Genomic DNA, 461,373 nt, shown 5'->3' with positions numbered 1-461,373 from the left:
TTCCCGACGGCCTCGTCGATCCGGCAGGCAATCGGTGTGCCGATCGGAATGTCGTCACCGCCGCCGATCTTGTGCAGTACCGTCGCGGCCACGGTCTGATACAGCATGAATTCGCTGGCGCCACAGTGTTCCGCGAGTGCCTGGAGATCGCCGCGGCGGGCAGCCGACACTGTGCGGACCACGATTTCGGCTCGGTTGCCGAGCACCGCCGGGCGCGGATGATCGGATGCCACCGTGATCGCGTCCGGCAGTCCCGATACTGCGGTACGCCAGTATTCGACCAGCGCCCGGCCGTAAGCGCTCGCCGGCAATCCAGCCGGATCCGAGTCGAAGACGTCCCTCTGCCACAGCGCGTAATCGGGATACTGGATCGGCATGGGCGCCCATTGCGGTGCACTGCCGGTACCGATCCGTGCTCGATATGCCGTGACCAGGTCGGCCTGGAACACAGCGAGCGAGGAATGGTCCACGACGATGTGGTGCGCGACCACCGACAGCACATGCGTATCGGCGTCGAGCACCAGCAGCGTGGCGCGGATCAGCGGCTCGCTATCGAGCACGAAGCGATACCGAGCGGCTTCGGCCAGTTCCTCCGCCAACCGATCCGTGGCGATCTCGACAATCGCAACCGGTATCTCCATCGTGGGATGCACCAGCTGGTACGGGACTCCTGCCTCTTCCGGGAATGTGGTGCGCAGCGCCTCATGCCGAGCGACCACGTCACCGACGGCCGCGGTCAGTGCCGCGGTGTCGAGCGGACCGTCCAGACGCAACACGAAAGGCAGGGTGCCGGCGGCGCTCGCGCCCTCCATCCGATACTGGAACCACATCGGCAATTGTGCGTACGACAGCGGAATACGCTCGGGGCGAGACCGTCTGCTCAGCCCGGGCCGCGCGGCGCGTGCGGCCGGCTCGGCAGCGACAGCCTCCATCGCTTCCCCGAAGCCGTCCACACCCTCGTCCTGCTCCAGTGCGTCGAGATCGATGCCGAGTTCGTCACGGAACCAAGTGACCAGCCGCGCGGCGAGCCCCGCAGGCGTCGGGGCGTCGAAGACGGCACGTACTTCTAGTTCCACACCGAACTCGGCGCGGATCAGGGCAACCAGTCGAGCGGCCAGCAGCGAGTGACCGCCGAGTTCGAAGAACGAGTCGTCGGCGCCCACTTCATCGATGGTGAACAGTCGCGCGAAGATCGCGCACATCCGCTGTTCAGTAGCCGTCGCCGGCTCCCGGCGGCGGCGGTCCACCACCCGTGTCGGAGCTGGCAATGCTCGCTTGTCGAGCTTGCCGTTGGTGGTCAATGGAATCTGGTCGATCACGGCGAAAGCGCTGGGCACCATGTAGTCCGGCAGACCTCCTGCGGCGTGCGCACGCACCTGATCGAGATCTACTGCGGCATCACCCTTGTCACCTCTGGCGGGGACCACGTATGCGGCCAGCATCGGCCCGGCCACTGGGTCGTCGACGAGAACCACAACACAGTGCCCGACCTGTGGGTGTGTCGTGATCGAGGCTTCCACCTCGCCGAGTTCGATCCGGAAACCGCGCACCTTGACCTGCTCGTCAGCTCGGCCGACGAAAACGAGTTCCCCGAGGACGTTGCGACGAGCGAGGTCACCTGTCCGGTACATTCGCCCGCCTGGAATGTGTGGATCCGCAACGAAACGCTCCGCTGTGCGGTCGGACCGTCCCATATAGCCGCGAGCCAGTTGCGCACCACCTAGATAGATCTCGCCCACGACACCGTTCGGGACTATCTGCAGGGCCTCATCGAGCACATAGGCGTGGACGTTTTGGTTCGGGATACCAATGGGCACGATGCCGGTGCCCTGCGGTCCGACTACCGTCAAGTGTGTCGAACACACCACGGCCTCTGTGGGGCCGTAATGGTTCCGCAGCTCCGCGTCGAAAATCTTCGCGAACCTGTCGGCAACCTCACCCAGCAACGCCTCACCACCCACTGGTACCCGACGCAGCGCACGCCATTCGGCCACCTCCGGCAGCAACAGGAATGTGCTGAGCATCGAGGGCACCATGTGCAGCACGGTCACCCCGTGCCGAGTGATCAGATCGGCGACGTATCGAATATCTCCGAAGGCGTCCGGCTTAGGGACGACCAGACAGGCACCCGACGCAAGCGTGACGAATATATCCAACAACGATGCGTCGAAGCTCACTGAGGACGACTGCAGAACTCGCTCCGCCGCGGTCATTCCCCATTCCGCGCCGAAAGTCGAGACATGTTCGGCGATTGCAGCGTGCGAGACCGACACGCCCTTGGGTTTGCCGGTCGACCCGGAGGTATAGATGACGTACGCGAGATGACCGGGCCGTAGCGGCCGGATACGGTCGGCGTCGGTGGGATCGGACTCCGACAGCCGGGCGGCGGCCGTTTCGGCGGTGGCCAACTCCGCGTGGCCGAGAATCAGCTTGGGGCGGGCGTCCTCGACGAGGTACGCGATGCGGTCGGCCGGATAAGCGGAGTCGATCGGCAGGTATGCGGCCCCCGCCTTGAGCACGCCCAAGACTGCGACGATGAACTCGACCGAGGTCCGCAACGTCAACCCGACAATATCGTCGGCACCGACATTTGCACTGATCAGCCAGTGCGCCAGCCGATTCGCACGTCGGTTCAATTCCCCATAGGTCAGCTCTAGGGTGTCCGATAGCAGTGCGCACGCGTGCGGTGCTGCCGCAACTCGCTCTTCCAGCATGGCGACCAGCGTGTTGGGGGACATGTCGACTAATCCACCATGCGACATGTCGAGAATCGCCGCGCGATCGGAATCACCGAGCAGATCGAGTTCCCTGATACGGCGGTCGGGTTGGGCCAGCGCGCTCTCCAACAGCTGCACGAAGTGCGCGAGCAAACGCTCCACCAGCGGCCCGGCCAGCTCGTCGATTCGGTACTCGGCCTCAACACGTGCACCGGAGGCATCGCGCACAACCGCAAGCGCTAATGAGACCTGCGCCATTGAAGCGCCGAGATCCAATTGCTCCGCGACAATGTCGGGGAGTGCGAGGGCTTCCCCGGTCTTCCGCACGCTGAAACCGAGACGCACCAACCTCTCCATGCCGTCGTGGCCCATGATCCGATCCGGATTCACTTCCCGCACAACCCGATCGATCCCGACCCGCTGGTGGGCGAAGGCACCCAGGCAAACGTCCCTGGTCGACTCCACGAACGTGGCGAACGTATCGTCGGACCGCACTGTCTCACGGATCAGCAGTGTGTTGCCGAAATAGCCGACGAGGGACTTCGCCGCGTCGGTACGCCGGTCGATCACCGGAACCGACACCAGGAAATCCGAGGTCGCGGTATAGCGATGAACCACAGCACCGAACGCCGCGAGTAGCACCATGAACGGCGTCGCAGCATGCTCTCGCGCGAAAGTGTCGATGCGGTCGAGCAGATTTTTCGGCAGCAGGCGGGCACACCGATCGGCCTGTTTCGACGGTGAAACGGCCGCAGACCCAGGTAACTCGAGCGGTTCCGGGATCGGACGCAACGCGGTGCGCCAGTAGTCGACCTCGGCGTCACCAGGGTCCGCCGGCCTTTCGACCACCTCGACATCGACGAACTGCATCGCGGGATCAGGGATGGTGTGATCGCCGATGTAGGCCGCGCTCAGTTCAGCGAAGAAGACCTCCCAGGATTCGTCGTCCCAGCAGATATGGTGAATCACGAGTACCAGCACGAACTCGTCGATCCCGGTTCGCATCAGAGTGATTCGCAGCGGCAGTTCCGACGCCAAGTCGAAGGGGCGACCGAACTCCCGGCGGGCCAGCACCTCTACTCGCCGATTGCGGCTCTGCTCCGTTAGATCAGACAAATCGTGAGACTGCCACGGCACCGCGAGGTCGTCGTTGAAGACCTGGTACGGCTCGCCTTCAGCGTCCACCCCATAGGTCGTTCGCAGAATGGTGTGACGGGCGACGACGGCCCCGACAGCCGCGCGCAGCCGCGATTCGTCGAGTGCTCCGGTCAGCCTATAGGCCACGCAGATATTGAGGGCGGTATTTTCTGGGTCGCGCATCTGCACGAACCACATCCGCCGTTGCCCAGCGGACAGCGGCATCCGATCGCCAGCATGGACGCGTGCCGTGGGAGCGGATTTCGTGGTGGTCAAGCCACTTTCGAGCATCCTCTGACTCAGCAGCGCCTTGCGTCGATCGAGCGCAGTCACGCCGACCTTGGAGATATCCATATGCGACATATGATCTGGCCCCTCAGTCCTGGCTGTTGTCGGTCATGGTCAGCACGACCTCGTCACGAGAGGTGTCGCCCAGAACGTTCCTGATCGGGATGTCCCAATTCGACCCGAAGGTCGCCAGCGGAATTAAGTTCTTCGCAAATACGGGATACAGCAAGGGAGCAGCGCCCGCATATGGAATTGCCGCGAGCGGCACACAAGTCGCGGAACGCGACACTCGGGATCGCATGACCAGGCAGAGTTCCTCTGACATATCTCATATCTCCTAATCAGCGCAGAACCTGCACCTACGGCCTCGGCATCGACAGTCCACCGCAGAGCTTCATCGAGCACTGTCCACGAACGACCGAGAAATCCACGCCACGAAACCCGCGACCACAGCGCATGACATTAGCATAGGCTACCCTAATTATCTACCGGTGTGGGCGGGCGACGGCCGCTATCTGTCTCGTCGTCCGATCCACTGGGCTGCGCGGCGCACATAGGCTAGGCAATGACAAGCCAGCCCTCGCTGGTCCAGCTGCCGCGATCACCGGTCCGAAGCAATCGGCCTGCCGGCAAGAATGGGTCCACCACGAATCGGTCGGTGGCGCGACCGCCCACGTCGCCGAAACCGAGTGCGGCGCCGCCCACATACACGTCGCCGATCACCCCAGGCGGAACCGGCTGGCACGATTCGTCCAGTATGAGCACTCTGGCCCCGGGAATCGGGCGGATTCGTCCGGTGCCGTCGAGCAGGCCACGCGCCACCACGCCGGCATACCCGGGCGTCCCGTAGGCGATCGTGGCGACCGATCCGGCCGACACGGACGCGAGTCGACCGGAAAGTGCTGCGGTCGAATCGGTTCCGGTGATGTCCCAGCGGAGAATCGTCGGCAGCTCAGCGGCGGCGATACCTGCCACGGTATGCGTAGTGGCAACCACGTGGCTGACCGCATGTTGCACGATCAGCTCGACCAACGCGTCCGGGTTCGCCAGCTGCGACTCGGTGGCGACGACCAATGTCGCGCCGTCCGCCAGTGCGGCCAGCAGTTCGACGGCGACCTGGGCGTCACTCCAATTGGCGGCGATCAGTCGTACGTCGGCCGAGCCATACGCGGGATCCCTCCGACCACATCGACGTTCGGCGGCGACTGCACGGCGATCCGCGACAGCCACTGCCAATGCCGAATCGGGCAGCAGCACGGTCTCCGGCGCACCGCCGACCTCGATCCCACAGCCCGCGTCCACACCCAGCGTCGCCAGCAGCCGAACCAACCGAGCAATCGACGCACCTTCCGAAACCATGTCGAGAACCGCGGTATCCAGCCCCGCAAACAATTCGCCGTAGGTGCACGTTTCGTCGCCGCAATGGATCATGGTGCGAATATCGGGAATCGCGCGACCGCGACGGATCAGATCGGCGACGCCCGGCACCTCCGGCACTTCCACTCCAGTTGCCCACTCGCCGAGCACGCGGCGCCGGTCGTCGGCGGTCAGCACATCCGGCGCGGCAACCGGCGCGTCCTCGATCAGCGCAGCGAGACCGACAACGGTCGGCGTCTCGCAGAGGGTTCGCATATCGATCTTGACACCGAACTCGGTACGCAGCCGCAGCGCCAGCCGGTTGGCCAGCAGCGAGTGACCGCCGAGTTCGAAGAACGAATCATCCGCGCCGACGCGGAGCAGGCCGAAGATCTCGCGGTACAGCCCGGCAAGGCGAATCTCGGTGTCAGTGCGCGGTTCTCGGTATCCCCGGGCGGCGCTGCGCACCGGTTCCTGGTCACTATGGCCAGTACATCGACCGGACCCGCGTGCCGGCAGGCGATACAAGTCGTTGGCTACGGTCGACATGAATTCCTTCGGCTCTGGCTTCGATGTTGTTGTCAGCGGGCGAACACCTGGAACTTCGCATCCGCGGATCAGTCCGGCGCGTCGGTGAGATATCCGCCGCGTGAGAAGAATTCGGCTCCCGTGTGCTCGCAATCGTCCATCGTGCGCACCAGGTTGATCACCAGACCACGATTGCGACCGCGAATCGCATCACGCCCGCATACCACGACCCCACCTCCCTCCTGCACCACAACGCGACCCGCAGTGCCGCCATAGCAGGCCGCAGACACCGCGGCATCCAGAATCTCGACCCTCCCGCCCCGGTAGTAGCTGAACGCACGCGGATACGGCTCGGACAATGCACGCACGAAGCGCTCCAGGTCGACCGCGGACCAGAACCAGTCGATCCGGCTGTCTCGCTCGGACCGCTTGTGGAAGTAGGTCCGCTCGGCCTTCCGCTGCGGCCGCCACACCGCGGTACCGGACTCGAGCGCGCTCAGCGCCTCTCGCAGGGCGCCTGGAATCAGCTCCATCCCAGCTTCGACGAGCTCGGTTCCAGTGGCGGTCGGTCCGATCGGCAGCGAACGCTGTACGAGGATGTCGCCGGTGTCCAGCTGTTCATCCATCCGATGCACGGTCAGCCCGAACTCTGATTCGCCGCTGATCAGCGCCCACAACACGGGAGAGAAGCCGGTGAACTTCGGTAGCAGCGAGTCGTGCAGATTCAGCGTGCCGTGCGGCGGCAGGTTGTACAACTCCGGTGGCATCCAGGTGTACCAGCTGTTCACCACAATGACGTCCGGCTCAGCCCGCTTGACCAGGTCGATGGTCGCCGCGTCTGCCCGATCGGTCAGATGCACCCGAATGCCGTGCGCACGGGCCAGCTCCTCAACCGAATCCGCCCAGATGGCCTTGTAGGGCTGCACGCTCGCCGGATGAGTGACCGCAAGCGACACCTCGTGCTCCGAATCGATCAGAGCCTGTAGCGTTTTGCGGCCCCAGGTCTGGAAGCCGAACAACACGATACGCATGAACCGAACCTCATCTAGGCGGGAGAAGGATAGCCTATCCTACTTCTCGAGCGTGGCCGCGGACGCCCGCGCACCCGATCCGGTTCGAACCGGCGCCGCGACCAGCACGCGATCCGAAAGTTCCCCGAGGCAGCTGAGGTTCGGGAATCCCGGCCCTTGCGCCAGACCGGCGAGATTCGGCAGATACAGCTTCGTCTCGAGACCCATCACCGCGAGATCGTGTCCGATCGACGCCTCGAGCCGCGCATGGGTGATCGGCCCGCCGATCGCCAACTCGACAAGATCCGCAGCATCCGCGTCGAACATCTCCAGGAACCACAGGGGCTGGCCGCCCGTCGCGTCGACCACAAGATCGAATGTGTGCACCTGATCCGGGCGGCGCTCGTTGCGCAACGTCAGCGCGACACCCTCGCCCTGCCCTGCCACCCGAACGACGCGCCCCTGTAGATGGTGAACTCGACTGTCGCCCACCAGGTTTTCTTGCACCCGAACGGAAAACACGCCGCGGTCGGTGCGCCGGACCACATCTCGGCGTTCCTCGATGCTCAGCGCCCGCCATCTGGCCGGATCACTGTACAGCGAGTTCTCGAAGAAGCTCTCGCCACGGGTGTAGATCGTGGCTGCGGGAGAGATCGCCACAATACTCAGCACGTCGTGCCTGACCAGTTCGTCCACGACCGAGCCCGCGGTCTCGCCGCCACCGATCACCGCCGCCCGGGACGAGACCGGCAACTGACGTCGGCCGGCGCGGTCCCAGAAATCCGCGATGCTCAGGACTGCCGGATGGTCGGCCAGCGCGCGTCGGCTGTTGCCAGGTCCGGTAATCATCAGCCGGTCCGTGTCGATCTCAGTGACAACCCCGTCCGCATCGATCACCGAGACCAGCCAGCCGTCGGCCGCCGCGGAAATCTTGCGCACCGTGCCGAGCACGAGTTCGATATCGGCCTTCCGGGCGACCCACTGCAGGTACTTGGCCCAGAGATAGTGCTGCGGGCTCGGGCGCCCTCGGTCGACCCATTCAGCGTAGGCGCCGCGCTCGACCAGGAACGACGTCCAGCTGAACGCCAGCATCGCCTCGTTGATCGCGCGGTTGCGCCCGCGCGTCCAGGTCGAGTGGTATGGGAACCCGACATCCTTCTCGGGACTCGTGCCGAGCCGATGCTGACCGTCGGTCCAGCCACCGCTGGGCAACCAGTTGCCGCCCACCGCATGCGATTCCACCACGATCACCTGCGGCGCGGGCAACCCCAGTTCGCGTAGCACATGCGCCTTCGCCGCGACGGCCATGGCCTTCGGTCCCGCTCCGACCACCAGAAGTCTGTCCACCGGTTCTCCCATCTGCGATTACAGCCACCACGCGATGACCGAATCGGCACTCAGCTGCTAAGACGGCAGATGGTGCCCCGCGGAGCCGGCAACGTCGACTTGTCGGAGCCGCTCGGGCCGACCAGCGCGGTGATGGTGCTGCGGCGCCGAGACCTTTTGCGCGCCAGCGCCTCCTGCGGCTTGCGCGCCCCACCTTCTGCCCGCGGCGGCCGGTTCCCGGTCTCCGCCGCCGAGGGCGTCACGACCACCACCGCCATATGTCCTCGCTCTCGACCTTCGTGGTTCCCCGTTGGGATCGGACCATCTTCACACAGAATCGGGCGACAAGGTAGGTTAGGCTAAGTTATTCGCGTTGATTGATCATTTCAGCAGACCGACTAGGGTCGATCTCGATGAGAAGGCGACAGCAACCGCCGTTGCCGAAGCGGCACGGCTTGGATCCGGCCCGGCTGCGACTGCCGGAGCAGGGCGACTGGGCGACCATTCGCGACCATCTGGTCGCGCGGCTCCCCCGGGTGCCCGCCGCGCGAATCGATGAACTGCTGCGCGCGGGTGGCATTGTCGACCTGGAGGGGCCGATCGCACCCGACGCACCCTATGTGCCGGGCGGCGCGGTCTGGTTTCATCGCGATCTGCCCGAGGAGACGGTGGTGCCGTTCGAGATCACCATCGTGCACCGCGACAACGATCTGCTTGTGGTGGACAAGCCGCACTTTCTGTCCACCATCCCGCGCGGCAAGCACATTCTGCAGACCGCGTTGGTACGACTGCGCCGGGAGCTCGACCTCCCCGACCTGGTCCCGGCGCATCGGCTGGATCGCGTCACGGCGGGCCTGGTGTTGTTCGTGATCAATCCGGCCCGGCGCGGTGCCTACCAGACCATGTTCCACAAGCGCACGGTCCGCAAGGAGTACGAAGCGATCGCACCGGTCGATCCAGAACTGACCCTGCCGCGCGTCGTGCGCAGCCGGATCATCAAGGAGAAGCAGGTGCTGGCGGCCCAAGAGGTGCCGGGCGAACCGAACGCGGAGACCGAGATCGCACTGCTCGAGCACCGCGACGGGCTCGGCCGCTACCGGCTGCGCCCGCACACCGGCCGCACCCACCAGCTGCGCCTGCACATGAACAGCCTCGACATCCCGATCCTCGGCGACGACTTCTATCCCGTGCTCACCGACAAGCCCGTCGACGACTTCACCCGGCCGTTACAACTGCTCGCCGCGTCACTCGAGTTCACCGACCCGATCAGCCGAGAGCCACGCCGCTTCCACACCACCCGCACGCTCCAAGCCTGGACCGATCCGGAAGGGTGGGCCGGCTGACGGCACACGCGTCAGCCAGCCCTTACGCCCGGCGCGGTGGATCGGTCACGGCCGGCGCGGCCCCTTCCGCGGCCTCCCGAAAACCAGAGCTCCCCGTCACGCAATATCCGGGATGCCGTCGGCTGGAAGGCGTAGACCTCGGCAAATACGACCGCACGGAGAACTGTGACGTGTCAGGTAGTGCAACCATTGCATGCGGTGTCGATGCCATCGATCCGTACACTGGTCGGGATGTCTCAGCAGGATCACGGAGCAACGACCCGTCCCCGCCACAAAATGCACGCATACATCGATGTGGCCGTCGTGGTGATCGTCCTAGCCGGAACCAATCTGATCGCGCACTTCACCACGGCATGGGCGAGCATCGTCACGGTGCCGGTGGCCGCCGTCGTGCTGCTCGCGCTGGTGCGCAAGCGCGGACTGGGCTGGTCGGAGCTGGGACTCTCGCCCCAGCACTGGCGCCGCGGCTCGCACTACGCGCTCGGCGCGGTGGCGCTGGTTCTGGCAGTGGTCGCGATCGGGGCAGCGCTGCCCGTCACCCGTCCCTTTTTCTTGGCGGACCGATATGCGACCATCTCCGGCGCGTTGATCGCCTCGATGATCGTCATCCCGCTGCAGACGGTGGTCCCCGAGGAGCTGGCCTTCCGCGGCGTGCTGCACGGCACACTCGACCGCGCGTACGGTGTGCGTGGCGTCTTCGCGGCCGGCTCGCTGCTGTTCGGGCTGTGGCACATCGCGTCCTCGTTCGGCCTCACCGCGAGCAACCGCGGCCTCACCGGATTCATCGGCGGCGGGGTGGCGGGGCAGATCGCCGGAATCCTGCTCGCGGTGCTCGCGACGGCGGCGGCGGGCGTGGTGTTCACTTGGCTGCGCCGCCGCAGCGGCAGCCTGCTCGCCCCGATCGCATTGCATTGGTCGGTGAACGGCGCGGGTGCACTGGCGGCCGCGATCGTGTGGCATACCACGCTGAGCTGATCGACGGATATCGCGGCGAGCCGCCCGAACACGCATGCACATGAAAACGCTACCCGCACGGAATTCCGGCGATATCCATGAGTCATTTCGATCCGGACAGCACGAAGTCATACGGGACAGTGCCCGATTCCGTGCGAGAAATCCGAACCAATTTTCGACGCGACGTGTCGGCGGCAAAATGGCCGCTCATCCGGATTTTCGCCGAGAAGGGGCATTTCGGCTTCCGGGCGTGTCGCCCCGGTCGACGAACGAATGACATTGACCGCGCGCAACGGTCGGTTTAGTCTCACAGCGATCACACATATGTTCGAGCACTCATGCCTCCACCGATCGGCATGACACCTGCTCCTGGGAAGGCTCGCGATGCCCGACGAACTGTCGAACGGTAGTTCCGAGATCGCCGCACTGGCACAGCAAGTCGAGACCGCGCGCGGCAAACTGCCCCTGCAGCACGACCCGGCGCTGTTGCAAGTGTTGTCCGAACGCGAGATCGCCGCGGAACGCGAACTCGCGGAGTGGATCCGCGCGCAACGGCGCAAACAGCGACGCACAGAGATCGAAGCGGAACTGGCCGCCGAGAAACGCGACCGCAAGTCGGCGGCAGCTCTGCGCCGCTCCGACGACGCCGACGCCCGCTGGCATCGGCGCGCGCTGGCGGCACGGCGGCGGGTATCCAGCGAGGACGCGCGACTGGCGCAGCTCTACCGGCGGGCGGAGTGGTCGTCGCGAGCGCTGATCGCCGTCGTCGTACTCGGCATGGTGTGGGCGGGGGTCAACGTGCAGCACAACCTGGTACCCAGCGGCGACATGTCCGATCCGCTGTACTGGTTGAGTTATGGCATCGAGGCGATGATCTCGATTCCGATCATCACCATCATGGTTGCGGCGACGACCGCCGCACGGTGGGGCCGAGAATTGGCGCGCGGCAAGGTGATCTTCTTCGAGACCGCACTGCTCGGCACCACCATCGCACTCAATGCGGGCCCGCATCTCGCCGCGGGCGATCTCGGCCGCGCCGCCGAGTACGCGATCGCTCCGGTGATGGTCGGCGTCGTGATCTGGCTGCACGCCTGGGTTTCCGCGCGGTACGCGGTGCTGATCGATGGTGCGCCGGTGGTCGAGCGCGACCAGCAGATGATCCGGATCGCCGCGGAACGCGATTCGCACGCCTCGGGGCTTTCCGCCGGCGGCCACTATCGGCTGCTCGACGGAGGAGGCGATCCCGCGGATAGCGGTCGATTTCCCTGGGACAGATCTGATCACACCGTGACCGGAGGGCTTGCGGCAGAGGACGGTTCGGTCGCCATGTCGCAAGTCGATCGACCCGGCGAAGCGGAAGCCGGTGTCCGCCCCACCGGGAACGATCACACCGTCGCGTCCCCCGACATGACTCCTGCCGCCCCGACCGCTCTCGCCCCACCCGACGCTTCCGCCGATGGGTACTCCGGCACGCTGGCAGCGGACGATCCCCTTGCCATATCGCCAGCCGACTATTCGAACCCGTCGACAACCAACAGCCACGCCGTAGATACGCCGACCAACGGCCAGGCCGCCGGCATTCGGATCAACGGCCCGCTGACCAACGGCCACGCCGTCAACCTGCCGACCAACGGGTGCACGGCCACGCCCCTGGCCGACGATCACGCCACGGTCGATGGCTCCCCACGCACGTCGACCGACGGCGCGGCCAGAGGAGTCCACGAGACATCCACCGCTCGAGAGCAAGCCGCCGGATCATCGACCAACGGCCGTATGGTCGCATCCCACAAAGGCCATCCGATCACATCCACCAATGGACATTCCGTCGAAACCTCGGCCGATCGCTATGCTCCTGACCGTCCGGCCAACGCGCACTTCGCTGCTCCTTCGGCCATGAATGTCCACGCGAAAATGCCTACTCCGCATGGGCACACCGCCGCGAATGGCAATCCGCATGACCTTCCCCTCAACCCTGGCATGGCTTCCTCTAGCGCCAACGGCCACACGGTGCCGCCCGCTCAGAACGGAAACACCGCTTTCTCGGTCGCCGGCTATGTCTTCGATCTCCTGTCCGAGGAGCCGACCACACGATCGGCTGATGACCTTCCAGCACAGACTTTCTCGGCGGACACGAACCGTGCCCCGTCCGGACGGGTACGCACGCAATCGTCCGCTGGTCGGGACGACGAGTCCGTCGGCATTGTGCACAACGCCGGAAAGGCCGTCGCGAGCGAAGACCGGCCGAACGCTTCGCCCACCTCGCGGCAGATCTCCATCGATGAGGTGCAGGAGGAACTCGGTATCGGCGAGCGGACTGCTCCTGCGACACCGGGCCGCGAGAACACTGCATCCAATCGTGTTTCAGCACAGCCTATTTCGAGTGTAGAGCGCCATGGCCGTCCCACCGAGCGAGCTCGTGTCGACTCCGACACCATGGCGCACGAGGGTGCCGACACTACGGAATCCATCCACAAATCCGCGGTGGGCCCCGTCGCCCAGCCGAACGCGAATGCCACTGCGCCGAGCCCAGCGGGGCCCGGGAAATCGCTTTCGGTCGAGCAGAGCGACCGATCCGGCGCAGCGGAGGTCGAGCAGCTCGTCTTGGAGGAAGCCGCCGCACCTCCTCGTCCGCGTCTGCGATCCGAACCGACGCCGATCATCGAACCGGAGGACGACGAGGAAACCAAGATTCCCGCGGAGGTCGACGAGGCCGACACCGACGACGAAATCTCGGCCATAGCACGGGCAATCACCGGCCGACGCCTGTCGAATCTGCCGGTCGAGGAAGTCAGGGAGATCCTCACGCTCGCCGACCAAGGGGGTACGACCCCGGGTATCGCAAACGAACTCGGCGTCTCCCGTGCCGCGGTCACCCGTGTGCTGGACTCGGCGATCAAGGTCCACCGCCCCTACGCGATCACCGGCTGACGGCGGAACCGTTCAGCTGCTACCACCAGCCAGGCACCGGAAGGAAGGCGTCAGCTTGTGGCCGGACAACGAAGCAGACGCTGCCGCCAGGAAGCACCCAGCGACAGCGTCTACCTCCTCCGCGATCAGCGGGACTCGCCTCCACCGGGTGCGACCGGCCGGGCCTCGGTTCCACCCGATCCAGCGCGGAGCGAATCGCCGTTCCCCGGCTTCACTTCCTGCGCAGTGCGGTCCCCGTGCCCCGGCCACCAGGCTCGGTGGCCGAGCAGCGCGGTGAGCGCCGGGGTGAAGAACATCGCCATCACGAACGCCGCGACCCCGATGCCGACCGAGATGGCGAAACCCATCTGGGACAGAACATTGTTGCCCGCCAGCATCATCGACGCGAACGTGCCCGCGAGGATGACGCCCGCCGCGGCGACCGTCGGCCCGGTGTGCCGCAGGCCAAGCGCCGCGGCCTCCCGTGGGTCACGCCCCTCGCGGGCCTCCTCACGCAACCGCGCGACCATCAGGATGTTGTAGTCGGTTCCGAGTGCGACCACGAACAGGTACATGATCACCGGCAGCGTGAAGATCAGGCCGGAATCACCCTGAATGCGCTGGAACACCAGGACCGCGGCCCCGAGCGTCGCCGCGAAGCCGAGGAAGACCGATGCCATCAGATACCAAGGCGCTACCAGGCTGCGCAGCAACAGGGCGAGCACGATCATGATGAGAATCGCCGCTACCGGGAACACGACCGCGTAGTCGTGATTCATCGCATCCTGGAAGTCGACGAACACCGCCGTCATCCCGCCCACCGCGGCCGTCGTACCCGCGGGTGCCGCCGCGTGAGCGGCGTCGCGCAGCGGGCCGCGCACCGTGGCCAGCGCGACGTCCGACTCCGGCGCGGAGTCGAGCGTCACCTGGAACTCGGCGGTCGCCTTGTCGTCCGACAGCTTCGGTTCCCCCACTCGGCCGACGCCGGACACCTGGTCCAGCGCGGTGTGGAAGTGCGCGAGCTGGTCAACCGTCAGCACACCGCCGTCCGCTCGCAGCAGCACCTCCGAGGGCTGGGTGGCGCCCGCTGGCATTCCCCTGAGCAATTCCTTGTTGTAGACCACCGACTCCGACACGTCGGAGGTCGAACCGGAAGTCAGGTCGAATGTCGGGTTGAAGCCGAAGGCCAGGACACCCAGCGCGACGAGCAGCCCACCGGAGACGACGGCGAACGCGCCCGGCCGCCGACCCAGCGCCGCGCCGAGCGCCGCGAACCGCGCGCCCGTCGGCTCCTGTTTCCACGCCTTCGACGGCCAGAACACCTTGGTGCCCAACAGCGAGACCACCGCCGGGACCAGCGTCAGTCCGGCCATCAACGCGACCGCGACCGCAATCGCCAGCGCGGGGCCGAGCGCACGGAACATGCCCAACGTCGACAGCGTCAGTGCGGTGAACGCGATGATCACCGCGCCCGCCGCGGAGGTGATCGCCTCCCCGACCCTGGCGACCGCGCCGACCATCGCGGTCTTCGGGTCCTCGCCCGCGCGCAGCCGTTCCCGGTACCGGAACATCAGGAACAGGATGTAGTCGGTGCCCACACCGAACAGCACGACGAGCAGGATCGAATTCACCGAGCTGTCCAGTTGCAGGTCGAAAGCCCTCGCCACCATGGCGATCAGCCCGCCGACGAGGCTGGACACCGCGCCGATGGTCACGATCGGCAGCAGCGCGATCACCGGGCTGCGGAAGATGACCAGCAGGAGTACCAGGATCAGCACGATCGTGGCGACGCCGATGATCGCCATGCCCTTCGCGCTCGACTCCTGCTGGTCGAGCATCTGTGCCGCCTGACCGGTGATGCCCGCCTTCAGGTCGGTGCCCTCGACCTGGCGTTTCAGTGCAGTGCGCAGCGCCTCGACCGCGTCCCCCTGGCGGGTGTCGCCCTGATTGGTCATCTTCGTGAGCTGGACCGCGATGATCTGGATCAGCTTGTTCTCCGAGGGCGGCACAGTCTGTAGTCCGATGACGTCCTCGAGGTTCGCGGCGGTGAGCTGCTCGCCGACCGCGGCGATCGCGGCGGAATCTCCCTCGGTCAGCGGCGCGCCGTCGGCACGCCCGAACACGATAATCGCCGCTGGCGCCGCACTCTGCGGGAAGGCCTTCTGCTGCAACTCCATTGCCTGGATGGACTCGTAATGCGAAGGTAAGAATTCGGATTGGTCGGTCGTCGACGTCAGCTTCGGCGCGGAGGCCACCACGGCGACGATGACGAGCAGCCAGAGGCCGATCACCTTCCACGGGTGGTGGACGACCAGGCGCCCCAGTCGAGCAAACATGTAGCAGAAGTCCTTTCGGTATCCGAGTCGTACTCAGATGTCGAGATTCTCGGTGCGCGGGTGCTCCGCTACGTCGACCAGCGTGTGGTAGATCTTGGCCGGAATCCGTTCGCGCAGTCCATCGATCGTGTCGACTACGTCGAGCGTGTAGTCGCCCCAGCTCTGCTCGTCGAGGACGTTGCGCCAGTTTTTCCAGTCCTTGATCAAGCCCGCCGCCGGGCAGTCCGACCAGTCGGACATTCGCCGGTGCACCACATACTTTCCTTTGCGGCTGACGTATACCCGTACTGCCTCGATGCCGACCTTCGTGAACTGCCGCGACTCCCCGATCTGCCGTCCAACGAACCGCTGCATCCGTCCGCCGCCCGGACCGACCTTCAGGACGAACTCCCGAAGCTCCTCTGTCGAACCGGCATCCACACCGTCCACGACCTTGGTCACCGACACCTTCTCCGAGTCGTTCACGACCCCTCCATTCATCAATAAGTGCGCATTCAGGCATAGAAATACCAGCGCCGGGCCACTCGACCGATCCCGCCGTACCCCTAGCCGATCCGAGATTCTTCCGATCCAGCCCAACGCCTAGCCAGAACTCACTATAAGTAGATGTATACGTATAAAGCAAGGCCGATCTTCGCCAAGCTTTCGTTCTGCTCAGTTCAGCGGCCTTGACGTACGGGCTGTTTCATCCACCGAGCCCAGCGCGGTCGAGCAGATAAGGGATCAGCGGTGGTAATACCTCTGCTCCGTCAGCGTGCCAGTTCATCCAGGGCCGCGAGGAACCAGTCCCGACCAAGCCCCACCCCGGCACTGCTGAGCAGCGTGGCTTCCCACGCCTGGTTCGCGGTGGTGAACACGGCCTGGAAGGGACCGTATCGTTGGTCGATCCAGCCCAGCTGTATGTCGAGATCCCCGTGGCGAATCTGCTCCCGCTGGCCGGGGTGCGGTTCTGGGTCGGCGGGAATGCGGAGGCCTCCCTTGCCGGGCCGTTGGACGATAAGCCGGAGCTCGACGCCCCGATCCCGGCCGCCGTCGTAGATCACTTCGATCTCGGCGCGGTTGTCGTCGAGTTGGATGTGTGCGGCGCTGTCGAGGTCGAGGCCCGCGATTGCGACCGGGATACCCTGATCTCCCCACCCGGACGTAGACCATTTTGCCTGGTGCGCGCCGCGCCGAAATGTCCAGAATCCAATCGGTACGACCAGTTGCGCAGCATCGGCGTGGCGTGCCCAATAGCTGAGCTGTGTATGGGGAGTCGCCGCGATCGCGTTCACTACGCCGGTGTCGGCCGGATGCAGAGCCTGGTAGAGAGCGAGCAGTTCGAGTTCGGTGAAAGTGCCTTCCAACACGGACAGTTCGATGGTGGTTCTGCCCATTCGCGCGGAGGCGGCTTGATTACCCAGGTAATCGATGCCGAACCAGACGACATAGGTGTCGTCGATGGGGACGGCATGTGTATGGGATTTCCAGAGACAGGGCTGATCGAACGCAGGAAATGCCCAATCGTAATAGAACTCCTTGATGCGCAGCTTGCGATCATTCCCGGAGATTTCGAATCGATAGGAAGAGAGGTAGTTGCCGTCTCGCGGCCCTCGGTCTTCGATTGGCTCCACCGGTACTCCGGGAGGAGCCTCACGGCGCAGGGTGCCGGAATGTAGTTCGCATTCGGCGGGAAGGCGATCAGGTATCCATACGATGAAGTTGCACCAAGCCTGCGCCTCCGCAGGAGTAACCGTTGGGGTCAGGTGCTCGAGGTCGGACGCGTCCGTGCACGTGCGGTGCTGCCACATCGGCGCAATTCCTGTCTCATTCGAAGATCGCCGGAGTCGGCGTCATAATTCCATCGGGATCGTATCGGTGTTTGGCTCGCTGGAACGCGCCGTAGTAGTCAGCGTACTGGTGCTTCCAATCGGCAGCGGTGAACTCCGTCGCGCCGAGCGGATACAGGGTGCCGCCAACGTCTCGTGCCCACTCATACCAGCGGCGATTAGTCGCTTTTCGTGTTCGAACATATTCTGTGTCGACGGTCTTGCCGAAGCCATCCGAAGAAACTGCGACCAAGCACAGGTGCCGCCCCAGCGCAGGGTCGGGTAGGCGCAGACCCGGCAAGAGGAAGGCGTCCCGATGCTTGCGGAAAAGCAGCACAGTCGACGACCGGCTCCACTCACGTTCGCCGATCTCATCGAGCACCGCGATGGTGATGTCCTCGAAATCGCTTCCTGGCCCGGGATCGGGCAAAAAGTTGTCCGACCACAGTTTCAGAGAGTCCGACCAACCATGGCGCTCGTGTTCGGCATAGAGGCGGTCGATCGACGCGACGCGCTCCAGATAGGTCACCTCGGTGACGCTGGCCGGTGTGCGGCTGAGGCCACGCATCAAGTATTGGTCGTCTGGCGGATTGCCGCTGGTGTAGTAAACGTGGGCGGTGAGCTCTGCGGTAGGGCCATCCGGCTGCCATTTCCAGCGCAGCAGTTGCTCATCGATTCCGTCGCGGTCAGCCAGGATTCGCTGGTCCGCGAACGCTTCACGCAATTCGGCGTGCTGGTAGCGCAAGGCATAGCCACGTACCAGAGGGGCCACCGGAACCATACTCAATCGGGCACGGACGATCACCCCGACCTGCCCGAGTCCACCGAGGACGGCCTCGAATAGATCGCTGCGCTTATCGGGGGAACAGGTAAGCAACTCGCCGGCACCTGTGACGACCTCGAGTTCCTCAACGGATTCAGCGACCGAGCCGCCGACTCGGATCGTGCTGATGCCACCAACGGACAGCACCCCACCGACGGTGAGCCGCAATACGGCGGGTACACCCGTTCGCACTCTGAGCCCATGTTCGAAGCCGGCAGCGACGACATCCTGCCAGAGCGCTCCACCCTGGACATCTATGCTCGCAGTGCCAGTTCGAGCGTCTTCGCTGACCTCGAGCACTCGGTCCAATGACCGCATGTCGATGGCGAGACCGTTCACCAGGCATTGGCCGAAGCTGGTGTGCGCGGTGCCGCGGGGGGCGACCTGGATATTCTGTGTACGGCAATACTGGATCATCCGAACGACGTCGTCGAAGGCGCCTGGTCGCAGAATCGACGTCGGCCGGATGCGGACCGTGTTGCCCTGGTCGTGAGCGGCGGCGTCGAGGGCGGCGTCATCGAGTACAAGGGTGCCGGTCAACTCAGGTGTCGCGGGCCAACGGGTTGATCGGACCGGCAGCGCGGCCGGCCCACGGCTGGACAGACTCGGGATCCATTGCAGGTGATCGGTCGCGAGCCGTGGTTCGAGCGCGATCAATGCCCGTAATGCCGCGGTGACCACGACTGGAGTCAGCGACGCGCCGCTACAGAAGTGCCTACCGAAGCCGAACCCAAGGTGCTGAACCCCGGTGCGCTCCAGGTCGAGACGGTCGGGGGCGTGGAACACTTCCGGGTCGTGATTGGCCGCCCGCAACATCGCGAAGACGAACTGTCCTGCCCGGATAGTCGTTCCACCGATCTCGACGTCCACCCGTGCACACCGCAGCGCCGCCATCGACGGTGAGTCATAACGCAGCAGCTCTTCGACTGCCGTACCGATGAGTTCGGGACGAGTGCGAAGCAGCTGTAACTGGGTCGGGTTACGCAGCAGCGCCACCAGGCCGTTGCCGATCATGTGGCGAGCGGCTTCGTGGCCCCCGATCATGACCATCGTGACGGACTTGGCTGCTTCGTCCACGTCGAGGATCTCCCCTCGATCCAGGCTCGCTCGCAGCCTGCCGACGAGACTGTCCCCCGTGGCGTCTTGGACTTCGCCGATCAGCGCACGGGCATAATCGCCGCACTCCACAAGACTGGTGTGCGCGGCATCCACGATCTCTTCGGTGACGATCCCGGACCCGAACAGCCGGAAAACGTTGTCACTCCATCGCTTGACCTGGCTCACCAATTCAGGAGGGAAGCCGATGAGCCGGGCGTTCACGAGTCCCGTGAGTGGTTCGGCGAGGTCGGCCACGACATCGAACTCCCCGGGCGCGCATGCTTTAGTCAGCAACTCATGCACGGTCTGGTCCACGAACGGCATCACATTGCGAACCGCTCCCGGCGTGTAGGCCGGGCCGATGGCCGTGCGAAGCCGACTGTGATCGGGCTCGTCGGTGAAGATCATCCACTTGGACAGCAGCCGGTAACAATCCGCCAGCTTCGCCCGCGCCTCGGGCGGGGTTGCTCCACGAATACGCCCATTGCGATCGACCGAGAAGCGGGGGTCGTTGAGTACCGCGCGCACATCCTGATAACGAGTGAGCACCCATGCCTCGAGGGTCGGCTCCCAGTGCACAGGATCGTCAGCACGCATGCGATGGAAAACCGGATCCGGTTCGGCGAAGAAGGCGTCGCTGAACAGGTCGTAGGTCGAACTCACAGATGAGGGCACAGCACAGTCTCCGCGTATGAGGTGTCCATGTACTCGCGTACCGCAAGGATCTGTCCATCGCAGACCTGAAATACCATGCAGTACTGGGTGTCATAGGCAGTGCCGGCAGCGCTGGTACCTTCTGCGTGCACCTCGGCGACCACATGGTCTCCGTCGGCCATCACGTGCAGCGGTCGCAGCTGTAAAGTGCCGGGCTGGAACAACTTGCGGGCGCCAGGCATCAGAGACTCGACAATGGCTCGCTTGCCGACCGTCGTTCCGGAAACCGGCAGCCGACCCCAGAGCGTGAAGGTGGCCTCATCGGCCAACAGCTCCTCCACCGCCGCGCGGTCTCCAGCATTGGAAGCCGCGAGATACCGCAGCACAACTTCGACACCATCGGCGCCGGTACTCACCGACGGCTCATTCGGCCGGGTATACACAGCGGAATCCAATCTCGTTGTGCCTATCGGTCAGCAGATCCTTGCCTCGGTAGTACGTCGTGAGACAGACCGGCGGCGAGGTCCACGTACCACCGCGAAGGACATAGAAGGCATCCTGACGGTTCATGAACTCGACTGGTCGACGGCCTCGGAAGAACGGGTCCATGTCCTTGCGGCTGAAGAAGTTGGTTCGGGTCATTTCCCAGACGTTGCCAGCCATGTGCAGCAAGCCGTACGGACCAGAACCCTCCGGGAAGCTGTCGGCGGGAAACACCGGCCTCGCCGGGAAGTCTGCTTCCGTGATGGTGACCAGCAACTGCTCCAGTTCAGCGAGATCGCTGACGCGAGTATCGAATGCCCGCTCGACGAAATTCGCGCGCTCGGGTTCCCACGCATTTCCCCATGGATATACCCTCCCGTCGCAGCCGCGCGCCGCCTTCTCCCACTGGTCCTCGCTCGGCAGCATGCCGCCGGCCCAGTTGGCGAATGCCCACGCGTCATACCAGTCGATGCCGACTACCGGCAGCTCAGGACCATTGAAACGTGCGTCGTGCCGATGGGCTGGGCGATGGTGTTCTTGTCCCTCCGGCTGATCCGGGTGGTCGAACGCCGTGCTGTCACCGATGTCATCGAGGAATTCCCGGTAGCGCCGGTTGGTCACTACGGTGCGATCGATGAGAAATGCCGGCAGATCCACCGAACGCGGCGGGTTGTCCGAGTCGTCCATGTTGAAGGGGCCGACCGCTTGCGCAGGTGCGCCAGCGATGAACGGCCCGGCGGGGATCTCGACGACATCCTCATGCCTGCGTGTGGGCCGACCAGTATCGGCTTTGGCACGCAGCTCGGCAAAATGTTCGTCCTCGAGCCGACGCAATTCTTCCGGGTCACGGCTACCCAGGATCGAGATCAGTGCACGCTTGGTGAAGGCGGCACCGCACCCGACAGGTTTACGAGCGTAACCGTGTCGCATAAAATTGCTCGGCCAACCCGAAATACGGATCAGATCCCGCAGGGCCTCTTTTGTTCTCAGTTCCCCACATAGCTGAATAGCAGTGAACGACACCCAATCCGTCTGGTCATGAGTGGCTGCAATGATGGCCTCGACGGCCGAATCACGCTCCCCGAAAGATTCGGCGAGATAGCGAATCGCTGCCGCGCGAATGGGCCAATCCGGATGTTTACGCGAAAGAGAAATCAATAATGAGAGCGTTTCATCATCAACGGGGAGTTCGCGCCACTCAGCACTGGTTTTCTCTACCGCGACCCAATACTCGGCATCAGTGCAATCATCAATGCCAGAGAACTGCTTCAACTACATCAGACTCTCTGTTATATCAGCTATCAGAAGGGGAGATCGAGTCGGCACATCACCACTTCGTGGCGATTTCGCCCTCGTCACGAGAATCCAGGAATTGCTCGTCCGACATGGCGACCTCCTTATTTGTATTGTGATCCGATATTTCTTGGATCGCGCAAAGATAACGCACGGTTCGCTACCTTGTCAAGGTTTCAATTCAGGACTCCGAGGCGACGATCCCCGAGGAAGGATGAGCTCCGGCAGCTGCCACTACCAGCTCTCAAAGCCATTCGGGCCCAGTATATTTCGACAGTCCGTTCACGCAGCGCTTGTCATGAGATCAACCAAGATAGAGTTTGTGGAAATGTCAAATTAATACTTCCCAAAAATGAGAACCTGGTCTTCGGGTTCGACTTGTCAGCCATGGAGCGAGATTACTTCGCCTTCGCCAGAACCTCGACCGCTGCCAGCGACAAGACCCCGTCGATCGGTCCCGCCGATCTGGCCGTGAGCAGCAGCGGAATCGCGATCACCGCGATGAGAACCACACTGAGCAGAGGTGACCCCACAGTTGATGCTAGAACCAACCCAGCATCATCGGGCTGTAGCCCAGCGTTCTCTCCGCCAACGTCAGGTCACCGGAGCGATAGGTCGAGGCCACGGCGATTCAGCAGAACATCGACAACGATTCACTGTGGCGGACTCCCCTCGTCCGGCTCGGACGCTTGCCACGTGGTGCACCTCGGTGAGTGCCAGCGGGCTGACGACAATGGCGCTCGCCGAATCCGCGACGCGACGCACTCCGAAGTGCTCGGGCTCCGAACGATTGAACAGTGCCAGGATGCCCGAGGTATCGGCGACGACGATCACGCCGGTCGGTTCATCATGGTGCGGATGACATCCTTGTCGATGGGTCCGCCCAGATCGAATGTCTCGTCGTAGCTGAGCAGCGGTGAGTCCCACTTGCGATGCCGCATGAGGTACGCCCGGACCGCGTCACGAGCGATACCATCGGCTCGACTTCTCATGCACTGGATCTATGCCCATGGTCGGCACGGCGGAAAGACGAAGGCCCGTCTCCCACAAGGGGAAACGGGCCTTCGATATTGTCAGCCATGGAGCAGGCTTATTTGGCCTTCTCCAGTACCTCGACCAACCGCCAGCGCTTGGTGGCCGACAGCGGACGGGTCTCCATCAGCTGAACGCGGTCGCCGATACCGGCGATCTCGTTCTCGTCGTGCGCCTTCACCTTGGAGGTGGTGCGGATGATCTTGCCGTAGAGCGGGTGCCGGTTACGGTCTTCCAGCTCGACGACGATCGTCTTGTTCATCTTGTCCGAGACAACGTAGCCGACGCGAACCTTGCGGCTGCCGCGCTGACCTTCCACTTTGTCGCTCATGCAGCGTCTCCCTTGCCAGCGGGTCCGGTGGCCAGACCGAGCTCGCGCTCACGCATGACCGTGTAGATGCGCGCGATCTCGTGACGGACGACGCGCAGACGACGGTTGTTGTCCAGCTGACCCGTCGCCATCTGGAAGCGCAGGTTGAACAGCTCTTCCTTGGATTCGCGCAGCTTGGCTACCAAATCCTCTTCGGTGAGCTCGCGGAGCTCTGCGGCCGGTGTTCCGGTAGCCATCAGAACTGCTCCTCCCTGGTCACGATCCTGCACTTCATCGGGAGCTTGTGCATCGCGCGACGCAGGGCCTCGCGAGCAGTCTCCTCGTTCGGGTAGCTCATCTCGAACATCACCCGACCGGGCTTGACGTTCGCGATCCACCACTCCGGCGAACCCTTACCCGAACCCATACGGGTCTCGGCGGGCTTCTTGGTCAGCGGACGATCCGGGTAGATGTTGATCCAGATCTTGCCGCCACGCTTGATGTGGCGCGTCATCGCGATACGCGCCGACTCGATCTGCCGGTTGGTGACGTAGGCCGGCTCCAGCGCCTGGATACCGAACTCGCCGAACGCCACCGAGGTGCCGCCCTTGGCCATGCCGGAACGACCCGGGTGATGCTGCTTGCGGTGCTTCACCTTGCGAGGCATCAGCATGCGTCAGCCCTCCTGTGTCTCTGCCGGAGCGTCGACCACAGCGGTGGCGGCACGCCCGGCCTCGGTGCTGGTCGCCGTGGTACCGGCGGAACCGGACCGACGCGGGCGGCTCGGCCGCTCCCGGCGCGGACGCTCGGGCGCGGCGGCAGCGGCGGCCAGCTCACGCTTGCCACCGACGATGTCGCCCTTGTAGATCCAGACCTTCACGCCGATGCGACCGAAGGTGGTCTTGGCCTCGTAGAGGCCGTAGTCGATGTCGGCGCGCAGCGTGTGCAGCGGCACGCGACCCTCGCGGTAGAACTCCGAGCGCGACATTTCGGCGCCACCGAGGCGGCCCGAGCACTGCACACGGATGCCCTTGACGTTCGGCGAACGCATGGCCGACTGAATGGCCTTGCGCATCGCGCGACGGAAGGCGACACGGTTGGACAGCTGCTCCGCGACGGCCTGGGCGACCAGCTGCGCATCCGACTCGGGGTTCTTGACCTCGAGAATGTTCAGCTGGACCTGCTTGCCGGTGAGCTTCTCCAGCTCGGCACGGATGCGGTCGGCCTCCGCGCCGCGGCGGCCGATCACGATGCCCGGACGTGCGGTGTGGATGTCCACCCGCACGCGGTCACGGGTGCGCTCGATCTCGACCTTGGAGATGCCCGCCCGCTCCATGCCGGTGGCGAGGAGCTTGCGGATCGCGACGTCTTCCTTCACGTAGTCCGCGTACTGCTTGTCCGCGTACCAACGCGACTTCCAGTCGGTGGTGATACCGAGGCGGAAGCCATGGGGGTTGATTTTCTGTCCCATTACTTTGCCCCTCCCTTCCGGCGGTTACGAGTGGATCCACCGGCGGTGGGGATGCTCTCGACCTCGATGGTGATGTGGCTGGTGCGCTTGCGGATGCGGAACGCACGGCCCTGGGCACGCGGCTGGAACCGCTTCATGGTCGCGCCCTCGTCGACGTAGGCCGTCGAGATGACCAGTGTGGACGGGTCCAAGCCGAGGTTGTTCTCGGCGTTGGCCGCCGCGCTGGCGACAACCTTGGCGACCGGCTCGCTCGCGGCCTGGGGCGCGAACTTCAGCAGGGCGAGGGCGTCCTCGACACGCTTACCGCGGACCAAGTCCACGACACGGCGTGCCTTCATCGGAGTGACGCGAACGTGCTTGGCGGTCGCGCGCGCAGTCAGGTTCTGAGTCTCAGTCGTCGTCATCGCCGCTTGCTCTTCCGGTCTTCCTTGACGTGGCTCCTGAACGTCCTGGTCGGCGCGAACTCACCGAGCTTGTGTCCGACCATGTTGTCCGAGACGAACACCGGCACGTGCTTGCGGCCGTCGTGCACCGCGAACGTGTGCCCGATGAAATCGGGGATGATGGTCGAACGACGCGACCAGGTCTTGATGACCTGCTTTGTGCCCTTCTCGTTCTGCACGTCCACCTTCGCGAGGAGGTGGTCGTCGACAAACGGGCCTTTCTTGAGGCTGCGTGGCATTTCTTACCTCCTCCTTCAGCGCTTCTTGCCGGTCTTGCGGCGGCGGACGATGAGCTTGTCGCTCGGGCGGTTGGGCTTGCGGGTACGGCCTTCCGGCTGACCCCACGGCGAGACCGGGTGGCGACCACCGGAGGTCTTGCCTTCACCACCACCGTGCGGGTGGTCGACCGGGTTCATGACGACACCACGGACTGTGGGGCGACGACCCTTCCAGCGCATGCGGCCGGCCTTGCCCCAGTTGATGTTCGACTGCTCGGCGTTGCCGACCTCGCCGACGGTGGCGCGGCAGCGCACGTCGACGCGACGGATCTCGCCGGAGGGCATACGCAGCGTGGCGTAGGGGCCTTCCTTACCGAGCAGCTGGATGCTCATGCCCGCGGAACGGGCCAGCTTGGCACCGCCACCCGGACGCAGCTCCACGTTGTGGATGGTGGTACCGGTCGGGATGTTGCGCAGCGGCAGGTTGTTGCCCGGCTTGATGTCGGCCGTGGGGCCGGACTCGATGGGCGTGCCCTGCGTCACCCCCTTGGGGGCGATGATGTAGCGCTTCTCGCCGTCCACATAGTGCAGCAGCGCGATGTTCGCGGTCCGGTTCGGGTCGTACTCGATGTGCGCGATCTTGGCCGGGATGCCGTCCTTGTCCAGACGACGGAAGTCGATGACACGGTAGGCCCGCTTGTGCCCGCCACCACGGTGGCGAGTGGTGATGCGGCCGTGGGCGTTACGACCACCGCTCTTGGACAGCGGACGCAGCAGCGACTTCTCGGGCGTCGACCGGGTGATCTCCGCGAAGTCCGAGACGCTGGCGCCACGACGGCCCGGCGTAGTCGGCTTGTACTTACGAATTGCCATGAGTTCTTCTCTGCTTTCTGGGTTCCCAGGCGCTTACGCGACCGGGCCTCCGAAGATCTCGATGGGCTTGCTGTCGGCCGAGATGGTCACGAGCGCGCGCTTGGTGTCTTTGCGCTTGCCGTAACCGAAGCGGGTCCGCTTGCGCTTGCCCTGACGGTTGGCGGTGTTGACGCTGGTGACCTTCACACCGAAGACCTTCTCGACGGCGATCTTGATCTGCGTCTTGTTCGAGTCCGGGTGCACCAGGAAGGTGTAGGTGCCTTCCTCGATCAGTCCGTAGGACTTCTCCGAGATGACCGGCGCCAGCAGGATGTCGCGGGGGTCGGCGATGGTGGTCACTTGCTCTCCTCCTGTGCCGCCGCGGTGTCCTGCGGAGACTCCGCGGGGCCGTGAACGAAAGTGTTCAGAGCCTCGACGCTGAACACCACTTCGTCGCTGTTCAGCACGTCGTAGGTGTTGAGCTGATCCGGGGCGATCGGCTGCACGTTCTGCAGGTTCGCGACGCTCTTCCACGCGGCGATGTCCTCGCGGCCGACGACGACCAGGAACTTCTTGCGGTCCGACAGCTCGGCCAGGAAGCTCTTGGCGGTCTTGGTCGACGGCGTCTGTCCGGCGACCAGCTCGGCGATCACGTGGATGCGCTCGTTGCGGGCCCGGTCCGACAGGGCGCCACGCAGGGCGGCGGCCTTCATCTTCTTCGGGGTGCGTTGGCTGTAGTCGCGCGGCTGCGGGCCGTGCACGGTGCCACCGCCGGCGAACTGCGGCGCCCGGGTCGAGCCCTGACGGGCGCGACCGGTGCCCTTCTGCCGGTACGGCTTCTTGCCGCCACCGGAGACCTCGCCGCGCGTCTTCGTGCTGTGCGTGCCCTGACGGGCCGCGGCCAACTGCGCGATGACGACCTGGTGCATCAGCGCGATATTGGCGGTCACGTCGAAGATCTCCGCGGGGAGCTCGACGGTGCCGTTGGTCTTGCCGCCGATCTCTTTGACCGGCAGCGTGAGGTCGGCGGACTTCTTCTCAGTGTTCACAGCAGAGCTGGTCATGCGTGCGCACCACCCTTCACGGCGCTCTTGACGATCACGACGCCGCCCTTGCGACCCGGGATCGCTCCCTTGATCAGCAGCAGGCCGTTCTCGGCGTCCACCTTGTGAACCGACAGGTTCTGCGTGGTGACGCGGTCGTTGCCCATCCGGCCCGACATGCGCATGCCCTTGAACACGCGGCCGGGGGTGGCGCAGCCACCGATGGAACCCGGGCGACGGTGCACGGCCTGCGCACCGTGCGAAGCACCCTGACCACGGAAGCCGTGGCGCTTCATGGTGCCAGCGAAACCCTTGCCCTTGCTGGTGCCGGTGACGTCGACGTAGGTACCCTCTTCGAACACGTCGGCGTTGATCTCCTGGCCGACCTCGAAGGTGGAGGCGTCCGCGACGCGGATCTCGGCGACGTGGCGACGCGGCGTGACACCAGCCTTGGTGAACTGACCGGAGACCGGCTTGTTCACCTTGCGCGGGTCGATGGCGCCGAAAGCCACCTGGACGGCGCTGTAGCCGTCACGCTCCACGGTGCGAATCTGGGTAACGACGTTCGGTCCGGCCTTGATGACGGTCACGGGAACGACGCGGTTCTTGTCGTCGAAGACCTGGGTCATGCCGAGCTTGGTGCCCAGGATGCCGGCCGCCGGCCTGTTCTTGTTGTCAGTCATATCTCGAGTCCCCGTCACTGAATGTTGACGTCGACGCTGGCCGGCAGGTCGATGCGCATAAGCGCGTCCACCGTCTTCGGCGTCGGGTCGAGGATGTCGATAAGGCGCTTGTGCGTACGCATCTCGAAGTGCTCGCGCGAGTCCTTGTACTTGTGCGGCGAACGGATGACGCAGTACACGTTCTTCTCGGTCGGCAACGGCACCGGGCCCACGACACGTGCCCCGGTGCGGGTCACCGTCTCCACGATCTTGCGCGCAGATGCGTCGATCGCCTCGTGGTCATAGGCCTTGAGCCTGATGCGGATCTTTTGTCCCGCCACGCTAAGTGTCCTTTTCTCCGCTTTCCTTCGTGGCCCGGAAGCTGGCTACACCAACTTTCTGGACCACCCTCAATTTGCACAGCCCGAACACACGAAGACGCCTCAGAGTCGAGACCTGACCGGGCATGCCCGGTCCTCGCCGCTGTTCATCTGTCATGGTTCTCCGGTCCACGCGGTCGGGCGTGTCGCCCATCCGCTCATTCCTCGGCCTCGGATCTACTTCATCTCAGACCTGGAACACTGTCCCGGACGTACCCACGCCGGAAACCCGGCGAGGTACAAGATTGGGTACTACTCGCCTCGCCCGACCACAACCCGTTCCACACGGAACAGGCACGGCCCGGTGCAAGGCAACCCGAACAGTATGCCCGACGCACTCCCACACTCCAAATCGGTGTTTGTTTTGCCGTTGCACTGTTCGGCTGCGAACCCGTCGACGGGTTCGCGCTGCGTCTTCGGCCGCGCGGGCGCAGCGTGCTCGCGGTCCGTTATGACTCACGTCTGAGCGACCGCCACTGGCGACTTCGCCGCGGGCACGGCGGCCGTGCGTTCGCTCAGTCAGCCGGCCGCCGTACGCAGGGCAGGGTGCCGGACAGTATCGACAGCAGAGGGCTTACCCATAACTTACTTCTGAGTAAGATACAGCTTATGACAAAAGAGACCGTGACCTACCGCGGCTGGAAGAAACTGCCGGACAACCGGCTGGGCCACGCCTTGTTCTCCCTCGGGATGGTTGCGCGGGTGCCGTACTTCGGTACCGTGCTGCCGAGCGTGGTCCGGCTGGAACCCGGGCTGTGCGAGGTGACCTCGCCGAAGTGGTTCGGTATCCACAACCATCTGGGCACCTTCCACGCGATCGCGGCGTGCAACCTGGCGGAAGTGGCGATGGGCATGCTCAGCGAGGCGACCGTCCCCGCGACGCACCGTTGGATTCCGAAGGCGATGACCGTGCAATACCTGGCCAAGGCCGAGACCGGACTGCGCGCCGTCGCGAAACTGCCCGAGATTCCGGACTTCGCGGCGATCACCGAAGGCCGCGACCTGGTGGTGCCGGTGTCGATCTACGACAAACACGGCCTCGAAGTCGTACATGCCGACATCACCACTTGGGTGACGCCCGATTGACGTTTCTTCCCCGCCGAGGTGCTTGTGGCCCAAGGTGATTCACGCCTGACGCTGCAGGTCTGCTAATTCTGGGACCTGCCCGAAAATTGAATTCTCGCCGCATCTGTTCCAGGCTGGACGCATTTCCGCGAGACCTGCATTTCCAGGGCTCGATCAGCGGCGATAGTTGCGCTTGCGCCGGCCGGACGGATTGAATGCCCCCATGGGTGGCAGCGCGGTCCGGGAAGTCGACGTGTGCGTGGTCGGGCTCGGCCCGACCGGCCGGGCGCTGGCGCATCGCGCAATGCGGGCCGGGCTGTCGGTGACCGCGATCGATCCGCGTCCCGACCGGCTGTGGCCGCCCACCTTCTCCTGCTGGGTCGACGAGCTGCCGGACTGGCTGCCGCCCGGCGCCATCGCGACCACGATCCCGGCGCCCACCGTGTGGACGACGACCGAACACCGCATCGACCGGCCCTACTGTGTGCTGTCCAAGCCCGGTCTGCGCGAAGCGCTCCCGCTCGACGACGCCGCCGTCGTGGCAGGCCGCGCCAGCCGGGTGGACGCGCACGAGGTCGAGCTCGCCGACGGCACGGTGCACATCGCGGCGACAGTGTTCGACACCCGTGGACTGCCCGCCCTCGGACGCCGCAGGGCGGCGAGCGCGCACGGTGTCTTCGTCGACGCCGAGACGGCCGCGCCGATGGTCGGTGCGGGCGAGGGCTTGTTGCTGGACTGGCGACCGGAAAACGGCGCGGGCCCGGACGAACCGCCGTCGTTCCTCTACGCGGTGCCGCTCGGCGACGGCACGGTGATCTTCGAGGAGACCAGCCTCGGCCTGCGCGGCGGCATGCCACAACGCGAACTGCGCAGGCGCACGCTCAACCGACTCGCCGCGCACGGTATCCGGCTCACCGGCGCCGAACCGAGCGAGGCGGCGCATTACCCGCTCGACCAGCCGCCGCCGCGCAAAGGCGAGGCGAGGGCGCTTCCGTTCGGGTCGCGCGGCGGCATGATGCATCCGTGCACCGGCTACAGCGTCGCCGGCTCACTCGCACTGGTCGACACCGCGGTCACCGCACTACAGCGGGGTCGCGACCCGATCGCCGCGCTGTGGCCACGGCGCGCGCGACTGGTGTACTGGATGCGGACGCGCGGCCTCTACGGCCTGGGCAGGCTCACCACCGAACAATCCATCGCCATGTTCGACGCGTTCTTCAGCGCCTCCCCTCGCGGCCGGCGCGCCCTGCTGTCCGCCCACGACGACTACACCGCTCTCGGCGCGGTGCTGTTCAACACCGTCGCGCACACCTGGCCGTTCCACTGGCGCTACGACCTGGTCGGCTGGACCAACCGGAACCGCTGGCTGGACTACGGCTTCGATCAGGCTCCGGTCTCGGCGGCGCGGCGGTAGCCGCGGACCGCGGGGTAGGCGAAGACCACGATCATCCCGATCACCCAGGCGAGAGTCTTCAGCAGCGGCTCCGCCACCGGGCCGCCGTAGGACAGTCCGCGCATGGCGTCGATGGCGCAGCTCATCGGCTGGTTCCCGATCACACCTTGCAGCCAGCTCGGGTAGACGGAAGTCGGTACGAATCCGGAGTTGAAGAACATCAGAAACGTACTGGTGATTCCGATGATATTCACCAGCAGCACGCCGTCGGAGACCGTCGCCAGCGCGGTGACCAGCACGGCGAAAGCCACACCGAACAGCACCGGAATACAGAGCAGCGCCAGCGCCGCCCCAAGCCCCTGGTCGAAGCGGAAGCCGATGGGCAACCCGACCGCAAGGACGAACAACGTGGTGACCAGCACCCGAATCGCCTCGGCGAGCAGTCGCCCGGTCAACCCCGCCGCGCGATGGATCGGCATGGTCCAGAACCGGCCGAGCAGCCCGGTCATCTTCTCCACTTTCAATCCGAGCGCGCTCACCACCGCACCCGACATCGCGGCGACCAGCGTGATCATCGGAACGGTTCCATAGACGCTCGGCTGGCCGGTAGCCAGCGTGATCGAGTCGCCGAGCACGATGCGGAACATCAGCAGGGTAACGGCCGGATAGATCAGCGCCTGGATCGTCGTCGCGGGGTCGCGTGCCCACACCATCAGCAGGCGCTTGCACTGGATCAGACTGTGCGCGGCCCAGGTACGCAGGGAAGATTCCGAGCGCGCGGTCACTTCGGGCAGCAATGACGAGCTGATGCGCTCGGCCGCGTCGTCGGCGGGTGCCACGGTCGCCTCCACAGAACTCATGACCGCCTCACACTCGCCCAGATCGCCAACGGGATGAACACCACCGCGAGCCCGGCCACCCACACCAGCGGTACCCACAACACCTGCCAGGTCACTCCCTCGGCCGCCATATCGCGCAGGGCGAAGGAGAACTGGGAGATCGGCTGGTTGCGCACGAACGGCCGAATCCACATCGGGTAGCTGCGTTCGGGGACGAACCCGCAGGAGAGCATGCCGAAGATCAGCGTCGGCAAGGTCAGCGCCTGACTGAGCGACTCAGGGCTCTTGGTCAGGCTGCCGAGTGCATCGGCGCCGATCGCGAGCACCGTGCCGACGGCGAGCGAGAAAACACAGAACAGCACCGCCTGCCCGAAGCCCGCGACGAAGCGGAATCCGATGACGTATCCGAAGACCACCGCGGCGGTGAGCGAGGTGATCGACCGGACCAGCCCGGCCGCGATACGCGCCGTGAGCGGGACGACCATGCCGATCGGCATCGTCTGCAGGCGGGTGCTCAATCCGGTCCGCGCCTCGAACGCGGCAATCTGCGCGTTCGACATCATCGTGAAAGCCATGGTCTGCAGCACGATGATCGGCATGACGTACTGGGCGTAGTCGATCCCCTGGAACTTCATCACGTAGCGCAGCGGCAGGTAGAAGCCGAGCGTGAACATCAGCGGCGTGACCACCGCGACGATCATCTCGCCCTTGGTCACCATGGTGTGGACGATCCGGCCGGTCAGCGCGCGCCATTGTGCGAACGACGAGAGCCGCGGCTCGGGCAGCTCGGCGAACAGTGCCGCGGCGGCGGGTGTGCTCTCCGGGGCGGTCACAGCGGTCACGCGTGACCGCCCGTGTGGCCGGTGATGGACAGGAACACGTCGTCCAGCGAGGGGCGGCGTAGCGCGATGTCGGCCAAGTCGATGCCCGCGCTGTCGAGTCTGCGCAGCGCTTCGGTCAGCGTGATCGCGCCCTCGGGCGCCGGAATGGAGAGCCGGTCGCCGCCGTCGAGATCTGCGAGCACCGCGGGCGGCATCAGGTCGCCGAGCGCGTAGGCGGCGGTTCGCAGCTTGGTCGGATCCAGTGGGACCACCTCGCAATAGCTGCCGCCGGTCTTCTCCTTGAGTTCGTCGGCGGTGCCCTCGGCGATCACGGTGCCCTTGTCTATCACGATGATGTTGTCACTGAGCACGTCCGCTTCCTCGAGGTACTGCGTGGTCAGCAGCACCGTGATGCCCTGGGTCTTGAGTGCGGTCACCAGATCCCACACGCCCTGCCGGCTGCGTGGGTCGAGGCCGGTGGTCGGCTCGTCCAGGAACACGACCTTCGGACGCACCACAAGGCCGCAGGCGATGTCGACGCGGCGACGCATGCCGCCCGAGTAGTGCCGCACCGCACGGGGGCCTGCGTCCACCAGGTCGAACTCCTCGAGCAAAGTGTCGGCGCGCTTGCGGGCCGCGGATTTGGCCAGGCCCATCAGCCTGCCGAACAGCTCCAGGTTCTCCCGACCGGAGAGGTTCTCGTCGAGCGCCGCGTACTGCCCCGTCATCATGATCGAGCGGCGCACGCCCGCCGGGTCCTTCAGCACGTCGTGCCCGGCGACGACGGCCGTACCGGAGTCGGGGCGCAGCAAGGTGGAGAGGACCTTCACCATAGTCGTCTTGCCCGCGCCATTGGGGCCGAGAATGCCGAGAACGGAGCCGCGTTCGGCGACGAAGCTGACGCCCTGCAGTGCATGCACGTCGCCGAATGACTTGCGGACGTCCGCTACTTGGACCGCTGGCTCACTCGCATGCGAATCTGCTTGGTTGGAATTCGGCATCAACTCTCCACTATCGGCCGGTGCGGCGACGAGGTCGCCTGAGCGCATGCTTGCGCTCTGATTGGTGATCCGTCGCGCTCGGCGTGATGTTACCGGCCCGGCCGCCTCGCTATCGCGTCGCGCATGCCACCCGCCCTGGGGTCCATCAACAGTGTCCTTACTCACATTTCCTGCTCCCGAACCCCCTCCCGAGGGGTCGCCGCTGGTGAGGGCGATCCGGGGCAGCCAGGGGGCTGGCGGCCGAGCCTTGTCGGCCCGCGGCGGCAGACCATAGTCTGCTTGACGGGGAACCACAATCACTCGTCTGCGGCTGTGCCCCGCTCAGCGGTTCGCACGCTGTTTTCGACACTGTGAGAGGTGATCATGGCCGAGTCCGCGCAGCCACGACTGGCGGCGCATCCGGGAGGAACTGGCCGATCGAATGTGCTGACGTCCTACGATCCGCGCACCGGCGAGGTGGTGGGCAGCTACGCCGTGATGCATTCCGGCGAGCTCACTCGCGCCGTGCACGCCGCGCGTGCCGCCGAAAAGTGGTGGGGCGAACTGGGATTCAGCACGCGCAAACGCTGGCTCCTGGACTGGAAGCGCGATATCGTCCGGCGCTCAGGCGAGTTGGTGGCAACCCTGTGCGAGGAGACCGGAAAACCGGAGGCGGACGCCGCGATCGAGGTGATGCTCGCGGTGGAGAACCTGGACTGGGCCGCGCGCAACGCGGGCCGCACCTTGGACCGGCGACGGCTCGGCTCCACTTGGCTCACCCGAAACCAGCGAGCTTCGGTCGGCTATCTGCCGCTCGGCGTGGTCGGGGTACTCGGACCGTGGAACAACCCGGTGTTCACGCCCATGGGCTCGATTGCCTACGCGATGGCAGCGGGCAATGCGGTGGTGTTCAAGCCGCATGAGCTGACCACCGGCGTCGGGGTGTGGCTGGCCGACAGCTGGGCCAGGCTGGCGCCGAATCAGCCAGTGCTGCAAGCGGTTACCGGTGACACCGCGACCGGTGTCGCGCTCTGTCGCGCCAACGTCGACAAGATCGCCTATGCGGGCTCGGAAGCGGGCGCACGCGAAGTGATCGGGTTGTGCGCACAGACCACGACGCCGGTCGTCGTGGAGCGCAACGGCAAGGGCAGCATGGTCGTGCATGTGGACGCGAAGCTCGACGACGCCGCCGAGGCCGCGGTATTCGGCGCGATGGCCAACGCCGGGCAGAACGCCACCGGGATCCAGCGCGCCTACGTCGCCCAGTCGGTCTACGACCGATTTCTCGAGCTGGTCGTGGAACAAGCCCGCAAGCTGCGGCCGGGCGCGGATCGGAGGGCCTCCTACGGTCCGATGATCATGGAGTCACAGGTCGACGTGGTGCGCAGACAAATCCGCGATGCGGTGGCCCGCGGCGGACGCACGGTGGTCGGTGGGCTGGAGTCGATCCGCGAGCCCTACATCGAGCCGATCGTGCTGGCCGAGGTGCCCGAAGAGAGCATCGCGATCACCGGCGAGGGCATCGGCCCCGTGCTCATCGTGAACAAGGTGGCGAGCATGGACGACGCCGCCACGCGGATCAACGCGGTCGGCACCGATGTCGCAGTGTCGGTGTTCACCAGGGATGTGCACGAAATCGAGGCGTTCGCCGAGCAGCTGCGGGTCGGGGTGGTGACCATCAACTCCTCCACCGCCTACGCGGGCATTCCCGCGCTGCCCTTCGGCGGCGTCGGCGAGTACGGGCAGGGCCACAGCCACGGCGACCAGGGGCTGCGCGAATTCAGCAGGACCCTCGCCATCGCGCGCAAGCAGTACCGGGCGCCGGTCAACCTGTCCACATTCGATCGGCGCCCGCGGCATCTGCGCCTGGCCAAGATGATCTTCCGGGTCCGGCACGGACGCCCTTCGTAAGTCCACGGCGGTCAGCCGAGCAGAACCGCGTCCATCAGCGCCGTGACCCGCGCCAGTTGCGCTGGGCGGGAATCGAATCGGATCAGCCTACCGACGTCGATCACCTGACCGATGGCGGCGTGCACGCGGAAGCGCGCCTCCACTGGATCGCCGTCGAGCAGATTGGCCCACTCCAGCACATTCTGCCGTTGGATGGCGCGCAGTTTGTGCTGCTCGGTCTGCGGCAGATTGCTGAATTCGGCGTAGTAGACCGGCATGATCTCCGGCATCGCGAAGCTGAGCTTGGCGTAGCGGTCCGCCAGGCGCCGTGCCGCGTCCTCCTTGCTGGTCGCCTCGGCCAGCGCCTCGGTGATCGCAATGGCCAGCCGGTCACCCGTGCGGTAGAAGGCCGCGGCGAGCAGGTCGGCCTTGCTCGCGAAATACCGATACACGCTGGAGGCGTTGATGCCGACTGCCGAGCCGATCTCCTCGATGCTCGCCTCGTGGTAGCCCTGCCTACCGAAGATCCGGATCGCCTCGGTGAGCAGCTGTTCGCGTTTCGAGGTCAGCGGGATGCCACGCACCGGCGGGCCCGGGTCCGGCTCCGCGGGGGCGGCGGGCAGTTCGGTGCGCAGGATGGCCCAGGCCATCTCGCGCTGCAGCGGAAGCAGCCGTGCACTGGATAGCGTGGTGCGGTGCGCCGAGATGCTGGCGATCGTGCTGAGCACGCCCGCGGCCAACATCGCCACATCAGCCTGCGGCGCGGCGGGCCGCAGCCGCGCGATCGGTGCCGCGAGAGTGTTGTTCAGATCGTCGTAGACCTTCTTGATCCGAACCCGGTCGGGACGCTCGAGGTAGCGCCTTTCCCAGCGGTAGAGCCCGGCCTCGCGGCGGATCTCGATGGTGTGCTCGCTGATCGCACGGATCAGTGCGTCCAAGCGCCGCGGCGGGTCCAGGCCAGCGTCGTCGGCGGCGTCGGCGACGTTCAGCAGATGACGCGCGCCTTCCTCGGCAGCCGCTACCAACAGCGCGTATTTATTCGTGAAATGGCGATACAGCGCGGGGCCGGAGATTCCGACTTCGGCGGCGATTTCGTCCACACCGACCGGGTAGTATCCGCGTTCGCTGAACGCTCGCGCGGCTGCCCGGATGATTCGAACCTTGCGATCCTTCGGACGGCGACGCACCGACGGACCGTCGTCCGCGCCCGTCCTACTCCCCGAGTCGGGCCGCGCGGGAGCGAGGTCGACCTCGCTGCGATCCGCGACCATGCACCTCTCCGTTCTCCGGCGGCGCTGGTCGACAGCGCCCGACGATGGAATCTAAGTTAACCACAATTCGCAAAGTTGACCATTGTTCATCGCCGGGCGTCGGCATCGCGTCGGCCGGCGACCTGGTCTACACGAGCGAGGACTCCTACCCTGCTGCTCGCCTTCATCAGCATCGGCCTGACGCCCGACGGCGGCGCCGGTCACCGCGGCTGCCGGTCGCCGAGATCTCGCTACTCGGGGAGCGGCTGCCCGCGCTCACCGCCAAAGCGGCTGGTCTGTTCACGGCGGTCGTGCCCGACGACATCGACGCGATCGTGGAGGCCGCGGCCGCGAAGATCGCCTCGGGTCCACGCCGCGCATAAGAAGCACTCGACCAGGCCATGCTGACGTCCGCTGAACGCGGCGCTTGCCGCCGAGAAGGCAGGCCAGTGCGAGCTGCTTCGGTCTGCCGATTTCGCCCAGGGCGCCACCGCGATGCTCACCAAGCGCGAGCCCGTTTTCGCCGACTGATCGGCCCGCCGCAACGAGCCAGTTGGCGAGCGACTATGTTCATCGGCTATGACTTACCTGGTTACCGGGGCAACTGGGTTCATCGGTAGGTTCTTCATCCCCCAGCTGCTGAAACGCGAGGGTGACATCCATGTGCTGGTACGGCCGGGCGACGCGTCGGCCGACCGGTTCGCCTGCTGCGCGCGGGAGTGGGCGGGCGGCGACCGAGTACGGCCGGTGCGCGGCGACCTCGGCGCGCCAGGGCTGGGCATCGACCCGGTCTGGCTGGCCGAGCACCGCGGCAGGATCGAGCACGTCTTCCATCTAGCCGCCAGCTACGACCTGACCGAACGCGGCGGCGGCACCAGGCACGTGGTCGACGTCGCCGAGGATCTCGACGCCGGTCTGCTGCATCATGCCTCGACAGTGGAGGTAGCCGGGTCCTGCGAGGGTCAGTTCACCGAGGACATGTTCGACTACGGTCAGGCGCTGGCCACGCCGATGCAGCGGGCCAAGTTCGAGGCCGAGCGGATTGTGCGGGGATCCTCCGTGCGCTGGCGAATCTACCGTCCGTCGATCGTGATCGGCCATTCCAAGACCGGCGAGATCGATCGGATCGACGGACCGTACTACTTCTTCCGGCTGCTGCGCATGGGTGCGCAACTACCGAGGCTGCTGCCGGTGCTGGTGCCGAAACTGGGCGAAACCAATATGGTTCCGGTCGATTTCGTCGCCCGCGCCTTGGACCACATCGCCCACCTGCCGTGCTCGGACAAGACCACTTACCATCTGGTCGACCCACGCAGGCAGAGCGCGGTCGAGGCGCTGAACCTGTTCGCCGACGAGGCGGGCGCGCCGCATCTGATCGAGGTGATGCCCAAGCGCACCCTCGACATGATGCTGCGCATCCCCGGCGTGAACTGGCTGCTTCCCCGTGTCGGCGTTCCGCTGAATGTTTTGGAACACAGCGAATTCAGCTGCTGGTTCGACTGCCGCCACACCACAGCCGCGCTCGCAGGCACCGACATCAAGGTTCCACCACTGGCCGGCTACGCCCCACTGATCTGGAAATACTGGATCGAGAACTGGGTCTGAACCGGCCACTTCGACCGACGCAGTCCGACCAAGTCCACCCGCACCCCGCCGCGCCGCGCGAACACTCAAGGCAGCCGCTGGTGCGCCGGGCCGAGCGAACACTCGAGGCAGCCGCTGGTGCGCCGGGCCGAGCGAACGCTCGAGACAGCCGCTGGTGCGCCGGGCCGAGCGAACACTCGAGACAGCCGCTGGTGCGCCGGGCCGAGCGAACGCGAGGCAGCCGCTTAGCTGCCCGTGATGGTGAGATAGATCAGGGCGACATTGAGCATCGTGATGATGGCGGCGACCAGCCAGGCCAACGTGGTGGTCACGCGGTGGTTGGTGTCGCCACCCATCAGTGATCGGTCACTCGTGAAACACACCAGGGGAATCAACGCGAACGGGATACCGAACGAGAGCACAACCTGCGAAACGATCAGCGCGCGAGTGGGATCGATGCCTGCCGCCAGGATCGCCATGGCCGGGATCAACGTGATCAGGCGCCGCATCAGCAGCGGAATGCGCTTGCGCAGCAGCCCCTGCATGATCATTGCACCGGCATAGGCGCCGACCGAGGTGGAGGCCAGACCGGAGGCGAGCAGGCCGATCGCGAGCAGCAGCGCGGCGACCGGACCCAGCGCGTCGCCGACCGCGGCGTGGGCGTCCTCGATGGTCTCGACCGCGCGGCCGCGCAGGGTATTCGCCGCCATCAGAAGCATGGCCAGGTTCACCGTGCCTGCCAGGATCATGGCGAGCCCGACGTCGACCTTGGTGACCCGCAGCAGCCTGCTGCGCAGGGGACCGGCCTCCGGGTGCCCGTGTCGGTCGCGGGCCAGCCCGGAGTGCAGGTACACCGCGTGCGGCATGACCGTCGCGCCGATCATGGCCGCGGCGAGCACCACACTCTCGGTGCCCTGGAAGCGCGGCAGCAGGCCGCCGACCGTGCCGCCGAACGACGGTGGCGAGATCACTACGCCGGCCAGGAAGCCGATCGCGATGATCGCGAGCAGCCCGGTGATCACCCGCTCGAACGGGCGCTGCCCGCGACGGTCCTGGACCAGCAGCAGGGCCATCGATACCACGCCGGTGATCAAACCACCGACCGGCAGCGGCAGCCCGAACAGCAGGTGCAGCGCGATCGCGCCGCCGACCACCTCGGCCAGGTCGGTAGCAATCGCGACCGTCTCGGCCTGACCCCAGTAAGCCAGCCGGATCCGGCGGCTCGACTTCTCCCGCACCGCCTCTGGCAGCGACAAGCCGGTCACCAAGCCCAGTTTGGCGGAAAGGAATTGGACCAGCCCCGCCATCACGTTGGCCATGACGATGACCCAGACGAGGAGGTAACCGAATTGCGCGCCCGCGCTGAGGTTCGACGCGACATTGCCGGGGTCGACGTAGGCGATGGCCGCGACAAACGCGGGGCCGAGCAGGCCGGTCGCCGCGCGCGCCCGCTGTCCGGCGACTCTCGCGGAATCAGCCACGGCGGTACTCATGAAACAATACTTTACGGGTACCCGAACTTTATCGTTAGCAGCACCAATAGAAACCGACCGCCTGAGTTGCACATCACAGGGCAACCAGGCGGTCGGTCGAGATTCAGCCGGGCGACCCCGGCTCAGCTCAGCGGGTCAGATGCCGAGGCCCTTCGCCAGCACCGGCCACGAACGCAGGAACTCGTCGCGCCAGTAACCCCATGAGTGGGTGCCCGAGTCACGAAAGTTCCAGGTTGCTGGGATACCCAGCTGGTCCAGTTTGTTCTGCAGGTTGTGCGTGCAGTAGTTGGTGCCCGCCTCGATCACGCCGCCGATGACGATCTGGTTCGCCAGACCGTAGGCGCCGGGCAGGGCGTACTGGCCGTTGAGCGTGTCGTGCTGGCCCGGAAGGCCGTTGCCGGTGGAGATGTAGAGATCGAGCCCACGCAGCCCCTCGGCGTTCACGTACGGGTCGTTGGCCACCCACTCCGGCCCGCCCTGGGGGCCCCACATGTTTTCGGTGTCGCCGCCGCCCCAGGTCTCGACGGTCAGCTTCACGAACTCCGCGCCGACCGGGTCACTGGTCTGCGCGCATCCGCTATAGGCCGCGACGGCCTTGTACAGCCCCTGCTTGGCGATCGGCAGCGCGAGCACGGTGGTCCCCGAAGTGGACAGTCCCGCGATGGCATTCACGCCGTTTGTGCCCAGCGCGCCGTCGACCAGCGGGGGCAGCTCCTCGGTGAAGAACGTCTTCCACTTGTTACGCCCGAGTACCGGGTCGTCCTTGATCCAGTCGGTGTAATAGCTCCACTTGCCACCGACCGGCTGGATCACGTTGACGTTCTTGTCCGACAAGAACTGCAGCGCATCGGTCTTCGCCTGCCACGAGGCGTCGTCCTCACCGCCGCCCGCGCCGTTGAGCAGGTACAGAGTCGGGCGTGGCACCGAAGCGTCAGCCGGGCGCTGGACGTCGATGATGATCTGCTCATCCATCGCCGCCGAGTACACATACAGCCGGATATTGCGCGAGTTCTTGTATACGGCCTTGGCGATACGCGAACCGTCCGGTGCGGTCGGGTTTCCTAGCAGGCTCTGGGAATCGATGATCGGGTCAGCCGACGCACTGGACGCGCCGAACCCGGTCATGACGCCCGCGAGCACAGCAGTCGCCGCGATCGCTGCCGCGGCACGCAGTCCGCCGCGCCAGGTCTGTCGACGTATCAATTTCGCACCTTCGCTTCGTCTCGAAATTCGCTCTTGCATTCCCCACGCGTCGAGAGTGGATGCCCTGGACACCACGCCCGACCATACGGCCTATGTAGTCGTGACAACAGCGGTCATCGTTACCGCACCGTTGCCCCATCATGCCGGAACGGTCCCGATTCGATCATGGCCGCCCCGCATTCTGTGGCCTATCCAGCGCGTGCGGGGCCCTCCGTGGTTACACAGGCCCCCTCCTCCGGGTCTGACCGCACACGCTGCGTCGTTTCGGGATTCGGATCGAGCAGCTCGGACAATCGAGGACCGATCTCCGCCAATGCTTGCGGCGTTGTCATCTGATCGTGCACGACGCCGACCCGATGGTCCGCGACCCCGCCGTCGACATATGGTTGCCACCTGGACGCCGCAGTATCGTTGCCCACCGCGCTGAAGTAGTCCAACCTGCCGCGGAAGACCTCGGGCCGATGCTCTGCGATGAGTTCGGCCGAGCGCACCGCGCTGCGGTAGATCCGGCGCACCCGTTCGGGGGTGAGTACCGCCATGTCCGGCGGGATCGTGGCATGCAGTGCGGCGAGCGCGTCCTCGCTCAGATCGTGGACGTCGCCGTCGCCGGGCCACAAGGCATCCGCGCCGATGCCGAGTTCGGACAGCGCCTCCCGGACCGCCGCGTGGAAGTCGGTGACGTCGATGTCCGGGCGGCTGTCCAGCATGGTCAGCAGCCCGATCTTCTCGCCGGCGGCCTGCAGTTCGGTCGCCACGGCGTGCGCGAGGACGCCGCCGAGCGACCAGCCCAGCAGACGGTACGGCCCTTCCGGCTGCACGGCGCGGATCTCGGCCACATAGCGAAGCGCCATCTCGGTCAGCGACTCCGGCAGGTAGCCGTCCTCGGTCAGGGCGGGCGACTGCAGGCCGAAAATCGGTGTGGTCGCGGGCACGTAGCGCGCAAGTCCCGCATAACACCAGGACAATCCGTACATCGGGTGCAGGCAGAACAGCGGCTCGGCGGCGGCGGTGTCGTGCGGCACCATCGTCCGAATCGGCAGCAGGACGCCGAGTGCGGCGTTCGAGTCCAAGTCGTAGTCGTGGTCGTGGTCATCCGCCAGCACCGCGAGGATGCGGGCCGACAGCGCTGCCGGGGTGGAATCGGTGAAGAACCACTGCACTCGCACCTGGGCGCCGGTGAGCGTGCGGAGCCTGTTGACCGCGCGCGTCGCGATCAGCGAGTTGCCACCCAGGTCGAAGAAGTCGTCGTCCATGCCGACCCGGTGCCCGTCGTCCAGGTCGAGCACGTCGGCGAACACGTCGCTCACGGTCCGCTCCAGTGGCGTGCTCGGCGCGCGGTACGGATGGTCCGTGACCTGCGGCACGGGAAGCGCGTTGCGGTCGAGCTTGCCGTTGGCGTTCAGCGGCATCGAGTCCAGGACGACCACCGCCGAGGGCACCAGGTAGGACGGCAGCGCACCGCGCGCACGCGACAGCAGCGCGGCCTCGTCGATACGCTTTCCCGGCGCGGCGACCACGTAGGCGACCAATCGGTCCCCCGTGGCCCCGCCCACCAGCGACACCGCCGCGTGTCGCACCTGGTCGTCACCGAGCAACGCGGTCTCGATCTCGCCGAGTTCGACGCGTCGGCCGCGCAGCTCGACCTGAAAATCGCCGCGGCCCAGGTATTCCAGCGCTCCGTCGCGCCACCGCACGATGTCACCGGTGCGATAGCCTCGCTCGCCGCCCGCGCACGCGACGAAACGCTCCGCGGTCCGGGCCGGGGCGCCGAGATAGCCGCGGGCCAGCTGCACACCCGCGAGGTACAGTTCGCCCGCGGCGCCCGGCGGCACCGGGCACAGCTGCCGGTCGAGCACGTGCGCGCGGGTGTTGGCCACCGGGATGCCGATCGGGATCGCGACGGCGGCGGTGTCGCCCACCGGATGGTCGGTGACCACCGTGGCCTCGGCGGGGCCATACCAGTTGACCAGGGCGGCGTCGGGGACGGCGGCGGCGAACCTCGCCGCGGTCTCCCCGGACAACGCCTCGCCCGCGGCGAATACCCGCCGCAGACGCGGGTACGCCGCAGTGGGATCAGCGACGGGGTCGAGGAATGCGTCCAACATCGATGGCACGAAATGCGCAGTGCTCACCGCGTATTCGGTGATGATTCCGGCCAGGTAGGCCGGGTCACGGTGGCCGTCGGGCTCGGCGATCACGATCGCGGCGCCGGTCTGCAACGGCCAGAACAGCTCCCAGGTGGAGATGTCGAACGTGATCGGCGTCTTGTGCAGCACGACGTCGCTGCCGTCGTGCGGGTAGGCCAGCTGGGCCCAGCGGAGCTGGTGGGCCATCTGCCGGTGCGTGATCATCACGCCCTTCGGGCGGCCGGTGGAGCCCGAGGTGTAGACGACGTAGGCGACATTATCCGGGTGGACGTCACTGTCCAGCCGGGAAACCGCGTCCACCGGCAGGTACAGCGTGTCCACCGCGACGACCGGAATCCCAGTCGTGGTATCGAACCGATCGGCCGTGGTAGTCAAGACACATACCGGATCAGCGTTGTCCAGTACGTACTCGTTGCGTTCGGCCGGGTGATCGGGATCGATCGGGACGTAGCCGCCACCCGCCCGCAGCACCGCGTAGAGCGTAACGATCAGGTCGATGCCGCGTCGCATGGCCACCGCGACCAGCGCCTCCGGCCCGACGCCCCACCGCGTCAGCTCCACGGCCAATGCCTGTGCGCGCGAGTCGAGCTCGGCATAGCTGAGGGTGGTCGCACCGAAGTGCACCGCCGGCGCGTCCGGTGTGCGCGCAACCTGCGCGTCGAACAGCGAAAGCAGCGTCACATCGTCGAGCAGTTCGGGCAAGTCGGTGGCGTTGTGTGCGACCAGCGCGGCGCGCTCGGTATCCAGCAGCACGTCGATCTCGCCGACCCGCGCCTGCGGACTGGTCACGAAGCGGCCGATCAGCATCGAAAGTCGCTGCGCGAGAGAATGTGCCGCGGGTGCGTCGAACAGATCGCGCAGGTATCTCAGCGAAACCCGCAGCTGGTTGTCCAGCACCACCATCACGGTGATCGGGTAATGGGTGCCGGTGACGGCACCGACACCGGTGACGTTCATGCCCTCGATGGTGCTGGCCCGGTCCAGTCCTTCCCGGTCCACCGGGAACGACTCGAACACGACCAGCGAGTCGAACAGCCCTTCCACGCCGATGGCCTCCTGGATGTCGCTCAGGCCGAGGTAATGGTGGTCGAGCAGCGCGGCCTGTTCGGCCTGCAGCTGGCGCAGCAGGCCGCCGAGGGTGTCGGTCGCGCCGAGACGCACTCGCACCGGAATCGCGTTGCGGAACAGGCCGACCATCGATTCGACGCCGTCGAGCTGTGGCGGCCGCCCGGACACAGTGGCACCGAAGACCACATCGTCGCGATCGATGCTTCGACCGATCAGAACACCCCAGGCCGCCTGCACCACGGTGTTCACCGTGACTCCGAGGTCCGACGCGAGCCGAGTGAGCGCGGTCGTGTCGGCCTGGGACAGCTCGAAACCGACTTCGCCGGCGCCCGCGAAGATCTCCCGGCCGGGGTCGACCGGCGCCAGCGGCGTCGGCTCGGTGATCCCGGCCAGCGCGGTGCGCCACGCCGTGCGCGCCGCCTCCGCGTCCTGCGCCACCAACCAGGCCAGATACTCACGGTAGGACAGCACCTTGGGCAGGTGCCGCGATGTGCCGCCGAGCGCGTACAGCGTCAGCAGATCCTTCATCAGCAGCGGCATGGACCAGCCGTCGATCAGGATGTGGTGACTGGTCATCACCAGGTGGTGGCTGTCGGCGGCGGAACGGACCAGCGCGAACCGGAGCAGCGGCGCGGTCCGCATGTCGAAATGGTCGGCCAGGTCGGCGGCCTTGATCCGAGCCAACTCGGCCGCCGCGGGGCCCGGTCGCAGCGGCGAGAGATCGATCAGTTGCCACGGCACTTCGAGCGAATCCTGCACGACCTGAACGGGATTGCCCGCCACGTCGTCGGCGAAGGCGACGCGCAGATTGTCGTGCCGGTCAAGCACCGCCTGCGCGGCCGCGTGCATCCGATCGGCGTCCACCGCACCGCCCAGGTCGAGCACGAACTGGGTGGTGTAGACGTCCACCGAGGACTCGGCGAGCAGGGCGTGGAAAAGCATGCCCGATTGCGACGGCGTGACCGGCCAGGCATCCGACAGGTTCGGATAAGCGCGGGCGAACCGGTCGATGTCAGGCTGCTTGAGCCGCACCAGCGGGAAGTCCGACGGTGTGAATCCGCCCGCGTCCGGCCGAAGACCGTGTTCGGCGAGACCGCCGAGCGCGCGGATCCAGTGCTCGGCGAAAGTCTTGGCCTCGTCGCCGCTGAAAGCCGCTGCGGCGTAGTCGAACCGGGCAAGCAAGCCGTCGTCGGTGGCATCGACAGTGAGGAGTAGCAGTAGGTCGTCGGCCGGCGTGTCGGTGTGCACCCTGGCTGGGCGCAGATCCCGATAGCGCAGCGCCAACCTGCCGCGACCGAGCCCGCGCAGGTCGTCCGGGGTGTCGGCGTTGAGGTAGCGCAGCAAACCGTAGCCGACGCCGTGCGTCGGCACCGACCGGCGCAGCTCTTTGATCTGCGCGATCGCCGCACCCGCCGCGGGCCCGCCGAGCAACGCGTCGTCGACGTCGATCCGGGTGAGCCGCAGCGGAAGCGGATATTCGGTGACGAAGCCGCCCACCATGCTTTCCGCGTCGGCGTGCGCCGCCGTCCGGCCGTCGGCGGCCAGGCGGATCACCGAACCGACCGCGCGCGTGACGGTCTCGCCCGCGGAAGTTCGCAGTGCCAGCGCCACCGCGGTGAGCAGGATGTCGTCCACGCCGGCGTGGTAGGCCGCGGCCGCGGCGGCGACTGCCCCAGCGCCTTCCGCCGTAATCGTGAGCGAAACGCGGCTGCGGACACGCAGGTCCCGCCCATCGGCCACCGCGTCCTCCGGCACGGCGCCGAGCGACCGCCGCCACCAGTCCATTTCGGCGACTGTCGCAGGGTCGTGTGCCCGGGCCGACAGCGCACGGATGAGCACGCCGAGACCGGACGCCGGCGCCGCGGGGGCGGCGTGGCGGGCACGGTTCCACCGGGCCGTCAACTGGTCGACAACCGCGCGCCACGAGATGTCGTCGACTACCAGGCTGCTGGCCACGACGATGAGCGTGGAGCGGGCCTCGGGCCCACCAGTGAGCACGAAGTGGATATTGCGACCCTGTTCCGGGTCCAGCGCCGCGGCGGCCGCCAGCACTACGTCATCGATCGGCAGCGAGGTCTCGCCGCGCTCGGGATCAAGCCGGCGGAAAGCGTCACCGGTGCGCTCGGCGACCGCGGGGATGCTCAGCATCGGCGCGCCGTCAGCGGCGTACTCCACCCGCACCCACAGCATCGGGTGCTGGTCGAGAACGGCGGCCACCGCGCCACGCACCACCTCGACAGGGCAGGTCTCGGGGACGTCCAGGGCTATGGCCCGCACCTCCACGCCCGCGTCCAGCAGCCGTGCCGCGTTCGGCGTCAGTGGCAGTTCGCCCGCCTCGTCGCCGGGACTGCCCTCGACTACGGCGGCGCGGGCCAGTGCGGCGACAGTGCGGCATTCGAGGACAGCACGCGGGGTGAAGGTCACACCGCGGGCGCGTGAGCGCGACACCACCCGGATGGAGACGATGCTGTCGCCGCCGAGCGCCAAGAAATCGTCGTCCAGGCCGACCCGGTCGATGCCGAGCACTTCGCCGATCACCTCGGCGATCACCAGTTCGGCCTGGGTTCGCGGCGCGCGGTAGCCGCGGATATCCCTGACCGGTTCGGGCAGCGCCTTGCGGTCCAGCTTGCCGACCGGCGTCAGCGGAATCTCGTCGAGCACCACGATTGCCGTCGGAACCATGTACTCCGGCAGCGCGCGCGCGAGCCGCTCGGTCAGCACGGCGGATTCCAGCGCAGCACCCTTGGCCGGCAGCACGTAGGAGACCAGCATCATCGCGCCGGAGCCGGATCCGCGGCAGATCGTGACGGCGAAGTCGACTCCCGGCTGGGCGGTGAGCGCGGCATCGATCTCGCCGAGTTCGATGCGGAAGCCGCGCACCTTCACCTGGAAGTCGTTGCGGCCCAGGTACTCGACAACCGGTGCGCCCTCGGCCCCGCGCCAGCGCGCCACGTCGCCGGTGCGGTAGAGGCGAGCGCCGGGCGCGCCGTACGGGTCGGCGACGAACCGCGCCGCTGTGAGTCCCGGTCGCGCGTGATACCCGCGCGCCAGCTGGAGGCCGCCCAGATACAGTTCGCCTGCGACGCCTTCGGGCACCGGACGCAGTCTGCCGTCGAGCACCAGCGACCGCATGCCGCGGATCGGACCGCCGATGGTGACCGGATCACCGGGCAGCAACGGGTCGCTGATGTTGGTCATGATCGTGGTCTCGGTGGGCCCGTACCCGTTGTAGAGGTCGCGCCCGGGCGAGCCGGTCCACTTGGCCGCAAGGCCGGCGGGCACCGCTTCGCCACCCACCACGATCGCCCGCATGCCCGCGAGTGCGTCCGGCTCGAGCGAGGCGAGCACCGATGGGGTGAGAAAGGCGTGTGTGACGCCCTCGGCACGGATCAGCTCGGCCAGTTCCTCGCCGCCGAAGGTCAGCGGAGGCGGCACCACGAGACCGCCCGCGGAACCCAGCGCGAGCAGTAGTTCCAGCACCGAAGCATCGAAGGACGGCGACGCGAACGCCAATGCGCGCGTGGATCGGTCCAGCCGGTAGCGCTCCGCCTGCTCGGCGCTGAAGTTCGCCAGTCCTGCATGGGTGACGACGACGCCCTTCGGCAGGCCGGTGGAGCCGGAGGTGTAGATCACGTACGCGGCGTTGTCGCTGTGCAGTGGCCCGCGCAGGTCGCCGGAGGTGAGCGGGCGATCCGAGCGCCCCCCGACCTCGACGGTGAAGTCGGGATCGTCCAAGGCAACCCAGGAAACACCGGACAGGGCGGGCAGATCGATCAGCTCCGCGGTGAGCGTCACGCCCAGCGTCACACCGGAATCGGCGACCATGTGCGCGATACGATCGGCCGGATAGGTCGGGTCGATCGGGACGAACGCCGCACCGGTCTTCGCCACCGCCCACAGCGCGAGCACGGATTCGACCGAACGCCGGATCACGATGGCGACCAGCACGTCCGGACCCGCGCCCCGATCGATCAGCGCGCGCGCCAACTGCGCCGAGGCCGCGTCGAGCTCGATGTAGCTGAAGGTGCGATCGTCCGCGACCACGGCGACGCCGGTCGGATTCGCGGCGACGGCATCGGCCATCAGCTCCGGCAGCGTGCGCGGCGGCACGGCGCCGCCACCCCCGCGCGCGATCAGATCCGCGTGCTCGGAGTCGTCCAGAATCTCCAGGTCGCCGACGGCGGTGGCCGGATTCTGCGCGACGGCAGCGAGAATGCGGCGGAACCTGCGGCCGAACTCGGCGACCGTCTTATCGTCGAACAGGTCACGGGCATAGGTGAATTCGGCGGCAAGACCAGCCTCCCCTCCCCCGTCGGAGCGCTGCTCGCGCACAGTGAGCAGCAGGTCGAACTGGGTGTTGTCGGCGGCCAGGTCGAGCGCGGTGAAACTGAGGCCGGGCAGTTCCGAACTGGTGGCGGCGAGATTCTCGAACGACAGCGCCACCTGGAACAGCGGGTGGCGACCCGCCGAGCGCTCGGGAGCGAGCGCCTCGACCAGCCGCGCGAAGGGAATGTCCGCGTTGGCGAAGGCGCGCAGGCCGGATTCTCGGTTGGCGGCAAGCAGCTCGGTGAAGCCCAGGCCGGGCGCTACTTGGGTGCGCAGCACCACGGTGTTCACGAACATGCCGATCAGATCATCGAGTTCGGGTTCGCCCCGTCCCGTGAGGGGGGTGCCCACGGCAATGTCCTCGGTGCAGGACAAACGAGACAAGAAGACAGCAAACGCGGTGTGCACGACCATGAACAGTGTGGTGTTGTGCTGTCTGGCCAGCCCGGCCAGCGCGGCGTGCACGCCGGCGTCGACGACGAAATCGGTCTTGCCGCCGGCGAATGACTGGGCGGGCGGACGCGGGCGGTCCGCCGGCAGGGTGAGCTCGTCGGGCAGGTCGGCGAGTTCGGTGGTCCAATACGCCAGTTGCGCGCCGGCGAGGGATTCTCGATCGTCGTCGGCGCCGAGCGCGTCGCGCTGCCACAGCGCGTAATCGGCGTACTGGACGCGCAGTGGCGCCCAGGACGGCGCTTCGCCGCCGCTGCGCGCGGCATAGGCCAGCATCAGATCCCTGGCCAGTGGACCCATCGACCAGCCGTCGACGCTGATCTGGTGTGCGACGAAGACGAGGACATACTCGGTGCCTGCGAGCTGGAACAGCCTGGTGCGGAACGGAACCTCGATGGTCACGTCGAATCCGGCGCCGACGACGTGCTGCATCTCGTCGGCGACACGTTCGTCACCGATCTGCGTAAGCGCCAGGTCCACCGGCACCTCATGCGGCACCAGCACCTGCTGCACCGGGCCGTTCGGTGTCTGCGGGTAGCGGGTGCGCAGGATCTCGTGGCGCGCGACGAGGTCGGCGACGGCCTGCTGCAAGGCGCCGACATCCAGGTCACCAGAGAGGCGGAACGCGGCCGGAACGTTGTAGACCGAGGCCGAGGTGTCGAACTGATTGAGGAACCACATGCGCTGCTGCGCAATGGACAGTGGTACCTGGTCGGGGCGCTTCCGAGCAACCAGCGGGAGGCGCTCGCGCTCCCACGCGCCCTGTTCGATCTCGGTCGCGAGTCCGGCGACGGTGGATGCCTCGAACAGAACACGCTCCGGCACAGGCGAATCCAGAGCAACACCGCTCGGCGCCGCCGCGACCTGCGGCGCCGACAATGTCTGCCCACCCAGCGCGAAGAAGTCATCATCCGCACCAACACGATCGACGCCGAGGGCCTCCGCGGATACGCCGGCAACGATTTCCTCGGTCGGCGTCGACGGCGCACGAAACAGCTGAGTACCGAACTCCCGCTCGGACAACGCCTTCCGATCCACCTTGCCGTTCACAGTCAACGGCAACGAATCCACTACCACAAACGCCGACGGCACCATGAACGATGGCAGGCTCGCGGTCAGCTCCGACTTCACCCGCACAACATCCACACCCGCATCACCGGGAACCAGATAGGCCACCAGACGATCGCCGGTTTCCGGATCGGGCTTCGCGATCACCGCCGTCCGCGCGATCTCCGGCAACGCTGACAACGCCGCCTCGACCTCACCCAACTCGACACGGAAACCACGAATCTTTACCTGGAAATCCGTGCGACCCCGGTATTCGAGCTCGCCACTGACATTCCACGTGACAAGGTCACCCGTGCGATACATTCGGGCGCCGGACTGGAACGGATTGGCCACGAAACGTTCGGCGGTCAGATCCACCCGGCCGAAGTAACCGCGAGCAAGTTGCGCACCCGCTAAATACAGCTCACCCGAAACACCCACCGGCACCGGCCGCAGTCGTGCGTCCAGCACGTACACCCGGCTGTTCCACTCCGGCACGCCGATCGACACCGAGTTCTGGTCGTCCTCGGTCACCCGGTGGCACGTGATCGACACCGCCGCCTCAGTCGGACCATACAAATTGAACAGTGCGACATCCGGGTACGTCGCACGGAAGCGCTGGGCAAGCGCAGGGGGCATCGCCTCACCTATGGCGAGTACCCGCCGCAGCGACAACGCCGCGGCGGCGTTGTCGGCGGACACCCAGTACGCCAGTAGCGCATCCAACATCGACGGCACCACATGCAGCGTCGTGACCGACTCCCGCGCCATCAGCTCGCTCAGGTACGCCGGATCGCGATGTCCCTCCGGCGCCGTGATCACCAGCCTGCCGCCACACACGGCAGCCGACCAGAACTCCCACACCGACAAGTCGAACGTCGTCGCGGTCTCGAGCAGCACCGCGTCGTCGCCCATCAGATCGAAGGCGGCGGCCTTCCAGAGCAATTGGTTCACGATCGCGGCGTGCGGCACAGCCACGCCCTTCGGGCGGCCGGTCGAGCCCGATGTGAAGATCACGTACGCCGTGTTCTCCGGACGCAGTGGTGCGATCCGCTCGGCGTCGGCGATCGGCCCGCTCGGCACGGACGCCAGTTCGAGGTCGTCGAGCCGCACCATCGGCACGACATCGGTATCGAACCCGGCGTCGGCGTCGGTCAGCACGCACACCGGCGCGGACGAGGCCAGGATGTAGGCGGTGCGCTCAGCGGGCTGGTCCGGATCCACCGGCACGTACGCGCCACCTGCCTCTGCCACCGCGTACATCGCCACAACCAGATCCGCCGACCGGCGCAACGCCAGCGCAACCCGGGACTCCGGCGCGACACCGATGGAAATCAGATAGCGGGCAAGGCGATTCACCCGGGTGGCCAGCTCGGCGTAACTCAGCTCCCTACGCCCGCCCATAGGGAAGTCCTCGACCAGCGCGACCGCTCCCGGCGCTGTCATCACCGACCGCCGCAGCAACGATCCCAACTTCGCCGCCGTCGCTACCAGGCGTGCGGTGTCGTTCCACACCGCCAACACGTCGGCGCGCTCGGTGTCGGCAAGGATATCGATGTCCCCGACGGGGACAGCGGCATCGGCGACCACGAAGGACAAAATCCGCGTCAACCGGTCGGCGAAGCCCTGCACCGTTGCCGCATCGAAAAGGTCGGTGGCGTACGTGAAGAAACCACCGATACCGGCGGGCTCACCCGACTCGTCATACGCATCACTGACGATCAAATGCAGATCGAACTGCGACACATCCGAATCCGCATCCAGACCCGCCACCGCTAAACCAGGCAATTCGAACGCCACCCGCGCAACGTTCTGGAATGACAACCCCACCTGGAACAACGGATGATGCGCCGTCGAATGCGGCCGATCCAGCACCTCCACCAACCGCTCGAACGGAATATCCGCGTGCGCGAACGCCTGCGCATCGGATTCACGCTGTCCGGCCAGCAACGCCGTGAACGATTCACCCGGCTCGAACCGTGTGCGGAACACCACAGTAATGACGAACATACCGAGCAAATCATCGAGCTCACGCTCACAACGACCAGAGACGGACGTACCGATCGCAATATCCGAGCTACCCGACAACCGAGCCAGCAACACCGCGAACGCGGTGTGCACGACGACGAACAATGTCGCACCGTTCGCACGGGCGAGTTCGACGAGTCCGGCATGCGTCACCGCATCGATCTCGATATCCAATCGCGCACCGGCCATCGACGCCACAGCCGGCCGCGGACGATCCATCGGCAGCTCCAGCAATTCAGGCAGATCAGCCAACTGCCTACGCCAGAACGCGATCTGCCGCGCCGCAATGGATTCCGGATCGGACTCGGCACCCAGTACCGCACGCTGCCACAGCACATAGTCCGCGTACTGCACCCGCAACGGCGACCAATCCGGTGCCGCACCCGCCGCCCGCGCGGCGTAGGCGGCCACCACATCCCGCACCAGCGGACCCATCGACGACGCGTCGGCCGCGATGCGATGCACCGCAACGACCAGGACATAGGTACCGGGTACTCCGCCGACCTGGATCAGGGCTGCCCGCACCGGGACCTCGGCGGTCACGTCGAACGGCGCCGAGGCCCGGGCATACACGGCGCCCGCCACCTCGGTTTCGGCCAGCACTTGTGGGACCACATCCAGGACCACCTGTTCGGCCGGCAGCACGACCTGCGCCGGACCGTCCACGGTTTCCGGGTACACGGTGCGCAGCACCTCGTGCCGCGCCACCACGTCATGCAGAGCCGCACCGAGAGCAGACACATCGAGATCACCGGTCAACCTCAACGTAAACGGCAGATTGTGGGCGGCCGCCGAACCGGCCCTCGCCACAGCATCATCGGCATGATCGAAACGGTTCAGCAACCACATCCGCCGCTGCGCCGACGACAACGGTAACCGCTCGGGACGCGCGATACTGCCCAGCTCCACACCACGCTCCCCCTGTGTCGGCGACTCGATCGCCACGGCATGCGCGGGCACGGCCGGCGTCTCGACCTTCCCCAACTCGATCCGCTGACTACGGACATTCGCCTGAGAATCGCTCCGACCCAGGTAATCGAGCACCGCCTCGTCGGCATACCTGCGCCACACCACCAAGTCACCGGTGCGGTACATCCGCTCACCCGAGGCGAATGGGTTGGCCACGAACCGATCCGCAGTCAGTTCCGGGCGCCGCACATAACCACGCGACAGCTGAACACCAGCGAGATAGAGCTCGCCGGGAACACCCGCCGGTACCGGATGCAGACGGGAGTCCAGCACATACACTTGGGTGTTCCACTGCGGCAAACCAATCGGCACGGTGCGCTCGCCCGCCGTGGCCGAGGCAGGCCAGTACGTGACCGACACCGCGGCCTCGGTCGGACCGTACAGGTTGTGCACATTCGCGGTCGACACCGCACGAAGCGCCGCAACAGTTTCCGGCGGCAGCACCTCGCCGATCACGAAGACGTCTTGCAATGTCGGGCACGAGCCCGGCACGGTATGCGCGGCGAACACCGCCAGCATCGACGGCACGAAATCGGTCACCGTCACTCCGTGCGCGGCAATGGTTTCCGCGATATAGGCCGGGTCGCGATGACCATCGTGTACCGCGATTACGAGCTTCGCGCCCGTACGCAGCGGCAGGAAATAGCCCCACAGCGACTCATCGAACGTTGTCGCGGTCTTCTGCAGATACACATCCGCGGGACCGAGCGGATATGCCGCGAGCATCCACGTGATCTGATTGTTGATCGCCGCATGCGAAATCGCCGCGCCCTTGGGCCAACCGGTCGACCCCGACGTGAGGATCACATACGCCGGATGTTGCGGCCGCACCGGGCGAAGCAGTTCCTCGGGACGCACCGGAGCACTGTCGACATCGTCGAGGTCGATCGCGTCCAGCAGCAGCACCGCGGTGCCCTCGGGCACTTCGACCGCGTCGGTGCAGGTGGTGAGCACGCAGACGGGCTGCGCCGTCTCCAGGACGCGCGCGATACGCTCGACCGGATGGTCCGGATCCAACGGCACATACGCCCCACCCGCCGCTACGATCGCATACATCCCCACTACAAGATCCAGCGATCGCCGAATAGCCAACCCCACCAAGGACTCCGCACCCACACCACGCGAAATCAACAACCGCGCAAGGCGATTCACCAGCGCATCGAACTCACCGTAAGTAAGCTCGACACCCTCGAACACCACAGCGACCATATCCGGGAACGCACCCACCGCGCGCCGATAGCCATCGAGCAACAGCTCGGCGGCCACCGCTTGCCGGGTGTTGTTCCATCCGAGCAGAATTTGCTCCCGCTCCTCGGGAGCCAGCAGATCGATCTCGCCGATCACCCGATCCGGCTCCGCGACGACGGCAGCGAGCAACCGTTCCAGCCGCCAAGCGAACTCGGCGATCGTCGGCTCATCGAACAGGTCGGTGGCATAGGTGAATTTCGCAGAGAAGCCCGCGGCACCGTCCTCGCTCTCGGGTACCACGGCCAGCCGCAGATCGAACTTGGCGACCACGCCGTCCAAGTCCAGCTGCCGCACCGACAGCCCGGGCAGCTCCACGTCCGGCCTGCGCGTGTTCTGGAAGAACAGCGCCACCTGAAAAAGCGGATGACGCGCCTGCGAACGCTCCGGATCCAGCACCTCGACCAACCGCTCGAACGGCAGCTCGGCATGCGAAAACGCCTCCGAATCGGTCTTTTCGACGTCGGCCAGCAGTGCGCGGAACGACGCGCCTGGGTCGATCCGGGTGCGCAGCACCAGCAGGTTGACGAACATGCCGATCAGCCCGCCGAGTTCCCGCTCGCCGCGACCCGATACCCGGGTGCCGATGGTGATGTCGTCGGTACCGGTAAGCCGGGCGAGCAAGGCCGCGAGTGCGCTGTGCACCACCATGAACTCCGAGGCGCCCGTGCGCTGTGCCAGCTCGGCGAGGCCACGATGCACCGAGGCATCCACCTCGAAGGTGTACTCGGCGCCTCGGCCGGAGGCGACGACCGGACGCGGCCGGTCGGAGGCCAGGTCGATCCGTTCTGGAATGCCCGCCAGGGCGCGGCGCCAATAGTCGATCTGGGTTGCCGCCACCGAGTCCGGGTCGTTCTCATCGCCGAGCACCGCGCGCTGCCACAACGTGTAGTCGGCGTACTGCACCGGCAGCGGAGCCCACGACGGCCGTGCCCTGTTGCGCCGGGACAGGAACGCGCCGAGCACGTCCCGCAGGAACGGCACGACCGAGGCGTCGTCAACGGCAATGTGATGCGCCACGACCACGATCGCGTGTTCATCAGGGCCGAGCTCGGCCAGGACGATGCGCACCGGCACCTCGGCCGCGACGTCGAACCCGGTCAGCGCGAATCCCCGCAACCAGTCCAGGAATTCGTGCTCGGCGATCGGCTCGGGCGTCAGATCCGGGACCACCTGAGCGGCAGGCAGAACCACCTGGTACCCCATACCATCCACCGCCGAATACACCGTCCGCAACGACTCATGACGCTCGATCACATCCGCGACCGCCGCCTGCAACGCCCCCACATCCAACGCACCCGACAACCGAATCGCAAACGGAACATTGTTCGCCGCGGAATCAGTACCGAACTGATTCGAAAACCACATCCGCTGCTGCGCCAACGACAACGGAACCCGCTCAGGGCGCTCCACCGGAACCAACGCGTGGCGGTCTCCCGTACCCTTCAGCGGCTTCAGCCGCTCGGCGAGCCCGGCGACGGTGGCATTCTCGAAGATCATACGGACGGGCACCCGCGCCGAGATGGCGGCGCCGAGCTGGTCGGCGACCTTGGCCGCGATCAGCGAGTTGCCGCCGAGCTCGAAGAAGTCATCGTCCGCGCCGACCGCCGCTCCCGGCCCGAGCAGTTCGGCGAACACCTCCGCGACGAGCTCTTCCAGCAGTCCGACGGGTGCGCGAAACATGTTCGTCCGCAAACGCGGTGTGGGCAGCGAATGGCGATCCACCTTGCCCACCGGGGTCAGCGGAATCTCGTCCAGCACCATGATCGCCGTCGGCACCATGTGCACGGGCAGACTCTGCTCGACGAGGGCGGCCAATTCGGCCGCGTCCGCTGTCATCCCGGGAGCGGCGTGTGCATAGGCGACCAGGATCGTCACGCCGCTGTCCAGCTGGTGTCCGACAGTGACGGCGAAATCGACGCTCTCGTGCGCGGCCAGCACCGCGTCGATCTCGCCGAGCTCGATACGGAGACCACCAATCGTCACCTGGAGGTCATTACGACCTAGATACTCCAACTCACCGTCCGCGGTCCAACGCACCAGATCACCGGTGCGGTAGAGCCGGGGATGATTCGGGTCGAACGGATTCGCCACGAAACACACGGCCGTGAGCCCGGGCCGCTGATGATAGCCACGGGCCAGCTGCGCTCCGGCGATATACAGCTCGCCGACCACGCCGACCTGGACCGGCGCCAGACGTTCGTCCAACACGTACTCGGTGATCGCCCGGATGGGCGCACCGATAGAAACCGGCGCGCCGGGCACCAACGGCGCACTGATGTTCGTCATAATCGTGGTCTCGGTCGGCCCGTAACCGTTGAAGAACTCACGGGTTCGCCCACCCGAGACCGGTAATGCCCAGCGCCGCACCAGCTCCGGCGGGCACACCTCGCCACCGACGACCACGACTCGTAGCTCGTCCAAGCCCGCCGGATCCACCGACGCCAGCACAGCGGGCGTGACGAAAGCGTGCGTCACGCCCTCCCTGCGCACCAGCGCGGCCAGCTCGTCGCCGCCGCGCACCGTAGGCGACGCGACCACCATCGTGGCCGCCCCACCAAGCGCGAGCAGCAACTCCAGCACCGACGCGTCGAACGACGGCGACGCGAAAGACAACGTGCGCGATACGTCGGTCACCCGATACCGATCGCGCTGCTCCGCGCAAAAACTCGCCAACCCAGCCTGGGTGACCACAACACCCTTCGGCATACCCGTCGAACCCGAGGTGTAGATGACATACGCGGGATGCTCGGCCCGTAGCTGACGCAGCCGATCCGAATAGGTGACCGGGTCGGCCGGGAATTCCTCGAGCAGCCGCGCGCACTCGGCGGTATCGATAGACAGCCACTCGACCCGATCCGGCAGATCGGCGCGGACTTCGTCGACGGTCAGCCCGAAGACCGCGCCGCAGTCGAGGACCATGTGCTCGACCAGGTCGGCGGGGTAGTTCGGGTCGATCGGGACGAACCCGGCGCCGGTCTTGGCCACCGCCCAGGCCGCGACCACGGAGGCGATCGAGCGCGGAAACCCGACCGCGACCAAGTCCTCGGGGCCGATGCCGCGTCCGATCAGCAACCGAGCCAGCCGGGTCGACCACTCGTCGAGTTCGGCGTAGCTGAGCCGGGCCAGCGTGCTGTTCGCGTCGGCGAATACCAGGGCGGTGCCGCTCGGATTGGCCTCGACGGCGGTGACCATCAGCTGCGGCAGCGTAGTGACGCGGGGCCGCCGTATTCGGATCGGGTGCACGCGGGTCGGGCGGGTCATCCGCGTATCACTTCCGCAGTCTCGTCACACCGCTGTCCGACTGCCCGAACCATCGAGATGCCTCACCTTGTCTGTTGTTGCCACATGCAAGTCATGCTGCCCCTTGCCCGTGATCATCGAACGAGCGCATACCGATCGTTACGAATCCGCAGGTGGCCGTATCCGCGACCCGTTTCGGGTCGCGGATACGGCCGCGTGTGACGAGTGCCGGGGACGATTATTCCCTGTCGACGCGCAATTCGGGTCGCGCGTCTACAGGGAACGGCTAGGCGCGAGGGTCGCGCAGAACGGCCGGCTGCGGACCGATCGCCGCGAACGCCTCGTCGCCATCCGAGCATGCGTGACCTCGATCGGCCGGTCCAAGACCGCACCGGACACGTACCGGTTGCCACGCCGCCGCGGCGGCGCGCAGTTCGTCGGCAAGGTCGGTGACGCTCGCGCTGAGGTCCTATCCTAGCGATCCCACTGCCGACGTGATTGCGTCGCCCTCCATCGGGGCTACTTCCGATCACCGGCCTGCAGCAGATCGGCCAGCGCGGAACCGATGACGGCCAGCGCCTCGGGCTGGGTCATCGTCTCATGGCTGGCCGCCACCGGGTGCACGGTGACCCCGGCGGCATAGGGCCGCCACGCCGCGACAATGTCCCGCTTCACGCCTTCGTTCTGCATGGCCTTGAAGAATTGCACCGTCCCGTCGAACACCTGTGGGGTGTAGCTCTCGGTGAGTTCGGCCGACCGCACCGCACTGGTGTAGATCCGCCGCAACCGGTCCGGCGTCAACGCCATCATGTCCGTCGGGATCGCCTCGTACAGCTTCATGAAGTCCGCTTCGCTCAGCACACTCAACTGTTGCGGATCGATGCCCTGGATACCGATTTCAGCCAGCAGCTCCAGCATGGCGGCGTGGAAGTAGTCGATGTCGAAGCTGTGGTCGCTGTCCAGCATCGCGAGCAACTCGACTTCCTGCCCGGCCGCCCGCAAACGCACCGCGATCTCGTGCGCGAGCACACCGCCGAGCGAGTAGCCGAGCAGGCGGTAAGGCCCCTCCGGCTGGACAGCGGTGATCTCCGCAAGGTAGCGGTCGGCCATGTCGTGCAACGACTCCGGCGGATCGGCGTCCTCCGACAGCGCCGGGGACTGCACGCCGTAGATGGGCTGTTGCGGGTCCAGCTGCTGGGCCAGCCCGCTGTAGCACCAGGACAGGCCGTACATCGGGTGGACGCAGAACAGCGGTGTCCGGCTGCCGGTCTTGCGGATCGGCAGTATCACGCTCATCGAGGCATCGGATTCGGCGTCGTAGTCGAGGCCGGATTCCAGCGCCTCCACGATCCGGGCCGATATGCCGGCCACTGTCGGGTCCAGGAAGAACCACTGCACCCGCAGTTGCGCGCCGGTGGCCCGACGCAGCCGGCTCACCGCTTGGCTGGCGACCAGACTGGTGCCGCCCATGGCGAAGAAGTCGTCGTCCAGACCGGCTCGTTCGATACCGAGCACCTCCGCGAACACCGCCGCGACCGCTTGCTGCAACGGGGTTACCGGCTCTCGGTAGGGCCGCGCGGTGAAAGCGGGGACCGGTAGCGCCTTGCGATCAAGCTTTCCGCTCGCGTTCAGCGGCAGCTCCGGCAGCGTGACGAGCACCGACGGCGCCATGTACGCCGGCAGCCCACGCCGGGTGTGCTCGAGCAGGGCCATCTCGTCGATCGTGTGACCGGATGCGGCCACCACGTAGCCGACCAGGCGATCCGGATCCGGGACCAGTGCGACCGCGGCATGACCGACTGAATCGTGCTCCAGCAGGACGGCTTCGATCTCGCCCAGTTCGATACGCTGGCCGCGCAGTTTCACCTGGAAGTCGGCGCGGCCGAGGTATTCGAGGACCGGGGAATCGAGTTCTCCCGCAGGGGCGGAGCTTGCGGAACCCACCAGTTTGACGATGTCGCCGGTGCGGTAGAGCCGGGCACCCGGCTCGTACGGGCTGGCGACGAATCGTTCGGCCGTCAACGCCGGCGCACCGAGATAGCCGCGCGCCAATTGCACACCGGCAACATACAGTTCGCCGGTCGCGCCGATCGGCACCTGCCGCAGCTGGCGGTCGAGCACGAATACCCGGGTGTTGGCCACCGGGGCACCGATCGGGACCGCACCGCGGATTTCGCCATGACCGGTCGGAGCCGGCACCGCGGCGGCGGTCACCACAGTTGCCTCCGCGGGGCCGTACCAGTTGTACAACTCCCCGGACAGCCGGTCGTGGAACGCGGCGGCAGTGGTGGCGGTCAGCGCCTCGCCCGCCGCGAAAACTCGTCCCGGCAGGGCATTCGGGAGCTGCTCCAGCTCCAGATACGCGTCCAGCATCGACGGCACGAAATGCACCGTGCTGACGGACTGCTTCTCGATCACCTCGGCCAGGTACCGCGGATCGCGGTGCCCGTCCGGCTCGGCGACCACGATACGGGCGCCGGTCTGCAACGGCCAGAACAACTCCCACGTCGAGATGTCGAATGTGATCGGTGTCTTGTGCAGCACCACATCGCCGGTGGTGTGCGGGTATTCGCGCTGGGTCCAACGGAATTGGTTCACCATCTGCCGGTGCGTGATCATCACGCCCTTCGGGCGTCCGGTGGAGCCAGAGGTGTAGATGACGTAGGCAATGTTGTCCGGCCGTGTTCTCACATCACCCGGACGCGACTCGCTCGCCCCCGAGAGCCACCCAGCGGTAGCGATACTCGCCTTTTGCGAAGCGGGTTCGATCTGCTCGACATCGAGCACTGTCGCCGCGGTGCCGGTTTCGAACCCGTCCTCGACCGTGGTGAGCACGAACAGCGGCGCCGAACCGGTGAGCACGTAGTCGTTGCGTTCCACCGGATGATCCGGGTCGACCGGCACATAGGCCGCGCCGGTTTCCAGCACCGCGTAGATCGCTACCACCAGTTCCAGCGACCGCCGCATCGCGACCGCGATCCGGCTCTCCGGGCCCGCACCGCGCCGGACGAGTTCTCCGGCAAGGCGACTCGCGCGCGACCGGAGCTCCGCATAGGTCAGCGTCTCATCGCCGAATGTCACCGCGGGCGCGTCGGGAGTGCGCTCGCACTGGGCGTGGAACAACGAGACCAGTGTCGCGTCGTCCACGAATTCCCGTGCCGTGGTGTCGTTCACCGCGTCCAACGCCGCCTGCTCGGCGTCGAGCAGCAGGTTGGTCGCCGCCAGCGTGCGCCGCGGACCGGCGACGAATTCGCCGAGCAGCATTCGCATCCGCTCGATGACAGCCTGTGCGGCAGCATCGTCGACGGTGCTGCGCTGGTAGATCACCTTCACCGTCAGCTGTGCGGTCAGTTCCACCAGCACCGTCAGCGGGTAGTGGCTGAAGTTGACGCTCTGCAGACCCGTGATGGCCATGCCGTCGATCGAACTCGCCCGCTGCTGCAGCCCTTCGGTGTCGATCGGATAGGACTCGTACGCCAGCAGCGAATCGAAGAGTCCGTCCACGCCGAGGGCATGCTGGATATCGGCCAGCCCAAGGTAGTGCCGGTCCAGCAGGGCTGCCTGCTCGGATTGCAAGCGGCCGAGCAGTTCTCGCACCGTCCACCGCGGATCGAACTGAACGCGAACCGGGATGGTGTTCACGAACAGACCGATCATGTCGTCGATGCCGTCGAGCTGCGGCGGCCGACCAGACACAGCGGCGCCGAAAACCACATCATCGCGATCGGTTCCGGCCGCGATCACCAGGCCCCAGGCCGCCTGCACCACCGTGTTGACGGTGACGCCGGCCTCGGCGGCGAAGGCCACCAGCGCCGAGGTCTGCTCCGGCGACAGGTCGAATGCCAGTGTCTCGACACCCGGCTCCGGTGCCACGGGTCGGGCCAGCGCGGGCGCTAGCGGAGTCGCCTCCAGCCCGTCGAGCGCCTTCGTCCACGCCCGCAGCGCCGCATCGGGATCCTGACGCGACAGCCACGCCAGGTAGTCGCGGTACGGCCGCACCCGCGGTAGCTGCGACAAATCACCGTGCGTCGCATACAGGACCAGCAGGTCCTTCATCAGCAACGGCATGGACCAGCCGTCGAGCAGGATGTGGTGGGTGGTCAGTACCAGGTGGGCGCTTCCGGATTCGGTGCGGTACAACGTGAATCGCACCAGTGGCGCCACCGCCGGATCGAACCGGCGCCGCAGATCGGCTTCGAGAATCGCCGGCAGCTCGGTATCGTGCACGTCCTCCACGATCTTCCACCCCACCTCGACGGCGTCCACCACCAGTTGTACGGGGGTGCCGTCGGCGGTGGCGACGAAAGCGCTCCGCAGGTTCGCGTGCCGATCCAGAACCGCCTGCGCGGCGCCGCGCAGCCGCTCGATGTCGACATCGCCGGACAGCTCCACCACGAACTGCATGGTGTAGTCGTCCACCGGGGATACTTCGGCGAGGAACAACAGTCCCGCCTGCAGCGGCGACAGCGGCAGCACATCGGACAGACCCGGCCGGGTCCGCTGCCAGGTGTCCAGCTCGGCCTGGGTGACCCGCGCCAGCGGCACATCCGACGGGGTGAGCCCGCCGGCCGCCGGATCCTGGGTGTGGCGGGCGAGCGCGGTCAGTGCCGACAGCCATTCGTCGGCCAGCTCGCGGACGTCCGCTTCGCCGATGACCTCGGCGGCGTAGGCGAACGACACATCCAACTGCGGGCCGGCGGCGGTCTCGTTGACGATCGCGTCGATGTCGATCACCGCGGGCATCGGCATCGTCAGATGCTGTTCGCCCGCAACGGCTCCCAGATCGCCGGTCGGCAGCCAGCCCGGATCGGCCCGGCCCTCGGGCTCTTCACCAGTCGAGACGCGGCCGAGATAGTGGAAGCCGACCTGCCCGAGGTCACCGGTGAGTTCGCCGGCAGTGGCCGCGTTCAGGTAGCGCAGCATGCCGTAACCGATGCCATTGTTCGGCACCGCGAGCAACTGCTCCTTCACCGACTTGAGTACCGCCGCAGCGGCTACACCGCTGGACAGGGCTGCCTCGGTGTCGATGCCGGACAGATCAAGGGCCACCGGGTAGCTGCTGGTGAACCGGCCGATGGTGCGGGTCAGGTCGGCACCGGGCACGGTCCCCTCCTCGCGGCCGTGGCCCTCGAGCCGCACCCGGGTGGCAGGTGCGTCGATGCCGCGGCGCGCCCGCCAGGTGCGCACCGCCACTGCGAGTGCGGCCAGCAGACCGTCGTCGACACCGCCTCGGTACAGGGCCGGAAGCTCGGTCAGGACAGCGCCGGTGACCTCGGCCGACACCTGGATGCCGATCTGCCCGCGCGTCGCATAGGTGTCCACCGCGGCATCCAGGGCACGGGTACCGAGCAACGGATCCGGCGTGGCCATCACCTGCTGCCAGTAGCCGACCTCGCCGGCACGGTCCGCTGCCGTGGCCGCTGTGGCCAGGCCGTGTGCCCAGCGTCGGAACGAGGTGCCGACGGCGAGCAGCGTGACCCCCTGCCCCGCCGCTCGCTGCGCCGAAGCCGCCATGAGGTCCGAGATCAGGATGTGCCACGATACGCCGTCGATGACGAGGTGATGGGCCGCGACGGTGACAGAGTCGCGTGCATCGGGGCGACGCAGCCAAGTGAAGGCGATCATTCTGCCTGCCGCCGGATCCAGCGTCGCGAGCGCGGAATCCATCGCCTCCCCGGCAATCCGGTTCAGCTCCGTCTCGTCTACACCGGCCGGCACGTCGACCTCGGAGATCAGCGTGTTCACGTCCATGCCACCGAGCGGCAGCGCCTCGAATTGCCACTGCCCGTCGAGCTGCCGCACCAGCGATCGCAGCACGTCGTGGTGGTCGAGGACGGCGGCGATGGCGGAGACCAGTCCGGCGCGCTCGATTCCGTCCGGCAGGTCCAACACCATGCTCTGCGAGAACCGGTTGGAGACACCGTCTTCGAGATATGCGGCGAGCGCCGGCGTCAGCGGGATCTCGCCGACACCGCCGCCGGGCAGTTCGGCCAGCTCGATCGGCGCGGCTTCAGCCGCCGTGACCGCGACCCGCACAGCCAATCCGGCGACGGTGGATGCTTCGAACAGCACCCGCACCGGAACCCGTGTATCCAGTGCGGCACCGATACGCGTCACGACCTGTGTGGCTGCTAGTGAGTTGCCGCCTAGTGCGAAGAAGTCGTCGTCCACACCAACCCGCTCGATGCCCAGGACATCGGCGAACACACCCGCCACGATTTCTTCGATCGGTGTGGAGGGAGCACGGAATGTTTTGGTTTCGAATTCGGGTGCGGGTAGTGCTTTGCGGTCTAGTTTGCCGCTGGTGTTCAACGGGAACGCGTCCAACACCACGACCGCTGCGGGCACCATATACGCCGGAACGACTTCCCCGACCGCTGACCGCAGCGCCACCGGATCGATCTGTTGGCTGGGCGCGGGCACGACGTAGGCGACCAACTGTTCACCCAGGCTCGAGGTGGTGACTACGGCTACGGCTTGGTTGACGCCGGGTTGGGTCAGCAGCGCGGTCTCGATCTCGCCGAGTTCGATGCGTTGGCCACGGAATTTGACTTGGAAGTCGGTGCGCCCGATGTATTCCAACCGGTGTGGCAGGTCCGGGGTGGGTGCACGCCATACCACGAGGTCACCGGTGCGGTACATGCGTTCACCGGTCGTGAACGGGCTGGCCACGAACCGGTCGGCGGTCAGGTCCGGGCGTGCGACATAGCCACGCGCGAGCTGGTCACCGGCCAGATACAACTCACCCGCCACCCCCGCGGGGACCGGTCGTAGGCGTGAATCCAGGACATACACTCGGGTGTTCCACTGCGGCACCCCGATCGGCACGGTGCGTTCGTCACCACCGCGGGCGGGCCAGTAGGTCACCGATACCGCGGCCTCGGTCGGACCGTAGAGGTTGTGCAGTACCGCCTCCGACACCGCGTTCCACGCCGTCACCGTTTCCGGTGGCAACGTTTCACCGATCACGAACACATCCCGCAACGTCGGGACCGACCTCGCCGACAGGTGTGCGGCGAACACCGTCAACATCGAGGGCACGAAATCGGTCACCGTCACCCGCTGCGCGGTAATGGTTTCCGCGACATACACCGGGTCGCGGTGACCGTCATGGGTAGCGACGACCAGTTTCGCACCAGCCCGCAACGGCAGGAAATAACCCCACAACGACACATCGAACGTGGTCGCGGTCTTCTGCAGATACACATCACCCGGGCCGAGTGGATACTGCGCCAGCATCCACTCGATCTGATTGTTGATCGCCGCATGCGAGACCGCCACACCCTTCGGGCGGCCCGTCGACCCGGAAGTGAAGATCACATACGCCGGATTCGTTGCCGTCACCGGCGCCGACAACTCCCGCGCGCGGATCGGGGAAGTATCGAACCCCGACAAATCCAGCAGGTCCACAGCCACGACATCGATGTCGTCGGGCACAGCCACCGTGTCGGTGCTGGTAGTCACCACACACACCGGACGTGCCGTGTCCAGGATATGAGTGATCCGCTCGACCGGGTGATCGGGATCCAACGGCACCCACGCCCCACCCGCGGCCACGATCGCATACATCCCCACCACCAAATCCAGCGAACGCCGAACCGCCAACCCCACCAACGACTCCGCACCCACACCCCGGGAAATCAGCAACCGCGCAAGCTGATTCACCCGCGCGTCGAACTCACCATAAGTCAGCTCCACACCCTCGAACACCACCGCCACCGCACCCGGATCAGCGTTTACCGCACGCCGGTACCCATCCAGCAACAGCCCGGAATCAACCGGGTAGCTCGTGTCGTTCCAGTCCTGCAGGATCCGGTGCTGCTCGACTGTGGTCAGTAGTTGCAGATCACCGACCGGGGTGTGTGGTGCGGTGAGGATCTCGGCGAGCAGGCGGGTGAATCGTTGCGCGAATCCCTGCACGGTGTGGTGGTCGAACAGATCGGTGGCGTAGGTGAACATGCCGGTGATACCGGCGGGTGCTCCTGACTGGTCGTATCGGTCGGCGAGGACCAGGTGCAGGTCGAACTGGGAGATGTGGGTGTCGAGGTCCACTCCCGATACCGTCAGCCCTGGCAGTTCCAGTGTGGTCGCGGCCAGGTTCTGGAACGACAAACCCACTTGGAACAGTGGGTGGCGGGCGGTGGAGCGTGCCGGGTTGAGTACCTCGACCAGTCGTTCGAACGGCACGTCCGCGTGCGCGAAGGCCGCGATGTCGGTTTCGCGTTGGCGTGCGAGGAGTTCGGTGAACGCTTCACCGGCCTCGATTCGGCTGCGGAAGACCAGCGTGTTGATGAATGTGCCGATCAGATCGTTGAGCGCGGCTTCTCCCCGGCCCGCCATCGGCGTGCCGATCGCGATGTCTCCGGTGTTCGACAACCGGGCCAGCAGTACCGCCAGCGCCGTGTGCACGACCATGAACAGTGTCGCGCTCTGCGACTGCGCTACCTGCACCAGCCCGCGGTGGGTGTCGGCGTCGATACCCACCGCCACCGCGGCACCCGCGAAGGACTGCACCGCTGGACGCGGTCGATCCATCGGCAGGTCCAACTGTTCAGGCAAATCCGCCAGCGCGGTACGCCAGTAGGTGAGCTGATCGGACATGATCGAGCCCGGGTCGTCCTCACCGCCCAGCAACTCACGCTGCCAGATGCTGTAGTCGGCGTACTGCACCTCGAGCGGAGCCCAGTTCGGTGCCTGCTCCGCCGACCGTGCGACATAAGCGGTCATCAGATCCCGCACCAGCGGCCCCACCGACCAGCCGTCGGCGGCGATGTGGTGCACCACCATCGCGATCACATACTCCGGAGTTGGGGCGGCGTCTTCGATCTCGAACAACGCCACCCGCACCGGCACCTCACCGGTGACATCGAACTGCGTCGACACCAACTCCCCCACCGCGGCTTCGATATCCGCCGCAGCTATCGACCGCACCGTCAGCGGCAGCCTCGCCTGGGTCGCCGCCACGATCACCTGCACCGGCTCACCCTCGACCACCGGATACACCGTGCGCAGAATCTCATGACGACCCACCAGATCCTCGATCGCCGCACGCAACGCCGAAACATCCAACAAGCCGGTCAACCGGACCGCGATCGGCAAGTTGTAGGCCGTCGAGGCGGTATCGAACTGGTTCAAAAACCACATCCGCTGCTGCGCCAACGACAACGGAACCCGCTGCGGGCGCCGACCAGCCACCAACGCCACCCGCCCGAGGGTGCCCGCCTGCTGCTCCACCCGAACCGCCAACGCCGCGACCGTGGGTGCCTCGAACAACACCCGCACCGGAACACGCGTACTCAACACCTCACCAACACGCGCGGTGACCTGCGTCGCGATCAGCGAGTTACCACCCAACATGAAGAAGTCGTCGTCCACACCAACCCGCTCGATGCCCAGGACATCGGCGAACACACCCGCCACGATTTCTTCGATCGGTGTGGAGGGAGCACGGAATGTTTTGGTTTCGAATTCGGGTGCGGGTAGTGCTTTGCGGTCTAGTTTGCCGCTGGTGTTCAACGGGAACGCGTCCAACACCACGACCGCTGCGGGCACCATATACGCCGGAACGACTTCCCCGACCGCTGACCGCAGCGCCACCGGATCGATCTGTTGGCTGGGCGCGGGCACGACGTAGGCGACCAACTGTTCACCCAGGCTCGAGGTGGTGACTACGGCTACGGCTTGGTTGACGCCGGGTTGGGTCAGCAGCGCGGTCTCGATCTCGCCGAGTTCGATGCGTTGGCCACGGAATTTGACTTGGAAGTCGGTGCGCCCGATGTATTCCAACCGGTGTGGCAGGTCCGGGGTGGGTGCACGCCATACCACGAGGTCACCGGTGCGGTACATGCGTTCACCGGTCGTGAACGGGCTGGCCACGAACCGGTCGGCGGTCAGGTCCGGGCGTGCGACATAGCCACGCGCGAGCTGGTCACCGGCCAGATACAACTCACCCGCCACCCCCGCGGGGACCGGTCGTAGGCGTGAATCCAGGACATACACTCGGGTGTTCCACTGCGGCACCCCGATCGGCACGGTGCGTTCGTCACCACCGCGGGCGGGCCAGTAGGTCACCGATACCGCGGCCTCGGTCGGACCGTAGAGGTTGTGCAGTACCGCCTCCGACACCGCGTTCCACGCCGTCACCGTTTCCGGTGGCAACGTTTCACCGATCACGAACACATCCCGCAACGTCGGGACCGACCTCGCCGACAGGTGTGCGGCGAACACCGTCAACATCGAGGGCACGAAATCGGTCACCGTCACCCGCTGCGCGGTAATGGTTTCCGCGACATACACCGGGTCGCGGTGACCGTCATGGGTAGCGACGACCAGTTTCGCACCAGCCCGCAACGGCAGGAAATAACCCCACAACGACACATCGAACGTGGTCGCGGTCTTCTGCAGATACACATCACCCGGGCCGAGTGGATACTGCGCCAGCATCCACTCGATCTGATTGTTGATCGCCGCATGCGAGACCGCCACACCCTTCGGGCGGCCCGTCGACCCGGAAGTGAAGATCACATACGCCGGATTCGTTGCCGTCACCGGCGCCGACAACTCCCGCGCGCGGATCGGGGAAGTATCGAACCCCGACAAATCCAGCAGGTCCACAGCCACGACATCGATGTCGTCGGGCACAGCCACCGTGTCGGTGCTGGTAGTCACCACACACACCGGACGTGCCGTGTCCAGGATATGAGTGATCCGCTCGACCGGGTGATCGGGATCCAACGGCACCCACGCCCCACCCGCGGCCACGATCGCATACATCCCCACCACCAAATCCAGCGAACGCCGAACCGCCAACCCCACCAACGACTCCGCACCCACACCCCGGGAAATCAGCAACCGCGCAAGCTGATTCACCCGCGCGTCGAACTCACCATAAGTCAGCTCCACACCCTCGAACACCACCGCCACCGCACCCGGATCAGCGTTTACCGCACGCCGGTACCCATCCAGCAACAGCCCGGAATCAACCGGGTAGCTCGTGTCGTTCCAGTCCTGCAGGATCCGGTGCTGCTCGACTGTGGTCAGCAGATCGATATCACCCAGCGCGTGATCCGGAGCGGCCGCGACCGCGCGCAGCAGGCGGCCGAAACGCGCCGCGAGATCGGCGATCGACTCCTTGTCGAACAGATCGGTGGCGTAGGTGAACATGGCCGCCAGGCCCGCGTCAGGGCCTTCTTGCGGCGTCACCGTCAGTTGCAGGTCGAATTTGGCGCTCGCACTGTCGAATTCGACCGCGCTCATGGACAGACCCGGCAACTCGAGCTGCGCCTGATCCATGTTCTGGAAGAACAACGCCACTTGGAACAGCGGATGATGCGCTTGCGAACGCACCGGGTCGAGCACCTCGACCAATCGCTCGAACGGCAGCTCGGCATGCGAGAATGCCGCGAGATCCGACTCTTTGGTCGTCTCGAGCAGGTCGCGGAACGACAACGCGGGATCGACCGCGGTCCGCAGTGCCAGCATGTTGACGAACATGCCGACCAGATCGTCGAGTTCCGGCTCACCGCGCCCGGCGACCGGCGTACCTATGGTGATGTCGTCGACACCGGATAGTCGTGCGAGCAGCGCGGCGAAGGCGCTGTGCACCACCATGAACAGTGAAGCACCGCTGGCCTGCGCGAGGTGGTCGAGCCCTGCCCTGGTCTTTGCGTCGAGAGTGAAGGTGAACACGGCGCCGCGTCCCGAGGCGAGCGCGGGGCGCGGCCGGTCCATCGGAAGGTCGAGCCGCTCCGAAATTCCCGCGAGGGCATCGCGCCAGTAGGCGATCTGCGCGGCCGCCACGGAGCTGGGGTCCTTCTCGTCGCCGAGCACCGCACGCTGCCACAGCGTGTAGTCCGCGTACTGCACCGGCAGCGGAGCCCAGTCGGGCGCGGTGGCAGCGCGGCGCGCGATATAGGCGGTCATCAGGTCGCGCACCAGCGGAGCGATGGAGGTGCCGTCTGCGGCGATGTGGTGCACCACGACGGCGAGAACGTAGTCGTCGATATCGAGGCGGGCGAGCGAAAGGCGCAAGGGCACTTCGGCCGCGACGTCGAACCCTGCGGCCGTGAAGGCGCGCAGCCATTCCGGGACCTCGTCGGCGGCGAGGGGGTGCGGCGTGAAATCCGGAACAGCCTGGGCGGCAGGCAGAACCACCTGGTACCCCGTACCATCCACTGCCGGATACACCGTCCGCAACGACTCATGACGCTCGATCACATCCGCGACCGCCGCCTGCAACGCCCCCACATCCAACGCACCCGACAACCGAATCGCAAACGGAACATTGTTCGCCGCGGAATCAGTATCGAACTGATTCAAAAACCACATCCGCTGCTGCGCCAACGACAACGGAACCCGCTCAGGGCGCTCTACCGGAACCAACGCACGACGTGCTTCGCCACCTTCGAATTCGGCGAGCCGCGTGGCCAGCAAGGCAACCGTCGGCGCCCCGAAAACCGTTCGGGCGGGTATCCGCGCGCCGACCGACGCGCCGAGCCGAGCCGCGATCTGCGTCGCGATCAGCGAGTTGCCGCCGAGCTCGAAGAAATCGTCGTCCGCGCCTACCTGGTCACCCGCGCCGAGCAATTCGCCGAACACCTTGCTGACCAGCTCTTCAAGCGGTCCGACCGGTGCGCGAAACGTCCTGGTCTGCAAGCGCGGCGTGGGCAGCGCCCTGCGATCCAGTTTGCCCGCGGGGGTCAGCGGGACCTCGTCCAGCACCATGACGGAGGTCGGCACCATGTGCGCGGGCAGGCTGCGTTCGGCGTGCGCGATCAGCTCACCGACGTCGATCGAGTGGCCACCCGTCGCGTGCACATAGGACGCGAGGATCGTCGCCCCGCTCTCCAGCTCGTGCCCGATCGTGACGGCGAAGTCGACGCTCTCGTGGCCGGTGAGCACAGCGTCGATCTCGCCCAATTCGATTCGGAAACCGCGGATCTTCACCTGGAAGTCATTGCGGCCTAAATACTCCAACTCACCATCGACAGTCCAGCGCACCAAGTCACCGGTGCGATAGAGCCGGGAACCGTTCGCGTCGAACGGGTTCGCCACGAAACGCACGGCCGTGAGGCCGGGGCGCCGCTGGTAGCCGCGGGCCAGTTGTGGGCCGGCGACGTACAACTCGCCGACCACACCGATCGGGACCGGCACCAGGCGTTCGTCCAACACGTACTCGGTGATCGCCCGGATCGGCGCACCGATCGTCACCGATGCGCCAGGCACCAATGGCGCGCTGGTATTCGTCGCGATCGTGGCCTCAGTCGGCCCATAAACGTTGTAGAACTCACGCTCACCACCGGCGATCGGAAGCACCCAACGACGCACCAACTCCGACGGGCATGCCTCCCCACCCACAACGACGACCCGCAACTCGTCAAGACCGACGGGATCCACCGATGCCAACGCAGCAGGAGTGACGAACGCGTGCGTCACCGCTTCCCTGCGCAACAGCGCGGCCAGCTCGTCGCCGCCGTAGACCGTCGGCGCCGCCACGACCATGGTCGCCGCGCCGCCGAGCGCGAGCAGCAGTTCCAGCACCGACGCGTCGAACGACGGCGAAGCGAAATGCAACGTGCGCGACACGTCGGTCACCCGATACCGGTCGCGCTGCTCCGCACAAAAACTCGCCAACCCGGCCTGGGTCACCACAACGCCCTTCGGCATACCCGTCGAACCCGAGGTGTAGATGACGTAGGCGGGATGCTCGGCACGCAGCGGCCGCAGCCGATCCGCGTAAGTGACCGGTTCGGTCGGATAGTTCTCCAGCTGACCTGCGGAAGTGTCGGGGTCGATGACCAGCCACTCGATTTCGCTGGGCAGTTCGTCCACGACATGTGCGACAGTGAGGCCGAGCACCGCGCCCGAATCCTTCACCATGTGCTCGACGCGATCGGACGGGTAGTTCGGGTCGACCGGGACGAACCCGGCGCCGGTCTTGGCCACTGCCCAGACCGCGACCACGGATTCGACCGAGCGCGGAATCCCCACCGCGACCAGGTCCTCCGGCCCGACGCCGCGATCGATGAGCAGTCGCGCCAGTCGGGTCGACCTGGCGTCCAGTTCCGCGTAGGTGAGATGTCCGCGCGAGCTGACAGCGTCGGCGACGAAAACCGCGGTGCCGGTCGGATTCGCTTCGACCGCGGTTGCCATCAGCTGCGGGAGAGTGGTGACCCTAGATCGCCTCGTGCGCGTGGGCCGCACCCGCGTCGGCCGGGTCACGCGTCCCCCGCTTTCCGCTTCCTGGGTCCCCACCCATGAGCCCGTAGCTTATTTCCCGACAAGCGAATCATAAAAACTCTGCACATCCTGCCGCTATAGAACACTTCTATGACACGTTTCCAGCGGGAAACCTGATACTACAAACGGACCGACTGTACCCATAGTCACATACCCTGGGCTTGCCCGTGCCGGGGGAACAGCCTCACTCCATGTCGAGCAACTCGCTGAGTTCCACGATCGAATCCACTTGGGTCCAGGGAGCCTCGAGAACAGCGCCGACACCGTTGTCGAGTACCACAGCCTGTAGGTCCTCCAGTGCGGTCGGGTCGAGTGTGTCGAGCCCTGCCCGATCGGTCATCAAATGGGTGACCCATTCGTCGGCGAGCGACTCGGTGGTGACGCCGCCGTCCCACACGAGTACCACCGACGCGCCCGCCGATCCAGCGGCGACCACCTCGACCAGCGCGGCGAGCGATTGCGCGCTGCCGTGCTGGAATGTGCGGGATTCGAAGGTCAGCTCGGTCCGCGCGCACAACCCTGCGGCCGCCGCGGCCAACCCGTCGTAGCTGAGCACCTGCTCCCCGACGAACGCCGGGTCGCTGCCGCGCAGCGCACGGACACGGTGCGCGTAGGTCACCGGGCGCGGCGACTCGGCGGCGACATCGGCGACAACGCCGGGATCGTCGAGCGCCAGCCAGTCGATGGCACCGATCGAGCCCGAGTCACCGACCGTGAGCCCGACCCCGACCTCCAGCCCGTCCGACAGCGCCGCGTCCAGCGCATCGACCGCCACCACCGCCGCACCCGCCTTCAACACGGCCCAAGCGCTGATCACCGCCTCGATACCCCGATCGAGCAACACCGCGACACCCATACCCGGCCCAACACCCCGCGCGATCAACACCCGCGCCAACCGCGACGAACGAGCATCCAGATCCTGATAAGAAAGGATGTCCTCGCCGGAGACCACGGCCGGGCCCTCGGGATCGTCTTCCACAGCGGCTGCCAGCGCCTGAGTCAGCGACGTGCCCGCGGTCGCCATGGGTGCCTCGAGGCTCGCGGTTCCGGCGGCGGCCATCTGTTCTCGTTCGGTGTGGTCGAGGATGTCGATGTCGCCGACGAGCACGTGTGGGTCGGCGGCCACCCTGGTCAGGATCCGTTCCAGCCTGCGACCGAAGGACTGCACCGTGGTCTCGTCGAAAAGGTCGACCGCGTAGGTGAAGACGGTGTCCAGCTCGCCGAACGAACCATCCTCGCCATGGCGCGGGTGCACGTTCACCTGCAGATCGAACTTCGCCGAGACCAGACCCGCGTCCAGCGCGGCGACAGTGAGCCCGGGCAATTCCAAGGCCGGCTGCTCGGTGTTCTGGAACGACAGCACCACACCGAACAGCGGACTCTGCGTAGTCGCCCGACCAGGCGCCACCACCTCCACCACCCGCTCGAACGGAATATCCGCGTTGGCGAACGCCGTGAGATCGGTCTCGCGCACCTGGTCGACCAGAGCAGCGAAGGACGCCGACCGCTCGACCGCTGTGCGTAGTGTCAAAGTGTTCACGAACATCCCGACCAGATCATCGATCGCACGCTCACCACGACCCGCGATCGGCGTGCCGATAGCCACATCCGAGTCCCCGGACAACCGGGCAAGCAGCACCGCCAGCGCCGCGTGAACAACCATGAACAGGGTCGCGTTGTATTCCCGCGCAAGGACGGCCAGCGCCTGGTGCACCTCCGGCGAAACGGCCAGGCCGGTGTTCGCCCCACGCATCGTCGCCACCGCGGGGCGCGGACGGTCCAGCGGCAATTCCAACTCACCAGACAACCCCTCGAGCTGGTTACGCCAGTACGCCAACTGCCGAGCGGCTATCGAGTTCTCCTCATCATCGGTGCCGATGACACTGCGCTGCCAGATCGCGAAGTCGCCGTACTGCACCTCCAGCGGCGACCAACGCGGCGAGTTACCACCGATCCTGGCCAGGTAAGCAGTCATCAGATCACGAGCCAGCGGCACCATCGAAGCACCATCAGCGGCGATATGGTGCGCGACCACAGCCAGCAGATACTCCTCCGGTCCGGACTCCACAAGCAAGGCACGCACCGGAACCTGATCGGTCACATCGAACCCGGTGAGCATCAACTCGGTCACCCGACCCATCGGGTCACCGGTGGCCACCACCTCCAACCCGCCGGGCAGCACCTCGGCCACAGACAAGATCTCCTGAAACGGCAACCCCCCCGGCCCGCTCACCGGATACCGCGTCCGCAGCGACTCATGCCGCTCCAACACATCCGCCAACGCATAACGCAACGCCGACACATCCAGCGCACCAGACAGCCTGATCGCCAGCGGAATATTGTAAGCAGGCGAAGCCGGATCGAACTGATTGAGCACCCACATCCGCTGCTGCGCCAACGACAACGGCACCGGCCCGACCCGCTCAGCACGGGCGAGCTGCGGACGTGCACCGCCACCGGTGCCGGGCGTCACGCGGGCGGCCAACGCGGCGACGGTGGGCGCCTCGAACAGCTCGCGCACCGCGACGTTCGCGTCCAGCGCCGCATTGATCCGCGCGACCACCCTGGTCGCGATCAGCGAGTTGCCCCCGAGTTCGAAGAAGTCGTCATCCAAGCCGACGCGTTCGACACCCAGTACCTCGGCGAAGGTTTCGGCCACGATTTCCTGTACCGGGGTGGCGGGTGCGCGAAACACTTTGGCTTCGAATGTCGGAGCGGGCAACGCCTTACGATCCAACTTGCCGGACACGTTGAGTGGGAACTCATCGAGCACCAGGAAAGCCGACGGCACCATGTAGGCGGGCAACCGCTCACTCAGCGCGGTCTTCACCGACTCGGTATCGACCACACGGTCGGATTCCGCGACCAGGTAAGCGACCAGCTGATCACCCAGGCGGTCATCCGAACGCACCACCACCACCGCTTGCGCTACCGAGTCCAGTCCCGTCAATGCCGACTCGATCTCGCCCAGCTCGATACGCAGACCACGCAACTTCACCTGGAAGTCGGTGCGGCCCAGATACTCCAGCTCGCCACCGTCGGTCCAGGCGACCAGGTCGCCGGTACGGTACATCCGTTCGGTATCACCGAACGGATTCGCCACGAAACGCTCGCTGGTCAGATCGGGGCGAGCCACATAGCCCTGCGCCAGCTGCACGCCCGCGAGATACAACTCACCCGCGACACCCACCGGTACCGGGTGCAACCGTGCATCCAGCACATACACCCGCGTGTTGAACACCGGAGCACCGATCGGCACCGACACCGTGTCGGTGTCGGTTACCTCGTGGAAGGTGACGTCGACCGCGGCCTCGGTCGGACCGTACAAGTTGTGTAGACGGGCACCGGTCAACTCACGCAACCGCCGCGCGGTCACCGCCGGCAATGCCTCACCAGAGGCGAATACCTGCCGCAGACGCGGCGCGGGCAGGCCGGCGCCACTCTCGTTGCCCAGCACCGAAACGAACACCGACAACATCGACGGCACGAAATGCGCTGTCGTAATCCCGTGTTCGGCGATCACCCGCAACAGATACATCGGGTCACGATGCCCGTCCGGGCGCGCGACAACCAGTCGGGCACCGGTCTGCAACGGCCAGAAGAACTCCCACACCGACACATCGAATGTGGCAGGGGTCTTCTGCAGTACCGCGTCCTGCGGGCCGATCGGATACTCATGCTGCATCCACACCAAACGGTTGACGATCGCGGCATGACTGACCGCCACACCCTTCGGCCGACCAGTCGACCCGGAGGTGAAGATCACATACGCCGTGTTCGCCGCCAGCAGCGGTCGCGTGCGTTCGCTGTCGGTGATGGGCGCACCACTGGAGGCAGCGAACCCGGGTGTCGCTTCGATACCCTCGACCGACAACACGCTCACCCGCGGTGACAGGTCCAGACCGAACCCGTCGGCCGAGCCAGACAAAACCATCCGCGGCCGCGCGGTCTCGACGATGTCGTTGATCCGTTCAGCGGGCTGATCCGGATCCAACGGAACATAAGCCGCACCCGTCTGCACCACCGCGTACATCGCGACCACGAGTTCCATCGAACGCCGCATCGCCAACGCGACCACCGTTCCCGGCCCGACACCCGCACCGATCAACTGCCTGGCGATCCGATTGACCCGCCCCTGCAACTCACGGTAAGTCAACCGCTCGTCCTCGAACACCAACGCCACCGCATCCGGCGTCGCCGCGACCTGCGCATCGAACAACGACACCAACGTCCCCACAGGCAACGGACGCGCAGTATCGTTCCATTCGTGTAGGACCAGGTCTTGTTCGCCTGGGGCGAGTATGTCGATGTCGCCGATGGTCACGGTGGGTTGGGATGCGACGGTGGTCAGGATTCGGTTGAAGCGGTCGGCGAAGTCTTGCACGGTGGCCTGGTCGAACAGGTCGGTGGCGTAGGTGAATGCCGCTGACATGCCGTGGGGTTCGCCGCGCCGTTCGATGTTTTCCACCAGTGTCAGTTGTAGATCGAACTTGGCCAGTGGCACCGCGAGGTCCACTCCTGATACCGAAAGTCCGGGCAGTTCCAGTTCGGTGTGTGCGAGGTTCTGGAAGGTCAGCATCACCTGGAACAGTGGATGGCGCCCTGCCGAACGCACCGGGTCCAGCAACTCCACCAGCCGCTCGAACGGAACATCAGCGTGCCCGAACGCCTCGACATCGGCTTCACGCACCGCACGCAACAGCTGATCGAAACGCGTGCCCGAGTCGACCTCGGTGCGCAGCACCAATGTGTTGACGAACATGCCGACCACATCATCCAACGCCGCCTCGCCACGTCCGGCGATCGGTGTTCCCACCGCGATGTCACCGGTGCCCGACAACCGAGCCAACAACACAGCCAGCGCCGCGTGCATCACCATGAACAACGTCGAATTGTGGGTGTGGGCGAGGCGGCTCAACGCCGCGTGCACATCAGCATCTATGTCGAAGCCGACCGTGGCGCCGCGGTGCGAGGCGACCGCGGGACGTGCACGATCCGCGGGCAACTCCAACTGTTCAGGCAAGCCTGCCAATGCGCTGCGCCAGAACGAGATCTGCTGCGCCAGTACCGAATCCGGGTCGTCCTCGACACCGAGAACCGCACGCTGCCATATCGCATAGTCGGCGTATTGCACCGGCAACGGTTCCCATTCCGGCACGCGACCACGCACCCGGTCCGCGTATGCGCCCATCAGGTCACGAGTCAACGGGCCCATGGAGAACCCGTCACCGGCGATATGGTGCACCACACAGATCAACACATGCTCGGTCTCGCTCAACGCCAGTAGCCGCACCCGTACCGGCGGCCTGCTGGTCACGTCGAAACCGTCTGTCACCACGGCAGCGATGAACGCGGGCACCTCGCTGTCGTGGGCCTGCTCGATCATGAACTCCGGCACCGCGCGCACATCACCTGTCGGCAGCACCAGCTGGTAGCCTTCGCCATCGATCTCCGGGTAGACGGTACGCAGCACCTCATGCCGTTCGGCGAGGTCGCCCACCGCGGCCCGTAACGCCTCGACATCCAGCCGGCCCGACAAACGCACCGCCACCGGGATGTTGTCTACCGCGCTACCCGGATCGAAACGGTTGAGAAACCACATCCGCTGTTGGGCATACGACAACGGCACCCGCACCGGTCGCGGGCCCGCACGCAACGCTTGGCCCACCACCGAACCCACATGCTGTTCCACACGCGCCGCCAACGCGGCGACAGTTGTCGCCTCGAACAACAACTGCACCGGCACCCGCACACCCAACGCCGAACCGACCCGTGCCGCGGCCTGCGCGGCAAGCAACGAATTACCGCCGAGCTCGAAGAAGTCGTCGTCCGCCCCGACCCGGCCGTCCTCCTCAGCCACCAGCAACGCCCCGAACACCTCGGCCACGACCTCCTCAACCGGTGTCGAAGGCGCACGAAACACACGCGCAGCAAAAACAGGCTCCGGCAACACCGCACGATCAAGCTTGCCAACCGTGGTCAACGGGATCTCATCCAGCACCATGATCGCGGCCGGAACCATATACCCCGGCAACGACTCCGAGAGGAACTCGGTCAGCACACCGGTATCCACGACGACCCCCGCACTGGGCAGCACGTAAGACACCAAAGCCGTCGCACCCGAAGGCAACGTCTTACCCAGCGTCGCCGCGAAATCGATATCCGGATGGCCGGTCAACGCGTTGTCGATCTCGCCGAGCTCGATTCGGAAACCACGGACCTTCACCTGAAAATCCGAACGCCCCAAATACTCGATGACGCCACCCTCACCACCGGATTCGCTGCGGCGCACCAGGTCCCCAGTGCGATACAGCCGCGCGCCGGCATTACCGATCTCAGCACCGAATGGGCTGGCCACGAAGCGCTCCGCGGTCAACCCCGGCCGGCCGAGATAGCCCTGCGCCAACGCCGCACCCGACAGATACAACTCACCCACCACCCCGGCAGGCACCGGACGCAGCCGCGAATCCAGCACGAACGCACCGACTCCCGCGATCGCCGAGCCGATCGTGATCGGATCACCCGGAACTATCGCCGTAGTACTCGTCGCGAGAATCGTTGCCTCGGTAGGCCCGTAACCGTTGTAGAACTCCCGCTCACCCCCCCAGCGGGCAACCAGCTCCGGCCCGAACTTGTCCCCGGCCACCACCACGACCTGCAGGTCGCCCAAACCCTCCGGGTCCACCGATTCCAACGCGCCCGGAGTAATCAACATGTGCGTGACACGCTCGCGCCGCAACAGATCCGACAGTTCATGCCCACCGAACACCGACGGCGGCGCGATCACCAACATCGCCCCGGAAGAGAACGCCAACAACAACTCCAGCACCGACACATCGAAATTCGGCGAGCACACATGCAGAACCCGCGACTCCTGACTCACCCCGTAATGCGCGCGCTCGGCGGCCACCAACCCGGCAAGACCACTATGGGAAACCACGACACCCTTGGGCTTGCCGGTCGACCCCGAGGTGTAGATCACATAAGCCGGGTGCCGCTCATCCAGCGGACGAACCCGATCGGTATACGAAATGGGATGCCCTGGGCGCGCGGCGATCCGCCCCGCCTGCACCGGATCATCCAACTCGATCCAGTGCAGCCCGGTGCCGAGCACGCCGCGGTGCGCCGAGGTCGTCAGGCCCACCACCGCACCGGAATCGGAGACGATGTGGTTGATCCGGTCGGTCGGGTACGTCGGATCCACCGGCACATACGCGGCGCCGGTCTTCGCGATCGCCCAGACCGCGAGCACCGACTCCACACTGCGCGCGATGCCGATAGCGACCACATCGCCCGGACCGACACCACGCTCGATCAACTCCCTCGCCAGCCGCGAGGACGCCGAATCCAACTCGGCATAGGTCAGCTCGCGATCATCGGCGGGATCTCCCGTCGGATTGAACCTGATCGCGACCTCAGTGGCGGCGGACTCCACCGCAGCGGTGAGCAACTGCCCGAAAACGGGGTTGCCCGACCTGCGACGACGGCTACCACGAGCGGAACGACGGGCGGTTTCCATTCGAGTGCATTCACCTCTCGCATCGAGCCAGGACCCGGCCCTACCCAGATCAGGGCATGATGTCCAGGACCAGTGCGGTCCGAGCAATCATATAAGGGACTGACCGGTAACTAACATCTGCTGTATCTGGCTGCACCGCAGCGGTGGCTGCAGGCGGCCACGTCCCTCTTTACGTGCTGACTGTCCTCTCCTCCGAACACTGCTCGGACCCCTGATCGCGGTGTCTTGTCTGAATGCCTGCCGTTATATCGGCGCAAAACCCGGCGCGTTGCAGGAGTAGAGGAGTTGGTGAACTAGCTCACAGCCATCCGCGCCCGGGTGACTGTCACCCGCCTGGAACCTGGCGCTTGCGCCGAGACGCTCCGGCGGTCGGTGGTGCGACGGACCGCGGGCGGCGGGCGGCGGACATTCCCAGCCTCCGGGCAATGGTGTCCTCGGTGGTGCCCAATCCCGTGGCGAACCCGGGCACTCGCGCCCGAGTCCTTCACGACGCGATCGGCTGGGCAGTTCGGAGCGACCGAGACAAATCCGGCACTGGGTCTCGGCCGCCGCCCATACCACGACCGCACGGTCATTCCGTGCCCAACAACTCGGCGAACTCGACGATCGAATCCACTCGACCCCAGGAACCTGGCGCGCCAGCGCCGACACCGTTGTCGAGTACCACAGCCTGTAGGTCCTCCAGTGCGGTCGGGTCGAGTGTGTCGAGCCCTGCCCGATCGGTCATCAAATGGGTGACCCATTCGTCGGCGAGCGACTCGGTGGTGACGCCGCCGTCCCACACGAGTACCACCGACGCGCCCGCCGATCCAGCGGCGACCACCTCGACCAGCGCGGCGAGCGATTGCGCGCTGCCGTGCTGGAATGTGCGGGATTCGAAGGTCAGCTCGGTCCGCGCGCACAACCCTGCGGCCGCCGCGGCCAACCCGTCGTAGCTGAGCACCTGCTCCCCGACGAACGCCGGGTCGCTGCCGCGCAGCGCACGGACACGGTGCGCGTAGGTCACCGGGCGCGGCGACTCGGCGGCGACATCGGCGACAACGCCGGGATCGTCGAGCGCCAGCCAGTCGATGGCACCGATCGAGCCCGAGTCACCGACCGTGAGCCCGACCCCGACCTCCAGCCCGTCCGACAGCGCCGCGTCCAGCGCATCGACCGCCACCACCGCCGCACCCGCCTTCAACACGGCCCAAGCGCTGATCACCGCCTCGATACCCCGATCGAGCAACACCGCGACACCCATACCCGGCCCAACACCCCGCGCGATCAACACCCGCGCCAACCGCGACGAACGAGCATCCAGATCCTGATAAGAAAGGGCGTTCTCGCCGGAGACCACCGCGGGCCCTTCCGGATCGTCTTCCACAGCGACCGCCAACACCTGTGTCAACGCAGTGCCCGCGGTCGCCACCGGCGGTTCGGCAGCCACCGATTCAGCCGCGGCGGCCATCTGTTCTCGTTCGGTGTGGTCGAGGATGTCGATGTCGCCGACGAGCACGTGTGGGTCGGCGGCCACCCTGGTCAGGATCCGTTCCAGCCTGCGACCGAAGGACTGCACCGTGGTCTCGTCGAAAAGGTCGACCGCGTAGGTGAAGACGGTGTCCAGCTCGCCGAACGAACCATCCTCGCCATGGCGCGGGTGCACGTTCACCTGCAGATCGAACTTCGCCGAGACCAGACCCGCGTCCAGCGCGGCGACAGTGAGCCCGGGCAATTCCAAGGCCGGCTGCTCGGTGTTCTGGAACGACAGCACCACACCGAACAGCGGACTCTGCGTAGTCGCCCGACCAGGCGCCACCACCTCCACCACCCGCTCGAACGGAATATCCGCGTTGGCGAACGCCGTGAGATCGGTCTCGCGCACCTGGTCGACCAGAGCAGCGAAGGACGCCGACCGCTCGACCGCTGTGCGTAGTGTCAAAGTGTTCACGAACATCCCGACCAGATCATCGATCGCACGCTCACCACGACCCGCGATCGGCGTGCCGATAGCCACATCCGAGTCCCCGGACAACCGGGCAAGCAGCACCGCCAGCGCCGCGTGAACAACCATGAACAGGGTCGCGTTGTATTCCCGCGCAAGGACGGCCAGCGCCTGGTGCACCTCCGGCGAAACGGCCAGGCCGGTGTTCGCCCCACGCATCGTCGCCACCGCGGGGCGCGGACGGTCCAGCGGCAATTCCAACTCACCAGACAACCCCTCGAGCTGGTTACGCCAGTACGCCAACTGCCGAGCGGCTATCGAGTTCTCCTCATCATCGGTGCCGATGACACTGCGCTGCCAGATCGCGAAGTCGCCGTACTGCACCTCCAGCGGCGACCAACGCGGCGAGTTACCACCGATCCTGGCCAGGTAAGCAGTCATCAGATCACGAGCCAGCGGCACCATCGAAGCACCATCAGCGGCGATATGGTGCGCGACCACAGCCAGCAGATACTCCTCCGGTCCGGACTCCACAAGCAAGGCACGCACCGGAACCTGATCGGTCACATCGAACCCGGTGAGCATCAACTCGGTCACCCGACCCATCGGGTCACCGGTGGCCACCACCTCCAACCCGCCGGGCAGCACCTCGGCCACAGACAAGATCTCCTGAAACGGCAACCCCCCCGGCCCGCTCACCGGATACCGCGTCCGCAGCGACTCATGCCGCTCCAACACATCCGCCAACGCATAACGCAACGCCGACACATCCAGCGCACCAGACAGCCTGATCGCCAGCGGAATATTGTAAGCAGGCGAAGCCGGATCGAACTGATTGAGCACCCACATCCGCTGCTGCGCCAACGACAACGGCACCAGCTCCACCCGCTCGATGCGAGCCAGCCCCGGACGCCCCCCTACACCAGGCACAATACGGTCGGCCAACGCGGCAACAGTAGACGCCTCGAACAGCTCGCGCACGGCGACGTTCGCGTCCAACGCCGCATTGATCCGCGCGACCACCCTGGTCGCCAGCAACGAATTACCACCAAGAGCGAAGAAGTCATCATCCAAGCCAACCTCACCGGCACCGAGCAAACCGGCGAACACATCAGCCACGGCTTGCTCGACCGGCGATCTCGGCGCACGAAAAGTCACCGAACCGAAGAACTCCGGTGCCGACAACGCCCTGCGATCAAGCTTGCCGTTCGGAGTCAGCGGCAGGGCCTCCAGCACGACAATGCCATCAGGAACCGTATAGCTGGGAAGAAACTCAGCAACCTGAGCGCGCAACACCACTGGATCCAATTGAGTACCGGCATCGGGCACCACATAGCCGACGAGCCGATCACCCACCTGCTCATCGACACAGACCAGTACGACAGCCTGGCTCACACCGGCGCAACCCGACAACACCGACTCGATCTCACCGAGCTCGACACGAAAACCACGCAGCTGTACCTGCTGGTCACCACGGCCCGCGTATTCGAGGGTGGCCTGCCAACCGAGACCGACCCAGCGGCCGATGTCGCCGGTACGGTACATCCGAGATCCCGGTGCGCCGAACGGATTCGCGACGAATCGCGCGGCGGCCAGTCCGAAACGGCCGAGGTAGCCGCGGGAGAGCTGGTCGCCCGCGACGTAGATCTCCCCTGCCACGCCGACCGGCGCCGGATGCAACCTGTCGTCGAGCACATAGGCGTCCAGGCCGGGCAGCGCACGGCCGATCACGCCGGCCGCGTTGTCCACGATGTGCTCGTCGAGCGACAGGAACGACACGTGCACGGTGGTCTCGGTGATTCCGTACATGTTCACCAGCCATGGCGCGTTCACAGCGTACCGCTCGTACCAGCGCCGCAGCCGACGCAGATCCAGCGCTTCACCACCGAAGACCACGTAGCGCAGCGCGAACTTGCCCTGGTCGATCGGGTCCGCGGCACGGTCGGCCTCGGCGAGCTGATAGAACGCCGAAGGGGTCTGGTTGAGCACCGTGACCTGTTCGCGAATCAGCAACTCGCGGAACTGTTCCGGCGAACACGACGTGAGGTAGTCGACTATCACCACGGTGCCGCCGTTGGCCAGCGCGCACCACAACTCCCACACCGAGAAATCGAACGCGAACGAATGAAAAAGCGTCCACACGTCGGTCTCGTCGAACTCGAACAGCAGCTGAGTGTTGGCGAAAAGCTTCACCACGTTGCGGTGCGCCACACCGACACCCTTGGGCACACCAGTCGAATCCGAAATGTAGATGACATACGCCAGGTTGTCCGGACGCAGCGGCGCGATGCGATCGGTGTCACCGACCGGGTCGTCGGCGAAGTACGCCGCCTCCTCGAGCAGAATCACCGGAATATCGCCGGTCGATACCGCGACGCGCTCGTCCGCCGTGGTCAGGATGCAGATCGGTGCTGCGTCGGCGAGCATGAACTCCAGCCGCTGCGCCGGATAGGTGGTATCTATCGGCAGATACGCCGCACCCGCTATCAGCACCCCCAACAACGCGACCGGAAGCTCCTCCGACCGCGCAACCGCCACGGCCACCAGCGATTCCGGACCCGCACCATGCGCGATCAACGCACGAGCCACCTGGTTCGCCTGACGCTGCAACTCACCGAAAGTCAGCGTGGTGTCACCGAAACGAATCGCCCTCGCGTTCGGCCGCCTGCGCGCCTGCGCGCCGAGCAGATCCACCAGGGTCACCTCAGGCACCGTCGCACCCGGGCTGTTCCATTCGTGTAGGACCAGGTCTTGTTCGCCTGGGGCGAGTATGTCGATGTCGCCGATGGTCACGGTGGGTTGGGATGCGACGGTGGTCAGGATTCGGTTGAAGCGGTCGGCGAAGTCTTGCACGGTGGCCTGGTCGAACAGGTCGGTGGCGTAGGTGAATGCCGCTGACATGCCGTGGGGTTCGCCGCGCCGTTCGATGTTTTCCACCAGTGTCAGTTGTAGATCGAACTTGGCCAGCGGCACCGCGAGGTCCACTCCTGATACCGAAAGTCCGGGCAGTTCCAGTTCGGTGTGTGCGAGGTTCTGGAAGGTCAGCATCACCTGGAACAGTGGATGGCGCCCTGCCGAACGCACCGGGTCCAGCAACTCCACCAGCCGCTCGAACGGAACATCAGCGTGCCCGAACGCCTCGACATCGGCTTCACGCACCGCACGCAACAGCTGATCGAAACGCGTGCCCGAGTCGACCTCGGTGCGCAGCACCAATGTGTTGACGAACATGCCGACCACATCATCCAACGCCGCCTCGCCACGTCCGGCGATCGGTGTTCCCACCGCGATGTCACCGGTGCCCGACAACCGAGCCAACAACACAGCCAGCGCCGCGTGCATCACCATGAACAACGTCGAATTGTGGGTGTGGGCGAGGCGGCTCAACGCCGCGTGCACATCAGCATCTATGTCGAAGCCGACCGTGGCGCCGCGGTGCGAGGCGACCGCGGGACGTGCACGATCCGCGGGCAACTCCAACTGTTCAGGCAGTCCTGCCAATGCGCTGCGCCAGAACGAGATCTGCTGCGCCAGTACCGAATCCGGGTCGTCCTCGACACCGAGAACCGCACGCTGCCATATCGCATAGTCGGCGTATTGCACCGGCAACGGTTCCCATTCCGGCACGCGACCACGCACCCGGTCCGCGTATGCGCCCATCAGGTCACGAGTCAACGGGCCCATGGAGAACCCGTCACCGGCGATATGGTGCACCACACAGATCAACACATGCTCGGTCTCGCTCAACGCCAGTAGCCGCACCCGTACCGGCGGCCTGCTGGTCACGTCGAAACCGTCTGTCACCACGGCAGCGATGAACGCGGGCACCTCGCTGTCGTGGGCCTGCTCGATCATGAACTCCGGCACCGCGCGCACATCACCTGTCGGCAGCACCAGCTGGTAGCCTTCGCCATCGATCTCCGGGTAGACGGTACGCAGCACCTCATGCCGTTCGGCGAGGTCGCCCACCGCGGCCCGTAACGCCTCGACATCCAGTCGGCCCGACAAACGCACCGCCACCGGGATGTTGTCTACCGCGCTACCCGGATCGAAACGGTTGAGAAACCACATCCGCTGTTGGGCATACGACAACGGCACCCGCACCGGTCGCGGGCCCGCACGCAACGCTTGGCCCACCACCGAACCCACATGCTGTTCCACACGCGCCGCCAACGCGGCGACAGTTGTCGCCTCGAACAACAACTGCACCGGCACCCGCACACCCAACGCCGAACCGACCCGTGCCGCGGCCTGCGCGGCAAGCAACGAATTACCGCCGAGCTCGAAGAAGTCGTCGTCCGCCCCGACCCGGCCGTCCTCCTCAGCCACCAGCAACGCCCCGAACACCTCGGCCACGACCTCCTCAACCGGTGTCGAAGGCGCACGAAACACACGCGCAGCAAAAACAGGCTCCGGCAACACCGCACGATCAAGGCCCACATACTCGAGCACATCGCCCGCACCACCCCCGGACTCCACACACCGCACGAAATCACCGGTCCGGTAGAGCCGCCCACCAAAGGCACCGAATGGGCTGGCCACGAAGCGCTCCGCGGTCAACCCCGGCCGGCCGAGATAGCCCTGCGCCAACGCCGCACCCGACAGATACAACTCACCCACCACCCCGGCAGGCACCGGACGCAGCCGCGAATCCAGCACGAACGCACCGACTCCCGCGATCGCCGAGCCGATCGTGATCGGATCACCCGGAACTATCGCCGTAGTACTCGTCGCGAGAATCGTTGCCTCGGTAGGCCCGTAACCGTTGTAGAACTCCCGCTCACCCCCCAACGGGCAACCAGCTCCGGCCCGAACTTGTCCCCGGCCACCACCACGACCTGCAGGTCGCCCAAACCCTCCGGGTCCACCGATTCCAACGCGCCCGGAGTAATCAACATGTGCGTGACACGCTCGCGCCGCAACAGATCCGACAGTTCATGCCCACCGAACACCGACGGCGGCGCGATCACCAACATCGCCCCGGAAGAGAACGCCAACAACAACTCCAGCACCGACACATCGAAATTCGGCGAGCACACATGCAGAACCCGCGACTCCTCGCTCACCCCGTAATGCGCGCGCTCGGCGGCCACCAACCCGGCAAGACCACTATGGGAAACCACGACACCCTTGGGCTTGCCGGTCGACCCCGAGGTGTAGATCACATAAGCCGGGTGCCGCTCATCCAGCGGACGAACCCGATCGGTATACGAAATGGGATGCCCTGGGCGCGCGGCGATCCGCTCCGCCTGCACCGGATCATCCAACTCGATCCAGTACACGGCGGTGCCGAGCACGGCACGGTGCGCCGAGGTCGTCAGGCCCACCACCGCACCGGAATCGGAGACGATGTGGTTGATCCGGTCGGTCGGGTACGTCGGATCCACCGGCACATACGCGGCGCCGGTCTTCGCGATCGCCCAGACCGCGAGCACCGACTCCACACTGCGCGCGATGCCGATAGCGACCACATCGCCCGGACCGACACCACGCTCGATCAACTCCCTCGCCAGCCGCGAGGACGCCGAATCCAACTCGGCATAGGTCAGCTCGCGATCATCGGCGGGATCTCCCGTCGGATTGAACCTGATCGCGACCTCAGTGGCGGCGGACTCCACCGCAGCGGTGAGTAACTGCCCGAAAAGCAAACTGCTCGACCTGCGGCGACGGCTACCTCGAGCGGATCGACGGGCGGTTTCCATTCGAGTGCATTCACCTCTCGCATCGAGCCAGGACCCGGCCCTACCCAGATCAGGGCATGTGTCCAGGACCAGTGCGGTCCGAGCAATCATATAAGGGGACTGATCGGTAGCCACTCGCGATTGGATTGCCACGGCTTCCGCTGCTGCGGGCCGCCCCCTTCGGTGCGGCCATCCTTTCGTCGAACACCGCCCGATCCCTCATGAAAGTGGCGCATTGCCCGATGCCTGCCGTGGGATCGACGCAGGTTCTGTCATGTCGCGGGAGCAGCCGAATCGATGAACTCGTTCACAACCATCCACGCCGGGTGGCCTGCACGCCCGCCTGGAATCGGGTGCTCGCGCCGAGCCGCTCCAACAGCCGGGCGGTGCGGCGGACCACGGTGCGCCTGGACATCCCGAGCCTGCGGGCGATGGTGTCGTCGGTGGCGCCGAGACCCATCAGGGTCAGGATCGCCCGGTCGCGTTCGTCCAGCGCCTCCGCGGTCGGATTCACGGAGATGGGCGCGGCCAGGGCCCAGAGCACTTCAAAGGTCTTGATCAGCAGGTCCAGCGTGGATGAGCCGGTGATCCGCAGACCCATCGGGTCGGGCCTGCGTTCGTCGGCGTGCAGCACCAGGCTGGCCCGTTCGTCGTCGCTGATGATCAGCTTGAACGGCGGTTCGGGCAGCGTTCTGGCCTGTGCCCCACTGGCATTGGTGGACAGTGCGTGCCGCAGGCGCTCCGGGTCCTGGTAGACGGTGTCCTGATAGAGGGTCTGGTAGCGGATGCCTTCGGCGATCCTGGCCCGTTTGAGCTGGAACAACTGTCGCTCACGGTCCAAATCGCTGAGATAGGGCCCGCGTTCGACGAGCTTGACGCAGTCGCGCGCACCGGTCTGCATCTCCTCGAAATCCGCGAGCATCTCCAAGCGCTCGAATACCGGCACCACGGCGCCGCTGCCGCGTGGCGAGCGGCGCACCGAACGAAACGTCTCGCTCAGGCGCGCGGCGGCAGCATGCATCTGGTTGATCTCTTGTTGCCTGCGCCGCGCTTCGACTTCGGACAACGATTCCGGCGCGTGCGCGTCCCATACCGGGTCGCCGTCGGGCGACTCGATGCGGACCGCGGCATGCAATTCACACAACAGATCCAACGAGTCCGCGGCGAGGTCTACCGAAATGCCCAGGTACTGCGCGATATCGGCGAGACTCGATCGCGGATGGTGCACCAGCACGGCGTAGGTGCGGCCATGCGGTGATCCAGGCTCGAAGATGTCGCCCAGCTCGGTCACGGCCCGAGCCTAACGACCGACCGATGCCTGTGGGGCGGCTCGAGCAGACCGACTCTCGAAGCGCTCATCATGCCGCCGCAGTGCGGACACCCCGCGGTAGACACCGGCGTGATCGTCGCAATAGCAAGCCCGGCAACTGAACTCAGTGCGCGGACGGGCCCCACTGCATGGGCACGCCCTTGGCTGCCAGGTAAGGCATGGGGTCGATCTTGGTGCCGCCCTGGTTCCAGATCTCCAGGTGCAGGTGCGGACCGGTCGACTGTCCCCGGTTGCCGACGGTAGCGATCACGTCGCCCGCGTTCACCCGCTGGCCCGCGTGGACGAACATCTCGTTCACGTGGCCGTAGACCGCGGTGGTGCCGTCGTCCTGCAGCACGCGCACCCACAGGCCGAACCCGGAGGCCGGGCCCGCCTCGATCACGGTGCCGTTGCTGACCGAGTGGATCGGCGCGCCGAGCGCGTCGGCGAAGTCGAGGCCGTAGTGCATGGCACCCCAGCGACTGCCGAATCCTGAGCTGATCTCGCCCCCCACCGGGCGTACCGCCTGGGCCGGAGCGACCTGCTGCTGCACACCCCGGAGGGCCTCCTCGGCCTGAGCCAGCGGTGCGACGACCTCCGGCGGCAGGTTCGGGATGCCGAACGGAGCGGCCGCCGAAGCGGCCACCGGCGCGGCCACCTGGGTGGCGGCCGGAGCGGGCTCCGCCGCAGCCTCGACAACCGGCTCCTGCGCGGTTTTCAGCTCGGCGACCTGCGTGATTCCGGTGCCCTTTGCGGTGACCTGTTCGACCGCCTCATCGTCGGCGTCGTGCGCACCGGGTAGCTGTGGTGACGCGTAGGTGACCTGGGTGGCGGTGCCGATCAGCGCGCCGGTGGCAACCACGACGCTCGCAGCGAACTTCACCCGCCCAGCAGAGGACGGCTCGGCGCGGTGCCGTGTCGGCCGACCCGTGACACCATCGCCGATGAGGCTCATGACGGTAATAGAGCTGGGGCCTACACGGTGCTGCGACAAAGCTGCGTCCTTGCCTCGAAGAACAGGGGTCCGTCCCGGATGCCATGCTTGCGTCGACCGGTTGATAACGATCCGGTGAAGCTGAGCTAGATAACGTTTCGGCGTCCGTTGTGATGGGAACTCTACCTCGTCGTGACCATTCCGCAACCTTTTGCGACAAAGTTGCTGGTGAGCGCTGGGTCACATGTCCAAATGAGCGAGACTTGGACCGTGATCATCCACCAACTGGGCGTCCCCATCGTGCTGGCCCCGATGGCGGGCGGCCCCTCCACTCCCGAACTCACCGCCGCGGTCGCCGAAGCGGGCGGTTTCGGCCAGCTGGCGGCCGGCTATCTGAGCGCCACCGACACCGCCGCGCGGATCACGGCGACCCGCGCCGCGACCGACAAGCCGTTCGGCGTCAACCTCTTCGTGCCCGGACCGGAGACACCCACCGCCGACCTCACGGCCTATCTCGCCGAACTCGGCGCCGACCATCAGCTCGGGGACGCAAAGTTCGACACCGACGACTGGGACGCCAAGCTCGACCTGCTCGTCGCCGATCCGGTCGCGGCCGTCTCGTTCACCTTCGGCTGCCCGACCACCGAGGAGATCGCACGGCTGCATGCCGTCGGCTCCGAGGTGTGGGTGACGGTGACGTCGGCGGCCGAGGCGCGCGTCGCGGTCGAGGCGGACGCCGACGTCCTCATCGCCCAAGGCGCGGAGGCGGGTGGGCACCGCGCCACCTTCGTGGACCGACCCGCCGATGACGCGACCGATCCGCTGACGCTACTGGCCCTGGTGCAGATCCTGACCGCCGCCACCGACCGTCCGCTCGTGGCGACCGGCGGTATCGCCACCGGCGCAGGCATCGCCGCGGCGCTGGCGGCGGGCGCCGCCGCCGCACAGCTCGGCACCGCGTTCCTGCGCTGCCCCGAGGCGGGCACCAATCAGGTGCACCGCGCCACGCTCACCCAGGACACCCCCACGATGCTCACCCGCGCCTTCACTGGACGCCGAGCGCGCGGGTTGCGCAACCGATTCATGATCGAGCACACCGCGGCGCCTGCCGCGTACCCGGAGATCCACTACGCCACCGCCCCGCTGCGGGCGGCAGCACGCGCGGCCGGCAACCCGGACGAGGTGAACCTGTGGGCTGGGCAAACACACACCCTGGCACCGGAGCTACCCGCGGGTGAACTGGTGCGAACGCTGGCCGCCGACACGAAAAACGCACTGGAGTCAGCGCTTTCGCGCCGAATCCAGCCTTGTTGACAACGACTTTCGATTAAAGTCGAGGGGCATCGCATCGGCCGTCTATCCCTGGAGGAAAGCGCTATGTCCCTCGATGTCCCCACCGAACTACTCGAACGCGCCGAGCGCGGCGAGGTCGACGACGCCGACTTCGTCGAGGTCGTCCGCGATTCGCTGCCCTACGCTTGGGAAGTCGTCAGCCGAGTCGCCGGCGACTTGGAGTCCGGCACTGCCGAATTCGCCGACAACACGGTTCCTCCACCGGACGAGGTCGCCCGCGGGCAGCTGCTGCGAGCCATGGCCTCGGACGCGATCCGCGGCGGGCTGGAACGGCATTTCGGCGTGAAGCTCGCCTTCCAGAATTGCCACCGGGTCGCCGCGTTCCCGATCTCCGCGGTCGGCGGCGATACCTACACCACGTTCATCGGCACCAGGGCCCAGCTGCTCAACCAAAACCCGGAGCTGCGCAACTGCTGATCGGCAAACTCTGAACACCCGGCGCGGCAAACTGTTTCGGCCTGCGCCGGGTGTTCTCTTGTCAGCATCGCACCCGCGCGTCGACACCGGCTGTCTTCCGACCCTTCGCGTAGTGTGAACCGGCATGAGCAGCAACGATCTTCGGGATGAGATCGAGGGCAGGCTGGCGCCGTGGCAGCAACAGCTCGGCGGGGACGGTGCGGGCTACACCAATCACGTGCTGCGCGTGCTAGCCCTGTGCGATCTTCTGGCAGATGATCAGCAACCCCCACCCAGCAGCCGCGAGGAGTATCTGACCGCCGCCGCCTTGCACGACATCGGCATCTGGTCGGCGGGTACGTTCGACTACCTCGCGCCCTCCTGCGACCACGCACGTGCCTGGTTGGCGAGCATCGACCGGAGCGACCTGACCGAGATAGTGGTGCCGATGATCACCGAGCACCACAAGATCCGCTCCGCCGGTGCACCGGACGACGCGGTCGAGATCTTCCGCCGCGCCGATGCGATCGACGTCGAGCTGGGACTGCTCGGCCGGTTCGGGGTATCCAGGGCGACCTACCGTGACCTGGCAAAACGAAATCCCGACCACGGCTTCCATCGCGCACTGGTGCGGCTGGCCGCGCGGCGACTGTGGACCAACCCCACGTCACCACTGCCGATGCTGAAGTGGTGACGTGAGGCGGTGTATTCAGCCGAGCGTGGTGACGTCCAAGTCGCCCTCGGCGTACTGGGAGCGCAGCCGCTTCTTGTCGAACTTGCCCACGCTGGTCTTCGGCACCTCCGCGATGAACGTCCAGCGTTCCGGCAGCTGCCATTTCGCGACCTTGTCCGCCAGGAACTCGCGCAGCTGTTCGGGTTTCGCCTCGGCGCCCTCGGCGAGCACGATCGCCACCAGCGGCCGCTCGTCCCATTTCTCGTCCGGCACGCCGATCACGGCCGCCTCGGCGACCGCAGGGTGCCCCATCACGGCGTTCTCCAGGTCCACCGACGAAATCCATTCGCCGCCCGACTTGATCACGTCCTTGGAGCGGTCCACCAGGGTGAGGTAGCCGTCCCCGCTGATCTTGCCGACGTCGCCGGTGCGCAGCCAGCCGTCGTGGAACTTCTCCGCGTCCACCGGGACGCCGTCCGGCGAGTAATAGGAAGCGGTGATCCAGGGGCCGCGTACTTCCAGCTCACCGAGCGATTGGCCGTCGGTGGGGACCACGCTGCCATCGTCGGCGACCAGGCGAGCCTGCACGCCGGCCGGGAACCGGCCCTGCGTCACCCGGTAGGGCCACTGGTCTTCCTCGGTGAGCGCACTTGCCGGCGGATGCGCGACGCTGCCCAGGGGCGAGGTCTCCGTCATGCCCCACGCGTGCAGGACCCGCACGCCGTGCTTGTCCCGGAAGGCGCGCATCATCGACGGCGGAACGGCCGAGCCGCCCACAACGACCGAGCGCAGGTGCGTGATGTCCTGTGGTTTCGCTGCGAGACCAGCCAGCACCCCACCCCAGATCGTGGGCACGGCGGCGGCGAAGGACGGCCTCTGGTCGGCCATGCACTCGAGCAGGGGCCCCGGCTGCAGGAAACGGTCCGGCATGAGCAGACTCGCGCCGGACATCAGCGCCGCATACGGCAGGCCCCATGCGTTCGCGTGGAACAGCGGCACGATGGTGAGGATGGTGTCGGTGCCGATCAGACCCATGCCGTTGTTCGCGGCGACCTGCATCGCGTGCAGCCAGTTGGAGCGGTGCGAGTACACCACGCCCTTCGGGTCGCCCGTGGTGCCGGAGGTGTAGCACATCGCCGCGGCGGACCGCTCGTCGATCACCGGGAAGTCGTAGGTATCCGGCTGCGCACCGAGCAGTTCGGTGTAGGAGTGCACCTGGACACCGTCCGGCGCGGCGAGCGTGGCCGCGTCCCCGTTGACCACGACGACGTGGCGCACTGTCTTCATGTGCGGCAGCAACTGGGTGAACATCGGCACCAGCGTTCCGTCGACCAGCACCACCTGGTCTTCGGCGTGGTTGGCTACGTATACGACCTGGTCCGGGAACAACCGGATGTTCAGCGCATGCAGCACCGCGCCCATCGCGGGCACCGCGACGTAGGCGACCACATGCTCATTGTTGTTCCACATGAACGTGCCGACCCGGTCGCCGACGCCGATCCCCAACCCGCGCAACGCGTTCGCCAGCCGTGCCGACTCGACGCCGACCTCGCGGTAGGTCATGGTGCGCACGCCGGTACCGGTCCAAGTGGACACGGTGGAATCGCCGACGAACGTCGATGCGTAGCGCAGCAACGTGGCCAGCGACAACGGCTCGTCCTGCATGGTGCTCAACATCGGAACTCCTTTTTCTTCAGTGACTTCCCGTCAGAAAGCCAAGTCGGTGTCGGCAACCTTCGGCGTCTCCGACGTGATCCCGTCGGGCAACCCGATCCAGCGCACCACCTCGGGGTCCGGAATCGGTGTGCCGCCGGCGAGCATGGCGCACGACAGCACGCGCTCGGGGCCGGTCCATGCCACGTTGTCGGTGAAGCCGAGAGCTCCGAGGGCGCGCCGGGTACCCGAGGCGAGATGCTCGAGGATGTGGCTCCATCGGACCAGGTCGGGAACCGTGGAGAGGTTCGGTACGCGCGCCGGCATGTCTCAGCACGAACCGACCATGAGCCACATCACATCGGCGATGCTACCCAACAGTAGGCGCAGCGGGGAGGTGCCGGCGGGATCCGGCCGGACGTGCGGCCGCCATCAGCCTCCGCTGGTCAGCTCGGCTACCCGGTCGAAGCGGTCCGGTCCGACCCGCTGCGCGCCGGATACGCGTGGACCACGGCGGTGTTCAGTTTCAGCACGACATGGGGCGCGGACCGCTGAACCGGCGCAAGGCAGGCTTCGGCAAGGCCGCGGTTACTGTGAGTCACGAGACAACGCACCGAGTGACCGCCGGAGTAGACGACATGCCAGTGGACCGAATGCTGCCCACCCCCGAGGCCAGGGATCTGCTCGAACTGACCCGCGACATCGCCGACAAGGTGCTGGAACCGCGGGTGGTCGACTGCGAGAAGGCAGGGACCTACCCCGACGGCGCCTTCCCCGCACTCGGCGCGGCCGGACTGCTGAGCCTGCCGTACCCAGAGGAGTTCGGCGGCGGTGACCAGCCGTACGAGGTGTACCTCCAGGTGCTCGAGGAACTGGCCGCCCGCTGGGCCGCCGTCGCGGTCGCGGTCAGCGTGCACAGTCTGTCATGCCATCCGCTGTTCGCTTTCGGTACCGACGAGCAGAAGCAGCGCTGGCTGCCCGGGATGCTCTCCGGCGAGACCATCGGCGCCTACAGCCTTTCCGAGCCACACGCCGGATCGGACGCGGCCGCGCTGCGCTGCCGGGCGACTCGCGTCGAGGGCGGTTACCGAATCAATGGCGCCAAAGCCTGGATCACCAACGGCGGCCGAGCCGACTTCTACACCTTGTTCGCCCGCACCGGCGAAGGCTCGCGTGGCATCTCCTGCTTCTTGGTCCCGCGGGACGCCGAAGGCCTCAGCTTCGGCAAGCCCGAGGAGAAGATGGGCCTGCGTGCCGTGCCGACCACCACCGCCGCCTACGACGACGCGTTCCTGCCCGGGGAACGATTGATCGGCACCGAAGGACAGGGACTTTCGATCGCCTTCAGCGCCCTGGACTCCGGCCGACTGGGCATCGCCGCGATCGCCACCGGTCTGGCGCAACGCGCCCTGGACGAGGCCGTCGCCTACGCCAAGGAACGCGAGACGTTCGGCCGCCACATCATCGACCACCAAGGCCTCGGCTTCGTACTCGCCGACATGGCCGCCGCCGTCGACTCCGCACGCGCTACCTATATCGACGCCGCGCGGCGTCGGGACATGGGCCTGCCGTACTCCCGCCAGGCCAGCGTGGCCAAACTCGTCGCCACCGACGCCGCCATGAAGGTCACCACCGACGCGGTCCAGGTGTTCGGTGGCTACGGCTACACCCAGGACTTCCCCGTCGAGCGCTACATGCGCGAGGCCAAGGTGATGCAGATATTCGAAGGGACCAACCAGATCCAACGCCTGGTCATCGCCCGTCACCTCTCCGAGAACTGATCACCCGACATGGCCGAAAATGCCAATTCGCTGACCGCAGATGTCTTCGGACCTGCGGATTCGCGTCTTACGCTCGAGGTATGACAACGCCGTCCATCATCATCATCGGAGCCGGGTTCGGCGGGCTCGGCATGGCACTGGAGCTGCGGAGGGCCGGGCTGGACACGTTCACCATCCTGGAGCGCGCCGAGGATCTCGGGGGCGTGTGGCGCGAGAACACCTACCCCGGCGCGGCGTGCGACGTACCGTCGCCGCTGTATTCCTGGTCCTACGAGCCGAAATCGGATTGGCCACGGCGTTTCTCCGAACAGCGCGACATCCACGCGTATATGCGCGGTGTCGCCGCGAAGCACGGCCTCGAGCGCTTCATCCGCTTCGGCACCGAGGTGACCGACGCGGAGTTCGACGAGCGCACCGGCCAGTGGACTATCGGCACGGCCGACGGGTCGCGGCTCACCGCCGACATCCTCGTCCCGGCTGTCGGGCAGCTGTCGCGTCCTGCCCTGCCCGATATCCCGGGGATCGACACCTTCGCCGGTCCCGCCTTCCACTCCGCGGAGTGGAACCACGAGGTCGACCTCACGGGCACCCGCGTCGCCTGCATCGGCACCGGAGCCAGCGCGGTCCAATACATCCCGCGCATACAGCCGAAGGTCGCGCAGCTCACGCTGTTCCAGCGTTCGGCGGCCTGGGTGCTGCCGAAGGCCGACGTCGAGTACAACGCCGTGCACCACGCGCTGTTCAAGCACGTCCCGCCCAGCCGCCTCGCGGAGCGCTTCGCGATCTGGTCATTCTTCGAAGTGATGGCCCTGGCACTCACCGACATCCCTGCGGTGAAGACCCCTGTCATCGCCCTGGCCGATCGGCACCGCGCCGCACAGGTGCCCGACGCCGAACTGCGCGCGAAGCTGACACCCGACTACGCAGCCGGCTGCAAGCGCGGCCTGTTCTCCAACGAATACTTCCCCGCACTGACACAGCCGAACGTCACCGTGGAGACCACCGCGATCGAGGCGATCACGCCGACCGGAATCCGCACCGCCGACGGCGTCCAGCACGAGGTGGACGTCATCATCTACGGCACCGGGTTCAAGGGCACCGAGTTCCTGGCACCGATGAACATCTACGGCCTCGGCGGGCGCAAGCTGTCCGATGTCTGGGGCGACATGGGTGCGCGCGCCTACCTGGGCCTTTCCGTGCCCTACTTCCCGAACCTGTTCATGATGTACGGTCCGAACACCAACGTCGGCTCCGGCTCGATCATCTATATGCTCGAATCGCAGGCCCGCTACATTCGGCAGGTGGTGCAACACCTCACCACCCGGCCCGGGCACTATCTCGCCGCCCGCGCCGCCACCGAGCAGCGTTGGGACGACTGGCTGCAGAAGCGGCTGAAAAGTACGCCGTGGAACTTCTGCTTCAGCTGGTACCGGAACGCGGCGGGACGAATCACGAATAATTGGCCCGGCGCCACCCTGCTCTACCGCTGGAAGACAAGAACTTTCGACGCTGCCGACTATGACGAGACACAGGCACCCGCCACCGTGCCCTTGCCTTCCGCACTCAGCCCGGTCTCAGCAAGCCGACAGTAAACTGGCACTGTCCGGGGTCGAGGCAACGGAAGAGGTGCACGGTGTGGTGGCTACTGATCGTCGTGGTAATGGTGGCGTCGGGTGCCTTGCTGGTGTGGCAGGCGCTGCGGAGCAAACAGCGCGCGGCGACCGAACTCGCCGACGCGCTCGCCGACGCAAGGCAGGTGAACGAGCGACTCGGCGGCCAGGTCTACACGCTCAGCGGCAGCAACGACGCGGCTGAGCAGGCATTGGCCGATGCGTCAGAACGGCATCTCGCGGCGGGATCGCAACTCGATCAGGCCCGCACCCCTGCGCAGGCGCGACTGGCGAAACAGACTGCGCTGGAAGGTCTTTACTACATCAGGGCCGCACGCACCGCTATGAGCATGGACCCAGGCCCCGCGGTAGCGGCGCTCGACGGGCAGGACACCGCCGGGCAGGTCAGCGAGAAGCGAGTCGTCCAGTACGACGGAAGGAAGATCGCGACCTCGCCCGAGCCCTCGTCGGCGACGCCGAACTACTATCCCGGCGGACGAGTCGCCGGACGACCGGTCCCCGCGGGCTGGTACTCCGAGCCCTGGTGGAAGCCGGCCCTGGTCGGCGGCGCCTGGGGCCTCGGCTCCGCAGTGCTGTTCACGTCGCTGTTCTCCGGGATGTCCGGGGTGGGATACGACGCGCAGGGGTTCGAAAGCGGATACGGCGAGGGATACCAGGACGGGCTCGCGGCTGACGACGGCGGCGGATCAGACGCGGGGTACGACCAGGGCGGTGACTACTCCGGTGGGTACGACAGCGGTGGTTACGACGGCGGCGGCGGCTTCGACGGCGGATTCTGACTCGCCGACTACCGCCCGGAACTGCCACTTTCGACCCCACTGGAAAGCGATGCGGCCTCCCAGCCCTCGACCCGGTAGACTGCCCACGTCCCCGGTGGGCTCAACACCCACCACGACCAGCCTTCGTAGCTCAGGGGATAGAGCACCGCTCTCCTAAAGCGGGTGTCGCAGGTTCGAATCCTGCCGAGGGCACCGAAAACATGGGCAACTGTTCGAGTGGTTGCCCGGCCTGTCGTGTTGTGTCGCGTGCTGGTTCGGCTTGGTACCGGTGGTGGTTCGGCGGCTGGTTCCGGGGGTGCGGTAGCGGTCAGTGCGGCGGCGGCTTGTGTAGCGGCGGGCAGTGTTTCCGTGGTGAGCGTGGCGTGTTTGATGTTGTGGTCGTAGACGATTTTGATGCCGAAAGCGGCGTACAGATCGCGTTGTAGGCGTCGGGTGCGTTGGTAACTACCGTCCGATCCGGCTGGCGCCCCGTCGCCACCTCCCCCACGGTCGCCCACCGAGGCTCGACTCACCGGCACGTCCGACTCCGGCATCACCGAGTCGATGGGATCGACCTCATTGCTCGCAGCCACTCGCGAGATTCTCGACCAGATCACACTCCAACTCGGGCAGGCGCGCGGACGAGAGCCGTCCCGAACGCCGGTCACGACCGCGCGGCCAGTGTATTCGTGAGACATCACCGAGCTGCTTGTCGCGTTCACGTCCATACTCACGAATCTGGTGTCCGCACATCACGCTGCCGATGCCAGGCCGCAACTCCTCAGGATGCCGGTGAATTTGCGCTGCATTCTTCGTACTGGCCCAGCGGAGGATTCGTGGCGGTCGTCGGATTCCACCTGATTTCGGTTGGCTCGATCCCAGTCATTGCGGTAGTTCTCCTTCCAGGTTGGTGAGTTCACAGGCGGCGGTCAGTGCGCGTCACTGCCGACGAACTGAGCTCGCGTGGTCGGCGATACGGGCATGGGTCCAGTTCTCCTCGAACTCGTGGCGCAAGATGGCGGCTACCTTCGTGGGGTCGCGGCGGCCGACGGGGTCCGCGTCACACACCGCGTCGCCGATTCAGGCCGTGTCCTGCGGGCAGCCAGGCAGACACCACCGCCACCATGAAAATTTTCTTACGGACCCAACGTTTCGTGACCCACGGCGGTTGATCCCTACGAACACCCAGTTCGATAAGGAGGAATCCGCCATGATGCAGAGCCCCACCGCCCCTGACGACTTTGCCCATTCACACCCGGTACCGCCGCCCAGCGGCGGGACCGCCATCACGGCCGGGGTGCTCGCCTGCCTCGGAGGTACGCACCGGCTGCTGAGTATTCTTGTGCTCATCGCCGGGATAGCGATGTTGAGCGACCTCGACGCGGAGGGCGAAACCAATGGGGCGCGAGTGCTTTTCGCGATCTCGATCCCGATCTTCTTGCTCGCCGGTTCGCTGTTGCTTGCCGGTGGCATCCAGATGTTTCGCAAGCATGCCTCGGCGCGTCGGCTGATCGTCATCGGCTGTGCGGTCGACATCGCCTACAGCATCATCGAGACAGTGGTCGTGCTTGCTGTTGCCGGAGCCTCCGATGACTACGGTGTGATCGGCAGCCCGCTGTTCGCCATATTCGTGGCCGTGTTCCCCATCGCCACGATCATCCTGACCTTGGCGACATCGACCACGCGGTGGCTCGAGTATCAGGCATAAGATACCGAGAGACGACAGGGAGCCAGACCACATGAGCGCGCCACTCGATCCCGCCCAGGCCCGTGATATTTTCTTTGCCGCCTTGCTGCGTGTGGTGTTGCACGAATGTGCGCAGGCTCCACTCTCGCTGCTCACCGCCGATACCGGATCGGCCGTCATCCGGATCGCCCGCGGTGGTGAGCAGCGGGAGCAGGCATTCGCCGAAATGCTGGTGGAGGCATACGAGTCGGCGAGCGAGATGCTGCTTGCCCGCATCACCAAGTTGACGCGCAGCCGCGCCGACGCCGACGACATAGTGCAGACCGCGTTCATGCGGGTGTACGCACGCTGGCCGGACCACATCACCGACGTCGAAGGGCTCCGGAAGTACCTGTGGACCACGGCGGAAAACCTGGTGAAGGATGCGATGGTCCGGGCCGCGAAGGACCGGGAAAGGCTGGATTCCGATGGACACGAACGCCTTTCGGTACTCGCCGACCATGCCGGCCTGCCGTTCGACGACATGATCGCCTTGCAGGACATGCTGATCCGGCTATTGGACGCACTGCCGCCGAGGGAACGTGAGGCGGTCATCATCTACACCTACGAGGGAAACACCTACAAAGAGACCGCTCGGGTCATGGGCGTGGCGGAGGGCACCGTCAAGGGATACGTCCACGACGGGCTGTTGCGCGTCCGAAAATACCTCGAAGAGCAAGTCGCTTGATCGTCAGATCCCGTGGCAGGGTGGGGTGTTGTCGGCACCCACGGGTAGCTCGTCCCGTTCGGCCTGGGTGTACCCGCGGTCACTGATCGCGCAGAGCCGTCCCAGTACGTCATCGCGGTCGAGATTGATCGAGTACCGTCCGACACCTCCGCTGCCGGAGTACCTGCCGGGATTCAGCGCGTACAGGGCATCTTTGGAGAGATCCCCGTACCGCTGGTCCGAGATCTTCACATCGAAGAGCTTTGCGCTGCGATCGAAGTCCCAGATCTCCAGTGTCCCGAGGTGATCGACCACCAGCAGACCATCATCGGTCATGCCAACCCCATTGCCCGACGGAAACGGTTGTGCAGAAGGAGATTCCACACCGCTGTCGAAGTTCTCCACGGTGTCTTCCCCGGACTCGTACCTGATGTATATCTGTGGAGCGCCACGGCTGACGAAGGCATCCTGCCTCTTGCCGCGATCAATCGGTTTGACGGGTACCGAGCGGAGTACTCGTCCGTCATCCAGGGCCCGGACGGTATCGCCGTCGATGTTCTCGGTGAAGTACTGGTCGTTGCGCGTCGGGACGAGGGCCGCCTGCGCGCCAGCCCGTACCATCCACACCAGTTCGTCGATGTCGCGCCAAGTCCGCACGGTGTGGCCGAGCTGTTTCCCATCGCTGATCCGCCACCGGGTGACCGAGCCCGCATGGAAGAAGGCCAACTCGTCGTCGCCGGGCTGCATGATGGATGTCGGTCGCCGCAGTCCAGGTCCGAGTTCGGGCGGGACAGGTAACGAAATACGTTGCTCGACAGCGAGTCCGGGCAGCGAAAAGATGGTGATGCCACCCGTCGCACCGGCCACAACGAAATGCTTCCCGTCGGCAGTGATCCGGTAGGCAGATTCGGGCGGAATCGACCCACGCACGGCAAGGGTCACCGTGATACGCGCGACTTCCCTTATGGCGGGGGTCATTTCGACGACGCGCACCGTTGCGTTCGCATCTTCTGGGCCGCATGCGACGTCTACAACGAACGAGCCGTCGGGACTCCACCGGACAATCCGCTGTTCGGTGGCCGGTCCGGCGAACACGTTCATGTCCGAGATCGCCACGGCAGGCGCGAAGCGGAGCAGGCCACTCGGCGTGAATTGTGCCAGCCTCGGGCCGTCGTCGGCAGGGGCGACCACTACCGTGGCCGACATATCCCGAGGGCTGGCTGTTTGGACGGCGAAGGCCTGGCCGGTCCGTAGGTCGATGAGGTGAGTCTGGCCGAGAGTATCGCCGGCGAGGATTCTCGTCGACCACGCGTACCGTCCACTGCTATCGACGGCCCACTTGCAGTCCTCGGTCGTCGAGCCCGAGCTGCGCGGCGTCCGCAGACGTTCGGCCCCCGTCAGCGCGTCCGAGACGACCAGTTGGTCGTCGGAACATCCGACGACCAGGCCGGTCGAGGTGATATTACCGGCTGGCAATTCCCGAATCGGCTGTCCGGTCTTGGCGTCGCGCACGACGTTGCGCGTGATCCCGATTTTCGACTCGCGCATCGCGATCATGCTGCCGGTCGGGTCGACATAGTCCGGAAACTGGGCGAAATCTCCCAGCGGAGGCGGGGAAGAGACCAGGACGGGCCCGGCACCCGCCATGTCGTACACCTCCAGCAGGTCGGTGTGCTGTGCCTGCTGAAGCTCTGCCCGTTGGACCTGCGCTCGGTTGAGTCGCACCGCGAGCCAGCGCCCGGTCTGATCCCAGCCGGTCGACACGCCATTGGGCAGCAGCGGCGCAGGCTCCGGCGGACGGACCAACGCAGGACCGGTGCGGTTTCGAACATCCCAGACGGCGACCGCACCATCGTCGGTCACCACGGCGAGTGCGGAGCCGTTCCGGCTGAGGTTCAGCGAGGCGACCTTACCGGCGGTCGGTGGAAGTCGCCACGGCATCGGCTCATCGCCGAGCACACCGGCCCAGACTGTGACGTCGCGGCCCTCGGCGACCACGACCTCGGCCCCGTCGCCACTTGCCGCCCCGAATGTCGCATCGCGCCACAGGCCTGTCCGGTAATCCGTGACGGACGACATCCGCACTTGTTGATACAGCAGTGCCGTCCGCACCATGTCGTCGTCCGGCGCATACCGCGCTGCGGCCTGCGCGAATTGCAGCGCCTTGTCCAGGTCGGAGTCGGCCACCCGCATGGATTCCGCCGCGAGGCTGCGCCCCGCCTGCAACCGCAACTGCGCCGCGCGAGCCGCACTGCTCCGGTAGGCGACCACCGCCATCGACGTGGCCACGACCACCAGAACGGTGAGCGCTGCGGTCACCACTCGCAGGCGCCGCACCTCCCGCCCGCGCAGCTGGCGGCTGGCCGCGATGAATTCCTGATGTGCTTGCGGCACATCGGATTTCCGAGCCTCCAACTGCTCCTTCGCAGTCTCCAGAGCGGTACCGCGCAGCAACGCGTCGTGCTCGCGACCGCGCCGTTCCCAATTGTCCAGGTCCTGCGCGAGGTGTTGCTGCCAGGCGCGGAAGTCGCGGTCGGACTGCAGCAGGTCGTGCAGCCGTTCCCAATTGTCGATGAGCGCTTGGTGTGCCAGCTCGACGGTGTCCGCGCCGTTCTTGTCGCGGCCGACGACGACCAGGCGGTCGAGCGCCAGCCGCCCGACCACACCGCGGAGTTCGGAGTACTCCCGCATCGGCAGCACCGCTCGGAGGAATCCGGCGCCGCTCGAGGTCGGCACCGCGAGCAGCTTCAGGAGCCGTTCCGCGTCGGCCCGCTCGGCGGGATCGGTGAACTGCGCCATGACCTGCTCGGCCCGCCGGGCGATGGAAACCTCCACGCTGCCGACGTTTTCGTAGTCGGCGAGGGTGATCCGGCCGCCGGTGTGCCGTGCCCACAGGTCAGACAGCACCGACGCCAGCAACGGCAACCCGCCGGGCTGGTCGAAAACACCGTCGATCAGCCGCTGCACCACCGCATCGTCCAGCATCACTCCGGCACGGGCGGCGGGGCGGCTGATCACGTCGCGCAGTTGGGCACGGCTCAGCGGGGCCACCGCAACCGTTGTGCCGCCGAGGAATTCGGCGAGTTCGGCGTCGAGTAGGTCGTCCAGCGCGTCCCAGCGTAACGTCAGCACGATCGCCAGACGTCCCTCGGTGTCGGCGCGGGTGAGCTCGAGCAACGCCTGCAATAGCGCACGGGCCTGCCGCGGGGCCGCCACGGCCAGATCTTCGAACTGGTCGACGAACAACACCGTGCCGTGCGGCGGAAGCTGTTGCAGCAGTGTGGCCGCGTCATCGGCGTCGGGCGCGGGCGCAGCCTGGTCGATCAACCAGGTCGAGAGTGGCTCATCCGCGGCGATACCGGAACCGACTGCGCGCACTCCGGATTCCGTCGCGGCGTCGCCGCTGAGCCGGAATGCGGCGACCTGCCACCCCTGCTGCCGCAATCGCGGTATCACCCCGGCTCGGATCAACGAGGACTTCCCGGTACCGGAACGTCCGACCACCGCGGCGAAACCGCTCTGCCGCAGCGTCTCCCGCACCCGCGCGATATCGTCGTCCCGCCCGTAGAAGAACTCTGCGTGCTCCTCGTCGAACGGCGCCATACCGCGATACGGGCTCGACAGCAACGCCGGATTCAGCCGCAGCACCTCGTCGATGGGAAGCATGAACGCGGTGCGGGTGTAGCGGCGGCGGTCGGCGGCGACCGCCATTCCGGTCACGGCATGCGCCTCGGTGTCCCAAACGGCGGCGCCGCTGAACCCCTCGGTGATCGGCTGCCCGCCGGTCGCTGCCTGCAGCTGCACCCAGCCCTGGCTTTGCGGAGCTCGAAACTCGCCGGACACCCAGACGCCGCCGGGCATCTCGGCCGGAAATCCGAACATCCGGAACTCTCCACCCCAGGGCTGGCCGGCGGGCCAGAATGGCAGCGGCGCAATGGAATCCGGGGGCGAAGTAAGGAGCTCCAGGATGGCGATATCGCCACGGCCGTCCTCGCGGATGCGGGACCAGTGCCGGATCCGGGCGAGTATCGGAACTGTGGCACCCGCCGACGGAAAGTCCACGGCCACAGGCCCTTCGGGCACATTGTCGGCCGTCGGTTCCGCACCCAGCGCCGCCGATACGACGTGCGCGCACGTCGCAATCAGAGTGGGCCGCACCAGAAATCCCGCGCCGACCACATCGCCGGTGGGCGTTAGAATCCGCACTGAGGCCCAGCCGAGCCGACCGGTGTCCGCAATCCCTTGCACGCGTCGAACCCTCCCGGGGAAGTTCGGCAAGCGTAGCAAATCCGCCGATGGCGTGAAGGAATCGTCGCCGAGCACGGGCAGGAGACCGGAATTACCCGCGGACCGAACGGACCTCGGCGCGCACGGAAGGCCTCAATCCACAAGCACTGTTGCCACCATGACGGCCAGCATGACGGCCAGCATGACAAAGATTTCGATCAGGACGACGACCAGTCCGTGCGCAAACACCAAGATCACCAGCGGCACTCCAGCAACGAGGAGGGGGATCGCGAACTCGAGAACACCGGCCGGCGCTCTTCGAGCTGACCGCTGGTACCGCGGCGGTGTCGGGCTCGCTGCCACAGGCCTCGGCAGAACAGGTCTCGAGGCCGGACCGGACAGCGAAGTCCGCAACGGGACAGGCCAGGGCGAGGGCGAGGCATGTCTCGGGGCGGCACTTTCCGACGAGCTGCCCACGGTGTGGCCCGAATAGGCACGAACCATGTCATCCACCTGTCGATACCGCTTGACCCCCGGTAACACGTCCACCACTCCGGAGGCCTGCTCCCACAACGCAATGAGACGCGCCGCCTGCGCTCGCCAACCGGCGCCGCCCTCGACCACCCGGCCCTCGAGCGCGATCACACCGACGGTCGTGGCGGACTCCGAATACTGCCGCCGCAGGTGGTTCAGATCTCGGAAGCTGTACACGCCACAGGTACAGCCGTCGGCCGGAGCTTGATGCCGCGCGCCCTTGCTGCGCTCGGCGATACACGTTCCGTCGCGCCACGCGGTGCTGTCTCCCCGCTCGAACACCGGCCGCAGCTTCCCGTGGTAGACGGTGAACGTCCGGAGCCCGTAGACGCCGACCACCGGCTCGCCGGCGGCATCCGGCTCGGCGTAGAACTTCCCCACGTCGGCATCGCGAGCTTGCAGAGAACCGACGACGCGAAGCACATCCTGGATCGGGATCATGTAGGCGGTGCGGGTGACCGATCGCCGGTCCGGGACCGTCGCCATACCGATCACTGTGTTCGCCCCGCCGTCCCATGCGGGGGCGCCACTGCAGCAGTCGGAGATCGGTGGTTCTCGTGCGTGACTTCCAGCGCTACCACACTCATACCCGATGCAGGGGTCCGGAAGTCGCCGCGCACGGCAACGATACCGAATCCGCTGTTCCTTACTCCCAGCATCCGAAATCCGGTGGCCGTCATGCCGTCGGTCCCTCGCATCGAGGGTGTACTTGCTGCTGCCGGTGGTGCGGCATCGAGTTCCAGCACAGCGATATCGCCACAACCGTCGGCATACTCCGGCACCCAGCCGCGCACTCGGGCGATTACCCGACCGCCGGGAGCACGCCACGGGAAATCCACGCCGACGGGGACGTAGGGTCGCAGCAGGTTGTGTGGATCGCCACCGATTGCCGCCGCGACACTGTGCGCGCACGTGGCTACCATCTGTGGACCGACGAGAAACCCGGTCCCCACCGGCCGATCGGACGAGTCCAATATCCGCGCCACCGCGGCTCGGTCCCGCGAGTCCTGTGCCGTGTTCACGAATCACCTCTGCGCGCAAAAAGACTGGTTATCACGCTGGATCACCGCGCATGCATCTGTCGTGGGAAGCAGACCGATCGACGGAAGAGCCGAGCCGGCACCACCGCCCACACGATGGATACCCCAGCAGCCATATTGCCCAGTCCAAGGCCGACACCCACAGCAACCAGGCCTTTTCGCCGAATAGGGCGCCGGTCGACCGCCTCCGGCCAGGGAAACGGAGATATTGTCATGGGCGATCGCCATAGAACGTCCGCTCACCACTGCCGATCGCTGAGAGGACGGTGCGGGCCAGGACCTGCTGAGGGAACTCTGCAGCGAGCGAACGCTCCGCCTATACCAGCACGAGCCGAGTCCGTGGCTACGGTGTAGCGCCTGACATGCGACAAGGCATCACGGATCTCGAGATCGAAGCGGACAGGCGGTTCCACGCGGCCACGGCCGCCTCCCCCAGGGACCAGGACGATCTCGGGGACGCTGGCGCCCTATCGGCTGCAGCCGGCATGCTCTCGACAGCATGATCATGTCGTCGCTGATCGATGTCGTCACGACTGCCGCTCACGAGCGGCTTGGACACGCGCACCAGGAGCAGATCTCGTCGAATTGAAGCCCCTGCGCACGACCGGTGCTGCATGGGAGATAGGGGATTCTCGGCCCTCCAGCTGGTGTAGAGGCCGCGCTGCTCGGCTGCGGCGAGGCACCGCGCTGGCGTTCGAGGATCAGTGCTTCGAACTCGGCGAACGCGACCATCACCGACAGCAGCAGCGTCGCCGTCGGTGAGTGCTCGCCGGTGAGCGTCAGGTTCTCCTTGGCGAGGACCACCCGACCACCCTTGCCGGTGGTAGTCCGCGTTTGCGGCGCGGATCGGGCGATCCGATGTCGCCGACGGGAGGTGATGATGTCGGGGAACGAACGAAAAATGTCGCGTTAGAAGCTAACACGCCAGCGACGCTCGATCTATTCTTCTCGGTAGGCCCTCATTGGGCCACCCAAGACCAGCCCCGCATCCAGCGACGCGCCGGAAGGCCACCAACGACGTGGGCCCATCAGCGGACAGCGGCGGAAGCCAGCGAAGCCGACTGCCGAGAATCCTCAGGAGGCTTAGACCCGACCGGCTACGACACATGGCGTCCACGGCCAGACCTGGTCAGGAGCTTCGACGACCTGCCCTAGGACGCTCAGGCGCTTCGAGCTCGCGATCGGCAATCCCACAGTGCGGAAATTGCGGCCCGACGTATCTCAACGGCTTGAAACGGATGGGTCGACGCCTGGATCCGCGCCGAGTTCCCTGTGCCAGTAGGGCTTTCGCGTGCCGAACCCGCACCGCTCGATCAACCGCTATCGGAAAGGCTCATCGATGGGGCATGTGTCTCCGACCGGACCACCACGAACTGGATCGAGCAACGGGGATTCCGATCGACAACTATGGCGGCCACTTTCGTGCTCGAGAGGGTGATCGACGTGTCGCTGACCGCTGGTGACCAACTCGCCGACAGTATCCAACACTTCCGACGGCGCGCCGGTCTCAACCAACGTGCCGCAGCGGAACTCGCGGGGTTGAGCGTCGGCGGACTGCGCGACATCGAGCAAGGCCGAGTTGCCCGCCCGCGCGCTTCCACGCTGCGCAAGCTCGCCGATGTATTCGGGCTTTCCCGTTACGAGTTCGATGATTTGGTACGCCAGGCAAACAATGAATACCGCCAAGCAGCCCGGCTGCGGGTCGAGATACTGGGATCGCTGCGAGTTTCGGTGGACGGCACACCGGTCGATCCAGGGTCCGAGGCCCAGCACGTACTGTTGGGATTGCTCGCGCTGACACCGAATGTTTCCGTGACTCGCGGCGCATTGCTCGATGCGCTCTGGGACGTGCGGCCGGCCTATGGCACAGCGAACCTGCTGCAGTCGAGGGTCTCCCGCCTTCGGCGACGCCTACAGCCGAGCATCGCCGACGATTCCCGATCACAGCCGATACCGGTGACTCGCAGTGGCTACCAGCTCACCGTGACCGAGTATCAACACGATCTGCTGGTATTCCGGCGGCTGGTCACCCGCGCGCGGCAGGCCCGCGACGACAGGGACCTCAATGCCGCGTGCGGTCTGTTCGCCGAAGCCATCGCGCTGTGGCGCGGCGATCCGCTCGACGGCATCGTCGCGTTGCAGACGCACCCGATCGTGCTGGCGCTTGTCCGCGAATACCGAGCCGTGGTTGTCGAATATGCTTCCGCTGCTGCTACTTTGGGGTGCTACCAGGAAGTACTTCCACTATTGCAACAAGTGGCCGACGCCGATCCCCTGCACGAATCCATTCATGCGGCGCTGATGATCGCGCTTGCGGGTAGCGGGCAGCAGGCTGCCGCGCTCAATGTCTTCGACACCCTGCGGCGTCGCTTGGCATCGGAGCTCGGCGCCGATCCCAGGCCCGAACTCACTGCTGCCTATCAGCGTGTGTTGCGTCAGGAAGTAGGCCGGCCGGAGTTCACGCCGATCAGCGCACATCACCAATTACCTCCGGATATCGCCGATTTCATCGGCCGAAAGGTCGAGCTCCAGCAACTGTTGGACGGCTCCTCCGCCGACAATGCCGACACCTCGGTACCTGTCTTCCTGATCGAGGGGATGGCTGGTATCGGGAAGACACGGCTCGCAGTGCATGCCGCGCACCGGCTGAGAAGGGAAGGTCGTTACGGCGACGGCCAGCTCTACGTGGATCTCCAGGGACACGCCGCTCAACCACCTGCAAACCCCTCATCGGTCCTGGCGATGTTCCTTCGGCAACTGGGGGTGCCCGGTGACCAGATCCCGCCCGGCTCGGGTGAGCGAGCGGCCATGTACCGGGATCGGTTGTACGGCAAAAGCACTGTGATAATTCTGGACAACGCCGTGCTGGAGGACCAGGTGCTGCCGCTCTTGCCGGCCGGTCCTGCCAACATGGTACTGATCACCAGCAGGCGAACATTGGCATTGGATGGCGCCGAAACACTGATCCTGTCGACATTCACACCTGCCGAGGCGGAGGAGATGCTGAACCAGGCGGTGGGCGCGAAGCGGGTCCAGGCCGAACCGGACGCGAGCCGCAGCTTGGTGGAGTTGTGCGGCCGTCTCCCGCTGGCATTGGCGATTGCCGCGCGCCGCTTGCAGTCCCGGCCTGCATGGACAGTCGCGGATCTCGTCGAACAACTCGAGAGCACTGGGGGTCTGCTCGACGAACTCGCCGCCGGAAGCGGCCGATTGCGGTCGGCGTTCGATCTGTCCTATCGATCGCTCGGCGCGGACGAGCAACGGATGTTCCGATTTCTGGGCCCGCTGCCTTCCGACGGATTCATCACCGCTTACGTTGCCGCACTGATGCGACTCACCCCCTCATATACTCGTCTGCTCCTGGACCGTCTGGCCGACGAGAATCTGGTCACCGTCGTGAGCAGGAATCACTACCAGCTGCATCGTCTACTCAGGGATTACGCGTGCACGCTGGTGCGGAACGAGGAGCCCCGATCTGAAGCCGCGTCCTGAGGAACGGCCGCGATCGGCCGCAGGTTTCGTACCGACGGCGCGCCGCCGATACGAAACCCCACCGGCGCCGCGTCAGGCGGCGGCTCGCCCGAGTCCGCGAATCGTCCAGCCGGCCGCGCGCCACGAATCCAGTGAAAGCATGTTTCGCCCGTCGAGAATACGTGGGTGGCTTACCGTCTTGGCGAGTTCCGCGGGATCCAGTTCCCGGTATTCTTTCCACTCGGTCAGATGGAGCACGATGTCGGCATGCTCACACGCCTTGGTCACCTCGCGCGCGTAGTCGAGCCCAGGAAACACCGCGCGCGCGTTGTCGAGTGCTTCGGGATCATGCACACGTACCCGGCCGCCGCGCAGCTGAATCGCGGCCGCCACGTTGAGCGCTGGAGAATCCCGGACATCGTCGCTGTCCGGTTTGAAGGCGGCACCCAGCACCGCCACGTTAACCCCGAGGAACGAGCCCCCGACCAGCTGCCGGGCCAGCTCGACCACGTGTTCCCGGCGCCGCATGTTGATCTCATCGACCTCTTTCAGGAAACCCAATGAGTGACCGACACCCAGCTCATGAGCGCGGGCGGTGAAAGCACGGATATCCTTCGGCAAGCAGCCACCGCCGAAGCCGAGTCCCGCAGACAGGAATCGGCGTCCGATGCGGTCGTCATGACCGATCGCATCGGCGAGCGTGACGATATCCGCACCGGCTGCCTCACACACATCGGCGATCGCATTTATGAACGAGATCTTCGTCGCCAGAAAGGCATTCGCCGAGACCTTGACCAACTCGGCGGTGGCCAGATCCGTCGATATGTACGGTATCCCCTCTTCCAGTATCGGCGCGTAGACCGAACGCAGGATCGAGTCGGCCTCAGCCGATTGGACGCCGACTACCAGTCGGTCCGGCTTCAGCGTGTCCTCGACCGCGAAACCTTCCCGAAGGAATTCCGGGTTCCAGGCAACCTCGACACTGGCGGGTGCAAGCCGAGCAACCCGGGTCGCCAGCGCGGCCGCGGTCCCGACCGGCACGGTGGACTTGCCGACAATCAAGGTGTCCCGGTCCAGATGGGGCGCCAAACCGTCGATCACGGCGTGCACATGCCGCAGGTCCGCCGCGTATGACCCCCGCTCCTGCGGGGTACCGACACAAATGAAATGGACATCGCCGAACTCGGCGGCTTCGACGAGTGATGTGGTGAAACGCAGCGCGCCGGAGTCGACGTTGCGCGTTAGTACCTCAGGAAGGCCGGGTTCGAAGAATGGTGCACGGCCCGAGGCCAACACCTCGATTTTGCCGGCATCGAGGTCGACACCAAGGACATCATGACCGATTTCGGCCATACAGGCGGCGTGTACCGCACCGAGGTATCCCGTTCCGATCACCGTAATCCGCATGTCGCTCTCCTAATTGGAACGATCGGGGTGTTCAACCCCGTCGTAGCCGTTGGGGTTGAGCCGTTGGAACCGCCACGCGTCGTCGCACATGTCGGCCAGATTTCGGGTGGTTCGCCATCCCCATTCCCGCTCGACCCGGCCCGCGTCGGCGATGAGGCACGCCACGTCACCGGGGCGTCGATCCACGATCTGATAAGGGATCTCCTTGCCGCAGGCCGCACTGAAGGCCTCGACAAGTTCCAGAACCGAGACACCCGATCCGGTGCCCAGGTTGAACACCCGCATTCCCGGCTCGTCACCGAGGTGTTCCACGGCCAGCCGGTGGCCGTCCGCCACATCCATCACGTGGATGTAGTCACGAATCGCGCTACCGTCGGAAGTCGGGTAGTCGCCGCCGAAAACCGACAACCGTTCCAACCGTCCCACCGCGACCTGGGTGAGATACGGCATGACGTTGTGGGGCACACCCCGCGGATCCTCCCCGATCCTCCCGCTCGGATGCGCGCCCATCGGGTTGAAATATCGCAACGAGATCACGCTGAATTGCGCGTACCGGGAGCAGGTTTCCGCCAGCAGCTGTTCACATGTCCATTTCGACAGCGCGTAGGGATTGGTCGGTCCGGCAGGCGCCTCCTCAGCCATCGGGACCTTCTGCGAGTCCCCGTAGATGGAACACGACGACGAGAAAACGAGCTGGTACACCCCGTGCTCATACATGGCGCGCAGCAGACCGGTGGTACCGCCGATATTGACGTCGAAATAGTCCAGGGGAATCTGGATGGATTCGCCAACGGCTTTCTTCGCGGCAAAATGGATGACCGCTTCGATCGGGTGGGCATCGAATACCGCGGCAAGGGCCTGCCGGTCACGCAGATCGACTTGGTAGGCCGTGAGTGGCAGTCCCGCCAGTTTCTGGACCTGGTCCAACGCTCCGGGCGAACTGTTGGAGTGGTCATCGACCACCACGACCTCGTAGCCGTTCTGAAGCAATTCCACGCAGGTATGGCTGCCGATAAATCCTGCTCCGCCGGTGACCAGAATTACCATGCTTCTTCACTCACTTTCCGAAACAGAAACAGGGCCATCGCCACAGCGGCAGGAGTAGTTGTCAGTACAGCGATAAGCAACGGGGCGGCCACCTTCTCGATGGCGCGGCGAAAGCTGACTCGAGCCGCCTTGGCTGTTTCCGCGGCATGCAGCAGACACACTGCGAACATCACCGTGACGTAGATCGCCGCACCCAACAGGCAGAGGACGACGTAACCTGCAGTCGCGCTGGACAACTCGCCGATGAGCGCGGCAGCGGCCAGCACCACGCCGAGCGCGGCAGACGGCGCGATCAGTTCGGACGGTAACGGCTCGAGCCCGCTCACCTCTTTGGGAGTCACCTTGAACGTGATCGGGCGGGGCCGGAACAATTGCCAGACCGCCGCACCCACTCCCCAGGCGATGAACGGCCATCTGGTCAGGCGATACAGCCAGTTCTCCCAGCTCAGAATCGGTGTATCGATCGGCCGGAGCAACCCGGCTCTCCGCAACACCGCAGTGAGCGGGACCAGCCAGAGCGAATTTGCCACCCAGTACAGGAGCACCAGAACTGGGTTGGCGGCGGACCACTCCGCCCCGGTGACGGCACTGATCGCCAGGGCCGCCACCCCGCACCCGATGGCCACGATCAACGCGGAGTGAAAAAGCATCGCGTACAGATACCGCAGCCGCAACCGCCAACTGAGCCGGCCGAAATGTAGCGGCACCACCCGCAACAGTAGGGTGGTCAGGCTTCGTGTCCATTGAAATTCTTGGACGAGCATCGCCGAAAACGTCAGTGGCCCGTTCCCGTGTGTACCGGCCGCAATAGCGAAGGCGCCGCGCCAACCCGCCGATTCGAGCAGGAAACCGGTCGAGAAATCTTCCAAAAGCTCTGGACCGATCCCACCGATCTCGGCAAGGGCCTGTGTTCTGATTGCATAGTGGGAGCCGATGGCGATCGGCGCCAGTCCGCGGTTGTGACCGAGCTGAACAGGACCGTGGAAGTACGCCTCGCGATGCACCCGCCCGCGGGCCGACCACGAACTCGCCGCGTTGCGGTCGCAATTATTCGGTGCCGCGACATAACCGACCGCGGGATCGCCGAAGGGCCGGACCATCTCGGCCAGCGTGGTCGAGTCCGGCACGTGATCGCAGTCGACGTGGACTGCGACGTCGTAATTCCCGTACCCCACTCGATCGTAGAAGTACGCAAGGTTGCCCTCCTTGCACCGAGTGCGGCGGGGCCAGGCGGCACAGTGGTATTCCGCGACACCGAATCGACTGGAAATCCGGACGCCGTGCGCCGCACACCAATCGGTCACCTTCGCGGTCGGCTGCTCGTCGCACAGCCACACGTCGTAGGGGTACGGAAACTCTTGCGCCAGCATCGCCGACAGCGTTGTCCTCACGACGTCCCATGGTTCCGACGGTGCGCGCGTGACCACGAACGCAACCCGAAGGCTGGGCACCGGCAATCGCCGATCGACTTGCCACAGCCGGTTCGCCGCGGCGAGATAGGACAGCGGCTCACACGAGAGGTATAGCAATACCGTACTGCCGACGAGGAACCCGATCCATCCCACTCGGTTTTCGGGCCGCAGCCACCACCACCAGAAAGCCAGGACGCCGACGAGCCAACCGACGGTCAGGCCTGCGACGAGTATGCGCTCCCGGCGCCGCAGCGCAGGCACGAAAGTTTTCGGGGCAAAAGTCCGTTGCGGTTTCGTGCCGTGACCGAATATCGGTCCGCGGGAGGAAATTTCGAGCACATTGCCATCCGACAGTCGTTGGATCGCCGCAGTACGGTCTCGATCACCGGGGTCCTGGTGAGGCTTGGTTTGTGTTTGTGCAGGACCGAGCGAGTTCACAGCTGTTCCTGATATTTTGGGGACAGGTTGTCGCATTGTCCGCCGGCAACGGCGGCGGCCGCCGCAGCCACCTCCTCCGGCCTGGAGCGGAACCACTCCACTGTGCGGCGCAAACCGTCTTCGATATCAACTCGCGGTGACCAGTCGAGGGTCGTCAGCGCCTTGGTGATATCCGGGCGACGTCGAGTCGGGTCGTCGGTCGGCAGCGGGTGGTACTCGATGGGCGAGCTGACGCCGGTGATCGCCGAGACCAGCTCGGCAAGTTCGGCCACGGTACGTTCATTCGGGTTGCCCAAGTTGACCGGACCCGGCTCGGCCGAGTCGATCATCGCGACGATGCCGCGGATGAGATCATCGACGTAGCAGAAGCTTCGGGTTTGACTGCCGTCACCGTAGATTGTCAGCGGGTCACTATTCAGAGCCTGCGTGATGAAGCTGGTCACTACGCGGCCATCGTGGGGGCGCATCCGAGGACCGTAGGTATTGAAGATCCGAATCACACCGGTATCGACGCCCAGAGTCCGTCGGTAAGCCGCGGTAAGCGCCTCGGCGAACCGTTTGGCTTCGTCGTACACACTGCGTGGGCCGATCGGGTTGACATTGCCCCAATACTCTTCGCGCTGCGGATGCACCAGTGGGTCACCGTAGATCTCACTGGTCGATGCCAACACGAAGCGAGCTCCGTCCCGGTGCGCCAGCCGCAGTGCGTTCTCCGTTCCACGGCTCCCGACCGCAAGCGTCTCGAGTGGCAGTCGGTGATAGTCGGGCGGGGAGGCCGGGCTTGCCAGATGCACAACTGCGGAGACCTTGCCCTCGATGTCCAGTCCCGCGCTGACATCGGCCTCATAGAATTCGAAGGAGGGATTTTCGAGCAAATATTCGACGTTGGATTTGCTGCCGGTCGACAGGTCGTCCACACATATAACCTGGTCACCTCGATCAAGGAGTAACACACATAGATGGGAGCCGATAAATCCAGCGCCGCCCGTTACCAGAACACGCATCGATCACCTCGGGATACACAGGTTTGAGTTGGCGTCACATCGCCGACCCGATGCGAGAAGAATAAGCCACGACTAGACCTCGATGTGGGACAGACCGACCGGTTCGGTTATGCCGAAACCCGTACCGTGCCCGCGCTCGAGCACCTTCGACTGCCGAATCACATCCATCAAGCTGCGCTTTTACCCACCAGCAATGGGCGTTGCCGTGACGCCTCCCTGTCAGTGCATACGCCCAGGATGGCACCTGACCCCGAAATAGCAGCGATTGCGGGGCCACGCACACTCGTGGGTAAATGAACGAAGGTTGAAATCAATTGAGCGGCGATTCTGTCGGACTTGATAGCGCATTGCAATTACAGACCGGCCAGTTCGACCATCCCGAGACAATAGATGGAAGCCACTCGACGACACGCCTGGTGCGCGATCGCGTTACCTGGCTGCACTATGCGCAGCAAGGCGCCCTCGGATATTTCCAATTCGGATTCGGCCCCTCCGTACTCCTCTTCAGGCAGGAGGCGGATTTGAGCCGTACTGTCGCCGGTCTGTACGGTCCGGCGCTGGCGGCCGGCGCAGTGATCGGCGGCGCACTGTTTCCGCACTTGACGCGGCGGTTGCCACTGGCAGTCGTACTGTCGATCGCCCTGGGCGGACTTGCCTCCGGCGTGGCCATGTTCTGCCTGCTGCCATCGGTGGCCGGCACGCTTGTCGCTGCCGCGGTCGCTATGACCTTCGGCATCCTTGTGCTCAGCGGAGTGTCCACCGGACTGTCCGACCACCACAGGACGACTTCCGGAGCAGCGATCAGCGAAGCCAATGCGGCCAGTGCCGGCATGGGGATCATCTCCCCATTGCTGATCAACGTCGCAGTGGATGTCGGACTGAACTGGCGTGCCGCAATGGGCCTGTCGATCCTTTTCGCCTGTGTGCTCGCCGCGGCAACCGCGCTGACCCACCGACAGTCGACTGTTGCGGTTCGCATCATTCCCGATCGACAACATTCGGAAAGCGAGGGCTTGCCACCGCGATACTGGCTGGCGTGGACTTGCCTGCTGGCCACCGGTTCGGTCGAGGCGGGCCTGATGCTGTGGGCGCCCGAGCAACTCCGAATGCACACCGGAATGGCTGCGGACATGGCTGCCATCGGAGTTTCCGCTGTACTCGGCGGCATGGTGGTCGGCAGGCTCGCGGGAGGATGGATAGTCGCGCGGGTCCCCACCGCACCCTTGATGTTCGCTGCGCTGGCGATCGCGGCAGCGGGATTCGCAGTGTTCTGGTCCACGGCCGATCCGGAAATCGCCATAGCCGGCCTCATCTGCTGCGGGTTGGGCATCTCTTTGCACTTCCCGCTCGGCGTGGCCCTCACCATGAAGGCGTCGAATCAGCAGCCCGAACTCGCCATGTCCCGCAACTCCTACGGCATCGCATTCGGCTTCGGGGCCGCACCTTTCCTCCTCGGCGCCCTGGCAGATCTGCTCGGGATTCGTGCGGCATTCGGGTTGGTACCCCTCTGCCTGTTCGTCGCAGCCCTGTCGGTCGGACAACTGAAGCGCCTGGAGCGACGCGACCACAGGTGATGGGGATCTGGCGACCGGCGGGTCGGCGGTCGCCGTCCCTTCAGCGCCCCGTGAAATCAGGCGCTCTGCGCTCCAGCATGGCTGCGACCGCCTCCCGGTGATCCTCGGTGTGATGGGCGGCGGCCTGCATCGCCGCGGAAAGCTCCAGGTGGCTTTCCATGCCCTGGTGCTGACCCTCGCGCAGTAGGCGCTTGGTCATCCGGAGCACGTGCGGCGGGTTGGCGCTCACCCGGGCGGCGAGCCGGTGGGCCGCGTCGAGGAGGGCGTCGGGTTCGACGACCTGGGAGACCAGGCCCCAATCGAGAGCGGTGTGCGCGTCGATCGGTTCACCGGTGAAAGCCATTTCGCAGGCTCGGGCCATGCCGATCGCCCTCGGCAGCAGCCAGGAGCCGCCGTCGCCGGGAATGAGACCGACTTTCACGAAGCTCTCGGCGAATACCGCGGTGCTCGCGGCGATCCGCAGATCGCACAGCAGCGCCAGATCGCAGCCTGCGCCGATAGCGGGACCGTTGACGGCGGCGATCGTGGGAATCTCGCATTGGTACAAGGCTTTCGGGATGCGCTGGATGCCGTGCCGGTACCCCTGACGCAGCTCCGCCGGTGTGCCGCCGAACATTCCCGCCCGATCGCGCATCTGTTTGACGTTGCCGCCGGAAGAGAACGCCGACCCCGCACCGGTGAGAATCGCCGCCCGCAGGCTGTGGTCTCGATTGGCCGCTGTCACCGCGTCCTCGAGGGCGGTGATGGTGTCGGCTTCGGATATCGGGTTGCGCACCGCCGGGTTGTTCAGTGTCCAGACGACGACATGGCCGATTCGGTCGATCAGGATCGGTTCACTCATTGCCGTCTCCCGATGCGTTCTCCGACAAAATGATTCGGACGTCGGCAAGGAAAAAGCCAGAACTGGAGGCGATCACTGGATTGAGATCGAGTTCGAGTATCTCTGGGTGCGCGGCAACGAAATCGCCGATGCGGACAAGGAATCGGGCCAGCCCGTGCCGGTCGACCGCCGGGAGATGACGGTAGCCGTCGAGCATGCGCGAGACGAGAGTCTCGTCGATCATCTCGCGCGCCTCGAGCTCGGTGAAGGGAGCGGCCCGGAATGCGACATCCCGCGATGCCTCGACCATCACCCCACCGCTGCCGAAGGCCACCACCGGTCCGAAGATCGGATCGCGAGTGGCGCCGACGAGCAATTCGACACCGGCATCGGCCATGGGGGTGATGATTACACCGTCGATGTGGGCGTCGGGCACGTGGGCATGCACGGAGTCGATGATCGCTTGGGCGTGCTGGGCCGCATCGGAGGCCACCACCCCGAGCCTGACCCCTCCGACGTCGGATTTGTGGATCACTTGCGGAGAAACGACTTTCAGCGCACACGGCCGTTCGTACTCGGCGACGGCCGCGACCACTTCCATGATGGTGCGAGCGAATGCCCAGGCGCCGACGTCGATTCCAGCGGCCGCGACCACCCGCCGTCCGGTCGGCTCGTCGAGAAGTCCTGAGCCTTCGAGGGCCGGAGCCGCGGGCGGAAGTACGAGTGAGGATCGTTGCGCGGTATCGGCCAGCAGGCGGCCACGCCGCTCCAGGGCCGCCACGACCCGCACGGCGTGATCGATGGAGCTGAGCACCGGTATACCACCGGCCCGAAGGCGGTCGTGGTTGGCGATCTCGAAACCGGCATAGCAGCTCTGGATCAGCAGAGGGACGCCGTGTTCGGCGATGAGCGCGAGCAACATGCCGCCGGCGGCGTCCTCGATCTCGCGCAGTTCGGGATCGAATCGCAGGTGGTAACCGCCGTAGAGGCCGATGATCAGCACGAGACCGACCTCGGGATCGCGCATGAGGACATCGGCGGCCTTGGCGAACACCATCGGGTCGGTGTCGGTGGCGCCGGCGACGTCGACCGGATCGGCCACCGCGGCGGCGTCGCCGAGCAGTTGCCGCAGCTGCAGCTGGGTCCGCTCGCCGAGCCGGGCCAGTTCGATGCCACGGGCCGCCAGGGCATCGGCGGCCAACGTGGCGTGGCCACCGCCATCGCTGAGGATCGCGACCTTGCGCCCCGGGGCGATCGGGGCGCAGGTGGCAAAGGCGCCTGCGACGACCGCTAGTTCGTCGGAGCGGTCGACGAGCTCCACCCCGGCCTGCCGCAGCACGGCCGTCGCCACGGCGTCCGATCCGGCGATCGAGCCGGTGTGCGACCGCGCGGCTCGGCGCCCCACTTCCGATCGTCCGCCACGCAGCATGGCAACCGGCTTATCCGGCACGGCACGAGCGGCGGCGACCAGGAACGACCGTCCGTCGACGAATCCCTCGGAATGGATCGCCACGACGCCGGTGCGCGGATCGCGAGCGAATTCGGTGAGGCATTCGTCGTAGCGGACGTCGGCCTGATTGCCCAGCCCCACGTAGGCGTGGAAACCGGGGCCTTTGATCGCGCGATCGTCATTGACCAGCGATAGCAGCATGTTCCCGCTCTGGGTGATCACACTGATCGGTCCGCACGGAACGTCCTCGAGGCCGACGAGATTCGCACCCGAGAAGACGTTGAGGAGGCCCGAGGTGTTGGGGCCGATGACCCGAATGCCGGTCTCGGTGATCGCCGCCGCGAGCGCGGCGGCGAGTTCGGCGCCGGCTTCCCCGATCTCTCCGAAACCGTTGGCGAGCACGACGGCTCCGGCGATACCGCCGGCGGCACACTGGCGCAGCATGTCGGGGACGGCGGCGGCGGGCACAGCGATCAGCGCGACGTCGACGCTGTAGGGGAGTCGATCGATCGACGAGTACACGCCGAGGCCGAGGATCTGCGGTGCTGTCGGGTTGACCGGGTAGATGGGATGGGCGTAGCCGGATTGCTGCAGGGCTCGGATGGCCTGAAACCCGCGCTTGGCCGGATTGGCGGACGCGCCGACGATGGCGATGGAATGTGGGTCGAACAGCCGCTCGAGTGCGGTGCGGGCGCGAGTGTCGAGACGGGATGTGTGCTCGTCGATGCTGGTCATGCCTATTTTCCTTCGAAGATCGGGGTGCGGCGTTCGGCAAACGCGGCGACGCCCTCGGCCCAGTCCCGGGTCGCCATCAATTCGAGAAGCTCCCTCGGCTCGGTAGCGAACGCGACATCGGGAGGATCGTCGCGACGCAGTGCCGCTTTCATCCGGGCCAGGGCGAGTGGCGCCTTCGCCGCGAGGGTTTCGGCGAGCGCTCGAGCCGAACCGAGCAGGAGATCCCCAGGTACCGCGGAATGGGCCAACCCCCATTCGAGTGCCTGCCGACCGTTGAATCGCTCTCCAAGGATCAGCATGTCCGTGGCCCTACGTAGACCGACCAGACGCGGAAGCCGGTTGGTCACGCCACCGCCCACGAAGGTGCCGATGCTCACCTCGGGAAACCCCATCTGCGCGTCTTCTGCCATGACCAGGAAGTCCGCGCTGACGGCCAACTCCGCACCGGCGCCGAGGGCATATCCATTGACCGCTGCCACCACCGGGGTGCCCATCGTCTGGATCTGCTCGCAGGCGCGCTGACCCAGCTCGACGTAGTGCGCCTGCTCGGCGGGAGTCCTGGTGCCGGACTTGTGCGCTTTCAGGTCGGCACCGACACAGAACGCCCGCCCGGTGCCGGTGAGGACGACACAGCGGATACCCGGATCGAAGTCGGCGGCATTCAGCTCGTCGATCAGCGACCGATACAGCTCTGCGCTGACGGCGTTGAGCCGTTCGGGACGGTTGAGAACGAGTGTTGCGGTGGAACCGGATCTGCTCACCAGCACGGTGGACATGCGCCTCACTTCTTCCTGATCGCTGCCTGACGCGTTGCGGCACAGGCAGATCGGCCGACCCACATGCCCCGCGAACCGCGGCGCCGAGCTGTCGGCCTCGCGGTTCGATGCCTTCACTATGCCATCAAATTTGCAGTATGCAACATTTATGCAAAGTCTATTGCATACACTGCACGGGCCGTGTTTCATATCACTACCAGTTGTCGGGTCACGGCCCACGGCCCACGGAAGAAGGCATCGTGCCAACCTCGGGGAACCTGCAGCACAGCATCAACACTCGTCAGCTGACGATGATCGGTATCGGCGGAGTCATCGGCGCCGGATTGTTCGTAGGCAGCGGTAAGGCGATCGCCGCGGCAGGGCCTGGCATCGTCTTCGTCTACTTACTCACCGGCCTCGTCATCATCCTGGTGATGCGCATGCTCGCCGAACTGGCGACGGCCAGCCCCGAAACGGGATCGTTCTCCAGCTACGCCTCCCGAGAACTGGGATCCTGGGCTGGTCTCGCGGTCGGGTGGGTATACGCCTACCACTGGTGTGTCACAGTCGCTTTCGAAGCCATCGCCGGTGCGACGATCGCCAACCAGCTTCTGCCGTCAGTGCCGACCTGGCTGTTTTCCCTGATCTTCATGAGCGCCCTGACCGGCGTGAACCTCGCGGCGGTGACTTCCTTCGCGCGTTTCGAGTTCTGGTTCGCGATGATCAAGGTGATCGCGATCGTGGCCTTCATCGGAATCGGTATAGCGGCGGTCTGTGGCCTGTTCCCGCACTACCCCGCGCCAGGAACGGCGAACCTGCTCAGGCAGGGCGGGCTGTTCCCGAACGGATTCACACCATTGCTCGTGGCGTCGTTGACAGTTTTCTTTGCCTACTTCGGTACCGAACTGGTGACGATCGCCGCTGGCGAGGCGAAAGATCCGGTCAGTGCGGTGCGCGCGAGTATGCGCAGCGTCGCCGGGCGCATCCTGATCTTCTATGTCGGCTCCATACTCGTGGTTGTCACGCTATTGCCGTGGAACGCAACCCAAATCACCCAGAGCCCGTACGCCGCGGTGCTGAACCTGCTGGGAGTTCCCGGTGCCCAGACCATCATGAATCTGGTCGTGCTCACCGCGGTGTTGTCATGTCTGAACTCGGGTCTCTACTCGTCTTCACGGATGCTGTTCGCACTGTCGCGCCGCGGTGAAGCCCCCCGCCTGCTAAGCAGGACCGCCCGCTCCGGGGTGCCCGCCGCCGGTGTTCTCGCCGCCTCGAGTGCCGGATTCCTTGCGGTGGTGGCGAACTTCTTCCTGCCCACCGGAGCGGTTTTCACCTTCCTGCTCAGCTCCTCGGGCGCGATCGCGGTCGTGGTCTACCTGTGTATCTGCGCTACCCAGATCGTCGGACGTCGCAACAAGACCGCGGCGCAGATCACCGCCCTTCCCGTGAAAATGTGGGGCAACCCATACCTGTCCTACGTGGTCGGAGCCATCCTGCTGGCCATCGTCGTCGGGATGGCACTGACCTCCAGCACCCGGACTCCGCTCGCGTTGACCATGATGGTCACCGCCGCCGCCGTCACCGCAGGCCTGATTCATCAGCGCCGGGCGGCCGCGGTACAGATGGCGACAGCGGAGTAGATCACCACGCCTGCGTTATTCGCCGACGGTATCGGCGGCATAGACACCGAACTCGCCCAGCAGTTTTTCCTCCTCGAGCAGCGTCGGACGCACCTGATGCCCCAGGATGTGCGCGACCTCGCCCGTCATCGCCTGAGCAAGGGACGTGAAGGCGGTCATCGATCGCAGCACGCTGGCACTGGACGCCTCGATGTAGAACGTGTCGTGCGCCGAAACCGCCAGCGGTGAGACGGCGGTATCGGTCAATGCGATGACGTGGGCACCGCGCTGCCGAGCCCACTGCGCGGCACGCACGGTGTCGAGGCTGTAGCGATGGATCGACATCGCCACGAAGCAGTCGCCCGCACGCACCCGGCGCAGTTCATCGGTCAGGGTGCCAGCGGTGGCATCGATCGTCGCCACGTCCTCACGCAGCATGCGCAGCAAGTAGCCCAGCAGATACGCCGGGGCGTGACATTTGCGCAGACCCATCACATGGACCCGGGGCGCATGGGCCAGCCGATCGACGGCCGACTCCCACATCGCGTCTTCGATGCGCGCGAACGTCCGGGCGATATTCGCTTGGTCCAGCGCCACGGTCTGTTCGCGCAGCCCGGCTCCCTCGGCTATGAGGTGCTCGAGATTGTCGAAGCGGCGCAACAGTTGCGCCTGCTCCTGCAGCCGTCCGCGACACAATCGCGTCAGCCCTGGGTATCCCTTCAAACCCAGGCCATTGGCAAAACGCACGACAGTGGCCTCGTTGACTCCCACCGCGCTCGCGAGCTCGGAGACGGTCATGAACGCCACCGCTTCGGGATCCGACAGCACGCGCTGAGCCAACTTCTTGTGCGAGGTGGACAGCGAATCCATCCGACCGCGGATTTCGACCAGCAGCTCGTCGAAGGTCGCAGGACCCGCCGCAACTTCCGCGTTCGCATCCACCGAGCCTCCTCCGTCCACCCGCGCGGTCTGCCTTGGAATGGCAGTACCCTGCCAATTTAGCCGATTCCGGCGGTAGCACAGCCACCGAAGAGGTCGGCGGCGAGCCCCCCGGAATGCAGCCGGTTTGTGCTGCCTCAGGCGCTACGAATCGGACACAACCGTAAGGTACCGATTATGGTGCCCACCGAGATGTCCGAGCTGGTGCAATCGGTCGTCGAGTCGTATCTGCTCGACGGAACGCGCCGGTACAACCGCCCCGAGGTCGCCGAGCGGACCGGGACGACGAAGGCGCTCACCCGGCGGCTCTGGATGGCGCTCGGTTTCCCCTCCAGCGTGGACGACGATGCGGTCGACTACACCGACGCCGACGTCGCGGCAGTCCGCAGCTTCCAGCAGCTGAACGTCCTTTCCTCGGCTGACAACCGCCAACAGGCGGCGACTGTGCGCACGCTCGGGCAGGGTATGGCGCGGCTGGCGGAATGGCAGGTCGATTTGGTGCTCGCGGAGATCGCCGAGCGCATCGAGGAGGCGGGCCCGGGAGCCGATCCGGCCGAGGCGGTGCGCGCCGCGACCGAAGGCGCCATCGCCACGCTGGAGCAGCTGAACAGCTATGCGTGGCGGCGGCATCTCGCCGCGGCACTGTCCCGCTCGCTGGACCCCGGAACGACGGCGGGCGAGTCGATCCGGGAGCTGGCCGTCGGCTTCGCGGACATGGTCGGCTACACCCGGCTGACCAGGCACCTGCATCCCGACGAACTATCCATGCTGCTGGAGGCGTTCGAGTCCACCACGACCGCGGCGATCACCGAGAACGGCGGCTGGGTGATCAAGAACGTCGGCGACGAAGTGATGTTCGCCGCCGAGCGCGCCGCCGACGCCGCCCGGATCGCGCTGGCCATCCAGGAATCGACGATGATGGTCGGCGGTACCCCGGAGCTGCGCGTCGCCGTCGCCTACGGCCCGGTGCTGCAGCGCTTCGGGGACCTGTACGGCTCGGTGGTGAACATCGCGTCTCGGCTGACCGGCGTCGCACGGCCGGGCACCGTGTTGATCGATGATGCGGCCGCCGCCGCGCTGGACGGCGAGACGGAGTTCGACATCAAGAACCTGCGCAGCGTCCGGGTGCGTGGCTTCAACCGGCTGCGCCCACACGTGCTGCGCCGCAACGGCAAGAGCAAGTAGGTCCCGCTCCGAAACCGCGCCGGACGGACCCTAGGCGGCTGCCTCGCCTTCGCTCGACCCGGCACATACGCGGCTGCCCCGAGCCCTCACCCGACCCGGCACATACGCGGCTGCCCCGAGCCCTCACCCGACCCGGCGCGGGCGGTGGGCAGACTCGTCCGACTGCGCCCATTAGGCTCGTCCCGGTGAAGACGGACTGGTCACAGCTGCGCGCGCGTTCCCTCGTCGAGGAGGACGCGGCGATTCTCGCGTTGCACAAGCCAGCCGGAATCTCCGTTACCGGCGAACGTCATGACACCGACATAGTCGAGCTCGCGGCCGCTGCGGGGGAAACGCTGTATCCGGTGCACCGGATCGACAAGGTAACCTCCGGCCTGATCCTGTTCGCGAAGGAACTCGGTGCGCACGGTGAGCTGACCAGACAGTTCAACAAGCAGACCGCCGACAAGGCGTACCTGGCCATCGTCACGGCTACCGGACTGCCCGACACCGGTGTGATCGATCTGCCGCTCAGCGTCGGCCGCAAGAACCGGGTGCGGATCGCCGCGCCGCGGGAGCGCATACATCACGAGGCGGATCGGTGGTTCGTCGAGGAGGCCGATCTGCTCGACGCCAAGAACTATCCGTCGGTCACTCACTTCGCGACCGTGCTGCGCGGTGCCGCGCACACCGTTCTCGCTCTGCGGCCGGTCACCGGACGCCGCCACCAGATCCGGGTCCACCTGGCCTGGACTGGTCACCCGATCGTCGGTGACCCACTGTTCGACCGATCCGGAACGCATGAACGAACCTATCTGCACTCCTGGTGTCTCGGTCTGACCGCGTCGTGGCGCACGCCCCCGGAACTCGTGCTCGCCGCCCCGCCCGACGCCGGATTCTGGCGATCGATAGACGGATCGCACGAGGCAGCGGCGCTCGAGCGAGCGAGCGAGTTGCTGCACACCATCCGCTGAGCCGCTCGAACTAGCTCGGCGAACGCCCGAGCAAAAGCAGGATCCGATCCAGCACCGGCGTCTCATCGGGGACCACCAATCCCGGCGCGAAAGCCGCGCCAGGGGCCGAACGCTCCGGACCGTTGGGGACGGCGAGCGCGACACGCAGCGCCTCTCTGCCCAGGTCTTCGTCCAGGGTGATGGCCTCCCCGATCGACTGCGCTACGTCCCAGGCGTGCACGACGCTGTCGATCAGGTGAAAGGTGATCGCGAGGCCGGCGGGGAAACCGTAGCCGGGCAGCATTTCTGGCAGCAGCAGCGCGCGCTCGAACACATCTTCGGCGGCGAACGCGGCGACCACGTCGTCGGCCGAGGCGCGATAGTCCGCGACCGGATCGGTAGCGGGGCGAACCGTCCAGAGCCCCGGATCGTCGCTGCCCCGCGCGGCGGCGGCGAAGCCGTGGTTCTGCGTGATCATGTGCTCCAGCAAGGCTTGGAGATTCCACTCGGCGCAGGGCGTTTCGGCGCCGAGCCGGTCGGGGGTCACGCGGTCGACGACGTCGACGCTCAATCGCACGGCACGGCCATGCAGGTCGCGCAGCTCCTGCTCATTTCCAATAGTAAGCATGAGCATATCGTATGCAATCGCATACTATTTGCCAAGCGATATCTTCGATCCATGCCAGAATCTCGCCCCGACCTCGCCGCGATGATCGTGCCGCTCGTACGGGCGCTCATGGCCGCGGAGGCGCCCGTGCTGGCCCGTCACGAGCTGTCGATGTGGGGATATGCCGTGCTGCTCGGCCTCGACGCCGAACCGGTCTACACCCAGGCCGCCCTGGCCAAGGCGATCGGCGCGGACAAGACCCGCATCATCGGTGTGCTCGACGAATTGCAGCGACGTGGGCTCATCGACCGTGCACCAGACCCCGCGGACCGGCGAGTGAACCTGGTGTCCCTCACCGAGGCGGGCCGGGCGCTGCGCGATCGTGCGCAACGCGAAATCCAGGCGCAAGAGAATCGGCTGCTCGATCAGCTCCCCGCCACGGACCGGCGAGTATTCCTGCGCGCCTTACGCATCCTCTCCGCGGCCGTCGCCGAGCAGCCGAAGTAGGACCGACCGCGAGGGACAAGGTCGACACGATCACCGTGCCGAAGACGTTGCCGCGCCGGGCCGCGCCGGCCGATGCCTAGCGGGTGCTGGATGAGATCCGCGCTCGCCGACCACGTCAACCGCGTGACCACCTCGTCGTCGGCATGAATCAGCGGCGCCGACCGAAGCCAGGACCACGCACTCGTCGGTCGGTGGGTCAGGCCGACACAACCCGCCACCATCATCCCCCAAGAGAGTCGTCCGTCGAGCAGGGCATCCACTACCGCGGCGGGTCCCCGCCAGCCTTGACAGGCAAGTACATACTTGCCTATTGTTTGTGCCGTGAGCGACGTTGACAAAGCGATCGCAGATTCGGCCGGTCTCGTGTTCGCGGTCAAGCAAGGCCGCTACAAATACCACTTTATCGACCCCACACCGCTGCAAGCTATCGCAGATCAGTGGTCACAGACACGAAGGGACGCCCCATGACCGACACCATGGCTTACGGAACACTCGAGACGATCGACGGACGTCCAGGCCTGCGTTTCGAGCGTTCGTACGCGTACCCGATCGAGCGCGTATGGCAGGCGGTCAGCGTGCCGGCAGAGCTCGAGCGCTTCTTTCCGGGCGCGGCGGACTGGACACCGGCGGAGGGCGAGACCATCGAACTCGGCGGTGCGACCCTCGAGGTGACCGAAGTCGATGCACCGCATCGCCTGGCGTGGATATATGCCGGCCAGCGTCAGAGCTTCGAATTGGTCGACGAGGAAGGCGGCTGTCGTTTGATCTTTACTCACGTCATCGACGACTTGCCGGCAGCGCAGACCGCAACCGGCTGGGAGACCTACCTCTCGAGGCTCGAGCCCCACCTTGCGGGCGGCCACCTCTCCGATGAGGCGGCACACAAGCCGTGGAAGGACATCCACGAACGCTACGCCGAGCGCTTCGGTGTCGACCCCGAACCGGGCCGGCGCTGGGCGGCGGAGAATCTGCCTGCCGATCAACAGTGAGGCGGCCACTGCGGATCCGAGTCGAGTTCGAGCGTGTCCTCTCGTTGATCGGGCGGCCCGCAGAAGGCGACAACTCTCAGGATGACACTCCGTAACAGGCGGTGATCGCGGCGGCGCGGTTGCGCAGGGAGGTGCGCAACCACTGCGGGGTCAGGGCTTCCGCGTTCGTGGCGAGCTGCCACAGTGCCCATTCGGCGTGTCTCGGATCTTGGAATGTCACCTTCAGCCGCAGCCAGCCGTCTGCGTCGGCTTCTTCGGCGCGGACGGCCAGCGCGGTGCCCACCAGATCCTCCCGCTGTGCCGGGTTCACCCGCACCAGCACGGTGACTTGGTCGCCGCCGCTCCGAAACCGCGTGCCGCGTTCCTGCCAGGCCCGGTCCAGATCGACCCGGTCCGGTCGCTGTGCGGGTTCGGGGAGTTCCTCGGCGGCCAAGACCCGGGACAGCCGATAGGTGCGGTCCGCACCAGACCTCGTGGCCAGCAAGTAGCCCTGGTCGCGTACGGTGACCAGGCCGATCGGGTCCACCGTGCGCCACGTCGGGGTCTGGTCCACAGCCGCGTAGTGGATGCGCAGCTTGTGTCCGGCGAACACCGCGCGCCGGACCTCGGTCACTATGGTGTCGGGCACCTCCTCAGCGACCAGCCGGCGTGAGAAGAGGTCGGTCTCCGGGTCGATGAGCAATCGCTGGGCCGCGCCGGTCGCGGTGGCCCGATAGCTTTCAGGTAGCGCGTCAACCACCTTGCGCATGGCCGAAACGAGCGCCGAGCCGAGGCCGAATACCTGCGCGCCGCGCCGTGATCCGGCGACCAGCAGGGCGAGCGCCTCGTCGTGGTTCAGTCCGGTGAGCTCGGTCTGGAAACCGGGCAACAATGCGAAACCACCGTGCCGGCCGCGTTCGGCGTAGACCGGGACGCCGGCCGCGGACAGCGCCTCGATATCGCGCAGCACGGTGCGGGTGGATACCTCCAGCTCGCGGGCCAGCGTGGCCGCGGACAGCCGACCGTGCCGGCGCAGCAGCAACACCAGCGAGACCAATCGGTCGGCGCGCATACGGAAACCTTTGCGGAAATACACGACACAAGATGTCGTGATTCGTTGGGAGCCTTATCAGTATGACGAACAAGAAAGTGGCCACTGAGCCGAACGACCTGGGCAGGTACTTCATCGAGCGCGCCAACGCGGGCGACGTCGACGGGCTGGTGGCGTTGTACGAGCCGAACGCCGTGCTGGCGTTTCCGCCGGGCAACCTCGCGACCGGACATGCGGAGATCCGCAAGGTGTATGAGCAGTTCGTCGCGGCCGCACCGGTGCTCTCGCCGGGCAGACAGCATCCGGCGCTGGTGAGCGGCGACCTGGCACTGACAGCGTCCACGCTGACCACCGGCGAGGTGACCGTCGAGATCGCCCGTCGCCAGCCGGACGGGTCGTGGCTATGGGCCGTGGACCAGCCCGCACTCGTTCCGTAGCGGGGCGGCGGTGGGCCGGCGTGGCCGAGCCCACCGCCGCAGCCGCGTGTGGACGTGCGGCGGGGGATGTTGCTCGCCCTCCGCCAGCGCCGCGGCGTTCGGGACTCCGACTACTCCTGGGCGAACTCGGCGCGGCTCCAGCGCGCGCTCGCCGCGGCGAGCACCCCGGCGGTGCGGCCGTCGTGAGCTATCGCACATAGTTTCCCGAGTCGACCCCACGCGAAAGCGACATCGCGGCCGGACGACTCCGAGCTCAACCTGCGTAGGGTGCCGCTATCTGCAGTAACTCCTCGGTGCCGGATCAGGCGGATTCGCTCCTCGACCTCCATTCCGCCGAGCCGGTCCCGACCGGCGGTAAGCCTCCTGACGACGCGTAATACGCAGGTCATCTAGCCTGATGACGTGCCGCGGACGCGCCGTGAGCACACTATGGCGCACTGCAGCGATCCCCTAGTGAAAGCGAATGCCGATGATCCTGGTGGCTCAGGTCAGCGACACCCATTTCGATCTCGGCGCCCGCAACGCCGAACGTGTGGAGCGGGTCATGGCTTTCCTCGCCGACCTCCGTCGTAGGCCCGATGCCATCCTGGTGACCGGCGACATCACCGAGTGCGGAAAGCCGGAGCAGTACGCCGAGGCCAGGCGCGCCTTCGACGTCGACATCCCGGTGTATCCCATCCCGGGCAACCACGACGACCGCGCGGGCTTCCGCACCACCCTGCTCGGCGAGCCCGTTTCAGACGCGCCGATCAACCACGCCCCTCGCATCGGCGACCTCACCGTCGCCCTGCTGGATTCGAGCATTCCCGGCGAAGCCGGCGGGCAGCTCACCGACGAGACCTACGACTGGCTGCGCGACGTCCTCACCGCGGCGCCGGCCGCCAAGCCGGTCCTGCTCGCCCTGCACCACCCGCCCGCCCACCTGTTCAGCCCGGTCGTCGACGAGATCTCGCTTGCCGACCCGCAGCGGCTCGCCGCGCTGGTCGCGGGCGACGATCGCATCGTCGGCGTGCTCACCGGCCACGCGCACTCGTCGGCGACGACCCTGTTCGCGGGACGTCCGCTGCTGGTGGGGCCGAGCACCGCGTCCGTGCTGGGTGGTGAATGGGAGCTCGAGCTCCCCGACCATGTCATGGACTACGCGCCGGACCCAGCGGTCGCTCTACACGTCATCGATGAGAACAATCGCATGACGACCCACTTCCGCACGATCCCGATGGGCGGCCGCATCGGGGTACAGCCCGGCTGAGTTCGGTTTACCCGCCGGGAGCCAGGGCAATCGGGAGACGACAGCAACGCCTACTCCCGGAGGGCCCGCATGGTCGACCTACCAGCCGCAGTGGTGAAAGGCGCGTTCGCGACCGGAGCGCGGCTCCGGCACGCGCGGGTGTTCCACCCAGACGGCCTGCATCTGTCCGGGCGGCTGCACGCGGAGAGCGAGTTCGAGCCCCTCTTCGGCAGCGGCGAACGTGCCGTTATCGCGCGATTGTCCAAGGGGGCGGGCACGCCGTCGGGCCTACCCGATGTGCTGGGGTTCGCGTTCCGGGTGCTCGACCGCGATAACGAGCCATGGGACTTCGCCTTGGCCACGACCGGTGGTGGACCGTTGAGCCGATTCGTGTTCACGCCTGCCCGAGGCTGGGCCAGCGCCCGATACGGCAGCCTGCTGCCCTATCGGGTCGGAAAGTCCACGCCGACCTGGTTCTTCGCCGAGCCGGACGCCGACCAGCCCGGCTCGGCGTCGCTCGACGCGATGAACGAGCACCTGCGTGAACACATGGTGACCTTCACCCTCACCTCGAGCGGCATCGGTGTGCCACGCCTGCGGCTCGCCGAGCTGACGCTCCGCCACGAGGAACCCGCCGAGCATCGGACGGACTATTTCGATCCGATGCTCAACCATCCGCCCGAGGTGAAAATGTTCCCCGAGGCGGTCGGCAAGATTCGTGAGCTGGCCTACACCGGCAGTCGAAGCGGCCGGGGCGAAGCGACCTAACGTTGCGCGGCGCGTTCGCGTCGATAGGCCGCGGGGGTACCACCGGTCCACCGCTTGAACGCGTAGATGAACGTGGACGCTTCGGCGTAGCCGAGGCGGATCGCGACATCGCTCACCGAAAGCGGGGTGGCGGTGAGCATTTCCTCGGCCAAGGCACGTCGGACTTCGTCCAGAAGCGCACGGTAGCTGGTCCCGGCCGCGTCGAGGTGGCGGCGCAGAGTACGCGTGCTCATGTTGAGATCGCGTGCCACGGTGTCGATTCCGGGCGGCGCGGTGAAGCCGTCGGTGCCGCCGCGCGGCACGAGACGAGCACGCACCTCGGCGGCGATGCCGGTGCGGGCCCTGCGGCGGTGCACCAGGTCCCGGCACTGGGCCAGGCACATCGCCCAGGTGTGCTCGTTCGCCTGGGGCAGCGGCTGCTCGAGCATCACCGAATCGATGGCGAACAGGTTGTGCGGCATGTCGAACCGCGGTCGCACCACCGTGACCGCCCTGATCCGATCGGCGTAACTTGGTGCGGAAAAATGAAATTCGGCCCTGGTCAGCGGCAGATGCGTGCCGAGTAGGTCGCTCATCACCTGATGCATCGCGGTCACGTCGCGTTCGATGAGGAACTGCCGCACGTCGGCGGGCACCGACTCGTCGTGCACCCACGCGACGAACTCGGCCTCGCCCCACTCCGCCACCGGCAAGCAGAAGGTGAAGCTGAGGTCCAGGTAGCGCAGCGCGAATCTGATCGCCTCACCCAGCGTCGGGCTGCTGACGCAGGCGAAGCCGAAGATGCCGAACGTGGTGATCCGATAGCGGCGGCCGACCTCGATACCGAGAGCTGGCAGGTCGGGCCGTGCGCGGACGAGATTGCGGATCACCGTGAGCTCGGTGTGCGCATCGATCTGCGCGTCCGGGTCGCGCAGCTGCTGCTCGGTGAGACCGGTGCCGCGCAGCATGCGCGCAGTAGGGACATCGTGCTCGGCCGCAAAGCCGACCATCAGCGCCACGCTTGCCACGCCGCGCGGAAAATTCCAATCGCGGATTCCCGGACCTTGCACCCGCTGCACTCGGACATTATGGCCGGATATCTCGATACAGCTGGCAGAGGCTCCTACAGTGGAGTCATCCAGGGTCCTGTGAGGAGTCCCACATGACAGCAGGCAATGGGCCATCGATCCTCATCGTCGGCGCGGGTTTCGGCGGCATCGGCATGGCGATCGAATTGCGCCGCCACGGTCTCGATGACATCACCATCCTGGAGCGCGCCGCCGACCTCGGCGGCGTATGGCGGGAGAACACCTATCCCGGCGCGGCGTGCGACGTGCCGTCCCCGCTGTATTCGTACTCGTTCGAACCCAAACCGGACTGGCCGCAGCGGTACTCGGGGCGGGTCGCCATCCATGGCTACCTGCGCCGTGTCACCGAGCGGCACGGTGTACTCGACCTGATCCGGTTCGACACCGCCGTGACCGACGCGGAATTCGATGACGCGACCGGACGCTGGACGGTCCGCACCGCGGATGGGGATACCCGCATCGTCGATGTGCTGATCTCGGCGGTGGGCCAGCTGTCCCGCCCGGCCATGCCGAGCATCCCCGGTATCGACACCTTCACCGGCCCGTCGTTCCACTCGGCGGAATGGGACCACGATGTCGAACTCACCGGCAAACGCGTCGCCTGCGTCGGTACCGGAGCCAGCGCCGTCCAGTTCATCCCGAAGATCCAGCCGCAGGTCACCCACCTCACGTTGTTCCAGCGCACGCCCGCCTGGGTGGTCCCGAAATTCGACACCGACTACTCGCCGATCCAGCACAGCCTGTTCGCGCGGGTGCCCGGCGCGCTGCTGGTCGAGCGGTTCGGGTGGTGGTCGATCGCCGAGTTCATCTCGCTCGGGCTGGTCGAGTTCCCCGCGATCGCGCAGCTGGTGGCGCGCATCGCGTCGGAGCACCTGGCCAGGCAGGTCGAGGACCCACAGCTGCGGGCCGAGCTCACCCCCGACTATCCGGTCGGCTGCAAGCGCGCACTCTTCTCCAACGACTACTACCCCGCGCTGACCCAGCCGAACGTACAGGTGGAAACCACCGCTATCGCGGAGATCACACCGGAGGGCGTACACACCGCCGACGGTGTCGTGCACGAAGCGGACGTGATCATCTACGGCACCGGGTTCAAAGGCACCGAATTCCTCTGGCCGATGAACATCTACGGCCGCGCGGGCCGCAAGCTGTCGGACGCCTGGGGCGACGGCGCGCACGCGTACTACGGCATCTCGGTGCCGGACTTCCCCAACCTTTTCCTGGTCTACGGGCCGAACACCAATCTCGGCGTCGGCTCGATCATCTACATGATCGAATCGCAGACCCGCTACATCCGCCAAGCCGTCCAACTGCTCGCCGACCGCCCCGGCCACTGTCTCGACGTGCGCGCGGACCGGGAGGCGACCTTCAACACCGCCCTCCAACAGCGCCTCGCCCGCACCCCCTGGAACTTCTGCTCCAGCTGGTACCGCAACTCCGCAGGCCGGATCACCAACAACTGGCCAGGCTCCCAAACCAGCTACCGCCGCTCCATCCGCAAACTAGACCCCACCGCCTACACCCTCACCCCGACTCCTGACGCGTAACACTCCACGGAGGGGCCCTCTCGAATTGCCGCAAACGATGCGACCCTCGCCGGGCTGGCAGACTTGTTCCGTGAGTGCACTGCCCTTTGAGGGCGATCCGGGGGAGCAGGGGCCGCTACGTCCGATCGAGCTGGCCACCGGCGCCGTGCTGGGCGGCGCGACCGTCGGGCTGGTCACGGTCGGCTCGGTAATCCCGTTCGCCGCCGCTCTGCAACTGGTCGCCGCGGTGCCGATGGCACTGATCGCACACCGCTATCGGCTGCGGGCCCTGGTCACCGCCACCATCGCGGCCACGCTGGTCACCTTTGTCGCAGCGGGTGTGGTGCCCGCGATCGGATTGGTCTCGTCGGCAATGCTGGGCGGGATCATCGGCACGGTGAAGCGGCGCCGCGGCGGTGTCGTCGCGGTGTTCGGACTCTCGATGCTGACCGGACTGATCTGGGCATCGTTCTCCGTCGGGTCATTGCTGCTGCTCTCGGCGTCCCGCCAGCTGCTCTTCGACAACATCCGCAACGCCTCGCGCGGCGTTCAGGATCTCGCGGCGCGTCAGACGCAGCTGGAACCCCTCGGACGGGCCGCCGCCGACCTCACCGACTCGGTCCTGCACTGGTGGTGGGCCTGGATCGGCGGCGGTGTCGCGATGGGCATGGTCGCCACCGGACTGTTCTCCTGGTACGTACTCGGCTCGGTGCTGGACCGGCTCGTCTGGCTGCCGGGTCGAGATCGGCTGGACGCGCCGCGCGACGACCGGCCCATCGCGCCGCTGCCGGTGCGGGTGCGCGGCGCCGGATTCCGCTACCCGGGCGCGGTGCGCGACGCGCTGCGCGACATCGACCTCACCGTCGAAATCGGCGAATTCGTCGCGGTGGTGGGACACAACGGATCGGGCAAGTCGACGCTGACGCGGCTGCTCGCCGGGCTGCCACCTACCTCGGGAACGGTCGAGCGTCCCGGGTCGGCCGGCCTGGGGCGTCTCGGCGGAACAGCGCTGGTGTCGCAGCGGCCGGAGAGTCAGACCCTGGGAGTGCTCGTCGCCGACGACGTGGTGTGGGGATTGCCCACCGAGCTCGCCGCCGACGTGAATGTCGACGGACTGCTCGGCGAAGTCGGTCTCGGTGGCATGGGGGCGAAGGAGACCGCCACGCTTTCCGGCGGGCAGCAGCAGCGTCTCGCCGTCGCCGCGGCGTTGGCCCGTCGGCCCGCCCTGCTGATCGCCGACGAGGCGACCTCGATGATCGATCCGGACGGACGCCGCGAACTCGTGGAACTGCTCGCGGCACTGCCGAAACGGCACTCGATGGCAGTCGTGCTGGTCACCCATCACGAGGCCGACGCCGCCGCGGCCGATCGAGTCGTACATCTGGCCGCCGGACGCTCGGTTGAGCGCCTGCCCGCCTGGCCTCGCCCGGTGCGCGACGCCAGGCGCAGGCCGATGGGCGAGACGATCCTCGAGCTACGCGGCGTCCAGCACACCTACAACCGTGGAACCCCGTGGGAGGCGCCGGCTCTGCACGGCGTGGATCTGTCGGTGCGACGCGGCGAGGCGCTGCTCGTCGTCGGCGGAAACGGATCGGGAAAATCCACCCTGGCTTGGATCACGGCCGGACTGATCGAACCGAGTTCCGGCCGGTGCGAACTCGGCGGAAAGTCGATCACCAAGCAGATCGGACGGGTCGAGCTGGCCTTCCAGCATTCCCGCCTGCAATTGCAGAAGCAGACGGTCGGCGCGGAGATCGCGGACTGGGGCGGTCGGGCCACCGGGTCGGGCGCGGTCGGGCGCGCGCTGGACGCGGTGGGGCTGGATCGGTCCCTGGCCGCGCGCTCCATCGAGGAACTCAGCGGCGGACAGGCCAAGCGGGTCGTGCTCGCCGCGATTGTGGCGAGCCATCCGCAGGTCGTCGTGCTCGATGAGCCGCTCGCCGGCCTCGACCCCGAAGGTCGCGCCGACATCGTGGAACTGCTGGCGCGGCTACGAGATTCGGGCCTGACGCTGATCGTCATCTCACACGACGTAGCGGACATGGCCGCAGTGTGTGACCGGACGGTGCATCTGCGGTCCGGACGGATTCTGGCCGCCGAGTCCGCACGTGATACCGCGCTGCTTGCGAAGAGCCCTGTGCCGCACCGCGACTACCCGCCCGCGCCGCTGCGCCCACCCGGCGATGCGGCGTGGCGGCTCGAACACGGAGGTCGATGATGTCCGCTGAGTCGCCCCGGGAATTGGGAGTCCACCGATGAGCAAGCCATCAATCAGCACAGCCACCCGCGTGGTCGTCGCGGAGCCGAGCGCCAGCGAGGTGGAGTCATGAGCACCGTGCTGTTCCGTCAGGTTCCCGTCGCCAGCCCGGTGCACCGGCTGTGGGCGGGCACGAAGATGATCGGAGCGTTCCTGATCAGCCTGCTGCTGATGTTCCTGCCGTCCTGGCCGGTACTCGGCGTGATGGTCGCTTTCCTGGTGTTCGTCGGCGTGGTCGCCCGGCTGCCGCTCGGCACGCTGCCGCGTCTGCCGTGGTGGTTCTGGGCGCTGCTCGCCGCCGGAGCCCTGATCAACGTGCCGGTCGGCGGTGCTGCGGTGCTGCGGTACACGCAGGTGGTGGTGTTCGGACTGATCCTGGTGGCCGCCTCGTTCCTCATCGCGTGGACCACACCGATGAGCGACATCGCGCCTGCCCTGGCCAAACTCGGTGCACCGCTGCGCAAACTCCGGGTGCCCGTTGACGAATGGGCTGTCGTCGTCGCACTGACCCTCCGCGGCCTTCCGCTGCTGCTGGAGGAAATCCGGGTCCTGCGTGCCGCGCGCCAACTCCGCCCCAAGGGCAGCCTGCTTTACCGCGCCGCCGAAAACCCCCTGATCGACATTCTCACCGCCGCCATGGCGGTGTGCACCCGCCGCGCCGGCGAACTGGGCGAGGCGATCACCGCACGCGGCGGCACGGGGCAGCTCACCGCCTACCCCAGTGCCCCCAGCCACCGCGACGCCATCGCCCTCGCGGTGGTCCTCGCCGTCTGTCTGGGCGCCATCGGCCTGCACCTGCTGCTCTGAATCCGGCGACGAGCAGCATGAGAGCGGCCACGCGACCACGCCCTGCATGGCCAGGTGGCCTCGGTGGCAATCGCTGATCCGTGCGGTTCGATCGAAGAGATGTGACGGCAAGGGTACGTGTCGACGGCGCCGGCCCGTTCGACAGCGAATAGGCAACGGCTATAACAAGACTGGCACAATCAAAAACAGCAAGAATACCCGTTCAATTCGACGTCCAAACCCTTCAGTCACAGTACAGTTGCTTGTCGAGAGCTGTCTTCTTGATCACATCACGGCTGTATGCGTGTGCGGGGGAAGGAATTCCGGCGCCCGCGGCGTTCCCCAGTGGTCAGAACCTGATGAGATTGGAACCGGAAATGATTGTCCATAAAATCGCGGCGGCTGTGCTACCACTCGTCGCCGCGCTGACGGTGGGCGCGGGTACCACCCACGCGGAACCAGCCGCGACCCCCGTCCCGAACATCGAGTACAAGGCCCAGTTGATAGGTGAGAAGATCGTCACGACCCTCACCGGGGGCACGTTCTCAGCATCCGGCGGTTCGGTCGACGTCAAGGATGAAGCCGGAAACGTAGTGGTCACAATGCCGCTGGCCTTCCGGCAGGACGGGCTCGAGTACCCACTGCCTTATGCAGTGAAGGACGCAGACCGGGTGCTGGAGCTAACCGTAGTCAGGGATGCCGCGCACGCTCGCCCAGCCGCCACACCAGTCGCCTCCCCGTATGAGAACCAGCTAGCTCAGCAAGCCTTCTTGACTCAGTTCGGCATCGCCACCGCCGTTGGTGGATTCATCGGCACTGCCATTGGAGCGGCCATCGGACTGATCGGGATCGTCGGTGGTCCGGTAGGTATCGGCACAGTGCTTACCGGCGCCGCAATCGGGGCTGTCATCGGGACTCTGGTTGCCGGCGGCCCCACGTTGATCGTCGCCGGTATCGACCTGCTCAATACTCTCAACGCCCCGCCGGGAACCACCCAGTGGGTGGACGCCACCGGCCGCTAGAAGAACTGACACCCGCGCCCTCGACATGGCGCGCACCGAATCCCTGGTGATTCCGTGCGCGCCGTCTCGCTTCTCCACCCAACCGATGCGCGTCCTCCTCGCTTCCCATACAGCTATCGAGACACACCAGGATGCCTACTCACTCGGAGCAGCGCCACAGTCTCGAGTCGTGAACCCCACCACCCCTAGCGACAGCCCGGAGGATGGACTATCGCGAATGACATCCATCCGCCACCGGCACCCCCGCGAACCGATCCGCGAGGTACCCCATCGCCCCCGACGCCTCACCGATCGCCGTCGGATTGTGAGTCGGCAACATCGAATGCAGCGACGTGATGGTCGCCCCCTGCGCGCAGTACCGGCCGAGTAGGTCGGTGAATCCGGCTACGGGTATCACGTCGTCGGTCGTGCTGTGGTACAGGTACATCGGTACAGTGGGCGCGCTGCCGCCGAGCTCTTGTGCTGCCGTTGCGACACGAAAAACAGGATGGCCCAACACATTTGGTACCGTGGAAAAGTCGTCGGCCCGCGCCCCGACGTACTTCGGCACCAGATCGGACCCGCAAGCCGCCGCGTCCTCGGCCAGTGCCGCCCGCCCATGCTCGTTGAGCAATTCCAGGACGCCGTCGGCGGGATTATTGCGGGCGACCGCGAACAGGATGAGGAGCGCCAGCCCGGCCTGCACACCGCCGTCCGCGTGCCGGGCGATGGTGGGCCAATCCGCGGGAACACCGCCTGAGGTGATCCCGGCGAACCGGACGTCCGGCGCGTAACGCGGTTGCATCTGCGCGGCCCACAACGTCGCGAATGCGCCGCCCGAATAGCCCCATGCCCCGATCGGTGTGGTGGGTCCGAGGCCGGCCGCAGGGAAATCGCGGGCCGCCCGAATACCGTCCAGCACGCCGCGTCCGGAATTCACGCCGTCCAGAAACCGCGACTGCGGGCCTTCGTAGTCACTGGCCACCACGGCCCATCCCCGTCGGAGCGCTTCGGCCATGAATGGTGTGTCGATCAGCGTGTTGACCACGCCGGTATCCCAACCTCCGCGCAGCGCGAACGAGGGCGCGCACCGGGTGCCGAGACTGTCCTCGGGGACCTGATAGGACAGCAGTGGCCGCGCCCCCGGTCCGAACCACGGCAGCATCGGTACCATCACCGTCGCGACGCCGGGCGCGGGACGGTCGCTCGCGTCGGTGGTCCGATACGCGACCTGCCACGCCGAGACCGGAAGGGACAGACCGAACAGCGCGATCGGCCGCGAGTCCAGAACGGCGCCGTTCGGGTACGAGGCGAGGTCGGCAGGTGCCGCGTAGAAGGGGTCGTCGTCCGGGTGTGGCACACCTGCGAACGCCGCCGGGGCGGTGACCAGCATCGCGGCGAAGAGGGTCAGCGCCGCGAGAACGGCTGCCGGAATGGTCCGTATGACGCGCAGGCCCCGATGCGGCGACTGCCCAGTGGCAGACATTCCGTGAATCTTGTTCATCACGGCCTCCCCAGTCCGGCGAGACAGAGTGACCGTGCGCCGGGCGTCGTTGGCCTCGACTCACCTACTGCCTCTGGGTACTAACGGTACTGCCAGGTCAGAGGCCCGGCAACGGGTCACTTCCAGGTCGGACCCACCGCCGCGGCTGTCCTCTCTGCTGACTACAGTGGTGCGAAATAGCCCTTAGCGCAACCCGATCGCCCCAAGTTCCGCGCCGTCGGCGACCAGAACGCAACGAAGAGGAGTGGCCGAACATGCGGCATGGCAACGGATTGGACATCCCACAAGGACTCGCCGACGTGTGCGCGCCGGACCGGCTGGCAGTGATCGTCTACGACATGCAGGTCGGCGTGCTCAGCCAGCTGCCGGACGGCCCGGAGATCATCGAGCGCGTGGTGCGGGTGGTGGACGCGGCGCGGGCAGGCGGTTATCCCGTGGTCTTCCTGCGCCACTTCTTCCTGCCCGAGCGCCTCAGCGGAACGTTCGCGCTGCGCATGGCCATGAGCTGGCAGCAGGTGGATTCGGTGGACAAGGTGCGCTTCATCCTGCAACGCGACACCCCGGCCTTCGAGCTGGTTCCCGAACTGCGGCCGCGCGAGGACGAGGTGGTGTTCGACAAGACGTCGATGTCCGCGTTCGAAGGCACTCCGCTGGCTTCGATGCTGCGCGACCTGCGCATCGGCGCGTACGCGATCGCGGGCGTCGCACTGGAGATCGGCATCGCCCCCACCGTCACGCACTCCACCGACCTCGGTTTCGTTCCGGTGGTGATCAGCGATGCCTGCGGCGGCCGGGACAAAGAGGCCATGGCGCGCGCCTACGACGACTTCGAATTCCAAGGCCACACGCTGGTCACGGACATCGCCACCATCACACCGCTCCTCGCGGGCACCAACTGACGAAGCAGGGACATGCCGGCACACGGCCGGAATCGCTTCGGGCGGGCACTGCGACGCGGCGTGACCGCGCTCAGTTCGCGCTGTCCATCCACGCCGGATGCCACAGCCGACCTGTCTCGGTCCAGTTCATGAACCGCACCGCGCCGCCGAGCTTCGGCGTCACCCACACCGCCTCCTTACGCTCCTCCGCGGTGAGATCGTTGTCGAACGGGCAGGTCTTGCGCTCCAGCTTGCTCAGCCGTCGGGCCAGATCCCGCATCTCCGGCTCGGTGAACCCGGTGCCGACCCGCCCGACGTAGTACAGCCGCCCCTCGTGTGGAATGCCGACAAGCAGCGACTTGAAGTTCCTGGCCGCGCTGCGCCGCCAGCCACCGATCAGCACACCCTGGGTGCGCCAGTTGCGCAGCTTCACCCACGAATGCCCGCGCTTGCCCGGCATATACACCGAGTCCTTGCGTTTCGCGACCACGCCCTCCAGCCCGTGTTCCTGGCTGTAGTGCACCGCGTCCGCGCCCGAACCGTCCAGCCGCGGCGGCACCAGCAGCGACGGGGCATTCGCCGCCAGCGCCTCCAACACCCGGCGGCGGTCCGAATACCGTTTCCGGACAAGGGAGGTGCCGTCCAGATACAGGACGTCGAAGGCGACGAACACGGCCCGCGCCGCGTCGGCCTGCAACAACCCGAGGGTAGCGACGCCGTGATCGTCGAATACCACTGCCTCGCCATCCAAGACCACGCTGTGCCCGGCCAGTTCCCGCGCAAGCTTCCGCATCCCCGGGTAGCGATCGGTTACCACGTTCCCGGCCCGGCTGCGCAAAGTGACCGCGCCGGAGTCGACCTCGGCGATCAGCCGGAACCCGTCCCACTTGGTCTCGAAACACCATTCGTCGGCGTCGAGGTCGGCGACGTCGCCGGGGGTGGCCAGCATCGGCGCGAGACCACGCGGGAACGGCGACGCCCCGCTCGACGGGCGGATAATTCGACCGGCAGACGCCTCGGGTTCTGAACCGTGCTCCGCGTCGTCCGGCCCCGCACCGTTCTGCTCTCGCATGAGGTGCATCAGCCACTGGTTGCCGTTGGTCTGGATCAGCGCGTACCGCCCATTGAGCCGTCTGCCGTGGAACTGGACGATCACCTCGTCGTCGCGCCACTTCTCGGTGTCGTAGGTGCCGGAATCCCAGATCGTCATCTCGCCCCCGCCGTACTCCCCTTTCGGGATGGCGCCGTGGAAATCCAGATATTCCAGCGGATGATCCTCGGTGTGCACGGCGAGCCGGTTCTGGTGCGAGGAGGTCGGCGGGCCTTTCGGTACCGCCCAGGAGACCAGCACCCCGTCGCGCTCCAGCCGTACGTCCCAATGCAGTCGCCGCGCATGATGCTCCTGCACGACGTACCGGTTGTTCTCTGCCGACTCGGGCCGCTCGGCGGGAATCGGCTCGGGGGTGCGCGCCGGATCACGCATCGACCGGTACTTCGCCAGCGCGTCCGCGCCCGATTCCGCCGAGGCCGAGTCCAGCGGCGGGTCGAGCTCGGCCAGCAGATCACCATCCGACCGATACCGAGCGAGGACTTCGTCGAACAGCAAGTGCCGCAACCGCTTTCGGTTCTCGATCTCCTTCCAGGTGCGCGGTGCCGCGACAGTGGGTTCCGGGCGCCCGCGCAGCGAGTAGGGCGCGATAGTGGTCTTGGCCGGGTTGTTCTGGCTCCAGTCCAAGAAGATCTTCCCGCCGCGCGCCGACTTCGCCATCGTCACGGTGACAAGATCCGCGTGCAGCTTCTCGAGATTCGTGGCCACCTGCTTGGCCACCGTGGAGGCGCCGCCAGGGCTCAGCTCCCGATCCAGCGGCACGTAGAGATGAATTCCCTTGCTGCCACTGGTGACCGGGTACGTGCGCAAGCCGATCCCCTCGACCATGTCGCGTACCGCCAGCGCTACCCTGGCGCATTCGGCGAGCCCGGTCCCCGGGCCCGGGTCCAGATCGAACACCAGCCTGGTCGCCGAACCCATCCGGTCGCCGTCGAACCGCCATTGCGGCACATGGACTTCCAGCGACGCCTGCTGGCCGAGCCAGGCCAGCCCGGCCTCGGAATCGATCACCGGGTAGACGACCGTGCGTCCGGAATGCCGCATCGTATGTCGCTCGAGCCACGACGGCGCATGCGCCGCGAGATTCTTCTCGAAGAAGGAGGCCTCGTCGACTCCGTTAGGCCAGCGCTTCCTGGTAACCGGACGCCCCGCGACATGCGGGAGCATGGCGGGCGCGATCGCCGAATAGTAGGCGATGACTTCGCCTTTGGTGGTGCCGGTTGCCGGATACAGCACCTTGTCGAGGTTGCTCAGCTCAACCTCGACACCACCGAAATTCCGGCGGGAAACCATAACCGCAGTGTAGAGGCGGAGACCGACATTCGGCCCCCGCCACGACCTCAGGCCTGCGGCCCCTGCTGGCCGGACTGGTCGGGCGGGACCACCTTCTTGGCGGCCTCTTTGCCCTTCTCGATCTTGTCCGAGTACTTGCCGTGCGTCTTCTGGTCGATGAAGTCACCGGCCTTGTCGACCGCGTCGTTGATCTTGTCGGCGTTCTTGGCCGCAGCTTCCTTTCCCTTGCCGACCAGGCCCTTCAGAGTGTCCGCGAAACTCATCGCCGTCATTCCCTTCCTGTCGCCAACTATCCCGAGTAATTCATCCAACATTCTCCCACCAGGAATCCCCTGGGGAGACACCCCGCGGATCCACACGCTGCCCCGGCATCGGCACGGCGACGGTGGTGCCTCCGGCTCGAGCGGCCGCCACCATCCGCCGCACCGGCTCGGACCAACCGTGGAAGGCGAGGTTGAATGTCGCCCAGTGGATGGGCACGAGCAGGCCGCGCCCGGGATCGCCGGCACACAGGTCGGCGTGCGCCCGGACCGCCTCCTCCGGGTTCATGTGCACGTCCGGCCAACGCTCGTCGTATGCGCCGATCGGCAGCAGCGTCAGATCGAACGGACCGAGCGCCGCGCCGGCCTCGGCAAAAGCCTTGGTGTATCCGGTGTCACCGCCGAAGTAGGCCCGTCGCGTCGATCCGACGATCGACCACGACGCCCACAACGTGGTGTTACGGATCAGGCCGCGGCCCGAGAAGTGCCGTGCCTCGGTACAGGTCAGCACCAGATCGGCACCGTCTCTGCCACGCCCCAGCGCGGAGAGCGATAGAGAACCTCCCCAATCCAATTCGACGATCCGATCTTCTGGGACACCCCAGTGCCGCAGGTGCGCGCCGATACCGATCGGGACGAGGAACGGCGCGCTCTGGCGTAGCACCAGTTCCCGGACGGTCTCCTTGTCCAGGTGGTCGTAGTGATCGTGCGAGATGATCACCACATCCACCACGGGCAGTTCGGACAGCGGCTGCGGCACAGGGTGCATCCGCGCAGGTCCTACCATGGCCGACGGAGAAACCCGTTCGCTCCATACGGGATCGGTGAGAATCCGATAGCCGTCGACTTCGATCAGGGTGGTGGCGTGGCCGTACCAGGTGACAGCGAGGTCGGCCGCCTCGGGTGGTGCCTTCGGGGTCTGCAATGGGATCGGCCCTGGCGGCCTGCCCACGTTGCGCTTGGTCAGGGCTGAGACCAGCAGGGAGGGAGCCGAACCCGCGGCCAGCTGGCTGCTGGGCTCGGTGTTGTGGAACTGGCGGTCGCGGTAGCTCGTCGCACCCGCCGCGTACGGCTGGATCGCCGAGATCGAAGCGCCCATTGCGGAGGGGATGCCCCACACCGCCCGCACCACCCAGCTGATGCCGAGCGCACCCGCGGCCGCACCGGCGATACGTCGAAGGTTCATCATCGCCCCACAAACTTCGCCGCACGCTTTTCTTGTCGGGCCAAGCGTCCCTCCCTGGCGTCCTCGCTCGTCCACGCCGCCTCCAGCGCCGCGCGCTGCTGCGCGTTCTCCGGATCGCGGGTGCCGTCGTCGTTGAGCACCAGTTTCATGTGACGCAGCGACAGCGGCGCCAGCTCGGCGATCTCCTTCGCCCAGACCTGCGCCTCGGCGAGGGTGCCGATTCGGTTGGCGAACCCGAAGGCGTAGGCGTCGGCGGCCGACACCGGTTCCGCGCCGAGCAGGACAGTCCTGGCCGGACCACCACCGATCAGCGAGACCAGCCTGCGCATAGTCCAGCGGTCCACCGTGATGCCCAATTTCGCGGCCGGGATCGCTAGGTAGGCATCGGGCGCGAGCACCCGCAGATCCGAGGCCAGCGCCAACTGGACACCCGCACCGAACGCGCCGCCGTTGATCGCCGAAATAACCGGGATCGGCGCCGATTCGATCGTGTGCAGCATCTCCCGCAAGCCGGAGAGGAATTCGTCGGAGCGCACGCCGGACAGATCGGCGCCCGCGCTGAAGATCGGGCCTCGCCCGGTCACCACGATGACCCGCGCCTGATCGGCGACGGCGACGAGGACGGCTTCGCGCAGCAGCGTTACGAGCTCGCTGTCGAGCGCGTTACGACGCTCCTCCCGTTGAAGTTCGATGGTGACCACGTCACCATCGCGGCTGACGCCGAGCATGCGACCTCCCCAACTGAACGGTCCTTCTGATTCTCTTCACTCTGCCACAGCCGACCGCCCATTCCGTGCTGGGCGATACGATCACCGGCTGTGCCGACAGACTTCGACATCCTGGTGATCGGCGCTGGTCAGGCGGGACTGTCGGCCGGTTACCACCTCCAGCGTCTCGGGCTGCGTCCCGAACGGGAATTTCGGATCGTGGACCATGCACCAGGCCCTGGCGGCGCCTGGCAGTTCCGCTGGCCCTCGCTGACCCTGAACACGGTCAACAAGGTGCACGACTTGCCAGGCATGTCGTTCGCGGAAACATTGCCGCCTGGTTCGGACACCGCCCCCGCCGCAACCGCGGTTCCGCACTACTACGAGCTGTACGAGAAGCGGTTCGACCTGCGGGTACACCGGCAGGTGTCGGTCACGGTGGTCTGCGATCGCACCGAGGACGGTAGCCCGGCCCAGCGCGGTCCGCTGCTCAACGCGGAAACCGACGCGGCGGGCACCATCCGGGTGCGCGGCCTGATCAACTGCACCGGCACCTGGGAGCATCCGTTCATCCCGCGCTATCCCGGCGCGGAGACCTTCGCCGGCCACCAGCTACACACCCGCGGCTACCGCACCGCCGAGGAGTTCGCGGGCAAACATGTCGTCGTGGTTGGCGGCGGTATCTCGGCGGTGCAACTGCTCGACGAGATCTCCCAGGTCACCGCGACCACATGGGTGACGAGGACACCACCGCACTTCCGCGATGGCACGTTCACCGAGGAAGTCGGACGTGCCGCCGTGGCGATGGTCGAGGACCGGGTGCGGCACGGGCTGCCGCCCGGCTCGGTAGTTTCGGTGACCGGCCTGCGCCTCGACGACCGGTTGCGGGCAGCGCGGATGCGGGGCGCCCTCACGCGGTTGCCGATGTTCGAGCGCATCGAGCCCGGCGGGGTGCGCTGGGCCGACGGCACCTTCCAGCGGGCGGACGTGATTCTCTGGGCCACCGGATTCCGCAGCGCACTCGATCATCTTGCGCCGCTGCGGCTGCGCGGGCACGGCGGCGGGATCACCATGTCCGGCCGGCTGGCCACACAAGTAGCCGCCGATCCTCGGATCCATCTGATCGGTTACGGGCCGTCGGCGAGCACCATCGGCGCCAATCGCGCGGGGCACGCGGCGGCGATCGAACTTGCCGACCACCTGGGGCTGCGCTGACCGGCAGACCGGCGACCGGCTGGGTCAGTCCGACAAACCCATTGTGAAGGTGTCCGGGTCCGGACCGATCCGTTCGCCGCTGTCCAGCGACTTGATCGCGTCCATCTGCTCCGGGGCGAGTTCGAAGCCGAACACGTCGAAGTTCTCCGCGATCCGCGAAGGCGTGACCGACTTCGGGATGACGATGTTGCCCAGCTGCAGGTGCCAGCGGATGATCACCTGAGCCGGGGTGCGATCGACCGCGGCGGCAACGGAGACGATGGTGCTGTCATCGAGCAAAGTGCCTTGGCCGAGCGGGCTCCACGCCTCGGTGGCGATCGCGTTCGCCGCGTGGAACTCCCGCAACTCACGCTGGGCCAACCGGGGGTGCAGCTCGATCTGGTTCACCGCAGGGATCTCGCCGGTCTCGCCGATCACCCGCTGCAGGTTCGCGACCGTGAAGTTCGACACGCCGATCGACTTGACCCGCCCCTGCGACTTCAGCGCCTGAAAGGCGCGGAAAGTGTCGACGAACCGGCCGGCGGCGGCTACCGGCCAGTGGATGAGGTAGAGGTCGAGGTAGTCCAGGCCGAGCCGGTCGAGGCTGGCGTCGCAGGCGCGCAGCGTGGAGTCGTAGCCCTGCTCCGAGTTCCACAGCTTGGTCGTGACGTAGACCTCGTCACGCGGTACGCCGAACTCGCGGATCGCACGGCCGGTGCCCTCTTCGTTCCCGTAGATCGCGGCGGTGTCGATGCTGCGGTAGCCCGCCTCGAGCGCGGCGGTGACAGCCGGGAAGACACCCTCGGCAGGCACCTGGAACACGCCGAAGCCGAGTTGCGGGATCACGTTCCCGTCGCTCAGCACGATCGAGGGAACGGCGCTGGTCTCGCTTTTGAAGGTCACATTTCGACGGTAGAAGTGCGGCGGCGAACCGTCAATCACGGCCTCGGGCGTGTTGGCTTACAGTTTGCTGGATGCACCCCGACGTTCTTATGAGTACGTTCCGGGCCCGGCTCGCGTCCAAGACGCCCTGATCATCACACTCCAGCCCTGTACGAGCACGTTCGCGGGGCCGCGGGCGCCGCAGGACTAACACAGTCGGTCAGTCCGCCACGCCGGGCAGGCCCAGCCTGCGGTAGCGCGCCCTCCGCGCGGCGAGCAACTCCGGTTCGGATCGGGCACGCAGGCCGGCGAGTTCGCCTGCGACCGCGGCCACCATCCGGCGCGCGAAGTCCACGGGCTCGTCGGCGGCATCCGGATACTCGGGCACGATTCGGTCGACCACACCGTCGGCGAGCAGATCGGCGGCACTGATCCGTTGGGCCGCAGCGAGCTCCGCCGCGTGGCCGGTATCGCGGTACACGATGGCGCTGGCGCCCTCCGGCGGCAGCGGAGCGAGCCACCCATGCGTGGCGGCCAGCACCCGATCCGCGGGTAGCAGGGCCAGCGCGCCGCCGCCGGTGCCCTGACCGAGCAGTACCGAGATAGTCGGCGTGTCCAAGGCCACCAAGTCCGCGATACAGCGTGCGATTTCAGGTGCGAGGCCACGCTCCTCGGCCTCCTTCGACAGTGCCGCGCCCACCGTGTCGATGACCAGCACCAGGGGCAGCCTCAACTCCCGGGCAAGCGCCATGCTGCGCCGCGCCTCGCGCAACGCCGCCGGCCCCATGGTGTTCTCGCCCTCCTGGCCACGTCGATCGTGGCCGAACACCACGCAAGGCTGACCCCGAAATCGCCCGAGCGCGTGCGCGACCGTGCGATCCGACTCTCCTTGCCCGGTGCCGCTGAGCGGAACACGTTGCGTCACATGACGCAACAGGTCACGGATGCCTGGACGTTCCGGGCGGCGCGAGATCAGGACCGACCGCCACGCTGGACCGTCCTCGGGCCCGCCGCCACGAGGATTTTGTTCCGGCACAATCTTTTTCGAATGGCGGTCTGGTCGCTTCGCCGCGTCGGACAGCTGTAGCGTGGCGTCGCGTGCCGATTCTTGTCGCGACTCCGATGCGAGCGGGTCGCGATCATGTGTCATGTCAGGTTGAGCAGCAGCGGAATCCGGCGGCTCGACTCCGCTGAACACGCTCAGAGCGCGATGGGCTATGCGGCGGAATACCGAGATCGGGAGGACGCCATCGATGACGCCGCGGCGGTAGAGGTTCTCCGCAGTCTGAACATCTTCCGGAAAGGGTCTGCCGTAGAGGGTTTGATAGACCCGGGGACCGAGAAACCCGATGAGGGCGCCCGGTTCGGCAAAGGTGATGTGCCCCAGCGAACCCCACGAGGCGAAGACACCACCCATAGTCGGGTTGCGCAAGTAAACCAGATACGGATACCCGGCGGACTTGTGTGCAGCGACCGCACCCGCGATCTTCACCATCTGCACGAAGGCGACGGTGCCCTCCTGCATCCGGGTGCCGCCCGAGGTCGGCGAGGCGACCAAGGGCACGCCGAGTTCGGTGGCACGCTCCACCGCAGCGACGATCCGCTCCGCCGCGGCAACCCCGATCGAACCCGCCAAGAATTCGAACTCGCAGGCAATCACGGCCACACGGCGACCACGCAGCAGCCCTTCCCCGGTGAGTACCGACTCATCGGTGCCCGCCGCTACCGCCGCATTCCGCAGCGCATCGCGATACCGCGGAGTCGCAGCCACCGTCACCGGCGGCCGGTCCCAACTGACGAACGATTCCGTGTCGAGCAGTTGCTCGAGCAGCTCCCGCGCCGAAATACGCACCGGGCGAGCCTATCCGGCGGAATCCGATGAGCCGGGGTGCCGCGCGAGCACTCAGTAGCCCTGCATCACCTTGCGCAGTGCGTACTCGGTGAGCGTGACCAGCGCATGCTTGGCGGGCTCACGACGCCGAGCATCGATGGACAGAATCGGCACATCGGCGGGCACGGCCAGTGCCTGCCGAATGTCCTCGATCGGGTACCGCGGTGCGTCGTCGAATTCGTTGAGCGCCACCAGGAAGGGTAGGCCGCGCGCTTCGAAGTAGTCGACCGCCGCGAAGCTGTCCTCCAGCCTGCGAGTGTCTACCAGCACCACGGCGCCGATGGCGCCGCGGATCAGGTCATCCCACATGAACCAGAAGCGGTACTGGCCCGGCGTACCGAAGAGGTACAACACCAGATCGTCGGCGAGGCTGATGCGGCCGAAGTCCATCGCCACCGTGGTGGTCGACTTCATCGGAATGCCGGTCAGGTTGTCGATACCGGCGCTGGCATTGGTCACCAATGCCTCGGTGCGCAGCGGAACGATCTCCGAGACAGCACCGACCAACGTGGTCTTGCCGACACCGAAGCCACCCGCGACCACGATCTTCGCCGAGGTCGGCTTGCTGGTACGGGTGTCGACCTGCGCCGTCGAATTAAATACGCCGGAGTCCACTGAGAACCCTTTCGATCAGCTCGCGACGTTCATCGTCGCTGGAATCGTCTTTCAAAGTTGCCGAAACGCGCACGTGCCCGGCCTCGATCAGGTCGGCCACGAGCACTCGGGCTACCCCGATGGGGATACCCAGTCTGGCTGCTACCTCGGCAACGGACGGCGATTCTCTGCACAACTCCACGATTGACGTCTCGATGTTGCTCAGTTCGAACTGCCGCTCCAGGGCGACCGGATGCGATGCGACAAGGGCCTCCAACGCCAACTCGACCGCGGGCCTGGTGCGGCCTGCGGTCAGCGAGTATGGCCGTACGAGGCTCGGCTCGACGCTCCTCATGCGGTGATCTTCTATGTCCATCCCACCATCAGGAACCCATCGTGACGCGTGGTGTGGCCTGAACCGACTGTCCCACACGTTCGACCAACAGAGCCATCTCGTAGCCGACCTGACCGATGTCACAGGACGTGTTCGTCAGCACCGCGAGATAGGAGCCATCGCCAACTGCCATGAGTAGCAAGTAGCCGTGCTCCATCTCGACGACGGACTGCAGCACGGTTCCGCCCTCGAACAGATTCGAGACGCCCACTGACAGACTGGCCAGGCCCGCCGTCACGGCCGAGAGCTGCTCGGCACGATCGACGGGCAGCTGGGCGCTCGCGGCCATGAGTAGGCCGTCAGCCGAGACCAGGACAGCATGGGCTACGCCAGGAACCTCGTTGGCAAAGTTCGAAACCAGCCAATCCAGCTGACGATTCGTACCACCTAGATCGGGGTTCATCGGTCTCCTTTATCTCCGGTTAGGTTCATTGCTCTCATTGCGCGGCCATCCCGGACGCCCTGCTGGTGACGACTCAAGCTGGACCTGATTGTTTCTGGATCGCGATGCGGCGCCCGGTCCACCGCACCACTTACGGCGCCCGGGACAAGCCTTCCGCCCGGATTGCGTTGCGGCAACCCGGCCGCCGTTTTCGTTTCGGACTGCGCCTCGCTCGCTCGACGAGCCGCCTGCCAGCCTTCGTCACCCGGGGAGTCGAACGACTCGGCCATCTGGGACCGATCGCTGTTGGGATCCGAAAGCCACGCCGACATCATCTCAGCGAAGATCGGCGTACCCATCGACGGCCCCGACTCGGGCGCGGGTTGCAGCCTTGTCTGGAAGAAAGAGGCTGTCTTCGCCGGGTTGGACCGGTAGCTGTGCTTGCCAGGATCGCGCGCCTGCGAGACGGCGGGCTGCTCACTACTGGCACTCACCGCGGGCTCGGTGCTGCGATCCCGTTGCGGCAGACCGACTCCCGGCGGCACGGGCTCACGCCGCGGTACCTGGGCGCCCGGCTGCCGCTGCGGCAGGCCGGTCGGACCGGCATTGCGCTGCGGCAGGCTCGCCGCTGCGGACGAACGCTGCGGCAGACCACCGATACCCGGCTCACGCTGCGGCAGACCACCGATGCCCGACTCGCGCTGCGGCAGACCATCGCTGCCCGACTCACGGCGGTGCAGACCGTTCGCGGCGGGGTCCCGCTGAGGCAGACCGTTCGCGGCCGGATCTCGCTGAGGCAAACCGTTCGCGGCCGGATCTCGCTGAGGCAAACCGTTCGCGGCCGGATCCCGCTGAGGCAAACCGTTCGCGGCCGGATCTCGCTGAGGCAAACCGTTGGAGGCGGAATCCCGCTGGGGTAGACCGTTCACGGCCGGCAGCGCACCCGAACTCGGCTCCCGGCGGTGCAAACCGTCCGCGGCCGGATCCCGCTGAGGCAAACCGTTGGAGGCGGAATCCCGCTGGGGTAGACCGTTCACGGCCGGCAGCGCACCCGAACTCGGCTCCCGGCGGTGCAAACCGTCCGCGGCCGGATCCCGCTGAGGCAAACCGTTGGAGGCGGAATCCCGCTGAGGTAGACCGTTCACGGCCGGCAGCGCACCCGAACTCGGCTCCCGGCGGTGCAAACCGTCCGCGGCCGGATCCCGCTGAGGCAAACCGTTGGAGGCGGAATCCCGCTGAGGTAGACCGTTCACGGCCGGCAGCGCACCCGAACTCGGCTCCCGGCGGTGCAAACCGTCCGCGGCCGGATCCCGCTGAGGCAAACCGTTGGAGGCGGAATCCCGCTGAGGTAGACCGTTCACGGCCGGCAGCGCACCCGAACTCGGCTCGCGCTGCGGCAATCCGGTGGGAGCGGAAGCACGTTGCGGCAGACCGTTTGCGGTTGCGTCGCGCTGCGGCAGACCACCTGGCGTCGAGTCACGCTGCGGCAAACCGGACGCGGGCTGACGCTGCGGCAAACCCGACGCAGACTCACGCTGCGGCAAACCCGACGCAGACTCACGCTGCGGCAAACCCGACGCAGACTCACGCTGCGGCAAACCCGACGCAGACTCACGCTGCGGTAGGCCGTTTGCGCTCGGCTGGCGCTGCGGGAGGCCGGTGCTGGGCTGCGGTACACCGTTGATGCCAGGATGACGCAGCGGTAGTTCGCCCGAATTCGGCTCGCGCGGCGGCAGACCAGTGCCAGTCGGTTCGGACGGACCATCCGGCCTGCGCGGCGGCGGACCGCCCGGTCCGAGGTTGCGTTTGGGCAGGTTGGCCGCGGCCAGCTTGCCGCGCTGCGGCATGCTCGAATTCTGGCCGGGCGTTCCTGGCGCGGGACGCAACGACGCACCCGACTGTTGAGCGTCCGAATGTGAACCGGACGACATCGACGAACCCGGCTGACGGCGCGGCAGACCGCCGGGGCCTGACGGGATCGGCCCGCTGGATGGTGCGCTGGGCGTGGGGTTGGCTGCCGGAATCGGCCCGCTCACCCGGGGATCGACTGTGACCATGACATTGCCCCCCGGGGTGCGCGTGATCGCCCGCGTCTGCATGGACGACTGCGCCGACGGCCGCTGCGGCGCGGAGAGCTGCGGTGCGGGTTGCGGGGCGACGGGCTGCCCCGCGATCGGCTTCTCCGCGACGATCAGACCGATCGGCACATGCACGGTGACGGTCACGCCGGGATCGCGGGCGGTATCGAAGGTGGGCCGCAGCCGCACCGAGAGGCCGTGCCGCTCGGCGAGCCTGCCGACGACGAAAAGACCCATATGGCGGGCGGTGTCGGGGCCCGGCTCCGCGGTCTGCTCGAGCCGCCGGTTGATGTCGGCCATCTCTGCGGGCGGCATACCGATACCACGGTCAGCGACCTCGATGAGCAAACCTTGGTCATGCGCCTGCGCGAAGGTGAACTTGACGTCGGTCTCCGGCGGCGACGCCCGCAGCGCGTTGTCCAGCAGCTCGGCAAAGAGATGCGCGAGGTCGGAGGCGGACGGCTCTTTCAGCGAACCGCGCGGCGTCGCGCCGAGTTTCACGCGCTCGTAGTCCTCTACCTCGGAGATCGCGGCACGCAGCACGTCGCCGATCTCGACCGGAGCCGACTTAGCGCGGCGTTGCCTGGTACCCGCGAGAATCAGCAGGTTGTCGCCGTTTCGGCGCATACGCGCAGCGAGATGGTCCAGCCGGAACAAGTTCTCCAGCAGGCGCGGGTCCTTCTCGTCGTACTCCATCGCCTCGATGAGGGTGAGCTGGTGGTCGACGAGCGACTTCGACCGCCGAGCCAAGGTCTCGAACATGTCATTGACCTGCGAACGCATCTTCGCCTGATCGCTCGCCAGCCGCAGCGCCTGACCATGGATGTCGTCGACGGCGCGGGCCAGCTGACCGATCTCCTCGGTGCTGCGCACCGGCATCGGCTCCAGCGGAACCTCCTCCGGCGAGGCACCGTTGCGCAGCTCGGCGACCTCCTGCGGCAAGTCACTCTCGGCCACGCGCAGCGCGGCGAGACGCAGCCGGTGCAGCGGAACGATCATCGAACGGGCGACGAAGACTGCGAGCAGGAGCGCGGCAAGGATGGTCGCGATGACGACCACGGTGTAGGTCCACGCGCCGCCCTGGGCTGTGGACACCAGCTCGTTCATCGCGGAATCGATGTCCTTGGTCGCCTTGCCGACGACGTGCTCGTAAACCGCGAGACTGTCCTGGAGCGACTTCTTCAGGTCACCGACCGGGAGCTGGCCCGCCTGAGCCTGCGGACTGGTCAGCAGCGCGATCCTGGTGTCGATGCCAGCACGCAGATCGGCGATCGAGGTGTCGCCGTCGGAGAAGCGGTGCGCGAGCACGTTGAGCAGTGCGCGCTCGGTGTTGGACGCGACCAGGAAGCTCTGCACGCCGGACTGCTGGTTGCGCAACACCTCGGAGAAGGCCGCGACTTCGCTGACCAGGGTGGCACGGGTGTTGAGCGAGTCGACCAGCCGCAGTTTGGCCGCGTCCACGGCGGTGTCGCTGACTTGGCCGACCGTGGTCTCGACGGTGCGCACGCTGTCGTTGACGACGCGATCCATCAGCGCGACAGAGTCCGAAGGCGGACCGGTGATAGGCAATTTACCCTGGGCACGGACGCCCTTGGCCTGAGTGAGCATGCTGTCGATGGCCGCGCGTGCACCGGGCACGCTGTCGAGCCGGCTGATCGCGTTCTCGGCGTTGGCGATCGCCTTGTCCAGATCCGCCAGATTCTGATCAGTAGCTATGGATTGGTTGCCCAGCGAGACCATCTGGGAGCTCGCAGTGGTCGCGGTCTGCGCGCTGAGCGCGGTGACCGCCGGGATGGCGGCGACGCTCTCGGCGATGTCGGCGAGCCGGTTCGACTCCGCGAACTGCGCCGAAATTCTGGACACGCCGAGCCCGACCGCGACCGCGAGTGGAACAGCGAGGACCGCTGTTACCTTCCAGCGCAGGTCCCAGTTGCCGAGCGCCCAGCGCTTATTGCCGGACCTAGCGGCGTCACGCATCTCCCACTCACTTTCCAAACTGGCCTCTACCACGCACCATCAACCGAACCTCCACAATCGCGTGCTTGGCTCGACAGGTGGAGCTGGCCGAGAGCTGCGGCTGGCCGAGAAATTGCGTCTACGACGGCCCAAAATAAGTGACATCAGATTCTAACGGATCAATAACTTCTTGGGCGACTTGGCGTGATGTTGCGATCATTGACCTGCCAGTTCCAGGCAAAACCTAAGGTCGCGGCACCCAACCGGGCGTCGCGTGAAGTCTGCCACAATCAACCGGATCTATCGAGGCGGGCATCGAGGCGAGGCTAGGGAGTCACGGGGTTGAACGTGAGGCACGAGTACCGACCGGCCTACCAGACCAGCTTGGTCGATCCCGCCGAGTTCTGGGCCGCTGCGGCCACGGCGATCGATTGGGACGTGCCGCCGACGCAGATCGTCGACACCAGCGCTCGTCCGGCGGCCAGATGGTTCCCCGACGCTCGCCTCAACACCTCCTTCAACGCGCTCGACCGGCATGTGCACGGAGGCACCTCCGATGACAGAAGCCGCGCGCATCAGCCCGCTTTGATATACGACTCCGCTATCACCGACACCAGAGTCGTTATCACCTATGCCGAGCTGCTCGAGCAGGTGTCCAGGTTCGCCGGAGCGATGGCCGGGCTCGGCGTCTCGGCGGGCGATCGTGTGGTGATCTACCTACCGATGATCCCCGAGGCGGTCGTCGCGATGCTGGCTTGTGCACGGATCGGCGCGGTGCACTCGGTGGTGTTCGGCGGCTTCGCCGCGCCGGAGCTGGCGGCACGTATCGATGACGCCGAACCTGTGTTGATCGTCACAGCGTCGGGCGGCCTCGAGCCGGGCAAGAAGATCGAATACCCGCCGATCGTGTTACAGGCTTTGGATCTTGCCGAGACCACCGCGCCGCGCACGGTGATCGTCAAACAGCGGCCACAGTTCCAGACCATCCCCTTCCCTCCGCCGCAGCCCGCCACCGGCTTCCTACCGAGCTCCACCCACACCGTCGCGGCGCGATGGCTCGATTGGGACGACGCTGTCCGCGATGCGCCACTCGCCGATCCGGTCTCGGTCGCCGCGACCGATCCGCTGTACATCCTCTACACCTCCGGCACGACCGGGAAACCCAAGGGCGTGGTCAGGGACAACGGCGGGCACGCGGTCGCCCTCGCCTGGTCCATGCGCAACATCTACGACGTCGACGCAGGTCAGGTGATGTGGGCGGCATCCGATGTCGGCTGGGTTGTCGGCCACTCCTACATCGTCTACGCCCCGCTGCTGGTCGGCGCGACCACGCTGCTATACGAAGGAAAGCCGATCGGCACCCCCGATGCGGGGGCCTACTGGCGGGTGATCGCCGAGCACAAGGTCGACGTGCTGTTCACGGCGCCGACCGCGCTACGCGCGATCCGCAAGGCCGACCCCGGCGCCGAACTGGCGCGCGAATACGACCTGTCCTCGCTGCGCGCGCTGTTCTGCGCAGGCGAACGGCTGGACCCGGCCACCTATGCCTGGGCCGACGAGATCCTGCTCGCGGGCCGCTCCGACTGCCCCGTGGTCGACCACTGGTGGCAGACCGAGACCGGTTGGCCGATCTGCGCGAACCCGCGCGGCATACAGCAGCTCCCGATCAAGGCGGGGTCGGCGTCGGTGCCGGTGCCCGGCTATCGACTACGTGTGCTCGATTCATCCGGCAATGCGGTGGCTCCGAACACCGAGGGCAATATCGTCATCGGACTGCCGCTGCCGCCCGGCACCCTCACCGGACTCTGGCACGACGACGCCCGCTACGAACGGTCCTACCTCTCCGCCTACCCCGGTCATTACCTCACCGGCGACTCCGGCTATTTCGACGAGGACGGCTATCTCTTCGTCCTCGGCCGCAGCGACGACGTCATCAACATGGCCGGGCACCGGCTCTCGGCGGGCAGCATCGAGGCGGCGATCGCCGGTCACGACGCGGTCGCCGAATGCGCCGTGATCGGTCTGCCCGACGAACTCAAGGGCCACCGCCCCCTGGCCTACGTGGTGCTGAAGTCCGGCGTCGAGATCGATCCCGCACAGCTGCGCGATGAACTGATCCAGCGGGTACGCGACCAGATCGGCGCGATCGCCACCCTGCACGACGCGGTCGTCGTGACCGCGCTGCCCAAGACCAGATCAGGCAAGATTTTACGCAAGACCATCCGGCAGATCATCTCCGGCGAGACGTTCGAGGTGCCATCCACGATCGACGATCCCGCAGCGCTCGTGTCGCTGGCGGAGCAGATCCGCGCGGCGCGGCCGATGCAGGAGGAGTCGGTGCCGGACACCATCGAGAATCCCGACGATGTGGTAGCGCCCGACGTGGACTCGGTCGCGCGGTCCTGAAGTCGCGGTCCGGCAACGCTTCTCAGAGTTTCCTCAGAGAGCGTTCACCCGCGCGCCAGCTGCCCGTAATAGCCTCGAGACAGAACCCCTCGATGATCTGGAGGCAGCATCCATGAAGCTTTCCGTAGGCCGTCCCGCCGTCACCGCACTCGCCGCAGGAGGATTCGCCACGGTTGCGTTGTTCCTCAGTCCCGCGATCGCGGCCGCCGATCCGATGGAGCTGGCCGCACCACTGCTGGATTCCACCTGTTCCTTCGCCCAAGTCGACGCCGCGCTGCACGCGAAGGCACCGCAGCTGGCGGCGATGCTCGATGCCAACCCGACGCAGAAGGCCGAGCTGCAGCGCAAGTTCGATCAGCCGGTCGAGCAGCGGCGTGCGGATTTGCGGCGGACCATCGACGCGAACCCGGAGGCGGCACGTGACGCGGAGAATGATCCGCGGACCGCGCAGTTGCGCGACACCTTCCGTGTCGTGGCCGAATCCTGCCACAGCTATTGAGCTGTTCCGCCTCGCTCCCCCGCCTCTCCGGGTCTTTAGGCCGTACTAGTCGGGTGACGCGGGATTTGCGTTCAGGTCCTACGTCCGGTGCCACTCGAGTTCTGGGCGTACCCGGTGAGTTACCCATGTTCTTACGAAATCAGTAGTTACGTGGCGTGCCGTACCAGTCGAGCAGCGGGATTCTGTTCAGGTCCTGCGTCTGGAGCGACCAGCGGTGTGGCCTTCCTGCCATGTGCCGACGAAATCAGCAGGTCACCTAACCGATACCTTCTCCAAGTGGCGGCACAATGGATGACGTGACAACTTCGATCCCGACCGTCCTCGTCGTCGACGACGACGAGGACGTGCTCGCGTCGGTCGAACGCGGACTGCGGCTGTCCGGTTTCCACGTGCTGGTGGCCAGGGATGGCGCGCAGGCGCTGCGCAGCGTGAACGAACACGCGCCGGATGCCGTCGTGCTGGACATGAACATGCCCGTGCTCGACGGCGCGGGCGTCGTCACCGCATTGCGCGCGATGGGCAATGAGGTGCCGATCTGTGTGCTCAGCGCCCGCGCGTCGGTGGATGATCGCATCTCCGGGCTGGAGTCCGGCGCCGACGACTATCTGATCAAACCGTTCGTGTTGGCGGAGCTGGTGGCGCGAATCCGGGCGCTGCTGCGCAGGCGGTCGGACACTCCTGCTCCGGCAACCCCTGGCGCGATCACCATCGGTGCGCTCGAGGTGGACGTCGCCGGCTACCGCGCATTGCTGCACGGTCACGAGATCGAGCTCACCAAAAGAGAATTCGAGCTGCTGGCCACGCTGGCCAGGAACGTCGGCGTGGTGCTGAGCCGCGAACGGCTGCTGGAATTGGTGTGGGGCTACGACTTCGCGGCCGACACCAACGTGGTCGACGTCTTCGTCGGGTACCTGCGCCGCAAACTGGAGGTGGACAGCACACCCCGACTGCTGCACACGATCCGCGGTGTCGGGTTCGTCCTACGAGCGCCGAAATGACCGAGCCCGCGCTTCATCCGGCTCGAGAGGCGGCACCGGGCACGTTCGCCGCGCCGCCGAAAAACCATCGGCGGCGTTCGTTTTCGCTGCGCACCAGGGTAGCGGGTGCCGCGGCGGCAGGCGCGATCGTCATTGTGACGCTGATCAGCCTGCTCAGCATCCGCGCCATCGAGCGCAACAACGTGCAGCAGTCCGACCAGCAGCTCGCCATCGCGGCGCGTATCGTGCTGATCGAGCCGGTCATCGCGGTCAACTTCATCAGCGTGACCGGGCTGAACAACGACATGGCCGTCACTGTCCGCGACAAAGGCGCGATCACGGCGAGCACCACGACCGAATTGCCCGCGCTGCCTACCGGTTCGCGCACCACCACAGTGGGCGGCACCCCGTACCGGATCCTGACCACCACGGAGATTCAGCCTGCGGGACGAGTGGTTTCGCTCGGCATACCCGCGGCGGGCGCGGCCGAGGCTACCGCCGAGCAGCAGCGCTGGGTCCTCGGCGGCGCACTGCTGGCCATCGCCGCCGCAGCGGCGCTCGGCTGGTTGCTTGCGGGCGCAGCGGTACGCCCGATCGTCCGGCTCACCCGGCAGGTCGGCGCACGCAGCGCGTTCCCCGATCCGCGCAATCCCCAACCGCCCGTGGAAGGCTCGGGCGTGCGCGAGGCGGAGAAGCTGGCCGACGCGGTGAACACGATGCTGCAGCGCGTGGACCAGGCACAGGCGGAGACTGCGGCCGCGCTGGAGACCGCGCGTGACTTCGCCGCCGTGTCGGCACACGAACTGCGCACCCCGCTCACCGCGATGCGCACCGACCTCGAGGTGCTGCGCACCCTCGATCTGGACGAGGCACAGCGCGCGGAGATCCTCGGTGACCTGCAACACAGCCAGGGCCGGGTGGAGACGACGCTCACAGCACTGGAGCGGCTGGCGACCGGCGACCTGACCAACGAGCACGACCACGTCGCCACCGACGTGGGGGACCTGTGCGACCAAGCAGCGCATGACGCCATACGGCACTTCTCCGGCCTCACAGTGCACATCGACTCCGACGCCGAGCTGGTGACCCGCGGTCTGCCCGCCGGGCTACGCCTTGCCGTGGACAACGCCCTCGCGAACTCGGTGAAGCACGGCGGGGCCACCGAAGCCCTCGTCTCCGCGCATCGTGCGGCCAACAGCCACATCGTCATCACCATCGACGACAACGGGCGTGGCATCCCACCCGATGAGCGCGAAGCCGTCTTCAACCGCTTCTTCCGCGGCAGCCAGGCAAGCAAGGGCGGCTCCGGACTCGGCCTCGCCCTGGTCGCGCAACAGGCCCAATTACACGGCGGCCGCGCTTATTTCGATGACGGCACCCTCGGCGGCGTCCGCCTGGTCCTCGTGCTCCCTGACCGTGTTTGATTGACAGCCGATCCCGTCGGCCGCCCAACGCGACCACATCGGCCTCGTCCCCGCTTCAGAGCGAAGCGAGACCGAGCATTGCTCGGTCGCGGCCCGGCTCGCATCCGCTCGGATACGAGCCATTAAGGGGCCGCGAACACGCAGCGCCGCAGGCGCTGCCAAAAATTACTGAGCGTTCAGCAGGTCGATCACGAAGACCAGCGTCTTGCCGGACAGGCGGTGGCCTGCACCGGCCGGGCCATAGGCAAGCTCCGGCGGGATGGTCAGCTGACGACGGCCGCCGACCTTCATGCCAGGGATGCCGTCCTGCCAGCCCTGGATCAGGCCGCGCAGCGGGAAGGTGATGGACTCGCCTCTGTTCCACGAGGAGTCGAACTCCTCGCCGGATTCGAATTCGACGCCGACGTAGTGCACCTCGACGGTGCCGCCGGGCACGGCTTCCTTGCCCTCGCCTTCGATGATGTCCTTGATCACCAGCTCGGTGGGCGCGGGCCCCTCCTGGAACTCGATCTCCGGTTTGGTCATTCAGCTATCCCCTTCGATAGGTGGGTGGGTGGGAATTCGTCAACGGCTGGCGATCTCGCCGTAGTCGCGGGCGCCGTAGCCGGTGTAGATCTGCCGCGGACGGCCGATCTTCAGAGGTTCGCTATGCATTTCGCGCCAGTGCGCGATCCAGCCAGGGAGCCGACCCATCGCGAAAAGCACGGTGAACATACGGGTCGGGAAGCCCATCGCCTTGTAGATGACGCCGGTATAGAAGTCGACGTTCGGGTACAGACGCCGCTCGATGAAGTAGTCGTCGGTCAGCGCGGCCTCTTCCAGGGCCTGGGCGATATCGAACAGCTCGTCGGCGCCGCCCAGCTTGCTCAGGATGGCGTCGGCGTGCTTTTTGGCGATCGAGGCGCGCGGGTCGTAGTTGCGGTAGACGCGGTGCCCGAAGCCCATGAGCTTCACGCCGTCTTCCTTATTCTTGACCTTGCGGATGAACTCCTTGACGTCGCTGCCGTTGGCCTTGATGCCGTCGAGCATCTCCAGCACGGCCTGGTTCGCGCCGCCGTGCAGCGGGCCCCACAGCGCGTTGATGCCGCCGGAAACCGAGGTGAACAAGTTGGCGTCGGACGAGCCGACCAGGCGCACGGTCGAGGTGGAGCAGTTCTGCTCGTGGTCGGCGTGCAGGATGAGCAGCATGTCCAGGGCTGCGGCGATCTCGGGGTCGACCTCGTAAGGCTCGGCGGGGAAGCCGAAGGTCATCCGCAGGAAGTTTTCCACCAGGCTCAGCGAGTTGTCCGGGTAGAGGAACGGCTGGCCGACCGACTTCTTGTACGAGTAGGCGGCGATGGTGGGTAGCTTGGCTAGTAGTCGGATGGTGGATAGCTCGACCTGCTCGGGGTCGCGCGGGTCCAGCGAGTCCTGGTAGTAGGCCGACAGCGCGTTCACCGCGGACGACAGCACCGGCATAGGGTGCGCGTTGCGCGGAAAGCCGTCGAAGAAGCGCTTGAGGTCCTCGTGCAGCAGCGTGTGCCGGCGGATCCGGTCGGTGAAGTCCTCGAGCTGGGCCTGCGTGGGCAGCTCGCCGTAGATCAGCAGGTAGCTGACCTCGATGAAGGTCGAGGACTCCGCAAGCTGGTCGATGGGGTAGCCGCGGTAACGCAGGATCCCCGCCTCGCCGTCGATGTAGGTGATGGCCGACTTCGTGGGCGCCGTGTTCATGAACCCCGGGTCGTACGTCACGTACCCGGTGCTGGCCAGCAGCTTTCCCAGCTCGATTCCGTCGTTGCCCTCGGCGGCCTTGGTGACCGTCATCGGGAATTCCCCGCCGGAATAGGAAAGGACCGGCTTGGCGTCGTCGTCGACGTTGATGATGTTCTCAGCGGGCACGGAAGGATCCCTCTCAGGCTAGAACCACAGGCACCGGCGCGGTCGGCACACGATGCGCTTGCCCCAACGCTAGCTGTTCACCGACACGGACAAATACGGAGGGTAGTCCTGCGGCGCCTCACGAACACGTCCTGGAGCGGTGAGGTTTCGCAGGTGCGACCGGTCGTCGTCGTCCAGCGTCGCGGTGCTGGTCATGCTGGTATTTCGGCATGGACGCGGCCGACACGGTAACGCGTGAACGCGGGGAAGGCGACAGCCGCGACGAGCACGCCGACCACCACGAGCCCACCTCCTCCGGCCGCGGCTACAGCAGTACCCAGGCTTGCTGCCGCGAAACCGTGGGCAACGTCACCGATGCGCGGCCCGCCCGCCACGACAACGATGAACACTCCCTGCAGCCGCCCGCGCAGATCATCGGTGGCGACTGTCTGCAACATGGTGACCCGAAGCGCGGCCGAAACCATGTCCACCGCGCCGCCGAAGGCCGAGCACGCCAGCGCGATCCACAACCCGACGCGGAGGCCGAGCCCATGTCCGGCGTATCCGACGGCCATGCCGAACCCGACCATGGCCAGGCCCCACAGCACGATGCAGACGATCACGGCAAGGCCCTGGCGACGGATGCGCGGAATCCAGCCGGAGAACACACCGCCGAGCACCGCGCCCACCGACATAGAGGCGAACAGCAACCCGAGGGCGACGCCACCGGTGGCCGGGTCACCGAAGGTCTCGTGCGCGATCTGCGGAAACAGCGCCCGAGGCATGCCGAAGACCATGGCGATCACGTCCACCGCGAACGACGCGAGGAGCACTCGCTGGGTCGCCAAATAGCCGAAACCGGCCAGCACCGCCCGGAATCCGGCCTTGCGCACCGACCCGGTGGGCGGCAGCGCGGGCAGCCGCCAGACCGCCCAGAGTGTGGCGAGCAGCGCGACGGCGTCGATCAGGTAGAGCGTAGCCAGCCCGACCAGCGGGATCAGCGCGCCCGCCAGCACCGGTCCCGCGATCGCGCCGAACTGCATGACCGTCATGCTCAGCGAATTCGCTGCGGCCAGTTGGTCTTCCGGCAGCAGGCGCGGGATGGTCGCGCTGCGCGTCGGCTGGTTCACCGCGAAGAAAGCCTGCTGCACCGCGAACAGGCCGAGCACCACCCACACGTTGTCCACCCCGGTGGCCGCCTGGATCCAGAACGCCAGGGCGGTGAGACCGGTGCCGGCGTTGGTGATCAGCATCAGCGTGCGCCGGTCCAGCACGTCGGCGAGCGCGCCGCCCCAAAGGCCGAACACGATCAGCGGTGCGAGGCCGAACAATCCGGCCAGGCCGACATAGCCGGAACTACCGGTGATCTGGAAGATCTGCTGGGGCACCGCGACGACGGACAGCTGCGCGCCGATCGTGGTGACGACGCCCGAGGCCCACAGGCGTCGAAAATCCGAATGGCGCAGCGGGGTGGTGTCTGCGAGCAGTTTCACCGGCCGCAGCGTAGCGAGTCGGCCCAGCCCGGCTCGACGCGACAATGTTCACGCGCCGAGCGGGGATGCGTCAGGGCTGCAATCGCTCGATTGTCATGGTCTCGTCCGTGATGCGCACCTGGATCCGGTTGTGCAGTCGGCCGCGCCGCCCCTGCCAGAACTCGACCTCGTCGGGTCGTAGCAAGAAACCGCCCCAGTGCGGTGGCACCGGGATCTCGTCGATGTCGGCGAACCGCGCGGTCGCCTCGGCGAGCGTCCGGTCCAGCTCGGCCCGGGAACCGATCGGCTTGGACTGCTGCGAGGCCCACGCGCCCAGCTGCGAGTCCCTCGGCCGAGATTGCCAGTAGACCGCCGTCGTCTCCGCCGGCACCCGCTCGGCTGCCCCGCGCAGGTGCACCTGCCTGCCCAGCGCGGGCCACACGAAGGTGACCGCGGCGAACGGGACGGCGGCCAACTGGGTGCCCTTGGCCGAGTCGTAGTTGGTGTAGAAAGTCACGCCTTCGGGCGAAAGCCCTTTGCACAGCACCGTCCGCGCTACCGGTCGTGGTGTACCGCCGACCATCGACACCGTGGCGAGCACCATGGCATTGGGCTCGGCGATACCGACCGCGGTGGCCTGTTCGATCCAATGGCGCAGAAGCGGCTCCCAGCCCCCGGCCAGCCAGTTCTCGTCCAGGTCGACGTCCTCGCCGCTGCCGTAGGGCACACCGCCGTACTCGGTGCGCATGGCGGCGAGATCGGCGCCCGGCAGGAAGTCGGCCGTTTCCTGGCCGCGGGGTGAATTGTCCAGGTCACGCATGGGCCAGACGTTACTCCGGGGTAGCAGCGAGCTAAGGTTTTGGTTATCGGCATGTACTCGTCAAGTCCGACAACTTCCCATCGGCGAGAACATATGACCCGAAGTGCAAGGAGAGTCGCACCATGACCACCAGCCCCGCGGTTTCCGGTGGACAGGCCACCGTACCCAGCGATTTCGTCAGCGGCCTGGAGGGCGTGGTGGCGTTCACTACCGACATCGCCGAGCCGGACAAGGACGGTGGTGCGCTGCGCTACCGCGGCGTGGATATCGAGGACCTGGTCGAAGGCCGGGTGACCTTCGGAGACGTGTGGGCGTTGCTGGTCGACGGATCGTTCGGCCGGGGCCTGCCGCCCGCCGAGCCTTTCCCACTGCCGGTACACACCGGCGACGTGCGCGTGGACGTGCAAGCCGGCCTGGCCATGCTCGCCCCGATCTGGGGCTACCAGCCGCTGCTGGACATCGACGACGAGACCGCGCGGGAGGACCTGGCGCGCGCCTCGGTGATGGCGCTGTCGTACGTGGCGCAGTCCGCACGCGGTATCTACCAGCCCGCGGTCCCACAGAAGACGATCGATGAGTGCACCACGGTCACCGAGCGCTTCATGACCCGCTGGCAGGGTGACCCGGACCCGCGCCACACCGAGGCCATCGACGCCTACTGGGTGTCCGCCGCCGAGCACGGGATGAACGCCTCCACTTTCACCGCCCGCGTGATCGCTTCCACCGGCGCCGACGTGGCCGCCGCGCTGTCCGGCGCGATCGGCGCCATGTCCGGCCCGCTGCACGGCGGCGCGCCCGCGCGCGTCCTGCCGATGATCGAAGAGGTCGAGAAGAGCGGCGACGCACGCGCTCTGGTCAAGGGCATCCTGGACCGCAAGGAGAAGCTGATGGGCTTCGGCCACCGGGTCTACCGCGCCCAGGACCCGCGCGCCGGTGTGCTCCGGGCCACCGCGAAGCGCCTCGCCGCTCCGCGTTACGAGGTCGCAGCCGCACTGGAGCAGGCCGCGCTCGCCGAGCTGCGCGAGCGGCGTCCGGACCGCGCCATCGAGACCAACGTCGAGTTCTGGGCCGCCGTGATCCTGGACTTCGCCGAGGTGCCCGCGCACATGATGCCCGCCATGTTCACCTGTGGCCGCACCGCTGGCTGGTGCGCGCACATCCTGGAGCAGAAGCAGCTGGGCAAGCTGGTCCGCCCCGCCGCCATCTACACCGGGCCGGGTCCACGCAAGCCCGAGGAGGTCTCGGGGTGGGCCTCGGTCTCGCACACGTAGGCAATTTCCGTACAGCATGATCGCGCGTCGGAGACGTTGTCCGCCGCCCACGTTCGGCTCGGGCCACTGGCAGGCAGATGGCACTGACCTTCGACGCGTGCCGCAGGCCGGGCAACAACCACATCGACGAATCGCTGGTGGGTTTTCTTATCGCTCAGCGGATCCCGGCGACGCTGTTCTTCAACAAGCGGTGGATCGACGCGAACCTGGCGCGGGCATCGCAGCTGGCGTTGAATTCAGTGTTCGAGCTGTCCGATAACGGCGTCGCGCACAACCGCTCTGGGTGACCGGTCGCGCCGCCTACGGCATCGCGGACACCGGCTCGGTACGGGAGGCGGCCGACCAAGTGGGCCAATCATGAGCGGCTGACCACGCTGGTTCGTCCACTTGTAGACAGTGGCCCGAGTACTCCAGATCATTCGTCGCCGAGTGAGGCGACCCAGTCGACGGCGACGGATTCGCCTCGGTCCACTGTGAAGAAGGCGACCTCCAGGTGCTGACCGAGGTCGACGAGACCGAGGGAGCCGAGCGGCACCGGCTGCACGAGCCGGACCCGCCACGGCTTCGGCTCGTCCCAGGCACGCAGTTCCAGGTCGAGGCGCAGCACCGGGTCGTCACGGCCGGTGTAGTCGGCGGCGACCGGCGCGGCGGCAAGCACCGTGGCATCGGCGCGGCGGCCGTCGGCGAGGATCTTCGCGATGCTGGCCCGCCCCGACACCTCGATGGCGGGCACATACAGCAGCAAGCGGGCGCGGTCGTTGGGGTCCACCCGGCAGCACACCACGTCGCCCGGCTGCATCCATTCCAGGTCCGCCTCCGTCGCGTGCTGCCGCACCCTGGTCTCGTAGGGAAATTCCCCGTCCAACTGCACCCGAACCCAGAACACGTGCCCTGGTTCGGTGCGCCGCGGCCGCACGCCGAGGATCGTCGCCGAACCAGTCCTACCGCGAATCAGCAACTCCCGCCTCACCGCGTCCGAGACCGTCGCGAAGCGTAGTCCGAAACTCCACGCCGCCCGCCCGCGCAGTCGCCACCCCGAGTTAGCCGACACCATGCTCATGGACACTTAGGTTAGCTGGAGTGTGGTCAGCGACACAGCAATACCACCGTCTACCCTGTACCGCATGACCACTGCGTTCCCGACCATTCCCGACGACATCAAGCCCGCCGACGGACGGTTCGGTTGTGGCCCCTCCAAAGTGCGTCCGGAGCAGTTGCAGTCCCTGGTGAAGGTCGGCGCCTCGGTGTTCGGAACCTCGCATCGGCAGAAGCCGGTGAAGGACGTGGTGGCGCGGGTGCGCTCGGGTCTGCGCGAACTGTTCGGCCTGCCCGACGGATATGAGGTGGTGCTCGGCAACGGCGGCACCACCGCGTTCTGGGATGCCGCGGCGTTCGGCCTGATCCGGGAGCGCTCGTTGCACCTGACCAATGGCGAGTTCAGCTCGAAGTTCGCCGCGGTGGCCAAGGGCAACCCGTTCATCGGCGACCCGATCGTAGTCTCGGCCGATCCGGGCAGTGCGCCGGAGCCGGTGTCGGACCCGTCGGTGGACCTGATCGGCTGGGCGCACAACGAGACCTCCACCGGTGTCTCGATCCCGGTGCAGCGGCCCGCGGGTTCGGAGAACGCGCTGATCGCCATCGACGCCACCTCCGGCGCGGGTGGCCTCCCAGTGACCATCACCGACGCCGACGTCTACTACTTCGCACCGCAGAAGTGCTTCGCCTCCGACGGCGGCCTGTGGGTCGCGCTGATGAGCCCGGCCGCGCTGACCAGGGTGCAGGAGATCAAGGCGTCGGGCCGCTGGACTCCGGAGTTCCTCTCGCTGCCGATCGCGATCGACAACAGCACCAAGGATCAGACCTACAACACCCCGGCGCTGGGCACCCTGCTGCTGTTCGCCGACCAGATCGAGTGGCTCAACGCCAACGGCGGTCTGGACTGGGCGGTCAAGCGGACGCTGGACTCCTCGTCGCGGTTGTACTCCTGGGCCGAGTCGAGCGAGTACGCCACGCCGTACGTCACCGACCCGGCGCACCGTTCGCAGGTGGTAGGCACCATCGACTTCGCCGACTCGGTCGACGCGGCCGCCGTGGCGAAGGTGCTGCGCGCCAACGGCATCGTGGACACCGAGCCCTACCGTAAGCTGGGGCGCAACCAGCTGCGCGTCGGCATGTTCCCGGCAATCGATCCCGACGACGTCAGCCAGCTGACCCGTTCCATCGACTGGGTCGTCCAGAATCTCGGCTGACGGCGCGACACGCCCGGATTCGACACGCCGCGAAGTAAGGCGCGGCACGTCGAACAGAGCAGATTAGCGGGGTGCGGGAGTCTCTTCGGAGATTTCCGTGCCGCGTGTCCTGCCCCATGAATCTCAGATCTGCACTACTGTTTCGGAAAGTGGGCGGTGTCGCGAGTCGACGCGATAAGGAGGTAACGGTGCGTGAACTTCGAGTGATCGGGGTGACGCCCGACGCCACGCACATCGTGTGTATCGACACCGAGTCCGGTCAGAAGTTCCGGCTTCCCGCCGATGACAAACTACGAGCCGCTGCGCGCGGAGACCTTGCCCGATTCGGCCAGATTGAGATCGAAATGGAAGCAACTATGCGTCCCCGCGATATCCAGGCCCGTATCCGCGCCGGCGCCTCTGTAGAACAAGTCACCGAAGAATCCGGAATGCCGGCCAGCCGCGTCGACCGGTTCGCCTATCCGGTCCTCCTCGAACGGGCCCGTGCCGCCGAACTCGCACAGAAGGCGCATCCGGTCCGCCCCGACGGCCCCGCCGTGGAAACGCTCATCGATGTGGTCACCGCCGCGTTCACCGAGCGCGGTCACAACATCGAGGGCGCCGCGTGGGACGCCTGGAAGGACGAGAAGGGCTATTGGGTCGCCCAGTTGCAGTGGCAGAACGGGCGTTCCGAGATCGCCGCGCACTGGCGTTACCAGCCGGACGCGCACGGCGGTTCGGTCTCCCCGCTCGATGACCCGGCCTCCGACCTGATCGATCCGGATTTCGGTCGCGCCCTCCGCGGACTGGCAACGATCCTGCCGGCCGAGCCGGAGCCGCCTGCGCCACAGCCTGAGCCGGTCACCCCGCCCCGGCCCGCCCCGGCAACGCCGCCCGCGCGCGCAAGCCGGCAGCAGGGCCAGTCCAGCTTGGACGAGTACTTCGAACAGCGCGCGGTCGCCGCGGGTGGCAGCAGCGCCGCGGTCACGGCGGGCACCAGCGCACCACCGGCCGCGTCGAGCACCGGGACCCCCACCGCCGGTAATGCGGCATCCACCAACGGCGCTGCGGCCGCGGCGACCTCCGGCGCCACCGGGGACACGGCCCCGCCCGTTCCCGCCGCGTCGACGGCTCCCGCCGTGGAGGAGCCCGCGAAGCCTGCCGCCAAGGCCCCTCCGAAGCCGAGCCGCAGCAAGCGCGGCAAGGCCCCCATGCCGTCCTGGGAGGACGTGCTGCTCGGGGTTCGCAGCTCGGGTAACTGAGTTCAACTGCCGCGCTGTTGTTTCGGGCGTGCAACCTGATGAGACAGCTGAGCACTGCCGCGCCCTGGCGTCGAATTCGGCGCCAAGCCGTCGTTGGCGTCTGCCTGCAATGCCGTCGAAGTTGCTGAATCTGTGATCGGACAGTAGTTCCGGTGCTCGCTGACGTGTTCGCGAGCGGAAGGTCCGCGGAGGCAGGCACTGGGCAGGTAGATTTTAGGTGTGGTCGGCGTCGTACGTCGGCGTCGAGCAGTTCACACAAGCGGTGAGCCGTTGGACACCACCGTGCGTTGCTTGAAGTTTGCTAGCTGATTCGTGCAACCATCGGGAGGTGCCGGAATTGCTATCGAAAGCTTCGTCTCTCTGGTACATCGACACACCCGATCCGTTGGCGGTTCTCCGGGCGAACCACGATCCGGACCCCGCAGCCGCGCTCGCACTCGCGAAGCAGTTGCACAGCGACCACGACGTGCTGCCGATCATGGTCGGCACACTGGCCGGCTGCGCGGGCCCGGAGGTCGACGAGGTGTACATCGGCTGCTACCCCGGCGTGACCGTGGTGTGCTCGACCCAGGCCGCGCGCGTCCGCCCGACCGAGATCCCGGAGTTACTGGTGCGCCCGTTGGCCTCCGAGCACACTTATCTGGTGTCCTTCGACGCGGCACACGGCTGGGGTGCGTTCGCGCATTGGGAGCGCGGGGAGTTCCGCCGGGCGTTCAGCTCGACCCGGGTGAACATCCTGGAGGACGAGGGCCTTCCGCTGGTATGGGAGCGGCCGTACTGGGCGGGCGAGCATCCGGTGCGCTGGCACGCCGGCGAACTACCCGACCCACAGGCGCTGCCGTTCGACCCCCCCGATTTCGCCGACGCCGCCAACAACGAATGGCTCGGCTTCCACTACCGCGCACCAGCCGCGGACAGCGCGCTGATGCCGGACGACGTCGCGGTGTGCGGATTCACGCTGTACCCGAAGGGCCAGGCACCCAACCGGGGTGCGCGGATTCCGCGGTCCGACAAACGGGAGGCAACACCACACAGGCGCGGCCTGTTCGGCTGGCTGCGCGGGCACGACCGCGTCTCCTAGACCGCGGGCGCACTGTCTCCTGGGCGGCCACCTCGCCTTCCATCAAGCCGCTAGCGCGCTCAGTAGCAGCGTGACCCATCCGAGCAGCACTCCTGCGGCGCCGCCGCCGAGCACCCATCGGGTCACCGGGGCGCGACGCCACCGCCACGCCGTCGGCGCCACGCCACCGACCGCGACCAGATTCACCACGACCGCGAGGAGCGGGTGCACCTCGGCCAGCGCGGCGCCGAAGGAGAACACGGCGACCGCGGACAGCAACGCCACCATGATCGCGACGGTCAGCCCCGCTCCCCACGGTGTCGGGTCATGGTAGGACGGGTACGGCCGGTTCAGACTGGTCACGAGATCCTCACCCGCTCGTAGAAGGCCATCGCCGCCGCGGTCGCGACGTTGAGCGAATCGGTGCCGGGTGACATCGGGATGCGCGCACGGATATCGGTGGCTCGCATAGCCTCCTCGGTCAGTCCCGGTCCCTCGGCCCCGAGCAACAACGCCACCCGATCCCCGTTCATCGCTGTCGCCAAGTTCACCGCCGCAGGATTCGGTGTCAGCGCGATGATCTGGAATCCCTTGCGCCGCAGTATATCCAGGCCGCGCGGCCAATCCGGCACGGACGCGAAGGGAACTCGGAGCACATGCCCCATCGACACCCGGACGGCACGGCGGTACAGCGGATCGGCACACCGGTCACCGAACAGGACGGCCTCGGCCCCGAGTCCAGCCGCGTTGCGGAACATCGCGCCGAGATTCTCGTGGTCGTTCACGCCCTCGAGCACGACGACGGTCCGCGCTTTCTCGGTCACCTCGTCCATGCCGAGCTCGGCGGGACGAGGCGCCACGGCAAGCACTCCTCGATTGAGATGGAACCCGACGACCTGGGCCATGACCTCAGCTGAGGCGCGGTAGTACGGCACATCGACGGCGGCCAAGTCGTCGGCGAGTTCGGCGCGCCTGCGCTCCACGCCGAGCAGTGCGGCCGGCGCAAACCGCGAATCCAACATCCGCTGGACCACCACGACACCCTCGGCGATCACCAATCCCTTGCGCCCGGGTAGGTCGGGTCTGCGGTCGGCGGATTTGAGGTCGCGGAAGTCATCGACCCGAGGGTCGGCGGGATCATCGATATCGATCACTTCGGCCACTGCTACATCCTGCCGGGGCGGTCCGGCCGCGCCGTCGCCGGTGTTCGCTCCGGCGTCGCGAGACACGGGGAAAATCTGGTGCATGCGCGTGATCAACCGTGGAATGGTCGAGACATGACCCTCCCGGAAATCACCATCCGGTCCGCGACCGAGGACGACGCAGCCGCGATCCGGACGCTGGTGGAGACTTCCTTCGGGACCCGCTACGACCCACCGGAGCTGGAGCGGGTACCGCGGCTGTTCCCGCAGGAGCAGGCGATCGTGGCGGTCGAGCGCGGGCGGCTTGTCGGGCACGTGCAGTCCACCACGATGACGGTGACCGTACCCGGCGAACGGACCGTCGAGGTGTGCGGTATCGCCGGTGTCGGAGTGGCACCCACACATCGGCGCCGCGGCATCCTCCGGGCCATGTACACCGAGCAGCACCGGCGCATCGAGGCAGCCGGTCTGCCGCTGACCATGTTCACCGCCAGCGAGGGCGGCATCTACGGCCGGTTCGGCTACGGCCCGGCGACGCGGGAGAACGCGGTCGGCATCGATCGCCGGTTCGCCGAATTCCTGCCCTGCGTACCGAATCCAGGTGGGGTCACACTCTGCGAGCCGAGCGAGGCGCGCGCCGCGGCGGAGGCAATCTACGACCGGTGGCGCAGGGTGATACCCGGTGCCCAAGTGCGTCCCGCGGCGAACTGGGACATCTTGTTCGACGATCCGCAACGCTTCCGCCACGGCGGCAGCGATCTCTTCGCGCTCCTGCACGCCGACGGCTACGCGCTGTACCGGTTCCACCGCCACGACCGGTTGACGGCGGCCGAGGTCGTCGAGATGCGGACGGTCACCGGCGAGGCGCACGCGGCATTGTGGCGCACCTTGCTCGGGCTGGATCTGGTGCAGCGGGTGGAGGCCGTGCTCACCGACCACGACCCGCTGCCCTATCTGCTGACCAATCCGCGGCTGGTGCGCACTACGGCCCGCTATGACGGATTGTGGTTGCGGCTCATGAACCTTCCCGTCGCGCTGTCGGCGCGCTCGTACGCGGGCGAACTCGATGTGGTCCTCGCCGTGAGCGATCCGTTCCGCGACGTGGGCGGCAGGTTCGCGCTGCGCGTGCGGGACGGGCAAGCCCTCTGCGAACCGACCACCCGCGCGGCCGATATCGAACTCGGCATCGACGTTCTCGGGAGCATGTACCTCGGCGCGGTGCCGGCACGGGTGTTCGCGGCGGCGAACCGGTTGCGGGTCAAGAATTCCGCACGGCTGCACGCGATGGACGACGCCTTCCGCGCGGAGCGAGACGCGGTGCTCGGCTGGTTCTTCTAGACCGCCGTCGCGGGGAGGGAAGGTATGTCTGAATCGGCGCGGGGCTGGCATGCTGGTGACATGAAGCCGATTCAGCTGGTTCTCAACATCCTCTGGTTGATCTTCGCCGGATTCTGGCTTGCGCTCGGCTACATCGCGGCGGGGATCATCTGCTTCATTCTGATCATCACGATCCCGTTCGGAATCGCGTCCTTCCGGATCGCGGTCTACGTATTGTGGCCGTTCGGCCGGACTACGGTGGAGAAGCCGGGTGCGGGGACGGGCTCACTGATCGGCAACATCATCTGGTTCATCGTGGCCGGATGGTGGCTGGCACTCGGCCATCTGTTCACCAGCATCCCGCTGTTCGTCTCGATTATCGGCATACCGTTCGGGTGGGCCAATCTCAAGCTCATTCCGCTCTCTCTGTTCCCACTCGGGCGCGAGATCGTAGACAGCGATCGACCATTCACTGCTTCATAGTGATATAAGTCACATTTGAGTTAACGGAACGAACCCTTCGCGCGAAAGGTAGCTAAAGGGTAACCGACATCGGTGGCATCTCTCTCGCTCCGATTCGGCTCCGAGCCGACCACGCCAGGAGAGCGCCGCCATGACCAACCACCCCGCTCGACCTGCCGACGACCCAGGCACCGCGCCCCTCGCACCGATCGCAATCGCGCTCGGGCTGCTGCTGCTCGTTGCCGCTGGTACCCAACTGAACCACCTGCCGGACTGGGCCGACGACTACGGCGCCATGCTGGTCTATCTGGCGTTCGTCCTCTATCTGTCGATCACGGGCCGCCTATTGTGGTGGGGCGCCGACACCATCATCCGGCTCGGCAGAACGGGACACTGAGCCGGTGTGGTCGTCCCGCCCGAGCGTGGAGCGCGAATCCTCTTGCCGCCGTGGCCGCTACTCGGATTCCGAGACGATCTGCTTCATGATCGCCACGGCGCGGGTGAGCACCACGAGCTGCTCGTCGGTGAGCGTGGTGAGCTGCTCGGTCATCCACGCCTCGCGCGCGCTGGTTTCATCGGCGATGAGCGCGCGGCCCGCGGAAGACAACGAGACGATGATCTGACGGCCATCTGTCGGATGCGGCTTGCGCTCCACCAGGTCCAGATCGGTCAAGGAGGCGATGACGCGGGTCATCGACGGCGGCTGAACACGCTCCTTCGCGGCAAGCGCACCCGGCGTCATCGCGCCGTCGCGTGCGAGGGTGGCGAGGGCCGAGAGCTGGGTCAGCGATATCTGGGAGTCGGCACGGCGGCCGCGCAGATGTCGCGTCAGTCGAACGACCGCCAGCGAGAGTTCACCGGCAAGGGCTCGAACATCCGATGGCGTTGTCACAGTGGCAAACGATACGGGACCAGTATCGGCCGGACGTGGGTTCCCGCCGCTAGGCTGGGCCCGTGACACAGAAAGTCCCGCAGATTCCGCCGCGCCTGACCGATCCGCGCCCCGTGCTCGCGGTCGGCAGCGCGCTGTGGTTGATCGCCACGGCGGTGGTGTGGGCGGGGGGTGACCGATGGGAGCCGGCGCGGCCGGTCTGCCTCATGGGACTGGTAGTCGGTGTCCTCGCGCTCGGCATCTTCCTGATCCAGCGGCGCGGCGCGCGGCGCGGCGACAAGGGTGCGCAGACGGGGCTGTAGCCATCCGGGTCGCGCTCGAGCCACTTCGAATTCGTCCGTGGTCCCGGTGAACAGGTGCGATATGCCGTCCAGGGCGAGGCTGTCCGCGTAGTGCTGCGAGTCGTATTCCTCTGGGGTGGTGACATATTGGTGGTAACGCTCGCATAATCCTGCGCGCGCACTTGCTCCGGCGGAATGTTCAGCACTGCGGCAACCTCGCGGCGAATCCGCAGACCCGAGGCGATGGTGAATTCGCCGCCCGCAGCGGCCGAATACAGATCCACCGATACGAACGAGTCGGATAGGCAGCACATTCGGCGCCCCGCCGGGGCAGCAGGCCGAGCGGCACCGCGATCGCCTCGGACGTCTGCGCGTCGGCCGGCCAGGCCGGTGCGCCCGGGCCGGCATCGCCGAGCGATCCGCGGAACGGGTCGCCCACGCCTTCCGGAATGAGGTGCCGGGCAAGCCGGGACCGTCCACAATGCTGCCCGCGATCAGCGAAACGCCCGCGGCGGCAGGCACGGTGTGGCGCGGTTGGCAGTCCGGGGTGAAACCGTCCGTCCACCGCGATGTCGGCCTGGTCGATATGGCTCGTAGCCGCCGGAATCGGGTGGGGCGCCGGTCGGACGCCGAGCGCACTGGTCGTCCCGGGCACGGTCGCGGCGGCGAGCGCCGCCGAACCGATCACGCTCTGGGCCAAGACTGTTCTGCGCGACGCCGGCATACCGGTCCCTTCGGTCTGATGCAGCGGCCACGCAACTGGTCACTCGTCCAGTCGAGAATTTCCGACCCGCGAATTGACTGCACGCGCCGCGCGCGCTTAACTCGCTTGGGTGTCCTCCCGATTGAGCGTCGAAGAACGACGGGCCCACCTTATCGAGGCCGCGATCGGCCTTGCCGAAAAAAAGGGCGTAGCGGGCGTGACCACGCGTGATGTCGCTCAGGCTGCGGGTGTGTCGCTCGGTGTGGTGCATTACTGTTTCGAAAACAAGGACGCGCTGATGACCGAACTGGTCAAAGCGTTGTCGATGGAATTACGCGATTCGGTCGACGCAAACGAAACAGTGTGGCAAGAAGTCGGAAGTGGAAAAGAAGCTCTTCAAAAATTGATCCGTTCCGGACTGGAACTCATGTGGCTCAACATCGAAGCCACCCCGGAACGGCAGTTGCTCACATACGAAACAACCACTTACGCACTACGCGAAGGGGAACAAACCCCCGCAAAAATCGCGATCGCGCGCGAACAGTACAACTTCAACGATTCCACCGTGGCCGACATCCTGGAACACGCACGCGACGCGACCGGGAATCAGTGGTCCGTCCCGGTGCAGACGCTGAGCCGCTTCACGCTCAACGTGATCGACGGCCTCGTGCTTCGTTGGCTGGTGGACAATGACAGCGAAAGCGTGCGCGTGCAGCTGGATCTGCTGAGTGAAATGATCACGGGGTATGCGGCGGAATAGGCGCAGCCGGATAAAGTCCGCCCGCGGCCCACGCGTGCCGAGCGAAGGCTCGAGGTCGCCGCTTATGCGCCGGGCCGAGCGAAGGCGAGGCAGACGCCAATAGACCCCGAGTTCAGCTCTGCGACCGCGGCGCGCGGACGTGGACGGTCGAGCCGATACACCACAGAGGTACGGAGACCGTGGTCTCGATCGCGCCGCTCAACCGAACCAGCAGGTCGTCGTGCAGTATCAGCTCGCCCTCCGGCTCGGTCAGGGTCAACAGTTGGCGCAGAACGACTCCCAACGGCTCCGCCGCCCAGATCGTGCGGCGACCCGCGCCGACCACCTCGGCGGTGACGGACTCGGAGACCAGCGGCAGATCCAGCAGAGTGGCCAGGGCCGAGGCGGTGTCGGTATCGCCCACCACCAGCCGGTCCGACGGCACTGCCAGGCCGAACCACGGCTGGTCGAGAACGAACGCGTCACCAGAATCGATCACGGCGCCCGAGAGAGCGCGCACGCGATCGGGTGGTGGGAAGTCGGTGAGGTCGAGCCGATCCGCGGCGACGGCGGCGGCCAAGCGTGCGTGCGTGCGCGACACGACATCAGGCACAGGTGTTTTCGCCGGGTCGGCGAGCGCATCCAGTAACGCGACGCCCAAGTCCTCGGTGATCAGGTCCGGGTTCGCGAGTACGGCGCGGAAGGCGTCCGCGTCGATGTCGGCGAAAGGAGGCAGCAGGCCGGCGAATTCGGTGTCCACCGGGTGGCGGAGCAGCCCGAGCGGAGTGCCGTCGATACGCGCGTATCTGCGCAACCACCATGCGGTGTAACCGTTGGCGTCCGTGAGCAGGCGCCGGGTGCGCGGTGTGGCGGCCAACTGCCGCAACGCTTCCGGCCATGCGGCGTCGTCCACCAAGTCGAGGTCGCGGACCGCCGCCAGCTCCGGCGGATCGTCCAGGAGTGTCGACCACCAGTGCGGTTCGTCGTCCAGATCGTGGTCTGGGCCGGTCGGATCGGCCTCGACGACCACGCTGAAATCCCAGCCGACACCTACGGCACGCAAAGCGTCCGCGCCGTAACGATCGACCAGATCAGGATCCAGCGTACCGAACGGCGCGTCCGAGACCAGCAGATCGCGCAGCGGAGCGCCGGGCAACAGCAGTTCGTCGGCGGGCAGCAATTCGCCTTCGGTGTCCGGTAATTCGAGAGAACCGAGCCAGGACGGCAACGTGGCCGGATCGGCATGCGCGGCAAGGCGAAGGATGGCGTCGACGGTGTCCGGCTCGGCGGGGTTGTCCTCCAGGTCGGCGCGTAATCCGGGGTCGCTCAACAGATCCTCGGCGGTGGCCGATCGCGCGCCGAGCCGAGCGAGCAACGGGTGCGCCGCCTCGGGATGCACCACTCTGGCCCAGTGCACCGGTATCGCGACCTCGAGCTGATCGTCCGATAGCACCGTGCGCGGCCCGGTGACCAGCCTGCCGTCGGCCAACGGAACCGCTAGCGCGCCCAGCTCTTCGGCCGTGAGCGGATCCACCACGAACGGTTCCAGCGCGCAGTACAGCGACCGCCACCAGGTCGGCGGTCGCTCCAAGCCGCCCGACAGTTCCGCGATGCGCGCCAAACCGAGACGGTGGACGTCCAGCACGCTCATGGCTTCCGCCTGCGCACGGCCGGAGAGGTCAGGGATCGCCAACGGGCCGACCACGTCAACGAGCAGGGCGGCCAATTCCTCGGTGAGGCCAGTGAATACATGCGTGTTGGTCGGAATCGCGACGCGGTTCGCGACCTGCGCCGAGCTGTCGAACACGTTATCCCGTTCACCGGCGAGCGCGTCGGTCGGCGCGGCTACGCCCGCCGTCTGCTCGCCGATCGATGCTGTGGCGCCGGACAAGCCGTCGGCATAGGGCTCGCGCGCAACCGGGTCGAGGTGCGCAAGGGCTCCGACCAGGCCTTCGGGCGCGGTGTGCCGGCGCGTGGCAACGACAGGCAGCCATGGCTGGGTCTGCAGCTCGCGGATCAGAGCTTCGCGGATCAGACCATCGGCCTCGCTGCGCGCGAAGCCAGGCGCCGGGACGAGCACGAGGCGGTCGCGGGGCGGGAGCGCGCGAGCGAAATCCGCGTAACCCTCCGCCAACTGGGCCAGGCGGGCGCCGGGCAGCAACCTGCGGCGATCCGGCTGCATGGGAATGTTGGCGATGAGGAGGGCGGGGAGGGACAGCTCCTCGTCCGACCTGGTCGGCGCCCGCAGCACATCCGGCGCCGCCGCCACCGGCTTGCCATTCCGCACCGGCAGCAGCCAACGGGCGCGCGACGCTCGGTACTGCCACCACGTCCGCTGCTCGCCGCCCGGCCCGTCTACGTACACCTCGTGCAGCCCGTCACCCATATCCTCGGCGCTGCTGACGACTTCGTCTTCGCCGATCCGGATGCGGTGCAGCGGGGGCAGTTCCAGCAGCAGGTCGACGGCTTCTTCCTGCATCCCGGCGAGTAACGCTTCGGCGTCCACATCGTCACGCAGGCGCAGCACGACTTCCGTGTCCAGCCCGTCCGCCGGAGGCGCCTCGACCGGCCAAGCCAGCCGCAGCACCGGAGGTGCAAGCTCGTCCACGTCCGCGGCGGGAACTCGGATATCGCTGTGGCGCAGGGCATCCAGGGTCAGATCGCGAGAGAACCGCAGCGACCCGGTGGTGGAACGCAGCTCGACGTCCTCGCTCACCGCGAGGACCGCGGTGAAACCGACACCGAACCTGCCGACCGTGCCGACATCGGACTTCCCCGACGCGCGCAGCGCGGTGAGCGCGTGTACACCGGAGAGATCCAGCGGCGCACCGGTATTGCCGATGTGCAGATCGCGACCGGCGAGGCGGACGGCGAGGCGACCTGCCACGCCTGCCTTGGCCGCCGCGTCGGCGGCGTTCTGCGCCAACTCGGTGAGCAGCCGGTCGCGATATCCGGCACGCACCAGGTCGGCTTCGGTGGCGGCGTCCTCCCGCAACCGAGTCGGCGAATCACGCCATGCGGCGAGGACCGCCGCACGCAGCTCCGATGTGCCGAATGGATCGGCGGTCTCGGTCAGCTCCGCGGCGATGACTGGGACTCCGGCCGCTCCTGGAAACCCGACTCGTCACCGGTGTCCTGCTCGGTGCCCGAGGGAGCCTGCGCACCGGCCTCTTCCGACCCGCCGGCCACGCCCTGCTCTGGAGCAGGCTCGCCAGCCGCAGCCTGGGGAGCCGCCGACTCCGGCGCGGTGACGGGCTCGGCTGCGTCCGTTTCCCCGGCGCGTGCGCTGTCATCGACTATCCGGGGCTCGGCCACGGGTTCCGCCTCGGTCAGTCCGGACGGCTCCGCAGCAGCACTATCCGGCCGTGCGGCAGCCACCTCGCCGGCATCGACAGCGGACGCGTCGCCAACCCCCACGTCGGCGGCGGCATGCTCGGAACCTTCGCCCACGGATGTCGACGTGACAGCTGTCGAAGGCGCGTCGGGGGAATTCTCCCTGGTGGCGCCAGGCGCCGGCTGGGCCCGCTGCGACTCGATCGAGACCATCTCGACAGCGGAGTCGTCATACGCCTCGTAGAGCGGGGAACCGCCGCCGGTGGGAAGCACCGTATCGGAATGGGCACCGCAGCCATAGGCAACGTGCACGACGCGACCGTCGGCGCCCATGGCGTTACCGCAGACGCCGAACGCGGCGCGCAGCGACCCGGCCAGTGGCAGGTAGAAACCGCAGAGTCCGCACGTAGACGGTGCGGACCTGGCCATCTCGGAATCGGGCCCGTGTTCGGCGTACCAGCGCTCGGCGGCCTCTGCGCGACCTTCCCCACTCATCACCTTGGTACGGCCGAGGCCGACCTCGTAGGCGACCTCGTCGACCACCGGGTCTCCGGTCGCCACGTAGCCGGGCACCAAACGCGGATCGTCGGCGGGTGGGGCCAGCAGATCTCCTGGCGCGAGGTCACCGGGCCGGATCCGCTGCTCCCACGGCACGAAGTCGGGCGCGACCAGGGCATCAGGCCCTGGCAGCAACGCCGACTCGTTGACCGTCGCGTACTCCGCCTCCGGCGGGGCCGCCACCACAACCGCCCACTGCCACCCGCGATAACCAGGCAAGGTGGCCTCGAACCGGTGGGTCGCCGCGTTCTCGTCCTCGGCGGTCACGCCGAGATGTGCGCCGACGGCTTCTGGTTCCAACTCCAGGAGCGCACGGCGAGCCACGTCAACGGCATCAGCCAGGATCGGCCGTACGCCGGACTCCGAAACAGAAACTGCGCTCACGGCCTACATTTTGCCGTATGGAGCGCAACAGGCGTTCGTTGGCTATCGGTGCCCTGCTCGGTCTGCTCATTGTGAGCGGATGCGGCGGCACCGAGGACACGACACCCACGATGAATATCGAGGTAATGGGCACCAGGCCGCACGACCCGAAGGCGTTCACCCAGGGTCTGGAAATCGATGGTGACATCCTCTACGAAGGCACCGGGCTGCCGGGCGCGTCGAGCGTACGCGCGTCCCACCTCTCGACCGGCGATGAGTTCGCCAGGGTGCAGCTGTCCGCCCCCTACTTCGGCGAGGGCATCGCCCTGGCCGCAGGCACGCTATGGCAACTCACCTGGCAGGACCACGTCGCCATCGCGAGAGACCCCGGCACCCTGACCGAGCGCGGCAGGGCGTCCTACGACGGCGAAGGCTGGGGTCTGTGCACCAGGACCGGGCGATTGGTGATGAGCGACGGCACCGACCGGCTGACCTTCCGTGATCCGGTCACCTTCGCACCGACCGGCTCGGTGCGGCTGACCAGCCATCACAACGCCCGCCTCAACGAACTCGAGTGCGCGGCGGACGGTTCGGTCTACGCCAACGACTGGCCTACCGACACCATCGTGCGCATCGACCCGGAGTCCGGCCGCGTGCTCGCGACCATCGACGCCGCCGGTCTGCTCCCCCCGAACGCGCGGGCAAACGCCGACGCGCTCAACGGCATCGCCCAGCTGCCCGGCACCGACCGGTTCCTCGTCACGGGCAAGAACTGGCCGACCATGTTCGAAGTCCGCTTCACTCCGGCTCGAGCGCAACCGGCGGGTAGCTAGGGCGGGCACCTTCCGTCGACAGCCACGGAGCGCGGGTGAACGCCCAGCACGGAAGTACGACAGAATTGACGACGTGACTACTCCCCGCGAGCCTTCCGGTCCCGACCGTGATCGGTGGGAAGGCGAGGGGCATCCGCCGATCGAACGGCATCCCGGCTTCGACCGATATCCGCCACCCAACGCGCCGCGGCGGCGCGGGCCACTGCCACCGCTCCGACCGGACGCGGGCAACACCCTGCCCGCGTACGACGACCGGCGGCAGGACGCGGAGACCCAGCGACACGAAACACCGCCCGGCTCCGAGTACCCGGAGACCCGGCGACTGCTGCGCGGCCGACGTGACACCGAGCACGGTCCGACGCCGCGCCGCGTGTTTCCGGGCCGCCCGAAACCCTCGCACCACGCCGAACCGGACCACACCGAACCCGCTGGGCAGCTCCCGAGCGAGCCGGAACCGCGCGAAACCCCGACTCCGCCCGGCAACCAGCGTGCCCCCCGCAAGCTGACGGTTACCCGCGTCGCCGCCATGCGCGGCAGGCAGCTGACCGAGAAGGGGATCGCGACCTTCCAGCGCGCGGCCAAGGCGGATGGCGCGGACGAGTCCGGCCTCACCGCGCTCACTTACGCGACCATGGCGAACTTCGCCCTCGACGCCGCCATCGCGGTGGCGCTGGCCAACACCCTGTTCTTCGCCAGCGCCACCGCCGAGAGCAAGACGAAAGTCGCGCTGTACCTGCTGATCACGATCGCGCCGTTCGCGGTGATCGCTCCGCTGATCGGCCCGATGCTCGACCGCCTGCAGCGCGGCCGGCGACTGGCGCTCGCGACGTCGTTCGCCCTGCGTGCGGTCGTCGCGGTCGTACTGATCGTCGAGTTCGACACCTGGGCGCTGTATCCGCTCGCGCTGTGCATGATGATCGGCAGCAAATCATTCTCGGTGTTGAAGAGCGCGGTGACGCCGCGCGTCCTGCCGCCCGATATCGATCTGGTCCGCACCAACTCTCGGCTGACGGTGTTCGGCTTGGTCGGCGGCACCATCGGCGCGGGGGCAGTGGCCGCGCTCGCGGCGAGCATCGCCGGTTCCAACGGGGCGCTGGTCTTTGCGATGCTGATCGCTGGCGCGGGAACATATCTGAGTTTGCGCATCCCGTCCTGGGTCGAGGTCACCGAGGGCGAGGTCCCGGCGACACTGAGCTATCACGGCCCTGACGCGCACACTCAGGTGCTGGCGTCCGCCAAGGAATCGGCGGTGCCGCCGCGCAAGCGCAGACAGCCGCTGGGCCGCTCGGTGGTGACCGGTCTATGGGGTAACAGCGCCATCCGCGTGCTGACCGGGTTCCTCACGTTCTACGTCGCATTCGTCGCCAAGGCGACCGAGCATCGGCCGGTGCAGCAGGCCGCCATGCTCGGCGTCGTCGGCGCGGCAGCGGCCGTTGGCAACTTCACAGGTAACGCGACCGGTGCCCGGCTCAAGCTCGGCAAGCCGTCGCTGATCGTGCTCGGCTGCACCGCGGCCTGCGCATTGGTCGCGCTGTTCGCGACGTTCGCGAACAACCTGCTCGGCGCGGCACTGGCCACGTTGGTCGCGGCCGGAACGAGCGCGCTGGCCAAGGTGTCGCTGGACGCCGCGATCCAGGACGACCTTCCGCCGGAGTCGATCGCGTCCGGATTCGGCCGCTCCGAGACGGTTCTACAGCTCAGCTGGGTGGTCGGCGGCGCGGCGGGCGTGCTGCTGCCGACCGATTATTGGAAGGGATTCGCGGTCGTCACCGCGATACTCGTGATCGGCCTCGTGCAGACCTTCGTCAGCTTCCGAGGGCACTCCCTGCTGCCCGGCCTCGGTGGCAACCGTCCGCAGCACGCGGAGCAGGAGGTCCCGACGGCCCGGCCCGCGGGTCACTCCACGAGCACATACCGCGAGCACGGCCTGAGCGGGCCACGCCGCGGCGGCGACACCACACGGACCCAACGAGGGCAAGGAGACCCCCTCTGGTGAGCAAGCCCAACGCACGCACAATCGTCGCGCTTGTCGCGGCAGCCCTGCTCATGCTCACCGTCGCTTTCGTCGGCGCGCTGGTGGTGCTGGTCCGCAATGCCGACGAACCAGACGTCACGATCACCGCCTACGCGCATGGCAAGACGGTCACCGTCCGGCCGTTCAGCTACTGCACCGTGACCATGCAGGACTGCCACATCCTGCCCGAGGGGAATGCGGAGGGCACGGTGTTCGCCACCCTGCCCTGCGATCAGCAAACCCCGGATTGCCACCGCGGCAGGACGGTCGAACTCGAGGTCCCCCCCGGTTATCCGTTACAGCTGTCGCTGCCGAAGAAGATCGCCGACGCACCCTGGCTCGCCCAGCTCATCTACGTCCTGCCTAGTGGCGAGAAGGTGGATCGGGTGATCAGCCGTAACGACTACCCCGACAGAGCCCTTGCGCTGACCATCGATTCGATGCCGGAGCCCGACCTACGCCTGATCGGCGTCGAACTGCAGCTGCCGATCCTCGCCCGCGACGAAACCGGCAAGGAGTTCTACGTTCCGCACGCCGCTTGGTCGATCAGCACCGCGTAGCCGAGTCGGGTCGGACCACTTATCGACAGTTCAGTGATCGAGTTCGCGTGCGACCGCTCGGACGACCTCCGAGATACGTTGCGCTGTCTTGCGGTCCGGGTACTTGCCCTTGCGCAGATCGGGCTGCACCGTCGCCTCGAGCAGGGTGATCATGTCCTCGACCATCCCGTGCAGCTCGTCCGGAGTGTGCCTGCGGGCAGCGGGCTCCTTGCGCGCGTTGCGTTCCTGGCCATGCCGGATCGAGGGCGGCGCCTCGAGCAGCTTCAGGCTCAGAGCCTGGGGGCCTCGGCGGCCTGCGGCCATGCCGAACTCGACTCGCTGCCCGGGCTTGAGGCCCTCGACGCCCTGCGGCAGCGCGGACGAGCGGACATAGACGTCCTCACCCTCGTCCTGGGAAAGGAAGCCGAAGCCCTTTTCGACGTCGTACCACTTAACCCTGCCGGTCGGCACTGCGCTCACCCGTTCATCATCGAAAGCTCGGACCCCGTCGGCCCGAGCACATCCGTCTACCGGACCTGTCCTGCGGCGGCGCCGCGACCGGTCCTTTCTCCGTGCGAAAAGAACGCGCCCAGCATGATGCGGGACGCGGTTGTGACAAGTCTACCCCGGTGCGTATAACGCAAGCACATCAGTTTTACGGTCGAGCGGTGACGAACCCCTCCGCTCCGACCCTCTCCGGCGGCGTGCCACGCAGATCCGGGGATTGGTTGCTCCGACTCGCCCTCTGCCTGTTCGCGCTGGGATTGCTGGCAATAGTCGCCATCTTTCTGACGCCGGCGCTCACCGACGGTGAACCGGGTCTTTGGCTCTACTTCGGGGCGCTGCTCGCGCCACTGGGCTTCGTGGTCGCGCTCGTGTTCGCGTTGCGTTCCGGTCGGAGATCACGCTGAAACGGAAGCTTTACCTCGCGTTGGCTCGCGACCTGATTACCCAAGCGATCGTTACCCACGCGGCGATGTGATCCTCATCACATTACGAGTAGGTCACAAAGCGGTGACGGCGGCTCATCGGACCGACGGCGGCCTCTCTAGCTGCACGTAAGCCGTGCTACCCCGATCGATACCGTGCCGAGACCGGCCCGTACACGCCGGTTACCAAATAGTGATTTTTCGCGGGGATCGACGTACGGTCTTATCCAGCCGGGACACCCGGCTACAACCGGCCCGCCGCACCGAACCTCGCCCCGCGGGTACCGGACCCCGACGGAAATGTAGGGGCGAGGGCGGAACGGACGACCTCTCAGTCCGAACCCGGAGCCGAAGCCTCGCAGGTGCGTCGAGAGGAAGACGAACCCGATATGAGTGGACGCCATCGCAAGCCAAGCTCGACCGGCCGCACGGTAGCCAAGGTTGCCGTCACCGGGGCCATGATCGGCACCGCCGGTGTGGCACTCGCAGGCAACGCCAGCGCGGCACCCGACTCCGAGTGGGATCGACTCGCACAGTGCGAGGCCGGCGGCAACTGGGGCATCAACACGGGCAACGGTTTCCAGGGCGGGCTGCAGTTCTCTCCGAGCACCTGGCGTGCCCACGGTGGCCAGGAGTACGCCGCCACCGCCAACCAGGCCAGCCGCGAACAGCAGATCGCCGTCGCCGAAAAGGTGCTCGCCTCGCAGGGTTGGGGCGCTTGGCCCTCCTGCTCGTCCTCGCTGGGCCTGAGCGGTGCACCTACCCAGCGCAGCGCTCCCGCCACCACCGAGACCCCGCGCTGGAACCCCGCGCCGCAGACCGCCCAGTCCGCGCCGGAGGTCAGCTCCCAGCAGGTCTACTCGGCCGTCGACCGCGCCCTCGAGGTAGTGCAGGGCCAGGGCGTGCAGGTGCCCAAGGAAGCCCTCGACTTCGTCAACGCCGCCAAGGCGAGCGGAGTCATGCTCGACCCGGCGATCGTGAACTTCTACGAGGCGAACAAGGGTCTGATCCCTTCCTGATCGTTACACCAACGAAGAAGGGCCCCGCATCAACGAGGATGCGGGGCCCTTCTTCTTTTCCGAGGAATCAATCACCCTACGCGCGGTCAGCGGTTGATCACCGTGTTCGGGTGCATGTAGGGCAGCTGATCGGCGGGCACCGGAAATTCGGTGTCCTCGCCGTACGGCGAGAGACCACCGGAGCGGGCCGACGAGAGCTCGGTGACCGCGTGGTCGCCGTCGTCGACCTTCGGCCAGCCGTTGTCGACGTAGGGTTTCTTCGATTTGTTCACCACGGCCCCATGCTAACCTGCCTCTCCGCGTTTCTTGCCGGTCGTGGGTGCGTGACGAGTATCGTTGCGGGCTGGCTGTTGGTGGTCAGCTGGGTTTTGTGGGTACCCGCCGAGTTACCCATGTTCTCGCGAAATGAGTTGTTGCGTGACGGATCCGATCACGGGGCCGCAGCATCGTAGGGTGGATGAGATGACCGCGACCGACTCCCTTGCCGGATGGCTCGGCGCCCGCAGTGATGCCCAGCTGGTGATGCTGCTGCAACTTCGGCCCGACCTGGCTGTGCCGCTGCCTTCGTCGATGGCGGTGCTCGCCACCCGCGCCGAACAGCGCGCGTCGGTGCTGCGCGCCACCGAGGACCTGGACACGCTGGAATTCGCCATCCTGGAAATCCTCGTGGTGCATGGCGTGAAGCACACCGACCGGGACCGCCCGCCGCTGCGCCGCGACGAACTGCACGTGCGGCTGAGCGGACGGGTGGCGTCGACCGCGATCGACGACGCGCTGGAGCACCTGACCGCTCGGGCCCTCGTCTGGACCGACGACGACGAGCTGCACGTGATCCCGGCCGCGGCCGAGGCGCTGCCGTGGCCGATCGGCAGCGCGACCGAACTCCCCGACACGCTCACCGAGCCGGAGGTGGTCGCCGCTCTTCCAGAGCTGGCACCCCCCGAACGCGCCCTGCTGGACAAGCTGGCCGCGACGGGCCCGCGTGGACGCACCAGGGATGCTGCGCCGGGCACCCCGGCCGACCGCCCCATCCAGCGCCTCCTGGCGCTCAGGCTGCTGCACTGGATCGATGACGAGACCGTCGAGCTTCCAGTCACGGTCGGCCAGGTGCTGCGCCGCGAACCGGTCACCCACCCGCATGCGCTGAGCCCGCCGGAGCCGTGCCCGGCCAAATACACGCCTGCCGAGGTCAACGCGGTCGCGGCAGGCGAGGTAGGCGAGCTACTGCGGCACTGCGCCGCCGTGCTCGACGTACTCGGCCAAGCCCCCGCCCCTGCCCTGCGGGCGGGCGGGCTCGGCGTACGGGAGCTGCGCCGCATCGCCAAGCAGATCGGCGTCGAGGAGCCGAGGGCCGGTTTGCTGGTCGAACTCCTGGCGGCGGCCAAACTCCTCGAAAAAGGTGTGCCGGAGCCACCACCGGAATTCGATTCGACCGACGACTTCTGGGCGCCCACCCCCGCGGTCGACGCCTGGCTGGCGGCACCGCCCGCACGGCGCTGGGTCGCGCTCGCGATTGCCTGGCTCGACTTGGACCGGATGCCGTGGATGATCGGCATGCGCGACGCCAATGACAAACCGTTGGCGGCCCTTTCGCTGGAGCTGCGCACCCCGCACGCACCCCGCGACCGGCGGGCGATTCTCGGCTTGCTCACGGAGTGCTCGTCGGGCACCGCGCTCGACCCGGCCGACATCGGCCGGGTGCTTGCCTGGCGGCAGCCGCGCCGACGCAGGCACTTCCGGCCGGAAGTTGTCGAGCAGACGCTGGCCGAGGCGGCCGCGGTCGGCTTCGTCGGCCGCGGTGCACTCGGCTCACCGGCGCGGGCGCTGCTGCACGGTGCGGCGACCAGTGCGGCCGACGCCGAGGCCGAGATGGAGGCGGCACTGCCGGAACCGGTCGACCACGTGCTGGTCCAGGCCGACCTGACGGTGATCGCGCCCGGCCCACTGACCACCGACCTACAGCATCGGATCGCCCTTGTCGCCGACGTCGAATCCGCTGGTGCCGCAACGGTGTACCGGCTCAGCGAGTCCTCGGTGCGCCGCGCACTCGACGTCGGACTGACCGCCGCCGAACTGCACAGCTTGTTCGCGAAGCATTCCAGGACGCCGATCCCGCAGGCGCTGACCTATCTGATCGACGACGTGGCCAGGCGGCACGGTCAGCTACGGGCAGGCATGGCCCAGTCCTTTATCCGGAGCGACGACCCGGCGTTACTCGCCCAGGTGCTTTCCGCGCCCGTGGCGAGCGCGCTGGCGCTGCGGACCATCGCCCCGACCGTCGCCATCGCCCATGCGCCGCTCGGCGAGCTACTGGAACAGTTGCGAGCCGCCGGCTTCGCACCAGCGGGTGAGGATTCGACGGGCGCGATCGTCGACCTTCGACCCCGCGGCGCCCGGATCTCGGCGCGGCCGGGCGCCAGGCAGCCATATCGGCCGACGCCGCCCAGCGCCGAACAGCTGGAGTTGCTCGTCACGGAACTGCGCGCCGGCGAACGCGCCGCCAGCGCCCGCGCCGGCCAAGTGGTGCGCCCGGACGGCACCCGCACCAATACCGCCGCGACCCTCGCCCTGCTTCAGCTGGCGGCGCGGGTGCGGCGGTCGGTGAACATCGGCTACGTGGATGCCCAAGGAGTCGCCACGCAGCGGGTGGTGGAGCCGTTGAAAGTAGGCAATGGGCAGCTGGACGCGCTGGACCCGGTGACCGGCGCGGTCCGGCACTTCACGCTGCACCGGATCGCGTCGGTTGCCCTGCTGGAGTGATCAGGCCTTCGGCTTGCCCGTGCAGAAAGTGACCTTGGGGTCCGTCTCGATGAGGCGGAAGCCGTCGGCGTCCGCACCACACAGCAGTTCGTCGGCCTTACCCTCGATCCGCTTCAGAACGCGGAAGGTCGCTTCTGACGAACCGCACTCCACGTGCTTGTATCCAGTCGCGCTGCTCTCGTTGTAGCAGTTGCCTTCCTTGAAGTTCGGCGCGAGGCACAGGAACGCGGTGGTTCCACCGCTGAGGGTCTCTTCGTAGGAGGTGTAGTCGGCGGCGCACTCGGTCTTCTTGTCGAAGGACTGCGCGACTTTGTACACGGCCTTGTCCGATGAGCAGTCGACCGGCTCGGTCTTGGAATCGACAGCGGAACTCTCGATGACGTTGATGCAGTCGCCGACCTTCGCCTTGGCAGTGTCCGACTTGCTCGAGTCCTCGATCAACGAACAGCCGGCCACCGCGGCCACCGCTACGAGGGCGAGCACAATCCGTGCCAGCAGCCGCGCTCCTGGAAACTTCACCTGAAAACCTCTCTCACCGAACACGTTCACGGACTCGTGAACGCGGTGAGGATACCCGCAGGATCATTGCGGCCGCATCAGCTCGGCGGGTGACACCGAGCGCGGCCTGCTTCGCTCCATGCGCAGGCCGTAGATGGACCATCGTGCGATCCGTTGGCTGACCGAGTCGTTACGCTTGGTCGGTATGACGGTCGAGGACGTCGCAGGCGAGCTGTATGGGGTGGCACCCGCGGAGTTCGTCGCGGCGCGCACCGCCCGGGTCGAAGCAGCCAAGCGGGCGGGCGACAAGGAGCTCGCGGCCGCCGTCGGCAAGCTGCGCAAACCCACCGTGTCCGCGTGGACGGCGAACCTGCTGGCTCGCGAAGCGCCCTGCGACGTGGACGCGCTGCTGCGACTCGGCGCGGCACTGGCCGCAGCGCAGCGAGAACTGTCCGCCGATCAGCTTCGCGACCTGACTATGCAGCGGCAGCAACTGGTCAACGCGCTGGCCAAGAAGGCGGGCGCACTGGCCGCCGAGCACGGCCATCCGGTCGGCGAGGGTGTGCTGCGCGAGGTCGGGCAAACCTTGACGGCGGCGCTGGCCGAGCCGGCGGTGGCAGAGCGAGTGCGCGCCGGAACGCTAGCCACCGCGGCGACCTACGATGGCTTCGGGCCGAGCGGACCTAATCTGGTCGTCGTGCCCGCATCCACCCAGCGGGCCGCGCCGAAGCCTGAGGCCGAGGACACCGTGCGCGAGGAGCTGGAGGAGGCGTTGGATGCGCTCGAATCCGCCCGCGCGGCAAGGGATTCAGCGCAGTACGAGGTCGACGAAGCGCATCAGCGGCTGGCCGGCGTCGAATCCCGAATCGCCACGTTGACGGCCGAACTGACACACGCCGAAGAGCAGCGGCAGTTCAGCAGGACAGCCGAGCGGTCGGCGAGGGACCAGTTGCACAATGCCCAACGCCACCTGGACCGGGCCGAACGCCGGGCGGAAGGGGCTCGCCAGCGCCTCGACGGCGAATAACCTGCGCGGCTCAGCTGCGGAGGGTTCCCGGGAAAAGGTATGCCTCCGGAGGTGGTTCGGTGCGGTTCAACCACGCGTCGAAAAAGCCCGTCAGGTCCGTCGATGCCCTGGACTGTACGAACGCGCGGAACTCCGGCATCGATGCGTTGCCGTACGCGTGCGCCGCGAGGAAGTCACGGGCGGCCGCGAAGAACACCTCGTCGCCGATCTGCTTGCGCAGGGCGTGCAGGAACAGCGGGCCGCGGTAGTAGACGGAGGTGAATTCTTGTCCCGCGCCGGGGTTTTCCAGCGGAATGTCCCAGAATCTGGATTTGTCGCGGTACTTCTGGACGGTCTCGCGGTAGTCGTCGTCGACGTTCTTGCCCTCCATCCGCTCCGGCCACAGGTACTCGGCGGTGTAGCTGGCGAAGCACTCGTTGAGGCAGATGTCCGACCAGTGGCGCACCGACACCGCATCGCCCCACCACTGGTGCGTGATCTCGTGAACTACGGTTTGCAGATCGGTCCACGGCGCGTAGATCGGGCGGGTCTGGGTCTCCAACGAGAACCGGATGTCGGCATCCAGGTAGATGCCGCCCGCCGCCTCGAATGGGTACGGGCCGTAGAGGGTTTCGGTGAAGTCGAGGATCTCCGGCAGACGCTGCTCGGTCTCCCGCTTGCCCTCCGCGTCCGACGCGAACGCGCTGACCAGCGGGGTGCCATCGGGCCGGCGTTGTTCGAGGTAGCTGAACTTGTCGATCGCGACCGTGGTCAGATAGCCGAGCACCGGTTTGGTCGTTGCCCACCCGACGGTCCGCTTGTCGCCCCGCACGATGTCATCGGTCCGCACGCCGTTGGACACCACCTCCCACTCCGCGGGGACGGTGGTATGCAGCGCGAAGGTGGCCTTGTCGAGCGGGGTGTCGTTGAGCGGATACCAGGTTGTCGCCGAGTGGGGTTCACCTGCGACGAAAGCGCCTCCGCTGGGGGCGAAGGTCCAGCCCGCGCCCTCGGTGTTCACCGCGGGACCTGAGTAGTCGACAGTGACGGTGAACGGCAGGCCGGGTAGCAGCGGGAGCAGTGGGGTCACCGTCAGTTCGTGTGCGCCGTCACGGACGAACGCGGCGGGCAGGTGGTTCACCGAGACCATGCGCACGTCCGGCCCCGCGAAGTCCAGGTTGAACATGCGCAGAGCCTGGGTGGCGGTCGCCTCGATCCGGGTGGTCCCGGTGAGCTGGCGGCTCGGCGGATCGTAGTCGATGCTGACGTCGTAGTGGCCGACGTCATAGCCGCCGTTTCCGTCCAGCGGGTAGTACGGGTCGCCGAGTCCGGGGGAGCCGACCAGCGGGTCGGCGGGCGGATCGGCACTCGCGGGCACCGACAGCGCCGCGACGGCCACACCCGCGACCGCGGCGCACATCCGGCCGGACAACCTCATTCGACAACCACCCTCTCCGCCCCTCTCGGTACCGATGTACCGACTCGCTGGATGGTAGCCGCTTCAGTCGCCGCTACCGGTGAGCGCCGCCGACGCGCCTGCACCGAGGATCAGCACGCGTCCCTGCCGCCTCCAGCCCGCCGGGCGACCGCGCGAACCAAGACCTGACCGAGGCGGCCGCAGGGCCCAGGTTCTGCCGGAGACCATCGCGATGGCGCTCTTGCCGCAGCACCGCAGATCGGACGCCGAACCCTCTTCGGAGTCTATGTGCACACGCAACTCGAAATCCGGAGTTCGCGGCCGGATTCAGGAGCCGAGTTCGCCGGGCAGCTGGTGCGGATCGAGCAGCAGTCGTTTGGTCGTGGTGCGGCGCACCTTTTCGGCCAGCGCGAGGTTGTCGGTGAGTAGTCGCCACTCGACCTCGCTGATGGCGGCACGGGCGCGGTCGATGACCGTGCCGTCCTTGGTGCCCCAAGCGATCGGCATGGCGCTCACCGACTGCCAGCGCTCGCCGACCTGGCGCGGCGCGCGATCGGTGCGCACAGCCACCGAGGGCACCCGCTCCCCCGCCGTGGTCTCGTGGCCGGGTAGTGCGCGGACCTTCCTGGTCACCAAGGCGTAGCGCGGACCGGCCTCCTGCGGCTTGGACACGTCGACCAAGGCAAGCAGCACCACTCCGGAGGGGTGGGACTCCGAGATCACCGCGGGGACGAGCTCCCCGTCGGCGTAGAGCTTGTCGATGCTGGAATGCCTTGGCGTCCACAGCGCCACCCACAACGCGGTCACCGCGCCGAGCGCGAAGGCGACCGCGAGCAGATACGCCCATGGATGGTCCAGCCAGATCAGGTAGGCCGTTCCGGTCGCCGCGATGAGCGCGGCGCCGATCGCCATGATGCGCAGTCGACGCAGGTCGGCGAAGACTTCGTTGACCGCGTGGGCATGCCCGCGGTCCACCGCGAATTCGAAGCGTCGCACGTCCCTATTCCTAGCACAGCTTTCGGAGGAATTGCCTCCACTTATCCGAGCGCCGGACCGAGCAAGTCGTCGGCATCCGTGATGCGGTAGGCATACCCCTGTTCGGCGAGAAAACGCTGACGGTGCGCGGCGTATTCGGCGTCGAGGGTGTCGCGCGCGACCACCGAGTAGAAATGAGCCTGACCGCCATCCTGCTTCGGGCGCAGCAACCGGCCGAGGCGCTGCGCCTCCTCCTGACGCGAGCCGAAGGTGCCCGAGACCTGCACGGCCACCGACGCCTCCGGCAGATCGATGGAGAAGTTCGCGACCTTGCTCACCACGAGCACCGGAATCTCACCGCGCCGGAATGCGTCGAAGAGTTCTTCGCGGTCTTTTGTTTTTGTCGAACCCTGGATCACCGGAGCGTCGAGCGCGGCACCCAGCTCCTCCAGCTGCTCCAGGTAGGCGCCGATGACCAGGCTCGGCGCGTCCTGGTGCTGAGCAAGGATCGATTCCACCACAGCGATTTTCGTGTGCGCCGTGGAGCAGAGCTTGTAACGCTCCTCTGGTTCGGCGGTCGCGTAGGCCATCCGCTCGGCGTCGGTGAGCGTGACCCTGACCTCGATGCACTCGGCGGGTGCGATCCAGCCCTGGGCCTCGATGTCCTTCCACGGCGCGTCGTAGCGCTTCGGGCCGATCAGCGAGAACACGTCGCCCTCGCGGCCGTCCTCGCGCACCAGGGTCGCGGTCAGGCCGAGGCGGCGGCGGGACTGCAGGTCTGCGGTCATCCGGAAGACCGGGGCAGGCAGCAGATGCACCTCGTCGTAGATGACCAGGCCCCAGTCACGGCTGTCGAAGAGTTCCAGGTGCTTGTACTCGCCCTTGGTGCGGCGGGTGATCACCTGATAGGTGGCGATGGTGACCGGGCGGATCTCCTTACGTTCGCCGGAGTACTCGCCGATCTCTTCTTCGGTCAACGAGGTGCGCGCGAGCAGTTCGCGCCGCCACTGCCTGCCCGCCACCGTGTTGGTGACCAGGATCAGCGTGGTCGCCTTCGCCTTCGCCATGGCCGCCGCGCCGACCATCGTCTTGCCCGCGCCGCAGGGCAGCACCACTACGCCGGAGCCGCCCGCCCAGAACGAGTCGGCGGCCATCTCCTGGTAGTCGCGCAGGTGCCACTTGTCGTCGGTGTAGTCGAGTTCGATCTCATGTGCCTCGCCGTCGACGTAGCCCGCGAGGTCTTCGGCGGGCCAGCCGATCTTCAGCAGCATCTGCTTGATCCGACCGCGCTCGGACGGGTGCACCACCACCGTGTCGTCATCGATGCGCGCGCCGAACATCGGCGCGATCTTCTTGTGCCGGAGCACCTCCTCCAGCACCGCGCGATCCAGGCTGACCAGCGTCAGGCCGTGCGCGGGATGCTTGATCAGCTGCAACCTGCCGTATCGGGCCATCGTGTCCACGACATCGACCAGCAACGGCTGCGGCACCGCGTACCTGGAAAAACTGACCAGCGCGTCCACCACCTGCTCGGCGTCGTGCCCCGCCGCCCGCGCGTTCCACAGCGCCAGCGGCGTCACTCGGTAGGTATGGACATGCTCCGGCGCCCGCTCCAACTCGGCGAACGGCGCGATGGCCTGCCGCGCCGCATCGGCCAACTCGTGGTCGACCTCCAGCAGCAGCGTTTTGTCACTCTGCACAATCAGTGGACCGTCGGTCACAGCCCCTCCTCGTATCGGCTCGCCGCCCATTCTCCCCGACCCCACCGACAACACCGCAGGTAACCGGCCATTCTCCGCCGTGAGCGGATTCGGCAGCGTCCGTGTGCAACGCCGGAAGGCCCCGGACTCTTCCCGATAGCCTGCGCGGGACGCCCCCCAGGACCGTGGCCAGCAACCGCCAACTGGACCGCGACACCACGGGATCGGGTGGGTGACGATCGGGGGATGATCGAGATGGCGGCGGTGGTGGGGGTTGCGGCGGCGGCGGTGGGGATGGTGCTGACGCCGGGCCCGAACATGATGTATCTGGTGTCGCGCACGGTGTCGCAGGGGCGGCGGGCGGGGTTGGTGTCATTGGGTGGGGTGGCGGCTGGATTCGGAGTGTATCTCGCGGCGGCGACCGCGGGGATCACGGCGGTGTTCGCGGTAGTGCCAGGGCTCTACCTGGGCGTGAAGCTGGCTGGTGCCGCCTATATGGGGTGGCTTGCATGGCAGGCAGTGCGACCGGGCGGCGTTTCGGTGTTCGCGCCCGCGGCACTGCCCGCCGACCCGGTGCGACGACTGTTCGGTATGGGGTTGCTCACCAATCTGCTGAACCCCAAGATCGCGATCATGTACATGGCGCTGATTCCACAGTTCGTCACGCCGGAGCACGGCAGGGTGTGGCTACAAAGCCTGTGTCTGGGAGCGGTGCAGATCGCGGTGGCGCTCACCGTGAACGGCCTGATCGTCCTCGGCGCGGGCGGCCTGGCCACCTTCCTCACCGGCCGCCCGCTCTGGCTGCGCGCCCAGCGCTACCTCATGGGAACCATGCTCGGCGCCATCGCCGTGCTCCTCGCCACCGACCGTGCCCGCCCCACCCCCGCCTGACCCGCGACGAGCGGCACACGATGGCGAGACCTCTCGCGTTTGCGACAGCCTTGTGCCGTTTGTCACGCGAGGCAGCCGAGCTGGAGACGGCGCACCCCTTCGTCCAGCGTCTCGTCGCGCTTGCAGAAGGTGAAACGCACCAGATGCTTCCACGCGGCTGTGTCGTCGGCGAACGCGATGACGGGGACCGCCGCGACGCCGAGCCGCTTCGGCAGCTCCCGGCAGAACGCCAGACCGTCGGGGGCTCCGATGGGCGTGATGTCGGCACATACGAAATAGCCCCCCGCGCTGGCCTTCACGTCCAGCCCGGTATCAGCGAGTGCGGAGGAGAGGCGGATACGCCTCTCGGACAAGGTATTACGCAGATTGTCGACCCAAGCCCGCTCATGGTTGATCGCGTGTGCGACGGCCGGCTGAAACGGTCCGCCCGCAACAAAGGTCAGAAACTGTTTGGCCGCCAGCACGCCGTCGATCAGATCGGCGGGGCCGCATGCCCAACCGGTCTTCCATCCGGTGACGCTGAAAGTCTTTGCCGCACTGGACGCCACGATCGTCCGCTCGGCCATACCTGGCAGTGTCGCCAGGCTGATGTGCTCGGCGCCATCGTAGACAAGGTGCTCGTAGACCTCGTCGGTAAGCACCAGAATGTCGCGCTCGCAAGCGATGTCGGCGATTGCCTGCAGATCGGTGCGCCCGAGCACCGTGCCGGTAGGGTTGTGCGGCGAGTTGACGACGAGCATGCGGGTCGCCGGGGTGATCGCGGCGCGCAGGCTGTCCAAGTCGAGCACGAACCGGTCACCATCGGCGACCAGCCTGGCCGTGCGCCGGCGCGCACCGGCGAGAGCGACCGCGGCCGCGTAGGAGTCGTAATACGGCTCGATCAGCACGACCTCCTGGCCGGGCTCGACCAGTCCGAGCACCGCGGCGCTGATCGCCTCTGTCGCACCGACTGTCACCAGCACCTCGGAGTCGTGGTCGTACTCCGTCCCGTAGCGACGAGCCCGGTCGTCGGCGATGGCCTTGCGCAAGACCGGCATGCCGCGCCCGGGCGGGTACTGGTTGAGTCCGTCGGCGATGGCACGGCGGGCCACTTCGAGCATGCCCGCAGGCCCATCGGTATCGGGAAACCCCTGGCCCAGATTGACCGCGTCATGACGAATGGCGAGCTCGGTCATTTCGGCGAAGATCGTGGAGGCGAAGGGCCGCAAGCGGGCAACGGTCGGGGGCTGCGAGGGCATGCTCGGAGATTATCCCAGCGGCCAGCATTGTTGCCGTCAGATAGCTAATATCTATACTTCACATCGAAATCAGGATCTACCTGCATATTCGTGTGTTTCCCCAGCGCGGGTCAACCGGGCGTCTGACGGGCTCAACCGAGCCGCACCCCACCCAGCTTGGCGGGATTCGCGAGATCATAAGTACCCCAGACCAATCCATCCCGCACGGTGAAGCCCATGATCCGGGTGGGATAACCCGCCCGACCCTCTTCGGCAGGACGCCCGGCGACGACGAGGCCGAGCTGCCCGTTGACCGAGGCGAATTCGTAGATGGGCGCCGGATCCTCGTTCAGCCCGTACTTTCGTACCAGCCCCAGGAAGAAGCGGGCGATCCTTTCCGAGCCGTTCAGGATGTTCACGGCGGTGGCAGTAGTGCCGTTGGCGTCGCCGATCATCACCGATTCCGGGTGCAGCGCGGCGGTAACCGCATGCACGTCGCCGGTGCTCAGTGCGGTGAGGAAGCGGTGCACCGCGGCCTCGTGCTCAGCGTCCGGTACCGGTGCGGGCGTGTGCGCCACCGCCTTGCGGGCACGCACCGCGAGCTGCCGTGCGGCGTCGGCTGAGATGCCGAGAATATCGGAGATCTCATCGAACGGCACCGAAAGCCCATCGTGCAGCACGAAGGCCACCCGCTGCGGCGGCGTGAGGCTGTCCAGCACGACCAGCGCGGCGAACCGGTACTCCTGCTTGCGGACCACGGACTCCAGCGGGTCCGGTGCACTCGATGGGGTGCGCGCGGTGACCACAGGTTCCGGCAGCCACTGCCCCACGTAGTTTTCCCTGCGGGCGACCGCGCTGCGCAAACGGTCCAGGCAGATGCGGCTCACCACAGTGGTCAGCCAGGCCCGCAGATCCTCGATCTCGGACTGACGCGCACCGGCCAGGCGCAGCCAGCTCTCCTGGACGGCGTCTTCGGCGTCGCTGACGCTGCCCGTCAGTCGATAGGCGACCGAGAGCAAATGCGCCCGATGTGATTCGAACAGGTCGGAAAGCAGCGCGGCAACCATCACCGCGCAGTCTACGGTCCGACGGAGGCACGTTCGCGCGCGGTATCACCGATTTGCCGCCTGCGGCGCGGCGTATTCACGGCCCCTCTCGGCTCGCGTTTGTGCGACCGCCGCTTGCGACTTCGTCGCGGATGCGGCGGCCGCGCGCACGCGAGCCGGGGCAGCGACCGGCACTTGTACGACTCGCATCCGACTGGGTCGGAGGAGGCGTATCGGTCCGTTCGTCGGACGAGGTCAGCGCTCGCGCCGCCGCCGCACCGCGTCGGCCAGCCGCTCCATCTGATGGGCGGTGGTCTCCCAGTCCAGACATGCGTCGGTGATGGACTGGCCGTAGGTCAGCTCGTCGGCGTGGCCGAGCGTCAGATCCTGCCGACCCGCGACCAGGAAGCTCTCCAGCATCACGCCGACCACGCCGGGCTTGCCCGCCGCCAGCCGCTCCGCGATATCGGTGACCACGTCGACCTGCTTGTTGTGGTCCTTGTTGCTGTTACCGTGGCTGGCGTCGACTACCACCCGCTGCGGCAGCGCCGACCGGTCCAGCCGGATGCACGCCTCGGCGACCGAAGCCGCGTCGTAGTTCGGGCCGGTACTGCCGCCGCGCAGGATCACGTGGCAGTCCGGGTTGCCGGCGGTACGGATCAGCGCGGAGCGCCCGTCGAGGTCCGTGCCGGGGAACACATGGCTGGCTGCGGCGGCGCGCACGCCGTCCACCGCCACCTGGACGTCGCCGTCGGTACCGTTCTTGATGCCGACCGGCATCGACAGCGCGCTGCTGAGCTGGCGGTGCACCTGGCTGGCCGCGGTACGGGCACCGATCGCGCCGTAGGACACCAGATCCGCGATGTACTGCGGGGTGATCGGATCCAGGAACTCACAGGCCACCGGCAGCCCGAGCGCGGTGATGTCGACCAGCAGCTTGCGGCCGAAGCCCAGCCCGGTATTGACGTCGAAGGAGCCGTTCAGATGCGGGTCGTTGATCAGGCCCTTCCAGCCCAGCGTAGTGCGCGGCTTCTCGAAGTAGACCCGCATCACCACGTGCAACCGGTCGTCGAACTCAGCGGCGAGAGCCGTCAGACGGCGCGCGTAGTCGAGCGCGGCTGCGGGGTCGTGCACCGAGCAGGGGCCGACGATCACCATGAGGCGGTCGTCGACACCGTTCAGCACGTCGACGGTGGCCCTGCGTCCCGCGCGAACGGTGTCCGCGAGCGCATCGGTGATCGGGTGCACGCGACGCACCTCGGCGGGCGAGCGCAGCGGGCTGACACTCAGGGTGCGTTGATCATCCAGATCGGAATGCCGCGCGTCGACATCGGCTGCGGTTGTCATAGTCGTGGGTCCTTTTCTCGGGGCCGACCCACGGACGTGAAACCCGTACAGCCGGTCCATCGTCCGGCTCGGGGTGGAGTGTCGTCAGCGCATGTGGTTGCTGCAGACCAGCCCACCCAGGGCCGGCTTGCTAAACCAGAAATACACGCACTGCACGCTCGGCACAGTACCAGACCGTGTCATCGGCCGCGCGGACGACGCGTGTTCGCGGCCCCCTTCTGGCTCGTGTCCGAGAGCGACCGGCGCTGGCGACTTCGTCGCGGACGCATCGGCCGCTCGGACACGAGCCGGGCCGCGAACGGGCAATGCATGATCTCGCTGCGCTCGGAAGCGGGGGTCGGGCCACTGTGGTTGCTGTTTTTTGTGCAGCGGCGCTCGAGGCGATGCCGACAAGCTCAGCCCCACTGGCCGGGCACGTAATCTCCCGCCGGGGTGCGCGCGATGACATTCATCCGGTTCCAGGCGTTGATCATCGCGATGGCGGCGATGAGTGCGGCGAGCTGGTCCTCGTCGTAGTGCTTGCGCACCTCCTGCCATACCTCGTCGCTGACGGCGCGACCGTCGCCGATCCGGGTGGCCTCTTCGGTGAGCGCCAGCGCGGCCCGCTCGGCCTCGGTGAAGACGGTTGCCTCACGCCAGGCGGCGATCAGGTTGAGCCGCACGGAGGTCTCGCCCGCATGCGCGGCGTCCTTGGTGTGCATATCGGTGCAGTAGCCGCAGCCGTTGATCTGGCTGGCGCGGATCTTCACGAGTTCGTAAGTGGCGGCGGGCAGGGTGGAGTCGGTGACTACCTTGGAGGCCATGGTGAGTCGCTTGACGAAGCTGCCGGCGACGGGGTTGGTGTAGAGGTTGATGCGGGATTCCATGATGTCCGTCCTTTGTCGTTCCCGTTGGGGTTCACAAAGAGGACGACCCGGCGCCGCGAAGTGTGACAATCCCACTTTGTGAACTGGATCACTGCGCTGAGCGGCCGAGATTCCGGCCGACCGGTTACTTCGTGAAGTCGTAGGTGACGCCGGTCAGCTTCTCCGACAGTTCCCACAGCTCGCCCGCGACCTTTTCGTCCCTGGACTCCTTCGAGGAACCGGACGGGCCCGGATATCCGCGCGTGCCGCCCAGCCCGGTCGGGCCGTAGTAGCCGCCCGGCTGGATGTCGGCGGTCGCGACGTACAGCGTCGGCAGCGCGCCCATGGCGGCGCTCTGTGCGAGCAGCCGGTTACCCAGCCACATCACCTTGTCTTGGAACGACTCGGTGTGCGACTGCAGTTCGGTCGCGGCGTAGCCAGGGTGGGCGGCGACCGACAGCTTTGCCGCACCCGCGGCGGTCAGCCTGCGCTGCAGCTCACGGGCGAACATCAGATTGGCCAGCTTGGCCTGCGCATAGGCGGCCCAGCGCTGGTATCTGCGCCGCTCCCAGTTGAGATCGTCCAGGTCGATCTTTCCCATCTGGTGCGCCCAGCTGGAGACCGTGACGATTCGGTCGGAGATCTTGTCCAGCAGCAGGCCGGTCAGCGCGAAGTGGCCGAGATGGTTAGTCCCGATCTGCATTTCGAAACCATCGGCGGTGCGTGACTCGGGTAGCGCCATCACGCCGGCGTTGTTGATCAGCACGTCGGCGCGGTCGGCGCCCTCGGCGAACTCGCGCACCGAGGCCAGATCGGCCAGATCCAGCTTTCGCACCCGAACCCGCTCCCCCAGTTCCGCGGCCACCGCTTCCCCCTTGGCCACGTTCCGGCAGGCGAGCACGACATCGGCCCCTGCCGTGGCCAGCGCACGCACCGTCACGGCCCCCAAACCGCTGTTGGCCCCGGTGACGATGAACGTCCGTCCGGCCTGGTCGGACAGATTCGAGGTATCCCACCTGCTCATAGTGAGAAGTCTAATCCGCGTCGGCCGAGGATCCGCGGCGCTGCGTCTGAGCGAGAATCGCGTCGCGTCCGCATCACGGTGCGGCCGATGCCCCAGTCACCCGTGCGATTTGCCCCGTACCGCGGTCGCTGCGCCGAGGTTCGGCGGTAGACTTTCGCCGCGAGATAGGGTTGCCTAACCTAAATAGAGGGTCCTGATCGTGTGGTCCCGAGTTCAGTTATTGTGAGGCAGACCGTGACTTCGACATCCACCACGTCATCCGCGCATCGCGACGGCTATGTGCCGTTTCCCGCGCAGACGGCGGAAGCGTATCGGGCCGCCGGGTATTGGGCCGGGCGACCGCTCGGTGATCTGTTACGCGACAGCGCACGACAGCACCCGCACCGGCCCGTGCTACTCGACGGTGAACGCAACCGCACCTACGGACTTGCCACCTACAAGCTGCCGGACGTCTTTCGCCGCAGCGATAAGCTCCCCATCACCGCCGTCGGCAAGGTCGACAAGAAAATGCTGCGGGCGGAGGGCTGACCGCCCCATCGGTTACATTCTGACGAACACCTGGCGGGCAGAGCGCCACGGAGCGCTGCCCGTTGAGACCTATGCCCGCACCATGTAGGGCGCGATGCTGTCGAGCTTTTCGCAGGTCTCCTCGAACTCCCGTTCCGGCCGTGACTGACCGACGATGCCCGCGCCCGCGCGGAGCCAGGCGCCGTCGGTGTTCTGGTACACCGCGCGCAGCACGAGTGTCGCCTCCAGCGCACCGGTCGGCGAAACAATCACCACCGCGCCGGAATACAGGCCACGCGGGTCGTGATCGAGCCGGAACACCGAATCGACACCCGCACGCTTGGGAATGCCAGAGGCGGTGACGGACGGGAACAGCGCCTCGAGCGCATCCCAGCTGGACCGGTCGGCGGCCAGCCGCCCGCGCACGATGGAGGCGAGGTGCTGCACGCTGCCGCGCTCGCGCACCGCCATGAAGTCCGACACCACGGGCGTGCCGGGATCGGCGATGGCGGAGATCTCCGCGAGTGCTGTCTGCACCGAAATCGCATGCTCCACAATCTCTTTCGGATCGGTGATCAGATCTTCCCGCGCGGCCGTGTCGACCGCGTCGCCGCGGCCGAAGGCGCGGGTGCCCGCCAACGGTTCGGTGGTCACCACGCGATCGTCGTCCACGGACGCGACAAGTTCGGGGCTGAAGCCCGCCGCCTCCAATCCACCAAGCCGCAACAGGAATGACCGCGCTGGAGTGTTGTACGCGCGACCGAGTCGATAGGTGGCCGGGACGTCGACCGCGAACGGTAGATCGACCTTCCTGGACAGGATCACCTTCTGATACCGCCTTGCCTGGATCTCACCGATCGCCTCGGCCACCCGGTCCCGGTATCCGGTCGGGTCGACGCGGACGTCGACCATATGAGCTTGCGGGAGTTCGGTGTTCTGCGACTGCGCGATCAGATCGTGGATGTCGCCGGTCTCGGCGGGTGTCGCGCCGGCGACCCGCACGCCGAATTCGCCGACCCGCACCTCGATACGCGGAATCATCAAACGCACCAGCGACGTTCCGGGGTCGAGGTGTCGCGTGGCGTCGAGGGTCCATGCGCAGAACTCGAATCCGATCCAGCCATAGGTGTTTCGGCCCTCCAAGGCAAGCGTGCCGAGCGCACGGTCGATAACGCCCGCCGGATTACCCTCCCATCGACCGGAGGTGGTCTGTCCCGCCCAGGTGACCCGCAGCTCCTGCACGTCCAGTTCGATACTGCCGATCGGGTCGGCGGCGAATACCCATTCGCCCGGACGCTCGTACATGACGTACTCACCGAACCGATCGGCCCCCGCCAGCCGGGACATCGCTGCCGCTGGATCGGTCACATACTCAACCCGCGAGCGCTCCGTGGTCGACAACGATCCTCCAAGGTTATCCTGGCCTAACTTGTGGAGGTAAGGTTAGCATTACCTGGCCGCAGGCAAGGGGGTTCACAAGGCGCAGAACATGGCTCGAACTATCGGTCAGTGCCCGCCGCCAGTGCCGATCGCTCGACGCTCAGCACACTCTCCGCGCTGTGCTCGGCGTCATACGCCGTGCCGCCGCCGCGCAGTCCGAACAGTCGCTTGCTGTAGAGCAGCCAGACCACGGCGGCGATATTGACCACCAGAGCGGCTACCCGTAGCGCGGTCACCTTCTCGGTCAACTCATAGATCTCCAGAGGCAGGAACAGGCTGGTCGCGACGACGGCGAAGTACTCTCCCCAGCGCCGCACCAGCCACAAGCCGATCGCCTCGACCATCTGCAATCCGGCGTATCCGAAGATGCCGATCGCGGTCCACAGCAAAGTCGTGTTCGACAGCGAGAACGCCTCATCGATCAGATGCACGATTCTCGACTGGTCGATATCCCAACCGATCTGGTCGGCGAACGGGCGCAGCAGCGGCAGGTCCTGGTCGAACGCGGCGCGCATCGTCTGCCGCGAGGACCGGAATTTCAGCACCGCCACCGCGGCGACCACCAGCACCAGTCCCCGCGACATCCGCTCGATCGCGAGCGCGCGCATCAGCCAGCGATCGCGCAGCAGGCGCCCGCGCGGCACCTCGGGCGCGTGGTCGGCGGGCCCGGAACCGACCGGCTCACCAGGCACAAAGGTCCCGCAGCGCAGGCATCGCCAGGCCGCCCCGGCCACTGTCTCGACCCGCAGCCGGTCGGCCAAATCCTGCTCATCCGGCTCGTACGTGTAGTGGCCGTGCCAGCCACAAGAACGCAGCGCCCAGTCCATGTGCGCAGCCTAAACCGAACTCGCCGCGCCGAGTGCCTGCGCGGAATCGACCCGGCGGGCTTGAATAGGGGGGAGCGTCACCTGTGGAGGGAAGAACTTCGATGATCGATCACCGCGGCGGTTTGCCCGCGACAGCCCGGTACGGGACCACACCACAATCGGTAGTGGCCCTGATCGACGCGGCGTCGGGGGTGGAACGCGAACTGGTCGGCGCGTGGCTCGCCGACGGCGGGATCACCAAGGAGTTCGGCACCGACGCGCCGGTGACCCAGCTCGACCTGGACGCGGGCGCGGTCACCACCCGCCTGGTCGGCAGGCGAGACGATCCGCTTGTGGTCCCGGTGCGTGTGCTGTGGCTGCCGCCGGAGCGCAACGGGGTCCGGCGCATCACCTTCGCCGACCTTGCCCTGATGACCAACCCGCGCAAGCCCAACCGACTGGCACAACGCAGGCTGCGTGCCAAGTCGCCGGAGCGGCACGTCGTCCTGACCGGCGCACCCGCCTTGCTCAGTGAGCTACGCGCGAACAACCCGGAGGCGTCGGCGCTGCTCGCCAAGGGCACCGCCGAGCCGTTCGCCCGCGCCATCGTGCGCGCGGCGGTGGTGGCACTGGAGCGCGCCGAGCGCACCGTCATCGGCGACCGGTACAAGGTGCCCCGGCTGGTTGCCGAGGAGATCCTCGACTCGCCCGACTTCCTGCGCAGACTCGAGCTGATCGCCGACCAGATCGGGGCAAGCCCGCACGAGGTGTACCGCCGCGCGGAAAAGGGGCTCAACGAGCTCGTCGCCGCGCAGAGCAGGCTTGTCTCGGACCTGTTCACCCAGGCGATGCGGCCGGTACACGCGTCGACCTGGAAGGTGGACTCCGACCCGTCCGGACTGGCCGCGCTGCGCGATGTCAACCGCCGCTTCCCGCTGGTGTTCCTGCCGTCGCACCGTTCCTACGTGGACGCGTTCGTGCTCGGCGACGTGCTGGCCCGCAATGATTTTCCGCCGAACCACGTGATCGGCGGCGCGAACCTGAGCTTCTGGCCGATGGGTCCGATCGCCCGGCGCACCGGAACGGTGTTCATCCGGCGCAGTTTCGGCGACGACGAAGTCTATAAGGCCGTCGTCGAGGAGTATTTCGCCTACTTGCTGGCCAAACGCTTCAACCTGGAGTGGTACATGGAAGGTGGCCGCACCCGCACCGGCAAGCTGCGCCCACCGCGCTACGGCCTGCTGAACTACCTTGCCGCAGCGGTGCGTGCGAACCGGATCGACGACGTGATGCTGGTTCCGGTCTCGATCACCTACGAGCGGCTCAACGAACTGGGCGCCATCGTCACCGAGCAGGCAGGCGGCAAGAAGAAGCCGGAGGGACTGACCTGGATGGCCCGCTACATCCGCAGCCAGCAGCATTCGGCCGGGCACGTGTACGTGCGGTTCGGCGAGCCGCTGTCGGCCCGTGATCGTCTTGCCGCGTACGGCGATCCACTCACCAGCCCACCGCTGACCATCCCGCTGCACCAGACCGAACCGATCCCGTCGAGCCGCACCGAGGCCGGGGCCGTCGACAGTGAACCGCCGGAGATCGCCGAGCTGGAGCGCAAAGCCGTGCAGCGGCTGGCCTTCGAGGTCGCGGTCGGGATCAACGCGGTCACCCCGGTCACGGTCAACGCGCTGGCCACCCTCGCGCTGCTCGGCGTGCACGAGCGCGCGCTCACCCTCGGCGAGGTGCGCACCGTACTGGCACCGGTGCTCGGTTACATCGAGAAGCGTGATCTGCCGCGCGGTGAGCTCGACGCCCTACGCGACGAGCAGAGCCTCGCTGTCGTGCTGGAACAGCTCTCGCTGGCCAAAGTCGTCACGGTGTACCGCGGCGGGCTCGAGCCGGTGTACTCGATCGAAGCGGGAGCGCACCTGGAGGCCGCTTTCTACCGCAACAGCGCCGTGCACTGGTTCGTCAACCGCGCCATCCTGGAGCTGTCCATCCTCGCCGCGGTCGAGAGCGGCGACACCGACGCGCTGAACACCGGATGGGACGAGGCGTTCCGGCTGCGCGACCTGCTCAAGTTCGAGTTCTTCTTCCCCGACCGGGCCGAGTTCGCCGAGCAGATGGTCACGGAGATGCTGCTGGTCGACCCGGAGTGGCACAGTCACAACCGCGAGGACACACTCGGATCGGACATCCTGGCCAAGCTCACGGCCTCCGGATTCATGATGGCCCACCGCGTGCTGCGCTCCTTCATCGACGCGCAACTGGTGGTGGCCGAACGGCTGGCCGCCCGCGAGGCGGGCGACGAGATCGACCGTAAGGAATTCATCGCCGAATGCGTGGCGGTCGGCAAGCAGATGATGCTGCAGCAGCGGCTACACAGCCCGGAATCGGTTTCCACCGAGCTGTTCACCAGCGCACTGAAGCTCGCCGACAACTACGGCCTGCTGGAAACCGCAGCCCAGGACGCAGTGTCACACCGGGCGGAATCGGTCGACCGCAGGAGGGAGTTCGCCGAGCGCCTGCGAACCATCGGAATTCGGATCGCACAGGCCGCCGCGCTGGACCCGTCCAACAGGGACGCTCGGTGAGAACTCGTCGCGGACATCACCGCGGTGACAACGCAGGTTCGATGACCGACGAGCGCGCCGACCTCGACGCCGCGATCTCCGCGATCCGCTCCGGGCCACAGGGCCCCGCCGTAGCCGCGGTTTTCGACTTCGGCGGCACGATCGTCGATGGGTTCGACCAGCGGCGACCTGTGCGCAGGCCACTGCGTCGCCGTGACCTCGCGAACGTGCTGGTCGGGGGTATCCGCAACGGTATGACCGACGGCGAGTATCGCCGGTACCTCCACCACCTCGAGCAGGAGTTGGCAGGAAGGTCCGAGCAGGAGCTGGACCAGCTGGGCACGAAACTGTTCCAGCGCACCGTATACGGGCACCTGTATCCCGAAGCGTGGCGGCTGATCCGCACTCACCGAGCTGCCGGCCACACGGTTGTGCTGGTCAGCTCCCTGACCCGGTTCCAGGTGACGCCCACGGCGGAGCAGCTCGGCATCGAGCACGTGCTGTACACGCCGATGGCCGCCCGTGACGGCGTTCTCACCGGATACCCCGACGGGAAGACGCTGTGGCGCAATGGCAAAGCCGAAGCACTCCGCGAGTTCGCCGCCGCGCACGAGGTGGACCTCGCACTCAGCTACGCCTACGCCCACGGGGCCGCCGACCTGCCGTTGTTGTCGTTGGTCGGTCATCCGGTGGCGGTCAATGCCGAAGGACCGCTGGCCGAGATCGCCGACCGGCGGCACTGGACGCGGTTGTCGTTCCGGCCGCGCCGCGAGCCGCGGGCGAGCGACTACGCCCGCACCGCCGCGGCATTCGCCGGACTCTTCGGCGGCGCGTTGTTCGGTGTAGCGGCGAAATCGCCCACCAAGGACCGCCAGCAGATGGCTGACGCGCTGATGGCGCACGCGGCGCGCAACACACTGCGCATCGCGGGCGTCGAGGTCCGGGTGACCGGCGCCGAGAACGCGAAATCGCCACGCCCCGCGGTGTTCCTGTTCAATCACCAGAGCCAATTCGACATCATCATCGTTCCCGAGGTGCTCGGTGGTGGCGTGACCGGCATCGGGAAGAAGGAGCTCACCAAGAATCCGGTGTTCGGGCCGCTCATGCGGTTCGTGGGGGTGACGTTCATCGATCGGTCGAACACCGCGCAAGCCAAGGCGGCACTGCGTCCGGTGGTGGAGACCCTGCGCGGCGGGCTGTCGATCGCGGTGTCACCCGAGGGAACTCGCTCCTACACCCCTGAGGTCGGCCCCTTCAAGAAGGGCGCGTTCCACATTGCGATCCAGGCCGGGGTGCCGGTGATCCCGGTCGTGATTCGCAACGCGGGTGAGATCAGTTGGCGCAACGCGATGGTCGCCCGTCCCGGGACCGTGGACGTCGCGATCCTCGATCCCATCGACGTGGGTGAATGGGATCCGCGCGACCTGGACGCCAAGGTGGCGAGCGTGCGGCAGCTGTTCATCGACGCGCTGCTGGATTGGCCGAAGTGATCGCCAGGGAGATCCACTTACCCGAAACGGCCGGGGCACCGATCCGGCGGATGCGTGGCCCTGGCGTCGCGCTCAGACCGCGCGTCCGAACAGGAGCTTCCATGGCATCAGCGCCGACTCCAACTGCACCTTGAGGCTCATCTTGGACGCACCGAGGGTGCGCTCCTCGAACCGGATCGGGACCTCCGCGATCGAGATCTTCTTCTTGATCGTGCGGTAGTTCATCTCGACCTGGAAGGAGTATCCGTTACTGCGGATCGAGGCGACATCGATGGCGCGCAGGGTGTCGGCCTTCCACGCCTTGAAGCCCGCGGTGGCGTCGTTGACGCCGAGGCGCAGGATCAGGTTCACGTAGAAGTTGGCCCAGGCCGAGAGCGCCTTGCGATACCACTTCCAATCGGCGGCGGTCGAGCCGCCGGGCACGTAGCGTGAGCCGAGCACGACGCCCGCGTCCGTGGTTCGCAGCTTTTCCAGCATCGCCGGGATCACATCGGCTGGATGCGACAGGTCGGCGTCCATCTGGATGACCACGTCCGCGCCGTCGTCCAGCGCCCGGGTGATGCCTGCGATGTACGCGCGCCCGAGCCCATCCTTCTCGGTCCGGTGCAGCACGCCGACCACGTTCGGCAGCTCAACGGCCAGCTTGTCCGCCACCTCGCCGGTGCCGTCCGGCGAACTGTCGTCCACCACCAGCACGTGCAGGTCGGGCACCGGCAGCGCGGTCAGCCGCTCCACCGCAACCGGCAGATTCTCCCGCTCGTTGTAGGTCGGCACAACAACGGTAACCCTCAAGGGTCGCCCTCCCTGCTGATCCTGGTTTCCGCTCGAAGCCCACGCCAGGACCATCGAGCATTCGTCTGATTTCTGGAGAACCGTACTTGATGCACCTGACCGCGAGCTGAGCGGCCGCACCGCGCGGGACGCCCTTCGGTGCGCCGACCTGCGGCTCAAGATCAACTTCACCGCGCCGGGGAACATCCCGTGCGCCCCGGGCCCGGCGGGACGACAGCATCCGCCGAGACCGCCTCAGCGCGCCGAATTCACGTGGTGGAGTAGCGCACGGACGTGAGATCCATTGCGGCAGACAGCAGCACCACCTAGTCGCCGTCCCGCCAGGCGCGATCCCGGGCATCCTCCCGCTCGTTGCGCGCGTGCGCGATCTCCAGAGCCCGCTCGGCCGTCGCCTGGTCCGGATACGGCCCCATTCGATCGCGGAACCAGCACTGCCGTCCTTGCTCGGCCCGATTGTGCTTCAAGCAGTAATACCAGCGCTCAGCCATACTTCCAGCATCCCACCGGACACCGCTCCCGCTTCACATTTTCCTTTCATCGGGTGCCGACGCGACGATCGGAATTCCCGCGGACTTACCAAAGACTCGAGTAATGGATGGCCGCGTCGCAAACCAGAACGGCCCCGAAGAGGACGAACAGAACGCGCACCGATTTCGGGCCATATGCCGCAAGAACGCGAACGACTTTTCGATAGACGCGCCGAGCCCGGGTCGTGCCCCGCACGGCGAAGGCGAGAATCACCACCGGCGGCAGCAATGCGAGCGCACAATAGGCGACCACGATCAGCGGCCACAGCGTCGGCAATGGATTCCGCGCGGAGAGCATCGCCAGCCCGGCCAGATAAGGAACCGCCGTCGGCGCCTGCGCGATACCGATCGCCACGCCGATCAACGCGAGCGCCCACGGTTGCCGTCGCATAGGCGTCGCCCATTCCGGGGCCGACGTTCGGCCGGTCATTCGAATGCTCGCGAGGGCGATCAGCACCGCGCCGAGACCGAGTTCACACCGATACCGCACCGTCGGGGTGATCTCGAGGTCCACCAGATCGGTCAGAAAGCCGATTCCCAACACAGTGCAGAGCCCGAACGCGGTGGTGACGGCGAAGACCCCGGCCAGGAAACTCAGTCCACCGACCAGCGGCGAGCGGCGGCTCAGCCTGCTGTCGAAGACGACGACCGTGGTGACGCCGACGAGCAGGACGTCGAGCGAGTCGAGAAAGGCGAGACCCGCGAGCGCGAGGAGAAGGGTCGGCATGGCGGCGCCAGCCTACCCACCTGCTGCGAGGCGACCGAGCACACAACCACGAAGAATCGTGCATCGCGATGGGGTCCGCCACTCCTGAGAACGGTTTCAGCCCCGCTACGGCACATAACTATCCGACCGGCCGTGTCCGGAGGTCGGAGTCGTCGGTCATGGTTGTCTGCTCACGGGTATGGCATGAAAAAATCCCCCCGACCGGGCTATCTGTCAGGGGGATCGAGTGGCCAGGGCCGGGATCGAACCGGCGACCTTCCGCTTTTCAGGCGGACGCTCGTACCAACTGAGCTACCTGGCCGCAGGCACCCGAAGTGAATGCCATACGCGAAACGCCGGATTGCTCCGGCGCTTGCTTGCGACCCTGACGGGACTCGAACCCGCGACCTCCGCCGTGACAGGGCGGCGCGCTAACCAACTGCGCCACAGGGCCATGCTCTGCTACCAACGATCCGAAAATCGTACCCCCTACGGGATTCGAACCCGCGCTACCGCCTTGAAAGGGCGGCGTCCTAGGCCGCTAGACGAAGGGGGCTCGCCCCGGATTTCTCCGGACCGGCTTTCAACGGCTGTCCGTTGGGAGCTGGGATAGCTTATGACAGACCGGACCGGATCCCCAAACCGGCTGGTCAGAGCCCCAAACTGAGCTCCTCCAGGCGGGCTTGGGTACGCCAGCCGTCACTGCGGAAATTCGCCAGCCACTCCGAGGTCGCCATCGCCTCGATCACCACCTCGAGCGCTTCCTCGAACCGCGACCGCAGATCGACCGGACCACTGATCAGGTCGACCATGTACCGCTGGCCGGCCAGTGCGGCGGCAAGTGTGCGGGTGAACCGGTCGGGATCGGCGTCGGCGCGCAGCTGCCCGTGGTCGATGGCGCGCACGGTGAGCACCCTCGTCGTGCGGCCGACGATGCGTCCGCCGCCCGCTTGGACGTCGCGGTAGAAATCCGGCTCGATGATCAGCCGATGCTCGGCCTGCACGATGATGTCGTGCTCGAGCCGCAACGCGATCTCGTCGACCATCCCGTGCAGGATGTCCAGCGGAGTGAGATCCGCTCGCGCAAGCCAACGCTCGGCGGAGGCACGGTAGCGTTCCACGGCGGTCTCCAGCACCGCGCGCGCGAGGTCTTCCTTGGAATCGAAATGGAAGTACATGGCGCCCTTGGTGGCACGCGACCCTTCCAATATGCGGTTGAGCGATGCAGCGGCATAGCCGCTCTTCCCGAACTCAACGGCGGCGGATCTGATAATCGCCGCGCGTGTCCGGCGGGCCCGCTCTTGCTGCCGTGCCATGCTCGAAACGCCTCCGAAGCCTACTCGCCGCCAAGCAGCCACCCCCAAAAGGAACAGACCCTTGGCGCGAAGTTATGAGTTTTTATCAATACTTCAAACCGGGTTTTCGCCCAGTTTCAAACTTTCGGTACGAAAACTTGCGAAAAACCTGAAACACACCAGCTGGTATAGTTTTCCTGCCCGGGCGCGCCGCAGGGGGTGCGCACCCGGGCATTTCTTCGTCTCGGACCTGCCTCCTCCTGCGGCATCGAGTTCCACCGAGCCGCAATCGGCCGGACCGACCGCAGCACCTTCGGGCACACCAACGATAAGCCGAATTCCGCATCACCGAGCGAGTCGGCGATTCTTCCGGAATTCACCAAGGCGTCACCGTACCCGGAAACCCGGTCCGACACGCGGCAAAACGACGAGTCAAGCAGCCATCCCGCTCCGCTTTCAGTAACGGCAAATATTTGGCAACATGAAACCCTCGTCCCACGGCTGCGCGAATTCGCCAGCGGCCCAGTGATGTTCACCCGAGCTGATCGGCCAGCCGACCGACCGGCCACCGAGGGCGCCTCGCTCGCCAACCCGCCCCGCGAGCCACCCCGCGTCGAGGGCCCCCACTTCCATAAAATCCAAACACATTGCTAGCCAACATGATTGGATGATATCCAGACCCGGGCACGATGAACAAAGCTGGGTGGCAAATGTTTACCGCCTGCATCGTCGCCCGCGCGCCCCGCGTTACCCCGGCACAGCACCGCTCACGGCGGCAGACGATCGTCACCGACCACGGCGTCGACCGGACACTCATCACACCCCAGTCGACCGCACCTACCGACATCAACTCCCCCGATTGGGGCATCGGGCACCGATCGCACTACACTGTTTCTCCGCGCCCCTATAGCTCAGTTGGTAGAGCTACGGACTTTTAATCCGCAGGTCGTAGGTTCGAGCCCTACTGGGGGCACTCGTCGGGCGCCCGGGGTTTCCCGGGCGCCCGACCCTTATTTTCGGTGAGAGGTCACCACGGAGAGGTGCTCACCGCGCGAATAAGGCACAGCACATTCCACTCGGGTTTTCCCTGCTGTGAGCACAAGGTCGGCAGTACCCAGGCCATCCCTCCTGATGACTTCCTTCGACGATTCGCTCTCCGTGATCACTGCCCTGAATCGCCGAGAAGCTCGGCGTCGACCAGATCTCTCCAGGGCGACCTGCCCACCCTGCTCGGCGGCTGCGGGCCCGGCGGTAAGCCGCAACCTGGTTGGTCGGCGCGCCGCGATAGGACGGCGACCTGATCGAAGGCGAGTGCGCGGTCTATATCGATCAGATCGGACTCTTCGGTCGGCTGGACGATCATCGATAAACGGCTTCGGTAACGACGACGGCACGGTGGTCAACGCGCTCTGAGCCATCGACGGACCGAGGCAACGATCTGATCGCGATCCCGGCGCCGACCATGCCCCGTTCATCTGCTCTCCTACCTGGCGAGCACATAAAACGGAGGCAGCGGCACGGCACGCCGCAGACCTGGTACGCGGCCGGCCGGATCGGGCCGGGTCTGCGGCAGGGGCGGCAAGAATGACGGCAGCGGCCAGAGCTCTAGGGCGTGGGCGCTGGCCGAAAACGTGGGCGGCATGCCCGGAAAGTGCTGGATAGCGTGTTCCGCGGAAAGCCATGACGCGCCCGAGCGCGCGTTTCGTCCTCGTCGGCGCGACGGCCGTACATCTGTGCGTTCCGGCACTATGGGATGCGACATGTCGGGCTAACACCGCTTCGGTCCGTGGCGATAGTCCCCTCGCGGCGGCCCGAACCCATACACTCGTGAGGATCGCAGAACGCCAGTAACAGCGCATGACGTGCATCACCAGGGCATCAATTGACTAACGGATGCGTTTCGCATCACACCTACGGTGCCGTAAGGTATGGCCGCATCGGCATCGGTCTACCGTGGGGATGACCTGTAAGACCGGACGCACACACTGAAGGGTTCATACATGGCAAGGGATCTGACTCAACTCGAGCTTCTGACGGAGTTGGAGCCGGTTGCCGAAGAAAACGTCAACCGGCACTTCTCCTTGGCAAAGGAATGGCATCCGCACGACTACGTCCCGTGGGACGAAGGCCGCAATTTCTCCGCACTCGGGGGCATCGATTGGGATCCGGACCAGTCCCGGCTGAATGAGGTCGCGAAGGCGGCCATGATCACCAACCTGCTCACCGAGGACAATTTGCCGTCCTACCACCGGGAGATCGCCGAGAACTTCTCCCAGGACGGCGCGTGGGGCACCTGGGTGGGCCGTTGGACAGCCGAGGAGAACCGACACGGCATCGTCATGCGGGACTACCTCGTCGTCACCCGTGGTGTCGACCCGGTCGCGCTCGAAGAAGCCCGGATGATCCATATGACGAACGGCTTCGCCTCCCCCGCCGACGCCGATGCCGGATTCCTGCACTCGGTCGCGTATGTCACGTTCCAGGAGCTGGCCACCCGCGTCAGTCACCGCAATACCGGCAAGGTCTGCGACGATCCGATCGCCGACCGCATGTTGCAGCGCGTCGCCGCCGACGAGAACCTGCACATGATCTTCTACCGCAACATGTGCGGCGCCGCCCTCGACCTGTCTCCCGACCAAGCTATCGAAGCGATCACTCTGATCCTGGAGAACTTCCAGATGCCCGGCGCGGGGATGCCCAACTTCCGCCGCAATGGCGTGCTGATGGCCAAGCACGGCATCTACGACCTGCGCCAGCACCTGGAGGAGGTCGTCCAGCCGGTGCTGAAGAAGTGGGACATCTTCGAGCGCACCGACTTCACCGCCCGCGGTGAAGCTGTCCGCGAGCGGCTCGGCCTCTTCCTCGAGAAGTTGGCCGGCGATGTGCTCAAGTTCGAGGAGCAGCGCGATCGCATGCTCGCCCGCGAAGCCGCCAAGCGCGAGCGCCAGATGGCGGGCAGTACCGTGGGCTGACGGCATACTCCTGGCACAACGGCGCCGTCGTCCGGACTTCTGGATGGCGGCGCGCCTATTTCCCGGCTCCGGCGGAACCACACGGATTTCCGAATTCGGGAGAACTACGGCAGCGCCGACGAGATCATGAAGAGAACCATCGTTCATGGACTCTGACCGCTACTCCGGAAGGCCGACGAGATGACAACAACAACCCAGGGTGGCGCCGTGCTCGCAGGCAAGGTCGTGGCCATCACGGGTGGGGCTCGCGGTATCGGCCGGGCCACCGCAGAGGCGTTCCTCGCCGCGGGTGCGGCCGTCGCGATCGGTGACATCGATATCGAGCTGGTCGCCAAAACGGCGGCGGAGTTCGGCGCCGATCCGGACGCGAAGGTGATAGGCCTGCCCCTGAACGTCACCGACCGCGACTCGTTCGCCACCTTCCTCGACGCGGTTGAGCATGAGCTCGGCTTGGTGGACGTACTGGTGAACAACGCGGGCATCATGCCGACCGGTCTGTTCGCCGACGAGGACGAGGCGATGACCGACCGCATCATCGACATCAACCTGCGCGGCGTCTTGACCGGTTCACGGCTGGCGATCACGCGCTTCCTGGCGCGTGGCAGCGGCCACCTCGTCAATATCGCGTCGCTGGCGGGCACGCAAGGCTTACCCGGCCTTGCGACCTACTCCGCGACCAAGCACGCGGTGGTGGGATTCACCTCGGCGCTGCATCTGGAGCTGAAGGAACACGGCGTGCGGGTCTCGGCAGTGCTGCCGGGCATCGTGCGCACCGAGCTGTCCGCGGGCGCCAACATGCCGAAGTGGATCACGCCGCTGACCACGGTGGACCCGGAGGACGTCGCACGGGCGATCGTCGGCACGGTTCTCCGGCCACGTCCGCTGGTGACGGTGCCGCGCAGGCTGACCGCGATCATCAAGTCCACACAGCTGCTGCCCTACCGCGCCCAGCTCGTGGTGGCCCGATTCACCGGGGCGACAACGGCGTACGCGCAGGCCGACCCGAAGCTCAGGGAGAAGTACCACCGCAGGCTGCGCGGCGAATAGTGGCAGCTCGACAAGGAGAGGTGCCGTCGACAGTACAGGCTCGATCGCGGCAGCTGGACCTCAGCGTTTCGGGGCGTGCGATCTCGAAGGATCGCAGTGCGCGGCTGACATGTCCGAGCCATCTGGCCTCGTCGAGCAGCGTGTCAGCGCCACCGTGTTGCGCGAACAGGGTCATCGTCGTGTTGTGTTGGGGTGGTATGCCTGCCCGCTTCGCCCGGATCGCGGCCGCGATGACGGCCGCCTCGATCATCGGGCCGCGCTCGTGGTCCGGCAGGCCGAGCGCGTCGGAGCGTTCGGCGGCGAGTTGTCGCGCCCGTGGATCGGCATGCCCGCGCAACGCCAGTTGAGCATCCCGAATGTCGACAACCCGGCGACAGAGCCGAAATTCGGCGTCCCGTAAAGGATTCCATTCACGGCCGATGGGGAGGGGCACAGCGCTCGCCGTTCCGGTGGCGGATGTCAGGTGCCCGCTCAGCTCAATGAGTTGTCGTTCGGCGCGGTGGCATCGGTAAGCGTGGAGCAGCGACCCGAGGAGCTCACCGCCAGAGGGCAGCGCCATCCCTGCGATGAGGATGAGCAGTCCCGTTACAGTGAGTAGCCCATCGACGGTCGCGTACATCGGCTGGGGTGTGTGGCCGAGATCGGCTGCGACGAGCACGTAACCGAGGAAGGCAAGGCGCGCGATCACGGCGATGCCGCCTATCGCGATAACCCGGAATCCGATGCGTAGCCATGGCTTCGCAGTGAGCACGGCGTAGCGAAACCCGAACACGACCGCCGCAACGGCGCTGACACCGACGTAGCAGATGAACAGATACCGATACCGAGCACCGTTCGGGGACGCCGGCGGGAAGGCGGCGAACAGCGAGACGACTGCGGCGACGACGACAACGAATCCCGCACAGCACAGCGGCGACCTACGGCGCGCGATCTCGGCCGGTGTCGTGAGGTACACAAACCATATCTGGCTCGCGCACACCGCGAGCATCGCTGTGACGTCACTGAGCATGACGCCGATTGTCGGAATACGGGTGTGGTGGTCGATGGCATCGGATTCGAGCCAGAGCATCATCGTCGCCAGGATCGCACCAGTGAAAAGCGCACTCGCACGGTGCATCCCGTTGTCCGGATCCCGCATGATGTCGCGAGCCTTGATGGCCAGGACAGTGACGCAAGCGAACGCCGTGAGCAAGATGAGGAGAATCGGGTCGGGGGTCACAGTGAGTTATCCAAGCGGCGGACTATGTCGGCGATCGCCGGATCGGCGGCGATGGTGACCGGCTGGCTCGACCGGTGCGCGCGCCGCAGGAGCAACGTCGCCGTCATCTCCGCCTCGGTCTCCTGCTCGGTCGATCCGCAGGACCTGGCGAGAACCTGTCCCTGGATCTCATGGGCGATGTGCACGAACACGCAGTTCCGTCGATCTTCGCCGATCGGCTGACCCGTGTGGCCGAGGAGCAGATGCGCGAATTCGTGAAAGATGATCTGCTGGCGGTGAATCGGACTAGCGGACTCCTCGTAGATGACGGAATGCCCGTGTTCGTCGGTGATCAGCAGCCCGAGTGGGCTCGCCGGCGGCAAGGCCATCGGGATCAGTTCGATCCGTCTGCCCACATGACTCGCCAAACGCTCGCGCACCTCGCCGATACCGAAACGAACCGGTAGCCCGAGCACGTCGATTCGCCTCTCGCAGCGCTTCCGCAAATCTGTAGTCCGCATGGCAGTCGAGGTTCTTCGCGCGCTACCGGTCGCCGGACGGGCCTGCGGGCAGTCGCTCCAAGCGGCGGAAACGGTTGATCACGTCAGTGACCGCCGCCAGACTCTCGGCAGACAGGCCCGCCGCCCGCAGCGCCACATCACGCACACCCGCGTCCCGCATAGCAGCCAGCAGACCCAACTCGGCGTCGACCTCGCGACTGGTCTCTTCATCGAAGAAGTACGCAGGGGGAACCCCGAAGAATCGAGCCAGCGCGCTCAAGTGCCGAAAGGTCGGATTGTCTCGTTGACCGGTACGCAAGTACCAGACATACGAGCCGGACAATCGCACCCCCTGCTGGCGGGCGATCGCGGTGGCGACCTCCTCGTTGCTGAACTCGCGACCGTCCGGCCTGCGCACGACGTCGAACAGATGGGTCAATCTCGACGCCAACGTTGAGCCCGTTTCGTCCACCGGTCGCCTTCCCGTCAACTGGAATGCCTTCGAACCATTATCGCTTGACGACCGTTGACAGGCCAGACCAGGCGTGGTGCAATCAAATCATCAACTGATGTGAAGAGAATACAGTCTGAAACCACACTTGTTGACAATGTGCGTTTGTGTCGCGCGGGAGGACCGACAGTGGGCAGGAGCAGAGACCCAGTTCCCGCGCCCTGTTCAGTTGTACGGCGTGGACCTGGCCACGATGGCAGAAGCAGCCAAGATCACCACAAGTGAAAGCTTGCTGACCACATTGGCTATGGCTGCTCGGTGCCGAAAGGCACCCGGCTCGGTGGTGGCGCCGCGCTGCGTTACAAGCGCGCGCTGTTCAGCCGGACCGGGCGGGCCATGGTCGGCGCCGCGGAACCGGCGGGTGTTCCGGAGGGAGATCGTATGGGTCAGCCGTTGTGGATCGATACCGACGAGTTGCACGCGTCAGCATTGGAATTGCACCAGCTCGCCGAGGAGACTGCACGGATGGCGGCGGAGTTGAACGCCGACCTCGCCCGCGAAGGGGAGTGCTGGGGCGACGACGAACCCGGCAAGACCTTCGCCCAAACGTATGTGCCCGGCGCGGAGCAGGGCATGGAGGGTTTCGAGAACCTCGCGGCGAACCTCCGCGCGATAGGTTCCGACATCCGGGGCGCCAACGACGCATTCGAGAATCAGGATCGCGACGGCGGGCTCGATGTCAACCGCGCGCATTCGACCGGCGGCGACCTCGCGAGCATGGACCCGAGCGGATCGGCCTACCCCCGCTCGACCGGTTCCCCGAGCCCGATCGAAGATCCCGCACAGCAACCCATCGGATCGCCGCCAACCGCCGGTGAACCGACGGCCGACAACACCGGGCGACAGAACGCAGGCCCGACGGCGGATCCCGGCACCGATACCAGCCAGCAGCGCGCAGCGCAGCGACAGCCGGATCTACCGGCCGATCCAGCTTCTCCTGGCTACGACTCCAACACCCGCCTGAACGAAGGGCAGTCCCAGCCGACCACCTCCGCCCCCACCGTCTCGGCCCCAACCACTCCGGTAGGACGTGGCAGGACAGCGCCGCCGACGAATACGGGAACCCAAATCGCTCGCACGACTTCCGCCGCGCCGTCGGACGACGCTCCCCGGCTGCAGAATTCATCGGGCACGCCGTGGTCGAAGGCACCGAGCACAGCGAGGCCCGCGGAAAGGGGAATGCCACCACGGGTCTCCCCGCCGCGACCCACCGGCCGTCCACAGGGCCCCGTGACCCCCGCGAAAGAAAAGGGCCGCACCATATCCCGGCGTCCGGAGCCAGCGGCGGCCTGGCCACCGCAGACCACCGACGACGAGGCTATCCGGATCGCGCAGGAAATGGCGGCCCGGCAGGGCCTCGAGATCGTCGGATTCGAAACGGCAGGTATGACCGCGCACACGGTGCAGGAGATAGCCGACGCCGTAGACACTGTGCTCACGAAGCACACGATCGTTCTGCGCGGCATCGAGATCGCAGCCGGTGACGGCTCCCTGTCGCGGGTCGAGAACCGTGCCCCGGCACATTCCTCGGGGTCGTCGGAAGCCACACCGTCGCAGTCTCCGGAACCGTGGATCGTCCTCGACCGCGCAGGCGCGGCGGACCCCGGCCTGCTGTCCAGGCGTACGAGGGCGACAGCACGCTCGACAGACAACGCGCTCTGGGCGCGGCCGATGTACGCGACGATGCTGCTCGAGTTCGGTCATGTGCTCGACCTCCTCGGTGGGGTCCGGGCGCGGCGAGAGGTGCAGCGCGCGCTGATCACCGAGTACCTGCGGGTGAGCGGCGCCGCGGGTGACCCCCTCGGGCGTGTGGTCGGCGGCTACAAGCGCTGGCGATCCCAGCTCAGCAGAGCCTGCTTCGACTGCGGCGTGCTGTCTCCCGGGCGGGCACTGGCCGAAGGGTTCGCCACCGTCGAGCTGCACGGCGACAAGGCAAGTGGCCCGGCGAAGGCGTTGCACCGCTTGCTGGTGACTACGGCGCGGCCGGACGCGCGCTGCGGAGGCCGCGGGCGGTGTCATGACACTTCAACCGACTCCGAGCTGCGGATATGCTGAGCAGCCTGCGGTGTAACCGAATCCGGATTCGCGCCACGTGGGTCCAGGAAGGAAGCCTGCATGGACCGATGGAAGCGAGAAGGCTTGCGGTCGGCCAACAGCGGGTTGCGCAACCAGGTCGAGCATCTCCTCGACGCCTACGAGGCGCAAAAACCTCGGCTGACCGAGGTCTACCGGCAGCTGGAAGCCTATCGCCTGCAGGCGAGTTCACCGGATCAGTCGGTGGAGGTTATCGTCGACGCCAGCGGCGTGCTGACCGACCTGACGCTGACCGCGTCCGCAATGCGGAAAACACCGGGCGAGCTCGCTCGTTTCATCGTCGAAGCTGTGCGGGAAGCGGCTGTCCGCGCCCGTGAACACAACGAAGCCATCGCCGCCCCTGTCGCCGCCGATCTGGACGACATGCCGGACCTCCCCGACATCATGCCGGAGACCCCGAGCCTCCACGATATCCGCGCCTTCCTCCGAGGCGACCAGAATTCAGCGGATTGACCCCTGCTGCGCCACGATCAGCGCACTCCCGACCTGGGCGACAACATGTCTATCGGTCGGGAACGTGCTTGCCGTCGGAGGATTCCGCAGTGGTAATTCGGTGGATGGTGGCATGGGCACAGATGCACTCGACGAACGCAGGTTGACGGGTTCGGAATACGGATGACTCTGCATTTGCCGCCATGGCTGCCCACCCCAGTGATGGAGTGTGTGGTGGGCCACTTCCCGGTCGCCGACGAAGACCGGATGCGTCGCGACGGCGATTACTGGTCGGACAAAGCCGAATGGTGCCGCGGCCAAGCGACGTACATGGACGTCAAAGCAGCGCAGCGGCACACCACCATCCGAGGTCGCACGGGTGATGCGATCGAGGACGGTTACAAGCAGTTGGCCGAGAGTTTCCGCAGCCAGGCCGACTACAACGACCAGCTGGCCGAACAGCTGTACGACGGCGCGAATAATCTCGAGCTGCAGAAATGGACAGTCATCGGCTTTGCGGTGATCCTGGCTTGGACCCTGACGCACGCCGCGATCATGTTCGCCGCGGGCGGCGCGATCGAAGCGTACTTGGCTAAGGCACGGACGGAAACCGCGCTGCAGATCGCTCGCCGGAAACTCCTGGAATACCTCGCCGGGCAAGGCGCGAAGTATGCAGCCGAACGCAGCACCCTGGTACTGGCCCGCAATGCGGCGATCATCGGCGTGCTCCAAGGTGGCGGCATCAACGCAGCGGTCCAGCTGAAGCAGATCGCCGACGACAACCGCGAATCGATGGACCTGAAGTCCGCAGGCATCGCAACGGCCGCGGGTGGTGTCGGTGGCGCGAGCGGCGCGGTTTTCGGCCAATGGCTCGGACGCCGCTGGATCGTTCCTGCGACCGTCTCCTTGGCCGAACGTGCCGGTAGTACCGCCGGGCGGGTGGCGTTCCAGATCGGCGGCACGGCGTTGGTCGGCGCCGCGGGCGGGCTCGCGGGCGGTGTCGCGGGCACCGGTGTCGCGGTCTTGCTTTCCGGTGAGAAATTCACCCGCGAGACCTTCACCGAGGGGCTGCTCCCGGCAGTCACCAGCGGATTCCTCGGCGCCGCCAGCCACGCCGCCCGCCACATCCACGCTGCTACGCCAACTTCCCCGGTGGCTGCGACGCCCGACGCGCCCGCCGGCACCCGCGACCTCACCGACGCCCTCGCGCAACACGGCATCGTCACCCACGACTACGACCCGGACAACCCTCCCCCCGCCCACCAGCAAAAACTGCTCGACTCACAGCACACCCTGCTCCTCCAAGGGAAGGCACCCACAGCCGACGTGCCAGCGGGCACCCTCGGCGAACCAACGCACGCCGCGGTTGGCGGGAAGTCCGGTGCCGCCAACGGACCGGCGCAGGTTTCCGTGGACAGTGCGGCGGCGCGACCGCCGCAAACGGTGTCGGCGAAAGGCAACGGTTTCGTCCCTCGAATCGACTCCGAGATCTCCAGCGCCGAACCCAACAGTGGCAACACCGCTGAGCCGGAGGTTGTCGCGACGCCGCCTGCCGACTTTGCTACGAAACCAGTGTCCGAGCCACTTGCCGCTGCCGAAACACGGTCGAGTGCACCGCATTCCAGCTCTCTGGATGAGACCGCAGCCGCCTCGGAGCCCGCTGGACCTGGCTCCGAGCGGCCGCTGTCGCCCGACAACTCCGCGGAACAGAGCGGCAGACCAGAGACCGATCGGACCACGTCGGTCGACATGTCCGGGAAACCACCGGAAGAACCGACGACACGATCGGAGCCGGAATCCGACGGTGAAGACGCGGCTGACGCGGCGCACGAGGGGAAGCCGCTACCCGACGATCAGCCCGACACCGCGTCGGATGAGCGCGAAGCGCCCCTTTCGGCAGGCGATGCGGTGCGTCGTGCCGCCGAGGAGGCGCTCCAGGACTACGAGGCTCGCTCGGGGCAGGACGTGCCGGAGGAGCAACGACTGGTGAATGCCTCCGACGAAAAGCTGATGGAGATGCTGGTCGGCGATCCCGCCGACGCGACGGCCGCACTGATCGAGGTGATTCGTCGCGGCGAGGACAAAGTACTGCGGTGGACGCAGGTCGCCGCGCTGATCGCGATGCGGGACGGCCCGGTCGATATGGATGCCGGGGAGGGCAAGTCGCTGGTGTTCCTCGCACACGCGGCCCGCGACGCGGTGGAGCACGGCGCGGTTCAGGTGATCACCACCCGCGATAATCTCGCCAACCGCGAACTCACCCGCTACCACACGGTTTTGAGCAGAGTCGGCTTCGATGTGGTGCGGATGAACCCCGACCACGCACCCCCGCCACCGGCAGAGGGCAGGCCGACGATCTACATCGGCACCCAACAGGATGTGGGTTTCGCTGCACTGCGGGAGAATTGGGTGCCGGGTCGCCGCGCCGCGATCGACGAGATCGACGAGGCGCTCGTCCACGCCGACACTCGGTACATCCTGTCCGACGGCGCCGGTCAGCTGGCGGAGCCCGAGACCGTGGCCCAGGTCACCGATGCCCGCGACTTCTTGGTCGAGAGCCTCGACCGCGGCCTGCTGACAGAGGCCGATTTCGGGCGGGAACCCAACCAGCGCGGCGGGCGGGCGATGTTGACCGACGCCGGTCGAGCGAAGCTGGAAGCACTACTGAAACGCGCCCCGGACGCCAACGAACTGCAGCGGCTCGACATGGCGGCATCGGCACGGTGGGAATACGTCGAGAACGTGCACTACGTGGTGTACGAAATCAACGGCCACAAGAAAATATTCATCATCGACCAGACCACCCACAAGGTGATGTTCGACCCAGAGACCTCCACCGAGAGCCGGTGGAACGGCGGCATGGCGCAGGCGATCGAGGCCGAGCACGGACTAGAGATCCGCAACGACCCCAACACTTCGAAATCCATTACGGCGCAGCGACTGTTCGGCCGGGAGAATTACAACTTCGTCACCGGCGCCTCCGGCACGGCCGAAGGCTCGGCCGCGACGCTGCAGAACCGCTACGGGTTGGGCGAGGTGATCAAGATCGACCGCTTCACGGAGTCGCGGCTCGAGGTCATGGCGGACACGGTCTCGCCGGACGAGGCCGCGAAGTTGCAGAACCTCGCCACGGACATCGCGACAATGCAGGAGACAGGCCGTCCACAGCTGATCCTGTGCGACCGCAACGACATCGTCGCCGCGCTGTCGAAGCTGGTCGAAGTCGATCATGTCGCAGTGGACGCGAAGTGGTTCCTCCAGCACGGCACCCGCGCCGAGGATGATCTACAGCAGATCTTCGACGCGGCGGGCGAACGGGGCAAGGTCCTGATCATCAATATGCAAGGCGCCCGCGGCGTCGACATCCCGATCAACGCGACCACCCGCGAACTCGGCGGCCTGCACGTCGCTGTCACCGGCCGCTCGGCGCTGTCCCGCGATATCGACATCCAGGCCGAGAACCGCGCCGCCCGCAACGGTGATCCAGGCAGCGTCCGGTACTACACCTCATCCGGCGACGACCTCTACGCTCTCTCCGACAACCCGCTGGTTAAGTACGCCGTCATCCAGTACAGGGAAGCCTCCGCCGAACACCATGCCCAGCCGACCAGCGAGACCCAGGCGCGGCTCGTCCATACCGAAGACACCCTTCGTTCACTGGTCGAGCCACTGCAGGAGGTGGCGGCGGCACAACACCAGCAGGCTCACTTCCGCACCGACCACACCAGCGGCCCGGACACCCCCGCTCTTCCCGCCTTGCCAGCAGAATCCAATGTCGAACAGCCACAACAACATCCACCTCGAGCGCCACAGATACCGCCGAGCGCCACACACAACACCGCACCCGTCGGCCCAGACAGCCCCATCGGGCACAGCACCTCCGGCGGACACAACACCGGCACCGAACACAACACCCCCGCCGGACACGTCGACCCCGTCAAGCATCCACAGACACCGTACGACCTCGAAGAGCGGCCGATCGACGACCTGGACACGGTGCCGCAGGATGCGCGGGAAGGCCATGCCGCGGCGACCGATGCACTTCCGAGCCCTCGATCGGCGGCCCGGCGTATCGAGGACTGCGCCGTCCAGCTCACCCGCACGCTACGAGCACTCGGCAACGACAACACACCCGAACCCGACGAAAACGACCCCGCCTGGCAGGCCGAGGACAACTGGCGCGTCATCGAAACCAACATCCACGCCCAACTCACCGCGATCGACCACCACCCCACCACAACCGGCGGCACCGACCCCCTTGCCACCATCGCTGACAACGTCCGCACCAATCAAAACGGCGCCGACACCGCCGTCATCGTCGTCGACGACGGCACCGACGCCCACGGCTACATCATCACCAACGTCGACGGCAACCTCATTGTCTTCGACACCCTCATCGAGGGCACAAGCCCCCGCGTGCGTAGCTACGACGGAGACGAAAACGGCGACAACAAATGGCAACCCACCTACCACCACATAGAACAAGCCTTCGTCGCCTACTTCAAAGACGACAACGGCACCCTCGGTGCTCTCCATCAACCACACCCCGCCCACGAACACCGAGCACACCCACCACACAGAATCACCGGATCGCCCACCAATAGCGACGGCGACGAGCAATCGTCCGATCCAGTCCAGGTGGATGGCCGCCCGACGTATCTGGGGCGCGCACTGCCTCGGGACGTCGGCTTCACCGACGAACAGCGGCAGTTGGCCGACGCGGCCCTACATACGGGTGGCTTCGCCGACGCGGATACGTTGCAGCGTCGCGGCGACACCTATATCGCGGACGCCGCGACGCGCCGCGCATTTGAGAACGCCCAGTGGTGGCATTCGCTGAGCGACCCCGCCAACCCGGGTCAGCCGAGCGCCGCTCAGCAGGCGCTGATCCAGGTATTCCCGCACCAGATCGGCAATGCCGACGGCATTCCCGCGGTGATCCGCGACCGGGCGAACCGGCTGTCGATCAGCCGCGATCTGGGGGCTTTCAACGCCCGCCGGCCACCCGACGGACGAATCCTCGACTGGTTCCGCACCGAACTCACAGCGGCTGAGTCGAAGCAGTTCGGCAACCTGATCCATACTCGAAATCACTTGGCACAGTTGGACCAGCAGGCAAGGGAGGTACCGGGCAGCCCGCCCGTGCACGTCTTGTCCTACGACTCGGCCGCCTTCAACGGCGACGGGAAGGCCGTGGTCGCACTCGGCAACGTGGACACCGCACACACGGTGAACTGGCATGTGCCGGGCACAAATACGACGTCGCGCTCGCTGGCCTACCAGTTCAAGCCGCTGCGCAACCTGTATGAAGAGACGCTGCGGGTGGATCCATCGCTGGAGCTGGCGTCGATCATCTGGATCGGGTACGACGCGCCGACCGGGACCGCGAACACCGGTTACCTGAAGGCCTCCTTCCACAGCCGCGCGGAAAAGGGCGGCGATCTGCTGCTGAGCGATATCGCGGCGTTCCACGCCACCAGACAGTTCGCCGGAACCGCCGACCCGGATCGTCTGCGCAACCGGATCTACGGGCACAGCTACGGCTCGGTCACCACATGCTATGCGGGTAGGTACGGCAGGCTGGCGGGGCTGGTCGCATCGATCACCCTCTCGGGCTCGCCTGGGGCAGGCCCGTTGCGCAATGCCGCGGAGTTCGGCATCGGCGCGGAAAACGTCTTCGTCGCCGCCTCGTGGCGTGATCTGGTGACCATGTTCGGTGCGGACCAGCCCGGCCCGTGGAGCCGCATCCACTGGCGACTCGGCCTCGGCATGGATCCTGCTTCCGAGAAGTTCGGCGGCAGACGAATCGGCGCCGAGTTTCCGGACTCGCCGGACTTCGCCGGTGTCGAGTCCGTGCATCAGGGTTATCTGCACTACGACCCGGCGACCGGACTACCCACCGAGGCACTGGCCAATGTCGCGCAGATCACCGCGGGCCGAGGCGAGACCCTCGTCGCGGTGGATCGCCGTCAGCCCGACCGCAGGATCGGCTCGGCGCCCGTTGACTGCGAGCGCGGGCGATACGACGACGGCCGACGCAACGTGGTCGACCAGCAACCGCTCGCCGACGCCGACCGGCAGCCCGACCGCCACGAAGAGGTCGACCTCGATGAGGTCGTCGAAATCGTGCGCGGCCCCGAACGCGACGTCCGCCCCATGCCGGCAGAACGCGGCCTCATCGACACCGCCGTACCGGCGCGAGCGGGCGACCGGCCGGAAGGCGGACCGAGCGACCACACCGGGACCGCCCGCGATGCGGTTCGGCAAAGGAACGATTGCGTCGCCCGGGTCGCCCGAGTGGTGTCGGCGCTGGGAAGCAAGCATGCACGCGAAGCCCCAGCGGGTAGAAATGACTGGCGCACATTGGAAACTGCCATCGCGGCACAGCTGACCAAGGTCGAGCTGACAGCGCATACCGATGATCTCCTGGCACCGATCGTCGCAGCCGTCGAGAACAGACTGGACGGCGCCGACACCGCCGTCATCGTCGTCGACGACGGCACCAATGCCCACGGCTACGTCATCACCGACGTCGAGGGCGCCATCGTCGTCTTCGACACGAACATCGAAGATCCCGACGCACGTGAAACGGACCCGGACGACACACCCACACCCCGAGTACGGACGCTCGATCGCTGGAAACAGTCCTACCCACATATCGAAGAAGCCTTCGTCGCCTTCCTCGGGAACGACAACGGCGACCTGTCGGCCCTCCACGAACCTGTACCCGACCACCTCGACCGCGCACATCCACGACACAGGATCACCGGCCGCCCGGCCGAACCGGATGGTCAGGAGGTCCCCGATTCGGCCGAACCCTCAGCGCCGACAGGGCTCGACAGGTTTTGCACCGCTCTGATCGATCCCGCCGCCCCCGGTCCGACACCGTGGACAGCTTGTTCGAGCGAGCAGGCACAGCCACCACGCGACACCGATGCGACCGTCGAAGGCGACCCAGCGAGTCGACCGGCCGCGGAGCACACCCCGCCGGACGCGTGCCGAACATCGTGGGCGGCACACTCCGCGCCATCCGAGCATCCGACGGAGACGCCGTGGAGCACCCGGTCAACCGCGTCGAGACCCCGGTCCCGAACCGCCGATTCGCCCGCTCAGCCGACCACACGCGAAAGACAGCCATGGCACCGACGCCGGGCACGGGAAGGTGCCGAACCCCCGCCCGATAAGTAGCGGCAGGCGCGTGGCGGTCCACCCCGTGGCGACCGTAGAAGACCGTCCAGGAAAATGGGGGTCGTGCAGTCCGATGTCCTGAGGGAAGCAAGCGTCCGAATCGGCCCCTACCCGGTCGATCCGCCGGTGGTGCTTGCTCCGATGGCGGGGATCACGAACCTGGCGTTCCGGAAGCTGTGCCGGGAGTACGGCAGCCCGACCGCCATCTACGTGTGCGAGATGATCACCGCGCGGGCCGTGGTGGAACGCAACGAGAAGACGCTGCACATGATGTCCTTCGACGCCGAAGAACATCCGCGTTCTATGCAGCTCTACGGCGTCGACCCGGCCACCCTCGGGGAGGCCGTGCGGATCATCGTCGGCGAGGGCTGGGCCGATCATATAGACCTCAACCTCGGCTGCCCGGTGCCCAAGGTCACACGGCTCGGCGGCGGGGCCGCGCTGCCGTACAAGCGGACCCTGTTCCGCCGCATCGTGGCCGCCATGGTGAATGCCGCCGAACCGGCGGGGGTCCCGGTGACTGTGAAGTTCCGCATCGGTATCGACGACGAACACCGCACCTATCTGGACGCGGGCCGCATCGCGGAAGCCGAAGGCGCGCAAGCGGTCGCGCTGCACGCGCGCACGGCCGCACAACGGTACTCCGGTCAGGCGGACTGGACCGCGATCGCCCGGCTCAAGGATGCCGTCACGGCGATCCCGGTGCTGGGCAACGGCGACATCTTCGCCGCCACCGACGCTGTCCGCATGATGGCAGAGACCGGCTGCGACGGTGTGGTCGTCGGCCGCGGCTGCCTGGGCAGGCCCTGGCTGTTCGCCGAACTCCAGGCCGCGCTGCGCGGCGAGCCGCTGCCCGACGCGCCCGACTTGGGCCGGGTCGGCAACGTGCTGTATCGGCACGGCGCGCTGCTCGCCGAACATCTCGGCGAAGACAAAGCCATGCGCGATCTGCGCAAGCACATGGCCTGGTATCTGATGGGCTTCCCGGTCGGCGCTGATCTGCGGCGCACGTTCGCCACCGTATCCAGTCTCACCGAGCTGGAAGACCTTGTCGGACAACTCGATCCGACCGCGCCGTTTCCGAAGGACGCCGAAGGACCGCGCGGCCGTCAGGGCTCACCGGGCAAGGTCGCGCTGCCGCATGGCTGGCTCGACGATCCGGACGATCCGGCGGTGCCGCAGGCCGCCGACGTGATGCACAGCGGCGGCTGATCCCGCAACCCCGCAGCGAACCGGCTGTTCCGACGACGACGCGATCTCTTCGATTTCGCACTCGGGTGGCCCGCCGTGGCGGAATCGTTATCATTGCGGGATCGGTGCTGCCGGTCAACTATGGCCCGAGGCGGAAAGCAAGACGAAAAGCGAGGTTCGTTGGTGGGTGACGATCGGCACGGGCGTTCGCCACGGCCCGGAGGTCGCGCCCCGTGGGAGCGCTATCCCGCGGCGGATTACCCGGAACGAGACGCCGAACAGGCGTCCCGGCGCTCACGACATACCGATGCCGCCCATGACCAGAGTTCCGCGCCGCTCACGGTCCAGGATCTCGTCCAGCGGGTCGACAACGAGCGTGGCGGGCGCAGGGGTCGCCGGGCAGCCGCGCCCCAGGACGCGGGCGCTCCACCAGCACGGGGCCGCCGTACCGAGCCGACACCGCAGGACGCGGGCGCTCCACCAGCACGGGGCCGCCGCACCGAGCCGACACCGCAGGACGCCGGCCCGCCACCGGCACGGGGCCGCCGCACCGAGCCGACACCACGGCAGGCTGCTCCGCCAGGGCCCGCCGAGCCCGGCGCCCGCCGCCCACCGGAACCCGCCAATGGTCGCAGCGCGGCAGGCCCGCGTCGCCCACCCGACGCGCCCGCGCCGCGGCACACCGGCAGTTCGCCGGTGGTCCAGGACATCGCCGGCGAGCACGCCACGCCGACCTCGCGAGCCGGGAGCCGGCGTCCCGCCGAGCGCCCCGAGCCCGGCACCCGGCCCGAGCCGGAACCGGCCGAAGAAGTTACCGACGTCCTCCCACCGCTGACTGAGCCGACGCGTGCCAAACGCAAAGGCTCGGGCTGGCCCACGACGGAATCCAAGGCCGTCAAGCCGAAAGCGGTCGGTGCGCCGTCGCAATCCCGACTGGAAGCCGCCCGGCAACGCCGGAAGACGCGCATGCGGACCGCGGGCCGAGCGGCGGTGGCAGGTGTCTCCGTCCTCGTTCTGCTGGCCACCGGCGGCGGCTGGAGTTACCTGCGTTCCACCGCCAACGGCTTCACCCAGGTTTCCGCGCTCGATGACAACACCGAGGACGTCGTCGACTCGGGCGCGCAACTCGGCGACGAGAACTTCCTGCTCGTCGGTACCGACACCCGTGTGGGCGCCAACGGGCAGCTCGGCGCGGGGTCGACCGACGATGCCGAGGGCTCCCGGGCGGACACCGTCATGCTGGTGAATATCCCCAAGAACCGATCGCGGGTCGTGGTCGTCTCGTTCCCCCGTGACCTCGACGTGAGCCGGCCGCGGTGCAATGGCTGGGACAACGAGAAAATCAATTACACCAACGAGGTCTTCCCTGCGGCCATGGGCGACAAGCTCAACGCCGTCTATGCCCTCGGCGGCCCGAAGTGCCTGTTCAACGTCATTTCCAAGATGACGGGGCTCAGCATCAACCACTTCATCAGCATCGACTTCGCCGGATTCGAGGCGATGGTCGACCAGGTCGGCGGCGTGGACGTGTGCGCCTCCAAGCCAATCGTCGACGGGATTCTCGGCACGGTCCTCGAGAACCCCGGTATGCAGCACATCAGCGGCGAGACCGCGCTCAACTATGTGCGGGCCCGGCATGTCTACGGTGAGGAACGCAGCGACTACGACCGCATCAACCGGCAGCAGCGGTTCCTTGCCTCGCTGCTGCGCGGTGCGCTGTCCAGCAAAGTGTTGTTCGACCCCGGCAAGCTGCGCGGCTTCATCGACGCGTTCACCAAGCACACGTGGGTTGACCAGGTCGATACGAACGACCTGCTGACGCTCGGACGATCACTGCAAAAGGTCGACGCGGGCGCGGTGACCTTCCTGACCATCCCGACCGCAGGCACCACCTCTTACGGCAACGAGATTCCCCGCGAGTCCGATATCAAGGCCATCTTCCGCGCGGTCATCGATGACCAGCCGCTGCCCGGCGAGAAGAAGGTGGCGCCCGCCCCAGGGTCGAGCACGACAGCTCCACCCGCACCGCCGAAGCTGACCGCGGTCGATCCGAGCACGGTGTCGCTGTTGGTCTCGAACGCCTCCGGCGTCGGAGGCGTGGCCAACAAGGCGTCGACGAAGCTGGGTAATCAGGGCTTCCAGATCTACAACACGGGCAATTACTCCAACGGCACCGCGACGACGTCGAAGATCCGGTACGCGGCTGGACACGAGGCGGAGGCTGCGACGGTGGCCAGTGCGATTCCGGGCACGACGTTGGAGCAGGCGTCCGATCTCGGTGGCATCATCGAGGTTGTCTTGGGGACCGACTTCACCGGCACGGTAACGAGCCCGGTTCCGGTAGGCGATCCGATCACCAACGTGCCGGTCAGCTCGACCGCCGGCACGACGCCGGTCAACCTTCCCTCCGACCTCGAGCACGTCAACGCCGCCGAAGACATCTGCAAGTAGGACCGGTCGTCGACATCGCGGACCCTCGATACGCGGGCACCCAGTGCCCCGGGCCGCACGTCCGCCGTGCGATGCGCATCACATGTCGCCGGTCGGTTCGACGCGTAGATGCCAGGATCGCATCTGGGGCCGGTGGGCCTCGCCACATGCGGCAACGCACCGGCGAACACGCGGCACCGGTCATTCATCCGTTGTTGGTGACTTGGTCAGCGCCGGGAACTAGGGTCTGATCTCATGCGTGTCATCTACAACGAGCAAATGGCCGATCTCGCCCACGTGCTGGGCGAGATGGCCGGTCTGGCGGGGTCGGCCATGGACCGGGCAACCCAGTCGCTGCTCCAGGCCGACCTCACCTTGGCGGAGCAGGTGATCAGCGAACACGACCGGATTGCCGACCTGATCCAGGACGCCGAGGAGAAGGCCTTCGCTCTGCTCGCGCTGCAGGCGCCCGTGGCGGGTGATCTGCGGCAGGTCGTGAGCGCGATCCAGATCGTCGGCGACGTGAACCGCATGGGCGCGCTGGCGCTGCACGTGGCGAAGGTCACGCGCAGGCGGCACCCGAACCACGCGCTGCCCGAGGCGGTCAACGGCTACTTCGCCGAAATGGGCCGCATCGCGGTGAACATGGGCGCCGGCGCCAAGGAGGTCCTCGAGACTCGCGACCCCGAGCGCGCCGCCCAGCTGAACGAGGACGACGAGGCGATGGACGACCTGCATCGCCACCTCTTCACGCTGATCATGGACCGGGACTGGAAATACGGCGTCGCCGCCGCCGTCGATATCACGCTGCTCGGCCGCTACTACGAGCGCTTCGCCGACCACGCCGTCGAAATCGGCCGCCGCGTCATCTTCCTGGTCACCGGAGTCCTCCCTCCGGATCCTGATACCGAGGCGTGAGAAGACCTATTGCCACGTCCGCGACGACGGGGTCGTTTCCAGCGAGCCCGTCTGGCACAAATCCGGTCGGCGGGCTCCCACGGGGAGGTCGTAGGCGGTGTTTCGATCGCACTGCGCCGATGGGAACACGAGAGTTCTGGGCAGTCGATACCGCCCAGAACTCTGTTGTTGCGAGCAAAGTACTCGGTGGTCGAAATCAGCCGAAGCGGCCCGAGATGTAATCCTCCGTGGCCTTCTGCGAAGGGTTGGAGAAGATCTTTTCGGTGTCGTCGATCTCGATCAGCTTGCCCGGCTTGCCCTGCGCCTCGAGGTTGAAGAAGCCGGTCTGGTCACTCACGCGCGCGGCCTGCTGCATGTTATGGGTGACGATGACGATGGTGAATTCTTTCTTCAGCTCGGTGATCAGGTCCTCGATCGCCAGGGTGGAGATCGGGTCCAGCGCCGAGCAGGGCTCGTCCATCAGCAGCACGTCGGGCGACACTGCGATGGCACGCGCGATGCACAGACGCTGCTGCTGGCCGCCGGAGAGGCCGCCGCCCGGCTTGTCCAGGCGGTCCTTCACCTCGTTCCACAGGTTGGCGCCGCGCAGCGAGCGCTCGGCGACCTCGTCGAGTTCCTTCTTGTTGCGCACGCCCTGCAGCTTGAGTCCGGCCACCACGTTGTCCTTGATGGACATGGTGGGGAAGGGGTTCGGCCGCTGGAAAACCATACCGATGGTGCGGCGCACGCCGACCGGGTCGACCTGCGAGCCGTAGATGTCCTCGCCGTCCAGCAGAACCGCGCCCTCGACGCGAGCGTTCGGGGTTACCTCGTGCATGCGGTTGAGCGAACGCAGCACTGTGGACTTGCCACAGCCGGAGGGACCGATGAACGCGGTCACGCTGCGCGGTAGCACGTTCAGCGACACCTCGGACACGGCGTGGAACTTGCCGTAGAAGATGTTCAGATCTTTGACGTCGATCCGCTTGGCCATTTCGGTAATCCGTTCCGCTTCTATCGGTTCCGCGTGAGCAGACGGTTGAGGACCGCCGCCGCCAGGTACAGGAAGGCGATGATGAGAATGAGCGTCAATGCCGCACCCCAGACGCGCTCCCGTCCTGCGGCTTCGGGATTGGCCAGCTCTTGGTAGATCAGCAACGGCAGCGACGCCATATTGCCGTCGAAGATGTTCATATTGATCGACTTGCTGTAGCCGACCAGCACCAGCACCGGAGCCGTCTCACCCATCACCCTGGCGATGGCCAGCAGAATGCCGCTGATCATGCCGGGCAGCGCGGTCGGCACCACGATCCGCAGAATCGTCTTCCACTTGGGAGTACCGAGGGCGTAGGAGGCTTCGCGCAGTTCGTCTGGCACCAGTTTGAGCATTTCCTCGGTACTTCGGACGACCACCGGCAGCATCAACAGCACCAACGCGAGCGAAACCGCCAAGGAGCTCTGTGGGAAGCCGAGCGTCGCGATCCACAGCGCGAAAATGAACAGGGCCGCGACGATCGACGGCACACCGGCCAGGATGTCGACCATGAATGTCGTGGTTCTGGCCAGCAGCCCGCGGCCGTACTCGACCAGATAGATCGCGGCCATGATTCCCAGCGGCACCGCGATCACCGTCGCGACCAGCGACTGCACGATGGTTCCGTAGATCGCGTGGTAGACGCCGCCCGCGAACTGATTGGGCAACACGCCCTTCATCGAGTTCTGCCACCAGTTCGTGCGGACTACCGCGTGGAAACCCTTGGTGACCACCAGGATCAGCACCCAGCCCAGCGGCACCAGCGCGATGGCGAACGACAGCCAGACCAATCCCGTCGCGATGTTGTTGCGCACCCGGCGCGCAACGCTCACCTGCCGGAAGGCCGGGGCCTTGATCGGCCTGTCCAATGTCGACGTGGTCATCACCCGTTCACCCTTCCGCCCGCGGCCAGTCGCGCCAGCGCGTTCACGACGAAGGTCAGCGCGAACAGCACGAAGCCTGCCGCGATATACGCGCCGGTCGGCAGCGGATCGCTGAATTCCGCGGCGGCTGAGGCGATTTTGGACGCGAAGGTGTAACCGCCGTCGAATACGGACCAGTGCCCGGCCTGCGCGGCAGTCTTCAGCACGATCAGAACGGCGATCGTCTCACCGAGCGCTCGACCGAGGCCGAGCATCGCTCCGGCGATCATGCCGCTTCGCCCGTACGGCAGCACGGTCATCCGAACGACTTCCCATTTCGTCGCGCCGAGCGCCTGCGCCGCCTCGATGTGCGCGCGCGGTGTGAGGTTGAAGACCTCACGGCTGACCGACGTGATGATCGGCAGGATCATCACGGCGAGGACGACGCCCGCGGTGAAGATCGTGCCGCCGCTGGCCAGTGGAATATTGCCGTCCGAGAACAGGAACAGCCATCCGAGCTTGTCGTTCAAGAAGTTCTGCGTCGGCTCCAACTGCGGAGCGAGAACCAGAATCCCCCATAGACCGAACACGATCGAAGGAACCGCCGCGAGCAGATCTACGAGCACCGAAAATGGTCGAGCCAGCGTCTTCGGCGCGTAGTGCGTCAAGAACAACGCGATGCCGACACCGATCGGAACAGCCAGCACCAACGCGAAGATCGAACTGAGCACCGTCACCATCAACAGATCCCGGATACCGAACCGCAGGTGGTTGGCGTCCGAGGTGTTGAACTCTGCGCTGGTGAAGAAGTTCGCGTCGTTCGCCAATACCGAAGGCACCGCTCTGATCAACAGGAACAGCGCGATCAGGGCGATGGAGGCGACAATGATCGCTCCTGCCGTCGTCGCCAGCGAACGGAAGATGATCTCCGCACGCTGGCTGTGACGGCGACCGCCCGTGGTGGCCGGTTCGATGCTCGGCTTGTTCGGCATGTGCGCAGTATCTCCGCCCGGCCGCTGGTCGGTCGAGTCCGACGGTCCAGCGGCGGTAACTTCGTCGTGCACGGTCATCGGATTGCTATCAGGAGATGGCGTTGATGGCGGTGGTCAGCTTGGTTTTGAACTGCTCCGGGATCGGGATATACCCGGCCTCGTCCAGACCCTGCTGACCGTTGCTGACCGCGGAGGTGAGGAATGCCTTCACCGCTTTGGTGGTTGCGGCGTCGCTGTACTTGGAGCACACGATCTCGTATGTCGGCATCACGATCGGGTACGCCCCTGCCACCGACGGCTTGTAGAACGAGGAGGTGTCGATCACGAGATCATTGCCCTGACCGGAGATCCGCGCCGACTCGATCGCCTTGCCCGCCGACTCGACGCTCAGCGCCACCGGATCCTTGCTCGCCGACGTGACGATCCGTGCGATCGACAGGTTCTGCGCCTTAGCGAAGGACCACTCGTTGTAGGTAATCGCGTTCTTGGTGCCCTTCACCGCGCCCGAGGTGCCCTCGTTGCCCTTCGAGCCCGCGCCGACACCACCGGCGAATGCCTTGCCGGCGCCCTTGCCCCACGCTCCGTCCGAGGCGGCGTCCAGGTAGAGCTGGAAGTTGTCCGTGGTCCCGGACTCGTCGCTGCGGAAGATCACGGCGATCGGCTCGGACGGCAGCTTGGCGTTCGGGTTCAGCGCCTTGATCTCGGGAGCATCCCAGGTGGTCACAGCGCCGTTGAAGATCTTGGCAGCGGTCGGGCCGTCCAGCACGAGGTCGGTCACGCCGTCGATGTTGTAGGTGATCGCGACCGGGCCGAACACGGTCGGGAGGTTCCAAGCGGGCGACGCGCAGCGATCGGCGGCCTTCTTCGGCTCGTCCTTCTTCGAGCTCAGCGGCGAGTCGGAGCCGCCGAAGTCGGTCTGGCCGCCGAGGAACTCGCTCACACCGGCTCCGGAGCCGCTCGACGTGTAGTTGAGCGTGGCACCGTCGCAGTTCTTCTCGTAGGCGGCGATGAACCGCTCCATCGCGTTCTTCTGCGCCGAGGAGCCACTGGCTTTCAGGGCCTCCTTGCCGCCACACGCGACGTCGACCTTGGCGACGTTGCTCGTGTCGGTCGCGGTGTTGTCGTCGCTGCCACAGGCGGCGAGCGTCATCGCGCCGACGGCAAGCACGCCCACAAGGGCGCTGCTGCGCTCGAGTTTCACTATTCCTCCGGAATGGTGTCCAACTCGCCCGGTCCCTCACCGGCCCGGACGGGTGCTGTGGTGCTGTTCGCGGGAACTTGCGCACCGGGCAGCAGCGTGCTGCCCTCCTTCAACCTAAAGTCACGTGGTTGACAGTTCGACCGACCTGAGTGAACAGAGAGTGAACAGCCCAGCGCTATCGAGGTCGCCAGGTGTGATGTTTGCCCCAGTTTTACTCGACGCCTGCCGCGTGGCGCCCACTATTCACTCTCGGCCACCGCGTAGGCGATATCTACGTGTGCGGGGGCGAATCCGAGGCGAGTGTAGGTCCGCACGGCGGCTGTGTTGTCGGCCTCGGTGTACAGCAACACCTCGGGAAGACCGCGGTCGCGCAAATGGCGCAGGCCGGCCAGCGTGAGCAGACGGCCGAGTCCACGGCCCTGCGCCACTGGATCGATGCCGACCACGTAGACCTCACCGACCGGCGGGTTCTCCTCGTAATGCACTTTGGTCCAATGGAATCCGAGCAGGCGGTCGGGGTCACTCGCGTCGGCGACGAGGAGCAGTCCCTTCGGGTCGAACCAGGACTCCGCCCGGCGAACCTCGATGTCGCGTTCGGTCCATCCCCCTTGTTCGGGATGCCAATGGAAGGCGGCTTCGTTCACCCGCAGTACCTCCGCGTCGTCGGCGGGGCCGGTGTAGGTGCGCAGCACGATGCCGTCCGGCATCACCAGATCTGGTAGCTCAGACGTTGCCAGAGCACGTCGCATCTGCCACAGTTCACGCGTCGTGCGGAGACCGAGCCGGGCCGCCACCGCTGCGGCGGCGGGCCGATCGCCATGCGCCCAGACCCGCGCGCCAGGGCCGCCTTCCGCGAGCGCGGCCGAGACCAGTTCAGTACCGATACCGTGTCCGCGTGCGGGCGGGTCCACGACCACCTCGGCCATCGCCGGATGTTCGCCGTGTGCTGGAACGAGATTGGTGTAGCCGGCGAGCACACCATCGCGCAGCGCGAGCAGATGGCGCGTGCCCGTGGCCTCGGACGAGGTCAGCGAGAGCACCGCCTGTTCCGAGATCGGCGCGACACCATCGGAGGCGGCGGCTCGCTCGACCAGTTCACGAATCGCCCTTGCCGCGTTCGCATCCGGACGTTCGGTCCACTGTGTTGTCACGCCGCTCATCGGACTCCACTCCTCGCGCCATCGAACCCCGTTCGGGGTTCCGCTTCAGGCAACGTCATCGGTGCGGCCCGCATTTCTCCGTCGGCCGAACGACACATGGTTATCACCGGACTACCGGAGATCACGCGGCGACCTGCCGCCTCACTGCAAGGAACCGTTGACCGGGGCGAGCGGCGAGTCGTCGGTGCCCTCGCTGTCGCCCTCCGGAAAGCTGACCGGCTCGCCCTTGGCCGCGGCCCGAGACGGTCGCACAGCCTTGTACCCGACGTTGCGGACCGTGCCGATCAGCGACTCGTACTCGCTGCCGAGCTTGGCGCGCAGCCGCCGCACGTGCACGTCGACCGTGCGGGTGCCGCCGAAGAAGTCGTAGCCCCACACCTCCTGCAGCAACTGCGCGCGAGTGAAAACCCGGCCCGCATGCTGAGCGAGGTACTTCAGCAGCTCGAACTCCTTATATGTGAGATCGAGCGGGCGTCCACGCAGCCTCGCGGTGTAGGTACCCTCGTCGATCACCAGCTCACCGAGGGTGATCTTGCCGGTGGTCTCCGGGCTCGCGACGCCGCCGTTGCGCCCGACCAGCAGCCGTAGCCTGGCGTCGAGTTCGGCGGGCCCGGTGCCGGGCAACAGGATGTCGTCGAGGCCCCAGTCCGCGTTCACCGCGACCAGGCCGCCCTCTGTGACCACCGCGACCACCGGCACAGACGACCCGGTGCTGCCGAGCAGGCGGCACAGGCCGCGAGCCGCGGCCAGATCGGTACGTGCGTCCACCAAGGCGACATCCGCGGAGCCTGCCTCGAGCAGCGACGCCACTTCGGTGGGCACCGGACGGACGTTGTGCGCGAGCAACCCCAGCGACGGCAACACCGACTCGGGGTTGGGGTCGGAGGTAAGCAGGAGCAGCTCCACAGCGCCTCCTCCCATCTCGTAGCTCCGTGGGCTCAGCGACTATGCCGCGTGCCCAAGTCGCTGATCACAGGTAATCGGATGCAAGATTAGCGCGCTAGTGCGAGTGACCTCGCGTTCCGGGTGCTTTACCCGCTCCGGGCGACTCCCGGAAGCTCCACAACGCAACGACAGATATCGTGCGTGCATGGGTAACTCACCGGGTACGGCCGAAACCCAGCCGGATACTCGACCGCCAGCCCACGAGGCAGCTCTCACGGCACCCACGGCCGGCGAGAAACGCGGAGAGGCGGCCTAGCACATGCGCAAGCTGATCATCGGCCTGCTGTGTCTGGCGGGACTCGCGGTCGTCGTCGACTTCGGCACCGCGGCCTATTCGGAGTACCGCGTCTCACGCGCGCTGCGCGACGGCGCCGATCTCACCGCCGACCCCGAGGTGACTATCCACGGCTTCCCATTCGTCGGCCAGGCCTGGGACAGCCGCTACGACAACGTCGAGATCCGGGCGCGGGCCAAGCGCCTGGACATTCCCGGCGAGATCGCGCTGGAGGCGACGCTGACCGGCGTGCGGCTGCCGGTGGGCGAGCTGGTCGACGGCAGTCTGCGTGGAGTTCCGGTCGAGCGGGTGGACAGCAGGCTGCGGGTGGAGCCCACCGAACTCGGCAGGCTGTTCAACATCCCGGACCTACAGGTGCACTCACGTCCCGCGGACAAATCCGACGGAACCGGCGGATCGGGCGGATCCGGCATGACCACCACGGGCGCGCTGGTGCTCACCGGAACCCTGCCCGATACCCCCGGCGCCCAGTTCGGTGGCGAAAAGGTGAGCGTGCAGGCCGATCTGCTGCTCGACGGCGATCAGGTGAAGATCGTGGCGACCGGCTTCTACCGCGGCGCCCCCGGCACCGAGAACACACCGATCGCGCTGATCACCGAGACCGATCGCCCTGCGGTGCTCGCCCGATTCACCCGTACCATCGATACGAAGGAGTTGCCGTTCGGTGTCCGGCCCACCAAAGTGTCCGCCCAGGGCGGGCAGATCGTGGTGGAGGGCAAGGGCGTGAACGTCACGATCGACCTCGACCGATTGCAGCGACCATGATCAACATCGCAATTCTGTCAGTAGTGCTGCTCGCCGCACTGGCGGTCGGCGTTCTGCTACGCCGTCGCGAAGGCAGAGTGCGCGCGGCGAACGTCAATGCCAACGAGATGTCCGACTCGACGCGCGCCGAGTTGCTCGCAGACGTCGGCGTGACCGGTTCCGGTCCGGCGGTACTGCATTTCTCCGCCGATTGGTGCGGCCCGTGCTCCGCTGTTCGCCGGGTGGTTGCCAATGTCACAGAGCAGCTGGCGCGATCGCCGCAGCCGCCGCTGGATATCGAAGTGGACGTCGATGCGGAACCGGCGCTGGCGCGCGAACTGAACGTCCTCTCCCTGCCCACCACTTTCGTCTTCGACAGCGCAGGGCGGGAGCGGTTCCGGATCTCCGGCGTGCCGAAGGCCATGGATCTGCACTCCGCATTGGAGCCGCTCACCGTGGCCGCCTGAGCTGCGATGACAAGCCCCCCTGACGGCTATGACCCACCCCCGGTCCAATTCTCCTGCCGAATTGGGTAAACTGCTCTCGTGCTTTCCAACCACGAGCTGATGCTCACCCGACGCCGCACAGTGGATCTGTGTCGGCTCGGTGGTTGTTGCTGCCTGTGCCGCTGATCGGTCGGCTTCCCCGGATTTCCTGACGCCGACCTCTGTCTGCCGCGCGAGTGATCTCGTAGATCCCCCGGCGGACTGGCGACTTTCCAGTCATTCGACATTTTCAGCGCAGGAGTACGCACAATGTCCACCGATACCAGTAGCACTTCCCAAAATCTCGCCGATCGCGCCGCACAAGTCGATGTCCGCGGTCCCCGGTTCACCGCCTGGGTCACCACCGTCGTCCTGGTTCTCGTCCTCCTCGCCGCCGCGTTCTCCCCAGCCGCCGCGGCGGTACTGATCGCCCTGCAGGCGATCGTCTTCGTGGTCGGCGCCGCCTTCGGTCCGCGCCGCCACCCGTACGGCCGGATCTACGCCACATTGGTCGCGCCGCGTCTTGCTCCCACCAGCGAGACCGAGCCCGTGGCCCCTCTGCGGTTCGCACAACTGCTCGGCTTCGTCTTCGCGGCCGTCAGCCTGCTGGGCTTCGCGCTCGGCTCCACAATCGTCGGCGCGATATTCGCCGGCTTCGCCCTGTTCGCGGCGTTCCTGAACGCGGCGTTCGGGATCTGCCTGGGTTGCCAGATCTATCCGCTGGTCGCCCGCCTCCGCCGGACTGGTCCGGCTGGCGGTCCTCGCGAGCCCTTCGTGGCTACGCGAGCTGCCGCCTCCGCGCCTGACGCGCACACCGCCGGGTCCCCGGCATCGAACTGACCCTGCACGTCATCTCAGAAAGGAACACAATGGCTCGCTCCGATGTCCTGGTCTCCGTTGACTGGGCCGAAGAGAACCTCAACGCCCCCGGCGTCGTCTTCGTCGAGGTCGACGAGGACACCTCCGCCTACGACGGTGGGCACATCGAGGGTGCCGTCCGGCTCGACTGGAAGAAGGACCTGCAGGATCAGGTTCGTCGCGACTTCGTGAACCAGGAGCAGTTCTCCGACCTCCTGTCGGCGCGCGGCATCTCGAACGACGACGAGGTCGTCCTGTACGGCGGTAACAACAACTGGTTCGCCGCGTACGCCTACTGGTACTTCAAGCTGTACGGCCACAACAACGTCAAGCTGCTCGACGGTGGCCGCAAGAAGTGGGAGCTGGACGGCCGTCCGCTGTCGACCGCGGCCGTGGACCGCCCCGCCACCCAGTACAAGGCGTCCGCGCCCGACGTATCGATCCGGGCGTTCCGTGACGAGGTCATCGCGGCCATCGGCAGCAAGAACCTCGTCGACGTCCGTTCGCCGGACGAGTTCTCCGGCAAGATCCTGGCGCCCGCGCACCTTCCGCAGGAGCAGAGCCAGCGTCCCGGCCACATCCCCGGCGCCATCAACGTGCCGTGGAGCAAGGCCGCGAACGAGGACGGCACCTTCAAGTCCGACGCCGAGCTGACCGAGATCTACCAGGAAGCCGGCCTGGACGGCGAGAAGGACACCATCGCGTACTGCCGTATCGGTGAGCGTTCCTCGCACACCTGGTTCGTGCTGCAGGAGCTGCTCGGCCACCAGAATGTCAAGAACTACGACGGGAGCTGGACCGAGTACGGCTCCCTCGTCGGCGCACCGATCGCGTTGGGAGAGTAATCAACATGTGTGCAGCACCTACTCAAGGTCAGGCCATCCCGGCTGGGGTCGACGTGGAGAAGGAGACGGTCATCACCGGCCGTGTCCTGAGCATCGACGGTCAGCCGGTCGGCGGTGCGTTTGTGCGCCTGCTCGACGGCAACGGTGATTTCACCGCCGAGGTCGTCGCCTCGGGCACCGGCGACTTCCGGTTCTTCGCCGCTCCTGGCGTGTGGACCGTCCGGGCGTTGTCCTCCTCGGGCAACGGTTCCGCCGAGGTTCGTCCCGAGGGCGCAGGCATCCACACTGTGGACGTCGCGGTCGCCAAGTAATCGACCGCACGCGAGCACACGGCCCCGGTCTTCCCATAGAGCGCTCGGACGGACGAACGTCCCCGCCGCCGCTCAGAGCGCACGGACGGACGAACATCTCCGCCGCCGCTCAGAGCGCACGGACGGACGAACATCTCCGCCGCCGCTCAGAGCGCACGGACGGACGAACGTCCGACCGCCGCCTATGACGGGAAGCACCGGGGCCGTTTGCGTGTGGCGGCACGGATGTCGTTAGACTCCAAACGTGGTCGTCTTCTTCGAGATTCTGCTGGTGGCTGTGGCCGTACTGATCGGCTGGTTCGGCCTGTACGTCTTCTACCGGCTTTTCACGGAATCATGAGCGAACTCGCGAGCGAAGGTTCCAACCCGGCCGAGCGAGCGAGCGAACAACTGAACGGCAACGCTCCGGCCGACTCCCCTGGTCGCCTCGGCAGCGACCGGGTCGTCGCCGAGGCCGCAGAACGGGCGAAATCGACCGGCGCCCGCAACATTCCGGTCCTACCGGAGCTTCCGCTGCCCGACGACACCGCGAACCTGCGGCTCGGGCCCGACCTGAGTTCCTCGATGCTCGCGCTACTGCCGTTGGTCGGTGTGTGGCGCGGCGAAGGCGAGGGCAACGATCCTGAGCGCGGTGACTACCGGTTCGGCCAGCAGATTGTCGTCTCGCACGACGGCGGCGACTACCTCTGCTGGGAATCCCGTTCCTGGGTTATCGACTCCGACGGCGACTACAGCGGCCCCGACCTACGCGAAAGCGGCTTCTGGCGGGTCGGCATCGACGGCAACGACGAGGTCATCGAGCTGCTACTCACCCACAGCACCGGCATCGTCGAGCTGTTCTACGGTCAGGCCCTTACCCAGTCGTCCTGGGAACTGGCCACCGACGTGGTGATCCGCAGCCAATCGGGCATCGTGGTCGGCGGCGCCAAACGCCTCTACGGCATCGTCGAGGGCGGCGACTTGGCCTACGTCGAAGAACGGGTCGTAGCCGACGGGCCCCTCGAGCCCCACCTCTCGGCCCGCCTTAAGCGGTATATCGGCTGAGTCGTCGCAGGCAGCCGACGGAAAAGCGGTCCGGTGGTGCGTTGCTTGCGGCGCTGCCGACGCCTACCGCCGAGCCCTGAATAGGGAACGACCCCCGAGCCATACCGGTGCGGCGTTACATCGCACAGGTCCGGTCGGACAGACCGGAGCTCGGGGGTCGGGTGACTGCCTGGATTTCGCTCAGCGCTCGCGCGGGCGGAATCCCCCTGCAGCGGTGGCGCTAGCGGACAGCCACCTCACGTGTCCTATGAATAACCATTCTTCGAACCACCTCCTTCCTCGTGTACGAACGAATCTAGCGAGGTGTCAGCGCGTCGGCAACGGAATTTCTCGCTGAGCCGAAACGGGCACGCCCTGAGCCAGAAAATCAGTTGTCACCTGGCCCGACGCGGCGACCCGTAGCACTGTGTCGGCTCGATGATCTTGTGGCAGTTGATGCGTGACGACAACCACGGTCCGGTCCGGTCCGACGAGGCCGCTTTCGGCGTCCAGCAGATCCCGCAGCAGGCAGGCACCGGCTTCGGCCTCGAGATGCTCGGTCGGTTCGTCGAGCAGCAACACTCGGGCCGGCGCGACGAGGGCGCGTGCGAGCAGAATGCGGCGGCGCTGGCCGCCCGAGACGGCGGTCGTTCCCCCGACCAGGTCGGTGTGCACGCCGTCCGGCAGAGTATCCAGCCAGTTGCCGAGACCCACTGCGCGCACGGCGGTTTCGGCCTCCGCGACGGTGAGGTCGCCGCGGGCGACCCGCAGATTCTCCAGGACGGAAGTGCCGAACAGGTGCGCGTCCTCGGCGAAGAAGGTGACACCGGGACGGGGAGTGTCGAACAGTCCCGCCCATGCCATCAGCAAGGTGGTCTTCCCGGCACCGCTCGGGCCGACGACGGCGACCCTGCGCCCCTCCGGCAACTCCACCGCGGCAGGACCGACCGACCGACCGACCACAGCCGCCGCGGCAGGGCCGCAGTCGGGCCGATCGGTCCCCGGCGAGCCGGTGCTCCATGGGCCGCGGGCAGCCGGTTCACCTTCGAAGGGGACCAGGCGATGCAGCGCCGCGCGGGCGGTTGTCAGCGCCTGCGCCGCCGCGGGCAGCGTGCCGACCGCCTCGAAAGCCGAGAGTGGCAGCAAGACGAGCACGACCAGTGCCATCGGGGTCATCGCACCTGCCGTCCCGCCGTGCGGGCCGTAGAGCGTGATACCGATCAGCAGGGCACCGAGGACACTGACGCCGATCGAGAGTGGCGTGGCCGCTGCCGACCACGCGCCGCGCGAGGCCGCGGTGTCTTCCGCGGCGACAGCCCGGCGCGACGCGTCCGCGGCGGCGCCCATGGCAGCGTCCAGGCGCCCGGCAACACGCAGCTCGGGCGCGTGGTCGAGGACCGTGAGGGCCTGCGCGGTGAACTCGGCACGGTCCGCGCGCACGGCACGTTCTGCCGCGCCGGCCGCTCTGGCCGACAGCCACGGTGCGACGACGCCCGACAGCGCAAGCGCCCCGGCCAGTATCACGGCCGCACCCACCGAGATGGTCGCCAGCAGGCCCACTGCCGCGACGGCAAGCACGACGGCAACCGCGACGGGCACGAACGCACGCACCACGACCGCGCCGAGATCGTCGATATCGCTGCCGATCCGCACGAGGAGATCCCCCCTGCGTGGCGGAGTGGGACCACTACTGCTCGACCGCTCCGCTACCGCACCGCCGGCCACATCGTTCACTGCGGCCCGGCCGGCACTCGCATCAACAGACACACCCGATCGCAGTCGCTCGGAGTCGCTGCCGGAAATCCCCGGCCTGCGCAGCCAGAAGTCGGAACGGGCCAGCGTGCGGTAGACCGTTGTACGCGCCGTTGTCATGGCCCGCAGCGCGACATCGTGGGTGGTGAGGCGTTCGAGGTAGCGGCACAGGCCGCGGGAGATGCCGAGCGCGCGCACCGTGACGACAGCAATGCTCAGATCGAGCACCGGCGGCATCTGCCAGGCGCGGGCGATGAGCCAGGCGGCCAGTGCCGCGAGACCGAGGCCGCTGCCCAGCGCGAGCACACCCCATGCGATCGCCACCGTGACCCGCCAGGGAGGCAGCTCCAGCAGCGCCCACATTCGGCGCAGGTCGCCGAGCAGGGTGCTGCCCGCACCGCGCGGAGCGGTCCGCGCCGTGCCCGTCGCCGCACGCCTGCTTTCCGGCCCGCGCCGGCCTCGATGTGTGTCGCGAAAGAAATCTCGTGTAAACGGCGCGTTCATCGAGCCACCGCCGCTCCGTGATCGGCACGCACCTGGACGACGTAGTCGGCCGCGGCGAACACCATGGGGTGATGTCCGATGACGACCACCGTCGCGCCCGCTCGCGCCCGCTCCCGCAGCGCCGCGAGCACGGTCGAAGCGCTCACGGCGTCCAGGTGCGCGGTCGGCTCGTCGAGCAGCAGGATCGGGCGGTCCGCGGCGAGCGCCCTGGTCAGCGCGAGACGTTGGCGCTGACCGAGCGACAGACCCACGCCGCCGGGACCGACCACGGTGTCCCAGCGGTCGGGCAGATCATCGAGCACGGCATCGAAACCGGTAGCGGCACAGGCCGCTTCGAGGTCGTCGAGAACGCGGGCCGGCCCGCGGGTGGAGGGACGCACCGCTCGTGCGCCGAGCAGCTCGAGGTTGTTCCGCAGGGTTCCCGGTACCAGCACCGGTCGCTGCGGAAGCCACGCCACGCGCGCCCACCAGCGGTCCGGGTCGAGGTCGCGTACGTCGACGCCGTCGCAGGTCACCGAGCCACGCTCCGGTGCGAGGAGACCGAGGATCGCCTGCACCGCCGACGATTTCCCGCTGCCGTTGGGGCCGGTCAGCACGGTGACCGCGCCAGGCCGCAAAACAGCCGACAGCCCCGCGGGAGCGGCCCCGTCGCGCGCCCGGAGCGACAGGTCCCGCAGCTCGATCGATCCGGCTGCCCAATCGTCCGGTGCGAAACCACCGGACGTATCCGACGCGTCGGGTGCCGACTCGAGGACGGCGAATGCCTTGTCCGCGGCCGCCATTCCGTCCTGTGCGGCATGGAAACGCTCGCCGACCATCCGAAGCGGCAGATACACCTCCGGGGCCAGCACGAGTACGACCAGGCCCGCGTACAAACTCATCTCGCCGGACACGAGACGCAGCCCGATGGAGACCGCGATCAGCGCCACGCTCAGGGTCGCGAGCATCTCCAGCACCATCGAAGACAGGAAGGCGACGCGCAGGGCACGCATAGTGCGCTGCCGCAGCGCCTCGCCGAGATCCCGCACGCGATACCGCATGGTGCCCGCACCGCTCTCCGGCGAACTCGAACCGTCGCCACGATGCCGAACTTGCCAGGAAGGCTCTGCTGAAAAGGATTCCGCGTTGGTGATCTCGCGGCCGAGCGCCCGCAGCGTCGGCATGCCCGCGAACAGATCGAGCAATTGATCCGAAAGCCGGGTCGTCGCCGTGAGCGTGGCCTCGGCCCTACCCTGCGTCAGCAACCCGATGAGGATCATGAACACCGGGATCAGCGGCAGCGTGAGCACCACGATCACGCCGGAGGTCAGGTCGTGCAGCGCGATGACGGCCAGCACGATCGGCGGGACGAGGACCGCGAGCAGGAGGGCGGGCAGATAGCCGACCAGGTAGCCGCGCAGTCCGGACAGCCCGGTGCCGACGACTACCGCCAATTCCGTACGGCGAGTATCGAGTTCGCGCGGAGTCAACCGCGCGCCGGCGGCGAGTACCGCGGTTTCCAGCTCCGCCACCACGCTCGCGCCCGCCCGGTGCGCCAGCCTGGACTGGATCCACGTGGCGAGCACCCGGCCCACGATCGCAAGCGCGAGCACGGCCAGCTCGAGCGTCCACGCGCTCAGGGTGCGGCGGCCGGGGTCGGTGACAACTCCCGCGAGGACCCGTCCGAGCATGACCGCCGCGACCGCGATCGAACCGGTGATCACCAGCGACAGCGCGATGCTCAGCATCAGGTAGCGGCGGGCCGAGCGGGCGTACCGCCACAGGCGCGGATCGATCGGAGGACGGGCCATGGCGTCAGTCCTTCACGGGTCCCAGCGGAAGGCCGACCGGAGCGGGGATCTGCTCGACTGTGATCCGCTTCCGGAACACCCAGTACGTCCAGCCCTGGTAGACCAGCACAACCGGGGTAACGAGCACCGCCGCCCAACTCATCACCTTCAGGGTGTAGGGCGTCGAAGAGGCGTTGTGGATGGTCAGGTCGAACGCTGAATCGAGGCTCGAGGGAAGCACATTCGGGAACAGCGCCCCGAACAGCAGCGCGGTGGCGGCCGCCACGGTCACCGTGGTCCCGGTGAATGCCCACCCGTCGCGGTGGCCGAGATCGGCCGCCACCGCGGTAGCGAGCCCGAGCACGGCCAGCGCCAAAGGAATCCAGGTCCATTCGGTGCCGTAGGCAAGCTGTGTCCACAGCCCGAACGCGCCGACCGCGACCGTGGCAGGCACCAGCAGTAGCCGGGCCGTGCGCCGCGCGTCGTCACGCACTTCCCCATCGGTCTTGAGCACCAGGAACATCGCGCCGTGCAGCGCGAACAGCAACCCCGTGACCAACCCGCCGAGCAAGGCATACGGCCCGAACAGATCCCACACCGTGCCCGCGAACTGCTTCTTCTCGTTCAGCGGAACCCCGTGCACCACATTGGCGAACACCCAGCCCCAAGCGATGGCCGGTATCCAAGAACCGATGCCGATGCCGATGTCGCAGCGGGCACGCCAGCGTGGATCGTTGATCTTGCCGCGGTATTCGATGGCGCAGATGCGCAGGATCAGCGCGACGAGCAGCAGCAGCAGCGCGAGGTAGAAGCCGGAGAACAAGCTGGCGTACCACTCCGGGAAGGCGGCGAACATCGCGCCGGCCGCAGTCAGCAGCCAGACCTCGTTGGCGTCCCACACGGGCCCGATCGTGTTGAGCACCACGCGCCGACGCGCGTCGGATCCCTTGCCGAGCGCCGGCATGAGCATGCCGACGCCGAAGTCGAATCCCTCCAGTACGAAGTAGCCGGTGAACAGCACGCCGATCAGCACGAACCAGAACTCTTGCAAACTCATCGCCGGCTCCTGAATTGCCTCGAACAAACTTGTCGGTGGTCTGGTGGAAGTGAGCTCGACGAAGCAGGGACCTCGGCCCGACAACGGCACGGGACACCCGCGAAGGAGGGTGCCGAACAAGTTCGGCACGCTTCAGTAGGCGAACGAAAGCTGCTCAACGTCGTCGACACGGGAGCGGCCTCCTTCCTGCGTGTCGTCGTCCGGTTCGCCAGCACTGGGCCGGATAGCCGTGGGCGCTTCGGGTCCTGCGATCACGTACCGGCGCATCAGGTAGAACCACACCGCCGCCAGCGCGCCGTACACCAGCGTGAAGGTGATCAGCGAGAAGAGCACGACGCCGGGTGAATGGTTCGAGACCCCCTGCTGGACAGTGAGTCGCAGGTTCGGATCACCGGTCGGATTCGGCACGACAACCCAGGGCTGGCGGCCCATCTCGGTGAACACCCAGCCGGCGCTGTTGGCCAGGAACGGCGTCGGGATGACGAGCAGACTCAGCCAGGAGAACCAGCGCTGGTCCGGCACCCTGCCGCGGCGCGTGAGCCAGAGTCCGGCAAGCGCGAGCAGCGCCGCGCCCGCCGACAGGCCGATCATGGCGCGGAAGGACCAGTAGGTGACGAACAGGTTCGGCCGGTAGTCGCCGACACCGAACCGCTCGTTGTAGGTTTTCTGCAGGTCGACGACGCCGTCCAGCGTCACGCCGGTGAACTCGCCCTCGGCCAGCCACGGCAGCACGTACGGCACTTCGAGCACATGCGTGACGCTGTCGCAGTTGTTGTGCGTACCAACGGTGAGAACCGAGAAGTCGGGGTCGGTCGCGGTGTGGCACAACGACTCCGCCGAGGCCATCTTCATCGGCTGCTGCTCGAACATCAGCTTGCCCTGGACATCGCCGGTGTAGACCAGCGCGGCCAGCGACACCAGCATCACCCAGATGCCCGCCCGCGCCGCGGGTCGCCACATCGTGCGCGCCTCGGCCTGCTTCGCGTCGTCGCCGCCGCGCGCGTTGCGCACCATCCACCAGCCCGCGATGCCGGCGACAAAAGTGCCTGCGGTGAGGAAGGATCCGGCGACGACGTGCGGGAAGGCCGCCAACGTCGTGTTATTGGTGAGCACCGCGACGATGCTGTCGAGTTCCGCGCGTCCGGTCGCCGGGTTGTACCTGGCGCCGACCGGATGCTGCATGAACGAGTTGGCGGCGACGATGAAGTACGCCGAGGCGTTCACACCGATCGCGACCATCCACATCGCGCCGAGGTGGACAAGTTTCGGCAATCGGGTCCAGCCGAAGATCCACAGTCCGAGGAAGGTGGACTCCATGAAGAAGGCGACCAGGCCCTCCAGCGCGAGCGGGGCGCCGAACACGTCACCGACGAAACGAGAGTATTCACTCCAGTTCATCCCGAACTGGAATTCCTGCACGATCCCGGTCGCGACACCGAGCGCGAAGTTGATCAGGAACAGCTTGCCGAAGAACTTGGTCAACCGCAGCCAGTGCTCCTTACCGGTGATCACCCACGCCGTCTGCATGGCGGCCACCAGCGGCGCGAGCCCGATGGTCAGCGGCACCAGGAGGAAGTGATAGACGGTGGTGATGCCGAACTGCCATCGGGAGATGTCCAAGGCGTTCAAGCCGGCCTCCTGCATATCTACGACGTGACGTAGTAAGACTACGCCGGAGACAGCCGAGAACAATGAGTCCTAGACCACGCCACACCGGAACCTGTGCCAGATTTCGCCGTATTGCCGTGCTCGCCGCCAACCGCGCCCGTCCGAGTAGGACGTAGATCACGAAGCGGCGGGGATCAGCGAGGTGGCACCGCCGTCGGTTTCGCTGACGCGACAATTGATCTCGCCCGCACATGGGTAACTCGTCGGGTACGCCCAGTACTCGAGCGGCACCCAACGCAGGACCTGAACGCGAATCCCGCGTTCCCCGACTAGTACGGCCTGAAGACCCGGAGAGGCGGAACAGTCACCAGTCGCCGATCGCTCCTGCTCGCTCGATACCGCGATTCACCAGCTCGATGATCTCCGCGGCGTTGTCCGGCGCGGACATCCGCAGTCCGTCCAGCGAGTTCACCCGCGCCGCGAGCGAGATGCTGGACAGCATCCAGACGCTGTCGCAGGTGAGCAGATCGGCCGTGAAAAGCGAGTGGTAGCGGCATTCCCAGCCCGCCTTCTCGGCCTCCACGAACAGGGAACGCTGGGTGACCCCGGGGAGCACGCCGTTCTTCGCGGGCGGTGTGATCAGTTGCTTGTCGCGCGCGATCACCACAGTGGACCGCGGGCCCTCCAGCACCCGGTTCTCGGTGCTTGTGAAGATCACGTCGTCCGCGCCCATCCGCGCGGCGAACCGCAGGGCCGCCATGTTGCTTGCGTAGGACAGCGTCTTGGCGCCGAGCAGCTGCCACGGTGCCGCCTGGGCAAGGTCGATCGAGATGCCACGGGACAGTGTCACCACGGAAACGCCTTCGGTGCGGGCCTTCTCTACCCGATCGGGCACCGGAAGCACCAGCACGAAAGCCGTGGGCACCGGAACCGCGGCGGCGAGATCACCGGTCTTCACCTTGTCCGGCGCGCCGGACAGGGCGGAGTCGCGACCGCGGGTGAGCACCAGCCGCATCAGCCCCTCGCGCTCGCTGCCCCATTCCTTCACGGCGGTCTCGATCGCCTCCCGCCATTTCCCCAGCTCCGGCTCGGGCAGATCCAACGCCTGTGCGGAGCGACGCAGCCTACCTAGATGAAATTCGATCGCGCACGCGTTACCAGCACGCAGCAGCACGGTTTCGAAGACACCGTCGCCGCGCAATACGCCGATATCGTCCGCAAATAACAACGGCGCGTCCGAATCTCGGACCACGCCATCGAGTGTTACAAGAACTCGATCCACCATGGGGAGAGCGTAGGCGGTGCGAGCGAACCATGCCCGTCGCATGGCCGACTTCGCAGCACCTTTTATCGAGGTTCACCGCGCGGCCGCGTGGAATGCTCGCCCGATGCCGACCCGCTATGTCGGAAAACCAGGTCGACAGCCCGGTTGACACACCGCGTTCCGACCGCGCCTAGAGTGAGAAAGGTGTCCGTGGTCGCAGCACCCAGCCCCATCCTCAGCACGTCGGGAGCCGTCGCGGGAGCGCCGGGTACGCCCGATGCCGCCGTAGCATGGCATTACGGTGATCCGTTCGGTGAACAGCGTGCCGCCGTCGAGCGCGCGGCGATCGTGGACCGCTCACACCGTTTCGTCCTGCGCGTCACCGGCGCGGAGCGGCTCACCTGGCTGCACACCATTTCCAGTCAACATGTCGCGGCGCTCGCCGACGGGCGGTCGGCGGAGAACCTGGACCTCGACCTGAACGGCCGGGTGCTGCACCACTTCGTGGTCACCGAGCTGGACGCCACCGTCTGGATCGACACCGAGGCCGAGCGTGGTCCCGATCTCCTCGCCTTCCTGCAGAGGATGGTGTTCTGGGCCGACGCCCAGCCCGTCGAGGCAACCGACCACGCGGTGCTGAGTCTGCTCGGACGTCAGGTCGCCGACCTGACCGAGGCGCTCGGCGTGGCCGCCCTTCCCGGCGTCTACGAGGCGACGCCGCTGCCCGGAGGCGGCTTCCTGCGCCGGATGCCGTGGCCGACTGCGGACTCCTTCGACCTGGCGATCCCGCGCGACCAACTGCCGGACCTGTGGACCCGGCTCACCGCGGCAGGCGCCACACCTGCGGGCATGTGGGCGTTCGAGGCGCTGCGCGTCGCGGCCGTGCGCCCCCGGATCGGACTCGACACCGACGAGCGGACCATCCCACACGAGGCCCACTGGATCGGCGGCGTAGCCGAACAGGGAGCGGTCCATCTCGATAAAGGCTGCTATCGCGGCCAGGAGACTGTCGCCAGGGTGCACAACCTGGGCAAGCCACCGCGGCAGCTGTTGCTGCTGCATCTGGACGGCTCGGCCGACGAGCGCCCGGCCACCGGCGACGACGTCACCGCGGGCGGCCGCGTGGTCGGCCGACTCGGCACGGTGGTCGATCACTACGAACTCGGACCGATCGCGCTCGCCCTGATCAAACGGGCGGTTCCAGCCGACACCGCGCTGTCCGCGGGCCCGGTCGCGGCGGCCATCGACCCCGATTCGGTTCCCGCCGACGACGCACCGCAGGCAGGCCGACTGGCGGTCGACCGGCTGCGCGGGCGCTGACCCACCGATGACGACCCGATGCGACGCGGGCTGCTCGACGCCCACCGACATCCCGACCCGCGCAGGGCGAACTCCCCGCACGCTACGAGAGGAGCAGTGCCATGCGTGTCGGTGACTCCGGAGAGGTCCTCGCGGCGTGTGTGGTGCACGCCGATCTGACGGTGCCTGGCCGGGTCGGTCGCACCGCGATCGACAAGCGCCCGGTGCCGGGCCGGGTCGCGGTACGCAGTCTCGGCTTGGACGGCGATCACGTCTGCAACACAAAGCATCACGGCGGCGTACACCAGGCCGTCTACGCCTACTCCCACGCCGACGCCCGCAGCTGGGGCGCGGAACTCGGCCGGGAGTTGCCCGCGGGCTGGTTCGGCGAGAACCTCCGCATCGCCGGGCTCGCGGTCAGCGACGCGGTGATCGGCGCACGCTGGTCTATCGGTGACACTCTGCTGGAGGTGAGCGCGCCGCGCGTGCCGTGCTCGACATTCCAGCATTGGAGCGGAGAACAGCAGTGGGTGAAGCGGTTCACGCTGCGCAGCGACACGGGCGCCTATCTGCGGGTGCTCACCGAGGGCACGATCGGCGCGGGTGACCGGGTGTCGGTGGAGTACGTCCCCGAGCACGGCGTCACCGTCCGCGACCTGTTCACCGGCGCCGATCTCGACCTGCTCGCGATCCTGCTCGCCGACGAACCGACCATCTCCGACGACGTGCGTGCGCAGATCGAACGACACGCGCGCAGGCATACCGCCGCCGCACTGGCCGCCGCCCGCCGGGACGCGGCGACCAGTACCGACGAACTCGGCACGGGAGCGCAATTGTGAGTGTGGAACTGGTCGAAGTCGTCCGTTCCGGCTTCCGCGAGTGCGTGCACCGCGGCTCGGTGGTGGTGCTCGACGACGCGGGCGAGCCGACCGTCGCGCTCGGCGAGGTGCACCTGCCGATCTTCCCGCGCTCCACGAACAAGCCGATGCAGGCGATCGCCCTGCTGCGGAACGGTTTCGAACCGGTCGACGACGCCGAACTGGCCATCGCGACCGCCTCGCACTACGGCGAGCCGGACCACATCACCCTGGTGCGCAGGCTGCTCGAACGCTTCGGTTTCGACGAGAAATCCCTCGAATGCCCGCCCGACCTGCCGTCCGACGAGCGCGCCCGCGCGGCCGTGCTCACCGGCGCGCAGGAGCCGCGCCGCATCTACATGAATTGCTCCGGCAAGCACGCGGCGATGCTCGCGACCTGCGCGATCAACGGCTGGCCGACCGAGGGCTACCTGGACGAGGCCCATCCGCTGCAGCAGGAGATCATCGCCACGATCGCCGATCTGACCGGCGAGCCGGAGACCGATCTCGGCATCGACGGCTGCGGATTGCCGATCATCCCGGTCTCGCTGGTGAATCTGGCCCGGGTGTTCGCGACTATGGCGACGGCCGCGCCGGGCTCCCCGGAACGCCGGGTCGCCGACGCCATCCGAGCCCATCCGCGAGTGATTTCCGGCACGAACGGGCCCGATCTGCTTGCCATGCAGGCCACCCCCGGCCTGGTGTGCAAGATCGGCGCGGATGGCGTGCACGCGGGAGCGCTGCCGGACGGATCGGCCTTCGCCTACAAGATCGAAGACGGCCACGACCGGGCCCGAATACCTCTGACGCTGGCCATTTTGCATCGGTTGGGGGTCGACTGGACCGAGACGCATGCGGAGCTGGCGGCCCCCGCGGTGCTCGGCGGCGGCGCCCGAGTCGGTGTGATCCGCGCGATTCCCGGGGCCGTATAGCGATTCCACAGGGGCGACAACCGAGCAAACGGCAACGGTTCCGGAGATCTTCACCCACTCCTGGAAGCGAGACCGCCGGACACACGCTAAAGTGTCTGTCAGGAAGAGTATTAATTCGAACGGGGCCGCCACCAAACCCCAGGCCGCCCCGCAGTGACGCGAGGGGGTCAGCCATGGGCCGTGGCCGGGCTAAGGCAAAGCAGACCAAGGTCGCGCGCGAGCTGAAGTACAGCTCGCCGTCGACCGACTTCACGAGCCTTCAGCGCGAGCTCTCCGGAAGCCCCACCTCCCAGCGGAGTGGTGATGTGCTGTCCGATGAGCACGACGCGGACAAATCCATGTCCCGCTGGGAACAGGACGACGACTACGACGACTGGCGCCGCTGACTCGGATCAACGTCTGAAGGGGGAGGCCGACGGGCCTCCCCCTTCGATCGTTGTCGCGGGTTGACGGACAGGCGCCGAAAAGGCTTGCAACACACCAGAGTCCCGCATCAGATGATGCGGGACTCTGGTGCGTCTTCCACCGCTGTCAGAACCGTGGGTGCTCACCGATCAGGACGGCGCGCGCGGCGTCGGCGTCCTTGGCCTTCTTGACAGTGCCCAGCGTCCAGCACTCGATGTGTCGCGCGGTCAGCACGGCGAGCGCCCGGTCGACGTCCTCCGGGGCGACGACAGCGACCATGCCGACTCCCATGTTGAATGTCTTCTCCATCTCGGCCCGCTCCACCCGGCCGCGCTGCGCGATCATCTTGAACACCGACGCCGGGTTCCAGGTGCCGCGGTCCAGCTCGGCCACCATGCCCGGGGGCACTACCCTGGCCAGGTTGGCCGCCAGCCCGCCGCCTGTGACGTGTGCGAAGGTGCGCACGTCGGTCTCGGGGATCAGCGCGAGGCAGTCCTTGGCGTAGATCCTGGTCGGCTCGAGCAGCTCCTCGCCGAGGGTGCGACCGAATTCCTCGACGTACCCCGTCAGCGACATGCGGTCGATGTCGAGCAACACCTTGCGGGCCAGGCTGTAGCCGTTGGAGTGCAGCCCGGAGGACCCCATCGCGATCACGACGTCGCCGGAGCGGACCCGGTCCGGGCCGAGCACCGCATCGGCCTCGACCACGCCGACACCTGTCGCGGACAGGTCGTAGTCGTCCGGGTCCATCAGGCCGGGATGCTCGGCGGTCTCACCGCCGAGCAGCGCGCAACCCGCGCGCACACAGCCCTCGGCGATGCCGGAGACGAGTTCGGCGACCTTCTCTGGGACGACCTTGCCGATGGCGATGTAGTCCTGCAGGAACAGCGGTTCCGCGCCGCACACCACGAGGTCGTCCACCACCATCGCGACCAGGTCCAAGCCGATGGTGTCGTGCTTGTCCATCGCCTGCGCAACCGCGATCTTGGTGCCGACGCCGTCGGTGGAGGCAGCGAGCAGCGGCTCACGGTAGCCTCCCTTCAGCGCGAACAGTCCGGCGAAACCGCCGAGGCCGCCTTGCACCTCGGGCCGGGTCGCCTTCTTCGCCAATGGTCCGAACAACTCGACTGCGCGGTCACCTGCCTCGATGTCCACGCCGGCCGCGGCATACGAGGCACCACCACTGGGGGTCTGTTCAGTCATTTTCGGGGAGAGCTCCAAACCGAATCGGCGGATAGATGCCTGCTCACGCTACCGGAGTCGGATAACGACCCCGCACCGGTGTTGACTCACCCTCTTGACAATCCGGCGGAGTGAACCGTAGTACGGGCCAGCAGCCGCGACAATCGCGCTGAACAGTCCAGATGCCCTGGCCCGGCGGCGCTGCTCCAACGGGTCGGGCACCGCAGCCACCGGCTGCCGCGTGTGCTCCAACCGCGGCGTCTCGGAAGCGGATCGCCGCCTGGCTGCCGGTCTTGTGCATGATCTGGGCTCGGCGACGCAGTCGCCTTCGGTGAGTCGCGGATCCGAAGCGTCGCCGGATCGGCCTCAGCTTCCACTGGGACACCAATGGCGATGTCTTGGCCGCGTTCACGGACGGCTCAGCGCGCTCGCATTCGCGTTCTCGCTCAGCAGCACCGATTCCGACTGACCGGTCAGCATGCCTTCGAGCACGTTCTTGCCGATGGCGGCCTCGGTGGGCAGTGGGATCGGGTAGTCGCCGTCGAAGCACGCGCAGCACAGCCGGGAGCGCGGCTGCTCGGTCGCGGCGATCATGCCTTCGGTGGAGATGTAGCCGAGCGTGTCGGCGCCGACCGACCGGCGCACGCCCTCGACCATGTCCTCGAAGCTGCCTTCCGTACCGGCGCCGTTGGCGATCAGCTCCGCCCGCGAGGCGAAGTCGATGCCGTAGAAGCACGGCCACTTCACCGGCGGCGAGGCGATCCGCACGTGGATCTCCAGCGCGCCCGCCTCACGCAGCATCCGGATCAGTGCGCGCTGGGTGTTGCCGCGGACGATCGAGTCGTCCACGACGATCAGGCGCTTGCCGCGGATGACCTCGCGCAGCGGGTTGAGCTTGAGCCGGATGCCCAGCTGACGGATGGTCTGGCTCGGCTGGATGAAGGTGCGCCCGACGTAGGCGTTCTTCATCAGCCCCTGGCCGTAGGGAACTCCCGAACCCTGTGCGTAGCCGACGGCGGCCGGGGTGCCGGACTCCGGCACCGGGATCACCAGATCCGCCTCGACCGGGTGCTCTTTCGCGAGGCGGCGACCGATCTCCACCCGGGTGGCGTGCACGGAGCGGCCCGCGATGGCGCTGTCCGGCCTGGCCAGATACACGTACTCGAAGACGCAACCCTTCGGCTCGGGGTTGGCGAATCGCATCGATCGCACGCCATCGGCATCGATCGCCAGCAGTTCGCCCGGCTCGATCTCGCGCACGAACGCGGCGCCGACGATGTCCAGCGCGGCGGTCTCACTGGCAACGACCCAGCCGCGCTCCAGCCTGCCGAGGCAGAGCGGCCGCACGCCGTGCGGGTCGCGCGCAGCGTACAGGGTGTGCTCGTCCATGAAGGTGAGGCAGAACGCGCCCTTCAGAGTGGGCAGCAGTTCCATGGCGGCCTGCTCGATGCTGGAGTCCGCCGCGGCGTGCGCGAGCAGCGCGGTCACCACGTCCGAGTCCGAGGTCGCCGCGGCGGGCTGCGGACGCCCATCCCGGACGGTGGCGGCGAGCAGACCGAGTTCTCTTGCGCGGCCGGCCAATTCGGCAGTGTTGACCAGATTGCCATTGTGTCCCAAAGCAAGTCCGGAACCGACCGCGGTGGTACGGAAGATGGGCTGGGCGTTCTCCCAGGTCACTCCCCCGGTGGTGGAGTAGCGACAATGACCGACGGCGATGTGGCCCGGCATCGCGGCCAGCGTCTGCTCGTCGAACACTTGGCTGACCAGACCGAGATCCTTGAACACGAGGATCTGCGACCCGTCCGACACCGCGATGCCCGCGGCCTCTTGCCCACGGTGCTGCAATGCGTACAAGCCGTAATACGTGAGCTTGGCCACTTCCTCGCTCGGCGCCCAGACTCCGAAGACACCACACTCCTCGCGTGGCTCGTTCTCGTCCACGTCCGGGGCGGCGTAAACCGGGGTGGCGGAAGTGCTGTCGACCGGCAGTTCGGCGTTGGTCACCGTTTGCTCCCTGTTCGGGCGGGCTGGGGGCGTCCTTCAGTCTACGGGTGAATGCCCGCGGACGATCACCGCCACCGCATCCGAGCAGGAATCCGCCCGGTATACCTACAGATTTCCGACACCCACAACTGTTACCGTGCGGGCCGTGACGACAACGGACGACGCGGGCAGGACAGGGTCGGCCACGCCCGCGGAGCGCACGCCTTGGGCTCGAATGGTGCTCGCCCCGATCGGCGTGCTGACACTGCTGACGGCACTGCTGGGCATTATGTATCTCGACTACGTCATCGATCCGGAAAAGAACCTGCACGACTTCCCGATCGCCCTGGTGAACCAGGATGTCGGCGACACCATCGGGACCGCGGACAAGCAGCGGCAAGTGAACTTCGGCAACCAGATCACCGACGCGCTGGCGCATGGCGTTCCGTCCGACAAGGTCGATCTGCGGGTGATCGGCATCAACGAGGCCGAGCGGCAAATGCAGTCCGGGCGGGTCTACGGCGCGATCGTCATCCCGAGCGATTTCAGCAAGCGGCTCGGCATTCTCGGTGTGGGCAGTGTCATACCCGGGGACATCCAGCGGCCGATCATCACGGTGCAGACCAACCCGCGCACCGGCGCGTTCGGCACCCAGATCGTGCTCCGGATCGGCAACGAGGCACTGACCGAGGTGAACAAGCAGGTCGGCAAGCAGCTCACCGATCAAGTGAACGCCCAGCTCGCACCGAAGCCGGGCAGCCCGCCCGCGCCCGAACTATCCGGCGCCACTCGGGTCGCGCTCGCGCAGCCGGTGCAGGTGGTGGTGCAGCAGTACCACCCGTTGCCCCACGGCACCGGGCAGGGACTCATCGGGTTCTTCTATGCGCTGTTGCTGTTGTTGGCGGGCGTGGTCGGCGCGATGGTCATCCACACCATGATCGACGCCCAACTCGGTTTCGTGCCCACCGAATACGGGCCGTGGTACGTGCACTATCCGCCGACGCCGATCTCACGCTTCAAGACGCTGCTGATCAAGTGGGGCGTGCTGGTGGTGGCCGCGAACATCGTCTCGGCGGTGTTCCTGAGCGTCGGCAAGGTGCTGGACATGCCGATCGACCATCCGCTCGCGCTGTACCTCTACAGCGCGCTTGCCATTACCGCGGTCGGGGCGACCGGGCTGTCCATGCTCGCGTCGATCGGCTCGGCCGGATTACTGGTGAACCTGATCCTGTTCGTCATCCTCGGCTTGCCCTCCTCCGGTGGCACCGTGCCGATCGAGGCGACGCCGAAGTACTTCGGCTGGCTGGCCTCGTTCGAGCCGATGCACCAGGTGTTTCTCGGCGTGCGGGCGATCCTTTACTTCGATGCCGATTTCGACGCGGGGTTGTCGCGCGGGGTGTGGATGGCGGTCTTCGGCCTTGCGATCGGACTGCTGTTCGGCGCCGCGGTCACCCGCTTCTACGACCGCAAGGGACTGCACCGCGGCAATCGCGTCCAGGCATGAGCGAGCGAACCACAGGCACAGCCGAGCATCGCTCGGTCATGGCGGAACCGAGCGCAGCGAGGTGAAGGCATGAGCGCGCGGAATCGATCCGCTCGGTTCGCGGCTCAGTCGGTGGCCCGGACGAACGGCAGCCAGTGCGCCACCTCGGCTGCTCGGCTTCCGGAGGCGCTGACCGCACCGGAATTCACCGCCGCGTCGAACTCCAGCAGGCCGGTGGCCAGCAACAGCCAGGTGCGCGGATCGGTCTCCACCACGTTCGGCGGGGTTCCCCTGGTATGCCGCGGACCCTCGATGCACTGCACCGCGACGAAGGGCGGAACCCGGACCTCCACCGAGTGCCCCGGAGCGTTCGCGGCAAGGGTGCGCGCGGTGGTGCGGACCGCCGCCGCGAGTTCGGTGCGCGCGGGGGCCGGTGCGGTGTCGTCTCGCAGCCATATGCTCACCGCTGCCACCGCGGCCCGCAGCTCCGCCGGGTCCACTGTCGATCGTCGCGCCACATCACCGACGTTACCGCTGAAGGCGGGCCGGTTTTACGGGTCCCATGGGTCGAGCCCACCACTGGGATCCATATGGTCGAGGTTGGAAATTCGTCGGGTCGACTCCATCAGCCGTGCGCGGTTCAGCTCGGATTGATCCGCGTGGTAAGCCTGGGCGGCGTCACGGTGCATCCGCGCCACCCGCTGCCCGATTTCCCATCGCGTGGCACGACCGACGCCGTTCCATTCATCAGGCGTGATCGCGGCACGCAGTGCTCGGTCCGAATGCCAATTCTGCTCGACGGTTTCGATGAAACGGTGATCGATGGGCGCACCGGGGGGTGGCGCGCTGGTGTTCCTGGCGAAGCTGTTCGCCGCGACCACGGCCTGCGCGGCGAAGGCCGTGCGCGCATCGTCGTCCACATGGTTTTCCACGGCGCGTGCCGCCGCGACGGCCTTCTGAAGTGGTTTGAAACTATTCTGGTTCTGCGACGTCGTCGACTTCTGGGTACTGAGGGCCCGTATCGCATTGCTGACGTGTTCCCGGCTCCCACCAGCAGACATCAGGGCGCTGGGCAGCTGCGAGTCGGAGATTTTGCTGTCTTCCAGACGTTTCAGAGCGTTCGCCACCCCGAGTTCGGTGCGCATTCCGCCGAAGTCGGCAGCGGCTTCCACTGCCAGCACTCGCCAATTCGTCCGGGCCAGCTGGCCCCAGGTGTGCGATTCCCGCCGCATCGGCGCGATTTCGACGTTGGCCAGCTCAATCTGTCTGCGTCCACGTGCCTGCGGGTTGAGGGGGTTGGTCGTTCCCGCGGCGAGCCATGCGGCGACTGGCGACGAGTTGATGGTGTTGAGTGCCGCGAGTCCGGTAATCATCCCACCGCGAGAGCCTGCGGCATGGGACGTGCCCATGCCGAGGGCCGTGCCACTGCTACTGGCGGACTTGACCTGACCGCCTTGTACGGCGAGCGCGAATCGATTGGCAATCCAGTCATTGCCGCTGGTGAGGCTTTGAGAGAGGCGTTTCAGCTGTGAGATCGCGATGATTTCGACGGCGCCCGCGATGACGATCACCGCCATCACCTGCCCCCGGGCCTGCTGGAACAGGTTGCCCATGAACAGCACGTAGACACCGAGGAAGATGGTGTAGGCGGTCATTCGCGCGGCGGCGACGAAACTGTCGACGATGTTGCGGACCAGGAACGTCTGGCTCGGACCGTAGACGAATCCCCCCGCCGCGAACCCGAATATCGACATGAACCCGTGGTAGATCGTGTCCAAGGCGGTCTTGATGACCTTGATTCCGAGGTAGGCCGCGAACAACAACAGGATCCCGCCACAGACCAACAACATCAGCCCGGTGCCGACCTGGCCCATACTCGGGTTCGCGGCCTTGGCGTGCGCGGCCGCGTCCCCACATACCTTCATACCGTTCTTCACCCGGTCGTCGTCACCGGCCAGCACCCCCGCCGACCACACCGACCTGCACGCGGGCCGATCATCGACCACGTGCCCGAAGTTCCACACCTGTAGCGGACGCCGCGCGAAATTATCGGCCAGATTCCCCTGCATCGCCGCCACCAACTGGTTCGGATTCGGGTTACCGTTGCCGTTCAAACCGGCCGCCACCGAAATACCCAGATCACGGCCCTGCGCCAGCAACCCGTGCGAGGACAACACATCCTCCAGCGGCTCGGCCAGGAACACCGGCCCCACTATCGCCACCGCGACCATCGTCACCACCTGCATCGCAGCCTTTGCGTGATAGCCCCGCACGATGAACCACGCCACGAAGAACGCCCCCATCGCCGCCGCTGTCACCAACACCAACGGTGTCGCCACCTGACCGGTCAACGCATCCGCCACTCCGCGCAGCGCTGAGGAGAACATGTCCAGCCACCGGAAACTCAACGCGTACCCGATCAACCAGATCGCTGTCGTGACAATGGCGAGGTAGCCGATGAACTCCAGACCGACTACCGCCCACACGATTGTGGCACCGGGGTTCAGCGGTCCGCCATGATCGCTGGCGAACAGATAGTTGGCCAGCGGAACGCCGGACGAGTCCTTGATATTCATCCAACTCAGCCCGTCGACCTCGGACGCGCCGGCCGAGGCCGCCTGATACTGCGCGGTGGCCACCGCACCGACCGCGCCTGGAAAGACCAGGAGCGCCAACAGAATCAACACCAGCCAGACCGCACGGCGCCGCCACGGGCCGACATTCGCCCATCGCAGTCGAAATCGGATCAATTCATCGACGATCTGGTTCGAATCGATTCTCGAGGTGTGGCGCTGCCGAAACTTGGCGATGTCGAGGTGGATCATCATGACGATGCGACGAATCTCGCTGCCGCGGAGCAGGTGTGCATGAAAGAGTCCCCATCCCATGTCGAACTCATCGTCCTCGGTCACCGCCAATGCAGGTCGTCACTCGTCGGACAGCTCAGGAGCGCCGGCGTCGTCAACCGCCCCTGGGGGCGTTGCTCGAGCACACTCTCTTTCCGTCTCCAGAGCGAGGCACAGTGGGACAGTACGTCCGTCTCATTGACAGGTTGCAGACGTTGTTCACGACATTGCGTGAACAACAAGTGACGTAATTCGAAAGCCGGACTGGGCGGGTCGGCCATGAAACATGTTCTGCTGCAACGAATAATCGACATGCTGCGAGTTAGCTCTACCCAGCACAGATCGCTGATCTCGGATGCGCGCCGAAGGTTTTGCCTGGAGCGCATCGGATACGTCGCACGCCAGAAGCGACCGACCCCTGCGCAGCTTGGTCGGCACTGGGGACGGTCAGGCGGTCTCGGCTGACTGCTTCGGTGTAGCCCGCATGCCGACGTAGCAGCATTCGGTGTCGTCGGCGAGGGTGGCGAAGACGACCGGCATGTAGTCCTCGCTGAAGGATGGTCCGGCGCCGGAGGCGGCGAACACGGTGGGCGAGACCGGAGTCAGCTCCATGCTCAGCGCGGGCGAGACGCCCGCCATGCCGTCGATGAATTCGTAGCGCATGTGGCCGGTGCCATCGGCACGTTTGGAGACGGTGACCACAACACCGGCGCGCCGGTAGGTGCCGACGAACGGGGCGATGTCCACCGCGACCGGCGGGTCGGCCGGCCCGAACGGGTCGGGCATGCGGACATCCGCCAACTCGACGAGCAGTTCGCGGAACAATGCCGCGTAGAGCTGGCGCGCGCCACCACCGTTGGTGAGCAGAGCAACCGCGACCTCCGCCTCTGGTACCGCCCGCAAATAGGCGTACTGGCCGATCGCGGCGCCGTCGTGGCCGAATCCTTTGACGCCGTCCCAGTCGTACAGGGTCCAGCCGAGGCCCCACCCGTCGGCGCTGACTGTCCACTTGTCCGGGACGTCGACTTCGCGATGCCGCATGGCTGCGACGGATTCGACGGAAAGAACCCGGGTACCGTCGGCCGCAAGCCCACCATCAAGGTGCATACGGGCGAAACGGACCATGTCGCCCGCCGAGCTGATCACCCGCGCCGCCGGCGCGACCGACCGGGGCATGAGATCCCACTCCGGCGCGGGATCCGGGTCGGCGCCCGCCTCGCCGAGGTGACTCATCGCGACGCGGAACCGCAGCGCCTGCTCCGGCAGGGTCACCAGATGCTCGAGTCCCAGTGGGGCGGCGAGCAGGTCGTGCACCGCCTGATCCCAGGTCTTACCGGTCAGCACCTCGATCACCCGGCCGAGGACGACGTAGCCGAGACTGCCGTAGGACATCGCCGTCCCCGGTGCGCAGTCCAGCGCGACATCCCTTGCAGCCCTGACATATTCCGTGAGGCAGTCATCACCACGGCCGGTGTCGTGGTTGAAATCGTTTGTCACGCCGCCGGTGTGGCTGAGCAGCTGCCGGATCGTGATCCGCCGCGTCGCCTCCGAGTCGGGTGTGGCGAACTCGGGCAGCGCGTCCACGACCGGAGCGTCGAGGTCGAGCTTGCCCAGGTCCACGAGCCGCATGATCATCGTCGCGGTGTAGACCTTCGCGACGGAGCCACAGAGGAACACGGAGTCGTTCGTCACGGCCGCTCCGGTTCCTCGGTGCAGGACGCCACTGGCGATCTCGTAGACCTGTCCGTCGACCAGCACGGCGAGCGATGCGCCGGGTACGTGGTGCGCGGCACGCAGCTCGTCGAGCCGCGCCTGCCACCGAGCGACGGAGAACCGGCGGCCGGACGAGTCCGCGCTCCCCCAGCTTCCTCGGACATTCCAATCGCCGGCCGCGTCCCAGTTCACAGTGTTCGACATCGCTTTGCTCCCAATTTCTTCCAGTCGACTCGTACGTCGTTCCCTTATGCGCACACCGTACTCATTAGGGAACGATGTGCGCAAGTGCACGTTCGGAATCGCTAATGGCGGATGACCGAATTCCGTACAACGCCAGCCGACAGGCGACCACGCTCAGGCACGATCCCCCTGACACGCCTCCGCGAGGCAGCGGCGCGCACGGTCGGGGCCCGGCAGAGCTGAGGAAATCTGACCGCCGCCCGCGTTCGGCCACGTGGACGAAACCAGCACGACAGTGAGCGGACCCGACCACCGAGCGGTTCTCGATATCGAACGCCGTCGCTCCGGCTCAGCCGCTACGGAACCAACCGAGACGACGGCCGAGCCGGGAAGCGACCGCTCCACCGACATTGACGGCCAGATGCAGGAAGGCGGGGGCAGCGGCGCTCTCGGCACGACGGCGCAGCCAGCCGAACACGAAGCCCCCCACCGAGGTAACGGCAATGGTGGCGGGCACGCTGTCACCCGCCGCGCGTGCGGGCGCGATATGCCACAGCCCGAAGGTCAGTGCGCCGAGCAGCGCGCCGATCCGTGTGCCGAAAACCTTGTCCAGCAGGGGATCCAAGGTCGCGCGGAAGACGAGCTCCTCGCTGTAGACGGTACCGATCGGGATGTGCACGGCAACCCACTCCGCGGCCGACACCTCAGGACTCCGATCGGCGAATTCACCAAGGCGGTGCCGCGTCGACGGAATGGCAAGGGTCGCAGCATAACCGGCGGCGACGACCGTGGCCGAGACCAACCCGTAGCGCACGCCACGCGGCGCGCTCCAGTTCGGCCTGCCGTGCATCGCCAGCGCGTATCCGGTGGCGAAGCCCGTGTTGGCGGCGGTCCGGCCACGGATGCCGAGCCCGAGCCGGGGCAGCACCCAGTTGTTCCAGGCAGGCGGAACAACAACAGCCGCAGCCGTTCCCGCGACACGCAGTCGACTCACTTGATCTTCCGCTCGTAGTCCTCCGCGGCCTCCAACTCGCCCCGAATCCGCTCGGAGATCTCCGCGGTCCAGTCCGGTGGCGCCGCGATGGCCGCCCAGCCGTCCAGCACCAGGCTGCCATAGCGGTGCCCGTGACCGTCGGTGACGCCCTGTGCGTTGGTGAGGTCGGCGGCGACCTGCCAGAACGTCACGAACGGCCACCAGCGCATTTGCGAAGACACGTCCAACCCACGCGGCTCGGACAACCAATCCGGTTTCGAAAAGATCAGATCCGGCGACCACCAGACGATCGGGTCGGACGCGTGTTGCAGGTACGCGAGGCGCGGCGGCCGCCATTCCGACGAGGGCCGCGCCAGATCGGCGCTGTCGGAGGCGAACCGGACGACGAGCCCGTCCGCGTACATCGGCTCGACCTCGCGCGAGCCCGGATCGCGGCGCGAAACGAACTGCTTCCACAGCCGGTTCGAGTTCGGCGGGCCGACCCACAGCGCGCCGTCCACCTTGGCCCGCAGGTCGGCCAAGCCGTCGAAGGCGGCCTCGGACCCCTCCGAACCCAAGCTCTCTCCGTACACCAGCAGCTTCGGCCGCAGCTGCGGCGGTCGTGCCGTCCAGTGCTGGTACACCGCGTCGAACAGGCGCTCGCCCGCGACCGTCGCCTTGCCGCGGTCGGCGAGGAACGACAGCACGCTGGGCAGATACGAGTACTGCGTGGCGACGATGGCGGTGTCGCCGCCGTACATGTACTCGATCGCACCGGTCGCCATGGCGTTCACCCACCCGGTTCCGGTCGTGGTGACCACCACGAGCACCTTCCGGTCGAACGCTCCGGTCCGTTCCAGTTCGGATACCGCCAGCTCGGCTTGTTCCTCGCCCTCTTCGGCGGATTCCAGACCGACGTAGGCCCGGATCGGTTCCTTGGAAGGCCTGCCGGTGACCGAGGTGATGCGACTCGCGGTCGGGCCGTGGGAGACGAACCACCGCCCTTCGAACCCGAGAGTTTCCCATTTGGCCAGCGAGGTCGGGCTGCCCGAGCGCTCCGGCTGCTGCGGCTGGACCGCGTTCTCCGAGTTGTGGTCGTTGCGCACGCTGAAGGCGGAGTTGGCCACCGCGAAGAACGCCCGCGAGGCCACGCCGTTGAAGATCGTCACGGCCAGTACGACCAGCACGAGGAACCCCGCCGCCGGCGCCAGTTCGCGCGGTACCTTCACCCACCGGTTGAGCAGGCGGGCCAGGAACAGGATGATCTCGCGCGCCGTCCGGTACACCGCGACCACCGCGGCGCAGATCGCCACGCTCAGCAGACCCGTGCGCAGGTAGGCGGGCGTGGTGGTGCCCTCCATCCCCATCAGCGCGGTGATCTCGCGCTGCCAGCGTGCCGACTGCACGAGCATGAGAGCGGCGCTCAGCGCGGCGGTGCACAGGACGGCCGACTTGACCGCGTAGCGCACCCAGGTGGGCGGCGCGGGAATCGTCAACCGTGGCCGGACCCACAGCCGGAACAACCATTCCAGCAAACAGCCGACGCCGTACCCGAGCGCGGCGTTGACCCCGCTGATCAATCCCTGGAACAGCCAGTCACGCGGCAGCAGCGACGGCGTCACCGACAGCGCGAAGAATACCGTTGCGACCACAAGGCCGATGTAGTTCAGGTCGATGATCTCCTCGGCGCGCCGGACGACCACGACGCCGCGCTTACGCAGCCTCTGCATGGTCGTGGCGGTCTCCAGCACTGCACCAGTATGGCGGTCGCCACCGACGGCCCGACGCGTTGCCCGGCCGCGACACGGGCGCCGTCGACACGGATCACGCCACGCGACAGTGGAGAAGCATCGCCGGGGATGCCCAGGCACGGCAACTACCCAGTCCGCTCGAGTAGTTGTACGCGGTCATTCGCACCGCTGAGTCCGCAGACTTCATATCCATGAGCACACCCAACGCACAGCCGAAGACCACCTCGGCGTTCGTCGCCCAGGCCGCGATCGCGTTCGGCGTCAGCTTTCTCGGGGCGGGCGCCGGCATCTGCTATCTGCCACTGGACATCTGGCAGCGGGGTTTCCTAGCGATGTCCATGCTCTTCCTGGTGACGAGCACCTTCACGCTCGCAAAGGTGGTACGCGACCAGCATGAGGCCGCGACCGTGCATGGCCGCATCGACCAGGCGCGGATGGAAAAGCTGCTCGCCGAGCACGATCCGTTCACATCCGTCGCCTGACCACGCGCACCTGTGCGGGCCCGGCAATCGAGGGGTCCAGGCCCGCACAGGTGGGCGTTCCAGCGAGCGCTGTCGCCGTCGAGATCTTCCGGCCGCCTATGGTCAGATCGTGCCTGCGCCGAACAACTTCGGCAACGTGCCCTCGTGCGCGGCACGCAACTCGTCCATGGTGATCGAGAACTGGCCCTGCACCTCGACCGAATCCGACCCCTGATCGACCACGCCGATGCGCACCCACGGCAACTCGCGCGCGGTACACATGCGGGTGAACCTGGTCTCCTCCGAACGTGGCACGGCAACGAGTACCCGCCCCGCCGACTCGGAGAACAGCATGACGAACGGGTCGGCGTCCTCGGGAAGCAGGACGCGGCAACCGGTCTCACCGGCCAGCGCGGCCTCGACGATGGTCTGGGCGAGCCCGCCCTCCGAAAGGTCGTGTGCCGCACTGATCATGCCGTCGCGCGAACCGGCGATGAGGACCTCGGCGAGCAACTGCTCGCGGGCGAAGTCGACCCGCGGCGGGACGCCGCCGAGGTGGTCGTGTGTGACCTGCGACCAGATGGAGCCGCCGAACTCGTCGCGGGTGTCGCCGAGCAGGATCAGCGTCTCACCCGGCTCCAGGCCGAGCCCGGTCGGAATGCGGCGGTGCACGTCGTCGAGCACGCCGAGCACGCCGACCACCGGGGTCGGCAGGATTGCGGTCCGGCCGGTCTGGTTGTAGAAGCTCACATTGCCGCCGGTGACCGGAATACCCAGCGCAACACAGCCATCCGCGAGACCGCGCACGGCCTGCTGGAACTGCCACATCACGCCGGGGTCCTCCGGCGAGCCGAAGTTGAGGCAGTTGGTGACCGCCTTCGGAGTCGCGCCGGTGGTGGCGACGTTGCGGAATGCCTCGGCCAGCGCGAGCTGCGCGCCGGTGTAGGGGTCCAGCTTGGTGTAGCGGCCGGAGGCGTCGGTAGCCAGCGCGATGCCGCGGCCGGTCGCCTCATCGATCCGGATGACGCCCGCATCGGCGTGCTCGGCGAGCACGGTGTTGCCGCGCACGTAGCGGTCGTACTGTTCGGTGATCCACTTGCGGCTGCACAGCTGCGGGCTGGAGATCATCTGCAGCAACGTGGCGCGCAGTTCGTCGGCGGTTTTCGGTCGGGTCAGCTTGTCAGGGGTGTCGGCGATCAACGCGTCCTGCTCGTCGGGCCGCTGAACCGGGCGCTCGTATACCGGGCCCTCGTGCGCGACGGTGCGCGGCGGCACGTCCACGACGGTCTCGTCATGCCAGGTGACCACGAGCCGGTCGCCGTCGGTGACCTCGCCGATCACCGTGGCCAGCACGTCCCACTTGCGACATACGGCCATGAACGCGTCCACATTCTCCGGACTGACCACCGCGCACATGCGCTCCTGCGATTCGCTGGAGAGCACCTCGGCGGGGGTCATGTTGGCCGCGCGCAGCGGCACCTTGTCCAGTTCGATGTGCATACCGCCGTCGCCTGCGGCCGCGAGTTCGGAAGTGGCGCAGGACAATCCGGCGCCGCCGAGGTCCTGGATGCCGACGACCAGCTTCGCCGCGTACAGCTCGAGGCAACACTCGATGAGCACCTTCTCGGTGAACGGGTCGCCGACCTGCACCGAGGGCAACTTCTTGCGGCTGCGCTGGTGGCCGGGGCCCGCAAGCGACCCCTCCGAAGCCGGGTCCGAATCATCGGAGAAGGTGTCCGAGGCGAGTACCGAGACGCCACCGATGCCGTCAAGGCCGGTGCGCGCACCGAACAGGATGATCTTGTTGCCGGTCCCGGAGGCGAAAGCCAAGTGCAGGTCCTCGACCCGCATCACGCCTGCGCACAGTGCGTTCACCAGCGGATTGCCCTGGTAGGAGGCGTCGAACACGGTCTCCCCACCGATGTTCGGCAGGCCGAGCGAATTGCCGTAGCCGCCGACGCCGCGCACCACGCCATCCACCACGCGACGGGTGTCGGCCGCGTCCGCCGCGCCGAAGCGCAGCTGGTCCATCACCGCGATCGGACGCGCGCCCATCGCCATGATGTCGCGCACGATGCCACCGACCCCGGTGGCCGCGCCCTGGTACGGCTCGACATAGGAGGGGTGGTTGTGGCTCTCCACCTTGAAGGTGACCGCCCAGCCGTCGCCGACGTCGACCACGCCCGCGTTCTCACCGATACCGGCGAGCATGGATTTGCGCATCTCATCCGTGGTGGTCTGACCGAAGTAACGCAGGTGCACCTTCGAGGACTTGTACGAGCAGTGCTCGCTCCACATGACGGAGTACATCGCCAGCTCGGCGTCGGTCGGCCGGCGACCGAGGATTTCCTTGATGCGGGCGTACTCGTCGTCCTTGAGGCCCAGTTCTTTGTAGGGTTGCGGCACATCGGGGTTTGCTGCGGCTGCGCTGACGGTGTCGACCTGCGGAGTCACGGAGTACCAGGGTCCTTTCGGCCGGGCAGGGGGTCGGCAAGCCGGCGGAGCCGGCCGGGTGGGCGAACTCAGCGAAGCGACGAGCGTTGTCACTGGGTTGCGGCGAGATGCCTGGGTGTAAGTCTAGAGGCAGTGGATAGGTGCCGCGCAGCTGAGGGCGTAGCAGCAGCACCGGCCGTGGTCCGTGACCATTTCCCCGGCGGCGTATCGAGGGGATATAGCCATGCGGGTCAACCGGCCGACCTGCCGAACCGACCCGCTACTCTGAGCCGGTGAAAGAAGGATCGGGGGTTGCGAATCCGGGTGAGCAACCGGTCGCCGCCGACGCCGCTCGCGCCAGAAGCGCGAATTCCGCATCGACCACCCGCACCGCATCGCTGAACCTCTCGTCGCCCCAGGTGCGCTGGCTGATTGCTGCCATTGCGCTATTCGCGGTGTCGGCGCTCGTGTCGCTGCTGGCGCACTGGTGGCACGGCTTCATCGATCTCCGGGTCTACCGCAACGGCGCCCGCGCCTGGCTGGACGGTCGCGAGTTGTACGGCCCGATGCCACCGGTCCTCGGAATCGGACTCCCGTTCACCTATCCCCCGCTGGCCGCTTTGCTCTTCGCTCCGCTGGCCCTGATGTCGCTGCCGATCGCCGAAGTCCTCGTGGTCGCCAGTTCCGTACTGAGCCTCGGTATCACGGTGTGGCTGGTGCTCGCGCGCATCCGCCCCGAACTGACCCGGCTGACCGCGCTGACATCGGTCATCGGCGCGGTAGCGCTGGCGCAGTTCTTCGAGCCGATCCGCCAGACGGTCGGCTTCGGCCAGATCAATCTGGTGCTGATGGCCGCGATCACGCTGGATTGCCTGGTGCGCAAGCCATCGTGGCCGCGCGGCATGCTGATCGGCATCGCGGTGTCGGTGAAGCTGATCCCAGCCGGATATCTGCTGTACTTCCTGATCCGCAAGGACTGGAAGGCTGCGGGCACGCTCGTGGTGTCCGCGATCGCGGCGGTCGGCCTCGGATTCGTGCTGTTCCCGAGCGACTCGGTGGAGTATTGGTTCCACGCTCTCGCGGACACCGACCGGATCGGCCCGCCCTATTTCGCGGGCAACCAGTCCATCAAGGGGATGACATTCCGTCTCGGCGTTACCGATTCGGTGGCCACCCTGCTGTGGATCTCGCTCTCGCTGATCACCGTCGCGCTCGCCGCGGTGTGGATGCGCAGGCTGATCGACGCGGGCGCCCCCGTCGCCGCGCTGCTGGTGAACGCCGCCACGGTGCTACTGGTCTCACCGGTGTCCTGGTCGCACCACTGGGTATGGATCGTTCCCGCGCTGGTGGTCACCGCCGACATGATGGTGCGCGGCAGCCGCGGTCGGTGTCTGATCAGTACCGTCGCGGTGTTCACCGTGCTACTCCTGATCGGCCCGCACTGGCTGTTGCCGCACTCCACCGACCTCGAGCTGGACTGGGCCTGGTGGCAGCAGATCATCGGAAGCAGCTATGTGCTGGCCACCCTCGGGGTCTTCGTGATCGCGGTCGCCACCTACCGCCCGGCGACCTCAGGTGTGAGGAAGGCGGCCAGCGCCGCCGCGTAGGCCGGGACGTCGGCCGCGCCCATCAGCTCACGCGCCGAGTGCATCGCCAGCTGCGGCGCCCCGACGTCGACCGTCGGCATGCCGGTGCGGGCCGCGGTCATCGGGCCGATGGTAGAGCCGCACGGTAGGTCGGCGCGATGCACGTAGCGTTGCAACGGAACTCCGGCCTCCGCGCAGGCCAGCGCGAACGCTCCCGCGCCCGCCGCGTCGGTGGCATAACGCAAGTTCTGGTTGACCTTCAGCACCGGCCCGCCGTTCACCTCGATCCGGTGCGCGGGCTCGTGCCGCTCCGGGTAGTTCGGGTGCGTCGCGTGCGCCATGTCACCGGACGCGCACACCGAACCGGCCGACGCGGCCAGGTAGTCGGCGCGTCCGCCGCCGCGCGCGAGCACGATGCGTTCCAACACTGTGGGAAGCAGATCCGACTGCGCTCCGCGATCGGACTGGCTGCCGACCTCCTCGTGGTCGAACATGGCCAGTACCGGGATGGCCGCGCCCGGCTCGTCGATCGCCGCGAGAAACGCCCGCAGGCCCGCGAAACAGGTGCCTTGGTTGTCCAGGCGTGGTGCACTCACCAGATCCTGGTCGCGCCCGACGAGCCTGCTCGGCGTCAGGTCATGAGTCATCAGCTCCCAGCCGAGAACCTCGTCCGGGTCGACCTCGGCGCGGCCGGCCACGAAATCCAGGAACGCGTCCGACTCGTATCCGACGCCCCACACCGCGTTGACGTGACGCTGCGGGTCCAGCGTGACGCCTTTGCGGTCCTCGGAGAGGTGGATGGCCAGCTGCGGCACCCGCAGGATCGGCTCATCGATCCGAACCAGCCGCTCGCGCACCGTGTTTCCGTCGCGTACGCTCAGCCGCCCCGAGACGCCGAGCTCACGATCCAGCCAGGAATTCAGCCACGCGCCGCCGTAGGGCTCCAGGCCCACCAGCTGCCAGCCCGCGGAAACCAGGTCCGGGTGCTGCTTGACGCGCAAGTTGGGACTGTCGGTGTGTGCGCCGACCACCCGAAACGGGGTCGCCCCCGAGGGGTCCGCCGTGGCCCAGGCGACCAGCGATCCGCCGCGCACCACGTAGTGCCTGCTCGGGCCGTCCGAGGGCCAGGGCTGCGACTCGAAGAGCCGGGTGAAGCCGCGAGCGTCCAGCTCGTCGGCGACCGTTCGGCAGACATGGAACGGCGACGGCGACCGATCGATGAACGCGCACAGCCCGGTGGCTGTGGCGTCAGTGGTGGAAACGGGCATGCCTGCGATCCTAGGCAAGCCGGGTCGTCAGGACCGACGCGCCGCTCGGGACGGGCGGCGCTGGGCGATCATCGGCAACGACTACATCTGACCGTGCGAGGCGATCCGCACCGTGCGCGCGCACGGTGGGTTCGTTGCACATGCCTGAAATCCTCGACGCAATCGACCACGGCCTGGCTCGAAACCAAGGGTGGACTATGGATTTACCACGGCAACCAGCCGATCGAACACGGCTACATCTGCGGCACTACGGCGTCGAGTTCGACATTTTCGACCAACTCATCTGATCCGCGGCGGCGGCAGGCTAAGCGGAGACCAAAGTGTCCAGCACCGAGAGGAATAGGCCGAGGCCGTCATCGCTCGGGCCGGTCAGCGGCTCGGTGGCGTGCTCGGGGTGCGGCATCAGGCCGACGACGCGACCATTAGCCGACGCGACACCCGCGATGCCGCGCTGCGAACCGTTCGGGTTCTCACCCGCGTAGCGGAAGACCACCCGGCCCTCGCCCTCCAGTTCATCGAGCACGGTGGCCGAGGCCTGGTAGCGGCCCTCGCCGGACTTGAGGGGAATCAGGATCTGGGCGCCCGGCTCATAGCGGGAGGTCCACACCGTCGACGCCGATTCCACCGTCAGCCATTCGTCGCGGCAGACGAAGTGCAGACCCTCGTTGCGGGTGAGCGCGCCGGGCAGCAACCCCGCCTCGCACAGCACCTGAAAGCCGTTGCAGATACCCAGCACCGGCAGGCCGGCAGTCGCCGCGCGCACGACCTCACCCATCACCGGGGCGAACCGGGCGATAGCTCCGGCGCGCAGGTAGTCACCGTAGGAGAAGCCGCCGGGCACGACGACCGCGTCGACGCTCTTCAGGTCGGCGTCGGCATGCCACAGACTGACCGCCTCGGCACCCGCCGAGCGCACCGCCCGAGCGGCGTCGACATCGTCGAGCGTGCCGGGAAACGTGACGACCCCGATACGCGCGATCATGAGAGGCGGACCACCTTCCACTCCTCGATCACCGTGTTGCACAGCAGCGATTCGGCGATCTGCTCGAGTGCCTCGTCGTCGACACTGTCATCGATGTCGAGTTCGAATCGCTTGCCCTGACGCACATCCGAGATGCCCTCGAATCCCAGGCGCGGGAGCGCGCCGACGATGGCTTGTCCCTGGGGATCCAGGATCTCAGCCTTCGGCATCACCTCGACCACGACTCGTGCCACGCGTTGCTCCTCATGTGGTTGGGGGGTTACCTGAGCAGCCTAGTTGTGCTGGTCGCAAACGGCATCCGCGGGGTCGGACAAAATAACCCGTCGTGTCGTCGAGAACACAGTGCAAGTCTGAGAAACACAGCGCTACTCCGAAGAACACAGCGCGAGTCTCGGGAACACAGCGCGAGTTCTTACGAACACGCCGCGCAGAGGCGCGGCGAGTTCAGCACGGCAAATCTGACAGTAGCATTGCGAAATGCGCATAGCCCACTTCGGTCACTCCTGTCTCCTCGTCGAGCTGCGCGGCAAGAAAATTCTGTTCGACCCGGGCACTTTCTCGCACGGTTTCGAGGGACTCACCGGCCTGGACGCGATCGCGGTCACCCACCAGCATCCCGACCATATCGACCCGAACCGGATCGACGCGCTCGTCGACGCCAACCCCGAAGCCCGGCTGCTGTCCGACCCGCAGACGGCCCAGCAACGCGGCGGGCGGTGGGAGGCCGTGCACGCCGGCAACGTGCTCGCGCTCGGCGATCTCCAGATCACCGGGGGCGGCGGCAGGCATGCCGTCATCCACCCCGAAATCCCGGTGATCGACAACACCGTCTTTCAGCTGGGCACTCCTGACGATCCCGCCCAGCTTGTACACCCGGGCGACTCGCTGTGGGTGCCTCCGGTCCCGGTCGGCGTGCTGGCCGCGCCCGCCGCCGCGCCATGGATGCGGGTCAGCGAGGCCGTCGACTACGTGCGCGCGGTCAATCCGCGCACCGCCTTGCCCATCCACTTCGGCATCATCGTGCCGCAGGCGCGGGGTATCTACTTCGGCCGCCTCGCCGAAATGGCGCCCGCGGGGACCGAATTCCGGGTGCTCGAACCGGAGGACGCCACCGAGTTGTAGCCGCTACCCGGTGTAGGTCGCCAGAAACACCGCCTCGGCGAGCGCCATGCGCTCGATCTCCTTCGGGTCCACGCTTTCGTTGGGCGCGTGGATCAGACACGTCGGTTCCTCGACGCCGAGCAGCATGATCTCCGCGCCCGGATAGGTGTCGGCGAAGACGTTGCACAGCGGAATGGACCCGCCCTGGCCCTGTGTGGTCGCGGGGCGGCCGTAGGACGCGGCCAGCGCCGCCTCCATCGCGGCGCGAGCAGGCCCGTCGGTGCCGGACCGGAACGGCGCGCCGATGCCTTCGAGTTCGACCGTCAGCTTGGCGTGCCACGGCGTGTTCGCCTCCAAGTGCGCGACGAGCGCTTCGTGCGCCCGGCCGGGATCGGTCCCGGGCGGGATGCGCAGGCTCAGGCGTGCGCGTGCGATCGGCGGAATCGCGGTGGAGGATCCGACCACCGGTGGCGCGTCGATGCCGAGCACCGTCAAAGCCGGTCGCGCCCAGAGCATGTCGGCGACAGTGCCGTCGCCGGTCAGCTCGACGCCGCCGAGGACGCCCGCGTCGGCGTGGAACTGCTCGCTCGGATACTGGACGCCCGGCCAGACCTGGTCGTTCGGCAGTCCGGCAACGGTGGTGTTGCCGCGCTCGTCACGCAGCGAGGCGAGCAGATGGATCAGTGCGGCAAGCGCGTCCGGGGCCGGGCCGCCGAACATGCCGGAATGCATCGCCCCCGCGAGGGTTTCGATGGTGACTACAACATTCACGTTGCCGCGCAACGTCTCGGTGAGGGTCGGCACGCCGACCGCGAAGTTGCCGCAGTCGCCGATCAGAATCGCGTCCGCCCGCAACAGGTCCGGATTGGCCTCGACGAAAAGCTCCAGTCCCCCGGTGCCCTGCTCCTCGGAGCCCTCCGCGACCAGGGTCACCCCGAGCGGCAGATCGGCGCCGAGCGCGCGCAACGCCGTGAGATGCATGACTATGTTGCCCTTGCAATCGGCGCTGCCCCGCCCGTACCACCGCCCGTTCTTCTCCGTCAGCTCCCACGGCGGGGTACGCCAGGCCGCTTCGTCCATCGGCGGCTGGACGTCGTAATGGCAGTACAGCAGCACCGTCGGCGCGCCCTCCGGCGCAGGGCGCGCGGCGATGACGGCCTTACTGCCGTCGGGTGTTTCGTGCAGACCGACTTTGGTCAGCCCCGCCGCGGCGAAGGCGTCGGCCACCCACTGCGCCGTTCGCTCGCACTCTTCTTGCGGAAACTGCTTGGGGTCGGCCACCGACCTGAGCGAAACGAGCTGGGCCAGATCTGCTTTCGCTTGCGGCATCAACCCGGCGACCTGCTCACGCAGCGCCGCGGTGCGTTGATCGTCGGTCATGCCCGCGCCTCGATTCTTCGCGTCCTCGAATGTCATTGTCCGGTGGACAGGTGCCGATCCGTTCGTGCGACTACGGGTCTACCCGCCAAACACCCCGGTTGTCACCGCGCGACTACTCGGACGGCTCGCCCGTTGCCTTGATCAGCGTTGACGATAGATCCTCGCAGACGATCCCGCTGTCGCTGCCGAGCGTATCCGCCATCACTCCATGAGAGCGGCGCGCCATCTGCCGCCCAGTGGTCGTCGAGTGCGTCGGTCGCGGTCGACAACAGCGCAAACCGATCGGTCTGTCAGTGGAATAGGGGGCCGAGCGGCTGCCGCTGAACCGGTCCGACCTGCGAATACAAGAACTCAGGCGCGCCGCCCCCGCATTGTGTCAAGCTGGAGCAACTGGGCGCCGGCAACCAGTCGGCATCCTCGATGGTCAATGAATGAACGGCAAGCGCAGCCGGTTTCGACCTACCGATTCCGGCACCCGCACAGGCACACCAAAACGAGCCGAATCGGGAGGCCGTATCCATGCCCGACACCGAAGGACCCGATGACCTGTTCGCCCTGCCCGGGCTCAGCCGGACGGCGCCGAAGGGCGGATTTCCGGCGAGCGAGATGTTTCCCCAGGCCGCTTACGAGATCGTTCATGACGAGCTGATGCTCGACGGCGTCTCCAGGATGAACCTGGCCACCTTCTGCACCACTTGGGTGGACGACCAGGCGCGCAGGCTGATGGCCGAATGCCTGGACAAGAACATCGTCGACAAGGACGAATACCCGCAGACCGCCGAGCTGGAGCGCCGCGGCGTCCGGATGGTAGCCGATCTGTGGCGCGCGCCGGACCCGGCCACGACGCACGGAACCTCCACCACCGGGTCGAGCGAGGCGGCCATGCTCGGCGGGCTCGCGGCCAAATTCCGCTGGCGCAAGCGCGGCGGCTCCGGGACGCCCAACTTCGTCTGTGGGCCGGTTCAGGTCTGCTGGGAGAAGTTCGCACGCTATTTCGACGTCGAGATCCGGCAGATCCCGCTGCGTGCCGACCGGCTGACCATGCATCCGGACGACGTCGCCGCCCACTGCGACGAGAACACCATCATGGTCGTACCCACCTTCGGCCAGACCTTCACCGGCCTATTCGAGGACGTTGCCGGGATCAGCGCGACACTGGACACATTGCAACAGACCAGCGGCCTCGACATCCCGATCCACGTCGACGCCGCCAGCGGCGGCTTCCTCGCACCGTTCGCCGCGCCGGACTTGGTCTGGGACTTCCGGCTGCCCAGGGTCAAGTCGATCAATGCCTCCGGCCACAAGACCGGGCTCGCGCCGCTCGGCTCAGGCTGGGCGATCTGGCGCGATGCGGGCGATTTGCCCGAGGAGCTGATCTTCGACGTCGACTATCTCGGCGGAAGCATGGCCACTTTCAACCTCAATTTCTCCCGGCCCGGCGGACAGGCGATCACGCAGTACTACGACTTCATCCGTTTGGGCCGGACCGGCTACGCCAGGGTGCAGTCCACGATCTACCGCGTGGCGCAGCACCTGGCCGCCGGGCTGCGGGGGCTAGGGGTCTTCGAGATGATCCACGACGGCGATCCCCGGCGCGGCATCACCGCGGTGTCCTGGCGGCTGACCAGCGATTCCGGATTCAACCTCTACGATCTCTCCGACCGCCTGCGCACCAGGGGCTGGCTGATAGCCGCGTATCCGCTACCCCCGGACCGGGGCGACGAGACGATCATGCGCGCGGTGATCCGGCACGGCTTCACCGTCGACATGGCCGACCTGCTGCTAGAGGACCTGATCCGCTGCATGAAACAGCTGGAGCGACGACCATTTTCGAGCCCGCTCACCCGCGCGGAGGCGGGTGGCTTCACACACGACGCGAAGGCCGCCGTACCAGACACGAAGATTTCGCCCCCATGATGGGCGCAGCCGGACGAAGTCCACCGCGGCCCACGCCTGGCCGAGTGAAGGCTCGAGGCAGCCGCACATGCGCCATACACCTGCCGCCGCGACTATTCATGCGGCGCGGGCGGCCGGGAACGGTTCCCAGCGGTAGATGTGGCCGTGCGCACCGTGGAACAGCGCGAGGTCAACGGCGTCGAGCATTGTCTGACGTGGACCGGAACGGTCCAGCTGTGCGGCGGAGACGGCGAGGCGCAGCACGCCGCCGCGACGAGCGGCGCGGGCGGCGCCCATTACCAGGGCTCGACACCACCACGGCTGCGCACGGAAGCCCGCACCGATGCCGTACACCCGGGATTTCTGTGCCACATCGCGCTCCAAGTCGACGATCGAAGTGAGGCCGAGCGCGAGCCGGAAACCGACCTCCGGCAGCGCGTCCAGCGCGCCCGGCGAGGCATCCCAGCGCGGAGCCGCGAACAGGCGGGTGCGCAGATCGACCTGCTCCATCACCCGGTCGGCGGCGGTCAGCCGCAATCGTGCCTCGTGCCTGGGCAGCGCGGCGAACTCGGCGCGTCGCCGCTTGGTGGCCGCCTGGTCGTAGCCGTGCAGCACGATGGCGTCACCGCGCACCCGGCGATCGCGCAACCATGCCTGCGTCGCCAAGTCGTCGACCAGCCGGTATTTGCCCTTCAGCCGCGGCGCGACCAGCAGCGAGAGCGGCACGCCGCGCCGATCCATCTCCTCGGCGAATTCCATCGCCATATCCCGGGTGGTGTCCCTGATCCCGGATACCGACACGATCAGCTCAGCGTTCATGAATCAACGGTGCCAGCCGTACATGTCCTCGGCATGCAGCCCGCGTGACCACGCGACGAACACTCCGACACGCCTCGGTCGAGCGCGCCGCTACCACCGGTCCCAGTGCAGAACCTGCTCGCGCGGGACCCGCACGGCAGGCTTGAAGTCGGTGCCGATCGTGTAGGCCACCGGAATGAATGCGGCGAGCATGATTTTGTCGTATGGAATCCCCAGCGCCGCAGCGAGTTCCCGTTCCGACGGTCCCTGAGCACTGGTCCACACGGTGCCGAGACCGCGCGCGCGTGCGGCAAGCATGAAACTCCACACGGCGGGCAGGATCGAGCCCCACGTCCCGGCCTGGACCGCCACCGACGCACGATCGGTCCGGCCTTCGATGGCCGGGATCACGATGGCGGGGACACGGTGGATGTTCTCGGCGAGGTAACGCAGGCCGCCGAAGATCCGGTCCATCGCACCGGGGTCGACGTGCATCCGGCGCATGTCGGCGCCGGTCAGTGGCTGCCCACCGCCGAGCGCGAGCGACCTGCGGAAGATGTCGGCCACGACCTTGCGGCGTGCGGGCTCGGTGATCACCACGAAGTGCCAGCGCTGCCGGTTGCGGCCGGTCGGCGCCTGGGTGGCCAGATCGATGCACTCCTCGATCAGTTCGCGCGGCACCGGGCGGTCGAAATCGAGACGCTTGCGCACCGCGCGGGTCGTGGACAGCAGTTCGTCCGGGGTGAGATCCAGTGTCATCGTGCGCTCCTAGCCGAAACATCCGGTACCGACCCGCAAACCGTATGACTGGAGATAATCTTGTGTCAAACGATCTGTGAACGAACGAGTAAACTAGCTGCAATGTCCTGAGCAGCGCTGAGACGTCCTGAACAGCGAGGAGATCATGCCGACCACCGAAGACGCCGCCAAGCCGACCTACTTCCCCGCGCTCGCCGCCGACCGGCTCGATATCGCACTGTGCCGAGCGTCGGCAACGGTGGCGCGGGCGGGTGAAACCCATGCCGCAGCACAAGGGCTCGGTGTGGGGCAGCACCTGGTGCTGAAGATGCTGGACGCGGTCGGCGCCTGCGCACAGCAGACCTTGAGCGAGGAACTGCGCATCGACCGCAGCGTGATGGTGACCCTCTGCGACGACCTCGAGCGGTCGGGTTACATCCGGCGCGAGCGCAATCCCCGCGACCGCCGGTCCTACGCCGTCACTCTCACCGACATCGGACGGAAACGGCTCCGTAGCGCGGAGTCGGCGGTGCCCGCCTTTCTCGACGACACCTTCGCCGCGCTGTCGCCGGGCGAGCGGCGTCAACTCACCGCTCTGCTCGGCAAACTCCTGTTCCCGCCGGCCACCGAATAACGGGACAAAGCGTGGCCTACGCGCCGGCGAGACCGACGGTGTCGAGCACCCAGGCGTACTCGAACGCCACTTCCTTCCACTTCTCGTAGCGCCCGCTGACGCCGCCGTGCCCTGCGCTCATCTCGGTCTTGAGCAGCAGCGGCGCGTCGCCGGTCTTGGTGGCGCGCAGCTTGGCGACCCACTTCGCGGGCTCGACGTAGAGCACACGGGTGTCGTTCAGGCTGGTGATTGCCAGGATCGCCGGGTAGTCCTTGGGCTCGACGTTCTCGTATGGCGAGTAGGACTTCATGTACTCGTAGACATCCTTGTCCGCCAGCGGATTTCCCCACTCGTCCCATTCGATGACGGTCAGCGGGAGCGACGGATCGAGGATAGAGGTGAGCGGATCGACGAATGGGACATTGGTCAGGATGCCCGCGAACAGCTCGGGTGCCAGGTTCGCCACCGCGCCGACGAGCAGGCCGCCCGCACTACCTCCGTCGGCGATCACCCGGTCCGCTGCGGTGACGCCGGTGTCGACGAGATGCCGTGCGCAGGACACGAAGTCGGTGAAGGTGTTCTTCTTGGTGAGCGTCTTGCCGTTCTCGTACCAGAGCCTGCCCATCTCGCCGCCGCCGCGCACATGCGCGACCGCGAAAACCATGCCGCGGTCCAGCAGTGACAGGCGCGAGACCGAGAACGAGGGGTCGATGCTCGCCTCGTAGGAGCCGTAGCCGTAGAGCAGCAACGGCTTCGGCGCATCGGCCGCCGCGTCCCTCTTCCGCACCAGCGAGATGGGAATCCGGGTGCCGTCCTCGGCGATCGCCCAATCCCGGTGCTGTTCGTAGTCGTTCGCGTCGAAGCCGCCGAGCACCGGCTGCTCTTTGCGCAGCAGCAGGTCGCCGGTCGCGGGGACATAGTCGAACACCTGCATCGGTGTGATGAACGAGGTCAGGCCGATGCGCAGGGTCGGCTGAGCCCACTCCGGGTTGGAGCCCGTGCCGACCGCGAAGAGTTCCAGGTCGAAGGCGAGTTCGCGGCGCTCGCCGTAGCCGGATTCGGTCAGTGGCCACACCGCGATCCGGGTCAGCGCCTCGCGCCGGTAACTGAGCACCAGGTGGTCGCGGAACGGGTCGACGTCCTCGAGCCGCACGTCGTCGCGGTGTCCGAGCAGCAGGGTCATGTTCGACGGGTCGTCGACCGGCGCGTCGGCGAGGACGAAGTTCTCCGCCTTCACCCCGTCCACGACGTCGTTGTGCAGGATGAGGAACCGGTCCTCACCGCCGATCACAGCGTGCTCCGCGGAATACTCGACGCCCTCGCGGCGCGGCAGCAGCACACGGAATTCGCCCTCGGGATCATCGGATTCGAGTACCCAGCCCTCGCTGGTGATCTTCGAGTTGACCGAGATCATCAGGTATTTCTCCGAGCGGGTCGCGCCGATGCTCACCCAATACCGCTCGTCGGGCTCGTGGAACACCTTGACATCGGGCGCCGTGCTGCCGAGCCGGTGCCGCCACACGGTGTCGGGTCGCCACGACTCGTCGACCGTCTGGTAGAAGACGTGCGTGCCGTCCAGCGACCAGGTAGCACCCGGCGCGGTACCGGCGATCTCGTCGCCGAGCAACTCGCCGGTGCGCAGGTCCTTGAACCGCAGCACGTAGCGCTCGTCGCCGACATTGTCCACCGAATAGGCGAGCCGATTGCCGTCATGGCTGATCGAATACGCGCCGAGCGAGAAGAAGTCGTGCCCCTCGGCCAGCACGTTGCTGTCGAGCAGCACCTCTTCCCCGGGAACCTCGGTTCCCGCTTCCAGCTGCGGTGGCGTCCACGCGTCGATGCCCTCGGCGTCGGCGGCGATCGGGCACCGGCAGTGCACGCCGTACTGCTTGCCTTCGAAGCTGCGCGAGTAGTACCAGTACTCGCCCATGCGGGACGGTACGGACAGGTCGGTCTCCTGAGTGCGCGCCTTGATCTCGTCGAAGATCGCGTCGCGCAGCGTGTCCAGGTGCGCGGTCTGCGCCTCGGTGTAGGCGTTCTCCGCCTCCAGGTGGGCAATGACGTCGGGATTCTCCTTGTCCCGCAGCCACTCGTACTCGTCGACGAACAGGTCGCCGTGGTGCACCCGCTCGGTAGGGACCGTCTTGGCGATCGGCGCCGCTACGACGGGAGTGCCGTTGCCCGGTTCGAAGATCGTGCCGCTGTCGAGAGCCATGACGTCCACCCTACTGTTCGGGCGCCTCGCCGCCCGCAGCCTGGATGATGCCGTCCAACATGTCGCTTGTCCGGCGCAGATCGTGCATGGCCCGGTCGATCCGCACACGCTCCTCGGTGAGCTTCTCCACCAGGAACGGCGTCGCCAGCGCGTTGGGAGTGCCATCAAGGTCGTGGATGCACGGCAGCAGCTCGCCGATGGTCTCGCTGTGCAGACCCGCGGCGAACATTTCTTGGATGCGCCGGACCCGGTCGACCGCCGCCTCCGGGTACTCCCGCTGCCCGCCGGAGGTTCGCTCGGAGGCCAGCAGACCTTTGGTCTCGTAGTACCGCAGCGACCGGACGCTCACGCCGGTCCGCTCGGCCAGTTCACCGATACGCACGTTCGCTCCTTGACCTGACATTGATGTCAGGTTTTACCGTACAGCCATGCTGCTGACCGAATATCGCAACCGTTCGCTCCACCTCCCCAACCGGATCATGATGTCGCCGATGACGCGGCTGCGCTCCCTCCCCGACGGCTCGCCGACCACCGACGTCGCCGACTACTACGCCCAGCGAGCGACGGCCGGGCTGATCGTCACCGAGGGCATCTGGCCGCATTCGACCGGGCAGAGCGAGGCGTGGGTGCCCGGGTTGCAGACGCCCGCGCACGTCGAGGCGTGGCGGCACGTCACCGAGGCCGTGCACGCACGCGGCGGCCGGATCTTCGCGCAGCTCATGCACGGCGGACGCAAGGGCCATCCGCTCGCGCGGATCGACGGATCCTGGCCCGCCGGACCGTCGGCCGTGCTGGACGACGACCGCGTGCATCTGATCGACGGAGGAAAGGCAGACCCGATCACGCCGGGCGCCCTCGATCGCACCGACATCGCCGCGGTGGTGGACCAGCACGCCACAGCCGCGCGCAACGCCATCGCGGCAGGCTTCGACGGTGTCGAAATCCACGGGGCAAACAGCTATCTCGTGCACCAGTTCCTCGCCGACAACACCAACCTGCGCGACGACGAGTACGGTGGCTCGATCGAGAACCGCATGCGATTGCCGCTGGCCGTCGTCGACGCGGTGACCGGCGCCATCGGCTCCCGGCGGACCGCCATCCGCCTCTCCCCCGGCAACCCCCAGTTCGCCATGGTCGAGGTCGATCCGGCACCGCTCTACCAGGCCCTCGTCGTCGAACTCGACCGCCGCGACCTCGCCTACCTGCATCTCACCGACAACGACCGCTACCACGCACTCGGCGACCTGCGGCCGCGGTGGCACGGCACACTCGTGGCCAACATCGGCGAGAACCGTGCACCGACGACGGCGGCCGGCGCGGAAACCGTGCTGCGCGCCGGGCTCGCCGATCTGGTCTCCTTCGGCAGGTCGTTCATCGCCAACCCCGACCTCGTCCATCGCATCCGGCACGATCTCCCGCTGGCCCCGATTTGCGAGGAGATGCTCTATGGATGTACAGCCGAAGGCTACAGCGACTACCCGAACTGGACAGCAGGCGCAGTCGCGCATCAGCACGCGGAATAGTCGACCGCTGCGCTCGTCGCCGTCCGCGACCAGCCTCGGCGCCTACGAGTGGCACACCGTGGGAGACCTACTCGGCCGATGCCGCAATCGTGTGCCGCTCGTGGGCTGCAGGCCATGAGCGCCAGGCCGAGGGATCGCAGGTAGCGGCCATGGCGTTCGACAGTGAGAGCCGCGACGTGTAGGCAGAGTGGCTGTGGATACGACGTTTCTCAGGATTGTCCGAGGTGAGGCCCCGGCCGACATCGCGTACCAGGACGAGTTGGTTACCGCTTTTCGGGACATTCGTCCGCAGGCCCCTACACACGTGTTGATAGTTCCGAACGAGCTGATTCCAACACTGAATGATGTCAAGCCGGAACATGAACCAGCGCTCGGACGAATGCTGGCAGTAGCAGCGAAGATCGCCGCCCAGGAAGGCATTTCGGAAAAAGGGTATCGAGTGATCTCGAACTGTAACCGCCACGGCGGCCAGGAGGTCTATCACCTGCATCTGCACCTCGTCGGCGGACACGCCTTGGGCCCGATGCTCGAAAACCGTTGGTGACCGGGTCTGCCGACTACGACAACGATTCGCGGCGAAAATCCTCACCGCGCTACAGGATTGGAGATGGCATGTAGCGAGCCGCGTCAGGGAAGCGGTCGACCAGTTTCTGGACCTGGCCCACGACGTCGGCGACCTGGGCGTCGGCGGAGCCGACGAAGGCGGACTTGTCGGACAGCGCGGCAGCGAGGGCGGCGCGGTCGAGCGGGAGGCGGCTGTCGTCGGCCAAGCGGTCCAACAGGTCGGGTTCGCGGCCCTGCTCCCGCATGGCGAGGGCGACAGCGACGGAGTGCTCCTTGATGACCTCGTGCGCGGTTTCGCGGCCGACGCCGGTGCGAACCGCCGCCATGAGGATACGAGTGGTGGCGAGGAAGGGCAGGTAGCGATCCAGCTCGCGGGAAATGACGGCCGGGTAGGCGCCGAACTCTGCGAGGACGGTGAGGAACGTTTCCATCATCCCGTCGATGGCGAAGAAGGCGTCCGGCAACGCGACGCGGCGCACCACCGAGCAGAACACGTCGCCCTCATTCCACTGCGCGCCCGCCAGCTCGGCCGCCATCGAGGCGTAGCCACGCAGCACCACCTGCAGGCCGTTGACCCGCTCACAGGAGCGGGTGTTCATCTTGTGCGGCATCGCCGAGCTGCCCACCTGCCCCGGCTGGAAGCCCTCGGTGACCAGCTCATGGCCGGCCATGAGCCGGATGGTGTGCGCGAACGACGAGGGACCGGCGCCGACCTGCACCAGCGCCGAAAGCACATCGTGGTCGAGCGAACGCGGGTACACCTGGCCGACGCTGGTGAGCACGGTGGCGAACCCCAGATGCCGGGCCACCTGCTGCTCCATCCGCGCCAGCTTGGCCGGGTCGCCGCCGAGTAGGTCGAGCATGTCCTGCGCGGTACCCATCGGGCCCTTGATCCCGCGCAGCGGGTAGCGGTCGATCAGCTCACGCAGCCGGGTCAGCGCGATCAGCAGCTCGTCGGCGGCGGAGGCGAACCGCTTGCCGAGGGTGGTGGCCTGCGCGGCGACGTTGTGCGAGCGGCCCGCCATCACCAGCGTCTGATACTCGGCGGCGCGTTCGGCCAACCGCGCGGCGATCGCGACACCGTGCGCATGCACATGCTCGAGCGAAAGCCGGATCTGCAACTGCTCCACGTTCTCGGTGAGATCGCGGCTGGTCATGCCCTTGTGCACGTGCTCATGCCCGGCCAGAGCATTGAACTCCTCGATGCGGGCCTTCACATCATGCCGAGTGACCCGCTCGCGTTCGGCGATCGAAGCGATGTCGACCTGGTCCAGCACCCGCTCGTAGTCCGCGACAACACCCGTGGGCACCTCGATGCCCAGTTCCGACTGCGCCCGCAACACCTCCAGCCACAACCGTCGCTCGAGCACGATCTTGTATTCGGGCGACCACAGGTGCACCAACTCGGGGCTGGCGTAACGGGTGGCAAGAACGTTGGGGACGAGGCTCACGACTCCACCTCGGTAACGCTCGGCTCCGTCGTGCCCTGGGGCACTGTGTCGATGGTTCGCTCGCTCACGACCGGTCAGTCTAGTGCCCGGAAACGATCCACTTGCTGGGGCGTCGCCGGTGCGACGATGTCGATCACCTCGAGGAGCGCGCCGCGGGCCATCCTTCGCGGTTCGGGCTCCATTTCGGTGAGCGCCGCGACGACGGCTCCGTCCACCACCGCGACCAGCCTGCGTAGTTGCTCCGGCCGCACCATCCGGTCGGACCGGCGCAGCACGTCGGCCAGCAGTTCGTCCAGCTGTGCGCGCAGTCGGAGCTGCACCTCCCGGAGCTCCGGGTGGCGCGCCGAGGCCACCGAGCGCTCGTAGCGGGCGATCAGCTGGCCGCGCGCGAGCTCGTCGGGTCCGTCGGTGCCCACCAGCAGGTCGAGCACCAGATCGACGGTGGCCTCGGCGCCGCGGCGACGGTGGCTCACCTCGCCGACTCTGCGGCGCATCGCGTCCAGCTCCGCGTTACCGCTGAACTCGACCGCCCGGGCGATCAAATCGTCCAAGGACTCGAAGTAGTAGGTGGTGGACGCCAGGGGCAGGTCAGCGCGCGTCGCGACCGAACGATGCCGCACCGCGTCGAATCCGCCTTCGAGCAGCAACTCGGCGGCAGCGGATACCAAAGCCTGGCGACGCCGTTCGCCTTTCGGGGTCGTCGCGGTGATCACCGTGCCATCGTGCCAGTCATCATCAGTTCTTCCAGAGGAAATCAGCGAGGAAAGCAATCAACGTTGTTTTACCGCATCGGCGCGGCCACGGTGCCGAACTGTGGAAAGTTGTTGCTCGACAGGCGGATCACGCACCGAGATAGTGCCCAAGACGCAGCAGCGCCGCTTCGATGTCCGCCGTGGCCCCCGCGAACGAGAAGCGCACCGTGCGGTGCCCGTTCACGGTGTCGAAGTCGACGCCGGGCGCGAGCGCGACACCGGTGTGGTCGAGCACGTCCGTGCACCACGCGCGGGAGTCGTCGGTGAGATGGCCGATGTCGGCGTAGGCGTAGAAGGCGCCATCGGCGGGAGCCAGCTCGGTGATGCCGAGCTTCGGCAGCCCGTCCAGCAGCAACCGCCGGTTCACCGCGTAACGCCGGACGTGCCCGTCGAGCTCCGCCTTGGCCTCCGCGCCGAACGCGTGCAGCGCCGCGTACTGCGAGATGGCGGGCGGGCAGACGGTCAGATTCGACGCCAGACGCTGCAACGCGGGGCGCAGTCCACCCGGCACCAGCATCCAGCCCAGTCGCCAGCCGGTCATCGAGAAGTACTTGGAGACAGAGCCGATCACCACCGATTCCCGCGAGATCTCCCACGCCGAGGAGGTCTTACTGTCCGCGCCCGCGCTGTCGTACGTGATGCCGTGATAGATCTCGTCGGAGATCAGCAAGGTGCCGTGTTCCTCGCACCAGCGGGCCAGCGCGGCCAACTCGGCGGGGGCGATCATCGTGCCGGTCGGGTTGGCGGGGCTGGCCACGACCAGGCCCGCTGGTCGTTCCGGCAGGGCTTCGAGCATGGCGACGGTTGGTTGGAATCTGGTGTGGGCGCCGCAGTCCAACTCGAGCACGCGGCAACCGAGCGCGGTGAGGGTGTTGCGGTAGGCCGGATAGCCGGGGCGGGCAACCACGACGGTGTCGCCGGGGTCGAACGCCGCAAGGAAGATCAGGGAGAACGCGCCTGACGAGCCGGTCGTCATCACCACGTCGTCCGGATCGACCGGATAGCCGTAAGTCTCGCGATGGTGCTCGGCGATCGCCTCGCGGATCGGCAGGATGCCGAAAGTCTCGGTATAGCCGAGCAATTCGGATCGGATCGCGAGTTGGGTCGCCCGCAGCACCGGCGCGGGCGCGGGCGTCGACGGCTGGCCCGCGGCGAGTACGAGCACGTCGCCGTGGGTTCTGGCCCGTTCCGCGGCGGCTTTCCAGACATCCATCACGTAGAAAGGGGGAATGGTCGACCGGCGAGATTCTCTGGACACTCGACAGACGGTAGAGCACACGGTCGGCGTGCGGTCCGGGTTATGGTCGCCGTAATGCTCGAGAAAGCGCGACGAGACGGGCTCGACCGAGTGCGCGGAGTGGGAGGCATCGGGGTCATTCCGCGTGATTGGCGTGCGCCGGCGCGAAAGGGGTCCGAGCAGAGACTGCGCACACTGTTCGGAGCCGGGAGCTCCCTGTGGGCACTGCGATCCCAACGGCGGACATTATGGGAACGCAAGCCGGACCCGCGCGAGATGTGGCAGCGACGGCCCAGCGGGGAGGAACTGCTCACGCTGGCGCGCAAGCACAAGGTACTGCTGGCCGGGCTGGCCGTGGCCGCGGTGTTCGCCGCGAGCGACACGTCTTTCGCGGGGACGGTCACGGATCGCACCCCGGCACCAGACCGGGCCCAGCGCGTCGCCGTCGCCTATCCGCCGCAGATGCAAAACAGTCCGCCGTCGGCGCGCCGGTTGCTGAACGCGATCGCAAACGGTGAGCGGCTGCGCGAGCAGGCGGTGGTCGCGGCCGCCGCGCGAGCGACTCTCGAACGCGCGAAAGGCGAGGCGGCCGCCGCGGTCGCCGGTGAGCGCCAGCCGTGGATGACCGGAAGCGCACCGGTGCAGCCCGGAACGCTGCCGGGTATCTCCGGCTTCGTTCTGCCCGCCCGCGGCACGTTCACCTCCGGCTTCGGTTCCCGGTGGGGCACGTTTCACCACGGAATCGACATCGCGGGCCCACTCGGCACCCCGATCTACGCGGTCGCCAACGGCACGGTCATCGACGCGGGCCCGGCCCAGGGCTTCGGCCTCTGGGTGCGGATCCGGCACGACGACGGCAGCATCACCGTGTACGGGCACATGTACGACTTCTTCGTCTCGGTCGGTGAGCGGGTGCCCGCGGGCATGCAGATCGCCCGCATGGGTAACCGCGGTGACTCGACCGGCCCGCACCTCCATTTCGAGGTGATCGTCGGCGGGCAGCACGTGGACCCGCAGGCCTGGCTGGCGCTGCGCGGTCTGACCTTCGGCTGAGCCCGCGACGCCGGCGTCGCGTCGATCTCAGACGGTGATGCGGTCCTCGACGGCGGCCAGGCCGATATCGGTGCGGTAGTGGCTGCCGGGCAGCTTGATCGCGGCGATGCGGTCGTAGGCGTGCGTGCGAGCTTCGGCGAGATCGGCACCGACGCCGACGATGTTGAGCACCCGGCCGCCCGCGGAGACCAGCGCGCCGTCCTCGCGCAGCGCGGTTCCCGCGTGCAGGACGGTGGCGGCCTCGTCGAGCGCGCCTTCCGCCGCGCCGGCGATAGCGTCGCCGAGGCGGGGGCGGCCGGGGTAGTTCTCCGCGGCGATCACCACGGTGATCGCGGCACCGTCACGCCAACGCGGCGGGGCCGCCTGCGCGAGCGTGCCGGTGGCTGTGGCGTTCAGCAGTTCACCGAGCGGACTGTCCAGCAGCGCGAGCACCGCCTGGGTCTCGGGATCGCCGAAGCGGCAATTGAATTCGACGACGGCGGGACCGGCCGCGCCGATCGCGAGGCCGGCGTAGAGCAGGCCGGAGAACCCACTGTCGCGCCGAACCAGCTCGGCTGCCACGGGTTTCACAACATCATCGACGATCGCGGTGATCGTCGTCTCCGGCAGCCAGGGCAGCGGCGTGTAAGCGCCCATGCCGCCGGTGTTCGGGCCGGTATCGCCGTCACCCACGCGTTTGTGGTCCTGTGCGGGCAGCAACGGAACCACCGTCTCGCCGTCGACCAGGCAGAACAGCGATACTTCGGGCCCGTCCAGGAACGATTCCAGCAGCACCGGATGGCCCTGCTCGAGCAATTCGGCGCCGTGATCACGCGCTGCGGAGCGGTCCGCGGTCACCACGACGCCCTTGCCTGCCGCCAGTCCGTCGTCCTTCACCACCCAGGTCGGGCCGAAGCGGTCGAGTGCGTCATCGAGCTCGGCCGGATTGTCCACGACCTCGCTCTGCGCGGTGCGCACGCCCGCCGCGGCCATCACATCCTTGGCGAACGCCTTCGAACCCTCGATCCTGGCGGCCGCCGCCGACGGACCGAAACATGCGATGCCCGCTGCACGCACCGCGTCGGCGACGCCGAGCACCAGTGGTACCTCGGGTCCGATCACGACCAGGTCGGCCGCCAGTTCCGCGGCCAGCCCGACCACCGCCTCCGCGGAGCTCGGGTCGACCGCGCGGGTCTGCGCGTGCTGGGCGATACCCGCGTTGCCCGGCGCGGCGAAGAGCGCACTCACCGCGGGGTCCCTGCGCAGGGCAAGAACGAGGGCATGTTCACGGGCTCCGGAACCGATGACGAGTACACGCACGGCAGACAGCCTAAAGGCTGTCCGTCACCGACCGGGCGAGTAGTACCATCCGTTCACCCGTTCGGCTGCTCCAGCAGCCCGAGCTCGGTGCCGCCACAAAGCCGATCACACGCACGACCGCCGGCCCGTAATGTTTATTTCGAGCCACACTCGACCGGCAAATACGCGGAGAGGCGGAACAGTGGGTCTGATCGACGGACTGATGGGCAATGCCGGACGGATCGATCCGGGCCAGGCGCAAGAGGAGTACGCCAAACTCCTCGGCAACGGTGAACAGGTCTACGCCGCATACCTGCTGGTTCGCGACGCCATACTGTTCACGAACCGCCGCCTGATCCTGATCGACAAACAGGGCGTCACCGGTCGCAAGGTGAGCTACCACAGCGTCCCCTATCGTGCGATCACCCATTTTTCGGTGGAGACCGCGGGCACCTTCGATCTGGACGCCGAACTGGCCATCTGGATCGCGGGCACCGCCGAGCCCCTGCTGAAGAGGTTCAACCGGCAGGTGGACATCTACGAGGTGCAGGGCATCTTGTCGCACTTCGTGGCGGTCTGACACCTGCCGGTTCGGCGTCAGGGCAGACGGACCGGTCTAGTCTGCGGAGCATGGCTTCTGTCTTCAGCGCGATCATCGCCGGTCAGCTCCCGGGCCGATTCGTCTGGGAAGACGACGAATTCGTCGGCTTCCTCACCATCGCCCCGGTCACCGCGGGCCACACCCTCGTGGTGCCGCGCAAGGAAATCGACCAGTGGCAGGACGTCGACGCCGACACCTTCGCCCGGTTGACGGGCGTCGCCCAAAAGATCGGCCAGGCCGTGCGCGCGGCGTGGGACGCGCCGCGCGCAGGTCTGCTGATCGCCGGTCTGGAAGTACCGCACCTGCACGTCCACGTGTTCCCGGCCTTCACGATGGGTAACTTCGACATCTCCGGCGCCGACCCGAACCCGAGTCCCGAGTCCCTCGACGAGGCCCAGGCCAAGATCAAGCAGGCTTTGCGCGACCTGGGCCACGGCAACAACGTCCCCGACTGAACCCGGTACCGACCCGCGCGAGAGAACGGTCCGACCGCCGGCCGCGGTCGGACCGTTTTCTTCGTCAAGCCTGCACGTCGTGCAGCGGAGTATCAATTCCCCCGACCGAGACCGTCGCCAGCGTCTGGCTCGGGGTCCAGAAGATCCTGCCGTGCTGAAAATTCTGGTAAGTGCCGGTATCCCAAGGGATTTCGTCGCTTGTCGGCCATCCCAGCGGGCCGTTCTCGTAGCCGGAGCGATTCCACCGGTCGCGGATAGCGCCGTGCAACCAGAACGCGTGCTCGCTTGCCGCCTGGCGGTAGAGTGCTCCGCCTTGGAAATCCTGCACCTCGCCGAACGGCGCGCCGTCCGGCCCGTGCAGCACGGTTCGGTCAGTGACCGGATAGCCGAGCGGGCCGGTCTCCCAGCGCAATTCCTCGTATTTATCCCATAACGTTTCCGGGATGGCGTGGGCGCCGGTCGTGGGGTGCCAATAGATATGACCGTGCTCGAACTCCGCGAATCGGCCCACGCCGTCGGGGGTCGCGATTTCGCCGTCGGTGATCCGATTGCCCAACCAGGGATTCGCGGCGGCGCAATCGTTGATCGCGTTCGGCTCCGACCCGCCCGATCCGCCAGAGGCAAAGCTCCGCACATCGTCGGCGAATACATCCCACGGAAAATTCGGTCCGACATCCGTGTGCGTGCCGATCCCAAGACACTCCGTCACATACTTGTGATCGGAGATCCCCGCACGCTCCTCGTAGGGCGGCTGGATGACATACGTGTCGAAACCGTATTTGCGGGCGTCCTGCACCGCGAGCCACGCCGCGATCCGAATGTCATCGCGAATGGACAGCCAGACATCGCGGCTCCACGCGACGCGACTTCCGGCGAAGCAGAGATTGATCGTATACGGGTTCGCGTCCAGCACAGACCAGCTCGCCAAGTCTGTGTCGACGACATCGACGACCACTCGATCACGGAGGGTGTAGTGGTAACTCACTCCGTTACTGGGGTTGTTGAGGTAGTTCGCCAGGCTTTCCGCAGTCCCGTTACCCTCCTGCGTGTGCAGCAGGAAATTCTTGATCCGCGCACCGTGACGACTGGAAGCCGAGTTACCCATCCGATCGATTTCGACGTAATCCGGCTTGTTCGCGCTTCCCCCTTGATTCGGATCCGGCGTGACCGCTTTCGACCACTGGCCGTAGTCGTCGGCGAGGACCTTGTTGACGTCCACCACGACGCCGGCGACCTGGTCGCGGTCGATGCGGATCTGGTGGATGTGCGCGGAGGGATGGTCCCCGTTGATCGAGGCATCACCGGACCAGTTGTGTTGCCAGAACCACGTGGCGACGCCGTCCTCGAGCGCCCACTCGATGCAGCGCGCGTTGCCGTACATGCCGGTCCACTCCAAGCCGACCACCGATGCCCAGCCACGCAGGAACGGCGCTATCTGCGAATTCCACTCTTGCAGGGAGGGATTCGAGTCGACGGGCGCATACAGGGGCCGGAAACCCGGCCCCCCGGCAGCGAAATGGTAGTCGAGCGCGATTCGGGCGTGATGTACGCCCGCGTCGTATCCGCCTTTCCAGTCCGACGTATCGCCCTTGCCGTACTGATAATTGGTCACCACCTCGAGTCCGATGGCGCGCAGCCGGTCGCAGTAGTCGCGGGTCAGCGGCTTCGCGCCGAAGTTCGTACCAGGCCTGGAGTCGGAGAAATAGCCGATGACCCCCACGTATCCGGCGTCCTTGATCGCCTGTGGGTCGATCAGCGCGGCAGAGAAATCGATCAACTCAGTCATCACACACCCCCGTGTTCGAGTCCGCGTGCCCATCTGGAACGACGCGGTATATTCGTTCACCTCAGCAACTTCCAGCTGAGGAAAACCTCGACATAAATAGATTCGGCACGGTGGGTGAAAAGGATGCCGCCATATGGTTTTTGTGGCCGATCCGGTGTTCGCTTGTTACCTCGCGGGACTTTTGACCGGTTATGACTGGACCCCGACGAGTTGCCAATCGCTGGGATTGTCGACAGCTTTGGCTATAGCTGACTGCGGCGGCGGTTGAGAGCGGCAGCGATCCGGGTGCGCGCCTGGTCACCGTATGCGGCCTGCCGGTGCAGCGCAGCCCACGCCTTCTCGTAGTACGCGAGCTCGGCGGGCGTTGTGACCGACAGCTCTGCGCTGGTCGTTTCCACCATCGCCAGTCGCCGGTCGTACAGAACGAAACACGTGGTGGTGTAGATGAAGTCCGCATCCTGCGGCACCACTCCGAGCGACAGCCGCGGCGACCCGATCATCGCCTCCAAGTGCTCGAGCTGGCCCACCATCGCCGCGTCGTCGCCGACCGTCGTGTGCAGCGCTTGCTCTCCGAGTAAGATCGAAATTCGATGCCGACCACGGTGCAGGACGCGCTGGCGACGCATACGAGCAGCCACCGCCGCCTCGACATCATCGGTAGTGCCGAGAAACCGAATGCATTGCCCCAAGATCGCGCGGGCGTAGTCCTCGATCTGTAGTAGCCCCGGAATTATGCTCGGCTCCCAGTTTCGGATGGATCGGGCTGCCGCCTCGATCTCGACGCTGCGCTGTTGCCGCCGAGCGTGACCTCCCGCAGTGATCCGTTTCCATTCCGACCACATGGATTCGAGGTTGGTGAGGGTGGCGAGCAGGTCGGGCAACGCAAGGCTCGAGTCCGTGAGATCACACCATGCGACGAGGTCGTCTTGGGACGGCGCTTGCTTGCCGGTCTCGATCTTGGACACCTTCGCTGGTACCCACCCGGCACGGCGTGCCATCTCGACACCAGTGAATCCGGCCGACTTCCGCAATTCACGCAGCCGGATACCCAGGGCCATCCGCGCCTGCTCGACACCACTCATCCTCTAACCGATCGTCTCCGGCACGTAGTCACTGTGCCGGACGGCCTTGACCCACAATCGATCGCGGACACCGATCGCCCTGACGACCTCGACAGGGTCACGCGTAACCGCGAACCCGACGAAATCGCCTGCCGAGTCGAACAGCGTCCAGGCGAGTATGTCATCGTCGAGTAGCCACCATTCGTCGGTGGTGTACTCCGCAGGGTCGACGGTGTGCCGCGGCAGCCAGCGAATGTCTTCGCCGTATTGCTCGTTCCTGCCGCTGATTGCGTGAAGGAATCGAATGTAGTCGGTCAGCGGTTCGGTAACCACTCGGATGCGTTGTACCGCAACGCCCCTGGCTGTCGTCTCCGCAACCAGATCTTCCCATTGCCGCCAACTCGTCGGGTAGTTGTCTGGATCGACCGGCGGCTGTCCGGCGAGGAACCTGCGCATCGGTTCATCCTCATCACTCACCGCGTGATCGTCGGCGACCTCGAGGTGCACTGCACGAGAGTTCGCCATAGCGAGCAACTTGCTCGACTCGTCGTTGGGCAGGAACAGCATGGTCACCTCCTCGCGGTCTCGGCGACCGGCACCTCGATGCAGGTCTCGTGGGACGGTACCCGCAACTGTTCCAACGCCTTCGGATCGGTCACCACTGGGCCCGCCAGTGTGAACCAACCACTACCGGTGTCGGTCAACTGCACTCCCAGATGGGTATCCGGTTGCAGCCACGTCAGCAGCACGTGCGGGATCTCGACGTGATCCGGACGGCCCGGAACCTTGTAGCCCTGGACGAGGTAGACGCCCCTGTCGTCATCAACCCACAGCCGAGGCGATCCGCCGTTACCGGATGGTCCGCCGAGCAGTTGCAGCTTCATTGCTTGCCCCCATTCTCAATGTTCGATCGTAATAGCAATCATTGCAGCTCAACGCGCATATTTCTATACCATCGAGAAATTTAGAGAAAAATTATTGAGTGATGACTCACGTCGTACGTAGCGTCGGATCCGGCCCGGCGCCAGGTCGACAGATACCCAGACATCGTTTGCTCGTCCCGCCAGATGAGCTGCCCTTCCGTGGCGCCGGGTGCCGTCCAACTCCAGAACACACCCGGGGGTACAACCCAATGCCCACAGCTCTGTTGATCGCCTTCGCCGTCGCAGCCGCCTTCTACGGCACGATCTGGTTCTTTGATCGCCCCGTGAGAAGCACTGAGACATGCCATCCCGCACCCGATGTCCCGTACACCACGGAGGACGCACATCTGGTGTGGCAGGCGCGGATCGGCTGCGACACCGAGAGTTGCGCCGACAAAGCCGCCGCACTCGATGTCCTCATCGAAGCCAAACTCGTCAAGCCGTGGCGGGCCATCCGATGATCACCCTCGCCGACGCCGAGCAGTGGCGCCACTTCCACCGCAACTGCTTCGCTGAGGGCGCATTCCGGTCGCTGGACCAGGCCCAGTTCGTCCTCAACGTCCACTCCGGTCACGGCCCAGACAGCCTGCAATACCTGGCGGCGGCCGCCTACATCTTCGGCTCCGGGGACGGAGCAGACCATGGCGAATGACAACGAGCCCATCGGCATCAGACAGAGCTTCATCGACGGCACATTGTCGATCATCGGCGCCGATAGCTGGCCGTACAGCCCCGAGGAAGCTGCCGAGCTCCTCGCGGACATCAGCGGCGGCCAGTCACTGGAGCTGCTCCAACAGGTTTCCGACGCTCTGCGCGCGCTGGCGAGGAAGGCAGATGGCGCTCAGTAGATCGCAGGCGATGGTGCTCGGCGCTCTGGCCCAGGGCCGGCCACTGACGACGCAGGAACTGAGCATCAGGACCGGTCTCGCGCAGACGACCGCGCGAGCCGCCGCGGCATCCCTCGCTCACGACGGATGGGCATCCGGCACCGACGGGGTCCCCACCTACTGGCAGATCACCGACCATGGCAGCCGCCTCGCCGCGACACGCCCTTACCGCGAGTACCGGACCGCCAATGCGTGACCGCGAAGGTCGACAGCACCCAATAGAACGTCCCGGCGACAGTCGGGATTTCCGACGTCATCGAGCAGTCGTAGAGCGCGAGACGCAACCGGATATCCCGCAAGGGCTGCGGTCAAGTGATGTGGGGCGTGTGCCCGAGGGTGTGTGAATCCCCCGGCCCCTTCACCTTCGTTTCAGGGAGCGCCTCGCGCCGGTATCGAGCCTTTGAAATGTAATTGTGACAAAGATCGCGTCAATACCCCTGGCAAGCCCAGGCAGTCCATAGACGGCGGCCGACGGTCAAACGCGCAGGTCGACCGCCGTTTTTAACAGAAATCCTTGTCAGGATCGAACTGACGACCGCTCGCTGACAACAACGGCACGACCTGGACCACTCAGCTCAGCCACGCAACGGCCGGAAAAGAGCCCCCTGTCAGGATTGAACTGACGACCGCTCGCTTACAAGGCGAGTGCTCTACCACTGAGCTAAGGAGGCGGGAAAAGCGGTTGTCATCATAGCCGGGCGCGCCGACTACGTGACACCGGGTTTCCGATGTCACGTAGTCGGCGGTCGATCAGATCGTCCCGACGCAGTATCGATTACCGCGTGTCAGGACTGGGCGCCCTGGCGGGCCGCGTCGTCCGCGGCCATTGCGTCGCGCAGACTCTTCGGACGCATGTCGGTCCAGTTCTTCTCGACGTACTCGACACAGGCGGCGCGGCTGTCCTCACCGAACACGACTCGCCATCCCGCCGGAACCTCGGCGAAGGCCGGCCACAAGGAATGCTGTTCCTCGTCGTTGACCAGGACGAAGAAGCGGCCGTCTTCGTCATCGAAGGGGTTGGTGCTCAATTTCACCTCACTGGATACTGGCGCTATGTACGGGATCGCTCCGGGTTCACACGGCGCTGGGGCGAACCGCAAGCGCCGAGATACCCCGTGCGTTGTTTCGACCCTAGCAAGGCACACGTTACGCCAGAGCGATTACCTCCTCAGTACCCTCGCCAAACTCGCAATCAGCTCGCAAAGAAGTCGAGCAGGATCTTGTTGACCGCTTCCGGCCGTTCCAGATATCCGAAATGTCCAGCATCCGGGACTTCCTGGTACCGCGCGCCCGGGATGACCTCGGCGATCTCCCTGGACAGGTATGGCGGGATCATCCGGTCGTCAGCAAACCCGACCGACAGGCAGGGCACCCGGATCGCCCGGTAAGCCTGCACACGGTCGAAATCGTGGTCCATCCTGCGCTGGGCCCGGATGCCCGGCGTCACCGGTCCGCCGGTGAACTCGAACAGGTCGAGCCAGTCGCGAGCGGCGTTCGGCTCTGCCATGGTCGCGGGCGACAGGTTCATCACCGCGTTGACCGCTGCCTCGTACTTAGGCGGCAGTTTCACCCCACTGGTGTCCAGTTCGTGTTCGCCGAGCGACAGCGTCTTCTGGAACTGGTCGAGTCGCCCGTGACCCGCCATGAATACCGCCTTGCGCACCAGATCTGGGCGGGCCAGGGCCAGCTCCTGCGCTACCCGCGCGCCCATCGAGGTGCCGACGACAAGCGCGGGCCCCTCGGCGAGGAATTCGATGAGGGCGGCGGTGTCGGCGACCAGTTCGTCGACGGTCATGCCGGAGGCGGCCTCGAAGGACGGCGCGATCCCGCGGTTATCGAACGTGCACACCCGGTAACCGGCCGCGACCAGCGCGGGAACCTGGTGCAGCTCCCACACCCGCCCCGGGCTTCCGGTGCCCATGATCATGACCACGAGCGGCGCGGAGCCCTTGACGTCGGCGCCTCTGGCGCGATCACCCTTGACCTGGTAATTGAGCGAAATTCCGTTCACCGTGGCCAGCGGCATGTCGACCCTTTCGTGGAGTTGGTGCTGCGGTTCCCACGGTATAGGGACGGGACAGGTCGGCGCACCAGCCGGGGTGCGGTCGACGTGGCGCGGGTGCGCCGCGGAACTCCGGGGCGGACGGAGGTCCGAACGTCGCATACCATTGACTATTCGCACGTACGAGGGTACTGAGCCGGGAGGACTTGAAGATGGCCGCGAAAGGCAGCGCGAACGACATCGCGGACGACGATCTGGAACCGCTCGCCGACGAGACAGCACGGCAGGCACAGCGGGTGGTCGCGGCCTACGCCGAGGATGCCGATGAGTGCCGAATGCTGTTGTCTATGTTGGGTATTGGACCGAGCGTCCGGAGCGAATAACCTCTTTTTCGACGCCAACGGCGACGTCGACTGCACAACTCCAGCGGGATATAGCAACGCGAAGGATGCGTGAGTGGACCAGATGAACCCGTCCGACGACTCCGAGCACGCCAGAGATATTTCCCCTGCTGAGACCGCGGCAGCGAGCGACGGTCCGTACGAATCGGGCTCCGGTTTCGTCGTCGTCGCCAATCGGCTCCCCGTCGACCTCGAACGCCTGCCCGACGGGACCACCCGATGGAAGCGCAGCCCAGGCGGTCTGGTGACCGCGTTGGAACCGGTATTGCGCAACAACAAGGGCGCCTGGGTCGGCTGGGCCGGAGTCCCCGACGTCGACGTCGAGCCGATCATCGAGGACGGCCTCGAACTGCATCCGGTCCCGCTGTCTGCACTGGAGGTCGGTGACTACTACGAGGGCTTCTCCAACGGCACGCTGTGGCCGCTCTACCACGACGTGATCGTGCGTCCGGTCTACGACCGCAACTGGTGGGCCGCCTACGTCACGGTGAACCGGCGGTTCGCCGAGGCCACCGCGAAGGTCGCCGCCGAGGGCGCGACGGTATGGGTGCAGGATTACCAACTGCAGCTGGTGCCCAAGATGCTTCGCATGCTGCGCCCCGATCTGACTATCGGGTTCTTCCTGCACATCCCGTTCCCGCCAGTCGAGCTGTTCATGCAGATGCCGTGGCGGACCGAGATCGTCGAGGGCCTGCTCGGCGCCGACCTGATCGGGTTCCACCTGCCCGGCGGCGCGCAGAACTTCCTCTATCTGGCCCGCAGGCTGGCTGGCCAGCCGACCTCGCGCGGTTCGATCGGTGTGCGATCCAAGCTCGGTGTCGTGCAGGTGGGATTCCGCACGGTCCGGGTGGGTGCGTTCCCGATTTCGATCGCCTCGGCCGAACTCGATGAGCACTCCCGACGCAGGTCGGTGCGCGAGCGCGCCGCCAAGATCCGCGCCGAGCTGGGCAATCCGAAGAACATCCTGCTCGGCGTCGACCGGCTGGACTACACCAAGGGCATCGATATCCGGCTCAATGCGCTCGAGGAGCTGCTTGTCGACGGCCGGGTCGATCCGGCCGAGACCGTGATGGTCCAGCTGGCCACCCCGAGCCGCGAGCGCGTCGAGAGCTACATCCAGATGCGCGGCGACATCGAACGTCAGGTCGGCCGGATCAACGGCGAGTTCGCCAGGGTCGGCTATCCGGTGGTGCACTACCTGCACCGGCCGATCCCGCGCGACGAGCTCATCGCGTTCTTCCTGGCCGCCGATGTCATGCTGGTGACGCCCCTGCGCGACGGCATGAACCTGGTCGCCAAGGAGTACGTCGCCTGTCACAGCGGGCTCAACGGCGCCCTGGTGTTGAGCGAATTCACCGGCGCGTCAGCCGAATTGCGCCAGTCGTATCTGTGCAACCCCCACGATCTGGACAGCGTGAAGGACGCCATCGTCTCCGCGCTGGAGGACGACAGGGACACCAAGCGCAGGCGAATGCGCTCGCTGCGCCGTCAGGTGCTCGCCCACGACGTCGACCGCTGGGCACGGGCATTCCTCGACGCGTTGGCGCAGGATCAGGTCGCGGGTAGCGCGCTGCTGACCGACGACGACATCTACCCGGAATCGCGCACGCCGTCGCGCTGATGGCGTTCACAGGAACCGCCCAGCTTTCGTCCAGGAACTTCGCAGCAGCGTCCTGGACCATGAAGCAATGACTGGTGCGCCTGCGGAACGAACACCCGAGGCACGGGTGCTGGTGGTGGACGACGAGCCGATGATCGTCGAGCTGCTCGCCGTGAGCCTGCGCTATCAGGGCTTCGAAGTGGACACCGCGGCCGACGGCGCACAGGCGCTGGACAGGGCGCGCACCTTCCGGCCACAGGCGCTCATCGTGGACGTGATGATGCCGGGTATGGATGGCTTCGGTCTACTGCGCAGGCTGCGCGCCGACGGCATCGACGCGCCCGTGCTGTTTCTCACCGCGCGCGACGACGTGCAGGACAAGATCACCGGCCTCACCCTTGGGGCGGACGACTACGTCACCAAGCCGTTCAGCCTCGAAGAGGTGGTGGCCCGGCTGCGCGTCATCCTGCGCCGCGCGGGCCACGCCGCACCGCAGCGGGAGAGTTCGCGCATCCGCTTCGAGGACATCGAACTCGACGACGACACCCATGAAGTGTGGAAGGCGGGGGAGCCGGTGGCGCTGTCCCCCACCGAGTTCACGCTGCTGCGCTATTTCATGGTCAACGCGGGCACGGTGCTGAGCAAGCCACGCATCCTGGACCACGTGTGGCGCTACGACTTCGGCGGCGAGGTCGGCGTCGTGGAAACTTATGTCTCCTACCTGCGCAAAAAGGTCGACACCAGCGACACTCGCCTGATCCACACCCTGCGCGGCGTCGGTTACGTCATGCGCGCACCCACTCGCCGGGTTGGGCGTTAGGTGAGCCCGGGTCGGCTCGCGACAGCCCGCACGAAAGCGGCCGGCGCCCTCTCCGCGATCCCGCTGCGGGTGACACTGATGGTGCTGCTTGTCCTCACGGCGGGCCTCGGCCTGCTCATCTCCGGCATGGTGGTCACCTCCGGCCTGGAGCAGCAGCTGACCAACCGCACCGACCAGCAGCTGCGCGAGGGCGCCGGCGAGTGGTCCCGCCGAGAGCGGGTACCGCCGCCGCCGGTGCTGCCGCCTGACCCGCGCCATGCGCCGAGCCAGTTCTACGTTCGCGTACAGATCGTCGACGGGCGGTCGTTCTCCATCAAAGCCTTCGGCGTCGACGCCGAACCCGCCCTGCCGGGTACGCCACGATCCGGCCCCTTCACCACCGGCTCCGCGAACGGCGGACCGATCGAGTGGCGCGTGCTGACGGTGCGCACACCACGCGCGACGACCACCGTGGCATTGCCACTCACCCAGAACACCGACACGGTGCACCGGCTGCTGATGCTGCAGCTGATCGTCGGTCTTATCGTGCTCGCCGCGCTGGCGGTGATCGCGTACTTCGTGGTCCGGCGCAGCCTGCGCCCGCTGCGCCGGGTCGAGAACATCGCCGCCGCGATCGCACAGGGTGACCTGCATCGCCGGGTTCCGGTGCGCGGCAAGAACACCGAGGTCGACCGGCTGTCGCGTTCGCTGAACGGCATGCTGGCGCAGATCCAGCGTGCGTTCACCGCGACCGCGGCGTCCGAGGACGCCGCACGGCGGTCCGAGGAGCGTATGCGTCAGTTCGTCGCGGATGCCAGTCACGAGTTGCGCACCCCGCTCACGACGATCCGCGGCTTCGCCGAGCTGTACCGCCAGGGCGCCACCACCGATCCGGGGAAGATCATGGAACGCATCGAGCGCGAGTCCCAGCGGATGGGCGTTCTGGTCGAAGACCTGCTGATGCTGGCGCGACTGGACGCACAGCGTCCGTTGGAACTGGGACCGGTCGACCTGCTTGCCGTCGCCAGCGATGCCGTGCACAACGTACGGGCGGTGGTCGCGGCCGCGCATACCGACGGACCGATGCGCACCATCGAGCTGAAAGTTCAACCGGGCGAGGGGACGTTGGAGGTCATCGGCGACGAGGCACGGCTGCGCCAGGTTCTGACCAACCTTCTGAACAACGCCGTCACACACACCGCGCCAGACGCTGCGGTGCAGGTACTGCTGACATCCGACGCCGACCACGTCGTGCTCGACGTGGCGGACAGCGGCCCCGGACTGCCGGCCGAGGAGGCGGAGCGGATCTTCGAGCGCTTCTACCGCACCGACACCTCACGCGCCCGCAGCAGCGGCGGCACCGGGTTGGGTCTGTCCATCGTGCAGGCCCTGGTGACCGCACACGGCGGCACAGTCGCCGTGCGAAGCACACCGGAGGAGGGTACGACGTTCACCGTCCGGCTGCCCCGCCGAACGCTGCCGAGTTCGGACCAGCCGAATCGAACCGGCCGCCGGTTCTCGACAATCAGACCGGCGTGACCGCCTCGACCAACCAGCGGGAGTCCGTTTTCGCCAACGTGACACGGACGCGACTGCCGGTGGTGGTGCCCTGCGGGGTGTCCTTGCTCGTCGTGACCTGGTTGAGGAACAGTAGAATTTCGGCGTGGGTGCGGTCGGCCGAGATGACGCCACTCGCCTGGGTGGTCGCGGTGACCGTGAGCTGCTTCTCCTTGGCGCCCGGTGCGATCTGCTTGTCGATCAACGTCAGGTAGTCGTCGCGGAAGCTACCACCGAGGTTGTCCGCCGACTTCCTCAGCTCGGTGTCGACTGTCTGCGGGTTGTAGGTGAACATCGCCTCGACGGTGCGCCCGGCCGTCGCGACCGCATCCTCGCGCGACTGCTCGGCCTGCCGGTCGTCCCAGTAGCGGTAGCCGTTCACGCCGCCGATGACCGCCGCCGCGGCGACCGCCACGCCGACGATGGCGAGCAGAATCTTGCCTCGAATTCCGTTCTGACCGCTCATGCTGTGCCCTCTCTGGCATGAGCGGAGCCCTCCGTGGTCACGCTCCGCTGCCTCCTCCGGGCCTGACCGCTCATGCTGTGCCCTCTCTGGCATGAGCGGAGCCCTCCGTGGTCACGCTCCGCTGCCTCCTCCGGGCCTGACCGCTCATGCCACGAACTCCACATCGGACACGCTCAGGCCGGCGTCGCCGCGGGTGACGGTCACTCGGAACCGGTAATACCTGGTCTGCGGCTCGGCTTGGCCCGCGTTGGTCAGTGTCTGTTTGGCGGCGACCAGGACGCGCGCGGAGCGGTCGTCGTCGCTCTCCAGCGCGGCCGCCACGATCTCACCATTGGAGACCACCTTGGCCTGCTGCACGATGCTGGTGAACGGGTCGACCCGTCCGTCGAACTCGGTTTTGAACTCGCCCGAGGCCAGCGACAGGATCCGATCGATGTCCTGCTTGGCCGAATCGGCGCGGATTGTGGTGAGGTTGACGACCGCCTGCCGGGCGGTCTGCACATATTCGTCGCGGTGCGCGTCGCGTTGCTCCGCCGAACGCACCGCGAACACCGATAGGGTCGCACCGCACACCAGCGCCAGGACCAGCAGCGCTGCGGCGCCCAGTGCGAGAAGCTGCGGGACGCGGCGGCCGCTGTTCTCCTTCTCGTCGGCGGGCGCGGCAGCGGCTTCGGCTTTCGCGAGAACGCCCGATTCCTGGTCGGCCGGCGTGTCGGCGGCTGAGGCGACCGCGTCCGGCTCCGTCACGGCGTCCGCGTCGTCAACGGAAGCCGGCCCGCTGTCCGCGGCGGGGCCGGATGTTCCGGCGCCGAGAACCGCGGCGCGGGCCGAGACGACCTCCGTAGCCGAGGTCTTGACATCTGTGGTGGTCGAGGTCTCGTTCCCCTCGACCGGAGGTCCGGCCGAGCGCACCGCACGTCGCCGCGTGCGGTGACCATCTCCGTTGATATCACTCATCGTTGCTGCTCCTCGAGCATCGCCTGCCAGCTCGACGGTACCGTGCCCGAACCGTCCGGTCCGATATCGCCCTGTCGGTACGTGCGCCCGTCGCTGCCGATGTAGACGCCGGTGTCCGGGTCGTACGCTCTCGCGGCGGCCGGTGTGCCGGCGCCGTAACTCGCGGGTGCGACACCCGCGGGTTCCCGCGCGAGCGGCGCGGCCGCGGGCGCGACCGGCTGCGGCGGGCCGATCGGCGGGTTGTTGCCCACCGGAACGTACCCGGTCCGGCACAACTCCGGCGTCGGGGCGCGTACACCGGGGACCTCCGCGCACGGCGTGTTGCGGATACCCCGCACGGCCTCGGGCGCGTCGTGCGGAACCTTGCAGTACAGGTTGGGGGGCGTGTCCACGGTGTCCAGTTCGCTGGGCGAGCGGCGCTGGTCCGGCGGGAGGAAGCCGGTGGTGCAGGCGGGAGGGTCGTTGACAACGGTCATGAAGTCGACCAGGGCACCGTACTCGAGCGGACCGCGGACCGCCGTGAGCAGCGCCGCGACCAGCGGCGGATAGACGACCAGGATCTGTTCCAGTCCGGCGTGATAGGTCACGGCAACCTGGCCGACGCTGACCAGGTTGGCCAGCACCAGCGGCAGGGTCGGCTTCAGGTCGTTGAACAGCGAACTCACCTGCTGCATCGCGGCGGGGCCTTTGCGCAGCACACCGCGCAGCGCGGGGTCGTGGCCGCGTAGCTGATCGGTCACGGTCGCCAGATCGGCGGTCCAGGAACGGATCGCGGCATCCGATCGGGTCTGGGTGTCCAGCAGCGGCCCGATCTGGTCGATCAGCTGCTTCGTCGGCTCCGCGTTGTTCTGCGCCTCCTGCACCAGCAACGCCGCGGAATCAATGAACCGCTGCAGATCGGGGCCCGCACCGTTGAACGCGAGGAACGCCTCGTCGATGACCTGTCGCAGGCGGGTGTCGGCGACGCTGGACAGCAGCCGGTCCGACTGGTCGAGCAGCGCCCCGACATCCTGCGGCAGCTTGGTGCGCTGCACCGGGATCACGCTGCCGTCATGCAGGTTGCCGTCCGTGCGGTGCTCGGCGGGCACCAGGTCGACGTACTGCTCGCCGACCGCCGACACGCTGCGCACCCACGCGTCGACGTCCGAGGGGATTTTGTAGTCGCTCGCAATCGACAGCTTCGCGTCGACCCCTGCGGGAGTGAGCCGAACCTCCTTCACCTGACCGACATTCGTGCCGCGGTAGGAGACGTTGGCCGTCGGGTAGAGACCGCCGGTCGCAGCCAGTTGGACCGTCACCTCGTAGCGCCCGATGCCGAACATCGCAGGCAGCTTGACATACGTCCCACCCATCACCACCAGGCCGATCACCGTCAGTACCGAGAAGATGATCAGCTGGGTGCGGACAAATCGAGTAAGCGTCACTGTCCCGGACTCCCTTGCGGCGCAGCATTGCCCGGCATGGGCACGGTCAGCCCAGGAATGGCGGGCAGGCCGGGGATCGGAGGAAGGCCGGGAATGGTCGGCGTCGGCTGCTGGCTCGCGGCGGGCGGGGGCGCCTGCAGCGGCCCGGTCGCCGGGTCACCGTTCTGGGCTGCCGTACCCGGCGCGAAGCTGCCGAGCGCGCCCTCGACGCCACCGAAGCGCCCACCCAGCGGTGTCCCGGTGAGGAAGTTCGAGTCCAGCCGCCTGCCCGTGATGTCCACCGTCATGAACAGATTCAGGTAGTCGCCCTTGATCGCGTGATCGAGGTTCTTCATCGGGAAGGGGAAGGTGAGCAGGATCTTCAGCGCCTCGGTGAGGTTGTTGCCCGTGTCGGCCAGCGATTGCAACACCGGCCATAGGCTGCGCAAGTTGGCCTTCAGATCATTGCCGCCCGCATCGATGATCCGCTGGGTGACATCGCTCAGCTCACCGAGCGCGGTGATCGCCCGTGTGATGTTCGCCCTGCGATCGGCCACCACGGTCAACGCGGGATGGATCTGCTCGATGGCGGCCGCAACCACGTCGCGCTGCTGGGCCAGCTGACCACCGAGCCGGTCGAGTCCGCTCATCGCGGCGATGATGTCCCCGGTCTGGTGGTCCAGGTTCGTGGTCAGTTCGTTCAGTTGCGGTAACAGGTCCCGGATCGCGTCCTCCCGGCCGGTGAACGCGGAATTGAGTTCCCGGGTAATGGTTTCCAGCTGGGACACGCCGCCGCCGTTGAGCACCACCGACAGCGAGGACAGCACCTGCTCGGTGGTCGGGAAGGCGCCGGCCCGCGCCAGCGGGATGACATCGCCGGGGCGCAGCCGGCCTTCGGCGGTCTGGTCGGTCGGCGCGGCCAGCTCGACATGGTTGGAGCCGAGCAAGCTGGTCTGCCCGATCTTGGCGACCGCGTTGGCGGGCAGCTGCACGTCCGGGTTCAGCGTGACGGTGACCAGCGCGTGCCAGTCCTCCACCTCGATCTTCGAGACCGTGCCGACCGTCACATCATGCACCCGCACCGGCGAATTCCTGGTCAGCGTGGTCACGTTCGGCATCTGGATGCGCACCTGGTAGGAGCCGGGCGCGGTGCCCTCGGTGCCGGGCATCGGCAGCGAGTTCAGCCCGTCCCACTGGCAGCCGGAAACCCCGAGTACCACCGCGAGCCCCACCGCGAGGGTGGCGGTCCGGCGCATTCGCCGCGTCGGCATCATCGCCCTCCTCCCGGAATGGCCAGTCCGGCAATGCCGTTCGGCACACTCACCGGCGCGGGTTGTGGCCGCGGCGGCGTTTCGCTCGCCACCCGCCCGGCCAGGCTGGGATCGGAATACACCAGCTGGTTCGGGAACGCGGTGACGCCGCTGGCCGGGTTCGCCATAATCGGCACGTAATTCATGGCAAGGGTGTTGAGGACCGGCGCAAGATACTGTGCGCAGAGATCGGCGCTGCGTTCGGAGTCGTTGGTCTCCAGCGCGCGCACCGACCCGCAGAGGAAGCTGAGCGGGTCGGCGAAGTTGGTCGGCGCGATGGCGCCGGTCAGGGTTCCCTGAGCGGGCTTGTAGATCTGGTAGAAGTTCACCAGTGCGGTCGGGCCGGAATGCAGCACCCGTTCCAGCTCAGGTCGCTTGTCTACCAGCACCTGGGTGGCATCGGCCAGCCGTTGCACACCCTCGGTGAGCTCGGTGCCGTTGCCCTCGATGAACCGGCGCACATCGACCACCGCCGCGTCCAGATTGTCCAGTCCGGCGCCGAGATCCGACGAGACATCGGCCAGCACCGAGGACACCGACGCGAGTCTGCCGCCGAACTGCACAATCTGCTCGTTGCTCGCCGCGAGCACGTCGACGAACTTCTGCAAGTTGCGGATTGTGCCGAACAGGTCGGTTCGTCTGTCCGACAACGTGTTCAGCGTGGCCGACAACTCATGCAATGTGTCGCGGAACTTCTGGCCGTTGCCGTCGAGATTGTCGGCGGCAGTGTTGATGAAGCGACCGAACGAGCCCTGCGCGTCGTCACCGACCGGGCCGAGCGTGGTCGCCAGCTTGGACAATTCCGCCTTGATGTCGTCCCATTCGACGGGCACAGCGGTGTGCTCGATCGGAATCTCGCTGCCGTCCTTCATCTTCGGCCCACCGGTATAGGCCGGCGCGAGCTGGATGAACCGCGCCGAGACCAGCGAAGGCGAGATGATCACGGCCCGCGCGTCGGCGGGGATGTCGATGCCGCGGTCGAGCGTCATCGCCACCTTCACCCGGTCGCTGCCCGGCTCGATCGAGTCGATCCTCCCGACCCGCACACCCAGCACGCGCACGTCGTCGCCCTGGTACAGGCCGGAGGTGGACGGGAAATAAGCCGTGATGCCGGTGGTTCCGATCCGGGTGATGCCGTTCCACGCACCCACCGCCACAAGGGCGGCGACCAGCACGCCCGCCATTACAAGCACCGAGCGGGGCAGTTTCCGTACTGCGCTCATGACCGAGCGATGCTCGGCTGTGCCTGTTGTTCGCTCGCTGCGCTCGCTCATGACTCCACCTCGCTGGCGCTCGGCTCCGCCATGACCGAGCGATGCTCGGCTGTGCCTGTTGTTCGCTCGCTGCGCTCGCTCATGACTCCACCTCGCTGGCGCTCGGCTCCGCCATGACCGAGCGATGCTCGGCTGTGCCTGTTGTTCGCTCGCTGCGCTCGCTCATCGCGGCGGCTCCTGGGTCGCGGGTTCGATCGACGGGAACGGCTCCAGGTAGCTGCGCAGGTCGTCGGGCAGGTGCTGCGGCCACAGCAGGGCGTCCACCATCGGCTGCAGCAACTTGCTGCTCGCATTGACCACGTACGCCTGGAAGTAGGGGCCGCTGCCGACCTGCTCGCCGAGGGCGGCCGCGAACGGACCGAGCCCGACGAGCGCGTCGGCGAGGTTCTGCTTGTTCTTCTGCAACAGGGCAAGTACCGAATTCAGCTTGTCCAGCGCTGGTTTCAGCTGCGCCTCATTGTCGGCGACCAGACCGGACAGCTGCTGGGCCAGGCCGTTCACGTAGACGATGAGCTGGCCGAGCGCGGTGCGGCGCCGATCCAGCTCACCGAGCAGCTCGTTGCCGTCCAGCAGGAGCGCGTTGATCTGGTTGCCTCGGTCGGCGAGGATCTTCGTGACGCTCTGCGCCCGCTTCAGCAGGTCTGACAGCGCCTCGTCGCGCGCGTTGATGCTGCGCGAGAGCGCGGTGACGCCATCCAACGCCGACCGGAGCGGGGCGGGGGTGTCGGCGAAGGTCGCCGAGAGCGCGTCGAGGGTCTGGTCGACCTTCTCCATGTCCAGGCCATGCACCGTGCCCGCCAGATCGCCCAGCGCCTCGTTGAGCGAGTACGGCGATGTCGTGCGGTCCAACGGAATCGTGTCGTCGGTACGCAGCGCCCGGGAGCCGGACGGCGTGACCTCCAGCGACTTGCTCCCGAGCACCGTGTTGGTCTTGATCGCCGCCGACGTCTTCTCCCCCAGCACGATCGATTCGTCCAAGGTGAACCGGACAAGCACTTTCGCTCCGTCCAGGCCGACCTTGTCCACCCGGCCGGAGCGCACGCCGGCGACCTGGACCGGGTCGCCGGGCACCAGGCCGCCGGCGTCGGCGAAGTACGCGGTGAACGTCGCACCGGACCGGATGAACGGCAGCCGGTCGAATTGCAGTGCCGACAACGCCACCGCCACCGCCAGCACGAGGCCGACGATGCCGAGGGTGATGGCGGTTGATCGCTGCTCGTTCATCGGTTCTCGGCACACCTTCCGGTCGTCTGCGCGGCGGGCATGTTGATCTTCATGGTCTTCCCGTCCGGGCCGTCCACCAGGAAATTCGTCCCGCAGACGTAGAGCTGGAGGAAAGAGCCATAGGAACCGATCCTGATCAGCTGCCGGTAGGTCGAGGGAAGCCGGTCCAGCACCCACTGGACGGTGTCGGAGCCCGCGTCGAGGTTGGTGGCGAGGCGGCCGGTCTGCTCGATGGTGTCCTTCAGGTCCGGGCGGGCCTGGCCGAGCAGGCCGGTGAGGTCGCCGGTAGCTCCGGCGATGCGCGGAATCGCGTCGCCGATCTGGTCTTTGTCGGCGGCCAATCCGCTGATCAGCCGTTGCAGTTCGGCGAGTGTGGTGGCGAACTGGTCGCCGCGCTGATCGATGGTCTGCAACACGGTGTTCAGGTTGTCGATCACGCTGCCGATCAGCGCGTCCCGGTCGGCCAGGGTCTTGGCGAACGAACCACCGCTGTTCAGCAGGGATACCAGCGTGCCACCCTGGCCCTGGAAGATCTGCAACAGCGCGTTGGTCAGGTCGTTCACCTGGCCGGGATCGAGGCCGCGCAGCAGTGGCTTGAACCCACCGAGCAGCATGTCCAGATCCAATGCCGGCGCGGTCTGCTCCGTGCCGATGGTGCCGCCCTTCTGCAACACATAATTGGAGCCGGGGCCATCGAGCAGTTCCATATACCGGTCGCCGACCAGATTTTCGTACTTGATCGCCGCGCGCGTACTGGTGAGCAGTTCGTATTTGCGGTCGACGGCGAACTCGACGTGCGCGAGATAGTCTTTGCCGACCTTCACCGAGGTGACCGAGCCGACCGGAACGCCCGCGATGCGCACCTTCGCGCCGGGCAGCATCCCGGAGGAACTGGTGAACACGGCGTGATAGCTGTTCTCCCTGGCGAAGCGCATCTGGCTGAACACGACGGCCAAGCCGGCGAAGACCAGCGTCATCACCAGGGTGAAGATTGCCAGCTTGACGGTCGTCGCGGTGTTTTTCACGGTCGCGGCACCCCCGGCAGTCCGGCGAACAGGATCTGGAAGATCTTGGGCGGGTTGACAGTCAATGTCGTCGACGGCGTGTACACGTGACCTTCCGAAGTGTCTGTGACGACATAGTCGGCGTGGCTGCCCGGCTCGCGGTCCAGTATTCCCGCGCATTGCGGCCCGCCGGTCGCGTTCACCTTCGGCAAATCCTGTGCGTAGGTGTAGGGATCGGGGCCGTAGATGAAGCCCGCGTTCAGCGCGACGCCTTCCTGCAAACCGCCGAAGACCGCCTCGCCGAGCGGAAGCGCCTTACCGAGACCACCGATCAGGCAGAACAGCGCGGGCGCGTACTCCTGCAGCAATCCGGTGGTCGGGCGAAGCAGATCCAGCGCCGTGACGAGCTGGTTCTCGTTCTCGCGCAGTACCGAACCGGTGGTATCGGCCAGCCCGATGAGGTTCATCAGCACGTCGTCGAGGCTGCCCTGCTCCTCGACCAGGGTATTGCTGGTAACGGTAGCGTTGTCGAGGGTGCGTAACAGGTCGTTCGCCGTGTCCGCGTAGAGATTCGTTACGTCGCTGGTCTTCGCCAGGTCCTGTTGCAGCGTGGGCAGCGACGGGTTGATGTCGCGCAGGTAGGCGTCACTCTGGGCGAGCAGGTCGCCGAGCTTCTGCCCCCGGCCCTGTAACGCGGTACCCAGCGCGGACAGCGTCGCGTTCAGTTTCTGCGGCTCGATCTTGGCGAGCACGTCGGTCAGATGTTGGAACAGCGTGTTGAACTCGACGGTCACCTGCTGCGCCGTCACGGTCGCGCCCGGTTTCAGCGAGGAAGACGAAGGCTGCCCGGGAACAACGAAGTTGACGTACTTCGCGCCGAACACGGTGGTGGACCGGATGTCGACGCCCGCGTTCGACGGCACGAGCTTCAGCATTTCCGGATCGAGAGCCAGCGTCAGCTTTGCTCCGTCGGCGGTGTGATCGACGGCCGCGACGCGACCGATGTCGACACCGCGCACCTTCACCTTGGCGTCCGGGTCGAGGACCAGGCCGCTGCGCGGAGCGTCGACGGTCACGGTGGCCGTGGTGGTGAACCCGCCGACGAACATGGTCAGCGCGACGGCGACGAGCGCGACGAGCGCGAGCACCATCCCGGCTCCTGCCAGTTTCAGGCCGAGCCCGCCGCGCAGCGCCTTCTTCAGGCCGCTTTCTGCTTGCTTCGATTCCGCCATGTCGCTTATCCGGAGAGATGGAAGTTGCCGGAGGTGCCGTAGATGGCCAGCGAGATCAGCAGGGTCACCGTGACTACCGCGACCAATGAGGTCCGCACCGCGTTGCCCACCGCGATGCCCACACCGACCGGACCGCCCGCGGCGTTGTAGCCGTAGTAGGTGTGGATCATCATCACAGCCAATGCCATGAAGATCGCCTGGGCGAATGACCAGAGGATGTCGCTCGGTATGAGGAAGGTGGAGAAGTAGTGGTCATAGACGCCCGCCGACTGCCCGTAGATCACCACGGTGGCGAATCGGCTCGCGAGGAACGACGCGATCACCGCGAGCGCGTAGAGCGGGACGATGGCGATCATCCCGGCCAGCACCCGGGTGGCGACGAGGTACGGCACCGGCCGGATCGCCATCGATTCCAGCGCGTCGATCTCCTCGGCCACCCGCATGGCGCCCAGCTGCGCGGTCGAACCCGCCCCGATGGTGGCGGCAAGACCGATGCCGGAGATGACCGGCGCCGCGATGCGAACGTTGATGAACGCCGCGAAGAAACCGGTGAGCGCCTCGACGCCGATGTTGCCGAGTGAGCTGTAACCCTGCACCGCGATGGTGCCGCCTGCGAACAGGGTGAGGAATCCGACGATCACCACCGTGCCGCCGATCACCGCCAGAGCGCCGGTGCCCATGCTGATCTCGGCGATCAGCCGGATCGTCTCGGTCCGGTAGTGCACCACCGCCCTCGGAATGGAACCGATCGTCTGGGCGTAGAACACGGCATGTTTGCCTACCGCATCGAGCGAGTCCGACATCCGGCGCATGCGTCGCACCGTCCGCGGGAAGCGGGATTCGAGCACGAAGGACATCGCGTCACCGCGCCGTGAACTTGATGCCGACGGCGGTGACCACCACGTTCACTACGAACAAGGCCATAAAAGCGAAGACTACGGTCTGATTCACCGCATCACCGACACTCTTCGGTCCACCTTTGACATTCAGGCCCAGATAACAGGCGACCAGCCCCGCGATCAGCCCGAACAATCCGGCTTTCACCTCGGAAATGATCAGCTCGGGCAGATGAGTGAGCAATGTGATGCCATTGACGAACGCGCCGGGATTCACGTCCTGCAGATATACCGAGAACAGAAACCCTCCGACGATACCGATGGTGCACACCAGGCTGTTGAGCATCAGCGCGACGAACATCGAGGCGAGCACCCGCGGCACCACCAGGCGGTGCACCGGGTTGATACCGAGCACCCGCATCGCGTCGATTTCCTCGCGAATGGTGCGGGCGCCGAGGTCGGCGCAGATCGCGGTGGCACCGGCGCCCGCGACGATGAGCACGGTGACGATCGGCCCCACCTGAGTGACCGAGCCGAACGCCGCGCCGGCGCCGCTGAGGTCGGCCGCGCCGATCTCGCGTAACAGAATGTTCAGCGTGAAGCTCACCAGAACGGTGAACGGAATCGCGACCAACAATGTGGGAACAATCGATACTCGCGCGATGAACCAGGATTGGTCGATGAACTCGCGCCATTGAAAGGGTCTTCGCACGCTGGAACGCGCGACCTCGGCGGTGAGTTCGAAGAACCCACCGACGGCCCGCAATGGCACGGCAAGGACCTCGTTCATCCGCGATCCTCCTTGCTCAACTGCGTATACAGCTCACGGCACGGACGTCCACCGTGGCCGCACCGCCTCAACGATTAGAACACGTTCACCGTGCTGCCGGAAGTCTTTCAACACATTTGAAGTGCTATTTATCTGAAGATCGGCATTCAAATTGAAACCGGTGTCAGTACGGAAAGATCCCACCCTTGTGAGGCGTCACACGTTCCGCAAGCACATGTCTACCAAGTGCTGAACTCATGATCAACAGTTGGACGATTGACCAGTAGCACATCGGCGCCGTCCTCCGACGAACGGCTCATCCCAAATCGATGAGCGAGGAGGCGGAGAATGTCCGTCCGGCCGGACGCTCGGCGAAGTAGCCACTCAACGTGTCCGCCAGGTCGTCCACCGACCACTGACCGCCCGCGGCGTCGAACCGGCGCTCCACGACCGGTGCCGCCATGAGCGCGACCATCGCCCCGTACACCACGAACAGCTGCCCGTTGACCGCGTCGGCGGCGGGCGAAGCGAGATAGGCGACCAGCCGGGCCACATGATCGGGCGACAGCGGGTCGATCTCCCCCTCAGGGGCGGCACTGAACACCGCCTCTGTCATCGCGGTCCGCGCCCGCGGCGCGATCGCGTTGGCACGCACGCCGTAGCGCGACAGCGCCCGCGCTGCCGAGAGGGTGAGCGCGGTGATGCCCGCCTTCGCGGCGCCATAGTTGGCCTGCCCCTCCGGTCCGAGCAACCCCGCCTCCGAGGAAGTGTTGACGAGCCTGCCGTAGACCGGAGCACCCACCTCCTTGGATTTGCCGCGCCAATACGCGGCCGCGTTGCGCGACAACAGGAAATGACCGCGCAAATGAACCGCGAGCACCGCGTCGAAGTCCTCGTCGGACATATTGAACAGCATTCGGTCGCGGGTGATACCCGCGTTGTTGACCACGATGTCTACCGAGCCGAAGGCTTCCTCCGCAGTGCCGATCAGCGCATCGGCAGTGACGCGCTCGGCAATGCTGCCCGCGACGAACTCCGCCTTTGCCCCCAACGCGCGAATCTCGGCGAGGGTATCGGCCACCGAGTCCGATTCCGACAAGTCGTTGACCACGACCGAAGCACCCGCTCCGGCCAGCGCGAGCGCTTCGGCCCGCCCAAGTCCGGCGCCGCCGCCGGTCACGATCGCCACTCGGCCCGCAAGGCTCAGATCTTTGCTCACGCGGCCGACTTTAGAACGTGTTCCAACTTCCGGCAAGGGTCGGGCTACTGCAGACGCAGCGCCGCCTTCGGACATTGCGCGACGGCGTCCTCCACCGCGGCGAGCCGATCGGCGGACACCTCGGCCTCCGCGATGTGCAGCACGTCGTCATCGTCGAGTTCGAACACGTCGGGGGCGATTCCGACACAGATCCCGTTCGCTTCACATTGGTCCAGATCGACACTGACTTTCATGAGAACTCCTTTACCAACGCCGTGCTCGAAGCCTAACAAGCCGAGGCGACCGACCGGGTCGGCATCGACCCGTTCCACTCCCAATACTGGAACATGTTTCAGTCGATATGCAATGATCGAGAGAACCCGAAACGACGAAGGCTCGGTCCTACCCACCCCGCCGACTCCGCAAGCTCCGTCGGCTGACCATCCCCCATGAGGTATTGCCATGCGCATTGCGTACACGCCGCAACAGGAGGAGCTACGCGCGGAGCTGCGCGACTACTTCGCGCGGCTCATCACCCCGGAGCGCCGAGCGGCGCTGAGCGCGCAGACCGGCGAGTACGGGCAGGGCAACGTCTACCGCGAGGTCGTCCAGGAGATGGGCCGTGACGGCTGGCTGGCGCTCGGATGGCCCAAGGAGTACGGCGGCCAGGACCGCCCGACCATGGACCAGCTGATCTTCACCGACGAGGCCGCGATCGCGGGCGCGCCGGTGCCGTTCCTGACCATCAACTCGGTCGCGCCGACGATCATGCACTACGGCAGCGAGGAGCAGAAGAAGTTCTTCCTCCCCAAGATCGCGGCCGGTGAGCTGCACTTCGCCATCGGCTATTCCGAACCGGGCGCGGGCACCGACCTGGCCAGCCTGCGCACCACCGCCGTGCGCGACGGCGACGACTACGTGATCAACGGCCAAAAGATGTGGACGAGCCTGATCGCCTACGCCGACTACGTCTGGCTGGCTGTGCGCACCGATCCGACGGCCAAGAAGCACAAGGGCATCAGCATGCTCATCGTGCCGACCACGGCCGAGGGCTTCTCCTGGACCCCCGTGCACACCATGGCGGGCCCGGACACCAGCGCCACCTATTACCAGGACGTCCGGGTGCCCGCGAGTGCGCTGGTCGGTCAGGAGAACGGCGGCTGGGCGCTGATCACCAACCAGCTCAACCACGAGCGCGTCGCGCTCACCTCGGCCGGGCCGCTGGCGCTGGCCCTGCGTCAGACCGTGGAGTGGGCGAGCAACACCAAGGCCGGCGACGGCTCGCGGGTGATCGACCGGGAATGGGTACAGCTCAACCTCGCCAAGGTGCACGCCAAGGTCGAGTACCTGGAGCTGCTGAACTGGGAGATCGCCGGCCGGGCCGATGCGGGCGGCGACGCGGCTCCGCGTCCGTGGGACGCCTCGACCTGCAAGGTGTACGGCACCGAGCTGGCCACCGAGGCCTACCGCCTGCTCATGGAGGTCCTGGGTCCGCAGGCCTATCTGCGCCAGGACTCCCCCGGCGCCGAACTTCGCGGGCGGCTGGAGCGGATGCACCGGGCCGCGCTCATCCTGACCTTCGGCGGCGGCACCAACGAGGTCCAGCGCGACATCATCGCCATGACCGCCCTTAAGCAGCCTGCCGCGGCGCGCTGATCGAAAGCAGGTAGACCACCATGGATTTCACTCCTACCGAAGCCCAACTGGATCTCGCTCGGCTGACCGGCGAGGTGTGCGGCAAGCTGGTCACCGCCGACCGGCTGCGCGAACTCGACACGGCCGGCGGGGGCGGCGGGGCGGGAACGAACACCGAGCGGTTCGACGAGACGCTGTGGAGTTCGCTCGCCGAGACCGGCGTGCTCGCGGCGGCCCTGCCCGAGTCGGTCGGTGGCAGCGACCTCGGCCCGCTCGAACAGACCGCCATCCTGCGTGAGCTGGGCAAGCATGTCGCGGCCGTGCCGTATCTGTGGTCGATCGTCGTCGGCGCGGGTGCGCTGGCCCGGTTCGGCGATGCGGCGCAACAAGATCGAGCCGCCCGGGCCGGTGCGGGCAGCATCATCCTCACCGCGGCGCTGGCCGAGGAGCGCAATTGGGAGCCCACCCAGCCGACCACCACCGCGGTCGAAACCGACGGCGGCTGGCGGCTCACCGGCGCCAAGACCACCGTGCCCTTCGCCGAGCGAGCCGAGCGAATCCTGGTTCCCGCCACGGTGTCCGGCGCAACGGCGGTCTTTCTCGTCGATCCCGCTGCCGCGACCGTGACGGCCCAGCAGGTCGTCGACCGCAGCCCGGAGTTCGCCGTCGAATTCACCGATACGCCGGCCGAACTGGTCGGTGGCGTGGCCGACGGCGCGGAGATCCTGGACTGGATCCTCGCCCGCGCCTGGCTGGGCCTGAGCGCCCTGCAGCTCGGGACCGTGGAGCGGGCGCTCGAGCTCGTCGCCGAGTACGCGAGGGAGCGTACGCAGTTCGGCAAGGCAGTCGGCAGCTTCCAGGCCGTCGCCCAGCGCCTCGCCGACGCTTACATCGACGTCCAGGGCCTGCGCCTGACCGTGACCAAGGCCGCGTGGTTACTGTCGGAGAACCTGCCCGCGGCCGAAGCCGTGCACACCGCCAAGTTCTGGGCGGCGGACGCGGGCCACCGAGTCGCGCACACCGTCGTCCACGTGCACGGCGGCGTCGGCATCGACCGCGACCACATCGTGCACAACTACTTCACCGCGGCAAAGCACAACGAGTTCGCCCTCGGCACGGGCACCGATCACCTGCGCGCGCTCGGCGCGCTGCTGGCCACGTAACCGAGATCTCGAATCGGCCCGCATGGCATCTTGCCTGCGGGCCGATTCGCTTGTCCCGGCCGTCAGCCTTCGAACTTCGCCAAATGCTCGGCAATCGCCGGTACGTCCAGGGCACCCTGACATACCGCGAGGACGAATCGCTCGGCGTCGTCGACGTCGAAGTGTGCATTCAGCGGATGGCCGTTGATCTGCAGGAAAACCCAGGTCGCGTACCATGCCAATCGCTTGTTGCCATCGACCAAGCCGTGGTTGCGTGCGATCGATTCCATCAGCGCGGCAGCCTTCTGCCACACCTCCGGGTAGGCGTCCTGGCCGAATACGCTGGACTGCGGTCGAGCAAGAGCCGAGTCGAGCAGGCCGTAGTCACGGACCGCCGGAGTACCCAGCCGCTCAGGGAGACTCAGCAGTTCAGGCAGCGTCAGGTACTCCATCAGGCCAGCCTCCGGTTCAGCTCCTCACTGACTCGCAGGACGTGATCAGCAGCCTCGTTGAAGAGTCTGGAATGCTCATTGATCGCCTTGATGACAGCGTCGTGGACGAACTGCTGCATACTGCGGCCCTCCGCCTCCGCACGTCCGCGCAAGGCCGCGAGCTCCGCCTCGGAAAACCGAATGTTCAGACCAGCCATTGCTCGATGGTACCGCGCGGTACCGCCTGACACCGACCGGATTCAATCGGCCGGAGTCGACATCAAGTAGCGCTGAAGCGTGGGGGCCATGTCGGCGATGAGCTGGGTGGGGGTCATGACAACCACCGGGGGCAGACGCAGGACGTAGCGACAAAGGGCCAGTCCGAGGAGCTGCGTGACTACGAGGCCACCCCGGCGGGGCGCGTCGGCGGGATCGCCGAAGCGCAGGACAGCGGGCAATACCTGCTGGGCGAAGATCGTCCGGACCCGCTCGGTGACCGCGTCGTCGGCGATCGACGAGCGCAGCAGGGTGAGCAGCACCTCCCGGTTCGGCTGCTCCTCCCAAATTGCCAGAAAGCGGCGAACCAGCAACTCCCCCAGAGCCTTCGGCTCGGCCGCGCCCAGGTCGGGCAGTTCCAGATCGATGTCGACCGCGGCTGCGAACAGGCCATCTTTGCTGCCGAAGTACCGCATGACCATGGACGGATCGATGTCCGCGTCGGCGGCGATGGCACGGATGGTCGCCCTGCGGAAGCCCTCGGCGGCGAAGCGGGAGCGGGCGGCCTCGAGAATCGCGGCACGCGTCGCGTCCGAGCGGCGCACGGGGGGTTGATCGGGCTCGATAGGCATGCCAACAAGTGTAGGCCAACAACTGTTGACTTACCAGCCAGGGCGAAGTTACAGTTATGCCAACAAGCGTTGACCTACAGACGTTGACACGAGGAGTCCCGATGAACGCCATTCCGAACCCGTTGCCCCCGACCACTTCCGTGGTGATCGTCGGCGCGGGCCCCGCCGGACTGACCGCCGCCATCACCTTGGCCGACGCGGGCCTGGATTTCGTCCTGCTCGATCGGCTCACCGAAGGTGCCAACACCTCACGCGCCGCAGTGGTGCACGCCAGGACATTGGAGGTCCTCGAGCAGCTCGGCATCGCCGAGGAACTGGTCTCGACGGGAATCGTCGTACCGCGCTTCACCGTTCACGATGGTGGCCGCACACTGGCCACCATCCAGTTCGACGGACTTCCGACGCGCTACCCGTACACTCTGATGACTCCGCAGGACACCACCGAGGCGGTCCTGCTGAAGCGCCTGCGGAAGGCGGGCGGCGAGGTGCACCGACCCTACGTGGTAAGCCGGGTGATCGACGAAACCGACGGCGTAACGGTCGAATACACCGACGCCGCAGGCGCAGAGGGCAGTATCCGCGCCGACTACGTGATCGGCGCCGACGGCATGCACAGCATCGTCCGCGAAGCGGCCGGAATCGGGTTCACCGGTGCCACCTACGCGGAATCCTTCGTCCTCGCCGACGTGCGGATGGACTGGCCGATCGCCCGCGACGAAGTGGCGCTGCATCTTTCGCCGGAAGGTGTCACCGTGGTCGCGCCGCTGCCGGACGACCACGAACCCAACCGCTACCGGGTGGTGGCCACCCTGGAGACGGCGCCCGAGCGCCCGACCGTCGAGGACATTCAAGCCATCCTGGACACACGCGGCCCCGGCGGCCAGGTGAAAGTCCGCGAAGTGTTGTGGAGCTCGCGCTTCCGGGTGCACCACCGGGTCGCCGACCACTACCGCGCGGGCCGCATCCTGCTCGCGGGTGACGCCGCCCACGTGCACAGCCCTGCCGGCGGCCAAGGCATGAACACCGGCATCCAGGACGCGGCCGCGCTCGGCCCGCTGCTGACGCGGGTACTGGCGGGCGAGCCGGACACGCTACTGGACAGCTACGAAGCGACCCGCCGCCCTGTCGCGCTCGGCGTCGTCTCGTTCACCGACCGGATGACGAAGATGGCGACCGTGCGTCCGCGCCCGGCACGCCTGCTGCGCAACCTGACGCTCTCGACACTGGGCCGAATCCCCGCCTTTCGCTACCGCCTGGCCTTCCAACTCGCCGAACTGGCAAACCGCTGAACTGCGCCGACAAGTCATCGATACGTCGCCAGACACCGGAATAACTGAACTACTTCAGAACTTACCGTAGGATGGTGACATGGCCACCAAAAGCTTTCCGTTCAGCGACCTGATTCGTAAGCAGACGTCGGTGTTCCCAGCTCTCGACGACGCCGATGTCATCCTCGAACGCCGCGACGCCGAGAACCTGGTGTTGTCCAGGTCCGAGCGATTCGAGGCCAAGGAAACGGCGGTGCGACTGCTTGCCCGAACGATCGCCATCATCGCAAAATCGAACCGGAGCCTGGCGGAAGAAGTCTTCGCGGAGGAGCTACCGTGGCTCAAGTGGCTGCCCGATACGGGCCGTGCAGAGGCGGCCGCCGAGCTGCTCGACCATTTGATCGCGGGAGCCGATACGGGCCTGTTCACTCCGTTCGCTCGGGATCTCGTTGCCTGGCAACACACGGCTGAGGTCTACGCACAGCCGGAGCTGGCACGTCGACTGACCGGCCCGTTCGACCCTTCGGAATTCACCGAGATAACCCGTCCAGGAAATGCGGAATGAAGCTCCGCAGAGGCGACGAGGTCCCGCGGCCCAACCCCTGGCGAATTGTTCTGCACGACCTGAACGCAGCACGGGGTTGGGCCGATCTACTTGCCCAGGCACCAGGAAATCTGGACCGAGCCCGGGTCGACATCACCAGCGACCCACGGAGCGTCGCCAACCCTTCGCGGCAGCACCGACTGAAATTCGGCCTCACATCAATCAAGTTGGGCGATACAGAATTAGAGCAGTGGCAATACGAGATCACCGGCGGTGGCCGAATCTGGTACGCGATAGATGATGCCAACCGGATTCTGTACCTGACACTCGCTGGTACCGGTCACCCAAAGCAGACCGACCGTCGACGGTGACGCTCTAGTCGAGGCGCGCCGCAGGGCCGGCGGTCAGTTCGCAATGGCCGATCACGTTCTACTTCGAACTCGCCTCCGTGTGCTCGTCGGCGGGACGTGCCTGGGTCTGCTCCTTCGCCCAGCGGTAGTCGGGCTTGCCTGCGGGCGAGCGCTTGATTTCGTCGACGAACCACAGGCTGCGCGGTTGCTTGTAGGACGCGATCTCCTGGGAGAGCATCGGACGCAGTTCCGCCAAGGTCGGCCGGTTCTCGGTGCGGCATTGCACCACGGCGACGACCCGTTGACCCCACCGCTCGTCGTCGACGCCGACCACTAGCGCGTCGAAGATCTCCGGGTGCGTCTTGAGCGCACCCTCGACCTCCTCGGGGTAGATCTTCTCGCCGCCACTGTTGATGCTGACCGATCCGCGGCCGAGCATAGTGACGCTGCCGTCCTCCTCGACCCTCGCGAAGTCGCCGGGGATGGCGTAACGAATCCCGTTGAACTCCTTGAAAGTCGCCGCGGTCTTCACCTCGTCCTTGTAGTAGCCGAGCGGAATGTGCCCGCGCCTGGCCAGAATGCCGACCATGCCGGATCCGGGCTGCACGGGATTGCCGTCGTCGTCGAGCACATCGGTGGAGGCGTCGATCTTCACCCGGGGGCCTCCGGTGTGTGTCGCGCCCTTGGCCACGATGGACAGCCCACCGAAGCCGGTCTCCGAGGAGCCGATCGAGTCGGAGATCATCCGGTTCGGCAGCAGCTCCAGGAACTGGTCCTTGAGCGCGGGCGAGAAAAGCGCCGCGCTGCTGGCCATCACGTACAGGCTTGAAAGGTCATACGGCTGGCCGGTTTCCGGGTTGCCCTCGATCAGTGCGTCCAGCATCGGGCGGGCCATCGCGTCACCGGTGATGAAGATGAGGTTGATCTTGTGCTTGTCGATGGCCTGCCACACCCCGTGCCCGGAGAATTCCGGCATCATCACGGCCTTGCCGCCGCCGAACAGACTGTGGAAGGTGGCCCACTGCGCGCCGCCGTGAATCATCGGCGGGATCGGGAACCGCACCATGGCCGGGTTGCCCGCGCCCACTTTCGCCAACTCCCATTCGTCCTGGACGTATTCGCCGGTGACGAAGTTGATCCCCGCGCCGAGCACGCGCCACACATCCTCCTGGCGCCACATCACTCCCTTGGGCATGCCGGTGGTGCCGCCGGTATAGAGCATGTACAGGTCGTCCGGGGAACGATCACCGAAGTCGCGCTCGCCCGAGGACTGCGCGAGCACCGCTTCGTACTCCACCGAATCGGCTGCGGTGGGGATCGTTCCGGCCGTATCGTCGTCCACGACGACAACGGTGTGCAGCGTCGGGGTGTTCGGGCGGACCGCGGACACCTTGTCGCTGTAGCGGCGCTCGTGGATCAGCGCGACCATGTCCGAATTGTCGAAGATGTACTGCAACTCGTTCTCGACATATCGGTAGTTCACGTTGATCATCACGGCGCGCGCCTTGAAGATCGCGACCATCGCCTCGACGGCCTCGATCGTGTTGCGTGAGTAGATGCCCACCTTCTCGCCCGGACGGACTCCCCGTTCTTGCAGGTAGTGAGCGAGTTTATTGGCCCGCTCCTCCAGTTGGGCGAAGGTGACCTCGCGGCCGTCGTCGGCCAGCGCGACGCGGTCGGGCATCAGGTCGATGGCATGTTCGACAAGGTCCGCTATGTTGTAGCTCACAGTCTTAAAAATAGAACGTGTTACTGTTTCTGACAAGGCTCGAAGTCAGGAGATCAGCAATGCCGCACTGCCTCGTCGAGAAGCGCGACCATGTCCTCATCGTGACCATGAACCGGCCCGAGGCGCGCAACGCGCTGTCGGCGGAGATGATGGCGATCATGCGTGACGCCTGGGACCAGGCGGACAACGATCCGGATATCCGGGTGGCGATCCTGACCGGCGCGGGCGGCGCGTTCTGCGCGGGCGCCGACCTCAAGGCGATGACCTCCCAGCACCCCGGCGATTCGTTCGCGGGCGGCGGCTGGGATCTGTCCAAGATCGAGGCGCTGCTCAAGGGCCGCAGGCTGACCAAGCCGCTGATCGCGGCCGTCGAGGGTCCCGCCATCGCGGGCGGCACCGAGATCCTGCAGGGCACCGACATCAGAGTGGCCGGCGAAAGCGCGAAATTCGGGGTGTCCGAGGCACGGTGGGGTCTGTTCCCACTAGGCGGCTCCGCGGTGCGACTGGTCCGCCAGATTCCCTACACCGTGGCCGCGGACATCCTGCTGACCGGCCGGCACGTCACCGCCGCGGAGGCCAAGGAAATCGGCCTGATCGGACACGTGGTGCCGGACGGAACAGCACTGGACAAGGCACTGGAACTCGCCGCGCAGATCGCCGCCAACGGACCACTGGCGGTGCAGGCCATCCTGCGCACCATCCGGGAAACCGAGGCCATGACAGAGGAAGACGCATTCAAGATCGACGCCGAACTCGGTACGGCGGTATTCCGTTCGGCCGACGCCAAAGAGGGCCCGAAGGCGTTCACGGAGAAGCGCAAGCCAACCTTCACAGGCAACTGAGAGCACCGCTTCAGCGGCGCGAGCACGGGCCCGAAGGCGGCCCCGGAGCGTAACCACAAAGGGACCCGGGAGCACCGCCAGTCGGAAACCGAGAGCACAACGCCCCCGCTGCGCGCACGCATCGGGGGCCCCGCACCAGGCTCAGTCGGCGCCCGGGTAGTCCATCCAGAACGGCTCCCACTGATGGCCGTCCGGATCGATGAAGGTGCGGCCATGCATGCCGACCTGCGCCTCCTGCGCCCGCTTATCCTCGTTCACCTCTTCGGTCCCGCCCGCGGCCAGCGCGGCAGCGGTAAGGCTGTCGACCTCCTCAGCACTACCGAGCGCGAGCGCGTACGCGGCATTGATCGCCGCCTTCGTATCGGCCACCGGCCGCTTGCTGAAGGTGGTGAAGAAATCCTTGGTGAGGAGCATCAGGCAGATGTTGTCGTCGACCACGATGCAGGCGGCGTTGTCGTCGGTGAACTCCTGATTGACCTTCCAGCCCAGCGCTTCATAGAAGCCCTTCGACCGGTTCAGGTCGGCTACGGGGAGATTGACGAAGATCATCTTGCTGCTCATTGGCCACTTCCTCTCAAGCGAGTTCGTTCGTGTCACTGGCTATGACGGCGGCGGGACGGCGAATTCATCGCCGAGGTGTACGTGACGCACCGCATAGCGCAGATAGGTTTAATGATCTTGATCTTCGCAGGTAGGCGCGTCGAAGACCTGTTCTGTGTCGGTGGCCTGTGGCATGGTGACAGCCATGAACGACTCGTCCGGCTCCCCCGCCGGCCTCGCTCCCGATGTGCTTGCCGCGTTCGAGACCCATCGCAGAGAGTTGTGCGCCTACGCCTACCGGATGCTCGGCTCCTCCTTCGAGGCGGAGGACGCGGTCCAGGAGACCTTGACCCGGGCGTGGAAGTCCTATCACTCGTTCGAGGGTCGCGCCAGCCTCCGGTCCTGGCTGTACAAGATCGCCACGAACGTCTGTCTCGACATGATCGACGGCCCGCAACGCAGAGCGCGGCCGATGGATCTGTCCGGCCCGTCCCGGCCCGATTCGCCGCTGCCCGCACCGCAGCCCGACTATGTCTGGGTCGAGCCGATCCCGAACGCGCTGGCCTTCGGCGCCGACCCGGCCGAGCACGCCAGCGCCAAAGACACGCTGCGCCTCGCGTTCGTCGCCGCCTGCCAGCACCTGCCCGCCACCCAGCGCGCGATCCTGATCATGCGTGAGGTGCTGCGATTCTCCGCCAACGAGACCGCCGAGGCGCTCACCATGTCGCCCGCATCCGTGAACAGTGCGCTACAACGGGCGCGCGCCACCATGTCCAAAGTTCAGCCGACGGCCACCGACACCTACGACGAGACCGACGAAGACCAGCGCAGGCTCGTGGACAACTTCGTCAAGGCGTTCGAGGCCTACGACATGGACACGCTCACTACACTGCTGAAAGCTGATGTCGCGCTGTCCATGCCGCCGATCGAGCTGTGGATCTCCGGCCCGGAGAACGTGGCTGCCTTCATGCTCGGCACCGGAGGCGCCTGCCGCGATTCGCGGATGGTCCGGCTCGAGGGCGCCAACGGTCTACCAGCCTTCGGCCACTACAAGCTGGGCGACGAGCCTGGTGTGTGGGTGCCGTGGTCGATCACGGTGCTGGAACTCGACGGCGGCACCATTTCCGGCCTGAACTTCTTCTTGGACACCGAGAAGCTCTTTCCCTTGTTCGGTCTCGCACCGGAACTGCGCGAGGCTTGACCGACTCTCCGCCTATTCAGGCTTCGCTGAGTGCGAATGTGCGAGAGCCGTTCTCGGCCGCGAACGCAGCCGGGTCGCCTTCATCGATCTGCTGCGGAACTCGGCGACTTCAAGACCGTACTCGGCTCCACCGTTGATCTGAATAACGCTCCCGTCGAACGGCGGGTACGTTACCTGCTGGATGTCGCGCGCGCCCACAGCCTGGCAGGTAATCGCGATGATGCGCTCAGCACGATGCTGACCGCTGAGAGAATTGCCCCTGAACAGGTACACCAACATTACTTGAGCAGAAAGGTGGTCGCTACATTGGCACAAAGCACTGTTAGGCAGGTCGAAATCGTCAGGTTGGCGCGTCACGTGAACGCGGTCGAGTCAATCTGATGGACGACCCGGCCGCAAAGTTCGCAACACCTCGACTCGCATCCGGGGCGCTCTTTGTCAATGGTGAAGACGTCTTGCTGGTTCGCAAAACCTACGGCAATCGATGGGATATCCCCGGCGGCTACGTCGACCGAGGAGAATCCCCAGCATCAGCCTGCGAACGCGAACTGCGAGAAGAGTTGGGCCTCAACAGATCTGTCAATCGGCTGCTGGTTCACGACTGGGCACCAAGTGATGCCGAAGGTGACAAAGTACTGTACGTATTCGACTGCGGAGAGCTGGCCGACGACGAGCGCAACATTCACCTCGACGGAATCGAAATCGACAAGACTGAGTGGGTGAATGTGAATAACCTGTCCGACTATGTAATTCAGCGCCTCGCGCGACGTCTGACTTACTCCTACCGCGCGTACACGTCGGACACTGTCATGTACCTTGATCACGGTCAGCCCCGCACTTGAACGTTCCCGCCACGACGAACTCCAGCGAGAGCCGGGTCTGACTATCACCTGGCGCGAACCACATGCGCGCCCGGCCTGGTACGGATTCACGATTCTCTACGAAAGCAAAGCATTCGATGCCGTGCGGGTCGAGCGTTTCCACGCCGCGCTGCAGGCCGAGGGCTGCCGCGAGTTCGATCGGCCTGGATCGACCTGTCCGCTGAATCTGCTATCTCTCCCAAGACCAGGTCCATTGTTTCCAGCTTTCGCTGGCAGGCTGGCTTACGCCCCCGGTGGTGATTACCCACGAGCCGAAGAGCTGCACCACACCACTCTCGAGCTTCCGGTCTGGCATCGAGACGCTCTACAAAGTCATCACCCACCACGCAGACCTGAAAGGATAGGACTCGATGATCGACACCACACTGCTGAAAAAGCTGACCAAAGACGCCCACCGGGACGACGTACAACAACTCGTCGTCGGCGCTGTCGTCCAACACGGCGGCAAAATCTTACTGCTGCGACGCCCCGCTGACGATTTCATGGGAGGGGTCTGGGAACTTCCGAGCGGCAAAGTCGATCCCGGTGAGCCCATCGACCAAGCCCCTGATCCGAGAAGTCCAGGAAGAGACAGGCCTTGACGTCACCTCCATCACGAACTACCTCGGCGAGTTCGACTACCAGTCCGGCAGCGGTAAGAAATGCCGACAGTTCAACTTCACCGTCGACGTCGGTCGTGCCGAGCCTGTCGAAATGACAGAACACGACGCATATACCTGGACCAGTCTGGTCGAGGAACCACCTGTCACAGATGCCGTGAAGCGGGTTCTGGCGCGGTATCGGGAAACAGCTGACTCGACGACCCCGACAAGGACTGACCTGAGTAGGCAGTGAGGGTGACGCCCCTGAACCGCAAGGCATTCAGCGTTAGGCGTCGCCGCGCGGCCGGAACGCAACCACCGCGGATCGGGTGCGCGACAGGCTAGAACGCCGAAACGTAGCGGTCGCGGAGCTTGCGCTTGTAGAGCTTGCCGTTAGGGTCGCGCGGCAGTTCGGGCAGGTAGTCGATCGACTTGGGGATCTTGTACTTCGCCAATTGTGTTGCGGCGAATGCCAGCAGCTCGGCGGTGAGCTCGGCGCTGCCCTCGGTGCCGTCCGTGGGTTGCACGACCGCCTTCACCTCTTGGCCCCAATCGGGGTGCGGGATACCGAAAACCGCCACATCGGCGACCTTCGGATGGGTGATGAGCACGTTCTCGATCTCGGCCGGGTAAATGTTCACCCCGCCGGAGAGGATCAGATCCGAGCGCCGATCGTGCAGGTAGAGGTAGCCGTCCTCGTCGAGGTGTCCGATGTCGCCGACGGTGAAGAGGTCGCCGACACGTGAGTCCTCGGTTTTGGCCTTGTCGTGGTGGTATTCGAAACTCGAAGCGCCCATGCGCATGTAGACCAGGCCGGGCTCGCCGACCGGGACCTCGGAGCCGTCTTCTTCGCTGAGCACCTTGATTACCGACCACGGCCACGCCTTGCCGACCGACCCCGGCTTGCGCAGCCAGTCGGTGCCATTGATCACCGTGCCGCCGCCCTCGGTGGCCGCGTAGTACTCGGTGACCGTCGGGCCCCACCAGTCCAGCATCTGCCGCTTGGTCTCCTGCGGGCACGGCGCGGCGCCGTGCACCATGCTGCGCAGCGAGGACACGTCGTACTTGGCGCGCACCTCATCCGGCAGTGCGAGCAACCGGTGAAACTGCGTGGGCACCATGTGGCTGTGCGTCACCCGATACTTGTCGATCAGCCGCAGCATGTCCTCCGCGTCCCAGCGATCCATCAGAACGAGCTTGTGCCCCAGCTGGATCGAGATGGTGGCGAAGTTCAGCACTGCGGTGTGGTACAGCGGCGAGCCGCAGATGTGCACATTCTCGTCGTAGGGCGCGAGGCCGAAGAGGCCGAAGAACGCGGTGCTCTGCGGCGGGACGACGTCGGGGGCCGCCCCGGTGAGCGGGCGCCGAACGCCCTTGGGCCGCCCCGTCGTTCCGGATGTGTAGAGCATCGGCGCGCCGGTGCTGCGGTTCGATGGACGTCCGGTATCCGCGGCGCCGAGCCAGGCCACCGACTTGAAGCCCTCGATCTCACCCACCGAAAAGCGCGCCGACGCGGGCAGTCCCGCCTCGTCGGCGGCGTCCTTGGCGGCGGCGGCGAACCGATCGCTGACGATGAACGCCTTCGCCTCGCTGTCGGACAGGATGTAGGCCACCTCCGGCCCGGTGAGATGCCAGTTCACCGCGACGATGTACAAACCGGCCTGATAGGCGGCGAAGTAGGCGGCGATCGCCTCGACGCTGTTGTGCACCATGCTCACCAACACGTCGCCGGTTTCCAGGCCGAGCCCCCGCAGACCGGTGGCGTAACGGTTGGCGAGCGTCGCCAATTCGCGATACGTCACGTCCCTGCCCGAGGGATCGACCATCGCGATCCGATCGGGTTCGGCTTGGGCGATGTTCCACAGACCGAGAATTCTCACTGACTCCTGCGTCGTCACCCCATTGAATCTAGAACGCGTTCTACTATTCGACAAGGGGTGCGAGCCGATGCAATTGCGGGATGTCCGGAACCGACACCAGCATCATGGTGACGCCCGCCGCCTCCCACACACCGATTTGTTTGCGGACATACTCCTCGTCGCCGATGATCGCGGTGTCCAGAATCAGCTCGTCCGGCACCATGGCCGCGGCCTCGGCTTTCCTGCCTGCCTGGAACAATCGTCCGATCTCGTCGACCTCGCGCTCATACCCCATGCGCCGATAGACCTGGGCATGAAAGTTCAGCTCGGGCGCCCCCATGCCCCCGATGTAGAGCGCCATGACCCACCGCATCCGGGCCAACTCGCTCGCCGGGTCGTCGGTGATCACCACCTGGCAGCTCGCGGCAATTTCGAAGCTCTCCCTGTCGCGGCGCGCCCCCGCCCGCGCGAATCCCTGGTCGAGCCAGTCGTTGTACATCCCGGCCAGCCTGGGCGCGTAGTAGATAGCCAGCCAGCCGTCGGCGATCTCCGCGGTGAGCGCCACGTTCTTGGGGCCCTCCGCCCCGAGCCAGATCGGCAAATCCGCACGTAGCGGATGCACGATCGGCTTGAGCGGCTTGCCGAGCCCGATCGAGCCCGGCCCGGTGTAGGGCAGCGGATAGTGCGGGCCCTCGCTGGTGACCGGCGCCTCCCGAGCCAGCACCTGCCGGACGATCCCGACGTATTCCCTGGTGCGCTGCAACGGCTTGGCGAACGGCTGACCGTACCAACCTTCGACCACCTGCGGCCCGGAGACGCCGAGGCCGAGAATCGCTCGACCATCGCTGAGATGGTCGAGCGTGAGCGCGTGCATGGCGGTGGCCGCGGGCGTGCGCGCCGACATCTGCACCACCGAGGTGCCGAGGCGAACCCGCCGCGTCGACGAGCCCCACCATGTCAGTGGACCGAAAGCGTCCGACCCCCACGATTCGGCGGCGAACACCGCGTCGAATCCGGCTTCCTCGGCCGCCACCACCAACGCGCCCGCATTTGCGGGCGGCTGGGCCATCCAGTACCCGAGTTGCAATCCGAACTTCACGGCGGACCCCTTTCCGATCAACTGTATTCGATCGACGGTGTGCGCGGGCCCTCCGCGGTTGCGCAAGCCGCCGCCTCCGGGCCCGTCGTTCACACCGCCGCTTGCCACCAGAATAAGAACCTGTTCTACTCGATATCGTGACTCAGTGGAATACTGCATCCACGGCAATCGCCGGTGGGAGTGGCACGGGATCGAACACCGCGGCGCGAGCGACGGACGCGGAGGCGGAGCGTAACCACGAAGGCACCCGGGAGCGTCGCCAGTCGGATTCAGTGCCCGACGTACTCAGCGCGCCCCTGCAGGTGCGTTTCGATTACACCCGCTCCGTCGGAACCACCATCGGGACCTTTCTGACCGAACTGCGCGACCGCAAGATCGTCGGCGCGCGCGGCTCGGACGGCCGCGTGATCGTGCCACCGCCGGAATACGACCCGATTACCGCCGAACCGCTGACCGAATTCGTTCATGTCGCCGACACCGGCACCGTCGAATCGTGGACCTGGGTGCGCGACCCGCTGCCTGGGCAGCCGTTCGACCGCCCGTTCGCCTGGGCGTTGATCCGGCTCGACGGCGCCGACACCACACTGCTGCACGCGGTGGACGTCGCCGCGCCCGAAGACATCCACAAAGGGTTGCGCGTAACCGCCCGGTGGGCGGCGGAGACCGAGGGCAGCATCCGCGACATCGCCTGCTTCGAGCCGGGTGAGAAGGCCGGCGCCTCGACCGGATCCGGCAGCACGAGCGACCCGGTCACGGTGATCACGACGCCGGTCGACCTGTCTTACAAACACACTGCCTCCCCGCAGGAAACCGTCTACCTGCGCGGCTTGGCCGAGGGCAAGCTGATCGGCGGCCGCACCGACGACGCGGGCAAGGTGTACTTCCCGCCGCGCGGCGCGAACCCGACCGACGGCAGGCCGACCAACGACTTCATCGAGCTGCCCGATCGCGGCACGGTCACCACCTTCTGCATCGTGAACGTCCCGTTCCTCGGGCAGCGGATCAAGCCGCCGTACGTCGCGGCGTACGTGCTGCTGGACGGCGCGGACATCCCGTTTCTGCACCTGGTGCTCGGGTGCGAAGCGAGCGAAGTGCGCATGGGCATGCGGGTGGAGGCGGTATGGAAGCCACGCGAGGAGTGGGGCTACGGCCTGGAGAACGTGGACCACTTCCGCCCCACCGGCGAGCCGGACGCCGACTACGAGACCTACAAGCACCACCTCTGAGAGAGGCGCACGTTGACTGACAACGCCACCGATATCGCGGTCGTGGGTTTCGCCCACGCACCGCATGTGCCGGAGACCTTCGGCACCACCAACGGTGTCGAGATGCTGGTGCCCTGCTTCCAGCAGCTCTACGACCGGCTCGGCATCACCAAGTCCGATATCGACTTCTGGTGCTCGGGCTCTTCCGATTACCTTGCCGGACGCGCCTTTTCGTTCATTTCGGCGGTCGACGCCATCGGCGCGGTGCCACCGATCAACGAGTCGCACGTGGAGATGGACGCCGCGTGGGCGCTGTACGAGGCGTGGGTGAAACTGCGTTCCGGACAAGCGAACACCGCACTGGTCTACGGCTTCGGCAAGTCCTCGGCGGGCACGTTGCGCCAGATCCTCACCATGCAGCTGGACCCGTACCTGGTCGCGCCGCTATGGCCGGACGCGCTGTCCATCGCCGGGTTGCAGGCCCGCGCGGGACTCGACGCGGGTCGCTGGACCGAGCGTGACATGGCCGCCGTGGCCGCGGGGGAATCCGGTGACGTGGCGAGCCTGCTCGACGCGCCCTATGTCGCCGACCCGCTGCGCGCACACGATGTCGCGCCGATCACCGACGGTGCGGCCGCCATCGTGCTCGCGGTGGGCGACCGCGCCCGAGAACTCTGCGAGCGTCCCGCCTGGATCACCGGCATGGCACACCGGGTGGACACCCCGGTGCTCGGCGCACGCGACCTCACCGTCTCCCCCTCGACTTCGGCTGCGGTCCAGGCGGTTACCGGCGGCGATACCGGCGGCTTCGATATCGCGGAGCTGCACGCGCCGTTCAGCCACCAGCAACTGATCCTCACCGAGGCGATCGGCCTGACGAAGGGGGCCGCGGTGAATCCGTCCGGTGGCGCCCTCGCGGCCAACCCCATGTTCGCCGCGGGCCTGGAGCGCATCGGCTTCGCGGCCGAAGCGATCATCGCGGGCTCGGCGAATCGCGCCCTCGCCCATGCCACCAGCGGCCCCGCGCTGCAGCAGAACCTTGTGACCGTCTTGGAATCGGAGACCCAATGAATACGGCATCACGCAGCGATTCAGTGAGGGGTGGCGGCCGGGCGACGGGTGGATGTTGCCCGGCCGCGGTGCTCGGCACCGGACAAACACATCACGTGACGAAACGGACCGATGTGTCGATGGCGGGTATGTGCCGGGAGGCCATCGATCGCGCGCTCGCCGACGCGGGTCTCACCATCGCCGACATCGACGCTGTCGTCGTCGGCAAGGCACCCGACCTGTTCGAGGGCGTCATGATGCCCGAGCTGTACCTCGCGGATGCCTTGGGCGCCACCGGAAAACCGCTGCTGCGCGTGCACACCGCCGGATCGGTCGGCGGCTCCACCGGCGTCGTCGCGACAAACCTGGTGCAAGCCGGCGTGCACAAGCGGGTGCTCGCGATCGCGTGGGAGAAGCAGTCCGAGTCGAATGCCATGTGGGCGTTGTCGATTCCGGTGCCTTTCACCATGCCGGTCGGCGCGGGCGCGGGCGGCTACTTCGCTCCACACGTGCGCTCCTATATCCGGCGCTCCAACGCGCCGAGCCACATCGGCGCGATGGTCGCGGTGAAGGATCGACGCAACGGCGCAAAGAACCCGCTCGCCCATCTGAAGCAGCCCGACATCACGCTGGACTCTGTGCTTGCCTCACAGATGCTATGGGACCCTATTCGATTCGACGAGACCTGTCCCTCCTCGGACGGCGCGTGCGCGATCGTGATCGGCGACGAAGACGCGGCCGCCGCCGTCGAGGCCACCGGCAAGAAGGTTGCCTGGGTACACGGCACCGCGATGCGCACCGAGCCGACCACCTTCGCTGGACGCGATCAGGTCGATCCCCAGGCCGGCCGGGACGCGGCCGCGGCGTTGTGGGCGTCGGCCGGAATCACCGATCCGCTCAGCGAGATCGACGTCGCGGAAATCTACGTACCGTTCTCCTGGTTCGAGCCGATGTGGCTGGAGAATCTCGGCTTCGTGCCGCAAGGCGATGGTTGGAAACTCACCGACAAGGGCGAGACCGAGATCGGGGGCACCCTGCCGGTCAACCCGTCCGGCGGCGTGCTCTCCTCCAACCCGATCGGCGCGTCCGGGCTCATCCGATTCGCCGAGGCCGCCAAGCAGGTCATGGGGCGGGCCGGGGACTACCAGGTCGAAGGCGCAAGCAAGGCGCTGGGGCACGCGTACGGCGGCGGCTCGCAGTACTTCTCGATGTGGGTAGTCGGATCGGAGCGACGGTGACTACGCTGAAATTCAGTCTCGGGATCGCGCTGAGTCCACTCGACCAACTGCCCGACTTGGCGAGAACCGCCGAGGAATGCGGGTTTTCGTCGATCGCGCTGCCGGACTCGCTGTTCTACATGAAGTCGGCGTCGGCGAAGTACCCGTATACCGCCGACGGCAACAGGTTCTGGGGGCCGGACACGCCGTGGGTCGACCCGCTCATCGGTGCGACCGCAATGGCGGCCGTGACCAGTCGCATCCGCTTCTACACAAACGTGCTGAAGCTGGGTTCACGCAACCCGCTGCTGTTGGCCCGCCAGGTCGGCTCAGTGGCCTACCTGTCGGGCAATCGGTTCGGTTTCGGGGTCGGGATCGGCTGGGCGCCAGAGGAATTCGAGTGGTGCGGCGTGCCGTACGCGCGACGTGGTGCGCGAGTAGACGAGATGATCGACGTCATCAAGCTGGTACTGGCGGGCGGGATGGTCGAATACCACGGCGAGTTCTTCGACTTCGACCCGCTGCAAATCAGCCCGGCGCCGACCCAGCCGGTGCCGTTCTACATCGGCGGGCACACCGAGGCGGCGCTTCGGCGCGCCGCACGAGTGGGCGACGGCTGGACCTCGGCCATGATGACCTACGACGAGCTGCGCCGCACCATCGGCAAGCTGGACGCATTGCGTGCCGAGTTCGGCAGGGCCGACGTGCCATTCGAGATCCAGGCGGTGTGCATCGACCGCTTCGGGCGATCCGGGTACCAAGACCTCGCCGACGCGGGCGTCACCGACGCGATCGTGGTGCCCTGGCTGGCCGACGGCATCGGCTTCGACGGCGAACTCGCCGCCAAACAGGACTCGCTACGAAAATTCGCGGAACAGAACGTGGCGAAACCCATCGTGCCCGCACGGTGAGGAACACAGTGCGGCAGACCCGTTGGTGAAAGGAGCGCGTATGACCACCACCGAGCATCCGGCCAGAGTCGCCGGCCTGGCGTCCCAGGCTGCGGTGCGAGCGCGGGACAAACAAGCGTGGGTCGCGCTGTTCGCCGAGGACGGCATCGTGGAAGACCCCATCGGCCCTTCGGGTTTCGATCCGGAGGGCAAGGGCCATCGAGGCACGGAAGCAATCGCCGCGTTCTGGGACAAGGCGATCGCCAAGACCGATCTGATCGAATTCTTGTTCGGCGACTCGTTCGCCTGCGGCGAGGAGGTCGCCTTCACCGGCACCATCCGCAGCACGATCGGCGGTCATCGGATCGACGCCGATGGCGTGTTCACCTACCGAGTGGATGACGACGGCAAGATCGCCGCCCTGCGCGCGTTCTGGGAGGTCGACCGAGCCATGAAGACCGCCCGACCGGCGGACTGACCGCTCCCCGGCCACGACATGCGAGTAGGGCCGCACACCGATTGTCGGTGTGCGGCCCTACTCATGTCAGTGCGCGACCGGGCAGGTCTTGTAATCGACCGGGAACTCCTTGATCCCGTTGAGCCAGCCCGAGCGCAGGCGCCGCGCGTCACCGAGCTTGCTGATGTCAGGCAGGTGATCGGCGATCGCGTTGAAGATCAGGTCGATCTCCAGCCGGGCCAGGTTCGCCCCGATGCAGAAGTGCGCGCCGGTGCCGCCGAAGGACAGGTGCGGGTTGTCCTTGCGCATGATGTCGAACTTCTCCGGGTGCTCGAAGACGTCCTCGTCGAAGTTGGCCGATCGGTACAGCATGACCACACGCTGACCCTTTTTGATCTGCACGCCACCGAGCTCGGTGTCCTCCAGCGCGGTCCGCTGGAAGGAGGTGACCGGGGTGGCCCAGCGGATGATCTCGTCGGCGGCCGTCGCAGGCCGTTCCTTCTTGAACAGCTCCCACTGGTCCGGGTTGTCCAGGAACGCCATCATGCCGTGCGAGATGGCGTTGCGGGTCGTCTCGTTGCCCGCGACCGCGAGCATCATCACGAAGAACCCGAACTCCTCCTCGCTGAGTTTGTCGCCGTCGATGTCTGCCTCGACCAGCGTGGTCACGATGTCGTCGGCCGGGCACTGCTTGCGGGAGGCCGCCATCTGGTACGCGTATCCCAGGATCTCGACGGAGGCCGCGACCGGGTCCGCGTCGTTGTCCGGGTCGTCGTAGCCGGTCATGTCGTTCGACCAGGCGAAGACCTTCATCCGGTCTTCCTGGGGGACGCCGATCAGTTCGGCGATCGCCTGCAGCGGCAGTTCGCACGCGACCTGTGTGACGAAATCCCCGGAGCCCGACTCGGCCGCCGCCTTCACTATCGACTCGGCGCGCGCCGACAGCTCCGCCCGCAGACCATTGATCGCACGCGGCGTGAACCCGCGCGAGATGACCTTGCGCAGCTTGGTGTGCTCGGGCGCGTCCATATTCAGCAGGATGATCCGCTGCATCTCGATCTGCTCGCGGGTGATGTCGTCGTTGAACCGCGGAATAGCGGTGTTCTCGTAGCTGGAGAACACGTCGCTGCGCCGCGACACCTCCTTGACATCGGCGTGCTTGCTGACCACCCAGAAGCCCTCGTCGTGGAAGCCGCTGACCTCGGGCGACTTCGGATTCCACCAGATCGGGGCGGTCTTGCGCAGCTCGGCGTACTCCTCGACCGGAACACGCTCGGCGTAGATGGCCGGATCCGTAACGTCGAACCCCTCCGGCAGATCCGGCCGGGTATTCCGAGTGTCTACCACCAGATGGCTCCTTCGACAAACTGTAACACGTTCTATAATCATTGAAGCACAGGTGCGAGAACGAGGAAAGAAACCGAACAGATCCGCCCGTGACAAGTGTTATGAACGCGTTTCAGTTTTCTGTCCCATAGGGAAAGGTTGGACATGGGCACACCCGTGATCGTCGAGGCCGCTCGGACCCCCATCGGCAAGCGCGGCGGCTGGCTGTCGGGCCTGCACGCGGCCGAACTGCTCGGCCTCGCCCAGCGCGGACTACTCGAGCGTGCCCACCTGGACCCGGCACAGGTCGAGCAGGTCATCGGCGGCTGCGTCACCCAGGCGGGCGAACAGTCCAACAATGTCACCCGGGTCGCGTGGCTGCACGCCGGGCTACCTTGGCAGGTCGGCGCCACCACCGTCGACGCGCAGTGCGGCTCCGCCCAGCAGGCCAACCATCTGATCGCCGGGCTCATCGCGTCCGACGCGATCGAGATCGGCATCGCTTGCGGCGTGGAGGCGATGAGCCGAGTTCCCCTGGGCGCCAACGTGGGTGAGCATGCGGGCCCGCGCAGGCCCGCCTCGTGGACCATCGATCTACCCAACCAGTTCGAGGCGGCCGAGCGGATTGCCAAGCGGCGTGGCATCACCCGCGCCGATGTGGACGAGTTCGGTGCGCGCTCCCAACGTCTGGCGAGCCAGGCCTGGGCCGAAGGCCGTTTCGCCCGGGAGGTACTCGCTGTCACCGCTCCCGCGGTGGACAAGGATGGCAACCTCACCGGCGAAAAGCTCGACGTGACAAGGGATCAAGGCTTGCGCGAGACCACCGTCGATGGCCTAGCCAAGCTGAAACCGGTCCTGGAGGGCGGTGTGCACACCGCGGGCTCCTCCTCGCAAATCTCCGATGGGGCGGCGGCGGTGCTACTGATGGACGAAAAGGCCGCGCAGCGTGGCGGATTGCGGCCACGGGCACGAATCGTCACACAGGCGCTGGTCGGTGCGGAGCCCGAATTCCACCTCGACGGCCCGGTGCAGGCGTGCACTCGGCTGCTGGAGCGATCCGGCATGAAGATCGACGATATCGACCTTTTCGAGATCAACGAGGCATTCGCGTCGGTCGCGCTGTCCTGGGCCTCGGTGCACCAGCCCGCCATGGACCGGGTCAATGTCAACGGTGGCGCGATCGCACTCGGCCACCCCGTCGGCTCCACCGGATCACGCCTCATCACAACGGCTTTGCACGAACTGGAGCGCACCGATCGCAGCACGGCGATGGTTCTCATGTGTGCTGGCGGCGCACTCGCGACCGGCACGATCATCGAGAGGTTGTAAGAAGTTCAACCATCGCGCGCCATTCGTTGAACGTTCATCCCCAGGGGCTGGAAACGTGTCGTACGCCACACAAACTCACATACCGCCAACTAGATGAGACGTCAGCTATCTTATCGCTACCAGGAGGGTTGCGAGCAAGACCGCAGCGACGGGCCAGAACCGGTCCGCACCTTGAGTTCTCGAGAGCCCTTGGCGCGACCCGCAAACGCAACCGTTTCAGTGCCTTCGCCCCGCCGGGACCTAGAAGCTTCAAGGAAATCCCGAATCAGGCGTAGGTTTTCAGTTACTGAGCCGCTAATATCAATGATACGTATCCGAGATAACGAGTGTTAGTACAGCGAAGGGAATTGGGCGGCTCACAATGGCTGATTTCGCGGCGCGGCTGAACAAGCTGTTCGAAACCGTGCATCCCCCGGGGCGTAAGCCGCACACCAACGCGGAGGTTGCGGCTGCGCTGACGGCCTCCGGACATCCGATCTCGAAACCGTACCTGTCGCAGTTGCGGTCGGGACAGCGGACGAACCCGTCCGATGAGACGGTGGCCGCCCTGGCGAAGTTCTTCAAGGTCAAGCCGGACTACTTCTTCAACGACATCTATGCCGCCAAGATCGACCACGATCTGGAATTGCTGTCCCAGCTGCAGGGCTACGGACTGCGACGGCTGTCAAGTAGGGCGTTCGACTTGTCCGAAGAATCTCAGAACCTACTCACATCTATGGCGGAGAAGTTGCGGGCTAGCGAAGGCTTACCCGAAATTCCTCCGGACGGCACCGAATAGGTTCTCCTGCACGGCAGCACAGTGCGACCCAGCTGGGTCGCACTGTGCTGTGTTATGCACCCTTAAGACGGGTGCTGCACATAACCGGCGCGCGGTCGTGCCCGAGAAAATAGGGGCAGGGCCGCGGGCCACTATGTCATGTGGTACGGATCGCGCGCCGCATAACGACTTTCAGGGCGGCACGGAGTACGGCCTTCGCGCCGAACCGGATTCACTGCCACACCGGTCGGTTCGAATATAGGACCGGTTGATCAGTATTGCACCGAAGTGATGGCTTTCCCGCCGGATTGATCAATTCCGAGCGTGTCCGGACGACGCCGATTCGTAGGCCCTGGCGATGGCATGGAACCCCCCGTGCGTACTAATCCCCCCGATGGAGCAATCCACCGTGTGTCGACCGCGACATCGCCCGCGGATTGCGCGCCATCGCGTCACCTGGTCCGCGCTCCGCCACCGAGGCAGGCGGGGACGCCACCTCCGCGGGCACGACGCCTCCGCCGGTCTGGCGATAGAGCGCGTCCATGATCTGCGCCACCTGGTCGAAAGCCTCGAGCTGCGTGGAAGTTCCGCTTCGGCCGTGCGCGACACACGTCGACCGTTGGCCGCGACCTGGCGGTAGAACGCGAGCTACGCCGCGTCTCGGTCACGCTCATCGCCTACCTGTCATGGCCTCGGGAAGAACTGGGCACGAGCCGCGTCGATCCCGGCGTGCGTCGTCGACGCGCTCTGGAAACTGACGGCGCCGGACCCGGCTCCCGCTAGGCCGAGCGCGATCAGGACGCCGATTACCGACAGCGCCCCGGAGGCGGGTAGCCAGTCGTCGGGAGCGGTCGGGCGCACACTGTGATTCGGCTCGCCGGACGGCGTCGGCACGGCAGCGGGCGGTGGTACGGAAATCGTCGCGGGCGCCTGTACCCGCGAAAGCACCAGCACGGGTGGGAGAATCTGCGAAATCTGCGGTGCCGCCATGTCTGGCGCCGACGAAATGATCGGCGGATGATGCGCGAGCAGAAGCGGCGCCGAGGTCTTCGAGGGCGAAATCGGCAGCAGCAGTATCGGACTGGCTGAACCGACGGTGACCGAACCGACCGAGGCGCAACAAGTTTCGGCGGAACCGGTTGCGGCCGACCTGGTTTCGACCAAAGTGACGCCCCCCGAACCGACATCCACCGAATCGACACCTGCCGAGCCGGCGCCGACCGCGGCGGACCCGGTCCCCCACGGCGGCGACACCACCAGCCGAACCAGAGCCTAGCGCGGCACCGACCGAACCGGCACCGAGCACCACACCGAGACTGGCCGAAACAGAACCCAGCACTATCCCCGAACCAGCAGTACCCATAGCCGAACCGGCTGCCGATCTCCCTGTAGCGGAACCCGCGTCGCCTGAACCGGAACGGATCACCGGATTCGTCGGCACTGCGCTGCGCTCGGACTGTCGGCTCAGCACCGTCAGCGGATACCCGGCATCGCCGGCGTGGTTGGGCAGCGAAGTGGGCTCCGCAATGTAGGACGGGTAGGAACCCCCAGGTTGCGCCTCGCCGCGGATCGCGCCGCCGAGTAGCGCAAAGCCGGTGACAGCCCCAGCTATCGCTGCCACACGGAGCGTGCGACCTACGGCCATGCGCCAGCCTTCCCCTCATCAGTGAAGCGCAGATATGTGCCCGGTCGCGACTCTCACACGGGACTGTTCAACGGATGGGTGCCCATGATAGACCCTCATCCCTGCACCGCGTCCCAGAAGGTGGCAACCGGTCAGGCCCCGTAGACCGGTTCCGGCGGAGTCGCCTTGGCGATCAGGTCGGCCACCACGGGTCCGAGTTCGGCCGGATTCCAGCGGGCGCCATGGTCCACAGCGACCCCGTGCCGCCAGCCGTCCGCCAATGCCACCTTGCCGCCTTCGACCTCGAACATCCGCCCGGTCACAGCCGCGGAACGCGAGCTGCCCAGCCACACGACCAGCGGGGAGACGTTCTCCGGCGCCATGGCGTCGAAGCCGTCCTCGGGCTCGGCCATCGTCTCCGCGAACACAGTCTCGGTCATCCTGGTGCGGGCGGCCGGGGCTATCGCGTTCACCGTGACGCCGTAGCGGGAGAACTCGGCGGCGGCGGTGAGCGTCAGACCTGCGATCCCCGCCTTGGCCGCGCCGTAATTGCCCTGGCCGACGCTCCCCTGCAGTCCGGCGCCGGAGCTGGTGTTGATGATGCGGCCGTCGACCGGACGCCCGGCCTTGGACTCCGCACGCCAGTACTCGATCGCGTGCCGCATGGTGACGAAGTGTCCCTTGAGGTGCACGCGGATCACCGCGTCCCACTCGTCTTCGCCCAGGTTGACCAGCATCCGGTCGCGAACGAAGCCCGCGTTGTTGACCAGCACATCCAAGCCGCCGAAGGTGTCGACTGCCTGGTGAACGAGGCTGTGCGCGCCTTCCCAGTCCGCCACGTCGTCGCCGTTGGCCACGGCTTCGCCGCCGAACGCCTCGATCTCCGCGACGACCTGTTGAGCGGGCGTCTCCGCGGTGGCGGCGCCGTCCAGCGTCGACCCGAGGTCGTTGACCACGACGCGGGCGCCCGCGGCGGCGAAGGCGAGAGCGTGCGCGCGGCCGATGCCCCGGCCCGCGCCGGTGACGATAACTGTGCGTCCGGCGCAGATCTGCTCGCTGTCCATACTGTGTCCTTTTCCGGCATGAGCGGGGCCCTCCGTGGTTACGCTCCGCTGCCTGCTTCGGTCCTGACCGCTCATGCCTGGTGTCCTTTTCCGGCATGAGCGGGGCCCTCCGTGGTTACGCTCCGCTGCCTGCTTCGGTCCTGACCGCTCATGCCTGGTGTCCTTTTCCGGCATGAGCGGGGCCCTCCGTGGTTACGCTCCGCTGCCTGCTCCTGGTCTGACCGCTCATGCCTGTGTCCTTGTCGTGTGTCCGGTGTGTTCAGGATTGCTGCTACCGACGGCCGCAGTGGAGGCAGCGAGGAAAGCGGGCCGCTCGCCACCGCCGTGCACCAGCAGGGTCGCGCCGCTGACGTAGGCGGCCAGCGAGGAGGCGAGAAAGGCAGCACAGCGGCCGATGTCGTCGGGGCGGGCCATGCGGCCCAGCGGGATGGTGCGACCCACCGCGTCGACGCCGTCCTGGTCGCCGTAGTGCAACTGGCTCAGTTCGGTATCGACCGGCCCGACGACCAGCGAGTTGACTCGAACCTTCGGCGCCCACTCGACGGCGAGCGAGGCGGTCAGGCTGTCCATTCCCGCCTTGGCCGCGCCATAGGCCGCGGTGCCGGGCGACGGGCGGTGCCCACTGACGCTGGAGACGTTCAGGATCGAGCCGCCCTCGGGCTGCTGTTGCATCACCATGTTGGCGGCCTGCGCCACCAGCAGCGGGGCGAGCAAGTTGAGTTCGACGATCTTGGCGTGGAAGTTCGCACTCGCGTCGGCGGCGAGCGCGAAAGGGGCGCCGCCCGCGTTGTTGACGAGGTGGTCCAGACGGCCGTGGCGTTCGGTGATCGCGTCGATCAACGCTCGGACGGCGTCGGTGTCCCTAACATCGCACGGCAGGTATTCGATCGCCCGCCCGTCGAGTTCGACGGGAACATCCGCGGGCCGTCGCGCACAGGCCACAACGGTCGCGCCCGCGGCGAGGAACGCCTTGCTCACCCCCGCGCCCACGCCGCGCACGCCGCCGGTCACCAGAACGACGCGGCCGAGCAGATCGATTTCGAGTGCCACCGTGCTAACCTACCAAGCAACTGCTTGCTTTGCCAATGTGCTGGGTACACCTGATGGGACTTGCGATGGGGATCAACCGTCACTCCGAATCAACTGGCATCACCGTGATCACGGTCGACTACCCGCCGGTCAACGCCATCCCCACCGACGGCTGGTTCGCTATCGCCGACGAGGTGCGTGCGGCGGGTCGTGACCAGGACACGAGAGTCGTCGTGTTGCGCGCCGAGAACCGCGGCTTCAACGCGGGCGTGGACATCAAGGAGATCCAGCGCAAGCCCGGCCACCAAGCGCTGATCGACGCGAACCACGGCTGCTTCGAGGCATTCGGCGCGATCTACGACTGCCAGGTGCCGGTGATCGCCGTGGTGCACGGCTTCTGCCTGGGCGGTGGCATCGGGCTGGTGGGCAACGCGGACATCGTGATCGCCTCCGACGACGCCACCTTCGGCCTGCCCGAAGTGGACCGCGGCGCACTCGGCGCGGCGACCCACCTGGCCCGACTGGTGCCACAGCATCTGATGCGCGCGCTGTTCTACACCGCGACCACCATCACCGCCCAGCAGTTACAGCACCACGGCTCGGTCTACCAGGTGGTGCCGCGCGCCGAACTCGACGCGGCCGCAATGGAAGTAGCGAAGAACATCGCGGCCAAGGACGGCCGGGTGATTCGGGCGGCGAAGCGGGCACTCAACGGTATCGACGTGCAGGACGTGCACCGCAGCTACCGGTACGAGCAGGGATTCACCTTCGAACTCAACCTCGCCGGCGTCGCCGACGAGATCCGTGCCCGGTTCGACGACGACCTGGCGGCGCGCAAGGCCGGGCAGTAGGACCACGGCGCGAATGACGGGCCCGAGAGTGCCCACCAATCAGATAAGGGGCGAAAGGCCATGCAAGACAAGCGGATGTCGCTCGACGAGGTCGTAGGCGAGCTGCGCAGCGGGATGACAATCGGCATCGGTGGCTGGGGGTCGCGGCGAAAGCCGATGGCACTGGTGCGGGCCATCCTGCGTTCGGACCTCACGGACCTGACGGTAGTCGGCTATGGCGGGCCGGATTTCGGGCTACTGTGCGCGGCGGGCAAGGTGCGCAAGGCGTACTACGGCTTCGTTTCACTGGATTCGCCGCCTTTCTACGACCCGTGGTTCGGCAAGGCCCGTACCTCGGGCTCACTGGTCGCGCGCGAGATGGACGAGGGCATGCTCAAGTGCGGGCTGGAGGCGGCAGCGGCGCGGCTGCCGTTCCTGCCGATCCGCGCCGGGCTCGGCTCGGATGTCCCGAACTTCTGGCAGGGCGAGCTGAAGACGGTCGAATCGCCCTACCCCGGCCAGGACGGCACGCCGGAAACTCTGATCGCCATGCCCGCGCTGAATCTCGATGCGGCGCTGGTGCATCTGAACCTGGGCGACCCGCACGGCAACGCGGCCTACACCGGCGTCGACCCATATTTCGACGACCTGTTCTGCCTTGCGGCGCAGCGGCGCTATGTCTCGGTGGAACGCGTGGTGGAGACCGAGGAACTGGTGAAAACCGTTCCGCTACAAGCCCTGTTGCTGAATCGCATGATGGTCGACGGCGTCGTGGAGGCGCCCGGCGGCGCCCACTTCACCCTCACAGGGGACAGCTACCGCCGCGACGAAAAGTTCCAGAAGCACTACGTCGAGTCCGCCAAGTCGCCGGAGGCATGGCAGGCATTCGTCGACAAATACCTGTCGGTCTCCGAGGAGCAGTACCAGGCCGCCGTACGTGAGTTCGCGGAAGGTGGCGCGTGATGAGAGAAGCGGACCCGAGTGCCCCGCATGACACAGGAGGCTCGATGAGACACAATCGCGCAGCGCTCATCGCGCCGACGGGGTGCGGGAACCCCCGCATAACACAGGAGGCTCGATGAGACACAATCGCGCAGCGCTCATCGCGCCGACGGGGTGCGGGAACCCCCGCATAACACAGGAGGCGGCGCGATGACCACTGCCGAAACCATCACCAGAGCTGAGGTGTGCGCGGTCGCCTGCGCGGAGATCTTCAGCGGCGCGGGGGAGATCATGGCCAGCCCCATGTCGCCGATGTCGATCATCGGCGCCCGGCTGGCCAAGCTCACTACCGAACCCGACCTGCTGCTCTCCGACGGCGAGGCGCTGTTGCTTGCCGACACTCCCCCGATCGGCGGCAAGGCGCCCATCGAGGGGTGGATTCCGTTCCGGAAGGTTTTCGATGTCGTGGCCTCCGGTCGGCGGCATGTGGTGATGGGAGCCAACCAGATCGATCGATTCGGCAATCAGAACCTCTCCGCGTTCGGCCCGTTGCAACAGCCGACCCGGCAGATGTTCGGCGTGCGCGGCGCACCGGGCAACACGGTCAACCACGCCACCAGTTACTGGGTTTCGCGGCACACCAGGCGGGTCTTCACCGACCGGGTCGACGTCGTCTCCGGCGTGGGATACGACAACGTGGACCGTGCCAACCCCGCGTTCCGATTTCTGCACCTGCATCGCGTAGTAACCAACCTGGGCGTCTTCGATTTCGAAGGTCCCGGCCACACCATGCGTGCCCGCAGCCTGCACCCCGGCGTCACCGCCGACGAGGTCGCCGACAACACCGCATTCGAGATCGCGGGCCTCGCCGACGCGGGCGAAACCCGCTCGCCCACCACCGAAGAGCTGCGACTGATCCGAGAGGTGCTCGATCCCAAGAAGATTCGAGAAACCGAGGTCGCGGCATGAGCGAGCGAACGACAAGCACAGCCGCGATCGCGGTCATGACGGAGCTGAGCGCCGACGAGGTGAAGCCATGACCGTTCACCTGCGCACCGCGCTGACCGACCTGGTCGGCATCGAGCACCCGATCGTGCAGACCGGCATGGGCTGGGTCGCGGGCCCGAGCTTGGTCGCGGCCACCGCGGAGGCGGGCGGGCTCGGTATTCTCGCCTCCGCCACCATGACTTTCGCGGAGCTGGAGGCAGCGATCGCGAAGACCAAGGCGCACACGTCGAAACCGTTCGGTGTGAACATCCGCGCCGACGCCACCGACGCCGCCGAGCGAATCGATCTGCTGATCCGCGAGAAGGTGGCCGTCGCCTCGTTCGCGCTCGCCCCTAGACAGGACTTGATCGCCAAGCTGAAAGACGCCGGAGTGGTGGTGATCCCGTCGATCGGCGCGGCAAAGCACGCGGTGAAAGTCGAGGCTTGGGGCGCGGACGCGGTAGTCGTGCAGGGCGGCGAGGGCGGCGGGCACACCGGCCCGGTGGCTACCACGCTGCTGCTTCCCTCGGTACTGGACGCGGTGGACATCCCCGTCCTCGCGGCCGGCGGGTTCTTCGACGGGCGCGGTCTCGCCGCTGCCCTGGCCTACGGCGCAGCGGGTGTCGCGATGGGCACCCGGTTCCTGCTCACCCGGGAGAGCACGGTGCCCGAGGCCGTGAAGCAGGAGTACCTGCGCAGGCAGTTGCAGGACACGGTGGTGTCACTGAAGGTCGACGGCATGCCGCACCGCGTGCTGAACACCGAACTCGTACAGCGCCTCGAGCATTCGGGCCGCTGGCGTGGTTTGACCACGGCGGTCTCCAATGCCGTGAAGTTCAAGAGCATGACCGGGATGAAGTGGTCGGCCCTGGTCCGCGACGGCCTGATGATGCGAAAGACCAAGGACCTCAGCTGGTCCCAGGTCATCATGGCAGCCAATACACCGATGCTGTTGCGTGCCGGGCTGGTCGAAGGGAATACCCAGGCCGGGGTGCTCGCGGCCGGGCAGGTCACCGGGATCATCGAAGATCTGCCCACCTGTGCGGAATTGATCGACCGGATCGTCGCGGACGCGGCCGCGCGGATCGAGGCGATCGGCGCGCTCGCCGACCGTGCGGATTCTGCCTTCGAGTGAAGTAGCACGCTCGGGTAGCGAACTGTGCGCGATTGCCACCGAACGCAGGTCTGTAGTCGCAGTCGGCGGCGTCAGACACTTCCAGACAGCAACGACAACGCGAACTCGCACGCCGGTATTCGATGCAGGAGACCGCTCTCCTCGATAGTGGACGAGCAGCGATCCGAACGCTCCCCAGTGCTGGTCAGCCGGAGTATCACGGATCCGTGATACTGCACCATGTGAGTGCATGCCGTGGCCAGCGGGCAGAGAGACCAGTACGATGACGGTGCTACCGATTCGCTTGCCAGATGGTTTGATACTGCGATCCGCGATTCCGGGCGACCGAGACGCGTTCGCGTCCCTCCAGTCCGATGCCCATAAGGATTCGGACGGCAAACCCAACGCGGCCGTGGGTGCTTGGAGTGCCGAGCTTTTCGATCGCGCACATCCCACCATGGAGCTGGCGGACATCACGGTGGTGGAGGATCCGGCCACCGGTGCACTCGCATCCGGTCTGACCCTGGTGCCGCAGACCTGGTCCTACGCCGGGATTCGGTTCGGCGTGGGCCGACTGGAACTGGTGGCGACGCATGCCGACTATCGCAGGCGGGGGCTCATCGGTCGTCAGTTCGACGCGCTGCACGAGCGCAGCGCGGGCCGCGGCCAGCTGATGCAGGTCATCACCGACCTGATGTTCTTCCATCAGGAGCACGGCTATCACGCGGTGCTCACCCAACGCGCCGGCCGTGGCGGCTGGACGCGTGACCTGCCACCGGCGCCGTCGGCGGGCGAGCCTGCCGGATTGCGTTGTGCTACTGCGGCCGATGCACCTTTTCTGGAGAGCATCGACGGCCATGCCGGGTCCCGGGTCTTGCTCACCTGCGCACGCGACCGAGCGCTGTGGGCATACGAACTGACCGGCCGGAGCCGCGACAACATGATGCGCGACGAAATCTTCGTCATCCAGCAGGGCGATCGACCGGTGGGCTATGCACTGTCGGGTTATGGTGGTATACCCAGTTTTCCCATTCCGAGCTGGCTACCCGGGCAGCCATGTCCGGAATCGGTGACTTCCATTTCCGGGCTCGAATTGGCGCCGGACGTGTCCTGGTCGGAAATCCTGCCGAGCGTACTGCGGCAGACGACGGGTGCGGATGGATACATGCTGTGGCTCGGCACCGAGCACCCCGCCTATCAGCTACTAGGCGATCTGCTGGTACGACGTCCGCCGAATATCGGCTGGTTCGTTCGGATTCCGGATCTCGCCGCGTTTCTTCGTCACATCACACCTGTGCTGGACAAGAGGCTGGCCGAGTCGGCCTTCCGGGGGCATACCGGCACGCTGCGGCTACATTTCTACACCTTCGGCTTGCGACTGCACTTCCAGGACGGAAAAGTGGCCGATATCGACCGGTGGCCGGAGCACACCAGGCGTTCCTCGGATGCGTCCATGCCGGTCGCGATGTTCTTGTCGCTGCTCCTGGGTCACGCCGACCTGGGAGAACTCGCCCCGGCGTATGTCGACCATCGACTGCAGACCCAGCTCGCGGCGGCGCTGCTCGCCACCCTCTTCCCCAAGCTTCCATCGCAAATCTGGCCAGTGATCTGATAATGAAGGAATTCTCGTGACCTTGCTCGAAACCATAGCCGCACAAAGAATAAGAGATGAATATCTCGTTCGCACGCCGAAATCTCTGCGGCTACACGAGAACGCGAAGGAATGGCTTCCCGGAGGTGATACCCGGACGATCAACCATTTCACGCCATACCCCACTTTCATGGACCACGGCGCCGGTTGCGTGATGACCGATGTCGACGGCAACGATTATCTCGACTTCTACAACAACATGAGCGCGACCGTGCACGGTCATTGTCATCCCGCACTGCTCGCGGCGGCGGCAGAACAAATCGGTAAGAGCTCCGCCCTCGGCACGCCCGTGGAGGTGCAGGCTCGGCACGCGGCCATGGTGTGCGAGCGCGTTCCGTCGATCGAAAAAGTGCGGTATTGCAATTCGGGCACCGAGGCGACCATGCTCACCATCCGGGCCGCGCGGGCGTTCACCGGCCGTGACGTCATCGTCAAGATCGACGGCGGCTACCACGGACTGCACGATGATGCGCAGATCAACATGTTCACAGGCCTGACCGATCCGACGTATCCGCAGGAAGGCCTGCCGGAATCCTTCCCGCCGGCCCAGCCTGCGCGCGGGGTGCCCAAGGCGCGGATGCGCGAGGTGATGCTGCTGCCGTACAACGATCTGGCGGCGGCGCGGGAACTGTTGGCTTTGCACGCCGAGCGGATCGCCGCGCTCATCGTGGAACCGATGATGGGTGCGGCAGGCGGTATTCCTGGCGACGTCGCATATCTGCGTGGTCTGCGCGAACTCACCACTGCTCATGACGTGCTGCTCATCTTCGACGAGTGCGCCACGTTCCGGATGGGGCCGCTGCAACGTCGCTACGACATCACACCGGATCTCACCTCACTCAGCAAGATCATCGGCGGCGGCTTCCCGCTGGGCGCATTCGGCGGTCGCGAAGACATCATGGCCCAGTTCGACCCCACCCGACCAGGTCACGTCTATCACGCGGGCGCGTTCGGTGGGAACAACATGAGTCTGGCCGTCGGGCTGGCCGCGCTGGACACCTACGGCCCCGCCGAAGTGGAGCAGCTCAACGCGAAAGGCGAGCGGCTGATCCGGGACCTCCCCGAAGCGGCACGCCGGGCGGGCGTGCGACTGCGGATGACCGGCATCGGGTCCCTGATGCACCTGCACTGGGGCCACGGGCCGATCAACAACCCGCAAGATGCGCTGGCCCGCCGGGCCGGCTTGGCGGAACTGCCCGAGTTGTTTCACCTCGCGCTGCTCAACCGCGGAATCTACACGGCGCGCCGCGGCTTGTTCGCCCTGTCCATCCCGATGACCGACCACCACATCGAGACGTTCATCGACGCCGTGCACGACGTGCTGCTCGAGCTCAGCCCCTACATCAGCACACACATTCCACACCTGCTCGTCGAGAATGCGGGACACTGATATGGACCCGATCGAGTGGGGCGTCGCCGACGCGGCGGCTCACATCAAACGAGGTTCGGTGTCCGCGAGGGAATATGCTCGGGCGCTTCTGGATCGTATAGACGAACATCGCGCACTCGGCGCCTTCATCACCGTACGCGCGGAGGCGGTGCTCGCCGCAGCCGAACAGGCCGACGCAGCGCGATCGAGCGGGGCGGTACTCGGGCCGTTGCACGGTGTGCCGCTCGCCGTCAAAGACAACATCGACACCGCCGACCTACCCACCACCGGTGGCACGCCCGCCCTGCGCGAGCACCAGCCGTCCGCCGACGCCGACGTGGTGCGCCGACTGCGGGATGCCGGAGCGCTGGTGTTGGGCAAAACCAACCTGCACGAGCTGGCTTACGGCATGACCAGCAATAACGGTTCTTACGGCCCGGTGGCCAATCCGTACCGGCCGGAGCGGATAGCCGGCGGCAGTAGCGGAGGCACCGCCGCGGCGGTTGCCGCCCGGTTGGCGCCCGCTGGATTGGGCACCGACACCGGTGGTTCGGTGCGGATGCCCGCGAGCCTGTGCGGCGTGGTCGGCTTCCGCCCCACCGTGGGTCGCTACTCGCAACGAGGTCTCATTCTGGTGTCCGGCACCCGCGATACGGTCGGGCCGTTGGCCAGGACCGTCGAGGATGTGCGGCTGCTGGATTCGGTCCTGAGCGGGGTTACCGAGCCGGAAGACGTCACTCCCGCGCCGGTGCGGCTCGGCGTCGTGCGCCGTCCCTTCGTCGACGGACTTGCCCCCGACCTGGCGGAGTGTTTCGAACGACGCACAGCTCAGCTCGCTGCCGCCGGGATCGACATCGTGGAGCTGGAATTTCCCGCGCACACCGGCGACCTCATCGCCAAAGCAGGTTTCCCGATCGCCTTCTACGAGACACCCTTCGAGCTGCAGAACTACCTGACGACTGGCAATATCGCCATGTCGTTGGCCGAGCTCGTCGCGTGTTGCGGAAGCCCCGATGTCGAACAGCTTCTCACCGGACTTTTGGGCACGGACGCGATCTCTCCCGACGACTACACGGCCGCGATGACGCGCTATCGGCCCGAGTTGGACGAACTGGTGCGCACCAGCCTGACCACGCACCGGCTCGACGCACTGCTGTGGCCGACCACGCCGGTCACCGCGGCGCCGATCGGGGCCGACGAGGTGGAGTTGGGCGGCGAGCTGGTTTCGGCGTTCCTCGCCTACAGCCGCACCACCAACCTCGGCAGTATTCTCGGGTGGCCCGGCGTCAGTGTGCCTGCCGGACTGGACAGCTCCGGGCTGCCGATAGGAATCGCGCTGGACGGACCACCCGGCAGCGACAGCCGTTTGCTGCGGATCGCCCGCACCTGTGAGCAGCTGTTCGGGCCGCTGCCGAGTCCGCGAGCCACCTCGGTTTCCGGCGAGAAGGCCCGATGATTCCCTATCGTGAGGTGATCGCGGGTCCCGAGTTACGCACCAGGTTCCCCGACACCGAACTCGTGTCCGAATACCTGGCAGCGGGCAGCCCGGCCGGTGAACTCATCTATCTAGGTTTCGGCGAAACGTGGACCAGGACCGCGCCCGGCTTGACCGCGGGATTGGCCGCGCTGCCGACGCACACACACGGATACGTCATATCGCAGTACGGTCTGCCCCGTCTACAACGCGTCCTGCGTTCGTATATCACTCGCACGCACGGGCTCGCGCCCGAATCCTCCGGGGATTACGAAGTCGCGGTGACCGCGGGCGGCACGAGAAACGCAATGTTCGACTTCGGCCGGATGCTGCGCGCCGAAGGCGTCGCCACGGTGCTCGCGCCTATGCCCGGCTGGGACTATGCCGGGGTTTTCGGGCCGCTCGGCTGCCGGATGCGCTATTACCCGTTGGACGCGGGCCAGCCCGTCACCACCGACCTCGCCATGGACCACAACACGCTGCTGGTGATCAACGCCCAGCACAATCCCACTGGCGCCAACTGGCGGCCCGAACTCGTCCGCCAGTTGCTCGAAACGGCGCGAGCGGCCGGCGCGGCGATCTTGCTGGATGATGCGTACTTCGGGGTCCACGATCCGGAACGGACACCGACATCCGCCCTGCGGATGCTGTTGCGGCAAACGCCCGAATCGCGCTGGCTGGCGGTCCGGTCACTGGGAAAGCAATTCCATTGCAGTGGTTGGGGAATAGGCGCGGCAACCGCACATCCACACACGCTCGACACGTTGGTCAACCAGTGGCAGTTTCAACGGAGTTTCGCCAGTGCCATTCCTCTTCAGGAGGCGATGGCAAGCTGGCTCTCCGATCCGGCGTCCGAGCGCTACCTCGCCGAACAGGGGCGGGAATACACCGAAAAACGGTCCGCCGTGCATGATTCGCTGTGCGAACTCGGCTACCCGGCCGACCTGGCACAGGTCGGGGAGTTCGCACCGTTCGCGCACCTGCCGCTGCCCCGGGCACAGCGACACGGTTCGGTGGCGCAGTTCCGTCGCGAATGTCTGCGGCAGACGGGCGTACTGGTGGGGGTCGATCGGTGGGACGCCGAAATCGGTGACCGATCACCGTGCTACCGGCTGTATTTGGGACCGCCGCTCCCGGTGATCATCGAGGCGCTCACCCGGATGAGTAAGGCAGGCTATGGATACTGACCTTGCCCAGCTGACCTACGCCGACTACCTGCACCTGGACCAGGTGCTCGGCGCGCAGCAGCCACGCACCGATCCAGAACAGCACGACGAGATGATGTTCATCATCTGCCATCAGGTCACCGAACTATGGCTCAAACTGTTGTTGCACGAACTGACCGCGGTACGGGAAGCATTCCGTGCGGATACCCCGGGGCTGCCCACCTTGTCCCGCGCCGAGCAAGTGCTGTTGCGACTGAACGAGCAATGGGCGGTGTTGGACACCTTGTCGCCCGGCGCATTTCACCTGTTGCGGCCCTATCTGGGCCGGGCATCCGGCCTGTATTCGAAGCAGTATCGGGACCTGGAGTTCCTGCTCGGAAAACGCCACCCCGGCTGGCGGAATTTCGCGGCCCGCTACGCCACCGAGCCGAGCCTGTTCGACGAACTGATTCGATATCTGCACCGGCGCGGCCATGCCGTGCCCGAGCACTATCTGGAACGAGACTGGAGTCGACGCCGGGAATCCACGCCTGAACTGTTCGGAGTGTTCCAACGAATTCAGGCCGCCGAGCAGCGTGTCGAGTATCAGATCGCTACACATCTCCTTGCCATCGATGGGCACCTGCGGGAATGGCGGCGGCGTCATCTCCAGCTCGTGCTGAAGCATCTCGGCAGCACTCCAGGCACCGCGGGCACCTCGGGCGCACGCTATCTCGAAGCCACCATCGATGACGTGTTCTTCCCCGAACTGATTCAGCCACAGCATGATTGACCATCTGTTCGTCGCCGACGCGGCGTGGCTCGGCGCGGACGACCTCGCCGGGCCCACCGCGGTAGGCGTGTGCGGCGACGAGATCAGCTGGATCGGCCCGCCCTCCGCCGCGCCGACCGCCGTGCCGCGAACGCACCTCGACGGGATACTGCTGCCCGGTCTCACCGACCACCATGTGCACACAGCCCTGATCGACCCTGCCGAACTCCTGGTGGCCGGAGTGACCACCCTGGTCGATCTCGGCGGCATGCCCGACGACCTCTGGCCACTGGTCGAGCGCTCGCGGAACGATCCGAACCTGCCCCGAATCCGGGCGGCGGGCCCCTTCCTCACCGCGCCCGGCGGTTATCCCACCCAACAGGATTGGGCCCCAGCGGGAATCGCACTCGAAGTCGATGGACCACATTCGGGCGCCGCGGCCGTCGAATCGTTACTCCCGCACGAGCCGATAACGATAAAGGTCGCCCTCAATTCCGAAGCGGGTCCGGTCGTCGACGACGCCACCTTGCGCGCAATAGTCCACACGGCGGCCGACCATGGCATTCCGGTGACCGCACATACCCAGGGATCCGGACAAACCTTGCGGGCGTATCAGGCCGGGATACGGGTACTCGCACACACACCGTGGACGGAAACCCTCACCGACGACTTGATCAACGACCTCGCCCGCAGCACGACGATCATCTCCACCCTCGATATCCATGGTTGGGGAACTCCCACCCATGAACGAGACACCGCCTTGCGCAATCTCCACCGCTTCCACGCAGCAGGCGGAACCGTCCGGTACGGCACCGACCTGGGCAATGGTCCACTGCCGCGCGCTGTCAACGCCCGAGAAGTCGCCGCACTCACCGAAGCCGGGCTGACGCCAGTCGACATCCTGCACGCGATCACCAGCTCACTACTGCGCCCTGGCGTCCCGGCGGACCTGACCGCCGTCCCCGTGGATCCGACGACGAACCCCGGCGCGCTCAGCCGAGCAATCACGATCCACAAGGCTGGCATGCGGGGTATCCGATGACGACAGAGGGCGTTCGGCCCGTTCTCGGGACATCTGGGATACGGATCACGATGGAGTGTCGGCCATATCACGACGGGTGATTCCGCTGGCGAGCCGCAGGGCTCGAGTAGTCGGCAGTGCTAGCTTCGCCCTGCTCCACCAACGAAACCGATCGACAGGGAAGGTTTGGTATGGGAAACAGGTCTGTTCGAGCCGTCGTGTCGATCGCCGCGGTCGCTGCCGGTGCGCTGACTGTAGGACTCGCCGCGCTGCCCGCAACGAGCGAAACGGCAAGCGGCACTGTCGCATATCTCGCGCAGGACGACGACTCCGGTCAAGTGTCCGACGAGGGTGGCAAGGGCGACGGAAGTGGCGATGAGAAAGGCAAGGGAAAAGGCAAAGGGAAGGGCAAGGGAAAAGGCAAAGGAAAAGGCGGCGGCGAGTAGACCACAGCCCAGGGTGGCGAAAAGGAGGCTTGGTCCCGAGCGCAGTCGGACCACGAGGTTCAGTCCGACCGTGCTCGGATAGTCGCCGATTCGGCAGTCGAATCGGTGACGCACAAGCCGAGCGGCACGCTTGTCCGACGTGCCGCTCGGTGGTACGGAGTCAGTGGGACAGCCGCTCGATGATGGTGGCGTTCGCGGTGCCGCCGCCCTCGCAGATGGTCAGCAGTCCGTAGCGGCCGTCGATCCGTTCCAGTTCGTTGAGCAGTGTCGCGAAAAGCTTTGCGCCCGTGGCGCCGAGCGGGTGGCCGAGAGCGATGGCGCCACCGTTGACGTTGACACGCTCCGGGTCGGCGCCGATCTCCTTCAGCCAGGCGAGCACCACCGGTGCGAATGCCTCGTTGATCTCGACCACATCGATATCGTCGATGGTCAGACCGGACTTCTCCAACGCCCATTTGGTCGCTGGAATCGGGGCGCTGAGCATGAAAATCGGATCCGCGCCGCGCGCGCTCACGTGGTGGATGCGCGCCCGTGGCGTCAGGCCGTACTCCTGCACGGCCCATTCGGAGGCGAGCAAGGTGGCGCTGGCGCCGTCCGAAATCTGGCTCGCCACAGCGGCGGTCAGCGGGCTGCCCTCGGCGAGTGCGGGGAGCGTGGCCATCTTCTCCAGGCTGGTCTCACGTGGGCCCTGGTCGATCCAGAAGTCGCCGACCGGCACGATCTCGTTGTCGAAGCGGCCGTTCTTGATGGCGTCGCGCGCCCGCTGGTGGCTGCGCAGTGCCCAGCGTTCCATGTCCTCCCTGCTGATACCCCACTTCTCGGCGATCAGCTGAGCGCCGCGGAACTGCGACACCTCGCCGATGCCGTAGCGGTGGTCCCAGCCCTGCGCGCCGACGAACGGTGACTCGAAGCCGTACTCCTTGCCCGCTAGCATGGCCGCGGAGATCGGGATGGCGCTCATGTTCTGCACTCCGCCCGCGACGATCACCTCGGCGGTGCCGCTCATGATGGCCTGCGCGCCGAAATTGATGGCCTGCTGGCTGGATCCACACTGCCGGTCGACCGTGACACCGGGAACCTCTTCGGGGTAGCCCGCGGTCAGCCACATGGTGCGGCCGATGTTGCCCGCCTGCGGCCCCACGTTGTCGACGCAACCTACGACGACGTCGTCGACGTTGCCGGGGTCGATCGGCGTGCGGTCCAACAGACCGCGCAGCGCGACCGCACCGAGGTCGGCCGGGTGCACGCCCGCCAGTGCGCCGCCGCGCTTGCCGACCGGGGTGCGTACCGCATCGATCACGTAGGCGTCCCGCTGTGGGATGTAAGGGCGACGGGACGCGGAAGGTGCTGACATGTAAGGGCTCCTACGTGGTGCGCCGCTCGGGGACGGTGAGCCCGTCGAGCACGATGGTCAGGTACTGCTTGGCGAGGTTGTCGACGGTGATGGCACCGCCTGGCCGGTACCACCGCACCGCGACCCATACCGTGTCGCGCAGGAACCGGTAGGCCAGTTCGACGTCGAGTTCCGGCCGGAAACTGCCGTCCTCGACGCCGCTGGTCAGCACCCGGTGCCAGAGTTCGCGGAATTCGCGGTTGTAGTCGGCGATGTAGGTGAACCGCTCCGTGGTGCTCAGGCGCTTGGCCTCGCCCTGGTAGATGGCCACCGCGGCGTGCCAGCGGTTGAACGACTCGTAGGACGCGAGCACCAAAGCTTCCAAAGTGTCTCGCGAACTCAACCCGGAGGAGACGATCTCGCGGTAGCGGCCGAACAGGTCGTCCAGGAAACCGCGCAAGATATCGTCCACCATCGATTCCTTCGAATCGAAGTGGTGGTAGAGACTGCCCGACAGGATTCCGGCCGCATCGGCGATGTCGCGCACCGTGGTGGCGCGCAGTCCTCGCTCGGCGAACAGCTCGGCCGCCAGTGCGAGCAGTTCGTTGCGCCGTGCTGATTTCGAGGCGTCTGGTGCGGTCACGAAGCCCATAATACAACCTAGCATTTGCTTGGTCGAGTGGGTTGGCACGGTGACTCAGCGCGCCGAGTAGCGCAGTGGCGAGGAGACCGACAGGTCGGCGAGCAACCGATCGCAGATCACCACGGGTGACACGCCGGCCCTGGCCATCCGCGTGACGAGTGCGAGACGACGCTCGCAGCTGTCCCATTCGACGGTGAGCTCGCCACGGTCGGGTCCGGCGTCCACCGTGGCCATCACCCGCGGCGGGCCGTAGCGCACAGGCTCCTCGATCAGCTTGAGCAGCATGCCGCGCTGCCAGGCGCGATAGGTTTCCATGTCCGCGGCCAGCACCATCTTGTCGGTAGCGGCGCACAGACCGCGCGCGACCTCGTCCGCGAAAGCCATCCGGTCGAACCGGAACTTCCGACACTTCGCGACGACGGCGAGCAGATCCGCGCGGACCTCGCACAGCAGCGCGTACTGGCGTTGTCTGCGCCGATCCTCTTCACTTTCGGAAGTGTCGAATTCGGAGCTCAGCCCGATGCGTCTGGCGCGCTCCCGATCGCGGGCCAGATCGGCGCGTAGCGCACCGCGCGGGTCGCGTGCGACCTCGCCTTCGTCGACGGCGTGTTCCTCGAGAATCTGCGCGGCACGCATGGCGGTCGCGCATTCGGAGGTGTGCTCGATGAGTTCGGCTCCGAGCGTGAGCGCGGAAAATATCAAACTGTCCAGCCGCCGTCTGGCCAGCACGACTTCGCGCACCAACTCGAGTTCCAATTGTTCGCGGGCAGGTGGGCGATCCAGGCCCATAGCCATCGCCCCCTTGGCGGGTATGAGATTCGACCCCATCCAGCATGGCACACCCGGTGAGCCGATGCGCCCTCGTTTTCCACACCTTGATCAGCCGTCCACTCAGCGTGCCGAATAGGCGCGAACAGCGCAGCGCCGCAGGCGCTGCAAAAACAAACACAGCAGCTCAGGCACGTTGGCTACTGACCGAGACCACCTCGCCGGTCAGGTAAGAGGTGTAGTCGCTGGCCAGCATCGCGATCGTCGCGGCGACCTCCCACGGCTCGGCCGCGCGGCCGAATGCCTCGCGTTCGGACAACCGGTCGAGCAGTTCGGTCGAGCTGACCTTGTCCAGAAAGGCGTGCCTGGCGATGCTCGGCGCCACCGCGTTTATCCGGACGCCGAATTCGGCGGCCTCGACCGCGCTGCACCTGGTCAGCGCCATCACGCCGGCCTTGGCCGCGGCGTAGTGTGCCTGGCCGTGCTGCGCGCGCCAGCCCAGCACGCTGGCGTTGTTCACGATCACGCCGCCGTGGCCGGCGTCGCGGAAGTAGGCCAGCGCGGCACGGGTGCAGCGGAAGGTGCCGTTCAGGGTGATATCCAGGACCCGGCCCCACTGCTCGTCGGTCATGTCGACCACCAGGGTCTCGCCGCCGAGCCCGGCGTTGTTGACCATGATGTCGATCCGGCCGATGGCCTCGGCAGCGCCGCGCACCAGCGCGTCGACCTGCTCGGTGCTCTGCACGTCACACGCGATCGAGGCGACCCGCCGGTTCGGGAACTCGGCGGCCAGCTCGGTCGCGGTCTCCGCGAGACGTCGCTCATGCCAATCGGAGACGACCACATCAGCGCCTTCGGCGAGCAGCCTGTGCGCGGTGGCCGAACCGATGCCAGTGCCCGCGGCGGCAGTGATCACAGCGGTGCGTCCGGTCAGCAGGCCGTGCCCCGGAACCGGCGCGGGGGCGACCGACAGCGGCCCCATCACGCGCGCGCCTCACGCGGCAGTCCGAGCACGCGCTCGGCGATGATATTGCGCTGCACTTCGTTCGAACCTCCGTAGATGGTGTCGGCGCGGGTGAACAGATACAGCCGCTGCCATTCGTCGAGATCGTCCTCGCCCGCCACCAGCCCGCGCGCGCCGAGCACGGCCATGGCCAGCTCGCCGAGGCCGCGGTGCCAGTTGGCCCACAACAGTTTCGCCACCGACGCCTGGCCGCCCCCATCGTCCACACCCGCGGCCCCCAGCGTGCGCATCGCGTGCGCACGCAGGACGCGCAGCCCGACCCAGGCCCGATCGACCCGGTCGGCGATCAGCGGATCGTCTGCCGCGCCGGTGCGATGGGCCAGCGCTTCGATATCGGCCAGCTCACGCGCGAACCGAATCTGCTGGCCGAGCGTGGAGATGCCCCGCTCGAAGGTCAGTGTGCCCATGGCGATGCGCCAGCCGTCACCAGGCTCGCCGACCACCAGGTCGGCCGCGGTGCGCGCGTTGTCGAAGAAGACCTCGTTGAACTCCGAGGTGCCGGTCAGCTGGATGATCGGGCGCACGTCGATGCCCGGCTGTTGCATCGGGACGAGTAGGTAGGAAAGGCCCTTGTGCCTGGTAGAGCCGCGCTCGGTGCGGGCGACGAGGAAACACCAGTCCGCGACATGCGCCAGCGAGGTCCAGATCTTCTGCCCATTGATCGACCACTCGTCGCCGTCCAGGTGCGCCGCGGTGCTGATCGCGGCCAAGTCCGACCCTGCCCCCGGTTCCGAATAGCCCTGGCACCACAGCTCGGTGACCGCGCGGATGCCCGGCAGGAACCGATCCTTCTGGGCGGGGGTGCCGAAAGCGAGCAAGGTGGGCCCGAGCAGTTCCTCGCCGACGTGCGAGACCCGCGCGGGCGCGTTGGCCTTGGCGTACTCCTCGTGGAAGATCACCTGCCGGCGCACAGTCGCCGCCCGGCCACCGTACTCCTTGGGCCAACCCAGGCAGGTCCACCCCGCCGCGGCCAGGTGCCGGTCCCAGGCGAGCCGCTCCTCGAAGGCCTCGTGCTCTCGACCGGGACCGCCGAGGCCGCGCAGCTCACGGAATTCTCCGTCGAGGTTCTCCGCCAGCCACTCGCGCACCTCGGTGGCGAATTGCGCGTCTTGCGCAGCGGAAAACCGTCCGTCCGGCGCAGCGGTGTCGGATTCTGAGGTCTGGATAGCACCCACGCCGGTAGGATAACCTACCAAGCACTTGCTTTGTAGAGCGCGGACATAAGTGGCTCGCACGGACGGTGAGGAAACGTGACAACCCCTGCACAAACGACACCGATGGCACTGCACCACGCCGCCCGCACGTTCGGCGCCGCACCGGCTATCGCCGACGGCCCGGTCCGGCTGAACTGGACGCAGCTGCTCGAGGCGGTCCAGGAGGTGGCGCGGGCACTCATCGCGCGCGGTGTGTGTATCGGCGACCGGGTAGCCATGTGGGCACCCAACACCCACCACTGGGTGATCGCCGCGCTCGGCGCGCACTACGCCGGCGCGGCACTGGTGCCGTTGAACACCCGCTATGTCGCCGACGAGGCCGCGGACCTGCTCGGCCGGGTGGAGGTGAAGGCACTTTTCGTCGCAGGGAACTTCCTCGGCCGCGACCGGCTCGCAGAACTCCGCGCGGCCGCACGCGCTCTCGCTATCGACACGGTGGTGGTCATTCCGGTCGAGGCGGGCGGTGAGAACACCGACATCGCCGCTCTGGACTGGTCGGAGCTTGCGACCGTCGCCGAACGGGTCACGGTGGCCGAGGCGGAGGAACGCGCCGTGGCGGTCGGCCCCGACGACATCTCCGACATCCTGTTCACCTCCGGCACCACCGGTCGCAGCAAGGGCACTCTGGTCGCGCATCGGCAGGCGCTGTCGGTGGTGCGGGCGTGGGCGGAATGCGCCACGCTGCGCGGTGACGACCGGTATCTGGTGGTGAGCCCGTTCTTCCACAACTTCGGCTACAAGGCGGGCATCCTCGCTTGCCTCGTCACCGGGGCAACGACCATCCCGCAGGCCACCTTCGACGTGCCGGAGACCATGCGCTTGGTCGCCGAAGAGAAGATCACGGTGCTGCCAGGGCCGCCGACTATCTATCAGACGATCCTCGACTTCCCCGACCGCGCCAAGTACGACGTGAGCACGCTGCGAGTGGCCGTCACCGGCGCGGCGACGGTGCCTGTCGTGCTGGTCGAGCGGATGGGTTCGGAACTCGGATTCGACGTCGTCATCACCGCATACGGCCTGTCCGAGGCCGCGGGATTCGGCACCATGTGCCGCGCCGACGACGACGCCGAGACCATCGCGAATACCTGCGGCAGGCCGATCGCGGACTTCGAATTGCGACTCAGCGAGGCAGGAGAGGTCTTGCTGCGCGGACCCAACGTGATGCTCGGCTACCTGGACGACCCGGAGAGCACCGCGGAGACCATCGACGCCGAGGGCTGGCTGCACACCGGCGATATCGGCACGCTCGACGACCGCGGGTATCTGAAGATCACCGACCGGCTCAAAGACATGTACATCTCCGGCGGCTTCAACGTGTACCCGGCCGAGATCGAGCAGGCGCTGGCCCGGCTGGATGGCGTGGCCGAGTCCGCCGTCGTCGGGGTACCCGATGCCAGGATGGGCGAGGTGGGCAAGGCGTACGTGGTACGCAAGCCCGGCTCGCGGCTCACCGAGGAGCAGGTGCTCGCCCACGCCACCACCGTGCTGGCCAATTTCAAGGTGCCGCGGTTCGTCGAGTTCCGCGATCAGCTGCCCTACAGCGCCGCTGGGAAAGTGCTCAAACGTCAATTACGTGAGGAGAAATCGTAATGTCGGAACCGGCAATCCCCGTCGGGGCGGAGGGGCGGGAAGAACACAGCGCGGAGGGGCGAGCAGAACACAGCGCGGAGGGGCGGGAAGAACACAGCGCGGAGGGGCGAGCAGAACACAGCACGCAGAGGGAAGAACACGAGGGCGAAGTCGTCACCTACGAGAGGCGTGGCCGCGTCGCGATTGTCACACTGAACCGGCCCGACTACCGCAACGCGCAGAACTCGGTGATGACCTACGCGCTCGATGCCGCCTTCGAGCGGGCCGTGGACGACGCCGAGGTGGGGGTGATCGTGTTGGCGGGCAATGGGAAACACTTCAGCGCCGGGCATGACATCGGCACCCCTGGCCGGGACCACCACGTGCGGTACCAGAACAAGGCCGCGCTGTGGTGGGACCACGTCGACCGGGTCGGCGGCGACCAGCGTTTCGCCCGCGAACTCGAGGTCTATCTCGGCATGTGCAGGCGGTGGCGGGACATTCCGAAGCCGACTATCGCGATGGTGCAGGGCGCCTGCATCGCCGGTGGGCTGATGCTGGCATGGGTGTGCGACCTGATCATCGCCTCCGACGACGCGTTCTTCTCCGACCCGGTTGTCCGCATGGGCATTCCGGGCGTCGAATATTTCGCGCACCCCTGGGTGATGGGACCCCGCGCGGCCAAGGAGTTCCTCTTCACCGGCGACCGATTCGGCGCAGCGCAGGCCAAGGAATGGGGCATGGTGAACCGGGTGGTGCCGCGCGCGGAGCTCGAGGCCGAGACCCTGGCGCTCGCCGAGAAGATCGCCACCATGCCGCAATTCGGGCTCGCCCTGACCAAGAAGGCGGTCAACCAAGCCGAGGACCTGATGGGTATGCGTTCGGGGATGGACTCGGTTTTCGGGCTGCACCACTTCGCGCACGCGCACAACGCGGAAGTCGGCGCCGATGCACTGGGCGGCATGAACGCCAAGTCGATGAAGGCCACGGCGAGCACCGCGGAACAGAACGGAACAACGTAGTGGATCTGGATCTCGACCAGGCGACTCAGGAATTTCAGCGGGAGGTCCGCGAATTCCTCGCCGCGAACAAACCCACCCCACCGCTGCCCTCGATGGACACCATGGCCGGCTTCGAGGCGCATCGCACGTGGGAGCGCACCCTCGCCGACGCACGCCTCTCCGCGGTCGCCTGGCCGGAGGAGTTCGGCGGACGCAACGCCTCGTTGCTGGAATGGGTGCTGTTCGAGCAGGAGTATTACACCGCGGGCGCACCGGGGCGGGTCAGCCAGAACGGCATCTTCCTGCTCGCGCCGACACTGTTCGAGCACGGCACGCCCGAGCAGCTGGAGCGGATAATGCCGCGGATGGCGCGCGGCGACGACATCTGGGCGCAGGCCTGGTCCGAGCCGGAGGCGGGAAGCGATCTGGCGGGCATCCGCTCCACCGCCCGGCGCACCACCGGTGGCTGGCTGCTCAGCGGCCAGAAGACCTGGAGTTCACGCGCCGCCTACGCGGACTGGGCGTTCGGGCTGTTCCGCAGCGACCCGGAGGCCGAGCGGCACAAGGGCCTCACCTACATGATGTTCCCGCTGACCGCCGACGGTGTGCAGGTGCGCCCGATCCCACAGCTGGACGGCGAGCCAGGCTTCGCCGAGATCTTCCTCGACGACGTGTTCGTGCCCGACCGCGACGTGATCGGCGCGCCGGGCGAGGGCTGGCGGGTCGCGATGAGCACCTCCAGCAACGAACGCGGCCTCTCACTGCGCAGCCCGGGCCGTTTCAGCGCCACCGCGCAGCGGCTGATCGATCTGTGGCTGGACAGTGGCGACCACACCAACACCACACAGCGCGACGCCGTGGTGGACGCCTGGATCGGCAGCGAGGCCTACCGGCTACACACCTTCGCCACCGTCACCCGGTTGGACGAGGGCGGAAAGCTGGGCGCCGAATCCTCGATCACCAAGGTGTTCTGGTCCGAACTCGACATCGCCATGCACGACACCGCGCTGGCGGTGCTCGGCGAGGCAGCCGAGCGGGCCGGGCCGTGGACCGACGGCTACCTGTTCGCGCTGTCCGGTCCGATCTACGCGGGCACCAACGAGATTCAGCGCAACATCATTGCCGAGCGGCTGCTCGGACTACCGAGAGGAAGCAGCCGATGAGTGTGCAATACCTGTCCGGCGACTACCCGTCTCGAGCCATCTATTGGTCTGCTTCTACGACGCGGGAGTCGCGTATGGAAAGGAGGGCTCGATGAGATTCGCGCTCAGTCCCGAACAGCTCGACTTCGGCACGAGTCTGCGCAAGCTGTTCGACGCGGGGCGCACGCCGAATGTCGTGCGCGCCTGGGCCGCTGGTGACCCGCGTCCCGGCCGCGCACTGATCAAGCAGCTAGCCGAGGCGGGTGTCCTCGGCCTCGCCGTCGCCGAGGAACACGGCGGCGTCGGCGCCGAACCGATCGATCTGGTCGTGGCGTTCCAGGAGATCGGCAGGGCCGCCGTGCCTGGCCCACTGGTGGAGACCGCTGCCGCGATACCGGCGCTGCTGCAAGCACTTCCGGACCAGAGCCTGGCCGCACGGTGGCTGCCCGGCTTCGCGGGGGGCGCGGCGCTGGGCACCGTGGCCTTCGCGACACCCGGCCAGAGCAGCGTCGCGCTGGACGCCGACACCGCCGAGGTGGTGCTGCACGCCGACGGCACGCAGCTGAGCACCGGCCATCGCGCCGGCCTGGTGCGGTCGGTCGATGCCGCGCGCCGGTTGTTCGCCGTCGACCTCGACGACGTGGTCGCCGAGGGGCCGCAGGTGCGCGACGCCGCCGCTGCCGGGTTTGATACCGGCGCACTGGCCTGCGCGGCCCAGCTGCTCGGCGCGGGACGGTCGCTGTTGCACGCTGCCACCGGATACGCCAAGCAGCGCAAGCAGTTCGGCAAGCCGATCGGCGAATTCCAGGCCGTGAAACAGAAGCTCGCCGACGTGCTGATCGGGCTGGACCTGGCCGAGCCACTACTCTTCCGCGCCGCGCTGACCATGGGGGAACCGACCCGCGCCCGTAACGTGTCGGCCGCCGTGATCGCCTGCGGCGATGCGGCCTACCGGGCGGCGCGCGCCGCGCTGCAGGTGCACGGCGCGATCGGTTACACCGCCGAATACGACCTGTCGCTGTGGCTGACCAAGGTGACGGCGCTTCGTTCTGCCTGGGGCACATCGGATCTGCATCGTTCCCGCATCGCTCGTGCGCTGCGCGATGACACCGTCAAAGGCGGCGCATTGCGAGGCACCGCATGAGCGCGGCGAGCGAATCATCAACACGGCGCACGGCGCGCATGACGGAGCCGAGCGCCGGCGCGGTGCGGTCATGAGCACTTCCGAACATCAGGAGTTCATCGCGTCGGTCCGGGCGCTACTCACCAAGCACGCCGGGTCCGCCGCGATGCGCGCGGCGATGGATACCGAGCTGGGCTACGACCCCGTACTGTGGCGGCTGCTGTCCGAGCAGATCGGGGTGGGCGCGCTGGCCATTCCCGAGGAGTACGGCGGTTTCGGCGCCGGCCTGGTCGAATCCCTTGTGGTGGTCGGCGAAGTGGGCCGAACACTCGCTGGTGTGCCGATGCTCGGTTCGGCCGTACTCGGCGCACAGGCCGTGCTGCTGTCGAACGATGCCGAGGCGTGTGCGCGGCTGCTGCCCGGGGTCGCCGAGGGCACCAGGACGATCGCGGTCTGCTGGGCGGACGAGAGCGGCTGGGACGAGCACGGCGTGCACGAAGCCGACGGAACCCTCACCGGCACCGCGCACTACGTGCTGGACGGGATGTCCGCCGACTCCCTCGTCGCCGTGACCCCGACCGGCTTCTTCGAGGTCGAGCCCACCGCCCCGAGTATCACCCTGCGATCCGCACCGACCATGGACCCCACCCGAAGGCTCGCCGAGATCACCTTCGCCGCGGCACCCGCCCGCCGCCTCGGCTCCGGTGATCCGACGGGCGCCATCGCGCGGCTGCGCGAGATCGCTTGGGCCGCTGTGGCCGCCGAGCAGGTCGGTGTCGCGGAACGCTGCCTGGAGATGACGGTGGAGTACGCCAAGTCCCGAGTGCAGTTCGGCCGTGTGATCGGCAGCTTCCAGGCGCTCAAACACCGGATGGCGGATATGTACGTGCTGCTGGAGTCGGCCAGGTCCGCGTCTGTCGCGGCCACCACGGCCGTGGCGACGAACAGCCCGTCGGCCGCCGAAGACGTGTGGGTCGCCCGCGTGCACTGCTCGGAGGCGCTCACCGCCATCGCGGCCGAGACCGTCCAGCTGCACGGCGGCATCGCGATCACGTGGGAGCACGACGCGCATCTGTTCTTCAAGCGCGCGCATGGGGATGCACAGTTGTTCGGCACGCCGCGGCGGCCGTCGACCCGGTCGGCCTGAAGGCCAGGGCGGATCGGAATCGGACTTACCGATCCGATCGACGGAGTGGTGCTCGCAAACGGCCCGACTGTGGACGTTCAGCTCGATCTTTCGATCAGAGTTACGAGTTGGTCGGCAACAGCTGGGGATGCGGCGATCGTGTCACGGGAGTCGAGGCTGTGCCGACGGTAGGAGGAGTCGAGGACAACAGCGCCCGCTTCGCGGGCGATGAGCACGCCAGCGGCCGTATCCCAGGGCTTGTTGGATAGGATGACACAGGCATCGATCCGTCCCTCGGCGACCCATGCGAGATCGAGAGCTGCGGATCCGAACATTCGTATGCGCTCGACGGTTGCTGCCAATGCGGCGGTGAGGGCAATGCGGCGCTTGTTCTTGGGCTCCGCGTCCGGACCGACCGCGTAGTCACCAATGGAAATGATCGCTCGGCTGAGCGTTTTGGTGTTGCTCGCCGTGATCAGCTTGTCGTTGCCGCACGCGCCCTGCCCAGCCGCAGCATAGTACTCGAGGTCGAGGAACGGTGCGGCGATGACTCCGATGACCGGTTCACCATCGCGAACCAGAGCTAGCGACACCGCGCAGAGCGGCAATCCATGGATGAAGTTGGATGTTCCGTCGATCGGGTCGAGAATCCACATGTACCCGCCAGTGCTGTCGGGCGGACCGTCACCGATTTCCTCACCCAGGAAACCGAACTCGGGTGTCGCATCGGCCAGATACCGCCTGATGTGCTCTTGAATTCGGTGGTCCAGGTCAGTCGCGTAGTCACGGTCGTTCTTGGTGTGGACGATTCCTCGATCGGCCGTGCTGAGGAGTTCGGCTCCTTGGTCAACAGCCGAACGGGCGATTGCGAGTAGTTCGTCTCCACGGCCTGTCATATCGACGGTGCCTCCCGAGCGCTGGACCACATGGTTTCGAAGACTTCGGAGAAGGTGTCGAAAAGCCCTGGCGGATCTGATTTTCGCGCGATCAGCGTCGGAGATTCGACTCCTCGGGCTGTCGGCAAGTAGGGCTGAATGACGCATACTGCGGAGTCGACGATGGTGATATTGAAACGGACGGTCTCATCGTAAGTTCGGATCTGAATGGACTCTATCTGCTGTGTGGCGGATTTTTGCTGCACTCGTATCAAGCACTGCATGTTGAGTTCGGTAAGGCTCGACAGCACCCCGGGTGGATGACCCTCCTCGGTCTCCCGTGCACGGATGTGGGTTCCGTTCGGATCAAGGAAGAGACAACGAAGGTTGGTGCCGGATTCGAGCAACCTCATGAGGTCGGTGTCCGAATATTGCTGGCAGAGCAGATTCAGTGACAGGCCCGCCATATCGATCCGCTGAGCGTTCTCGAAGAGCTTCCGAGGGGGCATGGCGTGCAAGAACTCGGTTCGGTTCGCGAAGACCGCCTCAACGTCGGCCATGAGGCGATCGGGAGTTTGTGCTCTGGTCTGGATTTCGCGGGTCAGTCGAATATCGCTGGGTTTCGCGCAGTCTTCGAAGAGTTCGTCGACCGACCAACCGGGAAACATGGCCTCCAGAATCCGACGGTGATGAGGGTACGGCAAGCTCGTGACATTTCCGGAGAGCCAGCGATAGAACTGGGCCTTCTTGGGGCCGGCGCCGACGAATTCGGGTTCGGATTTGCTTGCGATTCGGTCGTATTCGCGGTTGAACGCTGAAACGGTCTGGAGGTGACGCTGGTGCAGCAGGGCTTTCAGTAAAGTTCCCACAGGTACGCCACCTCTCGATCTTTCTGGCTTTACCGAAATGCGAAGAAGATGAGACATAGAAGATACCTCCGCTAGTTCACCTGATCAAGGTGATGCATCGGTGGCGGCGCGGACAGACTGGTGCGCTGCTGACACTTCTCCGCATGGATCAGATCGTCACTGTAGGAGTCGTTGCCGTCGCACTGGCGCTGCTGGCCGTCGGCACCTTCTACGTTCTGCCGCACCTGCTCGACGGAGACGACGCCTTACCAGAATCAGCAGTGCCCGTTGCGGACATCATCGATCGCCTCGACATCGAGCAGGCTCACGCGGCCATGCAGGACCACATCCGATGGGACATCGATTCCTGCTCGAACAAGGCATTCGCGTACTGGACGCTGGTCGATGCCGGGCACATCGTCCCAGACGAACGCGCACAGCGGAGGGTGTCATGACCACACCCGTAAACGCAGAGGTCGTCCGCATCCGCCACCGGGTCTGCGGTGAGCACCCAGGCGAAATCTCTCTCGACGTCGCGAAGATCATCCTGTCCCAGCACGCGGGGCACGGCGAGCACTGCCTGCAATTCCTCGGCGCCCTGAACCGAGCCTCGGTGGTGTGCGGTGAAGCCGCAGTCACGAGCCTCCTCCGTCATTCTCGGCCTGGGCGCCGCGAGGAGTACGGTCAGGAGGTATGACCGAAGCGAAGCGGGGACGCGTCAGGGTCGAGACCAGCCAGAAGCGGGTGCGGGTCTATCTGGGCGGGCAGCTGGTGGCCGACTCCGCCAGGCCGGTGCTCGTGTGGGAGAACCCGCACTATCCGACCTACTATCTGCCCGTCACGGATGTGCACGCGAAGCTCGAGCCGAACGGAACAACCCAGCACTCCCCCAGTCGCGGCGAAGCGACCGGCTACGACGTCGTGGTGGACGGCACGACCGGCACCGGTGCGGCGGCGCGATATCACGATTCACCGCTCGCCGAACTGCGCGAACTGGTCCGGCTGGAGTGGAACGCGATGGACGAATGGTTCGAGGAGGACGAGCCGGTCTACGTCCACCCACGAGATCCGTACTCCCGGGTGGACATCCTGGCCAGCTCGCGACACGTGAAGGTGGTGATCGACGGCGTCACCGTCGCCGACTCCCACTCGCCGCGCATCCTCTTCGAAACCGGCTTGCCCGCCCGGTTCTACCTGCCGATGACCGACGCCCGGATGGACCTGCTGCAGCCATCCGACACGCACACCGGCTGCCCCTACAAGGGCACCGCTGACTACTGGAACGTCCGCATCGCCGACAAGGAATATCCCGACTACGTCTGGGGCTACCGCACCCCGCTCCCGGAAAGCCAGAAGCTTGCCGGGCTTGTCTGTTTCTACAACGAGAAGGTAGACATCTACGTCGACGGCGAACTCCAGGAACGGCCCCGCTCACCGTTCAGCTGAGCTGATGCGCACCCGTGAGGAACTCGCGCCCTCGATCGGGCCCGGCGGCGGCCAGCAGGTATGAATCTTCGGATGGACTCCGGCAGCCGCCGGTCCGGACAGCAGCGCGGCGCAAGCCTCGCGACGGCTTCGCCGGTTTCGCTGGACGCGGCGGCGCGGGCCGCTTGATCAGACCGCGACCAGAGGGGGGTTGTCCTCGGCGCGGCGGTATCGGCCCGGGGCCAGACCGTATTCGCGTTTGAAGGCCTTCGCGAAGGCGAATTCCGAGGTGTAGCCGACCTGGCGGGCTACGCTGCCGAGACCATTGTCGGTTTCGCGGAGCAGGCGGGCGGCGGTGAGCATTCGCCAGCGGGTCACGTACGCCAATGGCGGTTCACCTACGGTCGCGGTGAATCGGCGGGCAAGGGTGGCGCGGGAGACACCTGCTATGTCGCTGAGATCGGGAACGGTCCACGCCTTCGCGGGCTCCTCGTGCACCGCGCGTAGCACCGCTGCGACCGCGGGATCGACGAAAGCGCCTGCCCAGCCAGTGGTTTGCGCGTCGGCCTGCTCGTCGAACCACGCGCGCAGGATGAACAACAGCAGCGTATCCAGTAGCGCGGGCACGGCGGCGTCGCTACCGGGCCTCGGTTCGGCGATCTCGGCGGCCAGCAGATCGACGGCACCACGCAGCGCCGGGTGACGGCCGGGACGTGCTGCGAGATGGATGAATTCGGGTAGCTCGTCGAGGATCGGATGGCTGCGTTGCCTGCCGAGTTCGTACGCACCGCACAACAGCGCGGTCCGCACGCCCGGCCCGACGATCTCTCGCGACTCCCCGGGCGAAGCCGTCTCGGTGACCGGACTGTCCATGCTGTCGACCAGATCATGATCAGCACCGCGCGGCATGAACAGCACGTCCCCGACCCCGAGTGCCATCGGCTCGCCGCTCGGCGGAACCACCCAGCACGACCCCTGCAACACCACGTGGAAGCCCGCGCCGGGCACGACAGGATACCGACGACCCCACGGGGCGTGCCGGATGAACAGGCCGGAGGTCGGACTACCGGTGCGGATGGCCGCGATGGTCTCGCTGAGAATGTCCACGTAGTCACCGTAGCACTCGAAGATTGAGCGTTTCAGGCATAATTGAGAGTGATACGGCCATTTGTTTACTCATGCGTCAGTCGTAGATTCTGATTCATGACATAGATGAATACCACCGGAACTCGGCGCGGACGGCCACAAAGTCCGCGGTGTGGTGAGCGGCGTCGACTCCTACCGTGATTCGGCGCTGATGGCGGTCGAGACCGCCGTGCGCCTGGCCGAAGGCGCCACCCAGCCGGGTGCGCTCGCCGCCGCCGAGGCCTTCGACGCGGCGGACTTCCTCGACGCGTTGGCGCCGTTCGGAATCACCTGGCACATCCGAGAACACTGAGTGCGCGGGCGACAGCGGCCGACGTCATGCGATACGTAGACCACGACACGGTTCCCAGCGACGGGAAGGCCGGCTTCCGTTCGGAGCCCTCGGCGTCCCGATAATCAGCGAACACCGTGTGCCCGGCGCTGAGCGAGCGAATTCCGCCGAACCGAGGGCGGGCTCGCGGGGTGAGAAGAATGAGCGAATGGGAGGCCGCCCGTGGACCGATGGAAGCGGGAGGGCCTGCGGTCGGGCAACCGCGGGTTGCGCAACCAGATCGACTACATCCTGGATGCTTACGAGCGGCAGCAGGCGCATCGGGCCGACGTGCAGAAGAAACTGGACGCACTGCGCGTGAAAGCCGGTTCGTCCGATCAACTGGCCGAGGTGACGGTGGACAGCGCGGGAGTGGTCACCGAGGTGCGCTTGTCGGCGGCCGCAATGCGCGGAACACCGGAACAACTTGGACGGTCGATCACGGAAGCCGCCCAGGAGGCGGCGCGGCTGGCGTGGTCACAGCGCGAAGAGGTGAGCGCTCCGATCACCGAGGCTGCCGAAGCCCTACCCGATCTACCCGACATGGTGCCCGGAGCGCCGAGCTGGCGCGATAGTCGCGAATCCATCGACGACAACGGCCAGTCCCAGGCATTGCTCGACACGGACAACCACTGATGGACGCTCAGTACGAACAGCAACGTTCTCAACTCGCCGATATCCGGGAGCAGCTGTCCGCCGTGCATGCCCAGGCCAGTTCGGCCGACCGGCTGGTCACGGTGACGGTCGATTTTTCGGGCATCGTCACCGACGTGAGCTTGGACCCGCGGGCGCTGCGCACCACAGGCGCGGATCTCGGCCGAATCGTCACCGAAACAGCTAGGGCGGCAGCACGTCTCGCGCATCAGCAAACGACCGAAACGATCGCCCCGATCGTCGACGTCGTCGGCAGCATGCCCGAACTCACCGATCTGCTGCCGGGTGCACCAAGTCTGCGCGAACCGGATACCGCCATCCCCCAGGACGACGCAGTCCAGGAAGACGACGACGACGAGTACGCCGAAGAATCACAAATCGGGGTTATCACATAAGGACATTCGACAGCCACATGACTGCTCGTTCCACTGAGTGTGGCCAGCGGTCATCGCTGGGTGTCACGGCGATCGGCCGGTGCACCGATCGCGCGGCGCGCGTAGCCGCGTTCACTCGGAAATGTGGAGCACGCCCTCGTCCACGGCCCATTTGATGGTGCGCTCGAGCTGCGGGCAGGAGTCGGGACGACCCGGCCCGAAGCCGTTCGCGCTCAGTTCGGCGAAGACCGGGCAGTGGCTGGCCGGGTCGTCGGTCCATTGCACCGAGGTCTGGTGCGGACTGCTCTTTCGCACCAGCACCTCGCTCCGGCAAGCCTGACACCGCAGCGGAGTCAGGCCGTCCTCCAGATAGCGCTGCTTGTCTACCACGGTCTGGGCGCGCATTTCGGCCTGCCGAGCAGGCTGGTCGGCGAAATCGGGTGCCTTCGCCCAGGTGACCATCAGACGTTGGCCTCGGCTTCCTCGACCTCGCGCTTGCGCCGCAGGTTCTCCGCGACCTCGGCTTCCCACGCCTCGTTCGCCTTGGTGGTGTCCACCTCGAACTCGAAGCGCTGGGTCATTTTCTCGGTGACGTCGGCCAGGTCGACGTAGAACTGGTCATACCAGCGACGCAGCTGGTAGACCGGGCCGTCCTCGTCGCACAGCAGCGGGTTCTCGACCTTGGACTTGTGCTTCCAGATCTCGACGTCCTGCTGGAAGCCGACGCTGATGCCCTCGGTCATCTTCTCCGCCAGTCTGTCGGCCATCTGGCCATCGACGCCCTGCGGCTTCTCCAGCGTGATACCCCACTGCAGCACGAAGGAGCTTTGCGTTACCGGATAGTGGCAGTTGATCAGCACGCTTTTGACTTCGTAGCCGCTGTAGATGTTGATCAGCGGGTTGATCATGTACGACGGCCCGAAGTACGACGCCTCCGACTTCAACAGGGTGTCGCCGCCATACTTGGAGGCCATGCCGATGTCCGGCCGGCCTTTGGTCTCCAGGAACTGGGTGGCGATGTGGCCTTCGAAGACGTTTTTGAAGTACGTCGGAAAGGCGAAGTGGATGTAGAAGAAGTGGGCCATGTCGACCACGTTGTCGATGATCTCGCGGCAGTTGGCTCCCTCGATCAGCATCGAGTTCCAGGTCCAGTCGGTCCACCCGCTGTCGAGTTCCTCGGTCGGGTTGCCGTCCGCGTCGGTGTAGGGACCCTTGATGTGCGGGATGGCGACCTCAGTCGGTGGCTGGCTCCCCTCGTGGTCATGCCAGACGAACAGCTGGCCGTTGCGCTCCAGCGTGGTCCACTTCCTGGTGCGCGCCAAGGGCGGCACCCGCCGCGCGTAGGGAATCGCGGTGCATTTTCCGTTGGTGCCCGACCAGCGCCAGTCGTGGAACGGGCAGGCGATGTCGTCGCCCTTGACCTCGCCCATGGTCAGGTCGCCACCCATGTGCCTGCAGTAGGCGTCGAGTACCCGAAGTTCACCGTGGCTGTCGGCCCAGACGACGAGCTTGGTCCCGAACACATCGACCGCGTGCGGCTTGCCGTCACGGAACGCCTTGGCCAGGCCCAGGCAATGCCATCCCCGGGCATACCGGGTCGGCGTGGTACCGACGTCCAGATCCCGGACCCTCGCACCGCTCCGCGGGGTGGGATGGGCCGCCTCGCGGGTCCCTACGGGGTTACGCACGCTGCCGCCTCCGGATCCGTCGTTCGGCGGCGGTGGGGTAACTGCCATCGCGATTCCTCCTCCTTCTGTACTAGAACACGTTACAAAATTGGCGCCCTCGACGCCAGCGATTTGCCCCACTTCCTGCGCGGGTTCAATTGCGACATGGGGTGAACATCGGTTCTCGACATAAATAGGAACCTGTTCTAGTCTCAGAGGCGAATGAGAGTTGGTTATCAGTCGACCAGGCAGGAGCAGGTCCCGAGATGACGCAAGAAGTGACCGAACGGGTCGAAGCGCTGTTGCCGATGCTGCGCGAGCGCGCGCAGGAGGCCGAGGACCTGCGGCGCATTCCCGACGAAACCATGAAGGCGTTGCAGGAGACCGGCTTTTTCCGGTTGCTCCAGCCCAAGCAGTGGGGCGGCCACGCGGCCGACCCGGTGGTCTTCTACGACACCGTACGCAAGATCGCCAGCGCGTGCGGCTCCACCGGCTGGGTGGCAGGCATTGTCGGCGTGCACAATTGGCATCTGGCCCTGTACGCGCAGCAGGCGCAGGAAGACGTTTGGGGCGAGGACACCGAGGTGCGAATCTCCTCGTCCTACGCGCCGATGGGTGCGGGCACAGTCGTCGACGGCGGCTACCTCGTCAACGGCGCGTGGGCTTGGTCGTCCGGTTGCGACCACGCGACCTGGGCGGTACTCGGCGGTCCGGTGATCAAAAACGGCAAGCCGGTGGACTTCGGCAGCTTCCTCATTCCCCGCGACGACTACCGCATCGATGACGTATGGAACGTGGTCGGACTGCGCGGAACGGGATCCAACACCGTGCTGGTCAAGGACGCCTTCGTGCCCTCGCATCGGTTCCTGAGCTTCCGCGCCATGAGCGAGCTGCAATCGCCTGGCCTGGAACAGAATCCAGATCCGGTATACAAGATGCCCTGGGGCACAATCCATCCCACCACAATCTCTACCCCGATCGTCGGTATGGCCTACGGCGCGTACGAGGCGCACGTCGAGCACCAGGGCAAGCGCGTGCGCGCGGCCTACGCGGGCGAGAAGGCCAAGGACGACCCGTTCGCCAAGGTGCGCATCGCGGAGGCGTCCAGCGATATCGACGCGGCATGGCGGCAGCTGTCGGGCAACGTGGCCGACGAGTACGCGCTGCTGGTGGCGGGCAAGGAGATACCGTTCGACCTGCGCGTGCGGGCGCGGCGCGACCAGGTTCGGGCCACCGGTCGCTCGATCGCCGCCATCGACAAGCTGTTCGAGAGCTCCGGCGCCACCGCTCTGGCGAATGACACTCCACTGCAACGCTTCTGGCGTGACGCGCACGCGGGCCGGGTGCACGCCGCCAACGATCCCGAGCGCGCGTACCTGATGTACGGCACGCACGAGTTCGGGCTACCCGTCACCGACGGCATGGTGTAGGAGAATCCGTGACCTCGACCGTGGAACTCACCGCCGAAACGACATCGCGCTACGCGCGGGTGCGCCCCGACCTACGGCTGCACTACCACGAGGCCGGCGTCGGCAACGGCCCGACAATCGTCCTGCTGCACGGCGGCGGCCCCGGAGCGTCTTCGTGGTCGAACTTCGCCCGCAACATCCCCGTGCTTGCGCAGAATTTTCATGTGCTCGCGGTGGACCAGCCTGGGTACGGCCGCTCGGACAAGCCGACCGAGCATCCGCAGTACTTCGTGCACAGCGCCTCGGCGCTGAAGGATCTGCTCGACCACCTGCGGATCACCTCGCGTGTGCACCTGCTGGGCAATTCGCTCGGTGGGGGCGCCGCGGTGCGGTTCGCCCTGGACTACCCCGATCGGGCCGGAAAGCTGATCCTGATGGGTCCCGGCGGGCTGAGCACCAATCTGTTCGCGCCCGACCCGACCGAGGGCGTGAAGCTGCTCGCCAAGTTCAACTACGAGCCGACCAGGGAGAACCTTGCGGCATTCCTGCGCATCATGGTCTTCGACCAGTCGCTGATCACCGACGAGCTGATCGACGAGCGGTTCGCCTCGGCGAGCACGCCGGAAGCGCTGGCGGCGACCCGCGCGATGGGGAAGTCGTTCGCCGGAGCGGACTTCGAGAAGGGCATGCTCTGGCGCGACGCCTACCAGCTTCGTCAGCCGGTGCTGCTGATCTGGGGTCGCGAGGACCGGGTCAACCCGCTCGACGGCGCGCTCCTGGCGACGAAGGTGATCCCCGGCGCGCAGCTGCACGTCTTCGGCGGCTGCGGGCACTGGGCTCAACTGGAGAAGTTTCACGAGTTCAACCGGCTGGCCATCGATTTCCTCGCAGGCGTCAAGGAGACACAGGAGAAGTGATGGGAATCCGCTCACTGGGATATCTGCGCATCGAGGCGACCGATATGGCCGCCTGGCGGGAGTACGGGCTCAAGGTGCTCGGCATGGTCGAGGGCAAGGGCTCCGACCCGGAAGCGCTGTACCTGCGCATGGACGAGTTTCCGGCCCGGCTGGTGATCGTCCCCGGCACGAAGGACCAGCTGCAGATTTCGGGCTGGGAGACCGCCGATGCCGAAGAGCTGCAGGACATCCGCAACCGGTTGGACGCGGCCGGGGTGCCTTACAAGGAAGGCACCGCGACGGAGTTGGCCGACCGCCGAGTCTACGAACTGATCCGCTTCGACGACCCCTCCGGCAACACCCTAGAGGCGTTCCACGGGGCCGCGCTGGAGCATCGCCGGGTGGTCAGCCCCTATGGGCATAGGTTCGTCACCGAGGAGCAGGGGCTCGGGCACGTGGTGCTCAGCACCAAGGACGACAAGGCAGCGCTGGAGTTCTACCGCGACGTGCTCGGCTTCCGACTGCGCGACTCGATGCGGCTGCCACCGCAGATGGTCGGGCGCCCGGCCGACGGCGAGCCCGCCTGGCTGCGCTTCTTCGGCTGCAACCCGCGGCACCACTCGCTGGCCTTCCTGCCCATGCCGACGCCGAGCGGCATCGTGCACCTGATGCTCGAGGTGCGCAACGCCGACGACGTCGGGCTGTGCCTGGACCGCGCGCTGCGCAAGAAGGTCAAGATGTCGGCGACGCTCGGGCGGCACGTCAACGACAAGATGCTTTCGTTCTACATGAAGACACCAGGCGGATTCGACGTCGAATTCGGCTGTGAGGGTTTGGAAGTGGACGACAGCGACTGGATCGCAAGGGAATCCACCGCGGTGAGTCTATGGGGCCACGACTTCACCGTCGGGCAGCGGCAGCAGTGACCGGGAGGGCGAGCGAAACGATGACCGCGGACGGGCGAGTCGAGATCGATCCACGGCAGTTCCGGAATGTGCTCGGGCAGTTCTGCACCGGCATCACGGTGATCACGACCCTCGACGGCGACCAGGTTCCGATCGGCTTCGCATGCCAGTCCTTCGCCGCCCTCTCACTCGAGCCGCCGCTCGTGCTGTTCTGCCCTACCAAGGCATCCCGGTCCTGGGCGGCGATCGAGAAGTCCGGGCGTTTCGGCGTGAACGTGCTCGCCGAAGAACAGCGCGAGCTGTGCGCACGCTTCGGCTCCCGCGAACCCGACAAGTTCGCCGACGCCGCCTGGCACACCTCCGACTTGGGCCTTCCGCTTTTGGACGACGCACTGGCCACCATCCAGTGCACCGTGGACAGCGTCGTAGATGGCGGCGACCACTACATCGTGATCGGTCGCGTCCAGACGATGTCCGAGACGACAACCTCCGGCAGACCCTTGCTGTTCTACCGCGGCCAATACACCGCCATCGAACCCGAGAAGACCACCCCGGCTCCCTGGCGCGCCGACCTCGAACACTTCCTCACCACGACAACCCTCGATACCTGGTTGTAGCGGCCGGGACAACACGAAGGGCCCAACGGGATTATCGGTGATTTCGGCAGGTCGGCGGTCACCACATTGCCGAGCAGACAACTCCACAGCAATACGTAGCAAGTGGTGCTACACAGAGCTACAATCCCTGCCATGAAGGTGATCACGCAGCGAGAATTCCGCAACAACTCAGCGGCGGTCATGAATGCGGTCGAGGCCGGGGAGACCTTTCGCGTCACCCGCAACGGTGTCGAGGTCGCGGAGGTACGACCGGTCGGCCGACAGCGCCGCCGAACCGCCGAAGAACTCGTCGAACGACATCGCAAACTTCCGCGCGTCGATTGCGCCCGAATGCGGCAAGAGGCGGACGAATTCTTCGGAACGGAAGACCGCGTCGAGGACGACGATGCCTGGGGACCGCGTTCATGAACGAGCGACACGCAGCGGGCGTGATCGACACCTGCACCTACATCGACCTGTACGAACTCGATCCGGCGGTCCTACCCCAGTTACCCGAGATCACGGCGATCACACTGGCCGAATTGCACCAAGGCGTTGCGATGGCGAAGGACACCGCCACACGTGCAGCACGATCCGAGCAACTCGGCGCCGCCATCGTCGAGTTCGATCCACTGCCGTTCGACGAGGACGCCGCGACCCGCTACGGCACTCTGGTAGCCCTCACCCTGGCCGCGAAGCGCGACCCGCGGCCCCGCCGGATGGACTTACTCATCGCGGCGATTGCGTCAGCGCGCGGATTACCGCTCTACACCCGCAACAGCGGTGACTTCCGCGGGCTGGAAAGTATGGTCGAGATCGTGGCCGTCTAGGTGGCTGGTGTCGAACGGGGTTGTCGGGGTTCGGGTCGGCTGGATCGGCGGGTGACGACGTCCGGATCGGTGGTGGAGCTGGATGTGCGGTCCGGGTGATGGCTGGCTGTGTTGAAGGGTATTGAGACACGAGCCGGCATCGCGCCAGCGAGGGTGAGCCGCCGCCGCCCGAAGTGGGTGATCGGCGAACGGAAGTGTGCCGGATACCGTCGGCGAGTAGGTGGATCTTCGTGGTCGGCTCGCCGCGGGACCGGCGATCGCGCATCGCGGAAATTTCGAGTGGACAGTCGAACGGAATTGGCGCATGGTGGGGTCAATCTGATGCGGCCGGGTGTCAGTCCCGGCTGCTGAGCGGTGGGGTCTTGACATGACGGCAGGACGCAGAATCAACGGGGAGTGAGATGCAGTCCAGGACTCTATGGTTAGCAGCGCGAGCACGCGACGGTCTGTTGTTGCTCGCAGCCTGGGGGTGGCTCGTCGCCAAGGTCGAGGTCACGGATGTCCCCACCACGATCCAGGGAGTCGTGGACACCCGGCACGTGTGGGAGGGCCCCCGGTTTCGCAGCACCGCGACGATATTCCTGATCATCGCGATCGCGGCCGCGATCGGCGGTTGGCGGCTGTGGCGTGCAGTGGAAAGCACGCGCCGGCGGCGCTGGCAGAATCTGGCGGCCGCGGTGATCGTCGATGTCGTCGTGTGGGCGGCGGCGATCACGGTACTGCTGGCCGTGTGGGGCGTGCTTGACCGCAGCGGTTATATCCCGTTGGACGAGTTGCCCTCGTCGCCCAGATACGGATTGCTGATGCTGTGGCTGGTCGCCGGAGTGCTGCTCGGCGTCGCGGCGCTGACGACCGTCATCACGCTGTCGGAGGCCATTCGCGCAGACGTGAAGGACGACGAGCGATCCGGCGTTGCTCGTGCGGTCGGCACGGGAGCATTCGCGGTGGCGGCGGCACTGGTGTGCGCGGTGGTCACCGTCGTCAGCGTAAAATCCGCCGGAGTGGTCGACTCCACGGTCACCGCGGCCGCGCTGCCCGCGCCCACATCGGCGGCCCCGGTCCTGGATCTCACCCGGATCACCCTCGCCCACCACGTCGGCGGTCCCGACAGCATCGGCGTGACCGCCTACGGTCTGTACACCACGCACGTCGGCCAGTTGACCGGCATCGATCCGCGTACCGGAGCGACTCGCTGGTACGTCCGCCGTCCAGCGCTGCAGCCCGGGGTGAGTACCGCCGACACGGGCCGCGTCCTTGTGGTCCGGTGGACGAACCCGTACTGCGACAACGACTCCTGCGCTGAGAGCCGGGTACACGCCTATGCCGCCGACACCGGGCGCGAACTGTGGAGCCGCGATATCGGAAAGGTGCCGGACCGGCAGCAGGGCTGGTCGGAATATCCCGACCCGAGCCAGCCCAGTCCGGATCGATTGACGCGCAACAACCCTCGCACCGGGGCCCCGATGTGGACGGTCCAAGCCAAGGACCTCGGTTGCGCACCCGGCCGGGTCATTTTTGGAAAGCTCGTGTGGACCGTCCGGGCCGGCGCGGTGCAGTTCGGCTGCGCGACATCGGATCACGCCGATGTCGATGATCCGAGGATCGTCGGTGCGTTGGACCCCGAATCGGGACAGGTGCTGTGGACCCGGACGTCGGTTCCCAACGAACAGCTGGCTCTCCCGAACGTCCCCGACGATCCAACCGACCCCGTCGCTACAGTCCTGCGAAGCGATTTCAGATCCAGCTCCAAAACCCGCAACCTCGACATCCTGGATGCACGCACTGGCCGACCGCTCGGCACCCAGAAACTCGGCGACAACATCGGATCCGACGCACCGGGCGGGTATCCGCTGGCGCGCGGCTACCTGTTGACGGTCACCGGCAACACCGCCCATCTGACCGGGCCTGACGGGCACGAGCTGTGGACGGCGCCGCTGCCCGCGCCGCCGCGGATCTCCGAGACAATGACGCCGTCCGGCCCGGCCTGGATCAGCGACAACGCACTACTCGTCACCGTCGGTACCGCGGATCGGAACTGGATCGTCGCCTACGACCTGGCCAGCGGTCACTCCACCGTGCTGGCCGGGCCCGGTCCCACGCCCGCGGGAGACCGCCCGCTGATCAATGTTCCGGTCGGAACGACGCTCATCACGCAGCCGGACCCGCCGCCCTCCATCTTCGCTCAACTCTCGATCGCTCCCTGGGGCGCACTGGTTTCCGGCTACAACTGTCACCTGCTCATCCCGACCCGCTGAACATCCACCCGCCGCGCTCACCCTACTTATGAGCCACGGGCTAGGCCGTGGGTCCCCAAATCGCGGGTCTCGACGCAGGCATGGATGACGGCGCAGGCCGAGAGCACGCCGCCGAGGTAGGCCAGTGCGTACTTGTCCTAGCGTGTCGCGATGCCTCGCCAGCATGTTGACATCGTCGACGAGCCCGCGCCGCCAGTCCACTTTTGCTGTCGAAACAAAAGTGCTCAATCGGTGAGCACTTCAGTGCGCAGGATGAGTACAGGACCAGCACCGCAACCCGGGAGACCACCATGGACCAGTTCGATGGCACCGAAATCCGCACCTGCGCCGACGTTGCCCAGTGGGAAGGTTGGCTCGCCGATAACCACGACCGCGCCACGAGTGTCTGGCTGAAGATCGCGAAGAAGGGGGCCGCGGATACCACGATCACCATCGCCGAGGCTCTCGACGGCGCGCTCTGCTTCGGCTGGATCGACAGCCACCGCCGCCGCCTCGACACCGACTACTACCTTCAGCGCTACTCCCCGCGCCGCCCCAAGAGCCCGTGGTCCCAGGTCAACGTCGCCAAAGCCGAGGCGCTCGTCGCGTCCGGCCGCATGCGCGCTCCTGGCTTCGCCGCCATCGCAGCAGCTCGCTTCGATGGCCGTTGGTCGGCCGCATACGAACCCCAGCGCACCGCGATAATCCCCGCCGATCTATCCACCGCACTCGCCGAGAACCACCGCGCCCGAGCGCGTTTCGATCAGCTCGATCGCACGGGGCAGTACGCTCTCTTCCTTCGATTGATGAAGTCGCGTAACCCCGCCGAGCGCACGACCCAGCTGCGACGGATGCTCGCGGAATTGAGCGAAGAAGCGGCCCAGGCGGCCGGTAGGAAACCGTAATAGATGAACTCGGCATGCCGGCCGCTCGCTGAGTGGACGACGTTGTGCGCGACAGCACGGCGTCAAGTGCGCTTCCTATAGCCCGACGAGGTCGGCCATCAGGTTCATGTGGTGCTGAAAGTAGCTGGCTCGGGCCTCGATGGTGCCGTCGAGGCGGCCGAAGATTTCAAACGTGACCAGGCCGAAAAGTTGGGTCCAGCCGACGAAGACGCGGTCGAGAACTTCCTCGGGCAGGTCGGATGCCTGCTGTTCGATCAGTGCCCGCAGGTCCGCGCGAACCAGTTCAGGCACGGGCGATGAGAGTGGTGCGGGATCGAGGCGGCCCGCGGCGACAGCGTCGGTGGCTATATCGGCCAGCAGCAGCACCACCTTCGACGCCAGGGCGACGGTGTCTTTCGGTGCATCGTATCCGGGGACTGGACTGCCGTAGAGCAGCCCGTATTCGGCGCGGTGCGCGGTGGCCCAGTCCCGCACGGCCGAGCAGACCGCCAGCCACCGCCCGCGATACTCGTGCGCAGGCACCTCCGCGGCGGCTGCCGCGGCAGCCGCGGCGAGTGACTGGTAGGCCTCCATGAGCAGGGCGGTCAGCAGGTCGTCGCGGCTCGGGAAGTACCGGTAGAGCGCGGAGGCGACGATGCCCATATCGCGCGCGACGCCGCGCAGCGACAGGTTCGCGCCGTCGACGGCCAGCCTTTTGCGAGCGGCCGCCTTGATCTCCTCGGTCATTTCGGTGCGGACCCGAGCGCGCAGTGACGATGCGGACATACCGGCAGTGTAGAGAACAACCAACCGCCTGAAGAACGATGGACCATTTAAAGAACACTGTTCTTGACAGAGATCATCGTTCGCAGGTACGGTGGTGTCGACATCGAGAACAGTGTTCTCGAAACGGAACGCCAGACGGGATCGCGGACTATGTCTATTCATGTTGTCATCGGAGCAGGTCCGGTGGGTTCGGCCACCGCGCTGCTGCTTGCCGGTCGAGGCGACGAGGTCCGCCTCATCACCCGCCGCGGCACCGGACCGCGCCACCCACGGATCGAGCGGATCGCCGCCGACGCCACCGATTCGTCCAGCCTCAGTACGCATAGTGCGGGCGCTACCGCGATGTATCAGTGCGCCCAGCCCGAGTACCACCGGTGGCCCACCGACTTCCCACCGCTGATCCAGTCCGCGATTTCCGCCGCGGAGACAACCGGCGCGGTACTTGTCACCGTCGGCAACCTCTACGGCTACGGCGCGGTCGACACACCGATCACCGAACAACACCCGCTCCATCCCAATTCCACGAAAGGTCGCACGCGAGCCGGACTCTGGAATGCGGCGTTGACCGCGCACCGGGCAGGCCGTATTCGCACTGCGGAGGTGCGCGGATCTGATTACCTGGGTGCCGGAGCGAATTCGGCGTTCACGGTCATGGTGCTTCCGGCGGTCCGCGCGGGAAAGCAGGGGTTGTTTCCCTGCGATCCGGATGCGCCGCACAGCTGGACCGTCATCGACGACATGGCGCGGACGCTAGTGGCGGTCGCCGACGACGAAACCGCTTGGGGCAGAGCATGGCATACACCCACCGCCGCACCGCTTTCGGTACGCGCCCTTGCCCAACTGGTGGCGGACCTCGCGGGCGCACCGCTCGCACGAGTGCGCCGCATGCCTGCGGCAGTGCTGTGGGCCGCCGGCCTGTTCGATTCGAATGCCCGCGAGATGCGCGAAGTGCGGTACCAGTTCGATCGGCCGCTTGTGCTCGATTCCAGCACTGCCACCACGACATTCGGCATCGAGCCCACCGCCACCGCGGTTGCCGTGCAAGCCACCCTCGACAATCTGTCCACCGCGGAGCGAGATGCGGCCGGGCGATCCTGACAGCGACTTCCCCGCCCGATCAGAACATCGCCGAGCGCATTACCCAGCTGCGGCGACTACCCGACCAACCGACCCAATCGGCCGCGGGAGCAACCGGGCGCGCTTCTCTCAATTGTTGTCTGCTCAGGCCATCCAAACGCGGATCGGTTACTGATGGTGACCGCTCGCTACTGGTCGCGCGCCCCGGCGGTCAGGGATGTCGGCAGGCGGCGGGCGCCGAACTGAAACCGCTTGGGGATCGGCAGGGCAACGCGCGAGGATGAATCCGTGATTCTCCTTGTACCCGCTGACGTGCTTCGCCCGAACCAGGCCGATGAGCATTTCGCCGCTGAGGCGGATGCCGCCCGTGCCACGGGAATGGATGTCGCACTGGTCGACCATGATGCCTTGACCAGACCCGGTGGCGCCGACGAAGCTGTTCGCCGGGTGCGGGTGCCTGGCAAGGCGATCTATCGAGGATGGATGCTGCGCAGCGGCCGATACGCAGCGTTCGATCAAGCACTGCGACGCCGGAACGTGCTGCTCGAGACCGACTCCGAGCGATACCGGCGGGCACACGAGCTGCCCGGCTGGTATCCCGCGCTCACCGATATGACACCTCGGTCGGTATGGACCGTCGGACACGACCGCACTACGTTCGATCACGCGTGTCGTGAACTAGGACCCGGTCCTGCCGTTATTCGCGACTACACCAAGTCGATGAAGCACTACTGGCATGAAGCGGCATTCATTCCGGAGGTCGCCGACCCAGACGCCGCTTGGCGTGTGGCGAGTAGATTTCGGGAGCTGCGCGATCAGGAGATGACCGGCGGATTCGTGCTCCGGCGTTTCGAGCGGTTCCTCTCGGCCGAGGTTCGTACCTGGTGGATCAACGGCCGCTGCCGGTTGATCGGACCTCACCCCGACACGCCGGAGGAAATATCCGCTGCCGAGTTCGACCTGGCCGCGGTCGAACAACCCATTGCCGGCCTTGGGCTCCCCTTCGTGACAGCAGACTTCGCTCTGCGTGCCGACCGAGTGTGGCGTTTGGTGGAACTCGGCGACGGTCAGGTGAGCGACCGGCCCAGCACCATCCCACCCGAGGTGTTGATCACTGCCCTTCGCCAGGGTTTTCGTTGCTAGCCGGCACGCGAACGGAGCCGCGAACGAAAGGTTCCGTTCGCGGCTCGCGTCACCAGCCGATCAGGCGGAGACCGTGGCCTTCTCCCGCTGGAGTTCGAGGGCGATGTCGATGAGTTGGTCTTCCTGACCGCCGACGAGTTTGCGTTTGCCCGCGCGCACAAGCATTTCGGCGGCGGAGACGCCGTAGCGTTCGGCCTGGCGTTCGGCATGCTTGAGGAAGCTGGAGTACACGCCCGCATACCCCATCATCAAGGCCTGGCGGTCGAGCAGGCATTCCTGCGGCATAGCGGGGCGGACCACATCTTCGGCGGCGTCAGCGATGGCGAAGAAGTCGATGCCGGTCTTGATGCCGAGTTTGTCGCAGACACCGACCAGGGCCTCGACCGGGGTGTTGCCCGCGCCCGCGCCGAAACGGCGTGCGCTGCCGTCGATTTGCGTGGCGCCGGCGCGAATCGCGCAGACCGAGTTGGCGACCGCGAGGTCCAAGTTCTCGTGGCCGTGGAAGCCGACTCGAGCTTCGTCGCCCAGCTCCGCGACGATCGCCGCGACCCGATCCGAAACCTGCTCCAGGACAAGAGCTCCCGCGGAGTCGACCACGTAGACACACTGACAGCCCGCGTCGGCCATGATGCGGGCCTGCTTGGCCAGCACCTCGGGAGGTTGGGTGTGCGACATCATCAGGAATCCGACGGTCTCCAGACCGAGTTCGCGCGCAAGCCCGAAGTGCTGGATGGACACGTCGGCCTCGGTGCAGTGGGTGGCGATCCGGCAGATGGAGGCGCCGTTGTCCTGCGAGACCTTGATGTCTTCTTTGACACCTACACCGGGCAGCATCAGCACGGCGATCTTGGCCTGCACTGCCGTCTCCGCGGCGATGGTGACCAGTTCCTGCTCAGGCGTCTTGGAGAAGCCGTAGTTGAACGACGAGCCACCGAGGCCGTCGCCGTGGGTCACCTCGATCACCGGAACACCCGCGCCGTCCAGTGCCGCGACGATGTCGCGGACCTCCGTGGCGGTGAACTGGTGGCGCTTGTGGTGCGATCCGTCGCGCAGCGAAGTATCCGTGACGCGGATGTCGAGTTCTGCTGAATAGGCCATTTTTCGCTCCTTACACCCGGGCCGCGGTGTCTGATTGGTCGCCTCGCTGTGTTGAATCGGCGTTGCTCGCAGGCCCTCCGTGGTTACGCAAGCTACCGCCTACGGGCCTGTTGCTCGCGCCGCTGGCTCGGCTCCGGATCTGGTCGGCGATGACCTCGCCCACCTGCGTCGCGGCGGCGGTCATGATGTCGAGGTTTCCCGCGTACGGCGGAAGGAAGTCGCCTGCGCCCTCGACCTCGACGAACACCGAGACCTTCGCCATGCCGCCGGACACCACCGACGGCTGGTCGAACTGCGGTTCGTTGAGCAGCCGATAGCCGGGCACATACTGCTGGATGTCGGCGACCATGCGGTGGATGGAGTCGGCGACCACGTCGGTATCGGCGTCTTCGGGTATGGCGCAGAAGATGGTGTCGCGCATGATCATCGGCGGCTCGGCGGGGTTCAAGATGATGATCGCCTTGCCGCGCTGCGCGCCGCCGATAGTCTCGACGCCGCGGCTGGTGGTCTTGGTGAACTCGTCGATATTGGCGCGGGTGCCGGGCCCCGCCGACACCGACGACACCGACGCGACGATCTCCGCGTAGGGCACCGGTACCACCCGAGACACGGCGGCGACAATCGGGATGGTCGCCTGGCCGCCGCAGGTGATCATGTTGACGTTCGGCGCGTCGAGATTCGACCCCAGGTTGACCGGCGGCACTACGGCGGGACCCACGGCGGCGGGCGTGAGATCCACCGCGCGGATGCCGGCCTCCGCATAGCGCGGCGCGGCGGCACGGTGCACGTACGCCGAGGTCGCCTCGAAGATCAGGTCCGGCAACTCGGACTGCCCGAGCAGCCGATCGACACCTTCGTGCGAGGTTTCCAACCCGAGGCCGCGGGCGCGCTTCAAGCCCTCGCTGTCCGGGTCGATGCCGATCATCCAACGCGGCTCGACCTTCTCCGAACGCAGCAGCTTGTAGAGCAGATCGGTACTGATGTTGCCGGACCCGACGATCGCGGCGGTGACGGTCCCTTTCACGGACACGACAGGCCTCCTAGGTGAATTGCAAACGGACGAAACCGAGTCCGGCGAACTCGGCGTGGAACGCGTCGCCCGGACGGGCGTCGATGGCACGGGTGCACGAGCCGGGCAGCACGATGTCGCCCGCCTTCAGCCGCACCCCGAAACTGGCGACCTTGCGCGCCAGCCAGGCCACCGCGATCACCGGGTCGCCGAGCACTGCGTCGCTGCGGCCCTCGGCGACGACCTCGCCGTTGCGGGTGAGCACCGCGTCGATTGCCTTGATGTCGATATCCCTCGGCGCGACGCGCTGCGCGCCGAGCACGAAACCGGCGGAAGATGCATTGTCGGAGATGGTGTCGGCCAGGCCGATGTTCCAGTCCTTGATCCGCGAGTCGATCAGCTCGATCGCCGGCGCGAAGGCGACCGTGGCGGCGAGCACGTCCTCCTCGGTGCAGTCCGCGCCGGGTAGGTCGGCGCCGAGCACAAACCCGACTTCCACCTCGACGCGTGGAAACAGGTAGCGGCCCGCTTCCACCGGAACACCCTCGTAAACTTCCATTTCCGCGAGCAGATGCCCGTAGTCGGGCTCGTCGACCCCCATCATCTGCTGCATGGCCTTCGACGAAAGGCCCACCTTGTGGCCGACCACCCGGGCACCGCTGTCGAGTCTGCGCCGGATATTGATCAGCTGGATCTGGTAGGCGTCGACCACGTCGATGCCGGCGTGCCTGGCGACCAACGGATCGATCGCCACCCGGTCGCGCTCGGCGCGCTCGAGTTCGTCGGCAAGTTCGGTTCGTACCGCGTCGGACAGCACGCTAGTTTCCTTCCACTGTTGCTTGATCGGGCGCCGGGACCCGCTCGCCCGCCGCGGATAGCCCGGCCCGGCGGCCGGAGAAAATGCAATCGGACAGCGAAAGGCCGCTGACGTAGGACTTGGAGCAGATGCCGATCGCGGTCCGGCCTGCCGCGAAGAGGCCGGGAATATCCTTTCCCTCCGTGGATTTCACCGCGCCGGTGTGCTCGTCCACGACGACGCCGCCGAGAGTGAGCATCGGGCACGGGTTTGCCAGGCTCGGTTTGATACCCACATCCAACAGCCAGAACGGGCCGGTGCGCATCGGTTTCGTGAACTCGGCCGGCTTGCCGACCGGATCGGGTGCGCCGGTGTCGATCGCGGCGTTGTGCGCCTCGACTGTCGCGCGCAGACCCGCGGCACCGATCCCGGCTTTCGCCGCAGTCTCCTCCAGGGTGGCGCCGCGAATCGCGGTGCGCCGCATTGCCTCGAACTGTCCGCGCTGGAACCAGGCGCCTTGCTTGCCGATCTGTCCGATCGCCGTGCGCATCAGGACTTCGTCGGCGAGCAACCAGCCCTTGCCGCCATGCTCGGTGATCAGCGCGTGGCCGACGGCGGCGCCATAGCGGGTCTCGTCGATCACTCGGCGGCCGTCCGCGTCCACCAGCACCGCGCCGGTGAAGGCGCTGGGCGGCAGGAGGAAGCGCCACGCCGAGACGTTGTCCATGCGGTCGACGGCCGCGCCGGCCCGCTGCGCCATCAGGATGCCGCTGCCGTCGTCACCAGTGGTACCGAGCGCGAGACCACCCCGGTATCGCGGCGCGTACTGCCGCACCATGTCGCGGTTGGCGATGAACCCACCCGCGCTGACTATTACGCCCCTGCGTGCCAGGACGCGAATCGTCGTGCCATATCGGCGTTCCATGCCCGCGAGCCGTTTCTCCAGCGCCCGCCGCAGTGGTGGATAGTAGATGCCCGGCTTCGCCGCGATGGTCGCCATGCGGGTATAGCGGTCGCGGATCCGGCCGGGCGCATCGCGCAGCGTGTGGCACTCGACGCCGATCACCGAGCCCGCCTCATTGGTGAGCAATTGCGTTGCCCGCGTGAGGGTTTCCACCCGCACACCGAGCCGGGACGCGGAGGCGGCGAGCGGACCGGTGAGCTTCTTGCCGGAGGTGCCTCTACCCTTCACTCGATGTCCGCGCTGCGCGGCCGGGATGTCCCGGAACGCGCCGGAGATCTCACTGCCGGAGTAGTACAGGTAGTAGCGATCGTTCGGATAGGAGGTCTTGTACGGGCACAGCGATGCCTCGAACGGCACGCCATGGCCCTTCAACCACTCGATCAACGCGGGGCTCTCGTCGACGAACCGGCGCAGCGTCTCGGACGCCACCACATCGCCGACCTCGCGCTCCAGGTAGGCGTACATCGCCTCGGGAGTGTCCTCGACCCCGGCCTCCCGCTGCACCGAGGTGCCGCCGCCCGCGTAGATGATTCCGCCGGACAGCGCCGACGCGCCGCCCCCGGCGAACCGCTCGAGCACAAGCACCTGCGCGCCCGCCGCGGTGGCTTCCAGCGCGGCGGCCGCACCCGCGGCGCCGTATCCGACCACGACAACGTCGGTGGCCAGGTCAAATTCGAGGGCCATGCACTTCACTCCGGTCCTAAACTGAAACAAGTTTCCTCGACAAATGGAACGTCGAGCAAGTCTTCTGCCACACAACATAGACCAATGGCGCGTCCATTCTATAACGTGTTCTACATGACTGATCGGGAATACGACGTGGTGGTCGTCGGCAGCGGCGCCGCCGGAATGACCGCCGCCCTCACCGCCGCCCACCACGGGCTGAGCGTGGTGCTCATCGAAAAGGCCGCGCACTACGGCGGGTCGACCGCGCGCTCCGGTGGTGGCGTGTGGATCCCGGGAAACAAGGCGCTGCGCGTGTCCGGTCGGCCCGACGACCGCGAGGACGCGCGGACCTACCTGCACAGCATCATCGGCGACGTCGTGCCCAAGGATCGGATCGACACCTACATCGACCGCGGCGCCGAGGCCTTCGACTTCGTGCTCGACCACACGCCGCTGCGGATGCGCTGGGTGCCGGGCTACTCCGACTACTACCCCGAGGCACCGGGCGGCCGCGCCGAAGGACGCTCGTGCGAACCCAAGCCATTCAACGGCAAGATCCTCGGCGCGGAGCGCTTCAATCTGGAGCCGCCCTACAGCAAAGCCCCGCTGAACGTCGTAGTCACCCAGGCCGATTTCAAGCAGCTCAACCTCATCCGACGGCATCCGCGCGGCATGCTGCGCGCCATGCGGGTCGGCGTCCGCACCACCTGGGCCCGGCTCACCGGCAAGCATCTGCTCGGCATGGGGCAGGCGCTGGCCGCCGCCCTCCGCAAAGGACTGCTGGACGCGGACGTGCCGCTGCTGCTGAACACCCCGCTGACGGGGCTGATCGTCGAGAACGACCGGGTCACCGGCGTCGCGGCCGAACACGAGGGCCGGACCATCCGCTTCACCGCCCGCCACGGCGTAGTGCTTGCCAGCGGCGGCTTCGAGCACAACGACGAGATGCGGCGAAAATACCAGCGGGAGCCGATCACCACCGAATGGACCACCGGCGCGCCCGCCAACACCGGCGACGGCATCCGCGCTGGTCTCGAGCTCGGCGCGGCCGTCGACATCATGGCCGACGCCTGGTGGGGGCCGACGATCTTCAAGGGCGGCAAGCCCTGGTTCTGCCTGGCAGAGCGCAATCTGCCCGGCTGCGTCATCGTCAACGCCGACGGTCAGCGATTCGGGAATGAGTCCGCTCCTTACGTCGAGGCGGTGCACACCATGTACGGCGGCGAGCACGGGCAGGGTGACGGTCCCGGCGAGAACGTGCCCGCCTGGCTGGTGTTCGACCAGCGCTACCGCAACCGCTACATCTTCGCGGGCCTGCAACCGGGTCAGCGTTTTCCATCCCGCTGGATGGAAAACAACCTCATCGTGCAGGCGCCGACCCTCGCCGAACTCGCTACCGAGATCGGTGTGCCCGAGCAGAACCTCGCCGCGACCATCGAACGGTTCAACAGCTTCGCGGCCACCGGCGTGGACGAGGACTACCACCGCGGCGACAGCGCCTACGACAAGTACTACGGCGACCCCACCGTGAAGCCGAACCCGTGCCTGGCCGCGTTGGTGGAGGGACCGTTCTACGCGGCCAAGATGGTGCCCGGCGACCTCGGCACCAAGGGCGGCCTGGTCACCGACACCGCGGGCCGGGTGCTGCGAGAGGACGAAACCGTCATCGAGGGCCTCTACGCCTCCGGCAATGTCAGCGCCCCGGTGATGGGCCACACCTACGCCGGTCCTGGCGCCACCATCGGCCCCGCGCTCACCTTCGGCTACCTGGCGGTGCTCGACATCGTGAAGCGCAGGAAGGAACAGCCCGCGGCCGCCGCGGCCGGTGCGTGACGTGACGGCGTTGTGCGAAATCCGGCTTGCCGGTCGATTCCGACGGCCAGGTCAGGGACTATCCGTCCAACAATCATGAACAAGGAGTACTGATGCCCATCGACCCGAAGATCGCGCTCGGCGCGGCACTGCCGAGCCGGGAGTTCGCCTGGACGCCGTCGGATGTCCAGCTCTACCAGCTCGGTCTCGGCGCGGGTGCACGCTGGGCCAACGCCGCCGAGCTGCGCTACCTGGACGATCGGGCACCCCAGGTGCTGCCGACCTTCGCCACTGTGGCACAGACGCTGCGCGAGACCGAACCGCCGAAGGTGAGCTTTCCCGGCATCGATATCGATCTGGCGAAGGTCGTGCACGGCCACCAGGAGGTCGAGGTACACCGCCCGATCCCGGCGGCGGGCAAGGCGACCAGCACCGGCCGGATCACGGAGATCTGGGACAAGGGCTCCGCCGCGGTGGTCGTGCAGGAGCACACCATCACCGGCTCCGATGGCGCGCCGCTGTGGACCGCGCGCTCCTCGATCTTCGCCAAGGGCGAGGGCGGCTTCGGCGGCGAGCGCGGCACGAGCACCAACACCGAACTTCCGGACCGCACACCCGATTTCGAGGTGACGACGCCGACGCTGCCGCAGCAGGCGCTGTTGTATCGGATGTGTGGCGACCGCAACCCGCTGCACTCCGACCCGGAATTCGCCCGCGCGGCAGGCTTTCCCGCACCCATCCTGCATGGGCTGTGCACCTATGGCATCGTCTGCAAAACCGCGACGGACACCGTGCTCGGCGCCGACGCGAGCCGGGTCGCCGGCTTCCGCGCCCGGTTCGCGGGCGTGCTGTTTCCGGGTGAGACGATCCGGACCCGGATCTGGCGGCAGGACGACGAGCTGACCATTGCGGCGACCGTTGTCGAACGCGACGACGCACCGATCCTCGGCGACGTGACGCTGCGCTTCTTGACGGCCTGACGGCGACACCTCCCGCCGAACGTCGACAAGCCCACCGGACCCCCCTCGAATGCCCTGCAATTGGACCGACAGATGTATATCGGCCCCGGTCGTGCGCGGAGAAGCCGCACCACCCATGCTCATCAGTTCGGCCCCGACGGGCGGGCATCCACACATGCGCGTATCGCTTCCACTACAACCATTCCGGAGGGCCAGACCGTGTCGCGTGGCGGCTCTACCCAAACTCGAAATGCGGCGTCTATGCGGGCAGGCGACGGCAACGCTATTTCAGCGCCGAGCCGGGCGACCGTCACATTCAGCCGGAACAGCTCGGAGAACAAGCGAACCTCGTCGGGCAGATCTGGCCTTATCAGGAACGTCCACCTCTGTGAACGCGGATGGGAAACAATCGGGCCGACAACGCATTTCCGGGTCTGCATGCGGGCTTTAACCGACTGGCCAAGACGCGCGGGCATCGTGATCGCCCCTACGCTGCCCGCCTGAACGGAGATACGGCCGGTTTCGGGCTTGATCCCCGCCGCCAACCCGCAAACCTGCCTGTAGAACCGGCATCGACTCTCGGCCGTGTCGGTCAGCAGCGCCGGGGGTGTCTCGCGCATCACCTACACCCCCACTCGGTGGCCACCTGCTGCACTCCCGCGTCATGTGTGGCGCGCTCAATCGCCTCCAGCTCTTTGAGAGCCTCGAGATAACGTCCGAGGACGTCGGCCGATAGCTCGTAGTCGACAGGGCGTTGCGGCCCGACGAGCGCGGCTCGTTTCGGTAGTTCTCGGCTCGGCATGTACCGACCTCCGTGAATCGACGGCTGTAGGTGCGCCCGACCTCAGATCGATATCGGGCTGAGCACCCGACGCCAGGGACAACGACGCACTGGCCGGTTCAACCTGGCACCGGGGCCGACTTCAACGATGTCGCGCGGCCCCGCCGTCGGTGCAGTGGCAACAGCCGTGGCATCCCCGGTCGCCGTAGCAGCCAACTCCGCGGCCGAGGCTCGGTAGTGGCATCGGGGGTGGCATCCGCGCTGAGGGCACCTATACCGCTTTCCTCGAGCTGACATTCCGGGAAAGATCGAAGTATGAGCAGCGGGCCCGGCGCCCTCATCCGCCAACTTCGTTTGTCTAAAGGCTGGTCACAGGGACGACTGGCCGATGAACTGTGCAAAGCATCTGGTGCGAACATCAGCCGCGAATACATCTCCCGGCGTTGGGAATCCAATGCCACCGAACCATCGGCGTTTTGGCTACGCCATTTGGCGGCGGTGCTTGATTGTCCCTCTGAGTTGTTGGAGGCAAATGTGAACCGGCGCGAATTCCTGAGCCACCTAGGCGTTACGTCCGTCGCACCTGTCATCGCGTCCGACCTCCTGGCCCAGGGCTTCTCCGCGCGGCTCCGCGCGGCTCGGCCCGATATCGAGGAGTGGGAAAACCGGCTTGTCATCTATGGCCGCGATTACATGAGCGCTGGCGCCGCTGAGATTCAGCGGCGGCTGGCAGCTGACATGGTGGTGCTGCAACAGCAGTTGGATTCACCGCGGATGTGGTCGATCGCCGCGCGTCTGATGACCCTGTACGCCAAAACTTTTCCGGGCAGCGACGGCCGCATGGCGATCAACTGGTACTCGATGGCGGCCGAAGCGGCCGACCGATCCGAGGTCACCGACATCCGGGTGTGGGTGCGGGGGCGGGCAGCGATCGCATTGGGTTACGAGGGCGCGGCACTGCCCGTGGCACACCATTTCGCCGATGAGGCGTTGGCGATCAGTGACCGGCCTGGTTTGGGTCGGCTCAACGCACTGTGGGGGAAGGCGCACGCTGCCACAATCCTCGGCGATAAAGACACGGCGGTGGGGCTGATCGCCGTGGGTCGCCGGGAGTTCGATCGGTCCGGGTCCGAGGACCAGTCGAGTGACTACGCGGTGCCGTGGTGGCGGGTGAACGTCTTCCTATCCCTTCTGGCCGCCCGCTTGGGTGACGAGCGGACCGCGACGGCGGCACAGGAGGCGGCGCGGGCGGAATTGCCGGAATCGCTGCCGCGGTTCCGGACGCATCTGGATATGCATCAGGGGTTGATGCTTGCGCGTGCGGGTGACCAAGCGGAAGGTGTCAAGGTCGCGCGGGCTGCGTTGAACGCGCTACCGCCGGAAAAGCATTCGCTGACGTTGCGAATGTTGATGAGCGAGATCGAAACACCTGTTTCCGCAACGAAAACGTGAGTTCAGCTGTGCTGAGCAGGGGCCGGTCCGGCCCATTGGTCGGGTTGGGTCTCGTCAAGCACCGGTGGACGGCTGTGGTTCCGGACCGCCCCGCGCTCGACGCGCGGCGACGCCTTGGATTACCAAGGCGTACAGCACCACCACCAGCACCGGCGCCGCCAACGGCGCCCAAGCGAGCCGCAGCGGGACGAGCGCGGCACCGACCGCGACTGCCGTGAAGCCGAGCGCGCCGACCACGGAGGGGATCGTGGTGGGCACGACGCCGTGCGGCGCGGTCACCATCGCGGCGTTCAACAGGTAGGTGGTGGCCACCAATCCGGTCGCGGCGGCGGCGAGGACACCCGAGTCGGCGACCACGAGCGCGACGACCGCAAGGAGCACGGCGCAGACCGCCAACGGTCGGAACCACCAGCCGAGCGCGACGAGCACCAGAGCGGGAATGCCCGCCCATGGCTCTGTCAGCGCCACCGACGCCACCAGTAGCACACCGGAGAGAACGGCAAAGAACCTGGTCATCGGCGCACCCGCACCCTTCTGCGATGCTCGGGTAGCGCCCGCATGATCTGATCCAGTCGGGTGTCCTCCGGCCAGGCCACGATGTCGACGCCGACGGTACCCATGTCCCGATACATCGAGGCGCGCTCGAGCTGCCACATCCTGGCCAAAGTCGGGTCGAGGCCGTCGCGGAACGGCGTACCGCGCAGGACGTCCACAACGACGACCACGTGCCCGCGCTTGCGCAGGTCGATCAGAGCGAGCGCGAATTGGGTGTCCAGCAGCGTGGAGAACGCGATCACGATGGCGCCGAGCGGCACGGCCGCGTGCGGCGCGAGGGTGCCGGTAGTTTCGATGTGCTCGTCGCCGACGCCGAGCACCGTGTCGACGATGCGGTAGAACTGGCGTCGTCCGATATCCGGTCGCAGCCAGCGCGGCGCGTCCCCGAGGCACACCACCGCGGTCCGGTCGCCCGCCTGCAGGGTGGATTGCACCACCTGCGCCGCGCCACGCACCGACAGTTCCAGCGAGTCGGTGGCCGGTCCCGGCGCCTGCTGCGAAGTATCCACCACCACAACGACATCCGCGGAGCGGTTGGTCAGCCGCTCGGTGACGTAGAGCCGCCCGCGCCGCGCGCTCACCGGCCAGTTCACGATGCGCAACTGGTCGCCGGGCGCGTAGGCGCGGATATCCGCGTACTCGACGCCGGGACCGTGCCTGCGGGTCAGGTGGGTGCCGAGCCGCTCCGGAAGTTCGATGCGCGGCAAGCGCATTCGCTGCGGATCTGTGATCGGGTAGACGAACAACTGGCCCGCGGGCAGCACCGCGGTGGCGATCGCCAACCCGGCCGGGCTGAGCGCGGATACTCGCACCGCAATGGGGTAGCGCCCCCACCGATCAGCGGAGACGGCCAGCCGCAACCCAGCGGGTACGACCCCGGAATCGCCGGTCTCCTCGATGTCGATGCCGAGCCCCACCATGCTCTCCGGCTTCAGGCGGAGCAGCGCGTGCCCCTTCTCGACGAAGGCGGCGATGGTGAGCACCACTTCCTCGGCCTCGAAGCAGCGCAGCGTGCCTCCGCCGTCGACCTGGATTCTGGTCGAGGACTGCTGCCACGGCGCGGCGGCGAGCACCCCGAGCAGTGGCGCGGCGAACACGATCAGGGTCCATCTGCCGAGCACCACCGCCGGCACCAGAGCCGCTGCGGCACACACCGCGAGCATGAAGACCAATGGTGCGGGCCGCCACCGTAATTCGGCGTCGACCGCGGTGCTGGCATCGCGATGGCTCATGTTCCGGTGGCGCGCGGGACCGGCAGACGGCGCAGCAGTTCGGTGATCACATCCTCGCCACGGATGCGGCGCACCCACATCTCCGGCCGCAGCGTGATCCGGTGCGCCATGGCCGGAATGGCCAGCGCCTTCACGTCTTCGGGAATCACATAATCGCGACCGAGCAACAGAGCACGCGCCCTGGACATCTGCACCAGGTCGAGCTCGGCGCGCGGACTCGCGCCGACCTCGACCTGCGGATGTCCACGAGTGGCCGCGGCCAAGGCGACGACGTAACTGACCACATCGGCGTGCACGGTCACGTACTCGACCGATTGCCGCATCTCCAGCAATCCGTTCGCGTCGACGACCTGACCCACCTGCGGCTGCTGCGAGCCACGCTCCAGCCTGCGCCGGATCATCTGCGTCTCGTCGTGCTCGGACAGGTACCCGAGCCGAAGCTGGATGGCGAACCGGTCCAGCTGAGCTTCCGGCAGCGGATAGGTGCCCTCGTACTCGATCGGGTTGTCGGTGGCCAGCACGACGAACGGCTGCGGCAGCAGGAAGGTCTCGCCGTCCATGCTGACCTGTCCCTCCGCCATCGCCTCGAGCAGCGCCGCCTGCGTCTTCGGCGGGGTGCGATTCACCTCGTCGGCCAGCAGCACGTTGGTGAACACCGGCCCGCGACGGAAGGTGAATCGACCGGTCGACATGTCGTAGATGGTCGATCCGAGCAGGTCGGCGGGTAGTAGATCGGGCGTGAACTGCACGCGGGTGAACTCCAACCCGAGCGCGGCGGCGAACGATCGCGCGATCAGCGTCTTGCCGAGACCGGGCAGGTCCTCGATCAGCACGTGCCCGCCGGACAGCACCGCGATCATGATCAACTGCAACTCGTCCTGCTTGCCGACCACCACCCTGGACAGCTCCCGGAGCACGGCCTCGCTGCGCTGGATGGTCGCATCCATCGGCATCGTCATTTGTGTACTCGCACTTGCCTCAACCCATTTCACATTCTCTGCAGGCGGCTCAGGATCTCGTCCAGCGCCGCACGTCCCGGTGCTCTGCCGGCCTGATCACGCAATGCCGAATCGGCCGGATCCACCCATCGCCACAGTTCCGGGCCGAATTGGTGGATACCCGCCGCCTCGATCGCCCTGCGGTTCTTCGCAACCCGCTGCCCGCTGGACAGCTCGAACTCCTTGGCCAGCAGCGGACGCAGGTGCCGGTCCCAATCGGCGCGGGTGCCGTCCGCGCGGTCCGCGAGCATCTCCGCCTTGGCATGCCAGCGGTGCAACATTTCCGCAGGCCCGTTCTCCATCCCATCGATCTCGCGCCCGGTTCGGGCGTCGGAAAGGTCGAGCAGCGACCAGACCAACCAGCCGAGCGTCACCGCCACCGGGATACCGGCGACAATCAGCAGCGCATCCCGCGCGCTCTCCAAGGCGACAGCCTCGACCACCGCGACAACGATCACGCAACTGATCACGGCGGCCAGCCTGGTCACGCTGTGTCCTCTTCGGCATTCCCGGGCACTACGTGGTTACGCACACTGCCGCCTCCGGGCCTGACGTTCATGCCGGGTCCTCTTCGGCATTCCCGGGCACTACGTGGTTACGCACACTGCCGCCTCCGGGCCTGACGTTCATGCCGGGTCCTCTTCGGCATTCCCGGGCCCTACGTGGTTACGCACACTGCCGCCTCCGGGCCTGACGTTCATGCCGGGTCCTCCCTTTGGAGATCGGCGAGCACGATGCGCAACAACTGTTCGGCCCGCATGCGCTGCCACTCGAGCATGGCGTGCGGGCTGAACCTGGCCTCCTCGAACAGCGCCACCAGCTCCCTGGCCGATGCGTCGTGCAGCGCACCCCGCTCGAACGCACGGGCCAGCACCTCCATCGGGGTGTCCGAGGCCAACGGCGCGACGGCCCGGTCGAAGGCGAGGCCACGCTCCATCGCGACGTAGCAAGCGATGATCGCGGTCCGCGGGTCCTGGCCAGGCACGTTCATCGCGGCCAGGCCCATCTCGGCCGCGCGGGCCAACGAGTCCGCGGTGGTGGGCGCCGCCGGAACGGCTGGAGCCTGAGCAGGCACAGGCTTGCGCCTGGATACCACGGCGACAACGACCAGACCGGTCATCGCGACCCCGACCAGACCGGCTGCCGCGATGCTGGCCAGCAGCAGCGCCGTGCCAGTCAGCTCGGAGGATGGCTCGCCGGAATCGGTCGGCGCTGGAGTGTCCTGTGCCGGAGGTGCGCCTGTGGTCGCGGCGGGCGGCGCGGGCTCGCTCGGACGGTCCACACCGATGAAGAAGATCGCGGACGCGGCGGCGAGCACCAGCACCAGCATCGCCAGCGCCCCGAGCACCGCCAGGCCCACGCGCCCGAGACGCCACTGCTGGCGCTCGTCCTCGCGTTCCGGCTCCGGTATGGCCAGCGGAAGTCGATGCTGGCTCGCGATCACCCCGGCCAGCAGGATCACCATCGACACGGTGAGCAGTACCGGCATGAGCGCCACCGATACCGCGGAAGGACCGGACTTGGGCGGGGTGGATTCGACAACTCCTGGGATGTATCCGCGCAAACCGACAGCAGCAAACGCGAGCAGCGTGATCAGCACGATCACGCGCGATATCGGCGCTCGCGCCCAGGCCACTCGTTACCACCAAATCTGTCTACTGCACAGAACAGCCACATAGTTACATGCCGAGCGGTCCACTCGGGATGGATTCGAATACTTCGCCAGGCCCTCTTCTCGATCGGCGGCTGGGGCGGTGAAGCTGCAGGTCGACCGCCGTACTGGGGACTGACCGACCAAGGCTGGAGTGGATTGGGACAATCCACAAAGGCGGCTTGTCAGAGGAGCTGCCGTAAGCGCACCGCCGCATGCACCCACCAACTCGCCGGCTTCTGACCTACAACTCGAGGGGCATGGACACGGTGGACGGAACGATCGGGCGTTTCGCCGCAGACATGTGCCGCTCAGCGACGCCAACCCTGTTGGCTGTAGGTGCAGCCGGTGCGGTGGGCTTGGATGCCTGCGTTCGAGTAGGGAATGAGAGTCGATTCGGGGAGTGCGGTGAGGGGGAACCAGCGTAGTTCATAGGACTTGCCGGGCTCGCGGTTGACCGGGTCACCGGACCAGCGGTGGGTTTCGAAAAAGAGGCCGAGGCGGGGTTCCAGCCCGGACCCGACGACATGAGCGGTGTGGATATGGTGCAGGTCGGCCTCGTCGATCACCACACCTACCTCCTCGTATGCTTCGCGGACAGTAGCCGCGGTAGCGGATTCATCCGCCTCCAGCTTGCCCGCGGGGAGGTGCCAGAGACCGTCGAACTCGTCGTCGCTGCGTCGCTTGCTCAACAGCAGGTCGTCCCCGCTGACCAGCAGAACGTGCACGTCGACCAGATGCCTGGTGGTCATGGGGCTCCTCTCCGTGCGGCCGCGCGGACGTCCTGCCGCCCCGCCGGCCGCACGATCGTTACGCCCGTACCGGCCGACAGCTTCGCGACCCGCCGAACATACTGCTGGTCCGCCCCTGGCCGAACGACTCCGATCCCCACCCACGCGGCCCACGTCAGCCGCTCGAGCCATACCGTGCATGCACGCCGAAACCATCGGACAGCCGCACACCATGGCACAGCTCACTGCCGCAGCCGGCGCCTCCCGGCTCGCGCACGCCATCGGTACTGCCCGCCACGCGCTCGGCACGGTACGGGCGATGGGGATTCAGTGAGCGCTGAGCACCAACCCGGAGGTCGGTACGCCAGTGCCTGCGGTGACCAGGATGTTCTCCAGATTCTGCACCGGGTTGACCGAAGTGCCACGGATCTGCCTTACCGCCTCGGCGATGCCGTTCATGCCGTGGATGTAGGCCTCGCCGAGTTGGCCGCCGTGAGTGTTCAGTGGCAGACGGCCGCCGAGCTCGATGGCTCCGTCGGCGATGAAGTCCTTCGCCTCACCGCGAGCACAGAAGCCGAGTTCCTCCAACTGCATGAGGACGAAGGGGGTGAAGTGGTCGTAAAGGATGGCAGCCTGCATGTCGCCGGGGCTCAGCCCGCTCTGCGCCCACAACTGGTCGCCGACCAAACCCATTTCCGGAAGTCCGGTCATGGCATCGCGGTAGTAGCTGGTCATCACGTACTGGTCGGCGCCGGAACCCTGGGCGGCCGCGGCGATTACGGCCGGCCGCTGCGGCAGGTCGCGGGCGCGCTCGACGCTGGTCACCACGATCGCGACGCCGCCATCGGACTCCTGACAGCAGTCCAGCAGGTGCAGCGGCTCGGCGATCCAGCGCGAATTCTGGTGATCCTCCAGCGTGATCGGCTTGCCGTAGAAGAAGGCGGCCGGGTTCACCGCGGCGTGCTTGCGGTCGGCGACGGCCACTGCGCCGAAATCCGCACTGGTGGCGCCGTAGACGTGCATGTAGCGGCGGGCCACCATCGCCACCTGCGCGGCAGGTGTGCCGAGGCCCTGGGGATAGGACCAAGCCGCGTCGATGCCCGACGAGGTCGGCGCGGTCGCCAGCGCCGTGGAGAACTGCCCGAATCGCGACACCGAACGCTCATTGAACGCGCGGTAGGCGACGACCACGTCGGCGATGCCGGTGGCCACCGCCATGGCGGCCTGCTGGACGGTGGCACATGCCGCGCCGCCGCCATACCCGATGTGACTGAAGAACTTCAGCTGCGGGATACCGACCGCCCTTGCCACCGCGGCCTGGGTGTTGGTGTCCATGGTGAACGTGGTCAGGCCGTCGACATCGGCCGCCGTGAGACCCGCGTCCGCCAACGCGGCGGTGACCGCTTCGGCGGCCAACCGCAGCTCGCTGCGGCCGGAGTCCTTGGAGAAATCGGTGGCGCCGATGCCGACGACGGCCGCACAGCCCGAAATGGTCTGCTCAGTCATCGGCCCTCCGCAACGCGATGACAACTGTGGCCGTGATGTGGTCACCGAGGCTGTCCCTGCCGACCACGTCGATATGGATGTCGTCGCCCTCCAGTGCGGTCACCGTGCCGGTGAGCGTCAACGTGTCCTCCGCGTACAGCGGAACACCGAGGCGCAGCGCGATCGATTTCACGATCGCGCGCGGCCCTGCCCAGTCGGTGACGAAGCGCTGCACCAGCCCGGTATCGGTGAGGATATTGACGAAGATGTCCTTGGAGCCGCGTGCGACGGCCTTGTCCCTGTCGTGGTGCACGTCCTGGAAATCCCTGGTCGCCAGGGCCGTACTGATCACGAAAGTCGGATCGGCGGTGATCGTGAGCTCGGGCAGCACGGTGCCGACCCGCACGGCATCCGGTTCCACGGTGGTGGTCATGCCGTGTCCTTTTCTCGCATGGCCGGGGCCCTGCGTGGTGACGCGAGCTGCCGCCTCCGGGCCTGACCGGTCATGCGATCACCTGCCAGATCGGCAGGGTCGCCTCGTCGTCGAGTTTCTCGAAGCCCGCCTGGACCGGCAGGCCGACCCGCACCTCGGCTGGGTCGATGCCGCGCAGTTCACCGAGCATGCGCACACCTTCCTCCAATTCGACCAACGCGACCACGAACGGCAGCTGCCGCCCCGGTACCTTCGGCGCGTGGTGCACGACGTAACTGAACACGGTGCCGCGCCCGGAGGCGACGACGTAGTCGGTCGGCTTCGACTTGTCCTGCCAGATGGCCGGAATGGGCGGGTGCCGCAGCGATCCGTCCGGCAGCCGCTGGATGCGCAGCTCGCCGACCTTTGTTCCCTCCCAGAAGAATTCGGTGTCCCACGAGACCAACGGCTTGACCCGGGCACCGGCGGCGGGTTGGGGCGCCGCACCGGTGCCAGGCGCGAACTTCAGCAGACGGAACAGCATCTCGGCGACGACTTCGTCGCCCACATGCCAGCTGGTCAGGAAGGTGACGAACCAACCGTCCCCGAGCGCCGTTCGCTTGGGGCCGCGGATGTCGGACAACCTGCTGGTAACCGAAAGCTCTTCCCCGACATTGAGATACCGGTGATAGGTCTGCTGGCAGTCGGTGGCGACCACGGAGCTGTATCCCGCCGCGTCGAGCAGTTCGGTGACCGCACCCATCGGGTCGTCGGCAGGCCGGAAACCGTTGAGGCCGAACATGGTCCATACCTGGGCCATCGCGGGCGGCGCGACGACGCCGGGATGTCCGGCAGCACGGGCGGCCTCCTCGTCGACGTAGATGGGGTTGGTGTCGCCCAGCGCCTCCACCCAGTTGTTGATCATCGGCTGGTTCACCGGATCGCGCCCGAAACGGGGCGCGCACTCGCCCGCGGCCTTGATGGTCTCGGCTGCGGCGATGATGGCTTCCGGAGTAGTGGTTTCCGGCACGCGCGGCTCCTTACTCGTTATCGGGGTACTCGCGGCAAGCGCAGTCCCGACGAGGCGACCAGCTCGCGCATCACCTCGTTGACGCCGCCACCGAAGGTCACCACGAGGTTCTGTTTGGTCTTGCGGTCGAGCCAGGCCAGCAGTTCGCCGGTGGCCGGGTCGGCTGGGTCGCCGTAGCGGCCGATGATCTCCTCGGCGAGCCTGCCCGCCTCCTGGAGCGCTTCGGTGGAGTAGACCTTGGTGGCCGATGCGTCGGCGATCACCTGGGACTGGTCACCGTCGACCTCCGCGACGGGCGCGACGGACCCGGAGGCGGTAGCGGAGCGTAACCCCGCAGGGCCCCGCGAACGACGCTCATCGGACCCAGCGGCGACCTGCCAGTTCAGCAGCTCGTTGAGCCGGGCCATGGCGTGGATGCGGCCGAGCGAACGACGCACGTCGATCTCACCGAGCACGCCGCGCGGCTGCGCCCAGTCGCGCACCCGGTCGTAGAGCTGCTCGATCTTGCCGGAGGGCCCGAGACTCACCCGCTCGTGGTTGAGCTGCGTCGTGATCAGTTTCCAGCCCCGGTTCTCCTCGCCGACCAACATGTTCGCCGGAACGCGCACATTGTCGAAGTAGGTCGCGTTGGTGTGGTGGGCGCCATCGCAGGTGATGATCGGCGTCCACGAGTAACCGGGATCGGTGGTGTCCACGATCAGGATGGTGATGCCGCGGTGGCGCGACTCGCGCGACCCGGTGCGGCAGGCCAGCCAGACGTAGTCGGCCTCGTGCGCGCCCGTGGTGAAGATCTTCTGCCCGTTGACGATCCAGTCCCCGGCGTCGTCGCGCACCGCGGAGGTCCGCAGCGAGGCTAGATCGGTCCCCGCCTCGGGCTCGGAGTAGCCGATCGCGAAGTGAATATCGCCTGCGAGGATTCCTGGCAGGAACTGCTTCTTCTGTTCCTCGGTGCCGAACTGCTGCAATGTCGGTCCGACCGTCAGCAGGGTCACCAGCGGAAGTGGGACATCGGCACGGACGGCCTCGTTGAAGAAGATCTGCTGCTCGACCGGCCCGAAGCCCTGGCCGCCGTATTCCTTCGGCCAGCCGACGCCGAGCCAGCCGTCGCGTCCCATCCTGCGCACCACTGCGCGGTAGGCATCGCCATGGCGGTTCGCCGCCATCTCGGCCTCCTCCTGAGGAGTCACGAGATCGGCGAAGTATGAGCGCAGTTCGTCACGTAATCGACGCTGCTCGGTAGTCAGGTCGATGAACATCTGGCCCCCAATCGATCAAGTCGGAACGACGGCCCGCCGAGCCAGCGAGCGATGTCCTTGGCTTGTGAGTAATAGCGATGCATCGGATGGGTCACGTCCACGCCGACACCACCGTGCAGGTGATGGCACTTCTGCATAGCCTGCGGCAATTCCGCGGCGACGGAGTAGGCAAGGATGTCCAGGTCGTCGTCGGTTCGGCCGCGATGCTCCTGGCTCGGACCATCCTGCGCAAGAGCCCAATTCGCCGACAACGCGGCCACGTGCAGGGTGCGGGAGACGACGTACAGATCGGCGATCTGCTGGGCCACCGCCTGGAACTCCGCCAGCGGCCGACCGAATTGGCGGCGGGTCCGCAGATGCTCGGCGGTCAGGACGAGCGCACCTTTTAGCAAACCGTCGGCGACCGATCCGATCGAGGCAAGTGCCAGCCGGTGTAAGTCGCCGAGACCGGTCGGCCACAGCTGATCGGCGGGTATCTTCACCTGGTCCAGCCGCACGCTGCATTCCGGAATGCCGCCGGAGACCGGAGTCGGTGTCGTGGTGAGCCCTTCGGCTTCCGAATCAACAAGGGCGATACCGGAATCGGTGGGTACCAGCAGCCAGCGCGCCTGCTCGGCATAGGGCACGGCAACCTTGTGCCCGGTGATGCGCACCGTGTTACCACTGACAACCGCGGTGGTCTCCGGCTTCACCGTGAACGGCGCCGCAGGTTCGCTCAGCGCCGCGGTCAGCACGGTGCCCTTGGCGACCTCGGGCAGCACCTGCTCCCCGATGCTCTCCGGCGCGGAGGCCAACAGCGGCAGCACGCCGAAGCCGAGCGTCGGCAGGGCCGGCACCGCGACCGCGTCCGTCGCCAGCTCGGTGAGCAGCACCGATACTTCGAGCAGGCCCATCCCATCACCGCCGTGCCGCTCCGGCAGCGCGATCGAAAGCAGTCCGGAGTCGACCAGTCTCGGCCACAGCTCCATATCACGGGCCGACTCGCGCTCCATCAAGCTCACGACGACTTCGGCCACGGCATCCTGGCCCTCTTCCCTGGTGAAGTCCACGCTTTTCTCCCAGTTGTCTCGGCGACTAGCTGTCAGCGTCACGAGGCAGCCCCAGAATCCGCTCACCGGCCACGGTGAGCAGAATCTGCTCGGTTCCACCAGCGATCGATAAACAGCGCGTGAGCAGGAACTCCTTCGCCACTTCGGCATCCTGCGCGCCGATCGGCCCTGTCGTCTCGACAGCGAATTCCGCGACCGCCTGGCGGTGGCGTACCCCGAGCAACTTGCGTACGCTACCCTGCGCGCCGGGGTCACCGCCCGCCAACATTCGGACCGCGGCGCGCTGCTCTAGCAAAATTCCGGCGATCGCCTCGGCGATGAACCCGCCGAGTCGGTCGTTCAGCAGTTCCGCGCCGGGCCCCGTGGCGGGCGATTTCGCGATCAGCTCCTCGAGCACCGGACCGATGCCGTTGCCACCCATCGCGACGCGCTCTGTCGACAGGGTCGAGCGGGCGATCTTCCATCCGTTGTTCAGTGCGCCGACCACACAGTCGTCGGGCACGAACACATCGTCGAGGAACACTTCGCTGAAGCGTGCCTCGCCGGTGATCTGCACCAGCGGCCGGACCTCCAGACCTGCGCTGTGCATGTCGACAAGGAAGTAGGAAATGCCGCGGTGCTTGGGCGTGTCCGGGTCGGTGCGGGCCAGGCAGATCGCCCAGTTCGCCTTGTCGCCGAGCGAGGTCCACACTTTCTGGCCGCGCAGCGCCCAGCCACCGTCCACCTTCTTCGCGGTGGTGCGCAGCGCGGCCAGGTCCGAGCCCGCCTCGGGTTCGCTGAACAGCTGGCACCAGACCACCTCGCCGCGCAGCGTAGGCCAGGCGAACCGGTCGATCTGCTCCGATGTCCCGTGGCGCAGCAGGGTGGGGATCGCCCAGCCGCCGATGGCCAGGTCCGGGGCGGTGAGACCCGCGCGGCGCAGTTCCTCGGAGATCATCAGACCGGTCATCGGGTCCGCGGCGCGGCCATAGGGTCGTGGCCAGTGCGGCATGACCAGTCCCGCCTCGACCAGTGCGACGCGCTGCTCGTCGGCGGGCAACGCCGCGATCCGCGCGACCTCGGCGGCCAGCTCGTGCGTGGTGCCGTCGTCTACGACAGCCACGCCCCCAGCATGAGCGGTCAGGCCCGGAGGCGGCAGCGAAGAGTCACCACGGAGGGCTCCGCTCACGCGAGAAGCAGAATCGGCAGCGAATACCTGGTCGGCGCCGGTGGTGCGCCGCTGTCCCGAGCGCGTCAGCTCGGTGACCCTCGCCCGCCAGCGCGCCGAGCCGCCGAGCAGCTGGCGCAACGCCACCGCCCTGCGCAGGTACAGGTGCGCGTCGTGCTCCCAGGTGAAGCCGATGCCGCCGAGCACCTGGATGCAGTCCTTGGCGGTCTCGACCGCCGCGTCCAGGGCGATCGCGGCGGCGATCGCGGCGGCGATCGGCAGTTCGGCGCCACCCTCGTCTACCGCGGCCGCGGTGTCGGCCGCGACGGCGCGGATCAGCTCGGTCCGGCACAGCATCCAGGCACAGATGTGTTTGACCGCTTGGAAGGATCCGATCTTGCGTCCGAATTGCTCGCGAACCTTGGCGTATTCGACCGCGGTCTCCAGGCACCAGCCCGCGAGACCGGCCAGCTCGGCGGCGGCGAGCACGACGAGGAGATCCCCGGCCGCGTACGGCGCGGCGAACACCCGCTCGGCCGGCACGCGCACGTCGGCGCAGTGCACCCGCGCCAGTGGTGTACTCAAGTCCAGTGGCGCGAGCGGCTCGACCCGCAGACCGGCGACATCCGGCGGAACCACGCACCAACGCTGTCCCTGTGGAAGCGATACCGGTAACAGCACCGCGGTTCCCGGCGCCGCACCGAGGACGGAATCCCAGGTACCTGTAAGCAACAACTCGCCGCTCGCGACGGGTACGCTCACCGCCGAACCGACAACGAAGTCGAGCGCGACACCGCAGGGGAGGTCCTCGTCGAGCCGTCCCGCGGTGATCAGATTGGCCAAAGCCGTTGTGAGCACAGGGCCACCGACCAGATCGTGCGCCGCCTGCTCCATCAGGACGGCGAGATCGACGACCGAACCGCCCGCGCCGCCCGCATCCTCGGACACCGCGACCCGGAAGATTCCGATCTCGGCCAGCGCCGGCCAGTAGCCGCGCCAGAAGTCCGCCTGGTCGGTCCGCATTGTTGCAATTGGACGGACCGACGCCGCCCATCCGCTCATCGACTCCTGAACGGCTTTATGCTCGTCAGTGGTGGCGATGGTCACAGTCCATACCGCCTTTCCGGCGTGACTCCCACACCTAGAACATGTTCTAATATCCTAGCCGGGAGTAAGTCAAGACACGATCACCGCCCCGGCAGACCGCGCACGCCGATGAAACGACGTTTCCGGAAAGGACTCTCGTCAATGGCCAGTCCCTCCCGATCGCAGCCCGCCGACTCGAGCGCGGCACCGCCCACCGCTACCGTCACCACGCTCAGTGAGGACGACCTGAGCTCGGCGGCGCAGCGCGAGCGGCGCAAGCGAATTCTGGACGCGACTTTGGCGCTGGCGTCCAAAGGCGGATACGACGCGGTCCAGATGCGCGCGGTAGCCGAGCGCGCCGATGTCGCGGTCGGCACGCTCTACCGGTACTTCCCGTCGAAGGTGCATTTGCTCGTCTCCGCGCTGGCGCGCGAATTCGAGCAAATTGAAGGCAAACGCAAGCCCCTTGCCGGCCAGTCGCCGCGCGAACGCATGCACCTGCTGCTCACTCAGATCACCAGAATGATGCAGCGCGACCCGTTGCTCACCGAGGCCATGACCCGCGCGTTCATGTTCGCCGACGCCTCGGCCGCCGCCGAGGTGGACCGCGTCGGCAAGGTGATGGACCGCGTTTTCGCCCGCGCCATGAACGATGGCGAGCCCAGCGATCGCCAGCTGGCTATAGCCCGGGTGATCAGCGATGTCTGGCTGTCGAATCTGGTTGCCTGGCTGACCCGACGCGCCTCGGCCACCGATGTCACCGAACGGCTGGAGCTTACAGTGGATCTCCTGCTGGGCGACCGAGGTCAGTAACCCCCAGACGGACCGTCAGCGCACCGCTCGCGCTTGCGGGCATCGGCACCACACCGAGGCGATGGGCTCGGGTGTGCGACGCAACTCACGCCCTCCTGCCCCGAAGCCGTCAGCTGGGCAGACCTTCTCGATTCGTTCCCACGCGAGCCTTATCGTGCGCACGTGTACCAGCGCGCTTCTGTGCGGCGAATTCAACAAAGTATTGTTTTGGCCGCCCCATGAAAAAACACCTCCCATCACTAGGTTGGATGCGTGAGCGCACAGGATCTGCCACTGGAATTTCGCCGTGCACTGTCGACGGTCGCGCGCGTGCCACGACTGCTGGTCGCATCGGATTACGACGGGACGCTCGCGCCCATCGTGTCCGACCCGACCAAGGCCTTTCCCCATCGGGAGTCGGTGAGTGCGTTACGCGCACTCGCCGGCCTGACCGGGACCACCGCCGCCGTCATCTCCGGCCGGGCACTGCGAGATCTCGCGGCGTTGTCCCGCCTTCCGGTCGAGGTGCAGTTGATCGGTAGCCACGGCTCCGAGTTCGACGTGGGCTTCGTGCACGCGATCGACAACGATGCCAAGCACCTGCTGCAAGAGGTGCAGACGGCACTGAGCCGGATCGCCACGGAGAACCCCGGCGTCACGGTCGAGATAAAGCCGGCCAGCGTCGCCTTGCACGTGCGCAACGCGAGCCCCGAGATCGGGCATCGCGCGCTGCTGCAGGTCCGGCAGGGCCCGGCGTGCTGGATCGGCGTACAGGTGACCGAGGGCAAGTCGGTCATCGAACTGGCCGTGGTGCAGACGGACAAGGGCACCGCGCTGGACACCGTCCGACATCAGGCGGGCGCGTCGGCAGCGGTGTTCTTCGGCGACGACGTCACCGACGAGAAGGCGTTCCGGGTGCTGTCCGGTCCCGACGTCGGCATCAAGGTCGGCGACGGCGAGAGCGTGGCCAGGTTCCGGGTGGACAGCACCGAGGCCGTGTCCTGGGCGCTGGCCTTCCTGCTCGAGGAGCGGCGCACCTGGCTGGCCGGTGCGAGCGCGCCGCGCATCGAACGGCTGACCATGCTCGCCAGCCCGCGCTCGGTCGCGCTGCTCACCCCCGACGCGACGGTCACCTGGTTCTGCCATCCTGAGCCGGATTCGGCCGCGGTGTTCGCACACCTGCTCGGCGGCCCGCAGGCCGGTCACTTCACCATCGAGCCGGAGCGGCCGGGACTTCCCCTCTCGCAGCGTTATGTCGACGGCACGATGACCGTCGAAACACGGTGGGCCAGCTTGCAAGTTGTCGACTATCTGCCGCACGACATCGCGGCGACCCGTACCGACCTGACCCGGGTGATCACCGGTGACGCCAGGGCCGTCGTCACCTTCGCGCCGCGGCCGGAGTTCGGTCAGGTGCCGGTGACCCTCGAGGCGCAGGAGACCGGGCTGCGGGTGCACGGCACCAACGATCCGATCGTGCTGCGCTCCCCCGGCGTGCAGTGGCAGATCGTCTCCGACGGGATACACGAGTCCGCACGGGCCGTGGTTGACCCGTCGCGCGGCCCGGTCGTGCTCGAATTGCGCTGTGGCACCGTCGATTTCGCGCCGGCGATGACCAGCGAGCCGGATCGGCGGCGGCAGGCGGAGAACTACTGGGCACAGTGGTCCTCCCAACTCACGCTGCCGCCGCTGAAGCCGGATCTGATGAAGCGCTCCGCGCTGACCTTGCGCGGCCTGGTGCACGTGCCGTCCGGTTCGATCCTCGCGGCCGCCACCACCTCGCTGCCGGAGGACATCGGCGGCGTACGCAACTGGGACTACCGCTACTGCTGGCTGCGCGACGCGTCGCTGACCGCGCAGGCACTGGTCTCGCTCGGCTCGCTGACCGAGGCCGAGGACTTCCTCGGCTGGGTGCACCGCGTACTGGAGACGCTGCCCGGCCCGGAGCGACTGCACCCGCTGTACACGCTGTACGGCGAGACGCTGCCGCCCGAGGCATCGATCGACCAGCTGCCCGGCTACGCGGGCTCGCGCCCGGTACGCGTCGGCAACGCGGCGAACATGCAGGTGCAGCTGGACGTCTTCGGCCCGATCGTCGACCTCATCTCGACCCTGGCGCACGCCAGAGAGCTGAAGGGGATCACCGACCCCGCGCACGCGCTGCCGGACGCCGACTGGGAACTGGTGCAGGCCATGGTGCACGCGGTGCAGCGCCGCTGGCAGGAACCCGACCACGGCATCTGGGAGATCCGCGGCAATCCGCGCCACCACGTGTATTCGAAGGTGATGGGCTGGCTGACCGTCGACCGGGCGCTGACCTTGGCCCGGAAGTTCGAGCGCCAGATCGACCCGGCCTGGACGACGCTACGCGACACCATCGCCGACGAGGTGAAGGCCAAGGGCTGGAATGAGGACGTGCAGTCCTACACAGCGGCCTACGACGGCACCGATCTGGACGCGGCGACCCTGCACATCGGATTGAGCGGCCTGATCGATCCGTCCGATCCGCGCTTCGCGGCGACCGTCGTGGCGACCGAGGCCGAGCTGCGCAGCGGCTCGACGGTGTACCGGTACCACCACGACGACGGCCTGCCCGGCGGCGAAGGCGGCTTCCACCTGTGCGCGGCCTGGCTGGTCGAGGCGTACCTGCTGATCGGGAAGCGCTCGGACGCCGAGGCGCTGTTCGCCCAGCTGGTCGATGTCGCCGGCCCGACCGGACTGCTCAGTGAGGAGTACGACCCGGTTGCCGAACGGTCGCTCGGCAACCACCCGCAGGCCTACAGCCACCTTGGCCTGCTGCGTTGTGCGCAGCTTCTCGGACAGCCGGCGGAAGCCAAAGCCATGGTCTAGCATTGCCGCGAATCACTCGGGGCCCGCGAACGAGGAATCGTTCGCGGGCCCTTCGCGTTCGGACTTCAGGGCGGCGTCGAGTCGTTCCCGTAGACGGCTGCTGCTAAAGTTAAACGGGAACGATTTCCATTTTGATCTAGAGCACTGCCAGGAGTACCCCCACGTGAAAACTCGATTCGCCATGAAATATGCAGGCATCGCAGTGGGGGTTGCCGCCGCGCTGACGCTCACCGGCTGCGGCAGCTCGAAGGACTCGGACCGGCCGACTGTCGTCGCTTCCACCGACGTCTGGGGCGATATCGCCACCGCCATCGGGGGCCCAGATGCCACGATCCGGTCCCTGATCACCGATCCGAACGCCGATCCACACTCGCACGAGACCTCCGCCGTGGAGTCGGCCGAACTCAGCGACGCCGACCTGGTCGTCTACAACGGTGGCGGTTACGACGAGTTCGCCGAGAAGGCGGTGGCGGGCAAGAACAAGCGCACTGTCGACGCGTTCGATTCCCGGATCGACAAGAGCGACGAGAACGAGCACGTCTGGTACGACGTACGCACCGTCGGTGTGGTCGCCGACCGGATCGCCGCCCAGCTCGGGGAACTGAACCCGGACAAAGCCGCGGCCTACACCGAGCGCGCGGCCGTGTTCGAGAACCAACTCGCCGCGATCACCGCGATCACCGGCAAGATCGCGGCCGAACACCCGAAAACGCCGGTGCTGCAGACCGAACCGCTCGCGCACTACCTGTTGATCGCCGCCGCGGCCGAGGATCTGACCCCCCACGAGTTCCAGGAGGCCATCGAGCAGGAGACCGATCCAGCACCCGCGGCCGTCGCGGCGACCCAGGACCTGCTCGCCGGTAAGCGGGTGCGCGCGCTCGTCTACAACGTGCAGACCCAGGACAAGATCACCAAGGACCTGCGGGCCAGCGCGCAGAGCGCGGGCATCGCCGTGGTCGAAGTAACCGAAACCCTGCCCGACGGCGTCGATTACATTCAGTGGCAGACGAAGAACGCGCAGGCGCTCGCCGCCGCGCTGAGTTGACCAGATGAGCAAGGGAGCGGCGCTGACCGAGCACACTGGGATGGAACGGCGGCCACCACGCCTCGCAAGTGGTTCGGCCGCCGTCCGGCTGGACGCCGCCCGATTGTCATTCGGTGACCGCACGCTCTGGCAAGAACTTGATCTCACCGTCGCCGCAGGTGAATTCGTTGCCGTCCTCGGGCCGAACGGGTCGGGCAAGACCTCACTGCTGAAGGTGCTGCTCGGCCAGCTCGGACTCAGCGCGGGCACGGCGCGGATCGCGGGCGCCCCAGCCCGCAAGGGCAATTCGGACATCGGATATGTGCCGCAACAGAAGACGATCGATGTCGGCGTGCCGTTGCGCGGCGTCGACCTGGTCGGGCTCGGCGTCGACGGGCATCGCTGGGGGCTTGGGCTGCGCTCCCGCACCGAACGCAAGCGCAAGGTGGCGGCGGCTATCGCCGACGTCGGCGCGGAGCGCTTCGCCTACGCGCCATTGGAATCCATGTCCGGCGGCGAACAGCAGCGGCTACGCGTGGCGCAGGCGCTGGTCGGCGATCCTAAGGTGCTGCTGTGCGACGAGCCGCTGCTGAGCCTGGACCTGGCCAATCAGCGGCTGGTCGCGGAGTTGATCGATCGGCGGCGGCGCACCCACAACACCGCAGTACTTTTCGTGACACACGAGATCAATCCGATTCTGCCGCTGGTGGATCGGGTGCTGTACCTGGTCAACGGAAAGTTCAGGATCGGGACACCGGACGAGGTGATGACCTCGCGGGTGCTCTCGGAGCTGTATCGGACCGAGGTGGATGTGCTGCGGGTGCGTGGGCGACTGGTGGTCGTCGGGACCGGCGATACGATGGATGCCCTCGGCGCGGCGGGCGGGCACTGCCATGGCGCGGCGGGTGACGGATTTGCGCCCGGCGTTTCCGCTGAGGACATCACGCCGCCGTCCGCCGACGCGGCGGCGCCCGTTTCTGTCGGGGAGGTGGGAGACCTCGCGACTTTCGGCCCCAGCGACGAACGCAGCCACCATAACCACGACAGCCGCGGCCACACCGACGGCTCCAGCCACAACCACGCCGACGTAGACAGCCACGGCCGCCCCGACAGCCAGGGGCGCGGCTACGCCGACGACGACAGCGACAGTCACTATGCCGCCGACGGCCGTGGCCACAGTTGCGCCGTCGACGACAGCCACAGCGAGAATCGCGCCGACGACAACGGCACGACCCTGTCGGCCGCCCATCAGGATCCGAGGGAAGTGCGCTCGTGATCGACAAGCTCTCCGGCGTCGTCACGAAGATGTTCGACCTCGCCACCACCGCGAACCTGCTCTCCTACGACTTCGTGCAGCAGGCGGTACTGGCAGCGGCGCTGCTCGGGCTGCTGTCCGGCGTGATCGGCCCGCTGATCATCAGTAGGCAGATGTCATTCGCCGTGCACGGCACCAGCGAGCTGTCGCTGACCGGCGCGGCCGCCGCGCTGCTGGCCGGAATCGGGGTCGGCCTCGGCGCCATTGTGGGCTCGGTAATCGCGGCCGTGCTCTTCGGTCTGCTGGGAACTCGTGCGCGGGAACGCGATTCGGTGATCGCGGTGGTGCTCTCGTTCGGGCTCGGGCTCTCGGTGCTGTTCCTCTGGCTCGGTCCCGACCGCGCGGGGTCGAAGTTCTCGCTACTGACCGGACAGGTGGTCAGCGTCGGCAACAATGGACTCGGTCTGCTCGCCACCTGCACCGTGGGCGTGCTCGCGGTGCTCGCGTTCGTCTACCGCCCGCTGCTGTTCGCCAGCTCCGATCCGGAGGTGGCGGTGGCGCGCGGGGTTCCGGTGCGGACGCTGTCCATCGTGTTCGCCGTGCTACTCGGCATCACCGCGGCCTTCGGCGTGCAGATCGTCGGGGCGCTGCTCGTGCTCGCGCTGCTGATCACCCCCGCCGCCGCTGCGGCGCAGCTCACCGCGAATCCGATCCGGGCAACCGTGCTCGCGGTGGTGTTCGCCGAGATCGCCGCGGTCGGCGGCATTCTACTGTCGCTGGCCCCGGGTGTTCCGGTCTCGACGTTCGTCACCACGATCTCGTTCCTGATCTACCTCTGCTGCCGGGTTGTCGGCACCCGGCGCCGCCAGGTTGGCTGATCCGCCCCTCCGGGTCGAGCGCGATCAACAGCTGGGCGACAGCGGCGACGGTCATCCTGGGGTTCTCCTCGTTCGGTACCGGGCTGTGCGTCCTCGTTCTCGATGACCGCAACGATGCCCAGCCGCGCTGACACGGCGCTGATACCGGACGTCAACGAGATCTGCGCAGCTCAGCCGCCTTTCACGCGTAAACAGCTTCTGATGGCAACCGCCTTCAATCTTTTCGGATCGGTTTCGTATGCTCGACCCATCGCGCCCCCGAACGAATGGTGCCCACGATGATCGATTTCGCGATTCCCACCGAACTCGCCGCCGAACGCGACCGCGTCCGCCAGTTCGTCATCGACGAGATCGTTCCGTACGAGCGGGACCCACGCCTGACCTCGCACGGCCCGACCGACGAGCTGAGACAGGAACTGGTCGAACTCGCCCGCGCCGAGCAGCTGCTCACCGTGCAGGCGCCCCAGTCGCTCGGCGGACGCGGGCTGACCCACGTCGAGCAGGCGGTGATCTACGAGGCGGCGGGCTGGTCCACGCTCGGCCCGATCGCGATGAACTGCGCGGCACCCGACGAGGGCAACATGTTCCTGCTGTCCAAAGTCGCCGACCCGGACCAGGTGCGGCGGTATCTGGCTCCGGTGGTCGCCGGACACCAGCGCTCGGTTTTCGCCATGACCGAGCCGGACGGCGCGGGCTCCGACCCCGCCCAGCTGGCCACCGAGGCGACCTTCGACGGCGCGAATTTCACCATCAACGGCCGCAAGTGGCTGATCACCGGCGCGAACGGCGCGAAGACCTGGATCATTATGGCCCGGCTCGCGGCCAACCCGCACCTGCCCGAGGGGCCCACCTTGTTCCTCACCGACGGTGACCAGCCCGGCGGGAGCGACGGCCCCGGAGGCGGTGGCATGCGTAACCACGGAACGCCCCGCGAACGCCGCACCAGGCAGGGCATCGTCATCGAACGCACGATGAACACGATGGACCGTAACTACGTCGCCGGGCACGCGGTGGTCCGCTTCGAGAACCTGGTCCTGCCCAAGGAGGCGCTGCTCGGCGAGGCCGGCCAAGCGCTACGCTACGCCCAGCTGCGGCTCGCCCCGGCCCGGCTGACCCACTGCATGCGCTGGCTCGGTGCGGCCGAGCGGGCACAAAGCATCGCGGTCGAGCACGCGCGCACCCGCACCGCGTTCGGCAAGCCGATCGGCGAGCACGAGGGTGTGTCGTTCATGCTGGCCGACAACGAGATCGCGCTACACCAGTGCAGGCTCACCATCTGGCACGCGTGCTGGCTGATGGACAACGGCGCGAAGGCGCGGCACGAGAGCTCGATCGCCAAAGCGTTCGTCTCCGAGGAACTGTTCAAGGTCGCCGACCGGTGCGTGCAGGTGCTCGGCGGCATCGGCATCAGCGACGAGACGGTGGTCGAGATGATCTTCCGGGACATGCGCGCGTTCCGGCTCTACGACGGGCCCACCGAGGTGCACAAGTACGCCATCGGACGCAAGGTCGTGCGCGGGTAGCAGAGGTTTTTCGCCCCGAGGTCAGGGCGGCCCCGGTCGGCTAACATGCTGTGGCATGAGTTCGGAACTGCATGTCGATGTCTCCGCCGGCATCGCCGTGCTCACGCTCAACCGGCCCGCTCAGCAGAATGCCTTCACCCCGACGATGGCCGCCGAACTGAGTGCCGCGCTGCAGCGCTGTGATGTGGAAGACGCCATTCGTGCCGTGATCATCACCGGCACACCGCCCGCGTTCTGCGCCGGCGCCGACCTGTCCAACCGGGTCGGGGAGGTCAGCGCGACACTGGACCCGCCGCCGTGGCGGGTGCGTAAACCGGTGATCGCGGCGGTGAACGGGCACGCGGTCGGCATCGGGCTGGCCCTCGCCCTGCAATGCGACCTGCGGTACATGGCGCACGACGCGGTGTATGGGCTCAACCAGGTCCGTCGCGGCGTCATGGCCGACGGTTACGCGCACTGGACGCTGCCCCGCCTGGTCGGCATGGCCAACGCGGCCGACATCATGCTGACCGGCCGCACCTTCGACGGCGACGAGGCGAAGGCGATGGGGCTGGCCAACAGTTGCCTGCCCGCGGGCGAGGTGCTCCCGACAGCGCTGGCCGTCGCGCACGACATCGCCAACGGTTCGGCGCCGTTACCGGTGGCGCTGTCGAAGCGGCTGCTGTGGGAGGGAATCGGGATGAGCTCCACCATGGTCGGCCACCTGGAACACGACCTCAACCAGCACGTCACCAAAAGCATCGACGGCGGCGAGGCCATGGCGGCGTTCAAGGATCGCAGACAGCCCAATTGGACCGGCAGTGTCAGCTCGGAGTGGCCGGCCTGGGACGTCGAGGACGAACGGGAACGGCCTAGTTTGGGCTAGGCGTTGCCGCCGATCAGGATCAGCAGGAACAGCACAGCGAAGATGATCATCAAGACGGTGCCGATGATGCCGAGGATGTACCCGACCAGCACCTGGGCGCGGCCACCGTACGCGCCTCCGGACTCCTCGATCTGATCGAGCGCTCGCTTGCCCAGCGCCCACGCCACCGGTCCCAGCACACCGCAGCAGAGGACACTTGCCGCGCCGAGGAACAACACCGCCGTCGCGTTCGGATGTTCGATCGGCTGCCCGATGGGCTGGTTCGGTATCACCACCAGCCGAATTCTACTGGGCTGTTCCGCCTCTCCGGGTCTTTAGACCGTACGAGTTGGGGTGACATGGATTTACGCTCAGGCCCTGCGTCTGGTGCCGGTTCAGTTCTGGGCGACCCGGTGAGTTACCCATGTACTTGCGAAATCAGTTGGACTGTTCCGCCTCTCCAGGTCTTCAGGGCGAACGAGTTGGGGTGACATGGGATTTACGCTCAGGTCCTGCGTTTCGGTGCGCCTTCAGTTCTGGACGTACCCGACAAGCTCTCTCTGCTGCCTGCCGGCACGCGTACTTCACCCCAAGCGCCTCCCTGGTTTAACTGAATAACAATGCATAACAATTGATTTCGCAAGTACATGGGTAACTCACCGGGTACGCCCTCGAGTGGCACCAGACGCAGGACCTGAGCGTAAATCCATGTCATCCAACTCGTACGGCCTGAAGACTCGGAGGGGCGGAACAGCCCGCGATCAAATCCGGCGCTGGCGCGCGATTTCGGAGAGCACGACGCCCGCGGCGACCGACGCGTTCAGTGATTCCACCGGGCCGGCCATCGGAATCCCGATGACCGCGTCGCAAGTCTCCCGGACCAGGCGGGACAGGCCCTTGCCCTCCGAACCAACCACGACGACGGTGGGCTCACGGCCGTCGAACTCATCCAGCGGCGTGTCACCGCCCGCGTCCAGGCCGACGACCTGAATCCCCTTGCCTGCCCAATCCTTCAGCGTGCGGGTCAGATTCGTCGCGCGGGCGACTTGGAGCCGGGCCGCGGCGCCGGCGCTGGTACGCCAAGCCACCGCGGTGACGCTCGCACTGCGCCGCTGCGGGATCAGCACACCCTGGCCACCGAAAGCCGCCACCGAGCGGATCACGGCACCGAGGTTGCGCGGATCGGAGATGTTGTCCAGCGCGACGAGCAGCGCCGGGCCGCCCGAATCGCGGACCTTGGCAAGCAGATCGTCCGGATGGGCGTAGCGGTACGGCGGCACCTGCAGCGCGACACCTTGGTGCAGTCCGTTGGCGCTCAACCGATCCAGGTCGGTGCGCGGAACCTCCAGGATCGAGATGCCCTTGTCGGCGGCGAGTCGCACACTCTCGGTCAGCCGGTCGTCGTTCTCGGTGCCGACCGCGACGTACAGCGCGGTCGCGGGCACGCCGGCGCGCAGGCACTCGACCACCGGGTTACGCCCGAGCACCAACTCCGGAGCGTCGTCGTTCTTGCGACCCGCAGGACGGGACGTGGTACCGCCACGTGTGGCCGCACGGCCCTGCGTGGCCTTGGTCTTGGCGGTCGCGCGTTTGGCGGCGGGATGCTTGGTGCGCTGTTCGGCGGGCGGAGTCGCGCCACGACCCTCCAGTCCCCGCCTGCGCTTGCCGCCGGAGCCGACCACGGCCCCCTTCTTGGTCCCGCCCTTGCGAACCGCACCTCGGCGCTGCGAATTGCCTGCCATCAGTTGGCCTTTCCGGATTGCGGTGCGCCGAGCGCCCATTCTGGGCCGTTGGCGGTGTCGGTGACCTCGATGCCCGCGACCTGCAGGCGATCACGGGCGGCATCGGCGCTCGCCCAGTCCTTCTCGGCTCGCGCGCGCTGGCGACGATCCAGTTCCGCGCGCACCAGCACGTCCAAGGCGCCGAGTGCGGCCGAGGAGTCGCTCGGGGTATACCAGTGCGGGTCGAGCGGGTCCGCGCCGAGGATACCGAGCATGGCACGCACCTGGCTCGCCAGGTCGCGAGCCGACTCGATCGCGCCCACCTCGAGCGCCTTGTTGCCCTCGTGCACCACGCGGTGGATCTCGGCGAGCGCTTTCGGCACCGCGAGATCGTCATCGATGGCCGCGGCGAACGCGTCGGTCCACTTACCCACCGGGATCTCGCTCGCCCGATCCACGACCCGGTTCACGAAGGCCTCGATGCGCTGATAGGACTGCGCGGCATCGTGCAGCGCCTTATCCGAGTACTCCAACATCGAGCGGTAATGCGCGCTGCCCAGATAGAACCGGAGTTCGACGGCGCGGACCTTTTTGAGCACGTTCGGCACCGAGAGCACGTTGCCCAGCGACTTGGACATCTTCTCTCCGCCCATGGTCACCCAGCCGTTGTGCAGCCAGTACCTGGCGAAGTCGTCACCGGCGGCCTTCGATTGGGCGATCTCGTTCTCGTGGTGCGGGAACACCAGATCCATACCGCCGCAATGGATGTCGAACTCCGGGCCGAGATAGAACTCGGCCATCGCGGAGCATTCCAGGTGCCAGCCGGGTCGGCCGGGGCCCCAGGGCGACGGCCAGGTCGGCTCGCCCGGCTTGGCGGCCTTCCACAGCGTGAAGTCGCGCGGGTCGCGCTTGCCCTCGCCCACGCTCTCGCCCTGGTGCACGTCATCGAGCTTGTGGCCGGACAGCTTGCCGTAGTCCGGGTAGCTGACCACATCGAAGTAGACGTTGCCCGACGAAGCGTAGGCGTGCCCACGATCGATCAGTCGCTGCATCATCTCGACCATCTGAGTGATGTGGCCGGTGGCGCGCGGCTCCGCGGACGGCGGCAACACGCCGAGCAGTTCGTAGGCGCGGTCGAAGGCACGCTCGTGCGTGGCGGCCCACTCCCACCACGGCCTGCCCGCCTCGGCGGCCTTGGTCAGGATCTTGTCCTCGATATCGGTGACATTGCGGATGAACCTGACGTCGTAGTCGTGTGCGAGCAACCAGCGCCGCAGCACGTCGAACGCGACTCCGCTCCGCACATGGCCGATGTGCGGCTCACCCTGCACGGTGGCGCCACAGAGGTACACCGAAGCACGGCCGGGGACCAAGGGCGCGAAATCGCGCATGGTCCGCGTGTCGGTGTCAAAGAGGCGCAGAGTCACGGCAGTCGATCCTAGCTGGTATATAAGGGCGTTCACGGACCGGCTCTGGTCCGCGGGAGCAGGATCAACGACAGTCTTGCAGCAGGGCGGTCGCCACCGCGGCGACACCCTCGCCGCGACCGGTAAGCCCGAGCCCGTCGGTGGTGGTACCGGACACCGAAACCGGTGCGCCGAGTAGCTCGCCGAGCACCTGCTGAGCCTCGGCGCGACGCGGCCCGATCTTGGGCCGATTGCCGATCACCTGGACCGCCGCGTTGACGACCTCGAAGCCCGCCGCGCCGAGCAGCCTGCGCACTTCCTTCAGCATGGCAGCGCCGGAGACACCATCCCATTCCGGGCGACCGACGCCGAACACCGCACCGACGTCACCAAGACCTGCCGCGGACAGCAAGGCGTCGCAGAGCGCGTGCGCCGCGACGTCGCCGTCGGAATGACCCGCGCAACCGTCAGCATTGTCGAACAGCAGACCCGCCATCCAGCAGGGACGTCCGGACTCGATGGGATGGACATCGCTGCCGATGCCGACGCGCATGCCCACGGCGCGCTGTGTTGATGGTTCGCTCGCAGGCTCACGCTGGATTGATGGTTCGCTCGCAGGCTCGCTCTGTGTCGATGGTTCGCTCGCAGGCTCGCTCACGGCGTCACCGCGCGGCCGACACTCGCGCCGTCCAGCACCGCATTGGCGAGCAGGAGATCGAGCGGAGTGGTGATCTTGAATGCCAGCGGGTCGCCGGGAATGGTGCGGACCTCTATGCCGAGCTTTTCGACCAGCCCCGCGTCATCGGTGGCCGGAATGCCTTCCGCCGCGTACGCGGATCGCAGCAGATCGGCCGCGAAACCCTGCGGCGTCTGGATGGCGCGCAGCTGCGCGCGATGCGGGGTGCCGGTCACCGCGCCTGCCGCGTCGACGGACTTGATGGTGTCGGTGACAGGAAGTCCGGGAATCACCGCCCGGTGGCCGGTACGCAACTCCGCGGCCACCCTGGCGATCAGCGCGGGTGGGGTGAGGGCGCGGGCGGCGTCGTGGACGAGGAAATAGGCGGCGTCGGGCGCGGCGGCGATGCCTGCGCGCACCGAGTCGATGCGTTCGGCGCCGCCGACGACCACGTGTACCGAATCCGAGGGCGGCAGCAGGGCAACGGCGCTGTCGACGAGTTCGGTGGAAACCATCACGATGATCCGGTCGACCGCGCCGGAGGCGATCAGGCCTTCCACCGCGAGCCGGACCATAGGCGTGCCGCCGACCGTGACGAACGCCTTGGGTATGGATCCACCCAGACGCACGCCACGACCGGCGGCAGGCACCAAAGCAACGACGGATCCGTCGCTGGGACGGACACCGTTGTCAGGTGTGTTCACGGTCAGGAAGCCGCTGCGAGAACCTCGTCGAGCAGCGTCTCGGCCTTACCGTCGTCGGTACCCTCAGCCAGTGCGAGCTCACCGACGAGGATCTGACGAGCTTTGGCGAGCATGCGCTTCTCGCCCGCGGACAGGCCGCGATCCTGCTCCCGACGCCACAGATCGCGGACGACCTCGGCCACCTTGTTCACATCGCCGGAGGCGAGCTTCTCCAGGTTGGCCTTGTAGCGGCGAGACCAGTTGGTCGGCTCCTCCGTATGTGGCGCGCGCAGCACCTGGAAGACCCGATCGAGACCCTCTTGGCCCACGACGTCGCGGACGCCGACATATTCGGCGTTCTCAGCGGGAACCCGAACAGTGAGATCGCCCTGGGCGACCTTCAGGACCAGATACTCTTTTTGCTCACCCTTGATGGTGCGAGTCTCGATTGCTTCGATCAGCGCCGCTCCGTGGTGGGGGTAAACGACGGTGTCTCCGACCTTAAAAATCATGTGTCCCGTGCCCCTTTCGATGTTCACAGTTTAACATGCGACTCGATAACGGCGCGATCAACTGTGCAGGTCAGGGGCCACAACGAAGCAACCGCTCGGCTTGACAGAAGCTGGACGGTGTGCATTACGTTCTGCCAGAACGAGTTATCTCCTAGTTTGATCGCCGTCTCGGCCCCTGCGGCGACATGGCACTTTCTCCGCAATCTCCGAAGCTCGACCGAACTGTTATCCGACGCGGGGGTGTCGCGACGACCGCACCGTTCGCCAGGTCACAAGCCCGGCATTCCGGAGGCTCGCGCGGCGACCGGAGGCAAGTTAGCACAGCCCCCACGGCCGGGCCGGGATGGGAACTACTACGCTCCCTAGTTACTACGCTCCCCTGTGGAGCCGAGCCCGGTCGACATGGAGGGACAACCCGTGACTGCCCTGAACACTGTGACCGCCCCGAAGGGGGCGCGACGTCGCATGGTGACGGTTGCCGCACTCGCCGCCGGAGCGGCGATCGCGCTGTCCGGCTGCGGCGCGGGTCAGATCGCGCAGACCGCCGGCCAGGTTGCCGCCGTGAACGGCAACCACGCGGACGTCGGCCGCATCGCACTGCGGAATGTGCACATCGTGTACCCGGCCGAGGGCGGCGGGTACACCAATGCCAAGGGCGGCAAGGCGGCCATCGCCCTGTCCATCATCAACAACGGCGAATCCGTCACAGACCAGCTGACCAGCATCACCACCGATCTCGGCACCGTGAAGATCACCCCGGCCACAGGCAAGTCCGCCGTCGAGCTCGCCCCGCAGCAGACCGTGGTCGCCGCCCCCGAGCAAGGCGAACACGACAACCACGGCTCCCGGCCGGCGGCCGACGACCCCGAGGCGAACCCGATTCTGATCGAGATCACCGGACTGACCAAGGACATCACCCCTGGCCTGACCTACAACGTCTCGTTCAACTTCAAGCAGAACGGCACCGTCCAGATGCAGGTCCCGGTCGACGCGGGCACGGAGACCGAGCGCCACGAGTCCGACAAGTCCGGCCCGGCCGAAGCGAACCACTGAGTACATAGTCCGCGCCTGCGGCGCTGCAAATCAGACACTGTCTGACACGGTGCGTAGGGTGCGCGTGTGGCAAAGACCAAGCCGATCTATCGGTGTTCCGCGTGCTCCCACGAAGTTGCCAAGTGGGTAGGAAAATGCCCGGAGTGCGGTGGCTGGGGCACTGTCGACGAGGTGGTCGTCTCGGCGGGCACTATTGGCGCCCCTGGTCGTAAGGCCATGCTGCCGAGCACCGCGGCGGCCCCGATCTCGGCGATCGACTCGCAGGTCACGAAGGCCAGACCGACCGGGGTGAGCGAACTCGACCGGGTACTCGGCGGCGGCGTCGTGCCGGGGTCGGTGGTGCTGCTGTCCGGCGAACCGGGAGTGGGCAAATCGACGCTGCTGCTCGAGGTGGCGCACCGCTGGGCGGCCCAGCGCGACGAGAAGTCGCTGTATGTCACCGCCGAGGAGTCCGCGGGCCAGGTGCGGCTGCGGGCTGATCGCACCGGCGCGGTTCACGACGGGGTCTATCTCGCGGCGGAGTCCGATCTGTCGATCGTGCTCGGACACGTCGAGCAAGTGCGCCCGACGCTGCTCGTGGTCGACTCGGTGCAGACCATGCTCGTCCCGGACGTGGACGGCGTGATCGGCGGCGTCACGCAGGTTCGCGCGGTGACCGCCGCGCTGACCTCGCTGGCCAAGGCGAGCGGGATCGCGGTGCTGCTGGTCGGGCACGTCACCAAGGACGGCAACATCGCGGGCCCGCGCACGCTCGAGCACCTGGTCGACGTGGTGCTGCAGTTCGAAGGCGACAAGAACTCCACGCTGCGGATGGTGCGCGGCGTCAAGAACCGTTTCGGCAGCGCCGATGAGGTGGGCTGCTTCGAGTTGCACGAGGACGGCATCGCCTGCGTCGACGATCCATCCGGCCTTTTCCTGCACCACCGGACCGAGGCGGTGCCGGGCACCGCGGTGACCGTCGCGATGGACGGCAAGCGACCGCTCGTCGGCGAGGTACAGGGCTTGACCGTGAAGACCGAGATCCCGCAGCCCCGCCGGGCGGTCAGCGGACTGGACTACAACCGGGTCGCCATGGTCTTAGCCGTCCTGCAGAGCCGCGGCCGGGTGTTTCTCGGCAAGAGCGACGTCTACGCCGCGACAGTGGGCGGCATGCGGCTGGTGGAGCCCGCCGCCGACCTGGCCATCGCGCTGGCCATCGCCAGCGCCGAATCCGACGTCTCGATCCCCGCGGGCTGGGTGATTCTCGGCGAGGTCGGCCTCGCGGGCGAAGTCCGCAAGGTGACCGGCGTGGCCCGCAGGCTGGCCGAGGCCGAGCGCCTCGGCTTCACCACCGCCCTGGTACCCCCCGGCCTGACACCCGTGCAGAGCGGCACCATGAAGATCCACGAGGTCACCGACCTCCGGTCCGCCCTCCGCATCACGGGCCTGCGCAGACTGCGCGCGGCACCGGAGGACGCCGCGGGCTGAGCTGTGTCGGTTTTGCCGCGCCTACGGCACGGCGTGTTCGCGGCCCCCTTTTGGCTCGCGTCCACCAACCCACCTCTCAAGCGATGTTGAACGGCTCTGCCGCGCTGCGCACGGAACCCAGTTGCGCCACGACGTTGTACGCACCCGGCGGAACTTGGACGCGTTCGCCCGCGCAGTTGGACTGTGAGGTGGAACCCGACCAGGTCACGGTAAACGCCGCCTGCTCGCCCCGATTCAAGGTGCGCACGTCGGGCTGACCGTCCGGATAGCAGTCCGTGCTCGACCATAGCCGCCGCTGGCCGTCGAGCGTGTATACCGAAACCTGCTGTAGGCCGGAGCCCATATCGCGGGCACACGGCACCGAGGAGATGTTGGTGATCACGATCCCGAACACGGGCTGCTCGCCGGTTTTGTAGGTGGGCTGTTCGACTGTCACCTTGACCGCGAGCGACTGGTCCGGGCACGGGCCCGCGGCCGATGCCCCGCTCGGGTTGGCCGCGGCGCTGCCGGAGGGCGGCTTGGGCGCGCCGGACTCACCGGTGCCCGCGGGCTTGGCTGTCGGAGCGTCGGCGGGCTTGGCCACCGACGAACTCGTCGCGGCGGTTTTCGCATCGCCGGGCGAGTCACCGCCGCGCACGACCGCGAGCACGAGCCAGATCATCAGCGCCAGCGCGACGACCAGAATTCCGATGGCGAACGCGCGTCGACGCCAGTAGATCTCCGGTGGCAGCGGTCCATTCGGTTCCAGCACGACTCAACGGTAAGGGCATGTTCAGGTGCAGCGCCTCATGCGCACGGCGTGTCGGCCCGCCGCACGTGTTCGCCGCGGCCGAATTACTGCCCGCACGCTGGGGAAACTTCGCGCGCGCCCCGGTCAGACCAGCTCGCCGATGTTGCCGACGACACGGTGTAGTTTCACCCGGCCCTCGGCGAGCTTGTACGTCACGCAAGCGATCGCGCACTCACCTGTCGCGACTCGCTGCGAGATGATCATCGACCGCTGCATGAGCAGGCGGCTGGTCTCCACCACATGTCTGGCTTCTATCTCGTCGACGGTGGACAAGCCCTCGCGCCGTCCGACCAGAATGGATGGTGTGACCCGCTCGACCACGCTGCGAATGAAACCGCCGGGAACCTCTCCGCCGTCGAGCGCGTCGATGGTCGCCTTCACCGCGCCGCAGCTGTCGTGCCCGAGCACTACGATCAGCGGCACGTTGAGCACCTGCACCCCGTACTCGATCGAACCGAGCACCGAGCTGTCGACCACATGGCCCGCGGTACGCACCACGAACATGTCACCGAGTCCCTGGTCGAAGATCAATTCGGCGGCGACCCTCGAGTCACCGCAACCGAACAGAATCGCGTGCGGGTGTTGGCCGCTGACAAGTTTGGCCCGGTCTGCAGCGCCCTGGCTAGGATGCAGCAGCGCGTCGTTGACGAAACGCTCGTTGCCCTCTCGCAGGGACTTCCAGGCGCTGATCGGGTTGGAATCAGGCATACCGACCATTGTGCACATGACTCGTGTTACCAGCGAGTTCGTTTGGTTACGAGTCGGCAAATAGCGGCGGGCGGCAGTGGGACAGGAACAGTGAGGGTAGTGCGGAAAGAGATCGACACGGACACGTTGCTGGACTGGTACCGGGAGACGGCGCGCGATCTGCCGTGGCGCAGGCCCGGCGTCACCGCGTGGCAGATCCTGATGAGCGAGATCATGCTGCAGCAAACCCCGGTGGTGCGCGTTGAACCGATCTGGCGAGAGTGGGTGGCGCGCTGGCCGGTTCCCTCGGCGATGGCCGTGTCATCCTCGGCCGAGGTGCTGCGGGCCTGGGGCAAGCTCGGGTATCCGCGCCGGGCGCTGCGGCTGCACGAGTGCGCGCGGGTGCTGGCGGCCGAGCACGACGACGCGGTTCCCGCCGATGTGGACATCCTGCTCGGTCTGCCTGGGATCGGCGCGTACACAGCCCGTGCCGTCGCGTGCTTCGCCTACGGCCAACGGGTTCCTGTGGTCGACACCAACGTCCGGCGGGTGGTTGCCAGGGCCGTGCACGGACGCGCTGAAGCGGGCAACCCGTCCTCGCGCGACCTGCCGGAGACGGAAGCGCTGCTGCCGCGCCAGATCGACCGCGCCGCCGTGTTCTCCGCGGCCCTGATGGAACTCGGCGCGACCGTGTGCACCGCGCGCACCCCCGATTGCTCGCGTTGCCCGCTGCCACGCTGCGCCTGGGTCGCCGCGGGCCGACCGGTCACCGACATCGTCCGCCGCACCCAGAAGTACGAGGGCACCGACCGTCAGGCTCGCGGTCGCCTGCTGGACGTCCTGCGCGACGCCAGCGGACCGGTCGAGCGCGTTCGGCTCGATCTCGCCTGGACCCGTGACCCGGGCCAGCGCGAACGCGCCCTGGATTCCCTGCTGGTCGACGGCCTCATCGAACAGACCGCCGATGGACTTTTCGCGCTCGCGGGCGAGGGGGGCACGGCGCTGGAATCGCTCGAGCCGGGCCCGCCCGGCCCGACCACCGATGGTCCGAGCACACTCCGGCAGCGCGCCTGACAGGCGCGGACTCGCCGAGTCCGGCCGAGGCCTAGCCACCGAGTACGCGATGTAGGAAGCGCTCGACCTCCGCCCGGTAACGCCCCGGCTGGTCATCGTGCACAAGATGTCCTGCGTCCGGAACCACCACATAGTCGGCGTCTGGATGAACGGCAGCCATTTGCCGCATCTGTCCCGGTGGAGTGATGGTGTTCGCGCCCTCGAGCAACAGGGCGGGAACCCGGACGGCGCGCCATTGCTCCCAGAAGTCGCGGGCCCCCCACTCCTCGGCGATGTCGCGGAAGGTGGCGACCGAGCCGTGCAGCCGGTATCCGTCCGGCCCGTACTCGAACGAATTCAGGAAATACCGCCCCGCCACCGGCCCGAAAAACGACAGCACCGCATCGGCGTCGGGAAACGGCTGCGGCCATGCTTCGATCATCGCGGCCCAGTTCGCCGCGGTGCGGCCGGTGAAATCCGGTGCGATGTCCTCGATCACCAGCGCCCGCACCCGCTCGGGGTATGTCGCGGCGAACACCCAGCCGTGCAGCGCGCCCATCGAATGCCCGATCAGCACCATCGGGTCGATGATCTCGGCCGTGTTCGCTGCCAGGTCCGCCACGAATGCCTCGGTGGTCAGCTCCTCGGGCGCGGGCCTGCCGTGCCCGGCGGCGTCGAGGGTGTAGACATGGCCGTATTCCCGCAGCCAGTCCAGCTGGTGGCGCCAGGTGCGCGCGCTGCCCATCAGCCCGTGCAGCAGCAGGATCGGCACGCCTGCTCCGCCTTCGTCGTGCAACATCGGTTCGACAATACGAGGCACCGAGCAACCGCTCGGCGGCAGCGGCTAGCTTGGATCACATGGCTGTTGTGAAGATCAACGCGATCGAGGTTCCCGAGGGCGCGGGCCCCGAGCTGGAGAAGCGGTTCGCCCATCGTGCGCACGCGGTCGAAGGATCGCCCGGTTTCCTCGGATTCCAGCTGCTGCGCCCAGTCGCTGGTGACAACCGATATTTCGTTGTCACCCAGTGGGATTCGGAGGAATCCTTTGCGGCATGGCGGGACGGGCCCGCGCGCGAGGCGCACGCGGGTGAGCGCCAGAAGCCGGTCTCGACGGGCGCCTCGCTGCTGGAGTTCGAGGTCGTGCTGGACGTGGCCGCGAAGCCTTCGAACTGACCCGAATGCCTACCGCCGGGCAGGTTCGCCCTGCCCGGCGACTCGCCCGACGTCGTGGTACCGCCGTGCCGATTGGTGTTGACGCCGGGCGCCTCCGAGTGCCACAGTTCGAAGGACAAACGCGAGGGTGATGCGGTAATTCCGGTGTGATTCCGGAGCGGTCGCGCCACTGTGTTCCACGCACCGAGCCCCGGTGCCGGAAAGCCAGACACCGGCACCGTCGCGTCACCACCCAACGGGACGCGTATCCCAAGGAGGACTCGAATGGCCATCGCGCATTCACCCAGCCGGGCAACCGACTCCCTGGCCACCGTGCTGGTCACGGTTGGTGTCGTACTTCTCGCACTACTCACGCTGTACCTGGTCGGTTTCGACCAGGGCGTCATCTCGCGCAGCGGGATGTACCTGCACGAGCTGATGCATGACGGACGCCACCTGCTGGGGCTTCCGTGCCACTGATCGGTTCGCTTCGGACCTTGTTGCTTCGCGGCCTGCTGGCCGGCCTCGTCGCCGGTCTGCTCGGCGCGACAGTCGGTTATGCCGTGGGCGAGCCCAAGGTGGACGCCGCGATCGCCATCGAAGAAGCCGACTCTGCCGCCGGACACACGCATGCCGAATCGACGGGCGGGCATTCGCACGGTGACGAGGACGAGCCACTGGTGAGCCGCAGCGGACAGAAAGCCGGACAGTTCCTCGCGCTCGGGCTCGCCGGGCTCGCGCTCGGTGCCATCTACGCCTCGGTCGCGCATGTCGCGCGTCGCTACACCACGCTGTCCGGGTCGAGGCTCGCGCTGGCGCTCGGCGTCGGCGGCTGGGCCGCGATCGTCGCGGTGCCGTTCTTCAAATACCCGGCCAATCCACCGGCGGTGGGAGATCCGGGCACCATCAACGAACGCACCCTGCTCTGGCTGGCGGCGGTGCTGCTCGGCATCGTGGCCGTCGGGGCAGCGGTGTCGGTGTTCAAGGTGCTGGGTGCACAACTGTCCACGTTCCGGTTGATCGGGGGCTTTGCCGCATTCGTCCTCGTGACGGTGCTCGGCTACCTCCTGCTGCCCGGTGTGAACGAGGTGAGCGCGGACTTCCCGGCCGCCCTACTGTGGCAGTTCCGGGTGGCGTCGCTGGCAGAGACAGCCACGCTGTGGGTCTGCCTGGCACTCGGGTTCGCGGCCCTCACCGAATTCGCTACACGCACTGATACCGCGGTACGAGACACCATCGCTACCGCGGGCTGATCCGCGTCCGGAATTCGCAAGGCAGTGTCGGTTCACATGACCGGCACTGCCTTCTCCGTCCGGCCCGCACGGGCGACCGCAACCCCACCCCGAGCTGTCCGCGTCGCGTTCGTCGGGCTCGCCGTCGCCTTGCTGGCGGGAGTCGCCGAGGCAATCGCGCGGGTCGCGTGGGCCTTCGATCGCGACGAGGCCGACATCGCGGACCTAGCGACCGGGTTCGGCCTGCGCATGGCGACCTACCTGCTGGTTCTGGCCGTCGCCATTCGGATGACGCATGGCGACCGCTGGGCCCGCCTCCTGCTCACTGTAGGCATCGGCGTGCTCGGCTTGGTCTCGCTGATCATCGAACCGCTGGCCGCGGTGCTGTCCGCCAACGAACTAGGCGACCTTTTCATCGACCTCACACCCGAATCGTTCCTGCTCGGTGCTTTCCGGGCAGTCCACATAGCTGGCGTCCTTGTCGCTATCCCGGCCCTCTACACCCGCCCCGCACGCCGCTACTTCCGGAAAGGGCGAGCCATCGCATCACCGCATGGCTCCCCGCACACCCTGCACGCAAGATGTGCGAAGAACCAAGCCGCGATGCGAACTACGCCAACGCCGCGTCGAGGGTGATGTGGTCGACGCCAGCGAGGGCCTTGCTGACGGGGCAGCCCGCCTTGGCGGCCTCAGCGGCGGCCTGGAAGGCGTCGGCGTCGATGCCGGAGACGCGACCGCGGACGGTCAACTTGATTCCGGTGATCCGGAAGCCGCCCGCCGGATCCGGTCCTAGGGTCACGTCGGCGGCGATGTCCAGGCTCTCCGGGGTGCCACCCGCGTTGCCGATCTGCGCCGAGAGGGCCATCGCGTAGCAGGAGGAGTGCGCGGCCGCGATCAGTTCCTCCGGGCTGGTCGTGCCGTTGGCGTCCTCCGCGGAACGCTTGGGGAACGATACGTCGTACTTGCCGACCCCCGAACTGGCCAGCTCGACCTGTCCCGAACCCTCCTGCAGAGTGCCGGTCCAAGCAGTACGCGCGGTACGTGTGGGCATCACGGTCCTTTCGCCGATGATCGTTTGACGATTCAGCTCGAACCTACTCCGCCCGGCCCGGCCCGGCGCAGCGGTGCGCCGTTCGCGCTGCTCCACCGGCCGGACCGAACCCGCACTGCCATCGTGGACCGCCGCGTCGATAAACCGGAGCGCACCAAGCGATCAGGTGTCCGCGGACCGCTCCACCACCCAGGACGATGCCACCGAGGACCAGCACGAAACCGTCGGCCAGCCCTGTCCACCAACCATTTTCGGCGTCATCGACAAGTCACACCAGATCGCGTTTCCGCATCAGCCAAACAGCGCCGCCCGCAAATAGCATCACGTGGATCGCCAGAACGGGTGGTGCCCCGCCACCATCGCCATGCCTCGCTCGGACGGATCATCCCGACCAGCATGCGCAGCTTGGCCGCTCCATTCGGACCGAGGAACCCGTAGATCTCCCCAGAGGAACGCTCATGTTCACGCCGATCTGTAGCGTTTGGTCACCGCCCGGGTGACCACGATCGAATCTGTCCTGCTCCGAGAATCCGCCGCCGACCATGTTCATACATCCGTCGCGGGGCGACATTCGGCAGACGCGTCGAAACCGACGGGCACCACCGCGTGCGGCCGACGGACGCGGCAACCGAAGTAAATGCGGTGACAACGAAAGAATTCCGGCCGCGCGAATCCCAATTCCCGATTCGGATCGTCCGATATCGGCGAAATACGTTCCGAGGCGGACATCGAATCATTGCCCAGCCGCATAGGCTACGTGGGTGCGGGTGGCAGGGATGACGGATCGGAACTCGGTCGGCTGGGACTGGGGGGTCGCGCTTGTCGTAGCTGCGATTCAGCTGGTCGGTGGCACGTTCGCGAACATGCGGCAGACGGGGGCGTCCTCCCTCGACGTTCTCGGTTACCTGCTGCTGCTCGCCGGGCCGGTGGCGCTGATCTGGCGGCGGGCGCGGCCGATGCCGGTATTGTTCGTCGTCCTCACCGCGTGCCTGGCGTACTTCCTGCGCGGCTACGGGTACGGGCCGATCTTCGTCTCGCTGATCATCGCGTTTGTCACCGCGGCGAGCATCGGATCCCGGTGGTGGACCTACCCGCTCGTCCCACTCGGCTACCTGGCCCTGATCTGGCCAGTGCCCGCGCTGCTCGGCAGTTCAGCCGGCATATGGCAGATATTCGCGCTGATGGCATGGCTGGCCGTGCTGCTCTCGGTAGCCGAAGGGATTCGGCAGCGTAAGGCGGCGCTCGTCGCGCGAAGGCAACGGGCCGAGGCCGCACGCAGGGATGAGGAGGCGCAGCGGGAACGGCGAGCCAGCGAGGAGCGCTTCGCCATCGCGCGCGAGCTGCACGACGTTCTGGCGCACAGTCTTTCGCTGATCAACGTGCAGTCCTCCGTAGCGCTGGAACTGCTCGACAAGAAACCGGAGCAGGCGGAGTCGGCGCTGGCCGCGATCAAGACCGCGAGCCGCGACGCACTCGCCGAGGTCCACGCCCTGCTGCACACAATTCGCTCCGGTAGCACGGTCGCTTCGCCTGAGCTCGAGTTCGCCGACGAGGGCCCGCGCCGCCACCGGAACCGGCGGGGGCCCGAGCACATCGGACGCGATTCGCCTGCGAGCGAACAGGGCTCGACCGACCACGGCCGCCCCGAGCAGGTCGACAAAGCCGCCGAACCCGTGCGGGCACCGCGCGCTCCCGCGCCGAGCATCAGTGACCTCGACGAGCTCCTCCAGCGCGCCCGCGCGACCGGCCGGACGGTCGGAACCCGAGTGCTCGGCACACCGCAGCAGCTGCCCAGCGTCATCGATGTGGCGGCGGCACGGATCATCCAGGAGTCGCTGACCAATGTGCTGCGGCACGCGCCGGGCGCCGACGCCACGGTGACCGTGCGCTACGCCACGGACTCGGTCGACGTCACCGTCGACAACACCCGGCCGACGGGTACACAGTCGCGGTCGGGCACGAGCGGGGGCAACGGCATCATCGGCATGCGGGAGCGAGCGCACGCACTTGGCGGCGCGCTCACGGCAGGCCCGCGCCCCAGCGGCGGATTCCGGGTCGCTGCCCGGCTGCCCACGCGTGCGCCGGAATCGAGCACGACGGCGCCGAGGGACTCCCCGAAGCAAACGGCTGCCGAGCAGCCGAGCGCCTCCGGGAAGCAAATAGGGTCCACGGGCGAACCGACCGGCCGAGGCAGAGGAGGCTCCGATGAACGACCACCACGAGAGCGGACGGCTGAATGCCACGGCCGGGCAATCTGAAGCCACGGCGAGCATCCGGGTACTGGTGGCCGACGACCAGACACTGGTGCGCGGCGGTTTCGCCGCGCTGCTGGACGCGCAGGACGGCGTCGAGGTGGTCGGCGAGGCGGACAACGGCGAACAAGCCGTGCGGCTGACCCGTAGCCTTCGGCCAGACGTGGTGCTGATGGACGTCCGCATGCCGATCCTGGACGGCCTGGCCGCCACCCGCATGATTGCCCAGGACCCCAGGCTGGCCGATGTGCGTGTGGTCGTGCTGACCACCTTCGAACTCGACGAATACGTCTTCGAGGCGATGCGCTCCGGCGCGACGGGGTTCCTCGTCAAGCACACCGAACCGGCCGACCTGGTGCGCGCGATCCGCGTGGTCGCGGCGGGCGATGCCCTTTTGTCCCCCGGCGTCACCCGCAGGCTGATCGCGGAATTCTCCGCGCGCGCGAAGACACCGCCGCGGGCCACACTGTCCGAACTCACCGACCGAGAGCGTGAGGTGGTGACCCTGGTCGCTGAGGGCCTGACCAACGCAGAGATCGGCGAACGTCTCTTCCTGAGCCCGGCTACCGCGCGCACCCACGTAAGCCGTATTCTCACCAAGCTCGATGCCCGCGACCGGACCCAGCTGGTGGTGATGGCCTACGAATCCGGGCTGGTCCGACCGGGGTGGCAGTAGGATCTGGGCGGACGCGGAGCCAGCCCCGTGCTGCGGGCAATATTCCGGCAATCGCTCCTCGATGAGCGGATAACCTTCTCGGCAAGCAATGGGTAAACATTGCCGACAGCGCTGTTTCCGAGCAACTGACCTACGCGTCCAGGCGTATCGCAAGTGACGACGCGCGACCGATGCCGGAGGTATACCGCGCGGCGCAGTCTTGGGCATGAATATTTTCACTCACGCCGGGGCCGTGAGCGTCTTGGCCGACCACTGCGGCGAGGCGTGGCATCCCTGGCCGTTCTTCTGGATCTTCCCGCTGCTGTTCTGGCCCACCTTCCTCGCTGTGGTGTTCTTCGCACGGAGACGGTTCATCGGACGTGCGAGCGGGATCGGCACAGTGCGGACCGCGTTCGCCCGCGGCGAGATCACCGAGGAGCAGTACCGAGACAGGCTTGCCGTGCTGCGCACAAAAAGCCCGTGCATACCGGATGCCGGTGTGCACGGGCCTTTTCGTTGCGATTTACTCGCCGGAGGCGGCCTCGGCGGCCCCTTCGCCCGCGCCGGTCAGCACGACTTCAGGCTTCTCCTCGGTGGGAGCCTTGGTCAGCTTCGCCTTTCCGGTGAAGGTGAACTTGGCGTCCTCGCCGGAACCTTCGCCGTCCCAACCCTCGACATCGACCACGATGGTCTGTCCAGGGCCGATCTCGCCGAAGAGGATCTTCTCCGAGAGCTGGTCCTCGATCTCGCGCTGAATGGTCCGGCGCAGCGGCCGGGCACCGAGCACGGGGTCGAAGCCGCGCTTGGCCAGCAGCGCCTTGCCCTGCGGAGCCAGCTCGATCTCCATGTCCTTGTTCTTCAGCTGCCTGCCGACGCGGGCGATCATCAGGTCCACCATCTGCACGATCTGGTCAGTCGTGAGCTGGTGGAAGACGATCACGTCGTCGATGCGGTTGAGGAACTCGGGGCGGAAGTGCTTCTTCAGCTCGTCGTTGACCTTGAGCTTCATCCGTTCATAGTTCGAACCCTCGGCGTTGCTCTGGGTGAACCCCAGGCCAACGGCCTTGGAGATATCCGAGGTGCCCAGGTTCGAGGTGAAGATCAGCACGGTGTTCTTGAAGTCGACCGTGCGCCCCTGGCCGTCGGTGAGACGGCCATCCTCGAGGACCTGCAACAGAGTGTTGTAGATCTCCTGGTGTGCCTTTTCGATCTCGTCGAACAGAACCACGGAGAACGGCTTGCGGCGCACCTTTTCGGTGAGCTGGCCGCCCTCTTCGTAGCCGACGTACCCGGGAGGGGCACCGAACAGCCGCGAAGCGGTGAAGCGGTCGTGGAACTCGCCCATGTCGATCTGGATGAGCGCGTCGTCGTCGCCGAACAGGAAGTTGGCCAGCGCCTTGGAAAGCTCGGTCTTACCGACACCGGACGGACCGGCGAAGATGAACGAGCCGGACGGACGCTTCGGATCCTTCAGACCGGCGCGAGTGCGGCGGATCGCCTTGGAGACGGCCTTGACGGCATCCTCCTGGCCGATGATCCGCTTGTGCAGCTCGTCCTCCATGCGGAGCAGACGGGTGGTCTCCTCCTCGGTGAGCTTGAACACCGGGATGCCGGTCCAGTTGGCGAGCACCTCGGCGATCTGCTCGTCGTCCACCTCGGCCACGACGTCCAGATCACCCGAGCGCCATTGCTTTTCACGCTCGGCCCGCTTGGCGACGAGCTGCTTTTCCTTATCCCGCAGCCGCGCGGCCTTTTCGAAGTCCTGCGCGTCGATCGCGGACTCCTTCTCCCGGCGCGCCTCGGCGATCTTGTCGTCGAACTCGCGCAGGTCCGGCGGAGCGGTCATCCTGCGGATGCGCATCCGAGCGCCTGCCTCGTCGATCAGGTCGATCGCCTTGTCCGGCAAGAACCGGTCGTTGATGTAGCGGTCCGCCAGCGTCGCGGCCGCGACCAGTGCACCGTCGGTGATGGATACCCGGTGGTGCGCCTCGTAGCGGTCGCGCAGACCCTTGAGGATGTTGATGGTGTGCTCGACAGTCGGCTCGCCCACCTGGACCGGCTGGAACCGACGCTCCAGGGCGGCGTCCTTCTCGATGTACTTGCGGTACTCGTCGAGGGTGGTCGCGCCGATGGTCTGCAGCTCGCCACGGGCCAGCTTCGGCTTCAGGATGGACGCGGCGTCGATGGCGCCCTCGGCGGCACCCGCACCGACCAGCGTGTGCAGCTCGTCGATGAACAGGATGATGTCGCCGCGGGTGTTGATCTCCTTGAGCACCTTCTTCAGGCGCTCTTCGAAGTCACCGCGGTAGCGGCTGCCCGCGACCAAAGAACCCAGGTCGAGGGTGTAGAGCTGCTTGTCCTTCAGCGTCTCGGGCACCTCACCGTTGACGATGGCCTGCGCGAGGCCCTCGACCACGGCGGTCTTGCCGACACCGGGCTCGCCGATCAGCACCGGGTTGTTCTTGGTGCGGCGACTGAGCACCTGCATGACCCGCTCGATCTCTTTCGAGCGACCGATGACCGGGTCGAGTTTGCCCTCGAGCGCGGCCTGAGTCAGATTCCGGCCGAACTGGTCGAGCACCAGCGAGGTGGACGGCGTGCCCGCCTCACCGCGTGAACCGGACTCGACCGGCTCCTTGCCTTGGTACCCGGACAGCAGCTGGATGACCTGCTGGCGCACGCGGTTCAGGTCGGCACCCAGCTTCACCAACACCTGGGCCGCCACGCCCTCGCCCTCACGGATGAGGCCGAGCAGAATGTGCTCGGTGCCGATGTAGTTGTGGCCGAGCTGCAGCGCCTCGCGAAGGCTCAGCTCCAGCACTTTCTTGGCGCGCGGGGTGAACGGGATGTGACCGGACGGGGCCTGCTGGCCCTGGCCGATGATCTCCTCCACCTGGCTACGCACGCCTTCCAGCGAAATGCCGAGCGACTCGAGCGACTTGGCCGCGACGCCCTCACCCTCGTGAATCAGCCCCAGCAGGATGTGCTCGGTGCCGATGTAGTTGTGGTTGAGCATCCGGGCCTCTTCTTGGGCCAGGACAACGACACGCCTCGCGCGGTCGGTGAACCTCTCGAACATCGCTCCCTCACTCTCCTGCTCCGACATTCTGGCAACAGACGCCGCAGTGTGCTGTGTAACAACCGTGGGCGTCAGCCTGCCATGAAGCCCGGGGACCGTGGCCCCCGCCTCCACTCTAGTTGGCGGAGGATTTCGCCGCCGCCGGTCCACCCTATTGCCGACCGGCGACAGCACGGTCATTCACTCATAACGTGAGGATCGGTCGATTCGTTTCCGGCCAGGTTTTGCCCTCAGCGAACAGCGGTGTCCGATGACCGCTGCCCACGACGTCCCGCCGACCACGGCCGCTCACCCGGTGAACGGCGCGACGTACACACAGGGCACCGGGCGCGGATGCGCGGGATCGAGCGCGTTGAGCACGTATGCGGCGGCCCTCGGGCTGCCCGCGATGGCCAGGTGCTCCGAGTGGTCCGTGGCGCAGCCGTCCTGGACAACGATGTTCGTCACGTTCGGTCCGGGAACCAGCCCCGCGGTGTAGGGCACCACCGACTCGTCCAGTCCGGTCGCGATGTTCGTGTAGGTCACGCTCGGGTGGTAAACGCCGTCCGCGTTCAGCGCGCGCACGAAGTCCGATCCACGGACCGCCTGGCGGCAGGCCTGACACACCAACCCGGTGAGCGCGTCGAAGGCCGGTTTCGCGCCCATGCGTGCGCTGTACTCGGCCAGCTCGGCCAAGCCCCCGGCGTTCGAGCCCAGCCACGGCGGAGCCAACCCGACCAGTTTGTCCACCCGGGCTGCTCCGCCGAGTCGCTTGACGAAGTAGTTGCCGATGAAGTTGCCCTGGGAGTGGCCGATGATATCGACTTTTGCCGCGCCGGTCGCGGCGAGCACCTGGTGCACGAAGGTGGCGAACTGCGGTGCGCTCTGCTCGATCGGAAGCATTCCGCCGATGGCGGAAATGGGCCAGGGCAGGGCATAGGCGCCATAGGTGGCCGAGAAGACGCAGTAGCCCTCGTTGGCGAGCAGCGGCGCGTACACGCCCCAATTCGTCTGTGCACCACCGCCGGTACCGTGCGCGAGGACCACCGGATTCGGGTGCGCCGCGCTCGGCCGACAAGACCAATCGTTCGTGCCGGGCAGCGAACCGCCCGGATGCGCGAGTTCGGCCGGGAGGCCCTCGAAGAAGTTGTAGACGACCGGATATCGATCCGCGTGCGCCGAACCCGCCGTGCCGGCGCAGAGCGCGGCGAGCAGGACGATCAGTAATGAAAAGCCCGAGACACGCCGCACAGTAGCCTCCAGATCTGGAAGGGTGGGGTTCCAGGAAGCTACCGCAGGGCGTGTCCCAGGCGGGGCTGATTCCGGCGTGTTGTTGGTAAAACTAGTTCTGGTAATGCGCCGGTGTACCGATCTGGTCAGAGTGCACCTGCGCCACGTACCGGCCCGCCACAATGCCCCCGGCCACCGTCGGCCTTCCTTGCTGGATCCCCGCCACGAACAGCGCTCCGCACAACACCAGGAAGGCCAGGGTGTGGAACACGGCACGGACGATGTTCCAACGGACCCAAGCTGATTCGAAATCGGCGCGGACCGCGACGAGGTCGGTGATGGACGTGGGATCGCCCGCCGCGGCCAGCTGATCGTTCAGCGGGACGTTCAACCCGGAGGTCACCGCGAAGGCGATCACGTTGAGTACCAGCGCCACCACGATCCAGATCAGCGTGGTCCGATGCTCCTTGCCCAGATGCAGCCCCGCCGCCAGGATCGTGAATCCGACGGTGCCGAGAAACCCGATCATGAACCAGGGATTGATGATCACCACGTTGATCTTCTGCATCACGTCGATCATGGCGCGATCATCGGCGCGTCCGAGGGCGGGCATCACCGAATTGGCGTAACCATAGAAAAGGCCTGCGATCAGGCCCGTCGCCAGGGTGGCAACAACCAGTGCGGCGAGACGTGCGGCGGTCATGACTTCCTCCTGCTCGGAACTGCCCGGAGTCGATCCCGCTCCGGTTGCTCATTCCAAGTCAAGCCGCTTTCCCGGCCGGCCTCCATGGTCGAGACGCTCGACCGGCTGAGCGAGCGTCTATGGTGAACGCCTCACAGATCTCGATCGGAAATGAGACCGCTCTGCATGGCCAGTCCCGCCAGCCGTACGCGTTTCTGGTTCTGTGGCAGATCTTCCACGCCGAACTTGGCGAACAGTGCGCGCAGGTGGGTCTTGATCGCATCGACGCTGAGGAACAACTCCTCGGCAATCTGCTGATTGGATGCGGGGGTGGCGAAACCCGCGCCGTGTTTGTACGGGCGGCACAGCGCGATCAGCACCGACCGCTGCGTCTCGGTGAGCGATCGGGCCGTGGGCATCGAGCCGGTCGAGGTGCGCGTGATGTCGTCGGGGATGCCGCCGAAATCGTGAAAGGAGACGCGCGAGGTGCCGACTCGGATGACGTCTCCCGCCATCAGCCTGCGCCTGCCGACCAGCCGGTCGCCGTTCACGAAAGTGCCGTTGCGCGAGAGTCCGTCGTCGACGATGGTCCAGTGCGCGCCGAGGTACTCGACAGCCGCGTGCAGACGAGAGACCTCCGCGTCCCAGCTGAGAGCGAGATCGGCATGCGGGGAACGACCGATCGTGACCCGTCCGTGCTCGGGCGTGAGGGTGAACTCCTGCTGGCGACCCGTGTCATCGGTGAACCGCAAGAATGATCCGACGAATCCTGTCACTGCGCCGATACCTCGCCTCTCCATACCGCCAGTGACCGTCGCACGTTTCCATGGTGCCGCGTTCCGTTACCGCGAGCAAGATCGATCGTCCGCCGTCATGGGCCACCGTGTCATCCCGTCGTGCAGCTATATCGAAGCCCTATCACGAACAAGACCGCCGCCCCGACGTCGCACGATTCGCCGGGACAGCGGCCGAAAAAATACAACTATCCCTTCGCGGCCTTGTTGTACGCGTCGGTGATGTCGGCGGAGATGCGGCCCCGCGCAGACACCTTGTGTCCATTACGGCGCGCCCACTCGCGAATTGCGGCGCTTTGTTCCCGATCGATGGAGACCCGGCTCTTCGGCGTACCCGCCGCCGCCGCGGCGGCCTTGACCCTGCGCCGGCCACTCACCCGACGCGCATTCGAAACCCACTCTTCCAGACCGTCGCGCAGCTTCGACGCATTTGCCGACGACAAGTCGATCTCGTACGACACACCGTCGATCGCAAACTCGATGGTCTCGTCTGCGATGGACTCACCGTCGACATCGTCGATCAGGCTAACGGTGACCTTCTTTGCCATGAGATGAACGTCCTCTCGAAATCGTGCGACCCGCATACTAGGCCGATTACCCGAGGCAAGAATACCTCGAATTCCGGAAATTCCAAGACGGAGCCGCTGCTTTGTAATCCAGTGGTCAGCGAGTGACCGGACGCACAATTGGGAACAGTATCGTTTCTCGGATTCCCAATCCCGTCAGCGCCATCAACAACCGATCGATTCCCATACCGGTTCCGGTGGTCGGCGGCATGCCGTGCTCCATCGCGGCGAGGAAGTCTTCGTCCAGCACCATCGCCTCGTCGTCACCCTGCGCGGCAAGCCGAGCCTGATCCACGAACCGCTCGCGCTGGATCACCGGGTCGACCAACTCCGAATAGCCCGTAGCCAACTCGAAGCCACGCACATAGAGGTCCCACTTCTCGGTGACGCCTGCTTCGCTACGATGCTGCCTGGTCAGCGGCGAAGTCTCCACTGGAAAGTTGCGCACGAAAGTCGGCGCGTACAGCTTGTCGCCATACTGGTGTTCCCACAGTTCCTCGACAAGTTTCCCGTGGCCGTAGCCCTTGTCCTCCGGAATTTCCAGACCGACCCGATCAGCGAGTGCCAGTAATTCGACAACCGAAGTATCCGGAGTGACGGCGACACCCAGTGCATCCGACAGGGAGGGATACATCTCGACGGTCGCCCACTCCCCCCGCAGATCGTATTCGGTTCCGTCGGCGAGCGTCACCACCTGCGTTCCGAACACCTCCTGCGCCACTTCCTGCACCAATTCCCGGATCATCGTCGCCGAGTCGTCATAGGTGCCGTATGCCTGGTAGGTCTCCAGCATCGCGAACTCGGGAGAATGCGTGGAGTCCGCGCCCTCGTTGCGGAAGTTACGGTTGATCTCGAAGACCCGCTCCAAGCCGCCGACCACGCAGCGCTTCAAGAACAGCTCGGGCGCGATGCGCAGGTAGAGGTCCATATCGAGCGAGTTGGAATGAGTAACGAACGGCCTGGCCGCTGCTCCGCCGTGCAGCGTCTGCAGCATCGGCGTCTCCACCTCTAGGAATTCTCTTCGCTCCAGCGCATTGCGCAGCGCACGCACCACAGCGATTCGAGTGCGCGCCATTTCCCTGGCCTCAGGACGGACGATCAGATCGACGTAGCGCTGCCTGACCCGCGACTCCTCGTTCATCTCCTTGTGCGCCACCGGCAGCGGCCGCAGTGCCTTTGCCGCCATGAACCAGGAATCGGCCATAACGCTCAACTCCCCGGTCCGCGAGGAGATCACCTCGCCCCGCAGGAAAACGAAGTCACCGAGGTCGACATCTGCCTTCCAGGCGGCAAGAGAGTCCGCGCCGACACCGTTCAGGCTGATCATCGCCTGCAGCTTGGTGCCATCACCCTCCTGCAAGGTCGCAAAACACAACTTGCCGGTATTGCGCATGAATATGACGCGTCCGGCGACACCCACCTGCTGCCCGGTGGCGGTGTCCGCGGCCAGGTCGGGATATGCGGTCCGAATTTCGGCGAGGGTATGCGTGCGCGGCACGACCACCGGATAGGCCTCACTACCGGCCGCGAGCAGCCGCTCCCGCTTCTCGCGGCGAATCCGTATCTGCTCCGGGGCGTCGTCGGCGTCGAGCGCCACGGCAGGCCGCGAATCCGACGTGGATCCGCGGGAGGATGCAGAGTTGGGGGTGCTCACATCGAACAACCCTAGCGTGCACCGGAAACCGTTTTGCGCGCCGCCCGACCTCTGCACGGGAGTAACGAACCGGTATCGGTTGCACGACGAACTACGGGCCGGCCCCGGGTACGGTCGACACCCGAAATAGCCGAACCGCATCGATCGGTGCCCAAAAACAACTGGGCGCCCGGCTAATTCGAGACGGAAGTGATCGAGTGATTTACAGCGAGGCGAGCGCGTCTGCCTCGCGGACGAAGTGCGGTGCACGCACGGCGACGTTCAGCAGCCCCGCCGCCTTCAATGCCTGATAGCCCCCGACCAGGTCGGTTGCCCGGTGCAGTCCGAGCTGTTGTAGGGCGGCGGCGGCCAGGCTGGAGGTATAGCCCTCGGAGCAGACGACGATCCACTCCACGTCGTGATCCGCGGCCAAGGCAAGCCGGGCGGAACTGGAGGGATCGAGCCGCCATTCCAGGACATTGCGCTCGATCACCAAGGCGCCGGGTAAGGTGCCCTCGCGCCCGCGCTGCGCCTGCGGACGGATGTCCACCAGAATGGCGCCCCTGTCGAGGGCTCGCGGCAATTCGAAGGCGTAGATACGGGTCAGCTGGGCCCGCGCGTTCTCCAGCATCTGGTCGACGGTCAAACGGGTCATCACATATCACCTTCGGGCTGGTCGGTGAGAACGGTTCGGGTGCGCCGCAGAGTTCCGTGCCCGGTGACCTCGTAATAGGACATGGCGGTGAGCGGCGGGGAATAGGCGTGGACGCTCAGCGTCGGATCGAGCGGGCCCGCGGATTCGGCGGCGGCCGCGGCCGTTGGCGCGCGCATAACGTCGTGCACCCAGCCGATCGGGAACGACGCCTGATCACCTGCCGTGAGTGTGCGCTGACGCAATTCCGTCCCATTCCAGCGGTATTCGGAGAGTGCGCCGCTGAGCACGGTCAGCGCGCCGAGTGATCCGGCGTGGTCGTGCAGTTCGGTCGACTTGCCCGGCGTCCAGCTGATCAGCCAGACATCGACTTCGTCGTCGGTGAGCAATCTCGTCGCCCACCGCTCGTCGGCCGGCCAAATACCACTCGCGGGAAGCAGATGGTCGAAGCGTCCGGCCAGCACGTCTTCCGCACCTTCGTCGGTGAGCCGCAGCAAATCAGCTGGACGCAGCCGAGTCGGCAGTGCGGGCGCCACCGAGCGTTCCACTGGTGGGGTGGACGAGAAACCGTCACGTGCAGAAGAAAGGGAAAAAACAGAAGAACGCATGAGCGAATCTCCAGGAGCTGGTATCGGTCGAGGGCAAGTATTCAGCCTCGATCGGTCGAGGCAATGTCAGCCTCGACAACACTCCTGGGTGCTCACGCGAAAATACACGAGTGCGAGTTTAACAGAACACGACGCAGGACGGGCAAGCACCCCGGAATGCGACAAATCCGACACCGCGCAAATCAGACACTTCCCTTGCGGCGCTGGTTCCGTTCGTATACAAGCCGAAGGCCGGTCAGCGTGAGATGCGGATCATGGTCCTCGATCGTCTCGGATTCCGGGACGATCAGTGGGGCGGTCGCGCCGGTCGCCACTACCGCGACGTCGTCGCCGGCGAACGCGTCGAACTCGTCGCGAATCCGATCGATCAGCCCGTCCACCAGTCCGGCGAAACCGAATACCGCACCGGACTGCATGCATTCCATGCTGTTCTTCCCCAGCACCGAACGCGGCCTTGCCAACTCGGCACGGCGCAGTGCGCTGCGTTCCACGAGCGCCTCGGTGGAAATTTCCACACCGGGTGCGATGACCCCGCCGAGGAACTCGCCTTTCTTCGACACCAGATCCACACAGATCGCCGTGCCGAAATCGACGACGATCGCGGGTGAGGAGTAACGCTGGTAGGCGGCGAGGCAGTTCACGATGCGGTCCGCACCGACCTCTTTCGGATTGTCCACCAGCAGCGGAATACCCGTGCGCACACCGGGTTCCACCAGCACGTGTGGAACGTGTCCCCAATACTGGCCGAGCATGCCGCGTAATTCGCGCAGCACGGGCGGCACCGTCGAGAGCGCGGAAACGCCGATCACCTCGTCCAACTGCGCGCCGACCAGCCCACGCACCTGCATGGCGAATTCGTCGGCGGTCAGCAGTGGATTGGTGTGGATCCGCCAGTGCCGCACCAATGTCGAATGCGCGCCGCTGCCCGAGAACAGACCGAACTCGATACTGGTGTTGCGGACGTCGATGGTCAGCAGCATTCCCGCTCCGTCCGCCGTCAGACGAAGGACAGAGAGCGCGGCGAGGTCAGCCCCGAGCCCTCCGGCGCGTGCGCCGGGTCCGAACCCAGTTCGACCCGGCGGTTGCGCTCGTCTACGAACACGACTTTCGGGTCGTATTCCGCGAGCTCCTGCTCGTTCATCTGACCGTATGCGATCAGGATAACCAGGTCGCCAGGGTGAACCAGATGGGCTGCTGCCCCGTTGATCCCGATCACGCCGGAACCACGCTCACCCGCGATGACGTAGGTCTCCAGACGGGCGCCGTTGTCGATGTCGACGATGCATACTTGCTCGCCCTCCAACAGATCGGCGGCGTCGAGCAGGTCCTGGTCCACGGTGACCGAGCCGACGTAATGCAGGTCGGCGTGCGTCACGGTGGCGCGGTGGATCTTCGACTTCATCATGGTGCGCAGCATTGCGTCGCCCTTTCTAATTCACGGGTGGGAGCAGGGCGGGGTCGGACACCGCCGGAGCAGGCTGGGGCGTGTCCGCGTAACGCGAACTGGAGACGTTGGGATGGCCGTCGATCGGGGCGCCGAGGGTGACGGCGATGTTGTCGATAAGCCGGGTGGCTCCCACTCTCGCCGCGACCAGCAACCTGGCGTTGCCGGTTGCCGGTGCGGGGCCGAGAGCGGCCGAGCGTAGCACCAGGTAGTCGAGGTCCACGCCGGTAGCGGCATCGAGCACCTGGCGTGCGGCGGCGAGCACCGCGTCCGCACCGAGACCACCCGCGTGCTTGCCTGCCGACAGCGCCGCGGAAAGCGCGAGCGCCGATTCCCGCTGCACCGCGTCGAGATAGCGATTGCGCGAGGACAGGGCAAGGCCGTCCGGCTCGCGCACGGTGGCCACCGGGGTGATCTTCACGTCGAAGTTCAGGTCACGGACCATCTGCCGGATCAGCGTGAGCTGCTGATAGTCCTTTTCACCGAAGAACGCCTCGGTCGGACGCGCTATCTGCAGCAGCTTGGCAACCACGGTCAGCATGCCCGCGAAATGGGTCGGGCGGCTCGCGCCCTCCAGTTCGGCGCCGATCGGACCGGGGTGCACCGCGGTGCGCGGGCCGTCCGGGTACATGTCGGACACCCTCGGCGCGAACACCAGCTCGACGCCTTCCGCGCGCAGTAGCTCGACGTCGGCGTCCAGAGTGCGCGGATACTGGTCCAAGTCCTCGTTCGCGCCGAACTGTAACGGGTTCACGAAGATCGAGACAACGACGACCTGGTTGGTCCGCTTGGCCAGCCGCACGATCTCCAGATGGCCTTCGTGCAGCGCACCCATGGTCGGCACCAGCGCGACGGTGCGGCCGACGCCGCGCAGGGCGCTGGACACAGCGGTGAGCACGGCGGGATCGTGGTGCACGGTCAGCTCACCCGGCCGGTAGGCGCCACGCAATTTCGGGTCGAACATCAGCGTCCTTCCAGCAGCTCGATGACGGCGGGGGTGGCGCCCGCCCGTTCCGCGGTGCGCAGCGACAGCGCCCGATAGCCTGCGGCGATACGGGTGTCGACGGACGCCAGTGCGGCCAGGTGCGCGGCCACCGCGTCGGCGTCGCCGCGGGCCACCGGACCGGTCAGCGCGGCCTGGCCGCGGCGCAGCGCGTTGTCCAGCGCCGCCGAGGCCAGTGGGGCGAGAAGGCGCTCGGCAAGGCCGTTCGGCTGGTCGTCGACGATCTGCTGGCCGAGTAAGCCGGGGCCGTCCAGCGCTACGCGCAGCGCCGCCAGCGCGTCGACAATCACCGTGACCAGGTGATTGCTGCCATGCGCTAGCGCGGCGTGATACAGGGCGCGGTTCTCCTCCGGCACCCGTACCGGCTCGCCGCCCATCTCGATCACCAGCGACTGCGCGATGGCGTAGCCCACCTCGTCGGCGGCAGTGACGCCGAAACAGGCGTTGCCCAGGCGGGTCACGTCTTCGTCATGACCGGTGAAGGTCATCGCTGGATGGATCGCCAGTGGAAGTGCGCCGATCTCGGCAAGCGGCGCGAGCACACCGACTCCGTTCGCGCCGGAGGTGTGCGCGACGATAGTGCCGGGTCGAACGACCCCTGTCTCGGCCAGGCCGCGGACCAGACCGGCCAGCTCGGAGTCGGGAACGGCGAGCAGCAGCAGCTCGCTGCGGGTGGCCACCTCTTCGATCGGCAGGATCTCCGAGTCGGGTAGCCGAGTCTGCGCGCGGCGCACCGAGGCATCGGAAATCGCGGCGACGCCGAACACCACATGCCCGACGCGCTCGAGTGCCGCTCCCAGTGCCGTACCCACGCGTCCCGCCGAGACGATTCCCACCGTGAGGCGCGCGGGCGCGGGGTCACCGCTTGCGACTGCTTGCAGGTCGCTCGAAATGGGACCGCTTGCGACTGCTTGCAGGTCGCTCGAAATGGGACCGCTTGCGACTGCTTGCAGGTCGCTCGAAATGAAGTCGCCCGAATTCGCGTTGTCGGAATTCCCTCTTCTCGAGGTCAACGTTGTCCTCTCGATGTCGTTCCAGTCCCGCCATGCGGGTACCGGACGGTACGTCACGAGAATATCGCTACGCGGTTCGGCGATGCCACGGGGTGACTCCGTGATTTAGGACGCAGTGGTGGTGCTCCGACAGGGGCCGGTCAGTCCCGTTCACGCTCTTCGGACTGCAGGTTGGCCATGATCTCCGCGACCGAGAGCCGGCGCGAGGGTGTGTCGTCGGACTCGGCCCTGCGGCGTCTGCGCACGCTCGATGTACCGGTCGTGGGCTCCCGGGTCGGCCACGGCTCGAGGTCAGGGCGCGGGGCGGCCTCAGGGCGAGGCGGGGCGGCGCGCTTCGCGGGCTGCGTCGGGGGCTCCTCTGCGGGCTCCTCGGTGAAGGCGTCGGTCCACCCGCGCGGGTGGACGTACCGGTTGTCATCGACGGCGCCCTCGGTGCTCTCGTCGTCGTCCTCGACGGAGACGATCGCGGTCTCGGCGGTGACCGGCTCGTCGAAGGGGCTGGCGAACACCGGTGGCTCGGGATGGTCTGGGACGAAGACCGGCGTGACGCTGCCATGCGGTTGCTGGTCTGCGAAGACCGACCACATTCCGGCATTCGCAGAGCTATTGTTCGCCGATTCCGCGCTCGAGCTGGTCAGCTCCTGAATTCGGGTCGAGTCGGCGCGCAGCGCCGGGCGATCCATCGGCAGATCGCCGTCGAACAACCGCTGCAGGCTCTGGCGGAGCACGGTGAGCTCCGCGCGCAGTGCTGCGAGTTCGGCCGCGTCGGCGCCCACCTCCTCGCGCACCCGCGCCTCGAGGCCGAGCTCGTATTCGCGCCGCGCGGTGACCTCCCGCTCCAGCTGCAACTCGTAGACCGTTTGCAGATCGCGGACCTTGGCCTTATCGATCGTCGCTTCCTTGCGATACTTTGTCGCGGCCAGCGCGCCGATCGCCGCCGCCCAGAGCGCGGCGACCAAACCTACCCGTACGAACTGCAGGGTATCGCTGAAAACCAGGAAAACACTGGCAACCAGACCGAGCAGAATCAAGACACCGATGAACAATTTTCCCGCCTCTTCCCGCCGTCGACGGGAAGTGCTGCTCCGGGAGGGTGAAACCATGTCAGTCAGGGTAGCTTGAACAGCGAGCCGCGCCCAGAATCCGGTTCAGTGATTCCTTCAACAAAATTAGCTACGTAGTAGCTGGATCGTCAGTGGGATCCTCAGGAGCTCGGCAGCAGTACTCCAGCCAGAGGGCCGCAGCAACCAAAGCCACCCCCGCCAGCATCCCGACGATCGCACCGGGGCTGTCGGCGGCGGCGGCGCGCAGCGTGCCACGCTGGGGGAACACCCAGCACAGGAAGCCGAGCCAGACGCCTGCGGCGATCGAACCTACCTGCACCGACGCCTTGGCCAACGCGGCGGCGCGGGCCGCGGTGATCGGATGCAGCTGGTGGCGGCCATCCCCGACCTCGTCATCGTTGACCCTGGCCCGGATCACGAACGCGAGCACAGCCTCGATGGCGGCCACCGGATAGAGCGAGGCGCCCGCGTAGGTCGAGATCGGCGGGAAATTGTCGTAGGCCATCCTGGTGGCGATCCACGCGACGATCGCGGCGATGAGCACGTTCGCCATCAGGTCCAGGACACGGGTCGGCTTCAGTTTCACGACGCCGCACCCGTCATGGACAACTCGGTGCGGCGCACCCCTGCGCGCTCGGCCGGATCGAGCCGGTCCAGCAGCTCCGCCACCGGATGTGGTGCGCCGGCGACCTCGAGCACCGCGTCCGGCGCCACGTCCAGCCACGGGACGAGTACGAAGGCGCGGCAGTGCGCCCGAGGGTGCGGCAGGATCAATGTCGGATCGGCGCTGCGGCAAGCGACCGGCTCGCCGTCGCGCAGCTCGGCGCACCAGACCACGTCGACGTCGAGCGTCCGCGCGCCCCAGCGCACGTCGCGGACCCGGCCGGCGGCTTGCTCCAGCTCTTGACCGCGGCGCAGCCAGTCCGCACACCCGAATGCCGGATCATCCACCAGCACAACGGCGTTGAGGAAGTCATCCTGCGCGACCCCGCCCCAGGGCGGGGTCGAATACACCGCGGAGACAGCGAGCACCCGATCCCCGAACCCGTCGAGGACACTGCGCAGATGCGCGAGCCGGTCGCCCAGATTCGAACCGATTGACAGCACGGCGCGGCTCACCGGAACGCCTCCACGACACTCGGCACTGTGAGCGGGCCTGCGGTGTCTGGACTGAGGAACGGAGGGAGCGCAGCGACTGGAGCGACGAGGGAAGACACCGTCACCGAGGGCCCGCGCACTGCCGGTGCGGAACGCGGGCGATCGGACACAGTCGTCGGGAAGGCCGGGCCGCGGTGTCGGTCGCTCATTCGGCGAGCTCCCCGCGGTGACGTGAGGTGACGACCCGGACGTCGGCGAAGGTATGCGGAATCGGTGCGGACGGCTTGTGCACCACTACCTCGACCGAGCTGATCCGAGGATCGGTCATCACATCATCGGCGATCTCCGACACCACGGTCTCGATGAGGTTGCGCGGCGGGCCCTGGATGATCCGCACTGCACGCTCGGCCAGCGCGCCGTAATCCACGGTGGCCATCAGCTCGTCGGAGGCCGCGGCAACGGCGAAATCCACCCACACGGTCAGATCGACCAGGAACTCCTGGCCGTCGCGGCGCTCGTGATCGAACACCCCGTGATGCCCATACGCGCGCAGGCCCCTCAGCTCGATCCGGTCGGCGCCGCGCCGGATCGGCGAATCCAGCGGCGTCGCAGCGTTTTCGGCGTGGACCGGCGACCTGCTCATCGGTGAGCTCCTTGCGCACTCCGTCGGATGGTGTGATGCCCGGAGGAACTGCGCCGGGCGGCGTTCTGCCATGCGGCGGTGACGGCAATAGCGTCCAGCGAGGCACGTACGTCGTGGACGCGCACTCCCCACGCACCGTGCAGTGCGGCCAGTGCCGAGACGGTCGCGGTGGCCGTTTCCCGTCCATCCGGCGGACGCGGCCCCGCGTCGTCGGCGAGCAGCGCGCCGAGGAAGCGCTTGCGCGAGGCGCCGATCAGGATCGGCAGCCCGTGCGCGACGAGTTCGGGCAACGCGCCGAGCAAAGCCCAGTTGTGCTCGGCGTTCTTCGCGAAGCCAAGGCCGGGGTCGAGGATCAGCCGGGCCGGGTCGACGCCCGCAGCGACGGCTGAATCCACCTGGGCGGTCAGCTCGACCAGCACCTCAGCGACAACGTCGTCGTAGTGGTCGGCGGGACCCGAGTGCCGGTAGTCGGCGCCCGGCCGCCAGTGCATGAGAATCCACGGGACGCCCGCGGACGCCACCACCTTCACCATGTCGGGGTCCGCACGGCCACCGGAGACGTCGTTCACCACTGCGACCCCGGCGTCGATCGCCGTCTCCGCCACCGCGGCACGCATGGTGTCCACGCTGGTCGGCACGCCCGCCGCGACGAGTCCACGAATCACCGGCGTCACCCGCGCGGCTTCGGCGGCCGGGTCGACCCGCACCGCGCCCGGCCTGGTCGACTCGCCGCCGACATCGATAATGTCCGCGCCCGCCGCGTACAGCTCCACGCCGTGCGCGATAGCCAGTTCCGGATCAAGGTATCTGCCGCCATCGGAGAATGAATCGCTGGTGACGTTCACCACGCCCATCACCACGCAGGACCGGTCGCCACGCGCCCCGACGCTCCTGAGTCCTGCCACCTCGGCCGCGCTCACGGCGTCTGATCGCGCGCTCTCCGCACGGTCAGCGCGCGGGTCCTGGGTGACGGTGCTTTCTCTCGTCGCTCCAGTCGCTGCGCGCCCTCCGCTCCTCAGTCCAGACACCGCCGGCCGCTCACTTCCGCAGGATGAGATCGAGCGCCTCGGCCCGCGAGGCGGCGTTGGACTGGAGCAGCCCACGCACTGCGGAGGTGGTGGTGCTCGCACCCGGCTTGCGGATGCCACGCATTGCCATGCACAGGTGCTCGGCCTCGACCACGACGATCGCACCGCGCGGATCCAGTTTGCGCATCAGCGCATCGGCGATCTGGCTGGTCAGGCGCTCCTGCACCTGGGGACGCTTGGCGTACAGATCGACCAGCCTGGCCAGCTTGGACAAACCGGTGACCCGGCCGTGCGGGCCGGGGATGTAGCCGACGTGGGCGACGCCGTGGAACGACACCAGGTGATGTTCGCAGGTGGAGTACATCGGAATGTCGCGGACCAGCACCAGCTCTTGGTGCCCCTCGTCGAAAGTGGTGTTGAGCACCGAGTCCGGCTCGACGTAGAGCCCGGCGAACATTTCCCGGTATGCGCGCGCGACGCGGGACGGTGTCTCGAGCAAACCGGGCCGCTCCGGGTCTTCGCCGACGGCGATCAGCAACTCCCGGATCGCGGCTTCGGCCCGGGCCTGGTCGAACGACCTACCGGTTTCCAGTGCGACGATCTCCGGCTCGGTCACGCTGATGTCGGCACCGTTGCGTTCAGCGCCATCCGACTGGGCGAGGGTGTGGCCACCGCCGTGATTGTTGGCCGACAATCGAGGACACCTCCAAAATCTCGGGTGCCGACAGTAACTCGGCACCCCGATAGTCGAGCCTAATCGTCACTGCCGCGGCGCGAGCGACGGGCCCGGAGGCGGCAGGCTGCATAACCACGAAGGGCCCCGGGAGTGCCGCCCATCAGACAGAGCGGCGCGAGCGACAGGCCCGCTGCATAACCACGAAGGGATTCGCGAACCGCCGCAACAGACTCAGTGCCTACCGTTCGGTCCATCCCATTCGCCGTTATCGCCCTCGCCGTTCGGGTTTGCGCGGCCAGGCTCGTCGTAGCCGGGGTGGGAGTGGTCGCCGTACCCACCACGCTCGTAGCCGTCCTCTGGTCCGCCCTGCGGACTCCACGGTTGATATCCGTGCCGCGGCTGCTGCCCGTCGCCCCAGCCGCCGGGCTGCCCCTGCTGCTGCGGTTCGTCCCGCGGCGGCCAGCCAGGGGCCGACCAGCCCGCCGGCGCACCGTAGTCCGGCCGCGAACCGTGCGTGCCTTGGCGCGGGTAGGCCGGCGGGGGCGCCTGCGGTGCCGGGTATCCCGGGCCATGCGGTGTCGGACGGTCGTACTGCGGCGGCGCGCCGTAGCCGCTCTCGTGCGACGGATAGCCATTGGCGGGTTGGGGCTCACGCTGCGCGGCGGCGGTCAACGGCTTCGCGACCGGCTCCGACGGCCATGACTCGCCGCGCTCGGCGGCCAGCTCGCCCGGAGTCTTCACCGGCGGCTTGTCCGAGGGGACCCGGTCGCCGAAGTCGTTGAACGCGGTGATCCGCGGGCGCTTCTGCACCGACGCCAGGATCTGCTCCAGATCTTTGCGGTGCAGGGTCTCTCGCTCCAGCAGCGCGGTGGCCAATACGTCGAGCACGTCGCGGTACTCGTTGAGAATGGCCCACGCCTCGGTGTGCGCGGCCTCGATCAGGTTGCGCACCTCCTCGTCGATGGCGCCCGCAACCTCGTGCGAGTAGTCCGAGCCCATGCCCATCGAGCGGCCGAGGAACGGATCGCCCTGCTCCTGGCCATAGCGGACCGCGCCGAGACGGGCGCTCATGCCGTACTCGGTGACCATCGCACGGGAGATCTTGGTGGCCTGGTCGATGTCGGAGGAGGCTCCGGTGGTCGGCTCGTGGAACACCAGTTCCTCAGCCGCGCGGCCACCCATCGCCATAACCAGGCGGGCGATCATCTCCGAGCGGGTCATCAAGCCCTTGTCGTCCTCGGGCACCGTCATGGCGTGGCCGCCGGTGCGGCCGCGGGCCAGGATGGTGACTTTGTAGACGGGCTCGATGTCCGGCATCGCCCAGGCGGCCAGGGTGTGGCCGCCCTCGTGGTAGGCGGTGATCTTCTTCTCGTGCTCGCTGATGATCCGGCTCTTGCGGCGTGGTCCGCCGATCACGCGGTCCACCGATTCCTCGAGCTGCTCGCCGGTGATCACCGCGCCGTGCTCGCGGGCCGTGAGTAGAGCAGCCTCGTTGATCACGTTGGCCAGGTCGGCGCCGGACATGCCGACGGTGCGCTTGGCCAGACCGTCCAGGTCTGCGTCGGGCGAGATCGGCTTGCCCTGCGAGTGCACACGCAGGATGGCGCGGCGGCCCGCCAGGTCGGGGTTGCTGACCGGGATCTGCCGGTCGAACCGGCCGGGGCGCAGCAGCGCGGGGTCGAGAATGTCGGGGCGGTTGGTCGCAGCGATCAGGATGACGCCGGTGCGGTCGCCGAAGCCGTCCATCTCGACGAGCAACTGGTTGAGGGTCTGCTCACGCTCGTCGTGACCGCCGCCGAGCCCGGCGCCGCGCTGACGGCCGACCGCGTCGATCTCGTCGACGAAGATGATGCAAGGACTGTTCTGCTTGGCCTGCTCAAACAAATCGCGCACGCGGGAGGCGCCGACACCGACGAACATCTCCACGAAGTCCGAACCGGAGATGGTGAAGAACGGCACACCCGCCTCGCCGGCAACGGCGCGAGCCAGCAGCGTTTTGCCGGTACCCGGCGGCCCGTAGAGCAGGACGCCCTTGGGGATCTTGGCGCCGAGGGCCTGGTAGCGGACCGGATTCTGCAGGAAGTCCTTGATTTCGTAGAGCTCCTCGACCGCCTCGTCCGCGCCGGCTACGTCGGCGAACGTGGTCTTGGGCATGTCCTTGGACAGCTGCTTGGCCTTGGATTTGCCGAAGCCCATCATGCCGCCGCGGCCGCCGCCCTGCATGCGGGCCATCACGAAGACGAAAAGGCCGAGCAGGATCACCATCGGCAGCACGAACAGCAGAATCTGGGTGAGCCAGCTCTCCTGCTTGACCACCGTGTTATAGCTGGCGCCCGAGTTCTTCACGGCGTCGAAGATCTGCGCGGAGGTCTCGCTGCCGCCCGGATACTTCGCGATGAGTTTGGCTTGACCGCCGGTGGCGTCATTGCCGTTCTTCAGTTCGATGCGCAGCTGCTGCTCGCGATCGTCGATCTGAACGTTCTGAACGTTGCTCTTGTCGTTCAGCTGGTTGAGGGCAACCGATGTATCAACGCTCTTCCAGCCGCGCGTGTCGTTGCCGAAGTAGCTGAACGCATAGATCACGAGCAAGATGCCCGAGACTATGGCCAGGGTGCGAAACACAGTCTTGCGGTTCATAGAGCGTCGGCCGGGGCGGCCAGTCCTTTCCGGTGTCTCCGGTGCTTGCGATGCGTCTGGGGCGTCCAGTTCCGCGGGGTTTGGATGCGGACATGCCACGTTACCGCGTACGGTCTAGTCGATACATCGCACAGTTCGGCTGCAGGTGCAGTCAAAGAGGTAAACGGCCGGGGAACGACGGTGGTTCCCGATGTCTCCGATCCACTTATTCCAAGTGGCAACAATCATGGCATGTTCGGCCTATCGTGGGCGACAACACAACATCGCGGCGCGAGCGACGGGCACGGAGGCGGTAGCTTGCGTAACCACGAAGGCCCCCGGGAGCGCCGCTCATCAGACACAGCGGCGCGAGCGACAGGCACGGAGGCGGTAGCTTGCGTAACCACGAAGGCCCCCGGGAGCGCCGCTCATCAGATACAGCGGCGCGAGCGACAGGCACCGAGGCGGTAGCTCGCGTAGACCACGAAGGCCCCGTGAGCGCCGCAAATACGACACGAGCGCAGGGGGTATGGACATAGTCGAGCTACGGACACCCACAGCGATAGTGCGTCATGGTCGCGGAAGGTTGATCGTTCTGCGGCCAGGGTCCGAAGGCGAGCGCGTACTCGACGTTCCGGTCTCGGATCTGCTCAAGGTCCGGCTGAACCGGCGGGCGGACGACGCGGTCGTCATCGAGATCTACCTGCGTTACCCGACGCCCGTGCTGACCGGCGTGCCCGCGGATCGCACGCCGCTGCCGGTACTGATCGCCGAGCACGACGTCCCCGCGGCCGCCGAGATCATCGACCGGATCAACACCCAGATCCTGGCCACCCAGCGCATCGACGTGGCGGCACCCGATCTGCACCCGCCCGCCCCCACCTGGGGCAGGAACGGTCCCACCCGAGCGGACGTGGATCGGGCGACCTTCAGGATGACGCCACGCCGCGAGGCCAAGTCGGCGATAGCGGCTCTGCATCGTTACGTGACGCCAGACGAGTATGTACTGGAGACGGCCGTGGCCGTCGCGCACCCGCCTGCGGGCAACGGCCCTGGCCTGCTTGCCGCGACAACGGGACGGCTGCTGTTCATCGCGATCGGCGACGACGCGCGCTACGCCCATGAGCTGCCCATCCCGGCCGTCGTGTGGGCACGCACCACCGACGCCCCTCCGCTCGGACCCGGCGAGGTCGGCACGGCGCGCGGCGCAGCGGGCATAGACGTGCACGACGGCAACCTGACACTGCACTTCACGGGCACCGACCGCGCCGACACCGAGCGGGTCACCTGCGCGGTGAACTTCGCGGTACGCCGCGATTCCGCCGACGGCGCCAGCGGCCCTGCGGATCCCGGTGTGGCCCAGTTGTATTCGGAGTGGGAGCTGCTCGTCGAGCGGCACTCCCTCGGCATGGTCGACGACGCACAGTTCCAGCGCTACGGCCGGGGCATCCTGCGTTCACTCCCGGATGGGAACTGAGTTCAGCGCGACCCGCCGCCACGGGCTGGTCGGACGCAGCCACAGCCGTAGCAGCTCTTTGCGGCGGTCGACGCCGCCGTTCTTCAGCTCGGCCAGGTCCTCGCAGGCCTGCCAATAGGTCCAGCCGGTCAGGTAGGCGTCGCCGAACTGACGCCAGTTGCGGTACTTGCTCTGCGCCAGCGGCAGCGCGCGCGCCAGATAATCCCAGGCCATGTCGGCCTCGATATAGCCGGCGGTGTAGGCCATCCTGGCCACCGCGACCACCCTTGCCAGATCCCAGGCGTGGATGTCACTGGGCAGCGGCCTGGCCAGATGATCCGTGAAGCCGATCTTGATCGCTTGCGACCAGATGTCGTAGTCGCGGACCAGCGCCTCGGGATTGTCCATCCCACGGAACGCGCCTACCTGGCGTAGGAACGCCCGGTGCCGGTCGGCCCGCTCGCCGAAACGGTCGCGCTCGCTCGCGTTGATCGAGGCAGTCACGAGCGGATGGACCAGGGCGTGGAGCGGGGCGTGCATGCCGTCCAGCAACTGCTCCATCGAGGCCTGCGCCTCCGTTCCGTCGGTGATGCCCCATGCGCCGGTGAGCGTGTCGATGGCCAGCTCGCGCCGATCGCCGAGCGGATGCTCGCGTTCCGGTCCGAGCAGCAGCGCGTCGTGGAAGGCGTCCCAGCGGGCCGAGTAGAAGGCGCCGAGGGCCAACGCTCGCAGCTCGTCATCGGAGACCGCGGCGCCGGACCAATGGTCCTCCTCCCGCTCGTCGAGCTCCGCGTACGGGAATGTCGTCAAGGTGGGTACACCGCGCGAAGGCATTCCTTGATTGTTCCTTATCCAGCTCGGCGAAAACTGAGTATTCACGGATGGTTCCGTGTCGTCCGTCTCCCGCCCAGCGCCGACTGGGCGAACCGAATCTCACATCAGCGGATTCTTTGCGCTGCCGCATGTCGTGCTCTGGAGCTAGTGTTCTCGCATGTGTAGAAACATCACCGTCCTTCGTGGCCTGGAACCTGCCGCAACCGACCAGGAAATCTATGCCGCCGCACTGCAGTACGTGCGCAAGGTCGGTGGTGTGTCCGGCCTGAGCTCGACCACCAAACCGGCCGTCGACAAGGCGGTCGCGGCCATCGCGGCGGCGACCACCACCTTGCTCGCGGAACTCCCCGACCGCCGGGTCGCGCCGACCACCGAACCACCGCTGCGCCGCATCGCCGCGCGCGAACCCGCCGCGGGAGAGTAACGAGCCGACCGGTTCAGTGCAGCGCGTCGGTGCCGTCGGCGACGACGCAGGCCAACGCGACCTCCAGCGGAAGACTGCGCGCCCGATCAGCCCCACCATGGCCGTTTCCATCCACGCCAGCCCGATAGGCAATCTCCACCTCGCGATACCCGGTGACCGCCGACCGCCCGCGGGCCCACGCTCGGCGACCTACCCCGCGGCTACCGCCTCGGTTGAGCGCCGGGCGCAGAACGCGCTCCTCCTCTGAAACAAACCAAATGACAAACTGGGCCAAGAAAGTCTGTTCAGGTTGTGCCACGATCGTAGTTCAGTGATCTGATTCACAGCAGTGCAACGTCAGTGGGAGAACAGCAGTGGCCAACACCGAACCGGCGTCCGGCGCCACCAAGAAAGCACCGGCACGCAAGACGACCGCGAAGAACGACGGCCCTCCCGTCATCGAGGTGCGCAATCCCGGCACCGGCGAGGTCGTCGGCGCGGTGCCCGCCGAGACCGCCGACGCGGTCGCGGCCAAGGTCCGCGAACTGCGGTTGTACCAGCCGGAGTGGGAGGCGATCGGCCCCGACGGCCGCAAGTCCTGGCTGCTGAAGTTTCAGGACTGGCTGATCGACAACACCGACCACCTGGCCACGGTGCTGCAGTCGGAGACAGCGAAACCGCGCGTCGACGCCCTGATCGATCCGGGCTTCGCGACCGACGTGATCGGCTACTACGCGCGCCGCGCGGCCAAGTTCCTCGCCGACGACCACCCGTCGCCACACAGTCCCCTGGCCAGGGTCAAGAGGCTGACCACGGTCTACCGGCCCTACCCGGTGGTCGGCGTCATCACGCCGTGGAACTTCCCGCTGGCCATGCCGGTGATGGACGTGTTCCCCGCGCTCGCCGCGGGCGCCGCCGTCATCCTCAAGCCGTCCGAGGTGACACCGCTGTCCGCGCTCGAGTTGGCGAAGGGTTGGGCAGAAATCGGCGCTCCCCCGATCTTCGCGGTGGTCACCGGCAGCGGCGCGACCGGAGCCGCCGTGGTCGGCAATGCCGACTACATCCAGTTCACCGGTTCCACCGCGACCGGCCGCAAGATCGCCGCCGCCTGCGTGGAGCGGATGGTCCCGTACAGTCTCGAGCTCGGCGGCAAGGACCCGGCCATCGTGCTCGCCGATGCCGACCTCGACCGGGCCGCGCACGGCATCGCGTTCGGCGGCATGTTCAACTCCGGCCAGGTCTGCATCTCGGTGGAGCGGGTGTACGTCGAAGCGCCGGTGTACGACGAGTTCGTCGCCAAGCTCACCGCCAACGTCGAGGCGCTGCGCCAGGGCCTCGACGGCCGCGGCGCCGAATACGACATCGGTGCCCTGGCCAACGAGAACCAGGTGACCATCGTGCAGCGCCACGTCGATGAGGCCGTCGGGGCGGGCGCGAAGGTGCTGACCGGCGGCAAGCGGGCCGGCTTCGGGACAGCGTTCGAGCCGACCGTGCTCGTCGACGTCGACCACACCATGTCGTGCGTCACCGAGGAGACCTTCGGACCGACACTGCCGGTGATGCGGGTGGCCGACGAGGCGGAGGCGATCCGACTGGCCAACGACTCGATCTACGGCCTGTCGGCCTCGGTGTGGACCGGCGACAAAGAGCGCGGTGAGCGAATCGCGCGTCAGCTGAACGCAGGCGCGGTCAACATCAACGACGTCTTCGCCAACCTCTTCAGCTACGCGCTGCCCATGGGTGGTTGGGGTCTCTCCGGCGTCGGCGCCCGCTGGGGCGGCGCGAACGGCGTTCGCAAATACTGCCGTCAGCAGGCGATCACCACGCCGATCCTGCCGACCCAGCAGAAGGAACTGTTCTGGTACCCGTACTCGATGCCGAAGCTCCTGTTCGCACTCGGCGCCATGCGCGCCGCGGGCGCGCGCGGACTGCGCCGCCTCGACCTCCCCGCCGTCTTGAAACTCAAGGGAGACAAAAAGTGAGCGAGCGTAGCGAGCCGGAAGCGCAGCACCGTCGGCGCTCAGTTCCAGTCACGCATTCTCGATGACGTAGATGAAACTGTTGTGACTAACATCACGCAGTGACTCGGTTACATGGCACGAGCGATCCTCAGCCGATCCCCGGCAAACGACAGGGCGACCACAACCCGCTATCACTCATCCGGATTGCATCGCCGTTCTAGCTGGTCAATCGCCCAATTGCGGACAGGCAGGCAAGAAATATGCCACATGCCACACATTCGCCAAGCTTGATGGTGCGGAGTGCCACGTCAGCCAATATGCTGTCCCTAACAAACCTGCCGACTGTTTTGGCGCAAGTATCCGAACTTTTCGGCCTGATATGGCTGGAAATTCAGGACCGATTCTGATAGCAAGGGGCTATGGACCCGCATTTGCGCGACCTGCGGTATTTCGTCGCCGTCGCTGAGGAACTGCACTTCACCAACGCCGCTCAGCGGCTGCACATTGCTCAACCCACTCTGTCGCGTCAGATCCGTCAGCTGGAACGCCAGCTCGACGTGGTGCTGTTCGACCGCAACCAGCGAAGTGTCGCGCTGACCGTCGCGGGTAAGGAGCTGCTCGAAGGCGCACGCAAGATTCTGGAGCTGTGGGAGGTCACGCACGTCTCGCTGCAGGAGGCCGGCGAGGTGCTGCGTGTCGGCATCCAGGCCGCGCTAGGCCGCGGCCTGCTCAATGACCTGGAGAGCGCGAGCGGACACCGCCTCGCGCTGCATGCGGCGTCGTGGACCGACCCGTCCAGCGGGCTTGCGGGCCGGCAGGCCGACTTGGCCCTGATCTGGCTGCCGCTGCCGGACCAGAACCGCTACCGCTGGCAGGTGCTGCGCACCGAGCCGCGCTGGGTGTTGCTCCCGGAGAACCACCCGCTGGCCGGTTCGGAGACCATCGAGTTCGCCGACCTGCTCGACGAGCCGTTCGTCGCGCTGCCCACCGAAGCCGGGACGGTGCGCGATTTCTGGCTCGGCAACGACGGGCGGAGCGGACGCCAGCCGAAGATCGGAGCAGAGGCCGCGACGCCCGAGGACAAACTGGAGGCGGTGAGCCTCGGCTTGGGCGTCTGCCTGCTCGCCGAAAACAACGTGCCGATGTACCGCTGGCCCGGCTTGACCGCGCGCCCGGTGTCCGGGCTCGCACCGTGCGAACTCGCCGTGGCATGGCGAGCCGACGACAACCGGCCTACCATCCTCGAATTCGCCGGCCGAGCCGTCGATGGCGGGTTCGCCACACAGCGGCCCACGGTCAGCGTCTGATCCGGCTCAAGGCGCGATGCGCTGCCACGGTCTGCTGATCTCCAGCTGCGCGGATAGTCGCAACAGGGTGGATTCGCTGCCCGGTGGACCCGATAGCTGCGCAGCCACGGGAGTGCCCGCACGTGGTTGCATGCCCATCGGCACGGAGGCGGCAGGCCAGCCGACCAGGTTCCACAGCGGGATGAAGGGCGAAAACCGCACGCAGGCGGGCTGACGGCAGGTGTGCCGGGCCCGCGCTTCAGGCGGCGGGGCGGTCAGCGCGGGCGTGATCACCACGTCGTAGTGGTCGAAGAATTCCAGCAATCGCGCCTCCACCCGGTCGATCTGGGCCGGACGCACCAGACGCTGCACGAGCCGGCCGAGGGCAAGATGGCGGCGGGTGCGCCACGGCAGGCGACCGTGATCCGGTACCGCGGCGGCGGACAGCCAGCGCAGAAAGACCGAGAACAGAGCGTTGTCGTAGGGCAACGCGGTCGGCTCGACGACATGGCCCGCCGCCTCGGCGACCGATCCCGCCCTGCGGGCGGCCGCGGTCCAGTGCCGATCGACGCGGAAGAGGCGAGACGGCGGATTCAGGGCCAATCCGATGCGTAGTCGGCCAGGTGTATCCACCTCCGCAAGGTCCGGTCGCGCCGCCATGACCGATAGCGCGAGCGCCGCGTCACCGACCGTCGTCGCGAGCACACCGTTTTCGACCATGCCGGACCAGGCGTCGGCGCCGATCACGACGGGCACGGTGCAGCGTCCGGGCTTGATCCCGAACACTCCACAGCAGGCCGCGGCCACGCGTACCGAGCCGAGCCCGTCGCTGCCGTACGCCACCGGCACCAGACCCGATGCGACTGCCGCACCGGATGCGCCGCCCGCGCAGCGCGCGCTGTTCCACGGGTTGCGCGGGCTGTCGGTCGTACCCCACAGGCCCAGTTCAGGTGCCGCGACCACCACCGCGCCCGCGGCACGCAACCGGCGCACCACCGGATGGTCGGCCGTCGCCGCCTCGCCTTCGATCGAGACGCGGTGGTCGATCGCGACCGGAACACCGGCAAGTGGCAGTGCGTCGAGGTCGACCCGCTGCTCGAGCGCCGCCGCTTCCGCCATCGCCCGCTCCGCGCGAGCGACGCTCACCGCGTTCGCCTTCCGACCCGCCGCGAGCGCAGCGGCCTCCGCCACCACCGTGGTGGGCAAGAGCGAGCCGTCCCGGACACCCGCGGCGATCACTGCGGCCGGGCCGCGCGGTGGGTGGGGCTCGGTCTGCCGGACTCGATCGCACCGATCGTCGGCAGCGGTCGATGCCTCGTCCTCGGCCACCTCGTCGACGGCCTTCACATTCCGGACTACCGTTGTTGTTACGGCCGCTTTCCTCGAAATCGAGCCGTCCGCCACCACTGCGGCCTCGTCGCACATGTGCTGGTCGTCCCCCGTCGCCTCGTTGTCGAAATCGGGTGATCCGCTCTTGAGCCGCAAGTTATCATTTCGAATACTGCGCGGGGACGATGGCGGCGGGTGTGGCGGATTTTCTCCGGTACATCCAACGACCGATGAGAGCGGATTCTGCGACGTCCGCCGAGCCACTAGGTCTGAGCATGAGTGTCAACTCTGAGAGAAGTTCCGATACCGACACGAGTTCGAATACCGCTGCCGGTTACGGCGGCCTGCCGCCTGCGGAATCGAGCGCGGTGCAAGCCTTCGCCGCGGCCTGGGAATCCACCAGCCGGCCACCGGATATCACCGAGTACCTGCCCGACGCGAGAACCCTGCGCAAGGAGGCGTTGCTCGACCTGATCCGCGTCGACCTGCGGCATCGCTGGCTGCGCCGTCCCGCGGCAGGCCTGGGTCCGTCGCCCGAACCGGTCCCGCGCAAACGCCTCGCCGATTACTGCGCCGAATTTCCAGATCTCGTCCCCGACAGTATCCCAGCCGGTCTGGTTTACGAGGAATTCGTCATCCGCCGGCACAGCGGGGAACGGGTTGATCCGCGCGAATGCCTGCGCGAATATCCACATCAGGCGGCGGAACTTCGCGCCTTGTTGAACGCCGACGACGTAGATCAGAGCACCCGCCGCGCGGTGCAGGAAGATTCCACGCGCACCGCTCTCGCACCCTCTCGATCCGCCGACGCCGACACCGGATTGAACCGAACCACCGAGTTCGCTCGTAGTTCTGAAGTGACCAGAACGACCGCCGCCGATCTCATGGAAACAGCCACCGCCGTACCCACCACGATCGGAACCGGGCCCGGCCGTTACGACGCGCTCGACCGGATCGAAATCGGCCAGCGGATCGATGATTTCGATCTGCTGACCGGTTTGGGCAGCGGCGCGTTCGCGCGGGTCTTCCTTGCGCGGCAGCGCTCGCTGCAGCGGCTGGTCGCGGTGAAGATTTCCGCCGACCGCGGCACCGAGCCGCAGACCTTGGCCCAGCTCGACCACGACTACATCGTGCGGGTCTTCGACCAGCGGGTTCTCGGCGACGCCGCGGTCGCGACGCGGAGGCTGCGGCTGCTCTATATGCAGTTCCTGCCCGGCGGCACGCTACTGGGCGTGCTGCGCTGGGTGCGCGCCACCCCGCCCGCCGAACGCAGCGGGCAGCTGCTGCTGGACGCCGTCGACGCGGCTATGGAGGAGAAAGGCGAGATCAGGCCGACCGACTCCAGCGTGCGCGCCGAAATCGCCGCGCTCAGCTGGCCGGAGACGGTCGCCTGGCTCGGGCGCCGACTGGCCGAGGCACTCGACTACGCCTCCTCGCACGGCGTGTTGCACCGCGACGTCAAACCCGCCAACGTCCTGCTCACCGCCGAGGCGGTGCCGAAACTGGCCGACTTCAACATCAGCTTCAGCCGCAACGTGGAGGGCACCAGTCCGGTCGCCTACTTCGGCGGATCGCTGGCCTACATGTCACCGGAACAGCTGGAGGCCTGCCATCCCAGCTTCGACCGTGGCGCCGCCGACCTGGACACCCGCGCCGACATCTACTCGCTCGGCGTGGTGCTGTGGGAGCTGCTCACCGGGGCCAAGCCATTCGACGACAGCACCGCGGGCGCGGGACAGCACGGCGACGACACCACCTTGGAGGCCATGCTGGAGCGACGCAGCACCGGCGTGGATGCCGCCGCATTGGATCGGCTTCCGCCGAACTGCCCGGCCGCGCTGCGACGGGTGCTGCTGACCTGCCTCGCGCCGGAGCGGACCATGCGCTGGTCGAGCGGCGCGACCCTGGCAAGGCAGCTGGAGATGTGCCAGGACGAGCGCGCACGGGAGCTGGTCGACCCTGCGCCGACGAGCTGGCGACGACGGCTTCGGCCGTATTTCGTGCTGGTGGCGCTGTTGTCGGTCGGACTTCCGAATGTGCTCGCCTCGCTGTATAACATCGCGCACAACCAGGATCTGATCATCAGCCGGATGACCGTGGAAGCCCAGCACACCTTCCTCATCATCACCAGCATCGTGAACACGATCTTCTTTCCGACCGGCATCGCTCTCGTGCTGTACATGTCCAGGTACGTGGTGACGGTGCCGCGAGGGTTGCGCAAGCGACGACGGTACGACCCGGACACCCTGCGGCGAGCCAGACGGGACGCATTGTTGATGGGCGATCGTGCTGTCGCCGTGGCATTCTCACTGTGGGTGCTGGCGGGCATCGTCTTCCCGATCGCACTGAAGCTGTCCGCCGGCGACATATCGAGACAGGCCGTGGTGCACTTCCTGGCCTCGCTGGTGGTGTGCGGTGCGATCGCGGTCGCGTATCCGTTCTTCCTATTGACCTTCTACCTGGTGCGGTGCATTTATCCGCTGTTCCTCCGGCATGGTGACATCAGTCCCGAGGACGCGGTGTGGCTGCGTGGCCTGGACCGGCGCTGCAACGGGTACCTTGCCGTCGCCGCGTCCGTGCCGCTGCTCGCGGTGGCCGGAGTGACCTTCCTACCCGCCGCCGACATTCCGTCGGTGATCTTCCCGGTACGGCTGCTGTGCGTGGGCGGCATAATCGCTTTCGTGGGCTCGTATCTGCTGTTCCGCGCGCTGGAAGCGGATCTGCGCGCGCTGGAGCGGGTAGTCGACCCCCGAGCAGGTGCTTCCACCGGCCGGCCGGCCCGCGCCGGAGCGGACGAGGCGGAGCCCGGCACGTGACCACTTGGCGCAGTGACGCCGTCGCACGGTTCGCCGCCGACTGGCAGCGCAGCCTCCGTGGCGGTCGCATGCCGCCGCAGATTCCGGACTATGTACCCGACGGCACGCAGGTGCGCCTCACCCTGCTCACCGATCTGCTGCGGATCGATCTGCGTCGGCGCTGGGAGCACAAAGGGCTGGGTAAGAGAATCGCCGAGTACCGCAAGGAATTTCCGGAGGTGGAGCACAGTCCCGAGCTTGTGGACCTGGTCTGCGAGGAATTCCTGGCCCGCCGCAAGCACGCGCCGCTGGCGCTGGCGCACTTCGTCGCCGAATACCCCGATCTGGCCGAGGAGATCCGCGAACGCCTCCCCGACTTCGCCGACGAGCCTGCCGGCATCGGGACCGCGGTGTCGAGCGAAGCCGTCGCGGCGTCGGCCGACCTGGCGCCTGGGCGGCGGATCGATGATTTCGACCTGCTCACGGATCTGGGTGGCGGCCTACTCGGCCGCGTGTTCCTCGCCAGGCAACGTTCCATGCAGCGACTTGTCGCCGTCCGATTTTCGGCGGGACGGGCAGGCACGCCGCAGACGATGGCACAGCTGGACCACGCGCACATCGTCCGAGTCTTCGACCAGCGGGTGCTCAGCGCTGACACCGCACACCCCCTGATCGTTCCGAGATCGCCTACCCGCGGCGATCGCACCGTCGCCGCCCTGCGAACACGCGCTATCGACGCTGACCCGGCCATCGCCGAGGCTCGAGACGACCTCGACACCACGGTCGCCGATGCACAAGACCGCGCTGCCGCCGCAGAGTCGCGAGACTTCGAAGCCGCCCTCGCCGAAGACGCGACCGTCGTCAGCGAACCTGACACACAACGTTCACACCACGACAGCACGACACTCCCCGATCACTACCGCGACGCTCCCGCGCGGTCCGTCGAATCCCGCGGCGGCACCACTGTCGCCGACGGCATCCCCGTGGACCGATCGACAGACGACGACGCGACACGCGCCAGCCCGCCGGACCGCCGCGACGCCGACTTCCCAGACTCGATGCGGCGAGACCCGGCAGCGCCTCGCTCAGCTGCTGCCCTGGGTACTCGCACAGCCGATGGCACCTCGGGCGGCGCACTCCCCCACCTGGTCTACATGCAGTACCTGCCCGGCGGCACCGCGCTTGGCGTACTCGATCAGCGCCGTCGCGGCCCAGTGGCCGATGGCGGTGCGCTGCTGTTGCGCGCTGTCGACGCCGCCATGGAGTCCAAAGGCGAGATCCGGCCGTCGGATTCGAGCGTTCGTGCCGAGATCGCGGAGCTGAGCTGGCCCGAGACCGTGGCATGGGTGGGCAGGCGGCTCGCGGACGCGCTAGACTACGCCGAGCACCACGGCGTGCTGCACCATGACATCAAGCCCGCGAACGTCCTGTTCACCGCCGAGGGCATCCCGAAGCTCGCGGATTTCGCCATCGGTGAGGCGGATCCGCGTACGGCCGCTCCGAATCTCGCTGCGATCCAAACCGGTTCGCTGCCTTACCGCTCCCCTGAACAGTTGGCCGGATACCTCGATCCCGGGGCGCCCGCACCCGGCAACGGCAGTGACATCTTTTCCCTCGGCGTGCTGCTGTGGGAAATGCTCACCGGCGCCAAGCCGTTCGACGACCCGCCGCCCGACGAGCGCGGCACCTCCATCGAGACATTCGCGAACATGCTCGCGGTGCGCCGGGGCGGAGTCTCGGCGGTGGCGCTCGCACGTCTGCCCGAGGGCACACCGGCCGCACTGCGTCGTGTTCTGCTCGAATGCCTGCACGTCGACCCGAAGCGTCGGTGGCGCAACGGCGCCGAACTTGCTGGACAACTCGACCTCTGCCTCGATGCTCGCGCACGTGACCTGGTCGACCCCCCGCCGAGCAGCCTCGCATACCGGTTCCGTGGCCTGCTCCTCCCGTTGGCCGCGCTGTGTATCGGCGTGCCGAACGTGCTGGCCAGCCTGTACAACATCCAGCTCAACCAAACCCTGATCATCGACCGGATGTCGGCCACCGACCAGGACACGTTCGCCACCGTCGTCTTGGTCAACAACATGATCGCCTTCCCAGTGGCCGCGCTGCTGCTGCTTTTCCTCACTCGAGGCCCACTGACCATCGGTTTCCGTCTGAACCGAGGCCACGAGTTCTCGGCGCGAACGCTCGCGAAGGCACGCCGCGACACCCTGCTGATGGGCGACTGGGCGGTGTGGGTGCCGTTCGGCTTCTGGCTGCTCGCGGGCATACTCTGGCCGCTGGGGTTGGTGTTTTCCGGTGTCGACCTGCCGCGAGGGACATTCCTGCATTTCTTCGCCGCGCAAGTGGTCTGCGCGGCCATCGCGCTGGCCTACCCGTTCTTCCCGATCGCGTTCTACTCGGTGCATTCGATATATCCGCAGCTGTTGGTGCGCGGCGGGGTCGGCCCCGACGACGAACGCCAGCTGCGCGCCCTCGCCAGACGCGGAAACTTCTATCTCGGTGTCGCGGCGTCGGTTCCGCTGCTCGGCGTGGCGAGCGCGACCTTCGTGGACGCCTCCGACCAGAACTTGGTCATAGTTCCGGTGCGCCTGCTCAGCGTCGGTGGCATCCTGGCATTCGTGCTCACCTACCGGCTGTTCCGCGTACTAGAGGCCGACCTCCTCGCCTTGGCCAGGGCGATTCCGCAGCGGAAGCGATGACCTCGCCGCGCCCGCTCGGGCGGATGGTGAACCTCTCGCACGTGCACGATCCGGCCACCACGCCGCTGTACCCGGACGATCCGGAATTCCGCACCGACCTCGTTGCCACGATCGCGAACGACGGCTATTACCTGCGCTACATCCAGCAGGGCGAGCACACCGGAACCCATTGGGGCGCACCGATCCACTTCCGCGCCGATGGGCTCGCCGCGGACGAACTGGAGTTGGACGACCTGTTGCTACCCGCGGTGAAGATCGATGTCCGTGGGCAGTGCGTGAGCGATCGCGACTACGCGATCACGGTCGCCGATCTGCGGCGGTGGGAGGAACGACACGGCCGGATTCCCGACGGCGCCGCGGTCATCGCGTGGACCGGCTGGGACGCCAAGTGGGGCACCCCGGAGTTCCTCGGCACCGGCGAATCCGCGGAGCATCAGCCCGGTTTCGCGGTGCACACGGTGGAATGGCTGCTGCGCACCGGCAGGCTCGGACGCCGCGGCGCACTCGGCACCGACACGTTCGGGCCGGACGTGGGCACCGACGGCACCTACGCGGTGTCGAAGCTGCTGTACGGCGAACACCGGATCAGCCTGGAGTGCCTGGCCAACCTCGCCGCGCTGCCCACAACGGGCGCGTGGGTCCTCGCGGGCGGACCGCTGTACCGCGGCGGTTCCGGCTCTCCCGCAACGATTTTCGGCATATTGCCCGAATAGGGTCAGGCGCCGCCGTACACCTTCGGGGCGAGGGTGCCGATGTAGGGCAGGTCGCGGTAGCGCTCCGCGTAGTCGAGGCCGTAGCCGACGACGAACTCGTTCGGGATGTCGAAGCCGACATGCGCGACTTCCACGGGCGTGCGCAGCGCATCCGGCTTGCGCAGCAAGGTGACCACTTCGAGCGAGGCCGGGTTGCGGGTCGACAGGTTGCGCTTGAGCCAGGACAGCGTGAGTCCGGAGTCGATGATGTCCTCGACAATCAGCACATTGCGGCCCGCGATGTCCTTGTCCAGGTCCTTCATGATTCGCACGACGCCGGAAGACGAGGTGGACGACCCGTAGGACGAGACAGCCATGAACTCCATCTGGGTCGGCATCGGCAGGGCCTTGGCCAGGTCGGTCATGAAGAAGATCGCGCCCTTGAGCACACCGACCAGCAGTAGGTCTCCCTCCGGCGCGTCGGCGGGATACCGCTTGGCGATGAGCGCGGCCAGCTCCTGGGTCTTCGCGGCGATCTGTTCCTCGGTGATCAGCACCGACGCGATGTCGTCCCCGTACACGTCAGCTGGATTCCCTTCCGTGGTGGTGCGCCCGATGGGCCGGCTCAGTATGTGTCATCGGTCCGATGACCGTCATCACACAGCCGCAATGTCAGCCTGCCATGTTCGCGCCCGGCGACCAACCTGCTACCCGACGTTCCTCCGCCGACCGCGACGCCGCCTTGGCCGCGCCAGGCGGTCACCAACTCGTCGACGGCTTGTAAATGCTTGTTGGTCAGCGCTTTCGCACCACCCGCCAACAACCATGCCCGAATTGCCCGTTTTCGTAGGGCTGCGGGTGCAGTGGCGAGGGTCTCGGTCGACAGCGCCTGCCCATCACTCGCGGAGTGCAGCAGTTCAGCAGCGAGCGCGTCCAGTACCACCGCGTCCTCGCGCAACTGTTCGGCCGTGCGGGCCAGCGCTGGGGCCACCCCGCCGCCGAGAATCTCCTCCAGCAGCGGCAACACCTCGGTGCGCAGGCGAACCCTGGTGAACTCCGGCGCAGCGTTGTGCGGGTCCTCGTGTGGCGCCAGACCGAGTTCGGCGCACAGTTGTCCGGTCACTGCCCTGCGCACGCCGAGCAACGGTCTGCCCCAAGGCTCGGTGAACGGAGCCATCCCGTGAATCGAGCGGCCGCCCGACCCACGGGCCAGCCCGAGCAGAACCGTTTCGGCCTGATCGTCGAGCGTGTGGCCGAGCAGGACCGGCAGCCCCTCCCGCGCGGCGTCCAACGCGGCATAGCGCGCACGGCGCGCGGCGGCCTCCACGCCCCCGTACCTGCCGACCTCGACCGCGAGCACCCGGGCCGACCGGCAGCCGAGTGCGAGCGCCCGCGCGGCGGCTTCGGCGGCAACCGCCGCGGAGCGGGGCTGCAATCGATGATCGACCACCAGTGCGTCGACCGCACCGGCCTCGACCACGGCGGCAGCCGTGAGAGCCAGTGAGTCCGCGCCGCCGGACAGCGCCACCGCGACCGCGGGCGGCTCGGCAACGCGCGACCCGAACTGGGCGAGCCAGTCTCGCACCGCCCTGCGCACAGTGAGCACCGCCGCGGTCTCCGGCAGCCGCCGGACGTCCTCGGTGCGCGCCGACCGCCGCGTGGAAGCCGATGAACCGGCGGCCGATCCGGAGCGCCCTGGCGCAGTGCCCATGGGCCGCAGCCTACCGACCGGCGGCGCATCGAGTACCCGCACCGAACGATTCCGTCGCCCGACACGCTCGCGCCGACACCGCACCCCTCGGCTACGCCGACTCGGTCACCCCAGGACCCGGCCGATCCAGCGCTTCGGGTCCTCGATTTCATCGATGCGGGGCAGGGTTTCCGCGTCCGTCCACACAGTGTTGAATCGGGCCATACCGACGCTGCCGACTACCTCGTCCACGAACGCCTTGCCGCGCACGTATTGCGCGACCTTCGCGTCCACGCCGAGCAGGGCGCGCAGGATTCGTTGCAGCGGGTTGGTCGGGCGTTTGCGGCGCTGGTCGAAGGCGGTGCGGATCTGCTCGACCGACGGCACGACCGCGGGGCCGACCGCGTCCATCACGTGATCGGCGTGCCCTTCCAGCAGGGTGCCGAGCATCAGCAGGCGGTCCAGTGCCTCGCGCTGTGGAGGTGCCTGTGTCGCGCGCAGCAGACCCACCACACCGCGCGCGGCCGGATCGTGGGCGGCGGTGCCGCGGCGACGGTCGCGCACCTCGTCGACCAGCCGGGAAAGCATCTCGGCCAGCGGCTCGTCACCGACCTCGCCGAGCACCTCGACATTGCCGCGCATGTACTCGACGAGCCAAGGCGCCGAGGAGAACTGCACCCGATGGGTCACCTCGTGTAGGCAGACCCAGAGTCGAAAATCGCTCGGCGACACGCCGAGCGCGCGCTCCACCGCCACGATGTTCGGCGCGACCAGCAGCAGCGTGCCATCCGGACCGGTGAACGGGTCGTACTGGCCGAGGATCGCGGTGGACAGGAAGGCGAGCATCGCGCCCGCCTGTACGCCCGCGGGCTTGCCCGCGAGCAGCTTGCGTTCGGCGGCGGCCGTTCCGGTGCCGGTGAGCTGGGCCATAGAGTCGGCGGCGGCCTCGATCCAGCCGGGCCGGTCGACGATCCTGGCGCCAGGCACCGGCCGGTCGTCCAGCAGCCCGCTCACCTCGCGAACTGGTCCTTCGGCACGTTCGGAGGCGACGGCCAATTCGGCGACGACCTGTTCGGC

At 66.7% G+C, this 461,373-nt stretch carries 385 protein-coding genes, 6 tRNA genes, 6 pseudogenes and 1 riboswitch (2 of these 398 cut by a window edge); of the genes and pseudogenes, 173 read left to right on the top strand and 224 right to left on the bottom strand.

What is annotated here, in order from left to right:
• From OH799_RS28455 to OH799_RS28430, 6 genes are all read right to left on the bottom strand, one after another.
• Nucleotides 1-4,208: the 5' portion of an amino acid adenylation domain-containing protein gene (locus OH799_RS28455; protein WP_406270231.1), read on the bottom strand. 901 nt of this gene lie to the left of the window's left edge; only the first 4,208 of its 5,109 coding nucleotides appear in the window; it begins with the start codon at nt 4,206-4,208; its stop codon lies beyond the left edge, outside the window.
• A 22-nt stretch (nt 4,209-4,230) separates the two neighbouring features.
• Complete coding sequence (locus tag OH799_RS28450) at nt 4,231-4,467, bottom strand: hypothetical protein (RefSeq protein WP_406270228.1); 237 nt, start codon at nt 4,465-4,467, stop codon at nt 4,231-4,233.
• 233 nt (nt 4,468-4,700) lie between these two features.
• On the bottom strand, nt 4,701-5,966 hold the full coding sequence (locus OH799_RS28445; protein ID WP_406270226.1) for a phosphopantetheine-binding protein: 1,266 nt from the start codon (nt 5,964-5,966) through the stop codon (nt 4,701-4,703).
• A 149-nt stretch (nt 5,967-6,115) separates the two neighbouring features.
• Nucleotides 6,116-7,057, bottom strand: coding sequence for a methionyl-tRNA formyltransferase (locus OH799_RS28440; RefSeq protein ID WP_406270222.1), 942 nt, complete (start codon nt 7,055-7,057; stop codon nt 6,116-6,118).
• A gap of 39 nt (nt 7,058-7,096) precedes the next feature.
• Entirely contained in the window at nt 7,097-8,383 is a 1,287-nt protein-coding gene (locus OH799_RS28435; protein ID WP_406270219.1) for a SidA/IucD/PvdA family monooxygenase, read from the bottom strand.
• Nucleotides 8,384-8,433: 50 nt separating this feature from the next.
• On the bottom strand, nt 8,434-8,634 hold the full coding sequence (locus OH799_RS28430) for a hypothetical protein (protein ID WP_406270216.1): 201 nt from the start codon (nt 8,632-8,634) through the stop codon (nt 8,434-8,436).
• 141 nt (nt 8,635-8,775) lie between these two features.
• Between OH799_RS28430 and OH799_RS28425 the strand changes: the two genes are divergently transcribed.
• The 3 genes from OH799_RS28425 (at nt 8,776) to OH799_RS28415 (ending at nt 13,587) form a co-directional block, all read left to right on the top strand.
• Nucleotides 8,776-9,705 (top strand): RluA family pseudouridine synthase, encoded by a 930-nt coding sequence (locus tag OH799_RS28425; RefSeq protein WP_406270213.1) that lies wholly within the window; start codon nt 8,776-8,778, stop codon nt 9,703-9,705.
• Between the two features lie 231 nt (nt 9,706-9,936).
• On the top strand, nt 9,937-10,680 hold the full coding sequence (locus OH799_RS28420; protein ID WP_406270211.1) for a CPBP family intramembrane glutamic endopeptidase: 744 nt from the start codon (nt 9,937-9,939) through the stop codon (nt 10,678-10,680).
• A 363-nt stretch (nt 10,681-11,043) separates the two neighbouring features.
• Nucleotides 11,044-13,587 (top strand): hypothetical protein, encoded by a 2,544-nt coding sequence (locus OH799_RS28415; RefSeq protein WP_406270208.1) that lies wholly within the window; start codon nt 11,044-11,046, stop codon nt 13,585-13,587.
• 125 nt (nt 13,588-13,712) lie between these two features.
• Here OH799_RS28415 and OH799_RS28410 read toward each other — a convergent pair whose 3' ends face one another.
• The 19 genes from OH799_RS28410 to rpsJ form a co-directional block, all read right to left on the bottom strand.
• On the bottom strand, nt 13,713-15,902 hold the full coding sequence (locus OH799_RS28410; protein ID WP_406270205.1) for an MMPL family transporter: 2,190 nt from the start codon (nt 15,900-15,902) through the stop codon (nt 13,713-13,715).
• Nucleotides 15,903-15,935: 33 nt separating this feature from the next.
• Nucleotides 15,936-16,367 carry an EXLDI protein gene (locus OH799_RS28405; RefSeq protein WP_406270202.1) on the bottom strand — a complete coding sequence of 144 codons (432 nt, stop codon included), beginning with the start codon at nt 16,365-16,367 and terminating at the stop codon, nt 15,936-15,938.
• Between the two features lie 284 nt (nt 16,368-16,651).
• Nucleotides 16,652-17,515, bottom strand: a complete 864-nt coding sequence (locus tag OH799_RS28400) for a hypothetical protein (RefSeq protein WP_406270199.1) — start codon at nt 17,513-17,515, stop codon at nt 16,652-16,654.
• A 193-nt stretch (nt 17,516-17,708) separates the two neighbouring features.
• Nucleotides 17,709-20,306 carry a cytochrome P450 gene (locus OH799_RS28395; protein ID WP_406270196.1) on the bottom strand — a complete coding sequence of 866 codons (2,598 nt, stop codon included), beginning with the start codon at nt 20,304-20,306 and terminating at the stop codon, nt 17,709-17,711.
• A complete protein-coding gene (locus tag OH799_RS28390) occupies nt 20,291-20,701 on the bottom strand; it encodes a nuclear transport factor 2 family protein (RefSeq protein WP_406270193.1) in 411 nt (136 codons plus the stop codon). The genes OH799_RS28395 and OH799_RS28390 overlap by 16 nt, the downstream gene beginning before the upstream one ends.
• Nucleotides 20,702-20,708: 7 nt before the next feature.
• Nucleotides 20,709-22,040 (bottom strand): SUMF1/EgtB/PvdO family nonheme iron enzyme, encoded by a 1,332-nt coding sequence (locus tag OH799_RS28385; RefSeq protein ID WP_406270190.1) that lies wholly within the window; start codon nt 22,038-22,040, stop codon nt 20,709-20,711.
• 419 nt (nt 22,041-22,459) lie between these two features.
• Complete coding sequence (locus OH799_RS28380) at nt 22,460-22,594, bottom strand: hypothetical protein (RefSeq protein ID WP_406270187.1); 135 nt, start codon at nt 22,592-22,594, stop codon at nt 22,460-22,462.
• 297 nt (nt 22,595-22,891) lie between these two features.
• Entirely contained in the window at nt 22,892-23,053 is a 162-nt protein-coding gene (locus OH799_RS28375; RefSeq protein ID WP_406270184.1) for a hypothetical protein, read from the bottom strand.
• A gap of 98 nt (nt 23,054-23,151) precedes the next feature.
• Entirely contained in the window at nt 23,152-23,424 is a 273-nt protein-coding gene (gene rpsQ, locus OH799_RS28370) for a 30S ribosomal protein S17 (RefSeq protein ID WP_357176834.1), read from the bottom strand.
• Entirely contained in the window at nt 23,421-23,660 is a 240-nt protein-coding gene (rpmC, locus tag OH799_RS28365) for a 50S ribosomal protein L29 (protein ID WP_327112481.1), read from the bottom strand. The genes rpsQ and rpmC overlap by 4 nt, the downstream gene beginning before the upstream one ends.
• Nucleotides 23,660-24,076: a 50S ribosomal protein L16 gene (gene rplP, locus OH799_RS28360; protein ID WP_327112480.1), complete on the bottom strand. Its 417-nt coding sequence runs from the start codon at nt 24,074-24,076 to the stop codon at nt 23,660-23,662. Before rplP ends, rpmC begins: the two co-directional genes overlap by 1 nt.
• A gap of 3 nt (nt 24,077-24,079) precedes the next feature.
• Nucleotides 24,080-24,874 (bottom strand): 30S ribosomal protein S3, encoded by a 795-nt coding sequence (gene rpsC, locus OH799_RS28355; RefSeq protein WP_327112479.1) that lies wholly within the window; start codon nt 24,872-24,874, stop codon nt 24,080-24,082.
• Nucleotides 24,874-25,278, bottom strand: coding sequence for a 50S ribosomal protein L22 (gene rplV, locus OH799_RS28350; protein ID WP_357269681.1), 405 nt, complete (start codon nt 25,276-25,278; stop codon nt 24,874-24,876). Before rplV ends, rpsC begins: the two co-directional genes overlap by 1 nt.
• A complete protein-coding gene (rpsS, locus tag OH799_RS28345) occupies nt 25,275-25,556 on the bottom strand; it encodes a 30S ribosomal protein S19 (protein WP_327112477.1) in 282 nt (93 codons plus the stop codon). Before rpsS ends, rplV begins: the two co-directional genes overlap by 4 nt.
• Before the next feature lie 15 nt (nt 25,557-25,571).
• Entirely contained in the window at nt 25,572-26,408 is an 837-nt protein-coding gene (gene rplB / locus OH799_RS28340; protein ID WP_406270177.1) for a 50S ribosomal protein L2, read from the bottom strand.
• Between the two features lie 33 nt (nt 26,409-26,441).
• A complete protein-coding gene (gene rplW, locus OH799_RS28335) occupies nt 26,442-26,747 on the bottom strand; it encodes a 50S ribosomal protein L23 (protein WP_014981657.1) in 306 nt (101 codons plus the stop codon).
• On the bottom strand, nt 26,744-27,451 hold the full coding sequence (rplD, locus tag OH799_RS28330; protein WP_357269690.1) for a 50S ribosomal protein L4: 708 nt from the start codon (nt 27,449-27,451) through the stop codon (nt 26,744-26,746). The genes rplW and rplD overlap by 4 nt, the downstream gene beginning before the upstream one ends.
• Nucleotides 27,448-28,113: a 50S ribosomal protein L3 gene (rplC, locus tag OH799_RS28325; protein ID WP_406270174.1), complete on the bottom strand. Its 666-nt coding sequence runs from the start codon at nt 28,111-28,113 to the stop codon at nt 27,448-27,450. Before rplC ends, rplD begins: the two co-directional genes overlap by 4 nt.
• Nucleotides 28,114-28,127: 14 nt before the next feature.
• Complete coding sequence (gene rpsJ / locus OH799_RS28320; protein ID WP_003938093.1) at nt 28,128-28,433, bottom strand: 30S ribosomal protein S10; 306 nt, start codon at nt 28,431-28,433, stop codon at nt 28,128-28,130.
• A gap of 648 nt (nt 28,434-29,081) precedes the next feature.
• On the opposite strand from rpsJ, the gene OH799_RS28315 reads away from it, so the two are divergent.
• A complete protein-coding gene (locus tag OH799_RS28315; protein WP_406270171.1) occupies nt 29,082-29,558 on the top strand; it encodes a hotdog fold domain-containing protein in 477 nt (158 codons plus the stop codon).
• 202 nt (nt 29,559-29,760) lie between these two features.
• Nucleotides 29,761-30,951 carry a lycopene cyclase family protein gene (locus OH799_RS28310; protein WP_406270168.1) on the top strand — a complete coding sequence of 397 codons (1,191 nt, stop codon included), beginning with the start codon at nt 29,761-29,763 and terminating at the stop codon, nt 30,949-30,951.
• On the opposite strand, the gene OH799_RS28305 is transcribed toward OH799_RS28310, so the two are convergent.
• From OH799_RS28305 to OH799_RS28295, 3 genes are read right to left on the bottom strand one after another with little or no spacing between them, the layout of a single operon-like run.
• Nucleotides 30,921-31,790: an ABC transporter permease gene (locus tag OH799_RS28305; protein WP_406270165.1), complete on the bottom strand. Its 870-nt coding sequence runs from the start codon at nt 31,788-31,790 to the stop codon at nt 30,921-30,923. The genes OH799_RS28310 and OH799_RS28305 overlap by 31 nt on opposite strands.
• Nucleotides 31,787-32,602, bottom strand: a complete 816-nt coding sequence (locus OH799_RS28300; protein ID WP_406282694.1) for an ABC transporter permease — start codon at nt 32,600-32,602, stop codon at nt 31,787-31,789. The genes OH799_RS28305 and OH799_RS28300 overlap by 4 nt, the downstream gene beginning before the upstream one ends.
• A gap of 5 nt (nt 32,603-32,607) precedes the next feature.
• Complete coding sequence (locus tag OH799_RS28295) at nt 32,608-33,591, bottom strand: ATP-binding cassette domain-containing protein (protein ID WP_406270162.1); 984 nt, start codon at nt 33,589-33,591, stop codon at nt 32,608-32,610.
• A 363-nt stretch (nt 33,592-33,954) separates the two neighbouring features.
• On the opposite strand from OH799_RS28295, the gene OH799_RS28290 reads away from it, so the two are divergent.
• Complete coding sequence (locus OH799_RS28290) at nt 33,955-35,481, top strand: aldehyde dehydrogenase family protein (protein WP_406282691.1); 1,527 nt, start codon at nt 33,955-33,957, stop codon at nt 35,479-35,481.
• A gap of 11 nt (nt 35,482-35,492) precedes the next feature.
• Here the strand turns inward: OH799_RS28290 and OH799_RS28285 are convergent, their stop codons facing one another.
• A complete protein-coding gene (locus tag OH799_RS28285) occupies nt 35,493-36,731 on the bottom strand; it encodes a TetR/AcrR family transcriptional regulator (protein WP_406270159.1) in 1,239 nt (412 codons plus the stop codon).
• 44 nt (nt 36,732-36,775) lie between these two features.
• On the opposite strand from OH799_RS28285, the gene OH799_RS28280 reads away from it, so the two are divergent.
• Together OH799_RS28280 and OH799_RS28275 are read left to right on the top strand one after the other, a co-directional pair.
• Entirely contained in the window at nt 36,776-37,093 is a 318-nt protein-coding gene (locus OH799_RS28280) for a hypothetical protein (protein WP_406270156.1), read from the top strand.
• A gap of 196 nt (nt 37,094-37,289) precedes the next feature.
• Entirely contained in the window at nt 37,290-38,315 is a 1,026-nt protein-coding gene (locus OH799_RS28275; RefSeq protein WP_406270151.1) for an SDR family oxidoreductase, read from the top strand.
• A 224-nt stretch (nt 38,316-38,539) separates the two neighbouring features.
• On the opposite strand, the gene OH799_RS28270 is transcribed toward OH799_RS28275, so the two are convergent.
• The 8 genes and pseudogenes from OH799_RS28270 to OH799_RS28235 form a co-directional block, all read right to left on the bottom strand.
• Nucleotides 38,540-39,787 (bottom strand): Nramp family divalent metal transporter, encoded by a 1,248-nt coding sequence (locus tag OH799_RS28270; protein WP_406270147.1) that lies wholly within the window; start codon nt 39,785-39,787, stop codon nt 38,540-38,542.
• A 135-nt stretch (nt 39,788-39,922) separates the two neighbouring features.
• Entirely contained in the window at nt 39,923-40,912 is a 990-nt protein-coding gene (locus tag OH799_RS28265) for an alpha/beta hydrolase (protein WP_406282688.1), read from the bottom strand.
• A gap of 266 nt (nt 40,913-41,178) precedes the next feature.
• Nucleotides 41,179-57,534, bottom strand: a complete 16,356-nt coding sequence (locus tag OH799_RS28260) for an amino acid adenylation domain-containing protein (protein WP_406270143.1) — start codon at nt 57,532-57,534, stop codon at nt 41,179-41,181.
• A gap of 498 nt (nt 57,535-58,032) precedes the next feature.
• Nucleotides 58,033-71,733, bottom strand: a complete 13,701-nt coding sequence (locus tag OH799_RS28255) for an amino acid adenylation domain-containing protein (protein WP_406282685.1) — start codon at nt 71,731-71,733, stop codon at nt 58,033-58,035.
• A gap of 202 nt (nt 71,734-71,935) precedes the next feature.
• On the bottom strand, nt 71,936-79,270 hold the full coding sequence (locus OH799_RS28250) for an amino acid adenylation domain-containing protein (protein ID WP_406270140.1): 7,335 nt from the start codon (nt 79,268-79,270) through the stop codon (nt 71,936-71,938).
• 571 nt (nt 79,271-79,841) lie between these two features.
• Nucleotides 79,842-86,896, bottom strand: a pseudogene (locus tag OH799_RS28245) (amino acid adenylation domain-containing protein).
• A 286-nt stretch (nt 86,897-87,182) separates the two neighbouring features.
• The gene (locus tag OH799_RS28240) at nt 87,183-88,166 is read right to left on the bottom strand and encodes a DNA-binding response regulator (protein ID WP_406270137.1); all 984 of its coding nucleotides are present in this window, start codon (nt 88,164-88,166) and stop codon (nt 87,183-87,185) included.
• Between the two features lie 142 nt (nt 88,167-88,308).
• Nucleotides 88,309-89,139: a M23 family metallopeptidase gene (locus OH799_RS28235; protein WP_406270134.1), complete on the bottom strand. Its 831-nt coding sequence runs from the start codon at nt 89,137-89,139 to the stop codon at nt 88,309-88,311.
• Nucleotides 89,140-89,370: 231 nt separating this feature from the next.
• On the opposite strand from OH799_RS28235, the gene OH799_RS28230 reads away from it, so the two are divergent.
• The 3 genes from OH799_RS28230 to OH799_RS28220 all read left to right on the top strand — a co-directional run bounded on the left by OH799_RS28230 (nt 89,371) and on the right by OH799_RS28220 (nt 91,561).
• Nucleotides 89,371-90,432 (top strand): nitronate monooxygenase, encoded by a 1,062-nt coding sequence (locus OH799_RS28230; protein WP_406270131.1) that lies wholly within the window; start codon nt 89,371-89,373, stop codon nt 90,430-90,432.
• Between the two features lie 63 nt (nt 90,433-90,495).
• Entirely contained in the window at nt 90,496-90,888 is a 393-nt protein-coding gene (locus OH799_RS28225) for an SCO5389 family protein (RefSeq protein ID WP_406270128.1), read from the top strand.
• A 124-nt stretch (nt 90,889-91,012) separates the two neighbouring features.
• Complete coding sequence (locus tag OH799_RS28220; RefSeq protein WP_406270125.1) at nt 91,013-91,561, top strand: HD domain-containing protein; 549 nt, start codon at nt 91,013-91,015, stop codon at nt 91,559-91,561.
• 15 nt (nt 91,562-91,576) lie between these two features.
• Here the strand turns inward: OH799_RS28220 and OH799_RS28215 are convergent, their stop codons facing one another.
• Together OH799_RS28215 and OH799_RS28210 are read right to left on the bottom strand one after the other, a co-directional pair.
• Nucleotides 91,577-93,217 (bottom strand): long-chain fatty acid--CoA ligase, encoded by a 1,641-nt coding sequence (locus OH799_RS28215; protein ID WP_406270122.1) that lies wholly within the window; start codon nt 93,215-93,217, stop codon nt 91,577-91,579.
• A 30-nt stretch (nt 93,218-93,247) separates the two neighbouring features.
• Nucleotides 93,248-93,520 (bottom strand): hypothetical protein, encoded by a 273-nt coding sequence (locus OH799_RS28210; protein WP_406270119.1) that lies wholly within the window; start codon nt 93,518-93,520, stop codon nt 93,248-93,250.
• A gap of 311 nt (nt 93,521-93,831) precedes the next feature.
• Here OH799_RS28210 and OH799_RS28205 point away from each other — a divergent pair, with 311 nt between their 5' ends.
• From OH799_RS28205 to OH799_RS28180, 6 genes are all read left to right on the top strand, one after another.
• Nucleotides 93,832-94,974, top strand: coding sequence for an acyl-CoA dehydrogenase family protein (locus OH799_RS28205; RefSeq protein WP_406270116.1), 1,143 nt, complete (start codon nt 93,832-93,834; stop codon nt 94,972-94,974).
• Between the two features lie 80 nt (nt 94,975-95,054).
• Nucleotides 95,055-96,566: a flavin-containing monooxygenase gene (locus OH799_RS28200; protein ID WP_406270114.1), complete on the top strand. Its 1,512-nt coding sequence runs from the start codon at nt 95,055-95,057 to the stop codon at nt 96,564-96,566.
• A 68-nt stretch (nt 96,567-96,634) separates the two neighbouring features.
• On the top strand, nt 96,635-97,384 hold the full coding sequence (locus tag OH799_RS28195) for a DUF1542 domain-containing protein (RefSeq protein WP_406282682.1): 750 nt from the start codon (nt 96,635-96,637) through the stop codon (nt 97,382-97,384).
• A 119-nt stretch (nt 97,385-97,503) separates the two neighbouring features.
• Nucleotides 97,504-97,576 (top strand) — tRNA-Arg (locus OH799_RS28190).
• Between the two features lie 997 nt (nt 97,577-98,573).
• Nucleotides 98,574-99,071 (top strand): hypothetical protein, encoded by a 498-nt coding sequence (locus OH799_RS28185; RefSeq protein ID WP_406270111.1) that lies wholly within the window; start codon nt 98,574-98,576, stop codon nt 99,069-99,071.
• Between the two features lie 31 nt (nt 99,072-99,102).
• The gene (locus OH799_RS28180) at nt 99,103-99,777 is read left to right on the top strand and encodes an RNA polymerase sigma factor (RefSeq protein ID WP_406270108.1); all 675 of its coding nucleotides are present in this window, start codon (nt 99,103-99,105) and stop codon (nt 99,775-99,777) included.
• 3 nt (nt 99,778-99,780) lie between these two features.
• On the opposite strand, the gene OH799_RS28175 is transcribed toward OH799_RS28180, so the two are convergent.
• From OH799_RS28175 to OH799_RS28160, 4 genes and pseudogenes are all read right to left on the bottom strand, one after another.
• Nucleotides 99,781-103,962 carry a trypsin-like peptidase domain-containing protein gene (locus OH799_RS28175; protein ID WP_406270105.1) on the bottom strand — a complete coding sequence of 1,394 codons (4,182 nt, stop codon included), beginning with the start codon at nt 103,960-103,962 and terminating at the stop codon, nt 99,781-99,783.
• Nucleotides 103,963-104,136: 174 nt separating this feature from the next.
• Entirely contained in the window at nt 104,137-105,003 is an 867-nt protein-coding gene (locus OH799_RS28170; RefSeq protein ID WP_406270102.1) for a hypothetical protein, read from the bottom strand.
• Nucleotides 105,004-105,008: 5 nt separating this feature from the next.
• The gene (locus OH799_RS28165; protein WP_406270099.1) at nt 105,009-105,539 is read right to left on the bottom strand and encodes a hypothetical protein; all 531 of its coding nucleotides are present in this window, start codon (nt 105,537-105,539) and stop codon (nt 105,009-105,011) included.
• 667 nt (nt 105,540-106,206) lie between these two features.
• A pseudogene (locus OH799_RS28160) lies at nt 106,207-106,349 on the bottom strand (recombinase family protein); the annotation flags it as partial.
• A gap of 615 nt (nt 106,350-106,964) precedes the next feature.
• Here OH799_RS28160 and OH799_RS28155 point away from each other — a divergent pair.
• Nucleotides 106,965-109,049, top strand: coding sequence for a BTAD domain-containing putative transcriptional regulator (locus tag OH799_RS28155; protein WP_406270096.1), 2,085 nt, complete (start codon nt 106,965-106,967; stop codon nt 109,047-109,049).
• Nucleotides 109,050-109,121: 72 nt separating this feature from the next.
• Here the strand turns inward: OH799_RS28155 and OH799_RS28150 are convergent, their stop codons facing one another.
• The 4 genes from OH799_RS28150 to OH799_RS28135 form a co-directional block, all read right to left on the bottom strand.
• Nucleotides 109,122-110,435, bottom strand: a complete 1,314-nt coding sequence (locus OH799_RS28150) for a UDP-glucose dehydrogenase family protein (protein WP_406270093.1) — start codon at nt 110,433-110,435, stop codon at nt 109,122-109,124.
• Between the two features lie 9 nt (nt 110,436-110,444).
• Complete coding sequence (gene galE, locus OH799_RS28145; protein ID WP_406270090.1) at nt 110,445-111,482, bottom strand: UDP-glucose 4-epimerase GalE; 1,038 nt, start codon at nt 111,480-111,482, stop codon at nt 110,445-110,447.
• Nucleotides 111,476-113,233 carry a glycosyltransferase family 2 protein gene (locus tag OH799_RS28140; RefSeq protein ID WP_406270087.1) on the bottom strand — a complete coding sequence of 586 codons (1,758 nt, stop codon included), beginning with the start codon at nt 113,231-113,233 and terminating at the stop codon, nt 111,476-111,478. The genes galE and OH799_RS28140 overlap by 7 nt, the downstream gene beginning before the upstream one ends.
• Nucleotides 113,234-113,328: 95 nt before the next feature.
• On the bottom strand, nt 113,329-114,336 hold the full coding sequence (locus tag OH799_RS28135; protein WP_406270085.1) for a UDP-glucuronic acid decarboxylase family protein: 1,008 nt from the start codon (nt 114,334-114,336) through the stop codon (nt 113,329-113,331).
• Between the two features lie 416 nt (nt 114,337-114,752).
• On the opposite strand from OH799_RS28135, the gene OH799_RS28130 reads away from it, so the two are divergent.
• Nucleotides 114,753-115,910, top strand: coding sequence for an MFS transporter (locus OH799_RS28130; RefSeq protein ID WP_406282679.1), 1,158 nt, complete (start codon nt 114,753-114,755; stop codon nt 115,908-115,910).
• Between the two features lie 40 nt (nt 115,911-115,950).
• Here OH799_RS28130 and OH799_RS28125 read toward each other — a convergent pair whose 3' ends face one another.
• Genes OH799_RS28125 through OH799_RS28115 form a run of 3 tightly spaced genes read right to left on the bottom strand, consistent with a single transcriptional unit; the run spans nt 115,951 to nt 119,691 of the window.
• Nucleotides 115,951-116,751: a crotonase/enoyl-CoA hydratase family protein gene (locus OH799_RS28125; protein WP_406270082.1), complete on the bottom strand. Its 801-nt coding sequence runs from the start codon at nt 116,749-116,751 to the stop codon at nt 115,951-115,953.
• A complete protein-coding gene (locus OH799_RS28120; protein ID WP_406270079.1) occupies nt 116,744-118,915 on the bottom strand; it encodes an acetate--CoA ligase family protein in 2,172 nt (723 codons plus the stop codon). The genes OH799_RS28125 and OH799_RS28120 overlap by 8 nt, the downstream gene beginning before the upstream one ends.
• Nucleotides 118,916-118,917: 2 nt before the next feature.
• Nucleotides 118,918-119,691, bottom strand: a complete 774-nt coding sequence (locus tag OH799_RS28115; protein ID WP_406270076.1) for an enoyl-CoA hydratase/isomerase family protein — start codon at nt 119,689-119,691, stop codon at nt 118,918-118,920.
• Nucleotides 119,692-119,930: 239 nt separating this feature from the next.
• Between OH799_RS28115 and OH799_RS28110 the strand changes: the two genes are divergently transcribed.
• The gene (locus OH799_RS28110) at nt 119,931-121,310 is read left to right on the top strand and encodes an amino acid permease (RefSeq protein ID WP_406270073.1); all 1,380 of its coding nucleotides are present in this window, start codon (nt 119,931-119,933) and stop codon (nt 121,308-121,310) included.
• A gap of 15 nt (nt 121,311-121,325) precedes the next feature.
• Here OH799_RS28110 and OH799_RS28105 read toward each other — a convergent pair whose 3' ends face one another.
• A complete protein-coding gene (locus tag OH799_RS28105) occupies nt 121,326-122,231 on the bottom strand; it encodes a MurR/RpiR family transcriptional regulator (protein ID WP_406270070.1) in 906 nt (301 codons plus the stop codon).
• 174 nt (nt 122,232-122,405) lie between these two features.
• On the opposite strand from OH799_RS28105, the gene OH799_RS28100 reads away from it, so the two are divergent.
• Nucleotides 122,406-123,413 carry an adenylate/guanylate cyclase domain-containing protein gene (locus OH799_RS28100; protein WP_406270067.1) on the top strand — a complete coding sequence of 336 codons (1,008 nt, stop codon included), beginning with the start codon at nt 122,406-122,408 and terminating at the stop codon, nt 123,411-123,413.
• A 185-nt stretch (nt 123,414-123,598) separates the two neighbouring features.
• Complete coding sequence (locus OH799_RS28095; RefSeq protein ID WP_406270065.1) at nt 123,599-124,366, top strand: RluA family pseudouridine synthase; 768 nt, start codon at nt 123,599-123,601, stop codon at nt 124,364-124,366.
• 10 nt (nt 124,367-124,376) lie between these two features.
• On the opposite strand, the gene OH799_RS28090 is transcribed toward OH799_RS28095, so the two are convergent.
• A complete protein-coding gene (locus tag OH799_RS28090) occupies nt 124,377-124,973 on the bottom strand; it encodes a TIGR03086 family metal-binding protein (protein ID WP_406270062.1) in 597 nt (198 codons plus the stop codon).
• Between the two features lie 51 nt (nt 124,974-125,024).
• On the opposite strand from OH799_RS28090, the gene OH799_RS28085 reads away from it, so the two are divergent.
• Nucleotides 125,025-125,459, top strand: a complete 435-nt coding sequence (locus tag OH799_RS28085) for a MarR family winged helix-turn-helix transcriptional regulator (protein WP_406270058.1) — start codon at nt 125,025-125,027, stop codon at nt 125,457-125,459.
• 464 nt (nt 125,460-125,923) lie between these two features.
• Complete coding sequence (locus OH799_RS28080; RefSeq protein WP_406270055.1) at nt 125,924-126,448, top strand: SRPBCC domain-containing protein; 525 nt, start codon at nt 125,924-125,926, stop codon at nt 126,446-126,448.
• A gap of 76 nt (nt 126,449-126,524) precedes the next feature.
• Here the strand turns inward: OH799_RS28080 and OH799_RS28075 are convergent, their stop codons facing one another.
• Nucleotides 126,525-127,499, bottom strand: a complete 975-nt coding sequence (locus tag OH799_RS28075) for a helix-turn-helix transcriptional regulator (RefSeq protein WP_406270052.1) — start codon at nt 127,497-127,499, stop codon at nt 126,525-126,527.
• 62 nt (nt 127,500-127,561) lie between these two features.
• Here OH799_RS28075 and OH799_RS28070 point away from each other — a divergent pair, with 62 nt between their 5' ends.
• The gene (locus OH799_RS28070; protein ID WP_406270050.1) at nt 127,562-127,915 is read left to right on the top strand and encodes a YybH family protein; all 354 of its coding nucleotides are present in this window, start codon (nt 127,562-127,564) and stop codon (nt 127,913-127,915) included.
• 110 nt (nt 127,916-128,025) lie between these two features.
• Here OH799_RS28070 and OH799_RS28065 read toward each other — a convergent pair whose 3' ends face one another.
• Nucleotides 128,026-128,172: a hypothetical protein gene (locus OH799_RS28065; RefSeq protein ID WP_406270047.1), complete on the bottom strand. Its 147-nt coding sequence runs from the start codon at nt 128,170-128,172 to the stop codon at nt 128,026-128,028.
• 206 nt (nt 128,173-128,378) lie between these two features.
• On the opposite strand from OH799_RS28065, the gene OH799_RS28060 reads away from it, so the two are divergent.
• Nucleotides 128,379-129,164 (top strand): metallophosphoesterase, encoded by a 786-nt coding sequence (locus tag OH799_RS28060; protein WP_406270044.1) that lies wholly within the window; start codon nt 128,379-128,381, stop codon nt 129,162-129,164.
• A gap of 69 nt (nt 129,165-129,233) precedes the next feature.
• Nucleotides 129,234-129,911 carry a phosphodiesterase gene (locus OH799_RS28055; RefSeq protein WP_406270042.1) on the top strand — a complete coding sequence of 226 codons (678 nt, stop codon included), beginning with the start codon at nt 129,234-129,236 and terminating at the stop codon, nt 129,909-129,911.
• Here the strand turns inward: OH799_RS28055 and OH799_RS28050 are convergent.
• Nucleotides 129,908-130,969: an AraC family transcriptional regulator gene (locus tag OH799_RS28050; protein ID WP_406270039.1), complete on the bottom strand. Its 1,062-nt coding sequence runs from the start codon at nt 130,967-130,969 to the stop codon at nt 129,908-129,910. The two genes, OH799_RS28055 and OH799_RS28050, sit on opposite strands and share 4 nt — an antisense overlap.
• A gap of 83 nt (nt 130,970-131,052) precedes the next feature.
• On the opposite strand from OH799_RS28050, the gene OH799_RS28045 reads away from it, so the two are divergent.
• The 4 genes from OH799_RS28045 (at nt 131,053) to OH799_RS28030 (ending at nt 136,569) form a co-directional block, all read left to right on the top strand.
• Complete coding sequence (locus tag OH799_RS28045) at nt 131,053-132,525, top strand: flavin-containing monooxygenase (protein ID WP_406270036.1); 1,473 nt, start codon at nt 131,053-131,055, stop codon at nt 132,523-132,525.
• A gap of 70 nt (nt 132,526-132,595) precedes the next feature.
• Nucleotides 132,596-134,722 (top strand): ATP-binding cassette domain-containing protein, encoded by a 2,127-nt coding sequence (locus tag OH799_RS28040; protein WP_406270033.1) that lies wholly within the window; start codon nt 132,596-132,598, stop codon nt 134,720-134,722.
• Between the two features lie 108 nt (nt 134,723-134,830).
• Nucleotides 134,831-135,568, top strand: coding sequence for an energy-coupling factor transporter transmembrane protein EcfT (locus OH799_RS28035; protein WP_357263285.1), 738 nt, complete (start codon nt 134,831-134,833; stop codon nt 135,566-135,568).
• Nucleotides 135,569-135,924: 356 nt separating this feature from the next.
• Nucleotides 135,925-136,569 (top strand): ammonium transporter, encoded by a 645-nt coding sequence (locus OH799_RS28030; protein WP_406270030.1) that lies wholly within the window; start codon nt 135,925-135,927, stop codon nt 136,567-136,569.
• Between the two features lie 208 nt (nt 136,570-136,777).
• On the opposite strand, the gene OH799_RS28025 is transcribed toward OH799_RS28030, so the two are convergent.
• Nucleotides 136,778-137,713, bottom strand: a complete 936-nt coding sequence (locus OH799_RS28025; protein ID WP_406282676.1) for a lipase family protein — start codon at nt 137,711-137,713, stop codon at nt 136,778-136,780.
• Between the two features lie 268 nt (nt 137,714-137,981).
• On the opposite strand from OH799_RS28025, the gene OH799_RS28020 reads away from it, so the two are divergent.
• Both OH799_RS28020 and OH799_RS28015 read left to right on the top strand, forming a co-directional pair.
• Nucleotides 137,982-138,041, top strand: a complete 60-nt coding sequence (locus OH799_RS28020) for a hypothetical protein (RefSeq protein ID WP_406282673.1) — start codon at nt 137,982-137,984, stop codon at nt 138,039-138,041.
• 265 nt (nt 138,042-138,306) lie between these two features.
• On the top strand, nt 138,307-138,951 hold the full coding sequence (locus OH799_RS28015) for a cysteine hydrolase family protein (protein ID WP_406270027.1): 645 nt from the start codon (nt 138,307-138,309) through the stop codon (nt 138,949-138,951).
• A gap of 70 nt (nt 138,952-139,021) precedes the next feature.
• On the opposite strand, the gene OH799_RS28010 is transcribed toward OH799_RS28015, so the two are convergent.
• The 4 genes from OH799_RS28010 to OH799_RS27995 are packed head-to-tail and all read right to left on the bottom strand — an operon-like array spanning nt 139,022 to nt 143,505.
• On the bottom strand, nt 139,022-141,331 hold the full coding sequence (locus OH799_RS28010; protein ID WP_406270024.1) for an ATP-dependent DNA ligase: 2,310 nt from the start codon (nt 141,329-141,331) through the stop codon (nt 139,022-139,024).
• A gap of 47 nt (nt 141,332-141,378) precedes the next feature.
• Nucleotides 141,379-141,594, bottom strand: a complete 216-nt coding sequence (locus OH799_RS28005) for an antitoxin (RefSeq protein WP_327112347.1) — start codon at nt 141,592-141,594, stop codon at nt 141,379-141,381.
• Between the two features lie 40 nt (nt 141,595-141,634).
• Nucleotides 141,635-142,777, bottom strand: a complete 1,143-nt coding sequence (locus OH799_RS28000; RefSeq protein WP_406282671.1) for an MBL fold metallo-hydrolase — start codon at nt 142,775-142,777, stop codon at nt 141,635-141,637.
• On the bottom strand, nt 142,777-143,505 hold the full coding sequence (locus OH799_RS27995) for an enoyl-CoA hydratase (RefSeq protein WP_406270021.1): 729 nt from the start codon (nt 143,503-143,505) through the stop codon (nt 142,777-142,779). Before OH799_RS27995 ends, OH799_RS28000 begins: the two co-directional genes overlap by 1 nt.
• A gap of 90 nt (nt 143,506-143,595) precedes the next feature.
• On the opposite strand from OH799_RS27995, the gene OH799_RS27990 reads away from it, so the two are divergent.
• A complete protein-coding gene (locus OH799_RS27990; protein ID WP_406270018.1) occupies nt 143,596-144,699 on the top strand; it encodes an NAD(P)-binding domain-containing protein in 1,104 nt (367 codons plus the stop codon).
• 24 nt (nt 144,700-144,723) lie between these two features.
• Here the strand turns inward: OH799_RS27990 and OH799_RS27985 are convergent, their stop codons facing one another.
• The 6 genes from OH799_RS27985 to OH799_RS27960 form a co-directional block, all read right to left on the bottom strand.
• On the bottom strand, nt 144,724-145,581 hold the full coding sequence (locus tag OH799_RS27985) for an aldo/keto reductase (RefSeq protein WP_357263263.1): 858 nt from the start codon (nt 145,579-145,581) through the stop codon (nt 144,724-144,726).
• A 199-nt stretch (nt 145,582-145,780) separates the two neighbouring features.
• The gene (locus tag OH799_RS27980; protein WP_406270015.1) at nt 145,781-147,412 is read right to left on the bottom strand and encodes a carboxyl transferase domain-containing protein; all 1,632 of its coding nucleotides are present in this window, start codon (nt 147,410-147,412) and stop codon (nt 145,781-145,783) included.
• Between the two features lie 51 nt (nt 147,413-147,463).
• Nucleotides 147,464-148,066: an ATP/GTP-binding protein gene (locus OH799_RS27975; protein WP_327112337.1), complete on the bottom strand. Its 603-nt coding sequence runs from the start codon at nt 148,064-148,066 to the stop codon at nt 147,464-147,466.
• On the bottom strand, nt 148,047-148,421 hold the full coding sequence (locus tag OH799_RS27970) for a DUF742 domain-containing protein (RefSeq protein ID WP_327112335.1): 375 nt from the start codon (nt 148,419-148,421) through the stop codon (nt 148,047-148,049). Before OH799_RS27970 ends, OH799_RS27975 begins: the two co-directional genes overlap by 20 nt.
• A 7-nt stretch (nt 148,422-148,428) precedes the next feature.
• Nucleotides 148,429-148,842, bottom strand: coding sequence for a roadblock/LC7 domain-containing protein (locus tag OH799_RS27965; protein ID WP_327112333.1), 414 nt, complete (start codon nt 148,840-148,842; stop codon nt 148,429-148,431).
• Complete coding sequence (locus OH799_RS27960; RefSeq protein ID WP_406270011.1) at nt 148,839-152,876, bottom strand: ATP-binding protein; 4,038 nt, start codon at nt 152,874-152,876, stop codon at nt 148,839-148,841. The genes OH799_RS27965 and OH799_RS27960 overlap by 4 nt, the downstream gene beginning before the upstream one ends.
• 321 nt (nt 152,877-153,197) lie before the next feature.
• Here OH799_RS27960 and OH799_RS27955 point away from each other — a divergent pair, with 321 nt between their 5' ends.
• The 4 genes from OH799_RS27955 to OH799_RS27940 all read left to right on the top strand — a co-directional run bounded on the left by OH799_RS27955 (nt 153,198) and on the right by OH799_RS27940 (nt 158,161).
• On the top strand, nt 153,198-155,261 hold the full coding sequence (locus tag OH799_RS27955; protein WP_406270009.1) for an AMP-binding protein: 2,064 nt from the start codon (nt 153,198-153,200) through the stop codon (nt 155,259-155,261).
• Between the two features lie 112 nt (nt 155,262-155,373).
• Complete coding sequence (locus OH799_RS27950; protein WP_406270006.1) at nt 155,374-155,760, top strand: hemophore-related protein; 387 nt, start codon at nt 155,374-155,376, stop codon at nt 155,758-155,760.
• 287 nt (nt 155,761-156,047) lie between these two features.
• Complete coding sequence (locus tag OH799_RS27945; RefSeq protein WP_406270003.1) at nt 156,048-156,758, top strand: response regulator transcription factor; 711 nt, start codon at nt 156,048-156,050, stop codon at nt 156,756-156,758.
• On the top strand, nt 156,755-158,161 hold the full coding sequence (locus OH799_RS27940; RefSeq protein WP_406270000.1) for a sensor histidine kinase: 1,407 nt from the start codon (nt 156,755-156,757) through the stop codon (nt 158,159-158,161). The genes OH799_RS27945 and OH799_RS27940 overlap by 4 nt, the downstream gene beginning before the upstream one ends.
• Before the next feature lie 165 nt (nt 158,162-158,326).
• Here the strand turns inward: OH799_RS27940 and OH799_RS27935 are convergent, their stop codons facing one another.
• From OH799_RS27935 to pdxH, 5 genes are all read right to left on the bottom strand, one after another.
• Nucleotides 158,327-158,686 (bottom strand): FKBP-type peptidyl-prolyl cis-trans isomerase, encoded by a 360-nt coding sequence (locus tag OH799_RS27935; protein ID WP_357263241.1) that lies wholly within the window; start codon nt 158,684-158,686, stop codon nt 158,327-158,329.
• A gap of 39 nt (nt 158,687-158,725) precedes the next feature.
• Complete coding sequence (locus tag OH799_RS27930) at nt 158,726-160,039, bottom strand: citrate synthase (RefSeq protein ID WP_406269998.1); 1,314 nt, start codon at nt 160,037-160,039, stop codon at nt 158,726-158,728.
• Nucleotides 160,040-160,108: 69 nt separating this feature from the next.
• Nucleotides 160,109-160,234, bottom strand: coding sequence for a hypothetical protein (locus OH799_RS27925; protein ID WP_406269995.1), 126 nt, complete (start codon nt 160,232-160,234; stop codon nt 160,109-160,111).
• Nucleotides 160,231-161,511, bottom strand: a complete 1,281-nt coding sequence (locus OH799_RS27920) for an MFS transporter (protein ID WP_406269992.1) — start codon at nt 161,509-161,511, stop codon at nt 160,231-160,233. Before OH799_RS27920 ends, OH799_RS27925 begins: the two co-directional genes overlap by 4 nt.
• Before the next feature lie 70 nt (nt 161,512-161,581).
• Complete coding sequence (gene pdxH / locus OH799_RS27915; RefSeq protein WP_406269989.1) at nt 161,582-162,310, bottom strand: pyridoxamine 5'-phosphate oxidase; 729 nt, start codon at nt 162,308-162,310, stop codon at nt 161,582-161,584.
• A 122-nt stretch (nt 162,311-162,432) separates the two neighbouring features.
• Here pdxH and OH799_RS27910 point away from each other — a divergent pair, with 122 nt between their 5' ends.
• Together OH799_RS27910 and OH799_RS27905 are read left to right on the top strand one after the other, a co-directional pair.
• Nucleotides 162,433-163,581 (top strand): citrate synthase 2, encoded by a 1,149-nt coding sequence (locus OH799_RS27910; RefSeq protein ID WP_406269985.1) that lies wholly within the window; start codon nt 162,433-162,435, stop codon nt 163,579-163,581.
• A gap of 77 nt (nt 163,582-163,658) precedes the next feature.
• The gene (locus tag OH799_RS27905) at nt 163,659-163,868 is read left to right on the top strand and encodes a polysaccharide deacetylase family protein (RefSeq protein WP_406269982.1); all 210 of its coding nucleotides are present in this window, start codon (nt 163,659-163,661) and stop codon (nt 163,866-163,868) included.
• A gap of 128 nt (nt 163,869-163,996) precedes the next feature.
• On the opposite strand, the gene OH799_RS27900 is transcribed toward OH799_RS27905, so the two are convergent.
• Nucleotides 163,997-164,641, bottom strand: a complete 645-nt coding sequence (locus OH799_RS27900) for a hypothetical protein (RefSeq protein WP_406269979.1) — start codon at nt 164,639-164,641, stop codon at nt 163,997-163,999.
• A 64-nt stretch (nt 164,642-164,705) separates the two neighbouring features.
• On the opposite strand from OH799_RS27900, the gene serC reads away from it, so the two are divergent.
• The 3 genes from serC to OH799_RS27885 all read left to right on the top strand — a co-directional run bounded on the left by serC (nt 164,706) and on the right by OH799_RS27885 (nt 168,152).
• The gene (serC, locus tag OH799_RS27895) at nt 164,706-165,830 is read left to right on the top strand and encodes a phosphoserine transaminase (RefSeq protein WP_406269976.1); all 1,125 of its coding nucleotides are present in this window, start codon (nt 164,706-164,708) and stop codon (nt 165,828-165,830) included.
• A gap of 188 nt (nt 165,831-166,018) precedes the next feature.
• Nucleotides 166,019-167,071, top strand: coding sequence for a septation protein SepH (gene sepH / locus OH799_RS27890; protein ID WP_406269973.1), 1,053 nt, complete (start codon nt 166,019-166,021; stop codon nt 167,069-167,071).
• Between the two features lie 328 nt (nt 167,072-167,399).
• On the top strand, nt 167,400-168,152 hold the full coding sequence (locus OH799_RS27885) for a DUF6928 family protein (RefSeq protein ID WP_406269970.1): 753 nt from the start codon (nt 167,400-167,402) through the stop codon (nt 168,150-168,152).
• A 42-nt stretch (nt 168,153-168,194) separates the two neighbouring features.
• Here OH799_RS27885 and OH799_RS27880 read toward each other — a convergent pair whose 3' ends face one another.
• Nucleotides 168,195-168,494 (bottom strand): DUF2537 domain-containing protein, encoded by a 300-nt coding sequence (locus tag OH799_RS27880; protein WP_406269967.1) that lies wholly within the window; start codon nt 168,492-168,494, stop codon nt 168,195-168,197.
• Nucleotides 168,491-169,294 (bottom strand): TrmH family RNA methyltransferase, encoded by an 804-nt coding sequence (locus tag OH799_RS27875; protein WP_406282668.1) that lies wholly within the window; start codon nt 169,292-169,294, stop codon nt 168,491-168,493. The genes OH799_RS27880 and OH799_RS27875 overlap by 4 nt, the downstream gene beginning before the upstream one ends.
• 114 nt (nt 169,295-169,408) lie before the next feature.
• On the opposite strand from OH799_RS27875, the gene OH799_RS27870 reads away from it, so the two are divergent.
• From OH799_RS27870 to OH799_RS27860, 3 genes are all read left to right on the top strand, one after another.
• On the top strand, nt 169,409-170,611 hold the full coding sequence (locus tag OH799_RS27870; RefSeq protein WP_406269964.1) for a GNAT family N-acetyltransferase: 1,203 nt from the start codon (nt 169,409-169,411) through the stop codon (nt 170,609-170,611).
• Nucleotides 170,612-170,671: 60 nt separating this feature from the next.
• Entirely contained in the window at nt 170,672-171,073 is a 402-nt protein-coding gene (locus tag OH799_RS27865; protein ID WP_406269961.1) for a YccF domain-containing protein, read from the top strand.
• A 130-nt stretch (nt 171,074-171,203) separates the two neighbouring features.
• Nucleotides 171,204-171,449: a hypothetical protein gene (locus tag OH799_RS27860; RefSeq protein ID WP_406269959.1), complete on the top strand. Its 246-nt coding sequence runs from the start codon at nt 171,204-171,206 to the stop codon at nt 171,447-171,449.
• A 57-nt stretch (nt 171,450-171,506) separates the two neighbouring features.
• On the opposite strand, the gene OH799_RS27855 is transcribed toward OH799_RS27860, so the two are convergent.
• Nucleotides 171,507-171,944 carry a MarR family winged helix-turn-helix transcriptional regulator gene (locus OH799_RS27855; RefSeq protein ID WP_406269956.1) on the bottom strand — a complete coding sequence of 146 codons (438 nt, stop codon included), beginning with the start codon at nt 171,942-171,944 and terminating at the stop codon, nt 171,507-171,509.
• Nucleotides 171,945-172,006: 62 nt separating this feature from the next.
• Here OH799_RS27855 and OH799_RS27850 point away from each other — a divergent pair, with 62 nt between their 5' ends.
• On the top strand, nt 172,007-172,246 hold the full coding sequence (locus tag OH799_RS27850) for a DUF2530 domain-containing protein (protein ID WP_406269953.1): 240 nt from the start codon (nt 172,007-172,009) through the stop codon (nt 172,244-172,246).
• A gap of 178 nt (nt 172,247-172,424) precedes the next feature.
• Here the strand turns inward: OH799_RS27850 and OH799_RS27845 are convergent, their stop codons facing one another.
• Nucleotides 172,425-172,949 carry a hypothetical protein gene (locus OH799_RS27845; RefSeq protein WP_406269950.1) on the bottom strand — a complete coding sequence of 175 codons (525 nt, stop codon included), beginning with the start codon at nt 172,947-172,949 and terminating at the stop codon, nt 172,425-172,427.
• 121 nt (nt 172,950-173,070) lie between these two features.
• On the opposite strand from OH799_RS27845, the gene OH799_RS27840 reads away from it, so the two are divergent.
• Nucleotides 173,071-173,688, top strand: a complete 618-nt coding sequence (locus OH799_RS27840) for a TetR/AcrR family transcriptional regulator (protein WP_357263192.1) — start codon at nt 173,071-173,073, stop codon at nt 173,686-173,688.
• Nucleotides 173,689-173,800: 112 nt separating this feature from the next.
• Here the strand turns inward: OH799_RS27840 and OH799_RS27835 are convergent, their stop codons facing one another.
• The gene (locus OH799_RS27835) at nt 173,801-176,743 is read right to left on the bottom strand and encodes a sacsin N-terminal ATP-binding-like domain-containing protein (RefSeq protein ID WP_406282665.1); all 2,943 of its coding nucleotides are present in this window, start codon (nt 176,741-176,743) and stop codon (nt 173,801-173,803) included.
• A 478-nt stretch (nt 176,744-177,221) separates the two neighbouring features.
• Nucleotides 177,222-177,942, bottom strand: a pseudogene (locus OH799_RS27830) (DUF3027 domain-containing protein); the annotation flags it as partial.
• Nucleotides 177,943-177,959: 17 nt separating this feature from the next.
• Here OH799_RS27830 and OH799_RS27825 point away from each other — a divergent pair.
• From OH799_RS27825 to OH799_RS27815, 3 genes are all read left to right on the top strand, one after another.
• Entirely contained in the window at nt 177,960-178,754 is a 795-nt protein-coding gene (locus OH799_RS27825; RefSeq protein ID WP_406269947.1) for a glutaminyl-peptide cyclotransferase, read from the top strand.
• Between the two features lie 73 nt (nt 178,755-178,827).
• Nucleotides 178,828-180,750, top strand: coding sequence for an MFS transporter (locus OH799_RS27820; protein ID WP_406269944.1), 1,923 nt, complete (start codon nt 178,828-178,830; stop codon nt 180,748-180,750).
• Entirely contained in the window at nt 180,747-181,328 is a 582-nt protein-coding gene (locus OH799_RS27815; RefSeq protein WP_406269942.1) for a DUF2771 domain-containing protein, read from the top strand. The genes OH799_RS27820 and OH799_RS27815 overlap by 4 nt, the downstream gene beginning before the upstream one ends.
• Nucleotides 181,329-181,358: 30 nt before the next feature.
• On the opposite strand, the gene OH799_RS27810 is transcribed toward OH799_RS27815, so the two are convergent.
• Nucleotides 181,359-181,778, bottom strand: a complete 420-nt coding sequence (locus tag OH799_RS27810) for a cold-shock protein (RefSeq protein ID WP_357263475.1) — start codon at nt 181,776-181,778, stop codon at nt 181,359-181,361.
• 197 nt (nt 181,779-181,975) lie between these two features.
• On the opposite strand from OH799_RS27810, the gene OH799_RS27805 reads away from it, so the two are divergent.
• On the top strand, nt 181,976-182,218 hold the full coding sequence (locus OH799_RS27805; RefSeq protein WP_406269939.1) for a hypothetical protein: 243 nt from the start codon (nt 181,976-181,978) through the stop codon (nt 182,216-182,218).
• Between the two features lie 407 nt (nt 182,219-182,625).
• Nucleotides 182,626-183,255, top strand: a complete 630-nt coding sequence (locus tag OH799_RS27800) for a resuscitation-promoting factor Rpf1 domain-containing protein (protein ID WP_406269937.1) — start codon at nt 182,626-182,628, stop codon at nt 183,253-183,255.
• An 86-nt stretch (nt 183,256-183,341) separates the two neighbouring features.
• Here OH799_RS27800 and OH799_RS27795 read toward each other — a convergent pair whose 3' ends face one another.
• Nucleotides 183,342-183,530, bottom strand: coding sequence for a hypothetical protein (locus tag OH799_RS27795; protein WP_327112279.1), 189 nt, complete (start codon nt 183,528-183,530; stop codon nt 183,342-183,344).
• A gap of 187 nt (nt 183,531-183,717) precedes the next feature.
• On the opposite strand from OH799_RS27795, the gene OH799_RS27790 reads away from it, so the two are divergent.
• On the top strand, nt 183,718-186,015 hold the full coding sequence (locus OH799_RS27790; RefSeq protein WP_406269934.1) for a helicase-associated domain-containing protein: 2,298 nt from the start codon (nt 183,718-183,720) through the stop codon (nt 186,013-186,015).
• On the opposite strand, the gene OH799_RS27785 is transcribed toward OH799_RS27790, so the two are convergent.
• Nucleotides 186,016-186,534, bottom strand: coding sequence for a hypothetical protein (locus tag OH799_RS27785; RefSeq protein ID WP_406269931.1), 519 nt, complete (start codon nt 186,532-186,534; stop codon nt 186,016-186,018). It abuts the gene before it with no gap.
• Nucleotides 186,535-186,718: 184 nt separating this feature from the next.
• Here OH799_RS27785 and OH799_RS27780 point away from each other — a divergent pair, with 184 nt between their 5' ends.
• Nucleotides 186,719-187,540: a hypothetical protein gene (locus OH799_RS27780; RefSeq protein ID WP_406269928.1), complete on the top strand. Its 822-nt coding sequence runs from the start codon at nt 186,719-186,721 to the stop codon at nt 187,538-187,540.
• A gap of 10 nt (nt 187,541-187,550) precedes the next feature.
• Here OH799_RS27780 and OH799_RS27775 read toward each other — a convergent pair whose 3' ends face one another.
• The 3 genes from OH799_RS27775 to OH799_RS27765 all read right to left on the bottom strand — a co-directional run bounded on the left by OH799_RS27775 (nt 187,551) and on the right by OH799_RS27765 (nt 191,632).
• Nucleotides 187,551-188,957, bottom strand: a complete 1,407-nt coding sequence (locus OH799_RS27775; RefSeq protein ID WP_406269925.1) for a M1 family metallopeptidase — start codon at nt 188,955-188,957, stop codon at nt 187,551-187,553.
• Nucleotides 188,958-189,263: 306 nt separating this feature from the next.
• Nucleotides 189,264-189,932, bottom strand: coding sequence for a DUF3239 domain-containing protein (locus OH799_RS27770; RefSeq protein WP_406269921.1), 669 nt, complete (start codon nt 189,930-189,932; stop codon nt 189,264-189,266).
• A 41-nt stretch (nt 189,933-189,973) separates the two neighbouring features.
• Complete coding sequence (locus tag OH799_RS27765) at nt 189,974-191,632, bottom strand: DNA repair helicase XPB (RefSeq protein WP_357263162.1); 1,659 nt, start codon at nt 191,630-191,632, stop codon at nt 189,974-189,976.
• 225 nt (nt 191,633-191,857) lie between these two features.
• On the opposite strand from OH799_RS27765, the gene OH799_RS27760 reads away from it, so the two are divergent.
• Nucleotides 191,858-192,502, top strand: coding sequence for a LysE family translocator (locus OH799_RS27760; protein ID WP_406269919.1), 645 nt, complete (start codon nt 191,858-191,860; stop codon nt 192,500-192,502).
• Between the two features lie 62 nt (nt 192,503-192,564).
• Here the strand turns inward: OH799_RS27760 and OH799_RS27755 are convergent, their stop codons facing one another.
• The 5 genes from OH799_RS27755 to OH799_RS27735 all read right to left on the bottom strand — a co-directional run bounded on the left by OH799_RS27755 (nt 192,565) and on the right by OH799_RS27735 (nt 197,981).
• Nucleotides 192,565-193,740, bottom strand: coding sequence for a pyridoxal phosphate-dependent aminotransferase (locus OH799_RS27755; RefSeq protein WP_406269916.1), 1,176 nt, complete (start codon nt 193,738-193,740; stop codon nt 192,565-192,567).
• A gap of 131 nt (nt 193,741-193,871) precedes the next feature.
• The gene (locus tag OH799_RS27750) at nt 193,872-194,786 is read right to left on the bottom strand and encodes a sigma-70 family RNA polymerase sigma factor (RefSeq protein WP_406269913.1); all 915 of its coding nucleotides are present in this window, start codon (nt 194,784-194,786) and stop codon (nt 193,872-193,874) included.
• A gap of 234 nt (nt 194,787-195,020) precedes the next feature.
• Nucleotides 195,021-196,112 carry a 3-deoxy-7-phosphoheptulonate synthase gene (locus OH799_RS27745; protein WP_406269911.1) on the bottom strand — a complete coding sequence of 364 codons (1,092 nt, stop codon included), beginning with the start codon at nt 196,110-196,112 and terminating at the stop codon, nt 195,021-195,023.
• A 395-nt stretch (nt 196,113-196,507) separates the two neighbouring features.
• Nucleotides 196,508-196,978: a carboxymuconolactone decarboxylase family protein gene (locus OH799_RS27740; protein ID WP_406269908.1), complete on the bottom strand. Its 471-nt coding sequence runs from the start codon at nt 196,976-196,978 to the stop codon at nt 196,508-196,510.
• 124 nt (nt 196,979-197,102) lie between these two features.
• Nucleotides 197,103-197,981 carry an oxidoreductase gene (locus OH799_RS27735; protein WP_406269905.1) on the bottom strand — a complete coding sequence of 293 codons (879 nt, stop codon included), beginning with the start codon at nt 197,979-197,981 and terminating at the stop codon, nt 197,103-197,105.
• A 234-nt stretch (nt 197,982-198,215) separates the two neighbouring features.
• On the opposite strand from OH799_RS27735, the gene OH799_RS27730 reads away from it, so the two are divergent.
• A complete protein-coding gene (locus OH799_RS27730; RefSeq protein ID WP_406269901.1) occupies nt 198,216-198,509 on the top strand; it encodes a hypothetical protein in 294 nt (97 codons plus the stop codon).
• A gap of 69 nt (nt 198,510-198,578) precedes the next feature.
• Here OH799_RS27730 and OH799_RS27725 read toward each other — a convergent pair whose 3' ends face one another.
• Entirely contained in the window at nt 198,579-199,889 is a 1,311-nt protein-coding gene (locus OH799_RS27725; RefSeq protein ID WP_406269899.1) for a salicylate synthase, read from the bottom strand.
• A gap of 98 nt (nt 199,890-199,987) precedes the next feature.
• Nucleotides 199,988-200,755, bottom strand: a complete 768-nt coding sequence (locus OH799_RS27720; RefSeq protein WP_406269896.1) for a DUF2127 domain-containing protein — start codon at nt 200,753-200,755, stop codon at nt 199,988-199,990.
• 101 nt (nt 200,756-200,856) lie between these two features.
• Here OH799_RS27720 and OH799_RS27715 point away from each other — a divergent pair, with 101 nt between their 5' ends.
• Both OH799_RS27715 and OH799_RS27710 read left to right on the top strand, forming a co-directional pair.
• The gene (locus OH799_RS27715) at nt 200,857-203,322 is read left to right on the top strand and encodes a glycerol-3-phosphate 1-O-acyltransferase (RefSeq protein ID WP_406269893.1); all 2,466 of its coding nucleotides are present in this window, start codon (nt 200,857-200,859) and stop codon (nt 203,320-203,322) included.
• 41 nt (nt 203,323-203,363) lie between these two features.
• The gene (locus tag OH799_RS27710; protein ID WP_406269890.1) at nt 203,364-204,791 is read left to right on the top strand and encodes an HAD-IB family hydrolase; all 1,428 of its coding nucleotides are present in this window, start codon (nt 203,364-203,366) and stop codon (nt 204,789-204,791) included.
• A 72-nt stretch (nt 204,792-204,863) separates the two neighbouring features.
• On the opposite strand, the gene OH799_RS27705 is transcribed toward OH799_RS27710, so the two are convergent.
• From OH799_RS27705 to OH799_RS27675, 7 genes are all read right to left on the bottom strand, one after another.
• Nucleotides 204,864-205,637 (bottom strand): polyprenol monophosphomannose synthase, encoded by a 774-nt coding sequence (locus OH799_RS27705; protein WP_406269887.1) that lies wholly within the window; start codon nt 205,635-205,637, stop codon nt 204,864-204,866.
• A 251-nt stretch (nt 205,638-205,888) separates the two neighbouring features.
• Nucleotides 205,889-206,071: a hypothetical protein gene (locus OH799_RS27700; protein WP_357263132.1), complete on the bottom strand. Its 183-nt coding sequence runs from the start codon at nt 206,069-206,071 to the stop codon at nt 205,889-205,891.
• An 85-nt stretch (nt 206,072-206,156) separates the two neighbouring features.
• Nucleotides 206,157-206,837, bottom strand: coding sequence for a GAP family protein (locus OH799_RS27695; RefSeq protein WP_406269883.1), 681 nt, complete (start codon nt 206,835-206,837; stop codon nt 206,157-206,159).
• A gap of 227 nt (nt 206,838-207,064) precedes the next feature.
• Nucleotides 207,065-207,138 (bottom strand) — tRNA-Phe (locus OH799_RS27690).
• A gap of 58 nt (nt 207,139-207,196) precedes the next feature.
• A tRNA-Asp gene (locus tag OH799_RS27685) sits at nt 207,197-207,270 on the bottom strand.
• A 29-nt stretch (nt 207,271-207,299) separates the two neighbouring features.
• Nucleotides 207,300-207,372, bottom strand: a tRNA-Glu gene (locus OH799_RS27680).
• A 94-nt stretch (nt 207,373-207,466) separates the two neighbouring features.
• Nucleotides 207,467-208,132 (bottom strand): TetR family transcriptional regulator, encoded by a 666-nt coding sequence (locus OH799_RS27675; RefSeq protein WP_406269880.1) that lies wholly within the window; start codon nt 208,130-208,132, stop codon nt 207,467-207,469.
• 879 nt (nt 208,133-209,011) lie between these two features.
• Between OH799_RS27675 and OH799_RS27670 the strand changes: the two genes are divergently transcribed.
• The 3 genes from OH799_RS27670 (at nt 209,012) to OH799_RS27660 (ending at nt 212,130) form a co-directional block, all read left to right on the top strand.
• A tRNA-Lys gene (locus OH799_RS27670) sits at nt 209,012-209,084 on the top strand.
• Between the two features lie 1,027 nt (nt 209,085-210,111).
• Nucleotides 210,112-211,083 carry an acyl-ACP desaturase gene (locus OH799_RS27665; protein WP_357263118.1) on the top strand — a complete coding sequence of 324 codons (972 nt, stop codon included), beginning with the start codon at nt 210,112-210,114 and terminating at the stop codon, nt 211,081-211,083.
• A 180-nt stretch (nt 211,084-211,263) separates the two neighbouring features.
• Nucleotides 211,264-212,130 (top strand): SDR family oxidoreductase, encoded by an 867-nt coding sequence (locus OH799_RS27660; protein ID WP_406269877.1) that lies wholly within the window; start codon nt 211,264-211,266, stop codon nt 212,128-212,130.
• Here OH799_RS27660 and OH799_RS27655 read toward each other — a convergent pair.
• From OH799_RS27655 to OH799_RS27645, 3 genes are read right to left on the bottom strand one after another with little or no spacing between them, the layout of a single operon-like run.
• The gene (locus OH799_RS27655) at nt 212,093-213,349 is read right to left on the bottom strand and encodes an MAB_1171c family putative transporter (RefSeq protein ID WP_406269874.1); all 1,257 of its coding nucleotides are present in this window, start codon (nt 213,347-213,349) and stop codon (nt 212,093-212,095) included. The genes OH799_RS27660 and OH799_RS27655 overlap by 38 nt on opposite strands.
• On the bottom strand, nt 213,346-213,849 hold the full coding sequence (locus tag OH799_RS27650; protein WP_406269871.1) for a hypothetical protein: 504 nt from the start codon (nt 213,847-213,849) through the stop codon (nt 213,346-213,348). The genes OH799_RS27655 and OH799_RS27650 overlap by 4 nt, the downstream gene beginning before the upstream one ends.
• A gap of 22 nt (nt 213,850-213,871) precedes the next feature.
• Nucleotides 213,872-214,300 (bottom strand): XRE family transcriptional regulator, encoded by a 429-nt coding sequence (locus OH799_RS27645; RefSeq protein ID WP_357263107.1) that lies wholly within the window; start codon nt 214,298-214,300, stop codon nt 213,872-213,874.
• A 297-nt stretch (nt 214,301-214,597) separates the two neighbouring features.
• Here OH799_RS27645 and OH799_RS27640 point away from each other — a divergent pair, with 297 nt between their 5' ends.
• The 6 genes from OH799_RS27640 to phoU all read left to right on the top strand — a co-directional run bounded on the left by OH799_RS27640 (nt 214,598) and on the right by phoU (nt 228,592).
• Complete coding sequence (locus tag OH799_RS27640) at nt 214,598-216,394, top strand: hypothetical protein (RefSeq protein WP_406269868.1); 1,797 nt, start codon at nt 214,598-214,600, stop codon at nt 216,392-216,394.
• A gap of 60 nt (nt 216,395-216,454) precedes the next feature.
• Nucleotides 216,455-216,886, top strand: a complete 432-nt coding sequence (locus OH799_RS27635; protein WP_406269865.1) for a YbaB/EbfC family nucleoid-associated protein — start codon at nt 216,455-216,457, stop codon at nt 216,884-216,886.
• A 162-nt stretch (nt 216,887-217,048) separates the two neighbouring features.
• A complete protein-coding gene (locus tag OH799_RS27630; protein WP_406269862.1) occupies nt 217,049-224,053 on the top strand; it encodes an alpha/beta hydrolase in 7,005 nt (2,334 codons plus the stop codon).
• Between the two features lie 63 nt (nt 224,054-224,116).
• Nucleotides 224,117-225,265, top strand: coding sequence for a tRNA dihydrouridine synthase DusB (gene dusB / locus OH799_RS27625; protein ID WP_406269859.1), 1,149 nt, complete (start codon nt 224,117-224,119; stop codon nt 225,263-225,265).
• Nucleotides 225,266-225,427: 162 nt separating this feature from the next.
• Nucleotides 225,428-227,695: an LCP family protein gene (locus tag OH799_RS27620; protein WP_406269856.1), complete on the top strand. Its 2,268-nt coding sequence runs from the start codon at nt 225,428-225,430 to the stop codon at nt 227,693-227,695.
• A gap of 234 nt (nt 227,696-227,929) precedes the next feature.
• A complete protein-coding gene (gene phoU / locus OH799_RS27615; RefSeq protein ID WP_406269853.1) occupies nt 227,930-228,592 on the top strand; it encodes a phosphate signaling complex protein PhoU in 663 nt (220 codons plus the stop codon).
• 196 nt (nt 228,593-228,788) lie between these two features.
• On the opposite strand, the gene pstB is transcribed toward phoU, so the two are convergent.
• The 6 genes from pstB to OH799_RS27585 all read right to left on the bottom strand — a co-directional run bounded on the left by pstB (nt 228,789) and on the right by OH799_RS27585 (nt 234,726).
• Nucleotides 228,789-229,565: a phosphate ABC transporter ATP-binding protein PstB gene (gene pstB, locus OH799_RS27610; protein WP_406269850.1), complete on the bottom strand. Its 777-nt coding sequence runs from the start codon at nt 229,563-229,565 to the stop codon at nt 228,789-228,791.
• Between the two features lie 20 nt (nt 229,566-229,585).
• Complete coding sequence (gene pstA / locus OH799_RS27605) at nt 229,586-230,488, bottom strand: phosphate ABC transporter permease PstA (RefSeq protein WP_406269847.1); 903 nt, start codon at nt 230,486-230,488, stop codon at nt 229,586-229,588.
• Nucleotides 230,488-231,537 (bottom strand): phosphate ABC transporter permease subunit PstC, encoded by a 1,050-nt coding sequence (pstC, locus tag OH799_RS27600; protein ID WP_406269844.1) that lies wholly within the window; start codon nt 231,535-231,537, stop codon nt 230,488-230,490. Before pstC ends, pstA begins: the two co-directional genes overlap by 1 nt.
• Before the next feature lie 10 nt (nt 231,538-231,547).
• Complete coding sequence (gene pstS, locus OH799_RS27595; protein WP_406269841.1) at nt 231,548-232,660, bottom strand: phosphate ABC transporter substrate-binding protein PstS; 1,113 nt, start codon at nt 232,658-232,660, stop codon at nt 231,548-231,550.
• Nucleotides 232,661-232,899: 239 nt separating this feature from the next.
• The gene (gene mshD, locus OH799_RS27590) at nt 232,900-233,820 is read right to left on the bottom strand and encodes a mycothiol synthase (protein WP_406269838.1); all 921 of its coding nucleotides are present in this window, start codon (nt 233,818-233,820) and stop codon (nt 232,900-232,902) included.
• A 141-nt stretch (nt 233,821-233,961) separates the two neighbouring features.
• Nucleotides 233,962-234,726, bottom strand: a complete 765-nt coding sequence (locus OH799_RS27585) for a winged-helix domain-containing protein (RefSeq protein WP_406269835.1) — start codon at nt 234,724-234,726, stop codon at nt 233,962-233,964.
• 298 nt (nt 234,727-235,024) lie between these two features.
• Here OH799_RS27585 and OH799_RS27580 point away from each other — a divergent pair, with 298 nt between their 5' ends.
• From OH799_RS27580 to OH799_RS27555, 6 genes are all read left to right on the top strand, one after another.
• A complete protein-coding gene (locus tag OH799_RS27580; protein ID WP_406269832.1) occupies nt 235,025-235,825 on the top strand; it encodes an LmeA family phospholipid-binding protein in 801 nt (266 codons plus the stop codon).
• On the top strand, nt 235,822-236,271 hold the full coding sequence (locus OH799_RS27575; RefSeq protein ID WP_406269829.1) for a thioredoxin family protein: 450 nt from the start codon (nt 235,822-235,824) through the stop codon (nt 236,269-236,271). The genes OH799_RS27580 and OH799_RS27575 overlap by 4 nt, the downstream gene beginning before the upstream one ends.
• Nucleotides 236,272-236,559: 288 nt before the next feature.
• Nucleotides 236,560-237,129, top strand: coding sequence for a DUF4395 domain-containing protein (locus OH799_RS27570; RefSeq protein WP_406269824.1), 570 nt, complete (start codon nt 236,560-236,562; stop codon nt 237,127-237,129).
• Between the two features lie 29 nt (nt 237,130-237,158).
• Nucleotides 237,159-237,992: a sulfurtransferase gene (locus OH799_RS27565; protein WP_357263064.1), complete on the top strand. Its 834-nt coding sequence runs from the start codon at nt 237,159-237,161 to the stop codon at nt 237,990-237,992.
• A gap of 5 nt (nt 237,993-237,997) precedes the next feature.
• The gene (locus tag OH799_RS27560; protein ID WP_406269821.1) at nt 237,998-238,303 is read left to right on the top strand and encodes a DUF1416 domain-containing protein; all 306 of its coding nucleotides are present in this window, start codon (nt 237,998-238,000) and stop codon (nt 238,301-238,303) included.
• Nucleotides 238,304-238,639: 336 nt separating this feature from the next.
• Nucleotides 238,640-239,347 (top strand): FABP family protein, encoded by a 708-nt coding sequence (locus OH799_RS27555; protein WP_406269818.1) that lies wholly within the window; start codon nt 238,640-238,642, stop codon nt 239,345-239,347.
• Between the two features lie 306 nt (nt 239,348-239,653).
• On the opposite strand, the gene cydC is transcribed toward OH799_RS27555, so the two are convergent.
• The 5 genes from cydC to OH799_RS27530 form a co-directional block, all read right to left on the bottom strand.
• Entirely contained in the window at nt 239,654-241,441 is a 1,788-nt protein-coding gene (gene cydC, locus OH799_RS27550) for a thiol reductant ABC exporter subunit CydC (RefSeq protein ID WP_406282661.1), read from the bottom strand.
• Between the two features lie 137 nt (nt 241,442-241,578).
• Nucleotides 241,579-243,372, bottom strand: coding sequence for an ABC transporter ATP-binding protein/permease (locus tag OH799_RS27545; protein ID WP_406269814.1), 1,794 nt, complete (start codon nt 243,370-243,372; stop codon nt 241,579-241,581).
• Between the two features lie 4 nt (nt 243,373-243,376).
• Nucleotides 243,377-244,408 (bottom strand): cytochrome d ubiquinol oxidase subunit II, encoded by a 1,032-nt coding sequence (cydB, locus tag OH799_RS27540; RefSeq protein ID WP_406269811.1) that lies wholly within the window; start codon nt 244,406-244,408, stop codon nt 243,377-243,379.
• A 132-nt stretch (nt 244,409-244,540) separates the two neighbouring features.
• Complete coding sequence (locus tag OH799_RS27535; protein WP_406269808.1) at nt 244,541-246,037, bottom strand: cytochrome ubiquinol oxidase subunit I; 1,497 nt, start codon at nt 246,035-246,037, stop codon at nt 244,541-244,543.
• Between the two features lie 343 nt (nt 246,038-246,380).
• Nucleotides 246,381-247,301 (bottom strand): aminodeoxychorismate lyase, encoded by a 921-nt coding sequence (locus OH799_RS27530; protein ID WP_406269805.1) that lies wholly within the window; start codon nt 247,299-247,301, stop codon nt 246,381-246,383.
• A 183-nt stretch (nt 247,302-247,484) separates the two neighbouring features.
• Between OH799_RS27530 and OH799_RS27525 the strand changes: the two genes are divergently transcribed.
• From OH799_RS27525 to OH799_RS27510, 4 genes are all read left to right on the top strand, one after another.
• Entirely contained in the window at nt 247,485-248,600 is a 1,116-nt protein-coding gene (locus OH799_RS27525) for a YgfZ/GcvT domain-containing protein (protein ID WP_406269802.1), read from the top strand.
• Nucleotides 248,601-248,701: 101 nt separating this feature from the next.
• Entirely contained in the window at nt 248,702-249,418 is a 717-nt protein-coding gene (locus OH799_RS27520; RefSeq protein WP_406269800.1) for an MOSC domain-containing protein, read from the top strand.
• Nucleotides 249,415-250,368, top strand: a complete 954-nt coding sequence (locus OH799_RS27515) for an asparaginase (RefSeq protein WP_406269797.1) — start codon at nt 249,415-249,417, stop codon at nt 250,366-250,368. The genes OH799_RS27520 and OH799_RS27515 overlap by 4 nt, the downstream gene beginning before the upstream one ends.
• A gap of 173 nt (nt 250,369-250,541) precedes the next feature.
• A complete protein-coding gene (locus OH799_RS27510; protein WP_406269794.1) occupies nt 250,542-250,754 on the top strand; it encodes a DUF3073 domain-containing protein in 213 nt (70 codons plus the stop codon).
• Nucleotides 250,755-250,899: 145 nt separating this feature from the next.
• On the opposite strand, the gene purM is transcribed toward OH799_RS27510, so the two are convergent.
• Entirely contained in the window at nt 250,900-251,976 is a 1,077-nt protein-coding gene (purM, locus tag OH799_RS27505; RefSeq protein ID WP_357263030.1) for a phosphoribosylformylglycinamidine cyclo-ligase, read from the bottom strand.
• Nucleotides 251,977-252,363: 387 nt separating this feature from the next.
• Entirely contained in the window at nt 252,364-253,959 is a 1,596-nt protein-coding gene (gene purF, locus OH799_RS27500; RefSeq protein WP_406269791.1) for an amidophosphoribosyltransferase, read from the bottom strand.
• Nucleotides 253,960-254,173: 214 nt separating this feature from the next.
• Here purF and OH799_RS27495 point away from each other — a divergent pair, with 214 nt between their 5' ends.
• A complete protein-coding gene (locus tag OH799_RS27495; RefSeq protein WP_406282658.1) occupies nt 254,174-255,442 on the top strand; it encodes a YhgE/Pip domain-containing protein in 1,269 nt (422 codons plus the stop codon).
• Nucleotides 255,443-255,546: 104 nt separating this feature from the next.
• Here OH799_RS27495 and OH799_RS27490 read toward each other — a convergent pair whose 3' ends face one another.
• From OH799_RS27490 to OH799_RS27470, 5 genes are all read right to left on the bottom strand, one after another.
• Nucleotides 255,547-255,939 (bottom strand): sterol carrier family protein, encoded by a 393-nt coding sequence (locus OH799_RS27490; RefSeq protein ID WP_406269788.1) that lies wholly within the window; start codon nt 255,937-255,939, stop codon nt 255,547-255,549.
• A 33-nt stretch (nt 255,940-255,972) separates the two neighbouring features.
• Complete coding sequence (locus OH799_RS27485; RefSeq protein ID WP_406269785.1) at nt 255,973-258,333, bottom strand: hypothetical protein; 2,361 nt, start codon at nt 258,331-258,333, stop codon at nt 255,973-255,975.
• Between the two features lie 381 nt (nt 258,334-258,714).
• Nucleotides 258,715-260,184 carry a serine hydrolase domain-containing protein gene (locus tag OH799_RS27480; protein ID WP_406269783.1) on the bottom strand — a complete coding sequence of 490 codons (1,470 nt, stop codon included), beginning with the start codon at nt 260,182-260,184 and terminating at the stop codon, nt 258,715-258,717.
• Nucleotides 260,185-260,512: 328 nt separating this feature from the next.
• Nucleotides 260,513-261,157, bottom strand: coding sequence for a CPBP family intramembrane glutamic endopeptidase (locus OH799_RS27475; protein ID WP_406269780.1), 645 nt, complete (start codon nt 261,155-261,157; stop codon nt 260,513-260,515).
• Complete coding sequence (locus OH799_RS27470) at nt 261,154-262,866, bottom strand: alpha/beta hydrolase (RefSeq protein ID WP_406282655.1); 1,713 nt, start codon at nt 262,864-262,866, stop codon at nt 261,154-261,156. Before OH799_RS27470 ends, OH799_RS27475 begins: the two co-directional genes overlap by 4 nt.
• A 212-nt stretch (nt 262,867-263,078) precedes the next feature.
• Here OH799_RS27470 and OH799_RS27465 point away from each other — a divergent pair, with 212 nt between their 5' ends.
• Nucleotides 263,079-263,369: a YiaA/YiaB family inner membrane protein gene (locus OH799_RS27465; RefSeq protein WP_357263014.1), complete on the top strand. Its 291-nt coding sequence runs from the start codon at nt 263,079-263,081 to the stop codon at nt 263,367-263,369.
• A 102-nt stretch (nt 263,370-263,471) separates the two neighbouring features.
• On the opposite strand, the gene purL is transcribed toward OH799_RS27465, so the two are convergent.
• On the bottom strand, nt 263,472-265,802 hold the full coding sequence (purL, locus tag OH799_RS27460; protein ID WP_406269776.1) for a phosphoribosylformylglycinamidine synthase subunit PurL: 2,331 nt from the start codon (nt 265,800-265,802) through the stop codon (nt 263,472-263,474).
• A gap of 272 nt (nt 265,803-266,074) precedes the next feature.
• Between purL and OH799_RS27455 the strand changes: the two genes are divergently transcribed.
• On the top strand, nt 266,075-267,388 hold the full coding sequence (locus OH799_RS27455) for a glycosyltransferase 87 family protein (protein WP_406269773.1): 1,314 nt from the start codon (nt 266,075-266,077) through the stop codon (nt 267,386-267,388).
• On the opposite strand, the gene OH799_RS27450 is transcribed toward OH799_RS27455, so the two are convergent.
• The 3 genes from OH799_RS27450 to purS all read right to left on the bottom strand — a co-directional run bounded on the left by OH799_RS27450 (nt 267,337) and on the right by purS (nt 269,850).
• Complete coding sequence (locus OH799_RS27450) at nt 267,337-268,635, bottom strand: M18 family aminopeptidase (RefSeq protein ID WP_406269770.1); 1,299 nt, start codon at nt 268,633-268,635, stop codon at nt 267,337-267,339. The two genes, OH799_RS27455 and OH799_RS27450, sit on opposite strands and share 52 nt — an antisense overlap.
• A gap of 304 nt (nt 268,636-268,939) precedes the next feature.
• On the bottom strand, nt 268,940-269,617 hold the full coding sequence (gene purQ / locus OH799_RS27445; RefSeq protein ID WP_406269767.1) for a phosphoribosylformylglycinamidine synthase subunit PurQ: 678 nt from the start codon (nt 269,615-269,617) through the stop codon (nt 268,940-268,942).
• Nucleotides 269,614-269,850, bottom strand: coding sequence for a phosphoribosylformylglycinamidine synthase subunit PurS (purS, locus tag OH799_RS27440; protein ID WP_327112165.1), 237 nt, complete (start codon nt 269,848-269,850; stop codon nt 269,614-269,616). Before purS ends, purQ begins: the two co-directional genes overlap by 4 nt.
• Before the next feature lie 244 nt (nt 269,851-270,094).
• On the opposite strand from purS, the gene OH799_RS27435 reads away from it, so the two are divergent.
• On the top strand, nt 270,095-270,739 hold the full coding sequence (locus tag OH799_RS27435) for an MBL fold metallo-hydrolase (RefSeq protein ID WP_406269763.1): 645 nt from the start codon (nt 270,095-270,097) through the stop codon (nt 270,737-270,739).
• A 3-nt stretch (nt 270,740-270,742) separates the two neighbouring features.
• Here OH799_RS27435 and OH799_RS27430 read toward each other — a convergent pair whose 3' ends face one another.
• Nucleotides 270,743-272,098, bottom strand: coding sequence for a dipeptidase (locus OH799_RS27430; protein ID WP_406269760.1), 1,356 nt, complete (start codon nt 272,096-272,098; stop codon nt 270,743-270,745).
• A 519-nt stretch (nt 272,099-272,617) separates the two neighbouring features.
• Between OH799_RS27430 and OH799_RS27425 the strand changes: the two genes are divergently transcribed.
• Nucleotides 272,618-274,015, top strand: coding sequence for a glutamate decarboxylase (locus tag OH799_RS27425; RefSeq protein WP_406269757.1), 1,398 nt, complete (start codon nt 272,618-272,620; stop codon nt 274,013-274,015).
• A 96-nt stretch (nt 274,016-274,111) separates the two neighbouring features.
• Here OH799_RS27425 and OH799_RS27420 read toward each other — a convergent pair whose 3' ends face one another.
• Both OH799_RS27420 and OH799_RS27415 read right to left on the bottom strand, forming a co-directional pair.
• A complete protein-coding gene (locus tag OH799_RS27420) occupies nt 274,112-274,813 on the bottom strand; it encodes a DUF2334 domain-containing protein (protein WP_406269754.1) in 702 nt (233 codons plus the stop codon).
• A 90-nt stretch (nt 274,814-274,903) separates the two neighbouring features.
• Nucleotides 274,904-275,551, bottom strand: a complete 648-nt coding sequence (locus OH799_RS27415) for a nitroreductase family protein (RefSeq protein WP_406269751.1) — start codon at nt 275,549-275,551, stop codon at nt 274,904-274,906.
• Between the two features lie 145 nt (nt 275,552-275,696).
• On the opposite strand from OH799_RS27415, the gene OH799_RS27410 reads away from it, so the two are divergent.
• Nucleotides 275,697-276,164 (top strand): MarR family winged helix-turn-helix transcriptional regulator, encoded by a 468-nt coding sequence (locus OH799_RS27410; RefSeq protein WP_406269748.1) that lies wholly within the window; start codon nt 275,697-275,699, stop codon nt 276,162-276,164.
• 16 nt (nt 276,165-276,180) lie between these two features.
• Here the strand turns inward: OH799_RS27410 and OH799_RS27405 are convergent, their stop codons facing one another.
• Together OH799_RS27405 and OH799_RS27400 are read right to left on the bottom strand one after the other, a co-directional pair.
• Nucleotides 276,181-278,358 (bottom strand): S9 family peptidase, encoded by a 2,178-nt coding sequence (locus OH799_RS27405; protein ID WP_406269745.1) that lies wholly within the window; start codon nt 278,356-278,358, stop codon nt 276,181-276,183.
• A 10-nt stretch (nt 278,359-278,368) separates the two neighbouring features.
• Nucleotides 278,369-278,740 (bottom strand): MerR family transcriptional regulator, encoded by a 372-nt coding sequence (locus tag OH799_RS27400; RefSeq protein ID WP_406269742.1) that lies wholly within the window; start codon nt 278,738-278,740, stop codon nt 278,369-278,371.
• Between the two features lie 46 nt (nt 278,741-278,786).
• On the opposite strand from OH799_RS27400, the gene OH799_RS27395 reads away from it, so the two are divergent.
• Both OH799_RS27395 and OH799_RS27390 read left to right on the top strand, forming a co-directional pair.
• Complete coding sequence (locus tag OH799_RS27395) at nt 278,787-279,881, top strand: alkene reductase (protein ID WP_406269739.1); 1,095 nt, start codon at nt 278,787-278,789, stop codon at nt 279,879-279,881.
• Between the two features lie 193 nt (nt 279,882-280,074).
• Entirely contained in the window at nt 280,075-280,425 is a 351-nt protein-coding gene (locus OH799_RS27390) for an HIT domain-containing protein (protein WP_406269736.1), read from the top strand.
• 49 nt (nt 280,426-280,474) lie between these two features.
• On the opposite strand, the gene purB is transcribed toward OH799_RS27390, so the two are convergent.
• The 3 genes from purB to OH799_RS27375 form a co-directional block, all read right to left on the bottom strand.
• Nucleotides 280,475-281,896 carry an adenylosuccinate lyase gene (gene purB / locus OH799_RS27385; protein WP_406269733.1) on the bottom strand — a complete coding sequence of 474 codons (1,422 nt, stop codon included), beginning with the start codon at nt 281,894-281,896 and terminating at the stop codon, nt 280,475-280,477.
• Nucleotides 281,897-281,970: 74 nt separating this feature from the next.
• Nucleotides 281,971-282,609: a TetR family transcriptional regulator gene (locus tag OH799_RS27380; protein ID WP_357262972.1), complete on the bottom strand. Its 639-nt coding sequence runs from the start codon at nt 282,607-282,609 to the stop codon at nt 281,971-281,973.
• A 127-nt stretch (nt 282,610-282,736) separates the two neighbouring features.
• Nucleotides 282,737-283,906: a pyridoxal phosphate-dependent aminotransferase gene (locus tag OH799_RS27375; RefSeq protein ID WP_406269728.1), complete on the bottom strand. Its 1,170-nt coding sequence runs from the start codon at nt 283,904-283,906 to the stop codon at nt 282,737-282,739.
• A gap of 54 nt (nt 283,907-283,960) precedes the next feature.
• Between OH799_RS27375 and OH799_RS27370 the strand changes: the two genes are divergently transcribed.
• A complete protein-coding gene (locus OH799_RS27370) occupies nt 283,961-284,938 on the top strand; it encodes a M23 family metallopeptidase (RefSeq protein WP_406269725.1) in 978 nt (325 codons plus the stop codon).
• A 27-nt stretch (nt 284,939-284,965) separates the two neighbouring features.
• Here OH799_RS27370 and purD read toward each other — a convergent pair whose 3' ends face one another.
• Nucleotides 284,966-286,237 carry a phosphoribosylamine--glycine ligase gene (gene purD, locus OH799_RS27365; protein ID WP_406269722.1) on the bottom strand — a complete coding sequence of 424 codons (1,272 nt, stop codon included), beginning with the start codon at nt 286,235-286,237 and terminating at the stop codon, nt 284,966-284,968.
• A gap of 181 nt (nt 286,238-286,418) precedes the next feature.
• Here purD and OH799_RS27360 point away from each other — a divergent pair, with 181 nt between their 5' ends.
• Nucleotides 286,419-286,796 (top strand): PH domain-containing protein, encoded by a 378-nt coding sequence (locus OH799_RS27360; RefSeq protein ID WP_357262960.1) that lies wholly within the window; start codon nt 286,419-286,421, stop codon nt 286,794-286,796.
• Nucleotides 286,797-286,846: 50 nt separating this feature from the next.
• Nucleotides 286,847-287,272, top strand: a complete 426-nt coding sequence (locus tag OH799_RS27355; RefSeq protein ID WP_357262957.1) for an HIT family protein — start codon at nt 286,847-286,849, stop codon at nt 287,270-287,272.
• 64 nt (nt 287,273-287,336) lie between these two features.
• Here the strand turns inward: OH799_RS27355 and OH799_RS27350 are convergent, their stop codons facing one another.
• The 4 genes from OH799_RS27350 to OH799_RS27335 all read right to left on the bottom strand — a co-directional run bounded on the left by OH799_RS27350 (nt 287,337) and on the right by OH799_RS27335 (nt 291,003).
• Complete coding sequence (locus OH799_RS27350; protein WP_406269718.1) at nt 287,337-289,058, bottom strand: glycoside hydrolase domain-containing protein; 1,722 nt, start codon at nt 289,056-289,058, stop codon at nt 287,337-287,339.
• A 242-nt stretch (nt 289,059-289,300) separates the two neighbouring features.
• A complete protein-coding gene (locus tag OH799_RS27345) occupies nt 289,301-290,140 on the bottom strand; it encodes a helix-turn-helix domain-containing protein (protein ID WP_406269715.1) in 840 nt (279 codons plus the stop codon).
• Between the two features lie 3 nt (nt 290,141-290,143).
• A complete protein-coding gene (locus OH799_RS27340) occupies nt 290,144-290,686 on the bottom strand; it encodes a DUF6879 family protein (protein WP_406269712.1) in 543 nt (180 codons plus the stop codon).
• 2 nt (nt 290,687-290,688) lie between these two features.
• On the bottom strand, nt 290,689-291,003 hold the full coding sequence (locus tag OH799_RS27335) for a hypothetical protein (RefSeq protein WP_406269709.1): 315 nt from the start codon (nt 291,001-291,003) through the stop codon (nt 290,689-290,691).
• Between the two features lie 248 nt (nt 291,004-291,251).
• Between OH799_RS27335 and OH799_RS27330 the strand changes: the two genes are divergently transcribed.
• Genes OH799_RS27330 through OH799_RS27315 form a run of 4 tightly spaced genes read left to right on the top strand, consistent with a single transcriptional unit; the run spans nt 291,252 to nt 292,125 of the window.
• The gene (locus OH799_RS27330) at nt 291,252-291,503 is read left to right on the top strand and encodes a hypothetical protein (protein ID WP_406269706.1); all 252 of its coding nucleotides are present in this window, start codon (nt 291,252-291,254) and stop codon (nt 291,501-291,503) included.
• Nucleotides 291,500-291,694, top strand: coding sequence for a hypothetical protein (locus OH799_RS27325; RefSeq protein WP_406269703.1), 195 nt, complete (start codon nt 291,500-291,502; stop codon nt 291,692-291,694). Before OH799_RS27330 ends, OH799_RS27325 begins: the two co-directional genes overlap by 4 nt.
• Nucleotides 291,684-291,890 (top strand): hypothetical protein, encoded by a 207-nt coding sequence (locus tag OH799_RS27320; protein ID WP_406269700.1) that lies wholly within the window; start codon nt 291,684-291,686, stop codon nt 291,888-291,890. The genes OH799_RS27325 and OH799_RS27320 overlap by 11 nt, the downstream gene beginning before the upstream one ends.
• On the top strand, nt 291,877-292,125 hold the full coding sequence (locus OH799_RS27315; RefSeq protein WP_406269697.1) for a helix-turn-helix domain-containing protein: 249 nt from the start codon (nt 291,877-291,879) through the stop codon (nt 292,123-292,125). Before OH799_RS27320 ends, OH799_RS27315 begins: the two co-directional genes overlap by 14 nt.
• A 403-nt stretch (nt 292,126-292,528) precedes the next feature.
• On the opposite strand, the gene OH799_RS27310 is transcribed toward OH799_RS27315, so the two are convergent.
• The 3 genes from OH799_RS27310 to OH799_RS27300 form a co-directional block, all read right to left on the bottom strand.
• Nucleotides 292,529-292,600, bottom strand: a tRNA-Thr gene (locus tag OH799_RS27310).
• A 114-nt stretch (nt 292,601-292,714) separates the two neighbouring features.
• Nucleotides 292,715-292,957, bottom strand: coding sequence for an MbtH family protein (locus OH799_RS27305; RefSeq protein ID WP_011207082.1), 243 nt, complete (start codon nt 292,955-292,957; stop codon nt 292,715-292,717).
• Nucleotides 292,958-293,121: 164 nt separating this feature from the next.
• The gene (locus OH799_RS27300) at nt 293,122-293,955 is read right to left on the bottom strand and encodes an alpha/beta fold hydrolase (protein ID WP_406269694.1); all 834 of its coding nucleotides are present in this window, start codon (nt 293,953-293,955) and stop codon (nt 293,122-293,124) included.
• Between the two features lie 188 nt (nt 293,956-294,143).
• Here OH799_RS27300 and OH799_RS27295 point away from each other — a divergent pair, with 188 nt between their 5' ends.
• The 4 genes from OH799_RS27295 to OH799_RS27280 all read left to right on the top strand — a co-directional run bounded on the left by OH799_RS27295 (nt 294,144) and on the right by OH799_RS27280 (nt 298,270).
• A complete protein-coding gene (locus OH799_RS27295) occupies nt 294,144-294,314 on the top strand; it encodes a hypothetical protein (RefSeq protein ID WP_327112106.1) in 171 nt (56 codons plus the stop codon).
• An 82-nt stretch (nt 294,315-294,396) separates the two neighbouring features.
• Nucleotides 294,397-295,953 (top strand): trehalose-6-phosphate synthase, encoded by a 1,557-nt coding sequence (locus OH799_RS27290; protein WP_406282652.1) that lies wholly within the window; start codon nt 294,397-294,399, stop codon nt 295,951-295,953.
• A 67-nt stretch (nt 295,954-296,020) separates the two neighbouring features.
• Nucleotides 296,021-296,752, top strand: coding sequence for a response regulator transcription factor (locus tag OH799_RS27285; RefSeq protein WP_406269691.1), 732 nt, complete (start codon nt 296,021-296,023; stop codon nt 296,750-296,752).
• Nucleotides 296,753-296,830: 78 nt separating this feature from the next.
• Nucleotides 296,831-298,270, top strand: coding sequence for a sensor histidine kinase (locus OH799_RS27280; RefSeq protein ID WP_406282649.1), 1,440 nt, complete (start codon nt 296,831-296,833; stop codon nt 298,268-298,270).
• Here OH799_RS27280 and OH799_RS27275 read toward each other — a convergent pair.
• The 12 genes from OH799_RS27275 to OH799_RS27220 all read right to left on the bottom strand — a co-directional run bounded on the left by OH799_RS27275 (nt 298,257) and on the right by OH799_RS27220 (nt 310,215).
• Nucleotides 298,257-298,754 carry a h domain protein gene (locus OH799_RS27275; protein ID WP_406269688.1) on the bottom strand — a complete coding sequence of 166 codons (498 nt, stop codon included), beginning with the start codon at nt 298,752-298,754 and terminating at the stop codon, nt 298,257-298,259. The genes OH799_RS27280 and OH799_RS27275 overlap by 14 nt on opposite strands.
• A gap of 144 nt (nt 298,755-298,898) precedes the next feature.
• On the bottom strand, nt 298,899-299,711 hold the full coding sequence (locus OH799_RS27270) for a hypothetical protein (RefSeq protein WP_406269685.1): 813 nt from the start codon (nt 299,709-299,711) through the stop codon (nt 298,899-298,901).
• A complete protein-coding gene (locus OH799_RS27265; protein WP_406269682.1) occupies nt 299,708-301,135 on the bottom strand; it encodes an MCE family protein in 1,428 nt (475 codons plus the stop codon). The genes OH799_RS27270 and OH799_RS27265 overlap by 4 nt, the downstream gene beginning before the upstream one ends.
• On the bottom strand, nt 301,132-302,388 hold the full coding sequence (locus OH799_RS27260; protein ID WP_406269679.1) for an MCE family protein: 1,257 nt from the start codon (nt 302,386-302,388) through the stop codon (nt 301,132-301,134). Before OH799_RS27260 ends, OH799_RS27265 begins: the two co-directional genes overlap by 4 nt.
• Entirely contained in the window at nt 302,385-303,647 is a 1,263-nt protein-coding gene (locus OH799_RS27255; RefSeq protein ID WP_406282646.1) for a virulence factor Mce family protein, read from the bottom strand. The genes OH799_RS27260 and OH799_RS27255 overlap by 4 nt, the downstream gene beginning before the upstream one ends.
• 213 nt (nt 303,648-303,860) lie before the next feature.
• Complete coding sequence (locus tag OH799_RS27250; protein WP_406269676.1) at nt 303,861-304,922, bottom strand: MCE family protein; 1,062 nt, start codon at nt 304,920-304,922, stop codon at nt 303,861-303,863.
• Nucleotides 304,919-305,947 (bottom strand): MCE family protein, encoded by a 1,029-nt coding sequence (locus tag OH799_RS27245; RefSeq protein WP_406269674.1) that lies wholly within the window; start codon nt 305,945-305,947, stop codon nt 304,919-304,921. Before OH799_RS27245 ends, OH799_RS27250 begins: the two co-directional genes overlap by 4 nt.
• Nucleotides 305,944-307,158, bottom strand: coding sequence for an MCE family protein (locus OH799_RS27240; RefSeq protein ID WP_406269671.1), 1,215 nt, complete (start codon nt 307,156-307,158; stop codon nt 305,944-305,946). The genes OH799_RS27245 and OH799_RS27240 overlap by 4 nt, the downstream gene beginning before the upstream one ends.
• Before the next feature lie 5 nt (nt 307,159-307,163).
• The gene (locus tag OH799_RS27235) at nt 307,164-308,015 is read right to left on the bottom strand and encodes an MlaE family ABC transporter permease (RefSeq protein WP_406269668.1); all 852 of its coding nucleotides are present in this window, start codon (nt 308,013-308,015) and stop codon (nt 307,164-307,166) included.
• 4 nt (nt 308,016-308,019) lie between these two features.
• Nucleotides 308,020-308,784 (bottom strand): ABC transporter permease, encoded by a 765-nt coding sequence (locus OH799_RS27230; RefSeq protein ID WP_357262905.1) that lies wholly within the window; start codon nt 308,782-308,784, stop codon nt 308,020-308,022.
• A 295-nt stretch (nt 308,785-309,079) separates the two neighbouring features.
• The gene (locus tag OH799_RS27225; protein WP_406269665.1) at nt 309,080-309,982 is read right to left on the bottom strand and encodes a 3-oxoacyl-ACP reductase; all 903 of its coding nucleotides are present in this window, start codon (nt 309,980-309,982) and stop codon (nt 309,080-309,082) included.
• Nucleotides 309,983-310,026: 44 nt separating this feature from the next.
• Nucleotides 310,027-310,215 (bottom strand): ferredoxin, encoded by a 189-nt coding sequence (locus OH799_RS27220; protein WP_357262899.1) that lies wholly within the window; start codon nt 310,213-310,215, stop codon nt 310,027-310,029.
• Nucleotides 310,216-310,423: 208 nt separating this feature from the next.
• On the opposite strand from OH799_RS27220, the gene OH799_RS27215 reads away from it, so the two are divergent.
• Nucleotides 310,424-311,617, top strand: coding sequence for an acyl-CoA dehydrogenase family protein (locus OH799_RS27215; protein ID WP_406269661.1), 1,194 nt, complete (start codon nt 310,424-310,426; stop codon nt 311,615-311,617).
• A 20-nt stretch (nt 311,618-311,637) separates the two neighbouring features.
• Entirely contained in the window at nt 311,638-312,759 is a 1,122-nt protein-coding gene (locus tag OH799_RS27210) for an acyl-CoA dehydrogenase family protein (protein ID WP_406269658.1), read from the top strand.
• Nucleotides 312,760-312,821: 62 nt separating this feature from the next.
• On the opposite strand, the gene OH799_RS27205 is transcribed toward OH799_RS27210, so the two are convergent.
• Genes OH799_RS27205 through OH799_RS27195 form a run of 3 tightly spaced genes read right to left on the bottom strand, consistent with a single transcriptional unit; the run spans nt 312,822 to nt 314,017 of the window.
• On the bottom strand, nt 312,822-313,193 hold the full coding sequence (locus tag OH799_RS27205; RefSeq protein WP_406282643.1) for a type II toxin-antitoxin system death-on-curing family toxin: 372 nt from the start codon (nt 313,191-313,193) through the stop codon (nt 312,822-312,824).
• Nucleotides 313,190-313,387 carry an antitoxin Phd gene (locus OH799_RS27200; protein WP_406269656.1) on the bottom strand — a complete coding sequence of 66 codons (198 nt, stop codon included), beginning with the start codon at nt 313,385-313,387 and terminating at the stop codon, nt 313,190-313,192. The genes OH799_RS27205 and OH799_RS27200 overlap by 4 nt, the downstream gene beginning before the upstream one ends.
• A gap of 42 nt (nt 313,388-313,429) precedes the next feature.
• Complete coding sequence (locus tag OH799_RS27195; protein ID WP_406269653.1) at nt 313,430-314,017, bottom strand: TetR family transcriptional regulator; 588 nt, start codon at nt 314,015-314,017, stop codon at nt 313,430-313,432.
• Nucleotides 314,018-314,118: 101 nt separating this feature from the next.
• Between OH799_RS27195 and OH799_RS27190 the strand changes: the two genes are divergently transcribed.
• Together OH799_RS27190 and OH799_RS27185 are read left to right on the top strand one after the other, a co-directional pair.
• Complete coding sequence (locus OH799_RS27190; protein ID WP_406269650.1) at nt 314,119-315,306, top strand: FAD-dependent monooxygenase; 1,188 nt, start codon at nt 314,119-314,121, stop codon at nt 315,304-315,306.
• 79 nt (nt 315,307-315,385) lie between these two features.
• Complete coding sequence (locus OH799_RS27185) at nt 315,386-315,850, top strand: hypothetical protein (protein WP_406269647.1); 465 nt, start codon at nt 315,386-315,388, stop codon at nt 315,848-315,850.
• Between the two features lie 408 nt (nt 315,851-316,258).
• Here the strand turns inward: OH799_RS27185 and OH799_RS27180 are convergent, their stop codons facing one another.
• Nucleotides 316,259-317,908, bottom strand: a complete 1,650-nt coding sequence (locus OH799_RS27180; protein WP_406269644.1) for an acyl-CoA synthetase — start codon at nt 317,906-317,908, stop codon at nt 316,259-316,261.
• Between the two features lie 59 nt (nt 317,909-317,967).
• Here OH799_RS27180 and OH799_RS27175 point away from each other — a divergent pair, with 59 nt between their 5' ends.
• Nucleotides 317,968-318,750, top strand: a complete 783-nt coding sequence (locus tag OH799_RS27175; protein ID WP_406269641.1) for a crotonase/enoyl-CoA hydratase family protein — start codon at nt 317,968-317,970, stop codon at nt 318,748-318,750.
• Between the two features lie 141 nt (nt 318,751-318,891).
• Here OH799_RS27175 and OH799_RS27170 read toward each other — a convergent pair whose 3' ends face one another.
• Nucleotides 318,892-319,311 carry a VOC family protein gene (locus OH799_RS27170; RefSeq protein ID WP_406269638.1) on the bottom strand — a complete coding sequence of 140 codons (420 nt, stop codon included), beginning with the start codon at nt 319,309-319,311 and terminating at the stop codon, nt 318,892-318,894.
• A gap of 184 nt (nt 319,312-319,495) precedes the next feature.
• Between OH799_RS27170 and OH799_RS27165 the strand changes: the two genes are divergently transcribed.
• From OH799_RS27165 to OH799_RS27150, 4 genes are all read left to right on the top strand, one after another.
• Nucleotides 319,496-320,491 (top strand): sigma-70 family RNA polymerase sigma factor, encoded by a 996-nt coding sequence (locus tag OH799_RS27165; RefSeq protein ID WP_406269636.1) that lies wholly within the window; start codon nt 319,496-319,498, stop codon nt 320,489-320,491.
• A gap of 380 nt (nt 320,492-320,871) precedes the next feature.
• On the top strand, nt 320,872-321,333 hold the full coding sequence (locus OH799_RS27160) for an NUDIX domain-containing protein (protein WP_406269633.1): 462 nt from the start codon (nt 320,872-320,874) through the stop codon (nt 321,331-321,333).
• A 389-nt stretch (nt 321,334-321,722) separates the two neighbouring features.
• The gene (locus OH799_RS27155; protein ID WP_406269630.1) at nt 321,723-321,953 is read left to right on the top strand and encodes an NUDIX domain-containing protein; all 231 of its coding nucleotides are present in this window, start codon (nt 321,723-321,725) and stop codon (nt 321,951-321,953) included.
• Entirely contained in the window at nt 321,898-322,206 is a 309-nt protein-coding gene (locus tag OH799_RS27150; protein ID WP_406269627.1) for an NUDIX hydrolase, read from the top strand. The genes OH799_RS27155 and OH799_RS27150 overlap by 56 nt, the downstream gene beginning before the upstream one ends.
• A gap of 88 nt (nt 322,207-322,294) precedes the next feature.
• Here the strand turns inward: OH799_RS27150 and OH799_RS27145 are convergent, their stop codons facing one another.
• Together OH799_RS27145 and OH799_RS27140 are read right to left on the bottom strand one after the other, a co-directional pair.
• Nucleotides 322,295-323,851: an acyl-CoA synthetase gene (locus OH799_RS27145; protein WP_406269623.1), complete on the bottom strand. Its 1,557-nt coding sequence runs from the start codon at nt 323,849-323,851 to the stop codon at nt 322,295-322,297.
• A gap of 25 nt (nt 323,852-323,876) precedes the next feature.
• The gene (locus tag OH799_RS27140) at nt 323,877-324,911 is read right to left on the bottom strand and encodes an LLM class F420-dependent oxidoreductase (RefSeq protein ID WP_406269620.1); all 1,035 of its coding nucleotides are present in this window, start codon (nt 324,909-324,911) and stop codon (nt 323,877-323,879) included.
• 272 nt (nt 324,912-325,183) lie between these two features.
• On the opposite strand from OH799_RS27140, the gene OH799_RS27135 reads away from it, so the two are divergent.
• From OH799_RS27135 to OH799_RS27115, 5 genes are all read left to right on the top strand, one after another.
• Nucleotides 325,184-326,137: a Zn-ribbon domain-containing OB-fold protein gene (locus OH799_RS27135; RefSeq protein WP_406282640.1), complete on the top strand. Its 954-nt coding sequence runs from the start codon at nt 325,184-325,186 to the stop codon at nt 326,135-326,137.
• Between the two features lie 12 nt (nt 326,138-326,149).
• Nucleotides 326,150-327,187, top strand: a complete 1,038-nt coding sequence (locus tag OH799_RS27130; RefSeq protein WP_406269617.1) for a thiolase domain-containing protein — start codon at nt 326,150-326,152, stop codon at nt 327,185-327,187.
• A gap of 119 nt (nt 327,188-327,306) precedes the next feature.
• On the top strand, nt 327,307-328,404 hold the full coding sequence (locus OH799_RS27125) for a thiolase domain-containing protein (RefSeq protein ID WP_406282638.1): 1,098 nt from the start codon (nt 327,307-327,309) through the stop codon (nt 328,402-328,404).
• A gap of 5 nt (nt 328,405-328,409) precedes the next feature.
• On the top strand, nt 328,410-329,294 hold the full coding sequence (locus tag OH799_RS27120; RefSeq protein WP_406282635.1) for a TIGR03619 family F420-dependent LLM class oxidoreductase: 885 nt from the start codon (nt 328,410-328,412) through the stop codon (nt 329,292-329,294).
• 40 nt (nt 329,295-329,334) lie between these two features.
• Complete coding sequence (locus OH799_RS27115) at nt 329,335-329,751, top strand: nuclear transport factor 2 family protein (RefSeq protein WP_357262840.1); 417 nt, start codon at nt 329,335-329,337, stop codon at nt 329,749-329,751.
• Nucleotides 329,752-329,817: 66 nt separating this feature from the next.
• On the opposite strand, the gene OH799_RS27110 is transcribed toward OH799_RS27115, so the two are convergent.
• On the bottom strand, nt 329,818-331,077 hold the full coding sequence (locus tag OH799_RS27110; protein ID WP_406269614.1) for a cytochrome P450: 1,260 nt from the start codon (nt 331,075-331,077) through the stop codon (nt 329,818-329,820).
• Nucleotides 331,078-331,221: 144 nt separating this feature from the next.
• Here OH799_RS27110 and OH799_RS27105 point away from each other — a divergent pair, with 144 nt between their 5' ends.
• A complete protein-coding gene (locus tag OH799_RS27105; protein ID WP_406269612.1) occupies nt 331,222-332,385 on the top strand; it encodes a steroid 3-ketoacyl-CoA thiolase in 1,164 nt (387 codons plus the stop codon).
• A gap of 361 nt (nt 332,386-332,746) precedes the next feature.
• Nucleotides 332,747-333,163 (top strand): helix-turn-helix domain-containing protein, encoded by a 417-nt coding sequence (locus tag OH799_RS27100; protein WP_011207048.1) that lies wholly within the window; start codon nt 332,747-332,749, stop codon nt 333,161-333,163.
• A 663-nt stretch (nt 333,164-333,826) separates the two neighbouring features.
• On the opposite strand, the gene OH799_RS27095 is transcribed toward OH799_RS27100, so the two are convergent.
• From OH799_RS27095 to OH799_RS27085, 3 genes are all read right to left on the bottom strand, one after another.
• Nucleotides 333,827-334,399 carry a hypothetical protein gene (locus tag OH799_RS27095; RefSeq protein ID WP_406269609.1) on the bottom strand — a complete coding sequence of 191 codons (573 nt, stop codon included), beginning with the start codon at nt 334,397-334,399 and terminating at the stop codon, nt 333,827-333,829.
• A gap of 519 nt (nt 334,400-334,918) precedes the next feature.
• Nucleotides 334,919-335,830: an SDR family oxidoreductase gene (locus OH799_RS27090; RefSeq protein WP_406269606.1), complete on the bottom strand. Its 912-nt coding sequence runs from the start codon at nt 335,828-335,830 to the stop codon at nt 334,919-334,921.
• 225 nt (nt 335,831-336,055) lie between these two features.
• Entirely contained in the window at nt 336,056-336,880 is an 825-nt protein-coding gene (locus tag OH799_RS27085; protein WP_406269603.1) for an SDR family oxidoreductase, read from the bottom strand.
• Between the two features lie 65 nt (nt 336,881-336,945).
• On the opposite strand from OH799_RS27085, the gene OH799_RS27080 reads away from it, so the two are divergent.
• From OH799_RS27080 to OH799_RS27025, 11 genes are all read left to right on the top strand, one after another.
• The gene (locus tag OH799_RS27080) at nt 336,946-337,710 is read left to right on the top strand and encodes an enoyl-CoA hydratase family protein (RefSeq protein WP_406282632.1); all 765 of its coding nucleotides are present in this window, start codon (nt 336,946-336,948) and stop codon (nt 337,708-337,710) included.
• A 60-nt stretch (nt 337,711-337,770) separates the two neighbouring features.
• Entirely contained in the window at nt 337,771-338,652 is an 882-nt protein-coding gene (locus OH799_RS27075) for a CoA transferase subunit A (protein ID WP_406269600.1), read from the top strand.
• Between the two features lie 189 nt (nt 338,653-338,841).
• Complete coding sequence (locus OH799_RS27070; RefSeq protein ID WP_406269597.1) at nt 338,842-339,600, top strand: CoA-transferase subunit beta; 759 nt, start codon at nt 338,842-338,844, stop codon at nt 339,598-339,600.
• A gap of 67 nt (nt 339,601-339,667) precedes the next feature.
• Nucleotides 339,668-340,753: an NAD(P)H-dependent flavin oxidoreductase gene (locus OH799_RS27065; RefSeq protein ID WP_406269594.1), complete on the top strand. Its 1,086-nt coding sequence runs from the start codon at nt 339,668-339,670 to the stop codon at nt 340,751-340,753.
• Nucleotides 340,754-340,982: 229 nt separating this feature from the next.
• On the top strand, nt 340,983-342,344 hold the full coding sequence (locus OH799_RS27060; RefSeq protein ID WP_406269591.1) for a GNAT family N-acetyltransferase: 1,362 nt from the start codon (nt 340,983-340,985) through the stop codon (nt 342,342-342,344).
• Nucleotides 342,345-342,360: 16 nt separating this feature from the next.
• Complete coding sequence (locus OH799_RS27055) at nt 342,361-343,773, top strand: aspartate aminotransferase family protein (protein WP_406269588.1); 1,413 nt, start codon at nt 342,361-342,363, stop codon at nt 343,771-343,773.
• Between the two features lies 1 nt (nt 343,774).
• Entirely contained in the window at nt 343,775-345,208 is a 1,434-nt protein-coding gene (gene iaaH / locus OH799_RS27050) for an indoleacetamide hydrolase (protein WP_406269585.1), read from the top strand.
• A complete protein-coding gene (locus OH799_RS27040; protein WP_408976398.1) occupies nt 345,205-346,413 on the top strand; it encodes a pyridoxal phosphate-dependent aminotransferase in 1,209 nt (402 codons plus the stop codon). The genes iaaH and OH799_RS27040 overlap by 4 nt, the downstream gene beginning before the upstream one ends.
• Complete coding sequence (locus OH799_RS27035; protein WP_406269578.1) at nt 346,403-347,164, top strand: tryptophan 2,3-dioxygenase family protein; 762 nt, start codon at nt 346,403-346,405, stop codon at nt 347,162-347,164. Before OH799_RS27040 ends, OH799_RS27035 begins: the two co-directional genes overlap by 11 nt.
• Nucleotides 347,157-348,185: a hypothetical protein gene (locus OH799_RS27030; protein WP_406269575.1), complete on the top strand. Its 1,029-nt coding sequence runs from the start codon at nt 347,157-347,159 to the stop codon at nt 348,183-348,185. The genes OH799_RS27035 and OH799_RS27030 overlap by 8 nt, the downstream gene beginning before the upstream one ends.
• A gap of 170 nt (nt 348,186-348,355) precedes the next feature.
• Nucleotides 348,356-348,610, top strand: coding sequence for a hypothetical protein (locus OH799_RS27025; RefSeq protein WP_406269572.1), 255 nt, complete (start codon nt 348,356-348,358; stop codon nt 348,608-348,610).
• Nucleotides 348,611-348,770: 160 nt separating this feature from the next.
• Here the strand turns inward: OH799_RS27025 and OH799_RS27020 are convergent, their stop codons facing one another.
• From OH799_RS27020 to OH799_RS27000, 5 genes are all read right to left on the bottom strand, one after another.
• The gene (locus OH799_RS27020) at nt 348,771-349,964 is read right to left on the bottom strand and encodes an acetyl-CoA C-acetyltransferase (protein ID WP_406269569.1); all 1,194 of its coding nucleotides are present in this window, start codon (nt 349,962-349,964) and stop codon (nt 348,771-348,773) included.
• Nucleotides 349,965-349,974: 10 nt separating this feature from the next.
• Nucleotides 349,975-350,595: a TetR/AcrR family transcriptional regulator gene (locus tag OH799_RS27015; RefSeq protein WP_406269567.1), complete on the bottom strand. Its 621-nt coding sequence runs from the start codon at nt 350,593-350,595 to the stop codon at nt 349,975-349,977.
• A 45-nt stretch (nt 350,596-350,640) separates the two neighbouring features.
• On the bottom strand, nt 350,641-351,414 hold the full coding sequence (locus OH799_RS27010; protein ID WP_406269564.1) for a hypothetical protein: 774 nt from the start codon (nt 351,412-351,414) through the stop codon (nt 350,641-350,643).
• A gap of 127 nt (nt 351,415-351,541) precedes the next feature.
• Entirely contained in the window at nt 351,542-352,336 is a 795-nt protein-coding gene (locus OH799_RS27005) for an SDR family oxidoreductase (protein WP_406269561.1), read from the bottom strand.
• Nucleotides 352,336-353,544, bottom strand: coding sequence for an acyl-CoA dehydrogenase family protein (locus tag OH799_RS27000; protein ID WP_406282629.1), 1,209 nt, complete (start codon nt 353,542-353,544; stop codon nt 352,336-352,338). Before OH799_RS27000 ends, OH799_RS27005 begins: the two co-directional genes overlap by 1 nt.
• Nucleotides 353,545-353,628: 84 nt before the next feature.
• Here OH799_RS27000 and OH799_RS26995 point away from each other — a divergent pair, with 84 nt between their 5' ends.
• The 5 genes from OH799_RS26995 (at nt 353,629) to OH799_RS26975 (ending at nt 359,574) form a co-directional block, all read left to right on the top strand.
• Nucleotides 353,629-355,182, top strand: coding sequence for a FadD3 family acyl-CoA ligase (locus OH799_RS26995; protein WP_406269558.1), 1,554 nt, complete (start codon nt 353,629-353,631; stop codon nt 355,180-355,182).
• On the top strand, nt 355,182-356,183 hold the full coding sequence (locus OH799_RS26990; protein ID WP_406269555.1) for an enoyl-CoA hydratase: 1,002 nt from the start codon (nt 355,182-355,184) through the stop codon (nt 356,181-356,183). Before OH799_RS26995 ends, OH799_RS26990 begins: the two co-directional genes overlap by 1 nt.
• Nucleotides 356,183-357,325, top strand: a complete 1,143-nt coding sequence (locus OH799_RS26985; RefSeq protein WP_406269552.1) for an acyl-CoA dehydrogenase family protein — start codon at nt 356,183-356,185, stop codon at nt 357,323-357,325. The genes OH799_RS26990 and OH799_RS26985 overlap by 1 nt, the downstream gene beginning before the upstream one ends.
• Before the next feature lie 91 nt (nt 357,326-357,416).
• Nucleotides 357,417-358,448, top strand: coding sequence for an acyl-CoA dehydrogenase family protein (locus OH799_RS26980; RefSeq protein WP_406269549.1), 1,032 nt, complete (start codon nt 357,417-357,419; stop codon nt 358,446-358,448).
• A gap of 70 nt (nt 358,449-358,518) precedes the next feature.
• Nucleotides 358,519-359,574: an acyl-CoA dehydrogenase family protein gene (locus OH799_RS26975; RefSeq protein WP_406269546.1), complete on the top strand. Its 1,056-nt coding sequence runs from the start codon at nt 358,519-358,521 to the stop codon at nt 359,572-359,574.
• A 77-nt stretch (nt 359,575-359,651) separates the two neighbouring features.
• Here OH799_RS26975 and OH799_RS26970 read toward each other — a convergent pair whose 3' ends face one another.
• Both OH799_RS26970 and OH799_RS26965 read right to left on the bottom strand, forming a co-directional pair.
• Complete coding sequence (locus OH799_RS26970; RefSeq protein ID WP_406269544.1) at nt 359,652-360,449, bottom strand: inositol monophosphatase family protein; 798 nt, start codon at nt 360,447-360,449, stop codon at nt 359,652-359,654.
• The gene (locus OH799_RS26965; RefSeq protein ID WP_406269543.1) at nt 360,446-361,297 is read right to left on the bottom strand and encodes a DUF5919 domain-containing protein; all 852 of its coding nucleotides are present in this window, start codon (nt 361,295-361,297) and stop codon (nt 360,446-360,448) included. The genes OH799_RS26970 and OH799_RS26965 overlap by 4 nt, the downstream gene beginning before the upstream one ends.
• Before the next feature lie 143 nt (nt 361,298-361,440).
• On the opposite strand from OH799_RS26965, the gene OH799_RS26960 reads away from it, so the two are divergent.
• From OH799_RS26960 to OH799_RS26950, 3 genes are read left to right on the top strand one after another with little or no spacing between them, the layout of a single operon-like run.
• A complete protein-coding gene (locus OH799_RS26960; protein WP_406269540.1) occupies nt 361,441-361,731 on the top strand; it encodes a hypothetical protein in 291 nt (96 codons plus the stop codon).
• Entirely contained in the window at nt 361,728-361,973 is a 246-nt protein-coding gene (locus OH799_RS26955) for a hypothetical protein (protein ID WP_406269538.1), read from the top strand. The genes OH799_RS26960 and OH799_RS26955 overlap by 4 nt, the downstream gene beginning before the upstream one ends.
• On the top strand, nt 361,970-362,722 hold the full coding sequence (locus OH799_RS26950; protein ID WP_406269535.1) for a DUF427 domain-containing protein: 753 nt from the start codon (nt 361,970-361,972) through the stop codon (nt 362,720-362,722). Before OH799_RS26955 ends, OH799_RS26950 begins: the two co-directional genes overlap by 4 nt.
• A 168-nt stretch (nt 362,723-362,890) precedes the next feature.
• On the opposite strand, the gene OH799_RS26945 is transcribed toward OH799_RS26950, so the two are convergent.
• Nucleotides 362,891-363,808 carry an AraC family transcriptional regulator gene (locus tag OH799_RS26945; protein WP_406269533.1) on the bottom strand — a complete coding sequence of 306 codons (918 nt, stop codon included), beginning with the start codon at nt 363,806-363,808 and terminating at the stop codon, nt 362,891-362,893.
• Nucleotides 363,809-363,959: 151 nt separating this feature from the next.
• Between OH799_RS26945 and OH799_RS26940 the strand changes: the two genes are divergently transcribed.
• The 3 genes from OH799_RS26940 (at nt 363,960) to OH799_RS26930 (ending at nt 365,206) form a co-directional block, all read left to right on the top strand.
• Nucleotides 363,960-364,139 carry a hypothetical protein gene (locus tag OH799_RS26940; protein ID WP_406269530.1) on the top strand — a complete coding sequence of 60 codons (180 nt, stop codon included), beginning with the start codon at nt 363,960-363,962 and terminating at the stop codon, nt 364,137-364,139.
• Between the two features lie 201 nt (nt 364,140-364,340).
• Nucleotides 364,341-364,793, top strand: a complete 453-nt coding sequence (locus OH799_RS26935; protein ID WP_406269527.1) for a YbaB/EbfC family nucleoid-associated protein — start codon at nt 364,341-364,343, stop codon at nt 364,791-364,793.
• On the top strand, nt 364,793-365,206 hold the full coding sequence (locus tag OH799_RS26930) for a YbaB/EbfC family nucleoid-associated protein (protein ID WP_406269524.1): 414 nt from the start codon (nt 364,793-364,795) through the stop codon (nt 365,204-365,206). Before OH799_RS26935 ends, OH799_RS26930 begins: the two co-directional genes overlap by 1 nt.
• A 111-nt stretch (nt 365,207-365,317) precedes the next feature.
• Here OH799_RS26930 and OH799_RS26925 read toward each other — a convergent pair whose 3' ends face one another.
• Both OH799_RS26925 and OH799_RS26920 read right to left on the bottom strand, forming a co-directional pair.
• On the bottom strand, nt 365,318-365,647 hold the full coding sequence (locus tag OH799_RS26925; protein ID WP_406269522.1) for a hypothetical protein: 330 nt from the start codon (nt 365,645-365,647) through the stop codon (nt 365,318-365,320).
• Entirely contained in the window at nt 365,647-366,921 is a 1,275-nt protein-coding gene (locus OH799_RS26920; RefSeq protein ID WP_406269518.1) for a Rieske 2Fe-2S domain-containing protein, read from the bottom strand. The genes OH799_RS26925 and OH799_RS26920 overlap by 1 nt, the downstream gene beginning before the upstream one ends.
• Nucleotides 366,922-367,118: 197 nt before the next feature.
• On the opposite strand from OH799_RS26920, the gene hsaA reads away from it, so the two are divergent.
• The 8 genes from hsaA to OH799_RS26880 all read left to right on the top strand — a co-directional run bounded on the left by hsaA (nt 367,119) and on the right by OH799_RS26880 (nt 374,627).
• Nucleotides 367,119-368,282, top strand: a complete 1,164-nt coding sequence (hsaA, locus tag OH799_RS26915) for a 3-hydroxy-9,10-secoandrosta-1,3,5(10)-triene-9,17-dione monooxygenase oxygenase subunit (protein WP_406269516.1) — start codon at nt 367,119-367,121, stop codon at nt 368,280-368,282.
• Nucleotides 368,283-368,290: 8 nt separating this feature from the next.
• Nucleotides 368,291-369,178: a 4,5:9,10-diseco-3-hydroxy-5,9,17-trioxoandrosta-1(10),2-diene-4-oate hydrolase gene (gene hsaD / locus OH799_RS26910; RefSeq protein WP_406269513.1), complete on the top strand. Its 888-nt coding sequence runs from the start codon at nt 368,291-368,293 to the stop codon at nt 369,176-369,178.
• The gene (hsaC, locus tag OH799_RS26905) at nt 369,178-370,083 is read left to right on the top strand and encodes an iron-dependent extradiol dioxygenase HsaC (RefSeq protein ID WP_357262737.1); all 906 of its coding nucleotides are present in this window, start codon (nt 369,178-369,180) and stop codon (nt 370,081-370,083) included. Before hsaD ends, hsaC begins: the two co-directional genes overlap by 1 nt.
• Nucleotides 370,084-370,103: 20 nt before the next feature.
• The gene (gene hsaB, locus OH799_RS26900; protein WP_406269510.1) at nt 370,104-370,679 is read left to right on the top strand and encodes a 3-hydroxy-9,10-secoandrosta-1,3,5(10)-triene-9,17-dione monooxygenase reductase subunit; all 576 of its coding nucleotides are present in this window, start codon (nt 370,104-370,106) and stop codon (nt 370,677-370,679) included.
• 132 nt (nt 370,680-370,811) lie between these two features.
• A complete protein-coding gene (locus OH799_RS26895; RefSeq protein WP_406269507.1) occupies nt 370,812-371,087 on the top strand; it encodes a type II toxin-antitoxin system Phd/YefM family antitoxin in 276 nt (91 codons plus the stop codon).
• The gene (locus tag OH799_RS26890; protein ID WP_406269504.1) at nt 371,084-371,488 is read left to right on the top strand and encodes a type II toxin-antitoxin system VapC family toxin; all 405 of its coding nucleotides are present in this window, start codon (nt 371,084-371,086) and stop codon (nt 371,486-371,488) included. Before OH799_RS26895 ends, OH799_RS26890 begins: the two co-directional genes overlap by 4 nt.
• Before the next feature lie 452 nt (nt 371,489-371,940).
• Nucleotides 371,941-373,743, top strand: coding sequence for a PQQ-binding-like beta-propeller repeat protein (locus tag OH799_RS26885; RefSeq protein WP_406269501.1), 1,803 nt, complete (start codon nt 371,941-371,943; stop codon nt 373,741-373,743).
• A gap of 290 nt (nt 373,744-374,033) precedes the next feature.
• Nucleotides 374,034-374,627 carry a YdeI family protein gene (locus OH799_RS26880; RefSeq protein WP_406269498.1) on the top strand — a complete coding sequence of 198 codons (594 nt, stop codon included), beginning with the start codon at nt 374,034-374,036 and terminating at the stop codon, nt 374,625-374,627.
• Nucleotides 374,628-374,702: 75 nt separating this feature from the next.
• On the opposite strand, the gene OH799_RS26875 is transcribed toward OH799_RS26880, so the two are convergent.
• Nucleotides 374,703-375,392, bottom strand: coding sequence for a TetR/AcrR family transcriptional regulator (locus OH799_RS26875; RefSeq protein ID WP_406269495.1), 690 nt, complete (start codon nt 375,390-375,392; stop codon nt 374,703-374,705).
• A gap of 150 nt (nt 375,393-375,542) precedes the next feature.
• On the opposite strand from OH799_RS26875, the gene OH799_RS26870 reads away from it, so the two are divergent.
• Nucleotides 375,543-376,490: an NAD-dependent epimerase/dehydratase family protein gene (locus OH799_RS26870; protein ID WP_406269492.1), complete on the top strand. Its 948-nt coding sequence runs from the start codon at nt 375,543-375,545 to the stop codon at nt 376,488-376,490.
• A 267-nt stretch (nt 376,491-376,757) separates the two neighbouring features.
• The gene (locus OH799_RS26865) at nt 376,758-377,612 is read left to right on the top strand and encodes an ATP-grasp domain-containing protein (RefSeq protein WP_406269489.1); all 855 of its coding nucleotides are present in this window, start codon (nt 376,758-376,760) and stop codon (nt 377,610-377,612) included.
• Between the two features lie 60 nt (nt 377,613-377,672).
• On the opposite strand, the gene dmpG is transcribed toward OH799_RS26865, so the two are convergent.
• From dmpG to OH799_RS26845, 4 genes and pseudogenes are all read right to left on the bottom strand, one after another.
• A complete protein-coding gene (gene dmpG / locus OH799_RS26860; RefSeq protein WP_406269486.1) occupies nt 377,673-378,710 on the bottom strand; it encodes a 4-hydroxy-2-oxovalerate aldolase in 1,038 nt (345 codons plus the stop codon).
• A gap of 130 nt (nt 378,711-378,840) precedes the next feature.
• Nucleotides 378,841-379,734: pseudogene (locus OH799_RS26855) on the bottom strand (acetaldehyde dehydrogenase (acetylating)); the annotation flags it as partial.
• A gap of 16 nt (nt 379,735-379,750) precedes the next feature.
• Nucleotides 379,751-380,536, bottom strand: a complete 786-nt coding sequence (locus OH799_RS26850) for a 2-keto-4-pentenoate hydratase (RefSeq protein ID WP_406269483.1) — start codon at nt 380,534-380,536, stop codon at nt 379,751-379,753.
• Nucleotide 380,537: 1 nt separating this feature from the next.
• On the bottom strand, nt 380,538-382,163 hold the full coding sequence (locus tag OH799_RS26845) for an FAD-binding protein (protein ID WP_406269480.1): 1,626 nt from the start codon (nt 382,161-382,163) through the stop codon (nt 380,538-380,540).
• Nucleotides 382,164-382,277: 114 nt separating this feature from the next.
• Between OH799_RS26845 and kstD the strand changes: the two genes are divergently transcribed.
• Complete coding sequence (kstD, locus tag OH799_RS26840) at nt 382,278-383,978, top strand: 3-oxosteroid 1-dehydrogenase (RefSeq protein ID WP_406269476.1); 1,701 nt, start codon at nt 382,278-382,280, stop codon at nt 383,976-383,978.
• Nucleotides 383,979-384,070: 92 nt separating this feature from the next.
• Nucleotides 384,071-384,937: a MaoC/PaaZ C-terminal domain-containing protein gene (locus OH799_RS26835; RefSeq protein ID WP_406269473.1), complete on the top strand. Its 867-nt coding sequence runs from the start codon at nt 384,071-384,073 to the stop codon at nt 384,935-384,937.
• A 598-nt stretch (nt 384,938-385,535) separates the two neighbouring features.
• On the opposite strand, the gene OH799_RS26830 is transcribed toward OH799_RS26835, so the two are convergent.
• Entirely contained in the window at nt 385,536-385,718 is a 183-nt protein-coding gene (locus tag OH799_RS26830; RefSeq protein WP_406269470.1) for a hypothetical protein, read from the bottom strand.
• 294 nt (nt 385,719-386,012) lie between these two features.
• On the opposite strand from OH799_RS26830, the pseudogene OH799_RS26825 reads away from it, so the two are divergent.
• Nucleotides 386,013-386,207 (top strand): annotated as a pseudogene (locus OH799_RS26825) (helix-turn-helix domain-containing protein); the annotation flags it as partial.
• A 24-nt stretch (nt 386,208-386,231) separates the two neighbouring features.
• Nucleotides 386,232-387,149: a DNA-binding protein gene (locus tag OH799_RS26820; protein ID WP_406282926.1), complete on the top strand. Its 918-nt coding sequence runs from the start codon at nt 386,232-386,234 to the stop codon at nt 387,147-387,149.
• A 54-nt stretch (nt 387,150-387,203) separates the two neighbouring features.
• Here OH799_RS26820 and OH799_RS26815 read toward each other — a convergent pair whose 3' ends face one another.
• The 6 genes from OH799_RS26815 to OH799_RS26790 all read right to left on the bottom strand — a co-directional run bounded on the left by OH799_RS26815 (nt 387,204) and on the right by OH799_RS26790 (nt 392,337).
• Entirely contained in the window at nt 387,204-387,665 is a 462-nt protein-coding gene (locus tag OH799_RS26815; protein ID WP_406269468.1) for a hypothetical protein, read from the bottom strand.
• Entirely contained in the window at nt 387,662-388,936 is a 1,275-nt protein-coding gene (locus tag OH799_RS26810) for a DUF58 domain-containing protein (protein WP_406269465.1), read from the bottom strand. Before OH799_RS26810 ends, OH799_RS26815 begins: the two co-directional genes overlap by 4 nt.
• Complete coding sequence (locus OH799_RS26805) at nt 388,933-389,895, bottom strand: AAA family ATPase (RefSeq protein ID WP_406269462.1); 963 nt, start codon at nt 389,893-389,895, stop codon at nt 388,933-388,935. The genes OH799_RS26810 and OH799_RS26805 overlap by 4 nt, the downstream gene beginning before the upstream one ends.
• Before the next feature lie 29 nt (nt 389,896-389,924).
• Nucleotides 389,925-390,422: a hypothetical protein gene (locus tag OH799_RS26800; RefSeq protein WP_406269460.1), complete on the bottom strand. Its 498-nt coding sequence runs from the start codon at nt 390,420-390,422 to the stop codon at nt 389,925-389,927.
• A gap of 209 nt (nt 390,423-390,631) precedes the next feature.
• Complete coding sequence (locus OH799_RS26795; protein ID WP_406269457.1) at nt 390,632-391,570, bottom strand: DUF4129 domain-containing protein; 939 nt, start codon at nt 391,568-391,570, stop codon at nt 390,632-390,634.
• A gap of 326 nt (nt 391,571-391,896) precedes the next feature.
• Nucleotides 391,897-392,337 carry an NUDIX domain-containing protein gene (locus OH799_RS26790; protein WP_406269453.1) on the bottom strand — a complete coding sequence of 147 codons (441 nt, stop codon included), beginning with the start codon at nt 392,335-392,337 and terminating at the stop codon, nt 391,897-391,899.
• Between the two features lie 178 nt (nt 392,338-392,515).
• On the opposite strand from OH799_RS26790, the gene OH799_RS26785 reads away from it, so the two are divergent.
• Complete coding sequence (locus tag OH799_RS26785) at nt 392,516-392,650, top strand: hypothetical protein (protein WP_406269450.1); 135 nt, start codon at nt 392,516-392,518, stop codon at nt 392,648-392,650.
• Here the strand turns inward: OH799_RS26785 and OH799_RS26780 are convergent.
• From OH799_RS26780 to OH799_RS26755, 6 genes are all read right to left on the bottom strand, one after another.
• On the bottom strand, nt 392,644-393,822 hold the full coding sequence (locus OH799_RS26780) for a lipid-transfer protein (protein ID WP_406269447.1): 1,179 nt from the start codon (nt 393,820-393,822) through the stop codon (nt 392,644-392,646). The two genes, OH799_RS26785 and OH799_RS26780, sit on opposite strands and share 7 nt — an antisense overlap.
• Nucleotides 393,815-394,234, bottom strand: a complete 420-nt coding sequence (locus tag OH799_RS26775) for a MaoC family dehydratase (protein WP_406269444.1) — start codon at nt 394,232-394,234, stop codon at nt 393,815-393,817. Before OH799_RS26775 ends, OH799_RS26780 begins: the two co-directional genes overlap by 8 nt.
• Before the next feature lie 70 nt (nt 394,235-394,304).
• A complete protein-coding gene (locus OH799_RS26770) occupies nt 394,305-395,243 on the bottom strand; it encodes a bifunctional MaoC family dehydratase N-terminal/OB-fold nucleic acid binding domain-containing protein (RefSeq protein ID WP_406269442.1) in 939 nt (312 codons plus the stop codon).
• Nucleotides 395,244-395,260: 17 nt separating this feature from the next.
• A complete protein-coding gene (locus OH799_RS26765; protein ID WP_406269439.1) occupies nt 395,261-396,499 on the bottom strand; it encodes an acyl-CoA dehydrogenase family protein in 1,239 nt (412 codons plus the stop codon).
• Nucleotides 396,484-397,548, bottom strand: a complete 1,065-nt coding sequence (locus tag OH799_RS26760; RefSeq protein WP_357263439.1) for an acyl-CoA dehydrogenase family protein — start codon at nt 397,546-397,548, stop codon at nt 396,484-396,486. Before OH799_RS26760 ends, OH799_RS26765 begins: the two co-directional genes overlap by 16 nt.
• Nucleotides 397,549-397,573: 25 nt before the next feature.
• Complete coding sequence (locus OH799_RS26755) at nt 397,574-399,802, bottom strand: acyl-CoA dehydrogenase family protein (RefSeq protein WP_406269436.1); 2,229 nt, start codon at nt 399,800-399,802, stop codon at nt 397,574-397,576.
• A gap of 141 nt (nt 399,803-399,943) precedes the next feature.
• Here OH799_RS26755 and kstR point away from each other — a divergent pair, with 141 nt between their 5' ends.
• The 7 genes and pseudogenes from kstR (at nt 399,944) to OH799_RS26720 (ending at nt 408,968) form a co-directional block, all read left to right on the top strand.
• The gene (kstR, locus tag OH799_RS26750; RefSeq protein WP_406269433.1) at nt 399,944-400,594 is read left to right on the top strand and encodes a cholesterol catabolism transcriptional regulator KstR; all 651 of its coding nucleotides are present in this window, start codon (nt 399,944-399,946) and stop codon (nt 400,592-400,594) included.
• Between the two features lie 252 nt (nt 400,595-400,846).
• Complete coding sequence (gene otsB, locus OH799_RS26745) at nt 400,847-403,423, top strand: trehalose-phosphatase (RefSeq protein WP_406269430.1); 2,577 nt, start codon at nt 400,847-400,849, stop codon at nt 403,421-403,423.
• Between the two features lie 181 nt (nt 403,424-403,604).
• Nucleotides 403,605-404,468, top strand: a complete 864-nt coding sequence (locus tag OH799_RS26740) for a metal ABC transporter solute-binding protein, Zn/Mn family (RefSeq protein WP_406282626.1) — start codon at nt 403,605-403,607, stop codon at nt 404,466-404,468.
• A gap of 40 nt (nt 404,469-404,508) precedes the next feature.
• A pseudogene (locus tag OH799_RS26735) lies at nt 404,509-405,333 on the top strand (metal ABC transporter ATP-binding protein); the annotation flags it as partial.
• A gap of 386 nt (nt 405,334-405,719) precedes the next feature.
• The gene (locus OH799_RS26730) at nt 405,720-406,580 is read left to right on the top strand and encodes a metal ABC transporter permease (protein WP_406269427.1); all 861 of its coding nucleotides are present in this window, start codon (nt 405,720-405,722) and stop codon (nt 406,578-406,580) included.
• A gap of 278 nt (nt 406,581-406,858) precedes the next feature.
• On the top strand, nt 406,859-408,103 hold the full coding sequence (locus OH799_RS26725) for an acyl-CoA dehydrogenase family protein (RefSeq protein WP_406269424.1): 1,245 nt from the start codon (nt 406,859-406,861) through the stop codon (nt 408,101-408,103).
• 55 nt (nt 408,104-408,158) lie between these two features.
• Nucleotides 408,159-408,968, top strand: coding sequence for an enoyl-CoA hydratase/isomerase family protein (locus OH799_RS26720; protein ID WP_406269421.1), 810 nt, complete (start codon nt 408,159-408,161; stop codon nt 408,966-408,968).
• Here OH799_RS26720 and OH799_RS26715 read toward each other — a convergent pair.
• The 6 genes from OH799_RS26715 to carD all read right to left on the bottom strand — a co-directional run bounded on the left by OH799_RS26715 (nt 408,965) and on the right by carD (nt 413,945).
• Nucleotides 408,965-409,243 carry a DUF4190 domain-containing protein gene (locus tag OH799_RS26715; RefSeq protein ID WP_357262671.1) on the bottom strand — a complete coding sequence of 93 codons (279 nt, stop codon included), beginning with the start codon at nt 409,241-409,243 and terminating at the stop codon, nt 408,965-408,967. The two genes, OH799_RS26720 and OH799_RS26715, sit on opposite strands and share 4 nt — an antisense overlap.
• Nucleotides 409,244-409,708: 465 nt before the next feature.
• On the bottom strand, nt 409,709-410,689 hold the full coding sequence (rlmB, locus tag OH799_RS26710) for a 23S rRNA (guanosine(2251)-2'-O)-methyltransferase RlmB (RefSeq protein ID WP_406269417.1): 981 nt from the start codon (nt 410,687-410,689) through the stop codon (nt 409,709-409,711).
• Nucleotides 410,689-412,095, bottom strand: coding sequence for a cysteine--tRNA ligase (gene cysS, locus OH799_RS26705; RefSeq protein ID WP_406269414.1), 1,407 nt, complete (start codon nt 412,093-412,095; stop codon nt 410,689-410,691). Before cysS ends, rlmB begins: the two co-directional genes overlap by 1 nt.
• A 64-nt stretch (nt 412,096-412,159) precedes the next feature.
• Nucleotides 412,160-412,627, bottom strand: coding sequence for a 2-C-methyl-D-erythritol 2,4-cyclodiphosphate synthase (ispF, locus tag OH799_RS26700; RefSeq protein WP_406282623.1), 468 nt, complete (start codon nt 412,625-412,627; stop codon nt 412,160-412,162).
• Nucleotides 412,628-412,728: 101 nt separating this feature from the next.
• Nucleotides 412,729-413,454 carry a 2-C-methyl-D-erythritol 4-phosphate cytidylyltransferase gene (gene ispD / locus OH799_RS26695; protein WP_406269411.1) on the bottom strand — a complete coding sequence of 242 codons (726 nt, stop codon included), beginning with the start codon at nt 413,452-413,454 and terminating at the stop codon, nt 412,729-412,731.
• A 2-nt stretch (nt 413,455-413,456) separates the two neighbouring features.
• Nucleotides 413,457-413,945 carry an RNA polymerase-binding transcription factor CarD gene (carD, locus tag OH799_RS26690; RefSeq protein WP_011206964.1) on the bottom strand — a complete coding sequence of 163 codons (489 nt, stop codon included), beginning with the start codon at nt 413,943-413,945 and terminating at the stop codon, nt 413,457-413,459.
• 417 nt (nt 413,946-414,362) lie between these two features.
• Between carD and OH799_RS26685 the strand changes: the two genes are divergently transcribed.
• Together OH799_RS26685 and radA are read left to right on the top strand one after the other, a co-directional pair.
• Nucleotides 414,363-414,998, top strand: coding sequence for a hypothetical protein (locus OH799_RS26685; RefSeq protein WP_406269408.1), 636 nt, complete (start codon nt 414,363-414,365; stop codon nt 414,996-414,998).
• A gap of 66 nt (nt 414,999-415,064) precedes the next feature.
• Complete coding sequence (gene radA, locus OH799_RS26680; protein WP_406269405.1) at nt 415,065-416,465, top strand: DNA repair protein RadA; 1,401 nt, start codon at nt 415,065-415,067, stop codon at nt 416,463-416,465.
• Nucleotides 416,466-416,541: 76 nt separating this feature from the next.
• Here radA and OH799_RS26675 read toward each other — a convergent pair whose 3' ends face one another.
• Both OH799_RS26675 and OH799_RS26670 read right to left on the bottom strand, forming a co-directional pair.
• Entirely contained in the window at nt 416,542-417,216 is a 675-nt protein-coding gene (locus OH799_RS26675) for a hypothetical protein (protein WP_406269402.1), read from the bottom strand.
• A gap of 123 nt (nt 417,217-417,339) precedes the next feature.
• Nucleotides 417,340-417,963, bottom strand: a complete 624-nt coding sequence (locus tag OH799_RS26670; protein WP_406269398.1) for a carbonic anhydrase — start codon at nt 417,961-417,963, stop codon at nt 417,340-417,342.
• Between the two features lie 99 nt (nt 417,964-418,062).
• Between OH799_RS26670 and OH799_RS26665 the strand changes: the two genes are divergently transcribed.
• Nucleotides 418,063-419,016: an A/G-specific adenine glycosylase gene (locus tag OH799_RS26665; protein WP_406269395.1), complete on the top strand. Its 954-nt coding sequence runs from the start codon at nt 418,063-418,065 to the stop codon at nt 419,014-419,016.
• A 31-nt stretch (nt 419,017-419,047) separates the two neighbouring features.
• On the opposite strand, the gene OH799_RS26660 is transcribed toward OH799_RS26665, so the two are convergent.
• A complete protein-coding gene (locus OH799_RS26660) occupies nt 419,048-419,794 on the bottom strand; it encodes an alpha/beta fold hydrolase (RefSeq protein ID WP_406269392.1) in 747 nt (248 codons plus the stop codon).
• A gap of 59 nt (nt 419,795-419,853) precedes the next feature.
• On the opposite strand from OH799_RS26660, the gene mhuD reads away from it, so the two are divergent.
• The 4 genes from mhuD to OH799_RS26640 all read left to right on the top strand — a co-directional run bounded on the left by mhuD (nt 419,854) and on the right by OH799_RS26640 (nt 422,015).
• Nucleotides 419,854-420,168, top strand: a complete 315-nt coding sequence (mhuD, locus tag OH799_RS26655; protein ID WP_357262642.1) for a mycobilin-forming heme oxygenase MhuD — start codon at nt 419,854-419,856, stop codon at nt 420,166-420,168.
• A gap of 79 nt (nt 420,169-420,247) precedes the next feature.
• Nucleotides 420,248-420,403, top strand: a riboswitch (cobalamin riboswitch).
• 29 nt (nt 420,404-420,432) lie between these two features.
• On the top strand, nt 420,433-420,627 hold the full coding sequence (locus tag OH799_RS26650) for a CbtB-domain containing protein (RefSeq protein WP_039794710.1): 195 nt from the start codon (nt 420,433-420,435) through the stop codon (nt 420,625-420,627).
• Nucleotides 420,618-421,400 (top strand): CbtA family protein, encoded by a 783-nt coding sequence (locus OH799_RS26645; RefSeq protein ID WP_406269388.1) that lies wholly within the window; start codon nt 420,618-420,620, stop codon nt 421,398-421,400. Before OH799_RS26650 ends, OH799_RS26645 begins: the two co-directional genes overlap by 10 nt.
• 36 nt (nt 421,401-421,436) lie before the next feature.
• A complete protein-coding gene (locus tag OH799_RS26640; RefSeq protein ID WP_406269385.1) occupies nt 421,437-422,015 on the top strand; it encodes a hypothetical protein in 579 nt (192 codons plus the stop codon).
• On the opposite strand, the gene OH799_RS26635 is transcribed toward OH799_RS26640, so the two are convergent.
• The gene (locus tag OH799_RS26635; protein ID WP_406269382.1) at nt 421,990-422,430 is read right to left on the bottom strand and encodes an OsmC family peroxiredoxin; all 441 of its coding nucleotides are present in this window, start codon (nt 422,428-422,430) and stop codon (nt 421,990-421,992) included. The two genes, OH799_RS26640 and OH799_RS26635, sit on opposite strands and share 26 nt — an antisense overlap.
• Before the next feature lie 776 nt (nt 422,431-423,206).
• Between OH799_RS26635 and OH799_RS26630 the strand changes: the two genes are divergently transcribed.
• Nucleotides 423,207-424,688 (top strand): sensor histidine kinase, encoded by a 1,482-nt coding sequence (locus tag OH799_RS26630; RefSeq protein ID WP_406269379.1) that lies wholly within the window; start codon nt 423,207-423,209, stop codon nt 424,686-424,688.
• Complete coding sequence (locus OH799_RS26625) at nt 424,636-425,358, top strand: response regulator (RefSeq protein ID WP_406269376.1); 723 nt, start codon at nt 424,636-424,638, stop codon at nt 425,356-425,358. The genes OH799_RS26630 and OH799_RS26625 overlap by 53 nt, the downstream gene beginning before the upstream one ends.
• A 502-nt stretch (nt 425,359-425,860) precedes the next feature.
• Here OH799_RS26625 and OH799_RS26620 read toward each other — a convergent pair.
• From OH799_RS26620 to ftsH, 19 genes are all read right to left on the bottom strand, one after another.
• Nucleotides 425,861-428,416 (bottom strand): ATP-dependent Clp protease ATP-binding subunit, encoded by a 2,556-nt coding sequence (locus OH799_RS26620; RefSeq protein ID WP_406269373.1) that lies wholly within the window; start codon nt 428,414-428,416, stop codon nt 425,861-425,863.
• A gap of 288 nt (nt 428,417-428,704) precedes the next feature.
• Nucleotides 428,705-429,646: an esterase/lipase family protein gene (locus tag OH799_RS26615; protein WP_406269371.1), complete on the bottom strand. Its 942-nt coding sequence runs from the start codon at nt 429,644-429,646 to the stop codon at nt 428,705-428,707.
• Nucleotides 429,647-429,737: 91 nt separating this feature from the next.
• Nucleotides 429,738-430,328, bottom strand: coding sequence for a DUF1772 domain-containing protein (locus tag OH799_RS26610; RefSeq protein WP_406269368.1), 591 nt, complete (start codon nt 430,326-430,328; stop codon nt 429,738-429,740).
• A gap of 131 nt (nt 430,329-430,459) precedes the next feature.
• Entirely contained in the window at nt 430,460-431,107 is a 648-nt protein-coding gene (locus OH799_RS26605) for an FHA domain-containing protein (RefSeq protein WP_357262620.1), read from the bottom strand.
• A gap of 182 nt (nt 431,108-431,289) precedes the next feature.
• Nucleotides 431,290-431,649, bottom strand: coding sequence for an Lsr2 family protein (locus OH799_RS26600; protein ID WP_327111883.1), 360 nt, complete (start codon nt 431,647-431,649; stop codon nt 431,290-431,292).
• 115 nt (nt 431,650-431,764) lie between these two features.
• A complete protein-coding gene (gene lysS / locus OH799_RS26595; protein ID WP_406282620.1) occupies nt 431,765-433,264 on the bottom strand; it encodes a lysine--tRNA ligase in 1,500 nt (499 codons plus the stop codon).
• Between the two features lie 259 nt (nt 433,265-433,523).
• A complete protein-coding gene (locus OH799_RS26590) occupies nt 433,524-433,946 on the bottom strand; it encodes a rhodanese-like domain-containing protein (RefSeq protein WP_357263427.1) in 423 nt (140 codons plus the stop codon).
• A gap of 8 nt (nt 433,947-433,954) precedes the next feature.
• Complete coding sequence (locus OH799_RS26585; RefSeq protein WP_406269365.1) at nt 433,955-434,560, bottom strand: cysteine dioxygenase; 606 nt, start codon at nt 434,558-434,560, stop codon at nt 433,955-433,957.
• Nucleotides 434,561-434,742: 182 nt separating this feature from the next.
• Nucleotides 434,743-435,540, bottom strand: coding sequence for a type III pantothenate kinase (locus OH799_RS26580; protein WP_406269362.1), 798 nt, complete (start codon nt 435,538-435,540; stop codon nt 434,743-434,745).
• A 17-nt stretch (nt 435,541-435,557) separates the two neighbouring features.
• Complete coding sequence (gene panD, locus OH799_RS26575) at nt 435,558-435,977, bottom strand: aspartate 1-decarboxylase (RefSeq protein WP_327111877.1); 420 nt, start codon at nt 435,975-435,977, stop codon at nt 435,558-435,560.
• A 13-nt stretch (nt 435,978-435,990) separates the two neighbouring features.
• Complete coding sequence (gene panC, locus OH799_RS26570) at nt 435,991-436,968, bottom strand: pantoate--beta-alanine ligase (protein WP_406269358.1); 978 nt, start codon at nt 436,966-436,968, stop codon at nt 435,991-435,993.
• Entirely contained in the window at nt 436,968-437,888 is a 921-nt protein-coding gene (locus OH799_RS26565; protein ID WP_406282616.1) for a Rossmann-like and DUF2520 domain-containing protein, read from the bottom strand. Before OH799_RS26565 ends, panC begins: the two co-directional genes overlap by 1 nt.
• Nucleotides 437,889-438,160: 272 nt before the next feature.
• Nucleotides 438,161-439,123 carry a DUF6779 domain-containing protein gene (locus tag OH799_RS26560; protein WP_406269355.1) on the bottom strand — a complete coding sequence of 321 codons (963 nt, stop codon included), beginning with the start codon at nt 439,121-439,123 and terminating at the stop codon, nt 438,161-438,163.
• A gap of 70 nt (nt 439,124-439,193) precedes the next feature.
• On the bottom strand, nt 439,194-439,664 hold the full coding sequence (locus OH799_RS26555; protein ID WP_406282613.1) for a DUF3180 domain-containing protein: 471 nt from the start codon (nt 439,662-439,664) through the stop codon (nt 439,194-439,196).
• Nucleotides 439,665-439,666: 2 nt separating this feature from the next.
• A complete protein-coding gene (gene folK, locus OH799_RS26550) occupies nt 439,667-440,203 on the bottom strand; it encodes a 2-amino-4-hydroxy-6-hydroxymethyldihydropteridine diphosphokinase (RefSeq protein WP_406269352.1) in 537 nt (178 codons plus the stop codon).
• A gap of 184 nt (nt 440,204-440,387) precedes the next feature.
• The gene (gene folB, locus OH799_RS26545; protein ID WP_406269349.1) at nt 440,388-440,825 is read right to left on the bottom strand and encodes a dihydroneopterin aldolase; all 438 of its coding nucleotides are present in this window, start codon (nt 440,823-440,825) and stop codon (nt 440,388-440,390) included.
• A complete protein-coding gene (folP, locus tag OH799_RS26540; protein WP_406282610.1) occupies nt 440,822-441,679 on the bottom strand; it encodes a dihydropteroate synthase in 858 nt (285 codons plus the stop codon). Before folP ends, folB begins: the two co-directional genes overlap by 4 nt.
• A gap of 184 nt (nt 441,680-441,863) precedes the next feature.
• On the bottom strand, nt 441,864-442,475 hold the full coding sequence (gene folE / locus OH799_RS26535; RefSeq protein ID WP_327121514.1) for a GTP cyclohydrolase I FolE: 612 nt from the start codon (nt 442,473-442,475) through the stop codon (nt 441,864-441,866).
• Nucleotides 442,476-442,760: 285 nt separating this feature from the next.
• Complete coding sequence (gene ftsH / locus OH799_RS26530; RefSeq protein WP_406269346.1) at nt 442,761-445,166, bottom strand: ATP-dependent zinc metalloprotease FtsH; 2,406 nt, start codon at nt 445,164-445,166, stop codon at nt 442,761-442,763.
• Nucleotides 445,167-445,731: 565 nt separating this feature from the next.
• Between ftsH and OH799_RS26525 the strand changes: the two genes are divergently transcribed.
• Nucleotides 445,732-446,622 carry a hypothetical protein gene (locus OH799_RS26525; protein ID WP_406269343.1) on the top strand — a complete coding sequence of 297 codons (891 nt, stop codon included), beginning with the start codon at nt 445,732-445,734 and terminating at the stop codon, nt 446,620-446,622.
• Here OH799_RS26525 and OH799_RS26520 read toward each other — a convergent pair.
• Nucleotides 446,602-447,435 (bottom strand): DUF1266 domain-containing protein, encoded by an 834-nt coding sequence (locus tag OH799_RS26520; protein ID WP_406269340.1) that lies wholly within the window; start codon nt 447,433-447,435, stop codon nt 446,602-446,604. The two genes, OH799_RS26525 and OH799_RS26520, sit on opposite strands and share 21 nt — an antisense overlap.
• 157 nt (nt 447,436-447,592) lie before the next feature.
• On the opposite strand from OH799_RS26520, the gene OH799_RS26515 reads away from it, so the two are divergent.
• From OH799_RS26515 to OH799_RS26505, 3 genes are all read left to right on the top strand, one after another.
• Nucleotides 447,593-447,859, top strand: a complete 267-nt coding sequence (locus tag OH799_RS26515; protein ID WP_357262587.1) for a DUF2277 domain-containing protein — start codon at nt 447,593-447,595, stop codon at nt 447,857-447,859.
• Nucleotides 447,860-448,212: 353 nt separating this feature from the next.
• Nucleotides 448,213-449,820, top strand: coding sequence for an aldehyde dehydrogenase family protein (locus OH799_RS26510; RefSeq protein ID WP_406269337.1), 1,608 nt, complete (start codon nt 448,213-448,215; stop codon nt 449,818-449,820).
• A gap of 398 nt (nt 449,821-450,218) precedes the next feature.
• Entirely contained in the window at nt 450,219-451,106 is an 888-nt protein-coding gene (locus OH799_RS26505) for a LysR family transcriptional regulator (protein ID WP_406269334.1), read from the top strand.
• A gap of 6 nt (nt 451,107-451,112) precedes the next feature.
• Here OH799_RS26505 and OH799_RS26500 read toward each other — a convergent pair whose 3' ends face one another.
• Nucleotides 451,113-452,570 (bottom strand): amidase family protein, encoded by a 1,458-nt coding sequence (locus OH799_RS26500; protein WP_406269331.1) that lies wholly within the window; start codon nt 452,568-452,570, stop codon nt 451,113-451,115.
• Between the two features lie 119 nt (nt 452,571-452,689).
• Between OH799_RS26500 and OH799_RS26495 the strand changes: the two genes are divergently transcribed.
• Genes OH799_RS26495 through OH799_RS26485 form a run of 3 tightly spaced genes read left to right on the top strand, consistent with a single transcriptional unit; the run spans nt 452,690 to nt 458,627 of the window.
• Nucleotides 452,690-455,230 (top strand): serine/threonine-protein kinase, encoded by a 2,541-nt coding sequence (locus OH799_RS26495; protein ID WP_406269328.1) that lies wholly within the window; start codon nt 452,690-452,692, stop codon nt 455,228-455,230.
• Nucleotides 455,227-457,914 carry a serine/threonine-protein kinase gene (locus OH799_RS26490; RefSeq protein WP_406269325.1) on the top strand — a complete coding sequence of 896 codons (2,688 nt, stop codon included), beginning with the start codon at nt 455,227-455,229 and terminating at the stop codon, nt 457,912-457,914. Before OH799_RS26495 ends, OH799_RS26490 begins: the two co-directional genes overlap by 4 nt.
• Entirely contained in the window at nt 457,911-458,627 is a 717-nt protein-coding gene (locus OH799_RS26485) for a cyclase family protein (protein WP_406269322.1), read from the top strand. Before OH799_RS26490 ends, OH799_RS26485 begins: the two co-directional genes overlap by 4 nt.
• A 2-nt stretch (nt 458,628-458,629) precedes the next feature.
• Here the strand turns inward: OH799_RS26485 and hpt are convergent, their stop codons facing one another.
• The 3 genes from hpt to OH799_RS26470 all read right to left on the bottom strand — a co-directional run.
• Complete coding sequence (gene hpt, locus OH799_RS26480) at nt 458,630-459,187, bottom strand: hypoxanthine phosphoribosyltransferase (RefSeq protein ID WP_406269319.1); 558 nt, start codon at nt 459,185-459,187, stop codon at nt 458,630-458,632.
• 44 nt (nt 459,188-459,231) lie between these two features.
• Nucleotides 459,232-460,317, bottom strand: a complete 1,086-nt coding sequence (tilS, locus tag OH799_RS26475) for a tRNA lysidine(34) synthetase TilS (protein ID WP_406269316.1) — start codon at nt 460,315-460,317, stop codon at nt 459,232-459,234.
• 105 nt (nt 460,318-460,422) lie between these two features.
• Nucleotides 460,423-461,373 carry the 3' portion of a zinc-dependent metalloprotease gene (locus tag OH799_RS26470; protein ID WP_406282607.1) on the bottom strand. The gene runs 75 nt beyond the window's last position, so the window shows 951 of its 1,026 coding nt (coding positions 76-1,026); its start codon lies beyond the right edge, outside the window — the gene reads right to left on this strand; it ends in the stop codon at nt 460,423-460,425.

The sequence above is a fragment of the Nocardia sp. NBC_00881 genome, assembly GCF_045207455.1.
Taxonomy (GTDB): domain Bacteria; phylum Actinomycetota; class Actinomycetes; order Mycobacteriales; family Mycobacteriaceae; genus Nocardia.
Note: the sequence above shows the minus strand (reverse complement) of the source record. Positions and strands in the feature narration are given on the sequence as shown.

What these genes read in the sequence shown, in the direction of transcription:
- OH799_RS28450 (WP_406270228.1), bottom strand. Translation starts at nt 4,467, where the DNA reads ATGTCAGAGGAACTCTGCCTGGTCATGCGATCCCGAGTGTCGCGTTCC.
- OH799_RS28440 (WP_406270222.1), bottom strand. Translation starts at nt 7,057, where the DNA reads ATGCGTATCGTGTTGTTCGGCTTCCAGACCTGGGGCCGCAAAACGCTA.
- OH799_RS28425 (WP_406270213.1), top strand. Translation starts at nt 8,776, where the DNA reads ATGAGAAGGCGACAGCAACCGCCGTTGCCGAAGCGGCACGGCTTGGAT.
- OH799_RS28420 (WP_406270211.1), top strand. Translation starts at nt 9,937, where the DNA reads ATGTCTCAGCAGGATCACGGAGCAACGACCCGTCCCCGCCACAAAATG.
- OH799_RS28415 (WP_406270208.1), top strand. Translation starts at nt 11,044, where the DNA reads ATGCCCGACGAACTGTCGAACGGTAGTTCCGAGATCGCCGCACTGGCA.
- OH799_RS28410 (WP_406270205.1), bottom strand. Translation starts at nt 15,902, where the DNA reads ATGTTTGCTCGACTGGGGCGCCTGGTCGTCCACCACCCGTGGAAGGTG.
- OH799_RS28375 (WP_406270184.1), bottom strand. Translation starts at nt 23,053, where the DNA reads ATGAGAAGTCGAGCCGATGGTATCGCTCGTGACGCGGTCCGGGCGTAC.
- rpsQ (WP_357176834.1), bottom strand. Translation starts at nt 23,424, where the DNA reads ATGAGCGACAAAGTGGAAGGTCAGCGCGGCAGCCGCAAGGTTCGCGTC.
- rpmC (WP_327112481.1), bottom strand. Translation starts at nt 23,660, where the DNA reads ATGGCTACCGGAACACCGGCCGCAGAGCTCCGCGAGCTCACCGAAGAG.
- rplP (WP_327112480.1), bottom strand. Translation starts at nt 24,076, where the DNA reads ATGCTGATGCCTCGCAAGGTGAAGCACCGCAAGCAGCATCACCCGGGT.
- rpsC (WP_327112479.1), bottom strand. Translation starts at nt 24,874, where the DNA reads ATGGGACAGAAAATCAACCCCCATGGCTTCCGCCTCGGTATCACCACC.
- rplV (WP_357269681.1), bottom strand. Translation starts at nt 25,278, where the DNA reads ATGACGACGACTGAGACTCAGAACCTGACTGCGCGCGCGACCGCCAAG.
- rpsS (WP_327112477.1), bottom strand. Translation starts at nt 25,556, where the DNA reads ATGCCACGCAGCCTCAAGAAAGGCCCGTTTGTCGACGACCACCTCCTC.
- rplB (WP_406270177.1), bottom strand. Translation starts at nt 26,408, where the DNA reads ATGGCAATTCGTAAGTACAAGCCGACTACGCCGGGCCGTCGTGGCGCC.
- rplD (WP_357269690.1), bottom strand. Translation starts at nt 27,451, where the DNA reads ATGACCAGCTCTGCTGTGAACACTGAGAAGAAGTCCGCCGACCTCACG.
- rplC (WP_406270174.1), bottom strand. Translation starts at nt 28,113, where the DNA reads ATGACTGACAACAAGAACAGGCCGGCGGCCGGCATCCTGGGCACCAAG.
- OH799_RS28315 (WP_406270171.1), top strand. Translation starts at nt 29,082, where the DNA reads ATGACAAAAGAGACCGTGACCTACCGCGGCTGGAAGAAACTGCCGGAC.
- OH799_RS28310 (WP_406270168.1), top strand. Translation starts at nt 29,761, where the DNA reads ATGGGTGGCAGCGCGGTCCGGGAAGTCGACGTGTGCGTGGTCGGGCTC.
- OH799_RS28305 (WP_406270165.1), bottom strand. Translation starts at nt 31,790, where the DNA reads ATGAGTTCTGTGGAGGCGACCGTGGCACCCGCCGACGACGCGGCCGAG.
- OH799_RS28295 (WP_406270162.1), bottom strand. Translation starts at nt 33,591, where the DNA reads ATGCCGAATTCCAACCAAGCAGATTCGCATGCGAGTGAGCCAGCGGTC.
- OH799_RS28290 (WP_406282691.1), top strand. Translation starts at nt 33,955, where the DNA reads ATGGCCGAGTCCGCGCAGCCACGACTGGCGGCGCATCCGGGAGGAACT.
- OH799_RS28285 (WP_406270159.1), bottom strand. Translation starts at nt 36,731, where the DNA reads ATGGTCGCGGATCGCAGCGAGGTCGACCTCGCTCCCGCGCGGCCCGAC.
- OH799_RS28280 (WP_406270156.1), top strand. Translation starts at nt 36,776, where the DNA reads ATGGAATCTAAGTTAACCACAATTCGCAAAGTTGACCATTGTTCATCG.
- OH799_RS28275 (WP_406270151.1), top strand. Translation starts at nt 37,290, where the DNA reads ATGACTTACCTGGTTACCGGGGCAACTGGGTTCATCGGTAGGTTCTTC.
- OH799_RS28270 (WP_406270147.1), bottom strand. Translation starts at nt 39,787, where the DNA reads ATGAGTACCGCCGTGGCTGATTCCGCGAGAGTCGCCGGACAGCGGGCG.
- OH799_RS28265 (WP_406282688.1), bottom strand. Translation starts at nt 40,912, where the DNA reads ATGACCGGGTTCGGCGCGTCCAGTGCGTCGGCTGACCCGATCATCGAT.
- OH799_RS28260 (WP_406270143.1), bottom strand. Translation starts at nt 57,534, where the DNA reads ATGACCCGCCCGACCCGCGTGCACCCGATCCGAATACGGCGGCCCCGC.
- OH799_RS28250 (WP_406270140.1), bottom strand. Translation starts at nt 79,270, where the DNA reads ATGGAAACCGCCCGTCGTTCCGCTCGTGGTAGCCGTCGTCGCAGGTCG.
- OH799_RS28235 (WP_406270134.1), bottom strand. Translation starts at nt 89,139, where the DNA reads ATGAGCCTCATCGGCGATGGTGTCACGGGTCGGCCGACACGGCACCGC.
- OH799_RS28230 (WP_406270131.1), top strand. Translation starts at nt 89,371, where the DNA reads ATGAGCGAGACTTGGACCGTGATCATCCACCAACTGGGCGTCCCCATC.
- OH799_RS28225 (WP_406270128.1), top strand. Translation starts at nt 90,496, where the DNA reads ATGTCCCTCGATGTCCCCACCGAACTACTCGAACGCGCCGAGCGCGGC.
- OH799_RS28220 (WP_406270125.1), top strand. Translation starts at nt 91,013, where the DNA reads ATGAGCAGCAACGATCTTCGGGATGAGATCGAGGGCAGGCTGGCGCCG.
- OH799_RS28215 (WP_406270122.1), bottom strand. Translation starts at nt 93,217, where the DNA reads ATGTTGAGCACCATGCAGGACGAGCCGTTGTCGCTGGCCACGTTGCTG.
- OH799_RS28210 (WP_406270119.1), bottom strand. Translation starts at nt 93,520, where the DNA reads ATGCCGGCGCGCGTACCGAACCTCTCCACGGTTCCCGACCTGGTCCGA.
- OH799_RS28205 (WP_406270116.1), top strand. Translation starts at nt 93,832, where the DNA reads ATGCCAGTGGACCGAATGCTGCCCACCCCCGAGGCCAGGGATCTGCTC.
- OH799_RS28200 (WP_406270114.1), top strand. Translation starts at nt 95,055, where the DNA reads ATGACAACGCCGTCCATCATCATCATCGGAGCCGGGTTCGGCGGGCTC.
- OH799_RS28195 (WP_406282682.1), top strand. Translation starts at nt 96,635, where the DNA reads ATGGTGGCGTCGGGTGCCTTGCTGGTGTGGCAGGCGCTGCGGAGCAAA.
- OH799_RS28185 (WP_406270111.1), top strand. Translation starts at nt 98,574, where the DNA reads ATGATGCAGAGCCCCACCGCCCCTGACGACTTTGCCCATTCACACCCG.
- OH799_RS28180 (WP_406270108.1), top strand. Translation starts at nt 99,103, where the DNA reads ATGAGCGCGCCACTCGATCCCGCCCAGGCCCGTGATATTTTCTTTGCC.
- OH799_RS28170 (WP_406270102.1), bottom strand. Translation starts at nt 105,003, where the DNA reads ATGGCGACGGTCCCGGACCGGCGATCGGTCACCCGCACCGCCTACATG.
- OH799_RS28155 (WP_406270096.1), top strand. Translation starts at nt 106,965, where the DNA reads ATGGCGGCCACTTTCGTGCTCGAGAGGGTGATCGACGTGTCGCTGACC.
- OH799_RS28150 (WP_406270093.1), bottom strand. Translation starts at nt 110,435, where the DNA reads ATGCGGATTACGGTGATCGGAACGGGATACCTCGGTGCGGTACACGCC.
- galE (WP_406270090.1), bottom strand. Translation starts at nt 111,482, where the DNA reads ATGGTAATTCTGGTCACCGGCGGAGCAGGATTTATCGGCAGCCATACC.
- OH799_RS28135 (WP_406270085.1), bottom strand. Translation starts at nt 114,336, where the DNA reads ATGCGTGTTCTGGTAACGGGCGGCGCTGGATTTATCGGCTCCCATCTA.
- OH799_RS28125 (WP_406270082.1), bottom strand. Translation starts at nt 116,751, where the DNA reads ATGAGTGAACCGATCCTGATCGACCGAATCGGCCATGTCGTCGTCTGG.
- OH799_RS28120 (WP_406270079.1), bottom strand. Translation starts at nt 118,915, where the DNA reads ATGACCAGCATCGACGAGCACACATCCCGTCTCGACACTCGCGCCCGC.
- OH799_RS28115 (WP_406270076.1), bottom strand. Translation starts at nt 119,691, where the DNA reads ATGTCCACCGTGCTGGTGAGCAGATCCGGTTCCACCGCAACACTCGTT.
- OH799_RS28100 (WP_406270067.1), top strand. Translation starts at nt 122,406, where the DNA reads ATGGTGCCCACCGAGATGTCCGAGCTGGTGCAATCGGTCGTCGAGTCG.
- OH799_RS28090 (WP_406270062.1), bottom strand. Translation starts at nt 124,973, where the DNA reads ATGCTTACTATTGGAAATGAGCAGGAGCTGCGCGACCTGCATGGCCGT.
- OH799_RS28085 (WP_406270058.1), top strand. Translation starts at nt 125,025, where the DNA reads ATGCCAGAATCTCGCCCCGACCTCGCCGCGATGATCGTGCCGCTCGTA.
- OH799_RS28080 (WP_406270055.1), top strand. Translation starts at nt 125,924, where the DNA reads ATGACCGACACCATGGCTTACGGAACACTCGAGACGATCGACGGACGT.
- OH799_RS28075 (WP_406270052.1), bottom strand. Translation starts at nt 127,499, where the DNA reads ATGCGCGCCGACCGATTGGTCTCGCTGGTGTTGCTGCTGCGCCGGCAC.
- OH799_RS28070 (WP_406270050.1), top strand. Translation starts at nt 127,562, where the DNA reads ATGACGAACAAGAAAGTGGCCACTGAGCCGAACGACCTGGGCAGGTAC.
- OH799_RS28060 (WP_406270044.1), top strand. Translation starts at nt 128,379, where the DNA reads ATGCCGATGATCCTGGTGGCTCAGGTCAGCGACACCCATTTCGATCTC.
- OH799_RS28055 (WP_406270042.1), top strand. Translation starts at nt 129,234, where the DNA reads ATGGTCGACCTACCAGCCGCAGTGGTGAAAGGCGCGTTCGCGACCGGA.
- OH799_RS28045 (WP_406270036.1), top strand. Translation starts at nt 131,053, where the DNA reads ATGACAGCAGGCAATGGGCCATCGATCCTCATCGTCGGCGCGGGTTTC.
- OH799_RS28035 (WP_357263285.1), top strand. Translation starts at nt 134,831, where the DNA reads ATGAGCACCGTGCTGTTCCGTCAGGTTCCCGTCGCCAGCCCGGTGCAC.
- OH799_RS28030 (WP_406270030.1), top strand. Translation starts at nt 135,925, where the DNA reads ATGATTGTCCATAAAATCGCGGCGGCTGTGCTACCACTCGTCGCCGCG.
- OH799_RS28025 (WP_406282676.1), bottom strand. Translation starts at nt 137,713, where the DNA reads ATGCTGCCGTGGTTCGGACCGGGGGCGCGGCCACTGCTGTCCTATCAG.
- OH799_RS28015 (WP_406270027.1), top strand. Translation starts at nt 138,307, where the DNA reads ATGCGGCATGGCAACGGATTGGACATCCCACAAGGACTCGCCGACGTG.
- OH799_RS28010 (WP_406270024.1), bottom strand. Translation starts at nt 141,331, where the DNA reads ATGGTTTCCCGCCGGAATTTCGGTGGTGTCGAGGTTGAGCTGAGCAAC.
- OH799_RS28005 (WP_327112347.1), bottom strand. Translation starts at nt 141,594, where the DNA reads ATGAGTTTCGCGGACACTCTGAAGGGCCTGGTCGGCAAGGGAAAGGAA.
- OH799_RS28000 (WP_406282671.1), bottom strand. Translation starts at nt 142,777, where the DNA reads ATGAACCTTCGACGTATCGCCGGTGCGGCCGCGGGTGCGCTCGGCATC.
- OH799_RS27995 (WP_406270021.1), bottom strand. Translation starts at nt 143,505, where the DNA reads ATGCTCGGCGTCAGCCGCGATGGTGACGTGGTCACCATCGAACTTCAA.
- OH799_RS27970 (WP_327112335.1), bottom strand. Translation starts at nt 148,421, where the DNA reads ATGGACATAGAAGATCACCGCATGAGGAGCGTCGAGCCGAGCCTCGTA.
- OH799_RS27965 (WP_327112333.1), bottom strand. Translation starts at nt 148,842, where the DNA reads ATGAACCCCGATCTAGGTGGTACGAATCGTCAGCTGGATTGGCTGGTT.
- OH799_RS27960 (WP_406270011.1), bottom strand. Translation starts at nt 152,876, where the DNA reads ATGCGTGACGCCGCTAGGTCCGGCAATAAGCGCTGGGCGCTCGGCAAC.
- OH799_RS27950 (WP_406270006.1), top strand. Translation starts at nt 155,374, where the DNA reads ATGAAGCTTTCCGTAGGCCGTCCCGCCGTCACCGCACTCGCCGCAGGA.
- OH799_RS27945 (WP_406270003.1), top strand. Translation starts at nt 156,048, where the DNA reads ATGGATGACGTGACAACTTCGATCCCGACCGTCCTCGTCGTCGACGAC.
- OH799_RS27940 (WP_406270000.1), top strand. Translation starts at nt 156,755, where the DNA reads ATGACCGAGCCCGCGCTTCATCCGGCTCGAGAGGCGGCACCGGGCACG.
- OH799_RS27935 (WP_357263241.1), bottom strand. Translation starts at nt 158,686, where the DNA reads ATGACCAAACCGGAGATCGAGTTCCAGGAGGGGCCCGCGCCCACCGAG.
- OH799_RS27925 (WP_406269995.1), bottom strand. Translation starts at nt 160,234, where the DNA reads ATGACCAGCACCGCGACGCTGGACGACGACGACCGGTCGCACCTGCGA.
- pdxH (WP_406269989.1), bottom strand. Translation starts at nt 162,310, where the DNA reads ATGCGTGACCTGGACAATTCACCCCGCGGCCAGGAAACGGCCGACTTC.
- OH799_RS27910 (WP_406269985.1), top strand. Translation starts at nt 162,433, where the DNA reads ATGACCACCAGCCCCGCGGTTTCCGGTGGACAGGCCACCGTACCCAGC.
- OH799_RS27905 (WP_406269982.1), top strand. Translation starts at nt 163,659, where the DNA reads ATGGCACTGACCTTCGACGCGTGCCGCAGGCCGGGCAACAACCACATC.
- OH799_RS27900 (WP_406269979.1), bottom strand. Translation starts at nt 164,641, where the DNA reads ATGAGCATGGTGTCGGCTAACTCGGGGTGGCGACTGCGCGGGCGGGCG.
- serC (WP_406269976.1), top strand. Translation starts at nt 164,706, where the DNA reads ATGACCACTGCGTTCCCGACCATTCCCGACGACATCAAGCCCGCCGAC.
- OH799_RS27870 (WP_406269964.1), top strand. Translation starts at nt 169,409, where the DNA reads ATGACCCTCCCGGAAATCACCATCCGGTCCGCGACCGAGGACGACGCA.
- OH799_RS27865 (WP_406269961.1), top strand. Translation starts at nt 170,672, where the DNA reads ATGAAGCCGATTCAGCTGGTTCTCAACATCCTCTGGTTGATCTTCGCC.
- OH799_RS27860 (WP_406269959.1), top strand. Translation starts at nt 171,204, where the DNA reads ATGACCAACCACCCCGCTCGACCTGCCGACGACCCAGGCACCGCGCCC.
- OH799_RS27845 (WP_406269950.1), bottom strand. Translation starts at nt 172,949, where the DNA reads ATGCCGGCGTCGCGCAGAACAGTCTTGGCCCAGAGCGTGATCGGTTCG.
- OH799_RS27825 (WP_406269947.1), top strand. Translation starts at nt 177,960, where the DNA reads ATGGAGCGCAACAGGCGTTCGTTGGCTATCGGTGCCCTGCTCGGTCTG.
- OH799_RS27800 (WP_406269937.1), top strand. Translation starts at nt 182,626, where the DNA reads ATGAGTGGACGCCATCGCAAGCCAAGCTCGACCGGCCGCACGGTAGCC.
- OH799_RS27790 (WP_406269934.1), top strand. Translation starts at nt 183,718, where the DNA reads ATGACCGCGACCGACTCCCTTGCCGGATGGCTCGGCGCCCGCAGTGAT.
- OH799_RS27780 (WP_406269928.1), top strand. Translation starts at nt 186,719, where the DNA reads ATGACGGTCGAGGACGTCGCAGGCGAGCTGTATGGGGTGGCACCCGCG.
- OH799_RS27775 (WP_406269925.1), bottom strand. Translation starts at nt 188,957, where the DNA reads ATGAGGTTGTCCGGCCGGATGTGCGCCGCGGTCGCGGGTGTGGCCGTC.
- OH799_RS27760 (WP_406269919.1), top strand. Translation starts at nt 191,858, where the DNA reads ATGATCGAGATGGCGGCGGTGGTGGGGGTTGCGGCGGCGGCGGTGGGG.
- OH799_RS27755 (WP_406269916.1), bottom strand. Translation starts at nt 193,740, where the DNA reads ATGCCCTCGCAGCCCCCGACCGTTGCCCGCTTGCGGCCCTTCGCCTCC.
- OH799_RS27750 (WP_406269913.1), bottom strand. Translation starts at nt 194,786, where the DNA reads ATGGTTGCCGCGCTGCTTTCCGACCTGTTCGAATCACATCGGGCGCAT.
- OH799_RS27745 (WP_406269911.1), bottom strand. Translation starts at nt 196,112, where the DNA reads ATGACAACCGCAGCCGATGTCGACGCGCGGCATTCCGATCTGGATGAT.
- OH799_RS27740 (WP_406269908.1), bottom strand. Translation starts at nt 196,978, where the DNA reads ATGGAATCCCGCATCAACCTCTACACCAACCCCGTCGCCGGCAGCTTC.
- OH799_RS27735 (WP_406269905.1), bottom strand. Translation starts at nt 197,981, where the DNA reads ATGAGCAGGTGGGATACCTCGAATCTGTCCGACCAGGCCGGACGGACG.
- OH799_RS27720 (WP_406269896.1), bottom strand. Translation starts at nt 200,755, where the DNA reads ATGGACTGGGCGCTGCGTTCTTGTGGCTGGCACGGCCACTACACGTAC.
- OH799_RS27715 (WP_406269893.1), top strand. Translation starts at nt 200,857, where the DNA reads ATGATCGATCACCGCGGCGGTTTGCCCGCGACAGCCCGGTACGGGACC.
- OH799_RS27710 (WP_406269890.1), top strand. Translation starts at nt 203,364, where the DNA reads ATGACCGACGAGCGCGCCGACCTCGACGCCGCGATCTCCGCGATCCGC.
- OH799_RS27705 (WP_406269887.1), bottom strand. Translation starts at nt 205,637, where the DNA reads ATGGTCCTGGCGTGGGCTTCGAGCGGAAACCAGGATCAGCAGGGAGGG.
- OH799_RS27700 (WP_357263132.1), bottom strand. Translation starts at nt 206,071, where the DNA reads ATGGCTGAGCGCTGGTATTACTGCTTGAAGCACAATCGGGCCGAGCAA.
- OH799_RS27695 (WP_406269883.1), bottom strand. Translation starts at nt 206,837, where the DNA reads ATGCCGACCCTTCTCCTCGCGCTCGCGGGTCTCGCCTTTCTCGACTCG.
- OH799_RS27675 (WP_406269880.1), bottom strand. Translation starts at nt 208,132, where the DNA reads ATGGCACGGCAGCAAGAGCGGGCCCGCCGGACACGCGCGGCGATTATC.
- OH799_RS27665 (WP_357263118.1), top strand. Translation starts at nt 210,112, where the DNA reads ATGGCAAGGGATCTGACTCAACTCGAGCTTCTGACGGAGTTGGAGCCG.
- OH799_RS27660 (WP_406269877.1), top strand. Translation starts at nt 211,264, where the DNA reads ATGACAACAACAACCCAGGGTGGCGCCGTGCTCGCAGGCAAGGTCGTG.
- OH799_RS27650 (WP_406269871.1), bottom strand. Translation starts at nt 213,849, where the DNA reads ATGCGGACTACAGATTTGCGGAAGCGCTGCGAGAGGCGAATCGACGTG.
- OH799_RS27635 (WP_406269865.1), top strand. Translation starts at nt 216,455, where the DNA reads ATGGACCGATGGAAGCGAGAAGGCTTGCGGTCGGCCAACAGCGGGTTG.
- OH799_RS27630 (WP_406269862.1), top strand. Translation starts at nt 217,049, where the DNA reads ATGACTCTGCATTTGCCGCCATGGCTGCCCACCCCAGTGATGGAGTGT.
- phoU (WP_406269853.1), top strand. Translation starts at nt 227,930, where the DNA reads ATGCGTGTCATCTACAACGAGCAAATGGCCGATCTCGCCCACGTGCTG.
- pstB (WP_406269850.1), bottom strand. Translation starts at nt 229,565, where the DNA reads ATGGCCAAGCGGATCGACGTCAAAGATCTGAACATCTTCTACGGCAAG.
- pstA (WP_406269847.1), bottom strand. Translation starts at nt 230,488, where the DNA reads ATGACCACGTCGACATTGGACAGGCCGATCAAGGCCCCGGCCTTCCGG.
- pstC (WP_406269844.1), bottom strand. Translation starts at nt 231,537, where the DNA reads ATGACCGTGCACGACGAAGTTACCGCCGCTGGACCGTCGGACTCGACC.
- mshD (WP_406269838.1), bottom strand. Translation starts at nt 233,820, where the DNA reads ATGAGCGGCGTGACAACACAGTGGACCGAACGTCCGGATGCGAACGCG.
- OH799_RS27580 (WP_406269832.1), top strand. Translation starts at nt 235,025, where the DNA reads ATGCGCAAGCTGATCATCGGCCTGCTGTGTCTGGCGGGACTCGCGGTC.
- OH799_RS27575 (WP_406269829.1), top strand. Translation starts at nt 235,822, where the DNA reads ATGATCAACATCGCAATTCTGTCAGTAGTGCTGCTCGCCGCACTGGCG.
- OH799_RS27570 (WP_406269824.1), top strand. Translation starts at nt 236,560, where the DNA reads ATGTCCACCGATACCAGTAGCACTTCCCAAAATCTCGCCGATCGCGCC.
- OH799_RS27565 (WP_357263064.1), top strand. Translation starts at nt 237,159, where the DNA reads ATGGCTCGCTCCGATGTCCTGGTCTCCGTTGACTGGGCCGAAGAGAAC.
- OH799_RS27560 (WP_406269821.1), top strand. Translation starts at nt 237,998, where the DNA reads ATGTGTGCAGCACCTACTCAAGGTCAGGCCATCCCGGCTGGGGTCGAC.
- OH799_RS27555 (WP_406269818.1), top strand. Translation starts at nt 238,640, where the DNA reads ATGAGCGAACTCGCGAGCGAAGGTTCCAACCCGGCCGAGCGAGCGAGC.
- cydC (WP_406282661.1), bottom strand. Translation starts at nt 241,441, where the DNA reads ATGTGGGCGCTGCTGGAGCTGCCTCCCTGGCGGGTCACGGTGGCGATC.
- OH799_RS27545 (WP_406269814.1), bottom strand. Translation starts at nt 243,372, where the DNA reads ATGGCCCGTCCTCCGATCGATCCGCGCCTGTGGCGGTACGCCCGCTCG.
- cydB (WP_406269811.1), bottom strand. Translation starts at nt 244,408, where the DNA reads ATGAGTTTGCAAGAGTTCTGGTTCGTGCTGATCGGCGTGCTGTTCACC.
- OH799_RS27530 (WP_406269805.1), bottom strand. Translation starts at nt 247,301, where the DNA reads ATGGTGGATCGAGTTCTTGTAACACTCGATGGCGTGGTCCGAGATTCG.
- OH799_RS27520 (WP_406269800.1), top strand. Translation starts at nt 248,702, where the DNA reads ATGCGTGTCGGTGACTCCGGAGAGGTCCTCGCGGCGTGTGTGGTGCAC.
- OH799_RS27510 (WP_406269794.1), top strand. Translation starts at nt 250,542, where the DNA reads ATGGGCCGTGGCCGGGCTAAGGCAAAGCAGACCAAGGTCGCGCGCGAG.
- purM (WP_357263030.1), bottom strand. Translation starts at nt 251,976, where the DNA reads ATGACTGAACAGACCCCCAGTGGTGGTGCCTCGTATGCCGCGGCCGGC.
- OH799_RS27495 (WP_406282658.1), top strand. Translation starts at nt 254,174, where the DNA reads ATGGTGCTCGCCCCGATCGGCGTGCTGACACTGCTGACGGCACTGCTG.
- OH799_RS27480 (WP_406269783.1), bottom strand. Translation starts at nt 260,184, where the DNA reads ATGTCGAACACTGTGAACTGGGACGCGGCCGGCGATTGGAATGTCCGA.
- OH799_RS27470 (WP_406282655.1), bottom strand. Translation starts at nt 262,866, where the DNA reads ATGCAGAGGCTGCGTAAGCGCGGCGTCGTGGTCGTCCGGCGCGCCGAG.
- OH799_RS27465 (WP_357263014.1), top strand. Translation starts at nt 263,079, where the DNA reads ATGAGCACACCCAACGCACAGCCGAAGACCACCTCGGCGTTCGTCGCC.
- OH799_RS27450 (WP_406269770.1), bottom strand. Translation starts at nt 268,635, where the DNA reads ATGCCCGTTTCCACCACTGACGCCACAGCCACCGGGCTGTGCGCGTTC.
- purQ (WP_406269767.1), bottom strand. Translation starts at nt 269,617, where the DNA reads ATGATCGCGCGTATCGGGGTCGTCACGTTTCCCGGCACGCTCGACGAT.
- OH799_RS27435 (WP_406269763.1), top strand. Translation starts at nt 270,095, where the DNA reads ATGCGCATAGCCCACTTCGGTCACTCCTGTCTCCTCGTCGAGCTGCGC.
- OH799_RS27430 (WP_406269760.1), bottom strand. Translation starts at nt 272,098, where the DNA reads ATGACCGACGATCAACGCACCGCGGCGCTGCGTGAGCAGGTCGCCGGG.
- OH799_RS27425 (WP_406269757.1), top strand. Translation starts at nt 272,618, where the DNA reads ATGCCCGACACCGAAGGACCCGATGACCTGTTCGCCCTGCCCGGGCTC.
- OH799_RS27420 (WP_406269754.1), bottom strand. Translation starts at nt 274,813, where the DNA reads ATGAACGCTGAGCTGATCGTGTCGGTATCCGGGATCAGGGACACCACC.
- OH799_RS27415 (WP_406269751.1), bottom strand. Translation starts at nt 275,551, where the DNA reads ATGACACTGGATCTCACCCCGGACGAACTGCTGTCCACGACCCGCGCG.
- OH799_RS27410 (WP_406269748.1), top strand. Translation starts at nt 275,697, where the DNA reads ATGCCGACCACCGAAGACGCCGCCAAGCCGACCTACTTCCCCGCGCTC.
- OH799_RS27405 (WP_406269745.1), bottom strand. Translation starts at nt 278,358, where the DNA reads ATGGCTCTCGACAGCGGCACGATCTTCGAACCGGGCAACGGCACTCCC.
- OH799_RS27395 (WP_406269739.1), top strand. Translation starts at nt 278,787, where the DNA reads ATGCTGCTGACCGAATATCGCAACCGTTCGCTCCACCTCCCCAACCGG.
- OH799_RS27370 (WP_406269725.1), top strand. Translation starts at nt 283,961, where the DNA reads ATGCTCGAGAAAGCGCGACGAGACGGGCTCGACCGAGTGCGCGGAGTG.
- OH799_RS27355 (WP_357262957.1), top strand. Translation starts at nt 286,847, where the DNA reads ATGGCTTCTGTCTTCAGCGCGATCATCGCCGGTCAGCTCCCGGGCCGA.
- OH799_RS27350 (WP_406269718.1), bottom strand. Translation starts at nt 289,058, where the DNA reads ATGACTGAGTTGATCGATTTCTCTGCCGCGCTGATCGACCCACAGGCG.
- OH799_RS27345 (WP_406269715.1), bottom strand. Translation starts at nt 290,140, where the DNA reads ATGAGTGGTGTCGAGCAGGCGCGGATGGCCCTGGGTATCCGGCTGCGT.
- OH799_RS27340 (WP_406269712.1), bottom strand. Translation starts at nt 290,686, where the DNA reads ATGCTGTTCCTGCCCAACGACGAGTCGAGCAAGTTGCTCGCTATGGCG.
- OH799_RS27335 (WP_406269709.1), bottom strand. Translation starts at nt 291,003, where the DNA reads ATGAAGCTGCAACTGCTCGGCGGACCATCCGGTAACGGCGGATCGCCT.
- OH799_RS27330 (WP_406269706.1), top strand. Translation starts at nt 291,252, where the DNA reads ATGCCCACAGCTCTGTTGATCGCCTTCGCCGTCGCAGCCGCCTTCTAC.
- OH799_RS27325 (WP_406269703.1), top strand. Translation starts at nt 291,500, where the DNA reads ATGATCACCCTCGCCGACGCCGAGCAGTGGCGCCACTTCCACCGCAAC.
- OH799_RS27320 (WP_406269700.1), top strand. Translation starts at nt 291,684, where the DNA reads ATGGCGAATGACAACGAGCCCATCGGCATCAGACAGAGCTTCATCGAC.
- OH799_RS27315 (WP_406269697.1), top strand. Translation starts at nt 291,877, where the DNA reads ATGGCGCTCAGTAGATCGCAGGCGATGGTGCTCGGCGCTCTGGCCCAG.
- OH799_RS27300 (WP_406269694.1), bottom strand. Translation starts at nt 293,955, where the DNA reads ATGCCGCTGGCCACGGTGAACGGAATTTCGCTCAATTACCAGGTCAAG.
- OH799_RS27295 (WP_327112106.1), top strand. Translation starts at nt 294,144, where the DNA reads ATGGCCGCGAAAGGCAGCGCGAACGACATCGCGGACGACGATCTGGAA.
- OH799_RS27290 (WP_406282652.1), top strand. Translation starts at nt 294,397, where the DNA reads ATGAACCCGTCCGACGACTCCGAGCACGCCAGAGATATTTCCCCTGCT.
- OH799_RS27285 (WP_406269691.1), top strand. Translation starts at nt 296,021, where the DNA reads ATGACTGGTGCGCCTGCGGAACGAACACCCGAGGCACGGGTGCTGGTG.
- OH799_RS27280 (WP_406282649.1), top strand. Translation starts at nt 296,831, where the DNA reads ATGGTGCTGCTTGTCCTCACGGCGGGCCTCGGCCTGCTCATCTCCGGC.
- OH799_RS27275 (WP_406269688.1), bottom strand. Translation starts at nt 298,754, where the DNA reads ATGAGCGGTCAGAACGGAATTCGAGGCAAGATTCTGCTCGCCATCGTC.
- OH799_RS27270 (WP_406269685.1), bottom strand. Translation starts at nt 299,711, where the DNA reads ATGAGTGATATCAACGGAGATGGTCACCGCACGCGGCGACGTGCGGTG.
- OH799_RS27260 (WP_406269679.1), bottom strand. Translation starts at nt 302,388, where the DNA reads ATGATGCCGACGCGGCGAATGCGCCGGACCGCCACCCTCGCGGTGGGG.
- OH799_RS27255 (WP_406282646.1), bottom strand. Translation starts at nt 303,647, where the DNA reads ATGAGCGCAGTACGGAAACTGCCCCGCTCGGTGCTTGTAATGGCGGGC.
- OH799_RS27250 (WP_406269676.1), bottom strand. Translation starts at nt 304,922, where the DNA reads ATGAACGAGCAGCGATCAACCGCCATCACCCTCGGCATCGTCGGCCTC.
- OH799_RS27240 (WP_406269671.1), bottom strand. Translation starts at nt 307,158, where the DNA reads ATGGCGGAATCGAAGCAAGCAGAAAGCGGCCTGAAGAAGGCGCTGCGC.
- OH799_RS27235 (WP_406269668.1), bottom strand. Translation starts at nt 308,015, where the DNA reads ATGTCCTTCGTGCTCGAATCCCGCTTCCCGCGGACGGTGCGACGCATG.
- OH799_RS27230 (WP_357262905.1), bottom strand. Translation starts at nt 308,784, where the DNA reads ATGAACGAGGTCCTTGCCGTGCCATTGCGGGCCGTCGGTGGGTTCTTC.
- OH799_RS27220 (WP_357262899.1), bottom strand. Translation starts at nt 310,215, where the DNA reads ATGAAAGTCAGTGTCGATCTGGACCAATGTGAAGCGAACGGGATCTGT.
- OH799_RS27215 (WP_406269661.1), top strand. Translation starts at nt 310,424, where the DNA reads ATGCGCATTGCGTACACGCCGCAACAGGAGGAGCTACGCGCGGAGCTG.
- OH799_RS27210 (WP_406269658.1), top strand. Translation starts at nt 311,638, where the DNA reads ATGGATTTCACTCCTACCGAAGCCCAACTGGATCTCGCTCGGCTGACC.
- OH799_RS27200 (WP_406269656.1), bottom strand. Translation starts at nt 313,387, where the DNA reads ATGGCTGGTCTGAACATTCGGTTTTCCGAGGCGGAGCTCGCGGCCTTG.
- OH799_RS27195 (WP_406269653.1), bottom strand. Translation starts at nt 314,017, where the DNA reads ATGCCTATCGAGCCCGATCAACCCCCCGTGCGCCGCTCGGACGCGACG.
- OH799_RS27190 (WP_406269650.1), top strand. Translation starts at nt 314,119, where the DNA reads ATGAACGCCATTCCGAACCCGTTGCCCCCGACCACTTCCGTGGTGATC.
- OH799_RS27185 (WP_406269647.1), top strand. Translation starts at nt 315,386, where the DNA reads ATGGCCACCAAAAGCTTTCCGTTCAGCGACCTGATTCGTAAGCAGACG.
- OH799_RS27175 (WP_406269641.1), top strand. Translation starts at nt 317,968, where the DNA reads ATGCCGCACTGCCTCGTCGAGAAGCGCGACCATGTCCTCATCGTGACC.
- OH799_RS27170 (WP_406269638.1), bottom strand. Translation starts at nt 319,311, where the DNA reads ATGAGCAGCAAGATGATCTTCGTCAATCTCCCCGTAGCCGACCTGAAC.
- OH799_RS27165 (WP_406269636.1), top strand. Translation starts at nt 319,496, where the DNA reads ATGAACGACTCGTCCGGCTCCCCCGCCGGCCTCGCTCCCGATGTGCTT.
- OH799_RS27160 (WP_406269633.1), top strand. Translation starts at nt 320,872, where the DNA reads ATGGACGACCCGGCCGCAAAGTTCGCAACACCTCGACTCGCATCCGGG.
- OH799_RS27155 (WP_406269630.1), top strand. Translation starts at nt 321,723, where the DNA reads ATGATCGACACCACACTGCTGAAAAAGCTGACCAAAGACGCCCACCGG.
- OH799_RS27125 (WP_406282638.1), top strand. Translation starts at nt 327,307, where the DNA reads ATGGCGGGTATGTGCCGGGAGGCCATCGATCGCGCGCTCGCCGACGCG.
- OH799_RS27115 (WP_357262840.1), top strand. Translation starts at nt 329,335, where the DNA reads ATGACCACCACCGAGCATCCGGCCAGAGTCGCCGGCCTGGCGTCCCAG.
- OH799_RS27105 (WP_406269612.1), top strand. Translation starts at nt 331,222, where the DNA reads ATGGGCACACCCGTGATCGTCGAGGCCGCTCGGACCCCCATCGGCAAG.
- OH799_RS27100 (WP_011207048.1), top strand. Translation starts at nt 332,747, where the DNA reads ATGGCTGATTTCGCGGCGCGGCTGAACAAGCTGTTCGAAACCGTGCAT.
- OH799_RS27090 (WP_406269606.1), bottom strand. Translation starts at nt 335,830, where the DNA reads ATGGACAGCGAGCAGATCTGCGCCGGACGCACAGTTATCGTCACCGGC.
- OH799_RS27080 (WP_406282632.1), top strand. Translation starts at nt 336,946, where the DNA reads ATGGGGATCAACCGTCACTCCGAATCAACTGGCATCACCGTGATCACG.
- OH799_RS27075 (WP_406269600.1), top strand. Translation starts at nt 337,771, where the DNA reads ATGCAAGACAAGCGGATGTCGCTCGACGAGGTCGTAGGCGAGCTGCGC.
- OH799_RS27070 (WP_406269597.1), top strand. Translation starts at nt 338,842, where the DNA reads ATGACCACTGCCGAAACCATCACCAGAGCTGAGGTGTGCGCGGTCGCC.
- OH799_RS27065 (WP_406269594.1), top strand. Translation starts at nt 339,668, where the DNA reads ATGACCGTTCACCTGCGCACCGCGCTGACCGACCTGGTCGGCATCGAG.
- OH799_RS27060 (WP_406269591.1), top strand. Translation starts at nt 340,983, where the DNA reads ATGCCGTGGCCAGCGGGCAGAGAGACCAGTACGATGACGGTGCTACCG.
- iaaH (WP_406269585.1), top strand. Translation starts at nt 343,775, where the DNA reads ATGGACCCGATCGAGTGGGGCGTCGCCGACGCGGCGGCTCACATCAAA.
- OH799_RS27040 (WP_408976398.1), top strand. Translation starts at nt 345,205, where the DNA reads ATGATTCCCTATCGTGAGGTGATCGCGGGTCCCGAGTTACGCACCAGG.
- OH799_RS27035 (WP_406269578.1), top strand. Translation starts at nt 346,403, where the DNA reads ATGGATACTGACCTTGCCCAGCTGACCTACGCCGACTACCTGCACCTG.
- OH799_RS27030 (WP_406269575.1), top strand. Translation starts at nt 347,157, where the DNA reads ATGATTGACCATCTGTTCGTCGCCGACGCGGCGTGGCTCGGCGCGGAC.
- OH799_RS27025 (WP_406269572.1), top strand. Translation starts at nt 348,356, where the DNA reads ATGGGAAACAGGTCTGTTCGAGCCGTCGTGTCGATCGCCGCGGTCGCT.
- OH799_RS27020 (WP_406269569.1), bottom strand. Translation starts at nt 349,964, where the DNA reads ATGTCAGCACCTTCCGCGTCCCGTCGCCCTTACATCCCACAGCGGGAC.
- OH799_RS27015 (WP_406269567.1), bottom strand. Translation starts at nt 350,595, where the DNA reads ATGGGCTTCGTGACCGCACCAGACGCCTCGAAATCAGCACGGCGCAAC.
- OH799_RS27010 (WP_406269564.1), bottom strand. Translation starts at nt 351,414, where the DNA reads ATGGGGTCGAATCTCATACCCGCCAAGGGGGCGATGGCTATGGGCCTG.
- OH799_RS27005 (WP_406269561.1), bottom strand. Translation starts at nt 352,336, where the DNA reads ATGGGGCCGCTGTCGGTCGCCCCCGCGCCGGTTCCGGGGCACGGCCTG.
- OH799_RS26990 (WP_406269555.1), top strand. Translation starts at nt 355,182, where the DNA reads ATGTCGGAACCGGCAATCCCCGTCGGGGCGGAGGGGCGGGAAGAACAC.
- OH799_RS26980 (WP_406269549.1), top strand. Translation starts at nt 357,417, where the DNA reads ATGAGATTCGCGCTCAGTCCCGAACAGCTCGACTTCGGCACGAGTCTG.
- OH799_RS26975 (WP_406269546.1), top strand. Translation starts at nt 358,519, where the DNA reads ATGAGCACTTCCGAACATCAGGAGTTCATCGCGTCGGTCCGGGCGCTA.
- OH799_RS26970 (WP_406269544.1), bottom strand. Translation starts at nt 360,449, where the DNA reads ATGACAGGCCGTGGAGACGAACTACTCGCAATCGCCCGTTCGGCTGTT.
- OH799_RS26960 (WP_406269540.1), top strand. Translation starts at nt 361,441, where the DNA reads ATGGATCAGATCGTCACTGTAGGAGTCGTTGCCGTCGCACTGGCGCTG.
- OH799_RS26955 (WP_406269538.1), top strand. Translation starts at nt 361,728, where the DNA reads ATGACCACACCCGTAAACGCAGAGGTCGTCCGCATCCGCCACCGGGTC.
- OH799_RS26950 (WP_406269535.1), top strand. Translation starts at nt 361,970, where the DNA reads ATGACCGAAGCGAAGCGGGGACGCGTCAGGGTCGAGACCAGCCAGAAG.
- OH799_RS26930 (WP_406269524.1), top strand. Translation starts at nt 364,793, where the DNA reads ATGGACGCTCAGTACGAACAGCAACGTTCTCAACTCGCCGATATCCGG.
- OH799_RS26925 (WP_406269522.1), bottom strand. Translation starts at nt 365,647, where the DNA reads ATGGTCACCTGGGCGAAGGCACCCGATTTCGCCGACCAGCCTGCTCGG.
- OH799_RS26920 (WP_406269518.1), bottom strand. Translation starts at nt 366,921, where the DNA reads ATGGCAGTTACCCCACCGCCGCCGAACGACGGATCCGGAGGCGGCAGC.
- hsaA (WP_406269516.1), top strand. Translation starts at nt 367,119, where the DNA reads ATGACGCAAGAAGTGACCGAACGGGTCGAAGCGCTGTTGCCGATGCTG.
- hsaC (WP_357262737.1), top strand. Translation starts at nt 369,178, where the DNA reads ATGGGAATCCGCTCACTGGGATATCTGCGCATCGAGGCGACCGATATG.
- hsaB (WP_406269510.1), top strand. Translation starts at nt 370,104, where the DNA reads ATGACCGCGGACGGGCGAGTCGAGATCGATCCACGGCAGTTCCGGAAT.
- OH799_RS26895 (WP_406269507.1), top strand. Translation starts at nt 370,812, where the DNA reads ATGAAGGTGATCACGCAGCGAGAATTCCGCAACAACTCAGCGGCGGTC.
- OH799_RS26890 (WP_406269504.1), top strand. Translation starts at nt 371,084, where the DNA reads ATGAACGAGCGACACGCAGCGGGCGTGATCGACACCTGCACCTACATC.
- OH799_RS26880 (WP_406269498.1), top strand. Translation starts at nt 374,034, where the DNA reads ATGGACCAGTTCGATGGCACCGAAATCCGCACCTGCGCCGACGTTGCC.
- OH799_RS26875 (WP_406269495.1), bottom strand. Translation starts at nt 375,392, where the DNA reads ATGTCCGCATCGTCACTGCGCGCTCGGGTCCGCACCGAAATGACCGAG.
- OH799_RS26870 (WP_406269492.1), top strand. Translation starts at nt 375,543, where the DNA reads ATGTCTATTCATGTTGTCATCGGAGCAGGTCCGGTGGGTTCGGCCACC.
- dmpG (WP_406269486.1), bottom strand. Translation starts at nt 378,710, where the DNA reads ATGGCCTATTCAGCAGAACTCGACATCCGCGTCACGGATACTTCGCTG.
- OH799_RS26845 (WP_406269480.1), bottom strand. Translation starts at nt 382,163, where the DNA reads ATGGCCCTCGAATTTGACCTGGCCACCGACGTTGTCGTGGTCGGATAC.
- kstD (WP_406269476.1), top strand. Translation starts at nt 382,278, where the DNA reads ATGACTGATCGGGAATACGACGTGGTGGTCGTCGGCAGCGGCGCCGCC.
- OH799_RS26835 (WP_406269473.1), top strand. Translation starts at nt 384,071, where the DNA reads ATGCCCATCGACCCGAAGATCGCGCTCGGCGCGGCACTGCCGAGCCGG.
- OH799_RS26830 (WP_406269470.1), bottom strand. Translation starts at nt 385,718, where the DNA reads ATGCCGAGCCGAGAACTACCGAAACGAGCCGCGCTCGTCGGGCCGCAA.
- OH799_RS26815 (WP_406269468.1), bottom strand. Translation starts at nt 387,665, where the DNA reads ATGACCAGGTTCTTTGCCGTTCTCTCCGGTGTGCTACTGGTGGCGTCG.
- OH799_RS26810 (WP_406269465.1), bottom strand. Translation starts at nt 388,936, where the DNA reads ATGAGCCATCGCGATGCCAGCACCGCGGTCGACGCCGAATTACGGTGG.
- OH799_RS26805 (WP_406269462.1), bottom strand. Translation starts at nt 389,895, where the DNA reads ATGACGATGCCGATGGATGCGACCATCCAGCGCAGCGAGGCCGTGCTC.
- OH799_RS26790 (WP_406269453.1), bottom strand. Translation starts at nt 392,337, where the DNA reads ATGACCACCAGGCATCTGGTCGACGTGCACGTTCTGCTGGTCAGCGGG.
- OH799_RS26785 (WP_406269450.1), top strand. Translation starts at nt 392,516, where the DNA reads ATGCACGCCGAAACCATCGGACAGCCGCACACCATGGCACAGCTCACT.
- OH799_RS26780 (WP_406269447.1), bottom strand. Translation starts at nt 393,822, where the DNA reads ATGACTGAGCAGACCATTTCGGGCTGTGCGGCCGTCGTCGGCATCGGC.
- OH799_RS26775 (WP_406269444.1), bottom strand. Translation starts at nt 394,234, where the DNA reads ATGACCACCACCGTGGAACCGGATGCCGTGCGGGTCGGCACCGTGCTG.
- OH799_RS26765 (WP_406269439.1), bottom strand. Translation starts at nt 396,499, where the DNA reads ATGTTCATCGACCTGACTACCGAGCAGCGTCGATTACGTGACGAACTG.
- kstR (WP_406269433.1), top strand. Translation starts at nt 399,944, where the DNA reads ATGGCCAGTCCCTCCCGATCGCAGCCCGCCGACTCGAGCGCGGCACCG.
- OH799_RS26740 (WP_406282626.1), top strand. Translation starts at nt 403,605, where the DNA reads ATGAAATATGCAGGCATCGCAGTGGGGGTTGCCGCCGCGCTGACGCTC.
- OH799_RS26725 (WP_406269424.1), top strand. Translation starts at nt 406,859, where the DNA reads ATGATCGATTTCGCGATTCCCACCGAACTCGCCGCCGAACGCGACCGC.
- OH799_RS26720 (WP_406269421.1), top strand. Translation starts at nt 408,159, where the DNA reads ATGAGTTCGGAACTGCATGTCGATGTCTCCGCCGGCATCGCCGTGCTC.
- rlmB (WP_406269417.1), bottom strand. Translation starts at nt 410,689, where the DNA reads ATGGCAGGCAATTCGCAGCGCCGAGGTGCGGTTCGCAAGGGCGGGACC.
- ispF (WP_406282623.1), bottom strand. Translation starts at nt 412,627, where the DNA reads ATGCGCGTCGGCATCGGCAGCGATGTCCATCCCATCGAGTCCGGACGT.
- carD (WP_011206964.1), bottom strand. Translation starts at nt 413,945, where the DNA reads ATGATTTTTAAGGTCGGAGACACCGTCGTTTACCCCCACCACGGAGCG.
- OH799_RS26670 (WP_406269398.1), bottom strand. Translation starts at nt 417,963, where the DNA reads ATGCCTGATTCCAACCCGATCAGCGCCTGGAAGTCCCTGCGAGAGGGC.
- OH799_RS26660 (WP_406269392.1), bottom strand. Translation starts at nt 419,794, where the DNA reads ATGTTGCACGACGAAGGCGGAGCAGGCGTGCCGATCCTGCTGCTGCAC.
- mhuD (WP_357262642.1), top strand. Translation starts at nt 419,854, where the DNA reads ATGGCTGTTGTGAAGATCAACGCGATCGAGGTTCCCGAGGGCGCGGGC.
- OH799_RS26650 (WP_039794710.1), top strand. Translation starts at nt 420,433, where the DNA reads ATGGCCATCGCGCATTCACCCAGCCGGGCAACCGACTCCCTGGCCACC.
- OH799_RS26640 (WP_406269385.1), top strand. Translation starts at nt 421,437, where the DNA reads ATGACCGGCACTGCCTTCTCCGTCCGGCCCGCACGGGCGACCGCAACC.
- OH799_RS26635 (WP_406269382.1), bottom strand. Translation starts at nt 422,430, where the DNA reads ATGCCCACACGTACCGCGCGTACTGCTTGGACCGGCACTCTGCAGGAG.
- OH799_RS26630 (WP_406269379.1), top strand. Translation starts at nt 423,207, where the DNA reads ATGACGGATCGGAACTCGGTCGGCTGGGACTGGGGGGTCGCGCTTGTC.
- OH799_RS26625 (WP_406269376.1), top strand. Translation starts at nt 424,636, where the DNA reads ATGAACGACCACCACGAGAGCGGACGGCTGAATGCCACGGCCGGGCAA.
- OH799_RS26620 (WP_406269373.1), bottom strand. Translation starts at nt 428,416, where the DNA reads ATGTTCGAGAGGTTCACCGACCGCGCGAGGCGTGTCGTTGTCCTGGCC.
- OH799_RS26610 (WP_406269368.1), bottom strand. Translation starts at nt 430,328, where the DNA reads ATGACCGCCGCACGTCTCGCCGCACTGGTTGTTGCCACCCTGGCGACG.
- OH799_RS26605 (WP_357262620.1), bottom strand. Translation starts at nt 431,107, where the DNA reads ATGGAGAGGCGAGGTATCGGCGCAGTGACAGGATTCGTCGGATCATTC.
- OH799_RS26600 (WP_327111883.1), bottom strand. Translation starts at nt 431,649, where the DNA reads ATGGCAAAGAAGGTCACCGTTAGCCTGATCGACGATGTCGACGGTGAG.
- OH799_RS26585 (WP_406269365.1), bottom strand. Translation starts at nt 434,560, where the DNA reads ATGCGTTCTTCTGTTTTTTCCCTTTCTTCTGCACGTGACGGTTTCTCG.
- OH799_RS26580 (WP_406269362.1), bottom strand. Translation starts at nt 435,540, where the DNA reads ATGCTGCTGACCATCGACGTCCGCAACACCAGTATCGAGTTCGGTCTG.
- panD (WP_327111877.1), bottom strand. Translation starts at nt 435,977, where the DNA reads ATGCTGCGCACCATGATGAAGTCGAAGATCCACCGCGCCACCGTGACG.
- panC (WP_406269358.1), bottom strand. Translation starts at nt 436,968, where the DNA reads ATGTTCGACCCGAAATTGCGTGGCGCCTACCGGCCGGGTGAGCTGACC.
- OH799_RS26560 (WP_406269355.1), bottom strand. Translation starts at nt 439,123, where the DNA reads ATGGTTTCACCCTCCCGGAGCAGCACTTCCCGTCGACGGCGGGAAGAG.
- folB (WP_406269349.1), bottom strand. Translation starts at nt 440,825, where the DNA reads ATGAGCAGGTCGCCGGTCCACGCCGAAAACGCTGCGACGCCGCTGGAT.
- folP (WP_406282610.1), bottom strand. Translation starts at nt 441,679, where the DNA reads ATGGGCGTGGTGAACGTCACCAGCGATTCATTCTCCGATGGCGGCAGA.
- ftsH (WP_406269346.1), bottom strand. Translation starts at nt 445,166, where the DNA reads ATGAACCGCAAGACTGTGTTTCGCACCCTGGCCATAGTCTCGGGCATC.
- OH799_RS26520 (WP_406269340.1), bottom strand. Translation starts at nt 447,435, where the DNA reads ATGCCTTCGCGCGGTGTACCCACCTTGACGACATTCCCGTACGCGGAG.
- OH799_RS26515 (WP_357262587.1), top strand. Translation starts at nt 447,593, where the DNA reads ATGTGTAGAAACATCACCGTCCTTCGTGGCCTGGAACCTGCCGCAACC.
- OH799_RS26505 (WP_406269334.1), top strand. Translation starts at nt 450,219, where the DNA reads ATGGACCCGCATTTGCGCGACCTGCGGTATTTCGTCGCCGTCGCTGAG.
- OH799_RS26495 (WP_406269328.1), top strand. Translation starts at nt 452,690, where the DNA reads ATGAGTGTCAACTCTGAGAGAAGTTCCGATACCGACACGAGTTCGAAT.
- OH799_RS26485 (WP_406269322.1), top strand. Translation starts at nt 457,911, where the DNA reads ATGACCTCGCCGCGCCCGCTCGGGCGGATGGTGAACCTCTCGCACGTG.
- tilS (WP_406269316.1), bottom strand. Translation starts at nt 460,317, where the DNA reads ATGGGCACTGCGCCAGGGCGCTCCGGATCGGCCGCCGGTTCATCGGCT.